Source organism: Uliginosibacterium aquaticum (assembly GCF_012972705.2).
Taxonomy (GTDB): domain Bacteria; phylum Pseudomonadota; class Gammaproteobacteria; order Burkholderiales; family Rhodocyclaceae; genus Uliginosibacterium; species Uliginosibacterium aquaticum.
Window position 1 is genome coordinate 451576 of record NZ_JABCSC020000001.1, and the last position, 455867, is coordinate 907442.

The following is a 455867-nucleotide window of genomic DNA, read 5'->3' on the forward strand; positions in this document are numbered from 1 at the left end:
GCCGGCGTCACCCAGGGTGAGGGCGAAACCGGCGCAGACCGCCGAGATGTCCTGATCCTGGCGCTTGCTGACCTTCCAGGTGCGGAACAGGCGGCCCGGCACGGCGCGCGGCACTCTCAGGGCACGCACGAATTCACCCGGCTGCAGGGCCGTCTGCTGGTAGCCGAGATAGAAATCTTCAAGGGCCAGCTCGCGCTGGGTTTCGCCTTTCTGCAGCACGACGTGAGTGCCCAGGGCGATCAGGGCCGGCATCGAGTCGCCAATCGGCGAGCCATTGGCCACGTTGCCGCCGAGGGTGCCGGCATTGCGCACCGGCAGGGAGGCAAAGCGCGCGGCGAGCTCCTGCCATTGCGGCTCATCGCGGCACAGCAGGGTGAAGGCTTCAGTCAGTGTGAGGCCTGCACCAAGTGTGAGCCAGGTGTCGTCCGTTTCGGTGCGGCGCAGCTCTTCCACTGCACCAAGATAGATGATGTCGCCGAGTTCGCGCAGCTGCTTGGTGACCCACAGACCGATGTCGGTGCCGCCCGCCAGCAGGCGGGCTTCGGGTAGCGCCTGGCGCAGGGTGGCGAGCTCGGTGAGCGAACGCGGGGCGAAAAAGCGCTGACCGCCGTGATCAAAATCCAGTGCCGGCTCGTTGGCGATCTTTTCCAGCGCACTGCGGATCGGTGCGCGCTCCAGGCGTTGCAGCGGGTACTCGCGGCAACGTTGGGCGGCCTCCAGGATGGGCCGGTAGCCGGTGCAGCGGCACAGGTTGCCGGAGAGCACCTGCTGCGCCTCATCCAGCGTTGGCACGCGCGGCTGCTCCTCGTAATCGGCCCACAGGCTCATCGCAAAGCCTGGCGTGCAGAAGCCGCACTGCGAGCCGTGCAGATCCACCAGTGCCTGTTGCACCGGGTGCAGGCCATCGGCGCCGGCGAGGTCTTCCACCGTGAACAGGGCCTTGCCATCCAGGGTGGGCAGCAGCGCAATGCAGCTGTTGATGGCTTGCAGGCGCAGGCCGCCCGCGCCTTGCGCGTCCAGCGTGGCTACCACCACGGTGCAGGCTCCGCAATCGCCTTCGCCACAGCCTTCCTTGCTGCCGCAGGCGCCACGCTCTTCGCGCAGCCATTGCAGCACGGTGCGCTGAGCGGGTTGGTCGCTCAGGCTCAGGGTCTTGCCCTGGTACCAGAAGCGGATATCGGTTCTTGTCATGGGTATTTCTCCTTGGGTGTGCATACCTAGCACGTGACATGCCCATCCTTATCCGTATGCCCACATGACACTCATTGCAAGATCTGGCTGGACAAGCGCAGCGCTGATGTGTGCAGCTCGGCTATGCTGGCACCACAACAATCCTTTCCCTTCGCGGAGCAAACAATGACCCCACTCGAACTGGCCCTGAGCTGTCCCAAAGCCGAGCTGCACTTGCACATCGAAGGTAGCCTGGAGCCCGAGCTGGCTTTCGAGCTGGCCGCGCGCAACGGCATCCGCCTGCCCTACGCCGACATCGCCGCCCTGCGCGCCGCTTACGATTTTGAAGACCTGCAGAGCTTCCTCGACCTCTACTACGCCTGCGCCGACGTGCTGCGCACCGAAGAGGATTTCCGCGATCTGATGCTGGCCTACCTGCGCCGGGCGCGGGCCGACAACATCGTGCATGCCGAAATCATGTTCGATCCGCAGACCCACACTGCGCGCGGCATCCCGTTTGCCACCGTGCTGGCCGGGCTGGAGCAGGGCGCTGAGATTGCGCGCCGCGAGTGGGGCATGAGCACCCGCCTGATCATGAGCTTTCTTCGCCATCTCTCCGAAGAAGAGTGCATGCGCACGCTGGATGAAGCGCTGCCCTTCATCGAGCGCATTCACGCCTTCGGGCTGGACTCCTCCGAGCTGGGCCATCCTCCGGCCAAGTTCGCCCGCCTCTTTGCGCGCTGCGCAGCACTGGGCAAGCCGCTGGTGGCCCATGCCGGCGAAGAAGGCCCGCCCGCCTATATCTTCGAGGCGCTGGATATCCTCAAGGTGGCGCGCATCGACCACGGCGTACGCGCCAGTGAAGACCCTGCCTTGCTGGAGCGGCTTGCCCGCGAAGAGATCCCGCTCACCGTGTGCCCGCTCTCCAATGTGCGCCTGTGCGTGTTCGACGACATGCGCCAGCACAGCCTGCCGGCACTGCTCGCCCAGGGCCTGTGCGTGACGCTCAACAGCGACGACCCGGCCTACTTCGGCGGCTACCTCGGCAACAACATCCGTGCTGTGCAGGAGGCCTTCGATTTCGATGCGGCCACCTGGCGCACCCTGATGGCCAACAGCTTCCGCGCCAGCTTCGTCAGCGAAGCGGAGCGGGCCGTCTGGCTGGCGCAGGTGGAGGCGCACTTCGCTGCTTGAGTGCAGGCCAGGCCGTGAGCGGGTTGATCGTCCTGGCTGCCGGGAGCGGCCAGGGCTGACGAAGTCTCCGGGCTAGAGATACTCGTCCACAAGCCTTCCGAGGGACGAGTCTTTCTGGCCGCTCGAATCTGCGCGGCGCGAGGACTCGGCCTGGGCCGGCTGTGAGTTGCTCTTTCGCTCTTCCAGTTGCGCCTGGCGTTTCTCCAGTTCGGCAATCTGGGCCAGCACGAGCTGGATCTGCGCCTGCAGCAGTTCGACTTTCTTTTGCGAGCCCTCGTCCGGGTTCTTTGTCGCTTCTGCCATTTCCTTGTTGAGTAATTTGAGCTTGTTTTTCAGGGCTTCGATCTGGCCGGCGATTCCCCCTCCGCCACTCGCGCCTTTCGCGCTGGAGCTCGAGCCAGAGCTGGCAACTGAACTCAGGTTGACCGTGATTGATTCACTCATCATGAATTCCATTCTTCAAATGCGGCATGCGTTAACTATCGGCTTCCGCGTAGGAATCCGGAGTGAAATCGTGCCGGGCAGTCCGCTCCATGCCGTCCATGCGCCTTCCATGGGTGCCACACGGCCCATTCATGCCACACGGCCCCGAATGGGCAATGTATTCCGCCGCCATCTTGCATAGATTGATTGAGGGCGCCCCCTGCTTGGCGGGCCCGGCCAGGCGGGGCCGCTTCCTCAACCGCACGGGGCGCAGCATGAATGCATCTGAGTGGCGAGGCGGGCACGCGTGAAGGACGCGGAGCCGACGATTCTTCATGACCGACAAGGCCAGCGGCATAGCCGTTGCCGCCTGCGCTTGCGGCTCGTCCTGCTGGCGGCCCTGATCTCGGTGCTGGTCATCAGCCTGGCCGGTGTTGCGCTGTGGCAGGAGAAACAACGCTACCGCGAACGCGCCTCGGTAGCCACCGGAAACATCGCTCGCCTGCTGGACCAGCAAATTTCCGGCGTGATCGACAAGATCGACCTTTCCTTGCAGACCAGCAGCAAGATTTACGCTGCGATGCTGGACGAAGGCGCTTTCGATGCGGCCCATCTCAACCAGCATCTCGCCGCGCAGGAGGCCTTGCTGCCAGAGATCGTCAGCCTGCGCATCACCGATGCGAAAGGCATCGTGCGTTATGGCCGGGGAGTACCGGCGGAAGGCTCGGTAGACGTCAGTGATCGTTCGTATTTCGCCGAGGCGCGTAATGACGCGGCGGATCGCCTGATCGTGCACGGGCCCTTTCTGGCGCGCATCAGCAAGACCTGGGTAATGGTTCTGGCACGCCGCCTCAGCAAGCCGGACGGCTCCTTCGCCGGTGTGCTGTACGCCAACCTCGGTTGTAGCTACTTCGAGAGCATCCTGTCGCTGGCCTCCCTCGGGCCGAATGGAGCGGCCACCATCCGCACGACTGACCTGGCGCTGGTCCATCGCTTTCCCGATACCCGCAATGCGGTGGGCAGCAAGGACGTGTCAGCCCAGTTGCGCGAGGTGATTGCCGCACGGCCGCAGGGCGGCGAGTATCTGGCGACGACCAAGCTCGATGGCGTGGAGCGTAGCAATGCCTACCGGCGCGTTGAGCGCTATCCCTTCTACGTGATCGTCGGTCAGGCCACCGACGACTATCTGCGCGCCTGGCGCTTGAGCGTGCTGGTGATCAGCAGCCTCGCCAGTCTCACGTTGCTGGTGGCCTGGTTCGCCACCTTCCGCGTCTATCGCAGCCAGATCCGCCTCAATGAAGACATCGCCCAGCGCACCCGGATCGGGGAGGCGCTCGAGCGCATCATTGCCGAGCGCGCCCAGCTCTATGCCGAGCTGGAGCGGCGCAAGGATGCGCTCGAAGAGGCCAATGCCACGCTGGAGCAGAAGGTTGAGGAGCGCACGCTTGAGCTCAGCAAGGCCAATCAGGCGCTGGAGCGCTTCGCGCGGCGCGATACGCTTACCCGGCTTGGCAACCGGCTGGCGGCGGATGAGCATCTGCACGAGGAGTTCCTGCGCATGAAGCGCAGCGGCCTGGCTTATTCCGTGTTGCTGATCGATATCGATCACTTTAAGCAGGTGAACGATCAGTTCGGCCACGAGCAGGGGGACAAGGTGCTGCGCCATGTGGCTCACACCCTCAACCATTCCTGCCGTGCCACGGACTTCCTGGCCCGCTTCGGCGGTGAGGAGTTTCTTGTCATCCTGCCGGCAACGGCGCCGGCCCAGGCCGCGCGGGTTGCCGAGAAAATGCGCCAGACCCTGGCTGAGGCCCGCATTGAGCCGGTTGGCCAGATCACCGTGAGCATCGGCGTGGCCGCCGCCTGGCCCTCGGATGAGGATGAAAACGCTGCCGTGCGCCAGGCCGATGAAAATCTCTACCGGGCCAAGAGCGAGGGACGCAACCGGGTGGCGGAGGATGTGCGCTTGCCGCCCGTGTCGCCGTAGCGCTTGGGTGAGAAGGCGAGCGCCCATAATCCTTATTGGCGCCGCTGAGTCGACAGCCTGGGCCGGATCGGGACAATGCGCGCATCAGCCCCTCTCAAGGAAAGCGCCATGAGCACCCTGTTGCTGAAGAACGCGGATGTGGTCGTGACCATGGATGCCGGCCGCCGCGAAATTCGCGGTGGCAGCGTATTCATTCGCGACCATGTCATCGAGGCTGTGGGCCAGGCCGCTGATTTACCGCAGTCGGCCGGGGAGGTCATCGACCTGGCAGGCCATGTACTCATGCCGGGGCTGATCAACACCCACCACCACATGTACCAGAGCCTGACGCGGGTCATCCCGGCAGCACAGGACGCCGAACTGTTTGACTGGCTTTCCGCGCTCTATCCCGTCTGGGCTGGCCTGACGCCCGAGATGATCCAGGTCTCGACGCAGGTCGCCATGGCCGAGCTGATCCTCTCCGGCTGCACGACTTCGAGCGATCACCTCTACATTTATCCGAACGGCTGCCGCTTGGATGATTCGATCGAGGCCGCTGTCGGTATCGGCATGCGCTTCACGGCCTGCCGCGGCAGCATGAGCGTGGGGCGCTCGCAGGGCGGGCTGCCACCGGATGCCGTGGTCGAGCAGGAAGACGCCATCCTGCGGGATACCCGGCGCCTGATCGAAACCTGGCACGATGCCTCTTCCCACAGCATGCTGCAGATCGCGGTGGCGCCCTGTTCCCCGTTTTCGGTAAGCCGGGATCTGATGCGTGAATCGGCCGCATTGGCGCGCAGCTATGGGGTGAGGCTGCACACCCATCTGGCCGAGAACTTCAAGGATGTGGATTACAGCCGCGAAAAGTTCGGCATGACGCCGGCCGAGTATGCGGAGTCGCTCGGCTGGACCGGGCACGACGTCTGGCACGCCCACTGCGTGCAGCTCGACGCGGCCGGGATTGCACTCTTCGCCCGCAGCCACACCGGTGTGGCGCATTGCCCGTGCTCCAACATGCGCCTGGCCTCGGGGATTGCACCGGTTCCGCAGATGCTTGCGGCCGGCGTGCCGGTGGGATTGGGCGTGGATGGCTCGGCTTCCAATGATGGCGCGCACATGTTGGGCGAGGCTCGCCAGGCCCTGTTGCTGGCACGCGTGGGGCATGGCCCGGCCGCGCTGTCGGCCCGGCAGGCGCTGGAGATGGCTACCCTCGGTGGCGCCAGGGTGCTCGGGCGTGAAGACATCGGGGCCCTTGCGCCCGGGATGAGTGCCGACTGCGTGGCTTTCCCGTTGGGCGACGTCGGCCTCGCTGGTGGTGCGGTGCATGATCCGGTCGCAGCGCTGGTTTTCTGCACTCCGCCCCGCGCGGCCTGGTCCGTCATCAACGGGCGGGTGATCGTGCGCGAAGGCCGGCTGACGAGCATCGACCTTCCTGAGGTTCAGCGCCGCCACGATGTGCTGGCGCGGGGGCTCGCAAACGCCGTGCGTTGAGCCTTCTTTCATAGGCTTCGCTCCCCTCGCTGACGCAGCGAAACGCCTCTTCTTCCTGCAAGCTTTGGAGGCACCGCCGCGGTCGACTTCTGCACGTGCTTGAAACCACGCTCCAGCACCTGTCTCGTTCTGCAAACAGCGCGGCTAGGGCAGATGTTCTGAGCGCCATCAAAACTGCGGATCGTGCGGCTTTCTGGCCAAGCGTGACGTGGTCACGGGAGCTCAAAAACCCTTGAGATTCAGCGCGGGCGGGCTCGCATTGAAGGCATTTTCCGATCAAGCACTGGCTATCACTTTCAGCATAGAATCCGGCCTGCTTGAGAAAAGCAGATGTTTTTTGATGGGTTTTTACAAAATAAAAGACAAGGGGAGTCTATGCGGGCCTGTTCAAAGTTGCTTTCGGTGTCAGCCTTGGCGCTGGTTCTTGCTGCATGCGGTGGAGGCGGCGGCGGTGGGGGCGGTACGGCCGCTGCGGTATCGTCAGCCAGTTCTGCCAGCAGTTCTGTGACGAGCTCCGTCAGTGCCAGTTCGGCCGCTTCGTCGGCGCTCAGCAACTCATCCTCCAGCTCGTCGTCCAGCAGTTCCTTCCCGTCTGGCTGGGCCGTGTATTCGGCCGACAAACTGCCGACTGCTGCAGGCTCGATCACGCTGGCAGGCGGCACGGCGGGGCAGTTCAATCTGTGTGCCTCGGCCGGCTGTAACGCGAGTTATGCCTCGGTCAGCAGCGGCATTCTGACGGTTGATACCACCACAGAAACTGCCATTACCGAGCAAAGCTACTTCCAGCTCGACAATGCCTTCAAGACGGGCGGTTATCCGAAGTCGGCAACAGTCATTGCCCGCATGCGTGGCAACAGCGTGACGAACCTGAAGGGATTGACGATCGACACAGCTTTCTCCGAGCCGGGTGAGTCCGGGCCGCGCGTGCATCTGGTGCTCTTGCCGAATAATCACAGTACCGGGATGTATGCCGGGGCGCTCGATCAGTCCCTCACGGGCGACCAGAACGTGTACTCGTCGGATTTCGACACCACGGTCTATCACACCTATCAGCTCTCGGTGACGTTCACGAGCGCGACTGCGGGGACGGTACGCGTGTATCTGGATGGTGCCGCCACACCGATTCTGGAAAAGACGCTGAGCAATCTGAAGCAGGCGACTGCCGTGGGGCAGAACTATCTGCGGATCGGTGAGGAAAACACTTCGGAGCACGCCAAGGGTGATTTCGACTGGGTGATCTGGAGTTCGGATGCGGCTTACACCCCGGCGCAACTCGCCGGTGCGCTGCCTGCCGTACTGGGCCCGGTGAGCGGTTACATGGGCTGGAATACCTATACGGCCGATCTGTTTCCGACTGCTACGGGCTCGATCACGTTGGCCGGTGGCAGCGCGAGTCAGTTCAATCTGTGTGCCTCAGCAGGCTGCAACGCGAGCTACGCATCGGTTGCTGGCGGCATCCTGACGGTTGATACCACGGCAGAAACGGCTGTTACCGAGCAAAGCTACTTCCAGCTCGACAACGCCTTCAAGACGGGCGCTTATCCGAAGTCTGCCACGCTCATCGCACGCATGCGCGGCAATAGTGTGACCAACCTGAAGGGGCTCACGATTGATACGGCCTTCTCGCAGACCGGTGCCTCTGGCCCGCGCGTGCAGCTCCAGCTCTTGCCGGACAATCACAGTACCGGGATGTATGCCGGGGCGCTCGATCAGTCCGTTACGGGCGACCAGAACGTGTACTCGTCGGATTTCGACACCACGGTCTATCACACCTATCAGCTCTCGGTGACGTTCACCAGCGCGACGGCAGGTACGGTGCGCGTGTATCTGGATGGCGCCGCCACGCCGATACTGGAGAAGACGCTGAGCAATCTGAAGCAGGCGACTGCCGTGGGTCAGAACTATCTGCGGATCGGTGAGGAAACCACCTCGGAGCACGCCAAGGGTGACATCGATTGGGTGATCTGGACCAATGAGGCGGCCTACACCCCTGCGCAAGTGAGCGGTTTGCTGCCGGCAGCACTGGGCAGCATCAGCGGCTACTGAGATATTCTTGTGATGCCCGGAATAGATCGGGCATAAAAAAGGGCCGCGCACTGCGCGGCCCTTTTTCATGTGCGGACGGACCTGCTTACAGGTGCCATTCGAGCTTGAGCAGCGGCTGGGAAGTCTTCGAGCCGGTTCCGGAGGAGCCGAACTTGTTCTTCACGTACTCGTAGCCTACGCCCGCGAGAAAGGTGTCCTTGCTGCCACCGGCGAGCTTGCCGGCATCCACCATCAGGAAGGCGTTGATCCAGGTTTCAGCCTTGGTTTCGGTGCCAAAGCCGTCCTTGCCCTTGGCCCCGGTGTAGGTGGCCCAGCCATTGAACTTGAGCGGTACGGGGCCGGCGTCGAAGCCCACGCCCCATGCGCTGCCCACGCGCCAGGTCAGATCGAAATCAACCGCCTTGCCGACGATGCCGTTGTGGTTCTTTTCCTTGTAGCTCAGGAAGTCCAGATCGGCCCAGCCCCAGGTGCCGCCGAACTTGATGGTCGGGCCGACGATGAGCTTCTGCACGCGTGCGGCGAAGGCGTCATCCTTGGAGTTCAGGTCGATACGGGTGGTCCAGGCGAAATCGCTGATCGGGCCGAGAGCAATCTTGGTGCCGGTGAGCTTGCCGTAGTGCAGCTGGTTGGCAAAGATCGCATACAGCTCCTGGGCGCCACCACCACCGTTGTTGGCGGGGTCGTTGTGGTCCGACTTGAGCATGTCGACGGTGAAGAAGTTGCTGCCGTACTTGAAGCCGCTGACGTGAGTGAAGTTCAGGATGTTCTTCGTCACATCCTTGTCGTTGGCTGGCTCATGGAAGCTCGTGCCATAGCGATAGCTGACCGAGTTGTCGCTCCAGTCAGCGGCCTGAGCTGCAACGCAGCCGAAGGCGAGAATGAGGGCACTGCTGATCCGGGTGAGGCGGGTGTTCATTCGAAACTCCTTGTCATGAAGTGGGACAGTCCAGCGCGGGCTGTTGATGGCCATCCTATGAGAAGCGTTCGCTGCTGCTCCGCATGGCCTTCATACGGGAAATGAAATGCCTTGCAAGAGTGCGGGCGGGTGTCTTTTGTGCCCCAGGATGGATTTGGGGTGGTCTTGCAAGTATTTGAAAAAAAATAACAAACTTGAGCGTATGGATGGCTTGCTGGTGCATGCACCGGCACGGTTCATGTAGCCTGGTCCTCATGTTTGATGAGGCAGATTGCTTATAACCAAAGTGATAAGACTGTGTGGCGCCGGCGCAACACGATCTGATGCATTTGGAATTAAAAAAGCCGGCCCTCGGGCCGGCTTGCTTGGGGGGCAGGAGAACTCAGCTCGCTGCTGCCTGGGGCAGGGCTTCATCCTCCGCTTCGGTGCGGGTCGTGTTCTCTGCACAGGCGTACCTCGCACAGCCGGCCAGCACACCGGCTACTGCGAGGTAACTCAGGGCCACCAGCGGGCTTTGGGCGATGCCGATGGCCTCGCCGTGCATGAAGCCGAAGAAGCTCAGTACGGCTGCGCAGGCTGCGAAGGCTGCGGCCTTCATGAAGTTGCGGTCGATCACGCAGACGCCGATGGCGCCCAGCATCAGGCCGCCGAGGATGGCGCCGCCGCCCATGACTTCAAGGCCGTGGTAAAGCACGCCGACCTGGCCCAGCTTGTCCAGCCCCACTGTGGCGGCGTTGGTGCCGGCGGCAGCCAGTGCGTTGTCGATCATCAGCTTGCCCCAGGCGGCAAGGTGAGGTGTGAGGGCCAGGATGATGGCCGGGGCATGCTTCTTCGGGCTCTCCTGAAAGGCCTGGGCGCCGATCAGCATGCCGATGTAGAGCAGGATCGGCGAGATCGCCACCACCGGGATCAGCGCCATCATCAGGGCGATGATGCCAAACCATGACATCAGGATCACTGCGAGGCCGGTCGCGGCGGAGTAGCCGATCCGCCCGCCCATGGCTTTCCAGCCCGGGTGACCGATGTAGACGGCATTGATGAAGGGGTTGCCCATCAGGCAGCCAATCAGGCTGATCACGCCATCAGCGGTGAGCACACGGGTGGTGGGGAAGCTGTCACCGGCCACGGCAGCGCTCTCCACGTTGTCCATCGCTTCAACCAGATCGTAGATGCCGAAGGGTATGGCAGTGACGAGGATTACGCCGAGAAACTCGAAGCCTGAAAATACATGCCCCACGGCGGGGAGCGGCAGCGAGAAACCGAAGCTTGCCAGGGCCTGCGTTACGTTGGCTACGCTCATGCCGCCATAGCTGTAGCCGGCTGCGGTAGAGCCCCAGGCAATCAGGCTGCCGGCGGCGATGGCTACGAGGCCTGCCGGAATGCCCTTGAAGAAACGCACGCCGCCGAACCAGCTCACCACGATGATCGCAAAGCACACCAGGCCGATCAGCGGGGTGATGAATAGCTCCTGCGCTGGGCGCATCGAGATGAAGGCGATCGACACGCCGGCCAGGGTGCCGAGCAGCGCGGCGCGCGGCGTGATCCTGCGGATGAAGGGGGCGATGAAGCCGCCGATCATCAGCACGAAGCTCTGGATGAAGACCCAGGTGAGGCCGGCTTCCCAGCCCTTGATCGGGTCACCGGTGCTGAGCGAGATCGGCAGCATGATCACGAAGACCACCACGAACATATGCGGCACGCTGATGCCGGAAGGCAGGGCACAGACATCGCTGCGCCCGGTTTTCTTGGCGAGCTGGTAGGCCAGCCAGGCGTAGTAGCAGGTGGACAGGCACATCATCAGGCCCACGGCGGGCAGGATGCGGCCGAAGACAATGGCATCCGGCATCTTGAGTACGAATCGCAGGAGGCCGGTCAGCACCAGCATGTTGACGAGGATGTTCGTGCCGAAGCCGAACAGGGCGTTCCAGTCGCCCGGCACCCATAGCCGGGGTTTGCTCATGGTCGAAATCATTGCTGCTCTCCAGTTGGCGCGCCTTGCCCGCTGAGGGGCCGGGCGTTTCTCGATCAAGCCTGCCGCTTCGCATTGCGAAGCAGCCCCGGGGCTTCAACTGCTGCTCATCAACGCAGCGAGGATGCGCTGCGAATCGGACACCCAGCCAAAGATCCCGCCCTGCGCGCTGATCATGCGCAGGGCGATTTCGTGAAATTCGGGAAAGTAGGAGGCACAGCCATCGGCGGGCAGCACGCAGCGGTAGCCGCGATCATTGCCCTCGCGCACCGTGGTGTGCACGCAGACCTCGGTGGTCACGCCGCACACGATCAGGGTGTCGATGGCGCGCGTGCTCAGCACGAGCTGCAGATCGGTGGCGTAGAACGCGCCCTTGCCCGGTTTGTCGATTACGACCTCGCCAGGGATGGGCTGCAGGGCCGGGATGATTGCGTGGCCGGCTTCACCACGGACCAGGATCCTGCCCATCGGCCCCTTGTCGCCGATGCGCAGGCTCGGCGCGCCGCGCGCGATCTTGGCGGGCGGCGCGTCGCTCAGATCCGGGCGATGGCCTTCGCGGGTGTGGATGACCAGCATGTCGAGCTGGCGCGCGCCGGCCAGCAGGCGCTGGATGGGCGCCACTGCGCTCTGCAGGCGGGAGACATCATTGCCGAGGGTTTCGCCGAAGCCGCCGGGTTCCAGAAAGTCGCGCTGCATGTCGATCACGACCAGGGCCGTGTGGGCCGGATCGATGGCGATCGGCCCCGGTTCTGCATCGATCAGCGCTGTGCTCATGGTGGCTCCCGGTATGCGGCGAAATCTTCTTCGTTACGACTAAAGCAAGAGCCGAACCACTTGAATACAAGATGGTGGACAAGACGTTTTTGCTTTTAAAACAGCGCTTTGATGCTTGATTGGCGGCGCTGGATGCGTTTGCATTCGCACCGAAGCGAGGCAGGTGCAGCAGAGGCCGCACCTCCGGGAGGCGGTGGGTGCCGCCAGGGCATGGACGAGTTCAGGCGGAGGTTTGTGTAGGGCCGGCTTCAGCCGGCGGAGCCCGTACGGAGAGTGGGTGACTGCGGCTGAAGCCGCACCTACGGGAGGCGGTGGGGGCGTCAGGGCATGGGCGAGTTCAGGCGGAGGTTTGTGTAGGGCCGGCTTCAGCCGGCGGGGCCCGGACGGAGTGAGTGGCTGCGGCTGAAGCCGCACCGATGGGAGGAAGTGGGGGCGTCAGGGCATGGGCGAGTTCAGGTGGAGGTTTGTGTAGGGCCGGCTTCAGCCGGCGGGGCCCGGACGGAGAGGGAGGGCTGCGGCTGAAGCCGCACCTACGGGAGGCGGAGGGGGCTGTCAGGGCGTGGGCAGGCGCTCAGCGGTCCAGAACCAGGCGCTTCCCGGCGCAGCGCGACACACAGGGCAGCATGAGCTTGCCGCCGGCTTGCTCGGCTTCATTCAGATAGGCATCGTGATGCGTCGGGGTGCCTTCCAGCACTTCGCTGAGGCAGGCACCGCAGACGCCTTGCTCGCAGGAGGTGGGGATGTCCACGCCGCAGGCGCGGGCCACCTGGATGATGGGAATGCCCGCTGGCACTTCGGCTTCGACGCCGCTGCGGGCGAAGGCAATCGTGAACGTGCCATCGCTGGCCGCAGTGCCTGGCGTAGCGCTGAAGCGTTCGCTGCGCAGGCGCTGGGCGGGGACGCCGGCCGCGGCCAGTGCCGTTTCGACGGCGGCCATGAAGGGCGCCGGGCCACAGGTGTAGAAGCTTGTACCGGCGTCACCTGCGTGGGTGCGCACGATCATGGCGAGGGCTGCGGCGGTCTGTGTTCCGTCGAGTCCGGCATGGAGTGTGGCGGACTCACCGAGGCGGTCGGCCCAAGCGGCGTGAGCCGCACTGCGCGCGAAGTAGTGCAGTTCGGCGGCCGTGCCCAGCGCATTGCGCATGGCATACAAGGGGGTGATGCCGATGCCGCCAGCCAGCAGCACATGGTGGCTGGCGCTGGCATCGATTTCAAACAGATTGGTTGGCGCGCCGATCCGCAGTCGCTCGCCCACCTGCAGCCGGTGCATGGCCTGCGAGCCGCCGCGCGAGTTGGCTTCCAGCTTCACCGCGATGCGATAGAGCTGATCCTCGCCGGAGTGGTTGCACAGGGAATAGGCGCGCTGCAGGCCCGCGGGGAGGCAGACCTGGATGTGCGCGCCGGGTGACCAGGGCGGCAGGCTTTCCCGGCCGGCTGGCACCAGTTCGAAGCTGCGCACCCCTTCGGCTTCGATGCGGATGCTGCGGATCATCATTTCGATCATGCGGCCTCCGCGCGGCGAATCAATGCCCGGGTGGCAGCGCGGGCTTCTGCGGCCAGTTCGGCCATGTCCAGATCAGGAATGGCGCCCTCACGCACGATTTCACGCCCGCCCACCAGCAGGCTGCGCAGATGGGCGCTGCCGCCGCAGGCGACCGGAGCGATGGCCAGGTCGTGGAGGCCGAAGTAACGTGGGTTGCGCGAGAGATCGTAGATCGCGATGTCCGCCGCCTGCCCTTCGGCCAGACTGCCGATGGCGGGCAGGCCCAGCACTGCGGCACCGCCGCTGCTGCCCCAGCGGATCACGTCTTCTACGCTGGCCGCGTCTGCACCGGCCTCGCCGGCGCCACCACGGAATTTCGGCTGGGCCGCCTCGCCGCCCTTGGCGCGCTGCATCAGCCAGGCGACATGGGTCTCCGAGATCATGTCGGCCGCTTCGTTGGAGGCGGCGCCATCGACGCCGATCGACACCGGCACGCCGGCGGCTTCCAGTGTCCGGATCGGCGCGATGCCGCTCCCCAGCCGGCCGTTGCTCTGCGGGCAGTGGGCGATGCCGGTGCGGGTGGCGCCGAGCAGGGCGATCTCGTCCGGATCCAGTTTGACGAGGTGGGCGAACCAGACGTCTGCACCGAGCCAGTCGATGCTCTCGCAATAACGCACCGGGCTGATGCCGCGCATCGCATTGACGCTGTCCTGATAGCCGACCGTTTCCGACAGGTGCGAATGCAGGCGCAGGCCCAGTTTGCGTGCCACCGCGGCGGCTTCGCGCAGCTCGCCCGGCTGCATCGAATAGGGCGGCGTGGTGGGTGCCATCACTACGCGGCGCATGGCCTCCGGTGCGGGGTCGTGAAACTGGCTGGCGAGGCGCTCCATATCCGCCATGTAGGCCGCCATGCTCTCCGGGCGCAGGGCCTGCGGCAGCTCTGCTTCGAGCTGACGGGTGAGGGTGGCGCCGCCCCGGCACAGCACGAAGCGCAGACCCAGCCTGGCGGCTTCCTCAAACAGGATGGCCGAGCTGTCGTAGTCCTGCCCGGGGTAGTAGAGGTAATTGTGATCGGCCACTGTGGCGCAGCCGGAGAGGGCCAGTTCGATCAGGCCGATGCGCGCCGCGAGGCGGAAACTCGCAGCATCGAAACCGGCGCGGAAGCGGTAGGGCGTGGCGGCCAGCCAGGGAGTGAGGGTCGCATTGAGGCCCAACGGCTCGCCTTTCAGGAGCGCCTGGAACAGGTGGTGATGGGTATTCACCCAGGCCGGGTAGATCACGCAGTCGGTGGCGTCGAGAATCTGCTCGCCGGGCTGAGGCGTGAGTGCGCCGAGGGCGGCGATGCGGCCGGCGCTGATGCGGATGTCCGGGCCGGCATGGCGCGCGGCGGCGCCAGCGAGGCCAGTCATGATGGCGGCGGCGTTCTTGATGAGGAGGGAAGTCATTGGGAATGTCCTGTTCTGGGAGCCCTCTGCCGGCGCTGTGCGCCATCCTCTCCCTTCAGCGGGAGAGGGAATGGAGGGCGGTGTCGTTCAAGCCATTTCGCTCTCATGCCAATGAGCCAGCGAAAGTTTCGCCAGCCAGGCCATCAGCGAGAACAGCAGCACGCCGGTGATCGAGATCAGCAGCAGGGCGGCAAACAGACGCGGGATGTTGATCTGGAAGCCGGCCTGCAGGATCTCGTAGGCCAGCCCGGCGCCGGTGCCACCGGTGCCGGCCACGAACTCCGCCACCACCGCGCCGATCAGGGCCAGGCCGCTGGAAATGCGCAGGCCGCCGAAGAAGCAGGGCAGGGCACTCGGGATGCGCAGGCGGGTGAGCGTCTGCCAGCGCGAGGCGCCATTGATGCGGAACAGGTTCAGCAGGCCCGGATTCACGCTGCGCAGCCCCAGCACGGTGTTGGAGATGATCGGAAACAGCGCGACCAGCGTGGCGCACACCACCAGGGCCGCAGTGGGATTCTTGACCCAGATGATGATCAGCGGCGCAATCGCCACCACCGGGGTGACCTGCAGCAGGATCGCGTAAGGGAACAGGCTGGTTTCGATCAGCTTGCTCTGTACGAACAGGAAAGCCGCTGCCACCCCCAGCACCACCGCCACGAAGAAGGCCAGGAAGGTGATTTTGAGGGTGACGCCCAGCGCGCGCAGCAGGCCAGGGCCGTCGGTCCACAGGGTGGCGAGAATGTCGGTGGGCTTGGGCACCAGATAGGTCGGCACCTTCCAGGCGGTGCACAGCACTTGCCACACCAGCAGCAGGAAGACTCCGAGCAGCAAGGGGGCGACGATTTTCACCACGGCAGGGCGGTGTAACAGAGGGGGTTTCATGGTGGTGCTCCTCAGTCGTGCTGCAACTCGCCGCCACTGGCCGCCAGCAGACGGGCCGAGAGATCACGGCAGTGTTCGGTGAAGGCTGGCGAGAGGCGGAATTCCTCATCGCGCTGCGGCTCGGGGATCGGCAGGTCGGCCACGATGCGCCCGGGGCGGGCGGCCATCATCACGACGCGGCTGGAGAGGTACACCGCCTCGTAGATGCTGTGGGTCACGAAGATCACGCTGAGCTGGCCGGCTTTGGCTGCCCACAGGCTGCGCAGATCGGCATCGAGCTTGTTGCGCGTGAATTCGTCGAGCGCGCCGAAGGGCTCGTCCATCAGCAACACATCCGGTTCGGTGACCAGCGCCCGCGCGATCGAGGCGCGCATCTGCATGCCGCCAGAGAGCTCGCGCGGATAGCAGTTGCCGAAGCGCCCGAGGCCGACCTGATTCAGCGCCTGTTGCACGCGTGACTCGCTTTCGGCCTTCGGGACTCCGGCCAGGTCCAGCGGCAGGCGCACATTGGCCGCCACGCTGGCCCAGGGCATCAGGGTGGCTTCCTGGAACACCATCGCGATCTTCAGGCCGCTCTTGCCGGGCGCATCCGCGCCCAGCCAGCGCAGATGGCCGTGCGAAGGCGATTCGAGCCCGGCGAACATCTTGAGCAGGGTGCTCTTGCCGCAGCCCGAAGGGCCCAGCAGCGAAACGAAATCGCCGCGCTGGATGATGAGGCGCACTTCGTCCAGCGCGCGGGTGCCGTTGGGATAGGTTTTCTCGACGCGGTTGGCGAACAGCACGCTGTCCGCGTCCGGCGCCAGCAGGGTCGGTTCCGGTTCGATATCCATGTATTTCATCAGCATGTTCAGCTCCTTCTGATCGCCGCGCTCAGGGGCGGAAAATTTCGGTTTCGCCATGCGCCGTCAGCAGGTCCATCAGCTGCTTGCGGATGATCAGGCCGGGTTTGTCCGAGGGCATGTGGAACTCGACGCGGCGGCGCGTATCGACGCAGGCATCCGGGTCGGTGGCTTCGAGGATGTCGCGGTCCTCGGCGGTGATGGCCGCATCCCAGTCGATCAGCTCCTGCGTGCTGCAGGCTTCCTCTGTGTCGTTGCGATAGAGCCATTGCACGAGGACCATGTTGTCGTCGTCGATTGGCGTGGCGCAGTTGTAAATGATGTGATCCGTGCCGCTGGCCGGGTAGGTGCAGCCAAAGCGGCGGCAGAAGGGCAGGTAGTAGCGATTGACGAGATGGCGATGGGTGATCGGCTCGGTGGTGCCGGTGACGCGGTGGCTGGCCTCCGGGTTGCGGATCGGCACGGTGGTGATGGCCTCGAAACCGTAGTCGGTTTCATTGAATTCGTAAGGTGCCGGCTGCGGCTGCTCGAGGATGCCGAAGTTGGCCTTGTGCACGAAGGAGAAGTGCGAGTTGTCGAAGCTGTTCTCCATCATGCGCAGCGGACTGGTTTTCCAGGTCTCGTAGAACTGGAAGATGCGGCGATAGCCGGGCGCGCCGTCTTCGGGGAAATGCGGGATGTCGCGCAGTGGATCTTCCAGCGCGACCCACACATAGCCGTACTTCTCCTGGCAGTGAAAGGGTTTGACTCTGGCGCCCGGCGGAATCGCGCTGCCCGGGCTTTGCGGGATCTTCACGCAGGCGCCGCTGCAGTCGTAGCTCCAGCCGTGGTAGCCGCAGACGATGTGGCCGTTCTCCACGAAGCCCTTGGAGAGCTGCGCGGTGCGGTGGCAGCAGCGGTCCTGCAGGGCGGCGGGCGTGCCGTCGGCCTGCTTCCACAGCACGAGTTTCTCACCGAGCAGGGTGAAGGGCTTGGGGCCGTCGTCGAGGGCCGTCATCGGCATCAGTGCGTACCAGAAACGACGCAGCACGGCTTGTTGGGTGACCAGCATTTTCGTGTACTCCTTGACTTCTACTGCTCCGGCCGGCGTGCCAATACGGTCGCCTTCGCCAGTGGGCTGCGCGGCATGCCGGCAGCCATTCAATCCAATCGTCATTCCGGCAGCCGCCGGCGTGACGGGGGTTCAGGCCTGAGCCGTGGCGCGATGCACTTCCTGTTCGCCGTGCGCCTGCAACAGCGCCAGCAGGCGCCGGCGCATGATCAGGCCCGGCTGGTCTGCGGCCATGTTCTGCTCCATGCGGCGGCTCACATCCACGGGTGCATCGGCATCCACCGTTTCGAGGATTTCCTTGTCCTCGGCGATTACGCGCAGATCCCAGTCGTTAAGCTCGCTGGCCGGGCAGTCGGCTTCACTGTCGTTGCGGTAGAGCCACTGCAGGATCTGGATGTGTGCGTCATCAATCGGTGTGGCACAGGTCACGATCAGGTGCTCCAGCCCGTTCGGATAGCTCAGGCCCAGGCGGCGGTTGAAGGGCAGGTGCCACTGATTGCGGAAGTGGCGCCGCGTGGTGGGCTCGGTGCTGCCGGTGATGCGGTGCGAGGCCGGCGGGTTGTTGATGACCAGCCGGGTTTCGGCCTCGAAGCCGTAGTCGGTTTCGCGGATCTCGAAGAACTCGGGTTTCTGTGCGTGGAACTGGCCGAAAGTGCCTTTGTGCACAAAGGCGAAGTGGGCCGCGTCGAAGCTGTTCTCCATCAATCGCAGGGCGCCAGTCTGCCAGCGCACGTCGAACTGCTGGATGCAGCGATAGCCGGGCGCGGCGTGTTCGGGGATCTCGAACACAGGTTTGAGCGGATCTTCCAGTGCCACCCACACATAGCCGTATTTCTCCTGGCAGTGAAAGGCGTCCACCTTCGCACCGGGTGGGATCGTGTTGCCCGGGCTTTGCGGGATCTTCACGCAGGCGCCGCGGCAGTCGTATTGCCAGCCGTGGTAGCCGCAGACGATGTGGTCGCCCTCGACGAAACCTTTGGAGAGTTTCGCTGTGCGGTGGCAGCAGCGGTCACGCACGGCAGCCGGGCTGCCATCGGACTTCTGCCAGATCACGATGGGCTCACCGAGCAGGGTGAAGGGCTGCGGGCCGTTGGCGAGTTTTTCCATCGGCATGATGGCGTACCAGAAACGGCGCAGGGTTTTCTGTTGGGTCACGAGCATGATCGGTCTCCATGCGGGGCGGCGCTTTTTTCGCCTGCCGACCGGCGTGCCAGGAGGGTCGCCTTCGTCGGGTGCGCTGCGGCACGGGCCGCAGCGCGGTGCATGAATAGCTTCAGGGCATGATCTTCAGGTCCTTCACGAACTGAGTCGTGTAGGCCTTCTTCCAGTCCGTGTCCGCCTTGAGCAGGCCGGCACCGACCATGAACTTGTAGGTCTGCTCCCAGCGCGCATCGGTCATGATGCCGGCGCCATATTTGGCGGCGTCGCCCCCGTCAAAGACCTTGAGTTCCTTCATGCGCTTCACGCCGAAGGCGATCTGCTCGTCTTCCATTTTCGGGTTGTCCTTCTTGATCAGCTCGTTGCCGGCGGCCGGGTCGGCGAGGTAGCTCTTCCAGCCTTCGATCGAGGCCTTGACGAAGCGGGCCACCAGATCGGGCTTATCGGCGACGGTCTTCTGCATGGTCACGATGGTGGTGCCGTAGGGCGGGTAGCCCTCATCCGCGAACAGGAAAAAGTTGGCCTTCACGCCGTTCTTCATGGCCTGGAAAGGCTCGGAGGAGGGGTAGGCCTGCTGCGCCAGCGTGGCGTCAGCAAAGAAGGGCTGAAGGTTGAAGGTGTAGGGGCGGAACTGGGCATCGGTGAAGCCGTAGCGGGCCTTGATCCAGGGCAGCCAGGTGGTGTGCGCGGTGGTGCCGGCGAGGATGGTCTTGCCTTTCAGCTCGGCCAGGGACTTGACGTCGTCGTGCGTCATCATGCCCTGCAGGTCTTTCTGGAAAGAGGCGGCAACGGTGGTGACCGGCATGCCCTTCTCGATCGAGTTGAGCACCTGCAGGTCGTAGCCCATGATGAAGTCGGCCTGGCCGGCAGTGAGCAGCTGCATGCCGTTGACCTGCGGGCCGCCCATCTTGAGGGTTACGTCCAGCCCGTACTTCTTGTAGATGCCCTTGGCGACAGCCTGATAGAAACCGCCGTGCTCGGCCTGGGCGTACCACGAGGTGAGGAAGGTGACCTTGTCGTCTGCTTTCACGGTGCTGGCGCCGAAGGCCAGCAGGGCGGCGGGAAGGATGGTGCCAAGCAGGCGACCAAGAGGGCTGCGGGTTGCTGTTGTCATGCCGGTTCTCCGTTGAGAAGTTTTTTCGCATGGGGGGCCATGCGGGGAACCGGAACTCACAGGGGCGATTCGGATCTTGCGCGGGCTGCTGGCAAACCTGATCGGACCCCGGTGCGTTCCGTAACGAACACAAGCGCCCGCTGGCGGGCACACAGCCGTCAGCCAGGGCTGACGACTGCCGGAGCAATGACCTGTTGCGCATGCCCTGAGGCTTCACAACTGACAGCTTCTACTCCACTGCCTGTTTAGCAATCGGCGTGCCAAGCATGCGGGGAGAAATGGCGTGTTGATGAAAATCAAGGCTTTGGCTTGTGCGCCTATGCGCATGGCGTTGGCAGGGCCTGCTCAGGGCGGGCATGCAGGCATCTGAAGGGCACTTTGTTGGATCGCCACGCATGCGTTTGGGCACCGTGCGGGTGCAGTGTGCAGGCGCTTTTTGATGCTGCGGGCAGAGTCGGTTTGCTGCATTGCGGAGTGCGCTTTTTCCGCAATTGCACTAGGGTTTTCCCTAGGCCGAGAAACGGTGGGCAGAAGCCTGCTGCGGCCATCAGCCCCCCTTCTGGAGCCATGAAAATGAGTGATCAAAAAAGGCCGGTAGTCATCATCGTCGGTGCAGGTTTTGGCGGGCTCTCCGCTGCGCGTGCGCTGGCCAGTGCGGAGGTCGACATCGTGCTGGTAGACCAGCGCAATCACCACATTTTCCAGCCGCTGCTGTACCAGGTGGCCACGGCGAGCCTGTCGCCGGCCGACATCGCCGGGCCGGTGCGCAGCATCCTGTCCAGCCAGCCCAATGTCACGGTGGTGCTGGGCACGGTGACCGGCATCGACTCCGCCACCCGCAGCGTAAGCATCGACAATGGCGTGCGCAGCGGCGCGATTGCCTACGATTACCTGATCCTTGCCACCGGTGCGCGCCATGCCTATTTTGGCAACGACCACTGGGAGCCTTACGCGCCAGGCCTGAAAACCATTGAAGATGCCACGAGCATCCGGCGGCGCTTGCTGTGGGCGTTCGAGCGTGCCGAGATGGCCACCGACATCGCCGAGCGCGATGCCAATCTCACGATCGTGATTGTGGGCGGCGGGCCGACCGGCGTGGAGCTGGCCGGCTCCATCATCGAACTCGCGCGTGCCGCACTGGCCAAGGACTTTCGCCGCATCGATCCGCGCAAGGCGCGGGTGCTGCTGGTGGAAGCCGGGCCACGCATCCTGCCGAGCTTCACGCCCGAGTTGTCGGAGGCTGCCAAGCAGTCATTGGAGAAGCTGGGCGTGAGCGTGCGGGTGGATGCCCGGGTGATGAACTGTGATGCGGAGGGCGTGGTGATCGGTGAGGAGCGCGTACCGGCGGCCACCATCCTGTGGGCGGCAGGGGTGCAGGCTTCGCCGGCGGCGGGCTGGCTCGGCGCTGCGGCGGATCGTGCCGGGCGGGTGCTGGTCGGGCCGGACTTCAGTGTGCCGGGGCATGAAGGCGTGTTTGCGATTGGCGATACCGCCAGCCTTACCGACGCAGCGGGCCAGCTTGTGCCCGGGGTGGCGCCGGCGGCCAAGCAGGCCGGGCGTTATGTAGGTGACCTGATCACGCGGCGGCTCAGCGGTTTTCCACAGCAGGCTCCGTTCCGTTATCGCAACTACGGCAATCTCGCCACCATCGGCCGCTATGCTGCGGTGGCCGATTTCGGCTGGATCCGCTTACGGGGCGCGCTGGCCTGGTGGCTGTGGGGCATTGCCCACATCTTCTTCCTGATCGATTTCCGCAACCGGGTGGCAGTGACGTTGGGCTGGTTGTGGTCATTCCTGACCTTCAAGCGCGGCGCGCGCCTGATCACCGGGATGCTGCGTACGCCGGGCAAGTAGGCCAGGTTTGCGGGGCCGGCTTCAGCCGGCGGCGCCCGGCGTGGTGATGAGGAGGGCCGTGCAGCTGAGCGTGCGCTCAGCGGTCTGCGGGGATACAGACCGTCGGTTCGAGCACGACTTCGTCGCAGTTCGGGCCTTCGCCGGCACGGTCCAGCACCAGGAAATCACTCACTGCGTCGATCGCCAGCAGCGGGTGATGCCAAGTGCCGGTGGCGTAATTCACGCCTTGCTGGCCGCTGGCGAGGAAGCAGCGCAGATCCTGCGCGGTGGGGGCGGCACCGGGTGGCGCGACGACGACCAGATAGGGTCGGTTTGAGAGCGGCACGAAGGCCTGCGAGGCGAGTGGATGACGCTCCATCATGCTTACGGTGAAGGGCAGGGCGCGCGGCTGGCCGCGGAAGATGCTCACGATCAGGCGGCCGGCGGGCCCGGCGTCGAGCCCGGCCAGATCGTGATAGCGCTCGGTGCTGCCGGCGTTGATGGTGAAGTGCTGCACAGCTTCGCTGGCTTCGATGACCTCACCGAAAGGCGCGAAGGCCTCGCGGCTGAGTGCTTCGACTTTGAGTTCGATCACGCCGCCACCTTGCCGAAGAGGCGCAGCCGGCTCACGCCGCCGTCCGGGAAAATGTTGAAGCGCACATGCGTCACCGGGCCCATCGCGATGCTGGCGAAGCGGTGCTCGGCATCCATGCGCAGTTTCTGCGGCTCCAGCAACTCCTCCCAGAACATGCTCTGGGTGATGAGCGTTTGTTCGGTGGCTTCACCCATGCAGGCGCCTTGCAGCGAGCAGGCGTCGGGGAAATTACCCTTGAAGTGGGCGGTGTCCACTTCGATGCGTTCGATGATGCCCGGAGCGGCCAGCGCGATGATGACCCAGTCATTGCCGGGCTCGCGGCGGCGGCGGGTTTCCCAGCCATCGCCCATGTTCACGCCACGGCCCGGCAGCAGCAGGGTGGCGGCCAGGCCGAAGTGTTCGTTGTTGGTGGCGACGACCCAGGCGCCGTTGATCGCGGCGGCCAGATCCAGTTCGCTGCCCGGCTTCACGGCGGACGTGTCCGGCCGGCCATATACGCGCAGGCGGGCGATGCCACCGTCTGGGTAGATCGAGAGGCGCACATGGGTCCAGCGGCCAGCATCGCCAATCGCGTGGTAGTGGCGGCTGTTGCCGGCCAGCGCCACCGCCGGCAGCAGCGTGGTCCATTGCGTGTCGGCGCCCGGGATGGCGGCGTCGCTGCAGCAAGCTTCCAGCGAGGCGCCGGGCGGGTAGTTGCCGGTGAAGTGGCGAGTGTCGATCTCCACGCCGGCGATCTGGCCAGGGCGTGCCAGGCGCACGATGCACCAGTCATGGCCGGGGCCGCGTTTACGGCGCGATTCCCAGCCATCCATCCACTTGCCATGGGCGTCATACTTGCCCGGCACGAACACCGGCTCCTCCGGCGCCAGCATGCGCTGCATGTCGGCAAAGAAATCGTCGCTGCAGGCCACCGCAATCGCGCCCAGACGTGGGTCAGCGAGATTGGTATAGCGGCGGGTGAAGGCGGGGGCGTTGGGGTCGAGGGTGACGATGGCCATGCTGTGGATCCTGTTTCAGTACCCCTGCAGCTTAGCTGTGGACGGGGTCGTGGCGGTGAATAGTGTTTATTGAAGCGTCTTAGTTGACCGCGCCGATGAAGTTCTGCAACTCGGGTGTCTGTGGGGCGGCGAAGAGCTCTTTCGGATGGCCGCTCTCATGCACCCGGCCCTGGTACATGAAGACCAGCTTGTCGCCGACCTCACGCGCGAAGCGCATCTCGTGGGTGACCATGATCAGGGTCATGCCCTCGGCGGCCAACTGCTTCACCACCGCCAGCACTTCGTTGACCAGTTCCGGGTCTAGCGCAGAGGTGATCTCGTCGCACAGCAGTACCTTGGGCTGCATCGCCAGTGCGCGGGCAATCGCTACACGTTGCTGCTGGCCGCCCGAGAGCTGGTCCGGGTAGGCATCGAATTTCTCGGCCAGACCCACCTTGGCGAGCATGGCGCGGGCAATCGTCTCGCACTCGGCCTTGGGCGTTTTCTTTACCACTTGCGGCGCCAGCATCACGTTCTCGCCCGCAGTGAGGTGCGGGAAGAGGTTGAACTGCTGGAACACCATGCCGACCTTCTGGCGCAGTGCGCGCAGATCGGTCTGGCCGGCGTAGAGGCGCTCGCCATCGACTTCGATGAGGCCATCGTCGAAGGTTTCCAGGCCGTTGATCGAGCGCAGCAGGGTGCTCTTGCCGGAGCCGCTGCGGCCGATGATCGCCACCACTTCACCCTGCTGGATGCGCAGGTCGATTCCCTTCAGCACATGGTTGCTGCCGAAGTGTTTATGCAGAGCATCAATGCGAACCAGAGGTGCTTCCATGGAACTTCCTTTCAAGACTTGCCGCGTAGTGCGACAGCGGATAACACAGGATGAAATAGCCCAGCGCCACGAAGCCGAAGACCATGAAGGGCTGGAAGGTGGCGTTGGCGAGCATGGAACCGGTCTTGGTGAGCTCGGCGAAACCGATGATCGAGGTCACTGCGGTGCCCTTCACGATCTGCACCGAGAAGCCCACGGTCGGCGCGACGGCGACTCGCAGCGCTTGCGGCAGGATCACATGGCGCATCTGTTCCAGCCATGTCATGGCCAGGCTGGCCGAGGCTTCCCACTGGCCCTTCGGAATCGCCTCCACGCAGCCACGCCAGATCTCGGCGAGGTAGGCGCTGGAGAACAGGGTGAGCCCCAGCGCGGCGGCCAGCCAGGGCGGTACATCCACGCCGAGCAGGGCGATGCCGAAGAACACCATGAAGAGCTGCATCAGCAGCGGTGTGCCCTGAAAGAACTCGATGTAGATGCGCGCGCCACGCTGCAACCAGGGCGACTTGGCCATGCGCGCGGCCAGCACCAGCAGACCGGTTGTTCCGCCGAGCACGAAGGCGGTGAGCGAGAGGCCGATGGTCCACAGTGCGCCAAAGCCAAGGTTGCGCAGGATGTCCCACAGGGTGAATTCCATCATCATGCTGCGGCCCTCCGTTTTACGACAAAGCGCTGGCCGAGGCGGGCGAGCAGGGCGCGCAGCGCGATCGACAGACCCAGATACACCAGCGCCACCACGATGTAGGTTTCGAAGGCGCGGAAGTTGCGCGACTGGATGAAGTTGGCCGCGAAGGTCAGTTCCTCGGCGGCGATCTGCGAGCACACCGAGGTGCCGAGCATCACGATCACGATCTGGCTGGAAAGTGCCGGCCACACCTTCTGCAGCGCCGGTTGCAGCACCACATGGCGGAAGATCTGGCTGCGCGTCATGGCCAGCGAGCCGGCCGCTTCGATCTGGCCGCGCGGAATGGCCTGAATGCCGGCGCGGATGATCTCGGTGGAATAGGCGCCGAGATTGATCACCACCGCCAGCGTGGCCGCCTGCCATTCGGCCAGGCGAATGCCCAGCGCCGGGAGGCCGAAGAAAATGAAGAACAGTTGCACGATGAAGGGCGTGTTGCGGATCAGCTCCACATACAGGCCGAACACCTGCGCGAAAGGCTTGATGCGCCAGGCACGCAGCACCGCGCCGAGAGTGCCCATGGCGACCCCCAGCGTGGCGCCCACGGCCGTGAGCAGCAGCGTGTAGCCCACGCCGCTCAGGAGTTGGGTGTGGTACTCGGCAACTGCGGTGAAATCAAATGCGTAGGCCATGGGGATCCTTTTGGCATGGGGCTGTGAGGGTCGGCTACGGCGCGTTGAAATCTCGATGAAACCGCCCCGTTCTGTTAGCGAGGGCTGACCATGCTTCGTAGGGCCGACTTCAGTCGGCCTTCCGTGGTGGGTGTGCGACTGAAGTCGCACCTACGATTTCTGTTCAGCCTCTGTCCGTATTGATCGAGACACGGCAGGACGAGATCCCAAGCGTGCTTACAGCTCGGCCGGCAGCGGGTTGCGCAGCCACTTCAGCGCGATCTGGTTCAGCGAGCCATCTTTCTTGGCTTTGGTGATGACTTCATTGACGCGGGCAATCAGGGCCACTTCACCCTTGTTCACGCCCACGAAACAGGGGGAGTTCTTGATCAGGAACTTCGAGGTGAGCGGGCGCAGCTTGGTGCGCTCGTTGAGCGCCGCCGCCACCACGTTGCCGGTTGCGGCCAGCTGGGTCTGGCCGGAGAGGTAGGCCGAGATGGTGGTGTTGTTGTCCTCGAAGCGCTTGATCACGGCCGTGGCCGGGGCGATCTTGGTGAGCTCCAGGTCTTCCACCGAACCGCGCGTCACGGCGATGCTCTTGCCGGCCAGGTCGGCGGCGCTGGCAGCCTTGACGTCAGCCGGGCCGAAGACGCCGTTGTAGAAGGGCGCGTAGGCGATGGTGAAGTCGATCACCTTTTCGCGATCCGGATTCTTGCCGAGGCTGGAGATCACCAGATCGGCCTTGCCGGTGGTGAGGTAGGGAATGCGATTGGTGGAAGACACCGGGATCAGTTCCAGCTTCACGCCCATTTCCTTGGCGATCAGCGCAGCCATGTCGATGTCGTAACCCTGGGGTTTCATGTCGGCGCCCACGGTGCCGAAGGGCGGGAAATCCTGTGGTACAGCCACGCGCAGCACGCCGGCCTTCTTGACGTTGTCGAGGCCATCAGCGAAAGCCGTCAGGCTGCTGAGCAGGCCAAGGGCGAGAGCTGAGGTGGAGAGGAAGCGAAGGATGGTGCGGCGGTTCATGGGAAACTCCTGATAACAAGGTGCCGGGTCAGGGCGTGGGGGAAGAGGTGTCGACGAAACTGAGGCTGATCCGCGTCGCGGCGCGCCTCAGGTGGTAAGTCATGGCGCGGTGAGCGGAGGTGGCATCGCCTGCGCAGATCGCAGCGAGCACCGCCTGGTGTTCATCCGCGGGCGCCCACACGCCGCCGGGATCGGCGAAGGGCAGGCGCAGGCTGTAGGCAATCGGCTCTTCGAGGGAGCGAATTGCCGAACTCAACAGCGGGTTGGCAGAGAAATCGGCGATCGCCAGATGGAATTCGAGATCCGCTTCGGAGGCACCGACCAGGTCCAGCGCATGCAGGGCGGCATCCATGCGCGCCTGGATCGCCTGCAGGGCTTCGCGTTCGGCAGCACTGGCGTTACGGGCGGCCAGCGCGGCGGCAGCAGGCTCGACGATGGCGCGGAACTGGAAGACATCCTGCGGCGACATGGCCAGCGGCCCGGCCGGCACTTCGTTTGCTGCGCGGCCCGCGCCGGTGGTGACGAAAACCCCCTTGCCCGGCTGCGAGCGCACCATGCCCAGTGCTTCCAGCGTTGAAATCGCTTCGCGCAGTGCTGCCCGGCTGATTCCCAGGCTGGCGGCCAGATCCCGTTGGCCGGGCAGGGCGCTGCCGGTGGCGTAATGGCCGGCGTGGATCTGGCGCTGCAGGGTCTGGGCGGCAAAGCTGGAGAGGCGGGTCACGGCAGGTGCTCTGGTCTAACTGGTCTGACCAGTTAACGCAGAAGCCGTGCCAGATGCCAGAAGGCGTGCCGTAAAAATTTGATACGCCTTGCTGCAAGGGGATTACAGCGCCGTTCTGATTCTGCTTCGAGCGCTGCCTGAGACCCGTTTTGCACCATCCGAGTACCTGTGCCTCGGAGGCATGCACCCAGTCGGGATTAATGTTTGATAGTTTTTTTGTTTTGATTGTTTTTGTGTTGATAGTTTTTTGGTATTTCGCCCATGAAGGTAATTCAATAGAACAAGCACAGTGCCATCGCTAAGCTGCGTCCATGCAGTTCAACACCCCATCCAAAGGAAACGACTCATGAGCAGCGAAGCAAAATGCCCCTTCGGCCACGGTAGCCGCACCACTGCCAGCCGCCAGTCCAATCGTGACTGGTGGCCGAACCAGTTGAATCTTTCCATCCTGCACCAGCACGCACCGGCCTCGAACCCGCTCGGCGCCGATTTTGATTACGCCGCAGAGTTCAAGAAGCTGGATCTCGCTGCGGTGAAGAAAGATCTGACCGCGCTGATGACTACCTCGCAGGACTGGTGGCCGGCCGACTGGGGCCACTATGGCGGCCTCTTCATCCGTATGTCCTGGCACAGCGCCGGCACCTATCGCACGGCAGACGGTCGGGGTGGCGCGGGGACTGGCAATCAACGCTTCGCCCCGGTCAACAGCTGGCCCGACAACGGCAACCTCGACAAGGCGCGTCGCCTGCTCTGGCCGATCAAGCAGAAGTACGGCAACAAGCTCTCCTGGGCCGACCTGATGATCCTTGCCGGCAACGTTGCGCTCGAGTCCATGGGCTTCAAGACCTTCGGCTTTGGCGGCGGTCGCGCTGATATCTGGCAGCCCGAGGAAGACATCTACTGGGGCGCCGAGAAGGAGTGGCTGGCCACTTCCGACAAGCCGAACAGCCGCTACTCCGGCAATCGCGAGCTGGATAACCCGCTCGCCGCCGTGCAGATGGGCCTGATCTATGTGAACCCGGAAGGGCCGGACGGCAACCCGGACCCGGTCGCCTCCGGCCGCGACGTGCGCGAAACCTTCGCCCGCATGGCGATGAATGACGAGGAGACCGTGGCCCTGGTCGCCGGCGGCCATACCTTCGGCAAGGCCCACGGTGCGGGCGATCCGGCCCTGGTCGGTCCCGAGCCCGAAGCCGCTCCGCTTGAGGAACAAGGTCTGGGCTGGATCAACAAGCTCGGCACGGGCAAGGGCGTGCACACCACCACTTCCGGTATCGAAGGCGCCTGGAAGCCCAACCCCACGACCTGGGACAACGGCTACTTCGACATGCTCTTCGGCTACGAGTGGGAATTGACGAAGAGCCCGTCCGGCGCGCACCAGTGGTACGCGAAGGACTGCAAGCCGGAACACCTGATCCCGGACGCGCATGATCCGTCGAAAAAACATCCGCCGATGATGACTACGGCCGACCTCTCGCTGCGCTTCGACCCGATCTACGAGAAGATCTCGCGCCGCTTCCATCAGGATCCGGCCGCCTTCGCCGACGCCTTTGCCCGCGCCTGGTTCAAGCTCACTCACCGCGACATGGGCCCGAAGGCGCTCTACCTCGGCCCGGATGTGCCGGCCGAAGAACTGATCTGGCAAGACCCGGTGCCGGCCGTCGATCACCCGCTGGTGGATGCGGCAGATATCGCAGCGCTCAAGGCCAAAGTGCTGGCCTCCGGCCTGTCCACGGCCGAACTGGTTGCTACCGCCTGGGCCTCGGCATCGACTTTCCGCGGCTCCGACAAGCGTGGTGGTGCCAATGGTGCGCGCATCCGTCTCGCCCCGCAGAAGGATTGGGAAGTGAACCAGCCGGCGCAGCTCGCCAAGGTGCTGGGTGTGCTCGAAGGCATCCAGAAAGGCTTCAATGCAGCAGGCAGCAAGAAGGTCTCGCTGGCTGATCTGATCGTGCTGGCCGGCTCCGCTGCTGTCGAGCAGGCGGCCAGGGCCGCGGGCTTCACGGTGGAAGTGCCTTTCGCGCCGGGCCGTATGGACGCCAGTGCCGAGCAGACCGATGCCGCGTCCTTTGAGCCGCTGGAGCCGCAGGCCGATGGCTTCCGCAATTACCAGAAGGCTCAGTACCGCGTACCGGCCGAGGAGTTGCTGGTCGACAAGGCCCAGTTGCTGACGCTGTCAGCGCCCGAGATGACCGTGCTGGTCGGCGGTCTGCGGGTGCTCGGGGCGAATGCCGGCAGCTCGAAGGACGGTGTATTCACCCAGCGCGCCGGCCAGCTGAGCAATGACTTTTTCGTCACCCTGCTCGATATGGGGACGGTGTGGCGGCCGGTCGATGAAAGCGCCCAGCGCTTCGAGGGGCGTGACCGTAGCACCGGCGCGGTGAAATGGACCGCGTCCCGCGTCGATCTGGTCTTTGGCTCGAACTCGCAGTTGCGCGCGCTGGCCGAGGTCTATGCCCAGGACGATGCGAAGGAAAAGTTTGTGCGGGACTTCGTGGCGGCCTGGACCAAGGTGATGAACCTGGATCGCTTCGATCTGAAATAAGCGCGTAGAGCAACGTGCAAGAGAAGGCCGGGCACAAGCCCGGCCTTTTTATTGTTGAAACGCGCACCGGGTTGGCAGGGGCGGCCAAGGTCGGGCCCCGTATCGGGGGCCGCTACTGGCCGTGCGGCCGAAGCCGCACTTACGGCACTGCGCGGGCCCCGATTGACGCAGTACGCAGGGGCGGTTTCTGCCAGCCGGGCTCGGGCCGCGCGCGGATTCAGTGCGCCTGTGCCGTACCGCTGGGAAGATGCAGATGGCTGCTGAGCCAGCTGCGCAGTTGCGCCAGCAGGATCATCGCCGCAGCCGGCGGCGGGGCTTCTAACTGCAGCCGGGCGCTGGCCGCGTCGGCGCGCAGGATCAGCCAGCCGCTTTCCTCGACCCGGCAGGCGTCTCCGGCACGCAGCCGGCGGGTGATGCGCAGGGGCTGGGCACCGACCCACATGATGGTTTCGCTGACTTCCACTTCCCCCTCCACGCACACGATGCGAGTCTGGCGGCGGGCGTAGGCCGAGAGGCCCATGCCACGTTCAAGCTGAACTTCGCGGGCGGCGGGGGCCGGTTTCTGAGTGCTGCTGCGCATGATCTGCTCCTGTTTGATCCTTGACTGAATCGTAGGCGTCGGGGCTTCACGCCGGCAGGCACAGGGGCAGACTTTGTGAAGCAGATCAGCAGATACAGAATCCAACTGTTATGGTTACAGAACGCAATTTCTGTATCTGTTGTGAGCGTATGGACCCGGAGCACCATCAGCCATGGATATCGCAACCCACACCCCTGAAGCCTCGCCGCTCTACCTGCAGCTGGCCGGCCACTATCTCGGCGCGATCGACGCCGGCGCCTTGAAACCGGGTGACCGCATGCCCTCGGTGCGCGCCCTCACCAAGTTGCATCAGGTGAGCCTCAGTACCGCGCTGCAGGCTTGCCGCCATCTGGAGGAAAAGGGCTGGCTGGAGGCGCGGGCGCGTTCCGGTTACTACGTCTGCCGGCCGCGCCGGCTGGCTTTGCAGCCTTCGAGTGAACCCGCCATCCCGGCCACGATCGATGCCGCCCAGTTTCTCGGCATTCACGAGCGGGTGTCGGACTTTCTGGCGCGTTGCGAGCAGCACTCGCTGCGCCTGAATCTGGCCCAGGCCTTCGGCTCACCGGACGCCTACCCGGCTGCCGCGCTGAAGAGTGCCGCGACCCGCGCCTTGCGCCTGCATCCGGATGTGCTGGTCAATCCCACCCCCTGGCATGGCGAGCAGGGCTTCCGCACGGTGCTGGCGCGGCGCGCGCTAGAGAGCGGCATGCGCCTCACGGCGGACGACATCGTGGTGACCCATGGCTGCACCGAGGCCATGAACCTCGCGCTGCGTGCGGTGACCCAGTCCGGCGATACGGTAGCAGTCGAGTCCCCTTGTTACTTCGGCCTCTTGCAGATCATCCAGAGTCTGGGCCTGCGCAGCATCGAGATTCCGACCAGTCCGCAGACCGGCATGTCGGTCGAGGCCCTCGAATTGGCGCTGCAGACCCAGCCGATCAAGGCCGTGGTGGTGATTCCGAATTTCCAGAACCCGCTCGGCAGCGTGATGCCGGACGAGAAGAAGGCGGCCATGGTGGCGCTGTGTGCGCAGTACGGCGTGGCCCTGATCGAGGATGACACCTATGCTGCGCTGGGCGACGAGGATCAGCCGCTGCGCGCGCTGAAATCCTGGGATGAGGATGGCGGCGTGATCCACTGCGCGTCCTTGCACAAGACGCTCGCTCCCGGCATGCGTCTGGGCTGGATCAGTGGCGGGCGCTGGCATGCGCGCGTGAAGATGCTCAAGTACGCGCAGAGCCGCCCGAACGACACCTTCCTGCAACTGACGGCCAGCGAGTTCATGGCCAGCCCGGCGTTCGATCGTCACCTGAATCGCCTGCGCCGCCTGCTGCGGGCGCGGCGCAGCGCGGTGGCCGAGGCCATCGCCACGCATTTCCCGGCGGAGACTCGGCTCGCCATGCCGCAGGGCGGCATGCTGCTATGGGTACAGTTGCCGGTGCTGCGCGATCCGCGCGCGGTGTTCGACACCGCCTTGCGGGAAGGCATCCGCTATGCGCCGGGCTGGATCTTCAGCAACTCGGATCGCTACGATAATTACCTGCGCATCAATTGCGGCATCCCTTTCACGCCCGAGGTGGAGGCGGCGATCCGGCGCCTGGCGGTGATTGTGGAAGAGGGGCGGGCCTGAGCGTGCATCAGTCGATGCGAGCGTCGACCAACTGCTGGCGCCGATAGCCACCCTGCCGCTCCAGCATCCAGCCGGGGTATTCGGCAGGCAGGGCGCTCACGGTGTCCAGCGCAGCAAGCTCTGCCGCGGAAAGCTGGAGGCCGCAGGCGGCGAGATTGTCCTCCAGTTGGCTGATGCGCTTGGCGCCGATGATCACACTGCTTACCGCCGGCTGGTGCAGCAGCCAGGCCAATGCAACCTGCGCCACCGACACGCTGTGCGCAGCAGCGATCGGGCGCATCGTGTCGATGCAATCGAAGGCGCGTTCCTTGTTCACGATCGGGAAGTCGAAGGTGGTGCGGCGTGCGCCGGCCTCGCTGCTGCCTTCGCGCGAATACTTGCCGGACAGCAGGCCACCAGCGAGCGGGCTCCACACCATCAACCCGACCTTTTCGCTCGCCAGCAGCGGCACGATCTCGCGCTCCAGATCGCGGCTGGCGAGTGTGTAATAGGCTTGCAGGGACTCGAAGCGGGAGAGTCCCAGGCGCTCCGAAATCCCTAGTGCCTTCATGATCTGCCAGGCTGCCCAGTTCGATACGCCGATGTAGCGCACATGCCCCTGGCGCACGAGGTCGTCGAGTGCGCGCAGGGCTTCTTCCATCGGCGTGGCCGGATCGAAGCCGTGAATCTGGTAGAGGTCGAGATGATCGAGCTGGAGGCGGGCGAGGCTGGCCTTCACCGAATCGATGATGTGATAGCGCGACATGCCGCGTGAATTGACGCTCTTCGTGCCGGTTTCGCCGAAGACCTTGCTGGCGACGACCACGTTCTCGCGCGGCACGCCGAGATTCCTGAGGGCCTGACCGGTCATGATCTCGGCGCGGCCATCGGAATACACATCGGCGGTGTCGATGAAGTTGATGCCACCCTCCAGCGCCCGGCCGATCAGGCCATCAACTTCGGCCTGCTCGAGGCGGCCGATGTGGCCCCACATGCTGCCTTCGGCACCGCCAAAAGTCATGGTGCCGAGGCATAGCTCGGAGACGAAAAGGCCGGTGTTGCCGAATTTCCTGTAGCGCATGGCGGGCTCCTGTTTGGTTCGGAAGGGAAGAGGAGCAGTATGCGGCGGCCCGGGCCATGCGTGCAAAGGCCCGGGCTGATCGAGGACAGGACTTCGCTCAGCGCGGCGCCGGGAAGTGCGTGTGCCAGTGGCGGGCAATGTCGACGCGGCGCGTCACCCACACCCGGTCATGTGCTTCGAGATGGTCAAGAAAATCGATCAGCGCACGCATTCGGCCCGGGCGGCCGAGCAGGCGGCAGTGCATGCCAATGCTCATCATCTTCGGTGAGTCCTCGCCTTCGGCGTAGAGCACGTCGAAGGTGTCGCGCAGGTAGGTGAAGAAGTCCTCAGCCTGCGAGTAGCCCTGCGGAAGGGCGAAGCGCATGTCATTCACGTCCAGCGTGTAGGGCACGATCAGTTGCTGCACGGTGTTGCCGTCAGTCTTCTGTACCGGCAGCCAGAACGGCAGATCGTCGCCGTAGTAGTCGCTGTCGTAGAGGAAACCGCCATGATCTGCCACCAGCCGGTGGGTGTTGGGTGAATCGCGGCCGGTGTACCAGCCCAGCGGGCGCTCACCGGTGAGGCGGGTGATGATGTCCATGCCGATGCGCATGTGCTCACGCTCGGTGGCCTCATCCAGACTCTGATAGCTGATCCAGCGCCAGCCGTGGCAGGCGATTTCGTGGCCCAGTTCCCTGAAAGCCGCGGTGAGCTCCGGGTGGCGTTCCAGCGCCATGGCGACGCCGAACACGGTGAGCGGCAGCTTGCGGCGCTCGAATTCCCGCAGGATGCGCCAAACGCCGACGCGCGAGCCGTATTCGTAGATCGACTCCATGCTCATGTGGCGATCCGGGAAGGCCGGCGGTGCGAACATTTCGGAGAGAAACTGTTCGCTGCCGGCGTCGCCATGCAGCACCGAGTTCTCGCCGCCTTCCTCATAGTTGAGCACGAACTGCACGGCGATCTTCGCGTTGCCGGGCCAGTTCGCGTGTGGGGGATTGCGGCCGTAGCCGATCAGATCGCGTGGGTAGTTTTTCGTCTTCATCCTGAGCTTTCGTTCAGCCTGTATGCGTAGCCCGGATGTAGGCTGAAAGCCGGAATCCGGGAGTACGCCTCCCATGGACCGCGCAAAGCCCCGGATTACGCTGCGCTGCATCCGGGCTACGCGTGTTCTGCGTTTGCGTCAGCCTTACTTGGCTCCGGCCGCGAACCAGGCGCCGATCTTGGCGCGCTCGTCATCGGTCATCTGGGTCATGTTGGCCAGCGGCATGTTCTTTAACTGCACCGCACGTTCAAAGACCCGCTGGGCATGCTGCTTTACGCGCTCTGGCGTATCCAGCATCACGCCCATCTGGGCCACCGGCATGATGTTCGGATGCTCGGCGTGACAACCGGCGCAGCGGGCCTGGGCTATCTGGGTGATTTCGGCCAGCGTGGGGGCCGGCGCTGCATCGGCTGCCGGTTTCGGCAGCGGCTTGGGCGCGATCCACACCAGCACGCCGAAGATGATGGCGAGGCCGGCAATCGGGAACTCCCAGCGCACCACCTTCTTGTGACGCAGGTTGAAGAAGTGACGGATCAGTACTGCGCCGAGCATGATCAGTACCAGCACCAGCCAGGCATGCGGATGGTTGTAGGTGCTGGCGTAGTGGTTGCTGATCATCGCGAACAGCACCGGCAGGGTCAGGTAGTTGTTGTGGTAGCTGCGCTGCTTGGCACGCTTGCCCCAGATCGCCGGCACTTCGCCGCCCTGTTTCATGACCGCGACCTGGCGGCGCTGGGCAGGAATGATCCAGAAGAACACGTTGGCGCTCATGGTGGTGGCGATCATCGCACCGACATGGATGTAGGCCGCTCGGCCGGCCAGCAACTGGGTCAGCACGAAGGCCACCAGGGTCACGAAGGCCACGTAGATGATGGCGAACAGCAGCTGGCTGCGTTCGATCAGGAGGCGCGCGAGCTGGTCATACACGACCCAGCCCAGCACCAGGGTGCCGATGCCGATGCCCACCGACTGCGCCGGTGTGATGCTGGAAACACTCGGGTCCACCATGAAGGTGGCGGCCTGGAAGTAGTACATCACCGAGATCAGCAGGAAACCGGTGATCCAGGTGGTGTAGCTGGGCCAGAAGAAGAAATGCAGGTCTTCGGGCAGATGCTTGGGGGTGTTGGCGTATTTCTGCGGGTTGTAGAAACCGCCACCATGCATGGCCCACAGTTCGCCGCCGACGCCGTCTTCGATGAGTTTCGGATCGGTGGGGGTCTTGAGGCTGTTGTCCAGCCACACGAAGTAGAACGAGGCGCCGATCCAGGCAATGCCCACGATCAGGTGCAGCCAGCGCAAGAGCATGCTGCTGGCATCGATGAGGTAAGAGAACTCCATGGTGATGCTCCAGTGAATCCGGATGCCTTTTGACGCGGCCTCCGCACGACCCGCCCTTGATGTCGATTTCGTCGTGCACGTTTTCTTGCCGTGCATCCGGCTACTGCGCGGATCGATCCTGCGACTGTGATGCTCGCCGTACTCAAGTACGGCTGCGCTTCTCATCGCAGCCTCGGCCCGCTCGCTACGCCGGCTGCACGACAATATGTTTCTGGTAGAGCAACTTCAATGCCGGATCATCGTCCCGACTCCCGACTCCCGACTCCCGCGATCACGAGCCCCGATACGTCGAGTAACTCCACGGCGAGACCAGCAGGGGTACGTGGTAGTGGCCGGCCGGATCGGCGATGCCGAAGGCCAGCGTGACCTTGTCGAGAAAGGGCGGCTCAGGCAGTTCCACGCCGCGTGCACGGAAATACGCAGCGACCTCGAAGACCAGTTCGTAACAGCCGGCCTGCAGCGCGTCGCCGCTGAGCAGGGGCGCATCACAGCGGCCATCACTGTTGGTCATGCTGGTGAATATCGGGCTGGGGTCTCCGGCCTTGTGCAGGCTGAAAGCTACGCCGGCGGCCGGGCAGCCGTGGGCAGTGTCGAGTACGTGGGTGCTGAGGCGGCCCATGGGCATGCTCCGTAATATTTGCAGTCGATTATAGGAAGGAGGCCGGAGCGAACGGTCGCATACCGGGTATTCACGCCGGCACATTGCCGCAGCGTTTGCCTGCCGCATAAGCTGGAAGTGAACTCTTGTGTGATGACGCCATGCCGACGCTCAGCCTTTCTACCCTCTCCGCGCTCGACCAACCCGCCTTCGTGGCGGCGCTGGAGGGCATCTTCGAACACACGCCCTGGGTCGCCGCCCGTGCCTGGCAAGAGCGCCCCTTCACCAGTCTGGCCGTGCTGGAAAAAAGCCTCGCGGCCGTGCTGCTTGCCGCCAGCGAAGCGGAGCAGTTGGCGCTGATCCGTGCCCACCCGGAGCTGGCCGGCAGGGCTGCGATTGCCGGTGAGCTGACGGCCGAATCGACGCGCGAGCAGGCAGGGGCCCGGCTCGACGCCTGCAGCACCGAAGAGTTTGCCCGGCTGCAGGCGCTCAACGCCACCTACAACGCCAAGTTCGGCTTCCCCTTCATCCTCGCCGTGCGCGGTTTTGATCGCGCCGCGATCATCGAGCGTTTTGCTGCGCGGGTGCTGCACAGCCGCGAAGAAGAGTTCGCTGAAGCCTTGCGACAGATCTTGAGGATTGCCTCGTTGCGCCTGCAGGAGCGGTTTCCAGCGCACCGTTCAGACCAGTGAGGGCAGGCGCTGCGGCGCCGTCGGGATGCTCGGCAGGGCACGCGAGGGCGGTTGACCGGCGTAGTTGCTGCGGATCAGGCTGACCAGCTGTTCGCGGAACCAGCGGCATTCTTCGGCCTGGTGGCTGCGTTCGTGCCATAGCAGCGAGAAGGCCATCAGCGGGTACTCCATCGGCGCGCGGGCGAGGGCCAGCGGCAGACGACGCGCGAAGTGCTCGGCGAAGGAGCGCGGGCAGGTGAACAGCATGTCGGACTCCAGCAGCATGTAAGGCGCAAAGCTGAAGTAGGGCACCCAGGCCACCACGTTGCGCTTGAGTCGCTCGCGGGCCAGATAGGTATCGATCACGCCACGCTGGCCCACCGAGTAGGGCGTGGGCGCCAGATGCTCGGCCTCCAGGTAGCCCTTGGCCGTGAGCGGGCGGGCGGCCAGCGGATGGTCCTCGCGCATCATGCACACCACTTCATCTTCAAACAGCGGGGCGAGGCGCAGCTGCTCGGGCGGATGCGGCCAGTTGCCGATCACCACATCCAGCCGGCCTTCGGCCAGCGAGCTGGCGAAATCCTGCTCCGGGCTGAAGGAGTGGAACACGACCTGGGCTTGCGGGGCGAGGGTGTGAAAGCGCGAGAGGATGTGGCCCAGCAGGGTCGGGTCGAGGTAATCGGGCGTGGCCACATTAAACGTGCGGCGGGTGCTGGCCGGATCGAAACGGTCCGGGTTGGTGGCGATCTGCTCGATGCTGGCGAGGGCCTGACGCACCGGTTCGAGCAGCGCTGCACCACGTTCGGTCGGTGTCATGCCGTTCTTGCTGCGCACCAGCAGCGGATCGCCGGTCAGATCACGCAGGCGGCGTAGGGCCGTGCTGACGGCGGGCTGGGACTGGTTCAGGCGCCGTGCAGCCTGAGAAACGCTGCATTCGGTGAGCAAGAGATGCAGCACACGCAGCAGATGAACGTCGATGGAATCCCACAGATGGGTGTTGGACATGAGCTTTCTCCTTGGCTATGCCCTCACCAAGGCAATCTGCGTGCCATGTTCCGCACAGACTTGGCTTGAACCCGCGCTTTCGGGCACCCGGCGCAGCTTCTGGCGCTATAAAGGCTGCCGCATAGGGTTCATATTCCTGCGCGCATCCCGCCCCCGGATTGCGCCAGGTAGGCACCAGTCTGGCACGCAGGTAGGCCTGTTTGCGCGGGGATACGCTGCCGCATGCACCAAGTTGGTGTGTGTATCCGGCGCTAAAGCCCCGCAGCCTGCGGCTCGAGCGTGGCACAGCGATTGCTGAAGGAGTGGTGTTGTCCTTTCAATCCACCGGAGTGCCCCATGAACAAGTCTTTCTCCCGCCTGGCCCGTCACGCTGTCGTGGCTCTGGCTCTCGGCTGTGTGGCCGGCAGTGCCCTTGCCCAGGATCTCACCAAGCTCAAATTCACGCTCGACTGGCGCTTTGAAGGTCCGGCAGCGCCCTTCCTGCTGGCCAAGGCCAAGGGTTACTTCGCCGCTGAAGGCCTGGACGTGACCATTGATGCAGGCGCGGGCTCGGCTGGGGCGTTCACCCGCGTGGCAACGGGCGCGTACGACATGGGCTTCACCGACTTCAACGCCCTGGTCGAGTACGACGCCAAGAACCCGGAGTCGAAGCTGCAGGCGCTGTACATGGTGTACAACTACACGCCGGCGGCAGTGGTGACGCTTAAGAAGTCCGGCATCACCAAGCCCGCCGATCTGGTTGGCAAGACGCTGGCCGCACCGGTCTTTGACGCTGGCCGCAAGGCTTTCCCGGCGTTCGCCAAGTCCAACAAGTTCGATCCGGCCAGTGTGAAGTGGCAGACCGTGGATCCGGCGATCCGCGAAACCCTGCTGGCCAAGGGCGAGGTGGATGGCATCACTGGCTTCTCCTTCACCAGCGTGCTGAACATGGAAGCGCGCGGCGTGAAGGAATCGGACCTGTCTGTGATGCTCTACAACGATTACGGCGTGGAACTGTACGGCAATGCCATCATCGCTTCGCCGAAGTTCCTGGCCGAGAAGCCCAAGGCGGTCGAAGGCTTCCTGCGTGCTTTCAACAAGGCGCTCAAGGAAAGCATCGCCAACCCGGATGAGGCAGCTACTTACGTCAAGAAGCAGGATGCCCTGGTTGATCTGGCGCTCGAGACGCGTCGCCTGAAAATGGCGCTGAACTCGGTGGTGGTGACGCCCGAAGCCAAGGCCAATGGTCTGGGCAGCGTGACCGAGGAGCGCATGCGCAAGTCGGTGGCCGAGACGGTTGCTGCATATGACCTCAAGACCACGCCGGATGCCAAGGAGCTCTTCAACCCCGCTTTCCTGCCGGCCAAGGCCGAGCGCATGGTGAAGTAAGGCAGTAACCGCAAGACCTCATCACAACAAGGGCGGGGCGCGCTGCAACGTGACCCGCCCATCCACCCAGAATACAGAGAGCCCGATCATGAGTTTCGTGGAGTTCGAGAATGTCAGCCTGCGCTACAGCGAAGGCGGTCCGAAGGCCATCGAGGATGTCAGCCTGCAGATCGAGGAGGGCGAGTTCGTTGCCGTCGTCGGCCCCTCCGGTTGCGGCAAGTCCACCCTGATGAAGTTGATTTCGGGGCTCAAACCGCCCTCCGAGGGCTATGTGTACGTGAATGGCCGCCAGGTCGGTGGCCCGCTGAGCATCGTCGGTATGGCCTTTCAGGCGGCCAACCTGCTGCCCTGGCGCACCACGCTCGAGAACGTGATGTTGCCGATGGAAATTGTTGAGCCCTATCGCGGCCAGCTGCGCGCCCGCCGCAAGGAGTTCGAAGAGATGGCCCGCGAGCAGCTCAAGCGCGTGGGCCTGGGGGGCTTCGAGGACAAATATCCGTGGGAGCTCTCTGGCGGCATGCAACAGCGCGCCTCGATCTGCCGCGCATTGATCCACAAGCCGCGCCTCTTGATGCTCGATGAACCCTTTGGCGCGCTGGACGCCTTCACCCGTGAAGAGCTGTGGTGCATGTTGCGTGATCTGTGGCAGCAGCAGCCCTTCACCGTGATCCTGGTGACTCACGATTTGCGCGAGGCGGTGTTCCTGGCCGACACCGTGTACGTGATGAGCAAGCGCCCGGGTCGCATCCTGGTCAAACGCCAGATCGATCTGCCCCGCCCGCGGGAGCTTGAAGTGACCTATACCGACGCTTTTTCGGCCCACGTCCATGTGCTGCGCGAGGCTATCGGCCGCGTGCGGGAGAGCTGAGATGAAAAAACTATCCCCCAAGACCATCAGCCGTCTGGCCCCCTGGCTGCTGACCCTGTTCGTGCTGGTGTGCTGGGAAGCCATCTGCCGCGGTTTCTCTATCCCGACCTATCTGATGCCGGCGCCGAGCCAGATCTATACCACTGGGATTGAGCTCGCTGGACCGATCATGGAGCACGCCACCCATACCCTGCTGACCACGCTGGCGGGCTTTGCCGTGGCTGTGGTGGTGGGGGCCGTGCTGGGCATGATCGTCGGCTCCTCGCCGGTTATCTACAAGGCGGTTTATCCGATGCTGGTGGGCTTCAACAGCGTGCCCAAGGTAGCCTTCGTGCCGGTGCTGGTGGTGTGGTTTGGCATCGGCACCGTGCCGGCCATCCTGACGGCCTTTCTGATCTCTTTCTTCCCGGTGGTGGTGAATGTCGCCGCCGGCCTGTCCACCCTGGAGCCCGAGCTGGAAGATGTGCTGCGCTCGCTGGGCGCCTCGCGTCTGGACATTTTGCGTAAGGTCGGTCTGCCACGCTCGATGCCCTTCTTCTTCGCGTCCTTGAAGGTGGCGATTACGCTGGCTTTCGTTGGCTCGGTGATGTCCGAAACTGTGGCCTCCAATGTCGGTGTCGGCTACCTGATGATGAGCGCCAGCTCGTCGATGAACATGCCCCTGGTGTTTGCCGGCCTGATCGTGATCGGCATCATGGGCGTGATCATGTACGAGCTGTTTGCGCGTCTGGAGCGGCGCCTCACCGGCTGGGCCAATCGCGGCCAGAACGCAGCCCACTGAAGTAGGCTCAGCCCGCAAAAAAGCCGCCCTTGGGCGGCTTTTTTGTGGGCCTGCGGTTTCATACGAACAGGGTCAGACTGCCGGTCTGGCCGTAGAGTCGGCTGCCGGCAATCTCGCCGGCGGCAAAGAATCCGGCCAGTGGGATATCGCCGAACACTTCGCGGATGGCGCGGATCTCGGTTTCATCGTCGTCGAACATGATGCCGCCGCGCCCGGCACAGCTTACGTAGATACCGCCGGCAGGCGGACGCGGGCAGGCGTCGCGCAACTCCTGCAACATGTGCTGCAGATCCTCGCGCGCGGCGGCTTCGTCGCGCTTGAGAAAGACCATGTGCTGCCCCGCATCGACCGATTCGGTGATGGCCAGGCGGCCGGTGCGGACATCCAGTGCCACGATGCGCCGGGCGGCGAACTGGCGGCGATCCGAATCATCGTCGGTGAGGCCCACCAGCAGGGTACTCACGGCGCGGCGCAGATCGGCGCCAAGGGCCGGGCCGGCGGCTTCGCGGAACACCTCCACTGCCGGGCGACCATCGATGCGCTCGATCAGGGTGTCCTGCGCGGCGGTGATGCGCCAGTTGCCGGCCAGTGGCAAGCAGCCCTGGCTCACGCCAGTGAGGGTCTGGATGTCCTTGCTGAAGGCCACGCCGGATAGGCCGCCAGTGAGCGGCTCCTCGGCGATCTGCCAGGCTTGCTGGCGTGCGCTGGCCAGACCGCCGGCGAGCTGGCCGCCACGTACCTTGAGACTCATGTCCGCGACCAGCTCACTCATGTCCGGCGTCAGCGGGTCGCCATGAACCAGTGCCGCATAGGCCGCGAAATCACGCGGCAGCGGCTTGCGGCCGGAGAATACGCGGAAGGAGTCGAGCGGGAAGGCGCCCAGCATCACCGAAATGCCGGGCGCATCCAGTGCCGCGCCTTGCGTGCCCAGAACGCCAACGCCGGTGGCGCCGACCCATTCAAGCACTCCGGTATGCTGGCGCAGGCGCGACAGGATGGGCTCCAGCGCGAAGGCGAAATGATCCGAGACGTAGAGAAAGCCAAGATTGGCCTGAGCCAGCCGGGGCAGGGCAGCGATGACGGCATGCAGCGCGTCTTCCCAGCCAGCGGCATTCGCCCAGGCACTGGCGAAACGCGGTGAATTCATGGTTTGCCGGGTTTAGCAGGTTTGGCGGTTTTTTCCGGTGTGTCTGCCGGAGCCGCTGTGGTGGAGGAGGGGGCGGCCGGGGTGGGTGTTTCGCTGTTGGCGAAAGGCCAGGACCACAGCGCCGGATTGGCGAAAGGATTGGCATTGCCCTCACCTTCGCCGGCCTTGCTCATGGCCTGCATGGCGACCAGGGTGGAACGCTGCACTTCGAGCCCCTGAATGCTCATCTGGAGCATGCCCAGATTCATCTTGAGCCAGCCTTCGACCGCCTGCAGATCCTTGATGCGGCGCTCCAGTTCATCCACGTCCAGAGTGGGGGTGACCATGCCGGGCAGACCGACACCCATGTTGCCCCACATCTTGCGGATGAATTCGAAACCGTCTTCCTGACTGCTGTTCGTGGACATGAATATCCTCCAGGCGATCTAGCGGACGATCATAGCGCTTCGTTGCGGACTGCGGGCGTCGTGGTCTGCGTGTTGCGCGAATTGAGGAGGTGGGCGAGGGCTGCGCGCAGCTTGGCCGGGCGGACCGGCTTGTGCAGCAGTGGTACGCCGCGCGAGGTGGCTTCCTGCAGGGTTTCCGGGCCGGTATCGCCAGACAGCAGCAGGGCCGGCAGATGGGCGCCAAAGCGCCCGCGCATGTTGGCGATGATGTCCAGCCCGGTGTGCTCGCCAGGCAAACGGTAGTCGCTGACCACCACTTCCGGCTCCAGCTCCATTTCTTCCAGTGCGTCCAGAATGCCTTGCAGGCTGTCGCTTGCGACCACGAAGCAGCCCCAGGCACGCAGCAGGCCGGCCAGGCTCTCCTGTGCCAGCGCGTCGTCATCGACCATGGCGATGATGCGGCCGAGGAAGTCCTGCTCCGGCAGCGGCTGGCTGTGATAGCTGGCTTCAGCTGGCACCAGCGGGGCTACCACACCGAACACCGAGCCGCGCCCGGGCTCCGAACGCAGGGTGATCGGATGGTAGAGCAGGTCCGCCAGACGCCGTACGATGGCCAGACCCAGGCCGAGGCCCTTGCTGCGGTCACGCGCCGGATTATCGAGCTGCACGAACTCCACGAAGATGCTGGCCTGATTTTCGGGCGCGATGCCCAGGCCGCTGTCGCGGACCTCGATCAGCACATGGTCGCCGCGTTTGCGGGCTGCCAGCATGATCGACCCCTTGGGCGTGTAGCGCAGGGCGTTGCCGACAAGGTTGATCAGGATGCGTTCAAAGAGCAGCGGGTCGCTGTGGATCCACAACTGGGTGGAGCGCACACGCAGGCGCAGGCCGCGTTCCTGGGCGGCATGGGTGTAGTCATTGCCGATGCGCTCGAACAGCGGGCCGAGTGCGAAGCTGCGCGGTGCTGAACTGACCACACCGGCATCGAGCTTGGAGATGTCGAGCAGGCTGTCGAGCAGGTTCTCCATGGCTTCGGCCGAGGCCGCAATGCGCTCGATCAGCAGACGGGTGTCCGGGGTGTGTTCCTTGCGCGAGAGGTCGGCAATGAACAAGCCCAGCGCGTGCATTGGCTGGCGCAAGTCATGGCTGGCTGCTGCTAGGAAGCGGGATTTGGCCATGTTGGCGCGTTCGGCTTCCTCGGTGCGCTCGCGCAACTGCAGGGTGGCGGCAGAGATGCGCTGTTCCATGTTGCCACGCGCCACTGCGAGGTGGCCGGCCATTTCGTTGACTCCTTCCGCTAGGCGCCTCAGCGAGCCGCGGCCCTCGATCGGTACCCGCGTGGTGAGGTTGCCGCGACCGATATCCGCCATGGCCTGAGCAATGCGCTGGATCGGCGTGCTCACCGAGCTGCTCATCAGCACAGACAGGGCGATGCTGCCCGCCAGCACCAGCACCAGCGTGGTGAAGGCGGTGGCAATCTGGCTGAGCTTGCGGTTCTCCAGGGTCTCGCGCGAGATCAGCACCACCACTTCGCCGAGTGCCCGGTCCTCGGCGGGTACCACGCCGGTCAGGGTGTAGGGATCGTCCTCCAGTGAATGGCTGTGGCGCACGGGTTCGGCAATCCGCAGCATCTGGCTGCTGATGGCCTGCACATCGGCTTGGCTGGGCGGTGTCGAGCTGCCTGCCGGATGGGTCTGTAGTCCGGAAACCGCCATCAGGCTGCCGTCACGGTCGTAGATCGCCACGCCGTAGAGGTCGGCCGCATTGAGTGCCGAGGCGGCGAGACGCTGCAAGGCGTCGCGGTTGCCGGAGAAGAGCCCGTATTCCGCGGTTGCGGCGAGCTGGCGAGCCAGTGCCTGGCCGCGCTGGGTCAGCGCCTCCTCAAGATCGGAGATGCGCGAGAAGGTCAGCAGCGCGGTGAGCAGCACGCCCAGTACCAGTGTCGGCACGAGCGCAACGATCAGGACGCGGGTCCGGATATCCCAGTTCAGCTTCATGGCTGGCGCTCCAGTTTTTCCAGTCTTTCGCGAAGGGCGGTGCTGCTATCGAGGTTCAGCCCGAGGGAGCGGGCCACCCGGTCATTGATCCCGATGCTGAACTGGCGTGGGTATTGGGCGGGCAGTGCGGTTGAGCCGTTCAGCAGGTTGCGGGTGATGTCGGCACACTGACTGGCGAGTTGCTCTGGCGAGGAGTACAGCGAGAGCACTGCGCCTGCGCTGACGTAGGCCGCAGAGAAGCCAATCACCGGCACCTTGCGCCGGAAAGCGCCGAGCAGGATGCCGGGCAGGGTGTGGGCGTTGAAGATCGAGCTGTCCGGCGTGGCGAGCAGTACTCCACCGTCCGGGAAGAGCTTCTGCAGCGCCGGCATGATGTCACTTTCGTCCGCGATCAACTCGTTGTGCCCGCGCAGGTGTTGCTCGCGTGCCGCCTGCATCAGACGAGCTACGCCATCCTGGCTGTCGCGGCTGCTGAGCATGCCGACACGCTCAAGTTCCGGCAGCGCCAGGCGGATCAGGCTGATGTAGCGTGCTGGCGGCTGATCAATGAAAACGGCACCAACGCGTGTGCGCTGGCCACGCAAGCGTTCGAAACTCTCGCGCGGCAGCATGCTCAGAAGGAGTGGCGGAGCGCTTTCCAATGCTAGCAAGGCGGCAGCGGCCCGACTGCCAACGCCGACGACCAGACTGGCCTCGCTGAGTGCGTTGGCCGCCAGTTGGGCGACTTCGATCACGGAGATCTGCACACCGGGCTGGCTGCGCGACACCTGATTGCTGAAGGCCTGGGCAAATTCCTGATGAACGTGCCCTGATTCGCTGAGCACTACTACGACTGAAGCCGCATGGGCGGCGCTCATGGGCGAGTTGCACGCAAGGCAAGCAAGCAGAAGAAGGACGCGCCAGAGGCTCTTCAAGCGCAACGTGCGCACTCCTGGAGCAGACTTTTCGCAGCAGAGGGCGACACGTTAAATGGGGCGGGCATCAGTATGGATGCCTGGATTTTGGTGGGTGTCATATTCAGTCCCGAAGGATACAAGAGTGGGGCTTGTCTGACGCTGCCGCAGAGCCGGAAATCCCTCTTCAATACCCTGCCCACTCGGGTAGTCCCGGACAAGCGGATCAGCGCGAAGTGAGGTGGGAGCGTAAGATTTGCGGTCGAACAAAATTCGCGGCCTTGCAGGGAATTGTCATGGAGTCATGTCGGGTACTGGTGATCGAAGACCATGCGCTGGTGCGCGAAGCCTTGGTGCGGGCGCTGGATCAGCTCGGCATGCCGTGCGAGCAGGCTCAGGCTGCCTGTGCGGCCGAAGCCATGGCTCTGATCGAATCCGGGCAGGAGTTCGATCTGGTTCTGACCGATCTGATGCTCCCGGACATGAGTGGCTTTTCGTTGGTATCAGTGCTGGCGCACCGCTTTCCGACCATTCCGGTGGTGGTGGTTTCGGCGCTAGCGGATGAAGCGTCGGTCAAGCGCGCACTGAAAGCCGGTGCTGCCGGCTTCATTTCCAAGGCCTTGTCATCCGACAGGCTGGTGGAGTCAATTCGTGCCGTGCTTGAGGGGGGGATGGTAACGCCCGAATTTCAGCAGGCTCCAGCTACCGTGCAGCGCTCCCCGCGTCGGCGTGGCATCGATTCGCTTTCCGAACAGTATGGACTTACCTCTGCGCAGACGCGGGTGATGGAGCTGATGGTTGAGGGACGAACCAATCGCGAGATAGCTGATTTGCTGGGGCTCGCCGAGGGCACCATCAAGGTGCACTGTTCGGCCATCCTGCGGGCGCTGGGAGTTCCGAATCGGGCCCAGGCACTCGTGGTGCTGGCCCGTCAGGGGCTGCGCGCCTGAGCTTTTTGCAGCGGGCCGCTCAGGCGTGGGCGGTCTGGCTTTCCCGCTGGTCGACCATGCGCTGCAGGCGGCGTGAAGCGCCAATGGCAGTCTGTGCTTCTGGCAGGGCCGCTCCGCCGTTTTCAAGGATTCCCAGTGTGTAGCGTGCGATCGCACGACAGGCATTGTTGAGCGGCGTTGGCAGATTGTCTGCTGGCGGTTGCTGCAGGAGCAGCTTGGACGAAGAAATCGAGAATACCGGCGCCAGAACTCGACCGCGGAACTCCGCAGGGATGGATTCGAGTAGGCGTACCGACGCTTTGTATTGCCAGGGGTTTGTTGGCCATTGGGAGGGCAGGGCGTAAGCGTTCGGCAGGCGTGCCAAGTCGGCACAGACTACGCGCAGATCCTCTGCCGAGTCCCGAAAGGGGAGCAGAACCAGATCCGCCTCGGCATGAAGGGCTGAGTCCGTATCCAGGCTGTTGGCGCCACCGTCAATGACTCCAACCCAGTTATCGCGCTCGCGCAGTGTGGCAAGAATCCGGTTGCGCGCCGTGGCTGAACGTCCGTCGGCATACACATAAGGCAGGCTGTGGGCGGGCGGAGGTTCGCGGCAGATATCGGTCATCACGCATGCTGCGCGTCGGCCGATCAGGCCAAGTCCGTAACACAGCATATGGGATAGCGTGGTTTTGCCACTTCCGCCCTTGCTGCCGATGATGCAGATGATGTCAGCCATATTGCTTCTCCATAGCCTGCTTAAGGCGCAGGTTTAATCAGTCTGGATCATGCCCGCCGGATGTCTAGCTCGAAGCGCCAAGCAGCGACCATTTCTTCCGCCTGATCAGGGCTTTGTGGGCTTTGTCCCTGGAATCCGGTAGCAGTAGAGGCGGGTTTGGCGCCGATCGTCGATCTTGATGATGGACTCTGGTTTGACGTCCGGGATGGCAAAGCTGTTGCTGACCAGCAGGCTGCCTGCCTTCATCTCCTTGCGCGCTTTGCGCCAAAGCGCGGGCATTGGTACGGGCGAAAGAAAGGCGTAAACCAAGTCGTACTCGCCGAAGGGGTGGGCCCATATGTCGCCACGCTGCAACTGCGCAGCCGGTGTTTTGCGCGCAAGCCAGCGCGATAGCCACAGGGGAGCTGGTGCTGATTCCAGGCCACGGATTTTCCAGTTCGGCCGCAGTCGGGCCAGATGGCGCACAAAGGAGCCTGTGCCACTGCCAGCATCCAGGACCTTCAGGCTATCGCTAGAGGGGAGGCTTGCAGCCAGTCGATGTACGGTGATGCGATTGGATAGGAATAGGGGGACTTGCGTGCGGAAGCTGCTCCAGTAGATCAGGCACAGGGCAAGAAAGGTGGCCCCATATAGCCAGGTAGGCAGGCCTGATGCAGAGGCTAGAACCAAGGCGGGGCAGAAAAGAAAATGAATTGGCAGCCACCAGCGTGGTGAGCTGAGTAACAGCGCTGCGCTTGCAGCCAGCACGCCTTGCAGTAGTGCGAGGCCGATCGCAGGCAGAGCCGGAAGCCAGCCGTTTTGGCCTAGTGAATAGACCAGGATCAGGCCGGCGGCCTGGGCTGCCAGCGCCTTCACGATGTGGGTCGGCATTGTCAGTTTCCCTGGGTTGATCTTGGAAAAACGACTGTAGCCGTAAGCCTGAATCAGCAAGCGCAACAAAGAGTAGGGAATTGTTCGCAAGAAGTGCTTGACTTGCCTGAATCGGTTCTCTATAGTCTCGACCTCTCCGGAGGGGTGCCCGAGTGGCTAAAGGGGGCAGACTGTAAATCTGTTGGCTTACGCCTACGTTGGTTCGAATCCAACCTCCTCCACCAGATTCAAGTTGTGTGATGAAGTCTGTCATGCGATGGGTGATGGGCGAGTCAAATGATGTGATTCGTTTGTTGGGCGGGTGTAGCTCAATGGTAGAGCTGAAGCCTTCCAAGCTTAAGACGAGGGTTCGATTCCCTTCACCCGCTCCAGTTTTTGTAGTTTTGCAGTGCCCTTGTAGCTCAGTGGTAGAGCACTCCCTTGGTAAGGGAGAGGCCACGTGTTCAATCCACGTCAAGGGCACCATCCTTTTGTTCTTAACGCTTTGCTCGGTATTGGGGTAGATCATGGCTAAGGAAAAGTTTGAACGTACGAAGCCGCACGTGAACGTCGGCACGATTGGTCACGTTGACCACGGCAAGACCACGCTGACTGCAGCCATCACTACCGTGCTGGCCTCGAAGTTCGGTGGTTCGGCCAAGGCCTACGACCAGATCGACGCGGCGCCGGAAGAAAAGGCGCGTGGTATTACGATTAATACCGCTCACGTCGAGTACGAAACCGCGAACCGTCACTACGCCCATGTGGATTGCCCGGGTCACGCTGACTACGTGAAGAACATGATTACCGGTGCTGCGCAAATGGACGGCGCGATCCTGGTGTGTTCCGCCGCTGACGGTCCCATGCCCCAGACCCGCGAGCACATCCTGCTGGCCCGTCAGGTGGGTGTGCCTTACATCATCGTGTTCCTGAACAAGTGCGACATGGTGGATGACGCCGAGCTGCTGGAACTGGTCGAAATGGAAGTGCGCGAGCTGCTTTCCAAGTACGACTTCCCGGGCGACGACGTGCCTATCGTCAAGGGTTCCGCCTTGAAGGCGCTGGAAGGCGACAAGGGTGATCTGGGCGAGGGCGCCATCATGGCCCTGGCTGACGCACTGGACAGCTACATCCCGACGCCTGAGCGCGCCATCGACAAGCCCTTCCTGATGCCGATCGAAGACGTGTTCTCGATCTCAGGTCGTGGCACCGTGGTGACCGGTCGCGTTGAGCGCGGCATCGTCAAGGTCGGCGAAGAAATCGAAATCGTCGGCATCAAGGACACCGTCAAGACCACCTGTACCGGCGTGGAAATGTTCCGCAAGCTGCTGGATCAGGGTCAGGCAGGCGACAACGTGGGCGTGCTGCTGCGTGGCACCAAGCGTGAAGACGTCGAGCGCGGCCAAGTGCTGTGCAAGCCGGGTTCGATCAAGCCGCACACCCACTTCACGGGCGAAGTGTACGTGCTGTCGAAGGATGAGGGTGGTCGTCACACTCCGTTCTTCAACAACTACCGTCCGCAGTTCTACTTCCGTACCACCGACGTGACGGGCGCAATCTCCCTGCCGGAAGGTGTGGAAATGGTGATGCCGGGTGACAACATCCAGATGACCGTGAAGCTGATTGCTCCGATCGCCATGGAAGAAGGTCTGCGCTTCGCTATCCGCGAAGGTGGCCGTACCGTTGGCGCCGGCGTCGTCGCCAAGATCATCGAGTAATCGATCCGAGCCCGGTTTTCCGGGTTTGAAAGGCGCCTCGGAACCGTGTTTCGGGGCGCTTTTGTAGTCTCTGCTGCAGGGGCATAGCTCAATTGGCAGAGCGTCGGTCTCCAAAACCGAAGGTTGGGGGTTCGAGACCCTCTGCCCCTGCCATTTCAATGCAAAGGCAATTTCCCCATGGCGGATAAACTGAAGTTTGTGCTCGCGCTGCTCTTGCTGGTTGCGGGCCTGACTGGTTATTACCTGCTCGCCGGTCAGCCAGTGTTCTTCCGTGTGCTGAGCGTGCTGGGTGGCTTGGCTGCTGGTGTGGCGGTGGGTTGGTTTACTGAGCCGGGCCAGCGTTTGGCGGCCTTTGGTGGTGAAGCCATCGTGGAAGCCAAGAAAGTTGTCTGGCCGACTCGCAAGGAGACCGTGCAGACCACCGGCGCTGTGTTCGCGTTTGTGGTTGTGATGGCGGTTGTGCTGTGGGTGGTTGACCTCGTGGTTGGCAAATTGATTGGTGCACTCCTGGGGTGGAATTGATGAACAAACGCTGGTACGTCGTCCACGCCTATTCTGGTTTCGAAAAGTCGGTTCAGCGCGCTCTGGTTGAGCGCGTTGCGCGTTCCGGCATGCAGGACAAGTTCGGCCAGATTCTGGTTCCGGTCGAGGAAGTGGTTGAAATGAAGGGCGGCCAGAAGAGCGTGACTGAGCGCAAATTCTTCCCTGGCTATGTTCTTGTTGAGATGGATATGGATGATGACTCTTGGCACTTGGTCAAGAGTACTCCCAAGGTGACTGGTTTTGTTGGCGGTACTGCTAACAAGCCCACGCCGATCTCCGAGAAGGAAGTCGACAAAATCCTGCATCAGATGCAAGAAGGGGTCGAGAAGCCGAAGCCCAAGATTCTCTTTGAGGTGGGTGAGTTCGTGCGCGTCAAGGAAGGCCCTTTCACCGATTTCAATGGTTCGGTGGAGAGCGTGAACTACGAAAAGAGCCGTCTGCATGTGTCTGTGACTATTTTTGGTCGCGCTACGCCGGTGGAGCTTGAATTCAGTCAGGTTGAGAAGACCTGATTAGGTTGTGGGCGTAGCCGGAGCGCCCTTTCAAATCTTCGGTTCGAGGAGCAGGGCGCGCAAGCGCATGCGCTAACACTCATTTCAAGGAGCCATCATGGCAAAGAAAATCGTCGGCTATATCAAGCTGCAAGTGCCGGCGGGCAAGGCTAATCCCTCGCCCCCCATTGGTCCCGCTCTCGGTCAGCGCGGCCTGAACATCATGGAGTTCTGCAAGGCTTTCAATGCGCAGACTCAGGGTATGGAGCCGGGCCTGCCGATTCCGGTCGTGATTACCGCCTTCGCGGACAAGTCTTTCACGTTCATCATGAAGACCCCGCCGGCAACCGTGCTGATCAAGAAGGCCGCCGGCGTCCAGAAGGGTTCCGCCAAGCCGCATACCGACAAGGTTGGCAAGGTGACGCGTGCCCAGCTGGAAGAAATCGCCAAGACCAAGATGAAGGATCTGACTGCTGCCGACCTCGACGCAGCCGTTCGCACCATCGCCGGCTCCGCCCGCAGCATGGGCATCACCACGGAGGGTGTGTGACATGGCAAAGATTTCCAAGCGACTGAATGCGCTGCGTTCTTCTGTCGATCGCAACAAGCTCTACGCGGCTGATGAAGCTCTGAACCTGGTGAAGCAGAATGCGACCGCCAAGTTCGACGAATCGGTTGATGTGTCTGTAAACCTTGGCGTCGACGCCAAGAAGTCTGACCAAGTTGTGCGTGGTTCGGTTGTGCTACCTGCTGGTACTGGCAAGAGCGTTCGCGTGGCTGTGTTCTGCCAAGGCCCCAAGGCTGAAGAAGCCAAGGCCGCTGGCGCCGATATCGTCGGCTTCGACGATCTGGCTGAGCAGGTCAAGGCCGGCAACATCGATTTCGATCTGTGTATCGCCACGCCCGACGCCATGCGTGTTGTGGGCGCTCTGGGCCAGATTCTTGGCCCGCGTGGTTTGATGCCTAACCCGAAGGTGGGGACCGTGACCATGGACGTGACCACTGCGGTGAAGAACGCTAAGGCTGGTCAGGTGCAGTACCGTACCGACAAGGCCGGCATTATTCACGCCACCATCGGCCGTGCTTCCTTCTCCGTCGAGGCTCTGCAGCAAAACTTGAATGCACTGGTTGGCGCTCTGGTCAAAGCCAAGCCCGCTTCGTCGAAGGGTGTGTACCTGAAGAAGGTTGCGCTGTCTTCGACCCAGGGTGCGGGTGTCCGCATTGAGCCGACGACGCTCAACGCGCAATAAGACAGATGGATGGGGGGGTCCGCAAGGGCTTCCCCTTTTGAACTTTGGGCCCGCGGCTGGGTAGTGGCGGCGGGGTTGTCAAAGACCGTTGGGGTTTTCGCCATCCGGTGAAAGCTTAATCAGGATTCATTCCACCCAGCGCAGATGGCGTTGCCCGAAAACAGGATCCAGGCTGTTTCGCAAGAAGCAGTCCCTGAATTTGAGGTCGCCGTGGTTGGATGTGCGGAGAGATCCGCGACATTCTTTTGAGTAAGGAGCTGACCTTGAGTCTCAATCTTGATGACAAGAAGGCTGTAGTAGCCGAGGTGTCTGCACAGGTTGCGAACGCTCAAACGATCGTGGTTGCCGAGTACCGTGGCATTGAGGTGGGACACCTCACCGTGCTGCGTGCCAAGGCCCGCGAACAGGGCGTTTACCTGCGTGTGCTGAAGAACACCCTGGCAAAGCGCGCGGTGGCTGACACTGCGTTTGCTGGCCTCGCCGATCAGATGACCGGCCCGCTGATCTATTCGATCGGTGTGGACGCGGTTGCCCCGGCGCGTGTGCTGAGCGACTTCGCTAAGACCAACGACAAGTTGGTTCTGCGTGCAGGTTCGTACGGTGGCAAGGTGCTGGATAAGGCGGGCGTGCAAGCGCTGGCCTCGATCCCGAGCCGCGAAGTGCTGCTGGCACAACTGCTGGGCGTCATGCAGGCCCCGATCTCTGGCTTCGCGCGCGTTCTCGCCGCTGTTGCCGAGCAAAAGGGTGGCCCTGCTGTTGCCGCTGAAGCCGAAGCCGCTGCTTAACTGCAAGCTGAATCAAATCAATCACTTTCAAATTTAGGAAATCAAAATGGCATTCGATAAAGACGCATTCCTGGCGGCCCTCGACACCATGTCCGTGATGGAACTCAACGACCTGGTGAAGGCTGTTGAAGAGAAGTTCGGCGTGTCTGCCGCTGCTATGGCCGCTCCGGCCGCTGGTGGCGCTGCAGCTGCAGCTGTTGAAGAGCAGACCGAGTTCACCGTCATCCTGGCTGGCGCCGGCGACAAGAAGGTTGAAGTCATTAAGGTTGTCCGCGCCGTGACCGGCCTGGGCCTGAAGGAAGCCAAGGACCTCGTTGATGGTGCTCCGAAGCCCGTCAAGGAAGGCATTGCCAAGGCTGATGCAGAAGCTCTGAAGAAGCAGCTGGAAGAAGCTGGCGCAAAGGTCGAGATCAAGTAATCTCGCTTTTCGCAAGCAGGGTTGGTGGCCACGGCCGCCAACCCTTTTGTCGTTTTGTGGCATCACCGTGAAAACGGTACGGTGCCGGCCTGCAGAGGCCAGAAGACAGCGGGTGATTTAATCCGTTTTCTTGTGTCCTCTGTTGTTGGACTCTTGACCCGGAGCTTCCATGGCGTACTCCTACACCGAGAAAAAACGCATTCGCAAGAGCTTTGCCAAGCGCGCAGCTGTTCTGGATGTGCCCTTCCTTTTGGCCACCCAATTGGAATCCTATACTTCGTTCCTGCAGACCGATCTGCTTGTAGAGGAACGGCGCAACGAAGGCCTTCAAGCCGCCTTCACTTCCATTTTTCCGATCAGCTCGCATTCAGGTAATGCGCGCCTCGAATTCGTTCACTACATTCTCGGTGAGCCTGCATTCGATGTGAAGGAGTGCCAGCAGCGCGGCCTGACCTTCGCTTCGCCTTTGCGTGCTCGCGTGCGTCTGGTGATTCTTGATCGTGAAGCGTCCAAGGAAACCATCAAGGAAGTGAAGGAGCAGGAAGTGTATATGGGCGAAATTCCGCTCATGACCACGACCGGTTCTTTCGTCATTAATGGCACCGAGCGTGTCATCGTGTCGCAGCTTCACCGTTCCCCTGGCGTGTTCTTCGAGCACGACCGTGGCAAGACTCACAGCTCGGGCAAGCTGCTGTTCTCCGCGCGTATCATTCCGTACCGCGGTTCCTGGTTGGACTTCGAGTTCGACCCTAAGGACTTCCTGTTCTTCCGCGTTGACCGTCGTCGCAAGATGCCGGTCACCATCCTGCTCAAGGCGATCGGGATGAACAACGAGGAAATCCTCTCCACCTTCCACGATTTCGAGTCTTTCGAACTGGCCGGAGAAGAGATCCGTTTCGAAGTGCTGCCCGAGCGCCTGCGTGGCGAAGTGGCCCGCTTTGACATTTTCGACCCCAAGGGCAATCTGATTGTCGGCAAGGACAAGCGCATCAATGCCAAGCATGTGCGTGACATTGCCACGGCTGGCGTGACCTCGGTTGCGGTGCCGGAAGATTTCCTGCTGGGCCGCGCTTTGGCACATGACGTCGCTGACCCTGAGACCGGCGAAGTGCTGGCGCGTGCCAACGATGAGCTGACCGAAGACCTGCTGGCGAAGTTGTCCACTGCCGGCGTAAAGGGCTTCAAGACCCTCTACATCAACGATCTGGACCGTGGTGGTTACATCTCGCAGACTTTGCGCTCGGATGAAACCCTCGACCAGTGGCAAGCACGCGTGGCCATCTATCGCATGATGCGCCCGGGCGAGCCGCCCACCGAAGACGCCGTCGAGTCCCTCTTCAATAGCCTGTTCTATTCCGAAGACCGTTACGACCTGTCGGCTGTGGGCCGTATGAAGTTCAATCGTCGTGCCTATCCGGAAAAAATGGACGACAAGTCGCCGGAATGGCTCAAGCGCTTCTATGAGCGCGTCGGCCCGCAAGGCGAAGAGGGCTCTGGCGTTCTGGCCAACGACGACATCATGGCCGTGATCGGCGTGTTGCTTGAGTTGCGTAACGGCCGTGGCGAAATCGACGATATCGATCACCTTGGTAACCGCCGTGTGCGTTGCGTGGGCGAGCTGGCCGAAAACCAGTTCCGTGCCGGTCTGGTGCGCGTCGAGCGCGCTGTCAAGGAACGCCTCGGCCAGGCCGAGAGCGACAACCTGATGCCGCACGACCTGATCAATGCCAAGCCGATTTCGGCCGCGATCAAGGAGTTCTTTGGCTCGTCCCAGTTGTCGCAGTTCATGGACCAGACCAATCCGCTGTCAGAAATCACCCACAAGCGTCGCGTGTCGGCTCTTGGCCCGGGCGGTCTGACGCGTGAGCGTGCCGGCTTTGAAGTGCGCGACGTGCACCCGACCCACTATGGTCGTGTGTGCCCGATCGAAACACCTGAAGGTCCGAACATCGGCCTGATCAACTCGTTGGCTGTATACGGCACGACGAACCGCCACGGCTTCCTCGAGACGCCGTATCGTCGCGTGATCGACAACAAGGTGACCGACCAGATCGATTACCTGTCGGCCATCGAAGAAGGTCAGTACATCATTGCCCAGGCCAACGCCCAGATGGGTGACGATGGCAGCCTGCAAGGTGATCTGGTCTCTGCCCGCTACAAGGGTGAAGCCATGCTGGTCGAGCCGGGGCAGGTCCAGTACATGGACGTGTCGCCGTCGCAGATCGTGTCGGTCGCAGCTTCGCTGATCCCGTTCCTTGAGCATGACGATGCGAACCGCGCCTTGATGGGTGCGAACATGCAACGTCAGGCGGTGCCTTGCCTGCGTCCGGAAAAGCCGCTGGTCGGCACCGGCATCGAGCGCACCGTGGCGGTCGACTCGGGCACGACCGTGCAGGCCCTGCGTGGCGGCGTGGTGGATTACATCGATGCCAATCGCGTGGTGATTCGCGTCAATGACGACGAAACCGTGCCGGGCGAAGTCGGTGTCGATATCTACAACCTGATCAAGTACACCCGCTCGAACCAGAACACCAACATCAACCAGCGCCCGATCGTGAAGATCGGTGATCGTCTGGCCAAGGGTGACGTGATTGCTGACGGCGCATCGACCGACCTGGGCGAACTCGCTCTGGGTCAGAACATGCTGGTCGCCTTCATGACCTGGAACGGCTACAACTTCGAAGACTCGATCCTGATCTCCGAACGCGTGGTGGCGGACGACCGCTTCACTTCGATCCACATCGAAGAGCTGACCGTCGTGGCGCGTGACACCAAGCTGGGGCCTGAGGACATCACCCGCGACATCGCGTCGCTGGGCGAAGCCCAACTGGGTCGTCTGGATGAGTCCGGCATCGTGTATATCGGCGCCGAAGTCGAAGCCGGTGACGTGCTGGTCGGCAAGGTCACGCCGAAGGGCGAGACCCAGCTGACGCCGGAAGAGAAGCTGCTGCGCGCCATCTTCGGCGAGAAGGCGTCTGATGTGAAGGACACCTCGCTGCGCGTGCCCTCGGGCATGAACGGCACCGTCATCGACGTGCAGGTCTTCACCCGCGAAGGCATCGAGCGCGACAAGCGCGCCCAGTCCATCATCGACGACATGCTGAAGAGCTTCCGTCTCGATCTGGCTGACCAGATGCGTATCGTGGAACGCGATACCTTTGAGCGTATCGAGCGCCTGATCATTGGCCAGGCCGCCAATGGCGGTCCGAAGAAGCTTGCCAAGGGTACCAAGATCGACAAGGCCTATCTGGAAACCCTCGAGCAGTACAACTGGTTTGACATCCGCATGGCCGACGACGCCGTGGCCGTCCAGCTGGAACAACTGCGCGAAGGTCTGGAAAAGACCCGCAAGGATTTCGATCTCGCGTTCGAAGCCAAGCGCAAGAAGCTGACCCAGGGCGATGAACTGCCCCCGGGCGTGCAGAAGATGGTCAAGGTCTATCTGGCTGTGAAGCGCCGCCTGCAGCCGGGCGACAAGATGGCTGGTCGTCACGGTAACAAGGGTGTGGTTTCCAAGATCCTGCCGGTCGAAGACATGCCCTACATGGAAAACGGTCTACCGGTTGATATCGTGCTGAACCCGCTGGGCGTGCCGTCACGGATGAACATCGGTCAGATTCTTGAAACCCACTTGGGCTGGGCTGCCAAGGGCTTGGGCGACAAGATCAGCGCCATGCTGCGTGCCGAAGCGACAGCCAAGGAAGTGCGCGCCCTGCTCGAAGAGATTTACAACAGCAGTGGCAAGGCTGAAGACATCAAGGGCCTCAAGGACGAAGAAGTCTTCGATCTGGCCGGTAATCTGCGCAAGGGCGTGCCCTTCGCAACGCCGGTGTTCGACGGTGCGACCGAAGAAGACATCGTGGGCATGCTCAAGCTGGCTGGCATGGATGCTGGCGGCCAGGTGTCGCTGTTCGATGGCCGCACGGGCGAATCCTTCGAGCGCAAGGTCACTGTCGGCTACAAGCATGTGCTGAAGTTGCATCACTTGGTTGATGACAAGATGCACGCCCGTTCGACCGGCCCGTACTCGCTCGTGACTCAGCAGCCGCTGGGTGGTAAGGCGCAGTTCGGTGGTCAGCGCTTCGGTGAAATGGAAGTGTGGGCACTGGAAGCCTATGGCGCGGCTTACACCCTGCAGGAAATGCTGACGGTGAAGTCCGATGACGTGACCGGCCGTACCAAGGTCTACGAAAACATCGTCAAGGGCGAGCACAAGATTGATGCCGGCATGCCGGAATCCTTCAACGTGCTGGTGAAGGAAATCCGTTCGCTGGCGATCGACATCGACCTCGAGCGTTACTGAACCGCGACTGGAATGGAGTAAAGATAGATGAAAAGCCTGCTCGCTGACCTGTTCAAGCAAAGCCTGCCGAACGAAGAAGAGTTCGATGCGATTACCATCGGACTCGCTTCGCCAGACAAGATCCGCTCCTGGTCTTACGGTGAAGTCAAGAAGCCCGAGACCATCAACTACCGTACCTTCAAGCCGGAGCGCGATGGTCTGTTCTGCGCCAAGATCTTCGGCCCGGTCAAGGACTATGAGTGCCTGTGCGGCAAGTACAAGCGCCTCAAGCACCGTGGCGTGATCTGTGAGAAGTGTGGCGTTGAAGTCACCCTCTCCAAGGTGCGTCGTGAGCGCATGGGCCACATCGAGCTGGCCTCGGTGGTGGCGCACATCTGGTTCCTGAAGAGCCTGCCGAGCCGTCTCGGCATGGTGCTCGACATGACCCTGCGCGATATCGAACGCGTGCTGTACTTCGAAGCCTTCGTGGTGGTCGAGCCGGGCATGACCCCGCTGACCCGCGGCCAGCTGCTGACCGAAGACGACTTCATCGCCAAGACCGAAGAGTACGGCGATGAATTTGTGGCGGTGATGGGCGCCGAAGGTATCCGTGGTCTGCTGCGTAACATCGATATCCACAAGGAAATCGAGCGTCTGCGTTCGGAGCTGGAAACCACTGGCTCGGAAGCCAAGATCAAGAAGATCGTCAAGCGCCTGAAGGTGCTGGAGGCCTTTACCCAATCTGGCATCAAGCCGGACTGGATGATCATGGAAGTGTTGCCGGTGCTGCCGCCGGACCTGCGTCCGCTGGTGCCGCTGGATGGTGGCCGCTTTGCGACCTCCGATCTGAACGATCTGTATCGCCGCGTCATCAACCGGAACAACCGTCTGAAGCGTCTGCTCGAGCTGAAGGCGCCTGAAATCATCGTGCGCAACGAAAAGCGCATGCTGCAGGAAGCTGTTGACTCGCTGCTCGACAACGGCCGCCGGGGCAAGGCCATGACGGGCGCCAACAAGCGTCCGCTGAAGTCGCTGGCCGACATGATCAAGGGTAAGGGCGGTCGTTTCCGTCAGAACCTGCTCGGTAAGCGCGTGGACTACTCCGGTCGTTCCGTGATTACCGTGGGCCCGCAGCTCAAGTTGCACCAGTGTGGCCTGCCGAAGTTGATGGCGCTGGAACTGTTCAAGCCCTTCATCTTCAACAAGCTGGAACTGATGGGGCTGGCCACGACCATCAAGCAGGCCAAGAAGCTGGTTGAGTCGCAAGAACCTGTGGTGTGGGACATCCTCGAAGAGGTGATCCGCGAACATCCGGTGATGCTCAACCGCGCACCGACCCTGCACCGCCTTGGTATCCAGGCTTTCGAACCGACCCTGATCGAAGGCAAGGCTATCCAGTTGCATCCGCTGGTTTGTGCTGCCTTTAACGCCGACTTCGACGGTGACCAGATGGCCGTTCACGTGCCGCTGTCGCTCGAAGCACAGATGGAATGCCGCACCCTGATGCTGGCCTCCAACAACGTGCTGTCGCCCGCCAACGGCGAGCCGATCATCGTTCCGTCGCAAGACGTGGTGCTGGGCCTGTATTACGCCACTCGTGCCGGCGTGAATAGCGCTGGCGAAGGCATGCTGTTTACCGACGTGTCGGAAGTCAAGCGCGCCTACGAATCCGGTCAGATCTCGCTGCACGCGAAGATCACCGTGCGTATTCGCGAAGTGGAAGTGGATGCTGATGGCAACAAGACCGAAACGGTCAAGCGCTACCACACCACGGCTGGCCGCTCCCTATTGTCCGAAATCCTGCCGGCAGGCCTGCCGTTCTCGGTGATCGACAAGGCGCTGAAGAAGAAAGAAATTTCGCGCCTGATCAACACCTCCTTCCGCCGCTGCGGCCTGCGCGAAACGGTGATCTTCGCCGACAAGCTGATGCAGTTCGGTTTCCGTCTGGCCACGCGTGCTGGTATTTCCATTGCGGTGAAGGACATGCTTGTCCCCGCCGAAAAGGAAACCATCATCGGCGCCGCTGAAGCTGAAGTGAAGGAAATCGCCCAGCAGTATTCGTCCGGTCTGGTGACTGACGGTGAGCGCTATAACAAGGTTGTGGATATCTGGGGCCGCACGGGTGACCAGGTGGCCAAGGCCATGATGGATCACCTGGGCAAGGAGCCGGTGGTTGACCGCGAGGGCAACAACACCAAGCAGGAGTCCTTCAACTCGATTTACATGATGGCCGACTCCGGCGCGCGCGGTTCTGCCGCGCAGATTCGTCAGCTCGCCGGCATGCGTGGCCTGATGGCCAAGCCGGATGGCTCCATCATCGAGACGCCGATCACCACGAACTTCCGTGAAGGTCTGAACGTTCTGCAGTACTTCATCTCGACCCACGGCGCACGTAAGGGCCTCGCGGATACCGCGTTGAAGACGGCTAACTCAGGCTATCTGACACGTCGTCTGGTCGATGTGACCCAGGATCTGGTCGTGACCGAGGACGATTGCGAAACCACTAACGGTTTCGTGATGAAGGCCATGATCGAAGGCGGTGAAGTGGTTGAGCCGTTGCGTGAGCGCATTCTTGGCCGCGTGGCTGCCGATGATGTGGTCAGCCCGGAAAGCCAGGAAACCGTCATCTACGCCGGTTCGCTGCTGGACGAAGATGCGTGTGACCTGATTGATGCGCTGGGGATTGACGAAGTGCGCGTGCGCGCTCCGCTGACCTGCGAAACCCGCTACGGTTTGTGCGCCAAGTGTTACGGCCGCGACCTCGGTCGTGGCAATCTGGTGAACGTCGGTGAAGCGGTGGGTGTGATCGCTGCTCAGTCGATCGGTGAGCCGGGCACCCAGCTGACCATGCGTACCTTCCACGTGGGTGGTGCCGCATCGCGAGCTGCTGTTGCAAGTTCGGTTGAAGCCAAGTCGGCGGGTATCGTGCGTTTCGCTGGCAACATGCGCTACGTCACCAATGCCAAGGGCGAGAAGATTGTTATCTCGCGTTCGGCTGAAGTCGTGGTGGCCGATGATGCAGGGCGCGAGCGTGAGCGTCACAAGCTCACCTACGGTGGCACGCTGCTGGTTGATGACGGTCAGACCGTCAAGGCCGGCGTCCAGCTGGCCGTGTGGGATCCGCACACCCGTCCGATCATCACCGAGTACTCGGGAACGATCAAGTTCGAGAACGTCGAAGAAGGCGCCACGGTAGCCAAGCAGATCGATGAAGTGACCGGTCTGTCGACCCTGGTCGTCATTGACGCGAAGCGCCGCAGTGCCAGCACCAAGGGCGTGCGCCCGCAGGTCAAGCTGATCAACGATTCTGGCGAAGAAGTGAAGATCGCCGGCACTGATCATGCGGTGACCATCACCTTCCAGGTCGGCTCGCTTATCACGGTGAAGGATGGTCAGCAGGTGTCGGTGGGTGACGTGCTGGCCAAGATTCCGCAAGAGTCTGCCAAGACCCGTGACATTACCGGTGGTCTGCCGCGCGTTGCTGAGCTGTTTGAAGCCCGTGCGCCGAAGGACGCTGGTGTGTTGGCCGAAGTGACGGGCACCCTGTCCTTCGGAAAGGACACCAAGGGCAAGCAGCGCCTGGTGATTACCGAGCCGGATGGCACGGTGCATGAGTCGCTGATTCCGAAGGACAAGCATGTGCTGGTGCACGATGGTCAGGTGGTGCAGCGCGGCGAGTTGATCGTCGATGGCCCGGCTGATCCGCACGACATCCTGCGTCTCCAGGGCGTGGAGGCGCTGGCCCGCTACATCATCGACGAAGTGCAGGATGTGTATCGACTGCAAGGTGTGAAGATCAACGACAAGCACATTGAGGTGATCGTTCGCCAGATGCTGCGCCGCGTGATCGTGAGCGAGCCGGCAGAGAGTCGTTTCATCCGCGAAGAGCAAGTCGAGCGTTCCGAGGTGCTGGACGAAAACGACAAGCTCATTGCCGAAGGCAAGCTGCCTGCCAGCTACGAATACATGCTGCTGGGTATCACCAAGGCTTCGCTGTCTACCGATTCGTTCATCTCGGCGGCTTCCTTCCAGGAAACCACCCGTGTGCTGACCGAAGCGGCGATCATGGGCAAGAAGGATGATCTGCGCGGCCTGAAGGAAAACGTCATTGTCGGCCGCTTGATCCCGGCTGGTACCGGCCTGGCTTACCACCGCAACCGCCGCAATCAGACTCCGGGTCTGGATGCTGCAAATGCCTTGTTTGCTTCGCCGGAGGAAATTGCCGCGGTGGCTGAAGGCGAATCGCCCGACGTTGCTTGACGGAGTTTGCGGGAGTCGTATAGACTCCCGCGTCTTGGGATGGGCCGGCCAATCGCAGCCGGCCCTGTATTGTTTGATCGCGGCCCGTGCCGGAATTTTCCGGCTGGTGGTGAGATCCGAGGAAAAGTAATGCCAACTATCAATCAACTCGTTCGCAAGGGCCGCGAGGCTCAAGTGACGAAAAGCAAGGTGCCTGCTCTGGAAGCGTGTCCCCAGAAGCGTGGCGTATGTACCCGTGTTTACACCACGACCCCGAAGAAGCCGAACTCGGCTCTGCGTAAGGTTGCCAAGGTGCGTCTGACCAACGGTTTTGAGGTTATTTCCTACATCGGCGGTGAAGGCCACAACCTGCAGGAACACTCGGTTGTGCTGATTCGCGGTGGTCGTGTGAAGGATTTGCCGGGTGTGCGTTATCACATCGTGCGCGGTTCGCTTGACCTGCAAGGCGTCAAGGATCGCAAGCAATCCCGCTCCAAGTACGGCGCCAAGCGCCCGAAAAAATCCTGATCATTGACGAAAGGAGATAGGCATGCCCCGTCGTCGCGAAGTACCGAAGCGTGAAATTCTGCCGGATCCGAAGTTTGGCTCCCAGGATGTTTCCAAGTTCATCAACGTCATCATGGATAGCGGCAAGAAGTCGGTTGCCGAAGGTATCGTGTATGGCGCCTTTGCTGTGATCTCCAGCAAGTCCAGCAAGGACCCTCTGGAGATCTTTTCCACTGCAATCGCCAACGTCAAGCCGGTGGTTGAGGTGAAGAGCCGTCGCGTGGGTGGTGCAAACTACCAGGTGCCGGTTGAGGTCCGTCCGAGCCGTCGTATGGCTCTGTCGATGCGCTGGCTGCGTGAAGCTGCCCGCAAGCGCTCCGAGAAGACCATGGCTCAGCGTCTGGCCGGCGAGCTGCTTGAGGCCTCTGAAGGCCGTGGCGCCGCCATGAAGAAGCGTGACGAAGTGCACCGTATGGCTGATGCCAACAAGGCGTTCTCGCACTTCCGCTTCTGATGATTGCGTGACAGGCAAGAGTCGGGCCCTGCAAAGGGCTCGATTTCTTTTAACGAAAGCCTGTTTGCATCTGCAAGATTTTGTTATTCAACCTGCTTCATTTGACTAGAGGCTGAAACCGTGGCACGCACTACCCCCATCGAGAGATATCGCAATATCGGTATCTCGGCACACATCGACGCCGGCAAGACCACCACCACCGAGCGTATCCTTTTCTACACCGGTGTTAATCACAAGATCGGCGAAGTGCATGATGGCGCAGCCACCATGGACTGGATGGAGCAGGAGCAGGAGCGTGGTATCACCATCACCTCTGCTGCCACCACCTGTTTCTGGAAGGGTATGGCCGGCAATTTTGCCGATCACCGCATCAACATTATCGACACCCCGGGGCACGTTGACTTCACGATTGAAGTCGAGCGCTCCATGCGTGTGCTGGATGGTGCTTGCATGGTTTATTGTGCTGTGGGTGGTGTTCAGCCCCAGTCTGAAACCGTGTGGCGTCAGGCCAACAAGTACAAGGTTCCGCGTCTGTCGTTCGTTAACAAGATGGACCGCACCGGCGCCAACTTCTTCAAGGTGTACGACCAGCTGCGTACCCGCCTGAGCGCTAATCCGGTTCCGGTTGTGTTGCCGATCGGTGCTGAAGAGAACTTCACCGGCGTGATCGACCTGATCAAGATGAAAGCGATCATCTGGGATGAGGCCAGCCAGGGCACCAAGTTCAGCTACGAAGAGATTCCGGCTGATATGGCTGATACGGCTGCCGAGTGGCGCGAGAAGATGGTTGAGGCTGCTGCCGAGTCGTCTGAGTCCATGATGGATAAGTATCTTGAGGCAGGTGATCTGTCTGAAGAAGAAATCATCAAGGGTTTGCGTGATCGCACCATCGCCTGTGAGATCCAGCCGATGCTGTGTGGTACTGCGTTCAAGAACAAGGGCGTGCAGCGCATGCTGGATGCTGTCATTGAATTCATGCCTTCGCCGGTGGATATCCCTCCGGTCAAGGGTTTGGATGAAGATGACAAGGAAACCGAGCGTCGGGCCGCTGATGACGAAAAGTTCTCGGCCTTGGCATTCAAGCTGATGACCGATAAGTATGTGGGTCAGCTGACCTTCATTCGTGTGTACTCCGGCGTGCTGAAGTCGGGCGACTCCGTGTATAACCCGATCAAGGGCAAGAAGGAGCGTATCGGCCGTCTGGTGCAGATGCACGCCAATGACCGCAAGGAGATTGACGAAGTGCGTGCAGGCGACATCGCTGCCGCCATCGGCCTGTCTTCCGTAACTACGGGTGAAACTCTGTGTCCGCCCGATAGCATCGTGACCCTGGAGCGCATGGTGTTCCCGGATCCGGTGATTCACGTGGCTGTTGAGCCGAAGACCAAGGGCGACCAGGAAAAGATGGGTATCGCTCTGGGGCGTCTGGCTCAGGAAGATCCGTCCTTCCGCGTGCGTACTGATGAAGAGTCTGGCCAAACCATCATCTCCGGTATGGGCGAGTTGCACCTGGAAATTCTGGTGGATCGCATGAAGCGCGAGTTTGGTGTTGAAGCCAACGTGGGCGCACCGCAGGTGGCTTATCGCGAAACCATCCGCAAGGTTGTTGAGGATGCTGAAGGCAAGTTCGTCAAGCAGTCTGGTGGTCGTGGTCAGTATGGTCACGTCGTGATCAAGATCGAGCCGAACGAGCCGGGCAAGGGCTTTACTTTCGTGGATGCCATCAAGGGGGGGGTTGTGCCGCGCGAGTTCATCCCTGCGGTTGAAAAGGGCTTGATCGACAGCATCCCGAATGGCGTGCTGGCCGGTTTCCCGGTGGTGGATGTGAAGTGCACGCTGCACTTTGGTTCCTACCACGATGTGGACTCGAACGAAAACGCCTTCAAGATGGCGGCTTCGATGGCCTTCAAGGAAGGTTGCCGTCGCGCCAGTCCGGTGATTCTCGAGCCGATGATGGCTGTTGAGGTGGAAACGCCGGAAGACTTCATGGGCAACATCATGGGCGATCTTTCGGGTCGTCGCGGCATCGTGCTGGGCATGGAAGACCTGCCTGGCCAGATCAAGGCGATCAAGGCTGAAGTGCCGCTGGCTGAAATGTTTGGCTACTCAACCACGATGCGTTCGCTGTCGCAGGGTCGTGCTACGTACTCCATGGAGTTCAAGCACTACACCGAAGCGCCGAAGAACGTCGCTGACGCCATCATCAACAAGAAGTAATCCCATCCAATTCAAGATCGAAGGAGCTAGAAATGGCAAAGGAAAAGTTTGAACGTACGAAGCCGCACGTGAACGTCGGCACGATTGGTCACGTTGACCACGGCAAGACCACGCTGACTGCAGCCATCACTACCGTGCTGGCCTCGAAGTTCGGTGGTTCGGCCAAGGCCTACGACCAGATCGACGCGGCGCCGGAAGAAAAGGCGCGTGGTATTACGATTAATACCGCTCACGTCGAGTACGAAACCGCGAACCGTCACTACGCCCATGTGGATTGCCCGGGTCACGCTGACTACGTGAAGAACATGATTACCGGTGCTGCGCAAATGGACGGCGCGATCCTGGTGTGTTCCGCCGCTGACGGTCCCATGCCCCAGACCCGCGAGCACATCCTGCTGGCCCGTCAGGTGGGTGTGCCTTACATCATCGTGTTCCTGAACAAGTGCGACATGGTGGATGACGCCGAGCTGCTGGAGCTGGTCGAAATGGAAGTGCGCGAGCTGCTTTCCAAGTACGACTTCCCGGGCGACGACGTGCCTATCGTCAAGGGTTCCGCCCTGAAGGCGCTGGAAGGCGACAAGGGTGATTTGGGCGAGGGCGCCATTATGGCCCTGGCTGACGCACTGGACAGCTACATCCCGACGCCTGAGCGCGCCATCGACAAGCCCTTCCTGATGCCGATCGAAGACGTGTTCTCGATCTCGGGTCGTGGCACCGTGGTGACCGGTCGCGTTGAGCGCGGCATCGTCAAGGTTGGCGAAGAAATCGAAATCGTCGGCATCAAGGACACCGTCAAGACTACCTGTACCGGCGTGGAAATGTTCCGCAAGCTGCTGGATCAGGGTCAGGCGGGCGACAACGTGGGCGTGCTGCTGCGTGGCACCAAGCGTGAAGACGTCGAGCGCGGCCAAGTGCTGTGCAAGCCGGGTTCGATCAAGCCGCACACCCACTTCACGGGCGAAGTGTACGTGCTGTCGAAGGACGAGGGTGGTCGTCACACTCCGTTCTTCAACAACTACCGTCCGCAGTTCTACTTCCGTACCACCGACGTGACGGGCGCAATCTCCCTGCCGGAAGGTGTGGAAATGGTGATGCCGGGTGACAACATCCAGATGACCGTGAAGCTGATTGCTCCGATCGCCATGGAAGAGGGTCTGCGCTTCGCTATCCGCGAAGGTGGCCGTACCGTTGGCGCCGGCGTCGTCGCCAAGATCATCGAGTAATTCATGTTTGAGCGGCGCGCCTGAGTGGCGCGCCGTTTGTTCTTTGTGCTCTTTACCGCTCTTTTGGAAACATCATGGCAAATCAGAAAATCCGCATCCGTCTGAAGGCATTTGACTATCGCCTGATCGATCAGTCCGCTCAGGAAATTGTTGAAACCGCCAAGCGCACTGGCGCTGTGGTTCGTGGCCCGGTTCCCATGCCGACCAAGATCGAGCGCTTTGACATCCTGCGCTCGCCGCACGTGAACAAGTCTTCGCGGGACCAGTTCGAAATCCGTACTCATCTGCGTCTGATGGATATCATCGACCCGACCGACAAGACGGTTGACGCGCTGATGAAGCTGGATCTGCCGGCTGGCGTGGATGTTGAAATCAAGCTGCAATAACACTGCTGCTTGCGTAGTCGATCTGTTCTGAGTTAAACTCCCGCGCTTCGCGTTCAAGTGGGCGCGTGAGTTTTCATTGCAGTACCAATTGCGATCCGGTCAATCGAAACCGGGTCATAGGAGAAAAAACATGAGTCTAGGCCTTGTCGGTCGCAAGGTCGGCATGACTCGCATTTTTGCTGAGGACGGCGCTTCCGTTCCGGTGACTGTGCTTGACGTGTCGAACAATCGCGTGACCCAGATCAAGACCCCTGAGGTGGATGGTTATTCCGCTATTCAGGTTGCCTTTGGTGAGCGCCGCGCAAGCCGCGTAACCAAGGCGCTCGCTGGCCATATGGCCAAAGCGGGTGTTGAGGCGGGTAGCGTTATGCGCGAATTCCGCCTTTCCGCTGAGCAGATTGCCAGCTACAAGGCGGGTGATGTGATCAGCGTTGAAATCTTTGCTGTGGGCCAAAAGGTCGATGTTGTCGGCACTTCCATTGGTAAGGGTTTTGCTGGCGCCATCAAGCGTCACAACTTCAGCTCCCAGCGTGCGTCGCACGGTAACTCAGTCAGCCACAACGCTCCTGGTTCGATCGGTATGGCGCAAGATCCGGGTCGCGTTTTTCCGGGTAAGCGCATGGCTGGTCATCTGGGTGCGGCTAAGTCGACCGTCCAGAATCTGGAAGTGGTGCGTGTGGATGTCGAGCGTGGTCTGCTGCTCATCAAGGGCGCAGTTCCGGGGCATGATGGCGGAGACGTGATTGTGCGTCCGGCTGTCAAGGCTAACTGATCGGGGGCGTCATGGAACTCAAGCTGGTTAATGATCAGGGCCAGGCCTCCGCTACGGTGCAGGCTTCGGACGCGGTGTTTGCCCGCGAATACAACGAAGCGCTAGTGCATCAGCTGGTTGTGGCCTATCAAGCGAATGCCCGTTCTGGCAATCGCGCTCAAAAGGATCGTGGTGAGGTTAAGCACACCACGCATAAGCCTTTTAAGCAAAAGGGTACGGGTAATGCTCGTGCCGGTATGTCGTCCTCGCCGTTGTGGCGTGGTGGTGGTCGGATTTTCCCGAATCGCCCGGATGAAAACTTTACTCAGAAAGTGAATCGCAAGCAGTTTCGCGCAGGTATCGCATCGATCCTGTCGCAACTGGTTCGCGAAGATCGTTTGGTGGTGGTTGAGAGCTTCTCTGTTGATGCTCCCAAGACGCGCCTGCTGGCCCAGAAGCTCAAGGGCTTTGGTGCTGAGTCTGCGCTGGTCATCACTGACGAAATCGATGAAAACCTGTGGCTGTCTTCGCGCAACTTGCATAACGTGCTGGTGCTCGAAGCTCACGAAGCTGACCCGGTGTCGCTGGTGCGCTATCCGCGCGTTATCGTGACGCGCGCTGCGGTCGCCAAGATCGAGGAGATGTGGCAATGAGCTATAGCCAGGAACGACTCCTGCAGGTGCTGCTCGCCCCGCAGATTTCCGAGAAGGCGACTGCGGTTGCTGAAAAGCACGAGCAAGTGGTTTTTCGTGTGGCATCGGATGCCACCAAGCCGGAAATCAAGGCCGCTGTTGAGCTGCTCTTTAAGGTTCAGGTGGATTCCGTACAGGTCCTGAACGTTAAGGGTAAGGTAAAGCGCTTTGGCCGTTCGATCGGTCAGCGCAAGGGCTGGAAGAAGGCGTTTGTCTGCCTGAAGCCGGGCCAGGAGATCAATTTCGTTGAGGGAGGGGCCGCATAATGTTGGTCAAGGTCAAACCCACCTCTGCGGGTCGCCGCGGTCTGGTTAAGGTGGTGAATCCTGGTCTTCACAAGGGCAAGCCGTTGGCTAGCCTGGTGGAAAGCCAGTCGAAGAACGCCGGTCGCAATAACAATGGTCGCGTTACTGTTCGTCATCAGGGCGGCGGTCACAAGCAGCACTATCGTTTGGTTGACTTCAAGCGCAACAAGGACGGCATTCCGGCCAAGGTTGAGCGTATTGAATACGACCCGAACCGTACTGCCAATATCGCTTTGCTGTGTTATGCAGATGGCGAGCGTCGTTACATCATCGCCCCGAAGGGCTTGGTGGTTGGTCAGGAAATCCTGAGCGGCTCCGAGGCTCCGATCAAGGCGGGTAACACTCTGCCGATTCGCAACATCCCGGTTGGTAGCACGATCCACTGCGTTGAAATGCTGCCTGGCAAGGGGGCTCAACTGGCTCGCGCCGCTGGTACTTCGGTTCAGCTGTTGGCTCGCGAAGGTATCTATGCTCAGCTGCGCCTGCGTTCCGGTGAAATCCGCCGCGTGCACATCGAGTGTCGCGCGACAATCGGCGAAGTGGGTAACGAAGAGAACAACCTGCGCAAGATCGGTAAGGCTGGTGCTCAGCGTTGGCGTGGTATTCGTCCGACCGTTCGCGGTACGGCGATGAACCCGGTGGATCACCCGCACGGTGGTGGTGAAGGCAAGACCGGCGAAGGTCGCGTGCCTGTCAGCCCGTGGGGCACTCCTGCCAAGGGCTATCGTACGCGTAATAACAAGCGTACTGACAGCATGATCGTTCAGCGTCGTCACAAGCGATAAGAGGTAGTCATGGCACGTTCCATTAAAAAAGGGCCGTTTGTAGACGACCATCTGATCAAGAAGGTTGAAGCTGCAGCGAATTCCACCGACAAGCGTCCGATCAAGACCTGGTCGCGTCGCTCGACGATCCTGCCCGAGTTCATCGGTCTGACCATCGCGGTGCATAACGGCAAGCAACACATTCCGGTGTTTGTGACTGAAAACATGGTTGGTCACAAACTTGGCGAGTTCGCGCTGACGCGTACCTTCAAGGGTCACGCCGCCAGCAAGAAGGCTAAGAGGTAAGGGGGGATCATGGAAACCAATGCAAGTTTGCGCGGTGTCCGCCTCTCCGCTCAGAAGGGCCGCCTTGTGGCTGATCTGGTTCGCGGCAAGCCGGTGGATCAAGCGCTGAACATTCTGACTTTCTGCCCGAAGAAGGGTGCTGGCATCATCAAGAAGGTGCTCGAGTCCGCGATTGCGAACGCCGAGCACAATGATGGCGCTGACATCGATTCGCTGAAGGTCACGACGATTCACGTGGAAAAGGGTATGTCCCTCAAGCGTTTCACTGCCCGTGCAAAGGGTCGTGGTAACCGCATCGAGAAGCAGACCTGCCACATCTACCTGTCTGTTGGGGAATAAGGGGAGCACATGGGACAGAAAATCCACCCGACCGGTTTCCGCCTTGCGGTAACCCGGAACTGGAGCTCTCGCTGGTTCGCCAACAGCAAGAGTTTCGCGACGATGCTTCACGAAGACATCAAGGTTCGTGAACATCTGAAGAAGAAGCTGGCGCACGCCTCTGTTGGTCGTGTGTTGATCGAGCGTCCGGCAAAGAATGCCCGCATCACCGTTTACAGCGCCCGTCCGGGTGTTGTGATCGGCAAGAAGGGTGAGGACATCGAGCAGCTGAAGGCTGATCTGCAGAAGATCATGGGCGTGCCGGTGCACGTCAATATCGAAGAGATCCGCAAGCCCGAGACGGATGCTCAGCTGATTGCTGATTCGATTGCCCAGCAGCTCGAAAAGCGCATCATGTTCCGTCGCGCCATGAAGCGTGCGATGCAAAACGCCATGCGTCTGGGTGCTCAAGGCATCAAGATCATGAGCTCGGGTCGTCTGAACGGCGCCGAAATCGCCCGTACCGAGTGGTATCGCGAAGGTCGCGTGCCGCTGCATACCCTGCGTGCCGATATCGATTATGGTTTCTCTGAAGCCAGTACGACCTACGGCATTATCGGTATCAAGGTCTGGGTTTACAAGGGTGAAATGGTTGGCAAGGGCGAACAGCCAGCCGTCGTTGAAGCCAATGAAAATGAAGGTCGCAAGGCCCGTCGTCCCGCACGTAACGAAGGTGATGCCAAGCCGGCAGCCCGTCGTCCCGCTGCGCGCAAGACAGGCGCTGTGAAGAACGCAGGAGCTAGCGATGCTGCAGCCGAATAGAAGGAAGTACCGTAAGGAGCAGAAGGGTCGCAACACGGGTGTTGCTACCCGTGGCGCCAAAGTCAGCTTCGGCGAGTACGGCCTGAAGGCCATCGGCCGTGGTCGACTGACGGCTCGTCAAATCGAGTCTGCTCGTCGTGCCATGACCCGTCACATCAAGCGTGGCGGCCGTATCTGGATCCGTATTTTCCCGGACAAACCCATCTCCAAGAAGCCTGCCGAAGTTCGTATGGGTAACGGTAAGGGTAATCCGGAGTACTGGGTTGCCGAGATTCAACCGGGTAAGGTGCTGTACGAGATGGATGGTGTGGACGAGACTCTGGCTCGCGAAGCTTTCCGCCTGGCAGCTGCCAAGCTTCCGATTGAGACCGCGTTTGTGACGCGGCTTGTGGGGTAAGAAGAATGAAAGCCAATGAGTTGCGCTCCAAGGGCGCTACCGAGCTTCAGGATGAGCTGATCGCGCTGCTCAAGGAGCAGTTCTCCCTGCGCATGCAGATCGCTACGCAGCAGCTGAACAACACGTCCCAGCTGGGACGTGTGCGTCGCGATATCGCTCGCGTTCGTACAATCCTGCGTGAAAAGGCGGTGGCGTAATGAGTGAGCAGAAACAAGTAGTGCGCCGTACGCTGAGCGGCCGTGTCGTGAGCGACAAGATGAACAAGACCGTGACCGTTTTGGTCGAGCGTCGCGTCAAGCATCCGCTCTATGGCAAGGTGATGGTGCAATCCAAAAAGTATCATGCTGACGTTGCTAACGACGTGGCTGCCGAAGGCGACCTGGTTGAGATTGAGGAGTGCGCTCCGATTTCCAAGACTAAAGCATGGCGTGTGACGCGAGTGCTTGAAAAAGCCCAAGGCTAATTCAAGTTTTTTACGCAAAACACTTGCATCAAGATCTCGAGCTAAGCTAGAATGCTTGGCTCGACTTCCTGCTAACCGCAGGGCCTTTTTCCCGGACGGGATCCAAGACTGAGTGCCTTTGGTGTTCAAGTTGGATGGAGTAAAAAAATGATCCAAATGCAGACGATTCTTGACGTCGCCGACAACACGGGTGCGCGCGCAGTTATGTGCATCAAGGTGTTGGGTGGTTCCAAGCGCCGCTATGCCGGCGTTGGCGACATCATCAAGGTGAGTATCAAGGACGCAGCCCCGCGTGGCCGCGTGAAGAAGGGTGACGTCTATAACGCCGTGGTGGTGCGTACCGCCAAGGGTGTTCGTCGCAATGATGGTTCGCTGATTAAGTTTGACAAGAATGCGGCTGTGCTGCTGAACGCCAAGCTCGAACCGATCGGTACGCGTATTTTCGGGCCGGTGACGCGTGAGTTGCGCACCGAGCGTTTCATGAAGATTGTTTCGCTGGCCCCTGAGGTCCTCTAAGGAGCGAAGATGAACAAGATTCGCAAAGGGGACGAAGTTATCGTCCTGGCGGGCAAAGACAAGGGCAAGCGCGGCACTGTGGTGCGTTGCGTAGATGCTGAGCGGGTGTTGGTTGAGGGTGTGAATCGCGTCAAGAAGCACACCAAGCCGAATCCGGTGAAGGGTCAGGTTGGCGGTATTGTCGAAAAAGAGATGCCGATCCAAATTTCCAATGTGGCGCTGTTTAATCCGGCGACGCAAAAGGCTGACCGTGTTGGCTTTAAGATCGAAGATGGTAAGAAGCTTCGTGTCTTCAAGTCCAGCGGTGCTGTGGTCGGAGCGTAAGGAACTGTCATGGCTCGTCTTCAAGAATTCTATAAGTCTGAAGTGGTGGCTCAGTTGGGTCAGCGCTTTGGCTACAAGTCCATCATGGAAGTGCCGCGCATCACCAAGATCACTCTGAATATGGGTGTGGGTGAAGCTGTGGGCGACAAGAAGGTTCTGGATCACGCTGTGGGTGATATGACCAAGATTGCTGGTCAGCGTCCGGTGGTGACCAAGGCTAAAAAGTCGATCGCGGGTTTCAAGATTCGTGATGGTTATCCGATTGGCTGCATGGTTACCCTGCGTGGTCCGCGCATGTTCGAATTCCTGGATCGTCTGATTACTGTGGCTATGCCTCGTATTCGTGACTTCCGTGGCATTGTCGGAAAGGGTTTCGATGGTCGTGGCAACTACAATCTCGGCGTGAAAGAGCAGATTATTTTCCCCGAGATCGAGTACGACAAGATCGACGCACTTCGCGGCATGAACATCAGCATTACCACGACCGCCAAGACGGACGAAGAGGCGCGTGCGCTTCTCGTGGCGTTCAAATTCCCGTTCAAGAACTGAGGCTGACATGGCTAAACTGGCTCTTATCAACCGCGAAGACAAGCGTCGCAAGACGGTGGAGAAGTTCGCTGCCAAGCGCGCTGCTCTGCAAGCGGTGATTGAAGATGCGTCGCGTTCCGACGAGGAGCGCATGGAAGCGCGTCTGAAACTGCAGAAGCTGCCGCGTAATGCCAGCCCGAGCCGTCTTCGCAATCGTTGCGAACTGACTGGGCGTCCCCGTGGTGTGTTCCGTAAATTTGGTCTGTGCCGTAATAAGCTGCGTGAAGTGGCTTTCAAGGGCGAAGTGCCCGGCATGACCAAGGCTAGCTGGTAAGGAGATCGAGATGAGTATGTCTGATCCGGTCGCCGATATGCTGACGCGCATTCGTAATGCTCAGCAAGCTCAGAAGGGTGCTGTTTCCATGCCCTCCTCGAAGCTGAAGGTTGCGATCGCCCAAGTGTTGAAGGACGAAGGTTATATCGAGGATTTCGTGGTTCGCGGCGAAGCTGCTTCGCGTGAGCTTACCATCGGACTCAAGTATTACGCTGGTCGCCCGGTTATCGAGCGCATCGAGCGTGTGAGCAAGCCTGGTTTGCGCGTGTACCGCGGTTGCGATGAGCTGCCGAAGGTCATGAACGGTCTGGGTGTGGCAATCGTTTCTACCCCTGCTGGCGTGATGACTGATCGTCGTGCGCGTGCTGGCAAGGTTGGCGGCGAAGTTCTGTGCCTCGTGGCTTAAGGAGGAACGGAAATGTCGCGCGTAGCCAAGAATCCGATCGCATTGCCCGCTGGCGTTGAACTGACGCTCGCTTCCGGCGAAGTGACCGTCAAGGGCCCTCTGGGGTCGCTCAAGCAGCGTCTGCATCCTTCTGTCAGCCTTGTGCGTGATGGTGGTGTGGTGACGATTGCTGCTGTTGAAGGTGCCGTGAATGCTGGCGCCATGTCGGGTACCACCCGCGCTCTGCTCAATAACATGGTTGTGGGTGTGAGCAAGGGTTTCGAGCGCAAGCTCACTTTGGTTGGCGTGGGCTATCGTGCCCAGGCTCAAGGTGACAAGCTGAACCTGACGCTGGGTTTCTCCCATCCGGTGGTGCATCAGATGCCTGCTGGTGTGAAGGTTGAGACCCCGACCCAGACGGAAATCGTCATCAAGGGTGTCGATAAGCAACAGGTTGGTCAGGTGGCCGCTGAAGTTCGCGCTTACCGCGCTCCTGAGCCCTACAAGGGCAAGGGCGTGCGCTACGCCGACGAGGTGGTAAGCCTGAAGGAAACCAAGAAGAAGTAAAGGCGGACGAATATGAACAAGAAAGAAGCGCGTTTGCGCAGGGCTCGCAAAACTCGGGCCCGCATCGCGGAGCAAAAAGTCGCTCGACTGACTGTGTTCCGTTCGAACTGCCACATTTATGCGCAAATCATCTCCGGTTGCGGTTCGCGTGTGCTGGCTGCTGCTTCCACTGTCGAAGCTTCCGTGAAGGGCGAGCAGCCCAACGGTGGCAACGTGAGTGCAGCCGTGGTCGTCGGCAAGTTGATTGCTGAGCGCGCAGTTGCAGCAGGTATCCAGTCGGTAGCGTTTGATCGCGCCGGCTACCAGTATCACGGTCGTGTCAAGGCTCTTGCCGAAGCTGCCCGTGAAAATGGTCTCCAGTTCTGAGCGAGAGAGTCATGGCTAAGCAACAGACGAAAAAGGTTCAGGCTCAGGAAGAGCGTGACGATGGCCTGCGCGAGAAGATGGTGTCGGTCAATCGCGTGACCAAGGTTGTGAAGGGCGGTCGTATTCTTGGCTTCGCCGCTCTGACCGTGGTTGGCGACGGCGACGGTGGTATCGGCATGGGCAAGGGCAAGTCCCGCGAAGTGCCGGTGGCCGTACAGAAGGCCATGAATGAAGCCCGCGCCAAGATGGCCAAGGTTTCGCTCCGCAACGGCACTCTGCAGCACTCGGTGGTTGGCAAGCACGGCGCAGCTGTTGTGCTGATGCAGCCGGCTCCGAGCGGTACGGGCATCATTGCAGGTGGCGCAATGCGCGCTGTCTTCGAGGTGATGGGCGTTACCGACGTGATCTGCAAGTGCCTGGGCTCCACCAATCCGTACAACGTTGTACGCGCTACGCTGAATGGCCTCTTTGCCACCAGCACTGCCGCTGAAATTGCCGCCAAGCGTGGCAAGCGCGTTGAAGAAATTCTGGGGTAATCATGGCTGACAAGAAAATTCGCGTCACGCTCATCAAGAGCCTGATCGGCACGAAGCAGCCGCACCGCGCCACTGTACGTGGCCTCGGTCTGCGTCGTATCAATCACACCGTGGAACTTGAAGATACGCCCGCTGTGCGCGGCATGATCAACAAGGTTTCCTACCTGGTTAAGAGCGAGGGGTAATCATGGAACTCAATAAGCTGCAACCCGCTGAGGGTTCCAAGAAGGCTCGTCGTCGCGTTGGTCGTGGCATTGGTAGCGGCCTTGGCAAGACATGTGGCCGTGGTCACAAGGGCCAGAAGTCTCGTGCAGGTGGTTTCCACAAGGTTGGCTTTGAAGGCGGTCAGATGCCTATGCAACGTCGTCTGCCGAAGCGCGGCTTTGTGTCGCTGACGGCATCGCGCAACGTTGAAGTGCGTTTGAGTGAACTCGCTGCGCTGCCGATTGATGATATCGATCTGCTGTCGTTGAAGCAGGCTGGCATTGTCGCAATCGAAGCCCTGTCTGCAAAGGTGATCCTTTCGGGGGCCATCGAACGCAAGGTTACTTTGCGTGGCGTTGGTGCCACCAAGGGCGCGCGCGCTGCGATTGAAGCTGCCGGCGGTTCGGTCGCTGAGTAATCACGGAACGGGATAGCTACGTGGCCACTCAATCGCCAGTGCTGGGCAAGTCGGGAAAGTTTGCTGATCTGAAGCGCCGTCTGTGGTTCCTTCTGGGGGCTCTGGTGGTGTATCGCATCGGTGCGCATATTCCCGTCCCCGGAATTGATCCGGTCGAACTCGCCAAGTTGTTTGAAACCCAGAAAAACGGGATTCTTGGTGTATTCAACCTGTTTTCCGGCGGCGCGTTATCTCGTTTTACGATCTTTGCGCTGGGCATCATGCCTTACATCTCTGCGTCCATCATCATGCAGTTGATGGCGATCGCTTCGCCTCAGCTAGAGGCGCTGAAAAAGGAGGGTGAGGCTGGGCGTCGCAAGATCACGCAGTACACTCGCTACGGTACGGTCGCATTGGCTCTTTTCCAGTCCGTTGGAATTTCGATGATGCTGGAGCAGCAGCCGAATTTGGTTATTGATCCAGGTTTGTTGTTCCGTCTCACTGCGGTTTCGACCTTGGTGACTGGTACGATGTTCATGATGTGGCTGGGTGAGCAGATTACTGAGCGTGGTATCGGCAACGGCATCTCGATCCTGATTTTTGCTGGTATTGCATCGGGCTTGCCTACTTCCATCGGCGGCTTGCTGGAACTGGTCCGCACAGGGGCACTGCATTCGGTCTGGGCGCTGTTCATCTGTGTGCTGGTGGTTCTGGTTACGGCCTTCGTTGTGTATGTCGAACGCGGTCAGCGCAAGATTTTGGTGAATTACGCCAAGCGCCAAGTTGGTAATAAGATTTATGGTGGTCAGAGTTCGCATCTGCCGTTGAAGCTGAACATGTCGGGTGTGATCCCGCCGATCTTCGCGTCGTCGATCATTCTGTTCCCGGCTACTGCCGCACAGTGGTTTGGTTCTTCTGACAGCATGCGCTGGCTCAAGGATATTGCGGCGACCCTTTCACCGGGGCAGCCTATTTACATCCTGTTGTATTGCGCAGCAATTGTGTTCTTCTGCTTCTTTTATACGGCGCTGGTCTTTAATTCGAAAGAGACTGCCGACAATCTGAAGAAGAGTGGTGCTTTCGTTCCAGGGATTCGTCCTGGTGAGCAGACTGCTCGTTACATTGACAAGATCCTGATGCGTCTGACGCTGATTGGTGCTGCTTATGTGACGTTGGTTTGCTTGCTGCCTGAATTCTTGATTTTGAAGTGGCAGGTGCCGTTCTACTTCGGTGGAACTTCGCTGCTGATCATTGTGGTGGTGACGATGGATTTTATGGCTCAGGTTCAGGCCTACGTCATGTCCCACCAGTACGAAAGCCTCCTTAAAAAGGCGAATTTCAAGGGTAGTCCAGGATTGCCCCGGTAAATAGCGTCATGTCGAAGGAAGATGCCATCGAGTTCCAGGGCGAAGTCATCGAAACTTTGCCCAACGCAACTTTCAGGGTGAAACTGGAAAATGGCCATATCGTCCTGGGCCATATTTCAGGAAAGATGCGGATGCACTATATCCGTATCCTCCCTGGCGACAAGGTCACCGTACAGCTGACGCCGTACGACCTGAGCAAGGGACGTATCACATTCCGCTCGAAGTAAGACGGAACGGTTATTAGGAGTAAGAAATGAGAGTACAAGCTTCTGTTAAGCGGATCTGCCGCAAGTGCAAGATCATCCGTCGCAAGGGCGTGGTTCGCGTTATCTGTGAAGATCCGCGTCACAAACAGCGTCAGGGTTGATTTTGAGCCCCGTTTTCTTTAAACTTATGCGTTTCGCTTTTCCGCGATAAAAGGGTAAGTTCATGGCCCGTATTGCTGGTGTCAATATTCCGAATCACAAGCACGCCGAGATCGCGCTGACTGCCATTTATGGCATCGGCCGTAACCGTGCCCAGAAGATCTGTGATGCTGCAGGTGTTACCCGCAGCGCCAAGATGAAAGACCTTACCGAAGAGCAGATGGATCGTCTGCGCGAAGAGGTAGGCAAGTTCACCGTAGAGGGTGATCTTCGCCGCGAGGTCACCATGAATATCAAGCGTCTTATGGACCTTGGTTGCTATCGTGGTGTTCGTCATCGTCGTGGTTTGCCGGTTCGCGGTCAGCGTACCCGCACCAATGCTCGTACCCGCAAGGGGCCGCGCAAGACGATGGCTGGCAAGAAGTAATCTGGGGTAGATCATGGCAAAGACCGTTGCGAAGATTCGCAAAAAAGTAAAAAAGAACGTTGCTGAAGGGATTGCGCATATCCATGCATCCTTCAACAACACCATCGTGACGATCACTGATCGTCAAGGCAATGCACTGTCGTGGGCAACCTCTGGCGGTGCTGGCTTCAAGGGCTCCCGCAAGAGCACGCCTTTTGCTGCTCAGGTGGCTGCTGAGGCTGCTGGCAAGGCAGCTCAAGAGTGCGGTGTGAAGAATCTGGAAGTGCGCATCAAGGGGCCGGGTCCGGGTCGTGAGTCTGCAGTGCGGGCATTGAACGCGCTGGGCCTCAAGATCACGTCGATCACCGACATTACCCCTGTGCCGCATAACGGTTGCCGTCCGCCGAAGCGTCGCCGCATCTAATTAGGAGCAAAAGAACGTGGCTCGCAATCTCGATCCGAAGTGCCGTCAGTGCCGCCGTGAAGGCGAAAAGCTGTTCCTGAAGGCCGAAAAATGTTTTACCGACAAGTGTGCAATCGAACGTCGTTCGTATGCGCCGGGTCAGCATGGTCAGAAGTCTGGCCAGCGTTTGTCTGGTTATGGCCAGCAACTGCGTGAAAAGCAGAAGATCCGTCGCATCTACGGTGTGCTTGAGCGCCAGTTCCGCAAGGTTTATGCCGAAGCTGATCGCCGCAAGGGTCAGACTGGTGAAAACATGCTGCAGTTGCTTGAAGGTCGTCTGGACGCTGTTGCCTATCGCATGGGTTTTGGCGGTTCGCGCGCTGAAGCTCGTCAGGTTGTGCGTCACAACGGCGTGCTGGTTAACGGTAAGCGTGTGAATATCCCTTCCTACACCATGCGTCCCGGTGATGTGGTTCAGCTGACTGATGCCGCCCGTGCCCATCTGCGCACCAAGGCTGCGCTCGAGGCTGCTGAAGGCCGTGGCTTCCCGGAATGGCTCGAAGTGGATGCGAAGGCTGCCAAGGGTACCTTTAAGGCTTTCCCGCAGCGCGCCGAACTGCCTTCGACCATCAATGAAAGCCTGGTTGTCGAACTCTACTCGCGTTAATGCGGGCTCAAGCAGTTCATAACTGACAAGGATAGGACATGCAGAGTAATAGCCTCCTGAAACCCCGCATCATCGATGTGCAGAGCATCTCCCCGGTTCATGCCGTTGTGGTGATGGAGCCATTCGAGCGTGGTTACGGGCATACCCTTGGTAACGCGCTGCGCCGCATCCTGCTCTCTTCGCTGCCGGGTTACGCCCCGACGGAAGTCTCCATCGATGGCGTGCTCCATGAGTACTCTACGTTGGATGGCGTGCGCGAAGACGTGGTCGACATCCTGCTGAATTTGAAGGGTGTCGTGCTGAAGCTGCATAACCGTGCCGAAGTGACGCTGCGTCTTTCCAAGTCCGGCGAAGGCGTGGTGAAAGCCAGCGATATCGAAGTCAGCCATGACGTCGAAATCATCAACCCGGATCATGTGATTGCTCACCTGGCTCCGGGCGGCAAGCTGGATATGCAGATCAAGGTCGAGCAGGGCCGCGGCTACGTGCCGGGTAATGTGCGTCCGCTCAATGGCGACAACAAGGTGATCGGCCGCATCGTTCTGGACGCATCGTTCAGCCCGGTTCGCCGTGTCAGCTATCAGGTCGAAAGCGCTCGCGTCGAGCAGCGCACCGATCTGGACCGCCTGGTGATCGATATCGAGACCAACGGCGCTGTGGATCCGGAAGAGTCGATTCGCTTTGCTGCTCGCGTGTTGATGGATCAGCTGTCCGTGTTTGCTGATCTGGAAGGTACTCCGGTTGCCAAGGAAGAAGCCAAGGCTCCTCAGATCGATCCGATCCTGATGCGCCCGGTTGATGACCTTGAACTGACGGTTCGCTCCGCCAATTGCCTCAAGGCTGAAAACATTTACTACATTGGCGATCTCATTCAGCGTACTGAAACTGAGCTGCTCAAGACCCCGAATCTGGGTCGCAAGTCACTCAACGAGATCAAAGATGTGCTCGCTTCGCGTGGTCTCACGCTGGGCATGAAACTGGAAAACTGGCCGCCGGCCGGTCTTGAAAAGACCGCCTGAGCTGCAAGCAATAGGGAATAACGAAAATGCGTCACGGTAACGGCCTCCGCAAGCTCAACCGCACCAGCGCCCACCGCAAGGCTCTGCTGCAAAACCTTTCGAACGCGCTGCTGCGTCACGAAGTGATCAAGACCACTTTGCCCAAGGCAAAGGAACTTCGTCGCGTGGTGGAGCCGCTGATCACCCTCGGCAAGACTCCGTCTCTCGCCAATCACCGTTTGGCGTTTGCCCGCCTGCGTGATCGCGAAATGGTTCTGAAGGTGTTCAACGAACTGGGCCCGCGCTTTGCCAGCCGTAACGGTGGCTATCTGCGCATCCTGAAGTGTGGCTTCCGCGTCGGTGATAATGCACCGATGGCTTACGTCGAACTTCTGGATCGTCCGGAAGGTACCGAGGCTGTTGCCGCTGAGTAATCGGCTTCGCCAGTTTCAACAAAAAAGCCCGCTCTTGAGCGGGCTTTTTTGTTTGTGGCGCGGACTGAATATGCTTCGCGGTAGCGCCTGCGGTGTGGATGCATCGCTTGCCTTGGGGGCTGTTGCGCGAGGCGGCTAATTTGCCTGGTTGGCGCCCGGCAGGGGGCAGTGCTGGAGCCGCACTTTCGAGAAAGCGCGGCTCTCCGGTTCAGCGCAATAGTGGGGCCAGGTAGTGGCCGGTATGACTATCCGGGTGAGCGGCGACGGTTTCTGGCGTGCCCGAGACCAGGATTCGGCCACCACCTGCACCACCTTCCGGGCCCAGGTCGACCAGCCAGTCAGCCGTCTTGATCACATCCAGATTGTGCTCGATCACGACGATGGTATTGCCGTGCTCGCGCAGGCGGGTCAGTACCTTCAGCAGCAGTTCGATGTCGTGGAAGTGCAGACCGGTGGTGGGTTCGTCGAGGATGTAGAGCGTGCGCCCGGTGTCGCGCTTGGAGAGCTCGAGTGCGAGTTTTACCCGCTGAGCCTCACCGCCAGAGAGCGTGGTCGCGCTCTGGCCAAGGCGGATGTAGCCTAGGCCGACTTCCATCAGGGTGTCGAGCTTGCGAGCTACAGTGGGGACGGCATCAAAGAAGCGCTGGGCTTCTTCTACTGTCATTCCCAGGACTTCGGCAATATTGCGTCCCTTATAGCGGACCTCAAGGGTTTCGCGGTTGTAGCGCTTGCCGTGGCACACGTCGCAGGGTACGAATACGTCTGGCAGGAAGTGCATTTCGACGCGCAACATGCCGTCGCCCTGACAGGCTTCGCAGCGCCCACCCTTGACGTTAAAAGAGAAGCGGCCGGCGCCGTAACCGCGCGCGCGGGACTCCGGCACGCCGGCGAAGAGTTCGCGGATTGGGGTGAGCAGACCGGTGTAGGTGGCGGGGTTGGAGCGAGGAGTGCGCCCGATCGGAGCCTGATCCACGCTGATGATCTTGTCGAATTGCTCGAGGCCTTCAATCGATCGATAGGGCGCTGCTTCGATTGAACTACCGTGAATTTCGCGCGCGACGATGGCGTACAGCGTGTCGTTGATCAGGGTCGATTTGCCCGAGCCGGATACGCCCGTTACACAGGTCATCAGGCCGACCGGGATTTCCAGTGTGACGTCCTTGAGGTTGTTGCCTGTCGCGCCTTCCAGACGCACCAGGCGTGTGGGGTCTGGCTGGAGTCGCTTCTTCGGAACGTCGATGCCGCGTCGTCCAGAAAGAAAGGCGCCGGTGATCGAAGCTTCGGCCGCGATGATATCGGCCGGGCTGCCGTGGGCGATGACTTCACCACCGTGCTCGCCGGCCCCCAGACCCATGTCGACTACATGGTCGGCCATCCGGATGGCGTCTTCGTCGTGTTCGACAACGATGACGGTGTTGCCAATATCACGAAGGCGGCGCAGGGTGCCTAGGAGGCGATCGTTGTCGCGCTGGTGCAGGCCGATCGAGGGTTCATCCAGCACATACATGACGCCGGTGAGTCCGGAGCCAATCTGCGAAGCGAGGCGGATACGCTGGGCTTCGCCGCCTGAAAGTGTGTCGGCCGAGCGGTTCAGGCTCAGGTAGTCCAGTCCGACGTCGATGAGGAACTGCAGGCGGGAGGCGACTTCACGCATGACCTTATCGGCGACCTGAGCCTTGTTGCCCGCCAGTTTGGTCGTGGCGAAGTAGTGCTGACAGTCGCGGATCGATAGGGCTCCTATTTCCGGCAGCGAGCGGGTACCGATGCGCACATAGCGTGCCTCTTTGCGCAGGCGGCTACCGGCGCAATCCGGGCAGGGGCGGGTCGAGCGGAATTTTCCGAGCTCTTCGCGCACGACGACCGAGTCTGTTTCTCGGAAGCGTCGTTCCAGATTTGGCAGGATGCCCTCGAAGCTGTGCTCCTTGCTGACCATGCGGCCCGATTCCGAGAGGTACTTGAACGGGATCTTGCGACTCCCGGAGCCGTGCAGCACCACTTCGCGGATCTCCGCGGGCAACTCATTGAAAGCGGTGTCCGTATCGAATTCGTAGAAGGCCGCGAGGCTTTGCAGCATCTGAAAGTAAAACTGGTTGCGCCGATCCCAGCCGCGAATCGCCCCAGAAGCCAGCGAGAGTTCGGGGTGAGCGACGACGCGGGCAGGGTCGAAGAAGTCGTGGTTGCCGAGGCCGTCACAGCTCGGGCAGGCACCAACCGGATTGTTGAAGGAGAACAGTCGCGGTTCCAACTCTTGCACCGCGAAGCCGCAGACCGGGCAGGCATAGCGCGCCGAGAAGGGGTGCTCCTGGCCGCTCTCCATCTCGATGGCGATGGCGCGTCCTTCGGCATGTGCCAGGGCGGTTTCGAAACTTTCGGCAAGGCGCTGACGGGAATCCGGGCGAATCTTGATGCGATCCACCACCAGATCGATGCTGTGCTTGCTTGTTTTGGAGAGTGGCGGTACCGAGTCGATCTCGCAGATCTGGCCGTTGACGCGCAGGCGTACAAAACCCTGGGCACGCAGTTCGGCAACCAGCTCTTCGTGGCTGCCCTTGCGTTCGGTGATCAGCGGGGCGGCGATCATCAGCGGCGTGCCTTCAGGCAAGGCCAATACGTGATCAACCATCTGCGACACGGTCTGCGCTTCGAGCGGCAGTTCGTGATCAGGGCAGTGCGGCGTGCCGGCACGGGCGTAGAGCAGGCGCAGGTAGTCGTGGATCTCGGTGACGGTGCCGACCGTCGAGCGCGGGTTATGGCTGGTGGCCTTCTGTTCGATGGAGATGGCTGGCGAAAGGCCTTCGATGAGATCGACGTCCGGCTTTTCCATCAGCTGCAGGAACTGGCGTGCGTAGGCTGACAAGCTTTCCACGTAGCGGCGCTGGCCTTCCGCATAGAGCGTGTCGAAGGCCAGCGAGCTCTTGCCGGAGCCAGATAGGCCGGTAATCACGGTGAGTTTGTTACGCGGGATGTCGAGACTGATGTTCTTCAGGTTGTGGGTACGTGCCCCACGGATCTGGATCCATTCCATAGCCTGTGCCGCCAGCAAGAAAACCAACCAATATACGGGGCAGACCTTGCCCGGCCAAGTGTTTTCGCACTGTGGCGGGTGAGGATGTGTGGCGGGAGCCTTACGTAAAGTTCCCGCTCAGGGTAGGATCGCGGGCTGTCACGCGCTCAGTGCCGCGCGGCAGAACAGACCCGAATCGGCGCCGAATGAATCGTGAATGCGGCGCCGCAACTTTATCGAAGGAGTAATCGCATGGCCTCAGTCAACAAAGTCATCATCGTCGGCAATCTGGGCAAGGACCCGGAAACGCGTTATGCCCCGAGCGGTGATGCTTTCTGCACCATTACCGTTGCCACGACGGATACCTGGAAGGACAAGCAGACCGGCGAGAAGAAGGAAGCCACCGAGTGGCACCGCGTGGTGTTCAACGGCCGCCTCGCCGAGATCGCCGGCCAGTACCTGAAGAAGGGCCGCCCGGTGTATATCGAAGGTAGCCTGCGCACCCGTAAGTGGACCAACAAGGAAGGTGTGGAGCAATACACCACCGAGATCCGCGCCGACCAGATGCAGATGCTCGGTTCGCGTGAAGATGGCGGTGCTTCCCGTGGCGGAAACGATTATGACCAGCGCGGTGGTGACGACTTCCAGCAGGCTCCACGCGCTCGTCCGGCGGCTGCGCCGGCGGCCCGTCCGGCACCGGCAGCAGCGCCTGCGGCGGGGGGGTTTGGCGATTTCGACGACGATATCCCGTTCTGAGAACGCCTTTAAGTGAGCCCGAAGCCCCGCCTAAACAATTGTTTAGGCGGGGCTTTTGATTTTCTATGGACATGTTCATGGAACTCTCTTGCGCATTTAGCACTCAATGAGGCAGAGTGCTAACATTGAGTTGGGCGAAATGCCCGCTGAAGATTTGTGGAGGTGACAGGTATGACGCAAGCGCTGGCTTTTCCGGTTCCGAACGCTCTGGGCAACATCGACCAGTACGTGCAGGCCGTCAATCGCTACCCGCTGCTGACCGAGGAGCAGGAACACGCCTTGGCTCTGCGCCTGAAGGAAGAGAACGATCTGGACGCCGCGCGCCAACTGGTGCTGTCGCATCTGCGTTTGGTGGTGTCCATTGCCCGCAATTACCTCGGTTACGGTCTGCCGCATGCGGATCTGATCCAGGAAGGCAACATCGGCCTTATGAAGGCAGTGAAGCGTTTCGATCCGGAGCGCGGGGTGCGTCTGGTGTCTTTTGCCATGCACTGGATCAAGGCCGAGATCCACGAATACATCGTCAAGAACTGGCGTCTGGTGAAGATTGCGACCACCAAGGCCCAGCGCAAGCTGTTCTTCAACCTGCGCAGCATGCGCGGTGACAGTGCTTCACTGAGTCCTGAGGATGTGCGCGGTATTGCGAGCAAGCTGGGAGTGAAGCCGGAAGAAGTGATCGAGATGGAAACGCGCTTTGCCGGTGGTGAAGTGGCGATTGATCGCGGTTCGGACGACGACGATGAGCGCATGGCGCCGATCGACTGGCTGGCAGACGAATCGGCCGAGCCGGTGGAAGTGCTGGCTACTGCGCAGAGCGAGCGCCTGGCAGACGAAGGCCTGAAGGGCGCACTGGCAAGCCTGGATGAGCGCAGCCGTGCCATCGTGCAGCGCCGCTGGCTGGTGGAGGATGATCCGGCCACCCTGCATGAGCTGGCTGCAGAGTACGGCGTGTCAGCCGAGCGGATCCGCCAGATCGAGGCCAAAGCCATGCAGAAGATGCGACTGGCCTTGTCGGCATGAAAAACTGAAGTACAGCACAACGCCCGGCTCTAGCGAGACCGGGCGTTTTGTTTTGGGGCTGCGGGTTCAGAGTGGCAGGGTGTCGAAGATCGCGTAGTGGTTACGCAGCCAGGTCTTGACGCGCTGGCGCTCCATCATGCCCAGCACGGCATCGCCCTCACGGTTGTTGATGGCAGCCCAAAAGCTGGCGTTCTGCCGATCGATCTTGTTCATGCTGGCTTCGTGCAATTCGCTCAGCGTGATCAGCTTCCCGCCCAGCTCCAGTGCCCGGCTGAGGGTTGCGGACTTTTCCAACAGTGAAAAGTCTGTGCCGCGCCCTTCGTTCTTCACCACGAAGTAGTTGGGGCCCTGGCCATAGGTGTCGAGCAGGCGATTGAGCAAGTCCGTGGAGTCCTTGCCCGAATCGGCGAGGTGCCAGAAATTGACCGTCACACCCATCTCGGCCAGCAAGGACAGCAGATCCGAATCCTTGATCCAGCGCGCCAGCGGGGCCGCGGTCTGGGCGGCCAGATCGACGATGGCACTGTTTTGTTGCCCGTCGGCCGTCTGTGCTTCCAGGCTGTTGGCGATCAGGTCCAGGCCTGCGTAGCTGTCGACGATCACCGGCGCAGCATAGTCCGCATAGAAACGGGTGAAGGAGGTGTGCGAGCGATCGGTATCGAAGCCGGTAAAGGTTTGGCCGCGATCTATGAAGTACTGGGCCAGCAGGCGGGCGGTGACAGACTTGCCGACGCCGCCTTTTTCGCCGCCGATGAAATTGAGAGAGCTCATGGAGTGATTCCGGGTCGTGTTGAGGTAATCGGAGGCTTGCCCGGATGATTAGCAATAAATACGCCCGGGCTCTATTCACGACATGCTCACCGGGCCGCATTGCGCGGTCGTGACTCGCCGGATGTTTTTCGGGCTCAGGTGGAGACTAGCCCCAGCGCGTTTTCCAGGGCGCCGAGAAAGGCCCGGGTACGTGCCGGCAGCAGGCGGCGCCCAGGCATTACCGCCCAGACTGTCATGCTCGGCAGCTGCCAGTCGGGCAGTACCCGCAGCAGCAGGCCGTTCGCCACTGCGTCGGCCACGAAGCGTTCAGAGAGTGCAGCGACGCCCAGACCGTGCGAGGCCAGCAAGCGCATCAGGCTCACCGAGTTGGCGGCCAGTGGCCCCATGGGCAAGTCCTCCCACACTTCCTGGTCGCGTGTGAGTCGCCAGCGCTGGGCTTCACCGTTGCTGCCGACCAGTTGCAGAGCGGTGTGGCGCATCAGCTCGTCTGGCCGGGTGGGGGTACCGAAGTGCTTCAGATAAGCCGGGCTGGCGTAGAGGCCGCTCTCCAGGGTGCACAGCCGGCGCGCCACCAGGGTGGCGTCATCTGGCAGGCGGGCGGCCACGCGCAGCGCGAGATCGAACTGCTCGCCGATCAGATCGACCCGGCGCGGCGAGAGATCCAGCTCCAGTTTGACCTCCGGATAACTCGCAGCGAACTGCAGGAACAGCGGGCCGAGAATCCATTCGCCGAAGTCGGCCGGCATCGATACGCGCAGGCGTCCGCGCACGGCCGCCTGGCGGTGCTGGGCGTAGGCGCTGACTGCGTCAGCCTCTTCCTGCAGGCGGCGAGCGTGTTCAAGGATGCCCTGGCCGAACTCGGTAATCAGCAGGCGGCGTGTGCTGCGGGTGAGCAGGCGTTCGCCCAGGCGCGTTTCCAGTGCGGCAATCCGGCGCGAGACGGTGGACTTGGGCAGGCCACTGCGCTCGGCAGCAGCGGAGAAGCTGCCGGCGTCCATGACGCGGGCGAAGAGCAGCAAGTCGTTGGCGTCCAGATCCATGCAGCCTCCTATTGTTCCGATGGTGGAACAATGCTATCCGTTTTGAAGGCTTCCGGTGCTTGGGTTGCAGGAATAAAGTGGCGTCACTCCCTCCCCCTAACCCCAAGGAGAAACACCATGAACATCCTGCAAATCAACTCCAGCGTCCGTGGCGACGCTTCGGCTTCCACCCGTCTGGCCAACAGCATCGTGAGCCGCCTGCGTGCGCTCGATCCCTCGGCCAGCCTCACCGTGCGCGAAGCCGGCTCCCAGCCGATTCTGGACGAGGCTGCACTGGGCGCCATCTTTACCCCGGCTGAAGCACGTACGCCGGAGCAGGCTGCGCGTGCGGCGATTGATTTTGCGGCGATTGCGGAAGTGCAGGCCGCCGATGTGATCGTGATTGGTGTTCCGATGTACAACTTCGGCGTGCCGGTGCAACTGAAGGCCTGGATCGATGCGATCGCCAAGGCCGGGGTGACCTTCCAGTACACCGCCAACGGTCCGGAAGGCCTGCTCAAGGGCAAGAAGGTGTATCTGGCGCTGGCACGTGGTGGCCTCTACCGCGACACCCCGGCTGATTCGCAGACCCCGTATCTGAAGAGCGTGCTGGGCTTCCTCGGTTTGAGCGATGTGAGCTTCATTCACGCCGAAGGCCTGTCGATGGGCGAAGAGGCTGCCGCCAAGGCTTTTGCCGAGGCCGAAGCCGAAATCGCAGCACTGACGGTGTAAGCATGGCGGCTGGTGGCCGCCTGCTCGATTTGCGCAGACCCGCGAGGCCGTGCGGCCAGGCGCCGCATGGCCTCGATTCATCAAGGAGTGCCTCATGAGCCAAGTCCCGCAAGTTTCCGCCCTCGCTCCCGCCGCTTCGCGAGGCGTGGAGCGCCTGGTGGCCGGGCGTGCCACCTCGGACGGGGCAGGGGTCAAGCTGACCCGCGTCCTGACCCAGGATCTGCAGCGGCGTCTCGACCCCTTCCTGATGCTCGACGCTTTTCGCAACGAGAATCCGGATGACTACATTGGTGGCTTTCCCGACCATCCGCACCGCGGCTTCGAAACTGTCACCTACATGCTTGCCGGTCGCATGCGTCATCACGACAGCGCCGGCAATGCCGGCCTGCTGGGCCCTGGTGGTGCGCAGTGGATGACAGCGGGCTCCGGCCTGATCCACTCCGAACTTCCCGAGCAGGAAGAGGGCCTGATGGAAGGCTTTCAGCTGTGGGTGAATCTGCCGGCGAAGAACAAGATGATTGCGCCTTATTACCGTGACATCCCGAGCGAAGCCATCCCCGAATTCACCACGCCAGAGGGCGTGACGGTGCGCGTGATTGCCGGCGAGAGCCAGGACACTGCGGGGGCAGTACAGCGGCCGGACACCGAGCCGCTGTACCTGGATGTGCATCTGCCCGCCGGCACGCGCTTTGCGCAGGCCATTCCGGCTGGACACAACGCCTTTCTGTACACCTATCGTGGCGAAGTGACGGTGGCCGGGCGTGCGGTCGCCGATCGGTTCATGGCCATTCTGGCTAACGACGGCGCAGCCGGGGTCGTCATCGAGGCGGCGCAGGATGCGCGCGTTATCCTCGTGGCCGGGGCGCCGCTGAATGAGCCGATCGCGCAGTACGGCCCCTTCGTGATGAACACTGGCGAAGAAATCCAGCAGACCCTGAGGGATTATCGCGACGGATTTTTCGAGGCGGCGCACGTCAAGTCCATCTGAAACGGGGTCTTGCACGGAGCTTCAAGTTCAGCCGGGGCCACGCCGTTAATTAACGGAGTGGCCTTGGGTTTCAGGCCGACATGATTTTGATCATGAGTGGATTCTGAACGAGGAGCGCAGCATGAATTTGACGATTTCAAAGCGCCTGTGGGCAATGATCATTGCCTCCGCGCTGGCCTTGCTGGTGGTGGGTGGCGCGGGACTGGTCACGATTTCTCGCTTGGTCGATGCGGTTGACGAGGTCAACAACAATTCGATTCCCAGCTTAGGTGTCATTGATGATGCTGAGCTCTCCTTGCTGCGGGTGCGGCTGGGCATCACTCAGCACGTGATGGCGCTGGACGAGACGCGCAGGGCTGCGATCGAGAAGTCGATTACCGCGGCGCGCGCCGATTGGAATGCGCATCTGAAAACGTATGCGAATGAGCTTGTCAGCAACGATGAAGATCGCAAGCTGCTGGATGCCGTACAAAACGCTCTGAAGCTCTACGAGACCGAGCTGGACAAAGTCCTCGATTTCTCACGTCAGAACCGGACCGACGAAGCTTTTGCGGCCTTGGGGAGCGCATTGGCTCCTGCGGGCGAAACGGCGGTCAAGGCTTTGGAGGATATGGCCAGCTTCAACGAACAGAATGCCAAGGCTACAGGAGAGGCGGCAGGGCGCTTGGGCCACACGGGGCTGGCGGTATCGGCGGGGGTGGCCGTGCTGGCGATCATCGTGATCGGAGGCATGGGTTTCATGCTGGTCAAAAACATCGGCGGTGCTCTGCAGGATGTACAGGGTACGGTTTCGCGGATCCAGCGTGATCTCGATTTCACCCTGCGGATTCCGGTTCGCAGTCGTGATGAACTGGGCCTGACCTCTGAAGCGCTCAACCAGTTGCTGGCCACCATGCAGACCAATCTCAAGAGCATCGCTCAGGGGGTTCGTTCGGTGGCAGCGGCTTCCAATCGCATGGCCTCAACTTCCGATCAGGTTGCACATGCCTCGCAGGAGCAAAGTTCGGCGGCTTCAGCGATGGCGGCGGCGATGGAGGAGATGACGGTCAGCATCACCCATGTGAGCGATAGGGCCGGCGAAGCGAACGAGCTCTCGAAAGAGTCGGGTCGGCTGGCCTCATCAGGCGAAATGGTGATCACCCAGACCGTGGCGGACATCAACGAGATTGCCGGCAGCGTGGATCAGGCCTCGGCGAGCATTCGCGAACTGGGCGAGCAGACCGACCGGATTTCTTCGGTGGTCGGCGTGATCCGTGAAGTGGCGGACCAGACCAATCTGCTGGCATTGAATGCCGCGATCGAGGCCGCACGTGCCGGCGAGCAGGGGCGCGGCTTTGCGGTGGTGGCCGATGAGGTGCGCAAGTTGGCCGAGCGCACGGCGCAATCTACGCAGGAGATCTCGGCTATGGTCGAGTCCGTGCGTCATGGCGCGCGCGCTGCGGTTGAGCGCATGGAGCAGGCCGTGGAGAAGGTCAGCAGTGGCGTAGGCCGGGCTCAGGGCGCCAGCGAATCGATCCGCCATATCGGCGACGCCAATCGCAATGCGGTACAGATGGTGACGGAGATCAGTGATGCCATCCGTGAGCAGGGTACGACCAGTACCAGCATCGCGCAGCAGGTCGAGCGGATCGCCCAGATGGCAGAAGAGTCCAGCTCTGCGGCCATCGAAGGTGCGGGTTCCGCGCGTGAACTGGATCGGCTGGCCGAGTCCATGCAGGGCGTGGTGGCCACTTACCGTTTGTAAGTGGCAAGCGTGCCCGCGTTGTTGGGCGCCCGATGAAAAGGGCCGCGCGATGCGGCCCTTGGCCCGTGCGCTGCAAGTGTTGTGGGCGCGGCGCTATGCGGCCTTTGCGATGCCTGCCTCGCTTCCATGCAAGGTCGCTTGCAGCGGATGCGGCGCCTAGGTTTCGTCGTCTTCGGCGCCGGAGCCGACCACGGCACGCCCGAGCCGATCGTGCACCGCATCCCAGGCGCTGTCATCCGGCAGGTTTTCGACGAGAATCTCGCGCGCGCCAGCGGCATCCAGCGCACGCAGGTTGGCGTAGAGATCATGAGCGTAGCCCTCTGCGTCAAAGGGCGCGTCGATGCTCATGGCGTAACGGCCGGGGTCGCTCTCACCGGCGTGGCTGAGTATTGCGCAGTCGGCCGGTGCTGCGGCGATTTCTTCGCGTGAGGCCAGGCGCATCGGTGTGCGTGGCGCGTAGTGGGCGGCGAGCGCGCCGGATACGCGGGGTGCCGTTTCCGTTTCCGACTTCAGCCGCACCGGGCGGCCGATGACCGCAGCCATGGCCGCGCGGCTGATCATGCCGGGTCTCAATATCACCGGCTCGCCGCGTGAGAGATCGAGAATGGTCGATTCGATTCCTACATCACAGGCGCCGCCTTCCAGGATCATCGCCACGGATTCGCCCAGTTCTTCCTGCACATGTTGCGCGGTGGTCGGGCTGATGCGGCCGAAACGGTTGGCTGAGGGCGCCGCCACGCCGCCGCCGAAGGCGCGCAAAAGCGCCAGTGCCACCGGATGATCCGGCACGCGCAGGCCGACCGTGTCCTGCCCGCCAGTGACCACTTCGGAGACGTCTGCTTCCTTCTTCAGGATCAGGGTCAGCGGGCCCGGCCAGAAGGCGCGCGCCAGCGCGATGGCTTCCCTGGGGATCTCGCGGGCCCAGTCGGTGAGTTGCTCGCGGTCGGCCAGATGCACGATCAGCGGGTGATCGGCCGGGCGGCCCTTGGCAGCGAAGATCTGGCGCACCGCGTCGGGGTTGGCGGCATCGGCCCCGAGGCCGTAGACCGTTTCGGTGGGCAGGGCCACGAGCTTGCCGGCACGGAGCAGTTCGGCGGCGCGGGCGATGTTGTCCGGCGTGTCAGCGCAGATCATTTCAACTCTTGTGCAAAAAAGGCGAGTACGCGCTGTTGGGCGTCTTCGCGGGCTTCGGGGTTCGGCGCGGTGGTGGTGCCCTGGCCGGGATTCACGCCATTCGGCACATCCTTGCGGACGCGTTTCTGCGTCAGCGCCGGGTTGTCGAAGTCGTGATAGGTGTCGGGGTAAGTCACGATCTGCATGGTCTCACCGCGTGCCGTCGCGGCCGCAGCCAATACCTTGCAGGGGGCTGCAGGCGTCCAGTCGTCGGCCTCACCGATGAGCAGCAGCAGTGGAGCATAGGGCTTGAAGGCCTCTGCTTTTTTCGCTTTGCTGCTGCAGCCAGGATAGAAGGACACGGCCGCTGCAAAGCCGCTGCCGGTCCGGGGGGCGTGCGTGATGGTGTCGAGCGTCACGCCCCCTCCGTGCGACCAGCCCAGCAGGCCGATGCGCTGGCCATCCACATCGCTGCGGCTGCGCAGATATGCGAGAGCGGCATAGGCGTCGCCGCGGCGGTCGGCTTCCTTGAGGCTGCGCTCGGAGAATTTCTGCGTGCACAACTCCTTGATGCCGCGCGCGCCCAGGCTGTCCAGCATCAGGGCGAGATAGCCGTGGGCGGCGAGAAATTCGCCCCACATCCGGTGCCGCGCGTTGAGCGTGCCATCCTTGGCGTAGGCGCCACCGCAACCGTGCAGCATGACCACCGCCGGGTGCGGGCCAGGGCTTGCCGGCTGGAACACAAAGCCGGCAAGTGGCGCAGGGGCAGACGACAAGCCCGCTGTGGGCAGGGTGACCGGTACAGGCGTGGCGGCCTGTGCCGGGCTGCTCAGGAGCTCCAGCGTCAGCCACAGGCCTGCCAGCGCCGTGCGCACCTTACTCCTCCTTGATGCCGATGGCGGCGCGGGCGGCCAGCGCGACGGCCAGCGCCTTGGCTGGATCCGCATCGAGTACCGTGAAGTGTCCCATCTTGCGGCCTGGGCGGGCGTGGTGCTTGCCGTAGAGGTGCAGCTTGAGATTCGACACAGCGTAGAGCTTGCTCCAGTCCGGCTCGCGATAGGCGCCGTGCGCATCGGGGCCGGGCTGGCTGGCGTCGTACCAGATGTCGCCCAAGAGATTCACCATCACCGCAGCGGAGTGCGCACGCGCGTCGCCCAGCGGCAGACCGCACAGGGCACGCACCTGCTGCTCGTACTGGCTGGTGACGCAGGCATCCACGGTGTAGTGGCCGCTGTTGTGCGGGCGTGGCGCCATCTCGTTCACATACAGCTCGCCGTGGGAAACGAAGAACTCCACGCCGAGGGTGCCGATGTAACCGAGCTTGGCGGCGATGTGTTCGGCGATTTCTTGCGCGCTGTCGCGTTGGCAGGCTGAGCTGCGGGCCGGTGCGATGGAAACATCAAGAATGCCGCCGGAATGCTGGTTCTCGGCGACCGGAAAACATTTCGTGTGGCCCTGCTCATCGCGCGCCAGCACGACGGAAACCTCGTAGTCCAGCTTGAGCATCTGCTCCAGCACGCAGGGCTCGTTCTTGAAGGCCTGGAAGGCGGCGATGGCTTCTTCGCGGCTCGTGACGCGGGCCTGGCCCTTGCCGTCGTAACCAAAGCGGGCGACCTTCAGGATGCCGGGGAAGAGCTCGGTGCCGGCGGCTTCCAGATCGGCCACGCTGTTGATCGCGGCGAAAGCCGCGTGCGGAATGCCGTTGGCACGCAGAAAGCTCTTCTCGGCAACGCGGTTCTGGCAGATGCCGACGGCATCGGCGTTGGGGCGCACCGGGATGAACTTGGCGAGATACTCCAGCGTGCCGGCTGGCACGTTCTCGAACTCGGTGGTCACCGCAGCGCAGCCGGCGGCGAACTGGTCAAGCGCCGCGAAATCGTCGTACTCCGCGCACAGATGGCGGTCGGCGGCCTTGCCCGCCGGGCTGTTGGGGTCCGGGTCGAGTACCCAGACCTTGTAGCCCAGTTCATGGGCGGCGAGTACGAAGAAGCGGCCGAGCTGGCCGCCGCCGAGCATGCCCAGCGTGGCGGGCGGGAGAATCATGGTGCTCACGCGATGTCGTCCAGTTTCATGTCCAGCACGGTCCGGGTCTGGCGTGCGCGGAAGGCATCGAGCTGCGCGGCGATTTGCGGATTCTCGTTGGCCAGCATCGCTACTGCGAAGAGGCCGGCATTGGCGGCGCCGGCTTCGCCGATGGCGAAGGTGGCGACCGGAATGCCCTTGGGCATCTGCACGATCGAGTGCAGCGAATCGACGCCCGAAAGCGCTTTGCTCTGCACCGGCACACCGAGTACTGGCACGCTGGTCTTGGCGGCCAGCATGCCGGGCAGGTGAGCGGCGCCGCCCGCGCCGGCGATGATGGCCTTGAGACCGCGGCCACGGGCGGCTTCGGCGTATTCGAACATCAGGTCCGGGGTGCGGTGGGCAGACACCACACGGGCTTCATAGGAGATGCCGAATTCCTTGAGGACTTTGGCGGCTGCCTGCATGGTGGGCCAATCGGAGTTGGAGCCCATGACGATGCCGATAACAGGAGTCTGTTCGCTCATTGTGCGTTCTTTGCTTCAAGGGCGCGCTGGGCCGACTCCACGGTATTGGCCAGCAGCATGGTGATGGTCATCGGGCCGACGCCACCGGGCACCGGGGTGATCAGGGAGGCCACTTCGCGGGCGCTGTCGAACTCCACATCGCCGCACAGCTTGCCGGCGTTGGGGCCTTCGGTGAGGCGGTTGATGCCCACGTCGATCACGACTGCGCCGGGCTTGATCATGTCGCCCTTGAGGAAGTTCGGGCGGCCCACGGCGGCGACCACGATGTCGGCACGTTTGGTGTGGAAAGCCAGATCTTTCGTTTGCGAGTGGCACACGGTCACGGTCGCGCCGCGCGAGAGCAGCATCACCGCCATCGGCTTGCCAACGATGTTGGAGCGGCCGATCACGACGGCTTCAGCGCCCTTGATCTGGACGTTTTCCGAGTCCAGCATCTTCATCACGCCCCACGGGGTGCACGGGTAGAAGCTCTTGCGGCCCTGCAGTAGCAGGCCGAAGTTCTCGGCATGGAAACCATCCACGTCCTTCTCCGGCGAGATGGCTTCGAGCACCTTGTCTTCATCGAACTGCTTGGGCAGCGGCAGCTGCACCAGAATGCCGTGCACCGAGGCGTCGGCATTGAGTTCGGCAATCTTGGCGAAGACTTCTTCTGGAGCCACGTCGGCCGGGTATTCGAACTTGAGCGAACGGATGCCGGCCTTTTCGCAGCCGGCCACCTTGTTGCGCACATACACGGCCGAGGCCGGGTCGCCGCCGACGAGGATCACGGCGAGGCTGGGCTGGACGCCTTGGGCAGTGAGTTCAGCGGCGCGCTGGGCGATTTCACCGCGCACTTGCGCCGAGAGAGCGACGCCATCGATGTTGCGAGCAGTCATGGTGGGCCTAAGCTTTTGAAAAACCGGCAATTATAGCGCCGAGGTAGAGCGCGCGGAATGTGCCGGGGCGGATCCGGGGCGTGATTTTCTGCAACAAGGCCTTGGCAGGATTCATGCGCTGCTTTGGTGCCGTGCAGCATGCCGGGTTGGATGCATGCCCGCGCTTGGTGCCGGCGCTGCGTGCAAAGGCCGGCAATTCCCATGAATAGGGCATTGCACGCTAATTGCTAAGATCTCTCAGCCCCGATCCCAACAGAAAGAAACCGATGTCGATCCATGTTGCGCTGAATCACGTCACGCATTACCGCTACGACAAGCCGATCAGCCTTGGCCCGCAGATCGTGCGTTTGCGCCCGGCGCCGCATTCGCGCACGCGGGTGCTGTCGTATTCGCTGCGGGTGACGCCCGAGGGCCACTTCATCAACTGGCAGCAGGATCCGCAATCGAACTATCTGGCGCGCCTGGTGTTCCCGGAGAAGACCCGCGAGTTCCGCGTCGAGGTGGATCTGGTCGTCGAGATGGCGGTGCTGAACCCCTTCGATTTCTTCCTCGAACCGGAGGCAATGGCCTATCCCTTTGCCTACAACCCAGGCCTCGAGACCGAGCTGGCACCTTATCTGCTCAAGCTGCCACTCGAAAAACGCTTCAAGACGCTGCTGGACTCTGTGCCGCGCGAAAAAACGCCGACCATCGATTTTCTCGTTGCGCTGAACCAGCGCCTGCAGAGTGACATCAAGTATCTGGTGCGCATGGAGCCCGGCGTGCAGACACCGGAAGAGACGCTGGCGAAGGCCTCCGGCTCCTGTCGTGACTCGGCCTGGCTGCTGGTGCAGCTCTTGCGCCACCTGGGCCTTGCCGCGCGTTTCGTGTCCGGCTACCTGATCCAGCTGAAGCCGGATGTGAAGTCGCTCGATGGGCCCTCCGGCACGGAAGTGGACTTCACCGACCTGCATGCCTGGTGCGAGGTCTATCTGCCGGGCGCGGGCTGGATCGGTTTCGACCCGACCTCGGGCCTGCTCGCCGGAGAGGGCCACATCCCGCTGGCCTGCTCGCCGGAGCCTTCGTCCGCCGCGCCGATCGAGGGCGGACTGGAAAAGTGCAAGGTCGAGTTCGAGCACCACATGCGCGTCGATCGCATCTGGGAAGCGCCGCGAGTGACCAAGCCTTATACCGAGGATGAGTGGGCGGCCATCGTCGCGCTGGGCGAGCGCATCGACGATGATCTGCTGGCCCATGACGTGCGCCTCACCCAGGGCGGCGAGCCGACCTTCGTGTCGGTGGATGACCGCGATGGCGCCGAGTGGAATACCGATGCGATGGGCCTGACCAAGCGTGGCCTGTCTGCCGAGCTGCTGGCCAAGCTGAAGGCGAAGTACGCGCCGCAGGGGTTGCAGCACTTTGGCCAGGGCAAGTGGTATCCGGGCGAGCAGCTCCCGCGCTGGTCGCTGAACCTGTACTGGCGCAAGGATGGTGAGCCGCTGTGGACCAATCCGGCACTGTTTGCCGATGAGCAGCAAGACCACGCCGTCACAGACGCTCAGGCGGGCGACTTCCTGCGCGGTGTGGCCGAGCGGCTGGGGCTGGCGCCGAAGTTTGCTTTCCCGGCCTTCGAAGATGTTTGGTACTACCTGTGGCGTGAGCGCAAGCTGCCAGCCAACGTCGATCCCTTCGATGCGCGCCTGGAGGATCCGCTCGAGCGTGAGCGCCTGCGCAAGGTATTCAGCCAGGGCCTGGACAAGACGGTGGGCTGGGTGCTGCCGATCGCGCGCAACCCGGCCGGCACGCACTGGCAGAGCGGGCCGTGGTTCCTGCGCGATGAGCGCTGCTACCTGATCCCCGGCGATTCACCGCTGGGTTATCGCCTGCCGCTGGATGGCCAGCCGTGGACCCGTGCGGCGGATTATCCCTGGCTGCACCAGTCTGACCCCTTGCAACGCCAACCCCCCTTGCCCTCCTATGCCGCCCTGCGCCATCAGGAACTGGTGCGGCGCGAGATTGCTCCGGTGGGTCTGGCCGGTGCCGGCGGGCGCGGCAATGGTGACGCGGCCTGCGAGCGCCACCCGGAGGCCTTCGAGTCTGCCGGCTGGGTCACCCGCACCGCCATGTGCGCCCAGCCACGCGAGGGCAAGCTCTATCTCTTCATGCCGCCCACCGCCTTGCTGGAGGATTATCTGGAAGTGGTGGCCGCCATCGAAGCCACTGCCGAGGCGATGCAGTTACCGGTGGTGCTGGAGGGCTACGAGCCGCCCAGGGATGCCCGTCTGCAGGTGCTGCGGGTGACGCCGGATCCGGGCGTGATCGAGGTGAATGTGCATCCGGTGGCCTCCTGGGGCGAGCTGGTCGAGCAGACCACCCATCTCTATGACGCGGCCCACCACACTCGCCTGTCTACCGAAAAGTTCATGCTCGATGGGCGCCACACCGGCACCGGCGGCGGCAACCACTTTGTGCTGGGCGGTGCCACGCCGGCCGATTCGCCCTTCCTGCGGCGGCCGGATCTGCTCGCCAGCATGGTGAGCTACTGGCACAACCATCCCTCCCTGTCCTACCTGTTCTCGGGCTTGTTCATCGGCCCGACCAGCCAGGCCCCGCGTGTCGATGAGGCACGCAACGATTCGGTCTATGAGATCGAGGTGGCGCTGCAGGAGATGCGTCGCCAGAGTGCGCAATTCGGGAACTGCCCGCCGTGGCTGATCGACCGTCTGATGCGCAATCTGCTCATTGACGTGACGGGCAATACCCACCGGGCCGAGTTCTGCATCGACAAGCTGTACTCGCCGGACGGCTCTGCCGGCCGCCTCGGCCTGCTCGAAATGCGTGGTTTCGAGATGCCGCCGCATGCCGAGATGAGTCTCGCCCAGCAACTGCTGATGCGCGCGCTGCTGTCGCGTTTCTGGCAGCAGCCCTATGAGCCGTCGCGCCTGAAGCGCTGGGGGACCGAGCTGCATGATCGATTCATGCTGCCGCACTTTGTTGAGGACGATTTCCGGGATGTGATCGAAGAGTTGCAGGATTTCGGCTACCCGCTGGAGGCGCATTGGTTTGCGCCCCATCTGGAGTTCCGCTTTCCGAAAATCGGCGATTTCGTCGCCAAGAACGTCGAGGTCGAGCTGCGTCTTGCACTGGAGCCCTGGCATGTGATGGGCGAGGAGGGCGGTGCCGGCGGCACGGTGCGCTTTGTTGATTCCTCGGTCGAGCGTCTGCAGGTGAAGGTGCGCGGCTGGGGAGATGAGCGTCATGTGCTGACCTGCAATGGCCGCGGGGTGCCCTTGCAGCCCACCGGGACGGTTGGCGAGTTCGTGGGCGGGGTGCGCTATCGTGCCTGGCAGCCCCCCTCCTGCCTGCACCCGACGATTGCGCCGCATGTGCCGCTCAGCTTCGATCTGGTGGATGGCTGGATGCAGCGCTCGCTGGGAGGCTGTCAGTACCACGTGGCCCATCCGGGCGGGCGCAATTACGCCACCTTCCCGGTCAATGCCTACGAGGCCGAGGCGCGGCGCCTGGCACGCTTCTTCCGCTTTGGCCATACTCCGGGGCGGATCGCGCCTGCACTGGAAGAGCGCAACCCGGACTTCCCCTTCACGCTCGATTTACGCAAATGAGGCGTCACTGAGCAGCCCGCCACGGGCATCCGTCAGCGCAGCCGGCACGCGTGCCAGTCGTGTCCGGCCGCCCCTGCTGGTGGCCGTGGCACTCTACAATGCCGGGACGCCCTCAATAACAAGAAATCCCCATGCCCCGACAATTCCTCGCCGAGTATCCGGACGATAGCGCCCGTTTCGACGAAATGTTCTCCGCGCCCGGCGTGCCGCGCGCGCATTACGCTGCGCTCTATCAGCGCCTGCTGGGGCAAACCGCGCCGCAGTTGCGCGAGCTGTTCAACGATACCGATCGCCAGATTCGCGACAACGGGGTGACCTACAACGTCTATGACGACGAGGAAGGCAGCGGTCGCCCTTGGGCCATGGACCCCTTGCCGCTGATCATCCCGGCGGCCGAGTGGGCCGGGATCGAGCGTGGCGTACAGCAGCGCGCACGCCTCTTTAACAGCATCCTGGCCGACCTGTATGGCCCGCAGCAGCTCTTCCACGAGGGGCGCCTGCCGCCTGCGCTGGTGCTGGGCCACCCCGGCTTCCAGCGCCCTGCGCATGGCATCCAGCCGCCGGGCGGGGTTTTCCTGCACATTCTGGCGGTGGATCTGGCGCGCTCGCCGGACGGGCAGTGGTGGGTCGTCAATGACCGTAGCCAGTCACCCTCGGGCATGGGCTACGCGCTGGAAAACCGCATCATCACCGCGCGCCTGCTCCCCGAATTGTTCCGCGAGCTGCGCGTGACGCGCCTGGCCAGTTTCTTCGCTGCCCTGCGCGACTCCATCGCCAGCTATGCGCCGCATGACAATGGCCTGGTCAATACGGTGGTACTGACGCCCGGGCCTTACAACGAAACCTATTTTGAACACGCTTACCTTGCGCGCTATCTCGGCTTCCCGCTTGTCGAGGGGCAGGATCTCACCGTGCGCGATGGATGTGTGTGGCTCAAGACCCTGTCCGGCTTGCGCCGCGTTCACGCCATCATCCGCCGCATGGATGACGATTTCTGTGACCCACTTGAGCTGCGCGCCGATTCAGCCTTGGGTGTGCCGGGCCTGATGGATGTGGTGCGCAGAGGCAATGTGCTGTTGGCCAATGGCATCGGCGCCAGCGTGATCGAAACCGGGGCGCTGGCGGGCTTTCTGCCGGGTCTTAGCCAGCACCTGCTGGGCGAGGAGCTGGCCATGCCTGGAGTGGCAACCTGGTGGTGCGGCGAAACCTTGGCGATGGAAGATGCGCTGGAGAAAGTCGATCACCTTGTCTTCAAGAGCGCCGTGCCGCATCCGCAGGGGCGGCGCATCGAGCCGGTGTTCGGCGAGGATCTGGATGAGGACGGGCGTGCCCGCCTGGCTGCCCGCGTGCGTGCCAATCCGCGCGACTATTACGCTCAGGAACTGGTCTCGATCTCGCGTGCGCCGCTGCTCGATCGCAGCCACGGTCGCAAACTGTTGGCTCGCCCGGTGGGCCTGCGCGTGTTTGCGGTGGCCACGCCAGAGGGCTATATGGTGATGCCGGGTGGCCTGGCCCGTAGCGCCAGCGGCCATGATGCGCGCATTCTTTCGAACCAGCGTGGCGGCGGCAGCAAGGACGTGTGGGTGTGTGGCGAGACGGCCGGTGCGCCCATCTCGCTGCTGCGCCGGCCGGTCGAAGCGGCCGATCTGGTGCGCAGCGGCGCCGGCCTTTCCAGCCGGGTGGTGGAAAATCTATTCTGGTTCGGCCGCTACTCCGAGCGCTGCGACAATCTCGCGCGCTATCTGCGCGTGGCACTTACCCGCGTGACGGACAACGTCGACAACCCCGGTGAGTGGAAGGCGCTCGCCGCGCTGGGCAAATCCATCGGTGTGCTGCCGGCAGACTGCAAGGAGAGCGAAGCCGTGCGCCCCTTGCTGCGCGCCACCTTCGATTCCCAACACCACGGCGGGCTGGCCTCGCATATCCTGCATCTGTCGCGCACCGGCTTCCAGCTGCGCGAGCGCCTGTCTTCCGACAACTGGCGCACCCTCAATGCGCTGGCCCAGAAGATCGGCACGAAGCCGCATGAGCGCGTCGGCATCTTCGAGGCGCTGGCGCAGATCGATGAATACATCACCAGCTTCATGACCCTGGCCGGCTTCGCGCTCGATGGCATGACGCGCGACCATGGCTGGCGCTTTCTCTCGCTGGGCCGGCGCATCGAGCGTCTGCAGTTCCAGACCGAAGCCATCGAGGCGGCGATGAAGATGGGCGTCAAGGGCAACCCGGAATGGCTGCTCGAAGTGTCGGACTCGATCGTGACCTATCGCTCGCGCTACATGGCGCGCCCCGAGTGGATTGCAGTGTTGGATCTCCTGATCGCGGACGACACCAACCCGCGCGGCATCGTATTCCAGACCGCCGGCCTGTGCGATTACGTGGAGCGCCTCAACGCCTCGCTTGGCGACATGCCGGATAGCGGCCTGGATGCCCTGCACCGGCGCCTGCTGGCACTGGATCCGGGGTTGGACTTCCATCCCGGCTCACGCGCCCTGGGCGAGGCCATGGTCACCCTGCGCGCGGCCTCGGCCAGCCTCTCCGACCAGATCAGCCAGCACTATTTCAGTCATGCCGAAGAGCAGGCGAGGGTGATCGCATGAGCGAACATGAAGCCGAAGCGCCGATCCGCTACCACGTCATCCACGAAACGCTGTATCGCTATGCCGCGCCGGTGAGCCTGTCACAGCATTTGCTGCACATGGTGCCGCGCGAATGCGCGTTCCAGCGGGTCGAACAGAATCTGCTTGAGGTGACGCCCAGCGCCAATCGGTGTGAGCCGCTGATTGACTGGTTCGGCAACCCCGGCAGCTGGCTCGCCCTGCGCCAGCCGCATAGCATGCTGCGCCTGATTGCGGCCAGCACGGTGGAAGTTTCCCCACGCCCGCAGTGCTGGCGTGAAGTCCCGGGGCGGCCTTGGGAGGATGTTGCGGCGATGCTCTCGGCCTTCCCATCCATTGCGCCGCTGGATGCGCAGGAATGCGCGCTGGCCTCGGTGCAGGTGCCGCTGCTGGAAGAGGTGCGCGAATGGGCGCTGGCCAGCTTTACACCCGGGCGCCCCTTGCTGGAGGCCTGCCGCCACCTGATGGGGCGCATCTACAAGGAATTCGAGTTCGATCCCAAGGCCAGCACGGTGGCCACACCGGTGGCGGCCACCTTTCACAAGCGCCGCGGCGTGTGCCAGGACTTTGCCCAGCTGATGCTCTGTGCATTGCGCTCGCTGGGCCTGTCAGCACGCTACATGAGCGGTTACATCCTGACCCACCCGGCGCCGGGCAAGCCGCGCCTGATCGGAGCTGATGCCTCGCATGCCTGGATTGCGGTGTGGTGCCCCGACAATGACTGGGTGGGCTTTGACCCGACCAACAACCTGCAGCCGCATCTGGAGCATGTGATTCTCGGCTGGGGGCGCGACTTCAACGATGTGAGCCCGATGCGCGGGGTCATTCTCGGTGGCGCCTCTCATGAGGTCGAGGTGCAGGTCACCATGATGCCGGCCGAGACGCGCGATTTCGATGCCTTGCTGGGCGAGGTGCGCGGGCGCTCGCTGGAGAAGAAGGCGGCGGAGTAGGTCAGAAAAGCCGCAGGCGCCTTCCGGCCGGGCGGCGTGCGTTGCGCTTTTCCGACCTACGCAGACCTACGCCGGCTTGCGCAGGCGCGGGTCGAGGTCGAAGCTGGCTGGGTTGCGGTAGTCGTTGAGCATTACGCGCACGCCGCCTTGCAATGCCGGCCCTGACCCGGGCGCGGGAGGCGGGGGGGCGGCGAGTTCAGCAGCGAAGCGCGCCGAACTGTCGCGCGGCTGGTAGCCGATGCGCTCGGCATCGTCGCCGCGCCACCAGCACCCCGGGTTGTCGGACACGCCATATACCACGGCACAGCCTGGTGCATCGGCCAGCAGCGCACAGCGCACCAGTTCGACAAAATCTCCCGGGCTCAGCCAAACCGCCATGCCGCGCGTATCGGATGGGCGCTCCCGGCAGGCGCCGATCCGCAGGCACACTGATTCGAGCCCATGGCGATCATGGTAGTAGGAGGCCAGCAGCTCGCCGTAGCCCTTGCTCACGGCATACAGGCTGTCCGGGCGCATCGGCATGGAAGGGGTCACGGTTTCGCCGCAGGGATAGAAACCAGTGACATGATTGGTGCTGGCGAGTATGACCCGACTCAGGCCCGCTGCCAGGGCTGCATCGTAGAGGTTGTACTGGCCCACGATGTTGGCGGGCAACAAGCTGTCGAAATCGCGTTCGAGCGGAATACCGCCCATATGCACCACCGTCTGGGCGCCGTGCAGCAAGCGACCTAGTGCAGCGCGATCCGCGAGATCGCATGGTTGGAGGGTTTCGTTGCCCGTGGGGGCTTCAGTCAGGGGAACGATGTCGCTGAGAACCAGTTCGTCGCATAGCGCGCGTAGTGGTGCTCGCAGCAGGCGCCCTAGGCGCCCGGCAGCGCCGGTGAGCACGATGCGCCGGAAGGGGCGTGGGTTTGCAGCGGGATGGGCAGTCGTCAGCATGATGGCAGGGGGGCGGGGCTGGGGTGGCCTCAGGTGGTTGTGTGGCGTTTGTGCTGCGGGGCGTGACAATCCGTCCCCGGTTGGGGGCGGGGCTGCGCCGTGCTGGATGCGTTGTGGCGACAGCCTCGGCACGGCGGGCGGGCCGGCTGATTCTGCAAATGGATGTGGCAGGGCGGGCGAATGTCGGCAGGGTGGACCGCTTGATGCTTGAGATTCATGTGGCCACTCCGGCCTTGCAAGGAGAACATCATGCTGATCGAACGTGACATGAGCGAATTTTCCTGGTCGCACGAAGAGCCGCGGGAGGATGACAGCCCGGCTGCGCTGGCTGCTGTGCCAGAGCCGCTTGCAGCCCTGCTGGCGCTGCAGTTGCTGACGGTGACGCCACCGACCTGAGTGCTTCGGCCCTACTGCATGTAGCGGGCTTCGAACTCCGCCAGCAGCTTGCCATCCGCGTCCAGCAGACTCAGCTTCTGGCCGCTCACGCGCCAGCTGCTGACCTTGCCGAGGGCGGCAAGGAAGGCCTGTTCGGGGCCACCGTCGGCTACGCAGGCCATCATGGTGGCAGCCACCTTGCTGAATTTCAGCTGCCTATCTTCAAGGCTGTAGGCACCCATGAAGCGATTGCAGCCGGCAAAGCCACTGACGCCTGGCTCGGTCTTGTCGTTCAGCACGAAATAGACTTCACGGGTTCCTTCACGGCTCACGACGGCCTCGCCGTTGAGGCTGAGCAGTTTCCAGTAAGTATTGACCAGACTGGCGTCCGAGGGCACGGCTGCGGGCTGGCTGCGGGCCACGCGCTTGAGCAGCAGCTCCACCGTGTCGGCATGGCCGCGGGTGAGGACCGGTGCAATCGTGTCGGTGGTGAACAGCAGTTGGCCATCAAGCGTGATGCGCGCGCGTACCGTATAGCTGTGAGCGGGATTGAGGCGGCTCGGGTCGTAACGGATGGCAAAACGGAAGGGGGGCTGGCCGGCCGGATCCAGCTTGCTGCTGCCCAGCAGTTCAGCGGGGGCGCCGACGCGGGAGATATCTTCCAGCGTGGCTTCAAAGATTGCATTGGGCGGCAGGGCGATGCGCTCGCGGTAGGTGGCGCTGCCGCTGAGGCTGGCTTCCGCCGCATGGGTACTGACAGAAAAGAGGCTGCCTATCAGCAGCAGGGCGCCAGTCAATCGGCGCGAGCATGAATTCAGCATACGAGGACTCCTGTGCGAGGGAATGCAGATTGTATGACTCCCTCTGCCGCAGAAGTTCCATCACGCCCGTGAGCCTGTAGGGCCGCACGGGTGCGCGCGGTGACTCAGGCTGCGTGCACCGAGACGCGCACTTCCTCATGGCCGCCACCGTGGTGAGCCGCACGCATCGGGCAGGCGTCGAGATAATCGCGGCCCACCGCCAGACGGATCTGGCGACCGCTGGCGAGCTGGGCGCGGCGTGCATCGAAACTGACCCAGCCGCCTTCCTGCTCCAGCCATACATCGGCCCAGGCGTACTCGCCAACGCGCTCGCCGAGCTGGTAGCCGCTCACGAAGCGCGCCGGCAAGCCGATCGAGCGGCAGGCGGCGAGGAGGATGTGTACCTGGTCCGGCAGGGTGGCGGCGCCGCGCGTGAAACTGCTCTCGGCACCCCGCACCGCTTCGCCGCCGGAGGGGGCCGGCAGGAGCTGTTCGCGCAGGGCCTGCAGCAGGGTCAGCACGTCGTCGATATCCTGCGGTGGCTGGCTGAGGTGTTTGTGAGCCAGTGCGGCCAGGGCCGCTCCGGGAGTCGTGAGCTGGGTGCTGGCAAGATAGATCTGCGGAGCCAGCGGGCTTTGCTCGAGGCCGATCAGGGCCGGACTGCTGTCCGGCACATCGACCACGCCGGTGACGACGATGCGCACGTTTTCATGCGGTTCGGTAAGGGTCAGCAGATGGGTCGTGTTGCCCCAGGCATCGACGCTGCGGCTACTGCGCACCGGGGTGTTGACCTGCCATTGCGCGACGCGCACACCGGCTTCCTCGCGCGGGGTGATGCGCAGCTGGCGGATGCTGTAACTGGCAGGGCTGTCAAAGTGGCAGCGGGTTTCGTGGCGGATGGTGTATTGCATCGTCAAAACCTCCTGTTTTTTTGCAGGAGCGGTCTCCGGCCGCTCCTGGTGCGTCACGCTGTCACGGGCATCAGGAAATCGGTCGCGATGCGGTTGCCGACGTCATTGATGCGGGTAATGAACTTCGTCAGGTATTGGTGCAGGCCACTTTCGAGAACGTCTTCGATGCGCCCGTAACGCAGGCTGGCGGCGAGCTCTCCGGCGCGTCGCTGGGTTTCCTGCGAGCGGGTGTTGGCCACCTGATCGAGGAAGGCCAGCATTTCGTCAGTGCAATAGGCCAGCGAGCGCGGCATGTCGTTTCTCAAGACGAGCAACTCGGCCACACGCGAGGGCGTGATCTGGTCACGATAGACCTTGCGGTAGATCTCGAAGGCCGACACCGAGTGCAGCAGCGCGCTCCACTGGTAGTACTCGCCGGCATCGTCGCGGCGCGGGGCTTCGGCAATGAAGTTGTACTTCACGTCGAGGATGCGGGCGGTGTTGTCGGCACGCTCGATGAAGGTGCCCAGGCGCAGGAAACAGTTGGCCTCATCCCGCATCATGGTGGCAAAGGACACGCCGCGGAACTGGTGAGAGCGCAGCTTTACCCACTCGAAAAAGGCGTCCAGCTCGTCGGCGCCCATCTGTCCGATGTCATAGCTCTGCAGGCTGAGCCAGGTGGCGTTGATGGTTTCCCATAGCTCGGAAGTCAGGGTGCCGCGTACGGCATGGGCATTTTCGCGGGCGCTGCGCAGGCAGGAGTAGATGCTGCCGGGATTGTTTCGATCGAGGGCCATGAAGTGCACGACTTCGGCCGGCACCAGCTTCTCGCCATGGGCGTTGAAGTAGCTCTCCAGCACACCCACGGAATCAAGGGTTTCGCGCCACAGGCGCTCGACTTCGCGTTCGCTCTGCGGCAGGAGCTGCATGCGGTTGTTCACATCCAGCATGCGGGCGAGGTTTTCGGCGCGCTCGATGTAGCGGGCCATCCAGTACAGGTGATCGGCGGTGCGGCTGAGCATGCTCATTGTTCTCCCTCAGTTTTCCATCACCCAGGTGTCTTTCGTGCCCCCGCCCTGCGAGGAGTTCACGACCAGCGAGCCTTCCTTCAATGCCACGCGGGTGAGGCCGCCGGGCACGAAACGCACTTCGTTGCCAGAGAGTACGAAGGGGCGCAGATCGATGTGGCGCGGCGCTATGCCGGCATCCACGAAGGTTGGGCAGGTGGACAGCGACAGGGTGGGTTGGGCGATGTATTTCTCGGGCGAGGCGAGGATGCGCAGGCGGAAGTCCTCGATCTCGGCCTTGGTGGAGGCCGGGCCGACCAGCATGCCGTAGCCGCCAGCGCCATGGACTTCCTTCACCACCAGTTCGGGCAGGTGTTCGAGGGTGTAGGCGAGATCCTCGGGCTTCCTGAGCATGTAGGTGGGCACATTGTTGAGAATGGGCTCTTCACCGAGGTAGAAGCGCACCATCTCGCCAACATACGGGTAGATCGATTTGTCATCGGCCACACCGGTGCCGACGGCATTCGAGATCGTTACGTTGCCGGCGCGGTAGGCGGAGAGGATGCCGGGTACGCCGAGCATCGAGTCCGGCCGGAAGGCGAGCGGATCGAGGAAATCGTCATCGATGCGGCGGTAGATCACATCCACGCGTTGCGGCCCCTGCGTGGTGCGCATGAAGACCTGCTCGTCACGCACGAAGAGATCCTGCCCCTCGACCAGCTCCACCCCCATCTGCTGGGCGAGGAAGGCATGTTCGAAATAGGCGCTGTTGAAGCTGCCCGGGGTGAGTACCACCACTACCGGGTCGAGCACGCCCTTGGGCGCCACGGCACGCAGGGTGTCGAGCAAGAGATCCGGATAGTGTTCGACCGGCGCGACGCGATTCCTGGCGAAGAGCTCGGGGAAGAGCCGCATCATCATCTTGCGGTTCTCGACCATATAGGAGACGCCGGAGGGCACGCGCAGGTTGTCTTCCAGCACGTAGAACTCACCGGCGCCGGCCCGCACGATATCCACCCCGGCAATCGCTGCGTAGATGTTGTTGGGCACGTCCACGCCCTGCATCTCGGGGCGGTACTGGGCATTGGAGATGACCTGCTCGGCCGGGATGCGTCCGGCCTTGAGGATTTCCTGGCCGTGGTAGATGTCGTGAATGAAGGCGTTGAGCGCCTTGACGCGCTGACGCAGGCCGTCGGCGAGGGCCAGCCATTCGTGCGAAGGGATGATGCGCGGGATCACGTCGAAGGGGATCAGGCGCTCGGCGCCGGCCTCATCGCCATACACCGCAAAGGTGATGCCGGAGCGGCGGAACAGTGCATCGGCTTCCTGGCGCTTGCGCGTCATGCGTTCCGCACTCATCCCGTCAAACCAGTCCACATAGCCCTGGTAGTGCGCGCGCAGCTCTCCACTGGCGCTGTTCATTTCATCGTAAAACCGGGCTTGCGCCGGGCTTGCTTGGGTTTGAGCCTGAATCGGGGCCACGCGTGTCTCCTGCTGGAGCTGTTATGTCGGCACCATTGCCATTGCGAGAAGCGTGCCATGCGTGCAAAGCGCCTGTTTGCGTAAGCAGACATATAGCCATGTCCCAGATTGGTGCATGCAATCCGGGCCGTGTTCAGGCTGGTGCGCCGCAGCATGCCGGAGTGTGCCCAGAGGGTGTTGCGGCGTTGTGAAGCCGGGCCGGTGGTGCAGAGCGGGAGCTTGGCGGGGTGATGGCTGCGTCGGCCTGCCGTGTCGCTGGCGCTGAAAAAAACCGCGCCGCCAGCGAGGATGTTGTACCCCGTTGGGAGGTGCTTGCCGTCTGGCGCGCGGGGCGGTTCATGCAGGTAAATCCTGCTTGAAGAGATCTATCACTTTGGATTAGGGTGGCCAGTCGAATTGGCGGGATCCTGCAGCACCCGCATCACCCCTCACGCGAGTCTGAAATGATGCTCAATGCTGCCAGCGACACCGATCTGCGCAAATCCCTGCTCGACGAAGCGCCACGGGCTTTTGCACCCAACCCCGCCGGGGTGCCCAGCCTGCCGGATCGCGAGGCCTTTCTGCGCCGCCTCGACATGTCGATCCGCATGGCTGAGCGCCAGCGCTCCAGTTTTGCCGTCATGCTGCTGGACCTTGGGCCCACCGAAGACCCGCTCTCCGGCCTGGCTGCCGCGGCCGCCGCGCTGCGCATCACGGTACGCCTGACAGACACCGTGGCCTGGCTGGAAGGGCGCCAGTTCGCAGTGCTGCTCAATGTGGCCAATGAAGAAGGCGCGACGCGTGTCGGCGGCAAGATTTTCGAGGCTCTGGGCGAGGCGCTGGGCGAGGCCGCCGGGCGCGAGGTGCGTGCCGGCATGGCGCTCTACCCCGACCATGGCAAGAGCGGCGATCAACTTCTGAGGGCGGTGAATGGCGCCTTGTATCAGGCCAGTCGTGGCCACAAAGGCATCGTCATGGCGGTGCTGGCCGAGGGCGTGTTACCCGAGGTGCGCGAAACGCTGGGGCAGCGCTTCGGCATGGCCATCGAGCAGAACGAGTTCGTACTGCGCTTCCAGCCGGTGGTGAATCTTGTGAGCGGTTTGCCGGTGGGGGCCGAGGCGCTGGCGCGTTGGCGCCATCCTGAGCTGGGCCTGTTGCCGCCGGCGGAATTCATGCATCTGGCCACCCATGAGTCGGCTCTTGAAGGCCTCAGCCTGCGCCTGCTCGATCAGGCCTTGCGGCAGATCCGCAACTGGCGTGAGCGGGGCGTGGCACTCAGTCTGTCCTTGAACTTCGCGCCGGTTCTGCTGGCGCGCGAGGGCCTCGATCAGCTGATTCTGGCCCGCCTGCAGGCGCAGGGCCTGTCGCCGGAATGCCTGACGCTGGAGCTGCGGGACGAAGGCTTGGCGGCGCTATCGGCCAGCGCGCTGCGCGTGCTCTTCAGCCTGGCCTCGGCCGGGGTGTGTCTGGCGATCGATGATTTCGGGCGCGGTACCGGCTCCCTGCTGGCGCTGCGGGATCTGCCGGTGCAGGAATTCAAGATCGATGCGGCGTTCGTGAGTAAGGTCTGCCACAGCGAAGCGGATGCCGCCATTGTCGCCACCCTGGTCAGCCTTGGGCGGCGCCTGGGCAAAACGGTGATCGCCAAGGGAATCGAAACCGAAGAAGTGCGCCAGAAACTGCGCAGCCTCGGCTGCGAGTATGGCCAGGGCTTCTGTTTCGCCCAGGCCTTGCCGGCTCAGGAGCTGGAGGACTGGCGCGATCAGCGCATGGCCGCGGACGGTGCGCGCCAGACCTTGATCTGAGCGGGACGAGCTAGGCTCGACCGCGCTATGCTGCAGGAAATACTTGCGAGGATTGCATGAAATTTCCAGCCCATGGTTCGGCGCATATTCACAGGGAAGGGCAATTCTTGATCGCCGAAATCGGTGGTCCCTGGAATGCCGAACTGATTCATTACTATCGCGAACTGATGGCCGAGCAGGTGCCGGCCGTGGCCGCGCAAGGCCCGTGGGCGCTGATCCTCGAGATCCGCGGTGCAGCCCTGTGTCCGCCTGAGGCGGTGGAGGGCATCCGGCGCGGTGTGGTGGAGCATGCCAGCAGCTGGCGGCGGATCTGCACGGCCTACGTAATCGCCTCGGATGTTGAAGGCTATGGCGTGACCGATCGCGTCTGGCGTGGCATTTACGCCGGCATCATGCCTTTCGAGATTTTCGAACACATGGCAGACGCTCGCGCGTGGACCCAGCGTCATCTGGACGCACCGCCGCCCGCATGAAAAAGTCTGCTTGCCTCTGGTGCAACGGGACGCGGCTGAGCGCAGCCACGCCACGCCAAGCGCATACCGCCCGACTAGCGTTTGCGTCAGATTGGCGAGATCACCGGCCTGGATCTCGAGAAGACCGACGACCGTTTCCTGCGCTACGTGGTCTTGCGGCTGGAGTAGTCCGCAAGCGCTATTCCACGGACGCCTGCGTGGCTTGCCTGGCCTGGCGGGCACTAAGGATTTCGCCCAGGTTCAGTTCGATCCAGTCGGCCAGCGCCTCGACCCGTTGGCCGACTTCCTGCCCCAGCGGGGTGAGGCGGTATTCCACATGCGGTGGCACCACCGGGTAGGCGATCCGGTCGACGAAACCATCTCCTTCGAGCGATTGCAGGGTTTGCGCCAGCATTTTTTCGCTGATGCCGCGTACTTTGCGGCGCAGTTCGCTGAAGCGGTGGGTGCCGCCCAGCAGGGCGACCAGCAACAGCACGCCCCAGCGGCTGGTTACATGATTGAGCACTTCGCGCGAAGGACACAGATCGGCGAACACGTCGCCGCGCTGCATGGCCTCGGCGAGCCGGCCGCCCGCGCTGGCTGGCGATGGATCCTGTTGGCGCATCTTGCACTTACCTTTCTGTGCGTACTTACAAATAGTTAGTGTGTTGGCTATTCTGCCGCTTCCCTTCAACAAAAGGAAGTAAAGATCATGATTGCCATTACCGGAGCCTCCGGCCAGCTTGGCCGCCTCGTCATCGAATCCCTGCTGGGCAAGCTGCCGGCCAGCCAGATCATCGCGCTGGTGCGTGATCCGGCCAAGGTGGCGGATTTCGCTGCGCGCGGCGTGGTGGTACGCCAGGCTGATTACACTCGCCCGGAAAGCTTGCTGCCGGCGCTGAGCGGCGTGGAGCGACTGCTGCTGATTTCCGGCAACGAGATCGGTCAGCGTGTGCCGCAGCACCGTGCCGTGATCGAAGCCGCCAAACAGACTGGCATCCAGTTGCTGGTCTATACCAGCATCCTGCACGCGGATGTGTCGCCGCTGACGCTGGCCGCCGAGCACAAGGAAACCGAAGCCCTGATTCGCCATTCCGGCCTGCCTTATGCGTTCTTGCGCAATGGCTGGTACACCGAGAACTATCTCGCCAGCGCGCCGGCGGCGATCGAGCATGGGGTACTGCTGGGCAGCGCCGGTGAGGGCCGCATTTCTTCCGCGGCGCGTGCCGACTATGCAGAGGCGGCAGCGGAAGTTCTAACGCGTGAGCATCAGGCCGGACGTATCTATGAACTGGCGGGGGATGAGGCCTATACCCTGGGTCAGCTGGCGGCCGAGCTGGCGCGGCAGTCGGGCAAGCCGGTGGTGTATCTGAATCAGTCCGAAGCGGACTTCAAGGCGGCGCTGACCGGCTTTGGTTTGCCCGAGGGCCTGGCCCAGCTGCTCGCCGAATCGGATACCGGTGCCTCGCGTAATGGCCTGTTCGATGGCGGCAAGCAGCTGAGCCGGCTGATCGGCCGGCCGACCACGGCCTGGACCGAGCAGGTCAAGGCGCTCGTGAGCTGAAGGCCGGATCTCTCCCACCCTGGGCTCCAGGGTGGGGGGGCGGAGAAACAGAGAAGGCCGGCCTCAGCTGGGCATGTGTGACCAGATCCTTTCTTCAGGCATGCCTTGCATGGCCTCCGCCGGGGTTCAGGTGCTGAAGCGCGCTGCCGCTGTGTTTAGCTCGGTGGCGAGCGCGGCGAGCTGGCGGGCTGTGTCGCTGGCGCTGCGGACGGCGGTGTCAGAGTCCTCCACCATGCGGGCTATGCGCTCCACATTGGTGGCAATGCTGTTGCTGGCCGCCGTCTGCTCGGAAGTAGCGTGAGCCACATCGTGGATCTTGGCCAAGGTCTCGCCGGTTTCGCGGTTGATGCCGTTGAGCGCCTCGGCCGCTTCAGTTGCAAGCGTCACGCCCTTCTCGACCAGAGGGCGCACGGTGTTCATGCTGTGCACCACAGAGTCGGTGTCAGCCTGCACCGCCGCGATAGTCTGGGTGATTTCGGCTGTAGCCTTGGTGGTGCGCTCGGCCAGCTTGCGCACCTCATCGGCCACTACCGCAAAGCCTCGTCCTTGCTCGCCGGCGCGGGCCGCTTCGATGGCGGCATTGAGGGCCAGCAGATTGGTCTGCTCGGCGATTTCCTTGATGGTGTTGGCGATGCCGTCGATCTGCCGAGTGCGATCCGCCAGGCCAACGATCTTGTCCGAGGCGTCGGCCACGGTACCTGACACTGCGTGGATCGCTTCGGCGGCGGCCGCTACACGCTGGCTGCCGCTTGCAGCCAGCTCGGCCGAGCGGCCGGAGCTGCGTTCGGTTTCGTGAGCGCTGTCTGCGATCTGCCCCACGCTGACGGTCATTTCCTCGATGGCGGCTGCTGTGGCGGAGGTCGCTTCAGAAGAGTGACCGGAGGACTCACGGATCACATCCATGCGTGAAGCGATGTCATTGGCCGCCGAGTTGAGCGACTGAGCGCTGTGCTTGATGCTGGCAATCATGCTTTGCAGATTGGTCTGCATGCGCTTGAGCGCATTGAGCAGGCTGCCCTCATGGCTGTCGGGCAGGTGCTGCCCAAGGTGGCCGGTCGCGATCTGATTGGCCGCTTCCGTCGCCATCGCCGGCTCGCCACCGAGCTGGCGGTAGATGCTGCGCGCCATCACGACGGCCAGGCTGGCGCTCACAGCAATGATGACCAGGCCTGCCAACAGCAGCAGCAAGGCATAGCGGCGGAAGGCCGCATCAATGTCATCGGTGAAGAAGCCGGTGCCCACCGTCCAGCTCCACGGGGCGAAGCGCGTGACGCCATTCAGCTTGGGCAGGGTCTCCTTGCTGTCGCTGCCCGGGCGGGTGGTGTAAATGGTGACGAAAGCGGGGTCTGCCTTGGCGAGGGCTTCACGATAGACCTCTACCGTGGTGCGGCCATCCGGCACCTTGGAGCCGACATCCACCTTGCCGATGCGGGCTGTGTTGGCGTGTGCCACGAGGACATTGTCGTCATTGCGCGCAAACACATAATCGTTCTCGTGCTTGAGACCCTGCAGGGCCTGGCCGGCACGGGCCTGGGCCTCTTCGCGCGAGAGCTTGCCGCTGGTTTCCATCTCATGGAAGTGCTTGAGGATCCCGACCGAGAGATGGAGCAGGGTGCGTGTCTGGTTCTCGCGCTCTGCCGTCATGGTGCTGCGGATGGCCTGCAAGGCGATGGCTGCAATCAGGAGCAGGCCGATGAGGGCGCTGCCGATGATCAGCATCAGTCGGGAGGATAGTTTCATATGATTTTCTGAGGCGACGGTTTAGGGGGCATAGGCCGGACGCATGCTTCTATGCCTCTTAGCGTCGCAAACAGCGTGAAACTTAAGCGCTACCACCCTTTTTAGGGTTTTCCCATTACATCCCAAGCATGCGAGCGAGGCTGTTGTCTTCGGCCTCGGGCTGCACGCAGACATTGGCTTCGAGCGTGCGCAGGTGCTCATCCATCAGTTTGACTGCACGTTCCGCATCGCCCTTTTCGATGTAATCCACCACGCGGGCATGCTCATCGTGCTCGCAGGCGGCGTTGCCCGGTGGTTCGTAGAGCGCCACGATCAGTGAGCAGCGCGAGACGAGCTCCATCAGGTATTGCTGCAGGATGGTGTTGCCGGCCACTTCGGCCAGACGCAGGTGAAAGGCACTCGCCAGCCGGGCCCATTCCGGCTGGGCGAAGCGGTGCATGGCATCGTGTTCCTGCTTGAGTTGGGCGCGCAGGCTGGCGATGTCGGCCCGGCTGGCCGTGCTGGCGGCCAGCCGCACGATGCAGGCTTCGAGATGGCGCCTCGCTTCGAAGATCTGGCGGGTTTCCTCCGGGCTCGGTGCGGCTACGACCGCGCCGCGATTCACACGCAGCTCCACGATGTGGTCATGTGCAAGCTTCTGCAGCACCTTGCGCACGGTGGCGCGGCTGACGTCGAAGAGTTCGCACAGCGAGGCCTCGGGCAGCTTGGTGCCGGGCTTGAGGCGCTGGGTCATGACACTCTCGAAAACCGTGTTGTAGATGCGGGTCTCGATATCGTCTCCCGGCTTGAGGCCAGGCAGTTCGGTCACGGGCAGGGCGGTTTTGCTGCGGGAGCTTCGGGTGGCCATATTGAGTGATTGGATTGTCGACAATCCGGCTGTGTCTGATTGAACAAGCATGCCACAGCTCTGTGTCGCAGAGCGTGTGGCGTCTTGCTCAGGCGGCCAGTTGTTGGTGGATCTGGCGTGCCAGGCGGATCAGGGCCAAGTCGCTGCCGGCCGGCCCGAGCAGGGAAATGCCGATCGGCAGGCCGGCCGCACTGCGTAGCGGAATGCTTACCTGGGGCAGCCCGGCGAGGCCGGCGATGCAGCCGATGCGCAGGGTGCGCAGGCGGATTTCGTCGATCTCGGCGCCGCCTGCCGTGCGCAGCGGCGCTACGCTGGCAGCTGAGGGCAGGAGGGCGATGCCGTCTGTGCCGAGGCTGGCGCGCACCCTGGCGCGGATCGCGGCACGCTGGGCGAAGGCTTCCTCGGCCTGATCCTGGCTGACGCTGGCGGCCTGCTGCCAACGTGCGGCGATGGCCGGGGCGAAACCCGGCACATGCTGGCTGATCCAGTCGCCATGGGTCAGCCAGCCCTCGAAAGCGCCTGCCGTGACATAGGTCTGGCGCCAGTGCTCGAGGCTCTGCGGGGCGGCAAGGTCGAGCTCTTCGGTGTGGGGGCAGAGGTCGGCCAGGGCGCTGCGGACGGCCTGCAGGGCGGGCTGGAAGGTCTCTTCGGCCAGGCCGCAGGCGTCGCGCAGCACCAGCAGGCGAGCTGCAGAGAAAGTGCTGGGGGGCAGCAGTACCTGGCCGACGCGTTCGAAAGTGCCCGCATCGTGCGCGAACCAGGTGGCAGTGTCGAAACCCGGGTGCAGCGGCACCAAGCCGTCGCGCGAGAGCAGGCCATGTGTCGTGCGCAGACCCCACACGCCGCAGTAGCTGGCTGGCACGCGGGTGGAACCGCCGGTATCGGTGCCCAGCGCGAAGTCCACCAGATGCGCGGCCACCGCCGCCACCGAACCGCTTGAGGAGCCACCGGGGATGCGCTCGGGTGCCGCGCTGTTGAGTGGCATGCCGTAGTGCAGGTTGTCGCCGTGGATGCTGTAGGCCAGCTCGTCGGTCAGCGTCTTGCCGTGCAGCGTGGCGCCGGCGGCCAGCAGTTGGGCGACGACCGGGCTATGTCGTTCGGGTATCGGGTGGGTCGCTAGCCAGTGTGGGTTGCCGGCGCCGGTGGGATGGCCGGCTACGTCGAAGACGTCTTTCACAGCAAATGAGAGGCCGGTCAGCGGACCGCTGGCGGTGGGCGGCAGGCTGAATTTGCCGTGCGGTACCCAGGCGCCGATGCTGTCTTCGAAGGGGAGGGGGGCGGGTGTTGTCATGAGTGTCAGCAAGGAAGTTGAGGTGAAGGCCGTCATTCCTGCGCAGGCAGGAATCCAGCGTCTTGCGACGCGGTTCGCAAGTTAGAAAGAAGCGCAAAGCCCCTGGGCTCCTGCCTGCGCAGGAGCGACGGGTTTGTGGCGGTGGCTGCGCGCATTGGACTCAGGCCGGGAACAACTCATCCACATGGCGGCAGATGGCGCCGGGAGTGGTGAGCCAGATTTCGCCCGCATCGCGGGCCGCGGCGATGCGCTGCAGGGCACGCCGCAGATGGCGCAGGCGGTAGGGCTGGCCGATGATGTAGGGATGCAGCGCGATGCCCATCACCAGCGGCTGGTGGTGGGCTTGCAGCAGCATTTCCTCGAAGTTGTCGACGATCAGCTGGGCGAAGTCCTTGCCGTCCATCTGGCGTGCCACGATCATCGGAATGTCATTTACCTCCTGCGGATAGGGAATGGCCCACAGCCTTTTCCCGCTGCGTGTCGTCATCGCCACCGGCTGATCGTCGTGACACCAGTTGAGCGTGTAGTTGTAGCCGGTCTCGGTGAGCAGATCGGGCGTGGCGCGGCTCTCCGAAATCCATGGCGAGAGCCAGCCGGTGGGTGCGGCGCCGCTGCGCTCCGCCATGCGCGCGTGGCAGGCGGCGAGCAGGGCGGCCTCGCCGGTTTCGTCGAGTTCGCCCTGGCGCATGGTGTTGCTGTGGCCGTGGCCGATCAGTTCGTCGCCGCGCGCGGCGAAGGCCGCCACCAATTCCGGGCAGTGATCGTAGAGCGCGGTATTGATCAGCGCGCCCGTAGGCAGCGCCAGCTCATCAAAGAGTTCCAGGCAGCGCCAGGCTCCCACCCGGTTGCCGTACTCGCGCCAGCTGTAATTGAGCACATCGGGTTGCGGCGAGACCGGGCCAATGCAGGCCCCCAGGCCTTCACCAAAGGCGAAGTGCTCCAGATTGAAGCCGATGTAGACCGCCAGCTTGGCGCCATTGGGCCAGCGGTAGTCCGGCCGCTGGGTGATCGGGCTGTAGTCGAAGCGGCCGCTGTCGGGCAGCGGTGACAGCTCGCTCATGCCGTGCCTCCCATCGGCGAGGGCCAGGCCGGGGCGAGGCCGGCGCGCACCAGCAGCCATTCCGCGCTGTCGTTCCACACCTGCATCTCGACGATCTTGCCCTGGCTCACCACATAGCGATCGACATAGCGGTTGCCTTCGAAGGGTGTGCCGTCCGGCCAGGCACCGTAGAGCGTGCCGATGTTGTAGACGATGGCTTCCTCGGCGGTGGCTCCGGCGACCACATCGGTGCGCTCGAAGCGCTTCTTGACCCAGGCGTAGCGGCCTGCATTGAAGGCGCTGCAGTCTGCCGGCTCCTTCATGTCACGGCCGCCGGTGAAGCGGATACGCATATCCGGCGCGGTGAAGGCGCGTGCACCCTCCGGGTCCGGAATCATGATGATGCGCAGGAATTCTTCGACCAGCTCGCCGGCCTGGCGGCCGATCTCTGCGGAGGGCTGTGTGCCCGGTTTTGAGGCGGAATTCATTTTCGATCTCCATTTTTTGCACTTAATTTGTGCGGCTAATCGCCAATCAGGCGCTTGGTGGAGTGTGAGCATGTGCCGTGCCAGATTGTCGACAATTACGTTTGTGTTGTGTTTTCAATGCTTGTTTATGATTGGCTGCAATAGGCACGCTTCGTGCATTCAGTGTCGGCGAGGCCCGCAGGCCTGTCCATGTCCCGATCACAGGAGAATCTTCATGACCCGCATCACCCGACGTAGCGTTCTGACCGCCGCCCTGGCGACCGCAAGCTGTTTCATGTTGCCGCTGGCCCACGCGGCCGATCCGATCAAGATCGGCCTAGTGACGGCCCTGTCCGGCCAGTCCGCGCTGGCAGGTGAGGCCATCACGCGTGGCCTCACCGTGGCCATCGAAGAGATCAATGCCAAGGGCGGCCTGCTCGGCGGGCGCAAGATCGAACTGGTGCGTCGCGACGACGAAGGTAATCCGGCCAAGGGCGTGACCGCTGCACGCGAACTGATCTACAAGGAGAAGGTGGCTGTGCTGTTCGGCGGCCTGGATACGCCGGTTTCGGTGGCGATCGTGCAGATGGCCAATCAGGAGAAGGTGCCCTTCATGGGGCCGTGGGCCGCCGGCACACCGATCACCAAGAATGGCGCCAACCCGAACTTCGCTTTCCGCGTGTCGGCGGTGGACGAGATCGTTGATCGCGGCATGCTGGCCTATGCGCAGAAGACCTTCAAGGCGAGCAAGCCCGGCATGATCCTGGTGAACAACGCCTGGGGTGAGTCCAACGAGAAGGGCCTCAACGCCGCGTTGGCCGCCAAGGGCATGAAGGCGGTCGGTAGCGAGAAGTTCGAAGCCAATGATGTGGACGTGGTGCCGCAACTCTCCCGCCTCAAGGCCGCTGGCGCCGACGTGCTGTTCATGGTGGGCAATGTGGGCCCTTCGGCCCAGGTGGTGAAGTCGCTCGATCGCATGGGCTGGAAGGTGCCGGTGGTGTCGCACTGGGGCCCGGCCGGTGGCCGCTTCACCGAACTGGCAGGCCCGAATGCGAAGAACGTGCACTTCGTGCAGACCTACAGCTTCTTCGGCAAGCAGAACCCGGTCGGCGAGAAGCTGATCAAGACCCTGATGGCCAAGTACCCGGACATCAAGGGCGTGGATGACATCACCCCGGCGGTGGGTGTGGCCAATGCCTACGACGGCATGCAGCTGGCCGCGCTGGCGATTGCCAAGGCCGGTTCCACCGAGGGCGACGCGGTGCGCCAGGGCTTCTACAAGATCGACCGCTACGAAGGCCTGATCAAGACCTATGTAAAGCCCTTCACGCCCGATGTGCATGACGCGCTCTCCGAGAACGACTATGTGTGGGCCTACTTCATTGATGACTTCATCCTGCCGGTCGGCATGACGAGCAAGTAACAGCGTCCGTCGTCCCTGCCCACGCGGGGACGACGGGCCCCCGATTGATTTCAACGACATCCACCAAAGGCAGCCGATGCTTCTCCTCTCCGCCCTCATCTCCGGCCTTGGCCTGGGTGCCATGTATGGCCTCATGGCGCTGGGTTTCCATGTCACCTATGCCGTCTCCGGCACGGTCAATTTCGCCCAAGGCAGCTCGATGATGCTGGGTGCGGTGCTGACCTTTGGTTTCGCCCAGGCGCTGGGCTGGCCGATGCCGCTGGCGATCCTGCTGGCGCTGGCCTTGTGCGCGCTGTACGGCCTGCTGGTCGAGTTCGTGGCGGTGCGGCCCTTCGCCAGCCGCGGCTCGGATGCCTGGCTGATGTCCACCGTGGCGCTGGGCATCGTGCTGGATAACCTGGTGATGTTCTCCTTCGGCAAGGAGCCGCGTTCCCTGCCTTCGGTGCTGGCGCAGACACCGATCGAGCTGGGCGGTCTGGGGCTGGGCGTGTATCCCTTGCAGGTCTTGATTCCTGTCATCGGCTTGCTGCTTGCCGCCGTGCTGCATTTCGTGGCCCGCCGCACGCGCTGGGGCATCGCCATGCTGGCGGTGGTGCAGAACCGCGATGCAGCGCGCCTGATGGGTATTCCGATCCGCCGCGTGGTGGCGGCCGCGTTTGCGCTGTCCACCCTGTTCGCTGGCATTGCCGGGGTGTTGATCGCGCCGCTGATGAATGTGCATGCCGACATGGGCACCTTGTTCGGCCTCAAGGCTTTCGCGGTCGCCATCCTCGGTGGCATCTCCAGCGCCTGGGGGGTGATGCTGGCCGGGCTGATCTTCGGCGGCGTGGAGGCCATCGTCACCGCCACCCTGGGCTCCGGCTACACCCAGATCATCAGTTTCTCGCTGGTGATTGCCGCACTGGCTCTGCGTCCCAACGGCCTGTTCGGCCGCGCCGAGGTGCGCAAGGTATGAGCCCTCTGAATCCGACCCTTTCTGTGCCCGCCATGTCACTCCACCCTAACGTCATTACCGGCCGCAATGATCGCGGTCTCTCCCGCCTCGTGTTCACCCTCTTGTGCGTGATGGGGGCGCTCTTGCTGGCCTGCACGCTGAATGGCTACTACGTCTTCGTGCTGGCCAATGTGGCCTTGCTGGCCATCGTGGGTATCGGCCTCAACGTGCTGATGGGCATGAGTGGCCAGGTATCCTTCGGCCATGTCGGCTTTTACGCGCTGGGCGCTTACGTGGTGGCGGTACTCACCACCAAGGCCGGCTGGAGCTTCTGGGCCGCCTGGCCGATGGCGGCCTTGTTGAGCAGCGCCATCGGAGCGCTGCTGGCGCTACCGGCCCTGCGTGCCAAGGGGCCTTATCTGGCGATGATCACGATTGCTTTCGGTTTCATCGTGGAGCACAGCATGGTCGAGATGCGTGGGCTCACCGGTGGCCAGAACGGCATCATGGGCATCGTTGCTCCGGCGCTCGGCGCGGCCCTGCGCGGCGAGCGCGCGGTGGCGGTGCTGGCGGTGATCACGGCGGCGCTGGCGCTTGGCGCCTACCTGCTACTGGCGCGTGGCAGCTGGGGCGCGGCCCTGCGTGCGGTGCGCGACAGCGAGACGGCCGCCGAATCCATCGGTCTCAACCCGCTTGTCATCAAGACCGTGGCCTTTGCCGTGTCGGCCCTGCTGGCCGGGCTGGCTGGCGGTCTGTATGCGCCGCTGTCTGGTTTTGTCACGCCGAGCAGTTTCGGTTTCATCCAGTCCATCCTGTTCGTGCTGTTAGTCATGATCGGCGGCTCGGGTACCCTGGCCGGGCCCATCGTCGGCGCCATCGTGGTGGGGGTCTTGCCTGAGCTTCTGTCCAGCCTGGAGGAATACCGCCTGCTGTTCTTCGGTCTGCTCCTGCTGCTGGTGCTGTGGGCCGCCCCCGAGGGCATGGCGGGGCTTCTGCGCCAACTGTCGGCTGCCGTGATGCGGCGCCTGGGGCGCGCCGCAAGCCTGCCCGAAGACGGGCCGGCGCCGGCGCTGGAAATGTCGGCGCGCAGTCGCGGTGTGTTGCGCGCCGAGCAGCTGTCGATGGTTTTCGGTGGGGTGCGAGCGGTGAGCGACCTCTCCTTCGAGGTGCAGCCGGGCCAGGTCACCAGCCTGATCGGCCCCAACGGCGCCGGCAAGAGTACGGCGCTGAACATGCTGAGTGGTTTCTACACTCCCAGTGCCGGGCGCTTCCTGCTGCATGACGCCTCCCTTCAGGGGCAGGGGGCTTGCAAGGTGGCGCGCGAAGGTGTGGCGCGCAGTTACCAGACCTCACAGCTCTTCGGCAGCCTCAGCGTGCTGGACAACGTGGCCCTGGCCTTGCCGCGCGGCCGCCTCGGCGCCTTGCTCGGGCGGCAGGCGGTGTGTGCGCCTGCGGCACGCGAGCGGGCAGCCAGCCTGCTGCGCTGGTGCGGTTACCAGGGCGCGTTGAGCCTCAAGGCTGGTGGCCTGGCGCATGTGGACCGGCGCCTGGTGGAGATCGCCCGTGCGCTGGCCACCGACCCCGAGGTGCTGCTGCTCGACGAACCGGCGGCCGGCCTGTCGCGCGAGGACAAAGCACTGTTGGCGGCGCTGCTGCGGCGCATCGCTGCGGCCGGCATCGGCGTGCTGCTGGTCGAGCACGATATGGCGCTGGTCATGGAGATCTCGGATCACATCGTGGTGCTGGATGCAGGCCAGTTACTGGCACGCGGCACGCCCGCCGAGATTCAGGGCAATGCCGCCGTGCGCCGTGCCTATCTGGGCGAGGCCGACGCGCTGCAGATCGCGCCGGTAGCGCTGCGCCGCATGAGCGCCGAGAGTCCGGAACTGCTCGGCGTGGGCGGACTCACTACCGGTTACGGCGCCGAGCCGGTGCTGCACGCGGTGGATCTGCAGGTGCGCGAGGGCGAGATGGTGGCGCTGCTGGGGGCCAACGGGGCGGGCAAGTCCACCCTGATGCGCAGCCTCAGCGGCCTGCACAAACCCCTGCAGGGCGGCATCCATCTAGGCGGCGTGGAGCTCTCCGGCTTGCCGGCCGAGCAGATCGTGCGTCTGGGCCTGGTGCTGGTGCCGGAAGGGCGCCAGGTCTTTCCGGAGCTCTCCGTGCTGGACAACATCCGCCTCGGCGCGTTCCTGCATCCAGAAGGCCGCGAGCAACGCGTGGAGGAGATGCTGACGCGCTTCCCGCGCCTGCGCGAGCGCCTGCACCAGCGCGCCGGCCTGCTCTCCGGCGGCGAGCAGCAGATGCTGGCGATTGCCCGTGCGCTGATGAGCCGGCCACGCGTGTTGTTGCTTGATGAGCCCTCGCTGGGCCTCGCGCCAAAGGTAATAGCCGAGCTTTTCGCGGCGCTGGATCGCCTGCGCGGCGAAAACATGACCCTGCTGCTGGTCGACCAGATGGCGGCGCTGGCGCTGGCACTCGCCGATCGCGCCTATGTGCTGGAGAACGGGCAAGTCGTGGCGCGCGGCACGGCCGCCGAGATCGCCGCCGACCCGGCGCTGGCCAAGGCCTATCTGGGGGCGCACTGATGACAGTGAAGAACAGTGCCATCAACCTCCCGCATGTTCTGGCCGAAGTCCAGGCGGCCTTTGCGCGTTACGAGGCGGCGCTCACCGGCAACGTGGTGGCGGTGCTGGACGAGCTTTTCTGGCACAGCCCGCACACTTTGCGCTATGGGGCGAGCGAAAACCTCTACGGCTATGCCGCGATCCAGGCCTTCCGCGCTGCACGCCCGGCCCAGGGCCTCGAGCGCTGCTTGCGCAACACCGTGATCACGACCTACGGCGAAGACTTCGCGACAGCTTCCACCGAGTTCACGCGCGAAGGCGTGGCCCGGTGTGGGCGCCAGACCCAGACCTGGGTGCGCATGAGTGAGGGCTGGCGGATCGTGGCCGCCCATGTTTCCTTGATGAACTGAATCTGCTGCTGAAAACTTCATGACAATCGACTTCACCCATCTCGCGCTGTTTGCCGCCGCGCTCCTGCTCACCGGCTGCGTCTCCGGTTTCCTCGCCGGCCTGTTGGGCGTGGGCGGCGGCATCATCGTGGTGCCTATTCTCTACATGCTGTTCCCGGCCCTCGATGTGCCGGAGGCGATCCGCATGCATCTGGCGGTCGGCACCTCGCTGGCCACCATCATCCCTACCGCCATCACCTCGGCGCGCGCGCATTACGCCAAGGGCGGGCTGGACCCCAAGTTGCTGCGTGCGCTGGCACCGAGCATCCTGGTTGGCGTGGTGGCCGGCAGCATCTTTGGCGGCAAGGCCAGCGGCACGACCCTGATCCTGATCTTCGCCATCATCGCGCTGCTGGTGTCCATCTACATGGCATTTCGCCGCGACAGCTGGGTGCTGGCGCCGGCGCTGCCGACCTCGCCGCTGCTGCGTGCGCCGATCGGGCTGTTCATCGGCTGGTTCTCGGTGCTGATGGGGATTGGTGGCGGCACCCTGTCGGTGCCCATCCTGAGTGCCTTCAGCGTCGAGATGCGGCGCGCCGTGGGTACCGCCTCGGCGGTGGGCATTTTGATTGGCGTGCCGGGTGCGCTGGGGTTCATTGCAACAGGCTGGGGCAATCCGTTGCTGCCGCCGTTCAGTCTGGGCTATTGCAGCCTGATTGGCTGCGCGCTGATCGTGCCGGCCTCCATGCTGACCGCGCCTTATGGCGTGCGCACCGCGCATGCCATCTCGCCAGCGCTGCTGCGGCGCGCCTTCGCAGTTTTTCTCTTGATCACTTCGATCAAGATGTTCATGAGCGCAGTCGGGAGCTGACATGCTGAAGGCAACCATGACGCGCGGTGGCATGCTCAGTGCGCCACATCATCTGGCGGCACAGAGCGGCGCGGCCGTGCTGCGCGAGGGCGGCAATGCGGTGGAGGCGATGCTGGCCGCCGCCGCCACCATTGCCGTGAGCTACCCGCACATGAATGGCATCGGTGGCGATGGCTTCTGGCTGATCGCACTGCCGGGCAAACCGCCGCTGGCGATCCGCGCCTGCGGCCCGGCCGCGCAACTGGCCGAGCGCAGCTTCTACGCCCAGGACAAGAGCATTCCCACGCGTGGCCCACGCGCCGCGCTGACGGTGGCCGGCGCTATCGGTGGCTGGGCGCAGGCGCTGGAAGTCGCGGCGCGCCTGGGCGGCAGGCTGCCGCTGGCGCGTCTGCTGGCGGACGCCATTCATCATGCGCGAGTTGGTGTGCCGGTGACGCGCTCGCAGGCCCAGCTCACCGCCGCCAAATGGTCCGAGCTGGAACTGGTGCCTGGCTTTGCCGAGACCTTCGCCGGCCAGGGGCTGCCAACTGTGGGCGACACGCAGGCCCAGCCGCGCCTCGCCGCCACCCTGGAGCAGCTCGCGCGGGCCGGGCTGGAGGATTTCTATCGCGGTGATGTGGCACGCAGTCTGGCACGCGATCTGGAGGCGTTGGGCAGCCCGTTGCGCCTGGCCGATCTGGAAAGTTACCGCGCCGAACAGGTCACTCCGCTGTGCGTCGAACTGGGTGTGGGCCGCAGCTACAACCTGCCGCCGCCCACCCAGGGCGTCAGCGCCCTGGCAATCCTCGGCATCTTCGACAAGCTGGGGGTGAGGGAGGGCGAGTCCTTCGCCCATGTGCACGGCCTGGTCGAGGCCACCAAGCGCGCCTTCCGCTGGCGCAATGCACACTGTGGCGACCCGCGCTACATGCGCGTCGATGCGCAGGCCTTTCTGGCTGCGGATTCACTGCGGCACGAGGCGAGTCAGATCGATCTGCAGCGCGCCGCGCCCTGGCCCGAGCTTGCCAAACCCGGCGACACCATCTGGATGGGCGCAGCCGATCGTCACGGCTGCGTGGTGAGCTATATCCAGAGCGTGTACTGGGAATTCGGCAGCGGCGTGGTGCTGCCCGAAAGCGGCGTGCAGTGGCAGAACCGCGGCGCCAGTTTCAGCCTGCACGACGGGCCGAACGCGCTCATGCCGGGGCGTCTGCCCTTCCACACCCTGAACCCCTCGCTGGCGCACTTGAAGGATGGCCGCGTGATGGCCTACGGCACCATGGGTGGCGAAGGCCAACCGCAGACTCAGGCTGCGGTGTTTTCGCGTCACGTGTTGTTCGGGCAGGACCTGCAGGCCGCGGTAACGGCGCCGCGCTGGTTGCTGGGGCGCACCTGGGGCGAGGAATCGACCAACCTGAAGCTGGAGTCGCGCTTTGCGCCGGCGCTGTATGAGGCGCTGGGCGCGGCGGGTCACGACATCCAGATCGTCGGCGAATTCGAGGACATGATGGGCCATGCCGGTGCGGTGTCCGTGCATCCCGGCGGGCTGATCGAGGGGGCGAGCGACCCGCGTGCCGATGGCCTGTGTGCGGCGCTGTGAGCAGCGCCTGAGCCTGGTGCGCCTGAGCCGGTCAGGGCACCGCCAGCGTGCATGCCGCCAGACGTTTTGTATGCAAAAAAATCAGCGTGTTTTTGTAAGCTACTGAAAAACAAGTATTTTTGTTTTTGGCATGCGCCGTGCTTAGTGTTTTCCAGCAGAAAGGGAGCGCATGGCACACAAGGCATCTGAACTCGAGCTGATCAAACTCAGCAAACGCTATGGCCAGGTCACGGCGGTGGACGCCATCGACCTGAGCATTCCTTCCGGCAGCTATTGCTGCCTGTTGGGGCCCTCCGGCTGTGGCAAGACTTCCACCCTGCGGATGATCGCCGGCCACGAAACGGCCAGCGATGGTGACATCCTGCTGGGCGACCGGAACATCACGCTGCTGCCGGCCGCCGAGCGCGGCACGGCCATGATGTTCCAGAGCTACGCCCTGTTCCCGCACCTGTCGGTGCTGGATAACGTGGCCTTCAGTCTCAAGATGAAGGGTGTGCCCACTGCCGAGCGCCATGGCCGTGCCCAGGCCCTGCTCGAGCGGGTGGCGATGGGGCAATACGCCCGGCGCAAACCCAGCGAACTCTCCGGCGGCCAGCAGCAGCGCGTGGCCCTGGCGCGCGCCCTGATCACCGAGCCGCGCGTGCTGCTGCTCGATGAGCCGCTGTCGGCGCTGGACCCCTTCCTGCGCATCCGCATGCGCGCCGAGCTCAAGCGCTGGCAGAGCGAGCTGGGCTTCAGCTTCGTGCATGTCACCCACTCGCAGGAAGAGGCGATGGCGCTGGCCGATCAGGTGGTGGTCATGAATGCCGGCCGCATCGAGCAGGTGGCCACCCCGCACACCCTTTTCAATGCCCCGGCCAGCGAGTTCGTGGCGCGCTTCATCGGTGGTCACAACGTGCTCGAAGCCGGTGGCCAGAAAATTTCGGTGCGTGCCGACCGCATGCGTCTTGCGCGTACCGCACCCACCGAGGGGGCGAGCGTAGCGGCGCAGGTGGCGGCCGTCGAATACCAGGGCACTTATGTGCTGGTTGAGCTCGCTCACGCGGCGATCAGCGAGTTTTCGGTGGTGGTGCCTGAGCAGGAATTCTTTGCCGCGCCCTGGCAGGCCGGGGAATCGGTACATGTGAGCTGGGCGAGCGCTGACGCGCACGCACTGGCCTGAGTTTTTTCTGCCGGCATCGGCCGGCACCCTTGCGTAGCCTTGAATGGAGATGATGATGGCGAAGATCGATTCCGGCAGTACCGAGCACGTATCCAGCACGCCCGAAACCCTGGAGGCAACAGAGGCCACCAACCCGATGCGCCGCCTGCTGCTCAAGGGCACCGCCGGCATCCTGGCCGCCGGAGTGTTTCCGGCCATTCACGCGCAGGAAAAACTGGTGCTGCGCTACCTCGGCACTGCCGTGAATCAGGACAAGGCGATTGCCGACCGTTTCAAGGCCGATACCGGCATCGAGATCCAGTACATCCCGGTGACGACCGATGAAGTCACCAAGCGCGCGGTGACCGCACCGAACAGCTTCGATCTGATTGACACCGAGTATTTCTCGCTCAAGAAGATCATTCCCACCGGCAATCTGCTCGCCATTGATGCCAAGCGAATCAAGAATGCGGACAAGATCACGCCGCTGTTCACCAAGGGCGAGATCGGTGGCAAGAAGGTGGGTGACCAGGGCACCGCGCCGAAGAAGGTGATGTTCCTCGAAGGGGCCGACTCGAAGAAATTCTCGGCCACCCCGACCCAGTTCATGACCCTGATTCCCACGGTCTACAACGCTGACACTCTGGGCATCCGGCCGGATCTGATCAAGCGCCCGATCGATTCCTGGAAGGAGCTGTTGAACCCCGAGTTCAAGGGCAAGGCGGCGATTCTGAACATCCCTTCGATCGGCATCATGGATGCGGCAATGGTGGTGGAGGCCATGGGGCTGCACAAGTATGCGGACAAGGGCAACATGACCCGCGCCGAGATCGACCTCACCATCAAGACCCTCATCGAAGCCAAGAAGGCTGGCCAGTTCCGCGCCCTGTGGAAGGATTTCAACGAGAGCGTGAACCTCATGGCTTCCGGCGAAGTGGTGATCCAGTCGATGTGGTCGCCGGCCGTCACCGCCGTGCGCACCAAGGGCATCGCCTGTAATTTCCAGCCGCTCAAGGAAGGCTATCGTGCCTGGGCGGCAGGCTTCGGCGTGCCCAAGAGCGTCAAGGGCAGGAAGGCTGATGCGGTGTATGAATTCATCAACTGGTTCCTTGATGGCTGGGCCGGCGCCTATCTCAATCGCCAGGGCTATTACAGCGCCGTGCTCGATACCGCCAAGGCCAAGATGGAAGCCTATGAGTGGGCCTACTGGATGGAAGGCAAGCCGGCCGCGAAGGACATCAAGTCGCCTAACGGCGATGTGCTGGCCAAGGCCGGTGCGCTGCGCGATGGTGGCTCCTACGAGCAGCGCCTGGGCAGCATCGCCTGCTGGAATGCGGTGATGGATGAGAACGAGTACATGGTCCGCAAGTGGAACGAGTTCGTCGCTGCCTGATGTGCGCTCTGCGCCCGGCTCCGGCCGGGCGCCTGCCCGACCTTTAATTCCAGGTATCAAAGATGGAAAACAGCTACATGAAAACCGCTGCCAGTCCGATGCGCGCGCGCTGGCGCACACACGGTCTGCCCGGGTGGGTTCAGGCCACGCCTTACAGTCTGGTCTTCCTGCTGTTCTTCATCCTGCCGCTGGGCCTGATTCTCGCGGTGAGCTTCTGGGATGCCACCGAATACGAAATGATCCCGGCCTTCACGGCCAAGAACTATCTCGCCATCTTTGAAGGCTGCAGCAATACCGCGGAGCTGTGTGTCAGCTTCAAGACCTATCTGTCCACGCTGAAGTTCAGCTTCCTGGCCTGGGCCTGCACCCTGGGCATCGGCTTCATCGTGTCCTACTTTCTGGCCTTCCATGTGCGCAGCAGTGGGATGCAGACCCTGCTGTTCGTGTTGTGCACCATCCCGTTCTGGACGTCCAATGTCATCCGCATGATCTCGTGGATGCCTCTGCTGGGCCGCAACGGCCTGGTCAATGATTTCCTGCTCAGCACCGGGCTGGTTGCCCAGCCGGTCGAATGGCTGCTCTACTCGCCCTTCTCGGTGGTGCTGGCTTTTGTGCATCTCTACACCGTGTTCATGATCGTGCCGATCTTCAATTCGATGATGCGCATCGATCGCTCCCTGATTGAGGCCGCGCTGGATGCCGGGGCGAACACCTGGCAGATCCTGTGGAACGTGATCGTGCCGCTCTCGCGTACCGGCATCATCATCGGCTCGATCTTCGTGATCACCATCGTGATGGGCGATTTCGTGACCATCGGCGTGATGGGCGGGCAGCAGATCGCCTCGGTGGGCAAGATCATCCAGGTGCAGACCAGCTATCTGCAATTCCCGCTCGCTGCCGCCAATGCCGTGATCTTGCTGGTGGTGGTGCTGATGATCATCTGGGGGCTTACGCGCCTCGTCGATATCCGCAAGGAGCTCTGATATGGACGGCAAACGCAGCCCCGGTTTCTACGCGCTGGCCGCCTTTTTCGGCCTGTTCCTGCTGTTTCTCTACGGGCCGACGATTACCATTTTCGTGCTGAGCTTCCAGGGCCCGGAGGGGGGCCTCACCTTCCCGCTCAATGGCCTGTCGCTGCACTGGTTTCATGAGCTGTTCAAGGGCATCGGCGTGATCGATATCGGCTCGGCCCTGCTGCGCTCCTTCAAGCTGGGTCTGCTGGTCACCACCCTTACGGTGCTGCTCGCAGTGAGTGCCGCGCTGGCCTTCCGCAAATCGCTGCGCGGCGGCGGAGCCTTGTTCTATGTGACGGTGGCGAGCCTGATCATGCCTTCGATCATCGTGTCGCTGGGCATCGGTCTGTCCTTCCGCCTGCTCGATGGCGCCTTCAAGCATTTCTTCGAGTGGGCAGGCTGGCTCGATCTGCTGGATAGCTTCAACACCAGCATGGGGCTCTATACCTCCGCACTGGGGGCCCAGCTGACCTGGACCCTGCCTTTCGGCCTGCTGATCATGTTTGCCGTGTTCAACCGTTTCAACGCTGCCTATGAAGAGGCAGCCCGCGATCTCGGCGCTACGCCCTGGCAGACCCTGCGCCATGTGGTGCTGCCCCTGATCGGGCCGGCAGTGGTCGGCGTGGCGATGTTCGGCTTCACCCTGTCGTGGGACGAGATTGCGCGTTCCTCGCAGGCCATCGGCGATCTCAATACCTTGCCGCTGGAGTTGCAGGGCCTCACCACCACGGTGACCACCCCGGTGATCTACGCTCTCGGTACGATTACCACCCTGGTTTCCTTTGTGGTCGTGGCGCTGGCGCTTGGCCTCGCGGCTCTGGGCCGGCGGCGCACCGGGAGGCGCGGATGAACACACCGCAACAGCGCGTTCCGGCGCCCGCTCATCTGAGTGATGCGGACATCTACGAGCAGCTTATCGGGGCGGTGCTCGATCATCGCCTGGCGCCGGGCACCCGCCTGACCGAGGAAAAGCTCGGGCGGGCCTTCGGTGTGTCGCGTACGCGCATCCGCCAGGTACTGGTGCGCCTGGCGGCCGAGCAAGTGGTGGTGCAGACCCACAACTGTGGCGCCACCGTCGCCAGCCCCACGCCAGCCGATGCGCGTGAAGTGTTCGAGGCGCGGATGCTGATCGAGCCTTCCCTGATCGCTGGCTTCATCCGCCAGGCGCACACGCATGAGCTTGAGTGCCTGATCGCCTTGCTGGCAGAGGAAGAGGCTGCCAACCACCGCGGTGACCGGCGCGCCGCGATCCGCCTGTCCGGCGAATTCCACATGAAGATCGCGCAGGGCGCAGGCAATGCGACTCTGGAGAAGATCCTGCACGAACTCATCTCCCGTACCTCGCTGATCCTGATGACCTTCGGCCAGCGCTCGCCAGGGCGCCGCAGCAAAGCGCCGCTGCGGGTGCATGAACACAGCTGCGGTTGCGACGAGCATCAGGCCCTGGTCGAGGCGATCCGGGCGCGAGATGTGCGTGAGGCGGCCAGCCTCATGAAGAGACACCTGAAGCATCTGCTCGAACACATTTCCTTCGAACGCGAGCCGGTGCCGGGGCCGGACATCGAATTCATGTTCCGTCAGGGCTGAACATCGTGCGCCTCCTGATCATCAATCCGAATACCAGCGCACACGTCACCCGGGCGCTGGGTGAGCACATTGCACCGATGCTGGGGCAGGGCTGGCAGCTCGATTGCGTGACGGCCCGCTTCGGCGCCGCCTACATCGCCTCCGAAGCGGCCTATGCGATTGCTGCGCATGCCGTGCTGGATGCCTGGAGCAGTCAGGGCGGGTCTTATGACGCGATCCTGATTGGCTGCTTTGGTGATCCCGGCCTCGAGGCGCTGCGCGAGCTGGCCGGCTGTCCGGTGATCGGGCTGGCTGAAGCGGCCATGCAGGAGGCAGCCAAGGCTGGGCGTTTTGCCATCGTCACCGGGGGCGCGCGCTGGGCGCCGATCCTGCAGCGGCGGGCGGCGGCGGCGGGGCTGCAGGATCAGCTCGCTGGCTTGCTGGTGCTCAGCGAGTCGGGGGCCGAGCTGCTGGCTGATCCGGCGCGTGCCCTCACACGCCTGGAGGGCGCTGCGCGCCAGGTGCGCAGCGAGTCCGGTGCCGAGTCCGTCATCATCGGTGGTGCCGCGCTGGCCGGCATGGGCGAGGCGCTGGCGCGGCGCCTGCCTTTCGCGGTGATCGACAATGTGTCGGCTGCGGCCCGCGCCATCCGCACTGCGGCCTCGCGCCCGGCTCCGGCCGGGCCGGACGGGGCCGGTTATCACGGACTCAGCCCCGAACTGCTGGCCCGCCTGCAAGCCTGATCATTCTTCTTCGGCCTCACCCGGCACGCGTTCGGGTTGCCTTGACAGGCCTTCCCCGCGGCGACTAGATTCCGCCTTAATTACCGATTCGTAGCAAATTTGCCTACGACGATAGTCATAGCCCTGCGGCCCCGGCGGCAGACATAAAAAGACGAGGAGACAGAATGTTCGGCAAATTTCTGATCGGCGCAGCCGCCCTGATGCTGGGGGCCAATGCACACGCTGCGGCGGACTATCCCAGCGGCTACACGAAGTGTGCCCAGGTTGGCAGCAGTTGCAGCATGAGCGGCAGCCACACGGTGGCGCTGGGCAAGTCCGGCAGCTTTGTGTACGCCACGCTGACGGGCAATTTCACCTGTGCCCAGTCGCTGTTCACCGGCGGCAGCGCCTACACCACCTCGGCCTGGTGCTCGGTGGGGCCGCTGGTGACGGCCGCTTCGTCCTCCTCATCGTCTGTCGCGGCGTCGTCGGTCGCCGCCTCCAGTGCGGCCCGTTCCAGCGTGGCCGCCAGTGTGGCATCGAGCGCGGCTTCGAGCGCTGCGCTGTCCAGCAGTGCCGCAGTCTCCAGCAGCGCCAGCAGCCATCCCTATGTCACTGGCTGTGGCACCGAGACCAGCAATCTGGTGGCCTCCAGGGTCTATTACGTTACGCCGACGGCCGCCAGCACCGGCGCCGGCACCAGCTTCTCGGCACCGATGAGCTTCACTGCCGCACTGTCGGCGGTCAGCGCCGGGCAGATGATCCTGCTGCAACCCGGCACCTACAGCGTGCCCTATACCGCAGGGGCCAAAAACACCCTCACCCTGGCGAAGTCTGGCAGCGCCAGCGCCCGCATCTACATGGTGGCGGCCAACTGCGGCAAGGCCGTGATCGACTTTTCCTTCCCTGAAAACACCTATGTCCAGGACTCCTACGGTTTCTACCTGACCGGCAGCTACTGGTACTTCAAGGGCATCGAGATCACCCGGGCCGGCTACCAGGGCGTCTATGTGACCGGTGGCTACAACACCTTCGAGAACGTGGCCTTCCACAACAACCGGAACAGTGGTCTCGAAATCAACAAGGGCGGCCATCACACCACCGTGATCAACTCGGATGCCTACCGTAACTACGACCCGAAGAAGAACGGCAGCATGGCCGATGGCTTTGCCTCCAAGCAGACCCAGGGGGCGGGCAATTTCTTCTACGGCTGCCGTGCCTGGGAGAACTCGGATGATGGCTGGGACACCTTTGACAGTGCCGAAACAGTGATCATCGAGAACAGCTGGACCTTCCGCAATGGCGTGGATGTGTGGGGCTATGGCAACTTTGCGGGTAACGGCAACGGCTTCAAGCTGGGTGGCAACTACAAGCTGCAGCGCAACCGGATCATCAACTCGGTTTCCTTTGGCCATCCCAACAAGGGCTTTGATCAGAACAACAATGTTGGTGGCATCACGGTCATCAACAACACGTCCTTCCAGAACGGCATCAACTACGGCTTTGGTGGTGCGCTGACGGCGGGTGAGCAGAATGTCTTCACCAACAATGTGTCGCTCTCCGGCAAGGCTGCTGACAGCATCGCCAACGCGACTTCAAAGACCAATACCTGGAATGGTATTGCAGTGAGCAGCGCAGACTTCCTGAGCGTGGATACCAACCTCGCCAGCCGCAGCCGCAATCCGGATGGCTCGCTGGTCTACACCACCCTGTTCCGCCTTGTTGCCGGCAGCAAGCTGATCAATGCCGGGAGCAATGCGGGCCTGCCTTATCTGGGCGGCGCACCGGATCTGGGGGCTTTCGAGCGCGAGTGATCTGCCGGCTCCGGGCGAGTCACCCGCCCTGTGGCAGAGAAAAGCCCACGGTTTTCCGTGGGCTTTTTTGTTCTGGCGCCCTCGGGCCGCGCTGAAGGCGCGGCGTAGAATCCCTCCGCCTGCTTTCGTATCTCCCACCCATGCCTTTCAGCATTGCCGCCCCGGTTCATAGCGAACTCCTGATCAAGAAGAGCCGTTTCATCGCCTGCGTGCAGCCGGTGGTTGATCGTGCGGCAGCGCAGAAGATCGTGGCGGCCTTGTGGGCCGAGCATCCGGGCGCTTCGCATGTGTGCTGGGCGTTGATGGCGGGCGGGCAGTCCGCCGCGGTGGATGATGGCGAACCCAGCGGCACGGCCGGGCGGCCGATGCTCGATGTGCTGCGGCATCAGGACCTGGAAGGCGTGCTGGCGACTACCGTGCGCTATTACGGCGGCATCATGCTGGGCGCGGGTGGCCTGGTGCGAGCCTATACCGATAGCGTGGCGCAGGCCCTGCGTGGCGCGCAGAAGACGCCCATCATCCGCGTGCGCACCCTGCGCTGTGTGGCGCCCTATGCGTTGGAAGGCCTGGTGCGGCGCGCGATCGAAGCGGGTGGCGCGCAGCTGGGCGAGGTGCGCCACGGCGCGCTGGTGGAGTTCCTGATCCGCTTGCCCGAAGCGCAGGCCGAGGGCTTTGTTGCCGCGCTTGGCGAATCCGGCCAGGGGAAGATCGGCTGGTTCAAGGACGATGCTTCAGAGCTGTGAATCTTTCAGCAGGCGCACGCACTCATCCATGATGGAGGCGCCGAGTTCGGAGACATGGCGCGGATCGAGCGACTCCATCAGCTCATGGGCGGTGTATAGCCCGGCCTCGCGCGACAGGCTGTCCCGGATCTGGCTGGCGAGCTGATCGCTCAGATCTGCCAGCCGCTTGCGTTCGGACAGCGGCAGACTCTGCTGTGCACGCCCGAGCCAGTCGCTGCACAGCGCAGCGGCCTGAGCCTGGGTGATCCAGTACTGGTGATCGTAGAAAGCGGCGAGGCGATGGGCGACCAGCGCGTAAATGGCGGCGGCGCGGGCGCCGGTGTCTGGCTCGCGGCGCGTGTCTGTTGCGGTCATGGTGGTTCCTGAAATGCCGGGAGCAGCTTTCGCCCGGCCGCCAGCATACCGAATCAAGCCGCGCGCCGGGGCAGGTGGATGCAGGCCGTGACGCCCTCGCCGGGCTTCGACTGGAGGCTCAGGCTGCCGCCGTGGGCCTCGGCAATGGCCTTGGCGATCGGCAGGCCCAGACCAGTGCCGCCGGTATGCCGGGCACGCGAGGACTCGAGGCGGAAGTAGGGCTCGAAGACTTTCTCCAGCTCGCTCTCGGGAATCCCCGGGCCCTGATCGGTGATGCGGATGCGCACCTCCGTGCCAGTTTCTTCCACGCTCACCCGGATGCTGTCACCGCCGTAGAAGCGTGCGTTATCGAGCAGGTTGGCGATGCAGCGGCGCAGGCCGTGCGGGCGGGCCTTGAGCGGCTGGTTGCAGCGGCCCTCGCGCGTGATGCGGGCACCCAGCTCTTCCATGTCCTCGATCACGCTGTCGAGCAGGGCGTCGAGATTCACCGCTACCAGGGCTTCGGTGTCGGAGCCGGCGCGCAGGAAATCCAGGGTGTGGCCGATCATGGCATCCATTTCACCCAGATCGCGCTGCATCTTCTCGCGCAGCTCGGGCGCGACGTCGCCTTCCAGGCGCAGACGCATCCGCGTGATTGGCAGGCGCAGGTCGTGCGACACGGCGGAGAGGGCCTGGGCGCGCGTATCGACGAGTCGCCGGACGTCACGCTGCATGGTGTTGAAGGCCTGCACCGCCTGACGCACATCCTGCGGGCCGACTTCCGGCATGGGCGCCTGGTTGAGGTTCTTGGCCAGGCCCGAGGCGGCCTGTGTGAAGCGGGCCAGCGGGCGGGTGAGGCGGCGCACGGCCCAGATCGAGAGGCCGGTGGTGGCGCCCCCGAGCAGCACCAGAAGCGCGATCAGGCGATAAGGCAGATCGCCGGAGGGCATCGGCAGCAGGTGATGGAAGGTGACTACGACGCCGTCATGTAGCCGGATCTGTGCGATGTAGGTGCGCGCAAAGAATTTGCCGCGAGCGGGCTTGCTCTCATCCTTGTCATCGTCATCATGGTCTCGCTTGTCGCGGTGGGCGAGCGGAGGCGGATGCAGGCCCAGCAGCAGCGGGTCGACGCGCTCCAGCGCCAGCATCTGCACCTGCAGGCCTGCTGCCAGTTGGCGCCGGGCCTCGCTGGCAAAGTTCTGCGCATCGATCGAGCCATCGATATTTTCGGTGGCCCATGGCAGGCTCAAGGTGAGCATGGTGGGCTGCACGCTGAGCGCCTTCACCAACAGGGGGCGTTCGGCCGGCTCGGCCAGATCCAGCACGGTGGCGATGCCGGCCATGCGCTGGGCGGAATACTCGGCGAGCAGCTTGTAGTTGAGGCGGCCGCGGTCATCCAGCAACAGCCACAGCCCGAGCATCTGCACCACGACCAGCACCACGAAGAGCGCCAGCGCGATCTGGCCGAAGAGGGTGCGCGGCAGCCACTTCATGCGCGCGCTTCCACTTTTGTGGCGAGTATGTAGCCTTCGCTGCGCACGGTCTTGATCAGCTGCGGATCGCGCGCATCGTCGTTGAGGCGGCGGCGCAGGCGCGAAATCATCACATCGATGGTGCGGTCAAAGGGGCCAGCATCGCGTCCGGCGATGGCATCGGTGAGCTGATCGCGCGAGAACACGCAGTTGGGTGTTTCGGCCAGCATGTGCAGGAGGCGGAATTCGCCGGTTGATAGAGCGATGACAATGCCATCCTTGTCGAGCAGGTTGTGGGCCGATAGATCCAGTGTCCAGCCTGCAAAATGCAGGGTTCTGGCCGGGCGTTCCGCCGGGCCATGCTCCTCGGCTCGGCGCATGATGCTGCGGATGCGGGCGAGCAGCTCACGCGGATTGAAGGGCTTGGGCAGGTAGTCGTCCGCGCCCATCTCCAGGCCGATGATGCGATCCATGTCGTCGCCGCGCGCGGTGAGCATCAGGATCGGCAGGCGCGAGCCGGCGCGCAGCTTGCGGCACAGGCTCAGGCCATCTTCGCCGGGCAGCATCAGATCGAGGATCAGCAGGTCGGGCGAGAATGCCGGAAGCATGGCGTGCATGGCTTTGCCGTCGTGGGCTGTCTCGACCTGGAAGCTGTTGTTGCCCAGATAGCTGCGTAGAAGTTCGGTGAGTTCCGGGTCGTCGTCGACCACCAGAATTTTCTTGCTCATGTCGGTCTGGATGAAATTCGTGCTTTTCAGCATAGCCCGGAAGCGTGTTTGGGCGTGCGGCTTTTTTGCATACGGAACATGCAGTTACAGGCATTTACACGCCATTTACAAAACCCCGCGAAAAGCCCATATCCGGTTCACACGCCGGTCGTTCAATGCAGGCATTCCCAAACCCCGGATGCTTCGACATGCGCTCCCTGATTCCATTTCTCACCCAAGCTCACCGCTGGCTGGCCCTGCTCACCGCACCCGTGCTGTTGCTGATCATCCTCTCCGGCCTGGTGCTGGCTTTCAAGCCCGTGGTGGAGGCCGGGGCGCGGGCGCCGGTGGATGTGGCCAGCCTGAGCCGCGCACTCGAGCAGGCCGATCCGGGCCACAAGGCTGGCGTGATGAGTCTCTCCAGCGATGGCACGCGCTTCGTGCTGAGCTCGCGCGGCACCGGCGCCATGGGGGAGTTCGATGCGCAAAGCGGTGCACGGGTGGGCGCGGCCGGTTTCGATCTCTTCGGCCTGGCGCGCAATCTGCACACCAATCTGCTGGTGGGCGCAGGCTGGCTGGTGACGCTGACCACCAGCGTCACGGTGATCCTCTTCCTCTCGGGTTTCCTGCTCGGCTGGCGGCGCCTGCGCAACACCCTCAGTGGCTGGCATGCAGGGCTGGGCTGGCTCGCCTGGCCGCTGGCGGCACTCACACCGGTGACCGGCCTGATGATGGCCTTCCATCTGGGTACCGCCTCCCTGCCGTACTACGAAGCGGGCCGCCCCTTGCCGCTGGTGAAGGTGATCGAGATCGCGAGTCAGCAGGTGGATCTCTCCAAGCTCGCGCAAGTGCGCACCTTCCGCGGCGGTGCCGTGATGCTGACGGTGCAGGATGAGCCGCGCGCCGCCCTCTATCTCGTGACCAGTGCCGGTGAGCTGCTGCGTAGCGGCGGGCCGGGCTGGGTGCGCATGCTCCACGAAGGCACCTGGGCCGGCGCTTTCTCCGGGCTGTTCACCTTCGTGTCGACGCTGCCGCTGCTGGGCTTGCTGCTCACCGGGCTGCTGACCTGGTGGCGTCGCCATCGCCTGCTCAACGCCGCACTGTGAGCCTTTTCCAAGCATGACAGGAGCCTGAGCATGAACGCACGCAGCGAATTTCTGGATCAGCAAGCGCCGGCCGCGAGCAGCGAAATCAAGGCCGCAAGCCGCCGTGCGGCATGGCTGAAAGTGTTGATGCAATGGCACTGGATCAGCTCGGCGGTGAGCCTGATCGGCATGCTGTTCTTTGCCGCCAGTGGCATCACGCTCAACAACGCCGATGTGTTCGAAAGTGCCAGCGCCCAAGTCACCCGGCATGCTGCCGTGCTGCCGCCTGCGCTACTCGCGGAGCTCAACGCGCAACCGGGCGCCGCCGAAGATCCGCCGCCCGCCGCGCTCAAGCGCTGGCTGAGTGAGAACTGGCAACTGGCAATCTATCCGAAGGCCAGCGAATGGTCGGCGGATGAAATCTTCATCGACCTGAAGAGCCCCGGTGTGGAGGCCTGGCTGAGCGTGGATCGCCACAGCGGCGCAATCCAGTACGAAGCCAGTGATCGCGGCTGGGTGGCCTATTTCAACGATCTGCACAAGGGCAAGAACGCCGGCCGCGTGTGGGGCGGTTTCATCACCGTGTTCGGCGTGGCTTGCGTGATCTTCAGCATCACCGGCCTGCTGATCCTGCAGGTGCATGCCCGCTCGCGCTGGAAGGTGTGGCCGCTGACCGGCCTGGGGCTGGTGATCCCCTTGCTGCTGATGCTGCTCTTTGTGCACTAGAAGCCCTGACCCATTTTGAAAGGAAGCAACATGAAAACTCGTCTCCTCACTTCCGCACTCTCCCTCCTCGGCCTGGGCATGAGCTTGCCGGCCCAGGCCGTGGAGGCCCAGCTCGACATCACCCTGCCAGTCATCGAGGGCGCAAAGGTGCGCCGCCCGTATGTTGCGGTGTGGCTCGAGAAGGCCGCCAGTCATGACTTCGCCGGCAATATCGCGGTCTGGTATGACATGAAGAAACCCAACAACGTGGGCGCCACCAAATGGCTGCCGGATCTGCGCAGCTGGTGGAAGGCCAGCGGCAGCCAGGCGAGCTTCCCGATTGATGGGGTATCGGGGGCGACGCGTCCGGCCGGTGAGCATGTGATCAACCTCGGTGCGAGCGAGGCAGTGAAGAAACTCGCCGCAGGCGAGTATGAGGTGGTGGTGGAGGTGGCGCGCGAGCACGGCGGCCGCGAGCTGCTGCGCCTGCCGCTGCAATGGCCGCCGCGCAGCGCTGCCAAGGCCGAAGCTTCGGGGACGAGCGAGGTCGGGCTGGTGCGCCTGACGAGCAAGCCCTGAGCGTGCGGCCATGAATGCACCTGCCTTCCGTGCCCTGATTCCGGCTCGCATCGATCAGGCCGCAGGCCTGCCCGAGGGCGATGTCTACAAGCTCGCCGGCAACTGCATGGGTACCACCTGGAGCGTGCGCGTGGTGGTGCGCGATCGCCTCTCGCCTCGCCAGCTGCAGGCCGATATCGCGGCTTTGCTGGAAGGGCTAGAAGCGCAGATGAGCCACTTTCGCGCCAGCTCGCCGCTGCGCCGCTTTGCCACGCTGCCGCCGGGCTGCTGGATGGATCTGCCGGCGGAGTTTGCGCAGGTCATGCGTACCGCATTGAAAGTGGCGCATCTCAGCGAAGGCGCTTTCGATCCCGCGCTGGGCTCGGCCATCGATGCCTGGGGCTTTGGCGCCGCGCGGCGCTTCAGCGAGGCCGGCTTCGAGCCGCCCGCTGCGCCGCTGCTGCCGGGCAGGCGCTGGCAGGCTTTGGAGCTGGACGACGCCGGTCGCCTGCGCCAGCCGGGCGGTATTGCGCTGAACCTGGCGGCCATCGCCAAGGGCTTTGCGGTGGACGCGGTGGCGGCTTTCCTGACAGGTCGGGGGCTTGAGCATCATCTGGTCGAAGTCGGAGGCGAGCTGCGCGGCAGTGGCATCAAGCCCGATGGCCAGCCCTGGTGGGTGGCACTGGAGTCTCCGGCGCAGGATTGCCCCTTGCCCGCTACGCGGGTGGCCTTGCATGGGCTGGCGGTGGCGACCTCCGGTAACTACCGGCGCTGCTATCTGCTGGATGAACGCCTGATCCAGCACACCCTCGATCCGCGCAGCGGTGAGCCGGTGGCGCATGGCCTCGCCTCAGTGACGGTAATTCATGATGAATGCATGCTGGCGGATGCCTGGGCCACGGCGCTGATGGTGCTGGGCCCGCAGGCCGGCTTGCAGCGGGCCGCAGCTCAGGGCCTGCGGGCCTTGCTGCAGTGGCGGGATGAGCGTGGCGCGTGGCACGAGGCGGCGAGCCCGGCGTTCGAGGCTTTGCTTGTCTGAAAATGATCTGATCCGGAAATCACAAAATGATGGACAACCTTTCCCCGGAAATCTGGCGCTTGCAGGCCGCTGTGGGCCTGATCCTGGCCTATGCGCTGATGTGCTGGCGCATGTATCGCAAGGCCGCACTGGCAGGCTTGCCGGCCCCTAGGCCGCAGCCCGCTGCAGCGCTGGCAGCGGTGCGGGGAAAGCCGGTGTGGATCATTCATGCCAGCCAGACCGGGCAGGCCGAAGCGCTGGCCCGCCAGGCGGCGCGGGCGCTCGAAAAGGAGGGCGTGGAGGTGATCCAGCGGCGTATCGATCAGCCCTGGCTGGACGAGGTGAGCGCCGCCCGGCATGTGCTGTTCGTGGTCAGTACCTATGGCGAGGGCAATCCGCCCGATCATGCCATCAGCTTCGCGCGGACCCAGTTGGCGGCTGGCCCCTGCGCGGCCTTGCGCGGCCTGAGCTATGGTGTGCTGGCGCTGGGCGATCGCAGCTATCCGCAGTTCTGCGCCTTTGGCCGCCAGCTCGATCAGTGGCTGCAGCAATCGGGCGCCAGCGCCTGCTTTCCGCGCATTGATGCGGATCGCCTCGATGCGCTCAGCCTCAAGCGCTGGCAGCAGGCCTTGCAGGGGCTTGGCGTGCACACCCCGCTGCTCACGCCGCCGCTGGATGCCGGCTATACCGAGTGGCGTTTCATCCGCCGTCGCTGCCTCAACAGCGGCAGCCCCGGTGCGCCCTTGTTCAAGCTTGAACTGCAACCTCAGGCTGGCCTGCCGCCGCACTGGCAGGCGGGTGACCTGATTGATCTGACTCCCCCGGGGGGCGATGGCCGGCCGCGCAGCTATTCGATTGCCAACCTGCCGGAGGACGGTCATCTGGAGCTCATCGTGCGCAGCGTGCGCCGCGCCGATGGGCAGCCCGGCTTAGCCTCAGGTTGGCTCAACGAAACGGCCTGGGCCAATGACCGGGTGTCGCTGCGGATCCGCCGCAACCCTGGCTTCAATCTGGAGTGTGGTGTGGATACGCCGCTGATCCTGATCGGTGCCGGTAGCGGCCTCGCCGGTTTGCGCAGTCACCTGCAGGCGCGCGCCCGGGCCATTGCCGATTCGGGGCAGCCGGCGCCCGAGCGCAGTGCCTGGCTGATCTTCGGTGAGCGCTCGGAGCGCCATGACCGGCCCTGCCACAGCGAGCTCGAGGCCTGGCGCCGCAGCCGCGTGCTGAGCCGTCTCGACCTGACTTTTTCGCGCGACGATCCGATCCGCGCCTATGTTCAGCACGCCCTGCTGGAAGAAGCCCAGGCTTTCCGGCAGTGGATTGCTGCCGGCGCCCAGCTCCTCATCTGCGGCAGTGCGCAGGGCATGGCGCAGGGCGTGGAGCAGGCCATGCGCGAGATCCTGGGAGACGAAGGCCTGGAGCAGCTGAGGGCCGCCGGGCGCATCCGGCGTGATGTGTATTGAGCCATGAAGCCATCGCGGACGGCGTCATGGCGCTGTGGCCTGCGTTTCAGTTAACCGCCCGGATCGACAGCACCTTGATCTTGGAGTAACCGAGGATCTCGCGGTCGTATTTTCCGGCGATCTCGACGCGGGTCTTGTCGTCGATTTTCAGACCGAGCGGCCAGTGCTTGTGATCGATCTTCACCAGTACCGTGGCGCTGCCATCGGTGAATTGATAAAGATCGTCATAGGCGACGCGGCTGGTGATATGCCCCTGCAGAACGACGTGGTCATGGTCGTAGGCCTGATCAAGCAGTTGTTTGACTGTCGCGGGGGCGCCATTCGGGCCGAGGTACTGGGCCGAGGCGGCTGTGCAGGCAAGGGTAAGGGCGGTGGCGAGAAAGAGGGATTTCATTTTCATTCCTTTGTGATTAAAACGATGAAGGTGTCGCTCGTTTGATGCTGTGAGAAGGAGCGATGGAATGCAGTCTGAACCTAGCTGGGTGAACGGTGGCTGAACGCCCGTGGGCCGGTGCTTCGAAGTGTGCGGCCTTGTTCATCTGGCGTTCAGACAGGGCTTGCCACACTGCGCAGCGCATTCTCTGCAGCGCCGCTGCAATGGATTTCAGGAAATGGTTCCGCATGAAAACCTGGTGTGTCCGGCCCGCTCTTCTCACTGCCGCACTGGCCCTTGGCTGGCCGGCCGGGGCCAGTGCGGGCGACAAGTTCGAGCAGGATCGCGCGCGTGCGGCCCTGCAGTCCGGTCAGGCGATGTCTTTTGCCGCCGTGCAGGAGCGTTTGCACAAGGCCTGCGACTGCCAGGTGCTGGAGGCCAAGCTGCATCCGGAGAAGGACAGCAGCGGGCTGATCTACGAGATCAAGGCGCTGCGGCCGGACGGGCAGATCCTCAAGCTCGAGATGAATGCTGCTTCCGGCGAAATCCTGCGCATGAAGAACAAGGGCTGGAAAGACTGAGCGGAGAGCACTGATGCGGATCCTGATTGCGGAAGATGAACCCCGGCTGCAACAGCAGCTCGTGAGCCTCGTCGAGGAGGCTGGCTATGTGGCCGAGGCCAGCAGCGACGGGCAGGACGCCCACTATCGCGGCAGCACCGAGGTCTTTGATGCGGTGGTGCTGGATCTGGGCCTGCCCTTGCTGGACGGGCTCAGCGTGCTCAAGCGCTGGCGCGAGGCCGGCCTCAGCCTGCCGGTGCTGGTGCTCACTGCGCGCGGGAACTGGCACGAAAAGGTCATCGGCATCGATGCCGGTGCCGATGATTACCTCGCCAAGCCCTTCCACGGGCCGGAGCTGGTGGCACGCCTGCGCGCACTGATCCGGCGCAGCGCCGGCCTGGCCTCGGCAATCCTGCGTAGCGGCGCGCTGAGCCTGGATACCCGCAATGCCACGGTCAGTTTCGGGGGCGCGCCGGTCGCGCTGACCAGCCATGAGTACAAGCTGCTCGAATACCTGATGCACCGGCAGGGCGTTATCGTGTCGCGGGCCGAACTCACCGAGCATATTTACGCGCAGGACTTCGATCGCGATTCAAACACCATCGAAGTCTTTGTCGGCCGCCTGCGCAAGAAACTCGAACCCGGCGTGATCCAGACCGTGCGTGGCCTCGGCTACCGCATCGCGAGCCATGAGCAAGTCAGCTGAGCACGCCCAACCGCCCACCCGGGCGCCGCGCTCCTTGCGGGTGCGCCTGCTGTGGGGCACCCTGGGCGGACTCACCCTGGCCCTGCTGCTCACTGGGGTTGCGCTGACGACCCTGTTCAAGGATCACGTGGTCAACCAGTTCCAGGCCGCACTGGAGCGCCAGCTCGATCAGTTGATCGTCGAGCTCGAGTTCGGGTCGGATGGCCAGCTCACGGTGGATGACGCTGCCATGCTCGACCCGCGTCTGCAGAAGCCGTACTCCGGCCTCTACTGGCAGATCGACGAACTCGCGGCCGGCAAACCGATCACCCTCGGGCTGCTGCGTTCGCGCTCCCTGTGGGATCAGAATCTGGCGCTGAGCGGCGCCGTGGCGGCGAATCCCGGCGCCTTGCAGGTCAGCGAGCTGCGCGGGCCGGCCCAGGAGTCCCTGCTGGTGCTGCAAAGAATCGTGAGCTCGGCGGATGCGCCCGGGCGCAGCTTCCGCCTCACGGTGGCGGGCGATCTGCGTTTCAATCTCGAAGCCACGCATCGTTTCGGCCGCGCCCTGGCGCTGGCCTTGCTGCTCCTGCTGGGGCTGCTGGCGCTGGCTGCCTGGGCCCAGGTCAGTGTCGGCCTGCGTCCGCTGCGTGATCTGCAGCAGGCGCTCAAGGCCGTGCGTGAAGGGCGCAGCGCGCAGCTTGCCGGCGCCTTTCCACAGGAAGTGCAGCCGCTGGTGGATGACTTCAATCAGGTCTTGCTGGCCAATGCCAGCGTCGTGGAGCGGGCACGCACCCAGGCCGGTAACCTGGCCCATGCCCTCAAGACGCCGCTGGCCGTGCTGGAGAACGAGGCCGAGCAGGCGCGTGCACACGATGCCGCCCTTCCGGTGGCGCTGGTGAAAGAGCAGCTGGCCCAGGTGCGCCGCCATGTGGATTGGCATCTGCTGCGCGCACGCGCCGCGGCCGCACACCGCCTGCCCGGCCGGCATACCGAGGTGAATGCCGCGGTGGCGGGCCTGCTGCGGGTGATGGCGCGGGTGTTTGCCGACAAGCCGCTGACGACGCACATCGAAGCGCCGGAACAAGCGCTGCTGTTTGCCGGTGAAGAACAGGATCTGCAGGAAATCCTCGGCAATTTGCTGGAGAACGCATTCAAGTGGGCCACTTCCAGTGTGCAGGTGCGGCTGGAGGCGCAGCCGGGTGGCTTGTGCGTGCACATCGAAGATGACGGGCCGGGCATTGCCGCCTCACAGCTCCAGCTGGTTCGCCAGCGCGGTGTGCGCCTTGACGAGAGCACGCCGGGTTCTGGCCTGGGGCTCGCTATCGTGCAGGATCTGGTGCTGCTCTATGGTGGCCACCTGGAGTTGGAAAACCTGCCGCAAGGGCACGGCCTGCGTGCCAGCGTATCCCTGCCGGGAGGCCATGCCGCCGCCTGAGCCCAGGCGCGGGCGGGCGTCTTTACCTGCGCAGATTTTCCTGTACGAGAACTTACCTTGTAGCCACTTGATGCTGCTGCGTGAGCAGCCAGAATCAGGTCTGTGCAATCAAAAAGGAAATTCCATGCGCAAGCGAGATGCCCTGAGAGTGCTGCTGGCATTGGCAGCCAGTCTTCTGCTGTGCCCCGGGGTGCAGGCCGCTACGCCGGAGGTGGTGAAACCGGTCCAGTCCTGCACCGGATTACTGGCTACCGCGCTGAGCGATATCGGTGGCGAGGGCAGTCAGGTGCTCAGCGCCCGTGAAAGCGTGAAGGATGGTGTGACGATGTGTGTGCTGGAAGGCCGCCTCGCACCCGCCATCGGTTTCCGGGTCAGCCTGCCCGTTGAGGGCTGGACTCAGCGCTACCTGCAGATCGGTTGTGGCGGCCTGTGTGGCCGTATCCCCGAAGAGGTCGGTGCCGCCGAGGGCTGCGTGCCGCTCAAGGCGGGGGGCTTCGTCATCGCTTCCACCGACATGGGGCATCAGGGTATGGGCGGCGAGTTCGGTCGCGACGAAGCCTTGCGCATCGATTTTGCCCATCGCGCCGTGCATCTGACTGCCGTGGCCGCGAAGAAGCTCATCCGCGCCTATTACGGCCGTGCCGAGGCTTTTGCCTATTTCACCGGGTGCTCGGATGGCGGGCGCGAAGCCCTGATGGAAGCTCAGCGCTACCCGGAGGATTTCGACGGAATCATTGCGGGTGCGGCGGCCATGAATTTCCAGGTCCAGAACGGCCTCTACCATGCCTGGCAGGCCAGTGCGAATACCGGAGCGGATGGCCAGGCCATCCTGCAGGCGGCGCGCCTGCCCTTGCTGCATCAGGCCGTGCTCGCGCAGTGCGATGGACTCGACGGGCTGCAGGACGGCCTGCTCAGCGATCCGCGCTTGTGCCATTTTGATTCGGCCAGCCTGCAGTGCCCGGTCGGAGCCACATCGCCCCGCAGCGATTGCCTGAGTGCTGCCGAAGTTGATGCGGTGCGCAAGCTCTATGCCGGCCCGCGCGATCCGCGCAGCGGCGAGCGGCTGATCATCGGTGGCCCGCAATATGGTTCCGAACTCGCCTGGGCCGGCGTATTCGTGCCGCGTGCAGCGGGCCAGCCGATCTTCAGCGGCCAGATCGCGCTGGATGCGCTGCGCAACCTGAGCTTCGAGCGCAATCCGCCGGAAAGCTTTTCCCTGGCCGACATCCACTTCGATCAGGCCATGCTTGAGCAGCTCAAGCCCCTGCATCCGCTTTACGACGCGACCAACCCCGATCTGCGCGCCTTCGCCGCGGCGGGCGGCAAACTGATCCTGTGGCATGGCTGGGCCGATCCGCATATCTCCCCCCTCAATACCCTCGCCTATCACGAGGCCCTCGAGCAGTTCATGGGCAAACAGGAAGCCGCCGCGTTCGAGCGCCTCTATCTGTTACCCGGCGTCTATCACTGCGCTGACGGAGAAGGCCCGAGCCTGGTCGATTTCCTCACCCCGATGCTGGCCTGGGTAGAGCAGGGGCAGGTGTCGCAGGCTGTCCTGGCCAAGCAGGCCGCCAGTCGCCCGCGCAGCAGCTTTGGCCAGCCCGGCGCACTGTCGCCGGCGGTGGAGGCTTCACCGGCTCCGGCCAAAACCAGGGCCCGACCGCTCTATCCCTACCCGGCGCTGGCTGCACTCAAGCCCGGCGCCGATCCGGATCAGGCTGCCAGTTACACTGCTGCGCCGGCCCGGTTCACGGCATCGACGCCGGCTTGGGCCGGCAGCAGTTTATTTACGCCTTATCGCGCCAAATAAATCCGCCGAAAGTTTTGCTCCTAAAAAAAGCCCACGGAAATCGTGGGCTTTTTGCTGTCTTGCAGCAATTCTGATAAATCCTTGTTTTGATTGTTGATGTTTATAAAAACAAAAAAATCTGTCGGCTGGTCGAAGTTCGATTGCGTCTTGTACATGCGGATGATTGCTCTGACGCGCAAAAACGCGGGTCTGGATGGTTACTACTTTAGTGGTGTGTGACAAATTTCTCGGATATCACTAAGTATTTGTCAAAACAAATAAATTGTATGTTTTCGAACTAATTTAGTGTTTTGATTTTAAAGGAATTGTTTGCTCTCCTATGGAGGTGTATTGGGGTTTACCTAAGTGTCGCCGTTCCGGCTTTTGTAGTTTTATTGCCTCGCCGGCTGTGGTTGAGAGTAAAGCTTGTGTCCGACACGATCAGTGGCATTCGTCGTGGTGTGAGTGGAGTGATTTGTCATCTCCGAATAGGACACAATTTTTTACGGACAACGATCCTCGAGCGAGGTCGCTGGCTGGTTGTATATAGGATGTATTTCGGAGACGCAGTCATATATTTTTATTGTTAAATCAATAAAAAACAAAAAGGAGTCGTTTATGAACAAGTTCAGCCGGTTGTTTTTGGTTCTTTCCGCAGCAATGGCATTTAGTGCAGGCGCTCAGGCAGCAGGTAGCTGCACCGCAGGCAGCACCATCAGCGACGCAACGGTAGATTGCGGCGGCGCGGAAATCGGTCTTTCGTGCGATGGTGATAGCGACAAGCAGTCGCCGGTGCTGATTCTCAAGAACGCCACCGTCAAGAACGTGACGATCTCCGCAAAGGGCGGCTCTGATGGCATCCACTGCGCGGGTGGTACCTGCAACCTGATCAACGTGACCTGGAAGGAAGTCTGCGAAGACGCCGCCTCCGTCATCGCTGACAACGCCAAGCTGGTGGTTTCCGGTGGTTCGGCCACCAACACCAACTCGAGCACGGCCAGCCTCGGCGGCAAGCCGGACAAGTTCTTCCAGGTGAACAACAAGAACACCTCGCTCACCGTGAAGGACAACTTCACCGCCATCATCGCCAAGGGCAACCTGAGCGCTTCTGCTGGCAAGCTGGCCCGTACCTGCGGCAACTGCACCACCAACATCGGCCCGCGTACCATCGTGGTGAATAACGTCACCACCAAGGGCGCGCTGCTGACCGTTGTCGGCGTGAACTCCAGCTATCTGGATGCCAACAGCAAGACGGTTTCTGGCGTGTATGACACGGCCACCATCACCAACCTGACGGTTGAGGGCTACAAGCTCAGCGGCACCAAGAGCACCCCGGTGATCTGTGAAGAATTCACCGGCCTGCCCAAGAGCCTCGGCAAGGAAAGCCCGAGCCAGGGCCAGAAGTGGGGCACCAAGTCCTGCGTGGTCAGCACGAGCAATGTGAAGGCGCTGTAATTCCTTCCTGCTGGATGCAGTTCAAGACCCCGGGCATGGCCCGGGGTTTTTCATTGTCCTTCCCGATTCGCCGCGTAACTGGAGTCTGAGCATGCGACTGACGCTTTGTCGTGCTGCCGAAAAATGTGTTGGCTTTATTGCCCTGTGTCTTGTCTGTGTGCCGGCGCTGGCTGGCCAGGTTTCCAATCCGGACTGGATTTTCGGTGCGCAATCCGCCGGCCTTGAAATCCTGACGGGGGGCGATGGTCTGTTGCGCTGGCGCAGCAGCGCCGAATCTGGCTGGCACGAAGAGAAACTGGGCGACGCGACGGTGGACATGGCTGTGGCCGACCCTTCCGGCCAGCGGTTTCTGGCGCTGAGCGATGGCCGCGCCTGGCACGGCGAACGCAGCCCTGCGGGCATGCGCTGGACGCCCGCCCTGGAAGGCTGGAAGCTCAGCAAGCTCGGCTTCGATGGCCAGCAGTCGGCCTGGCTGGCCTGGGCCTGCCGCAGCGAACGGAGCAGCGAATGCGCCGTGCTGACGGCAGCGCTTGCCGAGCCGGCTGGCCAGGGCTGGCATGTGATCGGGCAGGGCGCCACGCCTGAGCTGCGCTTGCTGGGCGTGGACAGTGATAATCGGGCGATTGCCTCGGCCATGAATGGCAGCCTGTGGGTCAGCGAAACCGGGCCCGGCGTGTGGCAGGCCGTGCGCGTGCCGCAAAAATTCATGATCAGCGAAATCGTCTACTGGAAGCGCGCCGGGCCCTGGTGGGCCGGCATGACGCGTGACCAGCGCGTCCTGCTGGTTGATGCCGCCCGCGCCAGGGCTTTTGCGGTGGCGATGCCCAGCGGAAAGCCGGGCGGCCAGGGCAGCGGGTGGACCTCTGCGGCCTACGACGAGCAGACCGCAACACTGATGCTGGGCGGTGCGGACGGACGCATCGCCTTGCTGGCCGCTGCCGGGCGCAGCAGCAAACCCGCGTTCAGCCTGCGCGCAGCAAGCTTGCCCTATGTCGAGCAGCTGGCTTTCGACGCCGTGCGCCGGCAATGGCTGGCGCTCAGCAATGACGGGCAGCTGTTTGCTTCCACCAATGCCGGCCTTGAATGGACGCTCGAAAAGCGCTTCGGCCAGGTGCGCTCGAATGGCCTCGCGCAGGCCGCCGACGGGCGCCTGCTGATGTGGGGCGATGGCGGCTTCATCGCACACCGCAGCCCCGCCGAGGGTTGGGTGCTCGAGCAACCGGACCTGAGCCGCTACATCAACCATATTCTCGTGAGCCCGTCCGGCAGCCTGCTGGCGGTTGGTGTTCAGGGGCTGATCGCGCGCGCGGCCGCCCCCTCGGGCGGGCCTGCGGACTGGTGCGTGATCGACGCCGGCCTTGGCTATGGTCAGTACCTGACCCATGCGCTCGCCTATCCCGGCAGCCAGACCCTGCTGGCGGCGGGCGCCAGCGCCACCATCGTCCGCTCCACGGATGACGGCGCGAGCTGGCAAACCGTGTTCAAACATGCGGACGGCGCCCTCGGCAACTTCCAGCGCATCGCCATTCATCCGCAAAGCCGGGTGGCTCTGGTGGTGGCCAATCCGGGCTGGGTGATGCGCTCCGCAGACGAGGGCGCGAGCTGGCAAAACGCCGCCGAGGGCGCCGTACTGCAGCTCAAGGATGTGCTCGCCGTGCCCGGGGCCGGTTTCGTGGCCGTCGGCGAGGGCGGCGCCGTGCTTTTCTTTGACGCCCAGGGCCGCCTCCAGCGCCAGCTGGCGATCGCTGCCAGCCCGGTCTGGTATCAGATCCGCGAAGCGGCGGGCGCCCTGTGGGTCATGGGCGATGGCAACAAGCTGCTGCGGATCAGCCTGGATGCTCAGCAGGTGGAAGAGGTCGGGCTCGGCCAGCACTTCCTGGCGCGAGACATCATCAGCCCCGCCCCGGATGTGCTGATCGTTGCCGGCGCCCGGGGCTCCCTGCTGCGCTCGGCCGATGGCGGCCAGCACTGGCAGGTGATCAATGCCGGCGTGCAGGCCAATCTTCGCCGCCTCCTGCAGGATGAAAAGGGCCGTCTGTGGGTCGCCGGGCGGGATGGCGTGCTGCTGCGCTCGCAGGATGCCGGCCTCAGCTGGCAGGCCGTGCCTTCCGGCACGATTCGCCACTTCAAGGACGGGCTCCTGCTGCCCGGCACGCACACCATGCTGCTCTACGGCGAGCGCCTGCTGGCTCTGCCTGCCGCGATCCGGTGAGGCCGCGAGCAAGGCCAGGATCTGCGTTGTGATGGCCCAGGCCGGCGAGCGCGCCGGTTTGGGCTCGCCTCTCGGCGCCTGAGCTGGCCGAGGCCTTTCAGGCCGCCTCGCGGAAGCGCCCCGACACCCCTTTTCTCGACATGCCCAGCCGGCTGGAGATCGTCACCCTCAGGAGACGCTACCTGAGCGCCGGTCCGAGAGCCTTGCTCGACCTGTGCGGCATCCATTCTGAAGCCTAGGGCCTGTAGCGGTGTGGCGATGGCCGCCGTCGCTTGGCTGCAACACCCTGAGCTTTGGCTACCCCACACAATGTGATCAAGATCACGGCGGAGTGTCATTGGCATATCCCGGGGCGCGAGGACGGGTTAGCGTTGTTGCTGTGGAGCGGTTGGGCGGTTGACGGCCAGAAGCAGACGTTCAGGCAAGTGGCGTCAAAGAAGTCATACGGAGCTTCAAAGCTGAAATCTGCAAAGTGAGGTTTTTGTCGATTCTGTTAATGGTATTCATCCATACAGCAGAATCGTGAAGATTCAAGCTGGAAGCCAATCTTCGCTGGTCGGTCGCGCCATGCTAGGGAGCACGCGCCGATGATAGGCAGCAAAACTGATCCCTATAACAAGTTATGCACCTAAGGATGGTCCCATGGCAGATAAACCTTACCGCCATTTAAATTTGTTCATGGCAAAGCCTGACGCTACAACAAAAACATTTGCTGAGCTGCTGGCTCCAGAAAGCAACGTATCTTTATATAATTTAGACCCTAAATTTGAATTTGATGGCGCTCTCTACGTTAAGCGCTCCTCTGAAAAACGACCCAAATGGAGCGAGGTCGTAGATCTGATCACGGGAGTTGAGATCCCTTATATCGGTACTAAATCAAGTTCTGCAGTACTTTTCTTGCGCACTGAGAATGCACTTTTTGCATTCACATTTGGATATGGCCGGTATTTAATTGAAACCACGTTCTTCATTCAAGATTTTGGGCTAAAAACGGCCCTGAACATCCTTAATCACGAAAGCCTTAGAAGCGTGGATCTTCACACTCTTGAAGACCAGCCCGTACAGAAAAAATCACAGGCCACACGTGAATCGGAGGCAAGCATATTTGGGATTGATATCTCAAGAGATGTATTAAGGGCAGTAACAGGATCACCAAAACCAGGAATAAATCTAAGAAATATATCTGGCGGCGATGCCATGCTTTCATTTGGAGCGGAGTTGGATATAGAGGAAATACCCGGTTTGGCTGCGCAGATATATGGCTACTACACAAACGATGACTACAAATCTGGGTTTTCTTGGGTAGATAATGTCAGACGCATAAAAGAAAAGGGGCTGATAGATAGACTAGACGCCACGCTAGTTGAAGCCATCAAAGAAAAAGATCAAAGCCTTGTAATTACTTTGCCAGAAATAGGGAAATGGGATTCGATCACTGGATTTAGTTTTACTCGCTCCAAAAGCACAGTATCACCAACAATCCAAATTGATTCTTATTATTCAGGAATTGATGTAGATTCCGTTTCAATAGAATCAGTTAAGCGAGACCGCCTTTTTGTCTTTGATATTCATGAAGACGAGTCCGACCACTCTATATATAAGTGCATTTATTTCGAAAAATCTGAAGCAGAAAAGACATACGTATTATTCTGCGGCATTTGGTACGAAATAGACAACACGTTCATGGGCAGAATAAATTCCACATTAGATCAGATTGAAATCTCTGATCTAGACTTTCCCGCCATAGAAATATGGGATGAAGCAGGCGATAAAAAAATAGAAACGGAAGGGGATTATAATATCCGCGCAGCTAATGCACACGGCTACCACCTTCTTGATAAGAAATTAATTAAGAGCAATAAAACAACAAGCTCAATTGAACTCTGCGACTTGCTAACGCCAAACAAGCAATTGATTCATGTAAAGCACAGAAAAGGCGGCTCAGCCGGCTTAAGCCATCTTTTTGCACAAGGCAGTGTTTCTGCCGAGATCATGCTCGGCGATAAGGCGTTTAGAAAAGCCGCCAGAACAGTTCTAGCCCGCATTAATGCTACAGCCAGGGACATTATCCCCTTAGACAATCCCAGAAGCGTTGACTACGAAGTCGTCTTTTTGATTCTTGGAGATGAGAAAGCCACGGTGAAAGGCAACCTTCCATTTTTTAGTAAGGTTAATTTGTCACGCGCATATGAAAATCTTTCTCAAAGAGGGTTTCCCGTTAAAATCTCTGCGGCACCTAAGGTTGATAGGCCCGTTGCATAACAAGTCCATCAAGCGGACACCGTACCGGTGCCGCTTATGTCCAACGTTGAGCGTCAGCTTTCCAGTCTCCTGACCGTCGCCTTTGGGTCGTAAACGGCCCCGTACCTAGCCTTTTAGGGCGGGGCATTGACCCGCGCCGATGAGTCCTTTCTCTGGCGAATCGAACCAATTCCGCACGGGTTACGCCTGCGGCTAATCCGCCCTACGCCTGAACGCCCGCTTTTCATTCTCCCGACCGACTGCGACTGGCCGTATACGGCCCCGCGCCTGGCGATCGTTTCATTGAGACCGTAAAAAAGCCCACGAAGAATGCCATGGGCTTTTTGCTGAGCCGGCCAGAGGGTCTGCGGGTTTCATTCAAGCGGAACGATTACGAGGAATGAAGTCTGTTGGACTTTGAGTGTCGAAGTCCTGGGCGTTACATGCATGCACTTTTGAAAAAAATTTCAAGGTCTGTCGGATTGATCCGCGCTAAAAAGTGAAAACCGGGCGGTCTTATGCAAGTGCCCGGCGCTCGTGCCGCCGATTGCCTTACAAAACAAAGCGCATGTCGAGCACGGCAGGGATAATTTTTTCTGCCTGGCGTTGAGCCGGCGGTGAGTAATTCTTGCAGGGTGCAACGATGCACCCCCGCCAGGGGGCAGGGGCGATCGTCTCTGGTTACGCGGACTCAGCTCAGGTCGCAACCGCTCGGTAGGGTCCAGGTGGTGGTGGGTTTCTGTGCTTTCACCGCTGCGGTTGCCGTGATGCCGACCCGGCTGGCGCCGAGAATGGTTTCGAGTTCCGCGATGCTTACGATGTAGCTGTTAAGCGTAGACAAACCCTCGCGGTTCGGGATGTACCAGCTGATGGCCTTCTTTGCTCCGGTGGAAGGGTCCGTTGTAATGATCGTTTTCCAGAAGTACTCAGGGGTGCGGATGCCGTGCGAGGAAAGGAAGTAGTCGTTGGACGTATCGCTATACACGAGGCCTCCATAGACGGTGAGCGGCGCTACATCGCGATAGCATTCAGCCACGTTCTCTGCCTGAACCCAGATGCCCTGATTGAATGTTGAAATCTGGGGGACGATGTTGGTCATGTAATTGGCGCGCTTGATGTACGTACTCGTGGCATCCATGTGATTGGACGTCACCAGGTGGCCACGGTCGTAGCCCGTTTTCACGCTCGCATACGAAGCCGTCGAGGTCTGCTGGAGGCAGCCGCTCGGCAGATCCGGATCGGTGTAGAACGAGGAGGGTCTTGCGGCGCTGCCGGTGTCCGTCGTCAGCGAATACTCGTAGCGCAGCGCGGTACGGTTGGTGCAGTCGTAGGTCAACTTGAAGCCCCCTTTATCGAGAGTGACTTCCTCTGCACGAGCAACGCCCACACAAGCGACCAACGCAATAATATAAAGCATGTACTTCATGACTAACTCCTGTGAATTGAGGTTGATAACGCGAACGCATAACAACTCCCGTCAGGTTCTGGCGATCAATGGAAATGAAATCGCCATGGCCGGACGGCACAGGGTAGGGTCTTTCTGGTGCTGCTTTTTTGTGTATCTTAATTGTGATTCACTAAGACTAAAGAATTATTGCAACGTCAAATCGTAATAACTGTTATCTCGTTTTGATTATGGGTTGCAATTGAACTTCGGGTCCATGAAATCATGGATGGTTAAGTTGAACGGGGTGGGATGATCGCGAGATCGTGAGTCGGTTTAATCAGCCAAGAGATGCGTTTGCGCAAATCGCGTAAGAAGCTGTTTGCGATCTGTCGCCTTGTAAGGCGGGTTACGGCTGCGCCTAACCCGCCCTGCGCCTGACGACCGTTTCATTGAGACCGTAAAAACAAAAAGCCCACGAAGAATGTCGTGGGCTTTTTGTTTGGTACGGCCAGCGGGCCGGCTGACTTCATTTCAAGCTGAATATCACCAGTTGGTTTCGCGTTCCGGTGTGGCTGAAATTTTATGGATGGACAAGTCTGCGCCATTAAATTCTTCTTCGGCGTCCAGGCGCAGGCCGGCGATTTTCTTGATCGTGCCGTACACGATGCCGCCGCCGATCACGGCGACTGCGATTCCGGCCAGGGTGCCGATCAGCTGGGCCCAGAAGCTCACGCCGCCTGCACCGCCCAGCGCTTGCTGGCCGAAGATGCCGGCGGCGATGCCGCCCCAGGCGCCACACAGGCCGTGCAGGGGCCATACGCCGAGCACGTCGTCGATCTTCCAGCGGTTCTGAACCTGCGTGAACATGTAGACGAATAGCGCGCCAGCCACGCCGCCCACGACCAGGGCGCCCAGCGGATGCATGATGTCCGAACCGGCACAGACGGCGACCAGGCCGGCGAGCGGGCCGTTATGCACGAAGCCCGGGTCGTTCTTGCCCATCACCAGCGCGGTGAGCGTGCCGCCCACCAGCGCCATCAGCGAGTTCACGGCGACGAGGCCGGTGATGGCTTCGAGCTTCTGGGCACTCATCACGTTGAAGCCGAACCAGCCCACGGTGAGGATCCAGGCGCCAAGGGCGAGGAAGGGGATGCTTGAAGGCGGGTGGGCGGCGATGGCGCCATCCTTGTTGTAGCGGCCACGGCGTGCGCCGAGCAGCACCACGGCGACGAGGCCGATCCAGCCCCCCACGGCATGCACCACCACGCTGCCGGCGAAGTCGTGGAACTTGGCGCCCAGCGCGGCTTCGATGGCTGGCTGGATGCCGAACTTGTCGGCCCACACGATACCTTCGAAGAAGGGGTAGACGAAGCCCACCAGCAGAAAGGTGGCGGCCAGTTGTGGCGAGAAGCGCGCACGCTCGGCGATGCCGCCCGAGACGATGGCCGGGATGGCGGCGGCGAAGGTGAGCAGGAAGAAGAACTTCACCAGCTCGTAGCCACTATTGACCATCAGGCTTTGAGCGCCGCTGAAGAAATGCACGCCGTAGGCGATGCCATAGCCGATGAAGAAGTAGGCGATCGTCGATACACAGAAATCGACCAGGATCTTGACCAGGGCATTGACCTGGTTCTTGCGACGCACGGTGCCAAGCTCAAGAAAGGCGAAACCAGCGTGCATGGCCAGCACCATGATGGCGCCCAGCAGCACGAAAAGCACGTTGGCGGAAGTTTGGAACTGCTCCATTTTGGACCTCGTATTGCACGGAAGCGCTGCTTAAAGCATGAACTGAGCCAGAGTTTCTTTCTTTATTAATCAATGACTTGTTTGTACATGTCGAGCGGTGGATGCGCCATATATGTGCATATGCCTTTCGTTTATGCACGCAAGCGGTGCTTGTGCATGCACCGCATGAGGTGGTGCAGAGGCATTTGATGCAAAAGGGTTTGCACCGCAGTGGGGCGTCTGTTGGCGGGGTGGGCCTGTGCTGGCGTCTGGGCCCCGCCGGCTGAAGCCGGCCCTACGAAAAGCCGCGCGTCTGTGCGCGTAGCCGTGCCTGCGGGGATGGTTTTGAGCTTGTAGGGCCGGCTTCAGCCGGCGGGGCCCAGGGTGGAGTGGGGCTGTGCGGCTCAAGCCGCACCTACGAAACTCTGTGGGCCTGTGGGGTCCAGGCTTGTGGCGGGTGGGGTTTTGTAGGGCCGGCTTCAGCCGGCGGAGCCCGGTGTGCTAGGTGGGATATGCGGCTAAAGCCGCAGCTACGGCAAGCCGCGCTCCCCTGGCTCCGTTACATCCCGATGTATTGCGGGCCGCTGCCGCCTTCGGGCGGGTGCCAGAGCAGGCTGTGCTCGGGGTCGTTGAGTTCGCAGGCCTTGCAGTGCAGGCAGTTCTGGCTGGTGATGCGTACCGAGTCGCCCTCCCGCTCGTACACGCCGGCCGGGCAGTAGCGGGCTTCGGGGGCGGCAAAGCGGATCACCCGGGCCTCTTCCTGGGCCGGGGTGTTCTGGCGGCGCAGATGGGGCGGCTGGTCGTGCTCATGGCTGATGTTGGCGAGCATCAGGGAGCTGTTGCGGTCGAACGTCAGCACGCCGTCCGGCTTCAGCGGCGGGCGCGGCGGATAGTTGCCTGCGGCGGCCATCTTGCTGCGTGCCGGGGCTGGGTGGCGTAGCGTCCAGGGCAGGCGCAGGCCGAGGGCTAGCAGCCACATTTCGACGCCGCAGAAGAGCGAGCCGAGCACGGTGCCGAAGCGCGACAGCAGTGGCTTCACGTTGCGCGTGTCGCGCTGCTCGCGGCCGATCCAGGAGGCGGCCACGGCGGCCGGGAAATCCGCCAGCTCGTCATGCTCACGCCCGGCCTGCAGGGCGGCGGCGACCGCTTCGGCGGCGAGCATGCCGGACTTCATCGCGGTGTGCGTGCCCTTGATGCGCAGCACATTGAGCAGGCCTGCCGCGCAGCCCAGCAGCAGGCCGCCCGGGAAGCTGAGGCGGGGCTGCGACTGCAGGCCGCCTTCGTTAATGCTGCGGGCGCCGTAGCCGAGGCGCTCGCCACCGGCGAGCAGGGCGGCGATGCGTGGGTGAGTCTTGAGGCGCTGGAGTTCGTCAAAGGGCGAGAGCTGCGGGTTGCGGTAGCCGAAGTGGGTGACCAGGCCGAGGGCGATCCGGTCTTCACCGTACTGGTAGAGAAAGGCGCCGCCGCCTGCTTCCCTGCCCAGCGGCCAGCCCAGGAAGTGGGTGACGCTGCCGGTGCGGTGGCGCTCGGCCGGGATCCGCCACAGCTCCTTGATGCCCAGACCGTAGTGACTTTCGCCGACGCCTTCGCGCAGGCCGTAGCGGGCTTCGAGCTCGCGCGTGAGCGAGCCGCCGGCGCCTTCGGCGACCAAGGTGTAGCGGCCGCGGATTTCGATGCCGGGCGCAAAGCGGGCACTTTCTTCGCCGGCGGCATTGCGGCCCATGTCGCCGCTGAGTACGCCGATCAGCGCGCCGGCCTCGTTGTAGCAGGGCGCGGCGGCGGCGAAGCCCGGGTAGAGCTCGACGCCAAGTGCCTCGGCCTGCGTGCCGAGCCAGCTGCACAGCTCGCCGAGGCTGCCAACGTAGAGGCCGCGGTTGTCGATCTGTGGCGGCAGGCTCCAGTGCGGCGCGGGCAGGGCGTGCTGCGCGCTGAGCCAGACGACTTCATCCTCGCTGACCTGGGTCTTGAGCGGCGCGCCGAGCGTGCGCCAGTCCGGCAGGAGTTCATCCAGCGCGATGGGGTCGATCACCGCCCCGGAGAGGATGTGGGCACCAATCTGGGCGCCTTTTTCGAGCACGCAGACGGAGATTTCCCGCCCGCTGCTGGCGGCCAGCTGACGCAGGCGGATCGCGGCGGCGAGGCCGGCGGGGCCGGCGCCGATGATGAGTACGTCGTATTCGATGAGGTCGCGGGTCATGGCTTGTTTTTCAGAGAACGGGCGCGAGCGCGATGTCGTCGGTAGAGGTGGCATCGCCGGTGAAGGCGCGGATATGTTCGATCAGGGTGGCGAGGCCGCCGCTGATGTATTTGTGACGGTGGCGAACCAGGTAGAAGGCGCGGCGCAGGTCCAGATCCTGCACCGCCAGCTCGACCAGACTGCCGCGGCGGAAGGCGTCACGCAGCGCGAGACGTGAGATGCAGCCGAGGCCCAGCCCTGCTTCTACCGCACGCTTGATGGCTTCGGTGTGTTCCAGCTCAAGTCGCACCCGCAAGTGCTGGCGATCTCCGCCGAAGGCATGCTCCACGGTGCTGCGGGTGCCCGAGCCGGGTTCGCGCAGGATCCAGTCGCAGGCCAGCACCTCCTGCCGGCTGAGGCGTTTCTTGCCCGCCAGCGGATGGCCGGGGGCGGCGAAGACCACCAGCTCGTCGCGCAGCCAGGGTTCGGCGACAACGTCCGGATGCTGGATGTCACCCTCGACCAGGCCGAGGTCCAGCTCGAAGCGCGCCACGGCGGCCACGATGTCGCTGGAGTTATGGACTGCGAGCTGCACGCGGGAGTCTTCATGGCGCTTGAGGAAGTCCGCCACGAAGAGCGTCGCCAGATAGTTGCCGATCGTCAGGCTGGCGCCCAGGCGCAGCGGGCCCATCGCGCGCTGGCTGCTCAGTGAGTCTTCCAGCTCCTGTGCCCGGTCCAGCAGTTCCGCGGCGCGGGCGAGCAGCCATTGGCCGGTGTCGTTCAGGCGCAGGGTTTTGCCGACGCGATCGAAGAGCATCTGCGAATAGGCCTTTTCAAGCTCGGCCAGCGCCGTGCTGGTGGCTGACTGCGACAGCGCCAGGCGCTCCGCTGCACGGCTCGCTGAGCCGCTCTGGGCCACTGCCACGAAGATTTCGAGTTGTCTGAGGGTGAATCTCATGCCTGCCTTGTATATCTATTTTGTAGATAACTGTATTCATAACAATCCGCTTTGTAGATAGTTTATCCGTCCCTAAAATGCATCGCAACAAGGAGAACTTATGAAGATCATCGTTTCCATCAAACGTGTTGTGGATCACAACGTTCAGGTTCGGCCCAGCAGCGATCACAGTGCGGTGGAGCTGGCCGGTGCGCGCATGAGCATCAACCCCTTCGACGAAAACGCGCTTGAAGAGGCTGTGCGGCTCAAGGAGCGTGGCATCGCCAGCGAGGTGATCGTGGTTTCGTTTGGCGACAGCGGGGTGCAGGAATCCCTGCGTCAGGCGCTGGCGCTGGGTGCCACGCGGGCCATCTGGGGCCAGCTGCCGGCAGGGTTGGAGCAGCCGGATCAGCTGGCAGTGGCCAAGCTGCTACGCGAGGTGGTGCAGGCAGAACAGGCATCCCTGGTGCTGCTCGGCAAGCAGGCTATCGACGAGGATGCCGGCCAGACCGCGCAGATGCTCGCCGCCTTGCTGGACTGGCCGCAGGCCACCGCCGTGTCGGCGCTCGAAATCGAAGGTGAAAAACTCAAGTTGCAGCGCGAAGTCGAGGGCGGCACCGAGTCGCTCGAAGTGCAGCTGCCGGCGGTGCTGTCCGCCGATCTGCGCCTGAACGCGCCGCGTTTCGCGAAGCTGCCCGATCTGATGAAGGCCAAGCGCCTGCCGATCGAGCCCTTCGATTGCGCCGCCGCAGGGCTGGCGCTGGGCCCGCGCCTGCGCACCCTGCGGGTGGAGAGCCCGGCGCCGCGCGCCGGTGGCATCGTGGTCAGCTCGGTTGCCGAGCTGGTTGAAAAACTCCGTCATGAAGCACAGGTGATCGCATGAGCACGCTCGTTATTGTCGAACCCGGTTCGCACCCCTCCGCCAGCGGTGTGGCCCGCGTCACGCGCCAGGCGGTGACTGCCGCCCAGCACTGGGGCCAGCCGGTCGACCTGCTGGTGCTCGGCCACACGGATGCTGCCGCCCATACGCACATCGCCGGAGTCCGCCGGGTGTTGCGGGCCGATGCGCCGCATCTGGCGCAGCCGGTCGCCGAGGATGTGGCGGCTCTGCTGGACGGCCTTGCTGACGACTACGCGGTGATCCTCTCCGCGCACACCAGTCTGGCCCGCAATGCCTTGCCGCGCCTGGCGGCCCGGCGCGATGTCGGCATGCTCAGCGAAGCCGTGGCCTTGCTGGGGCCCACTACCTATCAGCGCCCGATCTACGCCGGCAACCTGCTGGCCACGGTGGAGAACACGCCGGGCCTGCAGATCCTCACTGTGCGTGCTTCACGTTTTGCCGAGGCTGCACTCGATGGCCAGGCCGAAGTGCAGGCCATTGTGGCGCCGGCGGCCGATGGCCGCGCCCGCGTCACCGCCCGCCAGAGTGCCGGCGGCGAGCGGCCGGAGCTGGGGCTGGCGCGAGTAGTGGTGTCCGGCGGGCGCTCGCTGGGCAGTGCCGGGCAGTTCAATGCCGTGCTCAGTCCGCTGGCAGATCAGCTGGGCGCCGCGCTGGGCGCCACTCGTGCAGCGGTGGATGCGGGCTACGCACCGAATGAATGGCAGGTCGGCCAGACCGGCACCGTCGTCGCCCCCGAGCTCTACATCGCGGTGGGCATCTCGGGGGCCATCCAGCACACCGCCGGCATCAAGGATAGCCGCGTGATCGTGGCCATCAACCAGGATCCGGACGCTCCCATCATGCAACTGGCCGACTACGCGCTGGTGGCCGATATCTTTGAAGCCGTGCCCGAACTGGTGCGGCAACTTCCTGCAAAGGTCTGAACCATGAGCAAGCTTGCTACCGAAACCGTTACCTCGGTTCATCACTGGAACGACACCCTGTTCAGCTTCAAGACCACGCGCGATCCGGGCCTGCGCTTTGCCAACGGCCAGTTCGTGATGATCGGCCTGCAGGCTGAAGAGCGCCCCTTGCTGCGCGCCTACAGCATCGCCAGCGCCAATCACGAGGAGCATCTGGAGTTCTTCAGCATCAAGGTGCCGAACGGCCCGCTGACCTCGCGCCTGCAACATCTCAAGCCTGGCGACGAGATCTTCGTCAGCCGCAAGCCCACCGGCACCCTGATCATCGACGACCTGAAGCCGGGCCGGAACCTGTTCCTGCTCAGCACCGGCACCGGGCTCGCGCCCTTCCTCTCGATCATCAAGGATCCGGAAACCTATGAGCGTTTCGACAAGGTGATCGTGACTCACGGTGTGCGCTCGGTGAGCGAGCTGGCCTATGCCGAGATGATCGAGCGCGAACTGCCTGAGCATGAGTTCCTCGGTGACTATGTGCGCGACAAGCTGCTCTACTACCCGACCGTGACGCGTGAGCCCTTCCGCAACCAGGGCCGCCTGACCCGCCTGATCGAATCCGGCCAGCTATGCAGCGATCTGGGCCTGCCGCCGCTGGACGCGGCGCATGACCGCGCCATGCTCTGCGGCAGCCCGGCCATGCTGCAGGATCTGGCCGAGATGCTGGACGCGCGTGGCTTCAAAGTGTCGCCACATATCGGCGCGGCAGGCGACTACGTGATCGAGCGGGCTTTCGTCGAGAAGTGAGGCTTCGCCTGGCTAGGCTGAGGGCATAATCGCGTCTCCCCGACGACGATGAAAACCCCATGCGCATCCTGATCGCCGCGACCGTGCTGACCTGCCTGCTCAGCGCCTGCAAGCGCCCGGACACCGAGGCTTTTTCGACCAGCACGGAGGCCGAGGCCCTGATGCAGGTGGCCTTTCCCGGCTGGAAGAAAGACGCTCTGGTCGTCACCCAGGTCACCCAGCCCGACACGGATGCTTCGGGTGTGAAGCAGGATCTGCCGCTATGGGTGCAGGTCACGCCGGCCAAGGTTGCCACGCTGTCGGCCGACCGGGTGCTGCTGATCGTTGCCGGTACGCCCTCGGATGCACAGGGCGCCAGTCAGGCCGGCCACTCCACGCCGGGAAATCTCGGGGCCTACTGGTTCGAGCGCCGTGAGGGCCGGTGGTATCTGGCGGGCTCGCAGTCGTCGTTCGCTTGGTCCGGCTTTTTCGGTGACCCGGGCGAGCTCACGCTGACCTCGCTCGGCAATGGCCAGCAGGCGCTGGGGGTCGTGAATGGCAGTTGCTGGCAGGGCATGTGCGGACGCTGGCTGAGCCTCTATGCGCTGGGCGCGCAGCGCGTGGATGCCCTGCTCGGCAGTGAGGAAGCGCTCATGATCGAATCCGATGCCAGTGGCGCCACGCTGGGCTGCCCGGATCTGGTGGCGGCCAAGCCCGGTTCGCAGCATCGCCTGAGTCTGGAGGATTACTCCACCAACTATGGCTGCTACAGCGTCAGCGGCACCTGGCAGATCCAGCCTGGCAGCAGCCAACCCGGCGATCTGGTGATCAGTTTCACTGGCAAGCAGACGAGCGCCCAGGTCGTGCCGATCCAGGCGCCGGCGGCGCCTGCGAGTGCTCCGGCCAGCGCCCCGCTGGAGGAGGGGGAAGCCCAGCCCAGCGAAGAGTATCTGGTGCAGGTCCAGGCGGTTCAGGCCCGCCTGATCTACCGCTTCAAGGACGGCCTCTACCGCCATGCGAGCGGTGACAATCCGGCGCCGGGCTTCTGACATGAAGGACTGGCCGGCTCCGCAGGTGTTCGCCGCCGCGCTGCGTGAGCAGCTGGCCGCGCAGGCCGAGCCTTCGCGGGCTGCGCCGATGGCCGCCTACATGCAGCAGCGCTTCGCATTTTTCGGGCTGCCGACACCGGCCCGGCGGGCGGCCGTCAAGCCGCTGCTGGCGAGCCTGGGCAAGGCGCCCGACCCGGACTGGCTGCTTGCCGTGGCGCAAGCCTTGTGGGCTTTTGATGAGCGCGAATGCCAGTATGTGGCGGTCGATCTGCTGGTGAAGTTCGCCGCCCAGCTGGAGGCGCGGCATGAGCCGCAACTGGCGGCACTGGTGCGGGCGAAGGCCTGGTGGGACTCGGTCGATCTGCTCGCGGCGCATGTGTATGGCGGGCTGTGCCGCCGGGCTCCGGCCTTGCGCGCGAGGCTGGATGGGTATGCCACGCATGAGGACCGGTGGCTGCGCCGGGTGGCGATCCTGCATCAGCTCAACTACGCCGCAGACACCGAGCGGGCGCGTCTGGCCGCGATCCTGAGTGCCAATCTCGGGCAGACCGATTTCTTCATCCGCAAGGCCATGGGCTGGGCCCTGCGCCAGTTTGCGCGCACCGATCCGGCCTGGGTGCGGGCCTGGCTCGAGGCGCATGGCGGGCAGGTTTCCGGCCTCACCCGGCGGGAAGCGCTCAAGCGTCTGGGGTGAGCGCGGCAGCCTGAGCGTTCGTCGAGTTCGGCGGGCCACCGGTCTGATCCAGATCAAATCGAGATGTTTTTAAGGAAATTTACATCTAGCCTCGCAGACGTTTTCAGACGGAGTGCGTGGCATGGATCGGATCATCCGCTTGGGCGGGGCCTTGCTGCTGACGACCCTGCTGGCTGCCTGTGGCGGCGGTGGAGGCGGCGGCAGTAGTGGGGGGAGTGGCGCCGGGGGCAGCAGTGGAGGCGCAGCTTCCAGCGCTGGCGCGGCCGCAGCCTCCTCTTCCAGCAAGCCCGGTGCGAGTGTGCCGGCACCGGCGCCCCTGGCGGCGGGGGAGGCGGCGCCGAGCGAGGCGGATGCCGTCCGCTTCCTGACCCAGGCGAGCTTCGGCCCCACCGTACGTGATCTCGCCGTGGTGCGCGGCAGCGGCTTCCGCAACTGGCTGGTGGCCCAGATGATGGCTGCCGGTGACAACTATTCGGCCTATTCGACAGCGGTTCATACCACCGGGCTGAAGGATTTCTGCGCCGAATACGGCGCCTTCCCGAGCGAGTACTACCGCAAGAACTGCTGGCAGGAGTACTACTCGGCCGAACCCTTGTCGCGCGAGTTCTATGTCAGCGCGCTGAGCGGGGCCGACCAGCTGCGCCAGCGCGTGGCGCTCGCCCTGGGGCAAATCTTCGTCGTCTCGAATTCGGAGGTCAGTGGCACCTACGGTCTGCGCGATTATCACCAGATGCTGCTCGATCAGTCCTTCGGCAATGTGCGCGAGCTGCTCGGGGCGGTGAGCCGTAACCCGGCGATGGCGGACTACCTGAACCTGGTCAACAACGAGAAGGCCGCGCCCAACGAGAACTTCGCCCGCGAGCTGATGCAGCTGTTCTCGATCGGCCTGTGCGAGCTTACGGCTGACGGGCGTCTGGCGGGGGGCAGCTGCCGGCCGACTTACGACAACAACATCGTGCGCGAGGTGGCCTTTGCGCTCACCGGCTGGACTTATCCGGCCGGCGGTGTGAGCGCCTGGGGCAGTTCCGGCTGGAAGAACCCGACCTACTACCGCGGCCAGCTGCTGGCGGTGCCGGCCCAGCACGACACGGCCGAGCGCAGCCTGCCCGGCGGCGGCAAACTGGGGGGCGGGCACACACCGGCCCAGGCCATGGACGCGGTGCTCAATGCCTTGTTCCAGCATCCCAACATCGCGCCCTTCATTGGCAAGCAGCTGATCCAGCATCTGGTGACCAGCAATCCTTCGCCCGCCTATGTCGGCCGGGTATCGCAGGCTTTTGCGAGCGGCACCGCCTTCGGTATCGGCAGCGGCCAGCGTGGTGACATGAAGGCCATCATCGCCGCCATCCTGCTCGACAGCGAGGCGCGCGGCGATAGCAAGAGCGCCACCGACTATGGTCGCCTGCGCGAGCCGGCACAGTTCATCGCCGGCCTGCTGCGGGCCATGAATACCAGCTCGGACGGCGCCGGTTTCTACTACTGGTGGGGCGAGGAGTTTGGCCAGGCCATCTTCAATGCCAACTCCGTCTTCAACTTCTATCCGCCGGATTTCCCGCTGGCCGGTACCAGTCTCGTCGGCCCGGCTTTTGCCATCGAGAACCCCAACAGCACGCTGGCCCGCTACAACCTCTCGAACCGCATGCTGTACTGGAACGGCCTGGCGGCGGGCGGCTTTCCGGGCGCGAGCGGCAGCACTGCGGACATCAGCAGCTGGTTGCCGCTGGCTGATAACGCCAGCAGCCTGGTCAGCGAGATCGAGCGCCTGCTCGTCACCGGCGGCCTGCCGGCCGATATCCGCAGCGGAATCGTGGATGCCGTGGCCGCCTGGCCGGTCAGCTCCACCAGCAGCAGCTGGCGCACCGAGCGGGTGCGCACGGCCTTCTACCTGATCCTTGCCAGCCCCGAATACCAGGTGCAGAGATGAATCGACGCCAGATCCTCAAAACCATGCTCGGCGGCGGTGCCCTGAGTGCCCTTGGTGGCCTTGAGCTGCTGCTTGCCACGCCGGCTCAGGCCCAGACCAGCAGCGGCTATCGTGCGCTGGTGTGCATCGCGCTGTATGGCGGCAACGATGGCGCCAACATGATCGTGCCGCTCGATACGGCGGGCTACAACAGCTATGCCGCGGTGCGTGGCGCCCTGGCCATTCCCAAGGCCAGTCTGGTGCCGATCGGCAGCAGCTACGGCCTGCATCCGGCGCTGTCGGCGCTGGCGCCGTACTGGGCACAAGCCAAGCTGGCGCCGGTGTTCAATGTCGGCCCGCTGGCCAGACCGACGACGCGTGCCCAGCTGGTGGCCAAGACGGCGGTGCTGCCGGACAACCTCTTCTCCCATTCCGACCAGCAGAACCTGTGGGAGTCCGGCGGCGCCTCGGTGCTCGGGCGCACCGGCTGGGGCGGGCGCCTGATGGAGAGCCTGGGCAGCGATCCGGTGTTTGCGCTGGGCGATGCCGGGCGTTTGGGGATCGGCGCGGCGCGCAGCACTCTCGCACTGCCTGGCCCGGGGGCGGCGTTTGCGCCGGATGGAAGCTTTAGTGGCAATCACGCCAAGCGCCGTGCGATGCTCGACACGCTGGCCAATACCGCGCGCAGCAATCAGCTCGTGGCAGCCTTTGCCAATATCCAGAAGACGGCCCTCACGCGCAGCGCCAGCCTCGGCCCGGTGCTCAAGATCACCCCGGCCAACACCCCGTCGGACCCGCTCAACGCAGCCTTCGGCAATCTGCAGGGGATCTACAACAGCAGCATCGCCAAGCAGCTCTACCAGGTTGCCAAGCTCCTGCGCGAGCGCGCCTCGGTGGGTGGTTCGCGGCATGTGTATGTGGTGTCACAGAGCGGCTATGACACCCACAACAGCCAGCTGGAGCGCCAGAACACCCTCTTCGCGCAACTTGCACCGGCGCTGGTCGCTTTTCAGACGGCGCTGGCCCAGCTGGGGCTGGAGAACAATGTGACGAGTTTCACCCTGTCGGACTTCGGCCGTACCCTCAAGCCCAATTCAAGTGGCGGTACCGATCATGGCTGGGGCAATCATCATCTGGTGCTGGGCGGGGCCGTGAAGGGCGGCGTGAGCTATGGCAGTTTCCCCGATCTGGCGCTGGGCGGGGCCGACGATTACGGCGTGAACAGCTGGGAGTGGCAGGGGCGCTGGATCCCCGGCACCTCGGTGGATCAGTATGTGGCTACGCTGGCGAGCTGGATGGGCCTGAGCACGACGCAGGTGAGCAGCATGCTGCCCAATCTGGCGCAGTTCGCCAGCAGCAACCTGGGGTTCGTCTGAGCCCCCGCCTGCAGCCTGCGAGCAAGGCTTTGCCGAGGGCGTTCAGCCCTCGGCGCGCTCCTGCAACTGCAGGCGCCACATTCCGGCGTAAGCGCCATCGAGCGCCAGCAACTCGGTGTGGCTACCGCGCTCGATGACCCGGCCGCCTTCCAGCACAACGATCTGGTCGGCATTCATCACGGTGGACAGACGGTGCGCGATGATCAGCGCGGTGCGCCCCTGCGCGGCGGCTTCGAGCTGGGTCTGGATGGCCTGTTCGGTGCGTGAATCGAGCGCTGAGGTGGCTTCGTCGAAGATCAGGATCGAGGGGTTCTTGAGGAGCGTGCGGGCAATTGCCACGCGCTGCTTTTCGCCGCCGGAGAGCTTGAGGCCGCGCTCGCCCACCTTGGTGTCGTAGCCATCGGGCAGGGCGCTGATGAAGTCGTGCAGCTGGGCCGCACGGGCGGCTGCAATCACTTCTTCGCGGCGGGCGTCTGGGCGGCCGTACTGGATGTTGTAAAGGATGGTGTCGTTGAACAGCACCGTATCCTGCGGCACGATGCCGATTGCCTGGCGCAGGCTGGCCTGGCGGATTTGGCGCAGGTCCATACCGTTGATGGTGATGGCGCCGACGGTGACATCGTAGAAGCGGAACAGCAGACGTGCGAGGGTGGATTTGCCGCCGCCGGAGTGGCCAACCACGGCCAGGGTATGGCCGGCCGGCACCTCCAGCGAGACTTCATGCAGCACCGGGCGACGCGCATCGTAGGCAAAGCCGACCGCCTCGAATCGCAGCGTGTGCGGCCCGGCCGGCATGTCGATGGCGTCAGCGCGATCACGGATTTCGCGTTCGGTCCCGAGCAGGCCGAACATGCGTTCGATATCGGTGAGCGCCTGGCGGATCTCGCGGTACAGCACGCCAAGGAAGTTCAGCGGGGCATAGAGCTGGATCAGGAAGGCATTGACCAGCACGATGTCGCCGATACTCATGTGGCCGGCGGCCACGCCACCTGCGGCCCGCCACATCATGGCGGTGACGCCGCAGGCGATGATCGCGGCCTGGCCCATGTTCAGGAATGACAGCGAGATCTGGTTGCGCACTGCCGCACGGCTCCAGGCCGAGAGCTGGCCGTCGTAGCGGCCGGCCTCCCAGTCTTCATTGTTGAAGTACTTCACCGTCTCATAGTTGAGCAGGCTGTCGATGGCGCGGGCGCTGGCGGCCGAATCGAGCTCGTTGGCCTCGCGCCTGAGGGCGGTGCGCCAGTTGGTGACCTTGATGGTGTACAGGATGTAGGCGGTGAGCGTGGCCGCCGCAATCAGGGCGTAGGCCGCTTCGTACTTGTAGAGCAGGATGCCGATGACGAGCGCCACTTCGACCAGGGTCGGCAGGATGCTGTAGATCGCGAAGTTGATCAGGCTGCTGATCGAACGGTTGCCGCGCTCGATATCGCGCGTGAGTCCGCCGGTCTGGCGCTCCAGATGAAAGCGCAGGGACAGTGCATGGAGATGGCGGAACACCGTCAGCGCCACTGCTTGAACCGCGCCCTGGGTGACCCGCGCGAAGAGGATTTCACGCAGTTCGGTGAACAGCGAGGTCGAGAAGCGCAGCAGGCCGTAGGCCAGCAGCAGGGCCGCAGGAACCACGATGAAGGCTTGTGCGGGCGTGATCGCCAGGCTGTCGATGATGCGTTTGAGCACCAGCGGCACCCATACGTTGGAGAGCTTGGCGGCAATCAGGCAGATCAGGGCCGCCCCCACCCGGTAGCGCCATTGCCACAGGTAGGGCAGGAGCTTGGCAAGGGTGGCGAGGGGGCGGAATTCGCCGGGCCTGGCGGGTTCGGGCAGAGCAGAGTTGGGAGGGCGGCGCATGGGCCGATTGTAGGGCAAAGCTGCGTAAAGCCGTTTCGTCCCGGGCGCCTGCTGCGGCACACTGCTGCTTTTGGCCGGGGCTGTCTGCCGTGTTGCGCATTCCGAAACACATCCTGGTGCCGATGATCGTTGCCTGTGCCCTGTTCATGGAGAACATGGACTCGACGGTGATTGCCACCTGCCTGCCCACCATTGCGCGGGATCTGCAGGAAGATCCGATCGCCCTGAAGCTGGCGCTGACCTCCTACCTGCTGAGCCTGGCGGTGTTTATCCCGATCAGTGGCTGGATGGCCGATCGCTTCGGCGCGCGTACGGTGTTCCGGGCGGCCATCGGCGTGTTCATGGGCGGTTCGGTGTGCTGTGCCTTGTCCGCTTCGCTGGAAGGATTTGTGGCCGCGCGCTTCCTGCAGGGCATGGGCGGCGCGATGATGGTGCCGGTGGGGCGGCTGGTGGTGCTGCGCAGCACCAGCAAGGCCGAACTGGTGCAGGCCATGGCCTATCTGACCATGCCGGCCCTGCTCGGGCCGGTGATCGGCCCGCCGCTGGGCGGCTTCATCGCCACCTACTTTCATTGGCGCTGGATCTTCTTCATCAATATTCCGATCAGTATCCTGGGCCTCTACATGGCCGGGCGGCATATCGAGAACCTGCGCGAAGACGTACCCCGGCCGCTCGACTGGAGTGGTTTCCTGCTTTCGGCGCTGGGCCTTTCCGCCTTGATGCTGGGCCTGGCCACGGCCGGGCGGCATCTGGTGTCGCTGCCCGTTTCGCTGGCCAGCATGGCTGCCGGAGCTGCGCTGATGGTGATCTATGTATGGCAGGCGCGTGCCAAGGCGTATCCGCTGCTGAGTCTGGATCTGCTGCGCATCGAGACTTTCCGCGCCGGGGTGGTCGGTGGCTTTTTCTTCCGCATCGGTATCGGCGCGATTCCCTTCCTGCTGCCCTTGTTCCTGCAACTGGGTTTCGGCCTGAATTCCTTTGAATCGGGTCTGCTGACCTGTGCTTCGGCGGCCGGGGCGCTGTCGATGAAAACCATTGCAGCGAAGATCCTGCAGCGCTTCGGCTTTCGCCGTGTGCTGATCGTCAACACCGCGCTGGCCTCTGTCTCATTACTCCTGATCGGGGCCTTCACGGCGCATACGCCACATGCCTTGATCATGGTGGTACTGCTGGTCGGCGGCTGTTTCCGCTCGCTGCAGTTCACCAGCCTGAATGCGCTGTCCTATGCCGATGTGGAGACTGCGCAGATGAGCCAGGCCACCAGCCTCGCCAGCGTGGTGCAGCAACTGGCGGCGGGCATGGGGGTGACGGTGGGGGCATTTGCCCTGCAGGGGGCAATGAGTCTGCAGGGGCATCAGGCCACACAGGCGGCGGACTTCCCGCCAGCCTTCGCTGTGGTGGCACTGGTATCGCTGACGGCACTGCTGTGGCTTACGCGTTTGCCCGCCAGCGCCGGGGCGGTGCTGTCGGGGCACCGCCACGCGGACAACTGAAAACCAGAATGCTTACTCGGTAGCGGCCTTGCGCGAGCCGGTCATGATCTTGACCATCAGGGCGGTGGTGCGCTGGCTGGCCACGACCGGGGCGTAGGCATCCTTCATCAGCGAGATGGTGGTGGCCGAACCGCGGAACGGCGCGAACTTCACACCGGCCTTTTCGAGCTTGGACTTGAGCGCAGAGTCGGCCTGGGCACGCACCTTGGCGGCGTAGGCTGCGGACTCGATGGCGGACTGCTGCACGATGCCCTTTTCAGCGGTCGACAGGCTGCTCCAGCGCTGCTTGGAGATCAGCATCACGATCGGCTGCACCAGGTGGTAGCTGAAGGTGTAATAAGGCGCGATCTTGTAGTGCTCTGAAGTGTAGTAGGAGGTGAGGTCGTTCTCGGCCACGTCCAGCTCGCCTGCCTTGAAGGCTGCCGGTACCTTGTCGAAACCGATGGTGGATGCTTCGGCGCCCAGGGCGGTGGCCATGGCGATCAGGTCCTGGCGCTTGGGCAGGCGGATCTTGAGGCCCTTGAAGTCCGATGCGTAGGAGAGCGACTTCTTGTTCGAGTAGAAGGAGCGGGCTCCGCCGTCATACCAGGTCAGCGCGATATAACCCTTCTCTTCCATCAGCACCTGCAGCTCCTTGCCGACTTCGCCATTGAGCGCGCTCATCATGTGCTCGGGGTCACGGAACAGGAAGGGCAGGTTCAGGATGCGCATTTCAGGCACATCGTCCTGCAGGGCGGAGGAGGTGAACAGCACCACATCGACTTCGCCCTTGCTGAATTTCGGAATCACATCCTTCTGCTGGCCCATCTCTTCGCAGCAGATCACCTTGCCGCTGTGCTTGCCTTGCGAGTTCAGCTTGAGGCGATCGAAGAAGTACTGCAGGCCTTGGTGCTGCGGATAGTCGTCAGCTTCGCGCACCCAACCCTTGAGTTCGGCAGCGCCGGCGGCGAGCGAGCTGCAGGCGAGGGCTGCGGCGATCAGGATGCGGCGAAGAGGTGCTGAGGTCATGCGGGACTCCTGGAGTCGTTGTGGTTCAGGCCTGCCCGGATGGGCGGACGCAGATATCCCGGAAGGATGCCGCTGCTAGCGCCGGAGGGCAAGTCCGAGCGTCGTACGAATGCAACAAAATAGAGCTATTCGCCGCTCTGGAGCTGACGAATGCCATCTTGCAGAAGGCGTGCGGCGATGCTCACCGGGGCTGGCAGCTGGGGTAGGCGGTCCAGCGAAAACCATTGTGCATCCTCGATTTCATCGGCCTGGGGGGTGATTTCGCCACCGGCATAGTCGGCATGAAACGCCAGCATCAGCGATTGTGGGAAGGGCCAGGGTTGGCTGGCGAACCAGCGGATGTTGGTGATGTAAATGCCGGTTTCTTCGAATACTTCACGGCTCAGGCAGCCCTCCACACTCTCGCCTGCCTCAACGAAACCGGCCAGTGCGCTGTACATGCCGGGGCGAAAATGCGGCGAACGCGCCAGTAGCAGCTCCTTGCCCTTGCGCACCAGGCACATCACGGCCGGTGCGATCTGCGGGTAGCTGCGGTGGGTGCATACCGTGCACAGCTTGGCAGGCTCGGCCGGATCGATCCGGGTGGGCGCACCGCAGGCGCCGCAGAAGCGGCTGGCCCGATCCCAGCCGAGCAGGTGCTTGGCTCTTGCGGCCAGCATCCAGGTTTCATCGGCGATGAGGCCGAAGGCAGCGCGCGGATTGACCGCCTGGACATCTTCCGGCAGCGCCAGCTCGGCCGGCCAGCGGCGTGCGCGACACGGCCGCCCGCCTAGCTGGCCGAGCAGAAAGTCGCTCTCTGGCGGAGGCAGAGCGGCCAGGGCGGCTGAAGCGGGCAGGGCGTGCTGGTGGCTCAGGAGCAGGTCCTCGCCGGCAAAGGCGAACTCGAAGGCTTCGCTGATTTCGCTCGGCGCGGCACTCAGATGGGGCAGGAAATCAGCGGGCCAATTCACGCAGGGACTCCGGGAGGGCCGACATCGGGGCAGCTGTCAGCATGCTGCAATGGGGGCTCATTATGCTGCATCGACCCCCGCCTCTGCCCGGAGAAACAGCATGGCCAACTCTCGCCGCACTCCTTCCCCCGCGTCTGCCGATACCGCCCGCACTGCACTGATCATCAGTGGCGGCGCGCCGAATGCGACCCTGGTCGCCGGTGCGCTGGTGGCCTTCCACGAACTGGGGCTCAAGTTCGATGTGATCTCCACGGCGGGGGCGGGCGCCTTGCTGGGCCTGATGTACTGCGCGCCAAAGAATGGCGATCCGGTCAGCACGCTGGCCGGGCTGAAGGAGATGGGCGTGGCTGATCCGCTCTACGAGGCCTTTCCGGTGAACTTCAAGGTCTTCAATAAGCCGGGCACGCTGGCCGATCTGTACCGCCGCGCGCTGGGTCTGAATCCCTTCATCCAGAAAATGATGGATTGGCCTGCCCAGACCCCGCTGGCCCAGCTGGTGAAAGACTCCAGTGCGCTGATGCTGGCTTCAGCCTGCCCCAGCGACCTCAATCCGGAGTCGCTGGGCTTGTGCGCACATGTACCGTTTGCCGAAACGATCATCGATTTCGCCGCCGTGCCGCAGATCACGCCGGATTTCTGCGTGAATGCCTTCAACCTGCGCACGCGCCAGATGGAAAACTTCCGCAAGGACAAACTTGGCCCGCCGCATCTGCAGGCAGCGTTGTCCTTCCCCTTCCTGTATCCACCTACCGAGCTGGATGGCGGGCTCTACATCGAAGGTGCTGCGCTGGATTGCCTGAACTTTCACGAGTTGTTGAGCCGCCATCCGCAGCTCGAAGAAGTGGTGGTGTTCGACATCCTCGGTGCAGATCGCTTGCTGCGTGCGCCCAAGAGTCTTTACGACGCCTGGGTGATGTCCATCCTCACCCCGCTGATCGAGATTGCGCGGGACGATCTGAAAATCTTCGAAGCCACGCATCTGGGCAAGTACCCTCAGCTGCAGCGGCCACACCGCGTGCCGCTGATCGATGACATCCCGGAAGCCGAATTGCCGGACGTGTTCGACTGGTCGCGCAGCAATCTCGAGCGTCTCTTCGACCTGGGCTTCGAATCGGCGGCGCGCTATGCACGCAGCCGGCTGGCGCATCTGGCCAGTTGAGGCATTCGTACGCGTATGGCGGGTGCGTTTGGTCACAATCTGCGCACGGTGTGTGCAGTCCGCCACAATTGTTATCGGATCTTGCCCGCCCGGCCCCTCAAGGGAGATCGCCCCACGCCGTAGAACCCGCATGAGAACAAGTTTTCCGGAGAGATGCGCGTGAGCGGAGCACAGGCGGGCGTTGAAGCATGGGTCAATCGCATCAAGGAACGGGACATGCCGGTCTTCGGCCGCACGGTGCAGGAAGTGCGCAGCGTGACCGAAGACGACATGGCCTCCACCGCGCGCCTCTCGCGCGCCATCCTGCAGGATGCGGCCCTCACCACCAAGGTGCTCAAGCTCTCCAACAGCGTGATGTTCAATCCGTCACGGCAGAGCGTGAACACCATCAGCCGGGCCATCGTGGTGCTCGGTTTCGATCTGGTCGGCAACATCGTCCTCTCCATCCAGCTCATCGACGCACTTCTCGCCAGTGGCATGCGCGAACGCGTGGTGGCCGAGATGGCACGCTGTTTCCACGCCGCGGTGCAGGCCCGCACGGCCGCTCGGGCGCGCAGCAGCAAGGCCGCCGAGGAAGTCTTCATTGCCACCCTGCTCGGGCGGGTGGGAGAGATGGCCTTCTGGTGTTTTGGCGGCGAGCAGGCCGAGCAGCTCGATGCCGCCATGAAGGCGCGCCCCGATGCCAAGCCCGAAGAGCTGCAGCTCGAAGTGCTGGGCTTTCGCCTCAATAGCCTCACCGCTGCGCTGGCACGCGACTGGCACCTTGGCCCGATGGTGATTGCGGCAGCCCAGCCGCCGGCCAATCCGGATGCCAACGAAAAAGCCATCATCCAGGGCTATCGCCTGGCTCATGCCGTCGAGGGGGGCTGGGAAACCCCCGCAGCGCGCGCTGCGCTGGCGGAATACGCCGACTACATCGGCCTGTCGCTCAAGGACATCACCGAGGAACTCACCGCCAATGCTGGGGAGGCCGCGCGCGTCGCCGCCCAGTTTGGCGCCGAAGAGGCTGCGCGCCTGATTCCGATGCCCAAGGGCGAGCTTGTCGATATCGATGCCGAAGTGGCCCAGATCAATGATCCCGCGCCGGATCCGATGCTGCAGCTCAAGATTCTGCGTGACCTTTCGATGCTGCTGGCAGGCAACCCGAGTCTCAATGACGTGCTGCAACTGGTGCTCGAAGGCATCTATCGCGGGCTTGGCATGAGTCGGGCGGTGTTTGCCCTGCAGACGGCGGATCGTGCCAAGGTGGTGGGCAAGGTGGCGCTGGGGCGCGATGCGGACAAGCTTGCCGCCCATTTCGCGTTTCCGCTCGATCAGCGCCCCGGCGAAATCATCAATCTGCTGTTTGCCAAGTCCGCGCCGATCTGGCTCAAGGGCGAGCCGGCGGCCGGCCTCAAGCTGGACCGCCTCGAAGCCGTCACCGGCCAGCGTGACTGCATGCTCGCTCCCATCGTGGCCGCCGGTCGCGTGATCGGTTTCTTCTACGCTGACCGTGCGCCGGCCAATCCGCCTGACGATGAAACCTGGCAAGGCTTTCTCCATTTCGCCCAGCAGGCCAGCCTGAGCTTCCAGCATGTGGCCTCGCGCGGGGCGGTGAAGAAGTAGCACCGCTGGGCCTTCGCCAAGAGGTGCGGTGCACCCGGCGTCCGATGCCGTAAAATCCGCGCTTCCCTCTAAGCACCCCAAGGAAGCGCCATGTCCGTGAACCTGCCATTGCCTGTTGCCGATCAACTCCTGCCGGTCGCCGGCGTGCGCCTGGGCACGGCCGAAGCGGCAATCCGCAAGCTCAACCGCCGCGATCTTTCTCTGATCGAACTCGCGCCGGGCAGCCGCGTGGCCGGTGTGTTCACCCAGAACCGTTTCTGTGCTGCGCCGGTCACGGTGTGCAAGGAGCACCTGGCTTCCGGCTCGATCCGTGCGCTGGTCATCAACACCGGTATTGCGAATGCCGGCACTGGCGAACTGGGGATTGCCAATGCGCGCGCATCCTGTGACGCGGTGGCCGCTGCGCTGGGCGTGAGTGCCCGTGAAGTACTGCCTTTCTCCACCGGCGTGATTCTTGAACACCTCACCGTCGACAAGCTCATCGCGGGTCTGCCTGCTGCCAAGGCCGCACTCAAGGCGGACGGCTGGTATGAGGCCTGCCACGCCATCATGACCACCGACACCCAGCCCAAGTGCGCTTCGCGCCAACTGCAAATCGGCGGCAAGACGGTGACCCTCACCGGCATGAGCAAGGGCGCCGGCATGATCAAGCCGAACATGGCCACCATGCTTGGCTTCCTCGCCACCGATGCGGATGTCGCCCAGCCGCTGCTCGAGGCGCTGGTCAAGGAAGCTGCGGATCTCTCGTTCAACAGCATCACCGTCGATGGCGATACGTCCACCAACGACAGCTTCATTCTGATTGCCACCGGCGCTTCCGGCGCCCCGGCCATCACCGATGCCGCTTCAGCCGACTACAAAGCCCTGCGCGACGCGGTGGTCGATCTGTCGATCTGGCTGGCGCAGGCCATCGTGCGTGACGGCGAAGGCGCTACCAAGTTCATGAGCATCGTCATCGAAGGTGGCAAAAGCCGCGACGAGTGCCGCCAGATCGCCTACGCCGTGGCCCACTCGCCGTTGGTGAAAACCGCCTTCTTCGCCTCCGACCCCAACCTCGGCCGCATCCTCGCTGCCATTGGCTATGCCGGTGTGCTGGATCTGGATGTGAGCAAACTCCGCGTGTGGCTGGGTGATGGCAAAGAAGATGTTCTGGTGGCAGAAAAGGGCGGGCGTGCCGCGAGCTATGTTGAGGAGGCTGGTGCGCGCATCATGAAAAACGCCGAGATCACTGTGCGCGCCGATCTTGCCCGCGGCGATGCTTCTGCCACGGTATGGACCTGCGACTTCTCGTATGACTACGTCAAGATCAATGCGGATTACCGCTCGTGATTTTCGCCTGACCTCAGGCAACAAAAAGCCCGCTATGCAGAGCGGGCTTTTTGTTGCCTGAGCTTTCGCCGTGTCAGGCATTGCGTGCGGCTCAAAGCCGGTTTTTGGTCGTCACTGCGGTGACGGTCTGTAGCCACCCTTCAAACAGTTTTCCGAAAGGATCCCGTGCAAGGTATTCGTGTTCGAGCACGAGATGCAGGTCCTTCGAATACACACGGCGCTCGCGCGTATAGGGTACGGCCCCTTCGCAAACCTGAAGATAGGTTTTCCCCTCGATATCCACAACCGTCACAGGCAGGCGGACGACTTGGCCGTTGATGCTTACGTCACGCTCGCTGGCCGACGATCTGGCTTTGAATTCGCCATCAAATCGGCACACATAGGCGCTTTCGTTGGAGGCCGGGCTTTCCCAATGGTTTTCGAAGGACCACTTCATGCCGGGCTTGAGTTCTGTTTTCGGCATCCAGTGTTCCACAGCGTCTGCCGGGATCGCTCTGCGTTCTCCCGTTTTGCTGATGGAGGCAATGACGGCGAGCTTCTTGTCCAGGACTTCAGCCGAACCATTCCCGTAGCGCAACAGAATCTCGCTAGCGGAGTCGGATTCGATGGCGTAGGAATAGGTCAGGGTGCGATTTTCAAGAACGGGCTCGGAGCCGGGAGCGTCCTGCACATATTTCCTGAAGGCGTTGCTGACCTGATCGCCGCTTTGCAAAGGGTCGGGCTTGCTGGGGGCTGGATCGGCCCAGACAGATGTACTCAGAATGCTCAGTGCGAGCACTGAAATAAGCCCCTTCATGCATGTCCCCTTGAATCATTTATTGGATTGAGCCGCGAATCATAGTTCAGTGCAGCGGACATGCAGGGCGCGGCACTATTTTTCCGGTTGGCTTCTGTTGTACTGATGCCGATTGCCTCCGGAGTCCCCGGCGAGCGTGCACACACCGTGCGGGGGAGCGGTCCGTGCAGGAGATGATGACGATCGTGTTCAATGAGGCAGACGGCGCGCCAGATCCGGCATGTCGAGCTGCCTGACGGAACGGGATTGTTGGCACTTGGGGCAGGGCCTCTGGTGCCGGGGACATGGCGCAGGGATGCGACTCCCTGTGGAAGGACTTGTCAGGGAGCAGGCGTGAGCAAGGCAACTTTCTTGCCGGTCGAGATGGATGTGATGCTCAGCAGCTGGCTGGAGCCGAGCAATTTGCCATAAGAGCTCAGACTCAGTGAGCTGTGTTCCAGTACAAGGTCCAGGTCCTTGGAGTAGACATAGCGCTCTTCCCTGTCGGAGCCTGATCCGACGCAGTTTCGGATATTCACCCTGCCACGCACCTCGACCACGATGACGGGCAGGCGGACGATGCTGCCGTTGATGTTCTGGTCGCGTTCGTCCGCAGAGGACACCGCGTCATACTCGCCAAACCACTGGCACATTTTGGTGGAGTTCGAGGCCACCTGTTCATGGCGTTCAGAGAATGACCACTTCATGCCCGGCTTGAGTTCTGTGGTGGGCATCCAGTGCTTTACCGTCTCGGGGTCAATATCCTTGCGCTCCCCGTTCTTGTTGATCGTGGCGATCAGTGCGAGATCCTTTCCGAGGATCTCTGCAGCACCGTTTCTGCTGCGTAGTACGCGTTCGTCGCCGGCGCCTGACTCGATGGTGTACGACGTGGAGGAGATCTTTTCCTCCAGCACGGGCTTTGATGTGGGGGTTTCCTGGGTGTATTTCTGCAGGCTGCGGGTGATCCGGTCGCCATTCCGGATCGTGCTGACAGGCGCCGTGCCATCGGCGGCGCAGGCATTGGCGCACAGCAGGCTCAGTGCGATTGCAGGGACCAACAGTTTCATTACGAGCTCCGTGAGTTGATCGGGGAAAATTCCCTTGGCGATGTTATGCCTTAACCATTTTTCTGACGGTGCATGCTTCCCGTTGGTTTGATCATTCAGGCTGACTTCTTACCCTGCGGTGGCTGCGGCTGCTGTTCGACGCGCTCCAGGGGCGCGTCGAGGCTGCCCCGGCAGTCCGTAGAAATTTCCGGTTTCCGGCGCATCTTCCGCATGCTGAGGGTGTTGCTCCGCCCGCGCTGCGGCTATGCTGCGAGACTTGCTGAAAACGTAGCGGCAGGATCGGCAGTGCATTCCTATTCTGGTAGGGACGTGGAGTGCTTCTGCGCGCAGGCCGATGCTTCATTCATGAGATGGTTCTAGCATGTCCTTGAGACAGAAATTGCTGCAGTGTTTCGGTCGCTGGATCGGGCGCGGCACGGCTGCGGTCGCTGCGCCTCAGCCTGTGTCGTCCGGCCGGCGCCGTGAGGCGGAGGAGTTTGCCCAGCTCAATCGTCTTGCCCCGCGCAAGGATGCACCGGATACCCACAATGCCTTCGTGCGCCGCGAGGCGATCCTGTCGCGCGGCGGGCGCATCGCCGGCTATGAATTCTCCTTGCTGACCAGCATGCAGGCCCGCATGAACCAGGAGCAGGAGCTCACTCGCCAGGCGTATGACGCGGCGCTGCTGACCCGGATGGCACTACAGGGCGTCCAGTCCTTGCTCGGTCGGCGCCTGGCCTTCATTCAGGTGGCGGTGGAGTCGCTCAGCAACTTGCGGATCAGCCAGTTGCCGCCGCAGAACACCGTGCTGGTGGTGCATCTGGGCGCACACACGACGGAGCTCGAGAGCCTGCCGGCACGTTTTGCACGGCTCAAGGAAGAGGGCTTTCTGGTGGGCCTGATGGCGGATGAGGATTTCGACATGGCAGGTCCGCTGCTGGAGCAAGTGGACTTCATCCAGATCGATGTCACCGCTTTCAACGGCATTGACCTGCGCACCGCAACGCGCGCTCTGCGCGCCGTGGCGAGACCGGGGGGGCGAGCATTGCGACTGGTGGCGCGCAATGTGCAGAGCCACGACGATTATCAGTTCTGCAGCAAATGCGGCTTCGATTTTTTCCAGGGAGCCTTCATCTCCAGTCGCGAGAGCCTGCGGCCGAGCAGCGCCAAGATCAACCGCATGGTCTTGCTGCCGATCCTGAACATGGTGATGAGCGACCGGAGTTTCGGCGAAATCGCGGACCAGCTCTCCCGCGAGCCGACCATGAGTTACAAGCTGTTGCGCTACCTGAACTCGGCGGCTATGGGCCTGCAGAAGCCGATCGATAATCTGACCGAGGCGCTTGTGCTGATCGGGCGGGAGAAGTTTTACCGTTGGACGTCACTGCTGCTCTTCGATTTCGCCGAGCCGGATTATCAGCAGCGCTTGCTGGCCGAACGAGCCCTCACGCGTGGACGTACGCTCGAGCTGATGGCTGGCAAGGGCCTGATTCCGGAGGATGCCGGCAAGCTCTTCCTGGTGGGGCTGTTTTCTCTGCTTGACGAGGCGCTCGGGCGATCGCTGCCGGAGTTGCTGGCGCAGGCGGCGCTGCCGGAGGTCGTGCGTGATGCGCTGCTGGGCAAGCCGGGTCCGTATGCGGATGCGCTGAACCTGGTGGTGCTGGGGGAGGCTAATTCGAGTACCCGCCTAGTGCAGATCGCTGAGACCGTGCAGCGTTGTGGCATTGATTACACCGATTTCCTGCCGGCGGCGGCGCAGGCGCTGGTATGGGCCAACCAGATGCTGGCTGGAGAGGGGACGGAGGCGGTAGAGGGCGACTCGCTCTGAGCGCCTGTTGTGATGGTGCTTCAGGCTTTCGTTTGTTCCGCATGCGCAGGCCACGGAGAAGAGAGATGAAGAAAGGTCTTGTCAGCACGTTCCTTGCCCTCACCTTGAGTGCGGGGGCGCTGGCCGCCGAGTTCGGCTCACGTGGCGGTCCGGAGCCGGCCAATATCGATGCGGTGGCGCAGGCCTTGCGCCAGGATCCGTACGACATGGAGCTGCTGATCAGCTACGGGACCTCCAAGGGCGGCTCGGCGGGTCATCTGGCTTTGTCGATTCGAGATCAGGCCTCTGGTGACGAGTTCGTGCATTCGGCGAACTTCTATGCCGACCGTTCGGAAGCACATGCGCGCGGCTTCTACAACGCCGAGCTGATGACCCGGATCCAGAAGATGGAGTATCTGTTTCGCACTTCATCCTCGCTCGGCGAAACGGCCTCCTTCGGGCTGGATTTCGGCGAGATCTACAAGCGTTCGGTACTGGGGATCCGCGTGTATGGCGTGCCCGAGCGCGAGAAGGCCGAACTGGAAGCCTTCTTTCGCGAATTGAATGCCGATTTCCAGCGCCAGGCGACGGACACGCGCTATCACTCGGGCGAGGTGCGTTACGGTTATCTGGATCTGAACTGCGCGAAGACCATCGGCAGTGCCTTTCGCTACGGTGCCGGCTATGCCGGGCTCGAGGTGCTGAACGGCCCCTATTTCTCCTGGCGCCTGCTCAAGAAGGCGCTGCGGGCCAATATCCCGACCGAGATGGCACTGAAGATCATGCGCGAATGGCAGGCGCGCGGCTATGTGATGGATGTGGTGCTGTACCGCAAGTACGCGGCTTCCAGTTACATGGACCCGCACGATGAAGAACCAGTGGCTTTCAAGGATCTGCCGAACCGCTTTCCTTCGGTGTTGTCGCGTGACTTTCGCCGCGAGGCCGGGCGTTACGAGGATTACGACAATCTCTTCGCGGCCTATCTGTTCTACAACCTGGGCAAGTACCGGGTGAGCCTTGATCCGGCCAGCCAGCGCCTGCAACTGGAGCTGCTGAAGGCGCCCATGCCCTACGCGCTGGCCGAGGCCTGGGCGAAAAAGCATGCGAAGACGGATCATCTGAAGCTGCAGCGCGGGCTGCCGGGGCCGGCTCAGGGAAGGCCGGTCGAGGAGTAAGGCGCCGCCGACAGGCCCGCCCGGCGGCGCTCAGCATCGGCTACGCGCCTACTCCGTCATGAATCCCCGCTCCTCGCGGCAGCCTCCCGCAGCTTGTCCTTCTTGCTCTTCCGCTTGCCCTTGATGCCGCCTGCACCCGCGCCGGGCTGGGGTGTTTCGGTAGGCTCGAAGCCTTCGATGAATTCGCGTTCCAGGCGAATGCCGATACGTTTTTCGATCAGGCGGAAGTGGGCTTCGGTGGCGGCGCTGATGAAGCTGATGGCGAGCCCGGGCTCACCGGCACGGCCGGTGCGACCAATCCGATGGGCATAATCTGGGGCGGCGCGCGGCAGATCGTAGTTGATCACCACTGGCAGGCGGGCGATATCCAGCCCGCGTGCGGCCACATCGGTGGCGACCAGTACATGCAGGCGTTCGGCCTTGAAATCAGCCAGCACCTCGCTGCGCGCGCCCTGGCTCAGCTCGCCGTGCAGCGGTGCGGCGTGTATGCCGCGGCGGGCGAGTTTGCTGGCTACCAGATCGCAGGCGTACTGGGTGGCGACGAAAACGAGCACGCGCGTCCAGCCTTCCTGGCGAATCAGGTGCAGCAGAAGCGCCGTGCGGTTTTTTTCGTCCACGGTGAGGGCATGCTGGTCGATCTCGGGTTCGCCGGCCGCTTCTGCGATACGCGTGGGGGTGCGCAGCAGGGTCGCGGCCAGCGCTTCGACGCCCGGCGGCAGAGTGGCGGAGAAGAGCAGGCTCTGACGCCGGGCTGGCAGCAGGGCGAGGATGCGCTGCAACTCGTCGGCAAAGCCGGCGTCGAGCAGACGGTCGGCCTCATCAAGCACCAGGGTGCTTAACCGGTCGATGCTGACGGCATTGTGGTCGATGAGGTCCAGCAAACGCCCGGGCGTGGCCACGAGAATATCGGCACCGCTGCGCAGCGCCATCATCTGCGGGTTCAACGAGACGCCGCCGAAGGCCACCACCACCTTGACCGGTTCGGCCAGATGGCGGGCGAGATCCTTGAGGGTTTCACCGCTCTGGATGGCCAGCTCACGGGTGGGGGCGAGGATTAGCGCGTGGGTGCGTCGTGCGGCGCCATAGATGGATTTACGTGGCAGATCGGCGAGCTGCTGCAGGATCGGCAGGGCAAAGGCGAGGCTCTTGCCCGAGCCGGTGGGCGCCGAGCCGAGAATGTCTTCACCGCGCAGGGCGGCTGGAATGGCGGCAGCCTGAATGGCGGTGGGGCTGGTGAATTCACGCTCGGCGAGCGCGTTCAGCAGGGCGGGGGCAAGGCCGAGGTGGGCAAAGGGCATCGGGGCGCTACGGTGGGGAATCAGGGCGTGATGATAGGCAAGTCCGCCGGTGGCGTCAGAACTGCGTGTGTCGGGCTGCCGCCGGCCAGCTCCACCCGGTTGCCGCCACGGGCCTTGGCGGCGTACATGGCCGCATCGGCGATGCTCCACAGGCGGCTCTCGCTGTCGCCATGCTCGGGGTAGCAGGCGATGCCGATGCTGGCCGAGATGCGTAGCGCGTGGCCACCGATTTCAAAGGGGGTGGCCAGGGCCTGACGGATTTTTTCGGCGACGTGGCGGGCGTCTTCAACGCTGCTCAGGCTGGGCAGCAGGACGACGAATTCGTCGCCGCCGATGCGCCCGACCGTGTCGGAGGCGCGGATGCATTCGTGCATGCGGCGGGCCGCTTCCTGCAGCAGTAGATCGCCGGTGGCGTGACCGAAGCGGTCATTGATGGCCTTGAATTCATCGAGATCGACGAAGAACAGCGCGAGGTGGGCGTGGTCGCGGTGGACCAGGCTCAGTGCCTGTTGCAGGCGGTCCGCAAACAGGGCGCGGTTGGGCAGGCCGGTGAGGGAGTCGTGCTGGGCCATGTGGCGGATCTGCTCTTCACTGGCCTTGCGTGCGTCGATATCGGAGATCGTGCCGAGCAGGCGCAAGGCCTTGCCATCGGCGCTGCGGCGCATGACGCGGCCGCGCGCGAGCACCCATTTCCAGCGGCCATCCTTGCAGCGCAACCGGTATTCGCTGGAAAAGCTTTCCTGGTGGCCCTTGATGCAGGCCGCGGTAGCGGCGAGGGCGGCAGCGCGGTCGTCCGGGTGGATGCGCTCGACCCATTCCTGGCGGTGCGGGGCGATCTCGTCCGGTTCGTAACCGAAAATTTCCAGGCAGCGGCGCGAGTAGAAGGCGGCATCACCGACCAGATCACGGTCCCACACGCCATCGCCGGCGCCTTCGAGGGCGAACTTCCAGCGCTCTTCGCTACTACGCAGGTCTTCGGTCATTTGCTGGGCCAGCCGGAGGGCGAGCTGGCGAGCGGTGGCGAGGATGCGCGCCAGCACGGCCAGCAGCAGGCTCAGGCAGAGGCCGCTGATGGCTATGGTGGTGGCGTCGCTGTGGCCGACGCGGGTGACGAAGCCGGGCAGGGTGCTGGCTTCGATGACCCAGTTGCGACCGCCGATTTCGAGATACTCGGCTGCGTAAAGGCGTGGCGGGTTGGTCTCGGCCGGGTGTGAGCTGAAGAGCAGATTGTCGGCACTGGGCTCGACGCCATCGTGGACGTGGATGAGGATGTCGGAGTCAGTGTCGCCGTACAGGCTAGCCATCATTTCATCCAGATGGACCGGGGCATAGATCCAGCCGATGAGGCTGGCGCGGCGCTCTGCCAGGGTGCGGATGCTGCTGCCCTGCCGGAACAGGGGCGCACAGAGGATCACGGAGGGCGCCCGGCCGTTGGCTGGATCGAGCAATTGCGGCAGTTTGCCGGTGATGCGGGGCATGCCGGAGTCCCGCGCGGCCTCCATGACGGCGCGTAGCTCCGGTACGGTGTAAGGATCGAAGCCGAGGGTCAGGCGATTGCGGCCGCTGAAGGGTTCGACCTGAATGATCGGGGTGTACAGCGCGCGCTCGCCGGGCGGGGTGATGCTGTAGTCCGCAAGGCCCTGCTGGTGCAGTTGCTTGAGCAGGGTGGGCAGTTCTGCGGCAGGGGTCAGGGTGATCTGGCCGACGCCCTGGATACCGGCGAAATCGGCGCCAAGCTGCAAGGTGTTCACATAGGCGGTGAAGCCCTGGCGGGTGACCTCCCCGGTGCCGGCGTAAAAGCCCTGTACACCGCGCAGCATCTGCTCGTAGGCGCTCATGCGCTGCACGATGCGGGCCGTGGTGTCGCGCAGGCTGTCGTCAAAACGCGCCCGCAGCCAGCGCTCGGACACCTCCTGTTCATGGCGCCAGGCCAGCCAGGTGCTGCCCAGGGCGATGAGCAGCACCAGCACGACGGGAAGGTGCCGGCGTGCGGGGTTCATGTCAGTCTTTGAATTCCGTCAGCGTGCGCGCCAGCTCGGCCGGGAAGTACTTCTCGAAGATGCGTCGGGTGCTGCCGTCGGCACGCATGGCGCGGATCAGCGCGCGCCACTTGTCCTGCTCGTTCGCACTCAGCGACTTCTTCGACATGATCAGGCCATGTGGTACCGGCGCATCGCCGAATTCGAGGATCTGGCTGATTTCGCGGATCTTGTCGCTCTCAATCGCCGGATAGTCGAAGGGTTCGATGATCATGCCCTGAATGCGCCCAGCCTGGAGTAGCTGGTAAAGCGGCTCCAGGCCGGAGGCATAGCTCACGCGCTGGGCTTCGGCGAGCTGGTCGACCAAGGCGTTGGCCGTAGCGCTATAGCGGAAGCCGCGGATGACGCCCAGCTGCAGTTCGCGATTGCGGGCGAAGTCACTGATCCTGGCCACTTCGGCATCGCGGCGCACCAACAGGTAATACTTGTTGGAGAAATACCAAGCAAAACCGGCGAACTTGTCGCGCTCGGCGTTGCTGATGCCGGAGAGGCTGAAATCCAGTGCGCCGGATTCGATCAGCTGCCAGATGCGTGCGCGCTGGATCAGGGTGACGGTGACTTTGCAGCCGCTGCGGCGGATCAGTTCGTCGGCCATGTCGCGGTCGATGCCCTGATCGGTGGTGGAAGAGTAGAGCTGGCCGTGTTCGTGTAAGGCGAGGGTGAGCGGGCGCGAGCAGTCCGGTCCGGCGGCGCGGGTGGCGGCTGGGGTAAGGACTGCGCAGAGCAGCAGGGCGAACAGCTTGAGGCGCACGGCAGACTCCTGAAGATCGCGCGACAGGGCGCATCAGGTCTTAACGGCGGCGGTGCGGGAAACTTGTCCGTACGGGCGGGCAGGGCCGCGTGCAGACCTGCCCCAGGAGCTAGGGGCAGGGGCCGGTCTGCAGATGCAGTTCGAGGACCAGCCATTCGCCGCGGGCCGGCAGCGTGACGCTGCGGCAATCACTTGGCGCCAGGTTCTGGGTTGCAGCACCTGGCGCGTGCAGCGTGACGCGGCTGAGCTGCTGGCCCGCTGGAAGTGCGGCGTGCAGACGCACGTTCAGCGGTTTTGATTCACGCTGGGTGCGCAGGATGTGCAGCAGGCGGGTCGCCGCCTGTTCGCGCTGAACCCTGGGGATGAGCAAGGCGCCTGGCTCATCGGCAGTGCCTGCCGACAGGTGCATGGCCTCGGCCTCGGTCATCAGGCGATCGCTGAGCGGGCGCAACGTGGCGGAGAGTTCGGTATCGATGGGCGTCGCAGGCAGGATCGCGCGGGCGTGCCGCAGGCGGGCTGCGTCCGGCGCATGTTCGGGCAGGCTGCGCTGCACGGCTTCGACCGCAAAAGGGATCTGCTTCGCTTGCAGGCGGCCCGCCAGACGCAGGGCGTCGCCCGGCTGGTAGTGCTCCATCTGGAAGATCAGCAGCAACTCGGCCGCGCTCTCCCAGCCACGGAAAAGCGCCGGGTTTTCGCGCACGAAGCGGTAGAGGTCGCCGTATTCCTCGGGCGTGCCGAAGTAGCGCGGCTGCGGGGTACGCTTGCCGTTGGCTTCGAGGCGATCCGGCATGTAAACGTCCCACGGCACCAGGGGCGGGGCGCCTAGCGCGTAGAGCATGGCGATGGCGCGGCGCGCTTCGGGCAAATCGTGCGGGGTGAGGCTGGGCACGAAGCCGAGGCCGCGTCCTTGCACGGTGGCAGTGGTCAGCGCGAGATTGGGCGGGGTGATCGGGCGCATCTCGGCCATCACGTAATCGGCCAGGTCGAGCAGCTGCAGTGTGCGTTTGTCCGGCTGCGGGTTGGTGAGGTTGAGGCTCAGGGCGATGCCGGCCGGCGCGAGTTCCGCGCGCAGTTGCTGGAAAAAGCCGCGCACGTTCTCGAGATGGAAGCGTTCCCACGCGGGATAGAGCGGCGAGCGCTGGCGCTTTTGCTGCGCGTCCTGGGGTGTTGTGAAGCCCAGCGTGTCGCGCAGGTAAGTGCGGTAATCGAATTGGCCGCTGCGCACCTCCGCCGGCAGGCCGGCGGGCAGCGCGCGCCCGGGTTCGGCCAGCCACCTGGCGAAGCCTTGAATGGCCGCATCGGAATACTCGCCGCCGAACTCCAGCGCGGCGACTTCGAGGCGCGGGTCGTCGAACTGGATCGCCACCGGGCTGAAGGCGAGTTGTTTGCGCGCCGCCGTGAGCAGGGCCTCGCGCGTGGCCGGGCTGGCAGACGTGATCCACTTCGCGCCCCAGCTGTTCATCCAGGGCGCGACCAGCGGCTGGCCGTCGAAGTCTCGCGCCAAGCCTTCGGGCGGCACGGCCAGATTGGCATTCAGCGTGCTGCCGACGAGCACGCCTTGGGCTTTGAGGCTGGCGACATAGGCGGCGCTTTTCGCGTACAGCCATTCAACCCGGGTGGCGCCAAAGGCCTCGATCGCCGGCAGGGCTTCGGGGCGTTCGAAGCGGGTGGAGAAGATCACGCTGTCAGCAGACGGCGCGCGCGGGTGACGGGGCGGATCGAGCGGCTCCGCGCCGGCAGTGGCGGTGCAGGCAAAAAGGCTTGCGGTGATGAGTTGGCGCAGCACGTTTCGGTCTCCTGCAGCTCCGGTTTCCGCTTGGCTGGATGTGGGCCGCGTTCTGATCAGGCTCGCGAAAAGCGCACGGTCTGGTGCCAGCTGCCATTGGCGGCGACCGGCGCGCTTGCAAGGAGCTGGCGCGTGTTCGGGTTGGGCAGGTCGTAGTCCATGCGCGCTGCGCTGACATCCGTCACGGAAAGCTGGATGCCTTGGCCACTGAAGCGCACATGCAGGGTCTTGCCTCTCTGGCTGAGGATCGCCGTGTTGCCCTCAATGCGGATTTCCGCTTCGGTGCACATCGCCCAGCGGATCTCGGTGCCGGCCGGGGCATCGGCAATCTTGTCGTCGAGTTCCACGCTGGCGTCGGCGAAGCGCACCCGCCGGGTGGCCTGAGGCAGCCCTAGCACCGGCGCGAGGTCGATCAGCACTTCGCGCGCATTTACCTGCGTCAGGCTGGCCATGGCGCTGGCCTTGTGTGGCTTGCCGGCGACGGTGAGGGTGTTGTGCGCCTCGGCGCCGAGGCGGAAGACCTGCCAGCGCGGCGAGTCCTGCTTCATGTTCCACAGGTCGATGCCACGCGATTCGAGGCTGTAGTAGTCCTGCATGCCGAGATCCTTGGCCCAGCGCAGCCCGTCCAGCTCGAGCACGAAGCTGCCGGCATCCATGTGAGCGTGGTTGTGGGCTGCGCCGCCGCCCTTGATGGCGAAGTACAGCGCATTCGTGTCGCCCCAGGCGCTGCGCCAGAGGGCGAGTGGCTGCGGGCCCTGCCCGATGAATGACGTGGGCGGCGGTGTGCCGCGGCGCGCTTCGGGCCACCACAGGATGGACAGCGGCGCGAAGCGTTCGGAAACCCCCTGATTCTTGCGGATCATTTCGCGCTTGGCCTCCAGCAGGGCAGGCTGGCCCAGTTCACGGGCCAGATACACGATGGGCGAGGGTAATTCTTGACCTTCGTTGCCGTCGGCAAAGTTGAAATGCTTGCCTGAGGGACCGATCGAGTGCGCATAGAACTCGGCACTGCGGATGAAGCCCGGCGCAGCCAGTATCCCCCAGTCGGCCATGCTGGCGCTGCGTAGCGCCGCGATGAGCAGCACCGAGTAGCTGGTGCCGTAGCTCCAGTAACCCGGGCCTTCGGGGTAGGCGCCATCCGGTTTGTAGGCATCCAGGCCGGTGAAAATCTCTTTTTGTGCCGCGGCGAGCAGGTCGGCGGCCAGTGCCGGCTCGTCTTCCTGTACGGCGAGGGCTCCGAGCACCATGCCGCCGATGCAGACCTGATTCCAGTTGTTGGTCATCCGGAAGGTCTTGTGCCCCTGGCGGGCCTGGGCAATGCCCTTGTCCACGATGGCCCGGCGAAGGATGCTGCGTTCGGCAGGCTGCAGCGCGTCGAAGAGCCAGTCATAGCCGATGGCGAGCCCGGTGGTCATTTCGGCCACATCCAGATAGTGGTCCGGATTCCATTCGGAGAAAGCGGCGATGTTCAGCATTTCGCGGCGGGCGCGTTCGAGAAAGGCTGATTCCCCGGTGATCCGATAGGCAAAGGCCCATTCCAGCGTGCGCCGGATGAATTCGCGCGAAACGCTCAGCAGACGACGGCCTTCGAGCTTGCGCTCAAGCACGGGCAGGGACAGATCCTTGCGGGCCCGGGCCAGCAGCAAGTCTGCGAAACGGTCCAGATCCGGGTCGGCCTTGCGGCGTGCGCCCAGGCTGGCCCATTCCTCAGCGCTGACCAGCAGGCGCGGGTGGCCGGAGGCGGGTGCCGCCATGAGCGGTGCGTTGCTGCGGCAGGCGGCAAGCTGTGCGCCCAGCAAGGAGAGCGCAGCAAGAAATTCGCGACGTTGCATATTGGATTCCTCGGGGCCGGCGATTCTGATGGCTTATACAGGCCCTCCGGACTTTCCCGGATACGGGAAACACCTGAGCAGACCGGCTGCCATGTTGCAACAAGGTACCTGATTCGGGCTGAGCGGCCTGTTGCTTGGTGGGGTTCGCCAGATAGCTCCGCCACTGTGGGCGCGTCGCACATTGCAGCGCATCAGGCGTGCTATGGCGGAATCTCCGTTGCCGGTTTGCCGAGCGTGAAAAACTTGGCCGGTGTGATTAAACCAAAGTGATATAAAAAACTACGTCACGGGCGCGCAGGAGCTGAAAATCGGAGCGTCTGGCGAAGGCTGCGTGACAGCAGCTTTTCACATCAGCAAGACCAGGAGACAGACCGTGCCATCACTGCGCGATCCCACCGCGATGCCGGGCTTCGTCCGGATGTTTTTCCTGCCCTCAAAGCGCCAGCCTCCCGGAGGGCAGGAGGCCGGGCCGGAGCTGCCGATGACGCAGCCACTGACGCCGGAAGGGCCGGGTGAGCAGCGGCTGGCGATGGTGGCCTCACTGCTCAAGACCGGGCGACAGAACACGGCGCTGCTCATGATCGAGCGCGCATGCCGCGAGCAGCCGGGGCGGGCTGAATTTCACAACAGCCGCGCGCTGGTGCTGAAAGCCTGCCACCGGGGCGCGGAGGCGCTCGCCGCCTTTGATCGGGCGCTGGATCTTCAGCCTGAATATCAGGAGGCGTTCTACAACCGGCAGCGCATGCTGGGGCTGGTGCGCAGTCGCATCTGAAGGGCCGGGCGAGCGAGGCGGAACCCTGCGTGACAGGCGCTCCGCCCGGGTGGCAGGGCTTATTTCGCAGCGCCTGGCCCGCTGTTGTGATACTCGCCCAGATAGGGCTTGCTGGCGCTGCCGTATTGCACCGGATTGCTGCTGCTCCAGTCTGCCCACGGCGGGTTCTTGATTTCGGCGCTGAGGTAGGACTCGCGCACGATCATCTTGCCGATGGTCACTCCGGCGCTGGACGATTCCGGCCATTGCCGCGCCAGCGAGATCGTGGCCGCGCCCGCATCGGCCGAGAAGCTGCAGCCGGTGAACAGGAAGCCGTAGGGGTGCGTGCCATAAGTGCTGGGCGCGCCGATGGTGCTGCTGCTCTTGCGCACCCGGGTGAAGAAGATCGTGCTCTTGTCGAACACCGCCGTGCCGCGCCCGAAGATGAAATCGGTATCACCCTCGATGTAACTCTGGGCGAAGTAGCTGCGCGCGACGACATCCACCGCCGTCGATTTCACATACAGCGTGTCCTGGTTGGCGATGAGGCGGGTCTTGTAAAACAGGTTGCGGTCGCCCACCACCATCAGCGCCACGGCCTGCGATTCTCCGTTGGCTGATTCGCTCCAGGTGTTCTGGATCGTGAGGTTGGTGGCTTCGAAGTTGTCGGCGTTCACCACGAAAAGGGCTGAGCAGGTGGTGCCGATGCTGCCGCTCTTCGCGGCGCAGGCGTCATAGGTGGCCTTGATCGAGCTGGGCGTGCTGCTGGTGAACACGGCACTGCCCGGATTGGCCAGCGCCGCGTACTGGCTGCCGGTGAGCTTGGCGGCCGTGGGCAGGGCGATCACGGTCTGGGCAGGATCGCTGCCACCACCATAGAGTGTCACGGTCAGCCCCTTGGGCACGATTACCAGCTCGTTATAGGTGCCGGGCATAACCTTGATGTACTGCCGTGTGGTCTTGCCGGCCAGGGTGGCGGCAGTGATGGCGGCCTGCACCGTGCTGTAGGTGGCGCCGGATTTGGCCACCAGATAGTCCGGCGTGGCCGGCATGCTGACCACGCTGCTACGCGGCTTCCAGTTGTCGGTCACGAGCTTGCCGACGGTGCCGGCAGCGGCGAGGTACTGATCCACATCGTAGGCGGCTGCGACCGTGTCCGAGAGTTGCGGGCGGGTACTGGTACTGGCAGGCCAGCTGCTGTTGCCGGAGGAAGAGGCGACCGCACTGGAAGCGGCGGATGATGCAGCGGACGTTACAGTGGCCGAAGAGGCTGCCGAAGAAGTAACAGAGCTGCGTGCGGCACTGCTGGCCACGGCGCTGCTGCTTTGCGCCGAAGAGCTGGCTGCGCTCGAGGTAGCGCTGCCGTTGGGAATCGAGCATTCATTCACGCCACCGGCAATCCGTCCGCCGAAGGTGGCCTCGCTACAGGCGAAACTGCCGGTGAGGGTCTTGTAGAAGAACTGGTCTGAGCGGCCGAAGGCCACATTGGTCGCAGTGGCGACCGTACAGGTCTTGCCCTCGCTGCAGAGGGTTACGTAGCCGCTGGGCCGATTGGCGGCACTGGCGCTGGCCGCGAACAGTGTCAGGCTGGCGGCGGCCAGCCATAAGGTCTTGTGCATTGCTTGTCTCCTGAGCGTGCGGCTTGGCGGTGATTTCCGTTTGCCGCTTGTGTCTGAAAAGGGCCTTTTCTGCCGTGTGGCAGAAGAGGCCCTAATCAACCTAGATCAGGAGGTGATGGGTAACAAGCGTGAACTGCTGCACGGTCCGAAGGTCCGTGAATAGGCTTTCAGTGCAGGGTGCGCGGCCCGACCAGAAAGAATTCGGGGATTTCAGCGTCGAACTGCATGCTGTCTTCGGCCACGAAGTGATAGCTGCCGCGCATGCTGCCAAAGGGCGTGGCGAGCGGGCAGCCGCTGGTGTACTCGAAGCTCTCGCCGGGCGCCAGCAAGGGTTGTTCGCCGATCACGCCTTCACCTTCCACCTCCTCGGTGTTGCCGTGGGCGTCGGTGATGAACCAGTGGCGGCTGATCAGCTTGGCGCTGAGCGTGCCTTCGTTGCGGATCGTGATGTGATAAGCAAAGGCATAGCGCGGCTCGGTCGGGTCCGACTGCTCGGGCAAGTAGCGGGGCTGGGCGCTGATGGTGATGCGGTACTTTGGGAGACTCATTTTTTTGCTGGCTTGTGGCGGGGGGCGACTGGGATAATACGGCTTTGCCGTCCCTCAGGGCCAGATCATGTCAGACCGTTCCTTCATTCTTGCCCCTAGCCTGCTCTCTGCCAACTTCGCCCGCCTCGGCGATGAGGTTGAAAAGGTGATTGCTTCCGGCGCCGACTGGCTGCACTTCGACGTGATGGACAACCACTATGTGCCCAACCTGACCATCGGCCCGCTGGTCTGCGAGGCGATCCGCCCCTGTACCGGCGCGCCGATTGATGTGCACCTGATGGTGGAGCCGGTGGATGCGCTGGTGCCGATGTTCGCCAAGGCCGGTGCGAACATCATCACCTTTCACCCCGAGGCCTCGCGCCATGTGGATCGCACCCTGCAGCTGATCCGCGATCATGGCTGTCAGGCCGGGCTGGTGTTCAATCCGGCGACTCCGCTGGACTGGCTGGATCATGTGATGGACAAGATTGACCTGATCATGCTGATGTCGGTGAACCCCGGCTACGGCGGCCAGAGCTTCATCCCTTCGACCCTGCCCAAGGCCAGCGCGGCGCGTGCGAAGCTCGATGCCTACGAGCGCGAGTCGGGTCGCCGCATCCGTCTTGAGATCGACGGTGGCGTGAAGCCTGCCAACATTGCCGAGATCGCGGCGGCTGGCGTCGACACCTTCGTGGCCGGCTCGGCGGTGTTCGGTGCCGGCAAGGACACGGACCCGAACCGTTACGATTCGGTGATCGCTGCGATGCGTGCCGAGCTCGCCAAGGTCTGAGCGTGAGCAGCCTGCCACCCCCGCAGAAACAGGCGCCGGAGCCGTGTGACACGCAGGCTCCCCAGACCGCCCAGCAGCAACAATGAGCTGCTCCCACTGTACGCTCTCGCGAGTTTGAAAGCCCGGCATGAAATCCTTCGCTCCCCACGCCATCTTCTTCGACCTTGACGGAACGCTCGTTGACTCTGTGCCGGACCTTGCCGAGGCCGCGCGCCGCATGCTCGCCGAGCTGGGCGAACCGACGCGCACCGACGCGGAAGTCGCCACCTTCGTTGGCAAGGGCATCCCGATGATGGTCGAGCGCGCCCTCACAGTGGGGCGGGGGCCGGTGTCCGCCGAGCGTCTGGCGCAGGCCATCCCGGTGTTCATGCGCCACTACGAAGCCACCAACGGCAAGCTCACCCGCGCCTATCCCGGCGTGGCCGAGACGCTGCCGGTTCTGAAGGCCCGTGGCCTCAAGCTCGGCGTAGTGACCAACAAGGCCGAAGCCTTCATCGCGCCCCTGCTGGATGAGCTGGGGCTGGGCGGATTTTTCGACGTGCTGATTGGCGGTGACACCCTGGCACAGAAGAAGCCGGAGCCCGAGCCGCTGTGGCATGCCTGCGAGCAGGTTGGTGTGTCGCGCGAGGCCGTCCTGATGGTGGGCGACTCCGGCAACGATGCCCTGTGCGCCCGCCGCGCCGGCATCCCGGTGCTGCTGATGACCTATGGTTACAACGAGGGAGTGCCCGTGGACACTGAAGATTGCGACGGGTTACTATCGAGCTTCACTGAATTGCCCGCTCTGCTTGCCTGAGCGCGGTTTTCCCCGAATTTCATCATCGTGACAAGCAAAAGCCTGTTTCTCGCAGAGGAGATCCTCCCGATTTGCGTAGCCAGTGGTTGGCGGCGCAGCGGGGGTTCATGGCGCACTCGCTGAGTGTTGCGTCACGGGTCGGCACGCGCCGGCCGAGCATTTCCTGAAATTGCCGAAACCGGAGTCATGATGACCGAACAAGAATTCCTCGCGCTTGCCGCGCAGGGTTACAACCGCATCCCGCTCACCGTCGAGACCTTTGCTGATCTCGACACGCCGCTTTCCATTTACCTCAAGCTGGCCAACGAGCCCTACACCTACCTGCTCGAATCCGTGCAGGGCGGTGAGCGCTTCGGCCGCTATTCCATCATCGGCCTGCGTGCCCACACCCGCATCGAAGTGCGCGATCGCAGCGTGCTGCTGCTCTCGGGGGACCGCATCGTCGAGCGTCGCGACTACGGCGATCCGCTCGCCTATGTCGGCGAGTTCATGCAGCGCATCAAGGTGCCGCCCAAGTTCAGCCTGCCGCGCTATTGCGGGGGGCTGGTCGGCTGTTTCGGCTATGACACGGTGCGCTACATCGAGCCCAAGCTTGCTGCGCACAAGGCGAAAGACGAAATGGGCACGCCGGATATCGCGCTGCTGCTCTCCGAAGAGATCGCGATCGTCGACAACCTCTCCGGCAAGCTGACCCTGGTGGTGTATGCCGAGCCAGAAGTGCCGGGCGCCTACAAGCGAGCCCAGCGCCGTCTGGCCGAGCTGGTGGCCAAGCTGCGCGAGCCGGTCGAGATCCCCGCAGATACCTGCGCCACGCCGCAGCCGGCGGTTTCCAGCTTCGGTCAGGACGCTTTCAAGGCCGCCGTGCAGCGCGCCAAGGACTACATCATCGAAGGCGACATCATGCAGGTGGTGCTGAGCCAGCGCATGAGCAAGCCCTTCGCAGCCAGCCCGATGGCGCTCTACCGCAGCCTGCGCGCGCTGAATCCGTCGCCCTACATGTTCTACTTCAACTTCGAGGACTTCCATGTCGTCGGCTCCTCGCCGGAGATTCTGGTCAAGCTTGAAAACGAAGGTGAACAGCAGCTTGTGACCGTCCGCCCCATTGCGGGCACGCGCAAGCGCGGCGCCACGCATGAGGAAGATCTGGCGCTGGAAAAGGACCTGCTGGCCGACCGCAAGGAGCTTGCCGAGCATTTGCAGCTGCTGGATCTGGGCCGCAACGACGTGGGCCGCGTGGCCGCCACCGGCACGGTGAAGGTCACCGAGCAGTTCACCATCGAGCGCTACTCGCACGTCATGCATATCGTGTCCAACGTGGAGGGCCTGCTGCCCGAGGGGCAGGACAAGCGCGCTGCGGCGCTGGCCGTGCTGCGTGCCACCTTCCCGGCCGGCACTGTGAGCGGCGCGCCCAAGGTGCGGGCGATGCAGATCATCGACGAGCTGGAACCCGTCAAGCGCGGTATCTACGCCGGCGCCTGTGGCTACATCGGTTTTGATGGCGATGTGGACGTGGCAATCGCCATCCGCACCGCCGTGATCGCCAACGGCCAGCTGCATGTGCAGGCGGGCGCGGGCATCGTGGCCGATTCGGATCCCGAATCCGAATGGCAGGAAACCCTGAACAAGGCGCGTGCGGTGATTCGCGCGGCCGAGATCGCCGAGAGCGGGCTGGATACCAAGATCAGTTCCTGAAGCTCGAATCCATTGCTACTTCAAGCCACCTCCAAGGAGTGAAAGCCATGCAGAACTTCAGTTACTACAACCCGACCCGCATCCTCTTCGGCAAGGGCCAGATCGCCGCGATTGCCGGCCTGATTCCCGCTGGTGCCAAGGTGCTCGTCACCTATGGCGGCGGCAGCATCAAGAAGAACGGCGTCTATGACCAGGTCAAGGCCGCGCTGAAAGCGCACGCCTGGCTTGAGTTCGGCGGAATCGAGGCCAACCCGCGCTATGAAACCTTGATGAAGGCTGTCGCGCTCGTCAAAAGCGAAGGCGCAGACTTCATCCTCGCCGTGGGCGGAGGTTCCGTTGCCGACGGCAGCAAATTCATCGCTGCGGCCGCGCGCTTCGACGGCGCCGAGCCGTGGGAAATCCTCGCCAAGCGCGCCCCGGTCAGCGCCGCAGTGCCGCTGGGTGTGGTGTTGACCCTGCCGGCGACCGGTTCGGAATCCAACACCTTCGCCGTCATCTCGCGTGAATCGAGTGGCGACAAGCTGGGCTTCGGCAGCGAACACTGCTATCCGCAGTTCGCCGTGCTGGACCCGGAGACGACCTACAGCCTGCCGCCGCGCCAGGTTGCCAATGGCATCGTCGATGCCTTCGTGCACACCATGGAGCAGTACATGACCTACCCGGCCGAGGCGCCGCTGCAGGATCGTTTCGCCGAAGGCATCCTGCACACCCTGATCGAGGTCGGCCCGCAGACCCTGGCGCATCCGCAGGAATACGCCGCGCGCGCCAGCCAGGTGTGGAGCGCTACGCTGGCGCTCAACGGCCTGATCGGTTGCGGTGTGCCGCAAGATTGGGCAACGCACATGATCGGTCATGAGCTCACAGCCGAATATGGGCTGGATCACGCCCAGACCCTGGCCGTGGTGCTGCCGGGAGTGCTGCGTCACCAGAAGGAGGCCAAGCGCGCCAAGCTGTTGCAGTACGCCGAGCGCATCTGGGGCATTCGCGAGGGCAGCGAAGACGAACGCATCGAGCGCGCGATCGCGGCGACCGAGGCCTTCTTCGGATCGCTGGGCGTGCACACCCATCTGGGCCTGTACGGCGTGGCCGGGACAAATGAGGCGCCGAGCCGGATTCCGGCCCGCCTTGAGCGTCACGGCTTCCTGAAACTGGGCGAGCACGGGGCGATCACGCCTGCGGCCGTCACGGAAATTCTTGCCGCGCGGCTGTGAGCCCCGGCGGCTGGCACTGGCCAGCCTCATGCAAAGGAAATGACCATGTTGTTGATGATCGATAACTACGACAGCTTTACCTACAACATCGTGCAGTACCTCGGCGAACTGGGCGCCGATGTGCGCGTGTATCGCAACGATGAAATCACCGTCGAGCAGATCGAGGCCATGAAGCCCGAGCGCCTCGTGGTCTCGCCCGGCCCCTGTTCGCCGGCCGAGGCCGGCATCTCGGTGGCGGCGATCAAGCATTTCGCTGGCAAGCTGCCGATTCTTGGCGTGTGCCTTGGCCACCAGAGCATCGGCGCGGCGTTTGGCGGCAAGATCGTGCATGCCAAGCAGCTGATGCATGGCAAGACCTCGCCGATCCGGCACGCCGATGTGGGCATCTTCAAGGGCCTGCCGAATCCCTTCACGGCCACGCGTTATCACTCGCTGGCGATCGAGCGCGAGAGCTGTCCGGACTGCCTGGAGATCACGGCCTGGACCGAGGATGGCGAGATCATGGGTGTGCGTCACAAGACCCTGCAGATTGAAGGTGTGCAGTTTCACCCGGAGTCGATCATGACCGAGGGTGGTCACAAGCTGCTGAAGAACTTTCTCGACATGTAAGCCCTTGAAGCCGCGCAAGCGGCTTCTTCATTCCGGGAGGCGTGTATGAATCAGTCTTGGGCGATGGTTGCGCTCAGCGCAGTGGTGCTGGTGGCTTACCTGTTTGATTTCCTTGGTCGCTGGATCAAGGTGCCGGCCGTGGTGCTGCTCATCTTTGCCGGCTTGTGCCTGCGCGCCGTGACGGACGCCTTCGGCCTGAGCCTGACCCCGCCGGATGATCTCCTGCCGGTACTGGGCACTTTCGGCCTGATCCTGATCGTGCTGGAGGGGGCGCTGGACCTGCGTCTGACGCGCGAGGCCGCGCCCCTGATCCTGCGCAGCTCTCTGTGTGCCGTGCTGGGGGTGGTGCTGACCGGCGCTGCGCTGACCGCAGCCTTGGTGTTCTGGCTGGACGCGCCCCTGCAGGCCGCGCTCGTGCATGCGCTGCCGCTGGCTGTGATCAGTTCGGCGGTGGCGATCCCCGCGGCCGCTGCACTCGCGCCGCGCTTGCGCGAGTTCGTGGTCTACGAGAGTTCGATTTCGGACATCGTGGGCGTGGTGCTGTTCTACGCGATGCTCAACGAGTTCACCGGCTTTGGCTCGATGCTGGTGTCGCTGACCGGCGAAATCACGCTCTCGGTGTTCATCGGGCTGGTGGTGGGTCTGCTGATCTTCTGGTTGATCCAGCGCATCCAGCATCATGTGCGGGTGCTGCCGATGATCTTCGGCATCACCTTGCTCTATGGACTGGGCAAGATCATGCACCTTGCGCCGCTGGTGATGGTGTTGCTGGTGGGGCTGTTGTTGAACAACTACCAGCTGGTGCGCCGTTTCACCGGCGGGCGCTGGCAGGGTGAAGGTGATTTCGAGTCGGATCTTGAATCCTTCAAACACCTGACTGCGGAATTCACCTTTGTGGTCCGCAGCTTTTTCTTCGTACTGCTCGGCTTCGGTACTGGTCTGGCTGAGTTGCTGGACCTGCAGGCCTGGCTGCTGGCAGGGATTGTGCTCGCATGCAGCATCGCGCCACGTTGGGCCTTGCTGCGAGGCGTGGCGCGCGAATCCGCCGAGCCGCTGCTGTGGTTCGCTCCGCGCGGGCTCATCACTGTGCTGCTTTTTCTCAGCATTCCCGCGCACCTGGTCATCCCCGCATTTCCGAAGGCCGGCCTGATGCTGGTGATTCTCGTCTGGGCCCTGCTGCTGAGCATGGGCAGCCTGCGCATCAAGCCCGCCGCGCAGGATGAGGTTGCACCGGTAGAATCTCCGCCTTCCAGTCATTGAACACAGGACTCTGCCCATGACGCCCCAAGCTGCCCTGCAACGCGTAATCGAGCATCGCGAAATCTTCCACGACGAAATGGTCTCGCTGATGCGCCAGATCATGTCCGGTCAGGTCTCGCCGGTGCTGATCGCGGCGATCATCACGGGCCTGCGCGTGAAGAAGGAGTCGGTCGGCGAGATCGCAGCATCGGCCACGGTGATGCGCGAGCTGGCCACTAGGGTGCCGGTGAAGAGCGATACGCAAACGCTGGTGGACACCTGTGGAACCGGTGGGGATGGCGCGCACACCTTCAACATCTCTACCTCGGCGATGTTCGTGGCCGCCGCCGCCGGCGCGCGTGTTGCCAAGCATGGCGGGCGTTCGGTGTCTTCGCAGTCCGGCTCCGCCGATGTGCTGGAGGCGCTGGGAGCCAACCTGAGTCTGACGCCGGAACAGGTCGGCGCCTGCATTGACGAGGTGGGTCTGGGCTTCATGTTTGCGCCCAACCATCACAGCGCCATGAAGCACGCCGCACCGGTGCGGCGCGAGCTCGGCGTGCGCACCATCTTCAACATTCTTGGCCCGCTGACCAACCCGGCTGGTGCCGCGAATCAGGTGATGGGCGTGTTTCATCCCGATCTGGTCGGCATCCAGGTGCGCGTGCTGCAGCAACTGGGCGCGCGCAACGTGCTGATCGTGCATGGCATGGAAGGTCTGGACGAAATCTCGATCTCGGCGCCGACGCTGATCGGCGAGTTGCGCAACGGCGAGGTGCGGGAATATCGCCTGACCCCGGAGGACGTGGGCCTGCCCTTGCACGCCTCGTCGGCAATCCGGGCGGCCAGTGTGGAAGAGTCGAAGGCCATCCTGCTCGGGGCGCTGGAAGGCAGCATCCCCGCCGCACGCGACATCGTAGCCTTCAATGCGGGCGCCAGCCTTTACGCCGCAGGGGTGGCCGAGTCGCTGGCAGAGGGCGTGGAACGCGCACTGGCGACTATCGCCAGTGGCGCGGCGACGCGCAAGCTCGGCGAGTTCATCGAGCGTTCGCGCAGCTTCAGCGCCTGATCTGGCGCCGCGGCAGGTGAGGGCTTGCCGCTGCAGCCAGCAGGCCGCTTACTTGGCGGGCGTTTTGGTTGTTTTGGTGGTTTTCTTGCTGGCCGAACTGGTGGTTTTGCTCGCCGTGCTCTTCTTGCTGGTCGTGGCCTTCTTGCTACTGCTGCTTTTCTTGGCGCCGCTCTTTTTCTGCTTTTCGGCCTGCAGGCGGGCCAGCTCGTTGCCTTGCGGGCAACCGCTGAGTTCACGAGCATTCCAGCCGATACTTTCATCGTTCTTGTCGAGCAGGTCGCGCAAGCCTGAAATCAGGGTCGGGCCGCTGAGCCCGAGCTCGCCGGGGGTGCCGAGCTCGATATCGTGAATGACCCAGTGTCGTTTGTGAATTCGCAGTTGTAGCGTGCTCTCGCGGTGGCTGCCGTCTGCGAAAGCGAAGCCGGCGCTTAGCGTGGCCTGTTCGCCCTTGATCGAGGCTTTGCCGAGATTGAAGCCGTCAGGAATGTTGAGGGCACCCGAGTACAGATCGCCCAGTGATAGCGGGGCGTTTTCTGTCGGGCGGGCTTTGCTGTAGGCCTCGCTGTAACGACGGGCTGCTCCCAGCAGGCAAACCAGCTCCGGCCCGAGATTGCCGGAATAGGTTGCCAGCTCCAGGCCCCCAGGTGCGCCTGGGCTGCCGCTGCTCAAGCGAGCGGAATAGAAGGCATTCGCGGCTTCTTCCGGCGTGCCAAGGGCAAATGCGGGCAGGCTCAGACAGAACAGAAACAGGGGCAGGAAGCGCATGCGGTCTCCGAGTTTGCGAGTCCCCGGCTTCGCCCTTCGGGCGCAAGCCACCTCCACGTGGGTCAAGAATGCCTTGGGGTGGCCCGGTGACGTTCTTGAAAGGGGAACGGGATTGTACGCGCAGCAGGCTCCGACCGGGCTGCTTTGCGGCTACCATACGACCCTGTAACCCCAGACGAGTTCCAGAGCAATTCCATGTCCGACATCCTGCAGAAAATCCTCGCCACCAAGCGTGAAGAAATTGAAGTCGCCGAGCGTGGATGCTCGCGCGAAGCCATCGTTGAAGAAGCGCGGGATGGCGTTCCGGTGCGGGATTTTGTTGGCGCGATCCGCGCAAAAATTGCTGCGGGTCAGGCGGGCGTGATTGCCGAAGTGAAGAAGGCCAGCCCCTCCAAGGGCGTGATCAGGGCGGATTTTCGCCCCGCCGATATCGCGGCCTCCTACGAGAAGGGCGGCGCGGCCTGCCTCTCGGTGCTGACCGATCGCCAGTATTTTCAGGGCTGCCCCGAATACCTGCAGGCGGCTCGTGAGGCCTGCACGCTGCCGGTGTTGCGCAAGGATTTCATCATCGATCCGTATCAGGTTTTCGAGGCACGGGCGATGGGTGCGGATGCGATCCTGCTGATCGTGGCGGCCTTCCTGCCGCCGGACGGTACGGTGAATGCCTCAAGCTCCCGCACGGCCGTGAGTCATATGCTGGAGCTGGAGCAACTGGCGCACGATCTGGGCATGGCGGTGCTGGTCGAGGTGCATAGCGCTGAAGAGTTGGATCTGGCGCTGCAGCTCACCACGCCCTTGCTGGGGATCAACAACCGCAACCTGCGCACTTTCGAAGTGACGCTGGATATTACCCTTTCGCAGCTGGAGCGGATTCCCGCCGGACGCATTGTGGTGACCGAGAGTGGCATCTTCACGCCGCAGGATGTGGCAAGCATGCGTAGCCGCGGCGTGCATGCCTTCCTGGTGGGTGAAGCCTTCATGCGTGCCGAGGATCCAGGCAGCGAGCTGGCGCGCCTGTTCGCCTGAGCCTGTTCGCAGCAGACAACAAAAAAGCCCGATCCGTGGATCGGGCTTTTTGTTTGTTACGGCCTGTGTTTAATCGTTCTTGTGGGCCGACATGACGTGCTGCACCAGTTCGGCCAGTGAGTTCACGCCCATCTTCTCCATCACGCGGGCGCGATGGACTTCGACCGTCTTGATGCTGATGCCCAGATCGTCAGCGATCTGCTTGTTCAGACGGCCGGCCACGATCAGCTCAAGTACTTCGCGCTCACGCGGGGTGAGGCCTTCGATGCGGCGCTGGGCGTCGGCTTCCTGCAGGCGGCTGTCGTGATGCTTGCGGTCTTCGGCCAGCGCGGTATGGATCAGCTTGACCATGTCCTGATCGTTGAAGGGTTTCTCGATGAAGTCGACTGCGCCCTTCTTCAAGGCCGAGACGGCCATCGGTACATCGCCGTGGCCGGTGATGAAGATGATCGGCAGGGTGGAATGCATGGCGGCGAGCTTTTCCTGCAGCTCCAGCCCGTTCATGCCGGGCATGCGGATATCCAGCACCAGGCAGCCATTCAGGCGAGGGCTCCAGGCTGACAGGAAGGCTTCGGCCGAATCGAAGGCCTGGGCCTTGAGGCCGGTAGAGTCCAGCAGCCAGAGGAGGGAATCGCGCAGGGCTTCGTCATCATCAACGATGTAAACCAGCTGTTCGACGACGGGGACATTAGGTGTCATGGTGTGATTCAAGCGATTTCTCCAGTGCCAGCGTGAAGCGGAAGATACTCCCGCCAGTGGGGTTGGCGTCAACCCAGAGGCGACCCTTATGGAACTCGATAATCGAGCGGCAGATGTTCAGACCCATGCCCATGCCATCCTGTTTGGTGGTGAAGAAGGGTGAGAACAGTTCGTCCAGTGAGGCGGTGCTGATGCCGCAGCCGCGATCTGCCACTGAAACTTCGATGTGATCATCGCTGTGGCGGGCCTCAATGTGGATGACGCGGTCGTCCAGCGGGATGTCCTGCATGGCCTCGGCGGCATTCTTGATCAGGTTCATCAGTACCTGCTCGATCATGATGCGGTCGGCCAGTACATCCGGCAAATCATCGGGCAGAGAGGTCAGGATGCGGGTGCCCAGCCGGCGGGCTTCGATTTCGGCGATTCCCAGCGCCTCTTCGGTGACCTGGCGGATGCTGATCAGGCTGCGGCGCGGTTCGCTCTTGCGCACGAAATCACGGATTCGGCGCACGATATTGCCGGCGCGGTTGGCCTGGGTGCTGGCTTTTTCCATTGCGCCGAGAATGTCTTCGATCTGGAACTGACCGCTCTTCAGGCGGTTCACGCAACCTGAGCTGTAGTTGGCGATAGCCGAGAGCGGCTGGTTAAGCTCGTGGGCCAGGGTGGAGGCCATCTCGCCCATGGTGATCAGGCGGGAAGTGCGCGCCAGGCGTTGCTCCTGCTCGCGGGTCAGTTCTTCGGCGCGTTTGAGGGCCGTGATGTCGGTCGCGACCCCCAGGCGCACGATGCGCCCGTCCACCCAGCGCAGCGCGCGTTCGCGCAGGTGGAACCACTGACCGGTAAAAGGATGCTGTAACTCGCCATCGAAAAGCTCGCGCGGTACATCCGCAGCGCCCAGCTTGCGCGGGTCACCCGGGTAATCGCCGAGCTCCGGTTGGGGAACAACCAGCAGGCAGCTTTCGCCGACCCGGGTGTGCTGGGCATCGAAGGCCCGGTTGGTGTAGAGCAGCTCTCCGCTGCCCGCTTCCGAGACATAGACTGCGGCGTCCAGCCCGTCTAGCACGGTGGTGATGCGTTCGTTGGCGGCCTGCAGTTCGGTGCGTGCACGCTTTTGTTCGGTGATGTCGGTCATGGCCGTCATCCAGCCGGTCTGCTCGCCCTGATTGTCGACCAGAGGCGAGAGATGCAGGCGAACGTCTACCCGCACGCCATTGCGGCGCCGGATCACCAGCTCCAAACCTTCTCGCGAGGCCTGCCCTTGCATGCACTGACGCAGACGCTGGCGGTTCTGCTCGCGGTCCTCTTCTGGCCAGAACACATATGGAGGGGCCTGCCCGGCGAGTTCTTCGGCGCTCCAGCCGACCAGTTCGGCAAAGGCGCGATTGACATGCAGGATTCGGCCATCCGGTGCTACGGCCTGCATGCCGGTGAGTACCGAGTTTTCCATCGCTTGGCGAAAAGAGGAGTCGGCGCGTAGCAGTTCTTCGCTGGCCTTGCGTTCAGTGATGTCGTGAGCCACAACATAAATGCGTGCTTCGTCGAGCGCCGGGTTGGCGCTCCAGGAAAGCCAGCGCCAGCTGCCATCACCACAGCGGCAGCGCAGTTCGAAGTTAACTGGCCTGCCTGCGGCAAGCTCTTGCAGTCGGGAGGTGGCCAGTTGGACGTCTTCAGGATGAGCGATGTCAAGCAGGCTCATGCCTTCAGTCAGGGTTTCGGGTTTGAGACCTAGGATATTCAGAACAGCCGGGTTGATGCGCTCGAAGCGACCGCTGAGTCCAAGCACACCCAGAATGTCTAGTGAGAGACTGAAGAACAGATCGCGTTCTTCGGCGATCTGGCCAGCACGCTGGTTCTGTTTGCTGGCTAGCACCAACCCCCAGCCGGCAACCGCGATTAGCGCCACGATGATGGCCAGGCTCAGGCGCATGCGGTCCGAGGCCAGTGCATTGCTGTCCTGCGGCAGGGCGGCGAACCACACCAAGCCCAGCACGATGGCGAGGATCAGCACCGACAGCAGCGAAGACTGTGGGGCAGGAGCAGGCGGGGCCAGGTTTTCGGAGTTGTCGCGGCTTTCCATTCCGCTTACTTCCTCGCAGACGAGGTAGCCATTATGGCCTACCTGCTGGGCTGTTGATGCCCGGAATAGGCGCTGGACTATCGGGTATGGAGGTTTTCTGCGAAGCACTGGACTGCGGATGACAAATCAATACTTGTGCGCTGCAACATAATGATTATTCAAAGTTTTTTATGGGCCGGAAATCAAATTTGATGGGGCTTTGACGTTGCGCGGGGCAGGTGCTTCTTTTATATTGCCCGCTCGAAGAATCCTGTGGGTGCTACCCTGCGGGCCGCTTTCGAGTCTGTACCTTGCGGCTGGCGTAATCCGGGCGCTTTGATCTGACCCTCTTCGTGCGTGACGCAAATTTGTGTCCACGGTAGTGGTGAATGGGCAGGCATCAGACAAGTATAAAAGCCCGGGTCTCTCCCGCCCGGGCTGATCCATGAAACCCAGGTTAGGAGAGACAGATTATGGCAGTAGTGCCGCACGTCCTTCTGCAATCCGATGCGGATCAGCAGGAGACCATGGAATGGCTGGAAGCCCTTGATGCAGTTGTTGCGAAGGAAGGTCCGGAGCGTGCGCGCTACCTGATCGAGCGCTTGATCGAAGATCTGCGCGATTCCGGCGTCGTCTTGCCCTACAGCGCCAATACGCTGTATCAGAACACCATTCCCACTGCTGACCAGCCGAACTACCCGGGTGATCCCGAGATCGAATTGCGTATCCAGGCTTATCTGCGCTGGAATGCCATTGCCATGGTTGTGCGTGCTAACAAGCATACCAACGTTGGCGGTCATATCGCTTCGTATGCCTCCTCTGCAACGCTCTACGACGTTGGCTTCAACTGGTTCTGGAAAGCGCCGACCGACGACAAGGAGGGCGATTTGATCTACTTCCAGGGGCACTCGATCCCCGGTGTCTATGCACGCGCCTTCCTGCTCGGTCGCCTGACCGAAGAGCAACTCGACAACTTCCGTCAGGAAGCTGGTGGCAAGGGCCTGTCGTCCTACCCGCACCCCTGGCTGATGCCTGATTTCTGGCAATTCCCGACCGTGTCGATGGGCCTTGGCCCGCTGCAGGCCATCTACCAGGCCCGCTTCATGAAGTACCTGCAGGATCGCGGCATCCAGAACAACGAAGGCCGCAAGGTGTGGGCTTTCCTCGGCGATGGCGAAATGGACGAAGTCGAGTCCCGCGGTGCGTTGGGGCTGGCTTCGCGCGAGAAGCTGGACAACCTGATCTTCGTGATCAACTGTAACCTGCAGCGCTTGGATGGCCCGGTGCGCGGCAACGGCAAGATCGTCCAGGAACTCGAATCCGAATTCCGCGGTGCTGGCTGGAACGTGGTCAAGCTGATGTGGGGCTCCAACTGGGATGCTCTGTTCGAGCGTGACAAGAAGGGTTTGCTCAAGCAGCGCATGCTCGAAGTGGTCGATGGCGAATACCAGACCTACAAGTCGAAGAACGGTGCCTGGGTGCGCGAGCATTTCTTCAATACGCCGGAGCTCAAGGAGCTCGTGGCCGACTGGACTGATGACGACATCTGGAAGCTCAATCGCGGCGGCCATGACATGTTCAAGGTCTTTGCAGCCTACAAGGCCGCGGTTGATACCAAGGGTCAGCCGACGCTGATCCTTGCGCACACCGTGAAGGGCTTCGGCATGGGCGAATCGGGTGAAGCCCAGAACACCAGCCACCAGCAGAAAAAGATGTCGCTGGATTCGCTGCGCGCTTTCCGCGACCGTTTCCACATTCCGGTTTCCGATGACCAGCTCGAGTCGATGCCCTTCATCAAGTTCGAGGAAGGCTCGCCCGAACTGAACTACATGCGCGCCCGTCGCCAGGAACTCGGCGGTTACCTGCCGGCTCGTCGCCGCAAGGCCGCTGCGCTGGATGTGCCTGCGCTGACTGCCTTCGATGCTCAGCTCAAGGCGTCCGGCGAAGGTCGTGAAATTTCCACGACCATGGCCATCGTGCGCATGTTCAACACCATCCTCAAGGACAAGAACATCGGCAAGAACGTGGTGCCGATCGTCGTTGATGAGTCGCGTACCTTCGGTATGGAGGGCATGTTCCGCCAGTACGGCATCTGGAACCAGGAGGGCCAGAAATACATTCCTCAGGATCATGATCAGCTCATGTTCTACAAGGAGACCAAGGACGGTCAGGTGATGCAGGACGGCATCAACGAAGCCGGCGCCATGGCTGACTGGATTGCTTCGGCCACTGCCTATTCGGCGCATGGCGTGCAGATGATCCCGTTCTACATCTTCTATTCGATGTTTGGTCTGCAGCGCACCATGGATCTGTGCTGGGCTGCTGGCGACTCGCGCGCCCGTGGCTTCCTGATCGGTGGTACCGCTGGCCGCACTACGTTGAACGGTGAAGGCCTGCAGCACGAAGATGGCCACAGCCACGTGCTGGCGCACACCATCCCGAACTGCGTGAGCTATGACCCGACCTTCGCTTACGAAGTCGCGGTGATCTTCCAGGACGGCCTGCGCCGCATGTTTGCCGAGCAGGAAGACGTGTACTACTACCTGACTGTGATGAACGAGAACTACGAGCATCCGGCCATGCCGGAAGGCGCGGAGACCGACATCATCAAGGGTCTGTACAAGTTCCGCGATGGCGCCAAGAGCAAGGGCGCACGTGTGCAGCTGATGGGCTGCGGCACGATCTTCCGCGAAGTGATTGCTGCGGCTGATCTGCTCAAGGCCGACTGGGGTGTCGAGGCTGACATCTGGGGCGCACCGAGCTTCAATGAGCTGGCCCGTGACGGTCAGGACGTTGCGCGCTGGAACATGCTCCACCCGCTGGATGAAAAGCGCGTTTCGCACGTCGAAGCCAAGCTCAAGGGCTCTGTTGGCCCGATGATTGTGGCCACTGACTATATCCGTCTGTATGCCGAGCAGATCCGACCCTATGTGCCGAACAAGTACGTGGTGCTGGGGACCGACGGCTTCGGTCGTTCGGATACCCGCGAGGCCTTGCGCGACCATTTCGAAGTGGATCGCCGCTGGGTGACCGTGGCTGCTCTCTCGGCACTGGCAGAAGAAGGCAAGATCGAACGCGCCAAGGTGGCTGAAGCGATTGCCAAGTACGGCATTGACGTCAACAAGCCGAACCCGCTGTTTGCCTGATGAATCAGTGAAGAGCAAGTTTTGAGGAGTGGGGGAGCCCCCACTTTTCTGACTTCGCTCTTCCCACGGAGAAAACAATGAGCCAACTCATCGAAGTGAAAGTGCCGGACATCGGCGACTTCAAGGATGTTCCCGTCATCGAGGTGTCGGTCAAGGTCGGCGACACGGTCAAGATTGATGACCCCTTGCTGACCCTTGAATCCGACAAGGCCACTATGGAAGTGCCGTCCTCGGCTGCCGGTGTGGTCAAGGAAGTGCGCGTCAAGGTGGGCGAACGTGTCGGCGAAGGCGCCGTCGTTGTCGTGCTGGAGGCAGCGGGCGCTGCTGCTGCGCCGGCGGCTGCACCAGCGCCGGTTGCTGCTGCGCCCGTGCCAGCTGCGGCTCCGGTAGTGGCTGCCCCGGCCGCGACCGGCCGCATCGAACTGAAGGTGCCGGACATCGGCGACTTCAAGGATGTGCCGGTGATCGAGCTGTTCATCAAGGTCGGAGACACGATCGCTGTGGACGCCCCGGTCGCCACGCTGGAGTCTGACAAGGCCACCATGGAAGTGCCGAGCTCGGCTGCCGGTGTGGTCAAGGAAGTGCTGGTCAAGGTGGGCGAGCGCGTCGCTGAAGGTGCCGTGCTGGCCATTTTGGAAGGCGCTGCTGCGACGGCCGTGCCTGCCGCCGCTCCGGCTCCGTCCGCCGCGCCCGCAGCGGCGCCGGCTGCGGCGCCTGCAGCAACACAGGTTGCGGCGGCTGTTCCGGTGGCTGCTGCAGCCGCGACGGCATCTGCTGGTATGTCCCATGCCAGTCCCGGCGTGCGTCGTTTTGCGCGCGAGCTGGGCGTTGATATCACCAAGGTTGCTGCAACCGGCCCAAAGGGGCGCATCCTCAAGGATGACATCCAGAACTTCGTCAAGGGCGTGATCGCTCAGGTCGCCTCTGGTGCGGTGAGCGCAGCGCCCGCCGCAGGGTCTGGTGTGGGTGGTCTCAATCTGCTTGCCTGGCCGAAGGTCGACTTCAGCAAGTTCGGCGGAATCGAAACCCAGCCGCTGTCCCGCATCAAGAAGATTTCCGGTGCCAACCTGCATCGCAATTGGGTGGTCATCCCGCACGTCACCAACCATGACGACGCGGACATCACCGAGCTGGAAGCCTTCCGCGTGCAGATGAACAAGGAGCTGGAGAAGTCCGGCACCAAGCTCACCATGCTGGCCTTCATGATTAAGGCGGCCGTGGCTGCACTGAAGAAATTCCCCGAGTTCAATGCTTCGCTCGATGGCGACAACCTGGTGCTGAAGAAATACTTCCACATTGGTTTCGCCGCCGACACCCCTAATGGCCTAGTGGTCCCGGTTATCAAGGATGCCGACAAGAAGGGCGTGATCGAGATCGCCAAGGAAATGGGCGATCTGGCCAAGCTCGCACGGGATGGCAAGCTCAAGCCGGATCAGATGCAGGGCGGTTGTTTCTCCATCAGCTCGCTGGGCGGCATTGGCGGTGTGTACTTCACGCCGATCATCAATGCGCCGGAAGTGGCCATCATGGGTGTATGCAAGTCGCAGATCCGCCCGGTGTGGGACGGCAAGCAGTTCGCGCCGCGTCTGATGCTGCCGCTGTCCTTGTCCTGGGATCACCGCGTGATCGACGGCGCCGCCGCCGCTCGCTTCAATGCCTACTTCGCCGGCGTGCTGCAAGACTTCCGCCGTGTGCTGCTCTGAGGCGAGGACTGAACGATGAGCCAATTGATTGAAGTGAAAGTCCCCGATATCGGGGATTTCAAGGACATTCCCATCATCGAGCTGTTCGTCAAGCCGGGTGATACCGTTAGCGCTGAAGACAGCCTTGCTACGCTGGAGTCCGACAAGGCCACGCTTGACGTGCCCTCGCCGGCTGCCGGTGTGGTGAAGTCGGTTTCGGTGAAGGTCGGTGACCGCGTGTCTGAAGGCAGCGTGCTGCTGATGCTGGACGCGATCTCCGGCGGCGCAGCGGCTGACGCGCCCAAGCCCGCTGCAGCTGCGCCCGCTCCGGCGGCGGCCTCTGCGGCTCCGGTGGCGGCTGGCAGTTTTGCCGGCAAGGCGGACATCGAGTGTGAAATGCTGGTGCTCGGCGCCGGCCCCGGCGGCTACTCGGCAGCCTTCCGCTCGGCGGATCTGGGCATGCAGACCGTGTTGGTCGAGCGTTACGCAACCCTGGGCGGTGTGTGCCTGAACGTCGGGTGCATCCCGTCCAAGGCCTTGCTGCACGTTGCTTCGGTACTCGAAGAGGCCTCCCACTTTTCGGATGTGGGCGTATCCTTCGGCGAGACCAAGGTCGACCTGAACCGTCTGCGTGCGCATAAGGAAAAGGTCATCGGCAAGCTGACCGGTGGCCTCTCCGGCATGGCCAAGGCCCGCAAGGTCGAGGTCGTGCGCGGTTATGGCAATTTCATTGACGCCAATCACGTTGAAGTGAGCGTGACGGCCGGCGAAGGCCAGGACGCGACGGGTGAGAAGAAGGTCATCAAGTTCCAGAAATGCATCATCGCTGCCGGCTCTTCGGTAGTGAAGCTGCCTTTCATCCCTGAAGATCCGCGCATCGTCGATTCCACTGGCGCACTCGAGCTGCGCTCGGTGCCCAAGCGCATGCTGGTCATCGGTGGCGGCATCATCGGTCTGGAAATGGCCACGGTCTATTCGGCTCTCGGTGCGCGCATCGATGTCGTTGAAATGGGCGATGGCCTGATGCCGGGTGCTGACCGCGATCTCGTGAAGGTGTGGGAGAAGCAGAACCTGCATCGCTTCGACAAGATCATGCTCAAGACCCGCACCGTGGGCGTAACCTGCCGCCCGGATGGTGTGCTGGTCAAGTTTGATGGCGATCAGGCTCCGGCCGACGAGCAGAAGTACGACATGGTGCTGGTCGCGGTGGGCCGCAGCCCGAACGGCAAGAAGATCTCGGCCGAGAAGGCTGGCGTGCTCGTTACCGATCGTGGCTTCATCCAGGTCGACAAGCAGCAGCGCACCAATGTGTCGCATATCTTCGCGATTGGCGACATCGTCGGTCAGCCGATGCTGGCCCACAAGGGCGTGCATGAGGCACATGTGGCGGCGGAAGTGGCTTCAGGTCTGAAGTCCTATTTTGATGCTTCAGTGATTCCGGGCGTGGCCTACACCGAGCCGGAAGTGGCCTGGGTGGGGGTGACGGAAATCGAAGCCAAGGCCACCGGCCGCAAGATCGGCGTGGGCAAGTTCCCGTGGGCCGCTTCGGGCCGCGCGATTGCCAACGGCTGCGACTACGGTTTCACCAAGCTGATTTTCGATGAGGAAACCCATCGCATCATTGGTGGTGGCATCGTTGGCCCGAATGCTGGTGACATGATTGGTGAGATCACCTTGGCGATCGAAATGGGTTGCGATCCGGTGGATATCGGCAAAACCATCCACCCGCACCCGACGCTGGGCGAATCGATCGGCATGGCCGCAGAAGTTTTTGAGGGCGCATGTACCGATCTACCTCCGCAGAAAAAGAAGTGAGCACTTTCACGGTGCAGTGACAAGAGGGCTGTCTTCGGACGGCCCTTTTTTTTGCCCGCACGGACAGCCTGCGTGTTCGAAGGGGTAGGCGTTTCGGAGCGGTAATACTGAAGTCTTAATATTTCGCGGAACCCGGCGGGAGACAAAAGGCGCGCTTCTTGCTGAACAGGATTCGTTTGCCGGCAGCGGATGGGCCGCTCGCCCCTATCTTCAGGAGAGATAAATGACCAACGTAGTGATCGTGGCAGCGGTGCGTACGGCCGTAGGCAAATTCGGTGGCTCTCTGGCCAAGGTGCCGGCGGCTGAACTCGGTGCGACGGTGATTCGCGGCTTGTTGGCAAAGACGGGCGTGAAGGCGGAGCAGATCAGCGAGGTGATTCTTGGTCAGGTACTGACAGCTGGTCTGGGACAGAATCCGGCGCGTCAATCCGTGATTCGCGCTGGTTTGCCGGAAACCGTGCCTGCAATGACCATCAACAAGGTTTGCGGCTCGGGCCTAAAGGCAGTCATGCTTGCAGCGCAAGCCATCCAGTGTGGCGATGCCGAGATCGTGATCGCCGGGGGACAGGAAAACATGTCGGCCAGTCCGCATGTGCTCAATGGTTCGCGCGATGGCTTCCGCATGGGCGATGCCAAGCTGGTCGACACCATGATCAACGATGGTCTGTGGGATGCCTATAACAACTATCACATGGGGATCACAGCCGAGAATCTGGCCAAGAAATACGAGATCAGCCGCGAGGCTCAGGACGCCTTCTCCAATGCCTCGCAGAATAAGGCTGAGGCAGCTCAGAAAGCAGGCCGATTCAAGGACGAAATCGTGCCGGTCGTGATCAGTTCAAAGAAGGGTGACGTCGTGGTGGATAGCGACGAATTCATCAAGTCTGGCTGCACGGTGGATCAGCTGGCTGCACTCAAGCCTGCATTTGACAAGGCTGGCACGGTGACCGCAGGTAATGCTTCAGGCATTAACGATGGCGCTGCAGCGGTGATGGTGATGAGCGAGGCGAAAGCTAAGGAACTGGGTTTGCCGGTGCTGGCGAAGATCAAGTCGTTCGCTTCGGCGGCTGTAGATCCGGCCATCATGGGTATCGGCCCGGCACCGGCTTCGCGCCTGGCTCTGCAGAAGGCTGGCTGGACGCATGAGGAGCTGGAGCTGATAGAGGGCAATGAGGCATTTGCAGCGCAGGCGCTGTCGGTGAACAAGGAGCTGGGCTGGGATGTTTCTAAAGTAAACGTTAACGGAGGGGCGATTGCCATCGGTCATCCGATCGGCGCTTCGGGCTGTCGCATCCTGGTGACGCTGCTGCATGAAATGCAGCGGCGTAACGCCAAGAAGGGTTTGGCGACCTTGTGCATCGGCGGTGGCATGGGGGTGGCGCTGACGGTTGAGCGCTGAACACTTCTTCGCAAAGAGAAGCGGGCTACTGGCCCGCTTTTTTTTGCGCTGTGGCCGATTCAGTTCTGCCGCTTTAGTCCGCCGAGCAGTGCTCCAAGCCCCTGGCTGAGCAAGTCGTTGGCGCCTGCCGTACTCCCATTGGGCGTGAGCTGGTCGATCAGCTGCGGCAGCATGCTGGCGAGACCTCCTGCCAGCTGGTTTGTGTTCAATCCGGTATTGCCGGCCAGTTGCTCGAGGGTATCTGCCCCCAGTGCATTGCTGATCTGCTCGCTGGCGACTGGCAGACTCTGGCCAGTACTCACCCACGAGTCGGCCTGCGTGCCGAGCCCGCCAGACTGGAGTTTGGCCAACAAACCTTCGATGCCTCCCTGACTCTGGATCAGTTGGGTCGCAATGTCTAAAAGTGGATTGCTGCCTTGCTTGGCGTCGCTCAGAGAGCCGACTACCTGGCCGGCGAGTTGATCAAGAAGTCCCATGTTCTCTCCGTTGTGGATTCTGGTTTCGGGGCGCGTCAACTACAATGCGCGGAACTTGAATAGGTGCAGGTGACTCCATGACCCAAGATGAATTGAAGAAGGCTGTAGCGCTTGCTGCCCTTGAGTACGTGCCAGAAGGCGAGGTGATTGGCGTGGGTACCGGCTCGACGGCGAACTTCTTTATTGATGGTCTTGCCGGCATGCGCGCGCGCATCACGGGGGCGGTGGCAAGCTCCGAGGCCAGTGCTGCACGCCTTGCGGCGCATGGCATTCCGCTCTTCGATCTGAATGAGGTCGAGAGTCTGTCCGTCTATGTCGACGGTGCAGACGAGATCGATGCTTCTTTTGCCATGATCAAGGGTGGCGGCGCAGCGCTGACGCGCGAAAAGATCGTGGCGGCCGTCGCAAAGAAATTCGTGTGCATTGCCGATGCGTCCAAGAAGGTTCCGGTGCTGGGCAAGTTTCCCCTGCCTGTCGAAGTCATTCCGCTGGCGCGGGCTCAGGTGACGCGTGCGCTGGCCGCACTGGGCGGGCGGCCGGTCTGGCGCGAAGGCGTCATTACCGACAACGGGAATGTCATCATCGATGTGCATGGTCTGGCGATCGAACAGCCCGTGGAATTCGAAGCACGGATCAATCAGATCGTGGGAGTCGTGACCAATGGCCTTTTTGCGCAGCGCCCAGCAGACGTGCTGCTGCTGGGCACGCCGCAAGGCGTCGAGACTTTTTCGCGCTGAAACATTACTGTCATCAAAGCGCGGGACAATCGATAGTTGATCCGCGCAGCAAAGGGCTGACATGACTGAACATACCGTTAAGCAATACGACGAAGAACTCGATGGCATCCGCACCCGGGTCCTCCAGATGGGGGGCTATGTGGAGCAGCAAGTGGTGCAGGCCATGGAATGCCTGATCGAAGGGGATCTGGGCTTGGCCGACCGCGTGATCGAAAATGACCAGCGCGTGAACGTCCAGCAGGTCGAACTCGACGAAGCCTGTACCCAAATCATTGCGCGCCGCCAGCCGGCCGCCAACGATCTGCGTACGATCATGACCGTGTCACGCGCGGTGACGGATCTGGAGCGCGTCGGTGATGAAGCCAAGAAAATTGCCAAGGTGGCGCGCACGCTGATGCAGTCCGATCTGGGAGGACCGCCGCGCGTGCAGATGAAACATCTGGGCCAACTGGCCGTGCAGCAACTGCGCAAGGCGCTGGATGGTCTGGCTCGTCTGGATCTGGATGCTTCGGCTGAAGTGGTGAAGGATGACCACGAACTGGACGCCGAATTCAAGGCAGTGATGCGCCAGCTGATCACTTACATGATGGAAGACCCGCGCACCATTTCGCGCGGCATTGACGTGGTGTTTGCCGCCAAGGCACTGGAGCGCATCGGTGACCATGCCAAGAATATTGCCGAGCACACCATCTTCCTGGTGCATGGGCGCGATGTGCGCCACATCGGGGTGAGTGAAGTGCTCAAGGAAGTGGGTTATCGCCCGAGCGTTTGACGCGATGCCTGTAAACGAGAAGGGGCTGCCGCGGCAGCCCCTTTTTTTCTGGTCACTGACTCAGGCTAGCCGGCGGTATTCGACGATATCGAAGGCGTACTGATTCTGTTCGCTAGCGGCAAAGTGCTCGCGAGAGGTTTCGCGGAACAGGGCGGAGTCGAAGTCCGGGAAGTGCGCATCTCCCTCGATGGCCGCATCAATCTCGGTAATCCACAAAACATCGGCGAGGTCGAGTGCTGCCGCGTAGATCTGTGCGCCACCGATGACGAAAATCCGCTCGGCTCGGCCGCAGGCCGCAATTGCGGCATCCAGGGACGAGACTACGGTGGCGCCCTCCGCCGCGTACTGCGTCTGGCGGCTGATCACGACATGCTGTCTGCCGGGCAGGATGCGGGGGAGTGACTCCCAGGTCTTGCGCCCCATGATGATCGGGCAGCCCAATGTGCGCTGTTTGAATTGCTGCAGATCGTCGCGCAGGCGCCAGGGCAGGGTGTTGTCACGCCCGATCACGCCATTGCGGGCGCGGGCCACAATCACGGCTATTTCTGGCCGGAGCATCAGACGGACACCTTGGCGGCAATGTGCGGATGCGGGTCGTAGCCTTCGATCGTGAAGTCTTCGAAGCGGAAGGCAAACAGGTCTTTCACTTCCGGGTTCAGCAGCAGCCGTGGCAAGGCGCGCGGCTCGCGCGCGAGCTGCAGATGGGCTTGTTCGAGATGATTAGAGTAAATGTGGGCGTCACCGAGGGTGTGCACGAAGTCGCCCACCGTGTAGCCGCAGACCTGCGCAATCATGTGGGTGAGGAGCGCATAGCTGGCGATGTTGAAGGGAACGCCAAGGAAAATGTCGGCGCTGCGCTGGTAGAGCTGGCAGGAGAGTTTGCCGTTCGCCACGTAGAACTGAAACAGGGCATGGCAAGGCGGCAGGGCCATCTTGTCGACCTCCCCTGGATTCCAGGCGCAGACGAGGTGGCGGCGCGAGTCCGGATTCTTCTTGAGGCCTTCGACGAGCTGGCTGATCTGATCCACCGTGCGTCCGTCGGCCGTCTCCCAGCGGCGCCATTGCTTGCCATAGACTGGGCCGAGCTCACCGGTTTCGTCTGCCCACTCATTCCAGATCGAAACCCCGTTTTCCTTCAGGTAGCGGATGTTGGTGTCGCCCTGCAGAAACCACAGCAGCTCATGGATGATCGAGCGCAGATGGAGCTTCTTGGTGGTGACCATCGGGAAACCGTCGGCCAGATTGAAACGCATCTGCCAGCCGAACACCGAGCGGGTGCCGGTGCCGGTGCGGTCGGTTTTTTCGTGGCCGTGCTCAAGCACGTGGCGCATCAGGTCGAGGTATTGGCGCATGGGTCAGACTCGTGTGGGCGAGGCGAGATTCTAGCCCGGCACTGGCGCCTTGCGCGGCGCACCCGTCTGTCGAAGCTCAATTGGTTTTTTTGTTGATTTCATTAAAATTTGAGATAAGTAACAAAATCACAGGGAAGCCGTTTGATGCGTGCCCAGCAGGTTCAGTTTCATCCGCTATCTGAAAAGCACGCTCTGGAGCAGGTTGTGCGGGAGCTTTCGCGGCATGAGCCAGCAGACGCCATTGGCGCGGCCGGGCCATGGATCGATTCGCTGGTGGGGAGTCCGGATCTGGGCCCCAACGAGTGTGCCCGTCTGCTTTTTGCCCTGGATGAAGCCAGTCAGGCGGCAGCCCGCAGTTGTGTGGAGCTTTATCTAGCCGCGAGGCATAAGTCGGCAAGCGAACGCAAGCGCTTGTGGGCGCTGACGCATGGTTTCTGGTCGATGGTGCTGGAGGCGTATGCGGATCTGCTGATCATGCATGCCGCCGAGCGAGAGCCTTCGGCCCGCAGTTTTCTGGCCCAGTTGGCGGTGCGGGCGATTCGTGCCGGGGCGCAGCGCGCCAAGTGGGATGCTTTTCGGCATGGTCCGATCGATGACGTGGTGTGGGCGCGGTTGAACCTGGCCTATCGCGTGGCGGCGCGCAGCGGCGTTGAGCGTGAGTCGGTGCGCCTGCGCGCAGATCGTGATGCGACGACCAGCGTCGAGCGCGAATATTTGCGTGCAGTGGCTTTACACAGTCTGGGGCCGGATCAGCTGGATGCTGATCGGCTGGAGCTGGCCTCGCGCCTGGTGCATTACGTGTCGCCGCGTCTGGAGCTGAGCAGTCGCCCGGGTACCACCACTCTGTACTGGGTGGATCTCGGCCACACCCTGCCGCCCGCACGCATGATGCAGGTGCCGCAACAGGTTGTGCAGGGCCTGTTCTTCAGTGGTGCCAGCGCCACTCTAGCCTTGCATGAGCTGCTTGAACTGGTGTCCGCCGGCAATGTACCCGCAGGATTGTTGTTGCAGCATGATGCCGGCAATACCGCCGGGCTCAGCAGTGTGCTCTCGCACATGATTCGGGTGTGGTCCAACGATGCGCCGCTGCGTCGCCACCGTCGCCACCCAGTGCCTGGCCGTCTGCTGGTCGCCACGGGGCTGCAGGAGTTTTCGCTGCGCTTGGGTAGCGAAGAGCATGGCGGTCTGCTGCGGGACTGGAGCATGCGTGATGCAAGCACGCATGGTGTGGGGGCTGAGGCGCCCGAAGGGGATATCGACGAAGTTCAGTTGGGCATGTTGCTGGGTATGCATTCCTCTGACGGCAACCGCTGGCGCGTGGGAACCGTGCGGCGCCTGTGGCGTGCTGCCAAGGGTTGCAATCAGGTGGGGATCGAGTTGCTGGGGGACGAGCCAGTCGGGGCTGTGGCCGATGATGGCGCCCAGCGCGTGAAGATCATTCTGCTTGATCCGCTGCGGCGCGGCCTGCCGGTGCGGGTGATCCTGCCGCTGTCGGCGCGCAGCGAGCGGCCGCTGTATGTACTGGGGCAGAACAGGACCGTGAAACTGCTGCCCTTGCCCGAGCGCGAATATGGGCTGGACCATGAGATTCGCAGCTATCTTTTTGCGGTCTGATAGCCCCATACGCACCCGTATTTTTTTTGTTTTTGCAAGTGACTGATTTCAAACAAAACTTGCTGAGCCGTCGTGTGGGCCTGATCGGTTACAATGCACAACCTTTCTGATTCAGCTTACCTTCCGTGAAGACTACCTTTCTCGACTTTGAGCAGCCGATCGCCGATCTTGAATCCAAGATCGAGGAACTTCGTTTCGTTCAGGACGACTCCGCCGTCGATATCTCCGAGGAAATCTCGCGCCTTGAGGCCAAGCGTCAGGGGCTGACCAAGGACATCTACGCCAAGCTCACGCCCTGGCAGATCGCTCAGGTGGCGCGCCATCCGCAGCGCCCCTATACCTTCGATTATGTTGAACACATGTTCACGGATTTCGAAGAGTTGCATGGCGATCGCGCGTTTGCCGATGACAAGGCTATCGTGGGTGGCCTGGCTCGCTTCAACGGCCAGAGCTGCATGGTGATCGGCCACCAGAAGGGGCGCGACACCAAGGAAAAAATCATCCGTAACTTCGGTATGCCGCGTCCTGAGGGGTACCGCAAGGCCTTGCGCATGATGAAGCTGGCAGAGAAGTTCGGCATCCCGGTGTTCACTTTTGTGGATACCCCGGGCGCCTACCCGGGCATTGATGCCGAAGAGCGTGGCCAGTCCGAAGCGATCGGTCACAACCTATACGCCATGGCTGAGCTACGCGTGCCCATCATTACCACCATCATTGGCGAAGGTGGCTCCGGTGGCGCACTCGCGATCGCAGTGGCCGATCAGGTGCACATGCTGCAGTTCTCTACCTATTCGGTGATTTCGCCGGAAGGTTGTGCGTCGATTCTCTGGAAGAGCGCCGACAAGGCTCCGGAGGCGGCCGAAATCATGGGGATCACGGCGTCGCGCCTGAAGTCTCTCGGCCTGATCGACAAGGTGGTCAATGAGCCGGTGGGTGGCGCTCATCGTGATCACCGCGCCATGGCGGTCAGCCTCAAGCGTGCGTTGCAGGACACGCTGCGCACGCTGACCGAGCTGTCGCCGCAGGAGCTGACCGAGCGGCGTTTCGAACGCCTGATTTCCTACGGCAAGTTCAAGGAGCTTGCCGCCTGAGGGGCAAGGAAACTGAGTGCGGGCTGATCTCGAAACCCTGGTGTCCGGCGTACCCAAGTGCATTTCCGCCCCTATCTTCGATCTCGGCCCCCTCGCTTCTTCACCGCTTCAAAAGCTCGGCTTGAAGCAAGTCAAATAGCGCTGCTTGAGTTGGCCGCTTGCGGCGCTCCGGCGTGCCTTGGGTGATGCACAGCGCCGTTGTCGGGGTTTGCTGCAGCCTGCGGCTACAATTTGCCCATGCCCAGCCCTGATCTCGCGTCTCGCCTGCTACCTGTCTTGCGTGCCTGCGCCGGTGCGCGTTTGTGTGTGGCGTATAGCGGCGGCCTTGATTCCACTGTTTTGTTGCATCTGCTGGCCCGTCTCGCTCCTGAGGCGGGCTTTGTGCTTTCTGCGCTGCATGTTCATCACGGTCTGAGCCTTCGGGCCGATGACTGGGTGAAGCATTGCGAGGCAGAGTGTGATGCCTTGGGTTTGCCCTTGCGCGTCGAGCGCGTTGTGGTAACTCTTGATGCGGGGCGGGGGCTTGAGGCCGCGGCGCGCGAGGTGCGGCATGCGGCATTTGCCAGTGTGGAGGCTGACTGGGTGGTGCTCGCTCATCATGCGGACGATCAGGCGGAAACCCTCTTGCACCGGCTTGTGCGTGGGGCTGGGGTGGCGGGGGCGGCGGGCATGCGCGAGCGTGATCCAGCGCGACGCTTGTGGCGCCCCCTGCTGGCCGAGCCGCGCGCCGTGCTGCTCGAGTGGGCGCAGGTTGAGGGTTTGCGCTGGATTGAGGACGATAGCAATGCGGATAGCCGCTTCATGCGCAACTACCTGCGTCATTCTGTGCTGCCTGCGCTGAAGGCGCGTCAGCCGGCCGTAGAGCGCTCGTTGGCGCGGGCGGCGGCGCATTTCGCGGAAGCTGAAGATCTGCTGTGTGAGCTGGCGGTACTGGATGCTGGTGTCGTGAAGCTTGGGCTGCCTGGCTCGCGCTCAGGCTTGCGTGCGTTGAGTCCGGCGCGAGGGCGCAATCTGCTGCGTTACTGGCTACGCGAGAGGGGGGGGCAGGCGCCGGATGCGGCGCGTCTGGTGTCGGGGCTGCGGGCCTTGCGCAGCGAGGCGCCGGTACGCGAGTGTTTCGGCGACCTGGCCTTGTGTGCCTATCGCGAGCGGATCTGGACCGAACCTGCACGCTTGATGTTTCCTGCGCCGCAGCCATGGGCGGGGGAGGCAGAAATGCCCTGGGCTGAGGGGGGGGTGCGCTTTCTGCCGATATCTGGGGCGGGTTTGCGTCTTGATCCGGGCAGTCAGTCCTTACTGCTGCGGAGCCGGTGCGGTGGTGAGCGTCTGCGTCTGGCAGAGAATCGTCCGACGCGCAGTTTCAAGGTTCTGTGTCAGGAGGCTGATCTGCCGGTCTGGTGGCGTGAGACTCTGCCCCTGTTGTGCTGCGGGGATCAAGTGTTGTGGATCGGTGGGGTAGGGGCGGCAGCAGGCTGTAGCGCTTTGCCGGGAGAAGTGGGCTGGCGCATCGAGTGGCGGGGGCCGGACGGGCTCTGGCGGGGCTGATCAGGCGTCCTTGTCCTCGGTGCCGATGGGCAGGTAGAGGTAGAACAGGGTGCCGCCTTCGGTTGCCGCTTCAAACCACAGACGACCATTGTGCTGCTCGGCAATCGAGCGGCAGATCTTGAGGCCCATGCCCATGCCTTCGGGCTTGGTGGTGAAGAAGGAGTCGAACAGGCGATCAGCGATCTCGGCCGGGATGCCGCTGCCTTGATCCTGCACCACCAGCCGCACGCCTTCGCCGCTACTTTCGCTGCGTACGCGCAGCAGGCGCTCTGCTTCCGGGGTGCCACGCATGGCGTCCATGCCGTTGCGCAGTAGGTTCACCATGACCTGCTCGACCATTACGCGGTCGCCAATGATTTGGGGTAGGTCCATGGCCAGTTCGACCTGCAGGCGAACCTTGCGGCGCAGGGTTTCGGCTTCGAGCAGGCCGGTGGCTTCGAGCACGGCCGCATTCACGTCCATGCGGTCACGGCGCGATTCGGAGCGGCGCACGAAACCGTAGATGCGGTGGATGATCTTGCCGGCGCGCTGAGCCTGGTGATTGATCTTGCCGAGTACGTCGGTGAATTGCTTCTCGTCGTAGCGGCCGGCTTTCAGTGCATTCAGGCAGCCAGCACTGTAGCTGGCAATGGCCGAGAGCGGCTGGTTTAGTTCGTGAGCCAGGGTGGAGGCCATTTCTCCCATGGTGACGAGGCGGGCTGTAGCCTCCAGTTGTTCCTGCTGATCGCGGGCCAGGGCTTCGGCGCGCTTGCGCTCCGTGATGTCCAGCACTGAGCCCATCCAGCCGCTGTGGTGGCCGTCGGCGTCGATCAGGGCGGCTTCATACAGAAGCACATCGAGCACATGGCCGTCGCGATGCTGGAAACGCAGCTCCCGCGCACGCGCGGGTTCTTCGGCGATGCTGGCGGGCAGGGGCTCGCTGCTGTCTTCAAACCAGAAGGGCATCGGCGCATTCAGTCCGACGAGCTCGTCTTCGTTCCAGCCCACCATGCGGCAGAAGGCGCTGTTGACGTAGCTGATGCGTCCAGAGAGGTCCCGGGCGCGCAGGCCGACCAGGGTGGATTTCTCCATGGCGAGGCGGAAGGCATGTTCCGCACGCAGGGCGGCTTCCGTGTCCTGCAGGCGCAGCACCCGGGTGCGCAGCATCCACAAGCTCCAGATCAGCACGACCGTAAAGGCCAGCAGCACCGCGACCACGATGGAAGGCATCACGCGGGTGGTGTCGCGGTAGCTCTCCACGCGGATACCCAGGCCGCCCATGCGGTCGAAGCTCACGCCGAAGGAGATGTTGTTGGCCGCGCTGGCTTGGGTCGAACTGGCCAGCTCGTCGCTGCCGTCATCGGTGAACGAGATCCGGTAGCGCTCGGCAAACCACCATGGGACGTGTTTTTCGAGCACGCGGGAGAGCGAAAAAATACCTACGGCGTAGCCATTGAAGTCGTTGGCGCCAAATATCGGCAGAACGACTTCCACTGCCCAGGAACCGTCCTTGAGTCGGAAGGGGTGGTCGTAGGTTGGTCGGTTTAGGGTGCGGGCGCGTACCACGGTGAGGTTGTGTTCTTCGCTGACCTGCACCGGCGCGGCGCTGGCGGGCAGGGTGCTGAGCATCTCGCCATCGGAGTTGAGCCAGAGAATCGCGCTGAGGCCCGCGTCCCCCTGCAGGAGTTCGCGAACTTTGTCCTGCGCGGCTTCGGTGTGCAGTTCGCCGCCGGTACCGAACTGGTTGCCGATCTGACCCAGTTCATCCACCGTGCTTTCGAAGTGGTAGCGCAGGTTCTGCTCCATCCACAGGCTGTCGCTGACCAGCGCGGCGCGGCGCTCCTCGCGCTCCTGGGCGAGGCCGAGCCACAGGAAGAGTGAAATCACTGCAACCAGCGCGGCGATGGCCAGGATGGGGAGGCGCCAGAACCAGGTGCCGGTGCGCGGGATTGGAGGTGTAGAAGGGGGCAGGGTGGGGCTGGTCATGCGCCAATCTTAGCCCGGGCGAGGCTTGATTTGGCAGTCTGGCTGCCGGGGTGGGGCGTCTGCTGATAAAATGAGCGGTTTTGACAACAATAACTTACCAACAGCCCATTAACAGGAGAGAAGTAAATGGCTATCGAACGTACCCTGTCCATCATCAAGCCGGATGCCGTCGCCAAGAACGTGATCGGCAAGATCTACCAGCGCTTTGAAGATGCTGGCCTGAAAATCATTGCTGCCAGGCTGGTGCAACTTTCCGAGCTCGAAGCCGGTCAGTTCTATGCCGTGCACAAGGAGCGCCCCTTCTTCAAGGATCTGGTGAAGTTCATGATCTCCGGGCCGGTGATGATCCAGGTGCTCGAGGGCGAAGGCGCCATCGCCAAGAATCGCGAACTGATGGGCGCGACCGATCCTAAGAAGGCTGATGCCGGCACCATCCGCGCCGATTTCGCTGATTCGATCGACGCCAATGCAGTGCATGGCTCCGATGCCGCCGAAACTGCCGCTGTGGAAGTTGCTTTCTTCTTCCCCGGCATGAATGTGTATAGCCGTTAAGTAGTTCCCGCCCGGCGCAACCCGCGCCGGGCACTGATGTGAAGACTCATGCAGAACCTCCTCGACCTTGATGCCGATGCCCTGATAGCCTGGTTCGCCGAACGCGGCGAGAAGCCATTTCGCGCCCGGCAGATCCTGCGCTGGATCCACCGTTTCGGGGAGACCGACTTTGATGCCATGACGGATGTGGCCAAGAGCCTGCGTGCATTGCTCAAGGAAACTGCCTGCATCCAGCCGCCGGTGCCGATCCGTGACAATCTGTCGACCGATGGCACACGCAAGTGGCTGATGGATGTTGGCAATGGCAATGCGGTCGAGACCGTGTTCATTCCGGAAGCTACCCGCGGCACCCTGTGCGTGTCCTCGCAGGCGGGTTGCGCGCTTGACTGCGCTTTCTGCTCCACGGGAAAACAGGGCTTCAATCGCAACCTGAGTGCGGCCGAAATCATCGGCCAGCTGTGGCTGGCCAACCGCCTGCTGGGTGCCGAGCCCAATGGTGAGCGCATCATCAGCAATGTGGTGATGATGGGTATGGGTGAGCCGCTGGCGAATTTCGACAACGTGGTGTCAGCGCTCAAGCTGATGCTGGACGATCATGCTTATGGCCTGTCACGCCGCCGCGTGACGGTATCCACCTCCGGCATCGTGCCGGCCATGGACCGCCTGCGCGAGGAGTGCCCGGTGGCGCTGGCCGTGTCGCTGCACGCACCCAACGACGCCTTGCGCGACAAGCTGGTGCCGATCAACCAGAAGTATCCCCTGAAGGACTTGCTGGCCGCGTGCAACCGTTATCTGGACAAGGCGCCGCGCGATTTCATCACCTTTGAGTACATCATGCTTGAAGGCGTGAATGACGGTGACGAGCACATCCGCCAGTTGATCGATATCGCACGGGAGGTGCCGTGCAAGTACAACCTGATACCCTTCAACCCTTTCCCGGACTCCGGCTTTCATCGCTCGTCGGGTCCAGTAGTCCGTCGTTTCTCGCAACTGCTCAATGAAGCCGGTATTGTCACGACCACGCGCAAGACGCGCGGGGATGACGTCGATGCCGCTTGTGGCCAGCTGGCCGGGCAGGTCAAGGACAAGACGCGCCGGACCCAGAAACGTGTAGTACCCATCCAAGAGGTGCGTTGATGCTCAAGTCTGTACGCTGTTCCGTTTTACTGCTGGCCTTGTTTGGCCTGCTCTCTGGTTGTGTGGCAGGCTTGCCCATCGGTGGCGGTGCTGAGTCCGACCGTCCATCTGCCGAGCAACCGGCCACGACTGCAGCGCGACGTTCTGCCAAGTTGCACGTCGAGTTGGGGCAGGCTTATCTGCAGAGCGGGCGCAACGGTGTTGCGCTGGACGAGGCGCGTGCCGCGATCGCTTCAGACTCCGCCTATGCACCAGGCTATCTGCTGCAAGGCATGGTGTATGCCGCTCAGGAGCAGTATGCACAGGCCATCCCTGGCTTCGAGCAGGCTTCCCGCCTGGCGCCGGGGGATCCCGAGATCGCCAACGCCTATGGCTGGTTCCTCTGCTCGCAGGGGCGTGAGTCTGAAGGTTTGCCGCGTATCGAGCAGGCTGCGCGCAACCCGTACTACACCACGCCGACGCGCGCCTGGACCAATGCTGGCCTGTGCCTGCTCCGCCAGAAAAACACTCCGGCGGCGGAGGAGCGCTTCCTGCGGGCCGTTCAGGCTGACACGACCAATCTGCAGGCTTATTACTACCTGGCGGATATCGCCTATCGTTCCAACCGCGACCTGCGTGCCAAGGAGTGGATGGATCAGATTCTGAAGCAGATGAAGAACAGCAACGTCGAGATCCTGTGGCTCGCCGTCCGCATTGAGAACCGTCTGGGCAACCGCAGCACTGTCGCCGATCTGGGCTCGCGGATGCGCAAGGAGTTTCCGGGCTCCAACGAATATCAGTACTTTCTGCAGGGGAAGTTCGAGTGAGTGAACAAATTCAGGAGGCGGCGCAGACCGCAGCAGAGAACCTCTGGGCCCAGTTGCGTGCGGCGCGTGAAGCGCGCGGGCTGTCCCTGGGGCAGGTTTCCGATCAACTCAAGCTGACGGTGCGTCAGCTTGAGGCGATCGAGCGTGGTGATCTCAGCGCCTTGCCGGGCAGCACCTTTGCTCGTGGTTTTGTGCGTAACTACGCACGGTTTCTGGGCCTGGATGCAGATGTCTTCCTGCGTGCCGGTGAGAGCAGCGAGGCGCCGGCTGTGGCCGAGCTGCCCGAGCAGATGATCACTCCCAGCCTGGGGCGCATGCCGTCACCGGGCAATCCGCGCTACTCGGCGTTGCCGATTGCGGCGTTGGTGCTGGTGCTGGCTGTGGTGCTCGGCGCAGGCTGGCATTATGGCTGGCTCGAGGCGCGCGAGGAAACGGCGCTGCTCAAAGCGTCGCAGGAAGAGGTTTCCGTGCCCGTGGTTGAAGCATCGCCCGCCGCCAGCGAGCCGTTGGCTGAGAGCAGTGTGCCCGCCCCGCAGCTCGAGGCGAGTGCGCCGGCGAGCGTAGTGGCAGCCGTCGTGTCGGTGGTGCAGAGTGCGCCCCAGCCTGTGATGCCGGCCGCTCAGTCAATACCGCTGGCTACGCCGTCAGCTGTGCAGAGCGTTCCCGTGCGCGTGACCCAGTCCGCACCTGCGGCGATTGCTCCGGCGGCGTCTGGGCCAGCCGTTGGCGGCCTGCCGCGCATGACGCTGAGCTTCGAGGGTGACTCCTGGGTTGAAGTGCGTGATGCCAGCGGGCAGATCGTTTTCTCCCGTCTTAATCAGGCAGGTGGTCTCCAGGAGGTGCAGGGGCAGGCGCCCTTCGATCTGGTCATTGGCAATGCTGGCAAGGTGAAGCTCTCCTGGAAGGGCCGGCCGGTCGATCTGGCTCCGCTGATTCGTGGCGATGTGGCCCGTGTGAAACTGCAGTAAGAATCTTCTGATGTCGCAAAACTCCACTTCAGCCGGCGCTCTGGGCCGGCACCCGACCCGTCTGGTTCGCATTGGCCGTGTGCAGGTCGGCTCGCAGGTACCGATTGTGGTGCAATCGATGACCAACACCGATACTGCGGATCATGTTGCGACGGCGATCCAGATTGCCCAGCTGGCGCGCGCAGGCTCGGAGCTGGTTCGGATCACCGTGAATAACGACGAGTCAGCCAAGGCTGTGCCGAAGATCGTCGAGCAGCTGGCGAAGATGAATGTGGAGGTGCCGATCATCGGTGACTTCCACTACAACGGCCACAAGCTGCTGACGGACAATCCGGCCTGTGCCGAATTGCTAGCCAAGTACCGTATCAATCCCGGCAATGTGGGACAGGGGCAGAAGCGTGATGCGCAATTTGCGCAGATCGTAGAACTCGCCTGCAAGTACGACAAGCCGGTGCGTATCGGTGTGAACTGGGGCAGCCTCGATCAGGCTGTGCTGGCGCGCATGATGGATGCCAACGCGCAGCGAGCGGAGCCTTGGGATGTCGGTGCGGTAATGCGTGAGGCGCTGATCGTTTCCGCGCTTGAGTCCGCCCAGGCCGCCGAGGATGTGGGCATGGCAGGCGACCGCATCATCCTGTCCTGCAAGGTTTCCAGCGTTCAGGACCTGATTGCTACTTACCGTGAGTTGGCGCGTCGCTGTGATTACCCGCTGCATCTGGGGCTCACTGAAGCCGGCATGGGCAGCAAGGGTATCGTGGCCTCCACGGCTGCGCTGGGCGTGCTGTTGCAGGAAGGCATTGGCGATACCATCCGGGTGTCATTGACCCCCGAGCCGGGCGGTGCCCGCACCCAGGAAGTCATCGTGGCGCAGGAAATCCTGCAGAGCATGGGCTTGCGTGCCTTTACGCCGATGGTGACCGCCTGTCCGGGTTGTGGTCGCACTACCAGTACTTTCTTCCAGGAGCTCGCGCAGAGCGTGCAAAGTTATGTACGTGAGCAGATGCCAGTGTGGCGCGACCAGTATGATGGGGTTGAAAATCTGACCCTTGCGGTGATGGGCTGCGTGGTCAATGGCCCCGGCGAAAGCAAGCACGCCAATATCGGTATTTCCCTGCCAGGCACCGGCGAGACGCCGGCCGCTCCGGTTTTCATCGATGGCCAGAAGGCCATGACCCTGCGTGGCGACAATATCGCCCATGAGTTCCGCGCCATCCTCGATGAGTATGTCGCCACCAAGTATCCGAAAAAGATCCAGTAAATGAGTACCAAACTGCAAGGCGTGCGCGGCATGAATGACCTGCTCCCCGAAGAGGCGGAGCGTTGGGAAGCGTTCGAGGAGATTGTGCGTGACTGGCTGCGGAGCTATGGCTATCGGCCGATCCGCACTCCGATCGTGGAGTACACCAAGCTGTTCTCGCGCGGCGTTGGCGAGCACACCGACATCGTCGAGAAGGAGATGTACTCCTTTGAGGATCGTCTCAACGGCGAACACCTCACCCTGCGCCCGGAAGGCACAGCCTCCTGTGTGCGCTCGGTGATCGAGCACAACCTGATTTTCCAGAATCCGCAGCGCCTCTATTACAGTGGCCCGATGTTCCGTCACGAGCGTCCGCAGAAAGGTCGCTATCGTCAGTTTCATCAGGTCGGTGTGGAAGCCCTAGGTTTTGCCGGCCCGGACGTGGATGCCGAGCACATCGTGATGTGTCGTCGCCTGTGGGATGACCTCGGGTTGGACGATGTCGAACTGCAGCTCAATTCTCTGGGGGATGCGGCCGAGCGTGCCACACACCGCACTGAGCTGATCGCCTATCTGGAGAAGTATCAGGACCAGCTGGATGAAGATGGCAAGCGTCGCCTCTACGCCAATCCGTTGCGTGTGCTGGACACCAAGAATCCGGCGCTGCAGGAGATCGTCGAAGCCGCGCCCAAACTCATCGAGTATCTTGGTGAAGCATCCCTCAAGCATTTCGAAGCCGTGCAAGCCTTGCTGCGCGAGGCTGCCGTGCCCTACCGGATCAATCCGCGAATGGTGCGAGGGCTGGACTATTACAACCGCACCGTGTTCGAATGGACGACCACTCGCCTTGGCGCTCAGGCTACTTTCTGTGCCGGCGGTCGTTACGACGGTCTGATCGAGCAACTCGGCGGCAAGCCGGCTCCGGCCTGTGGTTTCGCGATGGGCATGGAGCGTGTGATGTTGCTGTGGCAGGAAGGCCTGGATGCCGGCCCGCTGGTGAGCCCCGATGTATACGTGGTGCATCAAGGAGAGCAGGCTGCGCCCTTCGCTTTCCGCAGTGCCGAGCTGCTGCGTAGCGCCGGCTTTGCGGTGGTGTTTCACTGCGGTGGCGGCAGCTTCAAATCACAGATGAAGAAGGCCGACGGTTCCGGTGCGGCGTATGCCGTGATCGTGGGTGACGATGAAGCAGCAGCCGGGCAGGTGGCGCTCAAGCCTCTGCGTGGAGAGGGTGAGCAGCAGGCGGTAACGCCCGAAGCGCTCGTTGAATTGCTGGCAGACCGCCTTTACGGCGAGTGAGCCGGGCACGGACAGAATCAATCAAGAGACGGAAGACGGAACATGGCAGCTTACGATCTGGAAGAGCAGGAACAGCTTTCGGCCATCAAGGCCTGGTGGGAAAAGAACGGTAATACCGTGACGGGCGCCGCGCTGGCGCTGGCGCTGGTTGTGGCTGGTGTGCAGGGCTGGCGCTGGTATCAAGGCAAGCAGGCGGCCGAAGCTGGTGGCCTCTACAGTGCCGTGAGCCTTGCCGCGCAAGCCAAGGATGCCGGCAAGGTCGGCGTGCTGACTGACGAGTTGGTCGCCAAGCATGGCGGCAGCGTGACGGCTGAACTGGCTGCCTTGCAAGCTGCACATACTGCACTCGAAGCGGGGGATGCCAAGACTGCCCGCAACCGTCTCGAGTGGGCTGCTTCCAGCAAAGCGGATCCTCTGTTGCGCGATGTGGCCCGCCTGCGACTGGCTGCGCTGCAAATCGATGCCAAGGAACTTGAGCCGGCGCTGGAAACCCTCAAGGCTGAGCCGAATGAGGCGTATCTGCCGCGATTCGAAGATCTGCGTGGAGATGTTCTGTTTTCCCAAGGCAAGACGGCGGAGGCGCGCGCTGCCTACAAGCGCAGCCTTGAGGCCGCGTCCAAGGCGGGTGAGCAGACGACCTCCTTCCGCAATCTTGTGCAGATCAAGCTGGATGCGCTTGGAGGCGCCTGATGAAACTGCGAGTGCTGGCCGCCCTGGCCCTGAGTTCTAGTCTGAGTGGTTGCTTCCTGTGGTCATCCGACCCTGGGCCCAAGCCTTCGCCGTTGCCCGTTTTCAAACAGGCGGGTGAGCTGCGCGAGCAGTGGACTGCTTCCTTGCCGGAGATCGGCGACTCCCTGCTGAGTCCGACGCTTTCTGGTGGCAGTGTCTATGCCGCCGCCCGTAAGGGCCAGTTGGCGCGTTTCGATGCGGCCGGGCGTGAAGTCTGGCGGGTCAAGACCGTGCCGCGCCTCTCCGGTGGCGTGGCCAGTGATGGCAATGTGGTGGTGGTGACCAGCAGTGATGGCGAGTTGCTTGTCTATGAAGCAGACAAGGGCGGCTTGCGCTGGAAGACTACAGTGGGCGGCGAAGTGCTCGCCTCCCCTCTGATTGCCGAAGATATGGTGGTGGTGCGAATTGGCGACAATCAACTCGCCGCATATGGTGTGAGCGACGGCAAACGCCGCTGGGTCTATCAGCGCGCTCAGGCCTCCTTGGCCTTGCGTGCGCCGGTGGGATTGGCGCGTTCGGGTGATGTGTTGTTTGCCGGTTTTCCGGGCGGCAAGCTGCTGGCGCTGAGTCTCGCCAGTGGGGTGCAGCGCTGGGAAGCTACGATTGCCCAGCCCAAGGGCTCCAACGAGATTGAACGCATGGCGGATGTGGTGGGCGATCCGCTGGTGCGCGGCGATCAGGTCTGTGTGGCTGCTTTCCAGGGGCGTGTTGCCTGTGTGGATCGCAGCAATGGCAGCCTGCGTTGGGCGCGTGACTTTTCTTCGGCCAGTGGTATTGCCGCGGATGCTGGCAGCCTGTATTTCGCCGATGCAGGCGACACTCTGTATGCCCTCGATCTGGCGTCTGGAGCCAGCCAGTGGAAGCAGGACAAGCTGGCCTATCGGCGCCTGACCCGTCCGGTACTGGTGGGCGACAAGCTGGCCGTGGCAGATATACAGGGCTATGTCCATGTAATTGAAGCGCGTTCTGGAGAGTTCGTGGCCAGTCGCCGTGTGGATTCGTCCGGGGTGCGTGCCCTGATGCAAACGCTGCCCAATGACGGGATGGCAGTGCAGGCCATCGATGGCGACCTTTACGCCTTGAGCCTGCGCAAGCAGTAAATCTGGAGTTGTTGTGAAACCTACGCTGGTGCTCGTGGGCCGACCCAATGTCGGCAAGTCCACGCTTTTCAATCGTCTGACCCGCACCCGCGATGCGCTGGTGGCGGACATGCCGGGCCTGACCCGCGACCGCCACTACGGGATTGGCCGTGGGGGCTCGCGCCCCTATCTGGTCGTCGATACAGGCGGTTTCGAGCCACTGGCCAAGGAAGGAATCGTGGCCGAAATGGCCCGGCAGGCCGAGTCCGCCATCGCCGAAGGCGACGCCTTGCTGTTTATCGTGGACGGTCGTGTCGGCTTGACGCCGCATGACAAGCAGATCGCAGACACGCTGCGCCGCTCGGGCCGCCCGGTGTTCCTCGCTGTAAATAAAGGCGAAGGCATGAATCGCGACACTTTCAGTGCCGAGTTTCATGAGCTGGGCTTTGGTACGCCGTATGTGATCTCCTCTGCGCATGGCGAGGGCGTTCGTCAGTTGCTGGATCTGGTGCTGGAGAGTTTTCCCAAGGACGCAGAGCCTGGGGATGATGACGAGGCGGGCCCTAGAGTGGCCATCGTTGGTCGTCCCAATGTGGGTAAATCCACCCTGATCAACGCCTTGCTGGGCGAGGATCGCGTGATTGCCTTTGATATGCCCGGTACCACGCGTGATGCGATTGCCGTGCCTTTCGAGCGCAACGGCAAGGCCTATACCCTGATCGATACGGCTGGCCTGCGTCGCCGTGGCAAGGTCTTTGAGGCTATCGAGAAGTTTTCGGTAATCAAGACCTTGCAGGCGGTGGAGGAGGCCAATGTTGTTGTGCTGGTGCTCGATGCCAGTCAAGACATCTCCGATCAGGACGCTCACATCGCCGGCTTCGTGCTTGAGGCCGGCCGCGCCCTGGTGCTGGCGGTGAACAAGTGGGACAGCGTCGACGACTATCGTCGTGAGCGGATCAAGGCTGAGATTGCCCGCAAGCTCTACTTCCTTGATTTCGCGCGCCACCATTACATCTCGGCGCTAGAAGTGGTTGGCATCGGCCCATTGCTCAAGTCGGTGGATCTGGCCTATGCGGCGGCGATGATCAAGCTGGCCACCCCCAAGCTCACGCGTGCTTTGCAGACCGCGCTGACCAAACAGCAACCGCCACGCCACGGGGTGTATCGTCCCAAGATGCGCTACGCCCACCAGGGCGGTCAGAATCCTCCTGTGGTGGTAGTGCACGGCAATGCGCTGGAGCACATTCCAGACTCCTATCGCCGCTATCTTGAGCACCATTTCGTGGAGACCTTCAAGCTGCAGGGGACCCCGCTGCGCATCGAGTTCCGCTCGGCGCACAACCCCTATGCGGACAAAGACTATCCTTGATCGTGCGCTATTGATCGTGCGGAAGTTCTGCTAACCTTTCCCCTTTGGCCAGTGCCCTTTTTCCCGCACGCTGTGCTTCACTGGCCGAGCTTTTCCAATAACAATATTTCTGAGGGCCAAAAACCATGAGCAACAAAGGCCAGATGCTGCAAGACCCCTTCCTGAATACCCTGCGCCGCGAGCACATCCCGGTTTCGATCTACCTCGTCAATGGCATCAAGCTGCAAGGCCATATCGAGTCTTTCGACCAGTATGTGGTGCTGCTGAAGAATACGGTCACCCAGATGGTGTACAAACACGCCATCTCTACCGTGGTGCCGGCTCGTGCTGTGTCCATCCCGCACGAAAATGCAGGTGATGCACCTGCCGCACCAAAGGAATGAACGTCTGCCCGCATGGCGGGCAGCGGTTTCTCTTAATACCCTGATCCGGGTGCAGCCTGAGGTTGCACCCGGATTTTTGCCTGTGCCCCCGCATGTTTGATCGCCCCGCTTCGGAAGGAAATCGCGCCGTCCTGGTGCAGCTCGATTTTGGTGCCGGAGGGTTGGCGGAACGCCTGGCTGAATTCCAGATGCTGGCGGGTTCGGCAGGCGCTGAAACGGTCGCCATCATTCAGGGCCGGCGCAAGGCGCCCGATCCAGCCCTGTATGCGGGCTCTGGCAAGGTTGACGAAATCGCCGCCGAGGTTCTTGCCTCCGGGGCAGATATCGTGATTTTCAATCATGAATTGAGCGCCGGACAGCAGCGTAATCTTGAGCGTGTGCTGCAGCGTCGGGTCATTGATCGTACAACCTTGATTCTCGATATCTTTGCCCTGCGTGCCAAGAGTCATGAGGGCAAACTGCAGGTGGAACTGGCCCAGTTGGAACATCTGGCGACGCGTCTGGTGCGTGGCTGGACTCACCTTGAGCGTCAGAAGGGGGGTATCGGTCTGCGTGGACCCGGCGAGAAGCAGCTTGAAACAGACCGCCGTTTGCTGGGCAAGCGCGTTGCCCTGCTCAAGGAGCGACTGCGGCAGCTGGAGAAGCAGCGCAAGGTACGGCGTCGCTCAAGGGAACGCAGTGAGGTGCCGGTGGTCTCATTGGTTGGTTATACCAATGCGGGCAAGTCCACCTTGTTCAATGCGCTATGCAAGGCCGGTGCTTATGCGGCCGATCAGCTCTTTGCCACGCTCGACACGACTTCACGTCGCGTCTATCTGCATGATGCACAACGCCATATGGTGCTCTCGGATACCGTGGGTTTCATCCGCGATTTGCCGCACTCGGTCGTGGCTGCGTTTCACGCCACGCTAGAAGAAACGGCGCAGGCAGATCTGTTGCTACATGTGGTGGATGCATCCTCGGCGGATCGCGAAGCGCAGATTGATGTGGTCAATGAGGTGCTGGCCGAGATCGGTGCGGGCGACGTGCCGCAGATCCTCGTCTGGAACAAGATCGACATGACGCATGGTGTGCCGACAGTGGAAGAGGATGGCTATGGTAAAATCGAGCGCATTTTGCTCAGCGCCCGCACGGGCGAAGGGCTGGATCTGCTGCGCAACGCGTTGGCTCGCCAGCTCTTCCCGATCATGATTGCCGGTGAGGCTTTAGGGCCGCCGGCTTCCCCGATGGATGACTCAGACCAGGCAGACTCATGATTACCGGACTACTCATGTCAATCAACGATCCACGCTGGGGCAACAACAGCCAAAGCGACGACAAGCAGGGTGAGGGCAAGCGCGGCGATGAGCAGGGGCCGCCAGACCTTGAAGACATCTGGCGGGACTTCAACAACAAGCTCAGCGGCATGTTCGGCAAGCGTTCGGGCGGGGGGGGCGGCAATCCGCCGCCGCCGGCGCCGCTGAATCCGCGTCAGCTCGGTGGCGGTGTGGTGCTGGTTGTTCTGGCTGCGGTGGCTTTGTGGCTGGGAAGCGGGTTCTACACAGTCGATGCCAGCCAGCGTGGCGTGGTGTTACGTTTTGGCAAGCTGCAGGAAATCACCAATGAAGGTTTGCGCTGGCACTTGCCATACCCCGTCGAGGCGGTGGAGTTGGTCAATGTCACGCGTGTGCGCACGGTGGAAGTCGGTTTTCGCGCCAATGACCGGTCCAAGAATCTGCATGAGTCGCTGATGATCACGGATGACGAAAACATCGTGAACATCCAGTTTGCCGTGCAGTACACGCTGAGCGATCCGGCGGAGTTCCTGTTTGCTAACAAGGATGCGGATGTCACCGTGAAGTTGGTGGCGGAGGCTGCCATGCGCGAGATCGTCGGCAAGAGCAAGATGGATTTCGTGCTCTACGAAGGGCGCGAGGCTGTTGCCAAGCAGGTTCATCTGATGATGCAGAAGGCGCTCGATGAATACCGTTTCGGCCCTTACAAAGGCAGTGGCGTGTTGATCAGCAAGGTGACCATGCAGAACGCCCAGCCGCCGGAGCAGGTGCAGGAGGCTTTCAATGATGCCGTCAAGGCGGGGCAGGATCGCGAACGCTTGAAGAGCGAAGGCCAGGCCTACTTCAACGATGTGGTGCCGAAGGCTGAAGGGACGGCCGCACGTCTGCGTGAGGAGTCCAAAGGCTATGCTCAGCGGGTGGTGGCTCAGGCGGATGGCGATGCCAGCCGCTTCAAGCAGATTTTTGCCGAGTACTCGAAGGCGCCGGAAGTGACGCGCAACCGCATGTATATCGATGCGATGCAACAGGTCTATAGCAATACCACCAAGGTGCTGGTGGACTCCAAGGGCAATGGCAATCTGCTCTACCTGCCGCTCGACAAGCTGATCCAGAACGGTGGTGCCGCTCCTGCTGCAGCTGTCGATGCCGCTGTACCGGCGAGCAAGCCGGTTGTCGAGACGCCGGCCGCTGCGCCGCGTCAGGAGCCGGATCCTCGCAGTCGCGAGGCCCTGCGTTCGCGTGAAAGGGAGAGCCGCTGATGAATGCCCGTTTGCCCGTGATTTTTGGTGCACTGCTGATTGCAGTCGCCGTGCTGTCGATGTCCATCTTCACCGTGGATCAGCGCAAGTACGCGCTGGTCTTCCAGTTGGGGGAAATCAAACGCTTTGAGACCGAGCCAGGGCTGAAATTCAAGCTGCCCATGATTCAGGATGTGAAGTATTTCGATCGCCGCATTCTGACGCTCGATTCACCCGAGTCCGAGCTCTTCCAGACGGCGGAGAAGAAGAACGTGCTGGTGGATTCCTTCGTGCGCTGGCGCATCAAGGATCCGGCCGTGTTCTATCGTGCCTTCGGGGTCGAGGAGGTGCGTGCCAATACGCGTCTTGAGCAAACAGTGAATGCCGTGCTGCGTGAGGAGTTCGGCAAGCGTCAGGTGCATGACGTGATTTCCGGCGAGCGTGAAAAACTCATGGATGCGGTGCAGGCCAAAGCTGCAGCAGATTCCGTACAGTACGGCGTGGAAATTGTTGATGTGCGTGTCAAGCGCGTAGAGCTGCCGACTGACGTGAGCGAATCCGTATTTCGTCGTATGGAGGCCGAGCGCAAGCGTGTGGCCAACGAGTTGCGTTCCACCGGTTCGGCCGAGGCCGAGCAGATCAAGGCGGATGCGGATCGTCAGCGTGAGGTGGTGATTGCTGAGGCCTACCGCGATGCTCAGAAGATAAAGGGCGAGGGCGATGCCAAGGCGGCCGCGATCTACGCAGAGGCGTTTGGCCGCAGCCCCGAGTTCTATCGTTTCTGGCGCAGCATGGAAGCCTACAAGCAGACTTTCCGCAGCAAGAGCGACATGCTGGTCGTTGATCCGTCTTCCGATTTCTTCAAGTACATGAAGAGCGGTGGCGGCAAGGACAGCGGCAAGTAAGCATGCTGCGTTATTTTCTGGCCGCACTGGCCCTGATGCTGGTGTTTGAAGGCCTTGTCCCCCTGTGCGCGCCGGCTGCCTGGCGCGCTACCTTCCAGCGCATTACCCGCTGGGCAGACGGGCAGATCCGCTTTGCGGGCATGCTCTCTCTGCTCACCGGGGCGCTGCTCTTCATCCTGGTTTACTGATTCCTATGGCTTTGCCACGCTGGGCGCTGCCCGAATATTTTGCGGACGTGCTGCCGGTCGAGGCGCAGGGCATTGAGCACCTGCGCCGCGTTCTGCTGGACGAGTTCCGCCTCAACGGCTATCAGCTCGTGATTCCTCCGACGGTCGAGTATCTCGACTCGCTGGTGTCTGGTACCGGGCGTGACATGGACGACTCCATGTTCAAGTTCGTCGACCAGATCTCTGGCCGCACAATGGCTTTACGCGCCGATACTACGCCGCAGGTCACGCGTATCGATGCCCATTTGCTTAATCGTCAGGGCGTGACCCGCCTGTGCTACTGCGGGCCTGTGGTGAATGTGCTGCCTCGTTCGATGACTGCATCGCGTGAGCCGCTGCAGATCGGTGCCGAGTTGTACGGCCACGACGGAATCGAGGCCGATGTTGAGGTGTTGCGTCTTTTGGCGCGCACGCTGGCGCTGTCCGGTGCCCGCGCCAGCCGTATCGATGTGGGGCATGTGGGCTTGTTCCGTGCCCTGGCTGAACTGGCAGGGCTGGATCGTGAGGCAGAAGAAGCGCTCTTTGGCATCCTGCAGGCCAAGGATGTACCGGCGTTGCGTGATTTCACCGCCACCATGGCTGAGCCTGCGCGCTCCGGTCTGCTCGCCTTGCCGGGGCTGTATGGTGATGCCAATGTGCTGCTGCGCGCTCGTGACGTGTTGCCGGACGTTGCCGGTGTGCATGCCGCGCTTGATGAGTTGCTGCACCTGGCCCGTCAGCTGGGGGAGCTGCCGCTGAGCTTCGATCTTGCGGATTTGCGCGGTTATCACTACCACACGGGGTTGATGTTCGCGGCCTACTGCGGCGCATCACCGACTGCGGTTGCTTTGGGTGGTCGCTATAACGAAGTGGGGCGTGCCTTTGGCCGCGCCCGTCCGGCGACAGGTTTCAGCCTCGATTTGCGCGAGCTTGCTGCGCTTGGGGCGGGTGTCGGTATGTCGGGCGCCATTCTTGCCCCTCTGGATAATTCGGCCGAGCTGGCGGCGTGCGTGAGCGCGCTGCGTGCCGGGGGTGAAGTCGTGATGCAGGAGTTGCCGGGGCATACGGGCTCGTGGCGTGAGGCGGGCTGTGATCGCCGCGTTGTTTTGAAGGATGGCGCCTGGTGCGTCGCCGCTCTGGAAGACTGAGGAAGAATCAAATGGCAAAGAACGTAGTGGTCGTCGGCACGCAGTGGGGCGATGAAGGCAAGGGCAAGATCGTCGACTGGCTGACCGACCATGCGCAGGGTGTGGTGCGTTTTCAGGGTGGCCACAATGCGGGCCACACGCTGGTGATCGGTGACAAGGAGTACAAGCTCAATCTTGTGCCCTCGGGCATCGTGCGCGAGGGCGTGCAGTGCTACATCGGCAATGGCGTGGTGCTGGATATCCATCACCTGCTGTCCGAGATCGCTATTCTCGAGAAGGATGGCATCGAGGTGCGCTCGCGCCTGAAGGTCAGCCCTGGCTGTCCGCTGATCCTGGCTTACCACTCGGCGCTGGACAAGGCGCGTGAAGCCAAAAAGTGTGCGGCCGACAAGATTGGCACCACCGGCAAGGGCATCGGCCCGACTTACGCCGACAAGGTGGCACGTCGCGCCCTGCGCGTGTATGACCTGTTCAACCCGGAGCGCTTTGCTGCCAAGCTGCGCGAAGTGCTGGACTATCACAACTTTGTGCTGACCCAGTATCTGGGCGCCGAGCCGGTGGACTTCCAGATCGTGTTTGATCAGGCCATGAAGGACGCCGAGGCCATTCGCCCGATGGTGTCCGACATTTCCGACGATCTGTATGCCGCCAACAAGGCAGGTCAGAACCTGCTCTTTGAGGGTGCCCAGGGCACCTTGTTGGACATCGACCATGGCACCTATCCGTTCGTGACCTCGTCGAACTGCGTCTCTGGTCAGGCGGCTGCCGGTGCGGGCGTCGGTCCGGGCATGCTGCACTACGTGCTGGGCATCACCAAAGCCTATTGCACCCGTGTGGGTGGTGGTCCTTTCCCGAGCGAGCTGGATATCGAGACCAAGGGCACGCCGGGCGAGCAGATGTCGACCGTGGGGCGCGAGTTTGGCACGGTGACCGGGCGCAAGCGGCGCTGCGGCTGGTTTGATGCGGCAGCGCTGCGTCGTTCGGCCCGCATCAACGGGCTGACTGGTCTGTGCATCACCAAGCTGGATGTGCTGGATGGTCTCGATGAGCTGAAGATCTGCACGGGCTACATGCTGCACGGCAAGAAGATCGATCTGCTGCCGATCGGAGCGGACGATGTGGCCGCCTGCGAGCCGATCTATGAAAGCATGCCGGGCTGGAAGAGCACGACCTTCCGTGTGAAGCGCTGGGAAGAGCTGCCGGTGGAGGCGCAGAACTATCTGAACCGCCTTGAAGAAGTCTGCGAAGTGCCGATCGCGATTGTGTCGACCGGCCCGGAGCGTGATGAAACAATCCTCAAGCAGCATCCGTTTGCTGCCTGATCAAAAAGAAAAAGGCCGGCGTTCCCGCCGGCCTTTAACATTCTGCAATTCAGATTCAACCCGATTTTTAATTCATACCGACGAGTAACATTTGACGCAACATTACGCATCCGGCGCACAAAAGAAAAAAGCCAGCTCGATGAGCTGGCTTTCCTCTGCGAATCTGGTGCCCAGGAGAGGACTCGAACCTCCACACCTTGCGGCACTAGTACCTGAAACTAGCGCGTCTACCAATTTCGCCACCTGGGCAATTCACTGCAGAAGCAGCGAAGACCGGCATTATAGAGAACTGAACGAATGAGTCAACAGGAGAACAAGAAAAACATGAAAAAACCCCGTGTGTCCAAAATCCGCCGCGCCGATCCCTTCTTTGCGCGTGAGGCGGAGAAGTACGAATTCCCGCTGCCGTCGCGCGAGTACATCGAACAGGTCCTTGAGCAGGCAGGCTGCCCGCTGTCCGGCGAAGAGCTGGCGACAGAGCTGGAGATCCTGCCCGAGGAGAGCGAACACTTCGCTCGCCGTCTTGGCGCCATGGAGCGTGCCGGCCAGTTGATGCGCAATCGGCGTGGCAGTTACATCCTGCCGGACAAGGCCGATCTCATGGGCGGCCGCGTTGAAGGTCATCCGGATGGCTTCGGCTTCCTGGTGCCGGACGATGGCAGCCCCGATCTCTTCCTCGGCCCGCGCGCGATGCGTGAAGTGCTGCATGGCGATCGGGCGCTGGTGCGCGTGATCGGTGTGGATCAGCGCGGTCGCCGCGAGGCCAAGATCATCGAAATCCTGGAGCGTGCGAATACCCGTCTGGTGGGCCGCGTGAAGGTCGAGGCGGGCGTCGCCATGGTGCTGCCGGAAAACCGGCGGATCAGCCAGGGCATCCTGCTGGCGCCCGGCGGCAAGATCAAGCCCAAGGCGGGACAGGTGGTGACGGTTGATCTCCTTCAGCAGCCCACCCAGCACAGCCAGCCGATCGGCCAGATCATCGAAACCTTGGGTAACTATGCCGATGACGGCATGGAGATCGAAATCGCGCTGCGCAAGCACGACCTGCCTTTCGAGTTTTCGGACGAGGTGAAGGCTGAGGCCAAGAAGCTGCCGGATGTGGTGCGCAAGAAAGACTGGAACTGGGAGGGGGGCGTGCGCGAGGACATCCGCCACCTGCCACTGGTGACCATCGATGGTGAGACGGCCAAGGATTTCGATGACGCCGTGTACTGCGCGAAAGATGGTCGTGGTTATCGCCTGCTGGTGGCGATTGCCGACGTGAGTCATTACGTGACGCCCGGATCGGCGCTCGACAGCGAAGGGCTGGAGCGCGGCAACTCGGTGTATTTCCCGCGCCGGGTGATTCCGATGCTGCCGGAGAAAATCTCCAATGGCTTGTGCTCGCTGAATCCGCAGGTGGAGCGCCTGTGCATGGTGTGCGACATGTCGATCAACGCCACCGGTGCGATCAAGGCCTATCGCTTTTATCCGGCGGTGATGTATTCGCATGCTCGCCTGACGTACAACAAGGTTGCGGCAATGCTTTACGGTGATGCAGAAGGCCGCAAGGATGAAGCCTTGCGGGCTGAGCATGCGCCGCTTGTGCCGCACCTGGAAACGCTGGATGTGCTGTTCCGCATCCTTCTCAAGGCTCGCGCCAAGCGTGGTGCCATCGAATTCGAGACGGTCGAGACCAAGATGGTTTTCGATGCCGAAGGCAAGATCGAGCGCATCGTGCCTGAGGCGCGCAATGACGCCCACCGTGTGATCGAGGAGTGCATGCTGGCGGCCAACGTCTGCGCCTCCGAGTTCCTGCAGAAGCACAAGCATCCGGCCCTGTACCGGGTGCATGAAAGCCCGACCGTCGAGAAGCTGGAGAAGCTGCGTGAGTTCCTGGCCGAGTTCGGTCTGGGGCTCGGCGGCGCCGAATCGCCGCGCGCGGCGGATTTCGCCAAGGTGGTCGACAAGATCAAGGATCGGCCGGACGCCCAGCTGATCCAGACGGTAATGCTGCGCTCCATGCAGCAGGCGGTGTATAGCCCGGAGAACGTTGGCCACTTCGGTCTTGCCTACGACGCCTACACCCACTTCACTTCACCGATCCGGCGCTATCCGGACTTGCTGGTGCATCGTGCGATCAAGGCGGTACTGTGCGGGAGCAAATACCAGCCCGCCAGCGGCCCGGTCGAGCTGCTCAAGGACACGCGCCGTAAAAAAGGCGGCAAGCAGCCGGACGAGGCTTTTGCGCGGGCAGCCCGCGAGGCCGAGAAGAAGCGCGCCTCGGCGGCCAAGAACGGTATCTGGGAAGACATCGGCGTGCATTGTTCGCAGACCGAGCGGCGCGCCGACGAGGCCAGTCGCGATGTTGAAACCTGGCTCAAGTGTTATTACATGCAGGATCGGATCGGCGAGCAGTACGACGGCGTAGTTACGTCGGTCACCTCTTTTGGTATCTTCGTGACCCTTGACGATCTGTTTGTCGAAGGTCTGGTGCATATCTCCGATCTCGGGGCGGACTATTTCCACTACGACGAAGCTCGTCATGCCCTGGTTGGTGAGCGTAGCGGACAGCAGTTCCGTCTCTCGGACCGGGTCAGTGTTGAGCTTGTGCGGGTGGATCTGGAAACGCGCAAGATCGATTTCCGGCTGATTGAGGGCGTGGCACGCGCCACCGAACGTGTGGGCAAGACCGCGCGTGAGCGGGAGCGTCAGGTGGAACCGCAGCAGGCCGAGCGGCAGGTGCCGGAGGTTGTGCCGGCGCGTAAGCCCGCCCGCCCGGCCAAGCCCAAAGCGGTTGTGCCGGAGCTTGTCAGTGAGGACGAACCGGTGAGCTGGCGTGATCTGGCAGGCGTGCCGTCCTCTCCGCTGGAAAGTGTGAAGTCCGTGCTGCTGGGCGGCTCTGGCAAGCGCAGTACGGCAGCCAGGCCTGCGTCGGCAGAGCGCAATACGAATTCAGGTGCCGGCCGCGGCACCGCTACTGCCAACAAGAAAGGAAGCCGTCGTGGCTGAGTCGCGTTTCATTCATGGGTTTCATGCCGTCGCTGCCAAGCTGCGGGTTGATCCGGAATCCATCCTCGAAATCCATGTTGCCGCCCAGCGCGGTGATGCGCGCGCGCGCGATCTGCTGGCCAAGGCCGAAGCGGCCAAGGTGCGGATCATTCCGACCGATGCTGCCCGGCTTGATGGCATGGCTGGCACGCATCGCCATCAGGGGGTGGTGGCAAAGATCGATCCGCGCCACAAGGTGCTGCACCTCTCGGACATTCTTGAAGACCTGACCGAAAATGCCCTGATCCTGGTTCTGGATGGCATCACCGATCCGCACAACCTGGGTGCCTGTCTGCGTGTTGCGGATGCGGCCGGCGTGCATGCCGTGATTGCGCCGAAGGATCGTGCCGTGGGCCTGAATGCCACGGCGATCAAGGTGGCGAGCGGCGCGGCGGATACCGTGCCTTACATCGTGGTGACGAATCTGGCGAGGACGCTCCGCGAGCTGCAGGATGCCGGCGTGTGGTGCATCGGCGCGGCGGGCGAAGCGACGAAGACGGTCTACGAAATCGACCAGAAGGGGCCGGTGGCCTGGGTGCTCGGTGCTGAGGGCGATGGCCTGCGCCGCCTCACCCGCGAGACCTGCGACGAGCTGGCGAAGATCCCGATGCATGGCTCGGTCGAAAGTCTCAATGTGTCGGTCGCTTCTGGCATTTGCCTGTTCGAGGCGCGGCGGCAGAGGGGCGCTTAAGCCGGGATCCTTCGGCTGTGAGAAAAAGAAAGCCGCCACGGACTGAATCCGGGCGGCTTTCTTTTTTTTGCGTAGAGCAGGGGCTCAGCACTCGAGTTTGGGCGGATATTTTTTCGCGTTCAGCTCAATCTTGTTGCGTACGGCTGCATCCAGATCGATGCCCAGCACCATGGCCAGCCGCATCAGGTACAGGAAGACATCCGCCACTTCCTGGCGAACGTGCTCAGCTTTCTCGCCCTCCATGATCGTCGCGGCTTCGGCGTCAGTTCGCCACTGAAAGATCTCGGCCAGTTCGCCGACTTCGCCGGTCAGTGCGAGGATCAGGTTGCGCGGATTGTGGTACTGATCCCAGTCGCGGACACGGGCGAATTCGGTCAGTACGGACTCCAGCCTTGCCGTATCAAGGACTCGCGACTCAGAAGGTGTAGCCAATTTGCAGCTCCTCGGGTTCCAGGCGCTCGAGCAGGCGCAGCAGGGGTTTCAGTTCGCGATAACGTCGGCAGGTGGCTTTCAGATAGAGCATCACCAGCGGCATGTCTTTCAGATAGCCGTCCTTGCCGTCGCGATGATAGAGGCGGGCAAAAATGCCCAGCACCTTGATGTGGCGCTGGGCGCCCATGAATTCGTAGTCGCGATGGAAATCGTTGAAGTCCGGCCGCACCGGTAGTCCCAGCTGGCGACCGATCTCCCAGTAGCGCACCAGCCAGTCCAGCGTCTGTTCTTCGTCCCAGTGGATGTAGGCGTCCTTGAACAGCGAGGCCAGGTCGTAGGTGATAGGGCCGTACACGGCATCCTGAAAGTCCAGTACGCCCGGATTGGGGCTGGAGGCCATCAGGTTGCGGCAGTGGTAGTCACGATGCACGAAGACTTGAGGCTCGGCGAGATTGACCGCCATGATGGTTTCGAAAACCTTCAGCAGCTCGGCCATTTCTGCGTCGCTAAGACTAACGCCCTTGTGGCGGGCCACATACCATTCCGGGAACAGCATCAGCTCGCGCAAGAGCAGGGCGCGATCGTATTCGGGCAGCACGCCGGGGCGGCTGGCGCGTTGGATGGCCGCCAGGGCACCGAGTGCGTCGGCATACAGTTCGTTGGCATTGGCTGGTGTGAGTGCCGAGAGGTAGGTGCTGCCGCCCAGGTCGGAGAGCAGCAGGAAGCCTTGCTCCAGATCCTCGGCGAACACTTCAGGCACATGCACGCCGGCGTCGTGGAAAAGACGCGCAACGTGCAGATAGGGGCGACAGTCCTCATGGCTGGGCGGCGCATCCATGACGATTCGGGTGCTGCCGTCCTCAAGCGTGGCGCGGAAATAGCGGCGGAAGCTGGCGTCGGCCGAGGCGGGGGCGAGGCTGAAGCGCTTGCCGGGCAGGCATTTCTCCAGCCAGGCGTGAATTTGTTGCAGACGTTCCAAGTGAAGGCTCCGGTGCTGGTGCTGTGCTCATGTAAAATGCCCGCCAATCTTAGCAAACCCGCCCGGCTCTCCTTGCCGGATTCTTTGATCTGCTGCAGCAAGGCTTTCATGGAACGAACCCGAGTCATGCATCAGGACCTGCCCCTCCGGCGCCAGCTGGTGATCGCTGTGTGGGCGGCCATGCCCTTGCTGGCCAACGCACAGACCGCTTCGACCCACGAAGCCCGGCCCGGTACCACCGTGCTGCGTCCGGTCATCGAGCCCGGCGCAACCCAGTCCACTCCGGGCAGCACCCGTATCGACGCCGAGAAGATCGATGGCGTGGATCAGGTGCGGTTGAATGCCACCAACAACGTGCGCCTGCAACGCGACAATCTGCTGCTGAACAGTGATCGCCTGTTGTTCGATCAGGTCAGCAACGAGGTGTTTGCAGAAGGCAACGTCAAGCTCAAGCGTGGCGATGACGAGATCGAAGGACCAAAGGCCCGGGTGAATCTGGACACCCTCTTCGGTGAGTTCGAGACGCCGTCCTATGTTCTTCAGCGGCAGAAAAAGGTGCCGGGGGCGAGCGTTGAGGACCGGCGTACCGGGCGCAATGATCGTTCCGTCACGCAGGTCGTGCGTGGTACCGGCCAGGCTGACCAGCTCATGCTGGAGGGCGAGAACCAGTACCGCATGAAGAATGCGACCTACACCACCTGCCCGGCACCGGATCCCTCTTGGTATCTGCGCATGAGCGATCTGGATCTCGATTTCGATCGCGATAAGGGCGAGGCTACACACAGCTCACTGGTCTTCAAGGGCGTGCCGATCGCATATGCGCCGTGGATGGACTTTCCTTTGTCCGGCGGGCGCCAGTCCGGCATCCTGCCGCCGACAATCGGAGCCACCAGTAATACGGGCTTTGATGCCTACCTGCCGTATTACTTCAATCTTGCCCCCAATTACGATGCCACCTTCGCGCCGCGCTGGATGAGCACGCGTGGCCTGCAACTGGCGGGTGAAGGGCGCTACCTGACGGGGGGCAGTACCGGTACCCTCAAGGCAGAAGTCCTGCCGGAGGACAAGGAAGACAAGACCAGCCGCTCGCTGGCCAGCTGGCGCCACAATCAGAACCTGGGCAATGGTTTCACCGCCGACGTGGATGCCACGCGGGTATCCGATCGCGCCTACTTCGATGACCTGAGTTCCCGTGTCACGGCAACTTCGCAATCCACCCTTCTGCAGCAGGCTACGCTCGGCTACAACAGCGGGTCCTGGCTGTCCGGCAACCTGCTGGTGCAGCGCTATCAGGTTCTGGAGGGGGCGTCTCCCTATAACCGCCAGCCCTCTCTCTCCTTGACGGCGCGCCAGCCGGATTTCCATGGCTTCGCCTTCACCCTGCCGATGGAGTACACCAGTTTTTCGCACTCCACGCCGGTGCCGGGAACCACCCAGACCCAGCCGGATGGCCGCCGCACCGTGGCCTATCCGCAAGTGTCCTACCCGATGGAGAGCTCGTCCTCTTTCGTAATCCCGAAAATGGGCCTGCATGCCACGCGCTACAACGTGGACCGCACGACCACCGACGGTCAGGCGGCCATGCGGCGCCAGGTGCCGATCATGTCGCTCGATTCCGGCCTGATCTTCGAGCGCGACACCCAGATCGGCGATACGGCCCAGGTCCAGACCCTTGAGCCGCGCCTCTACTATGTGAAGGCGGCCTATCGCGACCAGACTGAAATCCCGGTCTTCGATACAGCTAAGGCGGACTTCAACTTCGCGCAGATCTTCTCCGAGAACACTTACTCGGGGAACGACCGGATCGCGGACTCCAACCAGCTGACCGCCGGTGTGCAGTCGCGCATGATCGATGCCTCCAGTGGCGAGGAGTGGTTGCGCGCCGCGCTTGCCCAGCGTTACTACTTCGCGGATCAGCGTGTTTCCCTGCCGGGTGAAACCCTGCGCACCGGCAGCACGGCCAACCTGCTTGGCGGTGTGGCGGGCCGGGTGCATAGCGATCTGTGGGCCGAAACCGTGCTCCAGTACGATCCGCGCGTAGGGCTGTGGGAGCGTGCGGTGACCGGATTGCGTTACCAGCCCGGGCTGTCCAAGGCCCTGGCGGCGAGCTACCGCTATCAGCGTGACCAGTTCCGCAGTTTTGATGTGTCTGGCCAGTGGCCCCTGTGGGGCGGCTGGTATGGCGTGGGCCGCTATGATCGCAACCTGCGCGATCACCGCACCAGCGAGATCATCGCCGGCCTGGAGTACAAGGCCGATTGTTGGGTCTTCCGCACTGTCTGGCAATCGCTGGTCACCAACGAGAAAGAGAAGAACACCTCGATCTTCCTGCAGATCGAATTCAACGGTCTGGCCTCTGTGGGGTCAAACCCGGTCAACCTGCTCAAGCGTAGCGTGAGCGGTTATGGCAAGATCAACGATCCCGGCGTGGGCGACCCCAAGTTCGGGGATTGATGCCCGCCTGAACCCGATTTCCTGAGCATGTCCGGAACCTCCATGAAGAAGTCCATGTTTCGAGCCGCATTGGCTCTCGTCCTGCTGCCCTTGTGCGTGCAGGCTGCCGAACTCGACCGCGTGGTCGCAGTGGTGAATGACGAAGTCGTGCTGGCCTCCGAACTGCGTGCCCGTATTCAACAGGTGGAGCGCCAGCTTGCCGGGCAGGGCACGCCGAAGCCCGCAGCCTCGCAACTGCGCTCGCAGGTGCTGGATCGCATCGTGATGGAGCGCTTGCAGCTGCAGATGGCCAAGCAGCGTGGCCTCAGTGTGGATGACGCCACACTGGATCGTTCACTGCAACGGATCGCCGAGCAGAACAAGATTGCGCCGGCCGAACTGAGCAAGGCCGTGACCAAGGAAGGGCTGGACTGGCAACAGTTCCGCGAAAACATCCGCAACGAAATCGTCATGGCGCGCCTGCGTGAGCGTGAGGTGGATGCGACGATCACCGTGACGGATGCTGAAGTGGCTGCCGTGCTGCAAGCCATGGCGCAGGAAGCCAAGGGCCAGGAATACCAGCTGACCCACATCCTGCTGCGCGCGCCGGAAGCGGCAACCCCCGAACAATGGATGGCGCTGGGCAAGAAGGCGGAAGAAGTCATGCGTCAGATCCGTGCCGGTGAAGACTTCCGCAAGCTCGCCGCCACCTACTCCAATGCCCAGGATGCAATGCAGGGCGGCCTGATTGACTGGCGCAGTATTGAAAGCCTGCCGCCCCTGTTTGCCGATCGAATGGCCGAAATGCAGAAGGGCGACGTGAGCAAGATCCTGCGCAGCCCGGTAGGCCTGCACATCTTCAAGCTGCTGGATGTGCGCGCCAAGGCCGAAGCCAAGGTCGAGGTCGAGCAGACTCACGCACGCCACATCCTGATCCGCACCACCGATGTGGTCGGCGAAGCCCAGGCCATTCACCGCCTCGAAGATCTGGCCGAGCGCATCCGCAACGGCACCGATTTCGCAGAAATGGCCAAGGTTCACTCCTCCGATCTGACCTCTGCCAAGGGCGGCGATCTGGGCTGGCTGAACGCTGGCGAAACCGTGCCGGAGTTCGAGCGCGCCATGAATGCGCTCAAGCCGGGCGAACTCAGTGGCGTGGTTGCCAGCCCCTTCGGCTGGCACCTGATCCAGGTGCTCGAGCGCCGCAAGATGGACGTCACCGCTGACCAGCGCAAGTTTGCTGCGCGTCAGGCGGTGCGTGAGCGCAAGATTGGCGATGCTGCTGAAGAGTGGTTGCGTCAGGTGCGTGATACTGCCTACGTCGAAATCAAGCCCGAATAAGTTTCAAGGGGTCGTTTACATGGCATCGAAACGCCCCGTGATCGTGATCACCTCCGGCGAGCCTGCCGGGGTGGGCCCTGAGCTCTGCGCAGCGCTGGCGCAGCGCGAGTGGCCGGTACGCATTGTGGTGATCGGTGATCAGTGCCTGCTCGCGGAACGCTGCCCTGGCATCGCCTGGCAGCCTTACGCAGCCAGCGCTGAACCCGTAGCGAGGGCGCTCGAAGTGCTGCATGTGCCGCTTGCCACGCCCGCCGTGGCTGGCCAGCTTGATGTGAGCAATGCCCGCTACGTACTGCAGACCCTCGATTGCGCCATCTCCGGCTGCATCAGCGGCGAGTTCGCCGCCATGGTCACCGCGCCCGTGCAGAAAAGCGTCATCAATGACGCGGGCATTCCCTTTTCCGGCCATACCGAATACCTCGCCGAACACACCGGTACGCCGCGTGTCGTGATGATGCTGGCCGGGCAGTACGGCTCCGAGCTGCGTCCGTGGATGCGGGTGGCGCTCGCCAGTACCCACCTCGCACTCAAGGATGTGCCGGCCTTCGTCAGCGCAGAAGAGCTCGAAGCCGTGCTGCGCATCCTGCACACCGATCTGCGCGACAAGTTTGGCCTCGCGACGCCGCGCATTCTCGTTGCCGGCCTCAATCCGCATGCGGGCGAGGGCGGTCACATGGGGCGCGAAGAGATCGACATCCTCAATCCGGTGCTCGAGCGCCTGCGCGCCGAAGGCATGCAGCTCATCGGCCCACTGCCGGCGGACACTTTGTTCACCCCACGCCAGCTCGCGCGTGGTGATGCCGTGCTCGCCATGTATCACGACCAGGGCTTGCCGGTGCTCAAGTTCGCCACCTTTGGCGGCGGCATCAACATCACCCTGGGCTTGCCCATCATCCGTACTTCGGTGGATCACGGCACCGCTCTCGACCTTGCCGGCAGCGGCCGTGCCGATCCGGGCAGCCTGTTTGCCGCGGTCGATTGCGCGCTGGCAATGATTGCCACGCAACCCTGAACCCGTCATGAAACACCTGCTCTCACTTGCCAGCCTCCTGTTGCTGGCCGCCTGCACTTTCGGCAATACCCGCCCCGAGCCTGAAGTGCCGCGCCCGGTGGCGTCTGCCCCCGTTGCCGTGGTGATGCCGCAGCCCAAGCCACGTCCCAAGGTGGCGATCGCGCTCGGCGGCGGGGCTGCGCGTGGCTTCGCTCACATTGGCGTGATCAAGGCGCTCGAAACCCAGGGCATCGTGCCGGATATCGTTGTCGGCACCAGCGCCGGCAGCGCGGTGGGCGCGCTGTATGCTGCCGGGAATGATGCCTTCGCGTTGCAGAAGCTCGCTTTCCAGATGGACGAAAGCGCCCTCACGGACTGGGCCATTTTCGAGCGCGGCTTCCTCAAGGGCGAGGCGCTGGAGAAATTCATCAACCAGCAAGTGGCCGGTCGCCCGATCGAAGGCCTCAAGCGCAAGTTCGCGGCCGTGGCCACCGATCTTGCCGAAGGTCAGCCAGCGGTATTCGTGACTGGCAACGTCGGCACCGCCGTGCGCGCTTCCTCTGCAGTGCCGGGCGTGTTTTCGCCGGTCGTGATCCGCAGCAAGGAATACGTCGATGGCGGCCTTACCAGCCCGGTGCCGGTGCGCGCCGCACGCCAGCTCGGCGCTGATATCGTGATCGCTGTCGACATCTCCGGCCGCCCTTCCGGCAAACGCAATCAAGGCAGTGTGGACATCCTGCTCGACACCATCTCCATCATGGGCGTGAGCATCGGCGGCTTCGAATTGCGCGATGCCGACGTAGTGATCCGCCCGGATACCAGCGGCCTGCCGCTCGCCAACTTCCAGCAACGCCACGAAGCCATCCTGCGCGGCGAGCAAGCCGGTTTTGCCGCAGTAGCGAAGATCAAGGAAAAGATCGCCGCGCGGATGTAAAGCTCGGGGGAGTGGGTTTATGCGGCTAAAGCCGCACCTACGGAGTTCATCGGGCCGGTTTTGATTTTGTAGGGCCGGCTTCAGCCGGCGGGGCCCGGGGTGGTGTGGGGCATGCGGCTAAAGCCGCACCTACGGAGGTCATCGGGCCGGTTTTGATTTTGTAGGGCCGACTTCAGCCGGCGGGGCCCAGGGTGGCGTGGGGCATGCGGCTAAAGCCGCACCTACGGAGTTCATCGGGCCGGTTTTGATTTTGTAGGGCCGGCTTCGGCCGGCGGGGCCCGGGGTGGTGTGGGGCATGCGGCTAAAGCCGCACCTACGGAGGTCATCGGGCCGGTTTTGATTTTGTAGGGCCGGCTTCAGCCGGCGGGGCCCGGGGTGGCGGGGGGCATGCGGCTGAAGCCGCACCTACGAAATGCATAGGGCCCGGAGTGGAGTGGGCTTCGCTGCTGAGACCGGCTGCCGCACAACTACGGCCTGCAGCGTCGGGCAGGGTAGAATCCCGCCCTGATCACCAAGGATTTCCAATGCCTCAAGGCCACATCGCCCGCAAACGCTTCGGGCAGAACTTCCTCTCTGACCCCAACATCATCCGCCAGATCATCACGGCGATTGCGCCCAAAAAGGGCGAGCACATCGTCGAGATCGGGCCGGGCCTGGGCGCCATCACCGTGCCGCTGCAGGCAGGCTGTGGCCATCTGCATGTGGTCGAGATCGATCGTGATCTGATTGCCCGACTCAAGGAAACCTGGTCGCCGGCACAGATCACCATCCATGAAGGCGACGCACTCAAGTTCGATTTCAGCACCTTGCCGGCACCGCTGCGGGTCGTCGGCAATCTGCCCTACAACATCTCCACGCCGCTGCTGTTCCACTTCGCCAGCTATGCCGAGCGCGTACGCGACATGACCTTCATGCTGCAGAAGGAAGTCGTCGACCGCATGGTGGCCGAGCCTGATACCGAAGCCTACGGCCGCCTCTCGGTGATGCTGCAATACCGCTTCAACATGGCCAGCCTGTTCGATGTGCCGCCCACCGCTTTCAAGCCCGCGCCCAAGGTCACCTCGGCCATCGTGTACATGCAGCCCAAGCCTGCCAGCGAATGCGCCTGTCGCGATGAAGCCCTGCTCGGGCGCATCGTGACCGCCGCCTTCGGCCAGCGCCGCAAGACGCTGCGCAACACCTTGCGCGAGCTGTGTTCGGATGAAGATTTTGTTGCGCTGGGTATCAACCCGCAGGCGCGCGGCGAAACCCTTGGTGTCGCCGAATACGTGCGCATGGCCGACCACCTCTCCGCCCGCGCGGAATCAGCCGGCGCGTGAAATAGTTCCAATCCTTTTGCGGCGCTGCGTGGCATTCTCCAGACCAACAATCCGGGGAAACACCCACAATGAGAACCGCAGCCTCCTTCTCCTGGCTGGGGCAGGAAGATAGTCTTCGCAGCCGCTATCCCCTCGTCGGGATCGTCGAAACCCTGCTCGGCCCCTGCATCGCCGTGCTCAGTCTGGCCGCCAGCGTAGCCTGGTTCGGCCAGAGCTTCGACCGCCATTATCTGGCGCTCTCGCTGATGACCTTCCTGCTGCTCTTCCCGGGCATCCTGCGCATCTCCGAAGACCGCTGGCGCATGGCCGGCAAAGCCGCGCTGGCCTGGCTCACGCTGTGCTTCACGCTGCTCGTGTTCGGCCACACCACCGGCTATCTGCATTACTACCATCAGGGCGTGATCGCGGTCTGGCAGGTCGGCACCTTGCTCGCCTTGCTGCTCGCTCACGAAGCCGCCCGCCAGATGCTCAAGCGCGTACTCGCCAGCAACCAGCGCAGCGCAGTGATCATTGGCGGCAACGATACGGGCGTTGAGCTCGCCCGCCATTTCGAAACCGACCGCTACGCCGGCATTCGTTTTCGCGGCTTCTTCGATGATCGCCCACGCGAACGCATGAGCCCGCGCTCCAGCGATCTTCCGCTGCTCGGCACCGTCAGCGAGCTGGGGCAATTCGTCAAGGCGCAAGGTATCGACCAGATCTACATCGCCCTGCCCATGGCCTCTCAGCCACGCATCCTCGCACTGCTCGATCAGCTCAAGGACACCACCGCCAGCATCTACTTTGCACCAGACCTCTTCGTCACCGACCTCATCCAGGGCCGTGTCGAGCAGATCGGCGGCATGCCCGTCGTTGCTGTGTGCGACACCCCTTTCCGGGGCATGAATGGCGTGATCAAACGGCTGGAAGACGTGATCCTCTCGTCCATCATCCTCGTCCTGATCTCGCCGGTGCTGCTTGCCTGCGCGATTGCCGTGAAGCTCTCATCTCCCGGCCCGGTCATCTTCAAGCAGCGCCGTTACGGCCTGGATGGCAAGGAAGTGCTGGTCTACAAATTCCGCTCCATGACGGCCACCGACAACGGCCCGGTCGTCAAGCAAGCCACCAAGAACGACGCCCGCATCACCCGGGTTGGCGCCTTCCTGCGCAAAACCTCGCTCGACGAGCTCCCACAGTTCATCAATGCCCTGCAGGGCCGCATGAGCATCGTCGGTCCGCGCCCGCACGCCGTGGCCCACAACGAGCAATACCGCAAGCTCATCAAGGGCTATATGGTCCGCCACAAAGTGCGGCCCGGCATTACCGGCTGGGCGCAGGTCAATGGCGCGCGGGGAGAAACCGACACGCTCGAGAAAATGGAGCGTCGCATCGTCCTCGATCTCCACTACCTGCGGCACTGGTCGCTCGCGCTGGATCTCAAAATCATTCTGCGTACGGTGGGCCTCATGGCCAAAGACGAAACCGCCTACTAAGCACCGCGGTTTTGACCTTGTAGGGCCGGCTTCAGCCGGCTGGGCCCGGGGTGGCGCAGGGCTCATGCGGCTAAAGCCGAACCTACGGAACATGTCTTGCCCTTGTTTGCGGCCCAAACCGCACCTACGAAAAACACCGCACTCGCGCAAATAATCACGGGGGCGGAGCGGATGTGAAATGCCTGCCCGTCACAGAGGCAGGGCATGATCCTTGCGTCGCATACTCGACCCAAATCCGCCACCTCTTATGCCCTCCGCTGAATCCACGTCCATGCCCTACAAACTCCTTCGCCTGCTGGCTGCCTTGGCGGCTCTGGCAATTGTCCTCGGGCTTTTCATCGGCGGGGCCCAGCCCTATGCCGTGGGGCTCTTCACCCCACCGTGGGATAAGGTCGCCCATGCCACCGTCTTCGCAGGCTTTGCCTTCATTCTGCATGCCGGCATCGGCTGGCGCTGGGGTTGGGCCGTGCTTGCCGCGCTTGCCCTGGGCTCCGCGGACGAACTCCAGCAGATGTTCCTGCCAGGCCGTCAGGCAGGATTCGACGATCTCACCGCGGATCTGATCGGTGCTGCGCTCGGAGTGCTGCTCGCGAGCATCCTCAAGCAACAGGTCCGGGCGCGACGGCAGGCTCGGGTTTGACCTTGTAGGGCCGGCTTCAGCCGGCTGGGCCCGAGGTGGTGCAGGGGGCATGCGGCTAAAGCCGCACCTACAGAATGCGTCGGGCTGGTTTTGATTTTGTAGGGCCGGCTTCAGCCGGCTGGGCCCGAGGTGGCGCAGGGCTCATGCGGCTGAAGCCGCACCTACGGAGATCGTCGGGCCGGTTTTGATTTTGTAGGGCCGGCTTCAGCCGGCGGGGCCCGAGGTGATGCAGGGGTCATGCGGCTAAAGCCGCACCTACGGAACGAATCGGTTCTTGTTTGGTAAGCGCTTGTGCGGCTCAAACCACGTCCGCAAAACCATCGCGCGCCCGCAAAAGTCGTCTATTCAAGGCGCTGAAAGCCATTAAGTTGGAAATGGGCTTCTCTTGACCTGCTTTTTCGCGCTGAAACGAGTCTCCTGCGGGAGGACACTCTAAATGCAGCCATTCGGCACGTTTCAATCACGAACTTGATGGCATTGGGCTTGGGTAAATACAGTGGCCGCGTATACGAGTCCGTCGCCGTCACCATCCGTTTTGTGAAGTGCAGCTCCTGGCCATTCAGACTCAATCACTGAAGAAAGCTCACGCCATGACTGGAATGAACACGCACCCGCGCATTTTCGTGGCTGGCCACAACGGCATGGTCGGTTCGGCGATTGTTCGCCAGCTCCTTGCTCAAGGCGTGCCGCGCGAAAACATCATCACAAAGAGCCACAAGCAGCTTGATCTCACTGATCAGTACGCCGTGCGCCACCTGTTCCAGTTCGAGCACATCGACCAGATCTATCTGGCAGCAGCCAAAGTGGGCGGTATCTACGCCAACAATGCCTATCCGGCGGAGTTCATCTACTCCAACCTGATGATCGAAACCAGCGTCATCCAGGAGGCCTGGCGCGCCGGCATTCACAAGCTTCTGTTTCTGGGTTCCAGTTGCATTTACCCCAAGCATGCCCAGCAGCCGATGGCCGAAGAAGCTTTGCTTACCGGCCAGCTGGAGCCTACCAACGAACCTTATGCCATCGCCAAGATCGCCGGCATCAAAATCTGCGAAAGCTACAACCGGCAATACGGCACCGACTACCGCAGCGTGATGCCCACCAATCTGTATGGCCCGGGTGACAACTATCACCTCGCCAACAGCCACGTTCTGCCCGCGATGATCCGCAAATTCCACCTAGCCAAGATGTCCATGGAAGGGGATCTCGCCGGCATCGTCGCCAACGAGCAGGCGCATGGCGAAATCCCGGTGGATATCCTTCAGATGCTCGGCCTGCTCAGAGATGACGAAGGGGGTGAGCTCGCTTTCCTGCGTCATCCGCACTCCATTCAGCTATGGGGCACAGGCACTCCCTACCGCGAATTCCTTTACGTGGACGACATGGCAAAGGCCAGCATCCACGTCATGAATCTAGATAAAGCCATCTACGACACCTACACCAGCCCCATGCTCAGCCACATCAACGTGGGTTACGGCTCGGACTTCACCATTCGCGAAATGGCCGAAAAGGTCGCCAAGATCGTCGGGTACAAGGGCGACATCGAGTTCGACGCCACCAAGCCCGATGGCACCCCTCGCAAATTGATGGACAGCACCCGGCTGCGCAACATGGGTTGGTTGCCCGAGGTTGACCTTGAAGCAGGTGTGCGAATGGCGTTCGAGGCCTATCTGGCGGAGAGCTCAGTCACCTGACGCGGCATGGCGCTTTTGATGGGCCGGTTTCAGCCGGTTGGGCCCGGGGTGGTGCAGGGGGTACGCGGCTCAAGCCGCACCTACGAAAATCATCGAGCGGGTATGGGTGAGGGTTTTGTAGGGCCGGCTTCAGCCGGCGGGGGCCGAGGTGATGCAGGGGGCATGCGGCTGAAGCCGCACCTACGGAACGCGTCGGGCCCTAGCTTTGTGGTGAGGCGCTGTGTCGAGCCTAACCTACGGAGATCATCGGGTTGTTGGGGCATGTTTTGTAGGGCCGGCTTTAGCCGGCTGGGCCCGGGGTGGTGCAGGGGTCATGCGGCTGAAGCCGCACCTACGGAACGCGTCGGGCCCTAGCTTTGTGGTGAGGCGCTGTGTCGAGCCTAACCTACGGAGATCGTCGGGTTGTTGGGGCATGTTTTGTAGGGCCGGCTTTAGCCGGCGGGGCCCGGGGTGGCGTGGGTTCATGCAGCTGAAGCCGCACCTACGGAGCGCATAGGGCCCTTGTTTTGTTGAGGCAGCTAAAATCGCATCTACGTGTAGCTGCCCGCGTTGGTTTCTGGGCTCCTGGCGTCAATCCTCCTCCCACCCCTGCGGGCGTAGCAGTTTTGCTGTGAGCCGGGCGACTATCCTTTCCTCTTGCCCCCGTGTTTGCCAAAAGATCTCATGCCTTATACCCATCTACGTAAAGGGCGAGCGTCCGAAGCCGGGCGCGTCTATCTCGTCACCACGGTTACCGAATCACGACGACCTGTATTTGCCGATTTTCAATCCGCCCGGATCGTCGTACGAACCCTGAAAACCTTGCATGAGCAAGCTTTGGTCAGCTCACTTGCGTGGGTAGTAATGCCAGATCATCTGCACTGGCTCTTCGAACTGAGTCAGGGCGTTGAGTTGAGTGAAGTAATCCGGCGTATGAAGGGGCGGAGTGCGAGGGAAATCAATGCCATCCATGGCGCAGGTGGCAAGGTTTGGCAGCGCGCATTTCACGATCATGCCGCACGTACCGACGAGAATCTTCAGTCCATGGCTCGTTACATTGTCGCCAACCCATTGCGCGCAAATCTCGCAAGCGAAATAGGGGCCTATCCGCATTGGGATGCCGTCTGGCTTTAGCTGGCTGGCCCCTTTTTGGGTGGTGGTTTATGCGGCTGAAGCCCTACTTATTTGGATCATCGGAGGGTTTGTAGGGCCGGCTTCAGCCGGCTGGGCCCAAGGTGATGCAGGGTTCATGCGGCTGAAGCCGCACCTACGGAACACGTCGGGCCCTTGTTCGCAACTCAAGTCACACCCACGAAATCATCGGACTGGCATGGGTGAGGGTTTGCAGGGCTGGCTTCAGCCGGCGGGGCCCGAGGTGATGCAGGGTTCATGCGGCTGAAGCCGCACCTACGGAACGCGTCGGGCCCTTGTTCGCAGCTCAAGCCACACCCACGAAAGTCATCGGGCTGGCATGGGTGGAGGGTTTGTAGGGCCGGCTTCAGCCGGCGGGGCCCGGGGTGGCGTGGGTTCATGCGGCTGAAGCCGTACCTACGGAACACGTCGGGCCCTTGTTCGCAACTCAAGCCACACCCACGAAAGTCATCGGGCTGGCATGGGTGAGGGTTTGTAGGGCCGGCTTCAGCCGGCTGGGCCCGGGGCGGTGCGGGGGTCATGCGGCTGAAGCCGCACCTACGGAACACGTCGGGCCCTTGTTCGCAGCGCAAGCCACACCCACGAAATCATCGGACTGGCATGGGTGAGGGTTTGTAGGGCCGGCGTCAGCCGGCTGGGCCCGGGGTGGCGTGGGTTCATGCGGCTGAAGGCGCACCTACGGAACACGTCGGGCCCTTGTTCGCAGCTCAAGCCACACCCACGGAAATCATCGGACTGGCATGGGTGAGGGTTTTGTAGGGCCGGCTTCAGCCGGCGGGGCCCGGGTGGCGTGGGTTTATGCGGCTGAAGCCGCACCTACGGAACACGTCGGGCCCTTGTTCGCAGCTCAAGCCACACCCACGAAAGTCATCGGGCTGGCATGGGTGAGGGTTTGTAGGGCCGGCTTCAGCCGGCGGGGCCCGGGGTGGTGCGGGGGTCATGCGGCTGAAGCCGCACCTACGGAACACGTCGGGCCCTTGTTCGCAGCTCAAGCCACACCCACGAAAGTCATCGGGCTGGCATGGGTGAGGGTTTGTAGGGCCGGCTTCAGCCGGCTGGGCCCGGGGTGGCGTGGGTTCATGCGGCTAAAGCCGCACCTACGGAACGCGTCGGGCCCTGTTTCCGGCTCAAACCGCACCCACGCATACCATCAAGCATCGTTCTGCCCCGCTGCGGTGCGCCGCCTTCGATCTTCCATCGTCTGGCACTTCCCCCAAAGGGCATATCCCCCGAAAAATCAGCAGCTTCCATTAGCCCACCTTGAGCCGGGAATAACTTCGAAGCTGTGACATTTGCCGCATTCCTGAGTAAAAAATTCAGGCTCTTGGCGTCAACTGAGAACCACTTCTCACGCACCCGCAACATGCCCGCCGTAACATCCGCACAAACCCTGATAACAGCCATTTGCTGCGATTAAGGGGGCGAAGTTGCCGAGCGAGTGAGCACTCCTTGTGCGCATGTTTATTGCTCTGCACAAAGCACTACAGAACAGAAATCAGCAATGCCCGGGGAAACATCATGAATCTCTACATCCGTTGCGCAGTGGTTTGCCTCGCCAGCCTGGGGCTCATGCTTTCTTCTGGCCTCATGGCGAGCAAGCAGGATGCACCCAGCACGATTGCAAGCGCCGAGCCGCTTGCCACTGCTTCGGCTGCGCTGGGGAGCACGGCGCTGAGTGAACTGGTCGAATTCAAGGCGCGCAGCAACTAAGAGGTAAAGGCGCCGGGTGGCGGCATTTGGCCCGGCCTTTGCATGGCTTTTAATCCATAGTCATCGCCCCTGAACTAAGCACTCTGGCTTCTGGCCGATAATCAGGCCCTCATCGTTTTCTCAGGAATTTCTAGCCATGCTCCAGCCCGTCATTCTCTCTGGTGGTTCCGGCACCCGCCTGTGGCCAGCCTCCCGCGAAACCTACCCCAAACAGCTGCTGCCGCTGACGGGCCCGGAATCCCTGCTGCAGATCACCGCGCGTCGCCTCGAAGGCTTTGCCGCCGAGATTGCCAAGCCGATCGTCGTCACCAACGAAGAGCACCGCTTCATCATCGCCGAGCAGATGCGCCAGATTGGCAAGGGCTCGGATCGCATTGTGCTCGAACCGGTGGGCCGCAACACCGCCCCCGCCATGCAGCTCGCCGCGCTGGTCGCCACCCAAGAAGGCGGAGACCCGATCCTGCTCGTGATGCCCGCCGACCAGATCGTCACCAACGGCCCCGCCTTCCTCGCTTCCATGGCAGAAGGCCTCAAGCAGGCCGAAGCCGGCGCACTCGTCACCTTCGGCATCGTTCCGGATCGCCCCGAAACCGGCTACGGCTACCTGCGCACCGGCGAAGTGATGCCCGCGGCCAGCAGCGCCCGCAAGCTCGCCGCCTTCGTCGAAAAGCCCGATGCCGCCCGTGCCGCCGAATACGTCGCCAGCGGCCAGTACCTCTGGAACGCCGGCATCTTCATGATGCGCGCCAGCGTCTGGCTCAAGGCCCTCGCCGCCCTCCAGCCCGACATGGCCACCGCCTGCCAGACTGCTGTTGATGGTGCCAAGCGCGACAGCGACTTCATCCGCGTCGACAAAACCGCCTTCACCGCCTGCCCGTCGAACTCCATCGACTACGCCGTCATGGAACAACTCGGCGCCCATCCCGAACTCGGTCAGCCCGTCGTCGTCCCCATGGACGCTGGCTGGAGCGACGTCGGCGCCTGGGACGCCCTCTGGAGCGTCAGCACCAAAGACGCCGAGGGCAACGCCACCCAGGGTGACGTGATGCTCGAAGACACCCACGACAGCCTCGTCTTCGCTCAGAGCCGCCTCGTTGCCACCGTCGGCATCAAAGACCTGATCGTCGTTGAGACCCCGGACGCCGTCATGGTCGCCGACAAATCCCGCGCTCAGGACGTCAAAGCCATCGTCAGCCGCATCAAGGCCGAGGGCAAAACCCTCGCTGCCAGCCACCGTAAGGTCTACCGCCCCTGGGGCTGGTACGACAGCATCGACATGGGCCCGCGCTTCCAGGTCAAGCGCATCGTCGTCAATCCCGGCGCTACGTTGAGCCTGCAGATGCACCACCACCGCGCCGAACACTGGATCGTGGTGAGCGGCACAGCCGAAGTGGTGAATGGTGAGCAAACCCTGCTGCTCGGTGAAAACGAATCCACCTACATCCCGCTGGGCCATGTGCACCGCCTCGCCAACCCCGGCAAGCTGCCGCTGGAGATCATCGAAGTGCAGTCCGGCTCCTATCTGGGCGAAGACGACATCGTGCGCTTTGAAGACACCTATGGCCGAAGCTGACGCTGCCTCAGCTTGAATCAAGAGGGGGGCTTAGCCTCCCCTTTTCTTTTTTGATCCTGTTCGGAATCAATTGCCGCGTATGCAAATCCTTCATGACTGCCAAAAAAGCAAACCGGTATTCGGACTGAGGTTCGGTATGCAGACCCGCTCTGAGGTTGTAGCAGACGTTGTTTCCTGTCAGCTCGGCCAAGTTTTCGAGTGTCGCCTGCTAATTACTCCGAACGTCGACCATGTCATAACACTCCACGAAAATCCGGACTACAGGAGTGCTTGCGAGTACGCCTGGAAGCTGACCGTTGATGGTTTTCCTGTTGCCAAATTCCTGAAGCTCACAGGGGTTGATATCCCTGAGCGCGTTACAGGGGCAGATCTTTTTCCTGAGATCATGCAGGCGCTTTATCCACAAAAGCATCGCCCATGTTTTCTCGTTGCGACCGAACATACTCGCTCGCATCTTGAGGCCTGGCTTGAACAGCGCGGTTTTGAGCAGTCCTGTTTTATTGTAAAAGTACCTCCGTTTGGCTTCGAGCGGAATGAAGAGTTCTCGGATCAGCTCTTGGCTGATCTTGGCCGTGTTCGCGCTACCCATTTATTCATGGGGGTTGGTGCGCCTAAGTCTGAAATATGGTCATACCGGAATAGAGCAAGGCTAGCTAACGTCTGTGTTTTGTGTTTCGGCGCCGGGATTGAGTTTTTCAGTGGAAATCTCGTCCGGGCGCCTGAGTGGATGCAGAAATACGGCCTTGAATGGATCTGGCGCCTTTGCTCAGAGCCGCGTCGGCTGGCGAAACGGTATCTGGTTAATTCCTGGAAGTTCTTTTATTACGCGGCCAGGGAATTTGTCAGGCAAAAGAAGGGCGTTCCGGAATGAGCAAAAACCAGTCGAACGCTTCTCCGTCAGCCCTGGTTGATTACTCGCACATGGGGCGAAAGATCACCGGCATCGAGCGTATATCTGCAGATCTCTTTTCCCCAGATGCCTTGGCAGAATTTGACGTTCTTCATACGTCGCACGCCTCAGCGCTGGGGATGATTCGCGCACAGTGGCTTGAAATTCCGTGGCTGGCATCCCGCAATCCGGATGCAAAACTCCTTTTTCCGGGGTTTCCTCCCAGCATTGCAGCAAGCATGCTGTTCGGAAAACGAGTCATTCCCTATATCCACGATCTGTTTCTGCTTGAGAGGCTGGATGAGCTGAACATCCGTGCGCGCCTCTACATGCGTCCGTCCTTCATTTACGCAATCCGGCACCTGCGCAATTTTTTCGTGAACTCGAAAACCACGGAAGCCAATCTGCGCAAGGAGTGCAGGGCAGACGCAAACATCATGACCCTTCGGCCGCGCGCCGAGAATGTCTTTGGTTTTGAAGAAATCGAGCGTCACATGCCTGCGGACAATGCTCCGCTCAGGTTTGTCATGCTTGGCACGCTTGAGCCGCGCAAGAACTACGAATATGCGGCCGAGCTTACCGGCGCCTTGGCGCTCAAGATCAAGCGGTCTGTTGAATTGCATATTTCGGGTCGTGAGGGCTGGGGGAATATCGCAGACAAGCTCGTAAGCTTCCCGCACGTCCACTACCACGGCTACCTCTCGGTTTCCGCTCTGCGCGACCTGGTTGGGCAGAGCCATGCATTCTTGTGCACTTCCCTTGATGAAGGGCTGGGGCTTCCTTTGCTTGAAGTGCTCTACAGTGGCATCCCGATGGTTGTTTCAGATATTCCGGTGTTCCGGGAAGTCGCCAGTCTGGCATCAAGCACATTCATCCCGAACACCTCGCTGGAGCAAGCGTGCGCGAAGCTTGCCGAAGTGCTGGAGGCTCCCGGGTTTTTCAATGGCAGTCTTGCCCGGGCAAAGCACGCCACGCAAAACTGGAACCAGCTTGCTGATGCAGACATGGAGGCCTTCCGTGCCTTCATGCGCCGGCCATTGGCCTTGAACGGTGGCGCCTGATGAAGCCCACGCTATTGGTCAATCATCTGCTCGAGCCGGGCAACCGGATATCCGGCATCAGCAACTACCTGTTCTCCCTGCTCAAGGCCATGATTCGGGAGGATCGTTTCCATATTGTTCTGTTGACCTGCTGGCAGCGCGAGCAGCTGCCAGCCGAAATACGGAACTCGACCATTGTCGTTGAAGAGCATCCCTTCATTGCCTCGCAGCCCTTGAACATCCTGCGTCAGAACGTGCTGCTGCATGGTCGGGTTCGCCGCTACCGTGCAGACCTGGTATTCAACTCCAACCCCGTTGGTGGCGTGCTCACTACCGCGCCGAAAATTTTCGTCGCGCACGATCTCTACTTCGACGTCTCCCCCGCCTCCTACAAATGGCACCACCGCCTCTGGTGGAATTTGTTTTTCCCGCTCGCGGGCCGAAGCAGCGCTGCCGTCCTTTGTGTCTCGGCCAATACGCAGCGCGATGTGCAGCGTTTCCACCCATCCTTTGCGGGCAAGACGCGCGTCGTGCTTGAAGCGCCGTGTCTTGAAGTCAGCACTACGGCTTTCCGCGCACCCGACCGCTACGGGCTCTTTGTTGCCAACGTATCTCCCAACAAGGGTGCACACACCCTTGTTGAAGCAATGACGCTGCTTGCGCGCGAGGGGTGCCCGCTGCCGGTCCATCATGTCGGCAGCGATGACCAGGGCCGGTTTCCTGCCTACGCAGCGAAGATTGAAGGTGGAGGCGTGTTTCCGGAGTCGCTTGGCTACGTGTCAGCGCCCCGTCTGAGCGAGCTATATGCCTCTGCGCGCTACCTTGCCTTCCCATCGCACTATGAAGGTTTCGGCCTGCCGGTGCTTGAAGCCCAGTGCCACGGGCTTCCCGTCATCGCCAGCGACATTCCCGTGCTGCGCGAAGTAGCGGGCGAGGGGGCGCTCTACTTCCCGGTGGGAGACGCCAATGCGCTCGCACATTGCATGAAAACCCTGCATGACGACGACGCGCTCTTTGCCGACCTCTCCCGGAAAGCACGAGTCAATGCCTCCCGCTTCAGCTGGCAGAAAGCCGCAAGCGAAACCGGCGAGCTGATTGCCAGCTGCATCAAGCCCCGGGCAGCCTGAACACCGTATCTGAGAATCAGAGCATGAACACCTCAACGAATTTTCGCAGCACCCTGATCGCCCTCCATGCGCTGGACCCCTTCGGCAGCAAGGTTGGCGGAATCGAAACACATGTCCGCCAGGTCATTCGCTATCGCCCCGCTGACCTGCGCGTCATTCTGATCGGCGTGGACGACAGCGGGCAGCGCAAGCTCGGCGAACTCGTCGAAATCCAGGACGAAGCCGGCAGCTACTGGTTCATGCCCATCATGCACTGCCACACGGTAGCGGTGAACAGCGCCGCCAAGCGCCTGCTGCAATCCGTCACCCTGAACTTCTTCAAGAACGTGCTTCGCTACCTGCCTCGCATCCGCGCGCTTGCCAGAGAGATGCCTGCCACGCTTGATATCCAGCGCTACGAATACTCATGGCTGTGCCAGCTGATCGGCGTGCCCTACGTACTCACCACACACGGCGACATGCGGCCCGATCAGCCCATGGATTCGCTACTGTCGAAATACCCTTACCTCCATCGCTTCAACGAAGGCCACGCCGTTCGGCACGCCGCGCACGTCTATTCGGTAAACAAGGAGCAGACCGAGCGGATCCGCAAGGAAATCAAGGGCGCTGCAGGCAAAACCGAATTCATGACCGTCAGCGTCGACGACCGGCTCTTCCAGCCAACGCCCTATCTCCAGCTTGATGGGCCAGTGCAGATCGCATTCGTCGGAAGGCTGGACCACTTCAAGCGGCCCGGCATGATGTTCGACGTGATCCGGCGCGTGGACGAACTGGCGCCGGCCGGCGCGCGCTTCCACTACGTGGGCGCGGCTGACCCCACCGATTTTCCCGAGTTCGCCGCCATCGCCGGCATCACCACGCGGCATGGCTTCAAGAACTCCGCCCAGATTGCCGAGCTCTGGCGAGGCTGGCATCTGGGGCTGGTGACCTCCACCTTCGAAGGCATGCCGGTCTATGTGCTCGAAGCGCTGTGTTCAGGCCGCCCGGTGTGCTCCATCCATCTGCCGCAGATGCATCTCGTGATCAGGGACGACGTCAGTGGCACCGTGCTGCCGGGCAACAACGACAGTGCCGAGCTTGCGCAGGCCCTGGCGAACGAGTTGCTTCGCTACTGGAGCCGGATTCGTACCGGGGAGCTTGAGCCTCAGGCTGTGAGCGAACGTGTGGTGCCCTACAAGGCCAGCCGTCAGATGGGTGTTCTGTATGCTCGCCATGCTTCTCTCGTTCGATCTGCCTGAATATTTTGTTTTTCTCGAGATCTTTTGTTTTTGTTAACCGAGGTCCCGCGGGGAAAAAGTGGAAAAAAATTTGGATGTTTCTGGAAATAAATTTATCGGATTGGAGGTTGTTCGTTTTTTATGCGCGCTATCTGTCCTAGTTTGGCATTTCCAGCATTTTTTTGAGCTTCCTGGAGCTTCGGCGTTTGCTGTTGGTGAGCAGCCCCTGAATTCTGTTTTTCACTACTTTTATACAAGCGGGCATCAAGCTGTTCGTTATTTCTGGGCACTGAGTGGATTTGTTTTCTTTTGGAAATACTCTGAAGATATCGGTGCGAGGCGTGTTGGGGCGTGGCGGTTTTTTGTGTTGAGGTTTTCTAGACTCTATCCTCTGCATTTTGCAACTTTGTTGTTGGTTTTACTTCTTCAGGCTTTTTATTTTCACTATAACTCTGGCTATTTTGTATATCAAAACAATGATTTGAAGCATTTTTTATTGCAATTGTTTATGGCTAGTAATTGGGCTTTTAATCCAGGGCTGAGTTTTAATGGGTCTATTTGGTCTGTGTCTGTTGAAGTGTTTGTGTATTTCGTGTTTTATTTTGTTAGTCTGTTTGTCGGGAGGTCTTTTAGGGTTGTTTTTGCATTAATTTTGTTGTCTGTTGTGGCTAGGGCGTTGGGGGTTATAAATCCTGTTGTTGAATGTTTTTCTTTTTTTTATGTTGGTGGGCTTGCGGTGCTTTTTTTAAGTGGTGATCAATGGAGGTGGTTAAAAGGATTGCCAAATACAGTTCATGTGCTTTTGGCGCTGGCGAGCGTTGCATATGTTGCTAATCAGCGTGATGTTGGTAGTGGTTATTATGGTGTTATGGTCTCTTGCTTCTTTGTTCTTGTTTCATTTTCAGAAGGCTGGTGGATTCATAGGGGGGTTCATAAGGTTTTTGAGTTTCTTGGGAATTTAACTTATTCGAGCTACCTGATCCACTTCCCTTTTCAGCTTCTTATTGTTATTGTTTGTGATTATTTTTTTTGTGGTGTTTGGAAGGTGTGGAGTGGGTTGGTTTTTTTTGTTTATATATTTGGCGTTTTTTGTTTATCTGTTCCGGTTTACTATTTGTTTGAGAAGCCTGTGCAGGGGTTTTTGAGAAGCCATCTGATGGAGAGGGAAGGTTAAAATTTTGTTTGATATTTTTGCGAGTTAATTTTTCTCCTCCGGTTGATTTTTGTCCGGGCTTCGAAATTTTTGTTTAAATTTTTAGGGGTTTGTTTTTGTAATTTTTGTATGGTTACTCGTAAATGCTGATCCGTAGAACCCTGCAGACGCTCCCGGCTCAGCTGCTGAGTCCGCTGGCGCAATTCGCTTCAGTACTGATCTGGACGCATATCGCCAGTTCCGACACGATTGGTGCCGCCACGCTGATCACCGGGCAGCAGGAACTGGTCCGCGCGCTCTTTTTGGGTTGGTGGTCGCAATATGCCTTGCGTTTCGTGGGCGAGCAGGGTGCGGCAATCGAACGCTTCGCCAGCACATCTGTCCGTGTTCTTGCTGTCTCGGCCGTCGCGCAGATGGTGTTTGCGCTGTGTTTGCTAGTCTGGCTAGTCTCTGCCCAGCCATCCGGCTTGCTGGTGCTGGGCACTGCGGCCTTTGTTGCGCTCAGGGGCATCAATCAGCATCAGGCTACCGTGGCGGCAGCTCTTGGCCGGGCGCTGGATTACAACGTGCTCTCCCTTTGCGGGCCAGTGCTGGGCCTTGGGCTCGGCTGCGCAATGCTGCTCGCCTATGGCGACAATCCCGCCTTCCCCGTGCTGGGTTATGCCGCTGGGGAAGCGCTAGGGGGGGTGTATTCGCTTAGGCGTGCTTCTTGGGTCGGTGTTGATAATGGTTTTGATCGACCGATTCTGCGTCAAGCCTTTGAGTATGGCGCGCCTCTACTGCTCTCCGGTGTGCTGGCCTGGCTGGCTGTCAATCTCACGCGCTATCTGGTTGACTACCGCCTTGGCTTGGCTGCCGCTGGCCAGTTCGCAGTGGGGTTCGGCCTCGGTCAGCGCGCAGCCGCTATCGCCGCCATGCTAGTCACGGCAGCGGCTTTGCCCATGGCGATCCGGCGCATGCAGGAGTCTGGCCTTGAGCGTTCCATGCAGCAGTTGGCTGATAACTGCGCCTTGTTGCTGGCTGTGATGCTGCCCAGCCTGCTCGGTTTGCATCTGGTGAGCCCGGACCTCATCCGTCTCGCCGTTTCTTCAGATTTTCAGCAGAGCACCCAGGCCATCCTTCCTTGGGCATTGATCAGCGGCGGGATGTTCGCCTTCATCTACAACTACCTGAACCACTATTTTCTGGTCACCGTGCGCCCGCGCCCGCTTGTTCTTGTGGATGTGAGCCTGGTTGTGCTGACCTTCGCTTTGTTTTTTCCGTGCATGGCTTTGTGGGGGCTATCGGGCGGCGTTGTGGCCATGGCGCTGGCTGCATCTGGCGTAGCCGGAGCCATGCTTTTTTATCTGGTGGGCAGGCGCGAGCTGCAATTTCCCACCGCGCATTGTCTGAAGGTTAGCGCCTGCTGTGCGGTGATGGCCGGCGCCATTCTGATCAAGCCGGTGCTGGCAGAGCGCCTGCTGAATCTTGCCGGCAACATCATGGTGGGCGGGCTGGCTTATGTGCTGGCCATGATGCTCGCCTACCACCGCATGCTCCGTTCCATGCTGCAACAGCGGCGAGCGCCCGCCCGGAGTTGACGACGTGAATATGAATCCCCAACAGCCCTTTTTGTACAAAGGGGGCTTGCCCTTCCTGCCTTACTTTTTGCTGCTCTTGTCCGTAGCCCTGATCATCGGTGCTTCCGGCAATCTTTTGGCGCTTTGGGGTTACAACTACGCCGGGCTGGGCGGGAACCCGATAGAAAAGATTCACCCCTCCACCTTTACCCTGATCGCAGCTTTGCTGTCGCTGCTGGGCTATCGAAATGGCGCCCAGCGCTTGCAGGCGGGTTTGTTGCAGCCGGCCATCTTCACCAGCCTGTGTTGCAGCCTTCTGGCGATTGTTTATGCCCAGCTGGTATTGAAGCAGCCGCTCTCTGGTCTGATCGTCAGCTGGCTGACGCCCGTCTTGCTGCTGGCGCTCCTGCTTCAGATGAACCGCAGCCAGGCCCTGCGGCTGGAATATCTATTGCATGCACTAATGCTGGTGAATTCCATCATGGGGGTGATCGAGTTTGTGCAGGGCTCCGCACTCGTGCCGCCGGTATTGCTTGATTACACCGGTTCCGGGGCAGAACTTGATGTGTCTGAATGGGGGGAGTGGCGCGCTTCAGGCCTGTTTGGCCACCCCCTGGCCGCAACCCTTGCCTGCGGCCTTGTGGTAGTGGCGGTGTATGCCCTGATCTGTTTTCGTCGGGCGAGTCGCCTGCAGATCTTCACGCTTCTGCATTGCCTGGCCGTGATGCCCCTGTTCGGTGGCCGCACCAGTATTTTTGCAACCATCCTCTTCGTGTTGTTGATGAGCCTGGCCCGGCTGTGGCTCGATTTCTCGGGGAAAACAGACAACCGCATCGATCTCTTCAAAGTGTTGTGTGCTGTCTTTGCGCTGCTATGCGCAGCACTCTGGGCGTATCAGGCTGGCATGCTGGATCCTTTGCTTGAGCGGCTGCAGGACGACAAAGGGAGTGGGCAGACCCGGTTTTCTGCGCTTGAGATTGTTGCGGACACCTCTTGGTTGGAGTTGTTCTTTGGGGATTTTAAAGGGCTACTTCCTTACCGGCAGGTGGTGTTTGGAACCATTTACGGCATTGAGATTTTTTGGGTAGGAATGCTCCTGATTTATGGTGCACTGGCAAGCGTATTTATTTTTATAGGATGTTGGCGCGCCTTGTGCTTGTGCGCGGAGACTTATTCATCTCTGGCGTGGTGGCCTATCACCTTCTTTTTCTTCGCTATTTCTTCAGGTGTCGGCCTAACCGTGAAGTCGACTGCTTTTTCTTTTTTGATGATTGTTTTTGTTTTTATGCTGTGCAGTCGTCGGTCGGGTGGCGTTGAGGAGAGTCTCAGTGCTTGAAGAAAAAATACGGTGGATCGATTGTGCCAAGGGGGTTGGAATACTTCTTGTTGTTTACGGACATGTTGCGCGAGGTTTGGTTAATGCGGATCTAATGGCTGCTGATGCCTGGTTTCAAGCCGTGGATTCTATTGTTTACTCATTTCATATGCCGCTTTTCTTTATTATTTCAGGGGTTTTGTTTGAGAAAAGTTTTTTTCGGCATGGTTGGCGCCTTGTTTTTAATCGTGCTGCTTCACTTTTGTATCCGTTCGTGGTGTGGTCCATTTTTCAGGGGGCGGTAGAGGTTAGCATCTCCCAGTACAAGAATTTTCCCGTGCTCTGGTCAGAAGTTGCTTGGTCTTTGATTTTTCCTCGCCAACACTTCTGGTATTTGTATGCGCTGTTTTTTTTGAATTTAACTGCCGTTTTGTTGATGGTTTTTAAGCCATCAGGCAAGACCATGGCTGCTTTCCTGGCTCTTTCTGCGCTGGCTGTTGTCTATGGCCCTGTTTCTCAGTCCTGCCCGCCGCTTAAGTATGTGTGCGGATATTTCTTTTATTTCTTTTTCGGAGTGGTGCTTTCTCGTCGGCCTGATGCCATTTCCGAAGTCTCCCGCTATGGGCTGCTGGTCTTGGCCGCGAGCATTGCTTTGCAGGGGTGGGGTATCTCTGGGGTGGTGGTTTCGGAATCCGGGCGCGCCTGGGCTGCGTTGCTTGTGGCTTTGGTATGTTCGCAGGCTGTTTTTATTTTTTCGTTTTTGTCGCGAGGGAGGTTGGCGAAGTGCCTGGCATTTCTGGGGTTGAACTCCCTTTATATTTATCTGATGCACGTTGTTTTTGCTTCCGGATTCCGGATTGTTTTAGCCAAGGTTCTGGGTGTCAACACGGCGTGGCTTCATCTTTTTATGGGGTGCGTGATTGGTGTGGGTGTTCCGTGCGTGATTCGTGCCTTGTTGAAAGAAAGAATTGATTTTCTATTTGATTTTCGCCGCTGGTCATTGAGGTAACCGTTGTTGTGACAGAAATTGTTCAAAAGAATGATCGGCGTCTGGAGGTTGATACGCTTCGCGGCTTGGCGTGTTTGTTGCTAGTGTTTTATCACGTGGTTGGAAGCAGCGCGGCGTCAGGGCTTCATGTCGAAAAAGGCGTGCTGCGAGAATTCAATGATTTGCTCGTTCATGTACGGATGCCCATTTTTACGGTGCTTTCCGGGTTTGTTTATGGCGCAAGGCCATTTTCTGGCGGGTTTTTCGAGTTCTTGGTCGGCAAGGCCAAGCGGCTGTTGGTGCCTATGCTTTTTGTCGGGACTTTTTTTGCGCTTATTCAGAGTTTTGTGCCTGGTTCGAATCATCGTGTCGAGAGCTGGTTGCTTTTGCATGTGATTCCGTATGCACACTTCTGGTTTGTTGAGTCATTGTTCCTGATCTTTGTTGTGGTGGCAGTGCTGGAGTACTGGCAGAAAATAACGGATGGGAGATCGTTCTTTTTTGTATTATTGATTGCTGTTTTACTGATGCTCTCGGGGGCTGGTTTTGAATACTTTTCGGTCAAAGGGGCCGTTTATCTGTTTCCCTATTTTATGTTTGGTTTGTTGCTGAAAAGATTCGCCTTGCTGGATGGGGTGGGGCGAGCTGCAGGTGTTTGCGTGCTGGCGGTCGTTTTTGTTTGCATGCTTGTCTGGGGTGAGCGCATCGGGACTGATCGTCAAAGTGTGGCGTCGCTGGTGGTGGCGGTTTCTTCTGTTTCGGCACTGTATGCGATGAGGCTGAAATTTTACTGGTTGGCGTGGGTAGGGGTTCGGTCATATTCAATATATCTTTATCACGTTTTTTTTGCCGCTGGGGCCAGGATTTTAAGTGCCTCTATGGAGGTTGATTCTCTTGGTGCGATGGTGGTGCTTGGAGTGGTGTGTGGTGTTTTGGGTCCGATTCTGGTTGAGCATCTCGTGCCCGATTACTCGTTCAGTCGCCGGCTGTTTCTCGGCGCTTCTGTTAAACGTGATCGTGCTAAATAAGTTTTATGATCACGACTGTTTTTGAAGGCTGCGCATGCAACGAAGACAATTTCTAATGGGGTGTCTTTTCTATTCCGCTCAGGCTTCCGCTCTCGGGGGCTCTGATACATGGGAGAGACGTCTGGCTGGGCGTGTGGGCGCTTCTATTCAGGAATCGCTCACTGAAATTCTTCGCAGACGCGGCCTTTGTTTTGGATCTTCCATTGACATGGAGGCTCTTCAAGATCCGGAATATGCGCTTTTGCTACGGCATCACTGCGGCGTATTCACAACTGATTTGAATATGAAGTTCGGACAGTTGCGTCCGAGGGTGGATGTTCTTGATTACAGAAAAGCTGATGCTTTAGTTAACTTTGCTGCGGAGGCTGGGGTTCCACTCCGTGGGCATACGCTGGTTTGGAATGAAGGTCTGCCGGAATGGGCTAAGGGTTTGAGTCATCAAGAGGCGGCTTACTGGATGGAACGTCACATTGATGAAGTGGCCGGGCGTTACGCTGGGCGCATGCATTCTTGGGATGTGGTGAATGAGCCTTTCTGGCCGGATCATCGCGAGGCCGGCGGCTATCGCAAGGGTGTCTGGTACAACGCCATGGGGCCAGGCTATATCGCCCGCGCTTTCAGGGCGGCGGCGAAGGCGGATCCGAAGGCCCGTCTTTGCTTGAATGAGGCCTGGGTCGAGCGTGCTACGCCGATGGCGGACAAGGTGCGCCAAGGCTTGTTGCGTACTGTTCGGGAGTTGCTGGATGCCGGGGTGCGGATTGATGCGGTGGGCTTGCAGTGCCATCTGAATCCCGGACCTTCTTTGCGCTTGGATGTGCTTTCGGATTTCATCACAGAACTGGATGAGTTTCCGGTGGACGTCTACATCACCGAGTTGGATGTACAGGATGGAATGCTCCGGAAAACGCTCGCGAATCCAGATGAATTTGTGGGGGATTTGTATGGGCGGTTTGCCCGAACAGTACTTGCGCACCGAAATGTGAAGCTGATCAGTTGCTGGCAGTTGTCTGATAAGTATTCGGGTATCCGCAAGGAGGGCAGTGCGGTGAAGCCGCTTCCGTTTGATCAGGACATGCAGCCCAATCCTGCGTATTACGCTTTGCGCGATGCTTTTCTGGCAATTCGGTGAGCGGCGCTTTTCTCCGCGCTGCTAGTTTTGTCCTGTCTGATGCGCCGAAAGAAGCGACTTTTTTAAAGTTTTTTGGTGCTGAATCATTTAACTTTTCGTGTGTTAACAACGAGTCTTGATATGAGCAAACTGACGTGTTTCAAAGCCTATGACATTCGTGGCGAACTCGGCCCGGAGCTGAATGCCGACATCGCTTACCGCATCGGCCGCGCCTACGGCGAATATCTCAAGCCCAAGAGCGTTGTGGTGGGCGGGGATGTGCGCGCCACCTCCGAAGAGCTGAAGCTGGCGCTGGCCAATGGTTTGATGGATGCCGGTGTGGATGTGATTGATCTGGGCATGACCGGCACCGAGGAAATTTACTTCGCGACTTTCCATCTTGGCGTGGATGGCGGGGTGGAGGTGACGGCGAGCCATAACCCGATCAATTACAACGGGATGAAGCTGGTGAAGGCTGGCAGCCAGCCGATCAGTGGCGACACGGGGCTCTTTGAGATCCAACGCCTGGCCGAGGCGAATACCTTCGGGCCGGTGGGCCAGCGCGGCTCGCTGACCCGGCAGAGCACGCTGGATGCGTATGTGCAGCACCTGCTGGGCTATATCCGCCCGGCGAACCTGAAGCCGCTGAAGCTGGTGGTGAATGCCGGCAATGGCGCGGCGGGGCATGTGGTGGATGCTATTGAGGCGGTGTTCGCGAAGCTGGATGTGCCGGTGGAGTTCATCAAGGTGCATCACGCGCCGGATGCCACTTTCCCGAACGGCATCCCGAATCCGCTGTTGCCGGAGAATCGCTCTGCCACGCGCGATGCGGTGATCGCGCACGGGGCGGACATGGGCATTGCCTGGGATGGCGATTTCGATCGCTGCTTCCTCTTTGATGAAACCGGTGAGTTCATCGAGGGCTACTACATCGTGGGTCTGCTCGCAGAGGCCTTCCTGAAGAAGAATCCGGGCCAGAAGATCATTCACGACCCGCGCCTGACCTGGAACACGGTGGGCGTAGTGGCCGAAGCGGGCGGCATTCCGGTGCAGAGCAAGACGGGCCACGCTTTCATCAAGGAGCGCATGCGGCTTGAGGATGCGGTGTATGGCGGCGAGATGAGCGCCCACCATTACTTCCGTGATTTCGCGTATTGCGACAGCGGCATGATCCCCTGGCTGCTGGTGGCGGAACTGCTGTGCGTGCGCGGCGAGAAGCTCTCGGCGCTGGTGGCCGAGCGGATCGCGAAGTTCCCGTCTTCCGGCGAGATCAACAGCAAGGTGAAGGATGCTGCGGCGATCATTCGTCAGGCTGAGGCGCGCTACGGCAAGGATGCGCTGCTGGTGGACCACACGGATGGCTTGTCGGTGGAGTTCGCCGAGTGGCGTTTCAACCTGCGCATGTCCAACACCGAGCCGGTGATCCGCCTGAACGTGGAAAGCCGTGGCAACTCGGCACTTTTGCACGCTAGCACTGAGGAGCTGTTGGCGTTTATTCGCATTTGATTTCAGCGCTGCTCTTGTTTTGGCTCGTATGGCTTTTGGTCATTGAATGGAGGGGCGCGTATGTGTGTCAGGTTGAATCTCGGGGGGCTTGGGCGTGTTTCTAATAGGGGCGCTTCTATGTTTAGTGGGCGTCTGCGTCAATTTACTTAATGTGTGAATTTTGCCCTGTTTGGTGAGAAGTTGAGTCCTGTCAATCAGGTGTGATCGGTATACTTTGCAGCGTTTATAGCCCGAATTTGATACAGGGGGATGGAATGTCCGTAATGAACAAGATTTCCGTGCTGACCTTGGCGCTGGCAACCATGGTGAGTGGTGTTGCTTTTGCGCAGGGCGCTCCGAAGGCCCCCAGTGCTCTGGGCGCCAAGGTGGCCGCCGAAGTGAAGGCTGGCAAGACGGCTGAGCAGATCGCCAAGGCGCTGAAGGCTGATGGTGCTGATGCAGGCCAGATCGCAGCAGCGCTGCTGGAAGCTGGCGTGCCGCCGGCTCAAGCTCAGGCTGCCATGGTGGCTGCCGGAGTGCCGGCCCAGCAAGCTTCGAACGCGCTGGTGGCTGCTGGCGCTGACCCGATCGCAGTGGCGGGTGGCCCGACGGCGGCCGGCCCGAACTCGGGTGCTCAGGGGGCTCCTGGCGTAACGGGTGGTTCGAATCAGGCGCCGACCCTGAATGCCCCGTCCTTTGGTGGCGGCGGCGGTGGCGCCAGCCGCAGCTGACTCTTCGCGATGCCGCGCAAATGGCAGCTACGGCTGCCATTTTCTTTGGCTGTTTGCGTAGCAGCCGAGGTTTGTTGGGCCGGCTTCAGCCGGCTGGGCTCTGGGTGGAAGTGGGATATGCGGCTGAAGCCGCACCTATGGAGGCTATCGGGCTGTTGGGTGAGGGTTTTGTAGGGCCGGCTTCAGCCGGCTGGGCTCTGGGTGGAAGTGGGATATGCGGCTGAAGCCGCACCTACGGAGGCCGTCGGGCTGATGGGTGAGGGTTTTGTAGGGCCGGCTTCAGCCGGCGGGGCCCGGGTTGGCTGTGTGGCGCGCGGATGGATCCGCAGCGACGAGATCGGGTTGATGTTCTCTATGATGTGAATTTTGATCGGAACCGGATTGCATGGCGGCATGGCTTGAGCGGGTGGATGGCTGGGCGTTTGTGGTGTTGCTGGGCGTGCTGGCCTGGGCGCCTGTGCCGCTGGCGAGCAATCGCACCTGGGCGCTGGGCTTTCTGGTGCTGACCTTGCTGGGAGTGCTGGGCCTGGTGGTGCTGGCAGCAGCTGTGCGTGGCGATTCCCTCCTTGAGCGGCTGGGGGCTGGCAAGTGGCCGCTGGGCTGTATCGTGCTCTTCGGGCTGTGGATCGCTGGGCAGCGCCTGCCCCTGATGGGCAATACGCCGATTTCGGCGGAGCTTTTCAACAGCTTGCAATACTTGCTCGCGACCATGGCGTATGCGGCGGCGTTTGCGTTGGTGCTGCTGCTGGTGAATACGGAGCGGCGGGTGATGTGGCTGGCCGGCATGATTGTGGGGGCCGGGGTGTTTCAGGCTTTGCTGGCGATCGGTCTGTTTGCTTCGCGTGCCGAGCACATTTATCTCTTCATGAACTACCAGCAGGGCAGCCGGGCGATGGGCACCTTTGCCAACTTCGATCATCTGGCGGGCTATATGCAGCTATGCATTGCGGCCGGGGTGGGGGTGATGCTGGCGCGCATGGGAAGCTCGGGTGCGGTACCGAACAGACGCCAGCGGCTGGTGGCTGTACTTAAGTTCATGCTCTCGGGGAAGATGCTGGTACGCCTGATGCTTGTGATCATGGTGATCACGCTGGTGCTGACGCGCTCGCGCATGGGCAATGTGGCCTTTTTCTCATCCCTGCTGGTGGTGGGCGGGCTGGGGATGCTGAACAACCCGCGCCTGCGCAGATCGGCTTTCTGGCTGGTGCTGAGCCTGATCGTGGTGGATGTGGTGATTGTGGGGCAATGGGTCGGGCTGGATCGCGTGGTGCAGCGCCTGCAGAACACGGCGGTGGAAACCGAGCATGCGCAGGGCGAAGAGTCTCTGGAGCAGCGGGCGGAAACGCCAAGACAGGCTTTGGGAATGGCTTTGGAGCGGCCACTGACGGGGTTTGGTGCGGGCAGTTTCTATACGGTATTTCCGCGCTTCAAGAGTGCGGACAAGGAGGGCTACTGGGATCACGCACATAACGATTATGTGCAGATCGCTGCCGAGACGGGCTTTGTGGGGCTCAGCCTGCTGGCCACCGCGCTGCTGCTGACGATAGGGCGCATTACGCGTTTGTGGAACGAGCGCGAGTCGCGTTTGAACCGGGGAATGGCGTTTGGCGTGGCGATGGCGATCTGTAGTTTGCTGATTCACAGCTGGGTGGATTTCAACCTGCAGATCCCGGCTAACGCATTGACTTTCTGTGTGCTTTTGGCTCTGGTTTGGGTATTAGTTCCGCGCCGGGCTGACAAAAATCAGCGATCATCGGCGTGAGAGCTGCAATGCAGCAAAAAGATGATCGCGGCAATGGGATCAACAAAAATTGACTCGGGGGTTTGTATGAAACACAAGCAACTTCATCTGGTAGTGACTTCGCTGTTTGCCTTGGGGGCGACGGGGGTTTGGGCGGCTGGCGAGGCGGACACGATTCCGGCTTCTTCGCGCGCTGTACCGAATTCGGCCAATGTGCTGCCCGGCAATGTGTTCGAGTCCGGTGGGGTGCCGGTGGCTGCGGGGCGTTCGCAGCAAGCCCTGAAGGTGGCCGATGGCGTTAATGTCTATGCGGATGCCCAAGCCTCTACGGGTTATGACAGCAACGTGACCATGGCGGGCAAGGGTTCGGAGCCGGGCTCGGCTTTCTACCGCATCCGCCCGACCGTGACCGCCGAGACGCGCTACCGTGAAGATCGTTACACCCTGGGTTACAAGGGCGATTTCGTGCGTTACCCGAATTACACCCCGAACAGCCTTGGCCAGAATGACCTGATCTTCCAGGCCCAGAACGTGTTCAGCTCGCGTGCCGCCATTGCCTGGGGGGCTTCGGGTGGTGATCACTATGATCCGATCGGCTCGACTGACCGCAGCATCGGCAACCAGACCGCCGACCACTATCGCAGCAAGGCGGTGAGTGCCACTTTCCGTTACGGTGCCGAGGAAGCTATCGGCCGCGTGGAAATGGACGCCGGCTGGGGCGCCAAGCGCTACCAGAACAATCGTGCGACCACCGAATCGGCGGATGTGGACAACACCAATGTGGGCGCTCGCTTCTACTACCGCGTGATGCCCAAGACGCGCCTGATCGCTGAGTATCGCCGCACCTATTTTGATTACACCAACGACACCAATCTGCTCTCTAACGATGACACCCGTTACCTGCTGGGGCTCTCGTGGGATGCTTCGGCTGCGGTGACCGGCACGATCAAGGCGGGCCAGCAACAGAAGAACTTCGATACCAGCATCCGCCAGGATTACCTGGGCCCGACCTGGGAAGCCTCGGTGCGCTGGAAGCCGCTGAGCTATTCCTCGTTTGACCTGATCGGTGGCCGTTCCGCCAACGATCCGGATGGTTTCACCGGCGTGCCGATTGCCAAGAGCGTGTCGCTGGGCTGGAACCACGACTGGAAGAGCTATCTGCACAGCAAGCTGTCGGCTGGCAAGCTCGATACCAACTATCGCAACACCAACCGGAAGGATGACGAGTACGTCTATTCCGCTGCGCTGATGTATGACGTGCGCCGCTGGCTGGGCGTGGGTCTGGAATACACCTTCTCGCATCGCGATTCGACGGTGGATACCTATGACTACGTGCGTCGCCTGAGCATGCTGAAGGTGGAAGCTTCGTTCTGATAGCCGGGTTGGGTTGTGTAGGGCCGGCTTCAGCCGGCGGGGCCCGAGGTGGAGGTGGGGTATGCGGCTGAAGCCGCACCTACGAAGATCATCGGGCCGGCGGTTAAAGGTTTTGTAGGGCCGGCTTCAGCCGGCGGGGCCCGAGGTGGAGGTGGGGTATGCGGCTGAAGCCGCACCTACGAAGATCATCGGGCCGGCGCTTGAAGGTTTTGTAGGGCCGGCTTCAGCTGGCGGGGCCCGGGGTGGTCAGCGGGCATTGCACCGGCATGATCGCTCGATGGTATTTTTTGAATGGGCTGCGCCGGCAGGCGCGGTTTATGCTGGTGTTGTGAGCGAGGCTTGCCAGCCGGCAGCCTTTGCGTCTGGTTCGATTGGAGAAACTTGATGTTCTTGCGCGTTGTGAGCCTTGTGCTGCTGATGTTCTGGAGTGCGCTGGGCCTTGCTCAGGCACCTGCGGCCGAGCCTGCGTCCGTTTCGAGTTTTCTCTCTGCTTACCGTCTTGGTGCAGGCGATGTGATTTCGGTTCGCGTCTTTGGTGAAGAAGATCTGAGCCGCGAGAAGATCCGCTTGACCGATAGCGGCTCGATCTTCATGCCGGGCTTGGGTGAGTTGGCCGTGCGTGGCAATACGCTGGGCGAAGTCGAACAGAAGGTGGTGGAAGGCCTCAAGGGTCGCATTCTGGTGAATCCGAAGGTGTCGGTTTCGGTGGATGAATATCGCCCTTTTTTCATTAACGGCATGGTGGACAAGCCCGGTGGCTATCCCTTCCAGCCGGGCCTTACGGTGCGCAAGGCGGCTTCCCTGGCGGGCGGCTTCAAGGAGCGTGCTTCGCTCAGCAAGCTTTTCCTGATTCGCGGGGATGATCCGCAACAGCGCCAGCTCAAGGTGGATCTGAATACCGCGGTCTATCCGGGCGATATCGTTACGGTGGAAGAGAGCTTCTTCTGATTTCCGGCTGGCTTGCGCCGCAACCGCCCTTGTCTTTTGGTCGTTCCCGAACATGAATCAACATACCCAATCCGTTTCCGAATCCGAGCAGGGCTTTACTGCGCTGGGTGGTGGCTTGTCTGAAGAGAGCAAGCTTGAGCTGCTGGAGTACTGGCGCAGCATCACCAAACGCAAGTGGGCGATCCTTGCGCTGGGCCTGGTGGTGGCCGTGCTGGCAGGCGCCATCGTGTTTTCGATTACCCCGGAATATCGGGCCACAACGACTGTGCTGATCGAGCAGGGCAAGCGCAAGGTGCTGTCGATCGAGGATGTGTATGGCGGCGCTTCGCAGGAGAAGGAGCACTACCAGACCCAGGTGGAGATCCTGAAATCCCGCGAGGTGGCAACCCGTGTGGTGCGCGGCCTGCGCCTGTGGGAATACCCGGAATTCGATGTACGCAAGCCCGACGACAGCGTGATCGGCAAGCTCAAGACTGCGCTGGGCATCCAGAAGACGGAAGCCACCTGGACTGAGGACAAGCTGGTGGATGCCGTTGTGGCGGCGTTCTCTGCGAAGCTGTCGGTGGAGCCGGTGCGCCTGAGCCAGCTGGTGAAGGTGAGCTTCACGGCTGAAGACAAGAAGCTGGCTGCGCTGGTGGCCAATACGGTTGCCGATTCCTATATCAGCGCTGACCGTGAAGCCAAGTTCAAGATGACCCAGCAGGCCAACAACTGGCTGCAGGAGCGCACCCAATCCCTGCGCGACAAGCTGGTGAGCTCGGAGCAGGCCCTTCAGGCTTATCGTGAGAAGGCGGGGATCGTGAGCCTTTCGGGCTCGGCCCAGACCATGATCGGTCAGCAGATCGGTGAAGTGACCCAACGCCTGGTTGAGGCCAAGGCGCGGCGTGCTGAAGCCGAGAGCGCTTATGAGCAGATGAAGTCGGTGAAGGACGGAGACTATTCTTCGGTACCGGCGGTGGTGCGTAACCAGGCCGTGGGTGAGGCTCGCAAGGCCGAGGCCGCGGCCAGCCAGAAAGTAGCTGAATTGCAGCAGCGCTATGGTGCCGAGCACCCGCGCATGGTGCAGGCCATGTCAGAACAGAAGGCCGCCAAGGACAACTTGCTGCGCCAGATGCAATCGGTGGCGGCCAGCCTGACGCGTGAGTATGAGTCGGCCAAGGCCACTGAGCGTGCGCTGGAAGGCGCGCTCAATTCGGCGCGGGGTTCGGTGCAGAACGTGAACCGCCAGGAATTCCAGCTGGGTGTGCTCGAGCGTGAGGTGCAGACCAACAAGCAGCTCTATGAAATGTTCATGAACCGCGCCAAGGAAACCCACGAAAGCGGTGATCTGCAAAGTGCGGTGGCGCGTGTGGTGGATGCAGCGGTGGCGCCGATGCTGCCGGTGAAGCCCAAGAAGGGGCAGGTGATTGCGATTGCGCTGGTGCTGGGCCTGTTCGCCGGTGTGCTGATCTCCCTGCTGCTGGACAAGCTCGACAACACCGTGAAGGGCATCGAGGATGCGGAGCGCCGCTTCCAGTTGCCGGTGCTCTCGGCGCTGCCCGAGCTGGGCGTGCAGGCGGGCAAGAATGCGATGACGATGTTCATCGACAAGCCGGAGTCTCATCTGGCAGAGGCGGTGCGCACCGCGCGGACCGGCGTGCTGCTTTCCAACCTGGATGCGGCTTGCCGTGTTCTGGTAGTGACTTCGAGTGTGCCAGGTGAAGGCAAGACCACCGTGGCCTCCAATCTGGCTTTGGCCCATGCCCAGACCAAGCGCACGCTCTTGATCGATGCGGATATGCGTCGTCCGCAGGTGGCGCGTCGCCTGGCGCTGCCGCCGGCTGCGCGTGGCCTCTCAGCCTTGGTCGCGGGGACCGCAAGGCTGGAGGAGTGCATCCATAGCATTAAGGGTACGTCCTTGGCGGTGATGCCGGTGGGGGAGATCCCTCCAAACCCGGTGGAGTTGCTGCTTTCGCAACGCTTCCGTGAAACTCTGGAAGTGCTGGCCAAGCACTACGAAGTCATCGTGATTGATTCTCCGCCGGTGGAACTGGTGAGCGATGCGATGGTGATTGCGCCGCTGGCAACCAGTGTGGTGTACGTGGTGCGGGCGATGGAAACGCCGTATCCCTTGGCGCGCAAAGGCCTCATTCGGTTGCAGCGTGCTGGAGGCAAGGTGCTGGGCGTAGTGCTGAACCATCTGGACTTCAAGAAGGCCCAGACGTACTACGGCGAGTACTCGGGCTATGGCAAGGATGGTTACGAGGGCTACGGCTACTCGCAGAAGACAAAAAGCGCAGCCTGATTTCACTGCGGGCGGTTTGACAGGATGCCCGCGAAAGCGGGCATTGCGGTTTCTGGCGGGCTGAAACGCGTCGCGCAAGAGCAGTCTTGAGTTCTGTCATTCCCGCGCTGGCGGGAATCCAGTGTCTTTTAGAAGGTGGTGGCAATGACACATCCGTGTTTCCTGCGCCACGAACAAATGATGTGCATCGCCAATCGGGTGGCTGTTTCCAGATGATCGACATTCATTGCCATTTGCTGCCGGGTATCGATGATGGCCCGGCGACACCGGACGAAGCGCTGGCGCTGGCGCGCGCCATCGTGGCTGACGGGATTCGCCATGTGGTGGCGACACCGCATGTGTTCCCCGGCCGGTTCGACAATCTGAAAGCAGGCATCGAGCGCGAATTTTCGCTGTTCCGTGATTTGCTGCGTTTGCGCGGCATCGAGCTGGGCCTGTCCTTCGGGGGCGAGGTGCGTCTGTCGCACGAAGTGCTGGAGCTGGTTCAGCAAGGCCACATCCCTTTCCTCGGCCGTTGCGAGGGCTATCACACCATGCTGCTGGAGCTGCCGGATGCGCAGATTCCACTGGGCTCGGTGAATCTGGTGCGGCATCTGGTTGGCATGGGTATCCGCCCGGTGCTGGTGCACCCTGAGCGCAACAAGGCGATCATGGAGAAGCCTGATCGCGTCGGCCAGTTTGTGGATGCCGGCTGCTATCTGCAGCTGACGGCTGCTTCGCTGGTGGGGCAGTTTGGCCCGCGCGTGCTTGCGGCGGCAGATTTCATGCTGCACGAGGGGTGGGCGAGTGCGATTGCCAGCGATGCGCACAATCTGCAGGGCCGCCCGCCCCGCATGCGGGAAGCCCGCGCGGTGCTGGAGCGCCGTTTCGGGGCTGCCTTGGCGGATGAATTGAGCATTCATGGCCCGGCGCGCTTGTGCGGCATCGAGTTGGGCGGGGAGCTTGGTCATGCTGCTTGAGCGTAGCAAGCTGGGGAACTGGCTCCTGATTTGTTTGATCCTGCTGGCAGCCGGTTGGGGCATGTGGCAAGGCCAGCGCCTGATGCGGGGTGATTTCAGCGCGATTCAGGCGCGTTACAGGATTGATACCTGGGTTGCTGGGAGCGCGAAGTGGACGGTGCCAGAGTGGATGCAGGCGCGCGATGACCTGCTGGCGGCGGCGGAGATCATGCCGGACAACCCGCTCACCTTTGATTACCTGGGCATTCTGAACACCTTACGCGGTCAGCGCGGCTGGAATGAGCCGAGCCTTCGAAAGGGCTATTTCGGTGAGGCGATGGGCTACCAGCAGACTTCCTTGCGTCTGCGCCCGCAGAATGGTGCGGCCTGGTCAAACTTGGCCCTGAGTTTTTACGCCCTCGGTGATCATGCCGGGGCTGCTGCGTCATTGGAGCAGGCCTTGAAGTACGGGCCGTATGAGCTGGGCGTCAAGAAACTCTCATCTGATCTGGTGCTGGCCATGTGGCCGGATATGCCACCCAGCCTGCAGCAATGGTTGCTGGCGCTCTATCGCACCAGCCCGCCCTGGGAGCGCCAGGTGCTGGAGAAGCTGGCGAAAAGCTACGGTTATCCGGATGTGTTGAAGTGATGCAGAGCCAGTCATTCCCTTACGCGCAGGCGACGAGTGGTGGCTGGCTTGTAGCCGTAGCCGCTGGTGCGTATCTTTGGGTGCTTTGTTGCCGTGCTCTAATACGGCCATTTTTGAGAACAGGCAGAGCCTCACGAGGTTCGGAGATCACGTCATGAGCATTCTCGTCACCGGCGGAGCCGGCTTTATTGGCAGCAATTTTGTGCTGGACTGGTTCAAGCAGAGCGATGAGCCGGTGGTGAATCTGGATGTGCTGAGCTACGCCGGCAACCTGGAGAATCTCAAGAGCCTGCAAGGGGATGCGCGCCACACTTTTGTGCAGGGCGACATCTGTGACCGTGCCCTGATTGATCGCCTGCTGGCCGAACACCGACCGCGCGCCATCGTGCACTTCGCCGCCGAGTCCCACGTTGATCGCTCCATCCACGGCCCGGCCGCCTTCCTGCGCACCAACATCGACGGCACCTTCACCCTGCTCGAAGCTGCGCGCGCCTACTGGAACACGCTCGAAGGCGAAGCCAAGGCCGCTTTCCGCTTCCATCACGTGAGCACCGACGAAGTCTACGGCTCCCTGAAGCCCAACGACCCGCCCTTCACCGAAACCAACACCTACGAGCCCAACAGCCCGTACTCGGCCAGCAAGGCTTCGTCTGATCACCTCGTGCGTGCCTGGCATCACACCTACGGTCTGCCGGTGACCACCAGCAACTGCTCGAACAACTACGGCCCCTATCACTTCCCCGAGAAGCTGATCCCGCTGATGATCGCCAACGCGCTCGCCGGCAAGGCGCTCCCCATCTACGGCGACGGCCAGCAGATCCGCGACTGGCTGTATGTCACCGACCACTGCAGCGCCATCCGTGCCGTGCTCGCCAAGGGCAAAGTCGGCGAGGTCTACAACGTCGGAGGCTGGAACGAGATGCCTAACATCGAGATCGTCCAGACATTGATCCGCTTGCTCGACGAACTCTCCCCGCGCGCCGACGGCAAGTCCTACGCCGAGCAGATCACCTACGTCACCGACCGCCCGGGCCACGACCGCCGCTACGCCATCGACGCCCGCAAGATCGAACGCGAACTCGGCTGGCGCCCGGCCGAAACCTTCCAGACCGGCATCCGCAAAACCGTCGAGTGGTACCTTACCAATCAAGACTGGGTGGCCAACGTACTCAATGGCAGCTATCGCGAGTGGCTTGCCAAGAACTACGAGGCGCGCTGAACCCATGGCCTCCCGAATCCTCATTCTCGGTTGTGGTGGCCAGGTCGGCTGGGAACTGCAGCGCGCACTCGCCCCGCTCGGTGACGTGATCGCGCTGGATTTCGACAGCACCGACTACTGCGGCGACTTCAGCCAGCCCGATGCCGTCGCACACACCGTGCGCACGCTCAAACCTGACGTCATCGTCAATTCAGCCGCCCACACCGCCGTCGACAAGGCCGAAAGCGAAGCCGACTTCGCCCGTCTGCTCAACGCCACCACCCCTGGCGCAGTCGCACAAGCCGCCAAAGACATCGGCGCACTGCTCGTGCACTACTCCACCGACTACGTCTTTGATGGCACGGGCGACGCCGCACGCGACGAAACCGCCGCAACGGGCCCGCTCAGCGTCTATGGCCAGACCAAGCTCGAAGGCGAACAACTGATCCAGCAATCCGGCTGCCGCCACCTCATCTTCCGCACCAGCTGGGTCTATGCCGCACGCGGTGGCAACTTCGCCAAGACCATGCTCAAGCTCGCCACGGATCGGGATGCGCTCAAAATCATCGACGACCAGATCGGCGCCCCCACTGGGGCCGACCTGCTCGCCGACGTCACCGCGCACGCCATCCGCCAGACCCAGGCCAACGAAGCGCTGTGTGGCCTCTACCACTGCGTCGCCGCAGGCGAAACCAGCTGGTACGACTACGCCCGCTTCGTCTTCGAAGAAGCGCGCAAAGCCGGCCGCGAGCTCAAGGTACAAGAGGTCAGCCCGATACCGACCAGCGCCTACCCCACGCCGGCCACGCGCCCGCTCAATTCGCGCCTCGCGACCACCAAACTCCAGCAAGCCTTTGGCCTCACCCTGCCGCACTGGCAAAAGGGTGTCGCCCGCATGCTCACCGAAATCCTCTGAGAAAGACCTCCCCGATGACCGCTCCTCTGGCTCACAAGCCCCGTAAAGGCATCATCCTCGCCGGTGGCTCCGGCACCCGTCTGCACCCGATTACGCTCGCTGTCTCCAAGCAGCTCGTGCCGGTGTACGACAAGCCGATGATCTACTACCCGCTCAGCGTGCTGCTGCTGGCGGGGATTCGCGACATCCTGATCATCTCCACCCCGCAGGACACGCCGCGCTTCGAGCAACTGCTCGGCGACGGTAAAGCCTGGGGCGTGAATTTCGAGTACGCCGTACAGCCCAGCCCGGATGGACTCGCCCAAGCCTTCATCATCGGCGCCGACTTCGTGGGTGACCACCCCTCGGCCCTCGTGCTTGGCGACAACATCTTCTACGGCCATGATCTCGCGGCCCGGCTCAAGGCCGCCGATGCGAACCAGAATGGCGCCAGCGTGTTTGCCTATCCGGTGTCCGACCCCGAGCGTTACGGCGTGGTCGAATTCGATGCGGAAGGCCATGCGATCAGCCTCGAAGAGAAGCCCAAAGCCCCGCGCAGCCGCTATGCCGTGACGGGCCTCTACTTCTACGACCAGCAAGTCGTCGAGTTCGCCCGGAACCTCAAGCCCTCCGCGCGGGGCGAACTGGAAATCACCGATCTGAACCGGATCTATCTCGAGAAGAACCAGCTTGATGTGCAGATGCTGGGGCGGGGCGATGCCTGGCTGGACACCGGCACGCACGACAGCCTGATCGAAGCGGGCCAGTTCATCCAGACCCTGGAGAAGCGTCAGGGGCTCAAGGTGTGTTGCCCGGAAGAGATTTGCTGGCGCAACGGCTGGATCAACAATGCCCAGCTCGAAGAGCAGGCCAAGCGCCTGGGCAAGAGTGGCTATGGGCAGTATCTGATGCAGATCCTGAACGAAACGATTTACTGAGACATTTTGAACACAAGGAGCGTGTGATGGCAAAGGCAATGATTCTCGCAGCGGGGCAGGGCACCCGTGTTCGTCCGCTGACCAAGGATATTCCCAAGCCTATGGTGCCGATCCTCGGCAAGCCGGTGCTTGAGTACATCATCGAGCACCTCGCGCGCTACGGTGTGAAGGAGATCATGATCAACGTGGCCTTCATGCACCGCAAGATCGAGGAGTATTTCGGCGATGGCCACCGTTGGGGCGTGGAAATCGGCTACTCCTACGAGGGCGCCTACGAGCACGGTGACATCCTGCCCAAGCCGATCGGCTCGGCCGGCGGCATGAAGCACATCCAGGACAATTCCGGTTTCTTCGACGAAACCACTCTGGTGCTGTGCGGTGATGCGATCATCGATCTGGATATCGGTGCCGCGCTTCACGAGCACAAGACCAAGGGCGCGATTGCTTCGGTGGTGACGCTGGATGTGCCGCTCTCCGAAGTCAAGAACTACGGCATCGTGGTGGCCGACGAGGATGGCAAGATCATTTCCTTCCAGGAAAAACCCAGCCCCGAGGAGGCCAAGAGCACGCTGGCTTCCACCGGTATCTACATCTTCGAGCCGGCTGCGCTCGATCTGGTGCCCTCCGGCAAGGTGTATGACATTGGCTCTGAACTCTTCCCCTCGCTGGTCGAGAAAGGTTTGCCCTTCTTCGCCCAGAACCGCTTCTTCAACTGGATCGATATCGGTCGCGTAACCGATTACTGGACCGTGCTGCAGCGCGTGCTGCGCGGCGAAGTAGCGCAGATGGACATGCCGGGCAAGGAGGTGCGTCCGGGCGTGTTCGTGGGCCTGAATACCCATATCGACTGGGACAAGGTACACATCGAGGGCCCGGTCTATATCGGCTCCAGCGTGAAGATCGAGGAAGGTGCGACCATCATTGGCCCGACTTGGATCGGCCATGGCTGCCATATCCGCAAGGCCTCGACCGTGGTGCGCAGCGTGCTCTTCGAATACACCCGCATCGGTGCTGGCATGACCTTCGCCGAAATGATCGTGTCGTCGCACTACTGCGTGGATCGTACCGGCCATACCGTGTATGCCGGGGACGACCGCACCATCCTGCGCTGGGGCGACGCGCGCGCCTGATGACCGAGGCTGCCGCTCACCCTTTCTCCCGCCTGGCACCCGACCTGGTGCTGGATGCCATTGATGCCACCGGTCTGCGTACGGACGGCCGCTTGCTGGCGCTGAACAGCTATGAGAACCGGGTGTATCAGGCCGGGGTTGAGGATAGCGGTTTCGTGGTGGCCAAGTTCTACCGGCCCGAACGCTGGACGGACGCGGCCATTCGCGAAGAGCATGCTTTCACGCTCCAGCTGGCCGAGCAGGAGGTTCCCGCCGTGCCGCCGATCGTGTTGCCGGATGGCGATACTCTGGCCCGGCATGAAGGTTTTCGCGTGGCCGTGTTCGAGCGACGTGGCGGCCGCAGCCCGGAACTGGACGATCCGGCCGTGCTGGAGTGGCTGGGGCGTTTCATTGGGCGAATCCATGCTGTGGGCGCGACCCGCAGCTTTGAGCATCGCCTGACGCTGGACGCCGTGAGCTGGGGTGAGCAGCCTGCAGCTTACGTGCTCGATTGCCCGCATCTGCCGGCAGATCTGCGCGAGGCGTACCGCAGTGCAACGAGCTCCGCGCTGGATCAGGTGCGGCGTAGCTTCGAGCGCGCAGGGGATGTGAAGACCTTGCGCCTGCACGGTGATTGCCATCCGGGTAATGTGCTGTGGACCGATGCCGGGCCGCATTTCGTTGATTTCGATGATGCTTGCACCGGGCCGGCTGTGCAGGATCTGTGGATGCTGCTCAGTGGCGAGCGTGGCGAGATGACGCGCCAGCTCTGCGATCTGCTGGTGGGTTACGAGGATTTTGCGGATTTCAATCCGCGTGAAGTGAGTCTGATTGAAGCGCTGCGTACCCTGCGCATGATTCATCACGCAGCCTGGTTGGCTCGGCGCTGGGAAGACCCGGCATTCCCTTCCGCCTTCCCGTGGTTCAATACCCGGGCTTGGTGGGAGGAACACATTGGTAGTCTGCGCGACCAGGTGCCGCGCATGGCAGAAGAATGGCATTTTTGAGGACGTTGCAATGAATGTGATCAAGGGCGAAATGGAAGGCCTGCTGATTCTCGAACCGAAGGTTTTCGGCGATGAGCGCGGTTTCTTCATGGAAAGCTTCAATGCGAAAACCTTTGCTGAGGCTACCGGCCTGAAGCTGGATTTTGTGCAGGACAATCACTCCCGCTCCGCACGCGGGGTGCTGCGTGGCCTGCACTATCAGCTGCAGCAACCGCAGGGCAAGCTGGTGCGTGTGGTGAGTGGCCGGGTGTGGGATGTGGCGGTCGACATGCGTCGTTCCTCGCCCACTTTCGGCAAATGGCAGGGCGTCGAGTTGTCAGCCGAAAACAAGCGCCAGTTCTGGGTGCCGGCGGGCTTTGCCCACGGCTTCGTGGTGCTGTCCGAATCGGCAGACTTCCTCTACAAGACCACCGATTACTACGCGCCCGAGCATGAGCGCTGCCTCGCCTGGAACGACCCGGTGGTGGGCGTGGACTGGCGCCTGGGTGACATCGTGCCGCAGCTCTCTGGCAAGGACCAGCAGGGGCTTAAGTTCGTGCAATGTGAAAGCTACGCCTGAGGACTGAAAGCATGGCTACCGTACTCGTCACCGGCGGCGCCGGTTATATCGGCACTCATACTTGCGTGGAGCTGCTGGCCAGCGGGCATGAGGTGATCGTGATCGACAACCTCTCCAACAGCAAGGTGGAGGCTATCCGCCGTGTCGAAGAGATTGCGGGGCGCAAGTTGCTGGCGTTTCATCAGGCGGATGTGCGTGATCAGGCCGTGATGCGCCGGGTGTTCCGTTCGCAGCCGATTGATGCCGTGATTCATTTCGCGGCGCTCAAGGCGGTCGGTGAGTCGGTGGCCAAGCCGCTGATGTATTACGACAACAACATTGCAGGCACTGTGGCGCTGGCCGAAGTGATGGCTGAGTTTGGTGTGAAGACCCTGGTCTTCAGCTCATCGGCCACGGTGTATGGCGATCCGGCGACGGTGCCTATCCGTGAGGACTTTCCGACCGGCCCGACCAATCCCTATGGTCGCACCAAGTGGATGATGGAGTATGTGCTGAGCGATCTGGCTGCCGCCGATCCCGAGTGGCGGGTGGCCTTGCTGCGCTACTTCAATCCGGTCGGCGCGCACCCCTCAGGGCGCATCGGCGAGGATCCCAATGGCATTCCGAACAACCTGATGCCGTTTGTGTCGCAAGTGGCGGTGGGCAAACGGGCAAAGCTCGCGGTGTTCGGCGGCGACTATGCCACGCCGGATGGCACGGGCGTGCGCGACTACATCCACGTCGTCGATCTGGCTGTGGGGCATGTGCAGGCGCTGGAGTACCTGGCGCAGAAGCAGGGTGTGCTGACGGTGAATCTCGGTACGGGGCAGGGCTACTCGGTGCTGGACGTGGTCAAGGCTTTCGAGAAAGCTTCCGGTAAGCCGGTGCCCTATGAAATCGTGGCCCGCCGGGCAGGGGATATAGCCCAGTGCTATGCGGATCCGGCCATGGCGGCCGAACTGCTGGGCTGGAAAGCCAAGCGCGGGATTGAAGAGATGTGCGCGGACTCCTGGCGCTGGCAAAGCGGCAATCCGGATGGTTACGCCTGAGGTTTTTCAGGCCGGCAAGCAAAGGGCGCCGACGGCGCCCTTTGTGTTTTCTGGACCCGCGTTCAGCCGAAACTGAGGGTGTCGGCAAAGGCCACGGCCTGCAGCAAGGCGGCGGATACCTGCTGCACGGTGAGGCCTAGCGATTCGGTCTGGGCTCGTAGCTGATCCGGCATGAAGCCCTCGGATGCAATGGCCAGCTTGAGCAAGGGTGCGTACAGGCCTTCGCCCTGCAACAAGGCTTCGTGGATTGGCTCGGGCAGGGTCATCTGCTCCAGCACGACGCCGATCTCGGAGCCGAGCAAGACATCCAGCAGCGAGAAGGCGCCGGTGATGAAAAGGTTGTCGAGCTGGTTCTTGTCGAAGAACTGTTCGCCGAGGATTTCCATCATCCGTCCGCGCGCGATCGCCGCCTGCATCACGGCCGGTGCGGCGGGGTCATTGCTGGCCGAGACCAGCAGCAGAGATAGCCACTTGTTGAGCCTGTCACGACCAAGAATGGTGACTGCATGGCGGAAGGACTGCACCTCCACCATCAGCCCGAAGCCGGCCGAATTGATGTAGCGCAGCAGCTTGTAGGGCAGGGAGACATCGCGCTTGAGGGCGGTTTCGATCTCGCTGATATCTGAGTCATTACGCACCAGATTCAGCAGATGCACGATCTGCGCATGCGAAGGGGCGAGTTGTTTCGACGGGGTGACGCCCTTCAGGAAGAACCAGCCTGCAGCACCGGTATAACCGGAGGTGACGGCACGTTCGAAGGCCGGCACGTCAGCCAGCCCCCAGGCCAGCGGCAGACCGGGCGCATTGTGTGGGTTAGGGACTTTGTTGATGTCAGCCAATGCAAAGCGGCAATCGATACCTTCCGGCCATGCCGTACCGGGCTGATACCAGGACAGGGCCAGCGGTGTGCCGGCCTCGGCAAAGCGGCCGACAAGTTCCTGGATCTGGGTGTATTGCAGGGCCGGTGCCGGGATCTCGATCAGAGTGTTTTCCGGTGGAGCCCAGCCGAGCAGGTCGGATGAGGGCACCAGGCGGCCGAAGCTGATGAAAACCGGGTGGACTGCGGGCCAGTGCGGGCGCAGGGCTTCAAGGGCCTGCACGGCCTGTGTGATGTTGGCCGCATGCACGATGATGCGGTTGGCGGTGATGGCGCGTTGCTGATTGACGATGGGCTCGCGGGTAATCAGTACTCCGGTGCTCATGATGCGGGCTCCCTGCTATGTGCTCTGGTCTAGCCGCCCTGCGCCAGTGCGGGGTTACATCATGTTTGCGGGCTGGCGGCGAAGGTGAAGGCGTCTGCGTAGAAGTCGGTTAACGGCAGCGCACAGCGTTCACTGAAATCCTTTTTGGCGGCTTCGATCATGGCCGGTGCGCCGCAGGCGTAAACCTGATATCCGGAGAGATCCGGCAGGTCTGCCATCACGGCCTGATGCACGAGGCCGGTGCGCCCGCTCCAGCCCTCTGTTGCGTCGGAAATGACCGGCACGTAGCGGAAATTGGCCAGCTGGCGTTCCCAGCTTTGGGCCAGTTCATGCAGGTAAAGGCCGCCGGGGTCGCGGGCGCCCCAGTAGAGCGTGGCCGGGCGGCCATTGCCGTGGTTCAGCATGTGTTCGACGATGGCCTTGATCGGCGCGAAACCGGTACCGCCGGCCAGGAATACCAGCGGTTTGTGGCCACCTTCTTCCGGCGCCTCGCGCAGGAAGAAGCTGCCCAGCGGGCCCTCGATGCGCAGGATGTCGCGCTCCTTCATGGCCGTGAAGACGTGGCCGGTGAATTGCCCGCCTGTGATCAGGCGCACATGCAGTTCGAGGGTGTTGTCCTCGTTCTGCGCATTGGCCACCGAGAAGCTGCGACGCTGGCCATCAGCGAGCAGGAAGTCGATGTACTGACCGGGCAGGAAGTGGAAGGTGTCGCTCGGTGGCAGGCGCAGGGTCAGGCGGATCACATCGCTGGCGAGTTTTTCCAGGCTCTGGACGCGGCAGGGCATCTTGCGCACCGGGATGTCGTGCGCCGAGCGTACGTCGCGGCATTCGAGCACCAGATCGCTTTGGGCGTGGGCACAGCACATCAGGCTCAGGCCCTGGGCGCGCTCGGCCTCGGGCAGGGTGGTGAGCGGGCTGCGGCCATGGGCCACGCTGCCGGCCAGCACCTTGGTCTTGCAGGCGCCGCAGGCGCCATCACGGCAGCCATAGGGCACCATCAGTTCGGCATCGAGGGCGGCTTGCAGGAGGCTGGTGTCGGCATCGGCCGCGAAGCTGCGACCACTGGGCTGGAGCGTGACCTTGAAGGACATGGCGGGCGTATGCAAAAGGGAGGAAACGGATTCCTGAATTATCGCCCAAGCTGCGCCGAAATGAAGGCATCTGCCGCCGGGTGATCTGGGATAATCCGCGCATGGATCGTCTTCTCATCATCGGCAGTGGCGACGTGGCCTTGCGGGCCATGCCCTGGCTGCGTCAGCGCTTTCGCGTCTATGCCCTTGTCCGCCGGGCAGAAGCGGCGGCGCAGTGGCGTTTGGTCGGCGCGGTGCCGGTGTCCGGTGATCTGGATGATGCTGCCAGCCTGCGACGTCTGGGCGGGCTGGCGGATGTCCTGCTGCATTGCGCGCCACCGCCGGAAGGCGGCCAGGATGACCCGCGCATGCGTCGTCTGCTGGCCGCCTTGCAGCAACGCGGGCAGGGGCCGCGGTGCATCGTGTATGTGAGTACCAGTGGTGTGTATGGGGATTGCGCAGGCGCGCGGGTCGATGAATCGCATCCCTTGCGTCCGGCCACCGCACGCGCGCGTCGTCGGGTGGCCGCCGAGCGGTGTTTGCGGGCCCATTCCATCGCCAGCGGCTGTGCCCTGTGCATCCTGCGCGCGCCCGGCATCTATGCGGCCGAGCGTCTGTCGCTGGCGCGCCTGCAGCGGGGAGACCCGGTGCTGCAGGCGAGTGAGGATGTATTTACCAATCACATCCACGCCGCTGATCTGGCACGCGCTGCTGGGCTGGCCCTGTTTCGTGGCCCGCACCTGCGCATCTTCAATGTGTGCGACGATTCGCAGCTGGCAATGGGGGATTATTACGACGCAATGGCCGATATTTTCGGTTTGGCGCGCCCGCCGCGTCTGAGCCGAGCCGAGTGCGCGCAGCATCTCTCACCTGTGACGCTGAGCTTCATGAGCGAGTCGCGTCGTCTCGATAACACCCGCATCCGCCGCGAGCTGCGCTGGTCGCCGCGCTTTGCCGATGTGCGTGATGGCCTCGCGGCAGCCTGTGCCGAACTTCAATCTCAAGGACAATGACATGTGGTATCCGTGGCTCAAGGCCCTGCACGTTTTCTTCGTCATCAGCTGGTTTGCCGGCCTTTTTTATCTGCCGCGCATTTATGTGAATCTGGCCGCCGTGCCGCTTGAGAACAGTAGCGAGTACGCGCGCCTGCTGGGTATGGCGCAGCGCCTCAAGCGCTTCATGCTGCCCTTGATGCTGGGCACCTGGATTTTCGGTGTGGCGATCACTTTCACGCTCGCCGGGCCTGCTTCCTGGTGGAGCCAGCCCTGGCTGCATGTGAAGTTGCTGCTGGTGCTGGCCCTGACCGGTTATGACGGTTTCTGCAGCAAGCTGCTGCGTGAGTTCCGCGAGCTGCGCAATACGCGCAGCCATGTCTGGTACCGGTGGTTCAACGAAGTGCCGGTCTTCTTCCTGCTGGCGATCCTGATCCTTGTGATCGTTCGTCCTTTTTGAGCTGTTTCCATGACTGAAACCTTTTTCGCCCCTTGCCCGCGCGGCCTTGAACCCCTGCTTGCCGAAGAGTTGCGTGCCTGCGGGGCCACGCGTGTGGAGCCCACCCATGGCGGCGTGGCCAGCGAGGGCGACTGGGCCTATGCCTATCGCGTGAATCTGGAGAGTCGTCTGGCGACTCGCCTGCTGTGGAAGGTGGGCTTCACACGCTACCGCAGCGAGGAGGAAATCTACCGCCTAGCCAGCAGCGTGGCCTGGGCGCGCCACTTCGATACGATCAATACGATCCGCATCAATGTCACCTCGATCAAGTCTCCCCTCAAGAGCCTGAACTTCGTCACCCTGCGCATCAAGGATGGCATCTGCGATCACTTCCGCGCCATCAAGGGCGGCCGGCCGGATGTGGATACGCATAGCCCGGACATGCGCATTCATGCCTTTCTGGACGAGCAGACCTGTACGCTCTATCTCGACACTTCCGGTGAGCCGCTCTACAAGCGTGGCTTCAAGCGCGCCAAGGTCGAGGCGCCGCTGAAGGAGAACCTGGCTGCCGGCATTCTCAAGCTCAGCGGCTGGCAACCGGGCCAGACCCTGCTTGATCCGATGTGCGGCAGTGGCACCTTCCTGATCGAAGCGGCGCAGATGGCGCTCGATATCGCGCCGGGTCTTGGGCGACATTTCGCTTTCGAAAAGTTCCGCCAGTTTGATGCCGAACTCTGGCAAGGCATCCGCAAGGCCGCCCAGGCGCGCCAGCGAACTGCAGACAATCTGCCGATATTTGGCGCAGACATCGATCCTCGCCAGGTCAGCAATGCAGAGGCCAACCTCGAAGCTGCCGGGCTTACCGGCAAGGTTGAACTGCTGGTGTGTGATGTGCTGGATCTGGAAGCGCCGGATGACGCTGGCGTGCTGGTCAGCAATCCGCCTTACGGCGTGCGCCTGTCCTCCGGTGACGAGCTTTACGATTGGTATCCGAAGCTGGGAGATACCTTGAAGCGGGGCTTTGCCGGCTGGAATTGCTACTTCCTCACGGCCGATCTGGAGATGGCCAAGCGCATGGGCCTCAAGGCTAGCAAACGCACCCCGCTCATGAACGGCGATCTTGATTGCCGGGTGTTCGAGTTCAAGGTGGTGGCGGGACAGAACCGGAGTTGATCAGGCCTGCCGTGCTTGCCATGTACCGTTTCTGCCACATGACGTAGGCCTGTTCGAGGAGCTGAGCCAGCAGCGCATAGACCAGCACCCCGAACAGCAGCTCGCCGCCCGGGGCGCTGGCGCTGAGCAGCACAGCGACCCCGGCAAAGCGCTGCGAGCAGCTAACGGCCAGGGCCGTACGATCCTTCGGCGCCGGGCCGCCGAGCAGATGGCCGATGGCGATCGAAGCCGTGAAGAGCAGCGTCAGGGCCAGCATGTTCGTGCCGTTCAGCTCCGCGAACATGCGCCATTGGGTGCCGAGTACGCCTACCAGAAAAGCCAGCAACAGCCGGCTGCCGATCCTGATCATGCCTTGCGAGATGCGCTCGGCAAAGGCCGGACGCAGACGGTGTAGCAGAATGCCGCACAGCATTGGCAGCAGGTAGGCCCGGGCCATCACCGAGAATACCTGCAGGGCTGGCGGTTCATGTTCCGGGTGGGCTGCGAAATGAATCCAGAGTGGCAGCATGACGCTGGCGCACAACACCGAGTGCAGCAGCAGGCCGAAGGTGAAGGGCGAATGCTCCAGCCAGTGAAGCTTGCGCGGCAGCAGCGGGACGCCGGAGGAGGCCGCCAGCACGATCAGGGTTGTGGCCGCAGCTGGAGAGAGGGGCAGCAGGCGGGTCAGCAGCACGGCCACCAGCGGTACGCAGACGAACATTGCCAAGCCTGCCCGCAGCGCCTGACTGCGCTGGCGCCAGAAGCTGGCAAAATCTTCTGGATGGATCGAGAGCCCCAGCGCAAATGCCATGCCCATGATCAGGATCTGGATTCCGGGGAGCAGGGCGGATATCAGCATGCGTGCGCCGTCGTCAGATAAGGAAAAGGCCGCAACGGAGTTTTCCGGGCGGCCTTGTCATGTGCAAGCAGATTGCGCTCAGATGATGTCGAGATTCTGCACGCCAGCGAGCAAATCCTTGTCTGCGTGCTTGCTGTTGAGCTTGATCTGCAGGCGCAGGTCGTTCACCGAGTCGGCGTTGCGCAAGGCATCCTCGAAGGTGATGAGCCCGGCTTCGTAAAGATCGAAGAGCGCCTGATCGAAGGTCTGCATGCCGATTTCGCGCGAGCGCTTCATCACATCTTTCAGCTCGGTCACTTCGCCCTTGAAGATCAGGTCCGAAATCAGCGGTGAGTTCAGCATCACCTCGATGGCTGGCACGCGGCCCTTGCTTTCCTTGCGTGGCAATAGGCGCTGCGACACGATGCCACGCAGGTTCAGCGACAGATCCATGAGCAGCTGGGAGCGGCGCTCTTCAGGGAAAAAGTTGATGATCCGGTCGATGGCCTGGTTGGCGCTGTTGGCGTGCAGCGTGGCCAGACACAGGTGGCCGGTTTCGGCGAAGGCGATGCCGTAGTCCATGGTCTCGCGGTCGCGGATTTCGCCCATCAGGATCACGTCCGGCGCCTGGCGCAGGGTGTTCTTGAGGCCGTTCTCCCAGGATTCGGTATCCAGCCCTACTTCGCGCTGCGTGACCACGCAGTTCTTGTGAGCGTGCACATATTCGATCGGGTCCTCGAGCGTGATGATGTGGCCGTAGGTGTGCTCGTTGCGGTAGTCCACCAGCGCAGCCAGTGAGGTCGTCTTGCCGGTGCCGGTGCCACCGACGAAGATCACCAGCCCGCGCTTGGACATGGCGATCTCGCGGATGATCGGCGGCAGGCCCAGCTCTTCCAGGGTGGGGATGCGCGCCGCGATGGTCCGTGCGATCAGGCCGATACGGCCTTGCTGCACGAAGGCGTTCATGCGGAAGCGGCCGATGCCGGAGGGCGAGATCGCGAAGTTGCACTCCTTGGTGGACTCGAACTCGGCGGCTTGCTTGTCGTTCATGACCGCGCGGGCGATTTCCTGGGTGTGCTGGGGCGAGAGGATCTGGTTCGACTGTGGCACGATCTTGCCGTCGATCTTGATCGCGGGCGGAAAACCGGCGGTGATGAAAAGGTCCGAGCCCTTCTTGCTGACCATCAGTTTGAGCAGGTCCTGTACGAACCTGAGCGCCTGATCGCGTTCCATGCTGTCTCCGTAACTGCCGGGTGCCCCGGCCTTGCTTCAATGCGTTGAGGGCTCAGTTGCCCGGGAACAGATCCTTGTTGGACGCACGCACGCGGGCCTCGGCAGGCGAAACGATATTGCGGCGCACGAGATCCTGCAGGTTCTGGTCCAGCGTCTGCATGCCATATTGCTGGCCGGTCTGGATCGAGGAGTACATCTGCGCGACCTTGTTTTCACGGATCAGGTTACGGATTGCCGGGGTGCCGATCATGATTTCATGAGCGGCCACGCGGCCCTGACCGTCCTTGGTCTTGAGCAGGGTTTGCGAGATCACCGCGCGCAGCGATTCGGACAACATGGCGCGGATCATTTCCTTCTCTTCGGCCGGGAATACGTCGACCACGCGGTCAACGGTCTTGGCGGCTGAGGAAGTGTGCAGGGTGCCGAACACCAGGTGGCCGGTTTCAGCGGCAGTCATGGCGAGGCGGATGGTTTCCAGATCACGCAACTCGCCCACCAGAATCACGTCCGGATCTTCCCGCAGGGCGGAGCGCAGGGCGTTGGAGAAGGAGTGGGTGTCGCGGTGCACCTCACGCTGGTTGATCAGGCAGCGCTTGCTCTGGTGCACGAATTCGATCGGATCCTCGATGGTGAGGATGTGGGCATACTGGTTCTCGTTCACGTAATCGACCATCGCTGCCAGCGTGGTGGACTTGCCCGAGCCGGTCGGGCCGGTCACCAGCACGATGCCGCGTGGCTGATCCGAAATTTCCTTGAAAACCTTGGGGCAGTTCAGATCTTCCAGCGTCAGCACCTTGGACGGAATGGTCCGGAACACCGCGCCGGCACCCCGCTCCTGGATGAAGGCGTTGACGCGGAAGCGCGCCAGATTAGGCACCGCGAAGGAGAAGTCACACTCGAGGAATTCCTCGTACTGCTTGCGCTGGCTGTCGTTCATGATGTCATACACCATGGCGTGCACATCCTTGTGCTCCAGCGGCGGCAGATTGATTCGGCGCACGTCGCCGTTCACCCGGATCATCGGCGGCAGGCCGGCCGAGAGGTGCAAGTCGGAGGCCTTGTTCTTGACGGAGAAGGCCAGCAGTTCGGTAATTTCCATGGTGAATTCGCTTCCCGGGATTCAAAAGGGGGAGTTCGGCACGACTGCTATACTTTTCGGCGCATTGGCACACGAAGTTGAATGGATTATATGCCCGGCATTGCCGAAAACCTGAAAGCTGTTTGTGCCCGTATCGACGCCGCCGGGCGGAAATACGGGCGTTTGGCCGGTTCGACCGGTTTGCTCGCCGTCTCCAAGACCTGGCCAGCTGCGTCCGTGAGGGCAGCTTTTGCTGCGGGCCAGCGGGCGTTTGGCGAGAACTATGTGCAGGAGGCGGTCGACAAGATGGCGGAGCTGCGGGATCTGCCGATCGAGTGGCACTTCATTGGCCCTCTGCAGAGCAACAAGACGCGGCTGGTGGCGGAGAATTTTGCCTGGGTGCATTCGGTCGACCGGCTCAAGATTGCTCAGCGCTTGTCCGAGCAGCGCCCGGAGGCCTTGCCGTCGCTCAAGCTGTGTCTGCAGGTGAATGTGAGCGGTGAAACCAGCAAGAGCGGAGTAGCGCCGGCTGAACTGGCGGCGCTGGCTGCGGCGGTAGCGGCGCTGCCCGGGGTCGAGCTGGCCGGCTTGATGGCCATTCCGGAGCCTAGTGAGGATGAGGTTTTGTTGCGCAGCCGCTTCCGTCAGTTGGTCGGGTTGCGCGATAGCCTGCGCGAGCAGTTGGGCTTGCCGCTGGAGACCTTGTCGATGGGCATGTCGGATGATCTGGAACTGGCGATTGCCGAGGGCTCGACGCTGGTGCGGGTCGGCTCGGCGATATTTGGCACACGTCAGAAAAACCAATAACGAAACACGGGAACCAAGCATGAAAATCACTTTCCTCGGTGGCGGCAACATGGCCTCTGCTCTCATTGGCGGTTTGCTCAAGCAGGGCTTCAGCGCCACCGACATTCAGGTCGTCGAGCTGTACGAAGCCGCACGCGAGCGCCTGCAGCAGGACTTTGGCGTGCGTGCCGTCGCGGCACTGGATGACGCGGCGCAGGCCTGCGAGGTGCTGGTGTTGGCGGTGAAACCGCAGCAGATGCGCGAGGCGCTGGCTCCGGTAGCCGGCAAGCTGGCAAACCAGCTGGTGGTGAGTATCGCTGCCGGTTTGCGGCTGGCTGATATCGGCCGCTGGTTGGGTGGCCACTCCCTGTTGGTGCGTGCCATGCCGAATACCCCGGCGTTGATCGGGCAGGGCATGACCGGCCTGTTTGCCGATGCCAGCGTGAGTGCGGCACAACGCGCGGCGGTGGACCGCATCATGGCGGCCGTTGGCAGCAGTGTATGGGTTGAAGAAGAAGCTCTGATCGATGCGGTGACCGCCCTGTCTGGCAGCGGCCCGGCCTATGTCTTCCATTTCATTGAGGCCCTTGAGGCCGCTGGCGAAAAGCTTGGCCTGAGTGCTGAGACGGCACGCCGGCTGGCCATCCAGACCCTGGTGGGCGCCTCGGCGCTGGCTGCTGCCAGCCCAGAAGCGCCGGCGGTGCTGCGCGAGCGCGTGACCTCCAAGGGCGGCACGACCGAAGCTGCGCTGAAGAGCTTCGCGGCAGACGGTTTCCTGCCCATGGTGGAGCGTGCGCTGACGGCAGCTGCTGCACGCGGCCACGAGCTGGGCGAGATTCTCGGCGCAGACACGAACTGAAAAGGAGCCGAACATGTTCTATGGAACTTTTGCCTTGATCCTGCAGACCGTTGCGGGCTTCTTCACCGCGCTGCTGTTGGTGCGCACGGTGATGCGCTTCCAGCGCATTTCCTTTGTCAGTCAGCTGGGACAGTTCGTGCTGGCGACGACCAACTGGGCGGTGCTGCCGTTTCAGAAATGGGTGCCCAGCGTGGGTAAGCTGGATCTGTGTTCGCTTTTGCCGGCCTGGCTGATCCAGGTCGCGGTGGTGCTGATCTTGGGGCTGATGGCGGGCAAGGTCGAGCCCGTGAGCCTGCTGCTATCGGCATTGGTGTTCGGCTTTCTGGGGCTTATCAAGGCGGCCTTGCAGATGTTGTTCTGGGTGGTGATTCTGAGCGCCGTGCTGTCCTGGGTGAATCCGCATTCGCCGCTGGCTGGGCCGTTGCACATGTTTACGCGACCCTTCCTGGCGCCGTTCCGGCGCGTGATTCCGCCGATCGCCAATGTCGACCTGTCGCCGCTGGTGTTGTTGCTGGTCCTGCAGATTCTGATGTTCTGGCTGCCCTGAGATGGCGGACTTGCCGGTCGCCGTAAGGCGTCAGCCGGACGGGGCCTTCACCCTGAGTCTGCATGTGCAGCCGGGCGCCAAGCGCACCGCGTTTGCCGGCCTGCACGGTGAGGCGCTGAAAGTGCGCCTTGCCGCGCCACCGGTGGAGGGCAAGGCGAACGCCTGCCTGCAGGCGTTCTTTGCTGAAGCGCTGGGTTTGCCGAAACGGGCGGTGACGCTGCTCAGTGGCGAAACGTCGCGGCAGAAGGTGGTGCGCATTGAGGGTGCGGATGAAGCTGCGCTGTTGCGCTTGTTCAGTGAGAACTGATCAGCCGGCTTCAACGCGGTTTTTGCCGGCTTTCTTGGCGCGGTACATGGCCTGGTCGGCGCGCTCGATCACTGTTTCGATACTTTCGCCGGCTTGAACTTCCGCCACCCCGGCGCTGAAGGTGATCAGCAGTTTCTGGTTGTCGTGCAGGAAGATGCGCTTGGTGAGTTCGCGTTGCACCCGGCGTAGCGCCGAGATGCCGTCATCCAGCGCGGTGTCCGGCAGCAGGATGAGGAATTCCTCGCCGCCGTAGCGGCCGGCCGAATCCTGCGGGCGAATGGTTTCGCGGATGACCTGGGCGATGTGTTTGAGGACTTCGTCGCCGGTCAGATGACCGAAGCTGTCGTTGAGTTTCTTGAAGTCATCCACATCGAGCAAGGCGATCGAGAGTTTGCTGCTGCGCCGCTTCATGCGCGCCAGCTCGCGTGCCACCATTTCGTCCAGCCCCTTGCGATTCAGCGCGCCGGTCAGCGGGTCGTGGCGGACCAGCTCGCTGGCGGTCTCGAGCTCACCTTCGAGGCGGGAAATTTCGCGATTGGCCTGGTCGACGGCGATGCGCAGATGCTGCAGCTCGTCCTGTGAATTCCGGGCACTGGTTTCGACCAGACGGGTTTCCTGCACGATGTCATCGATCAGCCCGGTGAGCTCCTGCAGGCTGCCGGCATGGGCCACGCGCTCGGCAAAAGCACTGACCTTGCTGTGGTAGTTGCCGGTGGCGTCCGCCAGCTCACCCAGACGCAACACGAAGTGGGCGAGCATTTCGCGCAGCTGGTTCTGCGCTTCGTTGAGGCTGCGCTTAAGGGTGCCTTGCTTGTAGATCACATCACGCAGGCGCTCGCCGAGCTCTTCGAGGGTGCTTTTGTCCAGTGGGCCGCGGAAGAGTTCCAGCAGCACCGTCATCTGGCCCTGCAGGTATTTGTCTTCAATGACCAGCTCACTGATGTTCTCGATGATCAGCTGGAGCAGGTTCAGCAGGGCCTGACGGATATAACTCTGGTCCTGCGCAACCCATTGCACCTTGTAGGCGAAGTTCTTCAGGCGCTCGCTGAAGGCTTCTTCCTCACCCGCGACCGGCTCGCGCAGCAGTTTGCCCAGGGCACTGGCTTCCTTGGCGAGTTCGGGGGTGTCGATCAGCAGCAGGCCGATGGCGCTATCCAGGGTGTCGGCCAGCAGTTTGCGCCAGGCTTCCGGCGCAGCATCGAGTCGTGCCGGTGTGCTGGTGGCGCGCTGGCGCGCGTTTTCTGGCTCGTCGTCGGGTGTTTCCGCACTGGCATTGCTGCTGGCGGGTAACTGGCTCCAGCCTTTGACCAGGCCTTGCAGGCGGGAGTAGAGCAGGTCGGGGTCGGCCGAGCTGCTTTCCATGATGCGGTTGAAGGCTTCTTGCTTGGTGACGCTGTTGAGGCCCATCTGGCGGCGCTCGATCTGTGCCAGCAGCTCGCGGATCAGGCTTCCCCAGGCAAGCGGTTCGCTTTCCTGTTCTGTAAAAAGATTGATCAGGTGGCTGCGAAAACTGGCCCAGTTGTGTTCGGCAAAAGCGGCTTCAAACTGGCGCGCGAGTTTGAGCTGTTCCGGCGTGGCGCGCGGCAGGGCAGCTGCAATTTGGCGCAACTGGCGCTCGGGGAAAGGGTCTTCAGCCTGGGTGCCCGCGATCTCGTGGTAAATCTCGCGAAAATTCTCCGGAGTCGGCAGGCTGCGGCGCATGGCCAGCCGGCGCAGGGTTTCGCGCGCGATTTCGGAAGGGGAGTTGAATTCAGCCATGCTGTGTAGCGTTTCGCCCGCAGGCCGCCCTTATTCCACCAGCCCGTGCTTGAGCCCGTAGTGGGTCAATTCGGCGTTGTTGCGCAGTTTCATTTTCTCCAGCAGGCGAGCGCGGTAGACGCTTACGGTTTTGACGCTGAGGTTCAGCTGCTCGGCAATCTGGGTGAGGGTCTTGCCCGAAGCGATCATGCACAGGGTCTGGTACTCGCGGTCGGAGAGTTTTTCGTGCGGCGGCTTGTCGAGGTCTTCGCCGATCGAGTTGGCCAGCTCTTCCGCCACGGCTGCGCTGACGAATTTCTTGCCGGAGGCGACCTGGCGGATTGCGGTGACAAGTTGTTCGGGCGCGCCTTGCTTGGACAAGTAGCCGGCTGCTCCCGCGCGCAGGGCGCGGATCGCGTATTGCTCTTCCGGGTGCATGCTGAGCATCAGCACCGGCAGCTTGGGGAACTCCTTCTTGATCAGCTTGAGCGAGTCGATGCCGTTGCGGTCCGGCATGGAGACATCCATCAGCACGACGTCGTAAGTGTTCTCGCGGATCAGTTGCAGGGCCTTGATGCCGCCATCGGCTTCGCCGCTGACTTCGAGATCCTCGGTGTCGGAGAGGATCTGTTTGAGCCCCTGACGGATGATGGCGTGATCGTCAGCGATCAGTACGTGAATTTTCCCAGTCATGTTCTTGTCCGTGTTGTCAGCTCGTGGTGAGCCCATCCACCCTGTTTACGGCAAGGTTATTGCCACCTTCAGTATATGCAGCCGTCAGTGGCGCGCGCAGGATGACAGTTGTACCACGCGGCTCGCGCTGCAGAAGCTCCATGTCTCCGCCCAGCCCTTTCAGGCGTTCGCGAATGCCACGCAGGCCGAAGGACTTGGGTTTGACCAGGTCCTGCTCGGTCAGGCCGCGCCCGTCGTCACTGATTTCGAGCACGATGTCGTTCTCTTCCTGCATCAGGCGCACTTCGACCTGGGCTGCCTGCGCATGTTTGCTGACGTTGGTGAGGGCTTCCTGGTAGGTGCGGAAGAGGGCCAGGGAGATATTTTCGTCGGTCTCGATATCGTGGTCGGCACACAGCACGGTACAGGAGATGCCGGCGCGATGTGAGTAGTCTTCGGCATAGCTTTCGATGGCGGCTGCGAGCCCGAACTCCTTGAGAATGCCCGGCCGCAATTCGCGGGCCACACGCCCGGCGGTCGTGATGGCTTCGTCGAGCATCACCTCGATATCGTGGATGCGGGCCAGGGCGGCCGGTTCGGCCTGGCCCAGCTTGCCCGCCAGCAGCTTGGCCGAGATCTTGATGCCGACCAGGGTGCCGCCGAGCACGTCGTGGATGTCGCGGGCAATGCGGTCGCGCTCGTCTTCCTTGACGCGCTGGAGGTGTTCGGAGAGTTCGGCCAGCTGGGAGCGTGAGGCGCGCAGCTCGGATTCGGCGACCTTGCTCTGGGTGATGTTCCACATGGCCCCCTCCCACAGCACACGGCCATCGGCCAGGGTGCGTGGTGAGCAACGCATGTTGATCCACTTAATGTCAGCACCTGGTGGCAGGATGCGCCCTTCCCAGTTCAGGGTGCCACCGCGCGTGCCGGCAAGGCGCAGGGCAGTGTTGAGACCATTGCGGTCATCCGGCAGAACGAGATCTAGGAGCGGGTCGGGGCGCGACATCAACACGTCGGCGGGGATGCCGAGCAGCATCATGCAGGCCTCGCTGACATACAGGAAGGGCAGTCTGCCGTCCTCCCCCAGAATCATCTGGAACAGCACGCCAGGGATGTTGGCCGCCAGCGCGCGGAAGCGCTCTTCGTTGGCTTGCACGGCTTCGAGCGCCATGCGCCGCTCCTGGCGGATGCGGGCTTCGTGGCGTTCGCGGTCGATCACGGGAGCGAGGCGGTCAAGTTTGTCCTTGCTGAGATAGTCCTGGGCGCCGGCGCGCATCATGGCGCAGGCCGTCAGTTCGTCCATCATGCCGGAGACCACAATGAAAGGCGTGTCGGGGTCCGCTGCGAGTACGGTTTCGAGCGCTTCGAGCGCCGAGAAGCCGGGCAGGGCAAAGTCGGAGATGACGACGTCCCATTTTGCGCCTTGCAGCGCAGCGTTCAGCTCGGCGAGGCTGCTGACCTGGCCGGTTTCCAACTGGTAACCCTCGCGACGCAGGTGGCGGGCGAGCAGCATGGCATCGTTTTCGTCGTCTTCGACGAAGAGTACGCGCAAGGGCGCAGATCGCTGCGCAGACGACATAAGGCCTCCGGAATCCCATGGCGGGACTGGGAGCGAAGATAGCACGGGCAGCGACAGGCTTGCTGCGCGGATCTGATCCGGATTAGCGGGCCTGATCGGGGCTTCCGCGCATGGTTTTGAGCTGCCGATGCACAGGGCTGTCGCTTCACGTAGAGGGCGATAATGATTGGCTATCGAAACGTTTTGTTTAATAAATTAGGTCTATTAATCCCGACTCCTTAATATGGCTTCTGTCGCTTCCGACAAACCCAATTTCAAGGAGCAAACCTCATGTCCTACATCAATTCCAGCGTCAAGCCCTTCAACGCCACCGCCTATCACAACGGCAAGTTCGTGCAGGTGTCTGACGCCGATCTGAAGGGCAAGTGGTCGGTGGTGTTCTTCTACCCGGCTGACTTCACCTTCGTGTGCCCGACCGAACTGGGCGACGTGGCCGATCTGTACCCCGAATTCCAGAAGCTGGGCGTTGAGGTGTATGCCGTGTCGACCGACACGCACTTCACTCACAAGGCCTGGCACGACACTTCCGACACCATCAAGAAGATCCAGTACCCGATGATTGGTGATCCGACCGGCACCATCACCCGCAACTTCGGCGTGATGATCGAAGAAGCCGGTCTGGCCGATCGTGGCACCTTCGTGCTGGATCCGGAAGGCAAGATCCAGATTGTCGAGATCAACGCCGGTGGCGTGGGCCGTGATGCCTCCGAGCTGCTGCGCAAGGTGAAGGCTGCCCAGTATGTCGCCAGCCACCCGGGTGAAGTCTGCCCGGCCAAGTGGAAGGAAGGCGAAGCCACCCTGGCTCCGTCGCTGGATCTGGTCGGCAAGATCTGAGCGTAACGATGTTTTTGTAGGGCCGACTTCAGTTGGCCGCCCATGTGCGGTGTGCGACTGAAGTCGCACCTACGAGATCGAGCAGTACGCCGGCCGCGCTTGCGAAAGACATCCTCTCTCGTTAGTAGCGGGCGTGGCCGGCATCTTTCCATCCCCCTCATCCCATCCCTGAGCCCATCGTCTCCGATGCGCTGAGGCATGGCATGAGTGCATGCCAAATGAATTCAACTGACGCAGGAGATCATCATGCTCGACGCTACACTCAAGACCCAATTGCAAAGTTATCTGACCCGTTTGCAGCATCCCATCGAACTTGTCGCCTCGCTGGATGACGGCGCCAAGTCCGCCGAGGTGCGTGAGTTGCTCGACGAGATCGCCTCGCTCTCCGACAAGATCATGCTGCTCGAAGATACGGATGCATCGCAGCGCAAACCTTCCTTCGCGGTACGCCGTGCGGGCTCGGACATGAAGATCCGCTTTGCCGGCATCCCGCTCGGCCATGAGTTCACCTCGCTGGTGTTGGCGCTGCTGCAGGCGGGCGGGCATCCGCCCAAGGTTGAGGCTGAGCTGATCGAGCAGATCAAGGCCTTGCCGGGGCAGTATGACTTTGAGGTGTTTATCTCGCTCTCCTGCCACAACTGTCCGGACGTGGTGCAGGCCCTGAACCTGATGGCGGTGCTGAATCCGAATGTGCGCTCGACGATGATCGATGGCGCCTTGTTTCAGGCTGAAGTCGAATCGCGTCAGATCATGGGCGTGCCGGCGATCTATCTGAATGGCGAACTCTTCGGTCAGGGTCGCATGACGCTGGAAGAAATCATCGCCAAGCTGGACACGAATTCAGCGGCACGCGACGCCGAAAAGCTCAATGCCAAGGCGCCCTTTGACGTGCTGGTGGTGGGCGGTGGCCCCGCCGGCTCGGCGGCGGCGATCTATGCGGCGCGCAAGGGTATCCGCACCGGCGTGGTGGCCGAGCGTTTCGGTGGTCAGGTGATGGACACCCTGGGCATCGAGAACTTCATCTCGGTGAAGGCCACCGAAGGCCCGAAGCTGGCGATGGCGCTGGAAGAGCATGTGAAGGAGTACGGCGTCGACATCATGAACCTGCAGCGGGCGCTGGCACTCAAGCCGGTGGCGGGCGGTGTGGAAATCACGCTGGAGAATGGTGCAGTGCTCAGGAGCAAGACGGTGATCCTCTCCACCGGTGCGCGCTGGCGCAACATGAACGTGCCGGGCGAGGCCGAGTTCCGGACCAAGGGCGTGGCCTACTGTCCGCATTGTGACGGTCCCTTGTTCAAAGGCAAGCGCGTGGCGGTGATCGGCGGCGGCAACTCCGGCGTGGAGGCCGCGATCGATCTGGCCGGCATCGTGGCGCATGTGACCTTGCTGGAGTTCGACAGCATTCTGCGCGCCGATGCGGTGCTGCAGAACAAGCTGCGCAGCCTGCCCAATGTGACGATCATCACTTCGGCGCAGACCACGCAGGTGACCGGTACCGACAAGGTTAATGGCCTGAACTACAAGGATCGCGTCAGCGGCGAAGTGCAGCACATCGAACTCGAAGGCATCTTCGTGCAGATCGGGCTGGTGCCGAACACCGACTGGCTCAAGGGCGTGGTGAATCTGTCACCGCGCGGCGAGATCGAGGTCGACGCCAAGGGCCAGACCTCGGTGCCCGGCGTGTTCGCAGCTGGAGACTGCACGACGGTGCCCTACAAGCAGATCATCATCGCCATGGGCGAGGGGGCGAAGGCGTCGCTGTCGGCCTTTGACCACATCATCCGGGACGGCGCCCACTGAGTTGGGGCTGCTTGTTTGCGGGCGTGAACGCCAGTCGCTTCAGGCCTCGCAACGCGAGTTGTCGTAAGCACGTTTCTCGTGCAGCCAGCCTTCCCCGGGGGAGGTCTGGCTGCAGACGCGCTGGCCTGTGGTCCGGCTTACCCACCAGTACCAGGCTGCCGGAGCGGCGGTGGCCGGGGCGAGGCAGCCCAGGGCCAGCAGAGCCGCGAGAATGCGCTTCACAGCTCGAAATCCGCCCAGATCGCGGCGTGATCGGAGGCCTGGGTGGCGCGGTCCACTACCTCGGCGAAGCGCTCGCTTTGCGCGATCTCTGGCGAGAAAATGCCGCGTCGCTCGATGCCGGCGGCCACCAGCCGCTCCCGCAGCGGCTGCGAGACCAGCAGGTAATCAAGCCGGCTGCAGTCGTCCTTGAAACGATGGGTCCAGGTTTCCTCAGGCGCTTTGTCGGTGGTCAGTACGTCGGTCAGGCCTGGCTTGCCGAGCAGGGCGGCGAGATTGCCCTCGGCCGGGTCTTCGTTGAGATCCCCCGCGACCACGACGCAATCGCGTTGCAGATCAAAGCGATCCAGATAAGCCGCCACATGCTCGGCCTGGATGCGGCGCCAGACGTTTTCCGGAGCCGGGTCCGAGGGGCGGCCCGGCCCCTTGCTCTTGAAGTGGTTGATCAGGAGCCACAGCGAGCGGCCGTCGGGCAGGCCCAGTTCGTATTCGGCGCAATCGCGGGCGAACACTGGATGCGGTTTGCCGGTGAGCGGCGAAATGAAGGTGTCGAACACATGAGTGCGGATCGAACGCAGCGGCAGGCGCGAGAGCAGGGCGACGTCGATGCCGCGCGAATCGTTGCCATCGATGCACATCTGCACCGGGTAGGGACTAGTGAATTCACTCAGTACGCTCTGGTTGAACTGCTGCAGGGTAGGGCGGTTTTCCACCTCGCACAGGGCGATCACCTCGGCATTTACGGCGCCGATCACGCGGGCGGTGTTGCGGATGCCTTCGTCCAGCGCGCTCATGCGCTGCCACTGCAGCCAGCCCACCCAGTCCGCTGCGCCCTTGGCGCGCAGGCCTAGCAGCTTGCGGCCGTGCATGGCGAGCAGACGCCCGCGCATTTCATTGAGCACGAACCAGGGGTGCTTGGCGTCGCCGCGATGCAGGAAGTATTTCTGCACCAGTTGCAGGATGCGCCGGCCTGTTTCGCCCTCGTAGCTTTCCTCGCGCAGCAGGGTGGAGAGCTCCAGACCGTCGCTGAGCACATCACTGCCATCCGGCGCGTTCAGGGCGGCGGGCGGGGCGAACAGGTTCTGGGTGTTGTAGCTGGCGATACGCAGGCGAGCCATGGCAGAGGCGGGGAATGAAGACTCCCGCACCCTAGCACAGGCCCGTCAGAAGCGTGCGCGCAGGGCCTGCTCGAACTCGGCAGCAGCAGGGCAGCCTTCGGCGGGCGCCCAGGGGGCTTGCTCTTCGGCGGTGATCGGCAGGTAGGGGCCGTCCTTGACCTCGAAGAATACTGAGCCGGTTTCGAGCGCGACGACACTGTGCCAGCAGCCCAACGGGATTTGCGCCCCGATGCACTGACTGTTGGCCGTGAGCAAGTGGGTGCTGGTGATTGCGCCGGATTCTTCGAAGAACACCAGGCCCAGTCTGCCGCGCACCATGAGCAGGGTTTCTTCCTTGCCGGGCGCCAGATGGCGGTGTGGCCGCACGTAGCTACCGGGCTCGATGGCGTTGAAGAAACGCTGAGCCGGGGCTTCAAGGTTAGGGTGAAGATTGTGGTTCTGGCGCCGGCGTGGATTTTCGCGGGCACGGACGCTTAGCGCATCCAGAAAGGCTTGATCGAAAAATCCGGTACTCATCCGCTTACTGATCGAAGCGGAAGGTTGCGCCGAAGTTCACATAGGGATTCAGGCGCAGGCCACTGCCGGAGCTGCTTGGGTTCAGCCCGGTTGTAGGTGCTCCGCTGCAGCTGGGAGCCATGCCGCTGCAGTTTCCGGCCAGTGCAGTGCCGACCTCGGCAGAGAGAGACCAGCGATTCTGGCGAGCCTGGCTGCTTTGCCAGCTCAAGCCGAGAAAGGGGACGGCTGCCAGCTGGCTGCTGCGCGAGGAAGCTTGTCCCGAGGTGCTGGCGGAAAGATCATTCCAGCTGACACCAACACTGGTATGCACGCCCTTGGCCAGCAGGGGGTAATCCGCGCGCAGGCTGTTGCGTACACTGGCCGCATCAAACAGGGGAGAGGACTGTGCTGCAGTGACTTCACCAGCGGCGCTGAAGCTGGAAAAGCTCAGGCGCAGCCCGCTTTCACCCGCTTGCTGACTCTCCGGCGTGTGCTTCAGGCGCAAGCCGGTCGCTTGAGCGTGGGCCGGCAGGGCTTGGCCTGCGAGGCACAACAAGGCGACGAGAAAGGGCAGGCGAAGCGAGCGCACGAGAAGGCCGGAGTTTGTTGAAAGGACGATTCAATTGTAGTCGGGCGACTGGCGTGTTGGCAGGGCCGTGGGTGTAAAACCGGACGAAAGGATAGCTGCCTGTCGACAAGATGCTACACAGCAATATGTACGAAAGTGCTACTGGTAAATGATTTCCACGCTCTCGGGCGAGAGCCATTCGCGCAGGCCTTCAAGCAGGGGGTCTTCCAGACGAACGCGCCAGTTTTCACCCAGTGGCAACTCTCCTTCGGCGGCGCCATTGCGATAGCGGATGCGGATCGGGCAACCGCCTTCATCGCGGCTGCCGCGATAGCCTCCGAGCAGGTCCAGCAACTGGCGCACGGCGGCTGGGCCACCACCGGCCTTGGCCACCTCACCGTTAATGGACAGGCGCAGCAGCCGGGCATAGCGGCCACGCGCTTCACCCAGCGTGATCAGGCGTTCGGCGATCACGCGGAAGCCGCCGGTGAAGTCATCGTTGGAGACTTTGCCCTCGACGATCAGTACCTCGTCCTGATTGATCTTGCCCTTGCTGGCATCCAGTACTTCGGCATACACGGTCACGTCCAGCGGGGTGCTGCCATCGTCGATGGTGACGAAAGCCACCTTGCCGCGGGCGCCCATCTTGATGCGTAGCCCCGTCACCACGCCGGCCAGCATCTGTGGCTCGCGCTTGGGTTCTATGCGGGAGAGCGGTGTGCGGATGAAACGGCGCACTTCGGGGGCTGCGCTGTTGAAGGGGTGGCCGGAGAGGAAGAAGCCGATGGCGAGTTTCTCTTCCATCAACTGCTGCTTTTCCTTCCAGACACGTGCCTCAATGTATTCAGGCGCTATTTCGGAGGGGCCGTCGCCCATGTCGAAAAGCCCGCCCTGGCCCGCACTGGCGGCGGCCTGGTCGGCGGCTTCCATGGCTACGCCGACGCTGGCCAGCAGCTTGGCGCGATGAGGCTTGCCTTCCTCCGTGAGGGGGGCGATGGTGTCCAGTGCGCCAGCACGCACGAGCGCCTCGACCACGCGGCGGTTGGCTGCGCGGCGGTCGATGCGGGCGCAGAAGTCGAACAGATCCTTGAACGGTCCGCCCTTCTCGCGCGCGGCGAGAATCCCCAGCACGGCCGGCTCGCCGCAGCCTTTCACGGCGCCGAGGCCGTAGCGGATGGTCTTGGCATCCACGGGTTCGAAGCGGTAGTTGGAGTGATTCACGTCCGGCGGCAACACGGTGATCCGGTTGGCGAGCGTGTCTTCGTAGAAAATCTTGACCGTGTCGGTGTTGTCGAGGTCCGACGACATGGTCGCGGCCATGAAGGCCGAGCAGTGGTAAGCCTTGAGCCAGGCCGTGTGGTAGGTCACCACGGCGTAGGCCGCAGTGTGCGACTTGTTGAAGCCGTACTCCGCGAACTTGGTCATCAGATCGAAGAGGTGTTCGGCCAGTGCCGGATCGTAGCCCTTCTTCGCCGCGCCCTCGGCAATCGTGGCGCGGTGCTTGTCCATCTCCTCTTTTTTCTTCTTGCCCATCGCCCGGCGCAGCATGTCCGCGCCGCCCAGCGTGTAACCGCCGATGATCTGCGAGATCTGCATCACCTGTTCCTGATACACGATTACGCCGTAGGTCGGTTCCAGGCAGGCTTTCAGGTCCGGGTGGAAGTAGTCGATCTCCTGTTTGCCCTGTTTGCGCAGGATGAAGTCGTCCACCATCCCTGAGCCCAGCGGACCCGGTCGGTAGAGCGCGAGCACGGCGATGATGTCTTCGAAGCGGTCGGGGCCGAGCTTCTTCAGAAGCTTCTTCATGCCGTCCGATTCCACCTGGAAGATTGCCGTGGTATTGGCATCTTTCAGGATCTGGTAGGCGGCAGGGTCCGAGAAGCCCAGGCTCATCAGGTCCGGGCGCGAGCCGGTGAGCTTTTCGACGTATTTGAGCGCCAGCTCGATAATCGTCAAGTTGCGCAGACCCAGGAAGTCGAACTTCACCAGGCCAATGGCTTCGACGTCGTCCTTATCGAACTGCGACACGGTCACTGCGTCGTCGCCGTCCGCCAGGTAGATCGGGCAGAAATCGGTGATCTTGCCCGGCGCGATCAGCACGCCGCCGGCGTGCATGCCGACGCCGCGGGTCATGCCTTCGAGCGGCAGGGCCAGCTCCCACAGCTCGGAGACGGATTCGCCGTCCGAGCTGTCGTTCATCATTTCATTGATGGCAGGCTCGGCTTCGCGTGCTTCCTCCAGCCCCAGCGGCTTGTTCTGCACCACCGGGATGGCTTTGGACAGGCGATCGCACAGGCCATAGGGCAGGTCCAGCACGCGGCCGACGTCGCGCACTACGGCCTTTGAGGCCATGGTGCCGAAGGTTGCGATCTGCGAGACGGCATCGTGACCGTAGCGCTGGCGCACATAGTCGATGACGCGGTAGCGGTTTTCCTGACAGAAGTCGATGTCGAAGTCAGGCATCGACACCCGCTCGGGGTTCAGGAAGCGCTCGAACAGCAGGGCGTAGGCGGTGGGGTCCAGATCGGTGATCTTCAGGGCGTAAGCCACCAGCGAGCCGGCGCCGGAACCCCGGCCCGGGCCGATCGGCACGCCGTTGTTCTTGCCCCACTGGATGAAGTCCGCCACGATCAGGAAGTAGCCCGGGAAGCCCATCTGCACGATGGTGTCGGTCTCGAACTTGAGGCGGTCGTAATAGCGTGGGCGTTCCCGGTCGCGCGTGGCTTCGTCCGGGTAAAGCTCGAGCAGGCGTTCTTCCAGCCCGCGCTTGGCTTCGAAGACGAGGAAGTCGTCGAGGCTCATGCCGTCCGGGGTGGGGAACTGCGGCAGGTAGTTCTTGCCCAGCACCACTGACAGCGAACAGCGGCGGGCGATCTCGACCGAGTTTTCGAGCGCTTCCGGGATGTCGTGAAAGAGTTCGACCATTTCGGCCTGGCTCTTGAAATATTGCTCTTCGGTGAAGGGCTTGGGCCGGCGGGTATCAGAGAGGACGTAACCCTGGGCGATACACACGCGGGCCTCGTGGGCCTTGAAGTCTTCACGCTTGAGGAACTGCACCGGGTGGGTGGCAACGACCGGCAGGCTGGTTTCGCCGGCCAGATGCAGGGCGGCCTGAACGTAGTTTTCGTTGCCGGCATGGCCCGCGCGCTGCACTTCTATATAGAAGCTGTTCGGGAAGCGTTGCGCCCAGTCCAGCGCCAGTGCTTCGGCGGCTTTCAGGTTGCCGGAGGCGATGGCCGCGGCGATATCACCCTGCTGTGCACCGGAAAGGCAGATCAGGCCCGAGGCGGATTCGGCGGTGAGCCAGTCACGACGGATTTCGGCGCGCCCACGGTGCTTGTTTTCATTGAAGCCACGCGAGAGGATTTCGCACATCTGGCGATAGCCCTCGCGGTGTTTGACCAGCAGCAGCACACGGAAGGGCTTGTCGCGTTCGGTATCGTTGGTGATCCATGCGTCCAGCCCGATGACCGGTTTGATGCCTTTGGCGCGACAGCCCTTGTAGTGCTTGACCATGCCGAACAGGTTGGCCAGATCCGAGATGCCCAGGGCGGGCTGACCATCTTTGGCCGCCGCAGCAATTACATCGTCGATGCGCGTGATGCCGTCCTCGATCGAGAACTCGGTGTGCAGGCGCAGGTGGACGAAGGCGGGGGCGTGGGGGGTGATCTCGGGCATCCGCTGATTTTACCCCGAGGGGGCGGCGCTTCGGCTTGTAAATGCACAGCTCTGAGCGCCGTTCTGGTGAGGCTCCGGGTGTCAGACCTCAGCCTCGGCGCAGGGCCCGCCATTGCTTGAGCAAAGGGGGCAGCACCAGCAGCAGGCCGGCGATGATCAGGATGGTGAGCGAACCGGGGCGGGTGAAGAAGGTGGTGATATCGCCCTGGCTGATGGTCATGGCACGGCGGAAGTGTTTCTCGGCCATCGGCCCCAGGATCAGGCCGACGATCAGTGGCACCACCGGGATCTCGAAGCGTTTCATGGCAAAGCCGAGTACGCCCACCATATATAGAAGCAGCAGATCGAACCAGGATTGGCGCAGCGAATAGGCCCCGAGCGTGGCCAGCACCACGATGCCGCCGTAGAGCAGCGGGCGCGGGATGCGCAGCAACTGTACCCAGATTCCCACCAGCGGCAGGTTGAGCACCAGCAGCATGACATTGCCGATGTAGAGACTGGCGATCAGCCCCCAGACCAGCTCCGGATTGGTATCAAAGAGCAGCGGACCGGGCGTGATGTTGTACTGCTGAAAGGCTGACAACATGATCGCGGCGGTGGCCGAGGTGGGGATGCCGAGCGTTAACAAAGGCACCAGGGTGCCAGTGGCGGCCGCATTGTTGGCCGCCTCGGGGCCAGCCACGCCTTCAATGGCGCCCTTGCCGAATTCCTCCGGGTGGCTGGCGAGTTTCTTTTCGGTGGAATAGGACAGGAAAGTCGGCATTTCGGTGCCGCCGGCCGGGATGGTGCCGAAGGGAAAGCCGATCAGGGTGCCGCGCAGCCAGGGCTTCCAGGAGCGGCGCCAGTCGCCGGCACTCATCCAGATCGAACCCGTGATGCGTTCCAGTCTGGATTTGATGCGGTTCTCGTAGGTCGCGGTGTAGAGGGTTTCGCCGACTGCGAAGAGGCCCATGGCCACCACCACGATATCGATGCCGTCCGTGAGTTCGAGGATGCCGAAGGTGAAGCGGGCCTGGCCGGACTGCTCTTCGATACCGATCATGCCTAGCGCCAGGCCAATGAAGAGCGCCACGAAGCCTTTTTCCGGCATGTCTCCGACGACGGCCGAGACCGCCACGAAGGCCAGCACCATGATCGCGAAATTTTCGGCGGGCCCCAGCTTGAGGGCGAGATCGGCCACGACCGGCGCGAGCAGGGTCAGCAGCACGGTGGCGATGGTGCCGGCCACGAAGGAGCCGATGGCGGCGGTGGATAATGCCGCCCCGCCGCGCCCGGCGTGGGCCATCTTGTTGCCTTCCAATGCACTGATGATGCTGCCGGCTTCGCCCGGGGTGTTGAGCAGGATGGAGGTGGTCGAGCCACCAAACATGGCGCCGTAGTACACGCCGGCAAGCATGATCAGCGCCCCGGTGGGCTCGACTCCGGCGGTTAGCGGCAGCAGCAGGGCTACCGTGGCGGCCGGACCGATGCCGGGCAAGACCCCGATGGCGGTGCCCAGGCTGCAACCGAGAAGTGCCCAGAGCAGGTTACTCAGACTCAGGGCGGTAGCGAATCCGACCGAAAACAGCGCGTTCAGGGATTCCATGTTTACAGCACTCCCGGGATGAAGGCAGGCAGGTTGACGCCCAGGGCGCGGAAGGTATGGAACAGGCCGAGAGCCAAGCCCAGCGAGAGAATCAGATCAAGCGTGCGGCGCGGTGTGTCCAGTGCCCGGCAGATGCCGTAGCACAGCAGCCAGGCCGAGAGGGTGAAGCCAATCAGGCCGATCAAGGCTAGGTGGGCGAGTACGGTGCCGGAAACCAGGGCAAAGCCGCGCCACTCTGCTTCCGGTACGGGCGGCACGCCTTCGTCGCCGGTTTCGTCCGTCGGGCTGGCATGGCCCAACGAGCGGGTGGATTTGAGCAGCAAGGCGCCGCCAGCAATGATCAGCCCCGCCGCGATGAGGCCCGGGAAAAAGTTTGGCCCGACTCTGGCGTAGCCGCCGCCAGTGGGCATCTGGGTGATCTGCAGGGCCATGGCGAGACCGAGCACGATCACGCCAATGGCAAGGTAGGCCTGATGACGGCCGGGCCAGTGGGTCATGGAAAAGCCTCCGGTGGAGCAGGGCTGCCGCCCGGGAGTGGCAGGCCAGCCCTGGGCGGTCGAGATCAGTTCAGCTTGAGGCCACCGATGACGGTTTTGAGGCGCTTCGATTCCGCTTCGACGAAAGCCTTGAAGGGCTCGGCCGGTTGATACAGGTCCAGCCATTCCAGTTTGTCTGCCTTGCTCTTCCAGGCCGGGTCCTTCAGCGCGGCCTCGACCATTGTGACCAGCGCTTTCTTTTGCGCCTCGCTGATGCCGGCGGGGGCAAACACGCCGCGCCAGTTGTACATCACCACATCGATGCCCTGTTCCTTGAAGGTCGGTACCTCGATGTCCGCCTGCTTGGTTTCCGCCGAGAGGCCGATGGCGCGCAGCTTGCCGGCCTTGATCAGATCCACCAGCTCACCATAGCCACTGACATAGGCGGCCAGCTGACTGCCGAGGATGGCCGCCTTGCCCTCACCACCGCCGGCAAAGGCGACGTAATTGACCTTGTCGGCGCTGACCCCGAGCTTTTCACCAATCAGCGCCACCATCACATGATCGACGCTGCCGGCCGAGCCTCCGCCGATTGCCACCGCGCCGGGATTGGCTTTCATGGCTGCAGCCAGATCCTTCATGCTTTTGAAGGGTGAGGCGGCCGGCACCACGATCACGTTGTATTCGCCCATCAGGCGAGCGATCGGTGTGACCATCGAGAGATTGACCGGCGATTTGTTGGCTTCCACTGATGCTGCAGTAACGGCACCAGCCACGATCAAGGAGTGGCCGCTGCCTTTTTCGGTGTTGATGAACTGGGCGAGGCCGATCGCGCCACCCGCTCCGGCCTTGTTTTCTACCGCCACCGATTTGGCTTGGCCGGAGGCCTTCAAGGCGTCGCCGAGGGTGCGGGCAATGGTGTCGAAGCCGCCACCGGGATTGGCGGGGGCCATGATCTTGATGGAATCAACCTGGGCGTGGGCGCTGATGGCGACAAGCGCCAGCAGCCCAGCCATGCGACGGGCAATCTGGATGACGGGCATGATGGTCTCTCTGTATCTGTTATGGGGCAGGTGTGCCGTCGAGGGCACACCCTGGCATTAAGCGGCAGATACGTGATGGATTTGAACTAGGGTTTGCCCGGTCGCAGCGCCCGGCGCGCACGGGGGCCAGACCAGGCACCGGGCTCCGTCACGAGCCGGATCATGGTCCGGTGAAGATGAAAATCCCTGGCCGCTGGGGGCGGGCGGTCATTGCGCCGTCGTACTGCTTTGCGACGGCAGGTATTCAGGAGCGGGCTTGGCGCCTGAAGATGGCCATCTGCTCCAGCACGGTTGGAACGTAGCGTTTTGTTTCGGCGTAGGGTGGGATGCTGTGGCCGTAGCGGATGACGGCATTTTCCCCGGCGTTGAAGGCGGCCAGCACCAGCTTCACGTCGTTGTTGAAGAGCTTGAGCAGATCGCGCAGGTAGCGCGCGCCACCATCAAGATTCTGGCGTGCGTCGTAAGCATTACGCACGCCGTAACGGGCGGCGGTGGCCGGCATTAGCTGGGTCAAACCCATCGCGCCTTTGGGGGAGCGGGCTTTCGGATTGGCGTGGCTTTCGACGGCGACGACGGCTTTGAGCAGGACGGCATCGATGGAATGGGCACTGGCCGCTGCCTCGATATGGCGCACCAGCTCCGCCGGCAGGCTTTTCATCAGGCCTGCACTGGAAGGGATGCCGATGGCCTTCGGGCCGTTGAGATCACGCCAGAGCAGGCGGGCGCGCGGGTCCGAGGGAATGTCCGAGTAATTGTGTACACCGCGCTCATCGATGAAACCGTACACATCGGCGCGCGCGGGGGAGGTGAGGGCGAGCAGAACGAGCAGCAGCGGCTGGGCAAGGGCTGGTTTCATCAGGGGAAATTATGAGTTCAGGACCTCCCGCTGCAAGGCCTCTTCCACACTCAGCAAGGCTGAGCAAAGCTGGGTTGTCAGTGCGGGCAAGGCCGCAGTGTCGCCGGTTTGAGCTGCCTCTTCAAGCGCCACCGCGGCGGCCACGGCGAGCGGCGATCCGAAGTTGCCGACCGCGCTCTTGGCGCAGTGAGCCGTTGCGTGGAGCGCCGCGGCGTCGCCACTGCTGAGGCAGTCTGCCAGCCGCTGGCGCAGGTCCGGCGAATCAAGCATGAACACGGCGGCGATCTCGCGCAGCAGATCTTCGTCGTCGCCGATCTGCTCAAGAACCCAGTGGCGGTTGATTGGGGGGGGCGTGGTAGACATGCGCGTCAGTCCTGGTAAATGTTGTGAATCTCGATGATTTCGTTCCAGCTGGCCAGAAAGAGATCTACACAGCGAGGGTCGAAATGGTTGCCGCGGCCGGCTTCCAGATGGGCACGAGCGCGCTCCAGATCCCATGCCGGCTTATAGGGACGTTCCGAGGTGAGGGCGTCAAAGACATCTGCCACCGCCACGATCCGACCGACGATCGGGATTTCCTCTCTCGCCTTACCCTGTGGATAGCCGCTGCCGTCGTACTTCTCATGGTGGTTCAGGGCAATCTCGGCGGCCATCTGCAGTACGGGGGAGCTGGAGTTCTTGAGGATCTCGTAACCGATCAGCGCATGCTGGCGCATGATTTCCATTTCCTCCGGGCTGAGTTTGCCGGGCTTGAGCAGGATGTGGTCCGGAGTGCCGAGCTTGCCCACATCGTGCATTGGAGCCGCTGACAGGAGTTGGTCGACGAACTCTTCCGGCATGCCCAGCTGGTAACCGATGATCGCCGAGTAGTGCGCCATGCGCAGGATGTGCGAGCCGGTTTCCGGATCGCGGAATTCGGCCGCACGCGCCAGGCGCATGACGGTTTCGCGCTCGCGCAGGTGGATTTCCTCGGTGGCACGCCGCACGGCGATCGATAGTTCATCGGCGCGCAGGCTGGTGGCGGCCATGCTGGCGCGCAATTGCAGCATGTTGCGCACGCGCGGATTGAATTCGTTGCGGTCGATTGGCTTGGTAAGAAAGTCGGTGGCACCGGCTTCGAGTGCGGCATAGCGCACTTCCTTCTCAGCGGCTGCAGTCACCATCAGGATCGGACGATCGCGCAAATCCGGCGTGGCCCGGCAGCGGCGTACGAACTCGAGGCCGTCCAGGCGCGGCATCATGTAGTCGACGATGATCAGGTCCGGGGCATTATCAAGACACCAGGCCAGGCCAAGTTCCGGGTCGGAAAATACGAGACAGTCGTGATCGCCCAGCCTTTTGATGAGGCTCTGCATCACCACTAGATTGACCGGCGTGTCTTCAATGATGGCGATGTTCATGGGGTGGTGATGGCGCAAGCAGGGAGGCTTCCCCTCTCTTATCGGCGCAAGGTGAAAGGGCTTGAGAAACACGCTCTTTGACGAAGGGCGGCTTGCCCGGAAAGCTTGTTGCAGTGCGGCATTGCACGGCACTGTGACATATTTGCCGTGGTCTAGGGTAAACCCTGAAGAAATCGTGGCAGAATTGACTTTGCACAAGTTCAGGGCGGTTCTGCGGGGCTAAGGTTCATCCGTCGCAGGGGTCCAGAAAGGGCGGGTCATGACGATGCAGCATCGGGAATATGCGATGCGGGGCAGCAGCAGCGTCGTGGTTTTTTTTTGCCCTGTGGATAAAAAGTCTTGATGGTAGGATTAATTGGGGTTTGTGCTTATACTAGGCGCGCGCAGTGTGTCCGGGTGCTGCACAGACTCTCTCTAACCGGTAATTTCAACTAGGAGGACGTGATGAGGTTTATTCCCTCTCGTATCGCGGTTGCCGTTGCAGCGGTCGCCGTAGTCGCCGTACCTTCGCTGGCAATGGCCTACCAACAGGCCCCGATGCTGGCGAACAACAAGGCGTTGCCGCCTGTCGATCAGCGCCTGCCCGAGAAGCCCGAGGTTGTTAAGCCTCTGGAGCGTACGGGCCAGTATGGCGGCGTTCTGCGTACCGCCATGCGCGCCAACAACGACCACAACAATATTGTGAAGCTGATCGGTAACCAGTCGCTGGTGCGCTGGGAAGCTACCGGTTTCAACAAGGTTGTGCCGAACCTGGCTGAGAGCTGGGACGTCAATGCTGACGCTACCGTGTATACCTTCAAGCTGCGCAAGGGCACCAAGTGGTCTGACGGTACGCCCTTCACCGCCGACGACATCCTGTTCTCCATGAACGATGTGCTGGCCAACAAGGAATTCCTGAACGCACTGCCGGCCGACTTCCAGCCGGGTGGTGTGGGTGTGCAAGTGACCAAGACCGACGATTTCACCGTCGTCTTCAAGTTTGCCAAGTCCTATCTGCCCTTCCTCGAGAAGCTGGCAACTCCGGTTGCTCAGTACCCGACGATGTATCAGAAGAAGTACTGCAGCCAGTTCCACCCGAAGTACAACGCCAAGGTGGCCGACCAGGCCAAGGCCGAAAACCTGAAGGATTGGGCTGGTCTGCTGCGCAAGTACTGTGGCGACCTGGAAATCCCGTCGCGCTGGAGCAATCCGGCTCGTCCGGTGATGGATCCGTGGGTCATCAAGGATCCGTATTCGGGTTCGGCCACCAAGGTCGTGCTGGAGCGTAACCCCTACTTCTGGCAGGTGGATGACAAGGGCAATCAGCTGCCCTATATCGATCGCGTCCAGTTCCAGGTGATCTCCGAAGTGGAAACCATCCTGCTGGCAGCCATCAACGGCCAGCTGGACTTCCAGATGCGTCACATCTCCTCGATCCAGAACCGTCCGGTGCTGGCCGAGAACGCAGCCAAGGGCGGCTACAAGCTGGTTTCCGGCGCTGGTATCAACGCCAACCAGGGCGGTCTGTGGCTGAACCACTCGACCACCAACGCCAAGCTGCAGAAGCTGATCCGCAACAAGGACTTCCGCATTGCCCTGTCGCACGCCATTGACCGCAAGGAAATCAATGACATCGTGTATCTGGGTCAGGCTCACCCCTGGCAGTCCGGCCCGCAGAAGGCTTCGAAGTTCTACAACGAGAAGCTGGCTACTCAGTATCTGAATCTGGATCTGAAGAAGTCGGAAGAGCTGCTCGACAAGCTGGGCCTCAAGAAGGGCGCTGATGGTTTCCGTACGTATCCTGACGGTGGCCGCGTGTCGATGGGCATGATCGTCATGATCTCGAACGCCTCCCTGATGGAAACCGCCGAGCTGTTGCGCAAGCACTTCTCGAAGGTGGGCATCGAGCTAGTGATCAACTCGTCCGAGCGCTCGCTGTTCTACGATCGTGCCAACACCAACCAGTACGACATCTCGATGGATGTGTTCTCGGGCGGTCTGGATCCGACCTTCAACCCGCGCCCGTGGCTGGCTATTCATCCGCAAGAGTCGCGTATGAGCCTGCAATGGACCAAGTACTATCTGACTGATGGCAAGCAGGGTGAAAAGCCTTCCGCCAGCATGCAGAAGCGCCTGGACCTGTACGAAAAGTGGCAAGGTGCCAAGACCATGGCTGAAGCAGATGGCCTCTTCAAGCAGATCCTTGAAGAAGCAGCCAACGAGTTCGAAGTCATCGGTACCGTGGCTCCGGCTCCCAACGCGGGTGTTCGCAGCGCCAAGCTGTCGAACGTTCCGGTAGCCATGCCTGACGGCTGGACCTGGCCGAACCCGGCTCCGACCCTGCCGGCGACCTGGTCGTTCAACAAGTAATCCTGTTGTAAAAGCTCGGGGGCTCCGGCCCCTGAGCCCCCCTTTCCCGAGGTCTTCTTAGAGAGTCAAGCCGTGCTTAACTACATATTCAAACGCATGCTCTCGGCGATTCCATTCATGTTCATGGTGTCGCTGACGGTATTCCTCCTGATTCAGGCGCCTCCGGGCGACTTCGTCGACAGTTATGCCGCCATGGTGGCCTCCTCTGGCGAAACCCTTTCTCCTGACCAGATGGCTGAACTGCGTCATCGCTTTGGTCTTGATCAACCGATGATCGTCCAGTATTTCCACTGGATCACAGGGGTTGTGACGGGTGACTTTGGCTATTCCTTCGAATGGCAATCCCCCGTTAAGGATCTGGTTGGCGAGCGTATCGGCCTGACCCTCATCCTGTCCCTTTCCGCAATGCTGTTCACCTGGGCCTTGTCCCTGCCGATCGGCATCTACTCCGCCGTCAAGCGTTACTCGATTGGCGACTATGTTTTCACCTTCGTGGGTTTCATCGGTCTGGCAGTGCCCAACTTCCTGCTGGCCCTGGTGATGATGTTCATCGCCCAGAAGTATTACGGCATGGACGTAACCGGCCTGTTCTCCAGTGAGTTCCAGAACGCCCCGTGGTCCTTGGCTCGTGTGGCTGACCTTGGCAAGCACTTGATCATCCCGATGATCATCATGGGTGCAGCATCGGCCGCTGGCCTGATCCGTATCCTGCGTGCCAACCTGATCGACCAGCTGTACATGCCCTATGTTGTGACCGCCCGCTCCAAGGGCCTGTCCGAAACCAAGCTGTTGCTGAAGTATCCGGTGCGCATCGCCCTGAACCCCTTCGTGTCCTCGATCGGCTGGATCCTGCCGAGCCTGGTTTCGGGCGCTGTGATCACCTCCATCGTGCTGAACCTTCAAACCGTTGGCCCGATGCTGTTCCAATCCCTGATGTCTCAGGATATCTACCTCTCCGGCACGATTCTGCTGGTGGTGTGTGCGCTGACCGTGGTCGGCACCCTGATTTCCGACATCCTTCTCGTCATCCTCGATCCGCGTATTAGGTTGGAACAATGAGCGCAGAAAACAAACAAGCAACGACCGTGGCCGCTGCCGCCGCGGCGGAACCGGCGGCCGCAACGGTCAATATGGCCAACCTGCGTGGCGGTATCGAATACGCCTCGCAGTGGGAGCTGATGTGGGCCCGCTTCAAGAAGCACAAAGTGGCTTACTGGAGCATGATGTTCGTGGCCTTCCTGTACGTCGTGGCGGTGTTCGCAGAGTTCCTGTCGCCCTTCGATCCGGAAGATCCGAGCTCGCGCACGGTTTATCAGCCGCCGCAAATGGTCAAGTTCGATGGTTTCAAGCCCTACGTGACCAAGTTCAAGCTGACCCGCGATCCGGAAACCCTGAAGCCGACCTATGTCGATTCCGACGAGAAGACCTACCTGCGCTTCTTCGTGCCCGGTTTCGAGTACAAGATGCTGGGTCTGGTGCCGACCAACCTCCACCTCTTCGGGCCGGCTGAAGCAGGCGAGAAGGTCTTCCTGTTCGGTTCGGACCGCCTGGGTCGCGACATGTTCTCGCGTGTGATCTACGGTGCGCGTTTCACGCTTTCCATGGGTCTGATCGGCGTGATCCTGTCGACCGTGCTGGGTATCGTGCTCGGCGGTATCTCGGGTTACTACGGTGGCAAGATCGACTGGGTGATCCAGCGCGTGGTGGAATTCATCCTGTCGCTGCCGACCATTCCGATCTGGCTGGCGATGGCTGCTGCCATGCCGCGTAACTGGCCGCCGCACCTGGTCTATATCTCGGTGACGGTGATCATCTCGCTGATCGGCTGGACCCACCTCGCACGGGTTGTGCGCGGCAAGTTCCTCGCCATGCGCGGTGAAGTGTTCGTGATCGCTGCCAAGCTGGACGGTTGTTCCGAAGGCCGTGTGATCTTCCGTCACATGCTGCCCTCGATGGCCTCCCACGTGATTGCTGCAGTGACGCTGGCCATCCCGTCGATGATTCTGGCTGAAACGACCCTGTCCTTCCTGGGTCTTGGTCTGCAGCCGCCGGCAATCAGCTGGGGCGTGCTGCTCAAGGACGCACAGAAGATCAGCGTGATCTCGGCTGCTCCCTGGCTGTTCCTGCCTGGCGTGGCAACCGTGCTCGCCGTGCTGGCCATGAACTTCTTCGGTGACGGTCTGCGTGATGCTGCTGACCCGTACTCGCATTAATTCCAGGATTGGTTGATAACGTGAATACTGCAAACCAAACTAGCGACATCATTCTCGACGTTCGCAACCTCCGCACCTACTTCGGTACGGGCGAGAAGGCTGTGAAGGCCGTTGATGACATCAGCTTCAAGATGATGCGCGGCAAGACGCTGTGTATCGTGGGCGAATCGGGTTCGGGCAAGTCGGTGACGGCGCGCTCCATCCTTCAGATTGTTGATCCTCCCGGCAAGATCCAGGGTGGTTCGATGATGTACTACGGCAAGGATCCGAAGGGTGTCGATCTCGCTCAGCTGCACGAGCGCGGCAAGGAAATCCGCTCCATCCGGGGTCATGAAATCTCCATGATCTTCCAGGAACCGATGACCTCGCTGTCGCCGATCCACACCATCGGCAACCAGATCTGCGAAACCATCCTGCTGCACCAGAACGTTGACATGGCCGAAGCTCGCACCCGTGCTATCGAACTGCTGCGCCGCGTGGAGATTCCTAACCCGCAGGTTGCCATCGACAAGTACACCTTCGAGTACTCGGGCGGTATGCGTCAGCGCGCCATGATCGCCATGTCGCTGGCCTGCAACCCGAAGATCCTGATCGCCGATGAGCCGACCACCGCTCTGGATGTGACCACCCAGGCTGAAATCCTGGCGCTGATCAAGGAACTGCAGACCTCCTACGGCATGGCCGTGCTGTTCATTACGCACGATATGGGCGTGGTGGCTGAGATCGCTGACGAAATCGGCGTGATGCAGAACGGCAAGATGCTGGAGTTCGGTTCCGCTGAAGAGATCTTCTACGAAGCCAAGCACCCCTACACGCTGGCCCTGATCGACTCCGTGCGCAAGCTGGAAACGTCGGCCCGTGCCGCTCGCGGTTCGCGTGTGACGGACAAGAAGCTGATGGAAATCCGCAACGTGTCGAAGATTTACCCGGCCCGTTCGAACTTCATGGGCAAGCCGAACCCCCCGTTCAAGGCTCTGGACAACGTCTCGCTGGACGTGTTCGAAGGCGAGAACCTGGGTATCGTGGGCGAATCCGGCTCCGGCAAGACCACCCTGGGCAACTGCGTGATCCGCGTGCTGTCCTGCTCCGGCGGTGAAGTGCTGTTCCGCATGGCTGATGGCCGCATCGCCGATCTGGCCAAGGCTGGTACGCATGAGCTGCGCCAGGTCCACCGTGAAATCCGCATGGTGTTCCAGGATCCGTTCGCTTCGCTGAACCCCCGCATGACGATCGGCCAGATCGTTGGTGAGCCGTTGCTGGTGGCCGGCACCCATACGGGTGAAGCGCTGCGCAAGCGTACCGAAGAGCTGCTGGCCATGGTCGGTATGCCGGCCGGCGCGATGGAACGTTACCCGCACGCCTTCTCGGGTGGTCAGCGTCAGCGTATCGGTATCGCCCGCGCACTGGCTCTGAGTCCGCGTCTGATCATCGCCGACGAAGCAACCTCGGCGCTGGACGTGACCCTGCGCTCGCAAGTGCTGGATCTGCTGCTGGATCTGCAAGACACGCTGAACCTCTCGTTCATCCTGGTCTCGCACGATATCGGCGTGATCCGTTACTTCTGCGACCGCGTGGCCGTGATGTACAAGGGGCAGGTGGTGGAACATGGTCCGGCAGAGAAGATCTGCTCGAACCCGGATCACCCCTACACCAAGGCGTTGATCTCCGCCGTGCCGGGTACCCACCCGCGCGACAAGCGCATCGTGAATCGTCACCGCTACGATGCCGCTGCTGCCGGCATCCAGCTGTCCGGCTCCTGATTCGCGCCGTATTCGGCAAACAGAAAGCCACCTTCGGGTGGCTTTTTTTCGTCTGGGGGATGGCGATTTGATGTTCGGTGTCACGCCTCCGAGCCCTGAGCCGCAGGCAAGAAAAAAGCCGGCATTAGCCGGCTTTGGGGCGGGCGTTCAGCTTTTCAGTCGCCAGACTCACTGCGGGTGACGCGCAGGATCTCGTCCACGGCCGTGTAGCCCGCGCGGACCCTCGCAAAACCGTCTTCACGCAGGCTCTGCATGCCATGCGCGGCAGAGTGACTGCGCAGGGTTTGCTCGTTGGCGCCGTCGTGAATCAGGCTGCGCGTGTTCTCGTCGAAAACCATCAGCTCATAGATGCCGCCGCGACCCTTGTAGCCAGTCTGGGCACAAGCCTCACAGCCACAGGCACGGTAGATAAGGTGCTCGGGGCCGATGCCGAGAAGCTTTTGCTCGGCCGCATCAGGCTCGTAGGCTACCCGACAAGCCGGACACAGACGGCGGACGAGGCGTTGCGCGAGCACCCCGATACTGGATGAGGCCAGCAGGAAGGGTTCGACGCCCATGTCTACCAGACGGGTCATCGCGCTTGGCGCGTCGTTGGTGTGCAGGGTGGCCAGCACCAGGTGGCCGGTGAGCGAGGCCTGCACGGCGATCTGGGCGGTTTCGAGGTCGCGGATTTCGCCGATCAGGATCACGTCCGGATCCTGCCGCAGGATGGCCCGCAGCGCACGCGCGAAACTCATCTCGATGCGCGAGTTGATCTGGGTCTGACCGATGCCGTCGAGTTCGTACTCGATCGGATCTTCGACCGTCATGATGTTCAGCTCGCGCGCATCCATCTGCGCCAGTGCCGCGTACAGTGTGGTGGTCTTGCCCGAGCCGGTGGGGCCGGTGACCAGCAGGATGCCGTGCGGTTGGGCAAGCAGGCCCTGCAGACGGGTGAGCGTTTGCGGCGGCATGCCCAGGCTGTCCAGATCCAGCCGGTTGGCGGATTTGTCGAGCAGGCGCAGCACTACGCGTTCGCCGTGGGCGGTGGGTAGCGTCGACACTCGCACATCCACCGGCCGGCCGGCCAAGCGCAGGGTGATGCGGCCATCCTGCGGCAGGCGTTTCTCGGCGATGTCCAGACCGCCCATGATCTTGATCCGCGACACGATGGCCGCATGCAGGCCACGCTGCGGTTCGATCACGTCGCGCAATGCGCCGTCGATACGGAAACGCACCGTGGCGCGGGATTCGAAGAGCTCGAAGTGGATATCGGAGGCGCCTTCGCGCAGGGCCTCGGTGAGCAGGGCATTGATCAGGCGGATGACCGGGGCATTCTCCTCGGCTTCAAGCAGATCCTGCGTCTCGGGCATTTCCTCGAGCAGGCTGGAGAGGTCGACCGAGTCAGCAATGTCCTCCACCATGCGCGAGGCCCGCGTGCCACCCTGATTGAATGCTTCACTCAGGCGTTGCTGGAAGCGTTCCACCGGGAGCACTTCAAGCGCCAGCGGGCGTCCCGCGACACGCTGCAGTTCGGCCAGCATGCCGAAGTCGCCGCCTTCACGGAAGCACACCGGTAACTGGCCATCCTCATTCGGGTCGCCATCAAACAGCCCGTATTCGCGGGCATGGGCAAAACTGATCAGGCGCTCGCTCATGGTGCTTTGGGCGCCTCGGCGGGAGCGCTGGGGGCTGCCTGGAGTGCTTCGCTGGCGGGGGCCGGAATGTTTGTGGCCGGCACTGTGCGGTCCGGATCGAGCCCTTTGCCCTTGACGAGGCTGTCGCGCTCTGGCAACTGGGTGTTCGGGAAATTCGGCAGTACCCAGCTGCTTTCCGGGCTGTACTCAGCCTGGCGCGCGCGCAGATAGGCGTAGCGTTCGTTGGCAAGGTTGTTGTTGGCCGTGCTGTCACGCAGGATCACCGGACGCAGGAAGACCATCAGGTTGACCTTCTGACGCTCGCGGGTGCGGTAGCGGAACAGATTGCCCAGGTAGGGAATGTCCATGAGGATCGGGATGCCGTTGTCCGTGGTGGACTGACGGTCATCGATCAGACCGCCGAGTACGACGATCTGGCCATCATCGACGAGCACCTTGGTCTCGATGGTGCGCACCTTGGTGGCAATGCCGGTGCCGCTGGTATTCACCGATGTATCGATGCTGGAGACTTCCTGAGCCACGTTCAGGGTAATTGCGCCGGCTTCGGAGATCTGCGGCTTGATCTTGAGCTTGATACCGATGTCACGCCGCTCCACGGTGGTGAAGGGGTTCTGGTTGGAGCCGGTGGAGGATTGGGTGCCGGTGATGATCGGGATGTTCTGGCCGACCACGATGCGCGCTTCTTCGTTGTCCAGGGTCTGCAGGTTCGGCGTGGACAGCACATTGCCGTCGCCGGACTTCTGGATCGCAGTGGCCAGCAGGCCCAGGGTGGCGGTACCGTTGGTTGGGTCGCCGTTGAACACGCCGATGTTGACGCCTTCCGGAACGGTGGCGCTGCCGGCAATGAGGCCATTGGCGATGGTTGCAATGCTGTTGGCCCCCCCCGAGATCGAGGAGATCAGTCCCCCGGTCAGGTTGTTGTTGCCGCCGGCGACCATCCACTGGAAGCCAAATTCGCCGGTCTTGGAAACATTCACCTCGGCAATCATGGCTTCGACGTAAACCTGGGCGCGGCGCACATCGAGCTTCTCGATGATGGCGCGGATGTCGCGGTAGATCTTGTCCGGCGCGGTAATGATCAGGGAGTTGGTGACCGCGTCGGCCTGGATCATCACGTTCACACCGTCGATCTTGACCGAGGTGGCCGTGTTGCCGGTGCTCTGGCCGCTTTGCACGCCTGAAGACGCGGCGGTGGTCGAGGCGCTGCTGCCTGTGCTGCTGCCACTGCTGCCCGAGGAGCCGCCGCCTGAGAGACTGGAGTTGGTGCTGCCGCTGTCCTGCCCGGTCAGGATGCCGCGCAGGGTGGTGGCCAGGCGCGTGGCTTCGGCATTGCGCAGGTAGATCACGTTCATGCTGCTGCCGGTGGCGCCCGGCTGGTCGAGCATCTCCACGATGCGCTTGAGCTGCTCGGTGTGGGCAGAGCTGTCGCTGCGCACGATGAGCTGGCTGCTGCGGGTGTCGGTAATCAGCAGCACGCGCTTGACCCCATCGGGCACCGGCACCGGTGCTGCGGTGCCTTGCAGCACCACTTCCGGCATCAGGCGAGCGAGGTTCTGGGCTACGTCCTGCACCGAAGCGTGCTTGACCGGGATCTGGAATACGTTGGTGCCCGAGGGCTGATCCAGGTGTTCCAGCAAACGATTGATGCGCGAGAGATTTTCGGCGTAGTCGTTGATCACCAGCACGTTGCCGGCCTGGTAGGCGGCGATTACGCTGTTGTTGCCAAGCATCGGGCGTAGCACCTGGGCGAGTTGGGTGGCCGATTCGTAACGTAGCGGATAGACCTGGGTCACAAAGCGGTCGCCCGTCGGGATCGCGCCCTTGCCGACGATCTGGCTGCCGTGCTGCTTGGCATCCCCCTCGGCGAGCACCTTCACTACCGTGCCGTTGTCGATCAGGGTGATGCCCTGCTGGCGCAGCGCGCTCTGCACGATAGGTAGCACCAGATTGCGATCTACCGGCTGGTTGGAAACGATATTCACCGTGCCCTTGAGCTTGGGATCAATCACGAAGCTCTTGCCGGTGATGACGGTGACGGCCTTGAGCGTGGCTTCCAGATCGGAGTTGACGAAGTTGAGCGTCACCCGCTCGTCTGCCGCATGGGCCGACAAGGCAAAACACAGCAGGGTGGCGGCGGCGATGGTTTTGATTTTCATGGCTGGATTTTGTACTGGAGATGCACGGGCTTGCCGTCCCGCAGGATCTGCAGATCGACGTCCTGGGTCTGGCTGAAGTAGTGATAGACGAGGGAGATGTCGGCAAGCTGCCCGATCTCGCGCTCGTTGATCTGACGGATGATGTCGCCATCGCGCAGATTAAGGATCTGGGCGAGGGGCTGTTCGGCCGCGGCGGTGATGCGGATGCCGCCATCCGGGAAGGCTGCAAGGCCCTTGTCCCAGGCGCCGAGATTGCCGCTCTGGGCGATCGAGGCGAGGCGCCCACGCGACACGCTGGTGGCCGGGCTGGGTTTGGCGGGGGCACTGGCTGCTGGCTTCACCGGCACTACGGCAGGCGGTGCTGCCGGGGCCGGGCTGAGCAGGTTGCCGACCGTGGCGGTGGCGCCGGGCGGGAAGGCAAGTTCGTTGCGTACGCCGGCTTGCTCGAAGATGGCGCGATCGGCCTGTACTTCGACCAGGCGCAGGCCCGGCCTGGCTTCTTTGCCGGCTTGCACGGCGACCGGACTGGCCTCTATGCCACCGATCAGAGCCACGCCGTTGTGCCCGGCGATGACGGCGATCAGCTGCAGGCTGGCCAGCGGGCTGACCGGGGCGGCTTCCTGGGCTTGCTCGAACCAGCGCAGAAGGGCGCGACGGCCGCTGGCACCGTCTTCCGTCGGCGGCGCGGCGAGACTCAGGGCGGGCTCATTGCTGCGCCAGCCAAGCAGGGTCGCCAGCAGGCTGGAGAGCGCCCAGCACAAGAGCAGGAAGGTCAGGGCCATGAGCGCGCGCTGGAGGAAGCGGGCGTCGGGGCGCCAGCGCAAGGCGGGCCGATGGAGTCGGAAAGGGAGTCTGATATTCACGGCGAAAATTTAGCGGTTTCCGGGCTGCAAGGATATGGGTTCGGTCACAAAGTCTTCAGGACTGGCTCAGACTGCTGCGTCGCATCCACAGCATGCTGGGCGTGTCCTTGCCGTTGCGCTGGACGAGGGCTTCAAAGCCCATGTGCATCTCGTTGAACCAGGCATCGATATAGATCATGAAATAGCGGCTCTGAACGTCCACGGCCTGGCGGTCGAGCTTGCTGCGCAGGCTCTCCGGCAGGGCCTTGGTGAAGTCTTCGATGCTCAGGTAGGGGTTACCAGTGCGGCGGGCGACGAGGCTGGAGGCGTCTCCCGAGCTCAGGCCCTCGATACTGGCCTGGAGCGCCTCAGCACTGGCGAAGTTCACATTCACCGGCGTTTTCTCCGGCAGGATCACCAGACGGGTTTTGAGCGTTTCGGCCTTGTCGGCCGAGAGCGCTGCGAGGCGCAGCAATTCGCTGAGTTCAGGGGTGCTGTTGGGTTCGCGTTTGCGCAGGGCGACGAACTGGGTCAGCAAGCTGGCCAGATCACGCGTGCTCACGCTGAGGGCGCTGGCGGCGCGCTGCAACTTGGGGTCGTCTTCCTTCACCGCCGTATTGGTAGCGGGTAGCAGATTGCTGAGGTTGAGCTTGCCCTGCATCTCGGCAATCCGCCCGCCAACCCGGCCTTCTTCCACGGCCACCGGTGGGATCGGGATGGTCCATGGCTCGAGCAGGTGATCGACCTGGTTGTTGCGAGCGTCATCGCGCAGCGTCAGGCGTGTCATGTTGATGGCGGCAATGGCGACACCCTGGGCCATGCTGAAGTTGTTGCGATTCTCGATCTGGCGCATCCACAGTTGCTGGCGCGCAGTGAACAGCAAGGCCATTGCGGCGACGATGGCCACCACCAGCAGCGAGACGATCAGCGCGACGCCGCGCTGGGCGTGCGGAGCAGGGCGGCCGGCGTTCATGGCAGGTAGTAGGTGCGGGCAAATTCGCCGCGCCCTTCAAGGGTGAGGTGCAGGCGCAGACCTCGTGGACGAGTCATGTCGGCGAGGTCTTCGGTCGGCCATTTCTTGTGGCTGGCATTGCTGCGATCGATGAACTCCAGCGAACAGGCGCTCACGCCTTCGAGCAGCAGATTAGGCTTCTGCTCGCTGGCGGCCGGCTGGGAGGCTGCTGCGGAATAGGCGAAGACGGGGAACTCCAGCTCCAGGCGACCCTTGGTGAGGCGATAGCGGGCATGGATAGGTTCCTGGTCGGCGCCGAAGCGCAGCAGATCGAGCTGACAGGATTCGCCGGAGTCCGACATCTGGCCCTGCACCGGCGAGCGAACCCGCCCATCGGTGTCAGTCCAGCTGCGTGGCGCGATCTGGGTGAGATCCATGTTGAGGCGCTCGAACACCATTTCCAGCTCGCGCCAGCCGCGCATTTCAGCATCCAGGCGGGCTTTCGAGGTGGTCATCAGATCCAGCCCGCGCCAGGCGAGCAGGCTCACGATGGCGAATACGGCCAGCGCGACCATGACTTCGATAAGCGTAAAACCGCGGTTGCGCATGGCTCAGTTGCCTACCCGGGCGACGTAGCTGATCTGGCGGGCCATCACGTCCTCGGGTTTCGAAACCGAAAAAACCTTCACTTCCATGCGCCGGAAACTCAGGTTCGGGGTGGGGCCGATCTCGCGGCGCCAGATGAATTCATGCCTGCCCTGGCTGGCCTTGCCCTCCTCAGCCCCCATTTCGGGGAAGCTGCGGGTGGCGAAGACTTCATTCGTCACATTGCTGGCAACCCAGCCGGCCAGCGTGCGTTGCTGCAGATCCCAGGCGCGTTCAGCGCCGAAGCTACTGGCCCGGATGGCGGCGGCCAGGGCAATGCTGATGATGGCCAGGGCAATCACCACCTCAAGCAGGGTGAAGCCCCCGGTGGGGCGCAAGCCGGTTTCAGGGCGCATCGTCGGGCACCGTTTCCACTGTGATGCGGCCGAGCGCATCGGCAATCACCTGTACCCGGGCCTGGCCGCCCTCGAGGGTCAGGCTGAAGGGTTCGGAGAGGCCATCTGCGGCAAACACCAGGCGCTCGCCGAGCGGACTTTCGCGGCCATTGACCCGCTGCTTCAGGATGTGCACGTCACCGCGCAGGGCTTGTGGGCGCAGATCGCTGGTGGCCGGCATGGCCATCCACTGCTTGCGCCCGCTGTCGCCGAGCCAGAACTGATAGCCTGCGCCATCACTCGAAAAAGCCACCGGGCGGGCGCTGTAGACGGCTTCATCGCGTGCCGCTTCAAGGCGAATGCTCAGCTCTTCAGCCTGGCCGCGAGTGATGCGCTCGCCCGAATCATCCAGACGCACCACGGCAATGCCCAGCACGATGAGCACTAGGGCCATCACGGCCAGCAACTCGAGCAGGGTAAAGCCTGTGGCCGGGCGGCGCATGGTGCTGCGTGGAATCAGGGGGTGGCGTTGCTGATGTCGGCGTCGAAGCCTTCACCGCCCGATTGGCCGTCGGCACCGTAGCTCATCACGTCGATATCACCCTTGAGGCCCGGGTTCAGGTACAGGTAGTCATTGCCCCAAGGATCCTTGGGCAGGCGCTCCAGATAGCCGCCGCTTTTCCAGTTGGTGGGGACCTGATCGCCACTGGGCTTGCTGACCAGCGCCTGGAGGCCCTGGCCCTGGGTGGGATAGCGGCCGTTGTCGAGCTTGTAGAGCTTCATCGCGGCCACGATGGAGTTGATGTCCTGCTTGGCGGCGACGACCTTGGCTTCGCTGGGTCGATCCATGATCTTCGGCACGATCAGGGCGCCGAGGATGGCGAGAATCGAAACCACCACGAGGATCTCGATCAGGGTGAAGCCGGTGTTGCGCTTGCGAGCTTGCATGTTGCCTGTCTCCTACTTGATCAGCTGATTCATTTCGAACACTGGCAAGAGGATTGCCAGCACGATGAACAATACGACTGCGCCCATCACCAGCACCACGGCAGGGCCCAGCAACTGGGAAAAGGTTTCGACCTTGCGTGACAGGCCAGAGGATTGCTCGGCTGCGGCGCGTTCGAGCATGGTGTCCAGACGCCCGGTGGCTTCGCCGCTGGCCACCAGATGCACCAGGATAGGCGGGAAAGATTTCGCAGCTTCGAGCGCGCGCGCCAGCGACATGCCTTCGCGTACCTGGCGGGCGGCTTGCTCGGCGGCACGCTTGAGCGGCAGGTTGCTCATCACGCCGCTGGCCGCAGCCATCGCGCTGAGCACTGGCACGCCGCTGCCAGCGAGAATCGCCAGGGTGCTGGCAAAGCGCACGGTTTCGGCACTGCGTTCGAGTTTGCCGAACCAGGGCAGGGTGAGCCGCCAGGCATGCACGCGCTGGCGGAAATCGTCTTTTTTCATGGCGCGCAGGAAGGCCACCACGGCCACGATCAGCAGCAACAGGATCCAGCCGCCCCAGCTGCCCAGAAAGTGGCTGATGCCCAATAGCAGGCGGGTGGGCAGCGGCAGCACCTGCTTGGCGCCCTGGAAGACCTGCACCATCTGCGGCACGACCCAGGTCAGCATGCCGACGATCACTGCGGTGGCCACGAAGATCACGATGGCTGGGTAGATGAAGGCTAGTGCGAGGCGCGATTTGAGCTCCTCGCGGCGCTCCAGATAGTCCGCCAGGCGCGCCAGCACGCCGGGCAGCTTGCCCGACTCCTCACCGGCACGCACCAGGGCACGGTAGAAGGGCGGAAAAACTTTTTCATGCCGGGCCAGCGCGGCGGAGAGCGAAACACCCGAGGCGATGTCGTGGCGGATCAGGCCCAGCAAGGTCTGCTCACGCTTGTTTTCGGATTGCTCGGCGAGCACGGCGAGGGCTTCGTCGATCGCCAGCCCGGCATCGAGCAGGCCGGCCAGCTGACGGGTCAGGGTCGCCAGACTGGCGCCGCCCAGGCGCAAGCTGCGGCTGGCTTCACGGGCCTCTTGGAGATCGAGCACGGCCAGCCCCTGCTCGCGCAGCAGGCTGCGTGCATGACGAGCCGAGTCGGCCTCGATGCGGCCACGCTGGATAGTTTTCTGATCGGCCGCGAGAGCCTTGTAGCTGAAGGCTGCCATGGCTCAGCGCGGATAGCTCAGCAGATAGCTGTCGCCATCGCGCGGCAGGGTGGCCAGCACGGGCGATAGGCCAGGCAGGTCGGCTTCCGGTTTGAAGCGCAGGTCCAGCTTGGCCTTGTTCTTGGCCAGATCAAAACTGCCACCACCCTGCGCGTGCAGGGTACCGCTCAGATGGCTCAGTTCGATGGCGCCGGCGCCGGCGGCATTCGCCGTGACGCGGAACTGGTAGCTGCCGAGCGAGGTGACTTCACCTGCCATGGCTGAGCTGACGCGTTCGATGCGGCCGCTCACGTTGATCGGTTCGCCGCGCGTGAGGCGCTCGCTCTGTACGAACAGATCGCCGCGCAGGCGCACGCCGGCGAGCGTCGGATTGAACTGAGTCAGCGGCTCCAGTGGCAGGCTCAGCTCCAGGCCTTCTATCACGGGGCCACGAAAACCGAGCACGGCGCGCAGCTTGCCGGGGCGCCCGGCATGCTCGCTCTGCAGTGCCCAGGCCAGTTGCCCCTTGAACAGGGCGCCGGGCTGGAATTGCCAGGCCAGCTTTTGCTGGGCCACGATGCCCTTGTAACCGAGCGCGGTGGCGCGGCCTTGCCACAGACTGCCCTCCAGCCCCGCCAAGGCGATATCCGTCGGTAAAAAGCGTGCGGCGAGGCCGGCCGGGAAGCGGGCCACCAGCAAGAGCAGGCTCAGCGCCAGCGCCAGGAGAATCCAGGTCAGGGGCTTTTTCATCGGCGACGCTCCAGAATCACCGTGGCTTCCGCCTGCTCTCCGGATTCCAGGGTGCGGATCTGCAGGCTGGTGACACGGGCGCCAGCGGTGAGGCGGATGGCATTCAGACTGTTGATGAGGCTCTGGCCGGCGCGCGCGTTCATCGTCATTTCCACGCGCTCTGCGCTCAGTCCGCGCAGCTCGGCCTGCACGCCCTGCTCGGCGAGGATGCGGAACACTTCACTGCGCAGATCTTCACCGCGCTTGGTCGGTGCTACCGGCGCAGCGTTCTTGCCGGCGGCGATCTCGAAGCTGTTCAGGGCCAGCTCGGGCAGTCGGCGGCGCAGGGACTCGATGCGGCCCTGCACGCTGAAAAGACTCAGCAGATACAGGGCGATCAGCAGCACGATGCCACCGATGATCAGGACCAGTTGTTCGCGCCGATTGCGCGCGCGCCAGTAGCGCTCGGCGGCATTGCGCCAGAGGATCAGCTGGTCTTTCATGGCTGCCCCTTGTCGATCTTGATGATCAGTTGTTCCAGCCCCTTGTCGGTGGTCTGGCTCTCAAAACTGATGCCCTTGCCTTGCAGGATTGGCTTGAGCTGGTTCGCGTCAGTCGTGGTGAGGGTGAGTTTGAGGCGCCCCTCTTCTGATTCGATGCGGGCTGGCTTCAGGCTCAGCCCGCTCAGGGCCGCAAACCGGGCCAGCTGATCGAGCGCATCCCCTCCTTGCTGGCCAGGCTGGCCACGGCTCTGGCGCCATTGCAGGATCGGATCGACGATCGGCACACCGGGATTGGCGGCCGCGAAGTTCTGGCGGATGGACTGGCGCAGGTTGGCCTCGCGGGCAGCAAGCTGGCGCCATTCCAGAACCTGGGCCAGCAGGTAGATCAGCGCTGCCGCGATCAGCAGCCACAGCGCCGGCTTGAGCTGAGCCAGTGAAAAACTGGCCTGAGCGCGGCGCAGGCCTGGCAGGCCGACGAGCAGATTCACGCGATTGATGGGCGGGGCCGTCAGCAAGGTGTCGATGGCCTGGGAGTCGGGGCACAGGGACAACAGCAAGTCCTGTGAGGGCAGGAGACCGTACTCGCCGGGGGCGCGCTGGAAAATCCAGCCCGATGGGGTTTCGGCGTGCTGGCCGGGGGCGAGCAGGGCTTGTTCGGGGGTCAGCAGATCGGCCTGGCGCAGGCTGGCAAAATTCGCCAGCTGACGCTCCAGCCAGGCACGCTCACAGACCCATACGCACAACAGTTTGTCCTGACGTGCGCCGCTGACGATCACGCTGGCGGCCAGATCGCCGAGGGCACGATCTTCAAGGGCCTGGCGAATCAGCGCCGCTTCATGCTTGCCGGTGAGTGCGGGCAACTCGATACGATGCGCCGCCACCCGGCTGGCGGGCAGGATCAATTCCAGGCGGTCTGACGGGGGCAGGTCCGCGAGCAAAGTGGTGCCACGCGCCTGAGCCTGGCCCGAGCCATTCAGGCCGAGCCAGTCGAGCGGGGCATCCGTCAGACCTTGTGGCGGGAGGTGAACCCGCAACAGAGCAAATGAAGCAGTCATGCGTGCCGTGTGTTTGCCGGAAAGGCGGAAGTATAGGGGGATAAGCGCTGTGCTTTGCCTGCTTTTGCGGAAAATGACACAGCCTCGCAAGGCTGCGAGGCTGTGTCATTCAGCGTGCAACAGGTGACTCAGAGCTTGCCGGCGCCAGCGCTTGCCGGGATGGTGGTGGCCAGGTTGCTGGTGGCTTCCGGAGTGTAGGTGTAGAAGTCGGAAGGCTTGGCTGTGGGGGCGCCAGTAGTGGCGTTGATGGCATACCAAGGAGTGCTGCTGACTGTAACGTTGGTTGTGGTGACACCAGTGACGGCACCGCCGGCATCGAGTGCATTTTCATTGAGGATGTTGCCAACGTGCCAAGCATAGGCTGAACAGTATTCGGTGCTGGTGCTGGTCGTTGTCACGCAGGCCGCAGTCTTGCTGCCGGACGATCCCTTGTACACATTTGCGCCGGTGGGGGTGCCATTACTCAGCTGAACGACGTTGTTCTCGACGTAAAGCTTTGCTCCTTGCGCTTGTGACCATGCCACTGACCATGGGTAGTTTGCCGAACTGCTCATGTCACCCGTGAAGTAATTGTTGAACAGATGAACTACGCCGTAACGCACCAGAGGCTGACGTTGCTTAAGGTTCTGGAAATAGTTGTGATGCAAAGTTACTTTCAGTACCGAAGGGTTTTCGGCTGTGGTGCTAGCCGTTTCGGTGCTGCCGATCAACATCGACTTGTCGTGATCATGGAAGTGGTTATATGAGGCAGTCACGTAGTTGGCCGCTTTGGTGATATCCAGCAGGCCGTCGTGGTGCTGAACCTTGAAGTCGCTGCCGGTCCAGCCTGAGTCGGTCCATACCGACGGGTAGTCGTGATCGATACGGCTGCCGTCCGAGAATGTGTTGTGGTCGATCCAGACGTTGGTCGCATAGTTGACCGAAATGTTGTCATAGGCCGAATTCCAGCGCCCGGTGGTCGAATCGGTCGGATCCCATTGCGGGAAGAAGTCGAAGGCGTCTTCGAAACTGATGTTGCGGATCACAATGTTGGATACCACCGAGGTGCTGGAGCCGCCATCCAGTAAAAGCTGGCCGTGTACGATTTTGGCGTTCGAGCCTAGGCCGATGATTGAAGTATGGGACGGGATCGACAGGCGCACGACCTTCTTCTGGATATTGGCTGCGCACACGCGGGCGCTTTCCGGGGTGCCGCTGACCGCGGTCGAATTGCCCCACACGCTGGGCGTATAGGCTGCGTAATATGCAGCCCAAAGTGCTGCTGTGGTTGTATAGCCATAGCTTGCGCAAGTCGAGCTGGCTGCGTTGGCGTAGGTCAGGTAGTCGTCAGCGGTCAGCTCAGTGCCGGCCTTGTTGGTATTCAGGCTGATTTCGCCGGAAACGTAGATGATTTTTGCGCTGCTATCGAGGCTGCCGCTGGCGATGCTGCCGTCAGCGTTGATGGTGGCGCTGTTGCCATAGAGGGCCTGAATCAGCTGGGCGCGGGTGCTGACGGTGTAGGTCTTGGCTGCAGTGGCGCTGTTGCCGCCGGTGGTGCCGGTGCCGTAAGTGGCCCAGCCCGTTGCGCCGAGCGAGCCGACCAGGGTGGCTGTGGCGCTTGCATTGCTGCTTGTTGATGCGCTGGATGCGGCTGTGCTGGATGAAGTACTGCTTGTCGAACTCGTGGTTGTAGTGGATGAGCTGCCACCACCGCCTCCACCACCGCAGGCAACAAGGGCGGCCGCGGTGGCCAGCAAAAGGGCTATTCCGGGTTTTTTCTGGACAAGCATGCTGCAACTCCTTTGGTTCTACGTCTTTGGTTATATGCGTCGGCAACGGGAAGTACCGTCCCACCGAACTTGTCGCCAAATATAGTCAGAACCAGAGGAAATTTGTTGACCGGTAACATTGTTTGATGTTTTCGGGAACAAAACTGTTGCGGCGAGCGCACAAAAGCAGAAACCCCGGCATCGCTGGCGGGGTTTCTGTGAATGGAGTGGTGGGCCCCCCGAGAGTCGAACTCGGCACCAACGGATTATGAGTCCGCTGCTCTAACCAGGCATGAGCTAGAGGCCCGATGCGTACACGGCCACCCGTGGGCGGCCGTGCGGCAGTGAAACGGGTGTGCGGATCAGCCTTCGCCGTCGAGGAAGCTGCGCAGCTTCTCGGAGCGGCTCGGGTGACGCAGCTTGCGCAAGGCCTTGGCTTCGATCTGGCGGATGCGCTCGCGGGTGACGTCGAATTGCTTGCCGACTTCTTCCAGCGTGTGGTCCGTGTTCATTTCGATGCCGAAGCGCATGCGCAGTACCTTGGCTTCGCGCGGGGTGAGCGAGTCGAGGATTTCCTTGGTGGTGTCCTTCAGCGAGGAGTACAGCGCAGCCTCGGCCGGAGCCAAGGTGGCGGTGTCTTCGATGAAATCGCCCAGGTGGGAGTCGTCGTCGTCACCGATCGGCGTTTCCATGGAGATCGGTTCCTTGGCGATCTTCATGATCTTGCGGATCTTGTCTTCCGGCATTTCCATCTTGATCGCCAGCGTTGCCGGATCCGGCTCGGCGCCGGTTTCCTGCAGGATCTGACGCGAGATGCGGTTCATCTTGTTGATCGTTTCGATCATGTGCACCGGGATACGGATGGTGCGGGCCTGATCGGCGATCGAACGCGTGATGGCTTGGCGGATCCACCAGGTCGCATACGTCGAGAATTTGTAGCCGCGACGGTATTCGAACTTGTCCACCGCCTTCATCAGGCCGATGTTGCCTTCCTGGATCAGATCGAGGAACTGCAGGCCGCGGTTGGTGTACTTCTTGGCGATGGAGATCACGAGGCGCAGGTTGGCCTCGGTCATCTCGCGCTTGGCGCGGCGCATCTTGGCCTCGCCGGTGCTCATCTGCTTGTTGATTTCCTTCAGGTCCTTGAGCGGGATCTGGATGTGATCCTGCAGGTCGATCAGCTTCTGCTGCTCTTCCAGAATCGCCGGCTGCATGCGCATCAGCGTGGTGGCGTAGGGCGCACCGGAGCTGATCTCGCTCTTGAGCCAGTCAAGGTTGGTTTCGTTGCCAGGGAAGACCTTGATGAAGTGCTGGCGGCTCATGCCTGAACGCTCGACGCACAGGTCGAGGATCTTGCGTTCGTGCTTGCGCACGTTTTCCACCATGTGACGCACGCCGTCGCACAGATTTTCGATCTGGCGTGCGGTGAAGCGGATATTCATCAGCTCGGCGCTGATCTGCTCGTGGAGCTTGATGACGGTCTTTTCGTGCGGACCCTTCTTGATCAGCACTGGCATCATCTTCTCGACGAGCCCGCGGATGGTCTCGAAGCGCACCAGCGCTTCGGTCTTGAGCTGCAGCAGGGAGGCGCTGGCGGCGGCGTTGCCGGCGTCTTCGTCGTCCTCGTCGTCGGCTTCTTCTTCAGCGAGTTCGTCTTCTTCGACTTCCTGGGCTTCGGCCGCGGCTTCGGTGGCGTTCGGATCAACCAGCCCATCGACCAGTTCGTCGATGCGCATTTCGTCCTTGGCGACCTTGTCGGCCATGCCGAGGATGTCGGCCATGGTCGAGGGGCAGGCCGAGATAGCGATCACCATGTGCTTGAGGCCTTCCTCAATGCGCTTGGCGATCTCGATTTCACCTTCACGGGTGAGCAGCTCGACGGTGCCCATTTCACGCATGTACATGCGCACCGGGTCGGTGGTGCGGCCAAATTCGGAGTCGACCGAAGAGAGCGCCTGTTCGGCTTCTTCTTCGGCGGCTTCGTCAACGGAGGCCGGCGCCACGCCATCGGTCAGCAACAGGTCTTCAGCGGCAGGGGCTTCGTCGAATACGCGAATGCCCATGTCGTTGAAGGTGGAGATGATCGACTCGATCTGCTCGGCGTCGACAAGGTCGTCCGGCAGGTGGTCGTTGATCTCCGCATAGGTCAGGTAGCCGCGCTCTTTGCCTAGGGCAATGAGGTTTTTCAGGCGGGTGCGGCGGACTTCGGCGTCTACGGTGTTGTCAGAAGGCGCAATGTCGATCGGCAGGTTCTTGCTTTTTTCCTTGCCCCGGGCTGCTTTGGCTTTAGGGAGATCTTTGCTCGTAGGTGTTGCTTTTTCCTTGGCCATCAGGGTCCTCGGTGCAAGGCAGGTTAATTCTGAAGAACCGTAAATTCTAGGCGATCAGGAGGTCTTCTGTCCAGATCTAAGCTGCTGTTTTAGCGTGGGAAGCTCTGCGTAACGGCGCATTTCGGCCGTTTCGAGTGCTTCTCCTTCGGCCAAACGATGGCGCAGGCTGTTGAATTCATGATCGATCATGGCGATACGCAGGTTGGCGATATGGCCGTCCAGTTCGGCTTGCGCCGCTTTGCTGGAGTTGTGTGTGGCATCTTCGCGTGCTGGCGGAGTGTCCTCTTCTGGGGCGTTGAGCAGTTCGCGCAAGAGGGCGCGTTGGGCGTCGTCCTGGCTGCTCTGGAAGAGGGCTGCAATGGTAGTTGGGCCGAAGTGGTCGTGATCGTGTGCGTCGCGGAAAAGCTGGATCAGGGCGCATTCCGTGCTGTCTCCGAGCAATTCGGGCAGATCGCCGGGCAGGCGGTCGAGCAGTTCGGGGTTTTGCGAGAGCAGGCGTAGCAGTTGGCGTTGGGGGCCTATTGGCGCACTGCGCCCGGCGCGTGGGCGTGCAGCGACTTTGTTGCGTGGGGGCGGCTTGATGCCGAGAGCGTGGGAGACTTCCTCGCTGCTCATGCCGGCGTCGTCCGCAAGCAGGCGGATGGTTTGCAGCTGCAGGATGGGGGCTGAAATCTTCGGGATCAGCGCCTTGGCCTCGTGGACGAGCTTGGCACGCTCTTCCGGGATTTCCAGGTTCAGGTCGCCGCGAAGTTCGCGTAGCAGGAATTCGGAGAGCGGCATCGCGTCATGCACGGCACGGTGGAAGGCTTCGAGGCCTTCGGCGCGGATGAAGCTGTCGGGGTCGTGTTCGGTGGGCAGGAACAGGAAGCGGACTTCACGGTCGTCGGCGAGTTGGTCGAGGCTGTTCTCAAGCGCGCGGCGCGCAGCCTTGCGACCGGCTTTGTCGCCGTCGAAGCAGAACACGACCTTCTCGGACTGGCGAAACAGTTTTTGGATGTGGGTGGCTGTGGTGGCTGTGCCGAGGGTAGCGACGGCAGCGCCGAAGCCGTATTGCGCCAGCGCCACGACATCCATGTAGCCTTCGGTGACCACGACTACGCCGCTCTCGCGGATGGCCTGGCGGGCCTGGAAAAGACCGTAGAGTTCGCGGCCTTTTTCGAACAGCGGGGTTTCGGGTGAGTTCAGGTATTTCGGCTCGCCCTGGCCGAGTACGCGGCCGCCAAAACCGATGATGTTGCCGCGCTGATCGAGGATGGGGAACATTACGCGGTCGCGGAAGCGGTCGTAGCGGCGCCCGGCGTCGTTCTGGATCACCAGGCCGGCTTCGAGCAGGGCGGGGCTGTCGTAGTCGCTGCCGAAAGCGCTGCGCAAACCGTTCCAGTCGTCCGGCGCATAGCCAATACCGAAAGCCTTGGCGATTTCGCCGGTGAGGCCGCGCTGCTTGAGATACTCAATGGCCTGCGGCGCGTACCGTAGTTGTTCGCGAAAATAACGCGCCGCGCGGGTGGTGGCTTCGAGCAGGCTGCTGAGCTGGGCGCGGTCCTGCTGCGGCGCGTCGTCTTCCGGCACCGTGAGGCCACATTGCTGCGCCAGGTCCTTGATCGCGTCGCGGAAGGACATTCCGCAGTATTCCATTAGGAAGCCGACTGCCGTGCCGTGGGCGCCACAGCCGAAGCAGTGGTAGAACTGCTTGGTCGGGCTGACCGAGAAGGAGGGGCTCTTCTCGTTGTGGAAGGGGCAGCAAGCCATGTAATTGGCGCCCCCCTTCTTGAGCGGCACGTAGCGCTCGATCAGGTCGACGATGTCGGTGCGGGCCAATACATCCTGAATGAAAGACTCGGGGATCACTCGCGGTGCTCAGGCTTGGGGTGAGGGCGGGCGAAGTTTCGCTTCGCCCGGGGGTCATTTTGCCAGTGCGGCCTTGACCTTGGCTGAGACGGCGGTCATGTCGGCGCGGCCGGCCAGTTGCGGCTTGAGGACGCCCATCAGCTTGCCCATGTCGGCCGGGCCGCTTGCGCCGGTCTGGCTGATCGCGGCTGCAACGGCCGCATCGATTTCAGTGTCAGAAAGGGCGGCAGGCATGTAGGCAGCGAGAACGGCGATTTCTGCACGCTCGATTTCGGCCAGATCTTCGCGCTTGGCAGCTTCGTACTGGGCTACCGAATCGCGGCGCTGCTTGATGAGCTTGTCGGCGATCGCAATGATTGCGGTGTCGTCCAGCGTGACGCGCTCGTCGACTTCCTTCTGCTTCATGGCAGCCATGAGTAGGCGGATGGCGCCCAGCTTGGCTGTTTCCTTGGCACGCATGGCGGCCTTCATGTCTTCCGAGATACGTTCCTTGAGGCTCATCTCAAACTCCGCTGAATTCTTGGGGTGGCAAGACAAAAACCCGGCCACCCTTGCGGGCTCCGGGTTTTGCTTCATGCAGACGTGCTGGAGCGTGCCGCAGCGGCACGCATGCCGATCAGTAGAGCTTCGGCGGCAGGGTCTGGCTGCGCAGACGCTTGTGCAGACGCTTGACGGCCGCAGCCTTCTTGCGCTTGCGCTCAGTCGTGGGCTTTTCGTAAGACTCGCGAGCACGCAGTTCAGTCAGCGTGCCAGCCTTTTCGATGGTGCGCTTGAAGCGGCGGATGGCGACTTCAAACGGTTCGTTTTCCTTGACGCGTACACCAGGCATTCTGTGTTCCTTGCTGGACAGACTATGTGAAGAGCTCGCCAGTTTATCTGCAAGTTTGCAAAATTCCAAGCCCCTTGTTCGGAGGCGGGGACGGCGATGCGATAAAATCGGCGTCATGATGAAGCCTCAACTCGTTCTCGGTATTGAAACTTCCTGCGACGAAACCGGCATCGGCCTGGTTGAAACCGGCCGTGGCCTGCTGGCGCACCGGGTCTTTTCGCAGATCGACATGCATGCGGCTTATGGCGGCGTGGTGCCAGAGCTGGCTTCGCGCGACCATGTGCGGCGCATCGTGCCGCTGATCCGCGAGACGATGCTGGCAGCAGGGCGCGAATTGAGCGAGCTGGACGCCATCGGCTACACGACCGGGCCCGGCCTGGCGGGAGCTTTGCTGGTGGGCGCCAGTGTGGCGGAGTCGCTGGCGCTGGCACTTGATGTCCCGGCGATCCCGATTCATCACCTGGAAGGGCATCTACTTTCGCCGATGCTGTCGAGCGAGCCGCCGACGTTTCCTTTTGTGGCTTTGCTGGTGTCGGGCGGGCATACCCAGCTCATGCGCGTGGGCGGAGTCGGCGATTACGCTTTGCTGGGCGAGAGTGTGGATGACGCGGCCGGTGAGGCTTTCGACAAGACGGCCAAACTGCTGGGCTTGCCCTACCCGGGCGGGCCGATTTTGTCGAAACTCGCTGGGCAGGGCGAGGCAGGCAAGTTCAAGCTGCCGCGCCCGATGAAAAACTCAGGCGATTTGATGTTCAGTTTCAGCGGACTCAAGACGGCAGTGCTGACGGCGACCCAGAAGGCGGATTTCACGCCAGAGCGGATTCCGGATCTGGCCGCCGAGTTTCAGGAGGCCGTGGTGGACGTGCTGTGCGCCAAAGCACGTGCAGCCCTTGCGCAGACCGGCCTGAGTCAGCTGGTGGTGGCGGGGGGCGTGGGCGCCAACTCGCGTCTGCGTGAGCGTCTGCGGCGGGAAATCGGCAAGCGTGGCGGCAAGGTGTTCTTCCCCGAGCTGGAGTACTGCTCGGATAACGGCGCAATGATCGCCTTTGCCTGTGCCATGCGCATCGAGGCCGGCAAGGCGGCTGCGGCCACGGGGGGCGCGTTTGCGGTGCGCCCGCGCTGGCCACTGGCCGAAATCAGTTAGCCGCGCCTTGTTTCTTGCTGCCGATCTTGCTTTCTTCGCCCTTGATCAGGCGGGCAATGTTCGCCTTGTGGCGCCACAGCAGTACGACCACCATGGCCATTACGCCGACCGTCCATTCTTCCGAGCCGGTGATGGCGCGCGTCAGCACCGGTGCGACGATGGCCGCTACGACGGCCGCCAGCGAGGAGTAGCGGGAGACGGCGGCGGTGGCAATCCAGGCCAGCAGTACCGCACCGCCTAGCAGCAGGTCAATGCCCAGCAGCACGCCGGCAGCGGTCGCAACGCCCTTGCCACCCTTGCCGCGCAGGAAGATCGAGAATACGTGGCCGAGAAAGACGGCGACGGCGATCAGAACGGTGCTGGATATATCCAGGCCAAGTGTCGGGCCGAAGCTGCGTGCGCCCCAGACTACCAGACCGCCTTTGGCGGCATCGCCGATCAGGGTGAAGAGCGCAGCCTTCTTGTTGCCGCTGCGCAGTACATTGGTGGCGCCGGGATTGCCCGAACCGAAACTGCGGGGGTCGTCTAGCCCCATCAGTTTGCTGACGACAACGGCAAAGGGAATGGAGCCGATCAGGTAGGCGGCGAGTAGCGAGAGTAGAATCAGCAGCATTTTCTTCAGGGCCTTGCGGCCGGATATTCGGACATGGATTTTATTTTCATCGAAGGCATGCTGGTGGATGCCAATGTCGGGATTTTCCCGCGCGAGCGTTCAGCTTCGCAGCCGCTGGAAATCAACATGACCTTCGGCGTGCCGGATGCGGCAGCGCTGCGCGATGATATCGCGGATACCATTGGTTACGATCAGGTCGTGGAGAGAATTCGCGCCGTTCTGGCCGAGCGTCAGTTCAATCTGCTTGAAACGCTGGGTGAGTTTGTTGTGGCGCTGATGTTCGAAGAATTCAATGCGCCGTGGGTTCGCGTTTCGATTTCCAAGCCGGGCGTCATGAAAAATGTGCGTCGGGTAGGGGTATATATCGAACGCGGTCGAAATGGCGATGAACCGCCGCGCGGAGGGGGGTTAGGTCCGCTGGGTGTGCCGCGGAGTTGAGCAATCGATCAGACAGAAACAAAAAAGGCGACCCGGGCGGGTCGCCTTTTTTTCAGCCTTGGGAAATCAGGCCTTGATGGTCAGCGATTCGAGGCTTTGACCCGCAGCGAGGGCATCGGCCACCCACAGCGGCTTGCGGCCACGGCCGGTCCAGGTTTGCGAAGCATCAGCCGGATTGGCGTATTTGGCGGCAACCTTGGCGCGGACCTTGCCGGCCTTCTTGGCGCGCGGTGCCTTGGGGGCCGCGCCGGCCTTGGCCGGCTTGCCGCCGAGCAGGGCGTCCAGCGAAATGCCGTGCTTGGCGGCAACAGCCTTCAGCTCTTTCATGGCCTTTTCTTTGGAGTTGCTGGCGCGCTTGGTGATTTCGGCCTTGATGGCTTCGGCAGCCTGGCTGAGGTCTTTGTCAGTGGCTTTGTTGAGCTGGGATTTGGTCAGCAGCATATCGATGTCCTTTGTCGCGGTAAGGCCTGGAATTTGTGGCGCCGGGGCGCCTTCTGAATACAGGCATGTGCAGAGCGGAAATAAAAGCTGCTTGCCTGTGGGTGCGGAAGATTTTGCCACTATTAATTCTATTCGCGCAAATCCATTTTTATATGTTTACAGTTTGAACTTATTTTCAGCCGGGCAATCACCCAGAAGTCCGGGTGATTTTCAGGCGCGCGGATGATGTTCGGAATGCATTTTTTTCAGACGCTCGCGCGCGACGTGGGTGTAAATCTGGGTGGTTGAAATATCGGCATGGCCCAGTAATAGCTGAACTACGCGCAGGTCGGCACCATGATTGAGGAGATGGGTAGCAAAGGCGTGGCGCAGGGTGTGGGGAGAAATCAGGTGGGTGTCGATCGCGGCATTCGAGGCGTGCTGTTTGATGGTATTCCAGAACATCTGGCGGCTCATGGCACTGCCAAAACGGGTCAGGAAAACATCGTCGCAGGGCGCTTTCAACAGCACTGGACGCGCTTCGGCGAGATAGCGCTTTACCCATTCGAGGGCCCATTCACCCAGTGGTACCAGACGTTCCTTGGCGCCCTTGCCGGTAATGCGGACCAGGCCTTGCTGTAAATCCATTTCAAACAGTTTTAGATTTACCAGCTCGGAAACGCGCAGGCCGCTGGCGTAAAGCGTTTCGATCATGGCGCGGTCACGCAGGCCGAAAGGCGAGGCTATTTCCGGCGCGGCAAGCAGGGCTTCGACCTGGGTTTCGCTGAGTGTTTTCGGGAAGCGTTCGGCGGTTGCGGGCGTGCCGATATCGAGGCTGGGGTCGCGGGCGATACGCTGGTTTTGCAATTGCTGGCGATAGAAACGGCGCAGAACGGACAAGATCCGGCGCTGAGTGGCGGGTTTGCTGCGAGCAGAGATTTCGCTGAAATAAGCGGCCAGGTCGCTGCTCTGCGCCTCAATGAGCTCCCGTTGCGTGTGCTGTTGCAGCCATTGGGCAAAAAGCTTCAGATCGCTGCGATAGGATTCGAGAGTGTTTTTGGCGAGTCCGTCCTGCAGCCAGAGATCGTCAATGAAGGCGTCAATCTCCGGGTGATTGGTGCTGGTCATTTACAGCGCGCCCTCATGCTGCAATAACCAGCGTTTGGTATCGAGCAACCAACCGCCTGTGGCATGAGAAAAACCGCCCATGCCGGATTTTCCGAGTACGCGGTGACAGGGTGTCACCAGCGGAAAGGGATTGGCGCCGCAGGCCTGGCCGACGGCGCGTGGTGCGGATCCGAGGCGGACCGCAATTTCTCCGTAATTGAGGGTTTGGCCTGCAGGAATAGTGCGGATGCTCTGCCAGACGCGCTGCTGGAAAATCGTACCGCGCGCGAGTATTGGTAGATTGAAGCGTTGAGCCGGGTTCTGGCGGTATTGCTCCAATTGCAGACAGAAGGATTCCGCGACTGGATTGGTGATGATCTCGAGGGGCGTTTCCGGCGGCATGAACACGATTTCCTCGATCGTGCCGTTGGCTGTCTGACGTAGCCCGAGCACGCACCCCGGAATCCGGGCAATGGCGTTCAGCGGGGTCATTTCACTGGGGCTGCCCGAGCAGCGCCTCACGCACGGAAACTTGCGGCACATGTTCGCCGAGCCAGATTTTCAGCAAGGCCTGATTGAAATCTTCACCGGGAATATCGTTTCCTTTTTGCTCACCACCTACCAGCACGCGAGTGCCCTGGCCAGAAATGTAATCGAGACGGATAGTGGTTTTGGCGGGGACTTTGCCGATGCCCAGCATGGTTTGCTGCAGGCTGTCGATACGGCTCTGGACCTTTTGCAATTCGAGATCACTTTGGTTGCGGCGCATGAAGTCCAGCAGGGCTTCGGATAATTGCTCAGCAGTCAGCTCGCGCAGGGTGATGATCTGGATGCGGCGGGGGCCTCGGCTGGCAAAGACTTCTGCCGGGGTGGCGGCTTTGTTTGGCAGGTAGAGTCCTACCGCGTAAATCTTGAGCATGAACTTGGTGCGCAGGCCGGCGCCATTGAGCTGCAGTTCGCTGCCGCCAAGAAGTGCCCGTTCATCGAAGCGGGCGCCGCCGATCTCGACTGCGCCCGCCTGCAACGAGCAGGCGAGCAGGAGCGAGATGAGTGCCGCCCGCCAGATCATTTGCGGACCTCGCCATTGCCGAACACGATCCATTTCTGCGACGTGAGGCCTTCGAGGCCGACCGGGCCGCGGGCGTGGATCTTGTCGGTAGAAATGCCGATTTCGGCACCCAGTCCGTATTCAAAACCATCGGCAAAGCGCGTCGAGGCATTCACCATCACCGAGGCGGAATCCACTTCGCGCAGGAAGCGCATGGCACGCGTGTAGTTCTCGCTGACGATGCTGTCAGTGTGCATCGAGCTGTAGCGGTTGATGTGCTCAATGGCCTCGTCCAGCCCGGCGACGATCTTCACTGCGATGATCGGGGCGAGGTATTCCTCGCTCCAGTCTGATTCCTGTGCTTCGACCAGCTTTGCACCAGCGATGTTGGCGCTGCGCAGGATGGCCAGTGATTCGGCACAGGCGCGCATTTCCACGCCCTTGCCGGCGAGCATCGCGCCCACGGCCGGCAGCAGTTCGGCGGCGCGTGAGCGGGCTACCAGCAGCGATTCGGCGGTGTTGCAGGTGCCGTAGCGCTGGGTCTTGCTGTTTTCGACGATGGGCAGGGCCTTGGCGGCGTCGGCTGCGTCATCCAGATAGACGTGGCAGTTGCCGTCCAGATGCTTGATGACCGGTACGCGCGCGTCGCGGCTGATGCGTTCGATCAGGCCCTTGCCGCCGCGCGGCACGATCACGTCGACGAATTCCGGCATGGTGATCAGCTCGCCCACAGCGGCGCGATCGGTTGTCTCCACAACTTGCACGCCGGTGGCCGGCAGGCCGGCCTCCTCGAGGCCTTCGCGTACGCAGGCGGCAATCGCCTGATTGCAGTGCAGGGCTTCTTTGCCGCCACGCAGGATGGCGGCGTTGCCGCTCTTCAGGCACAGGCCGGCGGCGTCGGCAGTCACGTTCGGCCGCGCTTCGTAGATGATGCCGATCACGCCCAGCGGCACGCGCATGTGGCCGACCTGAATGCCGGACGGGCGACGCTTCATGTTGCTGATCTCGCCGATCGGATCGGGCAGGGCGGCGATCTGCTCAAGACCCTGGGCCATGGATTCGATGCCTTTGGCGGTCAGCGTGAGGCGGTCGATCATGGCCGGCTCGAGGCCGTCGGCGCGGGCCTGTTCGAGGTCGCGCGCATTGGCGGCGAGGAGCTCATCGGCGCGGGCGCGAATCTTCGCGGCGATGGTGCACAGGGCTGTGTTCTTGGCCTCGGTGGAGGCGGCCGCCATCAGGCGCGAGGCAGCGCGGGCCTGACGGCCGAGGTCCTGCATGTAGGTCTGGATGTTCATGATCGTCAAAGCCGGGTGAAGCAGGGGCAAAGAAGGATTAGAACATCCCGACCCTGATCTTTGAAAGCTGGCAGCGGGGTAAGCGGGTGCGCTGGCTTGACCCGGGGCAGGCAGCCCCGCACACTCGCAGCCCCGTTTTGCAGCGCGCATCCTGTTCCGTGTTCAGCTTCCTTCCTGCCGAATCCCTGTGGCGTGACGCCGGTTTCCTGCGGCTGTTCGTCGCCAGCACTTTGTCGGCGCTCGGTACGGCGGTATCCCTGATGGCCTTGCCGCTGACGGCGGTGAGCCTGCTCGACGCCAGCGCCACCGAGATGGGGATTCTGGCCGCGTGCGAACTGCTGCCCTTCATCACCATCGGCCTGCCGGCCGGGGTGTGGATTGACCGCAGCCGCAAGCAGCGTCTGGCGGTGCTCTTCAATTTTGTGGCTGCGGCGGGGCTGGCTTTGGTGCCGCTGGGCTACGAAGGTGGCTTCCTGAGCATGGGCGTGCTGTATGCGGTGGGCTTCGTGGTGTCGACGACGGAGGCCATTGGCGGCTCGGCCACTCAGGTGCTGGTGACCCTGCTGGTCGGGCGCGAGCGGCTGGTGATTGCCAACAGCAAGCTCTCGGCTGCCAGTTCGCTGGCCCAGGTGTGCGGGCCGGCTCTGGCGGCGCTGCTGATCGCGGCGGTGGGCGCGCCGTTGGCGGTGAGCGTGGATGCGGCGAGCTTTGTGATCGCGGGCGTCCTGATCGCCAGCATCCGCCTGAATGAGGTACCACAGTCGCATCGGGGCGCTTCCGTGATTGCCCAGATCCGCGAAGGTTTGCTGCTGGTGTGGCGCACGCCGATGCTGCGCGGGCTGGTCGGCGTGGTGGCGGTGTGGATCATGCTGTCGGACGCGTTCAAGGCGCTGTATGTGCTGCATGCCGCGCGCAATCTGGGGCTGGGGGAGGGCGGTATCGGGCTGGTCAACACGCTGGGGGCGCTGGGCGGACTGGCCGGGGCGCCGCTGGCGCATTTTGCCGGGCAGCGCTTTGGCATGCGCAACGCATTGGTGGCAGGCGTGGCCCTGGCCGCGCTGGGCTATCTGCTGTATGTGCTGCCGCAGGCGGACTGGCCCGCTACGGCGCTGGCCGCCGGCATCGCGCTGTTTGTGTTCAACGCCGGCAGCACGCTGTATGTTGTGAATTATCTGAGCCTGCGTCTGGCCGTGACGCCCGATGCGCTGCTCGGGCGGATGGTGACTTCGATGCGCTTCGTGACCATTCTTCCCGGGCCGCTCGGCACCATCGCAATCGGGCTGGCGGCGGATCGCTTCGGCCTGCCGCCGGTGTTCCTTGGCATCGGCCTGAGCTGTCTCGCCATGGCCCTGTGCGCGGCGCGCTGGCTGCCGCGTCGCTGATCAGGATTCGGGCTGGCGGGCGGGGGCTGCGTACCAGCGCGCCGGGGGCACGATCTTGTCGCTGGCCGGGTCGCCCAGATAGTGTGGCGACATGATCTGCACGCCGTACTCGTTGAACACATCCTGGATGTGGGCATGCAGCTCGCTGAGCACTTCGGCGCGCGGCCGCGGCTCGCTGGGCACGGCCTGGCAGACCAGGGTGTACTCCGGGTAGAAGTCCGACAAGGCGGTCTGGAACACCGCTGGGCGTGGCTTGGCGACGATGCCGTCAGTGCGGCCGGCGGCCTCGATGAGCATGGCTTCGACCTGGCGCCAGGGCGTGTCGTAGCCGATGGTGACGGCGGTGTCGACGACGTAGCCTTTGCCCTTGACCGTGCGCGAGTAATTGGTGGTGGAGTGGCCGACAATCAGCGAGTTCGGCAACGTGATTTCGGAGCCGCGCCCGGTGCGCAGGCGGGTGTTGAAGACGCCCATCTCGACGATGGTGCCCTCGTGCTCGCCGATGCGCACATATTCACCGCGCCTCAGGGTGCGGGTGTACATCAAGATCAGGCCGCTGGCGGCCTGCCCCACCACGCTGGAGGCCCCCAGTGAAATCATCAGGCCCAGCAGCACCGATACCCCCTTGAAGGCCTCGGAGTTGGAGCCCGGGAGGTAGGGATAGGCCATTACCAGCGCGAAGATCCAGATGATGCCGGTGACGATATTTCGGGTGGGGCGCACGGTTTCGGCATCCAGCCAGCTAAAGGCCTCGCTGCCGGCTTCGATCCGGTCGAAGAAGGGGCGCAGGATGCGCACCACTGCGTGCGCGATCAGGAACATGCAGGCGGCGATCACGAGATCCGGGATTGCGCGCAGGATGCCCTGTCCCAGCGTGATGACGATGCCGATCAGGAAATCACTGAGGCGCTCGCCCCAGGCGCGGGTATAGGGGAATTGCCCCAGCACCGTGCTGAGCCAGGTGTAGGCAAGCAGTGCGATGGCGCCCCAGTACGGAACAGCCAACACTTTGCCGAGCAGATCAAGCAGCCTGCGGGGCTGCAGGAGTTCGCCCGGAATGATTTTCAGATGCTCGCTCTGGCGGGCTGCCGCGCGTATCAGACGAGCGTTTAACCAGCGCCGTGAGCGCAGCAAAAGCCACAGGGCCAGTGCGTAGATAGCGCTTTCACCCACAACCCAGGCGAGGCCGCGCAGGAGTAGTTTGAGGTCGCGGCTTTCGTGGTTTTCTTCGCGGATCTGTTCGAGGCGGTGCAGCGTTTCGGCCGTGAGGGCTTCGAGCGTCTGGCCACTGAGCTTGTCGACGTCTTCGGGCTGCAGGGTGAAGAGCAGGAAGTTGTCGAGCAGGATGCTGTTGCCTGCCGGGGTGGCCTGCACCGAGAGCTCAAGCTTGCCGCCGTGGGCGATGGCTTCCCTCAGGGCCTGCTCGCTGCGCGCCACACGTTGTTGCGGGCTGGCGCCAAGCAAAGGCGCGCGGAATTGCACGACTTCGCGATTCATGATGGACAGCGTGGCGCTGGCCTGCGTTTCGGCGCCAAGGCCCGGTGCGCTGGTCAGCAGCATGCCGAGGGCCAGCAAAGGGAGGAGCAGGGAACGGGCGAAACGGTGCAGGAGGGGCGGCATGGCAGGCTCCGGGTGGGCGTGGCACCGAATCTAGCATGTCTTCAGCATGGAGGCTGCCGTTCAGAGGCTTTATGACTCCCGGGTGAGGGGCGGCAGCGTGCCGGCCAGCGCACGCAGCGCAGCGGCATCGTCCGCATCGCGCAGGCTGGCTGCCTGAGCGTCGAGCGCGATCAGGACAGGATCAAGACTGGCCAGCCAGCGGCGGGCGGTGCGCTCGCCTGCATCCAGCATCGAACTCAGGCCGGGCAGGGCGGCTTTGGGCAGCAGGCTGAAGAGCGGCTCCCAGTGACCGTCGAGGCAGCCCACGGCCGCGCGCTGCGGGCAGGCGGGGCAGAGCATGCGGGCATAGTCCGGCGGCAGCAGGGGCGTATCGACCGGGCAAGTGAGCACCCAGTCATGGTGCGCAGCGCTGAGGGCTGCCTCGAAGCCGGCCAGCGGGCCGGGGAAGTCGGGGCGCAGATCGCTCACCACGGGGTGGCCGAAGACGCGATAGCGGTCCAGATTGCGGTTGGCGACGATGAGCAGTTCGTCCACCTGCGGGGCGAGCGCTTCGATCACCCAGGCCACCAGCGGACGGCCACGGAAGTCGACGAGCCCCTTGTCCTGCCCGCCCATGCGCCGCGCGGCGCCGCCGGCCAGGATCACGCCTGTGAGTGCAGGTCGCTGCGTCATCCGCCGATGTAACTCATCTCGATTTTCTGGGCGCTCGCACTCGCCTGACCGCGCAGCTCGGAGTAGCGATCGCCACGCGCCTGCCATACCGCGCCAATCCAGGCCGCCAGTTCCGCATTGCTGCGCTCTTCGCGCAGCAATGCGCGCATGTCGTGGCCGGCGCTGGCGAACAGGCAGGTAAACAGCTTGCCTTCGGGCGACAGGCGCAGGCGCGTGCAATCACGACAGAAGGCCTGGGTGACGGAGGCGATCACGCCGATCTCGCCGCCGCCATCGGCATAGCGCCAGCGCTCGGCGACTTCGCCGGGGTAGTCACGGTCGATGGCCTCGAGCGGGAACTCGCTGGCGATGCGGGTGAGGATTTCGCGGGCCGGCAGCACGTCGTCCATGCGCCAGCCGTTGCTTGCGCCGACGTCCATGTACTCGATGAAGCGCAGGATGTGACCACTGCCGCGAAAGTGGCGTGCCATCGGCAGAATCTGGTGATCATTCACGCCGCGCCGCACCACCATGTTCACCTTCAGCGGGCCGAGACCTGCGGCGGCTGCGGCATCGATGCCGGCCAGCACTTCGCTCACGCTGCATTCGGCGTCACTCATGCTGCGGAACACGGCCTCATCCAGCGCGTCGAGACTGATCGTGACCCGCTTAAGGCCGGCGGCCTTGAGTGCCGCAGCATGGCGGGCGAGCAGCGCACCGTTGGTGGTCAGGGTGAGATCCAGCCCGGGGATCTGCGCCAGCATAGCGACCAGGCGATCCAGATGCTTGCGCATCAGCGGCTCGCCACCGGTCAGGCGGATCTTCTCCACCCCAAGCCCCCTGAAAACTTGGGCCAGACGGGCTATTTCCTCGTAGCGCAGGATTTCGTCGTGGGCGAGAAATGCGTGCTCGCGGCCGAACTTGTCGCGCGGCATGCAGTAGGTGCAGCGGAAATTGCAGCGATCCGTCACCGAGATGCGCAGGTCGCGCAGCGGCCGGCCGAGCTGGTCTACCAGCACGGGGCCCGGCGCAGGGGCCGTGGGGCGCAGCAGGCTGCTGAGGGGAAGGCGGGTTTCGGCCAGGGGCATGGTGTGCATTATGGCTGCCGTGAGGCCTGTAATAAACCGCGCCTGTAACAGGGCTGCCTTGATCCGGGATAAGCGGCTGCTTGGCGGTATGCCAAGAAGGAGCCGTCGCCCGCCGGTCTGGCAGGGTGTAGTCCTTGAGCGCAGATGATCCCGGTCGACACGTGTAAGCACCTTGCCGGGTGGGGTGTTGTACCGCTGGATCGGTACTTTGTCGGCCCCGGATTTTTAGGCCGACAGCCTGCGCCGGATATACAGCTACGACTTTAGTTCTATCTGAAGGCCCCTGTAAAAATCCGGCTTTTTGTCATCGAGCCCACTCAGCCTGAGGCTTAAGCGTAGGTTGCCTTGCAGGTATGTGGAATAGCTGTGCTTTTCAGGGGGACTTCCGGCTTTTAGGGGTTTTCTCTTATGCCGAAAGTTTATGTAGGAAATATTTACCTTTGCTTGCCGCAGCTAGTTTTCACTAGGGCACACGCTTCTAAAAAAAATGTTTCGTGATCCGTAAGCCTACTCACGCCCGACTGGTTTCTGTTGTCAGGGCAAGCACCGTGCGCTGCACGGTACTGGAGGCTGACCGATGGAGGTGTTCAGGTCAGCCCAGATAAAGCAAGTGGTGGCTGACATGAAAAACATACTGAAGCTTGTCGCAACGGTTTTGATCGCTCTTTCCTTCTCCGGCAGTCTGCATGCCGAAGACAACGCAATCCTGGGTTTCTTCTCGGATCTGAATCGCTCCAAGGAGCCGCTGGACTGGGCTATTGCCAGTGGTTTTCAATCCAAGCATATGGTGGATGACCCGAGCTACGAGTACAACGAAAACAACAAGGGGATAGGTTTCCGCACCCCAGGTGGCTGGACTGCTGGCGGGTATTACAACAGCATCCGGCGCTACTCGGTGTATGCCGGGCGCGAGTACCAGTGGCGCCTGTTCGGGCCGGACTGGATGCGTCTGCATGCTGGCGTGGTGCTAGGCGGTGTTTCGGGGTATGAGGACGGTATCCAGATCGGTGGGGTGGAGCACGGTATCCACTTGGCGGTCCTGCCCGAGTTGGTGTTGCGCATGCCTTATCTGGAAGCGGCCTTGATCTACATTCCTTCCGCATCCAAGACGCCGGCCACGCTGGCCGGGCAGCTGCGAATCGCCTTCTGAGCCTGCCTGCGGGTGCGTAAAAACAATCGGGGCGCCCATGGGCGCCCCGATTGTTTTTAAAGCGGCACGGATTTACTTCGGAATCGAGCCTTCAACGCCTTCAACGTAGGCGTTCATCTTGCGCAGGTCAGCATCAGCCATGGTCTGGCCAGCGGCGACCATTTCCTTGCCTGCGTTGTCTTTCAGCGGGCCGGTGAAGGGATGCAGCTTGCCGGCCTTGAGCGCATCGCGACGCTCTTCGGCAAGCTTCTTCACGTCAGCCGGTACGGCCGGGCCGAAGTTGTCGATCGTTACGGCGCCTTCCTTCACGCCATACCAGAGATCGGTGGTCTTCCAGGTGCCCTTGAGAACCTTGTCCACTTCCTGGCTGTAGATCACTTCCCAGTTCAGGACCGAGGCGGCCAGCTGTGCCTTGCCACCGAACTTGCTCATGTCCGAATCCCAGCCAAAGGCGAACACACCCTTTTCCTGTGCGGTCTGAACCACTGCCGGGGAGTCGGTGTTCTGCATCAGCACATCCGCGCCTTGCGAGATCAGGGCCAGGGCGGCTTCACGTTCCTTGCCCGGGTCGAACCAGCTGTTGACCCAGATGACACGGGTGGTGGCCTTCGGGTTCACGCTGCGCGCGCCGAGGGTGAAGGCATTGATGTTGCGCACCACTTCCGGAATGGCGATCGAGCCGACCACGCCGAGCTTGCCGGACTTGCTCATTTTGCCGGCCACCACGCCCAGCATGTAAGCACCTTCATAGGTGCGCACGTCGTAGATGCCGAGGTTCTTGCCGCTCTTGTAGCCGGTGGCGTGCATGAAGACGGTTTTCGGGAACTGACGCGCAACCTTGTCCATCGCATTCATGTAGCCGAAGGAGGTAGCGAAGATCACCTTGTGACCCTTGCTGGCGAGATCGCGGATCACACGTTCGGCGTCGGCCGTTTCCGGCACGTTCTCGACGAAGGTGGTCTTCACCTTGCCTGCGAACTTGGCTTCCATGGCCTTGCGGCCCTGATCGTGGGCGTAGGTCCAGCCGTGGTCACCGGTCGGGCCGATGTAAATGAAACCAGCCTTGAGCGGCTCTTCGGCGTGTGCGGCACCGGCGAGCGTACAGGCAGTCAGGGCGAGGGCGGCCAGGCGGCCGAGGAGGGGCAGGAAGCGCATTGGAAAACTCCTGATTTGAGAGGCGAGCGGGAGGTCACAGCATGGATTCGGCGCAGGGTAGCGTCAATCAGCCAGCGATTATGATGCTTATCAGCATTCGATGGCGTATTGCCGTGCTGTCAGCAGGGCAGGGCTGCTAGACTTTGCACGCCGCCTTTCCTCTTCTGCCTGCAGGTCCCGCATGACTTCCTCCCGCCCCGACCCAGCGCCGCGTCTCGAGCTGCTGCATATCAGCAAGCGCTATCCGGGTGTGCTTGCCAACGATGATGTGAGTCTGCTCGTGCGGCCCGGTGAAATTCACGCCGTGCTGGGCGAAAACGGCGCCGGCAAGAGCACCCTGATGAAGATCATCTATGGTGCGGTACAGGCCGATCAGGGTGAGATCCTGTGGAATGGTCGCCAGGTGCAGATTGGCAATCCGGCTGCCGCGCGTCAGCTCGGCATCGGCATGGTGTTCCAGCACTTTCAGCTTTTCGAAACCCTCAGCGTGGTGGAGAACATTGCTCTGGCACTGGAAGGCAAGTTCGATCTGCGTGCCTTGGCGAGCCGCGTGCGCGAAGTTTCCGCGAAGTACGGCCTGCCGCTGGAGCCGGAGCGCCTGGTGCACAGCCTGTCCGTGGGGGAGCGGCAGCGCGTCGAGATTGTTCGCTGCCTGTTGCAGAACCCGCAGTTGCTGATTCTCGACGAACCGACCTCGGTGCTCACGCCGCAGGCCGTGCGCAGCCTGTTTGCCACCCTGCGCCAGCTGGCCAGCGAGGGGGTTTCGATCCTCTATATCAGCCACAAGCTGCACGAGATTCAGGAGTTGTGCGAGCGCGCCACCGTGATGCAGGGTGGGCGGGTGACCGGTGAAGCTGATCCACGCCAGGAAAGCACCGCTTCGCTGGCACGCATGATGATCGGCCGCGAGCTGCCGGTGTGCTCGGCCACGCCCTATGAAGGCGAGCGGATTCCGGTGCTGGAACTGCGCGGCCTCAGCTATGCCAACGACGACCCCTTTGGCGCCTCGCTGCATGAGATCGACCTGATCGTGGATCGTGGTGAGGTCGTGGGGATTGCCGGCATTTCCGGCAACGGGCAGGCCGAGTTGCTGGCGGCCTTGTCGGGTGAAGTGCCGAGTGCGGCGAGTTGCGTGCTGATTGACGGGCAGGCGGTGGGCCATCTGCATGCTGGCGAGCGTCGTGATCGCGGCTTGGCCTTCGTGCCGGAGGAGCGCCTCGGGCGTGGCGCGGTGCCGGCCATGAGCCTGGCGCAGAATTTCACCCTCACGGCGCATCGCCAGCGCGAGCTGCGCCGCCACGGACTGATCAATCTTGCTGGCGCACGCCAGTGGGCAGCGCGCTGCATTGAGCGTTTCGACGTGCGCTGCGCAGGGCCACAGGCGGCTGCGCGCAGCCTTTCGGGTGGCAATCTGCAGAAATTCATCGTTGGCCGCGAAATCATGCAGGCCCCGAAAGTCATGATCGTGGCCCAGCCGACCTGGGGGGTGGATGTAGGGGCTGCAGCCTTCCTGCGCCAGACCCTGCTGGACCTTGCGCGCAGTGGCGTGGCGGTGCTGGTGATCTCCGAGGAGCTGGAGGAGCTCTTCGAGATCTGCGACCGGATTGCGGTGCTGGCTGCCGGCCGCCTCTCGCTGCCGGTCCCCAAGGAAGATACGGACGCGGAAAAAATCGGCCTGCTGATGGCCGGAACCCAACAACAGGCTGCCTGAGCAATGCAACTTATCGAACCCCGTGCCAATCCGTCCCGCACCATGCGCTGGCTGGCCCCGCCGCTGGCCATTCTGCTGACCCTGCTGGTCGCCGCCGGCATCTTTGCCTTGCTGGGAAAGCCGCCACTGCAGGCCTTCTACGTGTTCTTCATCGAGCCGCTGGAGACGTCCAATGGCTGGAGCGAATTGCTGCTCAAGGCTTCTCCCCTGATCCTGATCGCCCAGGGGCTGGCGCTGGGTTTTCGCGCCCGCATCTACAACATTGGTGCCGAAGGCCAGCTCCTGCTCGGGGCGATCTGCGCCAGCGGCGTGGCGATCTACACCGACGGCATGGAGGGGGCCTGGATCCTGCCCGCCATGGTGCTGGCAGGAGCGGTTGGTGGCGGCTTGTGGGGCGCGATTCCGGCCTGGCTGCGTACGCGCTTTCAGGCTCAGGAAACCCTGACCACCCTGATGCTGGCTTACGTCGCCACCTATCTGCTGTCCTGGCTGGTCAGTGGCCCCTGGCGTGATCCGAGTGGCACCAATTTTCCGCAGTCCATCCTGTTCGCGGAGCCAGCCATGTTCACGCCGCTCTTCGAGGGCTTGCGTATCAATGCCTCGGTCTACATCGCCGCCGCGCTGGTGCCCGTGTTCTGGCTTTTCGTGGCCAAGAGTTTCATGGCCTACCAGCTCGCGGTGGGCGGTGAGGCGCCCGCCGCTGCGCGCTATGCGGGTTTCTCCGCGAACCGAACGGTATGGGTCAGTCTGGTGATTTCCGGTGCAGCCGCCGGCATCGCCGGAGCGGCAGAGGCCGCGGGGCCGGTTGGCCAGCTCACCTTGTCGCTCTCACCCGGCTATGGCTATGCCGCGATCATCGTGGCCTGGGTTGGACGCCTGCACCCGCTGGGCATCGTGCTGGCCGGCCTGCTGATGGCGCTGATCTATCTGGGGGGCGAGGCGGCGCAAGTCTCGATGCAGTTGCCGGCGGCCATCAGCTGGTTGTTTCAGGGCATGTTGCTGTTCTTCCTGCTGGGGGCGGATGCCTTTGTGGATTTCCGCCTGCGTCAGCGCAAGGAGGTGACGGCATGATCGAATATCTGGTTCCGGTGCTGGCCACCACACTCGCTGCTGCCACGCCACTGGTCTTTGCCGGGCTGGGCGAACTGGTCACCGAGAAGAGCGGGGTGATCAATCTGGGGGTTGAGGGCATGATGCTGATTGGTGCGGTGGCCGGTTTTGCCGGCGGCCTGCACTGGGGCGTGGCGGGCGGGCTGTTGTGCGGTGCCCTGGCCGGAGCGCTGGCGGCCTTGCCGTTTGCTTTCCTGACTTTGTCACTGGGTACCAATCAGCCTGCTACCGGGCTGGCCCTGACCATCTTTGGTATCGGTCTGTCGGCCTTCGTCGGGCAGTATTTCGTCAGTCAGAGCCTACCGGGCCTGCAGCCCCTCATCATTCCGGGGCTGGCAGAGATCCCTTTGCTCGGGCCGGTCTTTTTCAGCCAGAGCTGGGTGGTCTATCTGTCCTGGCTGACTTTCGCCTGGCTGGCCTGGATGCTGGCGCGTACGCGCTGGGGGCTGATCCTGCGTGCCGTGGGCGAAAGCCCGGAGGCTGCGCATGCGATTGGTTATCCGGTAACCGCCATCCGCTATGCCGCAACCTGTTTCGGCGGTGCCATGGCCGGCATCGGCGGCGCCTATCTGTCCACGGTCTACACCCCGCTGTGGGTGCAGAACATGACGGCCGGACGAGGCTGGATTGCCGTGGCGCTGGTCGTGTTCGCCACCTGGAAGCCAGGCCGTCTGATGCTGGGCGCCTATCTCTTTGGTGGCATGACGATCCTGCAACTGCACGCGCAGGGGCTGGGTGTCGAGCTGCCCTCGCAACTGCTCGCCGCGGTGCCCTATGTGGCGACCATCGTGGTGCTGGTGCTGATTTCACGTGACCGCAAGCTTCTCCAGCTCAATTTGCCCGCCTCCCTGGGTAAGCCCTGGATCGGCAACTGAACCCGTTCGCCAAGGAGGGCGCATGAATCCTTTGCCGACAGCCATTCTCGTGCGGGGTAGCATCCTGCATTTCCTGGCTGACCCGGGGGCCGCGGACGATTCCTCGGCCTGGCAGTATTTCGAAGATGGCGGTCTTCTTGTCGAGGATGGTCTGGTCCTCGCCTGTGGCCCCTGGGGCAGCGTGCTGGATGGTGTGCCGCAGCACATCAGCGATGCTGCGCGCTATTTCGATTATCGCGGTCAGCTGATCGTGCCGGGGTTCGTCGATACCCACACTCATTACCCGCAACTGCGTGTGATGGGTTCCTGGGGTCGCAAGTTGCTGGACTGGCTGGAGGACTACACCTTCCCGGCCGAGACGGCACTGGCTGATGAGGCCTTGGCGCAGCGCACGGCGAGCTTCTTCGTTGAGCGCCTGCTGGCTCATGGCACCACCACCGCCTCGGTCTTCGCAACCGTGCATGCGCACTCCGTGGATGCCTTTTTCAGTGCTGCTGCACGTCGCAACCTGCGCATGCTCTGCGGCAAGGTGATGATGGACCGCAACTGCCCGCCGGCCCTGCGTGATACGCCTGCGTCTGCACTCGACGACGGCATGGCGCTGATCGAGCGTTGGCATGGTCAGGGCCGTCTGGGCTACAGCGTGACACCGCGGTTTGCTCCGACCTCTTCCCCCGAGCAACTCGCGGTGGCCGGCGAGTTGTGGCATAGCCGGCCGGGGCTGCATCTGCAGTCCCATCTTTCCGAAAATCCGCAGGAACTGGCTTGGGTGGCCGAGCTGTTTCCGGGGCGACGTGACTACCTTGATGTTTATGAACATTACGGCTTGCTCGGGCCTCGAGCGATCTATGGTCACGGCATCCACCTGAGCGCATCGGAGCGTACGCGCCTGGCCGCTAGTGGTACGGCGATCGCTTTCTGCCCTGGTTCCAATCTGTTTCTTGGCAGCGGTTTCTGCCCGCAGGGCGAACTCAGCGCGTCTGGCGTTCGTCTAGGGCTGGCAACGGACGTAGGGGGCTGTGCGAGTTTGTCCATGCTGCAGTCCATGGCTTCCGCATATGAAGTCAGTCAGGCGGCCGGACAAGTCCTTTCGCCCTGGCGAGCCTGGTATCTGGCGACACTGGGAGGTGCTCAGGCCTTGGGGCTGGATGCACAGATTGGCAGCTTCCAGCGCGGGCGCGAGGCCGATTTCGTGGTTCTGGACCCGGCCGCGACGCCGGAGCTGACCTGGCGGCTGGAGGGGGTTGAAGCGCTTGGCGAGCGCCTGTTTGCACTGATGATGATGGGCGATGAGCGCTGTGTGCGAGCTACCCACATTCTGGGTGAGCGGGCCTTCTGCCGTTCAGAACCACAGGCCGTGCCGGCAGTCCGTTGAATCAGGCCGCTTGCGGCCTGAGCGCTTATTATTGATCGCTTGATTCCAAGACGGGGCTTCCCGGCGAGGAGTCTGGCGCAGAAATGCAGAAAGCCCAGCATTTCTGCTGGGCTTTCTGGAATTTGGCTCCCCGACCTGGGCTCGAACCAGGGACCTACGGATTAACAGTCCGGCGCTCTACCGACTGAGCTATCGGGGAATCGAGAGGCCGAATAATAGACATCTCTATACGGGGTGTCAAGTTTTTTTAGAAAATACGTGATTGGCTGGCGATTCTTGCTAGGGGCAGATACCCTTGCCGCGCGTGACCCGTTTCAGGAGAACAAAAAGTGATTGCTCATCGAGCCCTGCGCGGCATTCTGCCGACGCTCCTCAAGACTGCCTTGCTGCTCAATTTGAGCTTTTCCGGGGCCCAGGCTTCGGCTGCGCCCGAGAAGCAGACCTGGCTCGGGCTGCCAGTGGAATTTGCTGCGCAGTCATATGCTTTCAAGAAGGGGCCTGCGATCGAGCTCGACAAGGTCAAGGTGATGACGGCGACCCCGATCGAGATCAGTCGAGCCTGGATGATGCCGGATTGGGCAGACTGGATCACCGAGTTCAAAACGCGCAAGGTGCGGGTGGTTGCGGGTGAAATCGTGGCCAAACCCAGCTCGCTGGCACGTCTGGGGGTTGTGGATGGCCCTTCCTCCCGGTTTGTGACACGCATCGAGTTTTCGTCGCTGAAGCTGATGTTTGGTGATACCCCGCTGTCGCTGCCGGCAGGTGAGATGCAGTTTGGTGACGACGGTGCAATGAGCCGCATCCGGGTTCAGCTTGAAGGCGGCATCAGTCTTGATCTGAGCCCGCGCGAGGGTGGTCGCCTGGGGGTGCTGGTTCAGACTGGCAACTTCAAACCGCAACTGTTGTCGGCGTTCCGCTTTGACAGTGTGGTAGCTCAGGGGGAGATGGCTGACGATTACGTATTGCTGGACCGCATCGGCGCCAATGGCGACGGTGGTTCCTTGAGCGGCGTTCTGCGGCTGGTGTCAGCGGGCAAGTTCCTGCTCGAAGGCGAGCTCAAGATGGAAAGCGTGCGGGCAAGGGATGTGATTGATCGTCTCTATCCACGCGCGGTGGTGGATGGGATTCTCAGCGGCAGCTTCAAGATCAGTTCCTCCGCTGACACCCTGGCCGAGCTTGGCAAATCCGTGGTGGTAGAAGGTAATTATGTGCTGAAGTCTGGCTCCATCGATCGCTTTGGTCTGCTTGAGGGGATGCGCCGTAGCGGTACCGGTGTGGTCGGCGGTGGTTTGCTGCGTTTCGAGCAGATATCAGGCAAGTTTGGTGGCCGCACCGGCGCGCCGGCGCAGGCCAATTTCCAGGGGCTGTCCTCTGGCGCATTGCGTGGCTCGAGCAACTTCGTGATTGATCCGGATGGGCGTTTGAAGGGTTCGGTCAGTGGTACGCTTGCTCTGCCGGGAGGGGAAGTCATCTCGCGCAATTTTGAGCTGAGCGGCAAAGCCAGTGCGCCCTCGCTGATCGCGCGCTGACGGCCTTTCGCCCTATCATCGAAACCGGCCTGAGGGCCGGTTTCTTTTTGTGCGGATGGAGTGAAATGGCGGTAAGTTCGAAAGAGGCGGAGTTCCTTGTGGCCTGCCTGTGTGCGGGCTGGTGCGGGACATGTCGCGAGTACCAACCCGGGTTTCAGGCGCTGGCGCAGAAATTTCCGCTGGCGGGGTTTGTGTGGGTGGATGTCGAGGATGAGCCGGAGGTGGCGGATGATATCGACGTCGAGAATTTCCCGACTCTGGTGATTCAGCGCGATGAACGAGTGCTTTTCTGTGGGCCGATGTTGCCGCAGTTGCATTTGCTGGAGCGTCTGATCGAGACGTTCATGGCGCAGAGCGCGGAGGAAGCGTTGCACTATGCGCTGGGGAATGCCGAGCGAGCTGCCTGGCAGACGGTGGCGAACGTGCGCTCGCGCTTGCCGGGCTAATCTGGTTGCACCAGAAGCGCCAAAGGGCCGCAAGCGGCCCTTTGTTTTTGTTTAAGCGTGTGCTTACTTCAGCACTGCAGCGATGGCGTCGGCGACGGCGTCGATGTTCTTGCTGTTGAGTGCGGCGATGCAGATGCGGCCGGTGGAGACCGCATAGATGCCGAACTCGGTCTTCATGCGCTCCACCTGCTCGGCCGTCAGGCCGGTGTAGGAGAACATGCCGCGCTGCTTGAGCACGAAGCTGAAGTCCTGTGCCACCTTGCGCGCAGCCAGCTTTTCAACCAGGGCACTACGCATTTCGCGGATCCGCACACGCATGCCGGCCAGCTCGTCTTCCCATTGTTTGCGCAGCTCAGGCGAGGCTAGTACGGCCGCGACGATGGCGCCACCGTGGGTCGGCGGGTTGGAGTAGTTGGTGCGCACCACGCGCTTGACCTGGCTCATCACGCGGCCGGCTTCTTCCTTGGAGTCACACACCACGGTCAGCGCGCCAACGCGCTCGCCGTAGAGCGAGAAGGATTTCGAGAAGGAGCTGGAAATGAAGAACTGCAGACCCGAGCCGGCGAAGGCGCGTACCGCCACTGCGTCAGCATCGATGCCATCGGCAAAACCCTGGTAGGCCATGTCGAGGAAGGGCACCAGACCGCGCGCCTGGCACACGGCCACAACTTCAGCCCACTGGGCATCCGTCATGTCGGCGCCGGTCGGGTTGTGGCAGCAGGCGTGCAGCACGATCACCGAGCCGGCAGGCAGCGATTCCAGGCAGGCCTTCATGCCGGCGAAGTTCACGCCACGGGTGGCGGCATCGTAATAGGGGTAGTTTTCGACCAGGAAACCGGCTGATTCGAACAGCGCGCGATGGTTTTCCCAGCTCGGATCGGAGATATAGACCTTGGCGGCCGGATTCAGGCGCTTCAGGTAGTCGGCGCCAACCTTGAGGGCGCCGGTGCCGCCGAGGGCTTCGATAGTGATCGTCTTGCCTTCGGTCAGGAGCGGGGATTCCTTGCCGAAGAGCAGTTCGGCAACGGCCTTGTTATAGGCAGCCAGGCCTTCGATCGGCTGGTAACCACGGGCCGGGGCCGCTTCGAGACGGGCTTTTTCAGCCGCTTTCACAGCGCCCAGCAGCGGGATCTTGCCTTCGTCGGTGAAGTACACGCCCACCCCGAGGTTGACCTTGGTGGCACGGGTGTCGGCGTTGAAGGCTTCGTTCAGGCCCAGAATCGGGTCACGGGGTGCCATTTCAACGGCGGCAAAGATCGAGGAACTCATGGATTCTCCAGCGTCAAAAGAAAGTGGCCGGCAGGTTCGCGCCGGCGGGCGAATTGCGGAATAATCAACGGCTTGCCTGCGCGCCGGGTTGACCGGCAAGAGGCTGAAAACGCAGGATTTTATCATGGCTGAGCAGCCGGCTTCCCCAACAATTGTGAGCTTTGAAGGCAGCCCGTTCCGGCTGCACCAGCCTTTTCCGCCTGCGGGTGACCAGCCGGCAGCCATTGCTGCGCTGACCGAAGGTATTGGCGACGGACTGATGTTCCAGACCCTGCTGGGGGTGACCGGCTCGGGCAAGACCTACACCATGGCCAACGTGATCGCGCGCTGTGGCCGCCCGGCGCTGGTGCTCGCGCCGAACAAAACCCTGGCCGCCCAGCTCTACGCCGAGTTCCGCGAGTTCTTTCCCGAGAACGCGGTCGAGTATTTCGTCTCCTACTACGACTACTACCAGCCCGAGGCTTACGTGCCTTCGCGTGATCTGTTCATCGAGAAAGACAGTTCGATCAACGAGCACATAGAGCAGATGCGCCTGTCGGCTACAAAAAGCCTGCTGGAGCGGCGCGATGTGGTGATCGTGGCGACCGTGTCATGCATCTACGGTATCGGTGACCCGGTCGATTACCACAGCATGATCCTGCATCTGCGCGAGGGGGAGAAAATGCCCCAGCGCGATGTGCTGCAGCGCCTGGTGGCGATGCAGTACGACCGCAATGATGTGGATTTTCAGCGCGGCTGCTTCCGCGTACGTGGGGACGTGATCGATGTCTTTCCGGCTGAAAGCGCTGAGCTTGCCGTGCGGATCGAGCTTTTTGACGATGAGATCGAACATCTCACGCTCTTCGATCCGCTCACCGGACACATGAAGCAGAAACTCACCCGATTCACGGTGTTTCCGTCCAGTCACTACGTCACGCCGCGCAGTACGGTGGTCAAGGCCATCGAGAACATCAAGGAAGAGCTGCGCCAGCGCATCGAGTTCTACCATCGCGGCGGCAAGCTCGTGGAGGCGCAGCGCATCGAGCAGCGTACCCGTTTCGATCTCGAAATGCTCACTGAGCTGGGTTTCTGCAAGGGGATTGAAAACTACTCACGGCATATGTCCGGGCGCATGCCGGGCGATCCGCCGCCAACCCTGATCGATTATCTGCCGAGCGATGGGCTGATGTTCGTCGATGAGTCCCACGTGGCCATTCCGCAGGTGGGCGCGATGTTCAAGGGCGATCAGGCGCGCAAGCTGAATCTGGTCGAATACGGTTTTCGCCTGCCCTCGGCGGCGGACAACCGTCCGCTCAAGTTCGACGAGTTCGAACAGCTGATGCCGCAAACGGTTTTCGTCTCGGCGACGCCGGCGAAATACGAGGAGGAGCATCAGGGGCAGGTGGTTGAGCAGGTCGTACGCCCGACCGGCCTGGTGGACCCGATTGTTGAAGTGCGCCCGGCTATCAGCCAGGTGGATGATGTGCTGATGGAAATCCGCAAGCGTGTGGCGGTGGACGAGCGGGTGCTGATCACGGTGCTCACCAAGCGCATGGCCGAGGATCTCACCGACTACCTGGCCGAGAATGGCGTGCGCGTGCGCTACCTGCATAGCGATATCGATACCGTGGAACGGGTCGAAATCCTGCGCGATCTGCGTCTGGGCGAGTTTGATGTGCTCATCGGCATCAACCTTCTGCGCGAAGGCATCGATATCCCCGAGGTGTCGCTGGTCGCGATTCTGGATGCGGACAAGGAGGGTTTCCTGCGTTCCGTGCGCTCGCTGATCCAGACCATTGGTCGCGCTGCCCGCCATCTGCACGGCACCGCCATTCTCTATGCGGACCGCATGACGGACTCGATGCGCGCAGCGATTGGCGAAACCGAGCGTCGGCGTACCAAGCAGATTGCCCACAACGAAGCGCATGGCATTACGCCAAAATCGGTTAACAAGCGCATCAAGGACATCATCGACGGCGTGTATCAGGATGATGAAACTAATCCGCGTACCGGCCGCATGGCGGCAGAACCACGCAAGGATTACGCTTTGCTTGACGAGAAGGGGCTCGCCAAAGCCATCAAGCAGCTCGAGAAGGAGATGCAGGAGCATGCGAAGAATCTTGATTTCGAGAAAGCCGCCGCCGCCCGTGACGAACTTTTCAGGCTGCGCCAGCGTGCTTTTGGGGCGGATCACCATTGATGCTGGCTGTGGGCAATAGCGATCTTTTTCAGACCCCAGACTCCCTAACCCCGAATGAAACGCATCCTTTTCGTGTGCACCGGCAATATCTGTCGCTCCCCGACAGCGGATGGCATTGCTCGCCATCTTGCAGCTGAGCAGGGGCTGGCCAAGCGCTTCGAGTTTGACTCCGCCGGCACGCATGCCTATCACACAGGCGAGGCGCCGGACCCTCGCGCCCAGAAGGCCGCGCGCAAACGCGGCTATGAGCTTGCCGATTTGCGTGCCAGGCCGGTGGTGGCTGAGGACTTCGAGCATTTCGATCTGATCCTGGCCATGGACAAGGGGCATTACGTGTGGCTCAAACGGGAGTGTCCGCGGCATCTACAAGAGCGTATTCAGATGTTTCTGGATTACTCGGCCAGCCATCCTGGCCATGACGTTCCCGATCCCTACTATGGCGGTCCGGATGGATTCGAACAGGTGCTGGATTTGTGCGAGGAAGCTATTCGCGAGTTGCTGTCGCGTAACGCCTGAGTTCTGAAGCAGGCGTGCTGCGGCGCATGATTCAGCTTCTTGCCGAGGCGCCGTTAGTGCACTGAACGCCCTCATGCGGAGAGCCTGTCGTGGCTTTGCCTACGCCTGATCTTGAAACCGTCCAGCTTTTCGGAATAGCGCTGCTGATCGGAGCCTTGCTCGGAGTTGAGCGCGAAAAGAAAAAGGCGGATACCCAGAAGCCTTCCTTTGCGGGCATCCGTACTTTCATGCTGTTGTCTGAAACCGGGGCGCTGGCGGCCTGGCTGTCTGTGCAGAACGCCATGCCGGCAATCTTCGTGACTACGCTGATCGGTCTGTTGATCCTGATCGCCGCCGCTTACCTGCTCGAAAAACGCGCCGATGCGGCCTCGATCGGCATCACGACCGAATTGGCCGGTCTCAGTGTGTTCTTGTTGGGGGCTGCGGTCATGTTTGGCCAGGTGGCGATTGCGGTCGGTCTGGCAGTCACCAATACCGCCTTGCTGGCCTTGAAGGATCCCTTGCATGGTGCGATCCAGAAGCTTGGCAAGGACGACATCTTTGCCGGCCTCAAGTTGCTGATTGCCAGCTTCATCGTGCTGCCACTGCTGCCACAACAAGCGGTGGATCCATGGGCTGCACTGAATCCCTACAAACTCTGGCTGCTGGTGGTGCTGATCTCGGCACTCTCGCTGGTGGGCTACCTGGCCATGCGCTGGCTGGGGAGTGCACGTGGCGTGGCGGTGACGGGGCTTACCGGCGGCTTGGTGTCCTCGACCGCGGTCACCTTGTCGCTGGCGCGTGAGAGCCGTAGCGCGGCCGATCCGGCCCGGCAACTGGATGATGCCTATGCGGCGGGGGTGCTGATTGCCTGGAGCGTGATGTTTGTACGGGTACTGGCCATGGTGACGCTCTTCAATGCCGCCCTGTTGAGACCGCTGTTGGCGCCTTTCGCGGCCATGCTACTGGTGAATGCCGCTCTGGCTGGCTGGTATTACCACCAGAGTCTGCGTGATATGGCGCATCAGATCGAGCGTGTGGGGGTGGTACCGCTGAAAAATCCGTTCAGTTTGTGGGCGGCGACCAAGTTCGGTCTGTTGTTTGCCGTTGTGCTGCTGTTGGTGGAGCTTGCCCGGCGCAGCTTCTCGGCCAGTGGCCTGATCTACGTTGCAGTGCTCGCAGGCATGACAGATGTCGATGCGATTACCTTGTCGATGGTTGATTTCGCTCGCGCCCCCGAACAGCTGCAGTTGGCCGCTTATGCCGTGGTGGCTGCTGTGTGGGCGAATACCTTGGTCAAGGCTGCGCTTACTCTGGTGCTGGGAAGTCGTGGGACGGCCAGGCGCGTGTGCTTCGCTACGGTCGTCATGCTGGTGCTTGGCGGGGCTGTGCTGCTCGTCTAACGAGCCACTTTGCCCAGCTGGCGCTTGACCGCACTGGTGTTGGAGAACTGGCGCTCCACAATGCGCGCCACGTTGCCGCACACGATGTCACACAGCTCGAAGGTCGCTGAGTCGGCGATGGCGTAGAACACCGCAGTTCCTTGAGCGCTGCGCGTCACAAGCCCGGCCTCGAAGAGGAGGGCGAGATGCTTGGAGACATTGGCCTGACCACAACCAGTTAGGGCGGTAATCTGGCTTACGTTCTTGCCTCCGTCGCGCAGCGCATTAAGGATGCGCAGACGGGTCGGTTCGGAGAGTGCGCGGAAGTACGTGGCGACGTGATTGAGTGCGGAGTCGTCGAGCGCCTGCATGGTGTGGCCTGCCTCGTGAAAAGCTGATGTGATTGATTGTATTACTGTCTAAGTATGAAGGCATTCGTGGTGATTCCCCGGTAGCCTGCTCCAGGGGCTTCTATCCTTCAAGTATGCAGGTGATGAGACCGTGGCTTTGCAGCCTGCCGCGAGGCAGGGGCAGGGCGTATGCAGTCAGGGATTCCGCTTAGAGCGTTGCGGCTGATTGTTATGGTTCGTCAGCCGCTGCGTATAACCAGAAGGAGAGACAGCATGAACCCGAACGTAGGCAGTACAGATCGCGCCATCCGTGTGATCTTTGGCTTGGCCCTCATTATTCTGGCCGCAACAGGCCACATCGGTGCTTGGGGGTGGATAGGTATCGTGCCCCTGGCAACCGGAGTGCTTCGTTACTGTCCGGTGTACCCGCTATTCGGCTTCCGCAGTTGTCCGGATGAGCGCGTCGAGCCGCCGCATTTTCACGACAACCTGCCGGAGAGTTTCCGGAACGAAACGAAAGAGTAGAAAAATTCGATTTCGGTGTTTACTCTGCGGGCTTGCTCCGCATATAATTTCGATCCCTCGGGGCGTAGCGCAGTCCGGTAGCGCGCTTGCTTTGGGAGCAAGATGTCGGAGGTTCGAATCCTCTCGCCCCGACCAAGGTTCCTGAAGTGATCACTTGGACGGTATTGCCCGGGGTCCTGCTCGACATGGAACTGCCCGTAGCTCAACTGGATAGAGCAACGGCCTTCTAAGCCGTAGGTTAGGGGTTCGATTCCCTTCGGGCAGGCCAGCAGTAGATGTAAAATCAGAAGTGCCAGTGGCGGCATTAGCTCAGTTGGTAGAGCACTGGATTGTGATTCCAGTGGTCACCGGTTCGAACCCGGTATGTCGCCCCAAGAATACGAACGGCCCTGTGAGTGATCACAGGGCCGTTTTTCTTTCTGAGTATCGGCTTCTGGTTTCATGTCAGCACGCATATCGTCATTCTTCGCGCGGCGACTTCCGCTTTCACGCGGACCGCTTGGATCAGAAAAGGGCCGTACGCCATTTCAGCAATGAAGTTCTTACTCATCTCGGTTTTGGCCTTGCCGGCCATGGCCATTGCGTCAGGTTTTCCGGCGCTAAATCCCGACGTTCGCCAGAACACCCTTCAGCAGACGATTTGCCGGAAGGGCTACTCTGCGACGGTACGGCCATCCACATCCTTTACCAACCCGATCAAATACCGATTCATGGGCGAGGCCGGCATCCCGCTGCAGGCAGCATCCGACTGGGCGCTGGATCATCGGATTGCAATCGCGCTGGGCGGGCATCCACGGCAGTTATCCAACTTTCAACTGCTGAGTTCGAAGGCTAATGGGCGGAAGTCGCGTATCGAAGTGACGCTACTGTGTCTTGTCTGTACGAGAGATATGCCATTGGCGCAGGCCCAAAGGGAGCTTGTTGATGACTGGCAAGGGGCTTATCGGCGATACGCCCGGCATAAGTGCAGTAGACGCTAAGCCCTTGGGCTTTTCAGCTTGGCAGCTTGCGTGGCATCACTGTTGTGCTGGAGTGCTGAGCTTCAAGCTTCGGGAGGACGGGGGCTGCGCTTGCATCCATCTGGGCCGCACTGTTGTTCGCCCGCACGGCCACTTCAGTTTTGTGAGGCCGAGTCGATATGCCCCGAAGAGGGTTGTCGGAGCTGATGATGTTAGTGCCGTTGAAGGGCAAGGTCCTGGTAGTCGATGATGACGAGACGGTGCGGAGGGTCGTGGCGGCGATTCTGGAGTCGCGCGGCCATACAGTAAGCCTTGCCTGCAACGGCGAGGAGGCCATGATCGTGGCGCGCCTGGGGTGGCCGGAGGTTGTGCTGACTGATGTGGTAATGCCTCGTATGGATGGTTTCGAGTTGGTGACACGCCTGAAGACCGATCCGGCGCTGGCCCACATCCCGGTGGTTGTGATGACTGCGCTGAGTGATCGCACTGCGCGCATGCGGGCGCTGGAGGCTGGGGCGGAGGATTTTGTAGCCAAGCCTGTGGATGAGACCGAGCTGGCAACCCGCATCGGCAACTATCTGCGCATGCATGACTACGTCGTTCGTGTAGAGGATGCCAATCGCATTCTTGCACGAGAGCTCCGGCAGAGCGCGGATGCCCTGCGTGGCGCCAATCTGGAAACCATCTTTGCGCTGAGTAGGGCGATGGAGTTCAAGGATGTGAACACCGGGGGGCATATCCAGCGCGTCAGCCAGTATTGTTGTCTGCTGGCCGACTGCATCGGTCAGGATGAGGCCTTTGTTGAGTGCATTACCCAGGCTTCTCCGATGCATGACATCGGCAAGGTTGGAGTGCCGGATGAGATCCTGCTCAAACCGGGGCCGCTGGACCAAGATGAGTGGCTTGTCATGCGCCGGCACTGTGAAATGGGGTTTCAGCTCCTCAGTGGCGGAAGCTCCGCCTATCTGAAGATGGCGGCAGAAATCGCGTTGGGTCATCACGAAAATTGGGATGGCTCGGGTTATCCGAGTGGGCTGGAAGGGGAGCGTATCCCGCTCGCGGCACGCATCATGGCCGTGTGTGATCGATATGATGCTTTGCGAGCCGTGCGCCCCTACAAGCGCGCCTATTCGCATGCCGAGGCGCTTAATGTAATGCTGCGTGGTGATGCACGGACTCGGCCGGAGCAGATGGATCCGCGGTTGCTGCAGGTTTTCGAGCGCAATTCACTGCGTTTCGACGAGATTTTCCGCCTCAATCAGAGCTGAGTCGCTGCGCTGTGCATCCCGCCTCTATAATCATCGACTTGATCAGTCGGTGACGCAGCATGCGCATTCTTCTCAGCAATGATGACGGCTATTTTTCGCCCGGCCTGCAGGCGCTGGCGCGGGAGCTGGCCAAGGTGGCAGAAATCACGGTGGTGGCGCCCGAGCGGGATCGCAGTGGCGCGAGCAACTCCCTGACGCTGGATCGGCCGCTGCAACTGCGCCGGGCGCCCAGTGGTTTCTATTACGTCAATGGCACGCCGACTGACTGTGTACATCTGGCGGTGACTGGCATGTTGGACATGCAGCCGGACATGGTGATCTCGGGCATCAATCACGGCGCCAACATGGGTGACGACACGGTGTATTCCGGCACGGTGGCAGCAGCGACCGAGGGCTTTCTGCTCGGCGTGCCGTCCCTCGCAGTGTCACTGGTCGGGCGTTCCCCGACGCAGTTCGACACTGCTGCGCGTCTCGCGCGTGAAATGGTCGAGCGTGTGCAGCGTAGCCCCTTCACTGAGCCGCTGCTGCTCAATATGAACGTGCCGGATCTGCCTTATGAAGCCTTGCAAGGCACCCGTGTCACGCGTCTGGGCAAGCGCCACCGTGCCGAGCCGGCGATTCGCAGCACCAATCCGCGTGGTGAACAGATTTTCTGGATCGGTCCGGTGGGTGAGGCTGCAGATGCGGGCGAGGGTACGGATTTTCATGCCGTCGCCAATGGTTTTGTCTCGATGACGCCGCTCCAGATCGATCTCACCCACACCGGCCAGATTGCCGGCGTACAGGACTGGCTGGGGCAATGATGGCCATGAATCCGGCAGCCTTGCAGACGGCGACGCGGGCGCGGGCCCGCATGGTCGAGCGTTTGCGCACTGAAGGCATTCGCGATGAGCGCGTCCTGGGGGCGATCGGGAGTGTGCCGCGCCATGCCTTTGTGGAAGAGGCGCTGGCCAGTCGTGCTTATGAAGACACGGCCTTGCCGCTGGGTTTCCAGCAGACCATCTCGCAGCCTTATGTGGTGGCACGAATGGCCGAAGTGCTGGTCGCTGGCGGACGGGCAATGGGCAAGACCCTGGAAGTGGGCGCCGGTTGTGGTTACCAGGCTGCCGTGTTGTCGCAGCTGGCTAGCGACGTTTATGCCATCGAGCGCATCGGCAAGCTGCTGGACAAGGCGCGTGCGAACTTGCGGCCTCTGCGCTTGCCCAATGTGCGTCTGAAACATGGCGACGGCAATCTGGGGCTGCCTGAAGTCGCGCCTTTCGATTCGATCATTCTGGCGGCGGCAGCGACCACCACGCCGCGCGTGCTGGTTGAACAACTTGCGCCGGGTGGACGCATGGTCTTTCCGCTCGGCCAGGCCGGCGCAGACCAGATCATGGTGCTGATCGAGCGCCAGGCCAATGGCGGTCTCAAGGAGACCAAGCTTGATGCAGTACGATTCGTGCCTTTGCTGGCTGGAACTGAATGAGGTTGAACGCATGCTGAAATACAAGGTGCTGCCGCTCGCGGGGCTGATCCTGGCTCTCGCGGCCTGTAGCTCGAACGCCCCGGCCCCTGTTGAAGTGCGTGCTCCAGCGCGTCCGCAGGAAGGGCCTGCCGTGGCCAAGCCTGGCCACTACATTGTGAAGAAAGGTGACACGCTCTACAGCATCGCCAATCTGCACAAGCGCGATTACCGTGAGCTGGCGGCCTGGAACAATCTTACCGATCCGAATCTGATCGAAGTCGGGCAGGAGTTGCGCGTAGCGCCGCAGGCTGATGTGCTTGTTGCCAAGCCTGTGGCGCCAGCCTCCAGCATCGAATCGCGCCCGGTACCGCCGCCCGCAGTGATTGGCTCGACCGCGGCTTCCAGTGCCAGTTCCAGTCTTCCGCCTGCAAGCGTTTCGACTCCCGCAGCGACGGGGGAGCTCAAAACTGAACCAAAGGGCGGGCGCATCGCCTACACCCCTCAGGCATGGAAAGATTTGACGCAGCCTGCCGATAAAGCTCCTGTGACCAGTGCTTCAGCGCCGGCGGCGCAGAGCGCGCCGGCTGAGAGCAAGGCGCCGGTAGTGGCTGACGATGGCAGCTGGAGTTGGCCGGTAAGTGGCAAGGTCATCGGCAGCTTCAACGAGAGCAGCAACAAGGGTGTCGACCTCGATGGCAAGCTGGGCGATCCGGTTCTGGCCGCAGGGACGGGTGAGGTTAAATACGTAGGGTCCAGTCTGCGCGGTTATGGCAATCTGGTGATCATCAAGCACAACAACGATTTCTCGAGCGTGTATGCACACAATCAGGAAATCCTTGTCAAAGAAGGCCAGCAGGTGAAGAAAGGGCAGAAGATTGCTACCTTGGGCAAATCTGATGCTGATCGTCCGAAACTGCATTTCGAAATCCGTCGCCAGGGCAAACCTGTCGATCCTTTGAAGTTACTGCCGACCAGATAAAGGGTGCCCCATGTACGATCCGGAATTCCTCGATGACGCAGAAGAAAAGGAAACGGATCTGCCCGCAGAGCTGGAGGCTTTCGCAGAGCCGGAGCCCCAGCCGGTCGTTCAGCCCGAGAACGAATTTCTCAGCGACGTTACCCAGATTTATCTGAACGAAATTGGCCTCAACCCGCTGCTGACCGCCGAGGAAGAGGCTGCGCTGGCGCGCCGGGTGCGCCTGGGGGATTTTGAAGCTCGTCAGACCATGATTGAGCGCAACCTGCGCCTCGTGGTCAACATCGCCAAACACTATCTGAATCGCGGCATTCCGCTGCTGGATCTGGTCGAGGAAGGCAATCTCGGCCTGATGCACGCGCTGGAGAAGTTTGATCCGGAGCGTGGCTTCCGTTTCTCCACCTACGCCACCTGGTGGATCCGCCAGAACATCGAGCGCGCGATCATGAACCAGTCGCGCACCATCCGTTTGCCGGTGCATGTGGTGAAGGAGCTCAATCAGGTGCTGCGTGCGCAGCGCCAGGTGGATGCGGCCAACGGCAACTCTTCGCGCCTGGAAGAAGTGGCTCAGAAACTTGATCGGCCGCTCAAGGATGTGCGTGACATTCTTGCTCTCTCCGAGCATACGGCTTCACTTGATGCGCCGCTGGATATCGATCCGAACCTGTCCATTGGCGAGTCCCTGGCCGACGAGCAGGCAGTCAGCCCGGAGTTGAACATTCATACCGCCGAGGTCGAGGCGCTGATTCGTGAGTGGATCGGCCAGCTCTCGGAGAAGCAGCGTCTTGTGATCCAGTACCGCTACGGGTTGGATGATGTCGAGGTGCTGACTCTGGAGGATCTGGCCGCCCAGCTGGGGCTGACTCGCGAGCGGGTACGCCAGATCCAGCTCGAGGCGCTGGCGCAATTGCGCCGCATCCTCAAGCGCCGAGGTGTTTCGCGCGAGGTGCTGTTTTAGTCTTGGTGCTTTTCTTCGGGGGTGACGCCGAGCCCGCCTGGGCCGGCTGTGCGCTGCCAAGCTGGGCTCTTTCCGCTTTCAGCACTTGCCCCAGATCGTGCACGATCATGGCGTAGAAGCTACTGCGGTTGTAGCGCGTGATCACGTAGAAATTCTGGAAACCCAGCCAGTATTCGGTTCCCACCTCGGGGGTGATCAGGTCGACCAGGGTGACAAGCTCACGGCTGTCTGCCGGCAGCGCGCTGCGCACACCGCCCGCTGCCAGTCGGGCAGCATCCAGTGTCGGCAGGATGCCCGCCTCGACCAGTTCCCGGGCTTTGCTTTCGTCGCTGATTCGGGCAGGCATGACGATTTTGCCGTCACGTTGCCAACCATGCTGAGCAAGGAAGTTCGCGACGCTGAAGATGGCGTCGGCGGTGCTGGCGGCCAGATCGATCTGACCGCTGTTGTCACCGTCCACGGCGAAGTTGCGCACGCTGCTGGGGAGAAATTGTGGCAGGCCCAGCGCACCGGCGTAGGAGCCACGGTAGCTGGTCACGTCACGGCCTTGCTCACGAGCCAGCATGAAGAGGGCTTCGAGTTCGCGGCGGAACAGTTCGGCGCGCGGCGGGTAATCGAAGGCCAGGGTGGCCAGGGCTGAGAGCGCGCTGAAGTTTCCGGTATTGCGGCCATACACCGTTTCGACCCCGATCAGGCTGACAATGATCTCGGCCGGCACGCCGCTGCGGGCCTCGGCTGCACGCAGGGTGGCTTCGTTCTCCTGCCAGAAGCTGAGTCCGCCTTTAATGCGAGTGGTATCGATGAAGCGGGCACGGTAGCGCTGCCAGGAGCGTACTCCGGGGTTGGCGGGCGGTTTGACCAGTTCGATGACCTTCGGCAGCGGAGTGGCGCCTTCCAGCGCATTACGGATCACGCTGGCATCCAGATTGTTGCGTGCAGCGATCTCTTCGATAAAGAGCTGAACTTCCGGGCGTTCGGTGAAGTAGGCTGCATGGGCCTGCAGGCTGCAGGCGAAGGTGGCAAAGGCGAGGCTCAGCAGGCGGTTCAGGGTCATGGTTTGAAGTCGTGCACCGCGCGACGCAAGGTGGCGATTGCCGCGGTGGTGGGTGGGGTCGGGCCGAAACGCAGGCAGGCATAATGTTCGGCAATGTCCGTGATGGTATCGGCATGTGCCGGTAGCGCCAAGGCGGCACGCTGGGCGAAGTCAGTCGGAGCTTCCCATTCTGCCCGCTGCAGACCGCGCCGGGCGAGCTTGCGGCAGGCTCGCTGCCACAGGCGATCCAGCGCGTCGAGTTTTGCCCGGCGCGGCCACAGACGCCAGGCGAGCCAGCCCAGCCACAGGCCGGCACCGGCGCCCAGCAGGGCGGTGAGGAGACGCCAGTCGGCCGCGGGCAGGCCCAGGCGGCGCATCAGTTCCAGCTGGCGGCTGGCGTTGTAGCCCAGCACCCACTGGTTCCAGCCATTCGACACCGCTTCCCAGCGGTGGCGCAGCCCGCGCAGGAAATCCGAGTCGACACGCATCATCATCGGCAGGTCCGCGTCCGGTAGGGCCTGCGCAATGCCATCGTCAATCCGGGCCGGGGAGCTTGCGGCGGTGGGGTCGACACGAACCCAGCCGCGTCCTGCCAGCCACACTTCGGCCCAGGCGTGGGCATCGGACTGGCGTACGACCAGGATGCCATCGACCGGATTGCGCTCGCCGCCCTGATAGCCGGTGACGACCCGGGCCGGCACACCGGCGGCGCGCATCAGAATCACGAAGGCGCTGGAAAAGTGCTCGCAGAAGCCCTGCTTGCTGTCGAAGAGGAATTCGTCGGCTGCATGCGTATTGGCGAGCGGTGGGCTCAGGGTATAGCTCAGACGTGCGGCCTGCATGAATGCGATGGCGGCGGCGACGCGTGCTCCCGGGTCTGCATGCGCGGCGGCCAGTGCCTGGCCCGCAGCGACCGTGCGTGGATTGCTGCCTTCCGGAAGGCTGAGGGCGGCGCGCAGGCGTCCCGGGCGCTCTTCCAGGCCGACCTGGCTGGCCGGAAAGGAATGCAGGCTGATGCGCAGACGGGTGCTGACCGGGCGCCGGGCGAGCAGGCTGAAGTTGCTCGAATAGGTGGCGTCGCTGGCGCCCTCGGCCGGATAGTCCAGCGCCAGCAGCCAGGGGCGATCATGTGGTTCCAGGGTCAGGGTGTAGCGATAGCCCGGGCCGCTGGTTTCATAGTCGGGTTGCGGGGCGGTCTGGGTCGGGCGTTCGCGCCAGCGCTGGCCGTCAAAGTCGGTCAGCACCGGGCCGCGCCAGTAGCGCTCGCGGGGCGGTGGCAGCTCGCCTTCGAATTCGGCACGGAAGGCGATCTCTCCGGACTGGATCAGTTCCGAAATCGAGCCGGGCTGCATGCTGTCCGAGAGCCCGGTCTTGCCGGCATGAGCGTCACCTGGCAGGCGCCAGAGCGGGCCATCGATACGCGGGAAGAACACGAACAGCAGCAGCATCAGGGGCACGGCGCCGCCCAGCAGGCGCAGGCTGCCGCGCAAGGCCGGTTTCAGCGCCAGGGCGGGGCGCTCGAGGCGGGCCGAGGTGGCGAGGATGGCGATGGCGCAGGCCAGCACCATGGCCGCGACCGGCAGACTCTGTTCGTTGAGAAATTGCCCGGTCATCAGGAAGCAGCACAGCAACAGGGCGGCACGCCCGTCTCGTGGGCTACGCCCTTCGAGCAGCTTGAGCGGCAGCAACAGGCTCAGCATCGCGAGACCGGCTTCACGACCGAGCAGGGTGCGGTATTCGGCAAAACACAGCACGCCGCCCAGCACGGCCAGCAGGATCAATACCGTGAGGGCGGGGCGCTCGGCTTCCTGGTGGGCGAGCCAGGCCCGCCAGGCGAGCAGGAGCGCTGCCAGCAGCCCCATTCCCCAGGGAATGTGCGGCAGGAAAGGCGCCAGCGAGAGCGTTGCGGTAGCCAGCAGGGCGTAGCAGGTGTCGCGCGGTAATGTGTTGCGGGTGCTCATCGTGACCGCTCCAGACCGAACAGAGCCAGGCGCAGCAGGCAGGCCTGATGGTGAGCCGCGTCTTCGCCTGGGCCGGTCTGGCTGTCCGGCAGCAGAAGGGTCGTGCGGGCACCGCTGTGGCGGGTTTGCAGCACCCAGCGGGCCAGTTGTGAGAGGCGTTCCTCCAGCGGCAGCGTGGCGGGCAACATGTTCCAGTCCAGCACGCAGGCCGGGCTACCGGCGCTGGCGAACTGTTTGGTGAGCAGGCCGCGCCCTTGCGCCAGTTGTTTCCAGGCAATCTGGCGGGGTGAGTCGCCGGGCTGGAAACCACGCAGGCCAGCAAAATCATCCTGACCCGGGCGCTCGCGGCTGCGCCCTTCGCCGTTGTCACCCCAGCCTTCGGGTAGTGGGCGCTCGCCGTCGGGGGAGGGGTAGATCACGGCCGGGGCATCCGGTTCGATATAGCTCCAGGCCCTGATCCAGCCCAGTGGCTGTGTGCTCTCGACGCTGAGCTGACCCGGCTGAAGCAAGCCACGCTGTGAGCAGGGCAGGGCGATGAAGGCTTCACTGTGCTGGCCGGCGGGGACGTCCGTGAGCATCAGCTCACGCCCCTGGCTGTCGCGCAGACGTACGGCGGGCCGCTCGTGGCTGGCTTCATTGACGAGCTCCACTCGCCACTGCGCCATGCCGCCGGCAAAGGCTTCGCCGCTGGGGGATAGGCTCAGTTGCAGGCCGGTGAGTGTGCGCCAGCTATGCAGGATGTGCACGATGAAGACGCTGCCGAGCAGGAAGACCAGGCCGTAGCCGAGCGACAGGTTGTAGTTGATCGAGGCCAGCAGCATGGCCAGCAGCGTGGCCAGCAGGGCCAGGCCGGCGCGCGTGGGAAGTACGTAAACGCGCCGCTGCGGCAGCCGGATCGGCTGTGTTTCGGGCGTGCGGGTGCGCGTGGCCCAGCGCCGGAAGCGCTGGCGCAAAGTGGCGGCGCTCACGGCAGGGGCACGGTCTCGATCAGACCGCGTACCAATGCCTCGCCGCTGGCGCGGGCATCCAGCGCATTGATGCGGTGCCCGGCGACAGCGGGCAATACCGCCTGAACATCTTCAGGGCGGACATGGTCGCGCCCGGCGATCAGGGCCCAGGCCCGCGCGGCAGCGAGCAGGCCGAGACCGGCGCGCGGGCTGAGTCCGCTGGCGCCACCGGGCAACTGACGGCTTTTGGCCAGCAAGGCCTGCACATAATCGAGCAGGCGCTCGCCGACATGGAGGGCGGCAGCTTCCTGCTGCAATGCCTGCAGGCCTGCCGGGTCGATTTGCGGGCGGATCTGGCCGATCAGGGCGCGGCGGTCGTCGCCGGCGAGCAGGGCGCGTTCGGCCGCAGCATCCGGCAGGCCCAGTGACAGGCGCATCAGGAAGCGGTCCAGCTGTGACTCGGGCAGCGGGAAAGTGCCCAGTTGCTGCGAGGGATTCTGGGTGGCAATGACGAAGAAGGGCGAGGGCAGGGCGTGGGTCTTGCCGTCGATCGAAACCTGATGCTCCTCCATGGCTTCGAGCAGCGCGCTCTGGGTCTTGGGGGTGGTGCGGTTGATTTCATCGGCCAGCAGCACCTGGGTGAACACGGGGCCGGGATGAAACACGAAACCTTGTTGGGCCGCATCGAAAATGCTTACGCCGATGAGATCTGCCGGCAGCAGATCGCTGGTGAATTGCACGCGCTGAAAGGCCAGCCCCAGTGACACCGCTAGGGCGTGGGCCAGGGTCGTCTTGCCCACGCCCGGCTGGTCCTCGATCAGCAGATGACCGCGTGCCAGCAGGCAGGCCAGCGACAGGCGCAGCGCCTCGGGCTTGCCCAGCAGGATCTGGCCGAGGCCGGCGAGGAGGCTGGCGCACAAGGGGTGCGGGATGGGGGCAGACATGGGAATCTCCGGATGGGTTCTTGGGTGGCAGACCCGTATTCTGGCCAATCGTTCTCTGGCGCATGGATCAGGCCCGCGCTAGTTTAAACGGCAGACCCCACAAGAACTGCAGCGAAACAGCCGCAGCCCGACAGGAGACCCGATGAGATGAGCCGTACGGCTTTCATTACCCATCCCGATTGCTGGCTGCACACCATGGGTGCGCAGCATCCGGAGTCGCCTGAACGCCTGACCGAGATCCTTGATCGCATCCGCGGCGAGGGCCTGGACGGCTTTCTCGACATGCGTGAGGATGCGCCCACCGCCACGCTGGAGCAGCTCTACCGGGCGCATTCGCCTGCTTATGTCGAAGAGCTCTTCGAGATCGCGCCGGAAAGCGGCTTGCGCCATCTTGATCCGGATACGGCGATGACTCGTCATACCCTCAAGGCCGCGTTGCGGGCCGCCGGCGCGGGCATTCTCGCCAGCGAACTGGTGCTGGCAGGTCGCGTGCATAACGCGTTCTGTGCGGTCCGCCCGCCCGGCCATCATGCCGAGCGGCTGCGGGCGATGGGTTTCTGCTTCTTCAATAATGTGGCGGTGGCCGCACGCCATGTGCTGGAGGTGCATGGACTGGAGCGGGTCAGCATCATCGATTTCGATGTGCATCACGGTAACGGCACGGAAAACATCTTCATCGCCGACCCGCGCGTGCAGATGCTCAGTTTTTTCCAGCATCCGCTTTATCCCTACTGTGGTACCCAGGTGCAGGTGCCGCACATGCTCAATAGCCCTTTCCCTGCCGGCACCCGGGGGGATGCGGTGCGCGAGCTGCTGACGCATGTGTGGCTGCCGGCGCTGACGCGCCATCAACCGCAGATGCTGTTTATCTCGGCAGGCTTCGATGCCCACTACGAGGACGACATGGCCTCGATGGGTCTGCTCGACAAGGACTTTGACTGGATCAGCCGCGAGCTCAGACAGTGGGCTGATGCTCATTGCGGTGGGCGCTTGGTGTCGATGCTTGAAGGGGGTTATGTGCTGCCGGCGCTGGGGCGCAGCGTGATTGCCCACGTCCGGGCGCTGGCGGATATCTGAGGCGCCGGGCCTGAATGCAAGGCTGCTGCAAGCCTTTTACTCGGCGGCCAGCACTCAGCGCGCGGTCCTTGGTCTACAATCCCCGCTTTCCCATTCGTCTTGCGGACCACCATGATCACCGGTTCCCTTGTCGCCCTGCTCACGCCGATGACGGCAGACGGGCAGATCGATCTGCCCGCGTTCAGGGCCCTCATTGATTTCCATGCACGTGAAGGCACCGATGGTCTGGTGATCGTCGGGACAACGGGCGAATCGCCGACGGTGAGTGTCGACGAGCAATGCGAGCTGATCCGCGTGGCGGTCGAACATTCCGCCGGCCGCCTGCCGATCATTGCCGGCACTGGCGCCAACTCCACGGCCGAAGCCGTCGAGCTGGCCCGCTTTGCCAAGAAGGTCGGCGCTGAAGCCCAGCTCTCGGTGGTGCCTTACTACAACCGTCCGACCCAGGAAGGCATGTATCGCCACTTCAAGACGATCGCCGAGGCGGTTGATCTGCCGGTGATTCTCTACAACGTGCCGGGCCGCACCGTGGCCGACATGAACAACGACACGGTGCTGCGTCTGGCCCATGTGCCGGGCATCGTCGGCATCAAGGACGCTACCGGCAACATCGACCGCATTACCGATCTGGCCATGCGCGCCCCGGCCGATTTTGCGCTTTACTCCGGCGACGACCTGACCGCCATGTGCTTCATGCTGCTCGGCGGCCATGGCGTGATTTCGGTGTCCGCCAACGTGGCACCGCGCCTGATGCACGAGCTGTGCGTGGCCGCGCGGGCCGGTGATGTGGTGCGCGCCAACGAGATCAACCGCAAGCTTTACCTGCTCAATCGTGACCTCTTTGTCGAGGCCAATCCGATTCCGGTGAAGTGGGCTGCCCAACAGATGGGGTTGTTGCAGGGCGAGTTGCGCCTGCCGCTGACTCCGCTTTCCGATGTTTTCCACGAGCGCGTGCGCACTGCGATGCGTGCCGCCGATATCCAGTTCTGAGAGGTCCTGACCTGATGCGTTCATCCCTGCGTGTAGTGTTGTCTGCCTCCGTGCTGAGCCTGGCTGTGGCAGCTTGTGGCGGCAATCGGAACGAAAAAATTGATTACAAGACGCCTGGTGCTGACACCAGCGTGAAGACCGATTCCCTGATCGTGCCGCCAGATCTGGTGACGCCACGCCGCGATGAGCGTTTCGTGGTGCCGGATACGCCTGGTTCAGCCACTTACTCCGGTTACACGGCCGCTACGGCCGCGCCGGGTGCAGCGGCGGCCAAGCCGGCGGCTGCAGTGCCGGTTGCGGCGGACAAGGTCCGCATGGAGCGTTTTGGCAATACGCGCTGGCTGGTGCTGCAAGGCAACAGCGAGCAGTTGTGGCCGAAACTGCGCGATTTCTGGAAGGAACTGGGTTTCGTTCTGGTCAAGGACGATCAGCAACTGTTGATCATGGAAACTGACTGGGCCGAGAACCGCGCCAAGGTCTATTCCGATCCCGTCCGCAATGCCTTGAGCTATGTGCTTGGTTCGATGGTCAGCAACGGTGAGCGTGATCGCTACCGTACCCGCATTGAGCAAGGCGCTCGTCCGGGCGAGGTCGAGATCTACATCACCCATCGTGGCCTCGAAGAGAAGATGTACAACCCGAACATGGGTAACCAGACCGGTACCTATTTCGAGCTGCAGCCTTCGAATCCCGAGATGGAAGCCGAGATGCTGACCCGTCTGATGATTCGCCTGGGGCGTGATGAAACCTCTGCCCGCGAAGTGGTGGCTGAAGTTGCCAAGCCCGTGGCTGAACGTGCCACGCTCGGCGCTGCTGCCGATGGCAGCCAGCAACTGACTGTGAAGGATGGCCTGGACCGCAGCTGGCGCCAGGTGGGGCTGGCGCTCGACCGGATCGGTGTGGTGGTGGAAGACCGCGACCGCGCCAAGGGTCTGTATTTCGTGCGCTATGTTTCGGCTGAAGACCTGACGGGGCAGAAGAAGGAAAGCGGCGGCTGGTTCTCCGGCTGGTTTGGCAGCGGCAAGAAAGAGTCCGGTACCGACCAGTTCCGCGTGGCCGTAAGCGCCGCAGGCGAACAGACTGTGGTCCAGTTGCAGGACAAGGAAGGCAAGCCGGCTTCGACTGAAGCCAGTCGCCAAATTCTTGGCCTGCTGCACAAGGAACTCAAGTAAGCCCCTCCGGCAGCAGCTGGCAGGAAACGGCAGTCAGGGCACCCTGGCTGCCGTTTTTTATTGGCGCTCCGGCCATGCTTCGATGTGCCCCTGCACCGTGCTTCTCTGAGGTGCTGCCGCGTAATGACTGGCTTTTGCCGGGCTGACAAGCCTCAAAACTTGATATGGCGCATAGAGAAATCTCGCTATATGCAATAGTTTCCGTACATCGCCTTGGCGGCTTTCATTGAAGGCCTTCCTGGCGACCAGCAGGAGGCCGGCCGCACCGCCCCGATGAGGTGCGCAGCTTGTCTCCGGATACCGAAGCTAGTCTCACATCAGGGAGATATGGATGTTCCAGGTGAGGATTCACGGTCGCGGCGGTCAAGGGGTGGTGACGGGGGCAGAAATGCTGTCGATCGCAGCCTTTCTTGAAGGCCGTCATGCACAGGCATTCCCGAGCTTCGGCTCGGAACGGACAGGCGCCCCGGTGGTGGCTTTCTGCCGTATTGCAGACAAGGAAATCCGGTTGCGCGAGCCGGTCATGGAGCCGGATGCACTGATCATCCAGGATGCCACCCTGCTGCATCAGATCGACGTTTTCGCGGGCCTTTCGCCGAATGGCTATGTGGTGCTCAACACCAATCGCAGCTTCGAGGAACTGGGTCTCGGTGAGCTCTTCAAGCGCTTCCGTCCGGAGCGTCTGATCACCGTCTCGGCGACCGATCTCTCTTTCAAGTACGTCAATCGCAACGCGCCCAACGTGCCGATGCTCGGTGCTTTTGCCGCCGCATCCGGCCTGATTTCCTTGAAATCCGTTGAAGCTGCGATTCGTGAAAAGTTCTCCGGCAAGGTCGCCGAGGGCAATATCGCCGCCGCTACCGAGGCCTACAACATCGCCCTCGCTGCCAAGGAGGCCGCCCATGCTTAAGCAATGTGAAGGTTCGCACGCCGTTGCGGAAGCCGTTGCGCTGTCGCGCCCGGAAGTGATCTGTGCCTACCCGATTTCCCCGCAAACCCACATCGTCGAAGGCCTCGGCGAGATGGTCAAAGCTGGTGAAATCAAGGATTGCGAATACATCAACGTCGAATCCGAGTTTGCTGCCATGTCGGTGGCCATCGGCTCTTCGGCGGCCGGTGCCCGCACTTACACGGCGACCGCTTCGCAAGGTCTGCTGTTCATGGTCGAAGCCGTGTACAACGCGTCCGGCCTGGGCCTGCCGATCGTGATGACCGTGGCCAACCGCGCCATCGGTGCGCCGATCAATATCTGGAACGATCACTCCGACTCGATGAGCCAGCGCGATTGTGGCTGGATCCAGATCTTTGCCGAAACCAACCAGGAAGCGGCCGATTTGCACATCCAGGCTTTCAAGCTGGCTGAAGAGCTGAGCCTGCCTGTGATGGTCTGCATGGACGGCTTCATCCTGACTCACGCTTACGAGCGCGTCGATATCCCGACGCAGGAGCAGGTCGACAAGTTCCTGCCGCCGTACTCGCCGCGCCAGATTCTCGATCCCGCTGCGCCGGTGTCGATCGGCGCCATGGTCGGTCCGGAAGCCTTCTCGGAAGTGCGCTACCTGGCGCATGCCAAGCAGATGCAGGCACTGGAATTGATCCCGAAAATTTCCAAGGAATTCGAGGAGATCTTCGGCCGCAATTCTGGTGGTCTGGTCCGCCCCTACATGCTCGAAGACGCTGAAACCGTGGTCATTGCGCTGGGCTCGGTGCTCGGCACGATCAAGGACACCATCGACGAGATGCGTGCCGATGGCATTTCCATTGGCGTGCTTGGCATCAACTCCTTCCGCCCCTTCCCGGTCTCGGCGATTCGTCGTGCGCTGTCGCATGCCAAGCGCATCGTGGTGCTGGAGAAGAGCCTGGCAGTCGGCATTGGCGGCATCGTCGCCACCGACGTGCGCATGGCCCTCGATGGTCTGGACAAGCGTATCTACACGGTCGTGGCCGGTCTGGGCGGACGCAACATCACCCGCTCTTCGCTGCACCGCGTGTTCCGCATGGCTATGCACGATCAGCTCGAAGCCCTGCATTTCCTTGATCTGGACTGGAACATCGTCAACAAGGAAGTGGATCGTGAGCGCACCACCCGTCGCTCCGGCCCGATTGCCGAAAACATCCTGCGCGACCTGGGTCAGACCAAGTCGAACGTGGGCTGAGGAGAGCAGACATGGGACATCAAGACGTCAAGTTTTATCAGACCGGCACCTTCACCGTCGGCAACCGCCTGCTGCCGCCCGAGCAACGTTCGGTGCAGTCCGAGATCGAACGCACCAACTCGCTGAACTCTGGTCACCGCGCCTGTCAGGGCTGTGGCGAAGCACTCGGCGCGCGTTATGCGATCGATGCGGCCATGCGCGCCACGGGCAACCAACTCATCGCTGTGAATGCCACGGGCTGTCTGGAAGTGTTTTCCACGCCTTACCCGGAAACCTCCTGGCAGATTCCATGGATTCACTCGCTGTTCGGCAATGCCGCAGCGGTGGCTACGGGTGTTGCCGCTGCTGCCAAGATTCGTGCGCAGAAGGCTGGCAAGCCGCTGGCGGAAACCCGCGTGATCGCCCAGGGCGGTGACGGCGGCACCACCGACATCGGTTTCGGCTGCCTCTCCGGCATGTTCGAGCGTAATGACGATGTGCTCTACATCTGTTACGACAATCAGGCCTACATGAATACCGGTGTGCAGCGCTCTTCCGCTACCCCGCCGGCCGCCCGTACCGCCACCACCATGCCGGTGGGCGAGCATCCGGGCAATGAATGGGGTCAGGGCAAGAATGTGCCGTTGATCGCCATGGCCCACGGCATTCCCTATGTGGCCACCGCCTCGGTGTCTGACCTGCGCGATCTGGAATACAAGGTCACCAAGGCCATGAACATGCGCGGCGCACGCTACATCCACATCTTCGTGCCGTGTCCGCTAGGCTGGGGTTCGGCTTCGTGCGACACCATCAAGCTCGCCCGCCTGGCTAAGGAAACCGGTCTGTTCCCGGTCTTTGAAGCCGAGTATGGCGAAGTCACGAATGTCTCGAAGATCCGCCAGAAGCAGCCGGTTGAGGCCTATCTGCGCCTGCAGCGTCGTTTTGCCCACCTTTTCGGCAAGACCCCGCAACTGGAGCTGATTGCCCGCTTCCAGGCGATGGCTGACCAGAACATCCGCAAGTTCGGTCTGCTCGGCGAAGACAAGGCCACTGTCGGTTTCCCCGGCAGCGAGCACAAGTAAGGCGAAAGGGAGTTTGAAACAATGAACAAACCGTTTGCAATCACCCTTAATGTGGGCTCTTCGCTGGCCAACAAGACGGGTTCCTGGCGCAGTTTCCGCCCGGCCTATGTCAATCGCCTGCCGCCGTGCAACAACGCTTGTCCTGCGGGTGAAGACACCCAGGGTTGGCTGTTTCACGCCGAGTCTGGCGATTACGAGGCCGCCTGGCGTCACCTCACCGAAGCCAACCCGATGCCGGCCGTGATGGGCCGCGTCTGCTACCACCCGTGTGAAGGCGCCTGTAACCGTGGCCAACTGGATTCGGCCGTAGGCATCAACTCGGTGGAGCGTTTCCTTGGCGATGAGGCCATCAAGCAGGGCTGGAAGTTCGCTGCCCCGGCCGCTGAAACGGGCAAGCGCATTCTGGTGGTCGGTGCCGGCCCATCGGGCCTGTCCGCCGCCTATCAGTTGCGCCGCATGGGTCACCAGGTGGTGATCTTTGAAGCTGGCCCGCTGGCTGGCGGCATGATGCGCTTTGGCATTCCGAAGTACCGTCTGCCGCGCGAAGTGCTGGACGCTGAAGTGCAGCGCATCCTCGACATGGGCGTGGAAATGCGCCTCAACACCAAGGTTGAGGATCTGCTCAAGACCATGAAGGAGGAAAAGTTCGACGCTGCCTTCCTCGCCGTGGGTGCCCATATCGCCAAGCGCACCGCCATTCCGGCAGCCGAATCGGCCAAGATTCTTGATGCCGTATCGGTGCTGCGCAGCATGGAAGGTGAAGACAAGCCGATGCTGGGGCGCCGCGTGGTCGTGTATGGCGGCGGCAACACCGCTATCGACGTGGCCCGCACCGCCAAGCGCCTGGGTGCCGAAGAAGCCATCATCGTGTACCGCCGTACCCGCGACAAGATGCCGGCGCACGACTTCGAAGTGGAAGAAGCGCTGCAGGAAGGCGTGATGATGCGCTGGCTGTCCACCATCAAGCAGGTGGGCGAGGGCGCCATCCAGGTCGAGAAGATGGAGCTGGACGAGAACGGCAAGCCCGTACCGACCGGCGAGTTCGACACCCTGGAGGCCGATTCGGTGATCCTGGCGCTGGGCCAGGATGTGGATCTGGGCCTGCTCAACGGCGTGCCGGATCTGAGCTTTGAAGATGGCGTGGTCAAGGTGGGCGAAAACATGATGACCGGCTACCCGGGCATCTTCGCCGGTGGCGACATGGTGCCGTCCGACCGTACTGTGACCGTCGGGGTTGGCCATGGCAAGCTGGCCGCGCGCCACATCAATGCCTGGCTGGCGGGCACGACTTACGTCAAGCCGCCGAAGAAGGAGCTGGCGACTTTCGAGAAGCTGAACACCTGGTACTACACCGATGCTGACAAGACGGTTCGTCCGATGCTGGACATCATCCGTCGTCAGAGCACCTTCGATGAAGTGCAGGGTGGCCTGAACGAAGACAATGCCCTGTTCGAAGCGCGCCGCTGCCTGTCGTGTGGCAACTGCTTCGAGTGCGACAACTGCTATGGGGTGTGTCCGGATAACGCCGTCATCAAGCTTGGCCCCGGCAAGAAGTTCGAGTTCAACTACGACTATTGCAAGGGTTGTGGCGTGTGTGTGGAAGAGTGCCCCTGCGGTGCCATCAAGATGGAAGCTGAAGCCAGCTGATTCTTTTCCGGCTCAGCCAGACGCCCGCTCGCGCTTGCGCCAGCGGGCGTTTTTTCGTTCCGCCCGAGAGCCTGAGGTGCTATGCCCTGAAATGCCAAAATCATTTCCGGTTTTGACAGGCCACTGTTTTGCGCCGCACAATCAACCGGCTTGCGTCCGACACATCAAAAGGAGTCGATCATGACACTCAAGGGCAAGGTAGCACTCGTTACAGGTTCCACCAGTGGTATCGGCCTCGGGATCGCCCGGGCGCTGGCGGCGCAAGGTGCCACGATTGCCCTCAATGGTCTGGGCGAGCCCGTTGCAATCGAGAAGATCCGCAGCGAACTGGCCGCCGAGTTTGGCGTGAGTGTCAGCTTCGTGGGGGGAGACCTGACGAGGACCGAAGCTGTCGAGGCCATGATCCGCAGTGTGGAGCAGGCGCATGGCAGCCTGGACATCCTGGTGAATAACGCCGGTATGCAGCATGTGAGCCCGATCGAGGATTTTCCGCCGGAAAAGTACGATCTCATCGTAGCGCTGAATCTCTCGGCGACTTTCCATGCCATCCGCCTCGCCGTGCCGGGCATGAAGACGCGTGGCTGGGGCCGCATCATCAACATTGCTTCAGCGCATGCACTGGTGGCCTCACCCTTCAAGTCGGCCTACGTTGCTACCAAACATGCGGTGCTGGGGCTGACCAAGACTGTGGCGCTGGAAGTGGCTGAATGCGGTATTACAGTGAATGCCATCTGCCCGGGCTATGTGCTGACGCCTCTGGTTGAGAAGCAGATTCCGGACACCGCCAAGGCTCGTGGCATGACGGAGGAGCAGGTGATCCGCGATGTGCTGCTCGCCGCGCAGGCGACCAAGAAATTCGTCGAGGTGGACGAGTTGGGCGCACTCGCCGTGTTCCTCTGCAGCGACGGCGCCCGCTCGATGACCGGCACGGCACTGCCGGTTGACGGGGCCTGGACGGCCCACTGAGTCGGCAGTACTGGCCTGTCGCAGCACGCTTGCTGCGCCGGCCTGGTGCAGACGCTCAGGGCATGATCTCGACGTATTCGTAGACTTCGCAGTCGGTGATGAGCTTTCTTACCGGCAGGCTGGCGCGGGCGAACCAGGCTTGCGGATCGTGGCGGTCGATCTCTTCGCCCATGAAACGTACCAGCTCGCAGATCGGCTCGACGACTTCGCGACGGTAATCCTCATCCTTCTTCACGTAGGCCAGATACAGGTTCTTCATGCAGTTACCGCGGCAGAAGCTGTAGGCCTCGCAGCTCGCGCATGGCATGGCCGGATCCGGCTGCAGGGGGCTGGCGCGCAGCCAGTTGTCGACCACCGAACCCTGCTGCATCTCGGGCAGGTAGAGCAGGTCGGGGCAGGGGAAAATGCGCCCGTCCGGCATCACATTCAGGATGTGGGTGGAGGCACGGCACTGGGTCTTGCCCTGGTACAGCTCCTGCGCCTTCGAGGGCATCACCTTGTTCCGCACCATGCCCATGATCGGAATGACCGGGTAGAGGCGATCCGGGTGCTGGAAGAACCTGGCGACCATCTGTGTGATGATGGCTTTGCGCTTGGCCATGCCCTCAGCCGGATAGGCGCCCCGGTCGGCGACGAACTGGAAGTACAGGTAATCGAAGACCTCGGTGAGATGATCGATTTCCTCGAAACTGATTTCCGGGTGGCTCCAGGTCATGCGTGCGGTGATGCTTCCGCTGGTTCTGGGGCGGATCGCGGCGAGGTTCTTCATCACCTGGCGATAGATACCGCGGCCGCGATAGCCGTCGGTGGTACCTTCGCCACCGTCGATGGAGATCAGGAAATTGGACATGCGCGCCAGCACTGCGTCCGGCAGACCATCGAGCAGGGTGCCATTGGTCTGCAGCTGGTAACGGAAGTTCGGAAAGCGCGCGATCACCTCTTCCATGTAGGGGCGGTTCAGCGTGGGTTCGCCGCCATAGAAGGTGACATAGGTTTCGAGGCCAGTGAGTTGGCTGTCGACAAAAGCGCTCAGCTGATCCAGCGAGTAGTCCACATGCTGCTGGGACCCAAGCACCTCTCCCACGCCCAATGAGCAATAGGTGCATTTCAGGTTGCACTTGAGGGTGGTGAGCAGTTGCAGCTCGACGCGGTGACCGGGAATGGCCGCTTGCTTGTCGGGGCTACTGGGGGTGGGGCGGAGCAGGGTGATCGGCTGGATGCTGTTCATGAATTACGGGGAAATTCTGAAAGCCCGGGATTTTAGTAGGGAATTAATGCAAGGCTTTGCGGTGGCTCAGCCCGGAGAGCTGCCGGGCGCAATTTGCCGGCTATAACGAAGCATGGGGCAAAGCGTAAGCATGCTCGTCAGAGCGAAAGGAGCTTGATCATGCGTGATGATTCAAGAGAGGCCGAACGGCTCGAGACGATTGCTGAGCTGGGAGACCTGCTTGCCGTGCTGCGGGAAATGGGGCAGCGCCTGGCAAACGAATCCCACGGCTCAGCCTATCCTGGCGTGCAGGCATTCAATGCATTGCTGCATCAGGCGCATGTCCAGCTGGAGCGGATCGGGGAAGCAGGGAAGGGGGCCTGAGTGCGACGGCCCAAAACACAGAGGCCCCTTGCGGGGCCTCTTTTACGTGCGTCTTCGAGTGAGGATCAGTCGGCCGCAGCCCACTTGCCATCCTTGTAGGAGTAGAAGGTCACGCCGCCTTCCTTGATGTCACCCTTGGCATCGAAGCTGATGTTGCCGGTGATGCCCTTGATGTTCAGTGCCTTCAGCGCCGGCAGGTACTTGGCCGGTTCAGCCGAGTTAGCCGCCTTCATGGCCTCGATCAGGGCGGTGGCTGCATCGTAGTTGTAAGGTGCGTAGAGCTGCACCTCAGCATTGAAGCGTTGCTTGAAGCGTTCCTTGAACTTGGCGCCGCCCGGCATCTTTTCCATCGGGATGCCCGCCTGCGTGCAGAACACCCGGTTATCCAGATCCTTGGCGGAGAGCTTGAGCATCTCGGCGGTACACAGGCCGTCGCCGGAGAGGAACACGGACTTCAAGCCAAGCTGGCGCACCTGGCGCAACAGCGGGCTGCCCTGGGCATCCATGCCGCCGTAGAAGATCGCGTCCGGATTCTGGCCCTTGATCTTGGTGAGGATGGACATGAAGTCCGTGGCCTTGTCGTTGGTGAATTCACGGCCCACCACCTGTACGCCGAGCTTCTTCATGCTGGCGACCAGCGCGTCAGCCAGCCCCTGGCCGTAGGCGGTACGATCGTCGATCACGGCAATGCGCTTCACACCGAGTTTCTTCACCGCATAGTTGGCCATTGCATCCGCCTGCTGCAGATCGTTGGCGATCACGCGGTAGGTCACCTTGAAACCCTGATTGGTCAGTGCCGGGCTGGTGGAAGACGGAGTGATCACCGGGATGCCGGCTTGTTCATAGACTCGCGAGGCGGGGATAGAGGCACCAGAGGTGACGTGGCCGATCACGCCTTTCACGCCGGCATCTGCCAGGCGTTGGGCAACCGTGGTGGCGGTGCGCGGGTCGGCCTGGTCATCTTCGCTGACCAGCTCGAACTTGGCCTTCTGGCCGCCGATGGTGATGCCCTTGGCGTTGGCGTCTTCGATGGCGAGGCGGATGCCGTTTTCGCCATCCTTGCCGATGTGCGAGATCGGGCCGGTGAGCGGGCCGGCGGCGCCGAGCTTGACGGTGATATCGGCGCTGGCAGTGCCGGCCAGAGCCAGAAGGGCGAGGGCAATAGCGGTGCGTTGCAGGTTCAAGATGTTCTCCGGTGCTTGCGGTTCTGGTCCGTACCCGTTGGTACGGAAAGGCCACAATTATGAACTCCGGCGCAGCGCTCTGCCATCCGTGTTTTCACTCGCATGCAGGCTTGTTGACCAAGCTTAGGGTCTGTTGCCAATCATCCGCCGGATCGCGTTGACGCGTATGGCTTGAGCAAAAGAGGCCGCCCCTTAGAAACGAGAAGGGCCGCATGAAGCTGCTGAAAGACATCGCCAAGTATCAGTGTCTTCCCTCGCCCTTGGCGCTGCTCTTGCACCCGGGCAGGCCGCGCGCTTACAGGCTGATGACTTTGTCGGCCACGCCCTGCGCTTCGACAATCATCAGCATGTTGCCGATCTCCGTTGCGGGGACCTGGTCCAGCAGCCCGTAGTGATCGAGACAGGTGCGGCAGATCACCAGCCGGCTGCCTGCCTTGGCGAGCAGATCGAGCTCCGCGCGGCAGGCTGAGTCATGGCGCGCCATCTTCACGCCGGCGGCGTAGAAAAGAATGCTCTGTGGCGGGGTTTCGAGTTCCGCCAGTGTTTTCAGGTAGTTCCCTAGCAGGCGCTGGCAGAGCGTGGCGTCTCCCTGGCCCATGCCCGCACTGCTGATCACAAGGGCGCTGGTGTGAAAGTCCGGATTCATTTTCGTCTCCCGTGGAGTAGGCTTCCAGCATACAAATTCGGGCGGGGGCGAGAAATGACTTCAGGCAAACAGGTGATTCGCGTCGGTATCGTCGGGGCTGGCGCCAATACGCGCGAGAAGCATATTCCGGGGTTGCGTGCGCAGGCCGGTGTGGAGGTGGTGTGCGTCGCGAACCGCTCGCGTGCCTCCTCGGAAAAAGTGGCGGCCGAGCTCGGCATTCCGCAGGTGGCCGCAGACTGGCGTGCGCTGGTCAATGATGCGGGAATCGACGCGGTGATGATTGGCACCTGGCCCTACTTGCACTGCCCGGTGAGCCTGGCTGCGCTGGCCGCCGGTAAGCATGTGCTGACCGAGGCGCGCCTGGCGATGAATCTTGCCGAGGCGCGCCAGATGCATGCCGCGGCCCTGGCCCGGCCGGATCTGGTGGCGCAGGTGGTGCCGGCGCCCTTCACCCTCGGGGTGGATCGTACCGTCCAGCGCCTGCTGCGCGAGGGCTTTGTCGGCCGCTTGCTGAGTATCGAGGTTCGGGTAGCCGATGGTCGCTTTCTCGATCCCGCTGCACCGCTCAACTGGCGCCAGGATGCAGAGCTCTCCGGCCTCAGCGTGATGAGTCTGGGCATCTGGTACGAGAGCCTGATGCGCTGGGTGGGCGAGGCTAGCAGCGTGATTGCCAAGGGCCGTACTTTCGTGACCCAGCGTGTCGATGCGGCAGGCCGCCTGCGTGCCGTGCGGGTGCCGGAGCATGTGAGCGTGTTGGCCGACATGGCCTGTGGCGCGCAGGCCTGCTTCACGATTTCAGCCGTGAGCGGGTTGTACAAATCCAGTGAAATCGTGCTCTTTGGCAGCGAAGGCACGCTGCGCTTTGCCGACGGCGAGCTCAGCGGCGGGCGGCGCGGAGATGCCGTGCTGCAGCCGGTGCCGATCCCGGCGGAGGAGGCGGGCGGCTGGCGTGTCGAAGAAGAATTCATCAGCGCCATTCGTGGCCTGGAGGCCGTGAGCCACACACGCTTTGCGGAGGGTGTGAAATACATGGCCTTCACCGAGGCTGTGGCGATCAGCATGGCCGAGGGGCGGGAGATCGCCCTGTGTGCGTGCTGATGGCGCATTAGCCGGCGTGTCGGGATGATGATGGGGAGCGTGCAATGAATGAGCGGGGCGAGCACGGCCACTTGCGGCTTCCCTTGCATGTGCTGGCGGCCGCCGGGATGGCGTTGTTGCTGGTGTTGATGGCTGCTGTGCTGGTGGTGCATTCGTATTACAGCACACGCGCCGTAGCCTCTTCGGCCGTGAATGAATCGATCCGTCATGTGTCGCGTTCGCTGACCGAAAAGCTGCGCGGAATTCTGCAGCCGGCCGAGAACCAGCTGGAGCTGTTGAGCTTCAGCGAGATCGTGCGCGCCCGCACCTTGTCCGAGCGTCTGCTCTCGGTAGGCATGGCGCAGGCTGCGTTGAAGGCCAACCCGCTGCTCGATGCCTGGTATGTGGGCTATCCGGGGGGGGATTTCATTCTCTTCCGTCCGTTGCGGGAGGCCCGCCTGCGCGAGAGTTTTCAGGCGCCGGTAGGCGCTAGCCTGCTGGTGCAGTCGCGCAGCAATGGCCCCGGTGGGAGGCCGATCGGCGAATTCCTGTTCTACAACGCCGCCGGCCATCTGCTGCGGCGTGAAGAGCGTCCCGCTTACAGCTTCGATCCGCGCTCCCGGCCCTGGTTCATCCAGGCCGAGCAGCAAGGCTCTGGCGCCTCGATCATTACCGATCCCTATCTCTTCTTCACGACTCGCCAGCCTGGCGTGACGCTGGCGCGCCTGGTGCACGAAGGTGGCCCGGTGGTGGGGGCGGATGCCACACTGCGCGAGCTGGGCAAGGAGCTTGGCGAGCTGAAGCTTTCGCCTGGCACTCAGGTGGCGATCATCGATGCCTCGTCCTCGACCGTGGCACTCGAGGACGCCCGCCGCTCCGCGGTACTCGACGCCAGCCGAGGCGAAGCGCGTTTGGCGCGCCTGGGCGATTTGGGGCTGCCGGCGCTGGTGGCTGCCGCGCGCCTGCCAGCGAGCGCGTCGCAGCGTAGCGAAGTGCAGCTGGGGCGTGAAACCTGGGAGCTGATTTCGGTGCCGATAGAGTTGCATGCGCGTGGCAAGGCCTTGCGGGTGCTTATGGCGGTGCCCGGCAGCGAACTCTTCGGTGAGGCCCAGCGCCTCTTGTGGCGCCAGCTGTGGGTGATCCTGGCGCTGGTCCTGGGCTCCATTCCGCTGTGCTTCTGGCTGACCCAACGGGTGGTGCGGCCGCTGCGCGATCTGGCTGAAGAGGCGCGGGCTGTGACCAGTTTCGATTTTCGTCCGAGCCGCCTCAAGCGCTCGCGGATTGCCGAGGTCGATCTGCTGACCAGTGCCACCGGGCAGATGCGGGCCACGATCTCGCGCTTTCTAGAAGTGAATTCCGCGCTGAATTCGCAGATCCAGCTCGAACAGCTGCTGGGGATGGTGCTCGATGATGTGCTGGCGGCCGTGCAGGCCCGCTCCGGCGCGCTGTATCTCTTCGATCCGGATTCGCGCACGCTGAGCTGCTCGCAGCAACGCGGCGAGGGCATGCCGCCTTATCCGCTGCGCCTGGCGCTGGAGGCGGACGCTGCGCATCCCGTGGTGCAGGTGGCGCTGTCGCGCCAGAGCGTGATTGGCATGCAGGGTGAGCGCGGCAGCGAAGTCTTCGCCGTGGCGCTCGAGACCTTCGAGCGCAATTTCGTTGGCGTGCTGGTGCTGGAATCCAGCCGCCCGCTCGGCCGTGGCGTTGGCAGCCTGCGTGATCCCCAGTTGGCTTTCGTGGAGGCACTGTCCTCCACCGCAGCCGTGGCGATCGAGACGCGCAGCCTGGTCGAAAGCCAGAAGTGCTTGCTCGACGCCATCATCAAGTTGCTGGCCGGCGCGATTGATGCCAAGAGCCCCTATACCGGCGGCCATTGCCAGCGCGTGCCCGAGCTGACCCTGATGCTCGCCGAAGCGGCTCACGCCAGCGAGGAGGGGGCCTTGCGCGAATTCCGGCTCAGCGTGGATGAGCGCGAAGCGGTGCGCATTGCGGCCTGGCTGCACGATTGTGGCAAGCTGACCACGCCGGAATACGTGGTGGACAAGGCCACCAAGCTTGAAACCCTCTACAACCGCATCCACGAGATCCGTACCCGCTTCGAGCTGCTCAAGCGCGATGCCGAGCTCGCTTTCTGGCGCGCGCGCAGCCCGTCCGCACCTACCGCGCAGGAGCTGGCGGCGCTGCAGGCCGAGTGGCAGAGCCTGGATGATGAGTTTGCCTTCGTCGCCGCCTGCAATCAGGGGGGTGAGTACCTTGATGCCGAGCGCATCGCACGGCTTGAGTCGATCGGAGCGCGTACCTGGCTGCGTACGCTTGACGATCGCCTCGGTCTGTCGCGAGAAGAGGCCCAGTTGCTGGCGGCTCAGCCTGTCGCCCGTCTGCCGGCCACTGAACGGCTGCTTGCCGACAAGCCCGAGCACCTCGTCGCCCGTCCGCCTAGCGAGCAGATTGCGCCTGACAATCCCTGGGGCTTTCACATGGATGTGCCTGCGGCCAGGTTCAACCGGGGTGAGCTCCACAACCTGTGCGTGAGCCGTGGCACGCTCACGGAGGAAGAGCGCTACATCATCAATGCCCACATCGTGCAGACCATCGTCATGCTTGGGGACCTGCCTTTCCCGCGCCATCTGCGCGCGGTGCCCGAGATTGCCGGTAGCCACCACGAACGCATGGATGGGAAGGGTTATCCGCGCCGCCTCACCGGCAGCCAGATGAGTGTGCCGGCACGGATCATGGCGATCGCGGATGTGTTTGAAGCCCTCACCGCGGCGGATCGCCCCTACAAGGCGCCCAAGACGCTTTCGGAGGCCCTGCAGATCATGGCCCGCATGGTGGCGGAAGGGCATCTCGATGCCGAGTTGTTCGCACTTTTCGTGCGCAGCGGCGTGTATCTCGACTATGCCGGGCGCTACCTGCGTGCGGAGCAGATCGACAGCGTGGACCCGGCTCGGCTCGGGCTGTGAGCCAGCCTGCTTTTTATTAACGCAACGAAGTTGCATCTGAGCGCGGGCTGTGCTCAAATTCCCGGCCATCCACCCCGTCGAGAATTCCGCCATGCGCAAACCTGTCGCCCTGATCCTGCTTCTGCTCTCTTCGGCCGCAGCACAGGCCGCCGAGGGGCATAGCCATGGCGTGGGTCATCTCAACGCCAGCCTGGAGGGCGATGTTTTCAGCGTTGAACTGGAACTGCCACTCGAAAGCCTGCTCGGTTTCGAGCGGGAACCGAAATCCGCGCAGGATCTGGCCAGGGTGCGTGAGCTGGCAACGCTGCTGCGAAGTGGGGACTCGCTGCTGCTGCCGAGCCCGGCCGCCGGCTGCGCGCTGACTGGGGTACGCCTGGCCTCGGCGGCCATCCCCCCCGAGTTGCTCGGCGAGAAGGCGACACCTGCTGCAGCCGGTGCCAGCGAGCAGGAGCACGCTGATCTGGATGCGCATTACCGCTTCAAATGCGCCCGGCCGGCGGAACTGAAGCGCCTGGAAGTGGCTTTTTTTGACACCTTCAAACGCCTGCGCGTGATTGAAGCCCGGCTGGTGACGAGCAAAGTTCAGCGTGCTGCCCGGCTCACCGGTTCGTCGCGCGGCCTTGTCTGGTGAGCGCCCCGCTGATCGAACTGCACGGGCTGCGCCAACGCTGGCCCGGCCAGTCTGCAGACTGCCTCGCCATCACGCATTTCGCCCTGCAGCCCGGCGAGCACCTGTTCCTGCATGGTGCCAGCGGCAGCGGCAAGAGCAGCCTGCTGAGCCTGCTGGCTGGCGTACTGCGGCCAACTGCGGGCGAAATCCATCTGCTGGGTGAACGTGTCGACCATCTGCCCGCGGCGATACGCGATCGCCTGCGTGGTGAGCACATCGGCTACATCTTCCAACAGTTCAATCTCTTGCCTTACTTGTCCGTGATCGACAATGTGCTGTTGCCCTGCCGCTTCTCATCGCGGCGCAAGGCGCGAGCGCTGAGCCGCGGGGCGGCTTCGCTGCAGGCCGAAGCGCAGCGCCTCCTGAGCCATCTGGACCTGTTCGCGGCGGATTGGCAAAGGCCGGTCAGCGCCCTCTCGGTCGGCCAGCAGCAACGCGTGGCCGCCGCCCGCGCCCTGATCGGCCAACCCGAACTGCTGTTGGCCGACGAGCCGACTTCGGCGCTGGATGCCCAGCGTCAGCAGGACTTTGTAGACCTGCTGCTGCACGAGGCAAACGAAGCTGGCAGCAGCCTGATCTTCGTCAGCCACGACCAGCGCCTGGCCGCTCACTTCGGGCGCGTGCAGGCGCTCAGTGAATTCAATGCCGGAGGCGCTGCATGAAGGCGCTCATCCTGCTGCGGCTGGCGCTCGCCAGTGCCTGGAACCGCCGCTATGCCCTGGGCCTGACCCTGCTTTCGATCACCCTGGCGGCTGCTCTGCTGCTGGGTGTGGAGCGCTTGCGGGCCGGTGCCCGCGAAGGCTTTTCCAGCGCGCTATCCGGTACCGATCTGGTGGTCGGTGCGCGGGGCAGCCATGCCCATTTGTTGCTCTACAGCGTATTCCGGATTGGTGAGCCCACGCCGAATCTGAGCTGGGCGGCGGCCCAGCGCATCGCAGCGCATCCTGCCGTGGCCTGGACGGTGCCGATCTCCTTGGGCGACGCGCATCGCGGTTTCCCGGTGGTGGGCACCCAGCCGGACTATTTCAAGCGCTACCAGTATGGCGATGCTCAGGCGCTTGCATTGACCCGTGGCCGCCTGTTCGACAGCCTGTTCGAAGCCGTGATCGGCGCCAGCGTGGCGCGTGAGCTGGGTTACACGCTCGATCAGTCCATCGTGCTGGCGCATGGCAGCCCCGAACTGGAAGGTGCCGAGCACCGCGACAAACCCTTCCGCGTGGTCGGCATCCTCGCGCCCACTGGCACGCCGGTCGACCGCAGCGTGCACATCTCGCTCGCTTCGATGGAGGCCATCCATGTCGACTGGCAGGGCGGTATGCCGCTGGCGGGCCTTTCGGTGCCGCCGGAGCTGGTCCGCAAGTTTGATCTCACGCCGAAGACCATCACTGCTCAGCTCGTCGGCCTCAAGCATCGCAGCGATGTGTTCCGCCTCCAGCGCGAACTCAATACCGCTCCGGGCGAAGCGCTGAGCGCTGCCATGCCCGGCGTGGTGCTCGATCAGTTGTGGCAGATGCTGGCCGCAGGCGAGCGGACGCTACAGGCGGTGTCCGCGCTGGTGGCAGCGGTGAGCCTCGCCGGGCTGATGGCCGTGATCCTCGCCGGGCTGGACGCGCGCCGGCGCGAGCTGGCGATCCTGCGTTCGGTCGGCGCACGGCCACGCGAAGTGCTGGCCCTGCTGATCATAGAGGGTCTGGGGATCACGCTGGCTGGCTGTTTGCTGGGCCTCGTGCTGCTGCAATGGGCGGTATGGCTGGGCGGGGCCTGGCTACAGAGCCGCTTCGGCATCGTGGTGGCCGGGCTGTGGCCCGGGCAGGACGAATGGCTGAGGCTCGCCGGGATTGTCGCTACCGGTTTGCTGGCCAGCCTCCTGCCAGCCTGGCGGGCCTATCGCCTGTCGCTGGCGGATGGCCTGAGCCCGCGCCTGTAGACGCGGTAAGGCCATCCTGCGCCTGCACCCAACACCTGCTCATCGCTTCGCTGGGGGATGCGAGCGGGGCGGGGCGAGTTCAGGCCGGTGCGTGGCAGACCACGCAAAGCTTGTTGCCATCCGGGTCCCGGAAGTAGGCGCCGTAATAATGTTCGTGGTACTCCGGCCGCAGTCCGGGGGCGCCTTCCGATGTGCCGCCTTGCGAGAGCGCGAGATCGAATGCCCGGTCTACGGTGGCCCGGCTCTCGGCCAGAAAGGCCAGCATGTTGCCGTTGCCGTTGCCGGGCTGCGCGGCCAGGCCGTCATGGGGCTTGCCGATCAGGAGCAAGGGGCGCGGCCCCGGCGTGGATTGCCAGCCCGCCCAGGGACGGCTCTGGTCACAGAACCGGGTCTCGATGCCAAGCGCTTCCATGAGCGGGGTGTAAAACGCCAGCGCACGTTCGAAGTCATTGACGCCAAGGAAAACATGAGAGAACACGGTGACCTCCGGGGCGAAGCCTGTACTGCTCAATTTGAAAGGGAAGAGATGCTGGAGTGCTGAGTTTCAGCAGGATATTGCTCACAACCGGATGATGTTATCCGGGGGCTGCAACTCTGGGTGGTGCGACTGGCGGCTGCAGGCCTGTAAGCATCGTGTTTTGCTTCTGGCCGTATCGGCCACGGGGCGTGCTGCGCCAGCGGGAAACTTCCGATCTGCTGCAGCGTCTGAGCGAAGCTTGGCATCAGCAAGGTGGTACCTGTCACACCGGCCGCTCGTCCAGCTTTTACAATGCCGTGCAGGGTGACGAGATCATCAAGCTTTCCAACCCAGGAGAACCCCTTTCATGATTCGCAAGAACCCCAGTGGCGATCTTCCCGTGATTGCCGAATCCGCTTTTGTCGATCCCACCGCAATCATCTGCGGCAAGGTCATCGTGCACGACAATGTATTCATCGGCCCCTATGCCGTGATTCGTGCCGACGAGGTGGATGCCTCGGGCGGCATGCAGCCGATCGTGATCGGTGCGCATTCCAACATTCAGGACGGGGTGGTGATCCATTCAAAGTCCGGTGCCGCCGTGAAGATCGGCGAGCACAGCTCGATTGCCCACCGCAGCATCGTGCACGGTCCCTGCGAGATCGGCCCGCGGGTGTTCATCGGCTTCAACAGCGTGGTCTTCAACTGCAAGGTGGGCGAGGGCTGTGTGGTGCGCCACAACTCGGTGGTCGACGGCTGTGATCTGCCGGCAGGTTTCTATGTGCCTTCCACCACCTATATCAACGCCCGCACCGATCTGGCGACCATCCCGAAAGTGACGGCCTCGGCGGCCGAGTTTTCGGAAGATGTCGCGCGGACCAACAATGAGTTGGTGGCGGGCTACAAGAAGCTTCAGAACGAGTTCTGAGATGAAGCTGAAGCGGCCGCTGTGCCTGATGTCCAGCCTGATGGTTTTGCTGCTGGCGGCCTGTGGCCCGCAGCAGACTGACGCTCCCGCCTACAAGCTCGGTGAGCGTCTCGCGCCGGCTGCCGTGAAGGCGGCCAGCAGCTATCGTGAATTGTTCTGGGAGGATCTCACGCCGAAGGGCTGGGATCCGCTGGCCGGCATCCGGCAGGAGGACATCGCCCGCCTGCAGGATGGCGATCCGCAGGCCAATCAGCTCATGCAGAAGATGCGTGAAGCCTGGGACAAGGCTCCGGCGGTGCCGGCGCTGGATCGCCAGAGCGTACGGATTGCCGGGTTTCTGGTGCCACTCGATGCCGAGCGTGAAAATATTCGTGAGTTCCTGCTGGTGCCTTACTTCGGCGCCTGCATCCATTCGCCTCCGCCGCCCTCCAACCAGACCATTCATGTGGTGATGGACAAGCCCTTCAGGGGCCGCATGATGGAGCCCTTCTGGATCAGTGGGGAACTGCGCATCGAGCACATCGACAGTCCCTTCGGCGTGGCCAGCTATCGCCTCAGTGGCCAGCGCGCCGAGCGCTACGTGGCGCCCGCCAAGTCCTGAGTCGCGCTGCGCTGCCCACGGTGCGGCATCCTTGCCCGAAAGTCCGGCAGTTACGCGCTTGCCGTTGGCATGGCCCTGTGGCCGAATGGTCAGGTCTCGTCCATACCGCAGGGGCGGTGCGGCCGGTTACAAGCGGTCAGCGAGGCAGCAAGGGACTCAACGGGGGAATTCATGCGCGGCACGATATTGATCGGGGTGGCGGGGCTGCTGGCGAGCCTGCTGGCTGGTTGTGATGGCAAGCAGGATGTAGCGAAGGCCGGCCCGCCGCCGGTGCCGGTGCGCCTCGAGAAGTCCACCAGTGAAACGGTGCCGGTGGTGACCGAGTTCGTTGGCCGAGCCCAGGCATATCGATCGGTGGAGATCATGGCGCGCGTGGAAGGCATTCTGGAGACGCGTCACTTTGTTGAAGGCAGCCAGGTCAGGAAGGGCGATCTGCTCTATTCGCTGGAGCGCGCACCCTATGAGGCGGCGCTGCGGGATGCCGAGGCCAGCCTGGCCAAACAGAAGGCCACCGCCGTCAATGCGGCCTCGCGTGAAGCTCGCCTGGCGCCGCTGGTGAAGGAAAACGCCATCAGCCAGCAGGAGTATGACAATGCCGTGGCTTCGATGAAGGAGTCCGAAGCGACGGTGGCGGCCGCTGAATCGCAGGTCGATCGGGCCAGGCTGAATCTTGAGTACACGCGCATCCTGGCCACCGAGAGCGGGCGTATCGGGCGTAGCGAAATGCCTGAGGGACGTCTGGTTGGCAAGGGCTCGCCGACCCGCCTGACCGTGATCGACAAGCTCGATCCGATCTATGTGTCCTTCACGATTTCGGACCGCGATGCGCTGGCCTTCCGCAAGGCGCTGCAGAGCGGCGCGATCCAGGAGCACGGCGATTCGGTGGCGCGCATCATCATGCCGGACGGTTCGCAGCTCAAGCCCACCGGGCGCATTGATTTCGCTGACATCGAAGTGAGCGAAAGCTCCGGCACCATTGCCCTTCGTGCGGTGCTGCCGAATCCCAAGGCTGAGTTGCTGCCCGGCCTCTTCGTGCGTATCGAGCTGACTTCGGGTGAGTCACCCAACACCATCCTGGTGCCGCAGCAGGCCGTGATGAAGTCCCCCACCGGGCACTATCTGTGGGTGGTGGATGCGAAGGGCCGCGCCGAGCGCCGCGATGTGGTGGTTGGCAAGTGGCAGCGCGAGAAATGGGCTATCGAGAAAGGCCTCGGTGCGGGTGAGATGGTGGTGGTGGAGGGGGGCCAGAAGCTGAGCCCGGGGGCGCAGACTTTCGTGCCCTCGCCCGCAGCGGTCTCGTCGCCTGCCGCCAGTGCGCCGGCCGCGCGCTGAGGAGATCGGCATGGGTTTCTTCGTCAATCGCCCGGTCTTTGCGACCGTCATTGCGCTGTTCATCACCCTGCTGGGCCTGCTCTCGGTCAAGCAGTTGGCGGTGGAGCAGTATCCCAACGTCGCACCGCCGCAAGTCAAGATCACGGCGGTCTATCCCGGCGCCAGCCCGGAAACCATCGAAACCACCGTCGCTGCGCCGATCGAGCGCGAGATGAACGGTATCGAGGGCTTGCTGGACATGCAGTCCTCCGCCTCGGCCAGCGGCCTGATGGAGCTGACCATTTCCTTCGAGCCCGGCACTGACCTCAACCTCGCTGCGGTGGATGTGAACAACAGCGTCAAGCGCGTCGAGCCGCTGCTGCCGGAAGTGGTGCTGCAGCAGGGCCTGCGCGTGTCGAAGTCCAATCCTTCGATGCTGATGATCGTGGCGCTGCAGTCGGATGATCCGCGCTTTGACGCCGCCTATCTCGCCAACCTGGCCTACTCGCGCTATGTGAACGAGCTCAAGCGCCTGCCTGGTGCGGGTGATGTGTCGCTCTTCGGCAATCCGTACTCGATGCGCTTGTGGGTTGATCCGGATTCGCTGGCCAAGTACGGCATGTCCGTCACCGACGTGATCAACGGTGTGCGTGAGCAGAACCAGAATTTTGCCGTCGGCGAAATCGGTCAGGCGCCCGCGCCGAGTGGTCAGGTGCTGACCTTCCCGATGCAGACGCGTGGCGGGCTGGTGGAGGTGAGAGAGTTCGAGGACATCATCCTGCGCGCCAACAAGGATGGTTCGGTGGTGCGCCTGCGCGATGTGGCGCGCGTTGAACTGGGCAGCGAGGAGTATTCGATCTCCTCGCGCCTCAATGGCAAGCCGGCTATTGCGCTGGGCATCTATCTGCGCCCCGGGGCGAATGCTCTGGCGCTTGCCAAGGCGGTGCGCAGCCGCATGGATGAGCTGGGTGCCGATTTGCCGGCCGAAATCAAGAGCGTGATCTCGTATGACACGACGCGTTTCGTGAATGCGTCCATCGAGCTGGTGGTGCATACCTTCATCGAAGCCTTCCTGCTGGTGCTGGTGGTGGTGTACCTCTTCCTTGGCAGCGTGCGGGCCACGCTTGTGCCGCTGATCGCGATTCCGGTCTCCATCATCGGCACCCTGGCCGGCATGCTGGTGATGGGCTTTTCGATCAACATGCTGACCCTCTTCGGCATGGTGCTGGCGATCGGCATCGTGGTGGATGATGCGATCGTGGTGGTCGAAGCCGTTGAGCATCTGATGCACAGCGAGAAGCTCTCGCCGAAAGACGCGGCGAAGAAAGCCATGCAGGGCATTGGCGGTGCCATCGTGGGCGTTACCTCGGTGATCTGTGCGGTGTTTGTGCCGATTGCATTCCTGGGGGGCGTGACCGGCACGCTCTACAAGCAGTTCGCCATCACCATCACGATTTCCACGCTGCTCTCGGCCATCGTCGCGCTGACCCTCACGCCGGCTCTGTGTGCGCTGATTCTCAAGCCGGGCGTGCATAAGCCGAAGTTGATCCAGAAATTCGATGCGCTTTTTGAGCGCCTGACAGGCCGTTTTACCGGCGTGGTGAGTTTCATGCTCGGGCGCGGGGTACGCTGCTTCATCCTCTATGCCGTGCTGCTCGGTGGCATGGTTTTCCTGCTCAAGACCATACCCGGTGGCTTCGTGCCGGACGAGGACAAGGGCACCGTGATGGTGGCCATCGATCTGCCTTCCGGTGCTTCGCCCGAGCGCACCCAGGCGGTGGTGGAAAAGGCCGAGCAGTACTTCATGAGCCAGGAGCCGGCGGTGGAGCAGGTGCTGGCGATCAAGGGCTTCTCGATCTTCTACCGTTACGCCAACCAGGCCTTCTTCTTCATCACCCTCAAGGACTGGGCTGCGCGTGAGGCCAAGGATCATGCCTTTACCATCGTGCAGCGCGCCAACCGGGCGCTGTACACGATTCCGGAGGCGCGCATCTTTGCCATCAACGAGCCCGCCATTTCAGGCATGGGCATGATCTCGGGCTTCGACTACCGGCTGATCTCCACCGACGGGGACCGCGTCAAACTCAATGAAACCGCGCTGAAGTTGGTCCAGGCCGCTACGCAGGAAGCTTCGATTGCTGGCGTGCGCAGCGTGGCTGCGCCCGATGTGCAGACCCTGTTCCTTGATGTGGATCGCAATAAGGCCAAGGCCATGGGCGTGAATCTCTCCGAGCTATACACCGGGGTCGGCGCATTGATGGGCTCGAGCTTCGTGAATCAATTCACCCAGTTCGGTACCAACCTGAAAGTGAAGCTCCAGGCCGATCCACGCTTCCGCTCCGATCCTGAGTTTCTGGGCAACTTCAATCTGCGCAATGCCGAAGGCAAACTGGTGCCTTTCTCCTCGCTGGCGACAACGGAATGGCGCTCGGCGCCGATCTCGCTGAGCCGCTTCAATGGCTATCCCGCCATCCAGCTCAATGGCGTTTCGGCACCAGGGCACAGCTCGGGCGAGGCGATCGAGGCCATGGAGCGCATTTCAAAGGCTGAGTTGCCACAGGGGGTGAGCTTTGTGTGGGCCGGCCAGTCGCTGCAGGAGAAGCTCTCCGGCGGCCAGCAGGGCTTCGTGTTCCTGCTTTCGCTGATCTTCGTGTTCCTCTTCCTGTCTGCGCTCTATGAGAGCTTCCGCTTGCCGGTGGCCGTCTTCCTGGTGGTGCCGATCGGCATCCTTGGCGCGCTGCTGGCCCTATTCCTGCGGGGCTCGGCCAATGATGTGTTCTTTCAGGTCGGCCTGATCACCCTGATCGGTCTGGCTGGTAAGAACGGCATCCTGATCGTGGAGTTCGCCAAGCAGAAATGGGAGGAGGGCATGAGCAGCCGTGATGCGGCCATCGAGGCGGCCAGGTTGCGTCTGCGCCCGATCGTGATGACCTCGCTGGCCTTCATTCTCGGCGTGATTCCGCTGGTGACGGCTTCGGGGGCCGGCGCTGCGACCCAGCATTCGGTAGGCACCGGCATCATGGGTGGGATGCTCGCGGCGACCCTGGTCGGGGTGTTCTTCACGCCGCTGTTCTTCTACGCCATGAATCGTTCGCGGGATGCCGCACGGGATGCGGGGCGTGGCACGGCAGACCGTCAGGGGGAGGACGCATGATGAAGCACACCTGCCTCGTTCTCTCGATCAGCCTGTGGTTGGCCGGCTGTGCCACGCCGGGTACGGTGGATCGTCCGGCCCTGGAAATACCAGAGCAATGGCGCAGCCTGCCCAGCCAGACCGTGGCGGATGCGCCGGCCCCTTGGGCGGCACTGTTTGCGCGGCCGGATCTGGCCGCACTGCTGCAGGCCGCGCGCGACAACAACCGCAGCCTGCGTGCCGCGGCGGCCCGCGTCGATGCGGCCGCTGCCAGCTATGGCGTGCTGCGCGCCCAGCGCTGGCCGGCGCTGAACGCGCAGGGCGCGGCCTCACGCGGCAAGCAGCCGGTGAGTGCCGCACTGGACAACCAGATCGGTGAATCCACCCAACTGGCCGCCGCACTGAGCTGGGAACTTGATCTGTGGGGGCGTATTGCCGATCAGGCCGAGTCCGGTCGCCAGAGCTGGCTCTCCGCCGAGGAGACCTACCGGGCTGCCCAGGTCAGCCTGGATACCCAGGTTGCAGGGGGCTGGTTGCTGCTGCTGGAGCTTGATGAGCAGTTGCTGATCGCCGAGCGTACCGTGGCCAGCCAGGCCACTTCTCTGGATCTGGTGCGGCGCCGCTTCAAGGGCGGCGTGGTGTCGATGGTGGATGTGAATCAGGCCGAGTCCGCGCTGGCCGGCGCCGAGTCGACTCGCGCCGATATCGGGCGTGCCCGCGCCCAGGCGGAGAATGCGCTGGCCATCCTGATCGGTCGCCCGCCGCATGCGGTGCCGCGTAGCGGCATGGTCAGCGATTTGTCGCGCCCGACCGCGCTGCCGGTGGGGCTGCCCGCTGACCTGCTGCTGAACCGGCCGGATGTGCGGGCCGCTGAACGCGCGCTGGAATCCACCCAGCATGGCGTGTTCGCCGCGCGCAAGGCCTGGCTGCCCTCGATCAAGCTCACCGGCATGCTGGGCTGGGCCAGTTACGATCTCTCGAAAGTCGTTAGCACCGGCACCGAGGCCTGGTCGGCGGGAGGCGTGATCAATCTGCCGATCTTCAACGGCGGCAGCCTGATGGCCCAGCTTGATCTGGCCGAGGCGCGCCAGCGCGAAGCGGCCGAAACTTACGCCGGCAGCGTGCTGCAGGGCCTGCGCGAGGTGGAGGATGCGATCGTCGGCTTCCAGCGCCTGTCTGAGCAGAGCGATGCCTTGGCGCGGCGTGTGAAGGCCACGCGGGAGCGCTTGCGTCTGGCGGACATGCGCTACCGCGCAGGGGTGACGGATTACTTTGAGGTGCTCAATGCCCAGCAGGATCTGCTGGCGGCTGAGCTCAGTGCGGTGCAGGCCTCGCGCGGCTCGCAGGCGGCGCTGCTGCAACTGTATGCCGCGCTCGGCGGAGCTGAGTCGGGGGCGCCCCGGGCGCAGTGAGCGGCCGAGCGGAGGGGCCGCCCGGCGCGAGTCTTACTTGACGCTGTAGCCGCGGCCGCTGAGGCAGGCGGCGCGGGCCTGGTTGTAAGCGGCGCTGTTGCCCTGCGTCTGGGCGGTGGCCTGTTGCTGCTGGGCCGCGGCCTGCTGGCGCCTTTGGCCACGCTGGGCTGCCGCGCCGCCCACGGCTCCGGCGGCTGCGCCCTTGCCAACGTCATTGTCAGTGATGGCGGCGACGGTTGCGCCGACGGCTGCTCCGCGTACCCGCCCACCCGTTGGTGCGGGGGCTGGAGCGGGTGCGGGCGCCGCAGGTTTGGTGGGATCCACGCCGGTCTGGCCGACGGCCCAGCTGTGGCATTCGTATTCGTCCTTCTTCTGTTGTTCGGCAGACTGGCCTTTGGCCGGGTAGACGTATTGCGCCAGCGCACTGCCGGATATGAGGCAAGCGAGTGCTACCAGACTCGCGGAAAGCGACTTGTGCATGCTGCTCCTCCTTTTCTTGAAACCGGTTGCGGACCTCCGCAGCAGGTTGAGCGGAATTATGCGCCGCAGGAGGAGGTGCCCACTCAATCTGGCTCGGACCTGCCCGGGAGGCCTTCCTGCTGCCGTAGCCAGGCTTCGAAGGCTGCGGCAGGCTGGGGTTTGCCGATCAGATAGCCCTGGATTGCGTGGCAGCCACGCGCCATCAGGTAGTCGCGTTGCGCCGGGTTTTCCACGCCTTCAGCCACGACGCGCATGCCCAGGTCGCGCGCCATGGACAGGGTGGCCGCGGCGATGGCCGCGTCTTCGAGATCACCTGGCAAGTCCTTGATGAAGGAGCGGTCGATCTTCAGGCGCTGGATGGGCAGGCGCTTGAGGTAGGCGAGGCAGGAGTAGCCGGTGCCGAAGTCGTCCAGAGCGAGGGAGAGCCCCATGGCGCAGAGCGCGTCGAGGCGCTCGACCAACTCGTCCGTGGATGCGAGGAGGGCACCCTCGGTGATCTCCAGTTCGATGTAGCGTGGGTCGGCCCCTGTTTCCTGCAGGATCTGGCGCAGCCTGGGCACAAATTCTGCCTGCTGGAACTGCAATGCGGCGATGTTGATGGCCATCGCCAGCGGCATACCTGCTCTGGCCCAGCGGGCTTGCTGTGCGCAGGCTTCGCGCAGCACCCAATCGCCCAGTGGCAGGATCAGGCCGGATTCTTCAGCCAGCGGGATGAACTCGATCGGCGGCACCATGCCGCGTTCCGGGTGCTGCCAGCGCACCAAGGCTTCGCAGCCATCGATGCGTGCCGTTTCAAGCTCCATCTGAGGCTGGTAGTGGAGCACCATCTCGCCGCGTTCGATGGCCCGGCGCAGGGCCGTTTCGAGCTGCAGGCGCTGCATCGCGCGCTGATTCATCTCCGGCACGAAGAACTGGTAGTTGTTGCGGCCGGACTGCTTGGCGCTGTACATCGCTACGTCGGCATGCTTGAGCAAGGTGTCGATATCCTCGGCGTCGCTCGGATAGTGGGCAATGCCGATGCTGGCCGAGACGCTGAGCTCGTGCCCGTTGATCTGCAAAGGGGCGGCCAGGCTCCTGACGAGCTTGCCGGCCACTGCCGTGATCTCCTCTATGTGGCTCAGGCGCGGTAGCAGCAGTACGAACTCGTCGCCCCCCTGGCGGGCCAGCAGATCTTCGGCGCGCAGGCATTGGCGCAGACGCTGGGCCACGGTGGCCAGCAGTTCATCGCCGACCTGATGGCCCAGCGAGTCATTGATTGTCTTGAAGTGATCGAGATCGAGGAACAGTACTGCTGCCTGATCGCTATGGCGATGCGCGCCGGCCAGCACGGCGCGGGCCTGCTCCAGCCAGTAATTGCGGTTGGGCAGGCCGGTGAGGGCATCAAAACGGGCGAGGTACTGGATGTGGGCCTCGGCCTGGCGGGCGCTGGTCACGTTCTGGGCGGTGCCATACACGCGCATCAGGCGGCCCATGAACCATTCGCTCTCGACCTGGAAATGGAGGATCTGCTCGACGCCGTTCTGGTCGGCCATGCGGCAGTCCAGCGCCTGGCTGCTGCCGTTGCGGGCCGCTTCTTCGAGTGCCGTATCGAGATGCGGGCGATCGTCAGCGATCAGGCGTTGCAGCAACTCTTCTCGCTGCACACGGGTGTTGCCCGGCAGCTCCAGCAAACGCAGGAATTCTTCCGAGCAGTGCAGGGTGCCGCCACCCGGGGTGAGTTCCCAGCTGCCCATCCGCGCGATGCGCTGGGCCTGGGCCAGCAGGGCTTGCTGGTCACGCAGGCGGGTGCTGGCGCGGGCCAGCTCGGCAGTGCGCTGGGCCACCAGTTCGGCGGTGCGGCGTGCCCGCCCCGAGGTGAGCAGCAGGAAGGCGCTCAGCAGGGCCGAGAAGACCAGCGCCGAGCCGATTGCGGCGCCCGAGGCCCAACTGCGGCTGGCCGAGGAAAAATGGGCTTCGCTGCGCAGGATGATCTGCCATTCGCGGTCGGCAAAACCGATGCTGCGGATCAGGATGCGGCCGCTGTCGGCCCAATCCGGGCGGGCGCAGTCGGCCGGGCCGGCGAGGCGCTGGGAGGAGGGCTCGGCGCTGCGGTCGGCGAGGCACAGGCTGATGTGTGGCGAGATGATCTGCTCGCGGGCGAGGGCGACGATGTCTTCCATGCGCATGGCAAGTGTCACCATGCCGCGCAGGTTGAGGGTGTCGTCTGAAAAAACCGGCTGATACACGATTACGCCGGGCTGGCTGCGATCGCCCTGAACCAGGGTGATCGGCTCGCTGGCCGCAGGGCGGCCGGTGCTGCGCGAGACTCCGATCGGGATGGCTCCGCGTGCGTAGCCGGCCGGATTCAGGCCCAGGACTTTTTCATTGCCAGCGAGTGGCTCGATCAGGGTGATCGGGAAGTATTCGTCTGCGGGCTCGGCGGGTTTCAGATGCCCGGCGAGATCGCGGTCCATGACCCGGAAGCCGCTGCGACCGGCGTGCTGCTGGGCAAGCTCAAAATTCGCCAGATCGGCCACGCGGATGCGCGGGTTCCAGGTCAGGTTGACGATTCCGGGATAGCGGTTGAGCCAGGCATGAGTGAGGCGTTGCCAATCGCGTGGGGTGAGCGGATTTTCGTTGAGGCTCAGATGGCGCTCGAGGGCCAGGAGCATGTCCAGCTTGGCTTGCAGGCGACTGTGCAGAACGCTGGCAACGCTTTCGGCGTCGCGCAGGAATTCGGACTGGAGGCGGATCTCTTCACGCTGACGCACCAGCATCAGGGCGCCGGCAATGACCAGGGTGGCCAGCAGCAGCGGGATGCCCAGCGTGCGGCGGCGGCCTTCCCAGTGGCTGGCCGGCTGGCCCAGCAGGGTGAAGCAGATCGGGGTGAATATCAGCACGCCGAGGGTGTCGCCGATCCACCAGTTGGCCCAGTTGAAAAAATCGGCGTGTCCCGCATCCTGGGTGCCCACTTGCAGCAGCAAGGTGGCGAGCGTGGCGCTGGGCAGGCAACCGATGGGGGCGACGATGCCAACAAAGAGGGCGACTTCGCGGGTTTCGTCGAGGGCCGAGGGATATACCTTGAGGCTGCGCGCCAGCCACCGGCCGAACAGGGCCTGCAGGCAGACGCTGGCCGGCAGCCCCAGCAGGAGCAGTGGGTTGAAGCCAAACTTGAGCGAGGTGGCGAGCTGCACGCACAGCATGCCAAGGTAGAGGCCGGGCAGCACGCGCAGGCCAAAGAGCAGGAGGGCGGCCAGGGCGATGCCGGTGCCGGGGAAGATCGGTGTGGTGATGCCGGGGTCGATCGCAACACGCAGGGCGAGCGCGCCCAGCCCGGCGCTGGCAGCGGCCAGCAACAGGTTCAGGCGAAGAGTCTCGGTGAGGCGTGCGTTCATCATTCTCCGCTCGTGCCGGTAGTGCCTGGAGCCGGGCCTGCGCGATAGTGCAAGCAACGTGCCACGCCCTTGGCCCAGCACCGCTCATCCTGTCGTTTACGGCAAGCGGGAGCGAATCTTTGATCTGGTGCAGCAGGGCGTCATGCTGCGCCGCAGTCGCGGCGTGCGGGGTGTTTCAGGCGTGCTCGGTAAGGGCTGGGCTGGGCGCTTCGGCGGGCAGGCGAATGGTGAAGACGGCGCCGCCCTCGGGATGGTTGGCGGCGCAGATGCTGCCGCCATGATCAAGCATGATGCGGCGGCTGATGGTGAGCCCCAGGCCGGTGCCGCCAGGACTTGGCGCCTTGCTGCTCTGTTCGAAGGAGTCGAAGATCAGTTCGAGCTCGCCTTCAGGGATGCCGGGGCCATGATCGCGCACGGTGAGGCCGACCACGGGCTGACCAGTGACCGGATCCGCCTCGCTGAGATAGTCGATCTCGATGCTGCTTTTGGCGGGGCTGAACTTGATAGCGTTCGAGAGCAGGTTGATCAGCACCTGGGTGAGGCGGGCCTTGTCGTAGGTGGCCAGGAGGCGTGGGTAGCTGTCGTTGTTGAGCAGGCTCAGCGCTTTTGCCATGGTCAGTGAGGACACCTCGGCAATAGCGGCCTGCACGGTGTTCTGCAGGTAGTGGCGGGCCTTGTCGTAGCTCATCTTGTCCGCCTCCAGGCGCGACATGTCGAGCAGGTCGTTGAGCAGTGCCAGCAGGCGTTTGCCGGCGTTCTGGATCCGTTCGAAGTAGCGTGCGAGTTCGCTCGCCTCATTGGCGCCGGATTTGTGCAGCCCCATCTCGGAGAAGGAGAGGATGGCGTGCATCGGCGTGCGCAGCTCGTGTGACATGTTGGTGAGGAAGGTGCTCTTGGCGTGGCTGGCCGCTTCGGCCGCTTCCTTGGCTTCGAGCAGGGTCTTCTCGATTTCCTTCTGGCGTGAGATGTCCGACAGGAAGGCGAAAACATATTCGGTCTCGCCGCGATCGTCTGGAATCAGGCCGTAGCTGACCATGAAGGGATGGCGCTGGCCATCCTGCACCGGCAGGATGATCTCGCGCCTGGCCGTGGCGGAGAGTTGTTTGTCATCTTGCGGGAAGAGGCGTCCGGCGATGGCTTCGCCCCATACGGCTTCGGGGGTTTGGCCAAGCAGGGCGCCGCGGCTGATGCCCAGTTGCAGGCATAGCGCCTGGTTGACGTCCACGAAGCGGCGCTGGCGGTCGATCAGGGCGAAGCTGTCGGCGGTGGTGTCGAGCACCGAGCGCTTGAGCTGCTCGGATTGACGCAGGGCTAGCGCAGCGGTGCGCTGGGCGGTTACATCCTCGATGATGAAGACCAGGCCGCGCTCGGGCTCGTTCGGCACCAGCGCGCGGGCAAACAGCATGGCCCAGAACATCGAGCCGTCGCTGCGGCGCAGCTCGGCTTCACCGCGGTAGGTGCCGCCGAGGGCGACGCGATTCTCGATGGCTCGCCGGGTCTGGCTGTAGGACTCTTCCGAGGCATGGATCAGGCGCTCGGGCAGGCCGTTGATGCTGTTCATGCCATAGCCAAAGAGGGCTTCGAAGGCCGGGTTGACGAGCTGCATGTGCTCTTGCACCGAGAGCACGATGGCGAGCGGGTTGGCATCCAGCACGGTGCGTACTTCCGCCGTGCGCTCGGTGACCATCTCCTGCAGATGGTCGCGATGGCGGCGCAGCTCTTCCTCGGCGGCGAGGCGTTCGCTGATGTCGCGGGCGGTGATGCACAGGTAATGGCGGTGCTTGTCCGAGATGCGTGCAGCGGTCAGTTCCAGTGGCACGCGCTGGCCATTCTTGCAGCGCAGGACGCTTTCCTGGCTCTGCCGGCCGACGATGCGCAGGGTGTTCTCGAGTTGCTCCCAGCGCTGCTCGGAGTCGCCGATCAGCTCGCCGAAACCCATCGATAGCAGCTCGCTGGCGCTGAACTGGCTGACCTCGGCAAGGCGCCGGTTGGCGTACTGAAGATGGCCGCCGGAGTCACACCAGAGGATCATTTCGGGCGACTCATCCATCGCGAACTGGGTCAGCTGCAGGCGCGATTCGGATTCCTCGACGCGGCGGATCTGGCGTAGCAGCACGAAGAGCATCAGGCTCAGGGCGACCAGAATCAGTGAGGAGAGCGCGACACGCATCCGCGTATCGGTCACGAACTTGGCCAGCACGCGTTCGGTATCGAGCTTTACCCGCACGATCACCGGCACGCTGGAGGCGCTGACCAGCTGGGCGACGAAGTGATCGCCCTCGGCGCTCTGGTCACGGAAGAAAGCGGTGCGGTTGAGCTGCAGTGCATCGAAGCTGGCGCTGTCGTTGTCGCGCAGGTTCTTGCCAAGCTGGGTGATATCCAGCGGGTGATTGAGCAGCAGCACGCCATCCGTGCGCAGCAACTGGATGCTGGTGCCGCGCTCGAGCTGCAGGGAGTCGTAGAAGCGCAGGAAGTAATCCGGCTCCACGCCGGAGAGCATCACGCCATCGAACTGGCTGTCGGCTGTATTGATGCGGCGGGTCAGTGGGATCAGCCACTTGTAGTCGGTACGGCTGATGATCGGCTCGCCGATGCGCAGGCGCACATCGTTGTGGCTGCGGTGATAGGCGAAGTAGGCGCGGTCGGAGAGGTCCACGCGCCGGGTCGGGTATTCGAGGCCATGGGCGGCAAGGGTGCCGCGGCTATTCATGACGATGATGGCGCGGATCTGCGGGGTGAGCTCGACTTTGCCCTTCATCCGTTCGTGCGCCCAGTGTTCATCCAGGCGATTCATGCCGCCGGCGCGTTCGACGTCTTCGGCCACGTTCTGCATGGCCTGCTCGACCGAGACCAGTGAGCGGGTGGCATGCTCGTCCAGTGAGCGGGCCAGGGACAGGGCCTGGCGCTCAGTGCTGCGCAAGGTGCCCTGATAATCGGCATAGCTGATCCAGGCCACGGCCAGTAGCACGATCAGCAGGGTCAGCGCGTAGAACACCAGCACGCCCTGGCGCAAGCGGCGCAGCAGGGGACGTGCATCCGGATGAGGATGCTTGCTGAAGAGCTGATCGAACCAGTGCAGATTCATCGTGACGGGGTAAACAGGCAAGGCCAGCTATCGGTAACGGCCCGGCGGCGTGCCTGCCCGAGAGTACTTGTGGGCAGGCCCGTCGTCAGGTGGCCAGGGCTTACTTGGTGGCGCTGGCGTCAGCCACGCATTTCTTCACGAAGCTGTTCTTGGCGGCTCCCGCGAGTTTCTTCTCGGCGGCCTGGGTTTCACAGGTGTTGCCGGCGCTGGTGGCCTTGCTGTCGGCTTCGCACTTCTTGAGGAAGCTATTCTTGGCGGCGCCTGCGAGCTTTTTCTCGGCGGCCTGGGCATCACAGGCGCTGGGGGTAGCGGCCGCGGCATCGGCGTTGCACTTCTTGAGGAAGCTGGTCTTGGCGGCTCCGGCAAGCTTCTTGTCGGCGGCCTGCTCATCGCAGGTGGCGGCAAAGGCGCTGCTGGCAAACAGGGCGACGAGGCTGGCGATCACGATCTTGCGCATGGGGGACTCTCCTGTGAGTGGCGGGAATGCCGGAAGGCGAGCCATTCTAGCGCTGCGTCATGACCTCCGGCACATGCCCCTGCGCTTTTCAGGTGCTTTCATGCTCAAGGGTGTGGCAGGCACCTTCATCCTCGGCAAGTACGGCCGTGAGCCAGGGGAGTTCCGCTTGCAGAGCGGCTGCCAGCGTCCATGGCGGATTGATGATGAACATGCCGCTGCCATTCATGCCGAAGCCCTCTGGTGAGGGGCCACGGACGCTCAGGGTGGCGTGCAGCCAGTTGCTGGCGCCGAGTGCCTTGAGTTGGCGGGGCAGCTGCTTCGATTCCGGCTTGGCCAGCATCGGGTACCAGATGGCGTACATGCCGGTGGGGAAGCGCAGGAGCGAATCCTTGAGGGCCTGGATCAGGCGGCTGTAATCCTCGCGCAGCTCGTAGGAAGGATCGATCAGGGTCAGGCCACGCCGGCTTGGTGGCGGCAGCAGGGCTTTGAGGTTGGCAAAGCCATCGTCCGCAAATACCTTGCACTGCTTGCCTTGCTGACCAAAGTAGCTATCCAGTGTGCGGAAGTCGGTACTGTGCAGTTCGAACAGGCGCATGCGGTCCTGCTCGCGCAAGGCGCGCTGGGAAAACCAGGGCGAGCCGGGGTAGGCCTGTAGCGTGCCGTCGCCATTGAGCGCACGCACTTCGGCGACATAAGCGGCCAGCATCGGCGGCAGGTCGGTGCGTTCCCACAGGCGGCCAATGCCGCCACGAAACTCGCCAAGCTTCTCGGCATGGACGGAGTCGAGCGCATACAGGCCGGCGCCAGCATGGGTGTCGATGATCTGGAAAGCCTTGTCCTTCTGGCCGAGATAAGCCAGGAGCTGGACCAGGATGGAATGCTTGAGCACATCGGCGTGGTTGCCGGCGTGGTAGGAGTGACGATAGCTGAGCATGGCGGGCCGGTAGGGTGGTCAGCCGCGATTGTAGATCAAGGCTTGTCCGGCTTGCCCTCGGCCCACTGTTTCTCGAAGCGTTGTTGCTCGCGCAGGAAGTGGTTGCTGCATTCGACGGTGATCGTCGGCTCGCTGGCATTGTTGCACTTGCGCGGTTTGACATAGAAACGCTGCCAGGCCTGCTCCTTGCGCTCGCGCTCGATGCGGTCGAAGGCATCGGCCTGCTCGCGAGCCGCCAGGGCGGCCTGCATGTTCTGCTCGCGGCGCTGGCGATCGGTTTCGATGAGTTGCTGCTCACGGGCGACGCGGGCACGGCGCAGTTCAGCCTGATTGGCTTCTTCAACGCGGGCAACGAGATCGCTGGGGGCGCTGGCTGTCGCTTGTGCGGGCGCTACCGGCGCAGGGGCAAGCAGGCGCGTGCTGGCCGCATGTGCCGCAAACAGCAGGAGGCCTGCGAGCACGAGGGCCAGCAGTAGATGCTGCGGAGCGGTAGAGCTGCGAGTTGCATCCATGCGATGGACCCAGGGTGTCAGAAGCCGCAGTCTAGCGCCCGCAAGGCTTGTCGATCCGGCCACTCGTCCGCTGTTGGTGGCCTGCGGGGAACGGGGAAGAATGCGCTGGCTATGATCGGGAAATGACACGCTTACCGCGAGACGCCGCTATGCATGCTGCTGACCCTGTCCCCTCTGGATCCATTGCGTTGCTTGGCGCATCCCGCTGGCTCGGCGCCGGCTGGCAGGGACCGGCACTGCGGGCGTTCGCGCTTTTCGTGCTGGGGGATGTGTTACCGCGTGCGGTGCACAGCGGATCGGCCGGCTGGCTGTCGTGGCTGGTTCTGCCCGTGTGTTATGGCTTGCTGGTGCTGGCCATTCTGCGCGGGCTCGGGCACATCCAGGAGGCGCCCGAGGATGAGGCCCTCGAGCTTGACGATGCTGCTGCACGTCCGGCACCGCTGGATGCGGTGGTCAGCTTGGCCAGTCAGCCTGTGGCCAAACCCCGCGACTGGAGTCTCGCCTTGTTGCATGCGCTGGAGTGGAAGCGCATGGGGGATCTGTGCCTGGCCTTCTACAAGGAGCGAGAGCTGCTTGCGCGGGAGGTGACGGCCGGTGCGGATGGCAGTCTGGAGGCTGTGCTGTGCCAGGCCGGCAGTGAGCAGCCCTTCTCGCTGCTGCACTGCAAGGCGCGCGGGCGCCAGGAGGTTGGCGTCGAGGCCCTCCAGCCTCTTGTGCAGCGGATGCAGGAGGCTGGCGTGGAGCGGGCCTTCTTCATGGGGGCCTGGCGTTTCAGCAGCGCAGCCAAGGAATTCGCCCGGGGGCAGCAGATCACCCTGGTGGATGACCGTATGTTTCTCGCCCTGCTGGGACGCTTGCCGCAGGAAAGCAGTCAGCGCCTGCTGAATCTGGCGGTGGAGGGCGACTACACGACGCCGACCTGCCCTGGCTGCCTCCTCAAGATGATTCCGCGCCAGAACGAGCAGGGACGCTACTGGGGGTGCCGGGCCTATCCACACTGCAAGCACACCCTGGGCATGCATGCCTGATCAGTTGCCGGTCGCGACCGGCCGGGCCGGATCACTGCTCCATTCACTCCACGAACCCGGATAAAGAATGGCGCCCGGCAGGCCGGAGATCTCCAGTGCCAGCAGGTTGTGACAGGCTGTCACGCCGGAGCCGCACTGGGCAATGATGCGGGAGGCCGGGCGGGCACCGAGCAGGGCGGTGAAGTCCGCCCGTAGCTCAGCCGCGGGCTTGAAGCGGCCATCTGCTTGCAGGTTGTCGCGAAAGAAGCGGTTGCACGCGCCCGGGATGTGGCCGCCAACCGCATCAAGGGTTTCATTCTCGCCACGGAAGCGATCCGGCGCGCGGGCGTCGATGACCAGCTTGTCCTGCACGGCAAGATTGCTCATGACTTCGGCGGCATCAATGCTGCCCACCAGGGATTCACCTGCGATGAGGTTTCCCGCGTTCCGGGCGGGCGGCAGTGTGCTCGTGATTTCTCCGCCAGCGGCCAGCCATCCCGGCATGCCACCATCCAGAACCGCTGCGGCCTGGTGGCCGATCCAGCGCAACATCCACCACAGGCGGGCGGCCATCATGCTGCCCTGAGCGTCATAGATCACCACCTGCGAAGCCTGATTGACACCCAGGCCGGCCAGACGGGCGGCGAAACTGACGCGGTCCGGCAGCGGGTGACGACCATTGCTGCCGTTCTTCGGGCCGGAGAGGTCCTCATCCAGATGCAGGAAGAACGCGCCGGGCAGGTGGCCGGCCGTATAGGCCGCACGGCCGGCTTGCGGGTCGGTGAGTTCGTGGCGCACATCCAGAACGATCCAGGCCGGATCGGCGAGATGGGCTTGCAGGGTGGCGGCACTGATGATCGTGGTGTGCATCGGGCGGGGCTCCTTGGAGGCGGGCAAGTCGATGGCAGACGAAGCTGCCGATGGGAGCACAGTATCGGGCAAACGCTGGCGGGCGGGGAGGGGCGGGTACAATGGCGGCCTTCATCCGCCTTGCTGAGTGCCCCATGGAAGATCGCATCATCAATCTCGAGAGCAAGCTCTGTCTGGCCGAGGATCTGCTCGAGGAACTCAATCGCACCGTGTGGCGCCAGCAGGAGCAGCTTGATCATCTGCAGGCTCAGCTGCGTCTGCTTTACCAGCAGATGCAGGGGGGCGCGGAGGGGAGTGCTGAGAAGCGCGATCTGCGCGAGGAAATCCCTCCGCACTACTGATCAGGAGGCGTCATGTTGCCCCGTCTTCTGCTGATGGCTGCATTGCTCTGCATCTCTGGCGGGGCACGTGCCTGGAATGCGCAGGGCCACGCCGCAGTGGCCGCTATTGCCGAGGCGCAGTTGAGCCCGGCCGCGTTGCGGCAGGTGAGTGCCTTGCTGGTGGGGGATCTGGATCGCAATGAGAAATCTTCGGGGCGCAAGCATCTCAGCGAGATCGCGTCCTGGCCGGACGAGATCCGCGATGAGGCCGTTAAAACCGACCCCGCTGCCTACAAGGGCTGGCATGTGCGTAGCAACCAGGTCTGCAGCGAGCAACTGGGCGCTTGTCGTGATGGCAACTGCGTCGATCAGTTGATCATCCGCTACGCTGCCGTGCTGGCTGATCGCTCGCAGCCGCAGCGAGCGCGCAACGAGGCTTTGAAGTGGGTGGTGCATCTGCTGGGCGATCTGCACATGCCCTTGCATTCGGGCGTGAATCGCAACGGCGGTGGGGCAAAAGTGCTCGTTACCGGCATGAGTCTCAAGCCCGAAGACACCTTCCACACCGTGTGGGACGGCGTGCTGCTCAATGCTGCGCTGGCCGGCTGGACGCGCCAGTCGCAGCCCGTCAGCCGGGGGCGGCTGGCGGTGGACAGCCCGACGCAATGGATGATCGAAACGCGCGACCTTGCCCGGCGCGAAGTGTATGAACCCCTGCCAGGCTTTTCATGTGACGCCAAACTGCGCGAACCGATCGTGTTGGATCTTGCTTACCAGCAACACAGCGTGGCCGTGATCCGCGCACAGATCGAGCGCGCCGGCCTGCGCCTGGCACAACTGCTCAATCAGCTGCTTGCTGATTAGGGGGCGGTCTGGCCCCTGTGATGGATCCTAGTGCGGACTGTGCGGCGGCACGATCACCGGGGTGTCGCGTGCATGCTTCTTGGCGTGCTTGAGCTCGCGCTTTTCCTTCATGCTGTGCGAAGCCGGTTTCTTGGTTTCCTTGTTCCCGCGCTGTTCCTTGTGGCTCATGGCTGCCTCCTTGAATGCGCCACTGCAAGGGGCGGCGCTCATTCACTATAGACGGCAATCGCGGATTCAGTCGGCGGAGCGTGTCGCTGGCCGGCTTTTCTGGCGGTAAGGACAGAAGCCGGGGCGTGGGCCGATCTTCTGCGGGTGATCGCGGCAGGTGTCCGGACGTTTCTCGTACACGGTGCATTGACGCGTCCTGGCATCCAGAAAGTGGCAGTCGCCGCCTGCCCGGCGGGCCAGCGTGAACAGGCTGTGGCGGAAGTTGAAGTGCTCGATGACCCCCATCTTCTGCAGGCGCTTGGCGAGATGCTTGGGATCGGTCTCTAGATCGAAGGCCTCGATTACCCCAAGGCGGATCAGGTCGCGCACGCGCACTTCAGCCGGCATGGTGCAGCAGACCGCATTGCAGCTGTCGCACAGCCCGTTGCGATACTTGACCCACGTGTCGATGTTGTCGCGTTCGGCGTTGTGGATGACGATGTGTTTCTGCATGCTCAGATCAGGGATGGGCCTTGCACGATGGCTTCGGCCTCGCGGCTGGATAGGCGTACCGAGGCGCTGCAGATCACGATCACCACCAGCCACTCCTTGAGGGTCTGGGCGCCGGCGGCATCGAGTTCGATGAAACGGCAACCTTGCTGGCGCTGCGAACCTTCTCCGGTCAGGCTGACCAGTTCGGCACGCCCGCGCACCTTGTCCCCGAAACCGTCAATCAGGCGCAGGACGAAGTCGAAGGGGGCGCTGGACAGCGGGAGTGTGGCTGGCAGGCCGAAACCATCCAGCGACAGATCGATCAGCGTGCCACGTGCATCGCCGATCTGGATTTCGATACAAGGCTTGCCCTCACGCAGGGCAGCAAAACGCTGGCGCTGACGGCGCTCGGCGGGGGATGGCAGATTCAAGTCAGACTCCGCTGAGTGCAGTGCGCAGTGCGCGGACAGCAGCCTGCGGGCGCAGGCCGGTTTCGATGCGGTGATAGAACAGATGGCCGGCCCCGATGCTGAGTAGCCAGGCCAGTAACATCCCGGCGAGGTTCAACGCGGGTGAGTCTGGCGCGATGCGCGAGAACACGGCATTAACCAGCAGACAGACCGGGAAGTGAATCAGGAACACCGAATAGGAAATCTGGCCCAGCCAGGCACTGAGGCGGAAGTCCGGCCAGCGCTCAAGCCAGCCGGAGCGGGCAGCGACCGCCAGCAGCGTGGCGGTTGCGAAGGCCAGCGCAATGCGAGGGCGGAATTCAAAGGCCAGTGCGGCGATGCCCAGCGAACACAGCAGCAGCAGCCAGACCCGGCCATGCCGGTGACGGGAGCTCCACTGAGCCATCACTCCCAGACCGTAGGCGCCGAAGAAGTACAGCCCCCAGTTGTCCCAATCCGATTGCAGGTTGAAGTGCAGGAGCGAGGCACAGGTCAGACCCGCCACCAGCCACAGTGCGACGCGTGCCGGGTGGGCGAGCTTGCTGACGGCACCAAGGATCAGGCAGAGCATGGCGAAGAGCTGGAAATCGATGGCGATGTACCAGACCCCGGCGGACAGGGACTCCTGTCCCAGAACGCCTTGCAGCAAGAGTGTGTGAGAAACCATCTGCCACAGGGTGGGGGCGGCAGGAATGGATTCATGGTTCAAAAGCTGGCGGGCCAGGGCAGCACTCAGCACGCTGATCAGCAGGGCGATGGCCAGCGGTACGGCAAGACGGAAGTAGCGTTGCCAGATCAGGCGTAGCGGCTGGATGGCGCCGGGCAGGGCCGCCGGCGCAAGGCTGCGGGCGGCCAGGAAGCCCGCCAGCACGAGGAATACCTGAACCGCCATGCGTGCATGGTCGTAGAGCCAGCTGATGGCGTCAGGCGCCAAGGGCAGGGCGATGTCAGACATCGGGCCGTAAAAGGCGAGGTGATGCAGAACGATCAGTTGTGAGGCGATCGCCTTCAGCGTGTCTATCAGCGGCAGACGGGAACGAATTCGGTTCATGGTGTTGCTGCGGGATTACCCAGACCAGACAAGAAACGCACGAGCCGGTCGTCGGGCTGACGTGGTTTTCTAAGTCTTTGAAAAGTGCGGGATTTTATCCCTTCGGCAGAGCTGGGTCCAGCCGTTTTCCGTCGCACTGGGTGAGCGCAGGCGGGTGAGCTTTGGCACAATGCAGCAGGTGCATGCCCTGGGTGGCTGCAGTTAGAGTCGGAGACCGGTTTGGAACACGAGATGCATCAACTGGGTTGGGGGCAGCGCTTCTGGCAGACCTTGCGCCGCTGCTTCTGGTTCAAGAGCCTGGGCACCATGGGCTTTACCTTCGTCTTCTTTTTGGCCTACATTTATCTGCTCAAGAATCCGGCGGATGTAACTTTCATCATGCCCAGGATCTGGCTGGATTCCTGGATCAGCTTCCATCCGCTCGCCCTGATTCCCTACCTTTCTCTGTGGGCCTACGTTTCTCTGCCGCCGATCTTTATGCTCCGGCACGTCGATATCGTGGCTTACGGCGTGCGCATCGGTCTGCTGTGTATTGTTGGTCTGGTGAGTTTCTATCTGTGGCCTACGGCTGTGCCGCCAGCGGATATCGACTGGGCCCGCTATCCGGGCATGGCGTTCCTCAAGGGGGTGGATGCGGCCGGCAATGCCTGCCCCTCGCTGCATGTGGCCACGGCTGTGTTCTCCGCGATCTGGCTGGATCGCCTGCTGCGGGATTTCGGCAGCCCGGCCTGGTTGCGCTGGGCGAGTGCGCTGTGGTGTGTGGCCATTGTGTGGTCCACCGTGGCGACGCGTCAGCATGTAGCGCTGGATGCCTTGGCCGGCATAGCGCTGGCGGGCGTGGCGGCCTGGCTGTCGATGCTGCCGCAGCGCCCGTTTCCGCTCCTGACAGGGCCGGTACGCCGCGAGCCCTGAAAAAAACTGCAAAAACCTGTCAACCTGCCCGTAGAGGCCGCGTTATTTGCCGCATGGAGGACGCAGTTTTGCGTTGAAAGGAAAGCAGGAGATGGGACAACAGATTTGCGATCAGACCTACGTCGAGTTTCTTGAGTCGATCAAGGCGGCAGGCGTGGCCATTACCAACGAACGTGAGTTGCGCGAGCGACTGGCCGAGACCTGGCGCTGGCGTTTTGCCTTCATGACCCTCGCGGCCAATGGCAAGCCGCTGGGTATCAGCTTCCTCGACAAGGATGCAGAACGTCACATGGACAAGATCCGTGGCACTTTCGAGCGCTACCAGTTTCCGGATCACGCCGATGAAGTGTTTACTGCCCGCCTCTCGCGGGATTGAGCCTTCCGGGCAAGCAACAAGCAAAGGCTGGCACTGCGGTGCCGGCCTTTTTTTTGTCTTGCTGCCGGACTTGCGCTGGCGCAGGGCTCTCTGTAGAAAACTGCAACGAGGCGTTGAAAAAATGCAATTTGATGTGTTGCGTCAACCCGTCGCTTGCCAGTGGGGCAATCATTGACACCAAGCGCCGAGCACTTTCTGCGCACCCGTTTTTCTTCTCGGTATCAAGGAGCATTTCCCTATGAGTCTCGCCAAATGGACTAGTGATCTGGCTGTTGGCAACGCAGCCATCGACGATGATCACCGCAACCTGTTCAGCCTGCTCGAACGCCTGCATCAGGACATGAGTTCCGGTCAGATCAATCAGGAAACCCAGAGCATCGTGGATTCCCTGCGTGACTACGCCGAAGCCCATTTCGCGCGCGAAGAAGCCTTTATGCGCCAGATCGGCTATCCGCATTACCCCACTCACAAGGCCGAGCACGACCGTTTCGTGAGCGAGGTCTGTGCCTTGCAATCACGCGTGGCACGTGGTGCCCGCACCGCTCAGCTGGATATCGATCAGTTTCTCGCCAGCTGGCTGCGCGAGCATGTGCTGGTGCGCGACATGGCCCTGGCCGCAGCGATTCGTGGTGAAGGCGCCGTGGCGGCCTGAGCCTCGGGAGGACTTGTGTCCCCACAAACCGGTCTCGTTGAGGCCGGTTTTTTTACGTCCGCTCAAGCCCTTGGGCCGCTTTGCCGTTAGCGCCTACAGACGGGTGCGGTGAGGGGCGCCTGTTTCCTCTGGCCCGCAGGAGACTCCGGACGCTCTGCTCGTGAAGACACGCATCCCGCGCTTTTTCCCTGCTGTGGTGGCGCTGTGCCTGTTGCTGGCGGGGGGCGCGCTGAGCGAGCTGTTCGTGCGCCAGGAGCGCGAACGTCTGCAGCGTCAGACCGTACAGGAAGGATTGCAACGGCTGTATGCCCTGCGTGCGCGGATCGAGAGCGAGCTGATCTCCACGCTCTACCTGGCCAGCGGTGTGGAGGCATTCATCCGCGCTGATCGTGGCGAGGTCCATGCCGAGGAAATGCGCCGTGTGCTGGCGATTCTCTATGGAAACAGCCACGCCATCCGCAATATCGGTATCGCGCCTGGCAATCGGATCAGTCATGTCTATCCGCTCGCTGGCAACGAACGTGCGATTGGCCCGTACTACCCGGACAATCCGCAGCAATGGCCGGCCATCGAAAAAGTCATTCGCCAGCGTAGCCCCTTCCTGGCCGGACCGGTGAAGCTGGTGCAGGGCGGGGAGGGGCTGATCTATCGCGTACCGGTATTCCTGGACGATGGACGCTACTGGGGCCTGATCAGCACCGTGCTCGATTCGGCCCGGCTTTGGCAGCGAGTGGGCCTCGACGGACCGGCAGGCCAGCGCATCAGCATTCTCGGCAAGGATGCCCAGGGCAGCCGCGGAGAGCCGGTGTTTGGCGAGTTGCGCAGTGGCCGTGCCCTGAGCATCGACATTGCGATTCCGGGCGGAAACTGGCGTCTGCAGGAGTACGAGCTGGCCAGCCCGGCGCGGACTGAGGCCAGCCTGCCCTTGCGGCTGGCTGGCTGGTTGCTGAGCGCAGTGCTGGCGGCCGGGCTGTTCTTCGTCTTGCAGACGGCTCGTCGCCTGGTGCGCCTGAATGCCGAGCTTGAAGCCTCACGGGACGCCGCTGAGGAAGCCAATCGGGCTCGTGGCGCTTTTTTTGCCGTCATGAGCCACGAGGTGCGCACGCCGCTCAACGGCGTGATGGGCATGACTCAGTTACTGTGTAACGCCCCCTTGAGCCCGGTGCAGGCCGATCACGCGCTGACTGCCCGCAATTGCGCTGAGACCCTCCTGGGCATCATGGACGATATCCTGGACTTCTCCCTGATCGACAGTGGTGCACTGCAGATCAAGCAGCAGCACTTCGCCCTGATTCCCTTGCTTGAGGATGCTGCTGAACCCTTCGCGCTCAAGGCACGCGACAAAGGCCTTGAGTTCAGCTGGCTCTTCAGCCCGAGCCTGGCGGCCGAGGCACGTGGAGACCCGGTACGGCTGCGCCAGATTCTTGCCCAGCTGCTCTCGAATGCCGTGAAGTTCACGGCGGGTGGCGCTATCACCCTCTCTGCCGCACCGGATGAGCTTGATCCACACAGCCTGCATCTGATCGTGCGCGACACCGGCATCGGCATCCATCCCGAAGATCAGACGCGGCTCTTCGAGCCCTTCGCCCAGCTCGACCCCTCCTCGACCCGGCGTTTTGGTGGCACGGGCCTCGGGCTCTCTTTGTGCCATCGTTTGCTGGGGCTGATGGGGGGGCGTATCGAGGTCGATAGCCAGCCGGGGCAGGGCGCCAGCTTTCATGTTTACCTGCCCCTCGATCTGGGCCTCGCTCAGCCCTTGGACGCCTTGCCCTGGCCTGGCAATGGCCGGGTCATGCTGGTCAGCCCGGACAGTGGCTTGCGTGTGGGGCTGGAAGCCTGGCTACGGGCATGGGGGGCGACTACCTGCGTGCTGGCGGATGGTCAGGAGGCGCTGGCCGAGCTGGATCGGCTTGCTGCGCTCTCTGCCTTGCCGGACCTGCTGGTTGTCGATAGTGCCGCCATGCCTGGCGGTGAAGCCTTGCTGATCCGCCTCGCGCAGGATGGAAAGTTGCAAGGCTGTGCCTGCATCCGCCTGCTCGCCCCGGGGGCTTTGCTGGACCTGCCTAGTGGCAGCGGTTATCGCCGTACCACGGTGCTGAGCAAACCGGTACGTGTCGACAGCCTAGCTCGTGTGGTGCGTGAGCTGTTCACCCCGCCGCTGCCGCTCCCCGTGCCAGTCGAAGCACGCAGTGCGACAGGCGCCTGGCGCATCCTGCTGGTAGAGGACAACATCATCAACCAGAAGGTGGCCTTGGCCATGCTTGGGCTGTTCGGTCTGCAGGCCGATACCGCCATGAATGGCTGCGAGGCGCTCACCGCGCTGAGCAGGAGTGACTATGACCTGGTCTTGATGGACCTGCAGATGCCGGAAATGGATGGGCTGGAAGCTACCCGCCAGATCCGCGACCCTCATTCCAGCGTGCGTCGACATGACCTGCCGGTAGTGGCACTGACCGCCAATGCCCTCGAAGTGCATCGTGATGAATGCCTTGCCGCAGGCATGAATGATTACCTCAGCAAGCCGCTTGCGCAGGAGTCGTTGCGCGTGATCCTGCAGCGGTTCCTGCACGGTTTTTCCAGTTCTTCTGCCTGATCCACTCTGGGCTATGATCCCCGGCACTCGATAACCCGTTCCGGGGGGAACACATGACTCGCAAGATGATTCGCAGCGCGCTGCTCGGTGCACTGCTTGGAATGCTTGGTGGCCAGTCCGTGGCGGCTGGCTACACTGCGGTATCGCTGCAGGGCTTTGACGACGGTATCAAGCACTGGCGCAATCGCTACGGCGACAAGTACGAGAAGTACGCCCCGGAGCAGATCCGGGAGATCGCCAACAATGTCTTGCTCTACCAGCGTCTCAACGGAGGCTGGATCGAGAACCGCGACCCTACACGGGTACTGAGCTATGCCGAAAAGGCTCAGATCCAGGAAGAGCAGAAGATCGAGTCGGCCAGCTTTGATAACCGTAACGTCTATTCACAGATTGAATATCTGGCGGCCGTGTATGGGCAGACGGGGGAGGCGCGTTATCGCGAAGCCCTGCTGCGTGGTTTGGACTTCACCCTGAACAATCAGCACAAGAAGTGTGGTGGTTGGCCGCACACCGTGCCGGGCGAGCAGTCCTATCACCCCTACATCACCATGGCGGACGAGGTGACTTCCGGCGTGCTGCGCACCCTGCGCAAGATCGCCGCTGGCAGCGCGCCCTTTGCCTTTATGCCTGCGGCTACCCGTGCGCGGGCAGGGGCTGCCGTCAAGCGTGGTGATGCTTGCGTGCTGCAGTTGCAGATCGTGCAGAACGGCCAATTGGCCGGCTGGGCAGGTCAATACCACCCCGATACCTTGCTTCCTGCCAATGGCCGCAGCTTCGAGCTGGCCTCCATCGTGTCGCAGGAGAGCATCGAGATGCTGCGTTACCTGATGGGGATCGACAAACCCACGCCGGCCCAGATCCGCGCAATCGAAGGTGGGGTGAAATGGTTCGAGCGCTCGGCCCTGAAGGGACTGAAGATCGAGACGGTCAAGCTCGATCAGCCGGTCAAGTACGAGTACCACACCGCGACGACGGACCGTTTGCTGGTCGAGGATCCGGCTGCGCCGCTGTTGTGGGCGCGCTTCTATGACCTGAAGGACAACAGCGTGGTGCTGGCTAACCGGGATGGCATCCGGGTGGCGAAGTATGCCGACATCCACCACGAGCGACGCACGGGCTATGCCTGGTACGGTCAGTGGCCGGCCAAGCTGCTCGACAGCGAGTATCCGGCTTGGTGTGCACGCCTGCAGCGAGCCTCGGTGCTGAACCAGAAGTGATGCCGCCAGACCTCGGCCGACCTGGGCCGCGCCTGCCGGTTTGACGATGGGGCCGTGCGCAGGTGCGGCCCCGGTTTCTTATGCCCGCTGAGCCGGCTCAGGCCCGGCGATGCCGGCGAGTAGAGCTAGCTTGTGCTTGCCGCGGCGCTGCTGCCGGTTGAAGACATCACAAGCATTGCATGGCCCGTCTCGAGCAATGAAGGCTGGCCTGCTCGCTTTGCCATGCATGGCTGATCGCTGACCCGATCCGGGTTTGCATCACGCCTCGCCGCTTTTCAGATTTTTTCTTGCACTTTGTTTGTGAGCTCAGGGCGGCTTGATTCCGGAGGCTTGTTTGGCGTGCTCATCGAGCGGTGAGTATCCTTCGCGGGTGCGCATTCCGCTCTGTGTAACGAACCGCCTTGGGGCAGAAACTGGCTGGCGATGGCAGCGCACGCTTGAATTTGTCGTTGGCGCGCAGCTACGCCTTTGATGCGATGCGTCGGTAAACGCCAAGCTGAACTTTGTCTTACTACTTTAGTTTAGGTCTTGGGATGTAGGTGATTACCCTTATGTTTCTTAATCTCTATATGTAAATAAATTAAATTTGCTCAGGTTTTGAGCAGTTGAGTCGTGCAATCCCGACGAACGGTCGAAATGCGGCGGTGGCTGCGAGTCTGAGCGCGCTATGCAAAGATTTTGTGCGCCGCAGCTTGAATCAGATTTGTAGATGGTTCCGCTAACAATTTGTGCGCTGCCGCGAAATTCTTTTGCTGTTTGCGGGCGATTTCTGCATTTTTGGCAATGAAATGAATTTACTTGGTTAATTGATAACACCTGGATACAAACTAACACTTGTAAAAACTACCCAGTTAACGCCCTTTGAATTGTTATTTGAACGGGCCGCGCATTTAATTCCGACACCAGTTGTCGGGGCGTTTCTGACAAGACGTTTCCGCTCAAGAGCAGTCATGGATGAACTGCTCAGGCTGGCACCATTACTCTTGAGGAGACAAAATGAGCTTCAAACTGAAAGCCACCGCGGCAGCCATTGCCATGCTCACCGGCAGCGCCTTCGCGGCCTCCACCGGCGGTTTCGCCACCGCGGACGGCAATATCTCGACCGCCCGCAAGTTCACCGTGTCGACCTACGCGGAAATCAACACCATCATAGCCAATGCGCGTTACAACGATGCGGGCACCAAGGTGGCCACCGGCGCCTATCCGCTGCACATCGTGTATACCGGCAATGAAGATGCGCTGATTGCCCAGATCGTCAAGGATTCCACCAAGGATTCTTCCGGCAACTGCCCGGCCCCGCACTGGAGCGATGCTTACCGCTATGTCGAGGTGAAGAACTACACCGCTGGCGTGACCATCGAAGGCGCCAACGGCTCCTCGGCCAACTTTGGCATCGTGCTCAACGGCGGCACCAGCAACGTCGTGGTCAAGAACATGAAAATCGGAGCCCTGGGCGGCGCCAGCAACGATGCGGACATGTTCCGCATCGACAGCGCCTCCAATGTGCTGATCGACCACAACGAGATGTTTGCGGTGAACAACGAATGCAACGGCTCGCCCGACGGCGACCTGACCTTCGAATCGGCCATCGACATCAAGAAGGCCTCGCACAACATCACCGTGTCCTACAACTACATCCACGATAGCAAGAAGGTCGGCCTGGATGGCTCTTCCTCCAGCGACATCGATGGCGGCCGCGAGATCACCTATCACCACAACTACTACAAGAACGTGAATGCCCGCCTGCCGCTGCAACGCGGTGGCTGGATCCACGTGTACAACAACCTGTACGACGGCATCACCGGTTCGGGCATCAACACCCGTCAGGCCGGCTACGCGCTGATCGAACGCAACTACTTCCAGAACGCCGTCAACCCGGTGGTCTGCTTCTACGACAGCGGCAGCAACTGCGGTTTCTGGGATCTGCGCAACAACAACATCCTGAGCACGGCTGATTTCGCCACTTACAACATCACCTGGACCACCCCGGCCAGTGGCGACAAGAGCGCTTCGGCCTGGACCAACACGGCTACCTTCCCGAAGACCTTGACCTACACCTATGAGCCGGTGACGGCCCAGTGCGTGAAGGACAAGCTGGCAAGCTATGCCGGTGTGGGCAAGAACGGTGCTGTGTTGACGGCTTCCGCCTGTAGCGGCTCCACCAGCTCGACCGCCGCCTCCAGCGCTGCGAGCAGCTCGGCGGCTGCCTCCAGCGCCGCCGCTTCCAGTGCTGCGGCTTCCAGCACGGCTGCTTCGTCGGCTGCAGCCTCCAGCGCCGCGGCCTCCAGCGCGGCTGCTTCGTCGAGCGCCAGCACCGCCCCGACCCTGACCGGCACGGGCGACTATCCGGACGGCTTCTCCAAGTGCGCCGCACTGGGTGAAACCTGCTCGGTTACCAAGGGCACCGGCTGGGTGGCTTTCGGCCGCAAGGGCAAGTGGGTGACCAAGTATGTCGGCGTGGGCAAGAGTGTCGCTTGTACCGTTGCGGTCTTCGGTGTCGACCCGCTGGGCGATCCGAACAAGTGTTCCTACCAGCAGTAAGCAGAGCACCGCAGGCTGTATGGAAAGGCCGGCGCAAGCCGGCTTTTTCTTTGTTGTATTTCGTGACTTCAAGCAGAAAGCCCACGATTCTGGCGTTTTCAGACTTGCATGCCGCACAAGTCATGCACCAGAATCGTTCCGCATTTTGCATAGACCCCCAACCAGAGGTTGCAGCGCCCACTCATGCTCATTACCGGAAACCAGCAGCTCATCAAGAATGTGAACCGGATGGCGATCCTGCGCGAAGTGCGCAAACGGCCAGGGGTTTCGCGGACTGACCTGGCCGAGGCGACCGGACTGACGCGTGCCGCCATCGGGCGCCTTGTCGAGGGCCTGACTGAAGAAGGCTGGCTGGCCGAAGAGCCGAGACTGGCTTCAACGACGCTCGGGCGCCGGCCGACGCCGCTGGTGTTCGATGCGTTCCGCCTAGTACTGCTGGGGGCGCATATCAATGGCGAGCGCTCGCGGGTGGTCGCCAGCACCCTGGCCGGCGAGGTTTTTGAACTCAGCGTGCTCAGCACCGAGGGGCTTGCCGGTGAGGCTGTGCTCGATACCCTGGCACGCCAGATCAGTGACATGCAGGCGCGCTTCCAGATCGCCGGCCGGCGTATCTGCGGGATTGGCGTCGCTGTGCCGGGGCCGGTGGATCCGCTGACGGGGGATCTGCGCTTTTCCGAGTCTACGGGCTGGAGTCGCTTGCCGGTGCGCGCAGGCCTGCTGGACCGTCTGGCGGCGCAAGGCATGCAGGATGTACCGGTCATCGTGGATCGGGCGGCCAACTGCATCGCCTTGCAGCATGCCGAGGTCAATCGGCTGGAGCTGTCCGAAGCCTTGCTGTATGTCCATGTGGGGCAGAATGTAGCGGTCTCGGCCATGCTGCATGACCGCCTGATGCGCGGCCGTCACGGTCTGGCGGGCTATGTGGCGCACCAGACGCTGCAGCTGGAAGGGCCTGCCTGCAGTTGCGGGCGTGCCGGGTGTGTGCAGGCCATGCTGACCCTGGAAGCCATGGGGCGGCAACTTGAGCTGCCGCGCAACCTGTCACCCGCTGCGCTACAGAGCGAGTTGCGCAGCGCCGTTCAGGCCGCCGAGCCGCGTGCGCTGGCGGCCTTGCAGAGCTTGAGCAGGCATCTCGGGGCTTTCATTTACAACTTGTGCCAGACCTATGATCCGGGGCGGGTTTTCGTGGGGGGCGCGGCCTTCCAGCTTGGCGGTGATCTGATGGCTGGCTTGCGTGCGCGTCTCGATGAGCTGTATGCCGACTCCGGCCTCATTCCCCCGCAGGTGCAGGTCATGCGGGTGGATGTGCAGACGGCTGCGCAAGGTGCAGCAGCGGCCGTGCTACGCGCCTTGCTGAGTCTGGAAGCGGCGCTGCCCGAACACGTCTGAGCGTGCTCGTTCAGTGCCCGCGCGGAGGCAGAGTAACGATGCGTTCCCAGTAACTGCTGCGCAGGGCGCTGTTTTCCACCGGCTCCAGCCAGATCAGTTTGCCCGTGTCCGGCATGGCTGGGCGAGGGCTGTCCTTGAGCGTATTGGCGAGACCCTCGCGCAGGGTGAGGCTGGACGACACATCCTTGCTCAGTGTGTGGTTGATCCAGGCTTCGGCCAGCGCCCGGTTGCCTGCCCGGCGCATGACCGCCCAGCAATCCAGCCAGGCCAGCGCGCCTTCGCTGGGGATCACGTAGCCGATGTCCATACCCGCCTTGAGCAGCAACTGGATCTGCTGATCACCGTAATTGGCAAAGACCAGCGCTATCTCCTGCTCGCGGAAGGCCTGTACGACCTCTTCCGGAGTGGCATAGAACTTCGCCACATTCTCGCGCAAGGTCTTGAGCCGCTTCACTACCTTGCCGAACTGCTCTGGCTGCAGATTGAAGGGGCGATGGTAGCCGAGCGATAGGGCGGCGAGGCTGAAGTTATGCGTGCTGCCCTCGTAGGCCAGTACCTTGCCCTTGTAGCGTGGATCCCATAGCGCGTCGAGGGAGGTCGGCGGGATGGTGATCAACTTGCGGTTATAGATCAGCCCCATGGCCGAGTAGGTGTAGGGAATCCCGAACACCTCACCGCTGCGTACCAGCCCCGGAATACTCTGGGGATGGCGGAAACGGGCCGTTTGCCGCCGGGTATTGGGAATGTTTGCGGTGCGGATCGGGGCGACCAGATCGGCCTCGATATAACGTGCGAGTTCGGCGGTATTCACTGCGATGAGATCGAAATCGCCGCCGTTTGCGGCATTGGCGAGCGACCACAGTGCGTCATCGCTGGTGACTTCCTGCACCTGTACTTTGACTTGATGACGTTGCTCGAAGGCGCTGATCGCATCCTTACTGACGTAGCCGGGCCAGCTCAGGATACGCAGCAGGTCCTGGCCGGCGGCCGGGGCTGTTGCGCCAAGATACAGGAGCAGGGCGAGCAGGATGGGGCGAAGGTGCAGCATGAAGGCGCCTTGTTGCCGAGGGCGATGCCCTGATCATATATCCGCTAGCGTATGGGCGAAACCCTGTGGTCCTGCCTGCCGCCGCCTGTAGAGTGCTCAGACGGTGAAGCGGCTCACCGAGTGTTGCAGGGTCTGCGCAAGTGCTTCTAGCTGGCGGGCCGTTTCCGCTGAGCCGGCCACCGCACGACTGGTCTCCTCGACCATTTGTGCGACACGCTCGACCTGCTGAGCGATGCTGTTGCTGGCCTGCCCCTGTTCCCGCGTGGCATTGGCCACTTCGCGGATCCGGCTGAGGGTTTCTTCCGCGCCTTGGCGCATGGCGCGCAGCGATTGCGCCGCTGCTTCGGTGGACGCCACCCCGGCCTGAACCTGAGGCATGGCAGACTCCATAACCTTCACCGCATCGCGGGTGTCGCTCTGAATGGCGCCGACCATGCCGGCAATTTCGGCGGTGGCATTGGTGGTACGTTCCGCAAGCTTGCGCACTTCGTCGGCGACGACTGCAAAACCACGGCCTTGTTCGCCAGCGCGGGCGGCCTCGATGGCGGCGTTAAGGGCCAGCAGATTGGTTTGCGAGGCGATTTCCTTGATCACGTCAGCGATCGAGCCGATCTCATCCGTGCGCTTGAGGAGGCCGTCGATCCGTTCGCCGGCCTGTTGCACCGTGGAGGCAATCTCGGAAATGACGCTCACAGCACTGGCGGCACGCTGCTCGCCTTCGCGCCCGAGTTCCGAAGCCTGGCGGGATTCGTTTTCGGTCTGATGGGCGTTGTCGGCGATGTGGTTGACCGAGACCGTCATCTCCTCGATACCGGCAGCCATGGCGCTGGTGGCTTCGGATTGCTGGTTGGCGGCGCTGGAGACTTCATGTGAAGTGCGGGCGATCTCGCTGGCGCTGGTGTTGAGTTTGGCTGAGCCGGCATTGATCTCGCGGATCAGGCCACCGATGCCATCCAGCATCAGCTTGAGCTGAGCCAGTACGCTGCTGGAGTCTCCGCCACTGATCTGGAAGCGGGTGCTCAGATCGCCCGCTGCGGCGCGTTGCATGATGCGCATCAGTTCGGCCGGCTCACCACCGAGCTGACGAACGATGCGCTGGGCTACCAGGCCGCCGATCACCCCGGTGAGAAGCAGGGCCAGCAGTGCTACCCCGCCAAAGTGCAGGGCCTGGCCCAGCAGCACTTCGTTCACGTCATCGACATATACCCCGGTACCCACCACCCACTGCCATTCCGCGACGCCCGCCACATAGGCCAGTTTGGGCAGGGCGACGGTCTGGCCGGCACGGGGGAATTGGTAGCGGATGAAACCTGCGCCGCCCTTGCCTGTGGCCGCGATGGCGTCCCACAGTTTGAAGCCGTTGGCGTCAGTCTTGCCGCGCATGTCCTGATCTTCGAGCTTGGGCGCCCCGGCCACCATCACGCCGCGACCGTCAAAATCGTAGATAAAAAAGTAGTCATCCTTGGCAAAGCGCGGAGTACGCAGCGCTTCCTTGGCCTGGGTCTGGGCCTCGGTGCGGGAGAGTTTGCCGCTGGTTTCCAGTGCGCGGTAATGCTGCACGATACCGGTGGCGGTTTCGACAAGATGACGAATGCGTTCTTCATGGCCCCGCATCACGGTGCTGCGTGATTCAATCAGGGCAAAACCGGCAAGTAGCAGCAGGCCGGCCAGGGCCGCAGCAATGACCAGCGCAAGGCGGGTCCGGACCTGCAGTTTGTCGAGGGCGAGCATGTCCAACTCCAGCAAGGGGGATTCTCCCTTCTACGGCAGTGGGGATGCAGGCTTTAGGGTTATTACTGATTGTCAGCGCATACGCACGCGTAGGGCAAGTTGCAGAAACTCGTCCCAGACGTCGCCGCGGCCGATGCCCTTGGCGAGGCGGTCTATGCGTGCAGCATGCAACAGGGCTGCGCGCAGGCCACCGCTCTTGAGGCGTTGTACGGCGCGTTTGACGAGTTGCTGGCGCGGGCCGAAAACGCGTTCAGCCTTCAGCGCTGCATCCACACTCTGACCGGCATCCATGGCTGCGCGCACATTGGCAAGCGTGCGGATCTCATTGGCCATGCCCCACAGTACCAGTGGGGTAGCGGCGCCTTCACCCTTGAGGCCTTCAAGCAGGCGGGCGCAGCGCGGGGCATCACCTTCGAGCAGCGCGGTGCGCAGTTTTTCGGTGTCGTAGCGGGCTACATGTAGCACCGCGTCTTCAATCTGTTCCAGACTCAGCATGCCCGGTTCGTAGAGCAGGCCGAGCTTCTGGATTTCCTGGTGAGCGGCGAGCAGATTGCCCTCCACATGGCCGGCAATGAAGTCCAGCGCTTCGGCCGGGGCCTTCTGCTGCTGGCGCGCGAGGCGGCCCGCGATCCAGTTCGGTAGCTGGGCGAGCTCCGGTGCATTGCATTCCACGACGGTGCCGGCCTCGCTCAGCGCGACGAACCATACGGCTTTGCGTGTGGCCCAATCCAGCAGGGGCAGGGTGATCAGGGTGAGATCGGTGGCCTGCGGGTCGAGCTCGCGCGCCAGGCGGGTCAGCGCTTCGCCGCCCTGCTTGCCGGGCTTGCCGTTGGGGATACGCAGATCGACCAGCTTGCGATCACCGAACAGCGAGAGGTTGCCGGCAGCGAGCCCGAGCTCGTCCCAGCGGTAATGCTGGTGCGTGACGATCACTTCGCGCTCGGTGATACCGGCAGCACGCGCGGCAGCGCGAATGGTGTCGGCTGCCTCGATCACCAGTAGCGGCTCGTCGCCATGCAGTACGTAAAGTGGTGCAAGGCCGCGCTGGAGCTGGGCGGCGAGTTGTTCCGGGCGCAGGTTCAAGCGTGCTCCGCTCAGCGGGCCGGTGCCGAAGCCGTGGCGGCCGGTGCCGAGGCTGCTGCTTCTGGCGCTGCGGGCGGCATCTTGGCCTTGGCGAGACGGCGCATCAGTTGCTGCACGATGTCGTTCTCCATGTCGCGATAGAGCAGGGCATCTTCCTGCGCCTTGGCGAGTTCGAGACCTTCGCTGAAGCTCACGTCGCGATAGACGAAAATATCGCTGCGCGAAATGATCTCTGCGCCGGCCCTGGTGACCAGACGGAAAGAGAAGCGTTGGCGCAGCTGGTATTCGCGCACCGTACCGGTGGATGTCAGCGAGAGGATGTGTTTCTCCTTCTCGTTGCGTACGACTTGCAGCAGTACTTCGGCATCCTCGATCTTTTCGACCACGCGGGTGCTGCCGCTGGTGGCGATCTGGCGCTTGATGGCGGCGGTGAAGTCCTCGTAAGGGTTCATGCCCAGCTGGATCGTGGCGAAGGGGAGCGACTGCGCGCCGCGCAGCTGGAAGCCGCAGGCGGTGAGCGAAGCAAGCAGGGCGACAGCAATGAAGGCGCGACGGAGCATTTTTTTCCTTAGGGAAAAGTGCTGAGCAATGAGTGTCGAGGGCGTGGAACTCAGCGCCGGCTAGGCCGGCGGGAAGTTCTGCTCAGTCCTCAGTCCTCAGTCCTCAGTCCTGTTGTCATACGACGATATTAACAAGCCGACCCGGCACCACGATGATCTTCTTGGCCGGTTTGCCTTCCATGAACTTCTGAGCTGCTTCGGACGCCACGGCGAGGGCTTCGATGGTGGCCTTGTCGGCGGTTGCCGGCACCTTCACAGAACCACGCGTCTTGCCCAGCACCTGCAGCACCAATTCGATCTCGTCCTGCACCAGGGCGGCGTCGAGCGGCTCGGGCCATTGGGCGGAGAGAATGTCTTCGCCATAGCCAAGGTCCGCCCACAGGGTGTGGGTGATGTGCGGGGTGATCGGTGAGAGCACGCGCAGCAGGATGCCGAAGCATTCCTCGATGACTTCGGCTGCCAGGCCTGTGTCACGGGGCGCTTTTTCCAATGCGTTGAGCATTTTCATGCACGAAGAGGCGACGGTGTTGAACTGTTGCTTGCCCAGATCGTAATTGGCCTGCTTGAGGTTCAGGTGAATCTCGCGGCGTAGCAGCGCCAGGTTCTCCGGCAGCTTGTCGGCATTGAGCTTGCGCTGGCCGGGGATCTGCGGGCGGATCGTCGTGGCGAAGAGGTGGCCAAAGGCCCACACGCGTTTCAGGAAACGGTAGCTGCCTTCGATACCGGCGTCCGACCATTCCAGGGTCTGCTCAGGCGGCGCGGTGAACATCATGAAGAAGCGCGAGGTGTCGGCACCGTACTGCTCGATCATGGCATTCGGATCGACGCCGTTGCGCTTGCTCTTCGACATGGTGCCGTAGCCGCCGTAGTCGACCGGGTTGCCGTCGCGGATCGCGGTGGCGCCGGTGACGCGGCCGGATTCGTCGCGCTGCAGGGTGACTTCTTCGGGCGCAAACCACTCAATGCCGGTCTTGTCGGAGCGGCGCGAGAACAGGTGATTGAGCACCATACCTTGCGTCAGCAGGCGCTTGAAGGGCTCGCGGTAGTTCACGAGGCCGAGGTCGCCCATGACCTTGGTCCAGAAGCGCGAATAGAGCAGGTGAAGAATCGCGTGTTCGATGCCGCCGATGTACTGATCCACCGGCAGCCAGTAATTGACGCGCTCGTCGACCATGGCGCCGTCATTGCCCGGGGTGGCAAAGCGCGCGTAGTACCAGGAGGAATCCACGAAGGTGTCCATGGTGTCGGTCTCGCGGCGCGCCGGCTTGCCGCAGCAGGGGCAGGGCACGTTGAGGAAGTCCGGGCGCTTGTGCAGCGGGTTGCCGGAGCCGTCCGGCACGCAGTCCACCGGCAGCACGACTGGCAGCTGGTCGTCCGGCACCGGCACCGAGCCGCAGTCATCGCAGTGGATGATCGGGATCGGGCAGCCCCAGTAACGCTGGCGCGATACGCCCCAGTCGCGCAGGCGCCACTGGATCTTCTTTTCGCCGACACCTTTGGCGGCGAGATCGGCGGCAATCGCTTCGACCGCCGCTGCGTAGCCGAGACCGTCGTACTTGCCGGAGTTCAGGCAGTGGCCGTTCTTGCTGCCGTACCACTCTTCCCAGGCTTCGGTGGAGTAGGTTTTTCCTTCCAGACCGACGACCTGGATGATCGGCAGGCTGTATTTCTTGGCGAAGGCGAAGTCGCGTTCGTCGTGCGAGGGCACACCCATCACCGCACCGTCGCCGTATGACATCAGCACATAGTTGCCGACCCACACTTCGACCTGTTCGCCGGTCAGCGGATGCGTGACGAAGAGGCCGGTGGGCAGGCCTTCCTTCTCCATGGTCGCCATGTCGGCTTCCATCACCGAACCGCTCTTGCACTTCTGGATGAAGGCGGCGAGTTCGGGATTGCTTTGCGCGGCATGCGTGGCGAGCGGGTGCTCGGCGGCCACGGCGCAGAAGGTGACGCCCATGATGGTGTCGGCGCGGGTGGTGAAGACCCACAGCTTGCCGTCATTGATCAGGCTGCCTGCTTCATCCTTGATGTCGTGCGGGAAGGCGAAGCGCACGCCGGTGCTCTTGCCGATCCAGTTGGCCTGCATCAGGCGCACGCGCTCGGGCCACTGGTCCAGCGTGTCCAGATCGCCCAGCAGCTCGTCGGCGTATTGGGTGATGGCGAGGTAATAGCCGGGGATCTCGCGTTTTTCGACCACGGCACCGGTGCGCCAGCCGCGGCCGTCGATGACCTGTTCGTTGGCCAACACGGTCTGGTCGACCGGGTCCCAGTTCACGGTCTGGGTCTTCTTGTAGGCGATGCCCTTTTCGAGCATGCGCAGGAACAGCCACTGGTTCCACTTGTAGTAGTCGGGCTTGCAGGTGGCGAGCTCGCGGCTCCAGTCGATGGCAAAGCCGAGGGACTGCAGCTGGCCCTTCATGTAGGCGATGTTGTCGTCAGTCCATTGCGCCGGCGGCACCTTGTTGGCGATGGCGGCGTTCTCGGCCGGCAGGCCGAAGGCGTCCCAGCCCATGGGTTGCATCACGTTGTAGCCGCGCATCTTGTGGTGGCGGGTCAGCACGTCACCGATGGTGTAGTTGCGCACATGGCCCATGTGCAGCTTGCCCGACGGATACGGGAACATGCTCAGGCAGTAGTACTTGGGCTTGCTCGCGTCTTCAACGGCCTTGAAGGCGGAAGTACGCTCCCAGAATTGCTGGGCGGTCTTTTCGGTGGCGCTGTGGTCGTAATGGGAAGCGACTTTTTCCTGCGAGGACGACATGGGGTGGATCCGGGTTGAATTTTCGCGAATTGGCGATTTTAACCCGGCAGAGGGGCTTGCTCCTATCCGGGTGCCGGCCCTGGGCGCGCGTCCTGCAGTTCCTGCTCTGCGGCGCGCAGTGCGTTGATGTCCACATGGTGGCCGACGATGATCGGCTGGCCGTCCACATCCAGGCACAGACGCTTGGAAATGATGCGCTCACGTGCCGGTGCGCCGCTGTAGGGTTGATCGCGCTTCTCGCATAGGATCACGTCCCCGGCTAGTACGGCGGCGTCTTCCCGGGCCGAGTCGGCGGCGATTCCGGCGCTGGGCGCCAGTTCGTCGGAGCTGTGGCCGATGACGCTGTTACGATCGCGGCGCAATTCGCGGGCAAAGGCTTCATTGATCATCAGGTAGCGGCTCTGCGCATCTTTGATGTAGAGCGGCTGCGGGATGACATCGATGAAGCGCTGGATGAAGGCCTGGGTGCGCTCGCGCAGGCTCTTTTCGCGGGCCAGGGTCTGCTGCAGTTCGCGCTCGGCGATGCTCCACTTGGTGATGTCGAACATTGCCGTGACGATTGCCGGCTGGCCTTCGATATCCTCGCAGGCGCACTTGAATACGGTGCGGAAGCGCTCCTCGCCGGTGACGCTGTGATGGTTGTGTTCTTCCTTGATCACGGTTTCGCCGGCCAGCACGGCACGATCTTCACGCAGGGAGGTTTCGGCGCGCAGGTTTTCTTCCTCGCGTGCGCTGGCCTTGTGGTCGGTCATCAGGCGAGCGATCTGCCTCGGGTCATGGCCGAGCAGTTCGGCGCGGCTGCAGCCACGCTCGCGCACAAAGGCTTCGTTCACGAGCAGGTAGCGCGAATGTGCATCCTTGACGTGAACCGGGTAGGGAATCACATCGATGATGCGTTGCACGAAGCTCTGGGTGCGTTCACGCAGGCTGCGTTCGCGGTCGAGCGCTTGGTGTACTTCACGCTCGGCGAGGCGCCAGGGCGTGATGTCGAAGTGGGTGCCAACAATCACCCGCCCCCCCTCCGGCGACAGGCAGGATTGCTTGCTGACGATGAGGATGCGCTCCTGGCCGGTGCTGGCATCGACGGCCTGCTCCTCGCGGAACACCACTGAGCCGGCGGCGATGGCACGATCCTCCTGCAGCAGGGCATTGGCTTGTAGCGGATCGAGCAGCTCGGCCGCGGCGCTGCCGATGAGGCTTTCGCGCGAGCGGTTGTGGCTGGCGCAGAAGGCTTCGTTGACCAGCAGGTAGTGGCTGCCATCGGCTTCCAGGCGCTGGATATAAACCGGCTGCGGGATCACGTCGATCAGGGTCTGCAGGAAGGCGCGCTTGCGCTCGGCGAGGTCTGGCAGGCCTTCGTCGTGCAGGGCCGGTTCGGGGCGGGGCAGTGGCGTCCAGGTCATCAGCAACTGCGGGCTGGCATCCACTCCGCATAGTTGTACGCAATGCACGTCGATCTGGAGGGCGGGCTGGCCATCGGCGCGAGCCAACCACTGCTGGCGATGACTGCTGCCATTGCGCATGGCTTCGGCGTGCAGCTCCACGATCAGGCTCTGCCAGGGCGCTGGCAGGCCCTGTATGGGCTGCCGGTGCGCGGAGGGTGGAAGGGCGGCAAGTTGGTGCAGGCCTCGGCTGAAGGCGAGCAACTGGCCTTCGGCATCAAGGAGGAGCAGTGGGTGGGGCGAGGCAGCGAGCGCGGCAAAATTGTCTTCGCGCTGCGCTGCCAGGCGGAGGCCTGGCTGGCGCGAGAGGGCCAGTGGCAGTGGCACAACGAGGAGTGCGCCCAGTACGGCCGCTGCAGCCGGAGGCAGCTCCAGCCCGACAGCGAGGAGCGCGGCAATCAGGGCGGCCAGGCCTGCGAGCATCAGGATGGATTGGTTGCGCACGGTGTGTGGCCCTGGCAGCAATACGAGTGGATGGATTGTGTTGCCAAATCGCGGGAATTGGCAGGGTTTTCGATGCTGCAGACGCACATTCAGGTATTGCGAGGCGCAGCGGCGGGCGGGTCGCCAGAGCGGCTACGGGTATCGAGTTCGGTCAGGTCATAACTCGCACAGACGATGACTGGGCGCCCCTGGGGATCGAGACAGCCGGCCTTGGCGATCACTACGACATGCTCGTCATAGCAGCCGGGCAGGCTACGGGCCACTTTTTTGAGGATGGTCTTGCCGGCAAGCACCTCCTGGTCTTCGCTCCGTGCTTCGGCCCAGCGCAGTTGCAGCGCTTCGCGGGCTTGGGCGAGCAAGGCTGGATCGGCCTGCAGGCGGGGGTGGCGTTCGAGGAAATCCGCGCCGATCTGTGGTCCGGTCTTGCCAAGGGCTTCAGCGGCATCGAGCAGGCCGCGGCGTGCGAGGTAGGCCGGATTGACCATCATGACGCGGCTGTCGGCATCCTTGATGTAGAACTCCTGCGGCAATACGTCGATGACGTGTTGCAGGAAGTCCTGCATGCGTCCGAGCAAGGCGGCTTCGCGTTGCAGCGCTTCCTGCAGGGCGCGCTCGATGCGGCGATGCTCGGTGATATCCAGATGCAGCACGGCGATCACCGGCTTGCCATCCACGTCCAGGCAGCGACGCTTGCTGATGATGCGATCCGCCCATGGGCCGCGGCCGTTGAGTGGCTGTTCGTGGCGCTCTTCGCTGATGTCCTTGCCGGCCAGCACGCGCTGCTCTTCCTCGATGATCACGCGGGCGGCTTCCGGGCTGGCGGCGATATCCAGGGTGTGGCGGCCGATCAGGGCCGCACTGTCGAGCTGCAGCTCTTCGAGGAGGGCCTGGTTCACCAGCACATAGCAGCTGGCCTGATCCTTGATGAAGAAGGGATAAGGAATGACGTCGATCATGCGCTGGACAAAGGCCTGGGTGCGCTGGCGCAGGGATTTCTCGTTGGCCATCAGGGCCAGGGCCTGGCGCTCGGCTTCGCGCTGCAGGCTGACGTCGATCTGGGCCACGACCAGTACCGGTTGCCCGTCCACATCCAGGCAGCGGCGCTTGGAGACAATCAGATCGCGGATATCCTGCCCGCTGAAGCCAAGATTCTGTTTTTCCTCAAACAGGTCTTGCCCGGCCAGCACGGCCTGGTCTTCGCGCAGCGAGGATTCGATCTGCTGCGGGTCGGAGAGAAAGTCGCTCATGCGCTGACCGATGATCTGCTCGCGCGAGAGCCCTGCGTCGCTCAGGAGGGCCGCATTGACGTGCATATGCCGGCTTGCCGCATCGCGCACGCCGATTGGGATCGGGATGGCATCGATGAGGCGCTGGATGAAGTCCTGAGTGCGGCTGCGCAGGTCTTTCTCGGCAGCCAGGGAGGTGGCAAGCTGGCGTTCGACTTCGCGCACCGCCGTGATATCGAAGTTCGCACCGATGATGACCGGGTGCCCCTCCGGGTCGAGGCAGGAGCCCTTGGTGATGAGCCGCCAGCGCGCCTGGCCGGTGAGCGGGTGCGGGGTGTCGTCAATGTTGCGGATGATCCTGCCAGCGAGGACTTCTTCATCCTCGGCCAGTACACGGGCGGCCACTTCGGGGCTGGGAGCCAGCTCGCGCGCCGTTTTGCCGAGGATCTCGGCGGCCGTTTGCTGGCGCTGGCTGGCAAAGGCTTCGTTGATCATGATGTAGCGTGCCTCGGCATCCTTCACATAGACGGGTTCCGGGATCACGTCGAGCAGACGCTGCAGGAAGGCCTGGATGCGTTCGGCGCGGCCATGCTCGGCATCGAGAGAGGCGCGAAGTTCGCGCTGGGCATTGCGTAGTTCGGTGATGTCGAAGGTGGAGACCACGATCACGCGCTGGCCATCCGGATCTTCGCAGGCCGTCTTGGTGACGATCTGGTCGCGACTCTCGCCGTTCGGGCCGATGATCCGGTTTTCCTCCTTGCGCAGATGCAGACCGGCCAGAACCTGGCGGTCTTCCTCCTGCCCCAGGCTGGCGTGATGGAGTGCTATTGCGTGATAGGGGTTGTCCTGAGGGATCACGGCGGCGATGACGGCATGCGGCGTCAGGTTGATCAAGGCGTCGCGGTGCATGCCGCGCCTCTGGGCGAAGGCCTCGTTGACCATCAGGTAGCGGCTCTCGGCGTTCTTGATTGAAACCGGGTAGGGCAGCACGTCGATCAGGCGCTGGAAGAAGGCCTGGGTGCGTTCGCGGCGCTCGGTTTCGCGCTCTAGCGCATCTTTCACGGCCTGCTCGGCCGTCCGCCAGGGGGTGATGTCCACCTGGGTGCCTACCAGCACGCGGCGGCCCTCCGGATCCTCGCAGCTTTGCTTGCTGATGATGAAGTAGAGATCCTGCTCGTTTTTGCGCAGATGTTCCTCACGGAAGATCGGGGTGCCGGCCATCACGCGCAGATCTTCGTGCAAGGCATCCTCGGCCCGCAGAATGTCGGCGTCCAGCACCTGACGGGCCTGGCCGATGAGTTCCCCGGCCGTGAGGTTGTGGCGGGCGCAGAAGCTCTGGTTCACCAGTACGAAGCGGCCTTCCTCATCCTTCACGTAGACCGGCTGCGGGATGACGTCGATGAGGGTCTGCACATATCGCTGGCTGCGCGTGCGCAGGGCGTGCTCGCGGGCGATGGCGGCCGCCAGGGTCTGATTGTGGGCGCTGAGGTTCTCGGCGCTGATCAGTACGCAGGGCTCGCCCCGGCTGTCGCTCACACGGGTCGCGCACAGGCGCAGGAGCATCGCCTCGCGGCCGTCGTCCGGTTTGAGCAGCACTTCTTCAGGTTCCGACTGACCCTTGCTGCCCATGGCCTGACTGAAGTGGCGCTCCAGGGTGTGCAGCCAGGCCACGCCAAAGTGCGGCAGGCTACGGGCCTCGCGATTGCGCTCGTCCAGCGCGAGGAAGCTGGCATTGGCATGGCGCACGCCGCGTTCGGCATCAAGCAGCAGTAGAGACAGGCCGGCGCGCTCCAGGGCTGAGTGCAGGGTGTGCTTGGCTTCGCGCTGCAACCAGGCCTGGCGCAGGTGCAGGCCGCCGAGCAGGAGCAGGGCACAAAAGGCCGACAGGAAGCTGCTGCCGAAGCCGTGGTCGGCGCCCAGCCCGTGATTGAGCGCAGCTACGATCAGGGCCAGGGCGAGGCTCTGGGCAAGCAGGGCGAGGATGCGCTGCGTGAGGGCTGACATGGCCGGGGCTGATCTCTCCGGGGGCTGCGATACGGATTATTACGGCGTGCCCGGACAGTGGCTTGAGTGGCTGAGCGGGCGGGCTTTCCCGAGGTGGCGCAAGCCGCTACGGTGCCCATCATCACTGCAGCTGGCGGGGTGGCGATCGGGCGGAGGCCTGTGGCCGGCCTTGCTTCGCTCATTGCCGCAGGGTGTGGCGTGCATTCAGGCGGCCTTCGGTGGCGAGGCCGGCGATGGTGTCCTTGATGATGGTGTGAAGGGCGTCTTCGCGCAGGGGTTTGGTGAGGACGTCGTCCATGCCGGCGGCGAGGTAGTAGTCGCGATCTTCGTCGCTGGCGTTGGCGGTGACGGCCACGATGCGGATCGACGGGTTCCGCACGGCGCAGCCGGGCAGCCCGCCGGCACGGATTGCACGGGAGGCTTCGGCGCCATCCATTTCGGGCATCCGTCCGTCCATCAGCACGAGGTCATAGTCCTGCTGGGCCAGCGCCTGTACGGCGGCGCGACCATTCTCGGCGATATCGACTTCGTGGCCCATGTGGCCCAGCTGGCCACGCAGGATCAGCTGGTTCACGCGCACGTCTTCGGCGCACAGGATGCGCAGGCGGTGGCTGTGCGGGGTGATCGGCGCTTCTTCCGGGGTGGCCGTGCTGCGGCCTGGGGCGAGGAGCAGATCAAAGCTGAAGCAGCTGCCTTGGCCCGGCTGGCTGCGCAGGCTGATGCTGCCACCCATGGCTTCCACCAACTGGCGGCAGATGGCGAGGCCCAGGCCGGTGCCGCCAAAGCGCCGGGTGGTGGTGAGGTCGGCCTGTTGGAAAACCTGGAACAGACGCTCCTGGGCTTCTGGCGGAATGCCGACGCCGCTGTCTTCCACTTCGCCGAACAGGCGCAAGCTGCCTTCGGGGGCCGGGCTGCAGCGCAGGCGCAGGGTCACGCTGCCGCGCTCGGTGAATTTCACCGCGTTGCCGATCAGATTGATGAGGATCTGGCGCAGACGGGTGGGGTCGCCCTTGAGGAAGGGCGGCACTTGCGGGTCGATGCTGGTTTCGAAGGCCAGACCGCGGGCGCGGGCACTGTCGCGGAAGCTCTGGGTGGCTTCGCGCACCGTGGCGGCGAGTTCGAAATCGATCTGCTCGAGGCGCAACTGGCCGGCTTCGATCTTCGAGAAGTCGAGGATGTCGTTGATGATGGAGAGGAGGGATTCGGCGCTGCCCAGACCGGTCTGGATGTAGCTGCGGGCTTCGTCTTCGAGGCCGGGCGCGCGCAAGGCCAGGCGCAGGCTGCCGATCACGCCCGAGAGCGGGGTGCGGATCTCGTGACTCATGGCGGCGAGGAACTGGGATTTGGCGGCGCTGGCCTGGCGCCAGTTCTGCTCGGCCTGGCGCCAGCTGGTGATGTCGAAGTTAGCGCCGACGATCACCGGGCGGCCATCGGCATCGGGGCAGCTGCCCTTGGAGATCACCCGGTAGCGTGGTTCGCCGGTGACCGGATGCTGGATCAGCTCTTCCTTGTAGATCTTGCCGCCATTAAGTACTTCCTGATCCTCGGCCATCACCTTGCGGGCGTGAGCCGGATCCCGCGCCAGGTCGAAGGGCGTCTTGCCGAGCAGTTCGGCGGCCGCCAGCATGCGATCGTTGCAGAAGGCTTCATTGACCAGCAGGTAGCGGCTGTTGGCATCCTTCACATAGACCGGCTGCGGGATTACGTTGATCAGGCGCTGCATCCAGGTCTGGATGCGTTCGCGCTGCAGGCTCTCGCGCGCCACCGCCTGCTGCAGGCCCGCCTCGGTCTGGCGCAGGCTGGTGATGTCGAAATGCGCGCCGATGATCAGGGGCTGGCCGTTGGGGGCCTGGCACAGACGCTTGGAGACGAGGCGATAGCACTCCTCGCCGGTGACCGGGTAGGTGGTGTGCTGCTCCTTGAACACGGCGTGGCCGGCCAGTACGGCGTGATCCTCGTCATTGATGGTCTGGCTCATGGCCGCATTGGGCGAGAGGTCGAATGAGGAGAGGCCGATCAGCTCGCTGGCCGGGCGGCGGCGCTCGTGGGCGAACGCTTCATTGACCATCAGGAAGCGGGCCTCGGCATCCTTGACGTAGATCGGCTGGGGAATCGCGTCGATGAGGCGCTGTACGAAGTGCTGCATGTCGGCGCTATCGATCTGCTCGCGTGGCCCGCGTCGCCCGAGCAGGGGCACTGCGCAGGCACCGAGGGCCGCCAGCGCCAGGCTGAGCGGCGCGGGCAGGGCGAGCAGCCACAGCAGGCTGGCGAGCAGCAGGGCGGCGAGCAGACTCAGGACGGGCAGACGCCAGGCAGGGGGCATGCGGGCTCCGGCAAGCAAGGGTTCTCCCGCTTCTTAACGGCGCCCCCCGGGCGGGCTTGATTGCCCGCAAGGCCGGGCTGCCTTCAGGATGCGGCAGAGGCGCGGCTGGCGACGGTTTCTTCGAGCTGGCGGCGATACTGCGGCCACAGTTTGCGCACGCTGGGCAGTTCGTGCTGATCGGCGTTGGCTTCGAGCACCTCGGCCAGCTCGAGCAGGTGTTCATCGCCGGTATAGACCGCGCCGCCGCGGATGCTGTGGAACTGACGCGCCAGGCTGGTGAAGTCTTCCGCATCCATGGCGCGCTCGATCTCGCTGATGCGTTGCGGCAGCTCGGCATCAAACATGCTGCGCAGGCGGGTGACGAAATCCCCCTTGCGTGGCGAGGGCGTGTAACTGCCGCCGTGATGAGTGGTGCGGTGCGCTGCGGGCGGCGGCTCGATGCGCTCGATCCATGCAGCAAGCATGGTGTGGAGCTTGTGTTCGTTGATCGGCTTGGTGAGGAAGTCATCCATGCCGGTGTCCAGGCACTGCTGGCGATCGTCCTCGCTGGCGTTGGCGGTGAGCGCAATGATCGGGATGTGTGGTTTGCGTACGCGGAATTCGGGCAGGCCACCGGCGCGGATTGCGCGCGTCGCCTCGATGCCATCCATCTGCGGCATGCGCCCGTCCATGAGGACCAGATCGTAATCGCGGCGGGCGAGGGCAGTGATGGCGTCGAAACCATTGGCGACGATATCCACATGGTGGCCCATCTCTTCGAGCAGATCCTGCACGATCAGCTGGTTGGTGGGGGAATCCTCGGCGCACAGGATGCGCAGGCGGCGCGCATGCGGGGCCAGCGGCGAGGCTTCTGGTGCTTCGCCGAGCGTGCCTACTGGCAGGCTCAGCACGAAGCTGAACGAGCTGCCGACGCCGACCTGACTCTGCACCGTAATCTGCCCGCCCATGGCATCCACGAGCTGGCGACAGATCGCGAGCCCCAGGCCGGTGCCGCCGTAGCGCCGGGTGGTGGAGGCGTCGGCCTGCTGGAATTGCTCGAAGAGGCGTGGTAGTGCCTCGCTCGGGATGCCGATGCCGGTGTCCTCCACGGCAAAGCGCAGGGTGCACTTGCCGCCAGTGGTGATGAGGTTTTGGACCCGCAAGCAGATTTCGCCCTGTTCGGTGAACTTGAGCGCATTGCTGACCAGGTTCATCAGGATCTGGCGCAGGCGCGTGGGGTCGCCGCGCAGCGCGCTGGGCAGGGCCGGATCCAGTTCGATGCGGAAGTACAGGCTGGCGGCCTGGGCGTGCACCTGGAAGGCCTGCATGGCCTCTTCAAGCGTGGGGCGCAGCGCAAAATCGATGTTTTCCAGGCTCAGCTGGCCGGCCTCGATCTTCGAGAAGTCGAGGATGTCGTTGATGATGGCCAAGAGGTGCTCGGCATTGGCGAGGCAGATCGAGAGTTTGTCGCGCGCAGTTTCGCTGAGCACTTCGCGGCGCAGGGCGATCCGCAGCATGCCGATCACGCCCGACAGTGGGGTGCGGATCTCGTGACTCATGCTGGCGAGGAAGATGGACTTGGCTTCCGAGGCCCGCGCGGCGCGCTCCTCGGCTTCGCGCCAGCTGGTGATGTTGAAGTTGGCGCCGACGATCACTGGGTTGCCCTCGGCATCCAGGCTGCTGCGCTTGGAGATCAGGCGGTAGCTGTCGCGCCCGGTGAGGGCATGGCGCCGCCGCTCCTCCTTGAGCAACACCTCGCCGGAGAGTACCCGCGCATCTTCTTCGCGCACCAGTTGCACATGGGCGGCGTCGCCCGGGAACATCTCGGGGGTGGCGCCGAGCAACTCGCTGGCCGGGCGCTGCTGATCTTCGGCAAAGGCCTCGTTGACCATGATGTAGCGGCTCTGCGCATCCTTCACATACACCGGCTGCGGAATCACGTCGATGAGGCGCTGAGTGAAGGTCTGCACGCGCTCGCGCAACTCGCGTTCGCGTTCGAGGGATTGCTGCAGGCTGCGCTCAGCGAGTTTCCAGCGCGTCAGATCGAAGTGCGCACCTACGATCACCGGCTGACCATCGGAGTCGGTCGAGCGCCGTTTGGAGACGACGCGGAACACCTCCGCCCCGCTCACTGGATGGGTGCTGTGCTGCTCCTTGAAGATCTCGCTGCCGGCCAGTACTTCGGCATCCTCGCGCAGCGAGGTTTCGCGCGCCTCGAGTTCGCCGGTCAGGTTCAGTGCCGTGCTGCCGAGGATCTCCTCCGGCGGCATCGCACGTTCGCGGGCAAAGGCTTCATTGACCAGGATGTAACGCCCCGCCGCATCCTTCACGTAGACCGGGTCCGGGATCATGTCGAGAATGCGCTGGATGAAGACTTGGGTGGCGCGGTGGAATGCCTGTTCGCGCTCCAGCGCAGACTGGCGCTCGCGTTCAGCCTGGCGCCAGGGCGTGATGTCGAAGTTGGCGCCGACGATGACCTTGTGCCCGTCGGTATCCTCGCAGGCGCGCTTGGAAATCAAGCGGAAGCGCTCGGCACCGGTATCCGGATGGGGCACATGCTCTTCCTTGAACACCGTCTCGCCAGCCAGCACAAGGGCATCCTCGGCCTTGACCCGCTCGGCCGTTTCCTCGCTGGCCCAGGCCAGATTCGACAGGATTTCTTCCATGCTGCGTCCCCGCTCGCGCATGAAGCTCTCATTGACCAGCAGGTAGTAGCCCTCGACGCTGCGGACATACACCGGAGCCGGGATCACGTCGATCAGGCGCTGGGTGAATTCCTGGGTGCGGCGGCGCAGCTGGCGCTCGCGTTCTGCCGCCTCTGCCAGCTCGCGCTGGGCCTGGCGCAGCTCGGTGATGTCGATATGCGAGCCGATGATTACTGGGGCACCGGCGCTGTCTGTGCAACAGCCCTTGGCTACCAGGCGGAAGACTTCCGCGCCGGTATGAGCGTGCGTCTTGTGCTCTTCCTTGCGCAGCGGCATGCCGGCCAGTACCGCCAGATCCTCTTCCCGCTGCAGGCGGATGGATTCGGTGCGCGCCGCTTCGATGCCATTGCTGCCGAGCAGCGCTTCGCGGCTGCGCCGCTTGTCAAGCACGAAGGCTTCATTGACGAGGATGTAGCGGCTATCGGCATCTTTCAGATACACCGGATGCGGGATCACATCCAGGGCGCGCTGGAAGAAGGCCAGTACATCGGCCTCGCGGCGCTCGGCGCGGCGGATCAGCCACACCGAAATCAGCGCCCCCGGCAGTAGCCAGGCCAGTGCTGCACCGGTAAGCGCCAGCCATAGCTCCGGGTGAGAAATGCCCAGCAGCACCGTGCCTGCCGTGCCGCATAAAAGCCACAGCAGAAAGAGCAGCCAGCGAAGACCAGGATTCCGATTCATCACGCCCCGCAGTGCATGGATACTTAGTTCATTTATAGTCTGCACCAAAGGGCAGAGGGATCGGGGCTTTCCACGAGCTTGCGACAGCAGATTTCACACATCTTGTCGTAAGTCTCTCTTGCTATGATCGCGCTGCAGCAAACACGGAGGTGAGGCATATGCGGGCAAGGCTGGAGCAAGAACTGAGCGGGCTGTTCATTACGGCTGCGATGGTGGAGGCGCGGGACCCCTACACCGTGGGCCATGCCTGGCGCGTATCACGTTACGCGCGGCTGCTGGCAGAGGGCAGCGTGCAATCCGAGGAGACCATTGCGCTCGTGTCGATCGCCGGTTTCCTGCACGACCTGGGCAAGATCGGCATTTCTGATTCAGTGCTGCTGCGCCCGGAGCACCTGATCGAATCCGAATATGAAGTGGTCAAGGAGCACTCCACCGTTGGCGTGCGCATGCTCGATGGGCACCCGCTCGCCGCCTTCCTCGGCGAGGCTATCCGCCATCACCACGAGCGGCCAGACGGCAAGGGCTATCCGGATGGTCTGAAGGGCCTCGAAATTCCCCTCTCGGCCCGCATCATCGGCGTTGCGGACGCCTTCGACGCCATGACCAGCACCCGCCCGTGGCGTCGCCCGCTGACGCTCGAAGCTGCCTTGCAGGTCATCGAGGCCGGGCTAGGCAGCGAGTTCGATGCCGAGTTCGGCGCGCGTTTCGTATCGCTGGCCCGAGCCGGCGCGATCAGCCACATCCTCGGCCACTCGGATCTGGGTGTGCCGGTGCAGGAGTGCCCGGCCTGCGGCCCGGTGGTGAATGTGTTCCGCACTCATCGGGATGGCGACAAGGTGTATTGCCGCCTGTGTGCCAACGAATTCGTGATCAGCCATCCGCAAGGCAAGCTCGCCATCACCGCCACCGGCAGCAAGGGCCGTCCCTCTGTTGCTGTGCCGGAGCCGGATGCGGAGCTGATCTCCAGACTCGTGCTCGATTGCGTCGCGCATTTACCTCTGCAGTAAGTCTTGGGTTTTCGAATGAAAAAGGGCTGCACATGTGCAGCCCTTTTTTTGACAGGAATTCAGACCAGCGTCTGAGCGAATGGAAAGCTACAGCGCGGTAGTTACATCGATCAGAACTTTTCGTGCTCGCCGAGGTAGCGCCACTGGCCGACGGGGAGTTTGCCGAGCGGGATGCTGCCGATCCGGATGCGCTTGAGGCCCACCACTTTCAGGCCGACCAACTCGCACATGCGGCGGATCTGGCGCTTGCGGCCCTCCTGCAGCACGAAGCGCAGCTGATCCTCGTTCTGCCAGCTGACCTTCGCCGGTTGCAGCTCGACACCATCCAGCTCCAGACCGTGATGCAGCAGGCGCATGCCTTCGGCCGATAGTTCGCCTTCCACGCGCACCAGGTATTCCTTCTCGACTTCGCTGGTCTCGCCGATCAGCTGCTTGGCGACGCGGCCATCCTGAGTCAGTACCAGCAGGCCGGTGGAGTCGATGTCCAGTCGGCCGGCCGGAGCCAGCTTGCGGATGATGCGGGATTCGAAACGGCGCCGTGTCGGGTCTTCGGCCCAGTGATTCTCCGGCGTGATCAGCACGGCTGCGGGCTCGTAGCCATCTTCGGCCTGACCGGAGACATAGCCGATCGGCTTGTTGATCAGCACCGTGATGCGGCGCAGCTGCATTTCTTCGGCGACGGCATTGAGCTCGATGTGCTGGGTGGGCAGCACTTTGGCGCCCAACTCAGCAATCACTTCGCCATCCACCTTGACCCAGCCGCGCTCGATGTAGTCATCGGCTTCACGGCGCGAACACAGGCCCAGTTCCGACATCAGCTTGGACAGACGCACGGCGCCCGGCTGATCCACCGGTGCGGCGGCCGGGGCGTTGGCAAAGCGTTCGGGCGGCACCGGCCGGTGGTAGCGCTCCGGTGCGGGCTCGGGCGCTGTTTCAGCACGGCTGCGACCAAAGCTGGTGCCGCGCGGAGCCGCCGGCATCTGGTCGTCGCCAAACTTCGGCGCCGGGGCCGGACCGTCGCGATCGAGGTCGCGGCGCGGGCGCTCGCCGTAAGTGCGCGGGGCTTCATCACGACGCGGACGCTCGCTGCCGAAGCTGCGGCCTTCCGGGCGCGCCTGGGCGCCATCGCGGAAGGCCGGGCGGGCTGCGCGCTCGCCATCGCGGGCAGGGCGCTCAGCGTAAGGGCGGCGCTCATCCGCGGCACGGTTGTCCGGGCGGGAGCGTTCGCCGTCACGGAAAGCCGGGCGGGCCGGACGATCACCCTCCCGGAAAGCCGGACGGCGTTCTTCGCGGTGGCCATCACGTTCGCCGAAGCTGCGGCCTTCGCGCGGGGCTCGCTCGGCATAGGGGCGGCGCTCCTGATCCGGGCTGAAAGCCGGCCGCTCGCCATCACGCGGATAAGCCGGGCGGCGCTCGTTGCCGCCTTCGAAGGTCGGGCGGCGTGAGCCGTGTTCGCCTTCGGTGCGGGGTTTGGCCGCGCTGCCGAAGCGGCGGTCACCGCCGTCGTCGCGGAAGCTGCGCTGCGGACGATCGCCTTGCGGGGCGCGCTCACCCTCGCGGGAATAGGCGGGGCGACGCTCGTCGCGGCCTTCCGGGCGCGCTCCACGCTCGCCTTCGCGGCGCGGCGGGCGATCCCCCTGCGGGCGGCGCTCATCGAAACCACGCCCGGCGCCACCGCGAAACTCTTCGCGCGGCAGGCGGCCGTTGAACCCCGTGCGATCTTCCTCACGACGCGGGCCGCTGGGGCGCGGCGTGCGCTCACCGAAAGCGGGCCGGGAGGGGCGGGAATCATCACGGCGCGGGCGTTCGCCCTCGCGGGAATAGGCCGGGCGGCGTTCGTCAAAACTGCGCGCATCGCGCTGGGGGCGATCACCTGCCGGGCGCGCCGGACGTTCGCCATCGCGACGCGGGCGGTCGCCGCGTTCGTTACGGTCTGCATAGGGACGGCGCTCGTCAGAACCACGGCCTTCGCGCGGCGCGCGTTCGCTGCTCTCTTCGCGTGGGCGGAAGGTGGCGGGCTTGGGCGCGCGTGGCTTGCTGGAGCCGCGTAGCGGGGCGCGGGTGCGGCGCTCGCTGGTGGGCGCATCGCCCGTTTTGGCGGGAAGGGAGAGTTTGCTGCGTTTGCTGTCTTCAGCCATGGTCTTGTTTTTCTTCAGGGTAATTTTTTAAGCGTAGCCCGGCGCGGTGAAGTGCGTCGGTTTTTCATTTCAATACGAGAAATGAGAATGGGAGAAATCTTAGAGGCTGTTCCCGATCTTACTGTGAGGCCGCTCATTGATCACTGAGAGGGCTCATGCGCTGCTCGGAGTCCTCATTTATCAACATAAACTCCGGCTCCTGTGCGTATCGATGCCCTGCTGACGGCCTCTCGCTACAGATCGTGAACAGCTTCTTAGCGAGCGGGGTAAGGTCGAAACCTGATCCGCAGGCGTACAACGTTAGCTTGCGACGTGCCGAAATCGCCCGGCGCCGCGGATCTATCCCGTTTTCAGGGCTGGTAGCCGAGCAGAGCGAGGTGCTTGGGGCGCAGGTAGCACCAGTCTTCCGGCTCCATCTCGGGGAGGGTGCCGTCTTCCATCGAAAGGCCGCCCACGCCATAGCGGTGGAGTTTGTCCACATGGTTGCCGGCCGCAGCGATCATGCGTTTCACAAGGTGGTATTTACCGTGGTCGATCACCAGCTCGATCTGCTTCTCGCCGACCTTGCGCGCTTCGAGTGCGGCGACCGGTTCGGGCTCATCAATCAATTGCACGCCGGCCAGCAGCTGGGCGATTTCTTCGTCGCGTACGGGCTGGTTGGTAATGGCTCGGTAGCTCTTGGTGACCTGGCGTTTGGCTGAGGAAATGGCGTGGATGAACTGGCCGTCATCCGAGAACAGCAGCAGACCGGTAGTATCCACATCGAGGCGGCCAACACTCTGTACATCACGTGCTACCAGGGGGTCGGGCAGCAGGTGGTAGATGCTTTCGTTGTGCTTGGGTTTATGCGAACACTCGTAGCCGGCAGGCTTGTACAGGGCTACGTAGACCTTTTCGCTGTATTCCCATTCCCACTCGGCGATTTCGAACTGGAAGCCTTGCTCCTCGTATTCCGCAAAGGGATCGGTGGCGACCACGCCGCCGATTTTCACTTCGCCATCGCGCACGAGCTTGCGGCATTCCTTGCGCGAGCCGAAGCCCTGAGATTGGAGAATTCTGTCGAGTTGCATCACGGCGGGGAAGGGTAGAGCGGAGAAAGGGCCGCGATTATCGCATTTTGAGGCCACTTGTTGCGCAAAATTTGCGCAACAAGTGGCGTGTGACTTGCGAAGGATCAGCGATTCTCGAAGCGGTTCAGATCGAGGATGCCCGCTTCGATCGGTTCCTGGCGACGGTAGTCGGCATTGATGGCGTCGCTCATGGCCCAGAAATCCGGGCTGGTGCGGCGCACGCCGAAGCGCTCCATCAGTTCGCGATAGTCTGCCTTGCTGCCGAGGCGGGCGATGCGCTGGGTGAATTCCGCCAGCTCCTTGCGCTGGAGGCGGTAGAAGGCGTTCGGGTAGGCGGTGGCGATGCCTTGCAGCACGTCCAGACCGTATTCGGCGGGTACCACGGCCTTGTCCTCGCGTAGCAGCATGGTGATGTTGCGATGCGCGGTGTTGCGCAGCAGGGTGAAGGTGAGGGGCGCGCGGCCGGGCTCTTCGATGCGCAGGAAGCTGGCTTCGGGCAGCCAGCTGAGGGTGGCGCCGCGCACGCTGGCAAGCGTCTCCAACTCGCGGCGCAAGCGGTTGTCGGCCAGGCTGGCAAGGCTGTGCTGTTGCTCCAGTATCGGTCGCAGGCGTTCGGCGAGCATGCCCATCACTTCTTGGGCGGGAGGCTCCTTGCCGGACAGGCGGATGCCGGATTCGCGGTTGTAATGGGCGTACTTGCCATACACGTGATCCTTCACGTTACGGCTGGCATCGCGGTACCAGTAGTCGCGCACGCCGATGCGCTCGGCTTGTGGCAGCAGGGCAATGAAGTTGAACTCACCCTCCATGCGCAGAAAATCCATGTAGAGCCGGGTGTTGACCTGGTGACCGAGGTTGCCGAAAACGTCATAGCCAGCGGTGAGCAGGTAGTGGATGCGCTCGAGCAGTGAGTAGCTCAGGACCCAGGCGGTTTTTGGGGTTTGCCCGGCGAGGCCTTTCATCACGGTGGCGCTGTCGAAATGGCGGTAGATCGTCAGGGCGGCATTGGCGTTCTGGCCGTCGCCGTTCCAGAGCAGGTCCAGCGAAACCTCTTCGGGGCGGGTGAAGCGTTTTTCCAGATAGGCGGACTTGGCTTCCAGGTAGCGCTCTTCCTGACGGGAATAGCGGATCAGGGGCGTGAGCACGAGGGAGTTGCTCTCCTCCGCTGCGGGCAGGGTGAGGTTGCGACTCTCCAGGGAGAGGAATTCGGCGTCTGAGCTGGTGAGGGTTTCCGGATCCTGGAAGAAGACCCAGAAGTGATCATTGATCACGTTCAGTGCGGTCTGGCCGCGACATACCGGGCCTTTGATGAAGCCCATCACGGTGAATTCGGCCTCATCAAGCATGAAACGGTAGCGCGCCTTCACCGGTAGCTCGGCAAACGCCCTGAAGGGGTTAGCGGCGATTTCGGGCGCGTAGCTCGGCAGGCTCGTGACCTGATAATCCGGCGTGAAGAACAGCTCCTGCCAGCGTGTCATGCGCCGGGCGCTCAGGGCATAAGGCATGTGCGACTTGGCAACGATGCTTTCTTCCACCGGCAGCAGGCGGTAGTAGAACGGGGCCTTGCCCGGATCATCGAAGGGGCGGCGGCTGGCGATCTCGCGGGCGGGCTGGCCCGAGGGCGTGGTGGAGCGGATCAGGCGGAAGTAGCGCAGCTCCGGCTCGCCTTCGAAATACAGATTGGCGAGAAACAGGTGCTCGTAGATGTAGCGGGATACCAGTTGCTCGCGCAGCGAGCTGCCGTTGAAGAAACGCTCCCACTTGCGGATTTCATCCGTCACGCTGGTCGCCAGCGGACGCGAACCTTCGTAGGGCGCCCCTTGCTGCAGCCAGCGTCGCAGCAAGCTGCTCTCCGCGCTGTTGATAGCCGGCATGCCGAAGGGCATGCCCATCAGCGGGTTCTTGCGTTCGAAGGCGCTGTACTCCTCGATGCTGGGGCACTGGTTGGGGCGATTCAGCGAGAAGTCCAGCGAGTCCGGTGCGGGTTCGTTCGGAGTAAGCGGATGGCGCTCCTTCAGATCGAGGGCACGCGCCAGCAGGCTGGCCTGCAGTTCGGCCGCCGGCGTGGCCGGGAACTCGTTGAGCACCGGATGGAAGCCCTTCTTGCGCCAGGCTGAAGGCTGGTCGGCATCAATGAAGAGGCGGGTCGGGTTTGCCTCGAACAGGCGGGCGGCGTCATAAACGTTGTCCTTGCTGGCACCGCGGCTGATGCCCTCGAAGGAGCCGAGCTTGAGCTGGCAGGCGGCGTCGTAGCAGGCGTGGCAGACCACGCAGCGCTGCTCCAGCACCGGCAGCACTTCCGAGCGGAAAGAGACCTGGCCGGCCTCGGCATGCGGGGTATCGAAACGGGCCGGATTGGCGGGGCCGAAGAGCGCACCGAGATCTTCGCGGGCGAGCGTGGCACAGCCGACCAGGAAGACCAGCAGAGCGAGGAGGTAGGGGCGTTTCATGAGCTGGCCTTCAGCAACTTGGAATAGGGTAAAGGAATGGTGGCGTCGGCTTATTGCCCGCGCATGAAGAGCTTGTCGAGATCATTCATGCTCAGCTGGGTCCAGGTCGGGCGGCCGTGGTTGCACTGATCGGCGCGCTCGGTGGCTTCCATGTCGCGCAAGAGTGCATTCATCTCGGGCAGGGTCAGCTGGCGGTTGGCGCGCACTGCGCCGTGGCAGGCCATGGTTGCGAGCAGTTCGTTGCGCCGTGCGGCGATCACCTCCGAGGCCGGGAAATCGCGCAGCTCGGCGAGCAGGGCTCTCAAGAGTTCACTCACGTTGGCGCGCCCGAGCAGCGCCGGTACGCTACGTACGGCGAGCTCGTTCGGCCCGGCGGCGGCGACGTCAAAGCCCATGCGATTGAGGGTGTCGGCCTGCTCCTCGGCGGTGGCGAGCTCTATCTTGCTGGCGTTGAAGATGGCCGGAATCAATAGGCGCTGCACACCGGGGGCGCCATCGAGCACATGCTTCAACTGCTCGTAGAGAATGCGTTCGTGGGCGGCATGCATGTCCACCAGCACCAGGCCGTGGGCATTCTGTGCCAGCACATAGACGCCATGGATCTGGCCGACGGCATAGCCAAGCGGGGCCGAGCTTGCGCTACCGGCGTCGGCAGCGGGCAGGTTCGGCATCTGCGGGGCAAGGCGTTCGAGGGTGGCCGGATTGAAGCTGGCCCCGCCATTCGGACGCTCGAAGCTGGCCGGGCGGAAGCCCTCGCTGCGGGCGGGTTCTGCGCGGGTCTGCCAGGCCGAGAGGTTTTGCGGCAGGCCTGGCTCTTCGACGCCGAGACGAGCCTGTTCGGTGGGGCCGCTGTAGGGTGCGAGGGGCGCTGCAGGTCCTTGCGCCAGGCTGGCGGACTGCACCGGCACAGCCAGCGAGCGCGACAGGCCATGGAAGACGAACTGGTGAATCGCGCGGCCTTCACGGAAACGCACCTCGGTCTTGGCCGGGTGCACATTCACATCCACTCCGGCCGGATCCATGTCGAGGAACAGTACGAAGGCCGGATGCCGTGCGCCGTGGAGGATGTCGGCATAGGCCTCGCGCAGGGCATGCTGGATCAGCTTGTCGCGCACGAAACGGCCATTCACGTAGAAAAACTGGGCATCGCGGTTGGCGCGCGCATAGGCCGGCAGGGCGGCGAAACCGTAAAGGCGCAGCGGGCCGCTGTCCACTTCGACGCGGCGGCAGTTGGCCATGAAGTCGTCGCCCAGAATCTCGCGTACCCGCCGCTCGGCATCACCCGCCGCGAGGCGCAGGGAGACGCGGCCGTTGTGGGCCAGCTGGAAGCCGACATCCGGCCGGGCCAGCGCCACGCGGCGAAACACGTCGTCGCAGTGGCCGAACTCGGTGGACTCGGACTTGAGAAATTTTCGCCGCGCCGGGGTGTTGTAGTAGAGGTCTTCCACCTCGATCACCGTGCCGCTATTCAGGGCTGCTGGCGCTGGCTCACGTTCGCGTTCGGTGACGCGCCAGGCGTGTGCAGCGCCGGTGGCGCGGCTGATGATCTTGGTGCGGGCGACGGACGCGATGGCGGCCAGCGCTTCGCCGCGAAAACCCATGGTGCCCACGGCCTCCAGGTCTTCGAGCGAAGCAATCTTGCTGGTGGCGTGGCGCTCCAGTGCCAGGGCCAGGTCGTCCTTGTCGATGCCGCAGCCGTCATCGGTGATGCGTAGTTGCTTCACGCCGCCCTGGGCAAGTGCTACCTCAATCGCCCGGCTACCTGCGTCCAGACTGTTTTCCATCAGCTCCTTGAGCACTGAGGCCGGGCGTTCGACGACCTCGCCGGCGGCGATCTGGTTGATCAGGACTTCAGGGAGTTTGTGGATGGCAGGCATGCGGCGGCAACTACGGCGGGGAAGCCGGCATTATCCCGAAAATCGGGCATGGAGAGTGGTGAGGCGGGCAGGCGGGGGCGTTTCAAGCGCCGCTGCCGGCGCATGCTTTCGTTCGCTTCCTGTAGCCCTTTACTCTGCCGCGATCTCTCCGGCCAGCACGGGCGCCCACATTTCCTCCGGGGCGCCCACGCGCTGCATCACTGCGCTGCGCTTGATATGCAGCAGCTCGGCCAGCGCGGTGTAGTCGTCGGGCAGGGCTGGATCGTTCCAGCCGTTGGCGGCATGGCGGGCGAGGTCGCAGGCCAGCAGCACGGTACGCACGCGTGGATTCTGAGCGTTCTCGTCGCTCATCAGGGTGATCAGCAGATCGGGCAGGTGCCAGGCCTGGACCAGGGCTTCCTGCAGATCCTGAATGCTCACGCCGAGCACGGCTTGCTGCGCCACCACACTGCGAAGGCCCGGCTGATCCTTCTTCATCTGCTCGATCTGCTGCATGCAGACTGGCGCAAAGCACCAGAACAGGATTTCGGCTGCTTCGTGCAGCAGGGCCGCCACGGTGACTTCGTCTACATCGATGTCGTGGCGCAGCAGGGCGAAATCGCGGGCCCAGTGCGCTGCGTGCTGCGCCCGGCTGACTACATGCAGCAAGCCCACCAGGCCCTTGGGATGGCTGGCGAGATAGGCCTCCACGGTCGGCAGCTTGCCGAACTTGTCGAAGAAGGGCGAGATGCCCATCATCATGATGGCGCGATCGATGGTGGTGATGTCGTGGTTCTGCTTGCGATGGCGATGGGTTTCCAGATACACCAGCACGCGCAGGGCCAGCATCGGGTCACGTAGCACTTCAGAGGCCAGCGAGCGGCCGCTGATGCGATCTTCGTTACTATGCAACTCGCCCAGCGCACGCATGCTCCGCCTCAGTACCGGGAGTTCGTGGCTGCTGAAGTAAGCGATATAGCTGTCAACGGAATCGAGAGGTTTGGCGAGCATGGTTCTTCATAGCAAGGGAATGCCCCCTGTTCTACGGCAGGGGGTGAGCAGATCTTTAGCTTTATCAATTGTTTGCCGTTGGTCGTAGATCTTTCGGCGTATGCCGGAATTGCTGCGCCGCGGCAGGTCTCGGCGCCGTAAAAGCGGATTAGGATTGCGGCCGGACAAAGCCTGCCCTCACACTTGCGCTGTTTCCTTTACGAGAGCCTGTTACCGGTGACTTTTTTTCGCGCCTTCTGCATCGAACGCTCTGCGCCTGCGACCCGTGAGGCGTTGTGCGGACGCTTTCTGAGCCTGGATGAAACTGCGCTGGATGCGGGCGATGTATTGATCCGTGTTGAGTGTTCTTCGGTCAATTTCAAGGATGCCCTGGCCGCGACTGGCCGCGGCAAGGTGGTGCGCCGTTTCCCCTGCGTCGGTGGCATCGATCTGGCCGGCACCGTGCTGCGCAGTGCGGCGCCCCGGTTTGCGCCGGGCGAGAAAGTGATTGCTACCGGCTACGAACTGGGGGTGGCGCATCACGGCGGCTACGCCGAGCGCGCCTTGCTGCCTGGGGGCTGGTTGTTGCCGCTGCCGGCGTCCTTGTCTTCGCAGGAGTCGATGGCCATCGGCACCGCCGGACTGACCGCAGCGATGGCCATCACCCGGATGGAAGAGAATGGCCTCAAGCCCGAGCGCGGCCCAGTGCTGGTGACCGGCGCTTCCGGCGGTGTTGGCACTCTCGCCATCGACATGCTGGCCGGGCGGGGCTACGAGGTGGTGGCCCTCACCGCCAAGGCGGAGCAGGCCGACTGGCTGCGCGGCCTGGGCGCTAGCCGGGTAATGTTGCGCAGTGAACTGCCGCTGGATGCGTTCAAGCCGCTGGACAAGGGAATCTGGGCCGGCGTGATCGACAATCTGGGGGGCGCGACGCTGGCCTGGGCGCTCTCCACCAGCAAACCCACCGGTGTGGTGGCAAGTATCGGGCTGGCAGCCGACAGCCATCTGAGCGCTTCGATGATGCCCTTCGTCCTGCGCGGCGTCAGTTTATTGGGCATCGATTCGGTCTATGCTGGATTCAGTGTGCGCGAACGCGCATGGGCGCGGCTGGCCGCTGATCTGCGGCCGCGCCATCTTGCCTCGATCATGCGGATAATCCCTTTCGAAGCTTTGCCGCAAGTGTTTGGTGAATTCATTGCAGCCCGCGCCACGGGCCGCACCGTGGTGCAGATTGCCCGCAGTGGCGAAACAGAGGACATGACATGAGTGAAGTGGTTGCGCAGTTGCCGCGTGTGCTGATCGTGGATGATTCGCGCATGGTGCGCGCCTCGCTGATCAAGCAGATCCGCGACAAGTTCGATGTGCGCGAGGAGGTCGATGGCGAAGCGGGCTGGCAGACCCTGCTGCTCGACCCGACCATCGAGGTCGTGATCTCCGACATCGGCATGCCTCGCCTCGACGGTTTCGGCCTGCTGGCGCGCATCCGCGGCTCGCGTCTGTCACGCGTGAATACCCTGCCGGTGCTGATCATCTCGGGTGAAGACGAGAACGAAGCACGCATGAAGGCCCAGGCCATGGGTGCCACTGACTTCATTACCAAGGGGACGCCGCGCGTCGAGCTGGTCGCCCGCATCGAAGCCCTGGTCAAACTGGCCCAGACACGCCGCGAGCTCGAAGAGAGCCGCGAGCAACTGGTGCGCCGCAACCGTGGCGATGTGTCGGTGATGGTCATCCAGGTCGATGGCTACGACAAACTGTGCGAGAGCTACGGTCACAGCGTTGGTCAGCTGGTGCATCGCAAGCTCTCCAAGCTGCTGTCGGCCAAGGTGCGCAAGGAAGACACGATCGCCCACCTCGCCGAAGGTCAGTTTGCGGTGATCTCGCCGTCTGCCGATCTGGATGCCTGTGGCGCCTTCGCCTTGAGATTGCGCCGGGCCATCGACACCATCGTGATGACCTACAAGGAGCACCGTATTCGCATCAGCCTGACCATCGGGCTGGCCAGCGCGCACGGCGATCCCAATCTTTCGCTGGAAGAACTGCTTCAGCTTGCCGCAGCCCGCGTGGCCGACGGCAGTTTGCTGGGGGGCAACCGTGTGGTGTCCGAGTCCGGCGAGGTTACGCCGGACAATATCGGCCGTTTCAGCCGCCTGGCCGTCAGCGTTGATCATGCCTTGACCCAGATCCGCACCGGTAGCAAGGAAGAGGCCCGCAAGCGCCTGCGCGAGCTGGTGCAGACCGTGATGCCGTTGCTGGAGCTGATGGAGGACGATTTCCGGATTTCGCTGAACCTGCTGACGCTGGCGGAGAAGGCCCAGATCACCTCGCTGGAAATGCACACCGCCACATCCACCTCCAGCCTGGTGACCAGCACGGCGACCAACATGACCCAGTGGAGAGGCTGAGCGCTGGATTTACCCGCGCGCATGCTGTCTGCCCGCATCGGCCCTTGAAGCGGCGGGTGCGCCTGTGCTGCAATGAGGGGGTACGGCTGCGGCCGGCCATGACCACAGGAGAGCAGCGTGCTGCGTATTGCCGTACAGAGCCATGATGGCGCCCCTCCTGGCCGCCCGCAGTGCGTTGAATTCGGCCCTGAAGGGGGCAGCATCGGTCGCGAGGAAGGTAATACCCTCCTGCTGGAAGACCCGGGCAAGCACCTCTCACGCATCCAGGCCCGCATCAAGTGGCTGGGTGGCGAATACTTCCTTGTCGATCAGGGTGGTAATCCCAGTTGCATCAATGGCCGCAAGCTCGGTAAAGGCAAGGTCGTCACCCTTCATGAAGGGGATCTGATCGGCATGGGGGGCTGGGCCTTGCTGGTCGAGCACATCGGCGCCGATCGTCAGGTGCGCCAGAGGCTTGTGTCTGCCCCGCTGCCGCCCGTGGCGGCTCCGGTAGTGGCTGACGCTGAGGCGGTGAGTGAAACCCTGGAATTCGATTTCGAGCTCAGCACTCGTATGAGCCCTCCGGCTGGCAGCCCCCATGCCTTGCTTGAGGCCTTCATCCGCGGTCTGGGCATGCAGGGTCTGCGCCTGCCGGCTGAGCTGGACGAGCTACGGGCCGAGCGCCTCGGCGAACAATTGCGCCTGTTGCTCGGTGAGCAGCAGGCTGTGCCGGCCGAAACCCTGCATACCTTGTTGGGCGTGGCCCTGCAGCGGCAGCCGGATGAGATCGCTGCGCCGCCGGGCGAGCGGCCCTGCTGACCCGGTCATGCTTGCCCTTTACAGCGCCGAGCAGAGCCACATCGGAGCGCGCCGTCGCAATGAAGACGCATGCGGCCAGGTTCGGGTTGGCGATAGTGTCTGCCTGTGTGTGTCTGACGGGGCGGGTGGCCATGGCGGCGGCGATGTTGCGGCCAGGATCGTGGTTGAAACCGTGCTGGGCATGTTCGAGGCTTCGCCTGGAGTGAGCTCTGCGGTGGCCGCTCGTCTGATCGAGGCGGCGCACGGCGCGGTACTGGTCGCCAAGCAGGATCATGTGGATGACATGCACGCCACCTGCGCGTTGCTGCTGATTGATCTTGAGCGGCGCGAGGCCGTGTGGGCCCATGCTGGAGACAGCCGGGTGTATTTCTTCCGTGCTGGTGAGGTCGTATTTCAGACCCGCGATCACAGTCTGGTGCAAACCATGATTGATGCCGGTTATGGCGGCCTGGAGCTGACCCGCACCCATCCGCAGCGCAGCCTGCTTACCTCAGCCATCGGCAATCTGGAAGGGATCGAAGTGAGTGTGTCGGGCGAGGCTTTACCCCTGCAGGTCGGCGATAGCTTCCTGGTCTGCTCCGATGGCTGGTGGGAGCATGTTCATGAGACGCAGATGGTGACGACTCTGGCCGAGGCGGTGAGCATGCCGGACTGGCTGGAACGCATGGCCCGGGTGGTCAGTGCCGATCCTGCGCCGCGCCATGACAACTACACGGCGATTGCGGTTCGCCTGCAGGACGCCGGGGCGCAGCCTCCACTCGCTTGAGCCCTGAGGACTTAGCGCAGCATCTTGTCCAGATCGCGATTGAGCTGGCGCATGTAATCGCGCTCTGCCTGGCTGCGCTCGGTATCGCCAGAGGCGTTCGCGCTGCGGGCTCTGGACTTGGCTATGGCGGAGCGGGTCGAGGCCGAGCTGGCTGCCGCGGCGGTTGGCACGACAGGGGCTGACTCTGTTTCGAGCACAGTCGCAGCACTGGTGGGTACTGGTGCTGGCTGCTCGATGGGGGCTGACTCCAGGGCCCCAGGCTCACTGGCCGCTGCGGCAAGAAGTGGTGCTGGCGCGCTGGTCGGCGCTTCCGGTTCGCTTTGGGTGACGATGGGGGCTGCCGGTAGCGGAGACCTTACGCGTGTGAAATGCCAGCCGGCAGCGCTGGCCAGTGTCAGCCCAGCGGCCAGCAATACGAGTATCAGGCGGTTCTGCGGCCGAGCGGACGGGCGGGGTCGTTGCTCATCCTGATCCACGCGAATGGCCGCTGCCTGGGGTGTTGGAGGCGTGGTGCGCGCCTGTGCCAGTGGTGTGGCCGGCGGGCTGGCCGGATTACTGCCGGCCATGCCGATCAAGGCGCGCATGGCAGCAACGGAAGGCGGGCGGTCCTCGGCCTTCACCGCTAGGCAGGCATCAATGCCGCGCAGGAAGGTGTGGCTGTAGCGCCCCGCGGCAAGCTGACTCAGGGGCTCATAACTGTCCTGCACGATGCGGCTGACTGAAGGTGGAGGCAGCTTGTGCAGGATGGCGTAATAGACCACGGCGGCAAGCGCATAGAGATCGGTCCACGGCCCCTGTTTCATGCCGGGCATTTCGGCGTATTGCTCGATCGGCGCGTAGCCCGGCTTGAGGATTACGGTGAGGGCTTGGGTCATATCGCTGATCACGCGGCGGGCGGCGCCGAAGTCCAGCAACACCGGGCGGCCATCGCGCAGGATCATGATGTTGTCCGGTGCGATGTCGCGGTGAAAACATTGCTCGGCGTGAATCAGCTCCAGTGCTTCCATGACCGGTGCCAGCAGGCGTTTGAGCGTCGCTTCGTCTGGTGGCGCATCAAGGCAGGCGAGTACATCGCGCAAAGTGCGGCCGTCGTAGTAAGGCATGGCCATGTAGGCCGTGCCGTTGGCTTCCCAGAAGCGATATACCTTGACCAGTGCCGGGTGATCGAAGCGGGCCAACAGGCGCGCTTCATTCACGAAGCTGCGCAGGCCGATGGCAAAGGTTTCGTGATGTCGCTCGCTGCGCACCACCACGGCGGCATCGCTGCCACGCG

General features: G+C 62.6%; 405 protein-coding genes and 10 tRNA genes (2 of these 415 only partly in view). 251 read left to right on the plus strand and 164 right to left on the minus strand.

Annotated elements, in window-relative coordinates:
• On the minus strand, positions 1–1191 hold the 5' portion of the coding sequence (xdhA, locus tag HJ583_RS02060; RefSeq protein WP_170020087.1) for a xanthine dehydrogenase small subunit. The gene continues 276 nt to the left of window position 1, outside the view; only the first 1191 of its 1467 coding nucleotides appear in the window; it begins with the start codon at positions 1189–1191; its stop codon lies beyond the left edge, outside the window.
• A 165-nt stretch (positions 1192–1356) separates the two neighbouring features.
• On the opposite strand from xdhA, the gene HJ583_RS02065 reads away from it, so the two are divergent.
• Positions 1357–2364, plus strand: coding sequence for an adenosine deaminase (locus HJ583_RS02065; protein WP_170020089.1), 1008 nt, complete (start codon positions 1357–1359; stop codon positions 2362–2364).
• Positions 2365–2436: 72 nt separating this feature from the next.
• Here HJ583_RS02065 and HJ583_RS02070 read toward each other — a convergent pair whose 3' ends face one another.
• Positions 2437–2808, minus strand: a complete 372-nt coding sequence (locus HJ583_RS02070; RefSeq protein WP_170020091.1) for a FlxA-like family protein — start codon at positions 2806–2808, stop codon at positions 2437–2439.
• 355 nt (positions 2809–3163) lie between these two features.
• Between HJ583_RS02070 and HJ583_RS02075 the strand changes: the two genes are divergently transcribed.
• The 3 genes from HJ583_RS02075 to HJ583_RS02085 all read left to right on the plus strand — a co-directional run bounded on the left by HJ583_RS02075 (position 3164) and on the right by HJ583_RS02085 (position 8290).
• A complete protein-coding gene (locus HJ583_RS02075) occupies positions 3164–4774 on the plus strand; it encodes a sensor domain-containing diguanylate cyclase (RefSeq protein ID WP_170020093.1) in 1611 nt (536 codons plus the stop codon).
• 108 nt (positions 4775–4882) lie between these two features.
• Entirely contained in the window at positions 4883–6244 is a 1362-nt protein-coding gene (locus HJ583_RS02080; RefSeq protein ID WP_170020095.1) for an 8-oxoguanine deaminase, read from the plus strand.
• Between the two features lie 504 nt (positions 6245–6748).
• Positions 6749–8290 (plus strand): hypothetical protein, encoded by a 1542-nt coding sequence (locus HJ583_RS02085; RefSeq protein ID WP_170020097.1) that lies wholly within the window; start codon positions 6749–6751, stop codon positions 8288–8290.
• 85 nt (positions 8291–8375) lie between these two features.
• On the opposite strand, the gene HJ583_RS02090 is transcribed toward HJ583_RS02085, so the two are convergent.
• The 10 genes from HJ583_RS02090 to HJ583_RS02135 all read right to left on the minus strand — a co-directional run bounded on the left by HJ583_RS02090 (position 8376) and on the right by HJ583_RS02135 (position 19921).
• The gene (locus HJ583_RS02090; RefSeq protein WP_170020099.1) at positions 8376–9206 is read right to left on the minus strand and encodes a hypothetical protein; all 831 of its coding nucleotides are present in this window, start codon (positions 9204–9206) and stop codon (positions 8376–8378) included.
• Positions 9207–9588: 382 nt separating this feature from the next.
• Positions 9589–11178 (minus strand): regulator, encoded by a 1590-nt coding sequence (locus HJ583_RS02095; RefSeq protein WP_170020102.1) that lies wholly within the window; start codon positions 11176–11178, stop codon positions 9589–9591.
• A gap of 93 nt (positions 11179–11271) precedes the next feature.
• Positions 11272–11949, minus strand: coding sequence for a cysteine hydrolase family protein (locus HJ583_RS02100; protein WP_170020104.1), 678 nt, complete (start codon positions 11947–11949; stop codon positions 11272–11274).
• Positions 11950–12520: 571 nt separating this feature from the next.
• Complete coding sequence (locus HJ583_RS02105) at positions 12521–13453, minus strand: PDR/VanB family oxidoreductase (protein WP_170020106.1); 933 nt, start codon at positions 13451–13453, stop codon at positions 12521–12523.
• Positions 13450–14877: an amidohydrolase family protein gene (locus HJ583_RS02110; RefSeq protein WP_170020108.1), complete on the minus strand. Its 1428-nt coding sequence runs from the start codon at positions 14875–14877 to the stop codon at positions 13450–13452. The genes HJ583_RS02105 and HJ583_RS02110 overlap by 4 nt, the downstream gene beginning before the upstream one ends.
• 87 nt (positions 14878–14964) lie before the next feature.
• Positions 14965–15759, minus strand: coding sequence for an ABC transporter permease (locus tag HJ583_RS02115; protein WP_170020110.1), 795 nt, complete (start codon positions 15757–15759; stop codon positions 14965–14967).
• 11 nt (positions 15760–15770) lie between these two features.
• Positions 15771–16604 carry an ABC transporter ATP-binding protein gene (locus HJ583_RS02120; RefSeq protein WP_170020112.1) on the minus strand — a complete coding sequence of 278 codons (834 nt, stop codon included), beginning with the start codon at positions 16602–16604 and terminating at the stop codon, positions 15771–15773.
• A 25-nt stretch (positions 16605–16629) separates the two neighbouring features.
• A complete protein-coding gene (locus HJ583_RS02125) occupies positions 16630–17754 on the minus strand; it encodes an aromatic ring-hydroxylating dioxygenase subunit alpha (RefSeq protein WP_217423236.1) in 1125 nt (374 codons plus the stop codon).
• A 27-nt stretch (positions 17755–17781) separates the two neighbouring features.
• Positions 17782–18810 (minus strand): aromatic ring-hydroxylating dioxygenase subunit alpha, encoded by a 1029-nt coding sequence (locus HJ583_RS02130; RefSeq protein WP_170020114.1) that lies wholly within the window; start codon positions 18808–18810, stop codon positions 17782–17784.
• A 112-nt stretch (positions 18811–18922) separates the two neighbouring features.
• Positions 18923–19921 (minus strand): ABC transporter substrate-binding protein, encoded by a 999-nt coding sequence (locus HJ583_RS02135; protein ID WP_170020116.1) that lies wholly within the window; start codon positions 19919–19921, stop codon positions 18923–18925.
• Between the two features lie 573 nt (positions 19922–20494).
• On the opposite strand from HJ583_RS02135, the gene HJ583_RS02140 reads away from it, so the two are divergent.
• Positions 20495–21775 carry an NAD(P)/FAD-dependent oxidoreductase gene (locus HJ583_RS02140; protein ID WP_170020118.1) on the plus strand — a complete coding sequence of 427 codons (1281 nt, stop codon included), beginning with the start codon at positions 20495–20497 and terminating at the stop codon, positions 21773–21775.
• Between the two features lie 76 nt (positions 21776–21851).
• On the opposite strand, the gene HJ583_RS02145 is transcribed toward HJ583_RS02140, so the two are convergent.
• The 7 genes from HJ583_RS02145 to HJ583_RS19290 form a co-directional block, all read right to left on the minus strand.
• On the minus strand, positions 21852–22349 hold the full coding sequence (locus HJ583_RS02145; RefSeq protein WP_170020120.1) for an ureidoglycolate lyase: 498 nt from the start codon (positions 22347–22349) through the stop codon (positions 21852–21854).
• Positions 22346–23347, minus strand: coding sequence for an allantoicase (gene alc / locus HJ583_RS02150; RefSeq protein ID WP_170020122.1), 1002 nt, complete (start codon positions 23345–23347; stop codon positions 22346–22348). Before alc ends, HJ583_RS02145 begins: the two co-directional genes overlap by 4 nt.
• A gap of 79 nt (positions 23348–23426) precedes the next feature.
• Complete coding sequence (locus HJ583_RS02155) at positions 23427–24161, minus strand: amino acid ABC transporter ATP-binding protein (protein ID WP_170020124.1); 735 nt, start codon at positions 24159–24161, stop codon at positions 23427–23429.
• Complete coding sequence (locus HJ583_RS02160) at positions 24136–24801, minus strand: amino acid ABC transporter permease (RefSeq protein WP_217423238.1); 666 nt, start codon at positions 24799–24801, stop codon at positions 24136–24138. Before HJ583_RS02160 ends, HJ583_RS02155 begins: the two co-directional genes overlap by 26 nt.
• The gene (locus tag HJ583_RS02165; RefSeq protein WP_101941805.1) at positions 24798–25472 is read right to left on the minus strand and encodes an amino acid ABC transporter permease; all 675 of its coding nucleotides are present in this window, start codon (positions 25470–25472) and stop codon (positions 24798–24800) included. Before HJ583_RS02165 ends, HJ583_RS02160 begins: the two co-directional genes overlap by 4 nt.
• 216 nt (positions 25473–25688) lie before the next feature.
• The gene (locus tag HJ583_RS02170) at positions 25689–26480 is read right to left on the minus strand and encodes a transporter substrate-binding domain-containing protein (protein ID WP_170020126.1); all 792 of its coding nucleotides are present in this window, start codon (positions 26478–26480) and stop codon (positions 25689–25691) included.
• Between the two features lie 28 nt (positions 26481–26508).
• Positions 26509–27201 carry a FadR/GntR family transcriptional regulator gene (locus HJ583_RS19290; RefSeq protein WP_170020128.1) on the minus strand — a complete coding sequence of 231 codons (693 nt, stop codon included), beginning with the start codon at positions 27199–27201 and terminating at the stop codon, positions 26509–26511.
• Positions 27202–27547: 346 nt separating this feature from the next.
• On the opposite strand from HJ583_RS19290, the gene katG reads away from it, so the two are divergent.
• A complete protein-coding gene (gene katG / locus HJ583_RS02180; RefSeq protein WP_170020130.1) occupies positions 27548–29746 on the plus strand; it encodes a catalase/peroxidase HPI in 2199 nt (732 codons plus the stop codon).
• Positions 29747–29963: 217 nt separating this feature from the next.
• Here the strand turns inward: katG and HJ583_RS02185 are convergent, their stop codons facing one another.
• On the minus strand, positions 29964–30326 hold the full coding sequence (locus tag HJ583_RS02185; RefSeq protein ID WP_170020132.1) for a hypothetical protein: 363 nt from the start codon (positions 30324–30326) through the stop codon (positions 29964–29966).
• 172 nt (positions 30327–30498) lie between these two features.
• On the opposite strand from HJ583_RS02185, the gene HJ583_RS02190 reads away from it, so the two are divergent.
• Entirely contained in the window at positions 30499–31956 is a 1458-nt protein-coding gene (locus tag HJ583_RS02190) for an aminotransferase-like domain-containing protein (RefSeq protein WP_170020134.1), read from the plus strand.
• A 7-nt stretch (positions 31957–31963) separates the two neighbouring features.
• Here HJ583_RS02190 and HJ583_RS02195 read toward each other — a convergent pair whose 3' ends face one another.
• From HJ583_RS02195 to uraH, 4 genes are all read right to left on the minus strand, one after another.
• Positions 31964–33016, minus strand: coding sequence for an aldo/keto reductase (locus HJ583_RS02195; RefSeq protein ID WP_170020136.1), 1053 nt, complete (start codon positions 33014–33016; stop codon positions 31964–31966).
• Between the two features lie 97 nt (positions 33017–33113).
• Positions 33114–34040, minus strand: a complete 927-nt coding sequence (gene puuE, locus HJ583_RS02200) for an allantoinase PuuE (protein WP_170020138.1) — start codon at positions 34038–34040, stop codon at positions 33114–33116.
• Positions 34041–34184: 144 nt separating this feature from the next.
• Positions 34185–35378: a urate hydroxylase PuuD gene (locus HJ583_RS02205; protein ID WP_170020140.1), complete on the minus strand. Its 1194-nt coding sequence runs from the start codon at positions 35376–35378 to the stop codon at positions 34185–34187.
• 271 nt (positions 35379–35649) lie between these two features.
• Positions 35650–35997 (minus strand): hydroxyisourate hydrolase, encoded by a 348-nt coding sequence (gene uraH / locus HJ583_RS02210; RefSeq protein ID WP_170020143.1) that lies wholly within the window; start codon positions 35995–35997, stop codon positions 35650–35652.
• Positions 35998–36137: 140 nt separating this feature from the next.
• Between uraH and uraD the strand changes: the two genes are divergently transcribed.
• Complete coding sequence (gene uraD / locus HJ583_RS02215) at positions 36138–36668, plus strand: 2-oxo-4-hydroxy-4-carboxy-5-ureidoimidazoline decarboxylase (protein WP_170020145.1); 531 nt, start codon at positions 36138–36140, stop codon at positions 36666–36668.
• Here uraD and HJ583_RS02220 read toward each other — a convergent pair.
• Positions 36657–37652 carry a LysR family transcriptional regulator gene (locus tag HJ583_RS02220; RefSeq protein ID WP_101941795.1) on the minus strand — a complete coding sequence of 332 codons (996 nt, stop codon included), beginning with the start codon at positions 37650–37652 and terminating at the stop codon, positions 36657–36659. The two genes, uraD and HJ583_RS02220, sit on opposite strands and share 12 nt — an antisense overlap.
• A 336-nt stretch (positions 37653–37988) precedes the next feature.
• On the opposite strand from HJ583_RS02220, the gene HJ583_RS02225 reads away from it, so the two are divergent.
• The 3 genes from HJ583_RS02225 to HJ583_RS02235 all read left to right on the plus strand — a co-directional run bounded on the left by HJ583_RS02225 (position 37989) and on the right by HJ583_RS02235 (position 40669).
• On the plus strand, positions 37989–39020 hold the full coding sequence (locus HJ583_RS02225) for an ABC transporter substrate-binding protein (protein WP_170020146.1): 1032 nt from the start codon (positions 37989–37991) through the stop codon (positions 39018–39020).
• Between the two features lie 88 nt (positions 39021–39108).
• A complete protein-coding gene (locus HJ583_RS02230; protein WP_170021297.1) occupies positions 39109–39888 on the plus strand; it encodes an ABC transporter ATP-binding protein in 780 nt (259 codons plus the stop codon).
• 1 nt (position 39889) lies between these two features.
• The gene (locus tag HJ583_RS02235; RefSeq protein ID WP_101941792.1) at positions 39890–40669 is read left to right on the plus strand and encodes an ABC transporter permease; all 780 of its coding nucleotides are present in this window, start codon (positions 39890–39892) and stop codon (positions 40667–40669) included.
• 58 nt (positions 40670–40727) lie between these two features.
• Here the strand turns inward: HJ583_RS02235 and HJ583_RS02240 are convergent, their stop codons facing one another.
• The 4 genes from HJ583_RS02240 to HJ583_RS02255 are packed head-to-tail and all read right to left on the minus strand — an operon-like array spanning position 40728 to position 45056.
• On the minus strand, positions 40728–41816 hold the full coding sequence (locus HJ583_RS02240; protein WP_170020148.1) for an FIST signal transduction protein: 1089 nt from the start codon (positions 41814–41816) through the stop codon (positions 40728–40730).
• Positions 41813–42223, minus strand: a complete 411-nt coding sequence (locus HJ583_RS02245; protein WP_101941790.1) for a PhaM family polyhydroxyalkanoate granule multifunctional regulatory protein — start codon at positions 42221–42223, stop codon at positions 41813–41815. Before HJ583_RS02245 ends, HJ583_RS02240 begins: the two co-directional genes overlap by 4 nt.
• A 29-nt stretch (positions 42224–42252) precedes the next feature.
• Positions 42253–44199 (minus strand): hybrid sensor histidine kinase/response regulator, encoded by a 1947-nt coding sequence (locus HJ583_RS02250; RefSeq protein ID WP_170020150.1) that lies wholly within the window; start codon positions 44197–44199, stop codon positions 42253–42255.
• Positions 44196–45056, minus strand: a complete 861-nt coding sequence (locus HJ583_RS02255) for an ABC transporter substrate-binding protein (protein WP_170020152.1) — start codon at positions 45054–45056, stop codon at positions 44196–44198. The genes HJ583_RS02250 and HJ583_RS02255 overlap by 4 nt, the downstream gene beginning before the upstream one ends.
• 332 nt (positions 45057–45388) lie before the next feature.
• Between HJ583_RS02255 and HJ583_RS02260 the strand changes: the two genes are divergently transcribed.
• Entirely contained in the window at positions 45389–46042 is a 654-nt protein-coding gene (locus HJ583_RS02260) for a response regulator transcription factor (protein WP_170020154.1), read from the plus strand.
• A gap of 19 nt (positions 46043–46061) precedes the next feature.
• On the opposite strand, the gene HJ583_RS02265 is transcribed toward HJ583_RS02260, so the two are convergent.
• Positions 46062–46760: a P-loop NTPase family protein gene (locus HJ583_RS02265; RefSeq protein WP_170020156.1), complete on the minus strand. Its 699-nt coding sequence runs from the start codon at positions 46758–46760 to the stop codon at positions 46062–46064.
• Positions 46761–46865: 105 nt separating this feature from the next.
• Positions 46866–47630, minus strand: a complete 765-nt coding sequence (locus HJ583_RS02270; protein WP_170020158.1) for a class I SAM-dependent methyltransferase — start codon at positions 47628–47630, stop codon at positions 46866–46868.
• 138 nt (positions 47631–47768) lie between these two features.
• Between HJ583_RS02270 and HJ583_RS02275 the strand changes: the two genes are divergently transcribed.
• From HJ583_RS02275 to rplQ, 46 genes are all read left to right on the plus strand, one after another.
• Positions 47769–47854: transfer RNA gene (locus HJ583_RS02275), tRNA-Tyr, on the plus strand.
• 73 nt (positions 47855–47927) lie between these two features.
• Positions 47928–48001 (plus strand) — tRNA-Gly (locus tag HJ583_RS02280).
• A gap of 19 nt (positions 48002–48020) precedes the next feature.
• A tRNA-Thr gene (locus HJ583_RS02285) sits at positions 48021–48095 on the plus strand.
• Between the two features lie 41 nt (positions 48096–48136).
• A complete protein-coding gene (tuf, locus tag HJ583_RS02290) occupies positions 48137–49327 on the plus strand; it encodes an elongation factor Tu (RefSeq protein ID WP_170020160.1) in 1191 nt (396 codons plus the stop codon).
• Positions 49328–49404: 77 nt separating this feature from the next.
• Positions 49405–49480, plus strand: a tRNA-Trp gene (locus HJ583_RS02295).
• Positions 49481–49504: 24 nt separating this feature from the next.
• Positions 49505–49849 carry a preprotein translocase subunit SecE gene (gene secE, locus HJ583_RS02300; RefSeq protein WP_170020162.1) on the plus strand — a complete coding sequence of 115 codons (345 nt, stop codon included), beginning with the start codon at positions 49505–49507 and terminating at the stop codon, positions 49847–49849.
• The gene (gene nusG, locus HJ583_RS02305) at positions 49849–50382 is read left to right on the plus strand and encodes a transcription termination/antitermination protein NusG (protein ID WP_101941783.1); all 534 of its coding nucleotides are present in this window, start codon (positions 49849–49851) and stop codon (positions 50380–50382) included. The genes secE and nusG overlap by 1 nt, the downstream gene beginning before the upstream one ends.
• A gap of 97 nt (positions 50383–50479) precedes the next feature.
• Positions 50480–50911 (plus strand): 50S ribosomal protein L11, encoded by a 432-nt coding sequence (rplK, locus tag HJ583_RS02310; protein WP_101941782.1) that lies wholly within the window; start codon positions 50480–50482, stop codon positions 50909–50911.
• Between the two features lies 1 nt (position 50912).
• Entirely contained in the window at positions 50913–51611 is a 699-nt protein-coding gene (gene rplA, locus HJ583_RS02315) for a 50S ribosomal protein L1 (protein WP_101941781.1), read from the plus strand.
• 263 nt (positions 51612–51874) lie between these two features.
• Positions 51875–52396 (plus strand): 50S ribosomal protein L10, encoded by a 522-nt coding sequence (rplJ, locus tag HJ583_RS02320; RefSeq protein WP_216821689.1) that lies wholly within the window; start codon positions 51875–51877, stop codon positions 52394–52396.
• Between the two features lie 46 nt (positions 52397–52442).
• Positions 52443–52814 (plus strand): 50S ribosomal protein L7/L12, encoded by a 372-nt coding sequence (gene rplL, locus HJ583_RS02325; protein ID WP_101941779.1) that lies wholly within the window; start codon positions 52443–52445, stop codon positions 52812–52814.
• Between the two features lie 169 nt (positions 52815–52983).
• The gene (rpoB, locus tag HJ583_RS02330) at positions 52984–57117 is read left to right on the plus strand and encodes a DNA-directed RNA polymerase subunit beta (RefSeq protein ID WP_170020164.1); all 4134 of its coding nucleotides are present in this window, start codon (positions 52984–52986) and stop codon (positions 57115–57117) included.
• Between the two features lie 27 nt (positions 57118–57144).
• Positions 57145–61356 (plus strand): DNA-directed RNA polymerase subunit beta', encoded by a 4212-nt coding sequence (rpoC, locus tag HJ583_RS02335; RefSeq protein ID WP_101941777.1) that lies wholly within the window; start codon positions 57145–57147, stop codon positions 61354–61356.
• 129 nt (positions 61357–61485) lie between these two features.
• Positions 61486–61863, plus strand: a complete 378-nt coding sequence (gene rpsL, locus HJ583_RS02340; RefSeq protein WP_101941776.1) for a 30S ribosomal protein S12 — start codon at positions 61486–61488, stop codon at positions 61861–61863.
• A 22-nt stretch (positions 61864–61885) separates the two neighbouring features.
• Positions 61886–62356, plus strand: coding sequence for a 30S ribosomal protein S7 (rpsG, locus tag HJ583_RS02345; protein WP_101941775.1), 471 nt, complete (start codon positions 61886–61888; stop codon positions 62354–62356).
• A 120-nt stretch (positions 62357–62476) separates the two neighbouring features.
• A complete protein-coding gene (gene fusA, locus HJ583_RS02350; RefSeq protein WP_101941774.1) occupies positions 62477–64573 on the plus strand; it encodes an elongation factor G in 2097 nt (698 codons plus the stop codon).
• A gap of 32 nt (positions 64574–64605) precedes the next feature.
• Entirely contained in the window at positions 64606–65796 is a 1191-nt protein-coding gene (tuf, locus tag HJ583_RS02355) for an elongation factor Tu (protein WP_170020160.1), read from the plus strand.
• A gap of 74 nt (positions 65797–65870) precedes the next feature.
• Positions 65871–66182 carry a 30S ribosomal protein S10 gene (gene rpsJ, locus HJ583_RS02360; RefSeq protein ID WP_101941772.1) on the plus strand — a complete coding sequence of 104 codons (312 nt, stop codon included), beginning with the start codon at positions 65871–65873 and terminating at the stop codon, positions 66180–66182.
• A gap of 130 nt (positions 66183–66312) precedes the next feature.
• Positions 66313–66954 carry a 50S ribosomal protein L3 gene (rplC, locus tag HJ583_RS02365; RefSeq protein WP_101941771.1) on the plus strand — a complete coding sequence of 214 codons (642 nt, stop codon included), beginning with the start codon at positions 66313–66315 and terminating at the stop codon, positions 66952–66954.
• A gap of 11 nt (positions 66955–66965) precedes the next feature.
• Complete coding sequence (gene rplD, locus HJ583_RS02370; RefSeq protein ID WP_101941770.1) at positions 66966–67586, plus strand: 50S ribosomal protein L4; 621 nt, start codon at positions 66966–66968, stop codon at positions 67584–67586.
• Positions 67583–67891, plus strand: a complete 309-nt coding sequence (gene rplW / locus HJ583_RS02375; RefSeq protein ID WP_170020166.1) for a 50S ribosomal protein L23 — start codon at positions 67583–67585, stop codon at positions 67889–67891. The genes rplD and rplW overlap by 4 nt, the downstream gene beginning before the upstream one ends.
• Entirely contained in the window at positions 67888–68715 is an 828-nt protein-coding gene (rplB, locus tag HJ583_RS02380) for a 50S ribosomal protein L2 (protein WP_101941768.1), read from the plus strand. Before rplW ends, rplB begins: the two co-directional genes overlap by 4 nt.
• Positions 68716–68724: 9 nt before the next feature.
• Positions 68725–69000, plus strand: a complete 276-nt coding sequence (gene rpsS, locus HJ583_RS02385; RefSeq protein WP_101941767.1) for a 30S ribosomal protein S19 — start codon at positions 68725–68727, stop codon at positions 68998–69000.
• A 9-nt stretch (positions 69001–69009) separates the two neighbouring features.
• A complete protein-coding gene (rplV, locus tag HJ583_RS02390; RefSeq protein ID WP_101941766.1) occupies positions 69010–69339 on the plus strand; it encodes a 50S ribosomal protein L22 in 330 nt (109 codons plus the stop codon).
• 9 nt (positions 69340–69348) lie between these two features.
• Positions 69349–70140: a 30S ribosomal protein S3 gene (gene rpsC, locus HJ583_RS02395; RefSeq protein ID WP_101941765.1), complete on the plus strand. Its 792-nt coding sequence runs from the start codon at positions 69349–69351 to the stop codon at positions 70138–70140.
• A complete protein-coding gene (gene rplP, locus HJ583_RS02400) occupies positions 70124–70537 on the plus strand; it encodes a 50S ribosomal protein L16 (protein WP_095524569.1) in 414 nt (137 codons plus the stop codon). Before rpsC ends, rplP begins: the two co-directional genes overlap by 17 nt.
• A gap of 5 nt (positions 70538–70542) precedes the next feature.
• Complete coding sequence (rpmC, locus tag HJ583_RS02405; protein WP_101941764.1) at positions 70543–70734, plus strand: 50S ribosomal protein L29; 192 nt, start codon at positions 70543–70545, stop codon at positions 70732–70734.
• Positions 70734–71000 carry a 30S ribosomal protein S17 gene (rpsQ, locus tag HJ583_RS02410; RefSeq protein ID WP_170020168.1) on the plus strand — a complete coding sequence of 89 codons (267 nt, stop codon included), beginning with the start codon at positions 70734–70736 and terminating at the stop codon, positions 70998–71000. The genes rpmC and rpsQ overlap by 1 nt, the downstream gene beginning before the upstream one ends.
• Before the next feature lie 147 nt (positions 71001–71147).
• Positions 71148–71516, plus strand: a complete 369-nt coding sequence (gene rplN, locus HJ583_RS02415) for a 50S ribosomal protein L14 (RefSeq protein WP_101941762.1) — start codon at positions 71148–71150, stop codon at positions 71514–71516.
• Between the two features lie 9 nt (positions 71517–71525).
• Positions 71526–71840 carry a 50S ribosomal protein L24 gene (gene rplX / locus HJ583_RS02420; protein WP_170020170.1) on the plus strand — a complete coding sequence of 105 codons (315 nt, stop codon included), beginning with the start codon at positions 71526–71528 and terminating at the stop codon, positions 71838–71840.
• Positions 71841–71849: 9 nt separating this feature from the next.
• The gene (gene rplE / locus HJ583_RS02425) at positions 71850–72389 is read left to right on the plus strand and encodes a 50S ribosomal protein L5 (protein WP_101941760.1); all 540 of its coding nucleotides are present in this window, start codon (positions 71850–71852) and stop codon (positions 72387–72389) included.
• A gap of 7 nt (positions 72390–72396) precedes the next feature.
• Complete coding sequence (rpsN, locus tag HJ583_RS02430; protein WP_101941759.1) at positions 72397–72702, plus strand: 30S ribosomal protein S14; 306 nt, start codon at positions 72397–72399, stop codon at positions 72700–72702.
• Between the two features lie 10 nt (positions 72703–72712).
• A complete protein-coding gene (rpsH, locus tag HJ583_RS02435; RefSeq protein WP_101941758.1) occupies positions 72713–73108 on the plus strand; it encodes a 30S ribosomal protein S8 in 396 nt (131 codons plus the stop codon).
• 12 nt (positions 73109–73120) lie between these two features.
• Positions 73121–73654 (plus strand): 50S ribosomal protein L6, encoded by a 534-nt coding sequence (rplF, locus tag HJ583_RS02440; protein WP_170020172.1) that lies wholly within the window; start codon positions 73121–73123, stop codon positions 73652–73654.
• Between the two features lie 12 nt (positions 73655–73666).
• Positions 73667–74020: a 50S ribosomal protein L18 gene (gene rplR, locus HJ583_RS02445; RefSeq protein WP_170020174.1), complete on the plus strand. Its 354-nt coding sequence runs from the start codon at positions 73667–73669 to the stop codon at positions 74018–74020.
• Positions 74021–74031: 11 nt separating this feature from the next.
• Positions 74032–74556, plus strand: a complete 525-nt coding sequence (rpsE, locus tag HJ583_RS02450; protein WP_101941755.1) for a 30S ribosomal protein S5 — start codon at positions 74032–74034, stop codon at positions 74554–74556.
• A 2-nt stretch (positions 74557–74558) separates the two neighbouring features.
• The gene (gene rpmD / locus HJ583_RS02455; protein ID WP_101941754.1) at positions 74559–74741 is read left to right on the plus strand and encodes a 50S ribosomal protein L30; all 183 of its coding nucleotides are present in this window, start codon (positions 74559–74561) and stop codon (positions 74739–74741) included.
• A 2-nt stretch (positions 74742–74743) separates the two neighbouring features.
• Positions 74744–75178 carry a 50S ribosomal protein L15 gene (gene rplO, locus HJ583_RS02460; RefSeq protein WP_170020177.1) on the plus strand — a complete coding sequence of 145 codons (435 nt, stop codon included), beginning with the start codon at positions 74744–74746 and terminating at the stop codon, positions 75176–75178.
• A 20-nt stretch (positions 75179–75198) separates the two neighbouring features.
• On the plus strand, positions 75199–76524 hold the full coding sequence (gene secY / locus HJ583_RS02465) for a preprotein translocase subunit SecY (RefSeq protein WP_170020179.1): 1326 nt from the start codon (positions 75199–75201) through the stop codon (positions 76522–76524).
• Between the two features lie 8 nt (positions 76525–76532).
• Positions 76533–76751 carry a translation initiation factor IF-1 gene (gene infA / locus HJ583_RS02470; RefSeq protein WP_101941751.1) on the plus strand — a complete coding sequence of 73 codons (219 nt, stop codon included), beginning with the start codon at positions 76533–76535 and terminating at the stop codon, positions 76749–76751.
• Positions 76752–76777: 26 nt separating this feature from the next.
• Positions 76778–76891, plus strand: a complete 114-nt coding sequence (gene rpmJ / locus HJ583_RS02475) for a 50S ribosomal protein L36 (protein WP_083917609.1) — start codon at positions 76778–76780, stop codon at positions 76889–76891.
• Positions 76892–76953: 62 nt separating this feature from the next.
• Positions 76954–77316, plus strand: coding sequence for a 30S ribosomal protein S13 (rpsM, locus tag HJ583_RS02480; RefSeq protein ID WP_101941750.1), 363 nt, complete (start codon positions 76954–76956; stop codon positions 77314–77316).
• Between the two features lie 13 nt (positions 77317–77329).
• Positions 77330–77719, plus strand: a complete 390-nt coding sequence (gene rpsK / locus HJ583_RS02485) for a 30S ribosomal protein S11 (RefSeq protein ID WP_101941749.1) — start codon at positions 77330–77332, stop codon at positions 77717–77719.
• Between the two features lie 16 nt (positions 77720–77735).
• Positions 77736–78365, plus strand: a complete 630-nt coding sequence (gene rpsD / locus HJ583_RS02490) for a 30S ribosomal protein S4 (protein WP_101941748.1) — start codon at positions 77736–77738, stop codon at positions 78363–78365.
• 38 nt (positions 78366–78403) lie between these two features.
• The gene (locus tag HJ583_RS02495) at positions 78404–79384 is read left to right on the plus strand and encodes a DNA-directed RNA polymerase subunit alpha (protein ID WP_101941747.1); all 981 of its coding nucleotides are present in this window, start codon (positions 78404–78406) and stop codon (positions 79382–79384) included.
• Between the two features lie 26 nt (positions 79385–79410).
• A complete protein-coding gene (rplQ, locus tag HJ583_RS02500; protein WP_101941746.1) occupies positions 79411–79797 on the plus strand; it encodes a 50S ribosomal protein L17 in 387 nt (128 codons plus the stop codon).
• 208 nt (positions 79798–80005) lie between these two features.
• Here the strand turns inward: rplQ and uvrA are convergent, their stop codons facing one another.
• Complete coding sequence (uvrA, locus tag HJ583_RS02505; RefSeq protein WP_170020181.1) at positions 80006–82822, minus strand: excinuclease ABC subunit UvrA; 2817 nt, start codon at positions 82820–82822, stop codon at positions 80006–80008.
• Positions 82823–83053: 231 nt separating this feature from the next.
• Between uvrA and ssb the strand changes: the two genes are divergently transcribed.
• Positions 83054–83557 (plus strand): single-stranded DNA-binding protein, encoded by a 504-nt coding sequence (gene ssb / locus HJ583_RS02510; RefSeq protein WP_101941744.1) that lies wholly within the window; start codon positions 83054–83056, stop codon positions 83555–83557.
• A 171-nt stretch (positions 83558–83728) separates the two neighbouring features.
• A complete protein-coding gene (gene rpoH, locus HJ583_RS02515) occupies positions 83729–84577 on the plus strand; it encodes an RNA polymerase sigma factor RpoH (RefSeq protein WP_101941743.1) in 849 nt (282 codons plus the stop codon).
• Positions 84578–84643: 66 nt separating this feature from the next.
• Here the strand turns inward: rpoH and HJ583_RS02520 are convergent, their stop codons facing one another.
• Together HJ583_RS02520 and HJ583_RS02525 are read right to left on the minus strand one after the other, a co-directional pair.
• A complete protein-coding gene (locus HJ583_RS02520) occupies positions 84644–85348 on the minus strand; it encodes a nucleotide-binding protein (protein ID WP_170020183.1) in 705 nt (234 codons plus the stop codon).
• Between the two features lie 134 nt (positions 85349–85482).
• The gene (locus tag HJ583_RS02525; RefSeq protein WP_170020186.1) at positions 85483–86388 is read right to left on the minus strand and encodes a LysR family transcriptional regulator; all 906 of its coding nucleotides are present in this window, start codon (positions 86386–86388) and stop codon (positions 85483–85485) included.
• Positions 86389–86505: 117 nt separating this feature from the next.
• Here HJ583_RS02525 and HJ583_RS02530 point away from each other — a divergent pair, with 117 nt between their 5' ends.
• From HJ583_RS02530 to HJ583_RS02540, 3 genes are all read left to right on the plus strand, one after another.
• A complete protein-coding gene (locus HJ583_RS02530) occupies positions 86506–87099 on the plus strand; it encodes an FMN-dependent NADH-azoreductase (RefSeq protein WP_170020188.1) in 594 nt (197 codons plus the stop codon).
• Between the two features lie 94 nt (positions 87100–87193).
• Positions 87194–88087: a pirin family protein gene (locus tag HJ583_RS02535; RefSeq protein ID WP_170020190.1), complete on the plus strand. Its 894-nt coding sequence runs from the start codon at positions 87194–87196 to the stop codon at positions 88085–88087.
• Between the two features lie 121 nt (positions 88088–88208).
• A complete protein-coding gene (locus HJ583_RS02540) occupies positions 88209–89831 on the plus strand; it encodes a methyl-accepting chemotaxis protein (protein WP_170020192.1) in 1623 nt (540 codons plus the stop codon).
• A gap of 156 nt (positions 89832–89987) precedes the next feature.
• On the opposite strand, the gene HJ583_RS02545 is transcribed toward HJ583_RS02540, so the two are convergent.
• The 5 genes from HJ583_RS02545 to folD are packed head-to-tail and all read right to left on the minus strand — an operon-like array spanning position 89988 to position 94368.
• Complete coding sequence (locus tag HJ583_RS02545) at positions 89988–90965, minus strand: L-threonylcarbamoyladenylate synthase (protein ID WP_170020195.1); 978 nt, start codon at positions 90963–90965, stop codon at positions 89988–89990.
• Positions 90962–91819 carry a dienelactone hydrolase family protein gene (locus tag HJ583_RS02550; RefSeq protein WP_170020197.1) on the minus strand — a complete coding sequence of 286 codons (858 nt, stop codon included), beginning with the start codon at positions 91817–91819 and terminating at the stop codon, positions 90962–90964. The genes HJ583_RS02545 and HJ583_RS02550 overlap by 4 nt, the downstream gene beginning before the upstream one ends.
• Position 91820: 1 nt before the next feature.
• Positions 91821–92987: a 5-(carboxyamino)imidazole ribonucleotide synthase gene (locus HJ583_RS02555; protein WP_170020199.1), complete on the minus strand. Its 1167-nt coding sequence runs from the start codon at positions 92985–92987 to the stop codon at positions 91821–91823.
• A 5-nt stretch (positions 92988–92992) separates the two neighbouring features.
• Positions 92993–93493 (minus strand): 5-(carboxyamino)imidazole ribonucleotide mutase, encoded by a 501-nt coding sequence (gene purE / locus HJ583_RS02560; RefSeq protein WP_170020201.1) that lies wholly within the window; start codon positions 93491–93493, stop codon positions 92993–92995.
• Entirely contained in the window at positions 93490–94368 is an 879-nt protein-coding gene (gene folD / locus HJ583_RS02565; protein ID WP_170020203.1) for a bifunctional methylenetetrahydrofolate dehydrogenase/methenyltetrahydrofolate cyclohydrolase FolD, read from the minus strand. The genes purE and folD overlap by 4 nt, the downstream gene beginning before the upstream one ends.
• Before the next feature lie 266 nt (positions 94369–94634).
• On the opposite strand from folD, the gene HJ583_RS02570 reads away from it, so the two are divergent.
• The 3 genes from HJ583_RS02570 to HJ583_RS02580 all read left to right on the plus strand — a co-directional run bounded on the left by HJ583_RS02570 (position 94635) and on the right by HJ583_RS02580 (position 101538).
• Positions 94635–97970, plus strand: coding sequence for a transglutaminase family protein (locus HJ583_RS02570; RefSeq protein ID WP_170020205.1), 3336 nt, complete (start codon positions 94635–94637; stop codon positions 97968–97970).
• Between the two features lie 131 nt (positions 97971–98101).
• A complete protein-coding gene (locus tag HJ583_RS02575) occupies positions 98102–100570 on the plus strand; it encodes a circularly permuted type 2 ATP-grasp protein (protein ID WP_170020207.1) in 2469 nt (822 codons plus the stop codon).
• On the plus strand, positions 100567–101538 hold the full coding sequence (locus HJ583_RS02580; protein ID WP_170020210.1) for a transglutaminase family protein: 972 nt from the start codon (positions 100567–100569) through the stop codon (positions 101536–101538). Before HJ583_RS02575 ends, HJ583_RS02580 begins: the two co-directional genes overlap by 4 nt.
• A 66-nt stretch (positions 101539–101604) precedes the next feature.
• Here HJ583_RS02580 and HJ583_RS02585 read toward each other — a convergent pair whose 3' ends face one another.
• Positions 101605–102477 (minus strand): NAD-dependent epimerase/dehydratase family protein, encoded by an 873-nt coding sequence (locus tag HJ583_RS02585; protein WP_170020212.1) that lies wholly within the window; start codon positions 102475–102477, stop codon positions 101605–101607.
• Positions 102478–102726: 249 nt separating this feature from the next.
• On the opposite strand from HJ583_RS02585, the gene HJ583_RS02590 reads away from it, so the two are divergent.
• Complete coding sequence (locus HJ583_RS02590; protein ID WP_170020214.1) at positions 102727–102873, plus strand: hypothetical protein; 147 nt, start codon at positions 102727–102729, stop codon at positions 102871–102873.
• Positions 102874–102884: 11 nt separating this feature from the next.
• Here the strand turns inward: HJ583_RS02590 and HJ583_RS02595 are convergent, their stop codons facing one another.
• The 4 genes from HJ583_RS02595 to HJ583_RS02610 form a co-directional block, all read right to left on the minus strand.
• A complete protein-coding gene (locus HJ583_RS02595) occupies positions 102885–103673 on the minus strand; it encodes a YbaY family lipoprotein (protein WP_170020216.1) in 789 nt (262 codons plus the stop codon).
• A gap of 104 nt (positions 103674–103777) precedes the next feature.
• Positions 103778–104563 carry a transglutaminase family protein gene (locus HJ583_RS02600; RefSeq protein WP_101941728.1) on the minus strand — a complete coding sequence of 262 codons (786 nt, stop codon included), beginning with the start codon at positions 104561–104563 and terminating at the stop codon, positions 103778–103780.
• A gap of 53 nt (positions 104564–104616) precedes the next feature.
• Positions 104617–105564 (minus strand): alpha-E domain-containing protein, encoded by a 948-nt coding sequence (locus tag HJ583_RS02605; protein ID WP_170020218.1) that lies wholly within the window; start codon positions 105562–105564, stop codon positions 104617–104619.
• A gap of 15 nt (positions 105565–105579) precedes the next feature.
• A complete protein-coding gene (locus HJ583_RS02610) occupies positions 105580–106971 on the minus strand; it encodes a circularly permuted type 2 ATP-grasp protein (RefSeq protein ID WP_170021299.1) in 1392 nt (463 codons plus the stop codon).
• A gap of 503 nt (positions 106972–107474) precedes the next feature.
• On the opposite strand from HJ583_RS02610, the gene HJ583_RS02615 reads away from it, so the two are divergent.
• Positions 107475–108815 (plus strand): GGDEF domain-containing phosphodiesterase, encoded by a 1341-nt coding sequence (locus HJ583_RS02615; protein WP_170020220.1) that lies wholly within the window; start codon positions 107475–107477, stop codon positions 108813–108815.
• Positions 108816–108922: 107 nt separating this feature from the next.
• Positions 108923–109288: a hypothetical protein gene (locus HJ583_RS02620; RefSeq protein WP_170020222.1), complete on the plus strand. Its 366-nt coding sequence runs from the start codon at positions 108923–108925 to the stop codon at positions 109286–109288.
• A gap of 178 nt (positions 109289–109466) precedes the next feature.
• On the opposite strand, the gene HJ583_RS02625 is transcribed toward HJ583_RS02620, so the two are convergent.
• Positions 109467–109892, minus strand: coding sequence for a winged helix-turn-helix transcriptional regulator (locus tag HJ583_RS02625; protein ID WP_170020224.1), 426 nt, complete (start codon positions 109890–109892; stop codon positions 109467–109469).
• Between the two features lie 87 nt (positions 109893–109979).
• Here HJ583_RS02625 and HJ583_RS02630 point away from each other — a divergent pair, with 87 nt between their 5' ends.
• Positions 109980–110831, plus strand: a complete 852-nt coding sequence (locus tag HJ583_RS02630; protein WP_170020226.1) for an SDR family oxidoreductase — start codon at positions 109980–109982, stop codon at positions 110829–110831.
• 126 nt (positions 110832–110957) lie between these two features.
• On the opposite strand, the gene HJ583_RS02635 is transcribed toward HJ583_RS02630, so the two are convergent.
• From HJ583_RS02635 to HJ583_RS02655, 5 genes are all read right to left on the minus strand, one after another.
• On the minus strand, positions 110958–112571 hold the full coding sequence (locus HJ583_RS02635; RefSeq protein WP_170020228.1) for a methyl-accepting chemotaxis protein: 1614 nt from the start codon (positions 112569–112571) through the stop codon (positions 110958–110960).
• Positions 112572–112686: 115 nt separating this feature from the next.
• The gene (locus HJ583_RS02640) at positions 112687–113418 is read right to left on the minus strand and encodes a GntR family transcriptional regulator (RefSeq protein WP_170020230.1); all 732 of its coding nucleotides are present in this window, start codon (positions 113416–113418) and stop codon (positions 112687–112689) included.
• An 88-nt stretch (positions 113419–113506) separates the two neighbouring features.
• The gene (locus HJ583_RS02645) at positions 113507–114709 is read right to left on the minus strand and encodes an amidase (protein ID WP_170020232.1); all 1203 of its coding nucleotides are present in this window, start codon (positions 114707–114709) and stop codon (positions 113507–113509) included.
• A 160-nt stretch (positions 114710–114869) separates the two neighbouring features.
• Complete coding sequence (locus HJ583_RS02650; RefSeq protein ID WP_170020234.1) at positions 114870–115769, minus strand: polysaccharide deacetylase family protein; 900 nt, start codon at positions 115767–115769, stop codon at positions 114870–114872.
• The gene (locus HJ583_RS02655) at positions 115766–116236 is read right to left on the minus strand and encodes a nuclear transport factor 2 family protein (protein ID WP_170020236.1); all 471 of its coding nucleotides are present in this window, start codon (positions 116234–116236) and stop codon (positions 115766–115768) included. Before HJ583_RS02655 ends, HJ583_RS02650 begins: the two co-directional genes overlap by 4 nt.
• A gap of 214 nt (positions 116237–116450) precedes the next feature.
• Between HJ583_RS02655 and HJ583_RS02660 the strand changes: the two genes are divergently transcribed.
• The 14 genes from HJ583_RS02660 (at position 116451) to HJ583_RS02725 (ending at position 132370) form a co-directional block, all read left to right on the plus strand.
• Positions 116451–117638 (plus strand): ABC transporter substrate-binding protein, encoded by a 1188-nt coding sequence (locus HJ583_RS02660; RefSeq protein WP_170020238.1) that lies wholly within the window; start codon positions 116451–116453, stop codon positions 117636–117638.
• A gap of 76 nt (positions 117639–117714) precedes the next feature.
• The gene (locus HJ583_RS02665; protein WP_170020240.1) at positions 117715–118593 is read left to right on the plus strand and encodes a branched-chain amino acid ABC transporter permease; all 879 of its coding nucleotides are present in this window, start codon (positions 117715–117717) and stop codon (positions 118591–118593) included.
• On the plus strand, positions 118590–121160 hold the full coding sequence (locus HJ583_RS19405; protein WP_217423240.1) for a branched-chain amino acid ABC transporter ATP-binding protein/permease: 2571 nt from the start codon (positions 118590–118592) through the stop codon (positions 121158–121160). The genes HJ583_RS02665 and HJ583_RS19405 overlap by 4 nt, the downstream gene beginning before the upstream one ends.
• Positions 121160–121549 (plus strand): oxalurate catabolism protein HpxZ, encoded by a 390-nt coding sequence (gene hpxZ / locus HJ583_RS02675; RefSeq protein ID WP_170020242.1) that lies wholly within the window; start codon positions 121160–121162, stop codon positions 121547–121549. The genes HJ583_RS19405 and hpxZ overlap by 1 nt, the downstream gene beginning before the upstream one ends.
• Positions 121550–121568: 19 nt before the next feature.
• Entirely contained in the window at positions 121569–122399 is an 831-nt protein-coding gene (locus tag HJ583_RS02680) for a sulfite exporter TauE/SafE family protein (RefSeq protein WP_170020244.1), read from the plus strand.
• Position 122400: 1 nt separating this feature from the next.
• A complete protein-coding gene (locus tag HJ583_RS02685; protein WP_170020246.1) occupies positions 122401–123978 on the plus strand; it encodes a gamma-glutamyltransferase family protein in 1578 nt (525 codons plus the stop codon).
• A 169-nt stretch (positions 123979–124147) separates the two neighbouring features.
• A complete protein-coding gene (locus tag HJ583_RS02690; RefSeq protein ID WP_170020248.1) occupies positions 124148–125140 on the plus strand; it encodes an ABC transporter ATP-binding protein in 993 nt (330 codons plus the stop codon).
• A 55-nt stretch (positions 125141–125195) separates the two neighbouring features.
• Positions 125196–126512 carry an ABC transporter substrate-binding protein gene (locus tag HJ583_RS02695; protein WP_217423241.1) on the plus strand — a complete coding sequence of 439 codons (1317 nt, stop codon included), beginning with the start codon at positions 125196–125198 and terminating at the stop codon, positions 126510–126512.
• 77 nt (positions 126513–126589) lie between these two features.
• Entirely contained in the window at positions 126590–127495 is a 906-nt protein-coding gene (locus tag HJ583_RS02700) for an ABC transporter permease (RefSeq protein WP_217423242.1), read from the plus strand.
• Between the two features lies 1 nt (position 127496).
• Entirely contained in the window at positions 127497–128375 is an 879-nt protein-coding gene (locus HJ583_RS02705; RefSeq protein WP_170020250.1) for an ABC transporter permease, read from the plus strand.
• Positions 128372–129112 (plus strand): GntR family transcriptional regulator, encoded by a 741-nt coding sequence (locus HJ583_RS02710; RefSeq protein ID WP_170020252.1) that lies wholly within the window; start codon positions 128372–128374, stop codon positions 129110–129112. Before HJ583_RS02705 ends, HJ583_RS02710 begins: the two co-directional genes overlap by 4 nt.
• Before the next feature lie 5 nt (positions 129113–129117).
• On the plus strand, positions 129118–129834 hold the full coding sequence (locus HJ583_RS02715; protein WP_170020254.1) for an aspartate/glutamate racemase family protein: 717 nt from the start codon (positions 129118–129120) through the stop codon (positions 129832–129834).
• Between the two features lie 164 nt (positions 129835–129998).
• Positions 129999–131627 carry a right-handed parallel beta-helix repeat-containing protein gene (locus HJ583_RS02720; protein ID WP_235943691.1) on the plus strand — a complete coding sequence of 543 codons (1629 nt, stop codon included), beginning with the start codon at positions 129999–130001 and terminating at the stop codon, positions 131625–131627.
• A 140-nt stretch (positions 131628–131767) separates the two neighbouring features.
• Complete coding sequence (locus tag HJ583_RS02725; protein WP_170020256.1) at positions 131768–132370, plus strand: IMPACT family protein; 603 nt, start codon at positions 131768–131770, stop codon at positions 132368–132370.
• Here HJ583_RS02725 and HJ583_RS02730 read toward each other — a convergent pair.
• Genes HJ583_RS02730 through HJ583_RS02740 form a run of 3 tightly spaced genes read right to left on the minus strand, consistent with a single transcriptional unit; the run spans position 132359 to position 134903 of the window.
• On the minus strand, positions 132359–132724 hold the full coding sequence (locus HJ583_RS02730; protein ID WP_170020258.1) for a hypothetical protein: 366 nt from the start codon (positions 132722–132724) through the stop codon (positions 132359–132361). The genes HJ583_RS02725 and HJ583_RS02730 overlap by 12 nt on opposite strands.
• A 53-nt stretch (positions 132725–132777) precedes the next feature.
• Complete coding sequence (locus HJ583_RS02735) at positions 132778–134196, minus strand: ATP-binding protein (protein ID WP_170020260.1); 1419 nt, start codon at positions 134194–134196, stop codon at positions 132778–132780.
• A complete protein-coding gene (locus tag HJ583_RS02740) occupies positions 134193–134903 on the minus strand; it encodes a response regulator (RefSeq protein WP_170020262.1) in 711 nt (236 codons plus the stop codon). Before HJ583_RS02740 ends, HJ583_RS02735 begins: the two co-directional genes overlap by 4 nt.
• A 188-nt stretch (positions 134904–135091) precedes the next feature.
• On the opposite strand from HJ583_RS02740, the gene HJ583_RS02745 reads away from it, so the two are divergent.
• The 5 genes from HJ583_RS02745 to HJ583_RS02765 are packed head-to-tail and all read left to right on the plus strand — an operon-like array spanning position 135092 to position 139711.
• Positions 135092–135988 (plus strand): PepSY-associated TM helix domain-containing protein, encoded by an 897-nt coding sequence (locus tag HJ583_RS02745; protein ID WP_170020264.1) that lies wholly within the window; start codon positions 135092–135094, stop codon positions 135986–135988.
• A gap of 30 nt (positions 135989–136018) precedes the next feature.
• The gene (locus tag HJ583_RS02750) at positions 136019–136693 is read left to right on the plus strand and encodes a PepSY-associated TM helix domain-containing protein (RefSeq protein WP_170020266.1); all 675 of its coding nucleotides are present in this window, start codon (positions 136019–136021) and stop codon (positions 136691–136693) included.
• Positions 136694–136723: 30 nt separating this feature from the next.
• Positions 136724–137251, plus strand: a complete 528-nt coding sequence (locus HJ583_RS02755; RefSeq protein ID WP_170020268.1) for a DUF2271 domain-containing protein — start codon at positions 136724–136726, stop codon at positions 137249–137251.
• A gap of 10 nt (positions 137252–137261) precedes the next feature.
• Positions 137262–138269: an FAD:protein FMN transferase gene (locus tag HJ583_RS02760; protein ID WP_170020270.1), complete on the plus strand. Its 1008-nt coding sequence runs from the start codon at positions 137262–137264 to the stop codon at positions 138267–138269.
• Between the two features lie 26 nt (positions 138270–138295).
• Entirely contained in the window at positions 138296–139711 is a 1416-nt protein-coding gene (locus tag HJ583_RS02765; protein ID WP_170020272.1) for a sulfite reductase subunit alpha, read from the plus strand.
• Positions 139712–139757: 46 nt separating this feature from the next.
• On the opposite strand, the gene HJ583_RS02770 is transcribed toward HJ583_RS02765, so the two are convergent.
• Positions 139758–140105, minus strand: a complete 348-nt coding sequence (locus HJ583_RS02770) for a NirD/YgiW/YdeI family stress tolerance protein (RefSeq protein WP_170020274.1) — start codon at positions 140103–140105, stop codon at positions 139758–139760.
• Between the two features lie 227 nt (positions 140106–140332).
• Between HJ583_RS02770 and HJ583_RS02775 the strand changes: the two genes are divergently transcribed.
• The 7 genes from HJ583_RS02775 (at position 140333) to HJ583_RS02805 (ending at position 150482) form a co-directional block, all read left to right on the plus strand.
• The gene (locus HJ583_RS02775) at positions 140333–140665 is read left to right on the plus strand and encodes a PepSY domain-containing protein (protein ID WP_170020276.1); all 333 of its coding nucleotides are present in this window, start codon (positions 140333–140335) and stop codon (positions 140663–140665) included.
• A gap of 13 nt (positions 140666–140678) precedes the next feature.
• Complete coding sequence (locus HJ583_RS02780) at positions 140679–141350, plus strand: response regulator transcription factor (RefSeq protein WP_170020278.1); 672 nt, start codon at positions 140679–140681, stop codon at positions 141348–141350.
• Positions 141334–142764, plus strand: a complete 1431-nt coding sequence (locus HJ583_RS02785; protein ID WP_170020280.1) for a sensor histidine kinase — start codon at positions 141334–141336, stop codon at positions 142762–142764. Before HJ583_RS02780 ends, HJ583_RS02785 begins: the two co-directional genes overlap by 17 nt.
• 124 nt (positions 142765–142888) lie before the next feature.
• Entirely contained in the window at positions 142889–144574 is a 1686-nt protein-coding gene (locus HJ583_RS02790; protein WP_170020282.1) for a tannase/feruloyl esterase family alpha/beta hydrolase, read from the plus strand.
• Between the two features lie 639 nt (positions 144575–145213).
• Positions 145214–146008: a pectate lyase gene (locus tag HJ583_RS02795; protein ID WP_158239167.1), complete on the plus strand. Its 795-nt coding sequence runs from the start codon at positions 145214–145216 to the stop codon at positions 146006–146008.
• A gap of 91 nt (positions 146009–146099) precedes the next feature.
• Positions 146100–148220 (plus strand): WD40/YVTN/BNR-like repeat-containing protein, encoded by a 2121-nt coding sequence (locus HJ583_RS02800; protein ID WP_170020284.1) that lies wholly within the window; start codon positions 146100–146102, stop codon positions 148218–148220.
• A 642-nt stretch (positions 148221–148862) separates the two neighbouring features.
• The gene (locus tag HJ583_RS02805) at positions 148863–150482 is read left to right on the plus strand and encodes a TIGR04141 family sporadically distributed protein (RefSeq protein ID WP_170020286.1); all 1620 of its coding nucleotides are present in this window, start codon (positions 148863–148865) and stop codon (positions 150480–150482) included.
• Between the two features lie 670 nt (positions 150483–151152).
• Here the strand turns inward: HJ583_RS02805 and HJ583_RS02810 are convergent.
• The 4 genes from HJ583_RS02810 to HJ583_RS02825 form a co-directional block, all read right to left on the minus strand.
• Positions 151153–151878, minus strand: a complete 726-nt coding sequence (locus tag HJ583_RS02810) for a DNA/RNA non-specific endonuclease (protein WP_217423244.1) — start codon at positions 151876–151878, stop codon at positions 151153–151155.
• Positions 151879–152391: 513 nt separating this feature from the next.
• Complete coding sequence (locus HJ583_RS02815) at positions 152392–153594, minus strand: ammonium transporter (RefSeq protein ID WP_170020290.1); 1203 nt, start codon at positions 153592–153594, stop codon at positions 152392–152394.
• A gap of 538 nt (positions 153595–154132) precedes the next feature.
• Positions 154133–155770, minus strand: coding sequence for an electron transfer flavoprotein-ubiquinone oxidoreductase (locus HJ583_RS02820; protein WP_170020292.1), 1638 nt, complete (start codon positions 155768–155770; stop codon positions 154133–154135).
• A 10-nt stretch (positions 155771–155780) separates the two neighbouring features.
• On the minus strand, positions 155781–156707 hold the full coding sequence (locus HJ583_RS02825) for a LysR family transcriptional regulator (RefSeq protein ID WP_170020294.1): 927 nt from the start codon (positions 156705–156707) through the stop codon (positions 155781–155783).
• Positions 156708–156807: 100 nt separating this feature from the next.
• On the opposite strand from HJ583_RS02825, the gene HJ583_RS02830 reads away from it, so the two are divergent.
• The 7 genes from HJ583_RS02830 to HJ583_RS02860 all read left to right on the plus strand — a co-directional run bounded on the left by HJ583_RS02830 (position 156808) and on the right by HJ583_RS02860 (position 164291).
• Entirely contained in the window at positions 156808–157569 is a 762-nt protein-coding gene (locus HJ583_RS02830; protein WP_170020296.1) for an electron transfer flavoprotein subunit beta/FixA family protein, read from the plus strand.
• Positions 157566–158510, plus strand: a complete 945-nt coding sequence (locus tag HJ583_RS02835; protein ID WP_170020298.1) for an electron transfer flavoprotein subunit alpha/FixB family protein — start codon at positions 157566–157568, stop codon at positions 158508–158510. The genes HJ583_RS02830 and HJ583_RS02835 overlap by 4 nt, the downstream gene beginning before the upstream one ends.
• A 3-nt stretch (positions 158511–158513) precedes the next feature.
• Positions 158514–159290: a ferredoxin--NADP reductase gene (locus HJ583_RS02840; RefSeq protein ID WP_170020300.1), complete on the plus strand. Its 777-nt coding sequence runs from the start codon at positions 158514–158516 to the stop codon at positions 159288–159290.
• Positions 159291–159349: 59 nt separating this feature from the next.
• Positions 159350–160318, plus strand: coding sequence for a hypothetical protein (locus HJ583_RS02845; RefSeq protein ID WP_170020302.1), 969 nt, complete (start codon positions 159350–159352; stop codon positions 160316–160318).
• Position 160319: 1 nt separating this feature from the next.
• Positions 160320–161012, plus strand: a complete 693-nt coding sequence (locus HJ583_RS02850; protein WP_170020304.1) for a DNA alkylation repair protein — start codon at positions 160320–160322, stop codon at positions 161010–161012.
• 121 nt (positions 161013–161133) lie between these two features.
• Positions 161134–162936: a DUF1800 domain-containing protein gene (locus tag HJ583_RS02855; protein ID WP_170020306.1), complete on the plus strand. Its 1803-nt coding sequence runs from the start codon at positions 161134–161136 to the stop codon at positions 162934–162936.
• Positions 162933–164291, plus strand: coding sequence for a DUF1501 domain-containing protein (locus HJ583_RS02860; protein WP_170020308.1), 1359 nt, complete (start codon positions 162933–162935; stop codon positions 164289–164291). The genes HJ583_RS02855 and HJ583_RS02860 overlap by 4 nt, the downstream gene beginning before the upstream one ends.
• A gap of 42 nt (positions 164292–164333) precedes the next feature.
• On the opposite strand, the gene HJ583_RS02865 is transcribed toward HJ583_RS02860, so the two are convergent.
• Positions 164334–166139, minus strand: coding sequence for an ABCB family ABC transporter ATP-binding protein/permease (locus HJ583_RS02865; RefSeq protein ID WP_170020310.1), 1806 nt, complete (start codon positions 166137–166139; stop codon positions 164334–164336).
• 89 nt (positions 166140–166228) lie between these two features.
• Here HJ583_RS02865 and HJ583_RS02870 point away from each other — a divergent pair, with 89 nt between their 5' ends.
• Entirely contained in the window at positions 166229–167632 is a 1404-nt protein-coding gene (locus HJ583_RS02870) for an MFS transporter (protein WP_328824808.1), read from the plus strand.
• A gap of 12 nt (positions 167633–167644) precedes the next feature.
• On the opposite strand, the gene dctP is transcribed toward HJ583_RS02870, so the two are convergent.
• Both dctP and nudC read right to left on the minus strand, forming a co-directional pair.
• Entirely contained in the window at positions 167645–168640 is a 996-nt protein-coding gene (gene dctP / locus HJ583_RS02875) for a TRAP transporter substrate-binding protein DctP (RefSeq protein WP_170020312.1), read from the minus strand.
• Between the two features lie 125 nt (positions 168641–168765).
• Positions 168766–169590 carry an NAD(+) diphosphatase gene (gene nudC, locus HJ583_RS02880; protein ID WP_328824809.1) on the minus strand — a complete coding sequence of 275 codons (825 nt, stop codon included), beginning with the start codon at positions 169588–169590 and terminating at the stop codon, positions 168766–168768.
• A gap of 100 nt (positions 169591–169690) precedes the next feature.
• Between nudC and HJ583_RS02885 the strand changes: the two genes are divergently transcribed.
• The 3 genes from HJ583_RS02885 (at position 169691) to argJ (ending at position 173683) form a co-directional block, all read left to right on the plus strand.
• Entirely contained in the window at positions 169691–170749 is a 1059-nt protein-coding gene (locus HJ583_RS02885; RefSeq protein WP_170020314.1) for a patatin-like phospholipase family protein, read from the plus strand.
• 159 nt (positions 170750–170908) lie between these two features.
• Positions 170909–172354: an HDOD domain-containing protein gene (locus HJ583_RS02890; protein ID WP_170020316.1), complete on the plus strand. Its 1446-nt coding sequence runs from the start codon at positions 170909–170911 to the stop codon at positions 172352–172354.
• A gap of 90 nt (positions 172355–172444) precedes the next feature.
• Entirely contained in the window at positions 172445–173683 is a 1239-nt protein-coding gene (gene argJ / locus HJ583_RS02895) for a bifunctional glutamate N-acetyltransferase/amino-acid acetyltransferase ArgJ (RefSeq protein ID WP_170020318.1), read from the plus strand.
• 91 nt (positions 173684–173774) lie between these two features.
• On the opposite strand, the gene HJ583_RS02900 is transcribed toward argJ, so the two are convergent.
• Together HJ583_RS02900 and HJ583_RS02905 are read right to left on the minus strand one after the other, a co-directional pair.
• Entirely contained in the window at positions 173775–174479 is a 705-nt protein-coding gene (locus tag HJ583_RS02900) for a hypothetical protein (RefSeq protein WP_170020320.1), read from the minus strand.
• 320 nt (positions 174480–174799) lie between these two features.
• Positions 174800–175525, minus strand: coding sequence for a hypothetical protein (locus HJ583_RS02905; protein WP_170020322.1), 726 nt, complete (start codon positions 175523–175525; stop codon positions 174800–174802).
• Between the two features lie 361 nt (positions 175526–175886).
• Between HJ583_RS02905 and HJ583_RS02910 the strand changes: the two genes are divergently transcribed.
• Both HJ583_RS02910 and HJ583_RS02915 read left to right on the plus strand, forming a co-directional pair.
• Positions 175887–177332, plus strand: a complete 1446-nt coding sequence (locus tag HJ583_RS02910; RefSeq protein WP_170020324.1) for an EAL and HDOD domain-containing protein — start codon at positions 175887–175889, stop codon at positions 177330–177332.
• Between the two features lie 65 nt (positions 177333–177397).
• Entirely contained in the window at positions 177398–178486 is a 1089-nt protein-coding gene (locus HJ583_RS02915; RefSeq protein ID WP_170020326.1) for a hypothetical protein, read from the plus strand.
• A gap of 56 nt (positions 178487–178542) precedes the next feature.
• On the opposite strand, the gene HJ583_RS02920 is transcribed toward HJ583_RS02915, so the two are convergent.
• From HJ583_RS02920 to HJ583_RS02940, 5 genes are all read right to left on the minus strand, one after another.
• Complete coding sequence (locus HJ583_RS02920; RefSeq protein WP_170020328.1) at positions 178543–179784, minus strand: DEAD/DEAH box helicase; 1242 nt, start codon at positions 179782–179784, stop codon at positions 178543–178545.
• Positions 179785–179804: 20 nt separating this feature from the next.
• Entirely contained in the window at positions 179805–181784 is a 1980-nt protein-coding gene (locus HJ583_RS02925; protein WP_170020331.1) for a CHASE domain-containing protein, read from the minus strand.
• 1 nt (position 181785) lies between these two features.
• The gene (locus tag HJ583_RS02930) at positions 181786–182574 is read right to left on the minus strand and encodes a substrate-binding periplasmic protein (protein WP_170020333.1); all 789 of its coding nucleotides are present in this window, start codon (positions 182572–182574) and stop codon (positions 181786–181788) included.
• Positions 182575–182683: 109 nt separating this feature from the next.
• Complete coding sequence (locus HJ583_RS02935) at positions 182684–184360, minus strand: hypothetical protein (RefSeq protein ID WP_170020335.1); 1677 nt, start codon at positions 184358–184360, stop codon at positions 182684–182686.
• 56 nt (positions 184361–184416) lie between these two features.
• Positions 184417–186192 (minus strand): heparinase II/III domain-containing protein, encoded by a 1776-nt coding sequence (locus tag HJ583_RS02940; RefSeq protein WP_170020337.1) that lies wholly within the window; start codon positions 186190–186192, stop codon positions 184417–184419.
• Between the two features lie 373 nt (positions 186193–186565).
• On the opposite strand from HJ583_RS02940, the gene HJ583_RS02945 reads away from it, so the two are divergent.
• Positions 186566–186964, plus strand: coding sequence for a hypothetical protein (locus HJ583_RS02945; protein ID WP_170020339.1), 399 nt, complete (start codon positions 186566–186568; stop codon positions 186962–186964).
• 59 nt (positions 186965–187023) lie between these two features.
• Here HJ583_RS02945 and HJ583_RS02950 read toward each other — a convergent pair whose 3' ends face one another.
• Positions 187024–188562 (minus strand): pectinesterase family protein, encoded by a 1539-nt coding sequence (locus HJ583_RS02950; RefSeq protein WP_170020341.1) that lies wholly within the window; start codon positions 188560–188562, stop codon positions 187024–187026.
• A 167-nt stretch (positions 188563–188729) separates the two neighbouring features.
• Positions 188730–189110: a Co2+/Mg2+ efflux protein ApaG gene (gene apaG, locus HJ583_RS02955; RefSeq protein ID WP_101941609.1), complete on the minus strand. Its 381-nt coding sequence runs from the start codon at positions 189108–189110 to the stop codon at positions 188730–188732.
• A 67-nt stretch (positions 189111–189177) separates the two neighbouring features.
• On the opposite strand from apaG, the gene rpe reads away from it, so the two are divergent.
• From rpe to trpD, 7 genes are all read left to right on the plus strand, one after another.
• Positions 189178–189879 carry a ribulose-phosphate 3-epimerase gene (gene rpe / locus HJ583_RS02960; protein ID WP_170020343.1) on the plus strand — a complete coding sequence of 234 codons (702 nt, stop codon included), beginning with the start codon at positions 189178–189180 and terminating at the stop codon, positions 189877–189879.
• A gap of 127 nt (positions 189880–190006) precedes the next feature.
• The gene (locus tag HJ583_RS02965) at positions 190007–190675 is read left to right on the plus strand and encodes a phosphoglycolate phosphatase (RefSeq protein ID WP_170020345.1); all 669 of its coding nucleotides are present in this window, start codon (positions 190007–190009) and stop codon (positions 190673–190675) included.
• Between the two features lie 189 nt (positions 190676–190864).
• Positions 190865–192367 carry an anthranilate synthase component I gene (gene trpE / locus HJ583_RS02970; protein WP_170021306.1) on the plus strand — a complete coding sequence of 501 codons (1503 nt, stop codon included), beginning with the start codon at positions 190865–190867 and terminating at the stop codon, positions 192365–192367.
• 47 nt (positions 192368–192414) lie between these two features.
• Positions 192415–193578 (plus strand): iron-containing alcohol dehydrogenase, encoded by a 1164-nt coding sequence (locus HJ583_RS02975; RefSeq protein ID WP_170020347.1) that lies wholly within the window; start codon positions 192415–192417, stop codon positions 193576–193578.
• A gap of 45 nt (positions 193579–193623) precedes the next feature.
• Positions 193624–194187, plus strand: a complete 564-nt coding sequence (locus HJ583_RS02980) for an aminodeoxychorismate/anthranilate synthase component II (protein ID WP_170020350.1) — start codon at positions 193624–193626, stop codon at positions 194185–194187.
• 45 nt (positions 194188–194232) lie between these two features.
• Positions 194233–195447: a cation:proton antiporter domain-containing protein gene (locus HJ583_RS02985; protein ID WP_170020352.1), complete on the plus strand. Its 1215-nt coding sequence runs from the start codon at positions 194233–194235 to the stop codon at positions 195445–195447.
• A gap of 16 nt (positions 195448–195463) precedes the next feature.
• Positions 195464–196492, plus strand: a complete 1029-nt coding sequence (gene trpD / locus HJ583_RS02990; RefSeq protein ID WP_170020354.1) for an anthranilate phosphoribosyltransferase — start codon at positions 195464–195466, stop codon at positions 196490–196492.
• 48 nt (positions 196493–196540) lie between these two features.
• Here the strand turns inward: trpD and HJ583_RS02995 are convergent, their stop codons facing one another.
• Entirely contained in the window at positions 196541–197257 is a 717-nt protein-coding gene (locus HJ583_RS02995; protein ID WP_170020356.1) for a hypothetical protein, read from the minus strand.
• 195 nt (positions 197258–197452) lie between these two features.
• Here HJ583_RS02995 and trpC point away from each other — a divergent pair, with 195 nt between their 5' ends.
• Positions 197453–198283 carry an indole-3-glycerol phosphate synthase TrpC gene (gene trpC / locus HJ583_RS03000; RefSeq protein ID WP_170020358.1) on the plus strand — a complete coding sequence of 277 codons (831 nt, stop codon included), beginning with the start codon at positions 197453–197455 and terminating at the stop codon, positions 198281–198283.
• A gap of 69 nt (positions 198284–198352) precedes the next feature.
• Here trpC and HJ583_RS03005 read toward each other — a convergent pair whose 3' ends face one another.
• On the minus strand, positions 198353–198982 hold the full coding sequence (locus tag HJ583_RS03005; RefSeq protein ID WP_170021307.1) for a response regulator transcription factor: 630 nt from the start codon (positions 198980–198982) through the stop codon (positions 198353–198355).
• Complete coding sequence (locus HJ583_RS03010) at positions 198972–201059, minus strand: PAS domain-containing sensor histidine kinase (RefSeq protein ID WP_170020360.1); 2088 nt, start codon at positions 201057–201059, stop codon at positions 198972–198974. The genes HJ583_RS03005 and HJ583_RS03010 overlap by 11 nt, the downstream gene beginning before the upstream one ends.
• A 452-nt stretch (positions 201060–201511) precedes the next feature.
• Between HJ583_RS03010 and aceE the strand changes: the two genes are divergently transcribed.
• From aceE to HJ583_RS03030, 4 genes are all read left to right on the plus strand, one after another.
• Entirely contained in the window at positions 201512–204184 is a 2673-nt protein-coding gene (gene aceE, locus HJ583_RS03015) for a pyruvate dehydrogenase (acetyl-transferring), homodimeric type (RefSeq protein ID WP_170020362.1), read from the plus strand.
• Positions 204185–204261: 77 nt separating this feature from the next.
• Positions 204262–205887 (plus strand): dihydrolipoyllysine-residue acetyltransferase, encoded by a 1626-nt coding sequence (aceF, locus tag HJ583_RS03020; RefSeq protein ID WP_170020364.1) that lies wholly within the window; start codon positions 204262–204264, stop codon positions 205885–205887.
• A gap of 15 nt (positions 205888–205902) precedes the next feature.
• Positions 205903–207681, plus strand: a complete 1779-nt coding sequence (lpdA, locus tag HJ583_RS03025; protein ID WP_170020366.1) for a dihydrolipoyl dehydrogenase — start codon at positions 205903–205905, stop codon at positions 207679–207681.
• Between the two features lie 223 nt (positions 207682–207904).
• Positions 207905–209080: an acetyl-CoA C-acetyltransferase gene (locus HJ583_RS03030; RefSeq protein ID WP_170020368.1), complete on the plus strand. Its 1176-nt coding sequence runs from the start codon at positions 207905–207907 to the stop codon at positions 209078–209080.
• A 59-nt stretch (positions 209081–209139) separates the two neighbouring features.
• On the opposite strand, the gene HJ583_RS03035 is transcribed toward HJ583_RS03030, so the two are convergent.
• Positions 209140–209556 carry a YidB family protein gene (locus tag HJ583_RS03035; RefSeq protein WP_170020370.1) on the minus strand — a complete coding sequence of 139 codons (417 nt, stop codon included), beginning with the start codon at positions 209554–209556 and terminating at the stop codon, positions 209140–209142.
• Positions 209557–209633: 77 nt separating this feature from the next.
• Here HJ583_RS03035 and rpiA point away from each other — a divergent pair, with 77 nt between their 5' ends.
• Together rpiA and phoU are read left to right on the plus strand one after the other, a co-directional pair.
• Entirely contained in the window at positions 209634–210293 is a 660-nt protein-coding gene (rpiA, locus tag HJ583_RS03040) for a ribose-5-phosphate isomerase RpiA (RefSeq protein WP_170020372.1), read from the plus strand.
• Between the two features lie 61 nt (positions 210294–210354).
• Entirely contained in the window at positions 210355–211065 is a 711-nt protein-coding gene (phoU, locus tag HJ583_RS03045; protein WP_101941591.1) for a phosphate signaling complex protein PhoU, read from the plus strand.
• Between the two features lie 60 nt (positions 211066–211125).
• On the opposite strand, the gene HJ583_RS03050 is transcribed toward phoU, so the two are convergent.
• Together HJ583_RS03050 and HJ583_RS03055 are read right to left on the minus strand one after the other, a co-directional pair.
• Complete coding sequence (locus HJ583_RS03050) at positions 211126–211623, minus strand: dihydrofolate reductase (RefSeq protein ID WP_170020374.1); 498 nt, start codon at positions 211621–211623, stop codon at positions 211126–211128.
• Positions 211623–212417, minus strand: a complete 795-nt coding sequence (locus HJ583_RS03055; RefSeq protein WP_170020376.1) for a thymidylate synthase — start codon at positions 212415–212417, stop codon at positions 211623–211625. Before HJ583_RS03055 ends, HJ583_RS03050 begins: the two co-directional genes overlap by 1 nt.
• A 144-nt stretch (positions 212418–212561) precedes the next feature.
• Here HJ583_RS03055 and HJ583_RS03060 point away from each other — a divergent pair, with 144 nt between their 5' ends.
• The 3 genes from HJ583_RS03060 to tilS all read left to right on the plus strand — a co-directional run bounded on the left by HJ583_RS03060 (position 212562) and on the right by tilS (position 216667).
• Entirely contained in the window at positions 212562–214031 is a 1470-nt protein-coding gene (locus HJ583_RS03060) for a hypothetical protein (protein WP_170020378.1), read from the plus strand.
• A 125-nt stretch (positions 214032–214156) separates the two neighbouring features.
• Entirely contained in the window at positions 214157–215122 is a 966-nt protein-coding gene (locus HJ583_RS03065) for an acetyl-CoA carboxylase carboxyltransferase subunit alpha (protein ID WP_170020380.1), read from the plus strand.
• 237 nt (positions 215123–215359) lie between these two features.
• Complete coding sequence (tilS, locus tag HJ583_RS03070) at positions 215360–216667, plus strand: tRNA lysidine(34) synthetase TilS (RefSeq protein ID WP_170020382.1); 1308 nt, start codon at positions 215360–215362, stop codon at positions 216665–216667.
• On the opposite strand, the gene HJ583_RS03075 is transcribed toward tilS, so the two are convergent.
• The gene (locus HJ583_RS03075) at positions 216668–218632 is read right to left on the minus strand and encodes a sensor histidine kinase (RefSeq protein WP_170020384.1); all 1965 of its coding nucleotides are present in this window, start codon (positions 218630–218632) and stop codon (positions 216668–216670) included.
• A gap of 126 nt (positions 218633–218758) precedes the next feature.
• Here HJ583_RS03075 and ndk point away from each other — a divergent pair, with 126 nt between their 5' ends.
• The 16 genes from ndk to HJ583_RS03155 all read left to right on the plus strand — a co-directional run bounded on the left by ndk (position 218759) and on the right by HJ583_RS03155 (position 234281).
• Entirely contained in the window at positions 218759–219184 is a 426-nt protein-coding gene (ndk, locus tag HJ583_RS03080) for a nucleoside-diphosphate kinase (protein ID WP_170020386.1), read from the plus strand.
• Positions 219185–219232: 48 nt separating this feature from the next.
• On the plus strand, positions 219233–220321 hold the full coding sequence (gene rlmN / locus HJ583_RS03085) for a 23S rRNA (adenine(2503)-C(2))-methyltransferase RlmN (RefSeq protein WP_170020388.1): 1089 nt from the start codon (positions 219233–219235) through the stop codon (positions 220319–220321).
• Complete coding sequence (gene pilW / locus HJ583_RS03090; RefSeq protein WP_170020390.1) at positions 220321–221127, plus strand: type IV pilus biogenesis/stability protein PilW; 807 nt, start codon at positions 220321–220323, stop codon at positions 221125–221127. The genes rlmN and pilW overlap by 1 nt, the downstream gene beginning before the upstream one ends.
• On the plus strand, positions 221124–222095 hold the full coding sequence (locus HJ583_RS03095) for a RodZ domain-containing protein (RefSeq protein ID WP_170020392.1): 972 nt from the start codon (positions 221124–221126) through the stop codon (positions 222093–222095). The genes pilW and HJ583_RS03095 overlap by 4 nt, the downstream gene beginning before the upstream one ends.
• Positions 222096–222105: 10 nt before the next feature.
• Positions 222106–223353, plus strand: coding sequence for a flavodoxin-dependent (E)-4-hydroxy-3-methylbut-2-enyl-diphosphate synthase (ispG, locus tag HJ583_RS03100; protein WP_170020394.1), 1248 nt, complete (start codon positions 222106–222108; stop codon positions 223351–223353).
• The gene (hisS, locus tag HJ583_RS03105) at positions 223354–224628 is read left to right on the plus strand and encodes a histidine--tRNA ligase (protein ID WP_170020397.1); all 1275 of its coding nucleotides are present in this window, start codon (positions 223354–223356) and stop codon (positions 224626–224628) included.
• A 42-nt stretch (positions 224629–224670) separates the two neighbouring features.
• Positions 224671–225318: a YfgM family protein gene (locus tag HJ583_RS03110; RefSeq protein WP_170020399.1), complete on the plus strand. Its 648-nt coding sequence runs from the start codon at positions 224671–224673 to the stop codon at positions 225316–225318.
• Positions 225318–226457 (plus strand): outer membrane protein assembly factor BamB, encoded by a 1140-nt coding sequence (bamB, locus tag HJ583_RS03115; RefSeq protein WP_170020401.1) that lies wholly within the window; start codon positions 225318–225320, stop codon positions 226455–226457. Before HJ583_RS03110 ends, bamB begins: the two co-directional genes overlap by 1 nt.
• A 13-nt stretch (positions 226458–226470) precedes the next feature.
• Complete coding sequence (gene der, locus HJ583_RS03120) at positions 226471–227805, plus strand: ribosome biogenesis GTPase Der (protein WP_170020403.1); 1335 nt, start codon at positions 226471–226473, stop codon at positions 227803–227805.
• 125 nt (positions 227806–227930) lie between these two features.
• The gene (hfq, locus tag HJ583_RS03125; RefSeq protein WP_101941575.1) at positions 227931–228188 is read left to right on the plus strand and encodes an RNA chaperone Hfq; all 258 of its coding nucleotides are present in this window, start codon (positions 227931–227933) and stop codon (positions 228186–228188) included.
• Positions 228189–228280: 92 nt separating this feature from the next.
• Positions 228281–229444 carry a GTPase HflX gene (hflX, locus tag HJ583_RS03130; protein WP_170020405.1) on the plus strand — a complete coding sequence of 388 codons (1164 nt, stop codon included), beginning with the start codon at positions 228281–228283 and terminating at the stop codon, positions 229442–229444.
• A gap of 14 nt (positions 229445–229458) precedes the next feature.
• A complete protein-coding gene (hflK, locus tag HJ583_RS03135; protein WP_170020407.1) occupies positions 229459–230721 on the plus strand; it encodes an FtsH protease activity modulator HflK in 1263 nt (420 codons plus the stop codon).
• On the plus strand, positions 230721–231605 hold the full coding sequence (hflC, locus tag HJ583_RS03140) for a protease modulator HflC (RefSeq protein WP_101941572.1): 885 nt from the start codon (positions 230721–230723) through the stop codon (positions 231603–231605). Before hflK ends, hflC begins: the two co-directional genes overlap by 1 nt.
• Positions 231606–231607: 2 nt before the next feature.
• On the plus strand, positions 231608–231793 hold the full coding sequence (locus HJ583_RS03145) for a DUF2065 domain-containing protein (protein WP_101941571.1): 186 nt from the start codon (positions 231608–231610) through the stop codon (positions 231791–231793).
• Between the two features lie 5 nt (positions 231794–231798).
• A complete protein-coding gene (locus tag HJ583_RS03150) occupies positions 231799–232959 on the plus strand; it encodes an ATP phosphoribosyltransferase regulatory subunit (RefSeq protein WP_170020409.1) in 1161 nt (386 codons plus the stop codon).
• 11 nt (positions 232960–232970) lie between these two features.
• Positions 232971–234281 carry an adenylosuccinate synthase gene (locus tag HJ583_RS03155; protein WP_170020411.1) on the plus strand — a complete coding sequence of 437 codons (1311 nt, stop codon included), beginning with the start codon at positions 232971–232973 and terminating at the stop codon, positions 234279–234281.
• A 164-nt stretch (positions 234282–234445) separates the two neighbouring features.
• On the opposite strand, the gene HJ583_RS03160 is transcribed toward HJ583_RS03155, so the two are convergent.
• Positions 234446–234530: transfer RNA gene (locus HJ583_RS03160), tRNA-Leu, on the minus strand.
• Positions 234531–234605: 75 nt separating this feature from the next.
• Between HJ583_RS03160 and rnr the strand changes: the two genes are divergently transcribed.
• Both rnr and rlmB read left to right on the plus strand, forming a co-directional pair.
• Positions 234606–237272 carry a ribonuclease R gene (rnr, locus tag HJ583_RS03165; protein WP_170020413.1) on the plus strand — a complete coding sequence of 889 codons (2667 nt, stop codon included), beginning with the start codon at positions 234606–234608 and terminating at the stop codon, positions 237270–237272.
• Positions 237265–238002, plus strand: coding sequence for a 23S rRNA (guanosine(2251)-2'-O)-methyltransferase RlmB (gene rlmB / locus HJ583_RS03170; RefSeq protein WP_101941567.1), 738 nt, complete (start codon positions 237265–237267; stop codon positions 238000–238002). The genes rnr and rlmB overlap by 8 nt, the downstream gene beginning before the upstream one ends.
• Positions 238003–238086: 84 nt before the next feature.
• Here rlmB and HJ583_RS03175 read toward each other — a convergent pair whose 3' ends face one another.
• Together HJ583_RS03175 and HJ583_RS03180 are read right to left on the minus strand one after the other, a co-directional pair.
• On the minus strand, positions 238087–238434 hold the full coding sequence (locus HJ583_RS03175) for a nucleotide pyrophosphohydrolase (RefSeq protein WP_170020415.1): 348 nt from the start codon (positions 238432–238434) through the stop codon (positions 238087–238089).
• Positions 238418–239413 (minus strand): aminoglycoside phosphotransferase family protein, encoded by a 996-nt coding sequence (locus tag HJ583_RS03180; RefSeq protein ID WP_170020417.1) that lies wholly within the window; start codon positions 239411–239413, stop codon positions 238418–238420. The genes HJ583_RS03175 and HJ583_RS03180 overlap by 17 nt, the downstream gene beginning before the upstream one ends.
• 108 nt (positions 239414–239521) lie before the next feature.
• Between HJ583_RS03180 and HJ583_RS03185 the strand changes: the two genes are divergently transcribed.
• From HJ583_RS03185 to galE, 36 genes are all read left to right on the plus strand, one after another.
• Positions 239522–241867 (plus strand): LPS-assembly protein LptD, encoded by a 2346-nt coding sequence (locus tag HJ583_RS03185; RefSeq protein WP_170020419.1) that lies wholly within the window; start codon positions 239522–239524, stop codon positions 241865–241867.
• Positions 241868–241909: 42 nt separating this feature from the next.
• On the plus strand, positions 241910–243187 hold the full coding sequence (locus tag HJ583_RS03190) for a peptidylprolyl isomerase (protein WP_170020421.1): 1278 nt from the start codon (positions 241910–241912) through the stop codon (positions 243185–243187).
• A gap of 19 nt (positions 243188–243206) precedes the next feature.
• Entirely contained in the window at positions 243207–244199 is a 993-nt protein-coding gene (pdxA, locus tag HJ583_RS03195; protein ID WP_170020423.1) for a 4-hydroxythreonine-4-phosphate dehydrogenase PdxA, read from the plus strand.
• Between the two features lie 7 nt (positions 244200–244206).
• Positions 244207–245112 (plus strand): patatin-like phospholipase family protein, encoded by a 906-nt coding sequence (locus HJ583_RS03200; RefSeq protein ID WP_170020425.1) that lies wholly within the window; start codon positions 244207–244209, stop codon positions 245110–245112.
• Between the two features lie 524 nt (positions 245113–245636).
• Positions 245637–246431 carry a 16S rRNA (adenine(1518)-N(6)/adenine(1519)-N(6))-dimethyltransferase RsmA gene (gene rsmA, locus HJ583_RS03205; RefSeq protein WP_170020427.1) on the plus strand — a complete coding sequence of 265 codons (795 nt, stop codon included), beginning with the start codon at positions 245637–245639 and terminating at the stop codon, positions 246429–246431.
• A gap of 68 nt (positions 246432–246499) precedes the next feature.
• Complete coding sequence (locus HJ583_RS03210) at positions 246500–247903, plus strand: undecaprenyl-phosphate glucose phosphotransferase (RefSeq protein WP_170020429.1); 1404 nt, start codon at positions 246500–246502, stop codon at positions 247901–247903.
• Positions 247904–248174: 271 nt separating this feature from the next.
• Positions 248175–248543, plus strand: a complete 369-nt coding sequence (locus tag HJ583_RS03215) for a VanZ family protein (protein WP_170020431.1) — start codon at positions 248175–248177, stop codon at positions 248541–248543.
• A 599-nt stretch (positions 248544–249142) separates the two neighbouring features.
• The gene (locus HJ583_RS03220; protein WP_170021308.1) at positions 249143–250234 is read left to right on the plus strand and encodes a GDP-L-fucose synthase family protein; all 1092 of its coding nucleotides are present in this window, start codon (positions 249143–249145) and stop codon (positions 250232–250234) included.
• Positions 250235–250897: 663 nt separating this feature from the next.
• Positions 250898–251347 carry an REP-associated tyrosine transposase gene (locus tag HJ583_RS03225; protein WP_170020433.1) on the plus strand — a complete coding sequence of 150 codons (450 nt, stop codon included), beginning with the start codon at positions 250898–250900 and terminating at the stop codon, positions 251345–251347.
• Positions 251348–252883: 1536 nt separating this feature from the next.
• Positions 252884–253075: a hypothetical protein gene (locus HJ583_RS03230; protein ID WP_170020435.1), complete on the plus strand. Its 192-nt coding sequence runs from the start codon at positions 252884–252886 to the stop codon at positions 253073–253075.
• Between the two features lie 136 nt (positions 253076–253211).
• Complete coding sequence (locus HJ583_RS03235; RefSeq protein WP_170020437.1) at positions 253212–254648, plus strand: mannose-1-phosphate guanylyltransferase/mannose-6-phosphate isomerase; 1437 nt, start codon at positions 253212–253214, stop codon at positions 254646–254648.
• 136 nt (positions 254649–254784) lie between these two features.
• Complete coding sequence (locus HJ583_RS03240; RefSeq protein ID WP_170020439.1) at positions 254785–255519, plus strand: WecB/TagA/CpsF family glycosyltransferase; 735 nt, start codon at positions 254785–254787, stop codon at positions 255517–255519.
• Positions 255516–256598 (plus strand): glycosyltransferase, encoded by a 1083-nt coding sequence (locus tag HJ583_RS03245; RefSeq protein WP_170020441.1) that lies wholly within the window; start codon positions 255516–255518, stop codon positions 256596–256598. Before HJ583_RS03240 ends, HJ583_RS03245 begins: the two co-directional genes overlap by 4 nt.
• Positions 256598–257704 carry a glycosyltransferase family 4 protein gene (locus tag HJ583_RS19030; protein ID WP_170020443.1) on the plus strand — a complete coding sequence of 369 codons (1107 nt, stop codon included), beginning with the start codon at positions 256598–256600 and terminating at the stop codon, positions 257702–257704. The genes HJ583_RS03245 and HJ583_RS19030 overlap by 1 nt, the downstream gene beginning before the upstream one ends.
• A gap of 23 nt (positions 257705–257727) precedes the next feature.
• On the plus strand, positions 257728–258942 hold the full coding sequence (locus tag HJ583_RS03255) for a glycosyltransferase family 4 protein (protein ID WP_170020445.1): 1215 nt from the start codon (positions 257728–257730) through the stop codon (positions 258940–258942).
• A gap of 58 nt (positions 258943–259000) precedes the next feature.
• Complete coding sequence (locus HJ583_RS03260; protein WP_170020447.1) at positions 259001–260095, plus strand: acyltransferase family protein; 1095 nt, start codon at positions 259001–259003, stop codon at positions 260093–260095.
• Between the two features lie 122 nt (positions 260096–260217).
• Positions 260218–261654, plus strand: coding sequence for a lipopolysaccharide biosynthesis protein (locus HJ583_RS03265; protein ID WP_170020450.1), 1437 nt, complete (start codon positions 260218–260220; stop codon positions 261652–261654).
• Positions 261655–261664: 10 nt separating this feature from the next.
• Entirely contained in the window at positions 261665–262969 is a 1305-nt protein-coding gene (locus HJ583_RS03270; RefSeq protein WP_235943742.1) for a VpsF family polysaccharide biosynthesis protein, read from the plus strand.
• On the plus strand, positions 262962–263957 hold the full coding sequence (locus HJ583_RS03275) for an acyltransferase family protein (RefSeq protein ID WP_170020454.1): 996 nt from the start codon (positions 262962–262964) through the stop codon (positions 263955–263957). The genes HJ583_RS03270 and HJ583_RS03275 overlap by 8 nt, the downstream gene beginning before the upstream one ends.
• 8 nt (positions 263958–263965) lie before the next feature.
• A complete protein-coding gene (locus tag HJ583_RS03280) occupies positions 263966–264964 on the plus strand; it encodes an acyltransferase family protein (RefSeq protein WP_170020456.1) in 999 nt (332 codons plus the stop codon).
• Positions 264965–265019: 55 nt separating this feature from the next.
• A complete protein-coding gene (locus HJ583_RS03285; protein WP_268968141.1) occupies positions 265020–266093 on the plus strand; it encodes an endo-1,4-beta-xylanase in 1074 nt (357 codons plus the stop codon).
• A gap of 120 nt (positions 266094–266213) precedes the next feature.
• On the plus strand, positions 266214–267578 hold the full coding sequence (cpsG, locus tag HJ583_RS03290; RefSeq protein WP_170020460.1) for a phosphomannomutase CpsG: 1365 nt from the start codon (positions 266214–266216) through the stop codon (positions 267576–267578).
• Between the two features lie 263 nt (positions 267579–267841).
• A complete protein-coding gene (locus HJ583_RS03295) occupies positions 267842–268288 on the plus strand; it encodes a hypothetical protein (RefSeq protein WP_170020462.1) in 447 nt (148 codons plus the stop codon).
• A 385-nt stretch (positions 268289–268673) separates the two neighbouring features.
• Positions 268674–270050 carry an O-antigen ligase family protein gene (locus tag HJ583_RS03300; protein WP_170020464.1) on the plus strand — a complete coding sequence of 459 codons (1377 nt, stop codon included), beginning with the start codon at positions 268674–268676 and terminating at the stop codon, positions 270048–270050.
• A 66-nt stretch (positions 270051–270116) separates the two neighbouring features.
• Positions 270117–271403 (plus strand): outer membrane beta-barrel protein, encoded by a 1287-nt coding sequence (locus tag HJ583_RS03305; RefSeq protein WP_170020466.1) that lies wholly within the window; start codon positions 270117–270119, stop codon positions 271401–271403.
• A 384-nt stretch (positions 271404–271787) separates the two neighbouring features.
• Positions 271788–272351, plus strand: coding sequence for a polysaccharide biosynthesis/export family protein (locus HJ583_RS03310; RefSeq protein WP_217423246.1), 564 nt, complete (start codon positions 271788–271790; stop codon positions 272349–272351).
• Between the two features lie 52 nt (positions 272352–272403).
• Positions 272404–274635 (plus strand): GumC family protein, encoded by a 2232-nt coding sequence (locus HJ583_RS03315; RefSeq protein ID WP_170020468.1) that lies wholly within the window; start codon positions 272404–272406, stop codon positions 274633–274635.
• Positions 274636–274847: 212 nt separating this feature from the next.
• Entirely contained in the window at positions 274848–275594 is a 747-nt protein-coding gene (locus HJ583_RS03320) for a tyrosine-protein phosphatase (RefSeq protein ID WP_170020470.1), read from the plus strand.
• The gene (locus HJ583_RS03325; RefSeq protein ID WP_170020472.1) at positions 275584–276222 is read left to right on the plus strand and encodes a tetratricopeptide repeat protein; all 639 of its coding nucleotides are present in this window, start codon (positions 275584–275586) and stop codon (positions 276220–276222) included. The genes HJ583_RS03320 and HJ583_RS03325 overlap by 11 nt, the downstream gene beginning before the upstream one ends.
• A gap of 154 nt (positions 276223–276376) precedes the next feature.
• Complete coding sequence (gene rfbB / locus HJ583_RS03330; protein ID WP_170020474.1) at positions 276377–277441, plus strand: dTDP-glucose 4,6-dehydratase; 1065 nt, start codon at positions 276377–276379, stop codon at positions 277439–277441.
• Positions 277442–277445: 4 nt separating this feature from the next.
• Entirely contained in the window at positions 277446–278336 is an 891-nt protein-coding gene (gene rfbD, locus HJ583_RS03335; RefSeq protein ID WP_170020476.1) for a dTDP-4-dehydrorhamnose reductase, read from the plus strand.
• Between the two features lie 14 nt (positions 278337–278350).
• A complete protein-coding gene (gene rfbA / locus HJ583_RS03340) occupies positions 278351–279253 on the plus strand; it encodes a glucose-1-phosphate thymidylyltransferase RfbA (RefSeq protein ID WP_170020478.1) in 903 nt (300 codons plus the stop codon).
• A gap of 26 nt (positions 279254–279279) precedes the next feature.
• A complete protein-coding gene (locus HJ583_RS03345) occupies positions 279280–280383 on the plus strand; it encodes a sugar phosphate nucleotidyltransferase (RefSeq protein WP_170020480.1) in 1104 nt (367 codons plus the stop codon).
• Positions 280383–281369, plus strand: coding sequence for a serine/threonine protein kinase (locus tag HJ583_RS03350; RefSeq protein ID WP_170020482.1), 987 nt, complete (start codon positions 280383–280385; stop codon positions 281367–281369). Before HJ583_RS03345 ends, HJ583_RS03350 begins: the two co-directional genes overlap by 1 nt.
• Positions 281370–281379: 10 nt before the next feature.
• On the plus strand, positions 281380–281928 hold the full coding sequence (rfbC, locus tag HJ583_RS03355) for a dTDP-4-dehydrorhamnose 3,5-epimerase (RefSeq protein WP_170020484.1): 549 nt from the start codon (positions 281380–281382) through the stop codon (positions 281926–281928).
• 11 nt (positions 281929–281939) lie between these two features.
• Positions 281940–282956, plus strand: a complete 1017-nt coding sequence (gene galE, locus HJ583_RS03360; protein ID WP_101941535.1) for a UDP-glucose 4-epimerase GalE — start codon at positions 281940–281942, stop codon at positions 282954–282956.
• A gap of 62 nt (positions 282957–283018) precedes the next feature.
• Here galE and HJ583_RS03365 read toward each other — a convergent pair whose 3' ends face one another.
• The gene (locus HJ583_RS03365) at positions 283019–284158 is read right to left on the minus strand and encodes an EAL and HDOD domain-containing protein (protein ID WP_170020486.1); all 1140 of its coding nucleotides are present in this window, start codon (positions 284156–284158) and stop codon (positions 283019–283021) included.
• 59 nt (positions 284159–284217) lie between these two features.
• On the minus strand, positions 284218–285249 hold the full coding sequence (locus tag HJ583_RS03370) for a CDP-6-deoxy-delta-3,4-glucoseen reductase (protein WP_170020488.1): 1032 nt from the start codon (positions 285247–285249) through the stop codon (positions 284218–284220).
• A gap of 101 nt (positions 285250–285350) precedes the next feature.
• Between HJ583_RS03370 and HJ583_RS03375 the strand changes: the two genes are divergently transcribed.
• The 3 genes from HJ583_RS03375 to HJ583_RS03385 are packed head-to-tail and all read left to right on the plus strand — an operon-like array spanning position 285351 to position 287832.
• Positions 285351–286241, plus strand: a complete 891-nt coding sequence (locus HJ583_RS03375; RefSeq protein ID WP_170020490.1) for an NAD-dependent epimerase/dehydratase family protein — start codon at positions 285351–285353, stop codon at positions 286239–286241.
• Between the two features lies 1 nt (position 286242).
• On the plus strand, positions 286243–286680 hold the full coding sequence (locus HJ583_RS03380; RefSeq protein WP_170020492.1) for a CopD family protein: 438 nt from the start codon (positions 286243–286245) through the stop codon (positions 286678–286680).
• Positions 286681–286689: 9 nt separating this feature from the next.
• Positions 286690–287832 (plus strand): THUMP domain-containing class I SAM-dependent RNA methyltransferase, encoded by a 1143-nt coding sequence (locus HJ583_RS03385; RefSeq protein WP_170020494.1) that lies wholly within the window; start codon positions 286690–286692, stop codon positions 287830–287832.
• Here HJ583_RS03385 and HJ583_RS03390 read toward each other — a convergent pair.
• The 3 genes from HJ583_RS03390 to HJ583_RS03400 form a co-directional block, all read right to left on the minus strand.
• Positions 287801–288670 carry a bile acid:sodium symporter family protein gene (locus HJ583_RS03390; protein ID WP_170020496.1) on the minus strand — a complete coding sequence of 290 codons (870 nt, stop codon included), beginning with the start codon at positions 288668–288670 and terminating at the stop codon, positions 287801–287803. The two genes, HJ583_RS03385 and HJ583_RS03390, sit on opposite strands and share 32 nt — an antisense overlap.
• A gap of 78 nt (positions 288671–288748) precedes the next feature.
• The gene (locus tag HJ583_RS03395) at positions 288749–289882 is read right to left on the minus strand and encodes a PilT/PilU family type 4a pilus ATPase (protein WP_170020498.1); all 1134 of its coding nucleotides are present in this window, start codon (positions 289880–289882) and stop codon (positions 288749–288751) included.
• A 52-nt stretch (positions 289883–289934) separates the two neighbouring features.
• Positions 289935–290981, minus strand: coding sequence for a type IV pilus twitching motility protein PilT (locus HJ583_RS03400; protein WP_101941528.1), 1047 nt, complete (start codon positions 290979–290981; stop codon positions 289935–289937).
• Between the two features lie 90 nt (positions 290982–291071).
• Between HJ583_RS03400 and HJ583_RS03405 the strand changes: the two genes are divergently transcribed.
• Genes HJ583_RS03405 through HJ583_RS03420 form a run of 4 tightly spaced genes read left to right on the plus strand, consistent with a single transcriptional unit; the run spans position 291072 to position 293459 of the window.
• Positions 291072–291767 (plus strand): YggS family pyridoxal phosphate-dependent enzyme, encoded by a 696-nt coding sequence (locus HJ583_RS03405; RefSeq protein ID WP_170021310.1) that lies wholly within the window; start codon positions 291072–291074, stop codon positions 291765–291767.
• 19 nt (positions 291768–291786) lie between these two features.
• Complete coding sequence (proC, locus tag HJ583_RS03410) at positions 291787–292605, plus strand: pyrroline-5-carboxylate reductase (RefSeq protein ID WP_170020500.1); 819 nt, start codon at positions 291787–291789, stop codon at positions 292603–292605.
• A gap of 34 nt (positions 292606–292639) precedes the next feature.
• Complete coding sequence (locus HJ583_RS03415; RefSeq protein ID WP_328824815.1) at positions 292640–293152, plus strand: YggT family protein; 513 nt, start codon at positions 292640–292642, stop codon at positions 293150–293152.
• Between the two features lies 1 nt (position 293153).
• On the plus strand, positions 293154–293459 hold the full coding sequence (locus tag HJ583_RS03420) for a DUF167 domain-containing protein (protein WP_170020504.1): 306 nt from the start codon (positions 293154–293156) through the stop codon (positions 293457–293459).
• On the opposite strand, the gene HJ583_RS03425 is transcribed toward HJ583_RS03420, so the two are convergent.
• The 3 genes from HJ583_RS03425 to HJ583_RS03435 are packed head-to-tail and all read right to left on the minus strand — an operon-like array spanning position 293460 to position 297447.
• Positions 293460–295217 carry a GGDEF domain-containing protein gene (locus HJ583_RS03425; RefSeq protein ID WP_170020506.1) on the minus strand — a complete coding sequence of 586 codons (1758 nt, stop codon included), beginning with the start codon at positions 295215–295217 and terminating at the stop codon, positions 293460–293462.
• 30 nt (positions 295218–295247) lie between these two features.
• Positions 295248–295889 carry a response regulator gene (locus HJ583_RS03430; protein ID WP_101941691.1) on the minus strand — a complete coding sequence of 214 codons (642 nt, stop codon included), beginning with the start codon at positions 295887–295889 and terminating at the stop codon, positions 295248–295250.
• Positions 295890–295905: 16 nt separating this feature from the next.
• On the minus strand, positions 295906–297447 hold the full coding sequence (locus HJ583_RS03435) for a hybrid sensor histidine kinase/response regulator (protein WP_101941522.1): 1542 nt from the start codon (positions 297445–297447) through the stop codon (positions 295906–295908).
• Between the two features lie 270 nt (positions 297448–297717).
• On the opposite strand from HJ583_RS03435, the gene ahpC reads away from it, so the two are divergent.
• Together ahpC and ahpF are read left to right on the plus strand one after the other, a co-directional pair.
• A complete protein-coding gene (ahpC, locus tag HJ583_RS03440; protein ID WP_101941521.1) occupies positions 297718–298281 on the plus strand; it encodes an alkyl hydroperoxide reductase subunit C in 564 nt (187 codons plus the stop codon).
• A gap of 246 nt (positions 298282–298527) precedes the next feature.
• Positions 298528–300081: an alkyl hydroperoxide reductase subunit F gene (gene ahpF / locus HJ583_RS03445; RefSeq protein ID WP_170020508.1), complete on the plus strand. Its 1554-nt coding sequence runs from the start codon at positions 298528–298530 to the stop codon at positions 300079–300081.
• 39 nt (positions 300082–300120) lie between these two features.
• Here ahpF and HJ583_RS03450 read toward each other — a convergent pair whose 3' ends face one another.
• The 11 genes from HJ583_RS03450 to HJ583_RS03500 form a co-directional block, all read right to left on the minus strand.
• Positions 300121–300303, minus strand: coding sequence for a hypothetical protein (locus HJ583_RS03450; RefSeq protein ID WP_170020510.1), 183 nt, complete (start codon positions 300301–300303; stop codon positions 300121–300123).
• A complete protein-coding gene (locus tag HJ583_RS03455) occupies positions 300300–301418 on the minus strand; it encodes an endonuclease/exonuclease/phosphatase family protein (protein WP_170020512.1) in 1119 nt (372 codons plus the stop codon). Before HJ583_RS03455 ends, HJ583_RS03450 begins: the two co-directional genes overlap by 4 nt.
• Before the next feature lie 45 nt (positions 301419–301463).
• Positions 301464–301934, minus strand: coding sequence for a WbuC family cupin fold metalloprotein (locus HJ583_RS03460; RefSeq protein ID WP_170020515.1), 471 nt, complete (start codon positions 301932–301934; stop codon positions 301464–301466).
• Between the two features lie 4 nt (positions 301935–301938).
• Entirely contained in the window at positions 301939–302502 is a 564-nt protein-coding gene (locus HJ583_RS03465; protein ID WP_170020517.1) for a hypothetical protein, read from the minus strand.
• A 138-nt stretch (positions 302503–302640) separates the two neighbouring features.
• Positions 302641–306159, minus strand: coding sequence for a DNA polymerase III subunit alpha (dnaE, locus tag HJ583_RS03470; RefSeq protein WP_170020519.1), 3519 nt, complete (start codon positions 306157–306159; stop codon positions 302641–302643).
• An 88-nt stretch (positions 306160–306247) separates the two neighbouring features.
• Positions 306248–307744 carry a tripartite tricarboxylate transporter permease gene (locus tag HJ583_RS03475; RefSeq protein ID WP_170020521.1) on the minus strand — a complete coding sequence of 499 codons (1497 nt, stop codon included), beginning with the start codon at positions 307742–307744 and terminating at the stop codon, positions 306248–306250.
• Between the two features lie 2 nt (positions 307745–307746).
• Entirely contained in the window at positions 307747–308241 is a 495-nt protein-coding gene (locus HJ583_RS03480; protein ID WP_170020523.1) for a tripartite tricarboxylate transporter TctB family protein, read from the minus strand.
• 65 nt (positions 308242–308306) lie between these two features.
• Positions 308307–309263 carry a Bug family tripartite tricarboxylate transporter substrate binding protein gene (locus tag HJ583_RS03485; protein ID WP_217423248.1) on the minus strand — a complete coding sequence of 319 codons (957 nt, stop codon included), beginning with the start codon at positions 309261–309263 and terminating at the stop codon, positions 308307–308309.
• Positions 309264–309507: 244 nt separating this feature from the next.
• A complete protein-coding gene (locus tag HJ583_RS03490; RefSeq protein ID WP_170020525.1) occupies positions 309508–310119 on the minus strand; it encodes a lytic transglycosylase domain-containing protein in 612 nt (203 codons plus the stop codon).
• 9 nt (positions 310120–310128) lie between these two features.
• Entirely contained in the window at positions 310129–310482 is a 354-nt protein-coding gene (locus HJ583_RS03495) for an Hpt domain-containing protein (protein ID WP_170020527.1), read from the minus strand.
• A gap of 5 nt (positions 310483–310487) precedes the next feature.
• Positions 310488–311519 carry an HD-GYP domain-containing protein gene (locus tag HJ583_RS03500; protein WP_170020529.1) on the minus strand — a complete coding sequence of 344 codons (1032 nt, stop codon included), beginning with the start codon at positions 311517–311519 and terminating at the stop codon, positions 310488–310490.
• Between the two features lie 444 nt (positions 311520–311963).
• On the opposite strand from HJ583_RS03500, the gene HJ583_RS03505 reads away from it, so the two are divergent.
• The 4 genes from HJ583_RS03505 to HJ583_RS03520 all read left to right on the plus strand — a co-directional run bounded on the left by HJ583_RS03505 (position 311964) and on the right by HJ583_RS03520 (position 317841).
• Positions 311964–313868 carry an ABC transporter substrate-binding protein gene (locus HJ583_RS03505; RefSeq protein WP_170020531.1) on the plus strand — a complete coding sequence of 635 codons (1905 nt, stop codon included), beginning with the start codon at positions 311964–311966 and terminating at the stop codon, positions 313866–313868.
• A 72-nt stretch (positions 313869–313940) separates the two neighbouring features.
• Positions 313941–314927 (plus strand): ABC transporter permease, encoded by a 987-nt coding sequence (locus tag HJ583_RS03510; RefSeq protein WP_170020533.1) that lies wholly within the window; start codon positions 313941–313943, stop codon positions 314925–314927.
• Positions 314924–316081 carry an ABC transporter permease gene (locus HJ583_RS03515; protein ID WP_217423250.1) on the plus strand — a complete coding sequence of 386 codons (1158 nt, stop codon included), beginning with the start codon at positions 314924–314926 and terminating at the stop codon, positions 316079–316081. The genes HJ583_RS03510 and HJ583_RS03515 overlap by 4 nt, the downstream gene beginning before the upstream one ends.
• 20 nt (positions 316082–316101) lie before the next feature.
• On the plus strand, positions 316102–317841 hold the full coding sequence (locus HJ583_RS03520; RefSeq protein WP_254048199.1) for a dipeptide ABC transporter ATP-binding protein: 1740 nt from the start codon (positions 316102–316104) through the stop codon (positions 317839–317841).
• 155 nt (positions 317842–317996) lie between these two features.
• Here HJ583_RS03520 and gspE read toward each other — a convergent pair whose 3' ends face one another.
• The 18 genes from gspE to rpsU form a co-directional block, all read right to left on the minus strand.
• A complete protein-coding gene (gene gspE / locus HJ583_RS03525) occupies positions 317997–319478 on the minus strand; it encodes a type II secretion system ATPase GspE (RefSeq protein ID WP_170020537.1) in 1482 nt (493 codons plus the stop codon).
• Positions 319475–321634 (minus strand): type II secretion system secretin GspD, encoded by a 2160-nt coding sequence (gspD, locus tag HJ583_RS03530; protein WP_170020539.1) that lies wholly within the window; start codon positions 321632–321634, stop codon positions 319475–319477. Before gspD ends, gspE begins: the two co-directional genes overlap by 4 nt.
• On the minus strand, positions 321631–322416 hold the full coding sequence (locus HJ583_RS03535; protein ID WP_170020541.1) for a PDZ domain-containing protein: 786 nt from the start codon (positions 322414–322416) through the stop codon (positions 321631–321633). Before HJ583_RS03535 ends, gspD begins: the two co-directional genes overlap by 4 nt.
• A gap of 136 nt (positions 322417–322552) precedes the next feature.
• Positions 322553–323449: a type II secretion system minor pseudopilin GspK gene (gene gspK / locus HJ583_RS03540; RefSeq protein WP_170020543.1), complete on the minus strand. Its 897-nt coding sequence runs from the start codon at positions 323447–323449 to the stop codon at positions 322553–322555.
• Positions 323446–324036, minus strand: coding sequence for a type II secretion system minor pseudopilin GspJ (gspJ, locus tag HJ583_RS03545; protein WP_101941501.1), 591 nt, complete (start codon positions 324034–324036; stop codon positions 323446–323448). The genes gspK and gspJ overlap by 4 nt, the downstream gene beginning before the upstream one ends.
• 3 nt (positions 324037–324039) lie before the next feature.
• Positions 324040–324429, minus strand: coding sequence for a type II secretion system minor pseudopilin GspI (gene gspI / locus HJ583_RS03550; protein ID WP_170020545.1), 390 nt, complete (start codon positions 324427–324429; stop codon positions 324040–324042).
• Positions 324419–324910 (minus strand): GspH/FimT family pseudopilin, encoded by a 492-nt coding sequence (locus HJ583_RS03555; protein ID WP_101941499.1) that lies wholly within the window; start codon positions 324908–324910, stop codon positions 324419–324421. The genes gspI and HJ583_RS03555 overlap by 11 nt, the downstream gene beginning before the upstream one ends.
• Positions 324911–324924: 14 nt before the next feature.
• Entirely contained in the window at positions 324925–325356 is a 432-nt protein-coding gene (gene gspG, locus HJ583_RS03560) for a type II secretion system major pseudopilin GspG (RefSeq protein ID WP_101941498.1), read from the minus strand.
• Positions 325357–325368: 12 nt separating this feature from the next.
• Positions 325369–326562: a type II secretion system inner membrane protein GspF gene (gene gspF / locus HJ583_RS03565; protein ID WP_170020547.1), complete on the minus strand. Its 1194-nt coding sequence runs from the start codon at positions 326560–326562 to the stop codon at positions 325369–325371.
• A gap of 3 nt (positions 326563–326565) precedes the next feature.
• Complete coding sequence (gene gspN, locus HJ583_RS03570) at positions 326566–327291, minus strand: type II secretion system protein N (RefSeq protein ID WP_170020549.1); 726 nt, start codon at positions 327289–327291, stop codon at positions 326566–326568.
• A complete protein-coding gene (gene gspM, locus HJ583_RS03575) occupies positions 327288–327773 on the minus strand; it encodes a type II secretion system protein GspM (protein ID WP_170020552.1) in 486 nt (161 codons plus the stop codon). The genes gspN and gspM overlap by 4 nt, the downstream gene beginning before the upstream one ends.
• Positions 327770–328828: a type II secretion system protein GspL gene (gspL, locus tag HJ583_RS03580; RefSeq protein ID WP_170020554.1), complete on the minus strand. Its 1059-nt coding sequence runs from the start codon at positions 328826–328828 to the stop codon at positions 327770–327772. The genes gspM and gspL overlap by 4 nt, the downstream gene beginning before the upstream one ends.
• A 128-nt stretch (positions 328829–328956) precedes the next feature.
• Positions 328957–330597, minus strand: a complete 1641-nt coding sequence (locus HJ583_RS03585) for a pectate lyase family protein (protein ID WP_170020556.1) — start codon at positions 330595–330597, stop codon at positions 328957–328959.
• 207 nt (positions 330598–330804) lie between these two features.
• Positions 330805–330883 (minus strand) — tRNA-Ile (locus tag HJ583_RS03590).
• A gap of 55 nt (positions 330884–330938) precedes the next feature.
• The gene (gene rpoD / locus HJ583_RS03595; protein ID WP_101941492.1) at positions 330939–332906 is read right to left on the minus strand and encodes an RNA polymerase sigma factor RpoD; all 1968 of its coding nucleotides are present in this window, start codon (positions 332904–332906) and stop codon (positions 330939–330941) included.
• A gap of 54 nt (positions 332907–332960) precedes the next feature.
• A complete protein-coding gene (dnaG, locus tag HJ583_RS03600) occupies positions 332961–334754 on the minus strand; it encodes a DNA primase (protein WP_170020558.1) in 1794 nt (597 codons plus the stop codon).
• 54 nt (positions 334755–334808) lie between these two features.
• On the minus strand, positions 334809–335255 hold the full coding sequence (locus HJ583_RS03605) for a GatB/YqeY domain-containing protein (RefSeq protein ID WP_170020560.1): 447 nt from the start codon (positions 335253–335255) through the stop codon (positions 334809–334811).
• Between the two features lie 115 nt (positions 335256–335370).
• Positions 335371–335583, minus strand: coding sequence for a 30S ribosomal protein S21 (gene rpsU, locus HJ583_RS03610; protein ID WP_018607882.1), 213 nt, complete (start codon positions 335581–335583; stop codon positions 335371–335373).
• A 115-nt stretch (positions 335584–335698) separates the two neighbouring features.
• On the opposite strand from rpsU, the gene tsaD reads away from it, so the two are divergent.
• Positions 335699–336727, plus strand: a complete 1029-nt coding sequence (tsaD, locus tag HJ583_RS03615; protein WP_235943693.1) for a tRNA (adenosine(37)-N6)-threonylcarbamoyltransferase complex transferase subunit TsaD — start codon at positions 335699–335701, stop codon at positions 336725–336727.
• Here the strand turns inward: tsaD and plsY are convergent.
• Entirely contained in the window at positions 336720–337340 is a 621-nt protein-coding gene (plsY, locus tag HJ583_RS03620) for a glycerol-3-phosphate 1-O-acyltransferase PlsY (RefSeq protein ID WP_170020562.1), read from the minus strand. The genes tsaD and plsY overlap by 8 nt on opposite strands.
• A 33-nt stretch (positions 337341–337373) precedes the next feature.
• Between plsY and HJ583_RS03625 the strand changes: the two genes are divergently transcribed.
• Positions 337374–337778 (plus strand): dihydroneopterin aldolase, encoded by a 405-nt coding sequence (locus HJ583_RS03625; protein WP_101941488.1) that lies wholly within the window; start codon positions 337374–337376, stop codon positions 337776–337778.
• Positions 337779–337844: 66 nt separating this feature from the next.
• Here the strand turns inward: HJ583_RS03625 and HJ583_RS03630 are convergent, their stop codons facing one another.
• The 5 genes from HJ583_RS03630 to HJ583_RS03650 all read right to left on the minus strand — a co-directional run bounded on the left by HJ583_RS03630 (position 337845) and on the right by HJ583_RS03650 (position 341648).
• Positions 337845–338219, minus strand: coding sequence for an H-NS histone family protein (locus HJ583_RS03630; RefSeq protein ID WP_101941487.1), 375 nt, complete (start codon positions 338217–338219; stop codon positions 337845–337847).
• Between the two features lie 210 nt (positions 338220–338429).
• Positions 338430–339326: a site-specific tyrosine recombinase XerD gene (gene xerD, locus HJ583_RS03635; RefSeq protein ID WP_170020564.1), complete on the minus strand. Its 897-nt coding sequence runs from the start codon at positions 339324–339326 to the stop codon at positions 338430–338432.
• Positions 339327–339797, minus strand: coding sequence for a methylated-DNA--[protein]-cysteine S-methyltransferase (locus HJ583_RS03640; protein ID WP_170020566.1), 471 nt, complete (start codon positions 339795–339797; stop codon positions 339327–339329). It lies immediately after the preceding gene.
• A 1-nt stretch (position 339798) separates the two neighbouring features.
• Positions 339799–340374 carry a chalcone isomerase family protein gene (locus tag HJ583_RS03645; protein WP_170020568.1) on the minus strand — a complete coding sequence of 192 codons (576 nt, stop codon included), beginning with the start codon at positions 340372–340374 and terminating at the stop codon, positions 339799–339801.
• Positions 340371–341648 carry a glutamate-5-semialdehyde dehydrogenase gene (locus tag HJ583_RS03650; RefSeq protein ID WP_170020570.1) on the minus strand — a complete coding sequence of 426 codons (1278 nt, stop codon included), beginning with the start codon at positions 341646–341648 and terminating at the stop codon, positions 340371–340373. The genes HJ583_RS03645 and HJ583_RS03650 overlap by 4 nt, the downstream gene beginning before the upstream one ends.
• 158 nt (positions 341649–341806) lie before the next feature.
• Here HJ583_RS03650 and HJ583_RS03655 point away from each other — a divergent pair, with 158 nt between their 5' ends.
• Positions 341807–343030, plus strand: a complete 1224-nt coding sequence (locus HJ583_RS03655) for an MFS transporter (RefSeq protein WP_170020572.1) — start codon at positions 341807–341809, stop codon at positions 343028–343030.
• Here the strand turns inward: HJ583_RS03655 and HJ583_RS03660 are convergent, their stop codons facing one another.
• The 3 genes from HJ583_RS03660 to moaA all read right to left on the minus strand — a co-directional run bounded on the left by HJ583_RS03660 (position 343031) and on the right by moaA (position 346398).
• A complete protein-coding gene (locus HJ583_RS03660) occupies positions 343031–344650 on the minus strand; it encodes a mechanosensitive ion channel family protein (RefSeq protein ID WP_170020574.1) in 1620 nt (539 codons plus the stop codon).
• 69 nt (positions 344651–344719) lie between these two features.
• Positions 344720–345322 carry a molybdenum cofactor guanylyltransferase MobA gene (mobA, locus tag HJ583_RS03665; RefSeq protein WP_170020576.1) on the minus strand — a complete coding sequence of 201 codons (603 nt, stop codon included), beginning with the start codon at positions 345320–345322 and terminating at the stop codon, positions 344720–344722.
• Entirely contained in the window at positions 345319–346398 is a 1080-nt protein-coding gene (gene moaA, locus HJ583_RS03670) for a GTP 3',8-cyclase MoaA (protein WP_217423252.1), read from the minus strand. Before moaA ends, mobA begins: the two co-directional genes overlap by 4 nt.
• A gap of 613 nt (positions 346399–347011) precedes the next feature.
• On the opposite strand from moaA, the gene HJ583_RS03675 reads away from it, so the two are divergent.
• Positions 347012–347539 (plus strand): hypothetical protein, encoded by a 528-nt coding sequence (locus HJ583_RS03675; RefSeq protein ID WP_143707361.1) that lies wholly within the window; start codon positions 347012–347014, stop codon positions 347537–347539.
• Between the two features lie 72 nt (positions 347540–347611).
• On the opposite strand, the gene HJ583_RS03680 is transcribed toward HJ583_RS03675, so the two are convergent.
• Positions 347612–348694: a BMP family ABC transporter substrate-binding protein gene (locus HJ583_RS03680; protein WP_170020578.1), complete on the minus strand. Its 1083-nt coding sequence runs from the start codon at positions 348692–348694 to the stop codon at positions 347612–347614.
• A gap of 181 nt (positions 348695–348875) precedes the next feature.
• Here HJ583_RS03680 and HJ583_RS03685 point away from each other — a divergent pair, with 181 nt between their 5' ends.
• From HJ583_RS03685 to guaD, 4 genes are read left to right on the plus strand one after another with little or no spacing between them, the layout of a single operon-like run.
• Complete coding sequence (locus HJ583_RS03685) at positions 348876–350405, plus strand: ABC transporter ATP-binding protein (protein ID WP_170020580.1); 1530 nt, start codon at positions 348876–348878, stop codon at positions 350403–350405.
• 3 nt (positions 350406–350408) lie between these two features.
• Positions 350409–351476, plus strand: a complete 1068-nt coding sequence (locus HJ583_RS03690; RefSeq protein WP_170020582.1) for an ABC transporter permease — start codon at positions 350409–350411, stop codon at positions 351474–351476.
• Positions 351473–352390 (plus strand): ABC transporter permease, encoded by a 918-nt coding sequence (locus tag HJ583_RS03695; protein WP_170020584.1) that lies wholly within the window; start codon positions 351473–351475, stop codon positions 352388–352390. Before HJ583_RS03690 ends, HJ583_RS03695 begins: the two co-directional genes overlap by 4 nt.
• Before the next feature lie 22 nt (positions 352391–352412).
• Positions 352413–353765 (plus strand): guanine deaminase, encoded by a 1353-nt coding sequence (gene guaD / locus HJ583_RS03700; protein ID WP_170020586.1) that lies wholly within the window; start codon positions 352413–352415, stop codon positions 353763–353765.
• A 123-nt stretch (positions 353766–353888) separates the two neighbouring features.
• Here guaD and HJ583_RS03705 read toward each other — a convergent pair.
• Positions 353889–353964, minus strand: a tRNA-Asn gene (locus tag HJ583_RS03705).
• 130 nt (positions 353965–354094) lie between these two features.
• Between HJ583_RS03705 and HJ583_RS03710 the strand changes: the two genes are divergently transcribed.
• Positions 354095–355294, plus strand: a complete 1200-nt coding sequence (locus HJ583_RS03710) for an AsmA family protein (protein ID WP_170020588.1) — start codon at positions 354095–354097, stop codon at positions 355292–355294.
• Between the two features lie 65 nt (positions 355295–355359).
• Positions 355360–355740 carry a thioredoxin family protein gene (locus HJ583_RS03715; protein WP_170020590.1) on the plus strand — a complete coding sequence of 127 codons (381 nt, stop codon included), beginning with the start codon at positions 355360–355362 and terminating at the stop codon, positions 355738–355740.
• A 63-nt stretch (positions 355741–355803) separates the two neighbouring features.
• Here the strand turns inward: HJ583_RS03715 and HJ583_RS03720 are convergent, their stop codons facing one another.
• Positions 355804–357009, minus strand: coding sequence for an amino acid aminotransferase (locus tag HJ583_RS03720; RefSeq protein ID WP_170020592.1), 1206 nt, complete (start codon positions 357007–357009; stop codon positions 355804–355806).
• A gap of 124 nt (positions 357010–357133) precedes the next feature.
• Between HJ583_RS03720 and uvrB the strand changes: the two genes are divergently transcribed.
• The 3 genes from uvrB (at position 357134) to HJ583_RS03735 (ending at position 361086) form a co-directional block, all read left to right on the plus strand.
• Positions 357134–359188 (plus strand): excinuclease ABC subunit UvrB, encoded by a 2055-nt coding sequence (uvrB, locus tag HJ583_RS03725; protein ID WP_101941469.1) that lies wholly within the window; start codon positions 357134–357136, stop codon positions 359186–359188.
• A 54-nt stretch (positions 359189–359242) separates the two neighbouring features.
• Positions 359243–359704, plus strand: coding sequence for a low molecular weight protein-tyrosine-phosphatase (locus HJ583_RS03730; RefSeq protein WP_170020594.1), 462 nt, complete (start codon positions 359243–359245; stop codon positions 359702–359704).
• Between the two features lie 89 nt (positions 359705–359793).
• Positions 359794–361086 carry an MgtC/SapB family protein gene (locus HJ583_RS03735; protein ID WP_217423254.1) on the plus strand — a complete coding sequence of 431 codons (1293 nt, stop codon included), beginning with the start codon at positions 359794–359796 and terminating at the stop codon, positions 361084–361086.
• Here HJ583_RS03735 and HJ583_RS03740 read toward each other — a convergent pair.
• The gene (locus tag HJ583_RS03740; RefSeq protein WP_170020596.1) at positions 361083–361436 is read right to left on the minus strand and encodes an ArsR/SmtB family transcription factor; all 354 of its coding nucleotides are present in this window, start codon (positions 361434–361436) and stop codon (positions 361083–361085) included. The two genes, HJ583_RS03735 and HJ583_RS03740, sit on opposite strands and share 4 nt — an antisense overlap.
• A gap of 252 nt (positions 361437–361688) precedes the next feature.
• Here HJ583_RS03740 and HJ583_RS03745 point away from each other — a divergent pair, with 252 nt between their 5' ends.
• From HJ583_RS03745 to rpoS, 10 genes are all read left to right on the plus strand, one after another.
• Complete coding sequence (locus HJ583_RS03745) at positions 361689–361940, plus strand: YgaP family membrane protein (RefSeq protein WP_170020598.1); 252 nt, start codon at positions 361689–361691, stop codon at positions 361938–361940.
• 58 nt (positions 361941–361998) lie between these two features.
• A tRNA-Pro gene (locus HJ583_RS03750) sits at positions 361999–362075 on the plus strand.
• Between the two features lie 56 nt (positions 362076–362131).
• Positions 362132–362208, plus strand: a tRNA-Arg gene (locus HJ583_RS03755).
• Between the two features lie 30 nt (positions 362209–362238).
• Positions 362239–362314, plus strand: a tRNA-His gene (locus HJ583_RS03760).
• A 21-nt stretch (positions 362315–362335) separates the two neighbouring features.
• On the plus strand, positions 362336–362920 hold the full coding sequence (locus HJ583_RS03765; RefSeq protein WP_170020600.1) for a hypothetical protein: 585 nt from the start codon (positions 362336–362338) through the stop codon (positions 362918–362920).
• 188 nt (positions 362921–363108) lie between these two features.
• Positions 363109–364167 (plus strand): HD domain-containing phosphohydrolase, encoded by a 1059-nt coding sequence (locus HJ583_RS03770; protein WP_170020602.1) that lies wholly within the window; start codon positions 363109–363111, stop codon positions 364165–364167.
• 59 nt (positions 364168–364226) lie between these two features.
• A complete protein-coding gene (gene surE, locus HJ583_RS03775) occupies positions 364227–364970 on the plus strand; it encodes a 5'/3'-nucleotidase SurE (RefSeq protein WP_170020604.1) in 744 nt (247 codons plus the stop codon).
• Entirely contained in the window at positions 364970–365635 is a 666-nt protein-coding gene (locus HJ583_RS03780; RefSeq protein ID WP_217423314.1) for a protein-L-isoaspartate(D-aspartate) O-methyltransferase, read from the plus strand. The genes surE and HJ583_RS03780 overlap by 1 nt, the downstream gene beginning before the upstream one ends.
• Positions 365595–366593, plus strand: a complete 999-nt coding sequence (locus HJ583_RS03785) for a peptidoglycan DD-metalloendopeptidase family protein (protein ID WP_235943694.1) — start codon at positions 365595–365597, stop codon at positions 366591–366593. Before HJ583_RS03780 ends, HJ583_RS03785 begins: the two co-directional genes overlap by 41 nt.
• A 10-nt stretch (positions 366594–366603) precedes the next feature.
• Positions 366604–367548 (plus strand): RNA polymerase sigma factor RpoS, encoded by a 945-nt coding sequence (gene rpoS, locus HJ583_RS03790; RefSeq protein WP_101941458.1) that lies wholly within the window; start codon positions 366604–366606, stop codon positions 367546–367548.
• On the opposite strand, the gene mltB is transcribed toward rpoS, so the two are convergent.
• From mltB to HJ583_RS03810, 4 genes are read right to left on the minus strand one after another with little or no spacing between them, the layout of a single operon-like run.
• Positions 367511–368602 carry a lytic murein transglycosylase B gene (gene mltB, locus HJ583_RS03795; protein ID WP_170020606.1) on the minus strand — a complete coding sequence of 364 codons (1092 nt, stop codon included), beginning with the start codon at positions 368600–368602 and terminating at the stop codon, positions 367511–367513. The genes rpoS and mltB overlap by 38 nt on opposite strands.
• Complete coding sequence (locus HJ583_RS03800; protein ID WP_170020608.1) at positions 368599–370542, minus strand: transglutaminase TgpA family protein; 1944 nt, start codon at positions 370540–370542, stop codon at positions 368599–368601. The genes mltB and HJ583_RS03800 overlap by 4 nt, the downstream gene beginning before the upstream one ends.
• Entirely contained in the window at positions 370539–371510 is a 972-nt protein-coding gene (locus tag HJ583_RS19295) for a DUF58 domain-containing protein (RefSeq protein WP_170020610.1), read from the minus strand. The genes HJ583_RS03800 and HJ583_RS19295 overlap by 4 nt, the downstream gene beginning before the upstream one ends.
• The gene (locus HJ583_RS03810; protein WP_101941454.1) at positions 371507–372433 is read right to left on the minus strand and encodes an AAA family ATPase; all 927 of its coding nucleotides are present in this window, start codon (positions 372431–372433) and stop codon (positions 371507–371509) included. The genes HJ583_RS19295 and HJ583_RS03810 overlap by 4 nt, the downstream gene beginning before the upstream one ends.
• A gap of 147 nt (positions 372434–372580) precedes the next feature.
• On the opposite strand from HJ583_RS03810, the gene HJ583_RS03815 reads away from it, so the two are divergent.
• The 8 genes from HJ583_RS03815 (at position 372581) to HJ583_RS03850 (ending at position 381502) form a co-directional block, all read left to right on the plus strand.
• Positions 372581–373510, plus strand: a complete 930-nt coding sequence (locus HJ583_RS03815; protein WP_170020612.1) for a histone deacetylase family protein — start codon at positions 372581–372583, stop codon at positions 373508–373510.
• A gap of 111 nt (positions 373511–373621) precedes the next feature.
• Positions 373622–374500, plus strand: coding sequence for a 4-hydroxy-tetrahydrodipicolinate synthase (gene dapA, locus HJ583_RS03820; RefSeq protein WP_170020614.1), 879 nt, complete (start codon positions 373622–373624; stop codon positions 374498–374500).
• Between the two features lie 14 nt (positions 374501–374514).
• Positions 374515–375672, plus strand: a complete 1158-nt coding sequence (gene bamC / locus HJ583_RS03825; protein WP_170020616.1) for an outer membrane protein assembly factor BamC — start codon at positions 374515–374517, stop codon at positions 375670–375672.
• Between the two features lie 331 nt (positions 375673–376003).
• On the plus strand, positions 376004–376582 hold the full coding sequence (locus HJ583_RS03830) for a 2-oxoacid:acceptor oxidoreductase family protein (RefSeq protein WP_101941450.1): 579 nt from the start codon (positions 376004–376006) through the stop codon (positions 376580–376582).
• Positions 376575–377828 carry a transketolase C-terminal domain-containing protein gene (locus HJ583_RS03835; protein ID WP_101941449.1) on the plus strand — a complete coding sequence of 418 codons (1254 nt, stop codon included), beginning with the start codon at positions 376575–376577 and terminating at the stop codon, positions 377826–377828. Before HJ583_RS03830 ends, HJ583_RS03835 begins: the two co-directional genes overlap by 8 nt.
• 11 nt (positions 377829–377839) lie before the next feature.
• A complete protein-coding gene (locus HJ583_RS03840; RefSeq protein WP_170020618.1) occupies positions 377840–378889 on the plus strand; it encodes a thiamine pyrophosphate-dependent enzyme in 1050 nt (349 codons plus the stop codon).
• A gap of 21 nt (positions 378890–378910) precedes the next feature.
• The gene (locus tag HJ583_RS03845; protein ID WP_170020620.1) at positions 378911–380536 is read left to right on the plus strand and encodes an NAD(P)-binding protein; all 1626 of its coding nucleotides are present in this window, start codon (positions 378911–378913) and stop codon (positions 380534–380536) included.
• A 180-nt stretch (positions 380537–380716) separates the two neighbouring features.
• Entirely contained in the window at positions 380717–381502 is a 786-nt protein-coding gene (locus tag HJ583_RS03850; protein ID WP_170020622.1) for a 3-hydroxybutyrate dehydrogenase, read from the plus strand.
• A 55-nt stretch (positions 381503–381557) separates the two neighbouring features.
• On the opposite strand, the gene HJ583_RS03855 is transcribed toward HJ583_RS03850, so the two are convergent.
• A complete protein-coding gene (locus tag HJ583_RS03855; RefSeq protein WP_170020625.1) occupies positions 381558–382730 on the minus strand; it encodes a radical SAM/SPASM domain-containing protein in 1173 nt (390 codons plus the stop codon).
• Between the two features lie 159 nt (positions 382731–382889).
• Here HJ583_RS03855 and HJ583_RS03860 point away from each other — a divergent pair, with 159 nt between their 5' ends.
• Positions 382890–383093 (plus strand): hypothetical protein, encoded by a 204-nt coding sequence (locus HJ583_RS03860; RefSeq protein WP_170020627.1) that lies wholly within the window; start codon positions 382890–382892, stop codon positions 383091–383093.
• Positions 383094–383158: 65 nt separating this feature from the next.
• On the opposite strand, the gene HJ583_RS03865 is transcribed toward HJ583_RS03860, so the two are convergent.
• Positions 383159–384271, minus strand: a complete 1113-nt coding sequence (locus HJ583_RS03865; RefSeq protein ID WP_101941682.1) for a branched-chain amino acid ABC transporter substrate-binding protein — start codon at positions 384269–384271, stop codon at positions 383159–383161.
• A 301-nt stretch (positions 384272–384572) separates the two neighbouring features.
• Positions 384573–384923, minus strand: a complete 351-nt coding sequence (locus HJ583_RS03870; RefSeq protein WP_170020629.1) for a DsrE family protein — start codon at positions 384921–384923, stop codon at positions 384573–384575.
• A 54-nt stretch (positions 384924–384977) separates the two neighbouring features.
• Between HJ583_RS03870 and HJ583_RS03875 the strand changes: the two genes are divergently transcribed.
• From HJ583_RS03875 to HJ583_RS03895, 5 genes are all read left to right on the plus strand, one after another.
• Positions 384978–386021: a Gfo/Idh/MocA family protein gene (locus HJ583_RS03875; protein WP_170020631.1), complete on the plus strand. Its 1044-nt coding sequence runs from the start codon at positions 384978–384980 to the stop codon at positions 386019–386021.
• Between the two features lie 44 nt (positions 386022–386065).
• Positions 386066–388963: an HD domain-containing phosphohydrolase gene (locus tag HJ583_RS03880; protein ID WP_170020633.1), complete on the plus strand. Its 2898-nt coding sequence runs from the start codon at positions 386066–386068 to the stop codon at positions 388961–388963.
• Between the two features lie 91 nt (positions 388964–389054).
• Positions 389055–389594: a ZrgA family zinc uptake protein gene (locus HJ583_RS03885; RefSeq protein WP_170020635.1), complete on the plus strand. Its 540-nt coding sequence runs from the start codon at positions 389055–389057 to the stop codon at positions 389592–389594.
• Positions 389591–390295 (plus strand): ABC transporter ATP-binding protein, encoded by a 705-nt coding sequence (locus HJ583_RS03890; RefSeq protein ID WP_170020638.1) that lies wholly within the window; start codon positions 389591–389593, stop codon positions 390293–390295. Before HJ583_RS03885 ends, HJ583_RS03890 begins: the two co-directional genes overlap by 4 nt.
• On the plus strand, positions 390292–391560 hold the full coding sequence (locus HJ583_RS03895; protein WP_170020640.1) for an ABC transporter permease: 1269 nt from the start codon (positions 390292–390294) through the stop codon (positions 391558–391560). Before HJ583_RS03890 ends, HJ583_RS03895 begins: the two co-directional genes overlap by 4 nt.
• A 79-nt stretch (positions 391561–391639) precedes the next feature.
• Here the strand turns inward: HJ583_RS03895 and HJ583_RS03900 are convergent, their stop codons facing one another.
• Positions 391640–392038: a VOC family protein gene (locus HJ583_RS03900; RefSeq protein WP_170020642.1), complete on the minus strand. Its 399-nt coding sequence runs from the start codon at positions 392036–392038 to the stop codon at positions 391640–391642.
• A 346-nt stretch (positions 392039–392384) separates the two neighbouring features.
• Between HJ583_RS03900 and HJ583_RS03905 the strand changes: the two genes are divergently transcribed.
• From HJ583_RS03905 to HJ583_RS03925, 5 genes are all read left to right on the plus strand, one after another.
• Positions 392385–392945: a gamma carbonic anhydrase family protein gene (locus HJ583_RS03905; protein WP_170020644.1), complete on the plus strand. Its 561-nt coding sequence runs from the start codon at positions 392385–392387 to the stop codon at positions 392943–392945.
• 1 nt (position 392946) lies between these two features.
• Positions 392947–393546 (plus strand): DUF3299 domain-containing protein, encoded by a 600-nt coding sequence (locus HJ583_RS03910; RefSeq protein WP_170020645.1) that lies wholly within the window; start codon positions 392947–392949, stop codon positions 393544–393546.
• Between the two features lie 171 nt (positions 393547–393717).
• Positions 393718–394878 (plus strand): efflux RND transporter periplasmic adaptor subunit, encoded by a 1161-nt coding sequence (locus HJ583_RS03915; protein ID WP_170020647.1) that lies wholly within the window; start codon positions 393718–393720, stop codon positions 394876–394878.
• 10 nt (positions 394879–394888) lie between these two features.
• On the plus strand, positions 394889–398011 hold the full coding sequence (locus HJ583_RS03920; protein ID WP_170020649.1) for a multidrug efflux RND transporter permease subunit: 3123 nt from the start codon (positions 394889–394891) through the stop codon (positions 398009–398011).
• The gene (locus HJ583_RS03925) at positions 398008–399402 is read left to right on the plus strand and encodes an efflux transporter outer membrane subunit (RefSeq protein WP_170020651.1); all 1395 of its coding nucleotides are present in this window, start codon (positions 398008–398010) and stop codon (positions 399400–399402) included. The genes HJ583_RS03920 and HJ583_RS03925 overlap by 4 nt, the downstream gene beginning before the upstream one ends.
• Before the next feature lie 33 nt (positions 399403–399435).
• Here HJ583_RS03925 and HJ583_RS03930 read toward each other — a convergent pair whose 3' ends face one another.
• The 6 genes from HJ583_RS03930 to HJ583_RS03955 form a co-directional block, all read right to left on the minus strand.
• Positions 399436–399882 carry a hypothetical protein gene (locus HJ583_RS03930; protein ID WP_170020653.1) on the minus strand — a complete coding sequence of 149 codons (447 nt, stop codon included), beginning with the start codon at positions 399880–399882 and terminating at the stop codon, positions 399436–399438.
• Positions 399883–399965: 83 nt separating this feature from the next.
• Positions 399966–403259 carry an EAL domain-containing protein gene (locus tag HJ583_RS03935; protein ID WP_235943695.1) on the minus strand — a complete coding sequence of 1098 codons (3294 nt, stop codon included), beginning with the start codon at positions 403257–403259 and terminating at the stop codon, positions 399966–399968.
• A 172-nt stretch (positions 403260–403431) separates the two neighbouring features.
• Positions 403432–406362 (minus strand): PAS domain S-box protein, encoded by a 2931-nt coding sequence (locus tag HJ583_RS03940; RefSeq protein ID WP_170020655.1) that lies wholly within the window; start codon positions 406360–406362, stop codon positions 403432–403434.
• A gap of 79 nt (positions 406363–406441) precedes the next feature.
• A complete protein-coding gene (locus HJ583_RS03945; protein ID WP_170020657.1) occupies positions 406442–406798 on the minus strand; it encodes a hypothetical protein in 357 nt (118 codons plus the stop codon).
• 88 nt (positions 406799–406886) lie between these two features.
• Positions 406887–407732, minus strand: a complete 846-nt coding sequence (locus HJ583_RS03950) for a 23S rRNA (adenine(2030)-N(6))-methyltransferase RlmJ (RefSeq protein ID WP_170020660.1) — start codon at positions 407730–407732, stop codon at positions 406887–406889.
• 35 nt (positions 407733–407767) lie between these two features.
• Entirely contained in the window at positions 407768–408244 is a 477-nt protein-coding gene (locus HJ583_RS03955) for a hypothetical protein (RefSeq protein ID WP_170020662.1), read from the minus strand.
• A gap of 188 nt (positions 408245–408432) precedes the next feature.
• Between HJ583_RS03955 and HJ583_RS03960 the strand changes: the two genes are divergently transcribed.
• Positions 408433–409272 (plus strand): restriction endonuclease, encoded by an 840-nt coding sequence (locus HJ583_RS03960; RefSeq protein WP_170020664.1) that lies wholly within the window; start codon positions 408433–408435, stop codon positions 409270–409272.
• On the opposite strand, the gene HJ583_RS03965 is transcribed toward HJ583_RS03960, so the two are convergent.
• Positions 409273–410121, minus strand: coding sequence for a sulfurtransferase (locus HJ583_RS03965; protein ID WP_170020666.1), 849 nt, complete (start codon positions 410119–410121; stop codon positions 409273–409275).
• 134 nt (positions 410122–410255) lie between these two features.
• Here HJ583_RS03965 and HJ583_RS03970 point away from each other — a divergent pair, with 134 nt between their 5' ends.
• Positions 410256–410462: a SlyX family protein gene (locus HJ583_RS03970; protein WP_101941681.1), complete on the plus strand. Its 207-nt coding sequence runs from the start codon at positions 410256–410258 to the stop codon at positions 410460–410462.
• A gap of 12 nt (positions 410463–410474) precedes the next feature.
• On the plus strand, positions 410475–411305 hold the full coding sequence (locus tag HJ583_RS03975) for a S1/P1 nuclease (protein ID WP_170020668.1): 831 nt from the start codon (positions 410475–410477) through the stop codon (positions 411303–411305).
• Between the two features lie 27 nt (positions 411306–411332).
• On the opposite strand, the gene HJ583_RS03980 is transcribed toward HJ583_RS03975, so the two are convergent.
• From HJ583_RS03980 to HJ583_RS03995, 4 genes are all read right to left on the minus strand, one after another.
• Entirely contained in the window at positions 411333–411473 is a 141-nt protein-coding gene (locus tag HJ583_RS03980) for a hypothetical protein (protein WP_170020670.1), read from the minus strand.
• Positions 411474–411539: 66 nt separating this feature from the next.
• Positions 411540–411965, minus strand: a complete 426-nt coding sequence (locus HJ583_RS03985) for a YkgJ family cysteine cluster protein (protein ID WP_170020672.1) — start codon at positions 411963–411965, stop codon at positions 411540–411542.
• Positions 411966–411967: 2 nt separating this feature from the next.
• Positions 411968–412375: a PilZ domain-containing protein gene (locus HJ583_RS03990; protein ID WP_170020674.1), complete on the minus strand. Its 408-nt coding sequence runs from the start codon at positions 412373–412375 to the stop codon at positions 411968–411970.
• Between the two features lies 1 nt (position 412376).
• Positions 412377–413444 (minus strand): acyltransferase family protein, encoded by a 1068-nt coding sequence (locus HJ583_RS03995; protein WP_170020676.1) that lies wholly within the window; start codon positions 413442–413444, stop codon positions 412377–412379.
• A gap of 231 nt (positions 413445–413675) precedes the next feature.
• Between HJ583_RS03995 and HJ583_RS04000 the strand changes: the two genes are divergently transcribed.
• The 7 genes from HJ583_RS04000 (at position 413676) to HJ583_RS04030 (ending at position 423124) form a co-directional block, all read left to right on the plus strand.
• Complete coding sequence (locus HJ583_RS04000; RefSeq protein ID WP_170020678.1) at positions 413676–414356, plus strand: phosphatase PAP2 family protein; 681 nt, start codon at positions 413676–413678, stop codon at positions 414354–414356.
• A gap of 91 nt (positions 414357–414447) precedes the next feature.
• Positions 414448–414732, plus strand: a complete 285-nt coding sequence (locus HJ583_RS04005; protein ID WP_101941414.1) for a hypothetical protein — start codon at positions 414448–414450, stop codon at positions 414730–414732.
• Positions 414733–414970: 238 nt separating this feature from the next.
• Positions 414971–415384, plus strand: a complete 414-nt coding sequence (locus tag HJ583_RS04010; RefSeq protein WP_101941413.1) for a bacteriohemerythrin — start codon at positions 414971–414973, stop codon at positions 415382–415384.
• Positions 415385–415544: 160 nt separating this feature from the next.
• Complete coding sequence (locus HJ583_RS04015; protein WP_170020681.1) at positions 415545–417977, plus strand: hybrid sensor histidine kinase/response regulator; 2433 nt, start codon at positions 415545–415547, stop codon at positions 417975–417977.
• A 53-nt stretch (positions 417978–418030) separates the two neighbouring features.
• Entirely contained in the window at positions 418031–419194 is a 1164-nt protein-coding gene (pelA, locus tag HJ583_RS04020) for a pectate lyase (RefSeq protein ID WP_216821661.1), read from the plus strand.
• 996 nt (positions 419195–420190) lie between these two features.
• Entirely contained in the window at positions 420191–421735 is a 1545-nt protein-coding gene (locus HJ583_RS04025) for a pectate lyase family protein (protein ID WP_170020683.1), read from the plus strand.
• Positions 421736–421918: 183 nt separating this feature from the next.
• Entirely contained in the window at positions 421919–423124 is a 1206-nt protein-coding gene (locus tag HJ583_RS04030; RefSeq protein WP_170020685.1) for an ROK family transcriptional regulator, read from the plus strand.
• A gap of 10 nt (positions 423125–423134) precedes the next feature.
• Here the strand turns inward: HJ583_RS04030 and HJ583_RS04035 are convergent, their stop codons facing one another.
• From HJ583_RS04035 to HJ583_RS04075, 9 genes are all read right to left on the minus strand, one after another.
• Entirely contained in the window at positions 423135–424172 is a 1038-nt protein-coding gene (locus HJ583_RS04035; RefSeq protein WP_170020687.1) for an extracellular solute-binding protein, read from the minus strand.
• Between the two features lie 96 nt (positions 424173–424268).
• A complete protein-coding gene (locus HJ583_RS04040) occupies positions 424269–425903 on the minus strand; it encodes a methyl-accepting chemotaxis protein (protein ID WP_170020689.1) in 1635 nt (544 codons plus the stop codon).
• Positions 425904–425975: 72 nt separating this feature from the next.
• A complete protein-coding gene (gene holA, locus HJ583_RS04045) occupies positions 425976–426986 on the minus strand; it encodes a DNA polymerase III subunit delta (RefSeq protein ID WP_170020691.1) in 1011 nt (336 codons plus the stop codon).
• Positions 426987–426997: 11 nt separating this feature from the next.
• The gene (locus HJ583_RS04050) at positions 426998–427546 is read right to left on the minus strand and encodes an LPS-assembly lipoprotein LptE (RefSeq protein WP_170020693.1); all 549 of its coding nucleotides are present in this window, start codon (positions 427544–427546) and stop codon (positions 426998–427000) included.
• Between the two features lie 115 nt (positions 427547–427661).
• Positions 427662–430310, minus strand: coding sequence for a leucine--tRNA ligase (gene leuS / locus HJ583_RS04055; RefSeq protein WP_170020695.1), 2649 nt, complete (start codon positions 430308–430310; stop codon positions 427662–427664).
• 62 nt (positions 430311–430372) lie between these two features.
• The gene (locus HJ583_RS04060; RefSeq protein ID WP_170020697.1) at positions 430373–432196 is read right to left on the minus strand and encodes a PAS domain-containing protein; all 1824 of its coding nucleotides are present in this window, start codon (positions 432194–432196) and stop codon (positions 430373–430375) included.
• A gap of 89 nt (positions 432197–432285) precedes the next feature.
• The gene (locus tag HJ583_RS04065) at positions 432286–435426 is read right to left on the minus strand and encodes a PAS domain-containing protein (RefSeq protein ID WP_170020699.1); all 3141 of its coding nucleotides are present in this window, start codon (positions 435424–435426) and stop codon (positions 432286–432288) included.
• Between the two features lie 178 nt (positions 435427–435604).
• On the minus strand, positions 435605–437749 hold the full coding sequence (locus tag HJ583_RS04070; protein WP_170020701.1) for an ATP-binding protein: 2145 nt from the start codon (positions 437747–437749) through the stop codon (positions 435605–435607).
• Positions 437750–437832: 83 nt separating this feature from the next.
• Positions 437833–441114: a PAS domain-containing hybrid sensor histidine kinase/response regulator gene (locus tag HJ583_RS04075; RefSeq protein WP_170020704.1), complete on the minus strand. Its 3282-nt coding sequence runs from the start codon at positions 441112–441114 to the stop codon at positions 437833–437835.
• Between the two features lie 158 nt (positions 441115–441272).
• On the opposite strand from HJ583_RS04075, the gene HJ583_RS04080 reads away from it, so the two are divergent.
• Positions 441273–442121: an HD-GYP domain-containing protein gene (locus HJ583_RS04080; RefSeq protein ID WP_170020706.1), complete on the plus strand. Its 849-nt coding sequence runs from the start codon at positions 441273–441275 to the stop codon at positions 442119–442121.
• A 110-nt stretch (positions 442122–442231) separates the two neighbouring features.
• Here the strand turns inward: HJ583_RS04080 and HJ583_RS19040 are convergent, their stop codons facing one another.
• The 5 genes from HJ583_RS19040 to HJ583_RS04105 all read right to left on the minus strand — a co-directional run bounded on the left by HJ583_RS19040 (position 442232) and on the right by HJ583_RS04105 (position 450646).
• Complete coding sequence (locus HJ583_RS19040) at positions 442232–444259, minus strand: pseudouridine synthase (RefSeq protein WP_170020708.1); 2028 nt, start codon at positions 444257–444259, stop codon at positions 442232–442234.
• 350 nt (positions 444260–444609) lie between these two features.
• The gene (locus HJ583_RS04090) at positions 444610–445329 is read right to left on the minus strand and encodes a pseudouridine synthase (RefSeq protein ID WP_170020710.1); all 720 of its coding nucleotides are present in this window, start codon (positions 445327–445329) and stop codon (positions 444610–444612) included.
• Positions 445330–445433: 104 nt separating this feature from the next.
• Positions 445434–447779, minus strand: coding sequence for a fatty acid cis/trans isomerase (locus HJ583_RS04095; RefSeq protein WP_170020712.1), 2346 nt, complete (start codon positions 447777–447779; stop codon positions 445434–445436).
• A gap of 50 nt (positions 447780–447829) precedes the next feature.
• Positions 447830–449656, minus strand: coding sequence for a DNA mismatch repair endonuclease MutL (mutL, locus tag HJ583_RS04100; RefSeq protein WP_170020714.1), 1827 nt, complete (start codon positions 449654–449656; stop codon positions 447830–447832).
• Between the two features lie 129 nt (positions 449657–449785).
• Positions 449786–450646 carry an HDOD domain-containing protein gene (locus HJ583_RS04105; protein WP_101941395.1) on the minus strand — a complete coding sequence of 287 codons (861 nt, stop codon included), beginning with the start codon at positions 450644–450646 and terminating at the stop codon, positions 449786–449788.
• 216 nt (positions 450647–450862) lie between these two features.
• Here HJ583_RS04105 and HJ583_RS04110 point away from each other — a divergent pair, with 216 nt between their 5' ends.
• The 4 genes from HJ583_RS04110 (at position 450863) to HJ583_RS04125 (ending at position 454594) form a co-directional block, all read left to right on the plus strand.
• Positions 450863–451891 (plus strand): acrylyl-CoA reductase family protein, encoded by a 1029-nt coding sequence (locus tag HJ583_RS04110; protein WP_170020716.1) that lies wholly within the window; start codon positions 450863–450865, stop codon positions 451889–451891.
• Positions 451888–453030 (plus strand): GGDEF domain-containing response regulator, encoded by a 1143-nt coding sequence (locus HJ583_RS04115; RefSeq protein WP_170020718.1) that lies wholly within the window; start codon positions 451888–451890, stop codon positions 453028–453030. The genes HJ583_RS04110 and HJ583_RS04115 overlap by 4 nt, the downstream gene beginning before the upstream one ends.
• 117 nt (positions 453031–453147) lie before the next feature.
• On the plus strand, positions 453148–453828 hold the full coding sequence (locus HJ583_RS04120; protein ID WP_170020721.1) for an FHA domain-containing protein: 681 nt from the start codon (positions 453148–453150) through the stop codon (positions 453826–453828).
• A gap of 7 nt (positions 453829–453835) precedes the next feature.
• Positions 453836–454594 carry a PP2C family protein-serine/threonine phosphatase gene (locus HJ583_RS04125; RefSeq protein ID WP_170020723.1) on the plus strand — a complete coding sequence of 253 codons (759 nt, stop codon included), beginning with the start codon at positions 453836–453838 and terminating at the stop codon, positions 454592–454594.
• A gap of 11 nt (positions 454595–454605) precedes the next feature.
• Here the strand turns inward: HJ583_RS04125 and HJ583_RS04130 are convergent, their stop codons facing one another.
• A protein-coding gene (locus HJ583_RS04130; protein ID WP_328824822.1) for a serine/threonine protein kinase crosses the window boundary here: on the minus strand, positions 454606–455867 show its 3' portion. Its footprint extends 232 nt past the window's final position; the window shows 1262 of its 1494 coding nt (coding positions 233–1494); its start codon lies beyond the right edge, outside the window; it ends in the stop codon at positions 454606–454608.

Excerpts from the sequence above, each read along its gene's own strand:
- HJ583_RS02065 (WP_170020089.1), top strand. The coding sequence starts at position 1,357 with ATGACCCCACTCGAACTGGCCCTGAGCTGTCCCAAAGCCGAGCTGCAC.
- HJ583_RS02070 (WP_170020091.1), bottom strand. The coding sequence starts at position 2,808 with ATGAGTGAATCAATCACGGTCAACCTGAGTTCAGTTGCCAGCTCTGGC.
- HJ583_RS02080 (WP_170020095.1), top strand. The coding sequence starts at position 4,883 with ATGAGCACCCTGTTGCTGAAGAACGCGGATGTGGTCGTGACCATGGAT.
- HJ583_RS02090 (WP_170020099.1), bottom strand. The coding sequence starts at position 9,206 with ATGAACACCCGCCTCACCCGGATCAGCAGTGCCCTCATTCTCGCCTTC.
- HJ583_RS02095 (WP_170020102.1), bottom strand. The coding sequence starts at position 11,178 with ATGATTTCGACCATGAGCAAACCCCGGCTATGGGTGCCGGGCGACTGG.
- HJ583_RS02100 (WP_170020104.1), bottom strand. The coding sequence starts at position 11,949 with ATGAGCACAGCGCTGATCGATGCAGAACCGGGGCCGATCGCCATCGAT.
- HJ583_RS02105 (WP_170020106.1), bottom strand. The coding sequence starts at position 13,453 with ATGATCGAAATGATGATCCGCAGCATCCGCATCGAAGCCGAAGGGGTG.
- HJ583_RS02110 (WP_170020108.1), bottom strand. The coding sequence starts at position 14,877 with ATGACTTCCCTCCTCATCAAGAACGCCGCCGCCATCATGACTGGCCTC.
- HJ583_RS02115 (WP_170020110.1), bottom strand. The coding sequence starts at position 15,759 with ATGAAACCCCCTCTGTTACACCGCCCTGCCGTGGTGAAAATCGTCGCC.
- HJ583_RS02120 (WP_170020112.1), bottom strand. The coding sequence starts at position 16,604 with ATGCTGATGAAATACATGGATATCGAACCGGAACCGACCCTGCTGGCG.
- HJ583_RS02125 (WP_217423236.1), bottom strand. The coding sequence starts at position 17,754 with ATGACGATTGGATTGAATGGCTGCCGGCATGCCGCGCAGCCCACTGGC.
- HJ583_RS02130 (WP_170020114.1), bottom strand. The coding sequence starts at position 18,810 with ATGCTCGTGACCCAACAGAAAACCCTGCGCCGTTTCTGGTACGCCATC.
- HJ583_RS02135 (WP_170020116.1), bottom strand. The coding sequence starts at position 19,921 with ATGACAACAGCAACCCGCAGCCCTCTTGGTCGCCTGCTTGGCACCATC.
- HJ583_RS02140 (WP_170020118.1), top strand. The coding sequence starts at position 20,495 with ATGAGTGATCAAAAAAGGCCGGTAGTCATCATCGTCGGTGCAGGTTTT.
- alc (WP_170020122.1), bottom strand. The coding sequence starts at position 23,347 with ATGGCCATCGTCACCCTCGACCCCAACGCCCCCGCCTTCACCCGCCGC.
- HJ583_RS02155 (WP_170020124.1), bottom strand. The coding sequence starts at position 24,161 with ATGGAAGCACCTCTGGTTCGCATTGATGCTCTGCATAAACACTTCGGC.
- HJ583_RS02160 (WP_217423238.1), bottom strand. The coding sequence starts at position 24,801 with ATGATGATGGAATTCACCCTGTGGGACATCCTGCGCAACCTTGGCTTT.
- HJ583_RS02165 (WP_101941805.1), bottom strand. The coding sequence starts at position 25,472 with ATGGCCTACGCATTTGATTTCACCGCAGTTGCCGAGTACCACACCCAA.
- HJ583_RS02170 (WP_170020126.1), bottom strand. The coding sequence starts at position 26,480 with ATGAACCGCCGCACCATCCTTCGCTTCCTCTCCACCTCAGCTCTCGCC.
- katG (WP_170020130.1), top strand. The coding sequence starts at position 27,548 with ATGAGCAGCGAAGCAAAATGCCCCTTCGGCCACGGTAGCCGCACCACT.
- HJ583_RS02185 (WP_170020132.1), bottom strand. The coding sequence starts at position 30,326 with ATGCGCAGCAGCACTCAGAAACCGGCCCCCGCCGCCCGCGAAGTTCAG.
- HJ583_RS02190 (WP_170020134.1), top strand. The coding sequence starts at position 30,499 with ATGGATATCGCAACCCACACCCCTGAAGCCTCGCCGCTCTACCTGCAG.
- HJ583_RS02195 (WP_170020136.1), bottom strand. The coding sequence starts at position 33,016 with ATGCGCTACAGGAAATTCGGCAACACCGGCCTTTTCGTCTCCGAGCTA.
- puuE (WP_170020138.1), bottom strand. The coding sequence starts at position 34,040 with ATGAAGACGAAAAACTACCCACGCGATCTGATCGGCTACGGCCGCAAT.
- HJ583_RS02205 (WP_170020140.1), bottom strand. The coding sequence starts at position 35,378 with ATGGAGTTCTCTTACCTCATCGATGCCAGCAGCATGCTCTTGCGCTGG.
- uraH (WP_170020143.1), bottom strand. The coding sequence starts at position 35,997 with ATGGGCCGCCTCAGCACCCACGTACTCGACACTGCCCACGGCTGCCCG.
- uraD (WP_170020145.1), top strand. The coding sequence starts at position 36,138 with ATGCCGACGCTCAGCCTTTCTACCCTCTCCGCGCTCGACCAACCCGCC.
- HJ583_RS02220 (WP_101941795.1), bottom strand. The coding sequence starts at position 37,652 with ATGTCCAACACCCATCTGTGGGATTCCATCGACGTTCATCTGCTGCGT.
- HJ583_RS02225 (WP_170020146.1), top strand. The coding sequence starts at position 37,989 with ATGAACAAGTCTTTCTCCCGCCTGGCCCGTCACGCTGTCGTGGCTCTG.
- HJ583_RS02230 (WP_170021297.1), top strand. The coding sequence starts at position 39,109 with ATGAGTTTCGTGGAGTTCGAGAATGTCAGCCTGCGCTACAGCGAAGGC.
- HJ583_RS02235 (WP_101941792.1), top strand. The coding sequence starts at position 39,890 with ATGAAAAAACTATCCCCCAAGACCATCAGCCGTCTGGCCCCCTGGCTG.
- HJ583_RS02240 (WP_170020148.1), bottom strand. The coding sequence starts at position 41,816 with ATGAATTCACCGCGTTTCGCCAGTGCCTGGGCGAATGCCGCTGGCTGG.
- HJ583_RS02245 (WP_101941790.1), bottom strand. The coding sequence starts at position 42,223 with ATGTCCACGAACAGCAGTCAGGAAGACGGTTTCGAATTCATCCGCAAG.
- HJ583_RS02250 (WP_170020150.1), bottom strand. The coding sequence starts at position 44,199 with ATGAAGCTGAACTGGGATATCCGGACCCGCGTCCTGATCGTTGCGCTC.
- HJ583_RS02255 (WP_170020152.1), bottom strand. The coding sequence starts at position 45,056 with ATGAGCGCCGCCCATGCGGCTTCAGTCGTAGTAGTGCTCAGCGAATCA.
- HJ583_RS02260 (WP_170020154.1), top strand. The coding sequence starts at position 45,389 with ATGGAGTCATGTCGGGTACTGGTGATCGAAGACCATGCGCTGGTGCGC.
- HJ583_RS02265 (WP_170020156.1), bottom strand. The coding sequence starts at position 46,760 with ATGGCTGACATCATCTGCATCATCGGCAGCAAGGGCGGAAGTGGCAAA.
- HJ583_RS02270 (WP_170020158.1), bottom strand. The coding sequence starts at position 47,630 with ATGCCGACCCACATCGTGAAGGCGCTGGCAGCCCAGGCCGCCGGCCTG.
- tuf (WP_170020160.1), top strand. The coding sequence starts at position 48,137 with ATGGCTAAGGAAAAGTTTGAACGTACGAAGCCGCACGTGAACGTCGGC.
- secE (WP_170020162.1), top strand. The coding sequence starts at position 49,505 with ATGGCGGATAAACTGAAGTTTGTGCTCGCGCTGCTCTTGCTGGTTGCG.
- nusG (WP_101941783.1), top strand. The coding sequence starts at position 49,849 with ATGAACAAACGCTGGTACGTCGTCCACGCCTATTCTGGTTTCGAAAAG.
- rplK (WP_101941782.1), top strand. The coding sequence starts at position 50,480 with ATGGCAAAGAAAATCGTCGGCTATATCAAGCTGCAAGTGCCGGCGGGC.
- rplA (WP_101941781.1), top strand. The coding sequence starts at position 50,913 with ATGGCAAAGATTTCCAAGCGACTGAATGCGCTGCGTTCTTCTGTCGAT.
- rplL (WP_101941779.1), top strand. The coding sequence starts at position 52,443 with ATGGCATTCGATAAAGACGCATTCCTGGCGGCCCTCGACACCATGTCC.
- rpoB (WP_170020164.1), top strand. The coding sequence starts at position 52,984 with ATGGCGTACTCCTACACCGAGAAAAAACGCATTCGCAAGAGCTTTGCC.
- rpoC (WP_101941777.1), top strand. The coding sequence starts at position 57,145 with ATGAAAAGCCTGCTCGCTGACCTGTTCAAGCAAAGCCTGCCGAACGAA.
- rpsL (WP_101941776.1), top strand. The coding sequence starts at position 61,486 with ATGCCAACTATCAATCAACTCGTTCGCAAGGGCCGCGAGGCTCAAGTG.
- rpsG (WP_101941775.1), top strand. The coding sequence starts at position 61,886 with ATGCCCCGTCGTCGCGAAGTACCGAAGCGTGAAATTCTGCCGGATCCG.
- tuf (WP_170020160.1), top strand. The coding sequence starts at position 64,606 with ATGGCAAAGGAAAAGTTTGAACGTACGAAGCCGCACGTGAACGTCGGC.
- rpsJ (WP_101941772.1), top strand. The coding sequence starts at position 65,871 with ATGGCAAATCAGAAAATCCGCATCCGTCTGAAGGCATTTGACTATCGC.
- rplC (WP_101941771.1), top strand. The coding sequence starts at position 66,313 with ATGAGTCTAGGCCTTGTCGGTCGCAAGGTCGGCATGACTCGCATTTTT.
- rplD (WP_101941770.1), top strand. The coding sequence starts at position 66,966 with ATGGAACTCAAGCTGGTTAATGATCAGGGCCAGGCCTCCGCTACGGTG.
- rplW (WP_170020166.1), top strand. The coding sequence starts at position 67,583 with ATGAGCTATAGCCAGGAACGACTCCTGCAGGTGCTGCTCGCCCCGCAG.
- rpsS (WP_101941767.1), top strand. The coding sequence starts at position 68,725 with ATGGCACGTTCCATTAAAAAAGGGCCGTTTGTAGACGACCATCTGATC.
- rplV (WP_101941766.1), top strand. The coding sequence starts at position 69,010 with ATGGAAACCAATGCAAGTTTGCGCGGTGTCCGCCTCTCCGCTCAGAAG.
- rpsC (WP_101941765.1), top strand. The coding sequence starts at position 69,349 with ATGGGACAGAAAATCCACCCGACCGGTTTCCGCCTTGCGGTAACCCGG.
- rplP (WP_095524569.1), top strand. The coding sequence starts at position 70,124 with ATGCTGCAGCCGAATAGAAGGAAGTACCGTAAGGAGCAGAAGGGTCGC.
- rpmC (WP_101941764.1), top strand. The coding sequence starts at position 70,543 with ATGAAAGCCAATGAGTTGCGCTCCAAGGGCGCTACCGAGCTTCAGGAT.
- rpsQ (WP_170020168.1), top strand. The coding sequence starts at position 70,734 with ATGAGTGAGCAGAAACAAGTAGTGCGCCGTACGCTGAGCGGCCGTGTC.
- rplN (WP_101941762.1), top strand. The coding sequence starts at position 71,148 with ATGATCCAAATGCAGACGATTCTTGACGTCGCCGACAACACGGGTGCG.
- rplX (WP_170020170.1), top strand. The coding sequence starts at position 71,526 with ATGAACAAGATTCGCAAAGGGGACGAAGTTATCGTCCTGGCGGGCAAA.
- rplE (WP_101941760.1), top strand. The coding sequence starts at position 71,850 with ATGGCTCGTCTTCAAGAATTCTATAAGTCTGAAGTGGTGGCTCAGTTG.
- rpsN (WP_101941759.1), top strand. The coding sequence starts at position 72,397 with ATGGCTAAACTGGCTCTTATCAACCGCGAAGACAAGCGTCGCAAGACG.
- rpsH (WP_101941758.1), top strand. The coding sequence starts at position 72,713 with ATGAGTATGTCTGATCCGGTCGCCGATATGCTGACGCGCATTCGTAAT.
- rplF (WP_170020172.1), top strand. The coding sequence starts at position 73,121 with ATGTCGCGCGTAGCCAAGAATCCGATCGCATTGCCCGCTGGCGTTGAA.
- rplR (WP_170020174.1), top strand. The coding sequence starts at position 73,667 with ATGAACAAGAAAGAAGCGCGTTTGCGCAGGGCTCGCAAAACTCGGGCC.
- rpsE (WP_101941755.1), top strand. The coding sequence starts at position 74,032 with ATGGCTAAGCAACAGACGAAAAAGGTTCAGGCTCAGGAAGAGCGTGAC.
- rpmD (WP_101941754.1), top strand. The coding sequence starts at position 74,559 with ATGGCTGACAAGAAAATTCGCGTCACGCTCATCAAGAGCCTGATCGGC.
- rplO (WP_170020177.1), top strand. The coding sequence starts at position 74,744 with ATGGAACTCAATAAGCTGCAACCCGCTGAGGGTTCCAAGAAGGCTCGT.
- infA (WP_101941751.1), top strand. The coding sequence starts at position 76,533 with ATGTCGAAGGAAGATGCCATCGAGTTCCAGGGCGAAGTCATCGAAACT.
- rpmJ (WP_083917609.1), top strand. The coding sequence starts at position 76,778 with ATGAGAGTACAAGCTTCTGTTAAGCGGATCTGCCGCAAGTGCAAGATC.
- rpsM (WP_101941750.1), top strand. The coding sequence starts at position 76,954 with ATGGCCCGTATTGCTGGTGTCAATATTCCGAATCACAAGCACGCCGAG.
- rpsK (WP_101941749.1), top strand. The coding sequence starts at position 77,330 with ATGGCAAAGACCGTTGCGAAGATTCGCAAAAAAGTAAAAAAGAACGTT.
- HJ583_RS02495 (WP_101941747.1), top strand. The coding sequence starts at position 78,404 with ATGCAGAGTAATAGCCTCCTGAAACCCCGCATCATCGATGTGCAGAGC.
- rplQ (WP_101941746.1), top strand. The coding sequence starts at position 79,411 with ATGCGTCACGGTAACGGCCTCCGCAAGCTCAACCGCACCAGCGCCCAC.
- uvrA (WP_170020181.1), bottom strand. The coding sequence starts at position 82,822 with ATGGAATGGATCCAGATCCGTGGGGCACGTACCCACAACCTGAAGAAC.
- ssb (WP_101941744.1), top strand. The coding sequence starts at position 83,054 with ATGGCCTCAGTCAACAAAGTCATCATCGTCGGCAATCTGGGCAAGGAC.
- rpoH (WP_101941743.1), top strand. The coding sequence starts at position 83,729 with ATGACGCAAGCGCTGGCTTTTCCGGTTCCGAACGCTCTGGGCAACATC.
- HJ583_RS02520 (WP_170020183.1), bottom strand. The coding sequence starts at position 85,348 with ATGAGCTCTCTCAATTTCATCGGCGGCGAAAAAGGCGGCGTCGGCAAG.
- HJ583_RS02525 (WP_170020186.1), bottom strand. The coding sequence starts at position 86,388 with ATGGATCTGGACGCCAACGACTTGCTGCTCTTCGCCCGCGTCATGGAC.
- HJ583_RS02530 (WP_170020188.1), top strand. The coding sequence starts at position 86,506 with ATGAACATCCTGCAAATCAACTCCAGCGTCCGTGGCGACGCTTCGGCT.
- HJ583_RS02535 (WP_170020190.1), top strand. The coding sequence starts at position 87,194 with ATGAGCCAAGTCCCGCAAGTTTCCGCCCTCGCTCCCGCCGCTTCGCGA.
- HJ583_RS02540 (WP_170020192.1), top strand. The coding sequence starts at position 88,209 with ATGAATTTGACGATTTCAAAGCGCCTGTGGGCAATGATCATTGCCTCC.
- HJ583_RS02545 (WP_170020195.1), bottom strand. The coding sequence starts at position 90,965 with ATGATCTGCGCTGACACGCCGGACAACATCGCCCGCGCCGCCGAACTG.
- HJ583_RS02555 (WP_170020199.1), bottom strand. The coding sequence starts at position 92,987 with ATGATTCTCCCGCCCGCCACGCTGGGCATGCTCGGCGGCGGCCAGCTC.
- purE (WP_170020201.1), bottom strand. The coding sequence starts at position 93,493 with ATGAGCGAACAGACTCCTGTTATCGGCATCGTCATGGGCTCCAACTCC.
- folD (WP_170020203.1), bottom strand. The coding sequence starts at position 94,368 with ATGACTGCTCGCAACATCGATGGCGTCGCTCTCTCGGCGCAAGTGCGC.
- HJ583_RS02570 (WP_170020205.1), top strand. The coding sequence starts at position 94,635 with ATGTCGATCCATGTTGCGCTGAATCACGTCACGCATTACCGCTACGAC.
- HJ583_RS02575 (WP_170020207.1), top strand. The coding sequence starts at position 98,102 with ATGCCCCGACAATTCCTCGCCGAGTATCCGGACGATAGCGCCCGTTTC.
- HJ583_RS02580 (WP_170020210.1), top strand. The coding sequence starts at position 100,567 with ATGAGCGAACATGAAGCCGAAGCGCCGATCCGCTACCACGTCATCCAC.
- HJ583_RS02585 (WP_170020212.1), bottom strand. The coding sequence starts at position 102,477 with ATGCTGACGACTGCCCATCCCGCTGCAAACCCACGCCCCTTCCGGCGC.
- HJ583_RS02590 (WP_170020214.1), top strand. The coding sequence starts at position 102,727 with ATGCTGATCGAACGTGACATGAGCGAATTTTCCTGGTCGCACGAAGAG.
- HJ583_RS02595 (WP_170020216.1), bottom strand. The coding sequence starts at position 103,673 with ATGCTGAATTCATGCTCGCGCCGATTGACTGGCGCCCTGCTGCTGATA.
- HJ583_RS02600 (WP_101941728.1), bottom strand. The coding sequence starts at position 104,563 with ATGCAATACACCATCCGCCACGAAACCCGCTGCCACTTTGACAGCCCT.
- HJ583_RS02605 (WP_170020218.1), bottom strand. The coding sequence starts at position 105,564 with ATGCTCAGCCGCACCGCCGATCACCTGTACTGGATGGCCCGCTACATC.
- HJ583_RS02610 (WP_170021299.1), bottom strand. The coding sequence starts at position 106,971 with ATGAACAGCGCCAGTGGAGAGCTGCGCGCGCACTACCAGGGCTATGTG.
- HJ583_RS02615 (WP_170020220.1), top strand. The coding sequence starts at position 107,475 with ATGATGCTCAATGCTGCCAGCGACACCGATCTGCGCAAATCCCTGCTC.
- HJ583_RS02625 (WP_170020224.1), bottom strand. The coding sequence starts at position 109,892 with ATGCGCCAACAGGATCCATCGCCAGCCAGCGCGGGCGGCCGGCTCGCC.
- HJ583_RS02630 (WP_170020226.1), top strand. The coding sequence starts at position 109,980 with ATGATTGCCATTACCGGAGCCTCCGGCCAGCTTGGCCGCCTCGTCATC.
- HJ583_RS02635 (WP_170020228.1), bottom strand. The coding sequence starts at position 112,571 with ATGAAACTATCCTCCCGACTGATGCTGATCATCGGCAGCGCCCTCATC.
- HJ583_RS02640 (WP_170020230.1), bottom strand. The coding sequence starts at position 113,418 with ATGGCCACCCGAAGCTCCCGCAGCAAAACCGCCCTGCCCGTGACCGAA.
- HJ583_RS02645 (WP_170020232.1), bottom strand. The coding sequence starts at position 114,709 with ATGACAACACCCGCCCCCCTCCCCTTCGAAGACAGCATCGGCGCCTGG.
- HJ583_RS02650 (WP_170020234.1), bottom strand. The coding sequence starts at position 115,769 with ATGAGCGAGCTGTCACCGCTGCCCGACAGCGGCCGCTTCGACTACAGC.
- HJ583_RS02655 (WP_170020236.1), bottom strand. The coding sequence starts at position 116,236 with ATGAATTCCGCCTCAAAACCGGGCACACAGCCCTCCGCAGAGATCGGC.
- HJ583_RS02660 (WP_170020238.1), top strand. The coding sequence starts at position 116,451 with ATGACCCGCATCACCCGACGTAGCGTTCTGACCGCCGCCCTGGCGACC.
- HJ583_RS02665 (WP_170020240.1), top strand. The coding sequence starts at position 117,715 with ATGCTTCTCCTCTCCGCCCTCATCTCCGGCCTTGGCCTGGGTGCCATG.
- HJ583_RS19405 (WP_217423240.1), top strand. The coding sequence starts at position 118,590 with ATGAGCCCTCTGAATCCGACCCTTTCTGTGCCCGCCATGTCACTCCAC.
- hpxZ (WP_170020242.1), top strand. The coding sequence starts at position 121,160 with ATGACAGTGAAGAACAGTGCCATCAACCTCCCGCATGTTCTGGCCGAA.
- HJ583_RS02680 (WP_170020244.1), top strand. The coding sequence starts at position 121,569 with ATGACAATCGACTTCACCCATCTCGCGCTGTTTGCCGCCGCGCTCCTG.
- HJ583_RS02685 (WP_170020246.1), top strand. The coding sequence starts at position 122,401 with ATGCTGAAGGCAACCATGACGCGCGGTGGCATGCTCAGTGCGCCACAT.
- HJ583_RS02690 (WP_170020248.1), top strand. The coding sequence starts at position 124,148 with ATGGCACACAAGGCATCTGAACTCGAGCTGATCAAACTCAGCAAACGC.
- HJ583_RS02695 (WP_217423241.1), top strand. The coding sequence starts at position 125,196 with ATGGCGAAGATCGATTCCGGCAGTACCGAGCACGTATCCAGCACGCCC.
- HJ583_RS02700 (WP_217423242.1), top strand. The coding sequence starts at position 126,590 with ATGAAAACCGCTGCCAGTCCGATGCGCGCGCGCTGGCGCACACACGGT.
- HJ583_RS02705 (WP_170020250.1), top strand. The coding sequence starts at position 127,497 with ATGGACGGCAAACGCAGCCCCGGTTTCTACGCGCTGGCCGCCTTTTTC.
- HJ583_RS02710 (WP_170020252.1), top strand. The coding sequence starts at position 128,372 with ATGAACACACCGCAACAGCGCGTTCCGGCGCCCGCTCATCTGAGTGAT.
- HJ583_RS02720 (WP_235943691.1), top strand. The coding sequence starts at position 129,999 with ATGTTCGGCAAATTTCTGATCGGCGCAGCCGCCCTGATGCTGGGGGCC.
- HJ583_RS02725 (WP_170020256.1), top strand. The coding sequence starts at position 131,768 with ATGCCTTTCAGCATTGCCGCCCCGGTTCATAGCGAACTCCTGATCAAG.
- HJ583_RS02730 (WP_170020258.1), bottom strand. The coding sequence starts at position 132,724 with ATGACCGCAACAGACACGCGCCGCGAGCCAGACACCGGCGCCCGCGCC.
- HJ583_RS02735 (WP_170020260.1), bottom strand. The coding sequence starts at position 134,196 with ATGAAGTGGCTGCCGCGCACCCTCTTCGGCCAGATCGCGCTGGCGCTC.
- HJ583_RS02740 (WP_170020262.1), bottom strand. The coding sequence starts at position 134,903 with ATGAGCAAGAAAATTCTGGTGGTCGACGACGACCCGGAACTCACCGAA.
- HJ583_RS02745 (WP_170020264.1), top strand. The coding sequence starts at position 135,092 with ATGCGCTCCCTGATTCCATTTCTCACCCAAGCTCACCGCTGGCTGGCC.
- HJ583_RS02750 (WP_170020266.1), top strand. The coding sequence starts at position 136,019 with ATGAACGCACGCAGCGAATTTCTGGATCAGCAAGCGCCGGCCGCGAGC.
- HJ583_RS02755 (WP_170020268.1), top strand. The coding sequence starts at position 136,724 with ATGAAAACTCGTCTCCTCACTTCCGCACTCTCCCTCCTCGGCCTGGGC.
- HJ583_RS02760 (WP_170020270.1), top strand. The coding sequence starts at position 137,262 with ATGAATGCACCTGCCTTCCGTGCCCTGATTCCGGCTCGCATCGATCAG.
- HJ583_RS02765 (WP_170020272.1), top strand. The coding sequence starts at position 138,296 with ATGATGGACAACCTTTCCCCGGAAATCTGGCGCTTGCAGGCCGCTGTG.
- HJ583_RS02770 (WP_170020274.1), bottom strand. The coding sequence starts at position 140,105 with ATGAAATCCCTCTTTCTCGCCACCGCCCTTACCCTTGCCTGCACAGCC.
- HJ583_RS02775 (WP_170020276.1), top strand. The coding sequence starts at position 140,333 with ATGAAAACCTGGTGTGTCCGGCCCGCTCTTCTCACTGCCGCACTGGCC.
- HJ583_RS02780 (WP_170020278.1), top strand. The coding sequence starts at position 140,679 with ATGCGGATCCTGATTGCGGAAGATGAACCCCGGCTGCAACAGCAGCTC.
- HJ583_RS02785 (WP_170020280.1), top strand. The coding sequence starts at position 141,334 with ATGAGCAAGTCAGCTGAGCACGCCCAACCGCCCACCCGGGCGCCGCGC.
- HJ583_RS02790 (WP_170020282.1), top strand. The coding sequence starts at position 142,889 with ATGCGCAAGCGAGATGCCCTGAGAGTGCTGCTGGCATTGGCAGCCAGT.
- HJ583_RS02795 (WP_158239167.1), top strand. The coding sequence starts at position 145,214 with ATGGCATTTAGTGCAGGCGCTCAGGCAGCAGGTAGCTGCACCGCAGGC.
- HJ583_RS02800 (WP_170020284.1), top strand. The coding sequence starts at position 146,100 with ATGCGACTGACGCTTTGTCGTGCTGCCGAAAAATGTGTTGGCTTTATT.
- HJ583_RS02805 (WP_170020286.1), top strand. The coding sequence starts at position 148,863 with ATGGCAGATAAACCTTACCGCCATTTAAATTTGTTCATGGCAAAGCCT.
- HJ583_RS02810 (WP_217423244.1), bottom strand. The coding sequence starts at position 151,878 with ATGCTTTATATTATTGCGTTGGTCGCTTGTGTGGGCGTTGCTCGTGCA.
- HJ583_RS02815 (WP_170020290.1), bottom strand. The coding sequence starts at position 153,594 with ATGGAGCAGTTCCAAACTTCCGCCAACGTGCTTTTCGTGCTGCTGGGC.
- HJ583_RS02820 (WP_170020292.1), bottom strand. The coding sequence starts at position 155,770 with ATGACCCGCGACCTCATCGAATACGACGTACTCATCATCGGCGCCGGC.
- HJ583_RS02825 (WP_170020294.1), bottom strand. The coding sequence starts at position 156,707 with ATGAGATTCACCCTCAGACAACTCGAAATCTTCGTGGCAGTGGCCCAG.
- HJ583_RS02830 (WP_170020296.1), top strand. The coding sequence starts at position 156,808 with ATGAAGATCATCGTTTCCATCAAACGTGTTGTGGATCACAACGTTCAG.
- HJ583_RS02835 (WP_170020298.1), top strand. The coding sequence starts at position 157,566 with ATGAGCACGCTCGTTATTGTCGAACCCGGTTCGCACCCCTCCGCCAGC.
- HJ583_RS02840 (WP_170020300.1), top strand. The coding sequence starts at position 158,514 with ATGAGCAAGCTTGCTACCGAAACCGTTACCTCGGTTCATCACTGGAAC.
- HJ583_RS02845 (WP_170020302.1), top strand. The coding sequence starts at position 159,350 with ATGCGCATCCTGATCGCCGCGACCGTGCTGACCTGCCTGCTCAGCGCC.
- HJ583_RS02850 (WP_170020304.1), top strand. The coding sequence starts at position 160,320 with ATGAAGGACTGGCCGGCTCCGCAGGTGTTCGCCGCCGCGCTGCGTGAG.
- HJ583_RS02855 (WP_170020306.1), top strand. The coding sequence starts at position 161,134 with ATGGATCGGATCATCCGCTTGGGCGGGGCCTTGCTGCTGACGACCCTG.
- HJ583_RS02860 (WP_170020308.1), top strand. The coding sequence starts at position 162,933 with ATGAATCGACGCCAGATCCTCAAAACCATGCTCGGCGGCGGTGCCCTG.
- HJ583_RS02865 (WP_170020310.1), bottom strand. The coding sequence starts at position 166,139 with ATGCGCCGCCCTCCCAACTCTGCTCTGCCCGAACCCGCCAGGCCCGGC.
- dctP (WP_170020312.1), bottom strand. The coding sequence starts at position 168,640 with ATGACCTCAGCACCTCTTCGCCGCATCCTGATCGCCGCAGCCCTCGCC.
- HJ583_RS02885 (WP_170020314.1), top strand. The coding sequence starts at position 169,691 with ATGGCCAACTCTCGCCGCACTCCTTCCCCCGCGTCTGCCGATACCGCC.
- argJ (WP_170020318.1), top strand. The coding sequence starts at position 172,445 with ATGTCCGTGAACCTGCCATTGCCTGTTGCCGATCAACTCCTGCCGGTC.
- HJ583_RS02900 (WP_170020320.1), bottom strand. The coding sequence starts at position 174,479 with ATGAAGGGGCTTATTTCAGTGCTCGCACTGAGCATTCTGAGTACATCT.
- HJ583_RS02905 (WP_170020322.1), bottom strand. The coding sequence starts at position 175,525 with ATGAAACTGTTGGTCCCTGCAATCGCACTGAGCCTGCTGTGCGCCAAT.
- HJ583_RS02910 (WP_170020324.1), top strand. The coding sequence starts at position 175,887 with ATGTCCTTGAGACAGAAATTGCTGCAGTGTTTCGGTCGCTGGATCGGG.
- HJ583_RS02915 (WP_170020326.1), top strand. The coding sequence starts at position 177,398 with ATGAAGAAAGGTCTTGTCAGCACGTTCCTTGCCCTCACCTTGAGTGCG.
- HJ583_RS02920 (WP_170020328.1), bottom strand. The coding sequence starts at position 179,784 with ATGCCCTTTGCCCACCTCGGCCTTGCCCCCGCCCTGCTGAACGCGCTC.
- HJ583_RS02925 (WP_170020331.1), bottom strand. The coding sequence starts at position 181,784 with ATGAACCCCGCACGCCGGCACCTTCCCGTCGTGCTGGTGCTGCTCATC.
- HJ583_RS02940 (WP_170020337.1), bottom strand. The coding sequence starts at position 186,192 with ATGCAACGTCGCGAATTTCTTGCTGCGCTCTCCTTGCTGGGCGCACAG.
- HJ583_RS02950 (WP_170020341.1), bottom strand. The coding sequence starts at position 188,562 with ATGCACAAGACCTTATGGCTGGCCGCCGCCAGCCTGACACTGTTCGCG.
- apaG (WP_101941609.1), bottom strand. The coding sequence starts at position 189,110 with ATGAGTCTCCCAAAGTACCGCATCACCATCAGCGCCCAGCCCCGCTAC.
- rpe (WP_170020343.1), top strand. The coding sequence starts at position 189,178 with ATGTCAGACCGTTCCTTCATTCTTGCCCCTAGCCTGCTCTCTGCCAAC.
- HJ583_RS02965 (WP_170020345.1), top strand. The coding sequence starts at position 190,007 with ATGAAATCCTTCGCTCCCCACGCCATCTTCTTCGACCTTGACGGAACG.
- trpE (WP_170021306.1), top strand. The coding sequence starts at position 190,865 with ATGACCGAACAAGAATTCCTCGCGCTTGCCGCGCAGGGTTACAACCGC.
- HJ583_RS02975 (WP_170020347.1), top strand. The coding sequence starts at position 192,415 with ATGCAGAACTTCAGTTACTACAACCCGACCCGCATCCTCTTCGGCAAG.
- HJ583_RS02980 (WP_170020350.1), top strand. The coding sequence starts at position 193,624 with ATGTTGTTGATGATCGATAACTACGACAGCTTTACCTACAACATCGTG.
- HJ583_RS02985 (WP_170020352.1), top strand. The coding sequence starts at position 194,233 with ATGAATCAGTCTTGGGCGATGGTTGCGCTCAGCGCAGTGGTGCTGGTG.
- trpD (WP_170020354.1), top strand. The coding sequence starts at position 195,464 with ATGACGCCCCAAGCTGCCCTGCAACGCGTAATCGAGCATCGCGAAATC.
- HJ583_RS02995 (WP_170020356.1), bottom strand. The coding sequence starts at position 197,257 with ATGCGCTTCCTGCCCCTGTTTCTGTTCTGTCTGAGCCTGCCCGCATTT.
- trpC (WP_170020358.1), top strand. The coding sequence starts at position 197,453 with ATGTCCGACATCCTGCAGAAAATCCTCGCCACCAAGCGTGAAGAAATT.
- HJ583_RS03005 (WP_170021307.1), bottom strand. The coding sequence starts at position 198,982 with ATGACACCTAATGTCCCCGTCGTCGAACAGCTGGTTTACATCGTTGAT.
- HJ583_RS03010 (WP_170020360.1), bottom strand. The coding sequence starts at position 201,059 with ATGGAAAGCCGCGACAACTCCGAAAACCTGGCCCCGCCTGCTCCTGCC.
- aceE (WP_170020362.1), top strand. The coding sequence starts at position 201,512 with ATGGCAGTAGTGCCGCACGTCCTTCTGCAATCCGATGCGGATCAGCAG.
- aceF (WP_170020364.1), top strand. The coding sequence starts at position 204,262 with ATGAGCCAACTCATCGAAGTGAAAGTGCCGGACATCGGCGACTTCAAG.
- lpdA (WP_170020366.1), top strand. The coding sequence starts at position 205,903 with ATGAGCCAATTGATTGAAGTGAAAGTCCCCGATATCGGGGATTTCAAG.
- HJ583_RS03030 (WP_170020368.1), top strand. The coding sequence starts at position 207,905 with ATGACCAACGTAGTGATCGTGGCAGCGGTGCGTACGGCCGTAGGCAAA.
- HJ583_RS03035 (WP_170020370.1), bottom strand. The coding sequence starts at position 209,556 with ATGGGACTTCTTGATCAACTCGCCGGCCAGGTAGTCGGCTCTCTGAGC.
- rpiA (WP_170020372.1), top strand. The coding sequence starts at position 209,634 with ATGACCCAAGATGAATTGAAGAAGGCTGTAGCGCTTGCTGCCCTTGAG.
- phoU (WP_101941591.1), top strand. The coding sequence starts at position 210,355 with ATGACTGAACATACCGTTAAGCAATACGACGAAGAACTCGATGGCATC.
- HJ583_RS03050 (WP_170020374.1), bottom strand. The coding sequence starts at position 211,623 with ATGCTCCGGCCAGAAATAGCCGTGATTGTGGCCCGCGCCCGCAATGGC.
- HJ583_RS03055 (WP_170020376.1), bottom strand. The coding sequence starts at position 212,417 with ATGCGCCAATACCTCGACCTGATGCGCCACGTGCTTGAGCACGGCCAC.
- HJ583_RS03060 (WP_170020378.1), top strand. The coding sequence starts at position 212,562 with ATGCGTGCCCAGCAGGTTCAGTTTCATCCGCTATCTGAAAAGCACGCT.
- tilS (WP_170020382.1), top strand. The coding sequence starts at position 215,360 with ATGCCCAGCCCTGATCTCGCGTCTCGCCTGCTACCTGTCTTGCGTGCC.
- HJ583_RS03075 (WP_170020384.1), bottom strand. The coding sequence starts at position 218,632 with ATGACCAGCCCCACCCTGCCCCCTTCTACACCTCCAATCCCGCGCACC.
- ndk (WP_170020386.1), top strand. The coding sequence starts at position 218,759 with ATGGCTATCGAACGTACCCTGTCCATCATCAAGCCGGATGCCGTCGCC.
- rlmN (WP_170020388.1), top strand. The coding sequence starts at position 219,233 with ATGCAGAACCTCCTCGACCTTGATGCCGATGCCCTGATAGCCTGGTTC.
- pilW (WP_170020390.1), top strand. The coding sequence starts at position 220,321 with ATGCTCAAGTCTGTACGCTGTTCCGTTTTACTGCTGGCCTTGTTTGGC.
- ispG (WP_170020394.1), top strand. The coding sequence starts at position 222,106 with ATGTCGCAAAACTCCACTTCAGCCGGCGCTCTGGGCCGGCACCCGACC.
- hisS (WP_170020397.1), top strand. The coding sequence starts at position 223,354 with ATGAGTACCAAACTGCAAGGCGTGCGCGGCATGAATGACCTGCTCCCC.
- HJ583_RS03110 (WP_170020399.1), top strand. The coding sequence starts at position 224,671 with ATGGCAGCTTACGATCTGGAAGAGCAGGAACAGCTTTCGGCCATCAAG.
- bamB (WP_170020401.1), top strand. The coding sequence starts at position 225,318 with ATGAAACTGCGAGTGCTGGCCGCCCTGGCCCTGAGTTCTAGTCTGAGT.
- hfq (WP_101941575.1), top strand. The coding sequence starts at position 227,931 with ATGAGCAACAAAGGCCAGATGCTGCAAGACCCCTTCCTGAATACCCTG.
- hflX (WP_170020405.1), top strand. The coding sequence starts at position 228,281 with ATGTTTGATCGCCCCGCTTCGGAAGGAAATCGCGCCGTCCTGGTGCAG.
- hflK (WP_170020407.1), top strand. The coding sequence starts at position 229,459 with ATGTCAATCAACGATCCACGCTGGGGCAACAACAGCCAAAGCGACGAC.
- hflC (WP_101941572.1), top strand. The coding sequence starts at position 230,721 with ATGAATGCCCGTTTGCCCGTGATTTTTGGTGCACTGCTGATTGCAGTC.
- HJ583_RS03145 (WP_101941571.1), top strand. The coding sequence starts at position 231,608 with ATGCTGCGTTATTTTCTGGCCGCACTGGCCCTGATGCTGGTGTTTGAA.
- HJ583_RS03150 (WP_170020409.1), top strand. The coding sequence starts at position 231,799 with ATGGCTTTGCCACGCTGGGCGCTGCCCGAATATTTTGCGGACGTGCTG.
- HJ583_RS03155 (WP_170020411.1), top strand. The coding sequence starts at position 232,971 with ATGGCAAAGAACGTAGTGGTCGTCGGCACGCAGTGGGGCGATGAAGGC.
- rnr (WP_170020413.1), top strand. The coding sequence starts at position 234,606 with ATGAAAAAACCCCGTGTGTCCAAAATCCGCCGCGCCGATCCCTTCTTT.
- HJ583_RS03185 (WP_170020419.1), top strand. The coding sequence starts at position 239,522 with ATGGAACGAACCCGAGTCATGCATCAGGACCTGCCCCTCCGGCGCCAG.
- HJ583_RS03190 (WP_170020421.1), top strand. The coding sequence starts at position 241,910 with ATGAAGAAGTCCATGTTTCGAGCCGCATTGGCTCTCGTCCTGCTGCCC.
- pdxA (WP_170020423.1), top strand. The coding sequence starts at position 243,207 with ATGGCATCGAAACGCCCCGTGATCGTGATCACCTCCGGCGAGCCTGCC.
- HJ583_RS03200 (WP_170020425.1), top strand. The coding sequence starts at position 244,207 with ATGAAACACCTGCTCTCACTTGCCAGCCTCCTGTTGCTGGCCGCCTGC.
- rsmA (WP_170020427.1), top strand. The coding sequence starts at position 245,637 with ATGCCTCAAGGCCACATCGCCCGCAAACGCTTCGGGCAGAACTTCCTC.
- HJ583_RS03210 (WP_170020429.1), top strand. The coding sequence starts at position 246,500 with ATGAGAACCGCAGCCTCCTTCTCCTGGCTGGGGCAGGAAGATAGTCTT.
- HJ583_RS03215 (WP_170020431.1), top strand. The coding sequence starts at position 248,175 with ATGCCCTACAAACTCCTTCGCCTGCTGGCTGCCTTGGCGGCTCTGGCA.
- HJ583_RS03220 (WP_170021308.1), top strand. The coding sequence starts at position 249,143 with ATGAACACGCACCCGCGCATTTTCGTGGCTGGCCACAACGGCATGGTC.
- HJ583_RS03225 (WP_170020433.1), top strand. The coding sequence starts at position 250,898 with ATGCCTTATACCCATCTACGTAAAGGGCGAGCGTCCGAAGCCGGGCGC.
- HJ583_RS03230 (WP_170020435.1), top strand. The coding sequence starts at position 252,884 with ATGAATCTCTACATCCGTTGCGCAGTGGTTTGCCTCGCCAGCCTGGGG.
- HJ583_RS03235 (WP_170020437.1), top strand. The coding sequence starts at position 253,212 with ATGCTCCAGCCCGTCATTCTCTCTGGTGGTTCCGGCACCCGCCTGTGG.
- HJ583_RS03240 (WP_170020439.1), top strand. The coding sequence starts at position 254,785 with ATGCAGACCCGCTCTGAGGTTGTAGCAGACGTTGTTTCCTGTCAGCTC.
- HJ583_RS03245 (WP_170020441.1), top strand. The coding sequence starts at position 255,516 with ATGAGCAAAAACCAGTCGAACGCTTCTCCGTCAGCCCTGGTTGATTAC.
- HJ583_RS19030 (WP_170020443.1), top strand. The coding sequence starts at position 256,598 with ATGAAGCCCACGCTATTGGTCAATCATCTGCTCGAGCCGGGCAACCGG.
- HJ583_RS03255 (WP_170020445.1), top strand. The coding sequence starts at position 257,728 with ATGAACACCTCAACGAATTTTCGCAGCACCCTGATCGCCCTCCATGCG.
- HJ583_RS03265 (WP_170020450.1), top strand. The coding sequence starts at position 260,218 with ATGCTGATCCGTAGAACCCTGCAGACGCTCCCGGCTCAGCTGCTGAGT.
- HJ583_RS03270 (WP_235943742.1), top strand. The coding sequence starts at position 261,665 with ATGAATCCCCAACAGCCCTTTTTGTACAAAGGGGGCTTGCCCTTCCTG.
- HJ583_RS03285 (WP_268968141.1), top strand. The coding sequence starts at position 265,020 with ATGGGGTGTCTTTTCTATTCCGCTCAGGCTTCCGCTCTCGGGGGCTCT.
- cpsG (WP_170020460.1), top strand. The coding sequence starts at position 266,214 with ATGAGCAAACTGACGTGTTTCAAAGCCTATGACATTCGTGGCGAACTC.
- HJ583_RS03295 (WP_170020462.1), top strand. The coding sequence starts at position 267,842 with ATGAACAAGATTTCCGTGCTGACCTTGGCGCTGGCAACCATGGTGAGT.
- HJ583_RS03300 (WP_170020464.1), top strand. The coding sequence starts at position 268,674 with ATGGCGGCATGGCTTGAGCGGGTGGATGGCTGGGCGTTTGTGGTGTTG.
- HJ583_RS03305 (WP_170020466.1), top strand. The coding sequence starts at position 270,117 with ATGAAACACAAGCAACTTCATCTGGTAGTGACTTCGCTGTTTGCCTTG.
- HJ583_RS03310 (WP_217423246.1), top strand. The coding sequence starts at position 271,788 with ATGTTCTTGCGCGTTGTGAGCCTTGTGCTGCTGATGTTCTGGAGTGCG.
- HJ583_RS03315 (WP_170020468.1), top strand. The coding sequence starts at position 272,404 with ATGAATCAACATACCCAATCCGTTTCCGAATCCGAGCAGGGCTTTACT.
- HJ583_RS03320 (WP_170020470.1), top strand. The coding sequence starts at position 274,848 with ATGATCGACATTCATTGCCATTTGCTGCCGGGTATCGATGATGGCCCG.
- HJ583_RS03325 (WP_170020472.1), top strand. The coding sequence starts at position 275,584 with ATGCTGCTTGAGCGTAGCAAGCTGGGGAACTGGCTCCTGATTTGTTTG.
- rfbB (WP_170020474.1), top strand. The coding sequence starts at position 276,377 with ATGAGCATTCTCGTCACCGGCGGAGCCGGCTTTATTGGCAGCAATTTT.
- rfbD (WP_170020476.1), top strand. The coding sequence starts at position 277,446 with ATGGCCTCCCGAATCCTCATTCTCGGTTGTGGTGGCCAGGTCGGCTGG.
- rfbA (WP_170020478.1), top strand. The coding sequence starts at position 278,351 with ATGACCGCTCCTCTGGCTCACAAGCCCCGTAAAGGCATCATCCTCGCC.
- HJ583_RS03345 (WP_170020480.1), top strand. The coding sequence starts at position 279,280 with ATGGCAAAGGCAATGATTCTCGCAGCGGGGCAGGGCACCCGTGTTCGT.
- HJ583_RS03350 (WP_170020482.1), top strand. The coding sequence starts at position 280,383 with ATGACCGAGGCTGCCGCTCACCCTTTCTCCCGCCTGGCACCCGACCTG.
- rfbC (WP_170020484.1), top strand. The coding sequence starts at position 281,380 with ATGAATGTGATCAAGGGCGAAATGGAAGGCCTGCTGATTCTCGAACCG.
- galE (WP_101941535.1), top strand. The coding sequence starts at position 281,940 with ATGGCTACCGTACTCGTCACCGGCGGCGCCGGTTATATCGGCACTCAT.
- HJ583_RS03365 (WP_170020486.1), bottom strand. The coding sequence starts at position 284,158 with ATGAGCACCGGAGTACTGATTACCCGCGAGCCCATCGTCAATCAGCAA.
- HJ583_RS03370 (WP_170020488.1), bottom strand. The coding sequence starts at position 285,249 with ATGTCCTTCAAGGTCACGCTCCAGCCCAGTGGTCGCAGCTTCGCGGCC.
- HJ583_RS03375 (WP_170020490.1), top strand. The coding sequence starts at position 285,351 with ATGGATCGTCTTCTCATCATCGGCAGTGGCGACGTGGCCTTGCGGGCC.
- HJ583_RS03380 (WP_170020492.1), top strand. The coding sequence starts at position 286,243 with ATGTGGTATCCGTGGCTCAAGGCCCTGCACGTTTTCTTCGTCATCAGC.
- HJ583_RS03385 (WP_170020494.1), top strand. The coding sequence starts at position 286,690 with ATGACTGAAACCTTTTTCGCCCCTTGCCCGCGCGGCCTTGAACCCCTG.
- HJ583_RS03390 (WP_170020496.1), bottom strand. The coding sequence starts at position 288,670 with ATGCTGATATCCGCCCTGCTCCCCGGAATCCAGATCCTGATCATGGGC.
- HJ583_RS03395 (WP_170020498.1), bottom strand. The coding sequence starts at position 289,882 with ATGGAACGCGATCAGGCGCTCAGGTTCGTACAGGACCTGCTCAAACTG.
- HJ583_RS03400 (WP_101941528.1), bottom strand. The coding sequence starts at position 290,981 with ATGGAAATTACCGAACTGCTGGCCTTCTCCGTCAAGAACAAGGCCTCC.
- HJ583_RS03405 (WP_170021310.1), top strand. The coding sequence starts at position 291,072 with ATGCCCGGCATTGCCGAAAACCTGAAAGCTGTTTGTGCCCGTATCGAC.
- proC (WP_170020500.1), top strand. The coding sequence starts at position 291,787 with ATGAAAATCACTTTCCTCGGTGGCGGCAACATGGCCTCTGCTCTCATT.
- HJ583_RS03420 (WP_170020504.1), top strand. The coding sequence starts at position 293,154 with ATGGCGGACTTGCCGGTCGCCGTAAGGCGTCAGCCGGACGGGGCCTTC.
- HJ583_RS03425 (WP_170020506.1), bottom strand. The coding sequence starts at position 295,217 with ATGGCTGAATTCAACTCCCCTTCCGAAATCGCGCGCGAAACCCTGCGC.
- HJ583_RS03430 (WP_101941691.1), bottom strand. The coding sequence starts at position 295,889 with ATGACTGGGAAAATTCACGTACTGATCGCTGACGATCACGCCATCATC.
- HJ583_RS03435 (WP_101941522.1), bottom strand. The coding sequence starts at position 297,447 with ATGTCGTCTGCGCAGCGATCTGCGCCCTTGCGCGTACTCTTCGTCGAA.
- ahpC (WP_101941521.1), top strand. The coding sequence starts at position 297,718 with ATGTCCTACATCAATTCCAGCGTCAAGCCCTTCAACGCCACCGCCTAT.
- ahpF (WP_170020508.1), top strand. The coding sequence starts at position 298,528 with ATGCTCGACGCTACACTCAAGACCCAATTGCAAAGTTATCTGACCCGT.
- HJ583_RS03455 (WP_170020512.1), bottom strand. The coding sequence starts at position 301,418 with ATGGCTCGCCTGCGTATCGCCAGCTACAACACCCAGAACCTGTTCGCC.
- HJ583_RS03460 (WP_170020515.1), bottom strand. The coding sequence starts at position 301,934 with ATGAGTACCGGATTTTTCGATCAAGCCTTTCTGGATGCGCTAAGCGTC.
- dnaE (WP_170020519.1), bottom strand. The coding sequence starts at position 306,159 with ATGCCCGAGATCACCCCCCACGCCCCCGCCTTCGTCCACCTGCGCCTG.
- HJ583_RS03475 (WP_170020521.1), bottom strand. The coding sequence starts at position 307,744 with ATGGAATCCCTGAACGCGCTGTTTTCGGTCGGATTCGCTACCGCCCTG.
- HJ583_RS03480 (WP_170020523.1), bottom strand. The coding sequence starts at position 308,241 with ATGACCCACTGGCCCGGCCGTCATCAGGCCTACCTTGCCATTGGCGTG.
- HJ583_RS03485 (WP_217423248.1), bottom strand. The coding sequence starts at position 309,263 with ATGCCCGTCATCCAGATTGCCCGTCGCATGGCTGGGCTGCTGGCGCTT.
- HJ583_RS03490 (WP_170020525.1), bottom strand. The coding sequence starts at position 310,119 with ATGAAACCAGCCCTTGCCCAGCCGCTGCTGCTCGTTCTGCTCGCCCTC.
- HJ583_RS03495 (WP_170020527.1), bottom strand. The coding sequence starts at position 310,482 with ATGTCTACCACGCCCCCCCCAATCAACCGCCACTGGGTTCTTGAGCAG.
- HJ583_RS03500 (WP_170020529.1), bottom strand. The coding sequence starts at position 311,519 with ATGAACATCGCCATCATTGAAGACACGCCGGTCAATCTAGTGGTGATG.
- HJ583_RS03505 (WP_170020531.1), top strand. The coding sequence starts at position 311,964 with ATGAGGTTTATTCCCTCTCGTATCGCGGTTGCCGTTGCAGCGGTCGCC.
- HJ583_RS03515 (WP_217423250.1), top strand. The coding sequence starts at position 314,924 with ATGAGCGCAGAAAACAAACAAGCAACGACCGTGGCCGCTGCCGCCGCG.
- gspE (WP_170020537.1), bottom strand. The coding sequence starts at position 319,478 with ATGAGCGAGCGCCTGATCAGTTTTGCCCATGCCCGCGAATACGGGCTG.
- gspD (WP_170020539.1), bottom strand. The coding sequence starts at position 321,634 with ATGAAAATCAAAACCATCGCCGCCGCCACCCTGCTGTGTTTTGCCTTG.
- HJ583_RS03535 (WP_170020541.1), bottom strand. The coding sequence starts at position 322,416 with ATGGCCCTGACCTTCCTGCTCTTGTGCTGGGCGCTCTCCAGCCTGCTG.
- gspK (WP_170020543.1), bottom strand. The coding sequence starts at position 323,449 with ATGAACGCCGGCCGCCCTGCTCCGCACGCCCAGCGCGGCGTCGCGCTG.
- gspJ (WP_101941501.1), bottom strand. The coding sequence starts at position 324,036 with ATGCGCAACCGCGGTTTTACGCTTATCGAAGTCATGGTCGCGCTGGCC.
- gspI (WP_170020545.1), bottom strand. The coding sequence starts at position 324,429 with ATGCGCCCTGAAACCGGCTTGCGCCCCACCGGGGGCTTCACCCTGCTT.
- HJ583_RS03555 (WP_101941499.1), bottom strand. The coding sequence starts at position 324,910 with ATGCGCCGCCCGGCCACAGGCTTTACCCTGCTCGAGTTGCTGGCCGTG.
- gspG (WP_101941498.1), bottom strand. The coding sequence starts at position 325,356 with ATGCAAGCTCGCAAGCGCAACACCGGCTTCACCCTGATCGAGATCCTC.
- gspF (WP_170020547.1), bottom strand. The coding sequence starts at position 326,562 with ATGGCAGCCTTCAGCTACAAGGCTCTCGCGGCCGATCAGAAAACTATC.
- gspN (WP_170020549.1), bottom strand. The coding sequence starts at position 327,291 with ATGAAAAAGCCCCTGACCTGGATTCTCCTGGCGCTGGCGCTGAGCCTG.
- gspM (WP_170020552.1), bottom strand. The coding sequence starts at position 327,773 with ATGAAAGACCAGCTGATCCTCTGGCGCAATGCCGCCGAGCGCTACTGG.
- gspL (WP_170020554.1), bottom strand. The coding sequence starts at position 328,828 with ATGACTGCTTCATTTGCTCTGTTGCGGGTTCACCTCCCGCCACAAGGT.
- HJ583_RS03585 (WP_170020556.1), bottom strand. The coding sequence starts at position 330,597 with ATGCTTGTCCAGAAAAAACCCGGAATAGCCCTTTTGCTGGCCACCGCG.
- rpoD (WP_101941492.1), bottom strand. The coding sequence starts at position 332,906 with ATGGCCAAGGAAAAAGCAACACCTACGAGCAAAGATCTCCCTAAAGCC.
- HJ583_RS03605 (WP_170020560.1), bottom strand. The coding sequence starts at position 335,255 with ATGAGCCTCAAGGAACGTATCTCGGAAGACATGAAGGCCGCCATGCGT.
- rpsU (WP_018607882.1), bottom strand. The coding sequence starts at position 335,583 with ATGCCTGGTGTACGCGTCAAGGAAAACGAACCGTTTGAAGTCGCCATC.
- tsaD (WP_235943693.1), top strand. The coding sequence starts at position 335,699 with ATGATGAAGCCTCAACTCGTTCTCGGTATTGAAACTTCCTGCGACGAA.
- plsY (WP_170020562.1), bottom strand. The coding sequence starts at position 337,340 with ATGCTGCTGATTCTACTCTCGCTACTCGCCGCCTACCTGATCGGCTCC.
- HJ583_RS03625 (WP_101941488.1), top strand. The coding sequence starts at position 337,374 with ATGGATTTTATTTTCATCGAAGGCATGCTGGTGGATGCCAATGTCGGG.
- HJ583_RS03630 (WP_101941487.1), bottom strand. The coding sequence starts at position 338,219 with ATGCTGCTGACCAAATCCCAGCTCAACAAAGCCACTGACAAAGACCTC.
- xerD (WP_170020564.1), bottom strand. The coding sequence starts at position 339,326 with ATGACCAGCACCAATCACCCGGAGATTGACGCCTTCATTGACGATCTC.
- HJ583_RS03640 (WP_170020566.1), bottom strand. The coding sequence starts at position 339,797 with ATGACCCCGCTGAACGCCATTGCCCGGATTCCGGGGTGCGTGCTCGGG.
- HJ583_RS03645 (WP_170020568.1), bottom strand. The coding sequence starts at position 340,374 with ATGATCTGGCGGGCGGCACTCATCTCGCTCCTGCTCGCCTGCTCGTTG.
- HJ583_RS03650 (WP_170020570.1), bottom strand. The coding sequence starts at position 341,648 with ATGAACATCCAGACCTACATGCAGGACCTCGGCCGTCAGGCCCGCGCT.
- HJ583_RS03660 (WP_170020574.1), bottom strand. The coding sequence starts at position 344,650 with ATGCCGCCCCTCCTGCACCGTTTCGCCCGTTCCCTGCTCCTCCCTTTG.
- mobA (WP_170020576.1), bottom strand. The coding sequence starts at position 345,322 with ATGACGCAGCGACCTGCACTCACAGGCGTGATCCTGGCCGGCGGCGCC.
- moaA (WP_217423252.1), bottom strand. The coding sequence starts at position 346,398 with ATGCACACCATGCCCCTGGCCGAAACCCGCCTTCCCCTCAGCAGCCTG.
- HJ583_RS03675 (WP_143707361.1), top strand. The coding sequence starts at position 347,012 with ATGAAAAACATACTGAAGCTTGTCGCAACGGTTTTGATCGCTCTTTCC.
- HJ583_RS03680 (WP_170020578.1), bottom strand. The coding sequence starts at position 348,694 with ATGCGCTTCCTGCCCCTCCTCGGCCGCCTGGCCGCCCTCGCCCTGACT.
- HJ583_RS03685 (WP_170020580.1), top strand. The coding sequence starts at position 348,876 with ATGACTTCCTCCCGCCCCGACCCAGCGCCGCGTCTCGAGCTGCTGCAT.
- HJ583_RS03690 (WP_170020582.1), top strand. The coding sequence starts at position 350,409 with ATGCAACTTATCGAACCCCGTGCCAATCCGTCCCGCACCATGCGCTGG.
- HJ583_RS03695 (WP_170020584.1), top strand. The coding sequence starts at position 351,473 with ATGATCGAATATCTGGTTCCGGTGCTGGCCACCACACTCGCTGCTGCC.
- guaD (WP_170020586.1), top strand. The coding sequence starts at position 352,413 with ATGAATCCTTTGCCGACAGCCATTCTCGTGCGGGGTAGCATCCTGCAT.
- HJ583_RS03715 (WP_170020590.1), top strand. The coding sequence starts at position 355,360 with ATGGCGGTAAGTTCGAAAGAGGCGGAGTTCCTTGTGGCCTGCCTGTGT.
- HJ583_RS03720 (WP_170020592.1), bottom strand. The coding sequence starts at position 357,009 with ATGAGTTCCTCGATCTTTGCCGCCGTTGAAATGGCACCCCGTGACCCG.
- uvrB (WP_101941469.1), top strand. The coding sequence starts at position 357,134 with ATGGCTGAGCAGCCGGCTTCCCCAACAATTGTGAGCTTTGAAGGCAGC.
- HJ583_RS03730 (WP_170020594.1), top strand. The coding sequence starts at position 359,243 with ATGAAACGCATCCTTTTCGTGTGCACCGGCAATATCTGTCGCTCCCCG.
- HJ583_RS03740 (WP_170020596.1), bottom strand. The coding sequence starts at position 361,436 with ATGCAGGCGCTCGACGACTCCGCACTCAATCACGTCGCCACGTACTTC.
- HJ583_RS03745 (WP_170020598.1), top strand. The coding sequence starts at position 361,689 with ATGAACCCGAACGTAGGCAGTACAGATCGCGCCATCCGTGTGATCTTT.
- HJ583_RS03770 (WP_170020602.1), top strand. The coding sequence starts at position 363,109 with ATGTTAGTGCCGTTGAAGGGCAAGGTCCTGGTAGTCGATGATGACGAG.
- surE (WP_170020604.1), top strand. The coding sequence starts at position 364,227 with ATGCGCATTCTTCTCAGCAATGATGACGGCTATTTTTCGCCCGGCCTG.
- HJ583_RS03780 (WP_217423314.1), top strand. The coding sequence starts at position 364,970 with ATGGCCATGAATCCGGCAGCCTTGCAGACGGCGACGCGGGCGCGGGCC.
- HJ583_RS03785 (WP_235943694.1), top strand. The coding sequence starts at position 365,595 with ATGCAGTACGATTCGTGCCTTTGCTGGCTGGAACTGAATGAGGTTGAA.
- rpoS (WP_101941458.1), top strand. The coding sequence starts at position 366,604 with ATGTACGATCCGGAATTCCTCGATGACGCAGAAGAAAAGGAAACGGAT.
- mltB (WP_170020606.1), bottom strand. The coding sequence starts at position 368,602 with ATGACCCTGAACCGCCTGCTGAGCCTCGCCTTTGCCACCTTCGCCTGC.
- HJ583_RS03800 (WP_170020608.1), bottom strand. The coding sequence starts at position 370,542 with ATGAGCACCCGCAACACATTACCGCGCGACACCTGCTACGCCCTGCTG.
- HJ583_RS03810 (WP_101941454.1), bottom strand. The coding sequence starts at position 372,433 with ATGTCTGCCCCCATCCCGCACCCCTTGTGCGCCAGCCTCCTCGCCGGC.
- HJ583_RS03815 (WP_170020612.1), top strand. The coding sequence starts at position 372,581 with ATGAGCCGTACGGCTTTCATTACCCATCCCGATTGCTGGCTGCACACC.
- dapA (WP_170020614.1), top strand. The coding sequence starts at position 373,622 with ATGATCACCGGTTCCCTTGTCGCCCTGCTCACGCCGATGACGGCAGAC.
- bamC (WP_170020616.1), top strand. The coding sequence starts at position 374,515 with ATGCGTTCATCCCTGCGTGTAGTGTTGTCTGCCTCCGTGCTGAGCCTG.
- HJ583_RS03830 (WP_101941450.1), top strand. The coding sequence starts at position 376,004 with ATGTTCCAGGTGAGGATTCACGGTCGCGGCGGTCAAGGGGTGGTGACG.
- HJ583_RS03835 (WP_101941449.1), top strand. The coding sequence starts at position 376,575 with ATGCTTAAGCAATGTGAAGGTTCGCACGCCGTTGCGGAAGCCGTTGCG.
- HJ583_RS03840 (WP_170020618.1), top strand. The coding sequence starts at position 377,840 with ATGGGACATCAAGACGTCAAGTTTTATCAGACCGGCACCTTCACCGTC.
- HJ583_RS03845 (WP_170020620.1), top strand. The coding sequence starts at position 378,911 with ATGAACAAACCGTTTGCAATCACCCTTAATGTGGGCTCTTCGCTGGCC.
- HJ583_RS03850 (WP_170020622.1), top strand. The coding sequence starts at position 380,717 with ATGACACTCAAGGGCAAGGTAGCACTCGTTACAGGTTCCACCAGTGGT.
- HJ583_RS03855 (WP_170020625.1), bottom strand. The coding sequence starts at position 382,730 with ATGAACAGCATCCAGCCGATCACCCTGCTCCGCCCCACCCCCAGTAGC.
- HJ583_RS03860 (WP_170020627.1), top strand. The coding sequence starts at position 382,890 with ATGCGTGATGATTCAAGAGAGGCCGAACGGCTCGAGACGATTGCTGAG.
- HJ583_RS03870 (WP_170020629.1), bottom strand. The coding sequence starts at position 384,923 with ATGAATCCGGACTTTCACACCAGCGCCCTTGTGATCAGCAGTGCGGGC.
- HJ583_RS03875 (WP_170020631.1), top strand. The coding sequence starts at position 384,978 with ATGACTTCAGGCAAACAGGTGATTCGCGTCGGTATCGTCGGGGCTGGC.
- HJ583_RS03880 (WP_170020633.1), top strand. The coding sequence starts at position 386,066 with ATGAATGAGCGGGGCGAGCACGGCCACTTGCGGCTTCCCTTGCATGTG.
- HJ583_RS03885 (WP_170020635.1), top strand. The coding sequence starts at position 389,055 with ATGCGCAAACCTGTCGCCCTGATCCTGCTTCTGCTCTCTTCGGCCGCA.
- HJ583_RS03895 (WP_170020640.1), top strand. The coding sequence starts at position 390,292 with ATGAAGGCGCTCATCCTGCTGCGGCTGGCGCTCGCCAGTGCCTGGAAC.
- HJ583_RS03905 (WP_170020644.1), top strand. The coding sequence starts at position 392,385 with ATGATTCGCAAGAACCCCAGTGGCGATCTTCCCGTGATTGCCGAATCC.
- HJ583_RS03910 (WP_170020645.1), top strand. The coding sequence starts at position 392,947 with ATGAAGCTGAAGCGGCCGCTGTGCCTGATGTCCAGCCTGATGGTTTTG.
- HJ583_RS03915 (WP_170020647.1), top strand. The coding sequence starts at position 393,718 with ATGCGCGGCACGATATTGATCGGGGTGGCGGGGCTGCTGGCGAGCCTG.
- HJ583_RS03920 (WP_170020649.1), top strand. The coding sequence starts at position 394,889 with ATGGGTTTCTTCGTCAATCGCCCGGTCTTTGCGACCGTCATTGCGCTG.
- HJ583_RS03925 (WP_170020651.1), top strand. The coding sequence starts at position 398,008 with ATGATGAAGCACACCTGCCTCGTTCTCTCGATCAGCCTGTGGTTGGCC.
- HJ583_RS03930 (WP_170020653.1), bottom strand. The coding sequence starts at position 399,882 with ATGCACAAGTCGCTTTCCGCGAGTCTGGTAGCACTCGCTTGCCTCATA.
- HJ583_RS03935 (WP_235943695.1), bottom strand. The coding sequence starts at position 403,259 with ATGATGAACGCACGCCTCACCGAGACTCTTCGCCTGAACCTGTTGCTG.
- HJ583_RS03945 (WP_170020657.1), bottom strand. The coding sequence starts at position 406,798 with ATGCGCAAGATCGTGATCGCCAGCCTCGTCGCCCTGTTTGCCAGCAGC.
- HJ583_RS03950 (WP_170020660.1), bottom strand. The coding sequence starts at position 407,732 with ATGCTCAGCTATCGTCACTCCTACCACGCCGGCAACCACGCCGATGTG.
- HJ583_RS03955 (WP_170020662.1), bottom strand. The coding sequence starts at position 408,244 with ATGGATGCAACTCGCAGCTCTACCGCTCCGCAGCATCTACTGCTGGCC.
- HJ583_RS03965 (WP_170020666.1), bottom strand. The coding sequence starts at position 410,121 with ATGCACACCACGATCATCAGTGCCGCCACCCTGCAAGCCCATCTCGCC.
- HJ583_RS03970 (WP_101941681.1), top strand. The coding sequence starts at position 410,256 with ATGGAAGATCGCATCATCAATCTCGAGAGCAAGCTCTGTCTGGCCGAG.
- HJ583_RS03975 (WP_170020668.1), top strand. The coding sequence starts at position 410,475 with ATGTTGCCCCGTCTTCTGCTGATGGCTGCATTGCTCTGCATCTCTGGC.
- HJ583_RS03980 (WP_170020670.1), bottom strand. The coding sequence starts at position 411,473 with ATGAGCCACAAGGAACAGCGCGGGAACAAGGAAACCAAGAAACCGGCT.
- HJ583_RS03985 (WP_170020672.1), bottom strand. The coding sequence starts at position 411,965 with ATGCAGAAACACATCGTCATCCACAACGCCGAACGCGACAACATCGAC.
- HJ583_RS03995 (WP_170020676.1), bottom strand. The coding sequence starts at position 413,444 with ATGAACCGAATTCGTTCCCGTCTGCCGCTGATAGACACGCTGAAGGCG.
- HJ583_RS04000 (WP_170020678.1), top strand. The coding sequence starts at position 413,676 with ATGCATCAACTGGGTTGGGGGCAGCGCTTCTGGCAGACCTTGCGCCGC.
- HJ583_RS04005 (WP_101941414.1), top strand. The coding sequence starts at position 414,448 with ATGGGACAACAGATTTGCGATCAGACCTACGTCGAGTTTCTTGAGTCG.
- HJ583_RS04010 (WP_101941413.1), top strand. The coding sequence starts at position 414,971 with ATGAGTCTCGCCAAATGGACTAGTGATCTGGCTGTTGGCAACGCAGCC.
- pelA (WP_216821661.1), top strand. The coding sequence starts at position 418,031 with ATGACTCGCAAGATGATTCGCAGCGCGCTGCTCGGTGCACTGCTTGGA.
- HJ583_RS04025 (WP_170020683.1), top strand. The coding sequence starts at position 420,191 with ATGAGCTTCAAACTGAAAGCCACCGCGGCAGCCATTGCCATGCTCACC.
- HJ583_RS04030 (WP_170020685.1), top strand. The coding sequence starts at position 421,919 with ATGCTCATTACCGGAAACCAGCAGCTCATCAAGAATGTGAACCGGATG.
- HJ583_RS04035 (WP_170020687.1), bottom strand. The coding sequence starts at position 424,172 with ATGCTGCACCTTCGCCCCATCCTGCTCGCCCTGCTCCTGTATCTTGGC.
- HJ583_RS04040 (WP_170020689.1), bottom strand. The coding sequence starts at position 425,903 with ATGCTCGCCCTCGACAAACTGCAGGTCCGGACCCGCCTTGCGCTGGTC.
- HJ583_RS04050 (WP_170020693.1), bottom strand. The coding sequence starts at position 427,546 with ATGCTCCGTCGCGCCTTCATTGCTGTCGCCCTGCTTGCTTCGCTCACC.
- leuS (WP_170020695.1), bottom strand. The coding sequence starts at position 430,310 with ATGTCGTCCTCGCAGGAAAAAGTCGCTTCCCATTACGACCACAGCGCC.
- HJ583_RS04065 (WP_170020699.1), bottom strand. The coding sequence starts at position 435,426 with ATGTCAGCCCTCACGCAGCGCATCCTCGCCCTGCTTGCCCAGAGCCTC.
- HJ583_RS04070 (WP_170020701.1), bottom strand. The coding sequence starts at position 437,749 with ATGCCCCCTGCCTGGCGTCTGCCCGTCCTGAGTCTGCTCGCCGCCCTG.
- HJ583_RS04075 (WP_170020704.1), bottom strand. The coding sequence starts at position 441,114 with ATGAATCGGAATCCTGGTCTTCGCTGGCTGCTCTTTCTGCTGTGGCTT.
- HJ583_RS04080 (WP_170020706.1), top strand. The coding sequence starts at position 441,273 with ATGCGGGCAAGGCTGGAGCAAGAACTGAGCGGGCTGTTCATTACGGCT.
- HJ583_RS19040 (WP_170020708.1), bottom strand. The coding sequence starts at position 444,259 with ATGGCTGAAGACAGCAAACGCAGCAAACTCTCCCTTCCCGCCAAAACG.
- HJ583_RS04090 (WP_170020710.1), bottom strand. The coding sequence starts at position 445,329 with ATGCAACTCGACAGAATTCTCCAATCTCAGGGCTTCGGCTCGCGCAAG.
- HJ583_RS04095 (WP_170020712.1), bottom strand. The coding sequence starts at position 447,779 with ATGAAACGCCCCTACCTCCTCGCTCTGCTGGTCTTCCTGGTCGGCTGT.
- mutL (WP_170020714.1), bottom strand. The coding sequence starts at position 449,656 with ATGCCTGCCATCCACAAACTCCCTGAAGTCCTGATCAACCAGATCGCC.
- HJ583_RS04105 (WP_101941395.1), bottom strand. The coding sequence starts at position 450,646 with ATGCTCGCCAAACCTCTCGATTCCGTTGACAGCTATATCGCTTACTTC.
- HJ583_RS04115 (WP_170020718.1), top strand. The coding sequence starts at position 451,888 with ATGAGTGAAGTGGTTGCGCAGTTGCCGCGTGTGCTGATCGTGGATGAT.
- HJ583_RS04125 (WP_170020723.1), top strand. The coding sequence starts at position 453,836 with ATGCTTGCCCTTTACAGCGCCGAGCAGAGCCACATCGGAGCGCGCCGT.